At 53.1% G+C, this 461373-nt stretch carries 392 protein-coding genes, 12 tRNA genes, 3 rRNA genes, 3 other RNA genes and 3 pseudogenes (2 of these 413 cut by a window edge); 153 read left to right on the top strand and 260 right to left on the bottom strand.

What is annotated here, in order from left to right:
• Positions 1-1465, top strand: partial view of a Tex family protein gene (locus G9Q38_RS12935; protein ID WP_166131720.1) — the 3' portion only. It extends 923 nt beyond the left edge of the window; only the last 1465 of its 2388 coding nucleotides appear in the window; its start codon lies beyond the left edge, outside the window; its stop codon occupies positions 1463-1465.
• Between the two features lie 35 nt (positions 1466-1500).
• Here the strand turns inward: G9Q38_RS12935 and G9Q38_RS12940 are convergent, their stop codons facing one another.
• From G9Q38_RS12940 to G9Q38_RS12960, 5 genes are all read right to left on the bottom strand, one after another.
• Positions 1501-2835: a tryptophan--tRNA ligase gene (locus G9Q38_RS12940; protein WP_166131723.1), complete on the bottom strand. Its 1335-nt coding sequence runs from the start codon at positions 2833-2835 to the stop codon at positions 1501-1503.
• A 47-nt stretch (positions 2836-2882) separates the two neighbouring features.
• Positions 2883-3974: a cell division protein ZapE gene (zapE, locus tag G9Q38_RS12945; RefSeq protein WP_119516565.1), complete on the bottom strand. Its 1092-nt coding sequence runs from the start codon at positions 3972-3974 to the stop codon at positions 2883-2885.
• 71 nt (positions 3975-4045) lie between these two features.
• Entirely contained in the window at positions 4046-5473 is a 1428-nt protein-coding gene (gene lpdA / locus G9Q38_RS12950; RefSeq protein ID WP_166131726.1) for a dihydrolipoyl dehydrogenase, read from the bottom strand.
• A 31-nt stretch (positions 5474-5504) separates the two neighbouring features.
• Positions 5505-6740 (bottom strand): 2-oxoglutarate dehydrogenase complex dihydrolipoyllysine-residue succinyltransferase, encoded by a 1236-nt coding sequence (gene odhB / locus G9Q38_RS12955; RefSeq protein ID WP_166131729.1) that lies wholly within the window; start codon positions 6738-6740, stop codon positions 5505-5507.
• A 32-nt stretch (positions 6741-6772) separates the two neighbouring features.
• Entirely contained in the window at positions 6773-9643 is a 2871-nt protein-coding gene (locus G9Q38_RS12960) for a 2-oxoglutarate dehydrogenase E1 component (protein ID WP_166131732.1), read from the bottom strand.
• Positions 9644-9959: 316 nt separating this feature from the next.
• On the opposite strand from G9Q38_RS12960, the gene G9Q38_RS12965 reads away from it, so the two are divergent.
• On the top strand, positions 9960-12266 hold the full coding sequence (locus G9Q38_RS12965) for an NADP-dependent malic enzyme (RefSeq protein ID WP_166131735.1): 2307 nt from the start codon (positions 9960-9962) through the stop codon (positions 12264-12266).
• Positions 12267-12384: 118 nt separating this feature from the next.
• Here the strand turns inward: G9Q38_RS12965 and gltA are convergent, their stop codons facing one another.
• The 7 genes from gltA to G9Q38_RS13000 form a co-directional block, all read right to left on the bottom strand.
• On the bottom strand, positions 12385-13683 hold the full coding sequence (gene gltA, locus G9Q38_RS12970) for a citrate synthase (RefSeq protein ID WP_166131738.1): 1299 nt from the start codon (positions 13681-13683) through the stop codon (positions 12385-12387).
• Between the two features lie 17 nt (positions 13684-13700).
• Positions 13701-13964 carry an FAD assembly factor SdhE gene (locus G9Q38_RS12975; RefSeq protein ID WP_119516570.1) on the bottom strand — a complete coding sequence of 88 codons (264 nt, stop codon included), beginning with the start codon at positions 13962-13964 and terminating at the stop codon, positions 13701-13703.
• Between the two features lie 14 nt (positions 13965-13978).
• Entirely contained in the window at positions 13979-14695 is a 717-nt protein-coding gene (locus G9Q38_RS12980) for a succinate dehydrogenase iron-sulfur subunit (protein ID WP_114421809.1), read from the bottom strand.
• A gap of 12 nt (positions 14696-14707) precedes the next feature.
• Positions 14708-16486, bottom strand: coding sequence for a succinate dehydrogenase flavoprotein subunit (gene sdhA / locus G9Q38_RS12985; RefSeq protein WP_166131741.1), 1779 nt, complete (start codon positions 16484-16486; stop codon positions 14708-14710).
• A 3-nt stretch (positions 16487-16489) separates the two neighbouring features.
• Positions 16490-16873 (bottom strand): succinate dehydrogenase, hydrophobic membrane anchor protein, encoded by a 384-nt coding sequence (sdhD, locus tag G9Q38_RS12990; RefSeq protein ID WP_114421807.1) that lies wholly within the window; start codon positions 16871-16873, stop codon positions 16490-16492.
• Positions 16873-17286 (bottom strand): succinate dehydrogenase, cytochrome b556 subunit, encoded by a 414-nt coding sequence (gene sdhC / locus G9Q38_RS12995; RefSeq protein ID WP_114421806.1) that lies wholly within the window; start codon positions 17284-17286, stop codon positions 16873-16875. The genes sdhD and sdhC overlap by 1 nt, the downstream gene beginning before the upstream one ends.
• 90 nt (positions 17287-17376) lie before the next feature.
• A complete protein-coding gene (locus G9Q38_RS13000) occupies positions 17377-18147 on the bottom strand; it encodes a GntR family transcriptional regulator (protein ID WP_166131744.1) in 771 nt (256 codons plus the stop codon).
• Between the two features lie 210 nt (positions 18148-18357).
• Between G9Q38_RS13000 and G9Q38_RS13005 the strand changes: the two genes are divergently transcribed.
• The 8 genes from G9Q38_RS13005 (at position 18358) to efp (ending at position 28931) form a co-directional block, all read left to right on the top strand.
• Positions 18358-19347 carry a malate dehydrogenase gene (locus G9Q38_RS13005; protein WP_114421804.1) on the top strand — a complete coding sequence of 330 codons (990 nt, stop codon included), beginning with the start codon at positions 18358-18360 and terminating at the stop codon, positions 19345-19347.
• A gap of 81 nt (positions 19348-19428) precedes the next feature.
• Positions 19429-20325, top strand: coding sequence for a methylisocitrate lyase (gene prpB, locus G9Q38_RS13010; protein ID WP_166131746.1), 897 nt, complete (start codon positions 19429-19431; stop codon positions 20323-20325).
• A gap of 72 nt (positions 20326-20397) precedes the next feature.
• Positions 20398-21630, top strand: a complete 1233-nt coding sequence (gene prpC / locus G9Q38_RS13015; RefSeq protein ID WP_166131749.1) for a bifunctional 2-methylcitrate synthase/citrate synthase — start codon at positions 20398-20400, stop codon at positions 21628-21630.
• Positions 21631-21651: 21 nt separating this feature from the next.
• A complete protein-coding gene (locus G9Q38_RS13020; RefSeq protein ID WP_166131752.1) occupies positions 21652-23112 on the top strand; it encodes a bifunctional 2-methylcitrate dehydratase/aconitate hydratase in 1461 nt (486 codons plus the stop codon).
• A gap of 106 nt (positions 23113-23218) precedes the next feature.
• Positions 23219-25804 carry a bifunctional aconitate hydratase 2/2-methylisocitrate dehydratase gene (gene acnB / locus G9Q38_RS13025; RefSeq protein ID WP_166131755.1) on the top strand — a complete coding sequence of 862 codons (2586 nt, stop codon included), beginning with the start codon at positions 23219-23221 and terminating at the stop codon, positions 25802-25804.
• A gap of 107 nt (positions 25805-25911) precedes the next feature.
• On the top strand, positions 25912-27114 hold the full coding sequence (locus G9Q38_RS13030) for a DUF2863 family protein (RefSeq protein ID WP_228276132.1): 1203 nt from the start codon (positions 25912-25914) through the stop codon (positions 27112-27114).
• 6 nt (positions 27115-27120) lie between these two features.
• Complete coding sequence (earP, locus tag G9Q38_RS13035) at positions 27121-28266, top strand: elongation factor P maturation arginine rhamnosyltransferase EarP (protein ID WP_166131758.1); 1146 nt, start codon at positions 27121-27123, stop codon at positions 28264-28266.
• 107 nt (positions 28267-28373) lie between these two features.
• Positions 28374-28931 (top strand): elongation factor P, encoded by a 558-nt coding sequence (gene efp / locus G9Q38_RS13040; RefSeq protein ID WP_114421799.1) that lies wholly within the window; start codon positions 28374-28376, stop codon positions 28929-28931.
• An 8-nt stretch (positions 28932-28939) separates the two neighbouring features.
• Here efp and G9Q38_RS13045 read toward each other — a convergent pair whose 3' ends face one another.
• From G9Q38_RS13045 to G9Q38_RS13065, 5 genes are all read right to left on the bottom strand, one after another.
• On the bottom strand, positions 28940-29437 hold the full coding sequence (locus tag G9Q38_RS13045; protein WP_166131761.1) for a DUF1178 family protein: 498 nt from the start codon (positions 29435-29437) through the stop codon (positions 28940-28942).
• A 70-nt stretch (positions 29438-29507) separates the two neighbouring features.
• Entirely contained in the window at positions 29508-31199 is a 1692-nt protein-coding gene (locus tag G9Q38_RS13050) for an ABC transporter ATP-binding protein (protein WP_166131764.1), read from the bottom strand.
• The gene (locus tag G9Q38_RS13055; RefSeq protein WP_166131767.1) at positions 31196-32641 is read right to left on the bottom strand and encodes an ABC transporter permease; all 1446 of its coding nucleotides are present in this window, start codon (positions 32639-32641) and stop codon (positions 31196-31198) included. Before G9Q38_RS13055 ends, G9Q38_RS13050 begins: the two co-directional genes overlap by 4 nt.
• Positions 32642-32645: 4 nt before the next feature.
• Positions 32646-33623 carry an ABC transporter permease gene (locus tag G9Q38_RS13060; RefSeq protein WP_119442079.1) on the bottom strand — a complete coding sequence of 326 codons (978 nt, stop codon included), beginning with the start codon at positions 33621-33623 and terminating at the stop codon, positions 32646-32648.
• A complete protein-coding gene (locus G9Q38_RS13065) occupies positions 33620-35824 on the bottom strand; it encodes an ABC transporter substrate-binding protein (RefSeq protein ID WP_166132409.1) in 2205 nt (734 codons plus the stop codon). The genes G9Q38_RS13060 and G9Q38_RS13065 overlap by 4 nt, the downstream gene beginning before the upstream one ends.
• A gap of 147 nt (positions 35825-35971) precedes the next feature.
• Here G9Q38_RS13065 and G9Q38_RS13070 point away from each other — a divergent pair, with 147 nt between their 5' ends.
• Both G9Q38_RS13070 and G9Q38_RS13075 read left to right on the top strand, forming a co-directional pair.
• Positions 35972-36346 (top strand): DUF423 domain-containing protein, encoded by a 375-nt coding sequence (locus G9Q38_RS13070; protein ID WP_119442080.1) that lies wholly within the window; start codon positions 35972-35974, stop codon positions 36344-36346.
• Positions 36347-36440: 94 nt separating this feature from the next.
• The gene (locus G9Q38_RS13075) at positions 36441-37463 is read left to right on the top strand and encodes an adenosine deaminase (RefSeq protein WP_114421793.1); all 1023 of its coding nucleotides are present in this window, start codon (positions 36441-36443) and stop codon (positions 37461-37463) included.
• A 41-nt stretch (positions 37464-37504) separates the two neighbouring features.
• Here G9Q38_RS13075 and G9Q38_RS13080 read toward each other — a convergent pair whose 3' ends face one another.
• On the bottom strand, positions 37505-39274 hold the full coding sequence (locus tag G9Q38_RS13080) for a SulP family inorganic anion transporter (RefSeq protein WP_166131772.1): 1770 nt from the start codon (positions 39272-39274) through the stop codon (positions 37505-37507).
• 9 nt (positions 39275-39283) lie between these two features.
• Entirely contained in the window at positions 39284-41071 is a 1788-nt protein-coding gene (locus G9Q38_RS13085) for an SLC13 family permease (protein WP_166131775.1), read from the bottom strand.
• Between the two features lie 93 nt (positions 41072-41164).
• On the opposite strand from G9Q38_RS13085, the gene G9Q38_RS13090 reads away from it, so the two are divergent.
• Entirely contained in the window at positions 41165-41452 is a 288-nt protein-coding gene (locus G9Q38_RS13090) for an encapsulin-associated ferritin-like protein (protein ID WP_114421790.1), read from the top strand.
• A 51-nt stretch (positions 41453-41503) separates the two neighbouring features.
• Here G9Q38_RS13090 and G9Q38_RS13095 read toward each other — a convergent pair whose 3' ends face one another.
• Positions 41504-42652, bottom strand: a complete 1149-nt coding sequence (locus G9Q38_RS13095) for an alpha-hydroxy acid oxidase (RefSeq protein WP_166131778.1) — start codon at positions 42650-42652, stop codon at positions 41504-41506.
• Positions 42653-42780: 128 nt separating this feature from the next.
• Between G9Q38_RS13095 and G9Q38_RS13100 the strand changes: the two genes are divergently transcribed.
• A tRNA-Arg gene (locus tag G9Q38_RS13100) sits at positions 42781-42857 on the top strand.
• Between the two features lie 290 nt (positions 42858-43147).
• Here the strand turns inward: G9Q38_RS13100 and G9Q38_RS13105 are convergent.
• From G9Q38_RS13105 to proA, 4 genes are all read right to left on the bottom strand, one after another.
• Positions 43148-43972, bottom strand: coding sequence for a DUF5677 domain-containing protein (locus G9Q38_RS13105; RefSeq protein WP_166131781.1), 825 nt, complete (start codon positions 43970-43972; stop codon positions 43148-43150).
• A 66-nt stretch (positions 43973-44038) separates the two neighbouring features.
• Entirely contained in the window at positions 44039-44800 is a 762-nt protein-coding gene (locus tag G9Q38_RS13110; protein WP_166131784.1) for a hypothetical protein, read from the bottom strand.
• A gap of 456 nt (positions 44801-45256) precedes the next feature.
• Complete coding sequence (locus G9Q38_RS13115) at positions 45257-46540, bottom strand: hypothetical protein (RefSeq protein WP_166131787.1); 1284 nt, start codon at positions 46538-46540, stop codon at positions 45257-45259.
• A gap of 247 nt (positions 46541-46787) precedes the next feature.
• Entirely contained in the window at positions 46788-52613 is a 5826-nt protein-coding gene (proA, locus tag G9Q38_RS13120) for an anti-phage protein ProA (protein WP_166131790.1), read from the bottom strand.
• 761 nt (positions 52614-53374) lie between these two features.
• Between proA and G9Q38_RS13125 the strand changes: the two genes are divergently transcribed.
• Positions 53375-53932: a hypothetical protein gene (locus G9Q38_RS13125; RefSeq protein ID WP_166131793.1), complete on the top strand. Its 558-nt coding sequence runs from the start codon at positions 53375-53377 to the stop codon at positions 53930-53932.
• A 267-nt stretch (positions 53933-54199) separates the two neighbouring features.
• On the opposite strand, the gene G9Q38_RS13130 is transcribed toward G9Q38_RS13125, so the two are convergent.
• From G9Q38_RS13130 to G9Q38_RS13165, 8 genes are all read right to left on the bottom strand, one after another.
• A complete protein-coding gene (locus tag G9Q38_RS13130) occupies positions 54200-55252 on the bottom strand; it encodes an enolase C-terminal domain-like protein (RefSeq protein WP_166131796.1) in 1053 nt (350 codons plus the stop codon).
• Between the two features lie 88 nt (positions 55253-55340).
• Positions 55341-57059, bottom strand: coding sequence for an amidohydrolase (locus tag G9Q38_RS13135; RefSeq protein WP_166131799.1), 1719 nt, complete (start codon positions 57057-57059; stop codon positions 55341-55343).
• 42 nt (positions 57060-57101) lie between these two features.
• Complete coding sequence (locus G9Q38_RS13140) at positions 57102-58286, bottom strand: ABC transporter substrate-binding protein (RefSeq protein WP_114420972.1); 1185 nt, start codon at positions 58284-58286, stop codon at positions 57102-57104.
• Between the two features lie 52 nt (positions 58287-58338).
• Positions 58339-59199, bottom strand: coding sequence for an N-acyl homoserine lactonase family protein (locus G9Q38_RS13145; RefSeq protein WP_166131802.1), 861 nt, complete (start codon positions 59197-59199; stop codon positions 58339-58341).
• Positions 59200-59225: 26 nt separating this feature from the next.
• Entirely contained in the window at positions 59226-59930 is a 705-nt protein-coding gene (locus G9Q38_RS13150) for an ABC transporter ATP-binding protein (protein WP_114420974.1), read from the bottom strand.
• The gene (locus G9Q38_RS13155; RefSeq protein ID WP_166131805.1) at positions 59930-60754 is read right to left on the bottom strand and encodes an ABC transporter ATP-binding protein; all 825 of its coding nucleotides are present in this window, start codon (positions 60752-60754) and stop codon (positions 59930-59932) included. Before G9Q38_RS13155 ends, G9Q38_RS13150 begins: the two co-directional genes overlap by 1 nt.
• 14 nt (positions 60755-60768) lie before the next feature.
• Positions 60769-61578 (bottom strand): branched-chain amino acid ABC transporter permease, encoded by an 810-nt coding sequence (locus G9Q38_RS13160; protein WP_119517066.1) that lies wholly within the window; start codon positions 61576-61578, stop codon positions 60769-60771.
• Positions 61579-61581: 3 nt separating this feature from the next.
• Positions 61582-62460 carry a branched-chain amino acid ABC transporter permease gene (locus G9Q38_RS13165; RefSeq protein WP_114420977.1) on the bottom strand — a complete coding sequence of 293 codons (879 nt, stop codon included), beginning with the start codon at positions 62458-62460 and terminating at the stop codon, positions 61582-61584.
• A gap of 226 nt (positions 62461-62686) precedes the next feature.
• Between G9Q38_RS13165 and G9Q38_RS13170 the strand changes: the two genes are divergently transcribed.
• Positions 62687-63115 (top strand): YchJ family protein, encoded by a 429-nt coding sequence (locus G9Q38_RS13170; RefSeq protein WP_166131808.1) that lies wholly within the window; start codon positions 62687-62689, stop codon positions 63113-63115.
• 236 nt (positions 63116-63351) lie between these two features.
• Positions 63352-65265: a phosphomethylpyrimidine synthase ThiC gene (gene thiC / locus G9Q38_RS13175; RefSeq protein ID WP_166132410.1), complete on the top strand. Its 1914-nt coding sequence runs from the start codon at positions 63352-63354 to the stop codon at positions 65263-65265.
• A 44-nt stretch (positions 65266-65309) separates the two neighbouring features.
• Here thiC and G9Q38_RS13180 read toward each other — a convergent pair whose 3' ends face one another.
• Positions 65310-66209, bottom strand: a complete 900-nt coding sequence (locus G9Q38_RS13180) for a DMT family transporter (RefSeq protein WP_166131811.1) — start codon at positions 66207-66209, stop codon at positions 65310-65312.
• 137 nt (positions 66210-66346) lie between these two features.
• Between G9Q38_RS13180 and G9Q38_RS13185 the strand changes: the two genes are divergently transcribed.
• The 4 genes from G9Q38_RS13185 to G9Q38_RS13200 are packed head-to-tail and all read left to right on the top strand — an operon-like array spanning position 66347 to position 69363.
• Positions 66347-67588 (top strand): SpoIIE family protein phosphatase, encoded by a 1242-nt coding sequence (locus G9Q38_RS13185; RefSeq protein ID WP_370523867.1) that lies wholly within the window; start codon positions 66347-66349, stop codon positions 67586-67588.
• A 6-nt stretch (positions 67589-67594) separates the two neighbouring features.
• Positions 67595-68185 (top strand): SiaB family protein kinase, encoded by a 591-nt coding sequence (locus tag G9Q38_RS13190; protein WP_205962299.1) that lies wholly within the window; start codon positions 67595-67597, stop codon positions 68183-68185.
• Positions 68186-68230: 45 nt separating this feature from the next.
• On the top strand, positions 68231-68620 hold the full coding sequence (locus G9Q38_RS13195) for a DUF1987 domain-containing protein (RefSeq protein ID WP_166131814.1): 390 nt from the start codon (positions 68231-68233) through the stop codon (positions 68618-68620).
• A 2-nt stretch (positions 68621-68622) separates the two neighbouring features.
• Positions 68623-69363 (top strand): GGDEF domain-containing protein, encoded by a 741-nt coding sequence (locus G9Q38_RS13200; RefSeq protein WP_228276133.1) that lies wholly within the window; start codon positions 68623-68625, stop codon positions 69361-69363.
• On the opposite strand, the gene G9Q38_RS13205 is transcribed toward G9Q38_RS13200, so the two are convergent.
• The 17 genes from G9Q38_RS13205 to cysS all read right to left on the bottom strand — a co-directional run bounded on the left by G9Q38_RS13205 (position 69329) and on the right by cysS (position 84203).
• Positions 69329-70123, bottom strand: coding sequence for an ABC transporter permease (locus G9Q38_RS13205; protein ID WP_166131817.1), 795 nt, complete (start codon positions 70121-70123; stop codon positions 69329-69331). The genes G9Q38_RS13200 and G9Q38_RS13205 overlap by 35 nt on opposite strands.
• Positions 70116-70817: an ABC transporter ATP-binding protein gene (locus G9Q38_RS13210; RefSeq protein ID WP_166131820.1), complete on the bottom strand. Its 702-nt coding sequence runs from the start codon at positions 70815-70817 to the stop codon at positions 70116-70118. Before G9Q38_RS13210 ends, G9Q38_RS13205 begins: the two co-directional genes overlap by 8 nt.
• An 11-nt stretch (positions 70818-70828) precedes the next feature.
• The gene (locus G9Q38_RS13215) at positions 70829-71878 is read right to left on the bottom strand and encodes an NADP(H)-dependent aldo-keto reductase (protein ID WP_166131823.1); all 1050 of its coding nucleotides are present in this window, start codon (positions 71876-71878) and stop codon (positions 70829-70831) included.
• A gap of 90 nt (positions 71879-71968) precedes the next feature.
• Positions 71969-72430: a MarR family winged helix-turn-helix transcriptional regulator gene (locus G9Q38_RS13220; RefSeq protein WP_228276134.1), complete on the bottom strand. Its 462-nt coding sequence runs from the start codon at positions 72428-72430 to the stop codon at positions 71969-71971.
• 19 nt (positions 72431-72449) lie between these two features.
• Positions 72450-73202: an ABC transporter permease gene (locus G9Q38_RS13225; protein WP_228276135.1), complete on the bottom strand. Its 753-nt coding sequence runs from the start codon at positions 73200-73202 to the stop codon at positions 72450-72452.
• Positions 73199-73990, bottom strand: coding sequence for an ABC transporter permease (locus tag G9Q38_RS13230; protein ID WP_205962300.1), 792 nt, complete (start codon positions 73988-73990; stop codon positions 73199-73201). Before G9Q38_RS13230 ends, G9Q38_RS13225 begins: the two co-directional genes overlap by 4 nt.
• Positions 73987-74751 (bottom strand): ABC transporter ATP-binding protein, encoded by a 765-nt coding sequence (locus G9Q38_RS13235; protein WP_166131825.1) that lies wholly within the window; start codon positions 74749-74751, stop codon positions 73987-73989. The genes G9Q38_RS13230 and G9Q38_RS13235 overlap by 4 nt, the downstream gene beginning before the upstream one ends.
• Positions 74752-75747: an ABC transporter substrate-binding protein gene (locus tag G9Q38_RS13240; RefSeq protein WP_166131828.1), complete on the bottom strand. Its 996-nt coding sequence runs from the start codon at positions 75745-75747 to the stop codon at positions 74752-74754.
• Entirely contained in the window at positions 75737-76744 is a 1008-nt protein-coding gene (locus G9Q38_RS13245) for a 3-hydroxybutyryl-CoA dehydrogenase (RefSeq protein ID WP_166131831.1), read from the bottom strand. The genes G9Q38_RS13240 and G9Q38_RS13245 overlap by 11 nt, the downstream gene beginning before the upstream one ends.
• Before the next feature lie 2 nt (positions 76745-76746).
• Positions 76747-77823, bottom strand: coding sequence for an NAD/NADP-dependent octopine/nopaline dehydrogenase family protein (locus G9Q38_RS13250; protein ID WP_166131835.1), 1077 nt, complete (start codon positions 77821-77823; stop codon positions 76747-76749).
• 145 nt (positions 77824-77968) lie between these two features.
• Positions 77969-78439, bottom strand: coding sequence for a CopD family protein (locus G9Q38_RS13255; RefSeq protein ID WP_166131838.1), 471 nt, complete (start codon positions 78437-78439; stop codon positions 77969-77971).
• A 100-nt stretch (positions 78440-78539) separates the two neighbouring features.
• Positions 78540-78632: transfer RNA gene (locus G9Q38_RS13260), tRNA-Ser, on the bottom strand.
• Positions 78633-78695: 63 nt separating this feature from the next.
• Entirely contained in the window at positions 78696-79982 is a 1287-nt protein-coding gene (locus G9Q38_RS13265; protein WP_119442120.1) for an aspartate kinase, read from the bottom strand.
• Positions 79983-80049: 67 nt separating this feature from the next.
• Positions 80050-81066 (bottom strand): tRNA lysidine(34) synthetase TilS, encoded by a 1017-nt coding sequence (gene tilS / locus G9Q38_RS13270; RefSeq protein WP_166131841.1) that lies wholly within the window; start codon positions 81064-81066, stop codon positions 80050-80052.
• A gap of 21 nt (positions 81067-81087) precedes the next feature.
• On the bottom strand, positions 81088-82053 hold the full coding sequence (locus G9Q38_RS13275) for an acetyl-CoA carboxylase carboxyltransferase subunit alpha (RefSeq protein ID WP_166131844.1): 966 nt from the start codon (positions 82051-82053) through the stop codon (positions 81088-81090).
• A gap of 32 nt (positions 82054-82085) precedes the next feature.
• Positions 82086-82733, bottom strand: coding sequence for a DNA-3-methyladenine glycosylase family protein (locus tag G9Q38_RS13280; protein WP_166131847.1), 648 nt, complete (start codon positions 82731-82733; stop codon positions 82086-82088).
• Between the two features lie 21 nt (positions 82734-82754).
• The gene (gene cysS, locus G9Q38_RS13285) at positions 82755-84203 is read right to left on the bottom strand and encodes a cysteine--tRNA ligase (RefSeq protein ID WP_166132417.1); all 1449 of its coding nucleotides are present in this window, start codon (positions 84201-84203) and stop codon (positions 82755-82757) included.
• Between the two features lie 117 nt (positions 84204-84320).
• Between cysS and G9Q38_RS13290 the strand changes: the two genes are divergently transcribed.
• From G9Q38_RS13290 to G9Q38_RS13300, 3 genes are all read left to right on the top strand, one after another.
• Positions 84321-84980, top strand: coding sequence for a tetratricopeptide repeat protein (locus G9Q38_RS13290; RefSeq protein WP_228276136.1), 660 nt, complete (start codon positions 84321-84323; stop codon positions 84978-84980).
• Between the two features lie 189 nt (positions 84981-85169).
• Positions 85170-85679, top strand: coding sequence for a peptidylprolyl isomerase (locus tag G9Q38_RS13295; RefSeq protein WP_205962301.1), 510 nt, complete (start codon positions 85170-85172; stop codon positions 85677-85679).
• A complete protein-coding gene (locus tag G9Q38_RS13300; protein ID WP_166131854.1) occupies positions 85645-86472 on the top strand; it encodes a UDP-2,3-diacylglucosamine diphosphatase in 828 nt (275 codons plus the stop codon). The genes G9Q38_RS13295 and G9Q38_RS13300 overlap by 35 nt, the downstream gene beginning before the upstream one ends.
• Before the next feature lie 27 nt (positions 86473-86499).
• Here G9Q38_RS13300 and G9Q38_RS13305 read toward each other — a convergent pair whose 3' ends face one another.
• Genes G9Q38_RS13305 through G9Q38_RS13315 form a run of 3 tightly spaced genes read right to left on the bottom strand, consistent with a single transcriptional unit; the run spans position 86500 to position 89805 of the window.
• Positions 86500-87366, bottom strand: coding sequence for an undecaprenyl-diphosphate phosphatase (locus tag G9Q38_RS13305; RefSeq protein WP_166131857.1), 867 nt, complete (start codon positions 87364-87366; stop codon positions 86500-86502).
• 27 nt (positions 87367-87393) lie between these two features.
• Complete coding sequence (locus G9Q38_RS13310) at positions 87394-88992, bottom strand: TerC family protein (protein WP_166131860.1); 1599 nt, start codon at positions 88990-88992, stop codon at positions 87394-87396.
• A 21-nt stretch (positions 88993-89013) separates the two neighbouring features.
• The gene (locus tag G9Q38_RS13315; RefSeq protein ID WP_114420998.1) at positions 89014-89805 is read right to left on the bottom strand and encodes an inositol monophosphatase family protein; all 792 of its coding nucleotides are present in this window, start codon (positions 89803-89805) and stop codon (positions 89014-89016) included.
• Between the two features lie 86 nt (positions 89806-89891).
• Between G9Q38_RS13315 and G9Q38_RS13320 the strand changes: the two genes are divergently transcribed.
• Complete coding sequence (locus tag G9Q38_RS13320) at positions 89892-90722, top strand: RNA methyltransferase (RefSeq protein WP_205962302.1); 831 nt, start codon at positions 89892-89894, stop codon at positions 90720-90722.
• Positions 90723-90748: 26 nt separating this feature from the next.
• Here G9Q38_RS13320 and G9Q38_RS13325 read toward each other — a convergent pair whose 3' ends face one another.
• From G9Q38_RS13325 to G9Q38_RS13365, 9 genes are all read right to left on the bottom strand, one after another.
• The gene (locus tag G9Q38_RS13325; RefSeq protein ID WP_166131866.1) at positions 90749-91555 is read right to left on the bottom strand and encodes a mechanosensitive ion channel family protein; all 807 of its coding nucleotides are present in this window, start codon (positions 91553-91555) and stop codon (positions 90749-90751) included.
• Positions 91556-91739: 184 nt separating this feature from the next.
• Positions 91740-92453: an ABC transporter ATP-binding protein gene (locus G9Q38_RS13330; protein WP_166131868.1), complete on the bottom strand. Its 714-nt coding sequence runs from the start codon at positions 92451-92453 to the stop codon at positions 91740-91742.
• Positions 92446-93204 carry an ABC transporter ATP-binding protein gene (locus G9Q38_RS13335; RefSeq protein WP_114421002.1) on the bottom strand — a complete coding sequence of 253 codons (759 nt, stop codon included), beginning with the start codon at positions 93202-93204 and terminating at the stop codon, positions 92446-92448. Before G9Q38_RS13335 ends, G9Q38_RS13330 begins: the two co-directional genes overlap by 8 nt.
• A complete protein-coding gene (locus tag G9Q38_RS13340) occupies positions 93201-94217 on the bottom strand; it encodes a branched-chain amino acid ABC transporter permease (RefSeq protein ID WP_114421003.1) in 1017 nt (338 codons plus the stop codon). Before G9Q38_RS13340 ends, G9Q38_RS13335 begins: the two co-directional genes overlap by 4 nt.
• Positions 94214-95080: a branched-chain amino acid ABC transporter permease gene (locus tag G9Q38_RS13345; protein WP_119442130.1), complete on the bottom strand. Its 867-nt coding sequence runs from the start codon at positions 95078-95080 to the stop codon at positions 94214-94216. The genes G9Q38_RS13340 and G9Q38_RS13345 overlap by 4 nt, the downstream gene beginning before the upstream one ends.
• A 180-nt stretch (positions 95081-95260) precedes the next feature.
• Entirely contained in the window at positions 95261-96217 is a 957-nt protein-coding gene (locus G9Q38_RS13350) for a PDR/VanB family oxidoreductase (protein WP_166131871.1), read from the bottom strand.
• Positions 96218-96293: 76 nt separating this feature from the next.
• A complete protein-coding gene (locus G9Q38_RS13355) occupies positions 96294-97343 on the bottom strand; it encodes an aromatic ring-hydroxylating dioxygenase subunit alpha (protein ID WP_166131874.1) in 1050 nt (349 codons plus the stop codon).
• Between the two features lie 113 nt (positions 97344-97456).
• Positions 97457-97984, bottom strand: coding sequence for a MarR family winged helix-turn-helix transcriptional regulator (locus tag G9Q38_RS13360; RefSeq protein ID WP_166131878.1), 528 nt, complete (start codon positions 97982-97984; stop codon positions 97457-97459).
• Between the two features lie 91 nt (positions 97985-98075).
• Positions 98076-98978 carry a LysR substrate-binding domain-containing protein gene (locus G9Q38_RS13365; RefSeq protein ID WP_166131881.1) on the bottom strand — a complete coding sequence of 301 codons (903 nt, stop codon included), beginning with the start codon at positions 98976-98978 and terminating at the stop codon, positions 98076-98078.
• A 234-nt stretch (positions 98979-99212) separates the two neighbouring features.
• On the opposite strand from G9Q38_RS13365, the gene G9Q38_RS13370 reads away from it, so the two are divergent.
• The 5 genes from G9Q38_RS13370 (at position 99213) to G9Q38_RS13390 (ending at position 103816) form a co-directional block, all read left to right on the top strand.
• The gene (locus G9Q38_RS13370) at positions 99213-100484 is read left to right on the top strand and encodes an amino acid ABC transporter substrate-binding protein (protein WP_166131884.1); all 1272 of its coding nucleotides are present in this window, start codon (positions 99213-99215) and stop codon (positions 100482-100484) included.
• Positions 100485-100559: 75 nt separating this feature from the next.
• On the top strand, positions 100560-101441 hold the full coding sequence (locus tag G9Q38_RS13375; protein WP_166131887.1) for a branched-chain amino acid ABC transporter permease: 882 nt from the start codon (positions 100560-100562) through the stop codon (positions 101439-101441).
• Complete coding sequence (locus G9Q38_RS13380; RefSeq protein WP_166131890.1) at positions 101438-102388, top strand: branched-chain amino acid ABC transporter permease; 951 nt, start codon at positions 101438-101440, stop codon at positions 102386-102388. The genes G9Q38_RS13375 and G9Q38_RS13380 overlap by 4 nt, the downstream gene beginning before the upstream one ends.
• Positions 102385-103107 (top strand): ABC transporter ATP-binding protein, encoded by a 723-nt coding sequence (locus G9Q38_RS13385; protein ID WP_166131893.1) that lies wholly within the window; start codon positions 102385-102387, stop codon positions 103105-103107. The genes G9Q38_RS13380 and G9Q38_RS13385 overlap by 4 nt, the downstream gene beginning before the upstream one ends.
• Positions 103088-103816: an ABC transporter ATP-binding protein gene (locus tag G9Q38_RS13390; protein ID WP_166131896.1), complete on the top strand. Its 729-nt coding sequence runs from the start codon at positions 103088-103090 to the stop codon at positions 103814-103816. Before G9Q38_RS13385 ends, G9Q38_RS13390 begins: the two co-directional genes overlap by 20 nt.
• On the opposite strand, the gene G9Q38_RS13395 is transcribed toward G9Q38_RS13390, so the two are convergent.
• From G9Q38_RS13395 to G9Q38_RS13405, 3 genes are all read right to left on the bottom strand, one after another.
• Positions 103817-104977 (bottom strand): CaiB/BaiF CoA transferase family protein, encoded by a 1161-nt coding sequence (locus G9Q38_RS13395; protein WP_166131899.1) that lies wholly within the window; start codon positions 104975-104977, stop codon positions 103817-103819. It lies immediately after the preceding gene.
• Between the two features lie 90 nt (positions 104978-105067).
• Complete coding sequence (locus G9Q38_RS13400; protein ID WP_166131902.1) at positions 105068-105874, bottom strand: citryl-CoA lyase; 807 nt, start codon at positions 105872-105874, stop codon at positions 105068-105070.
• Positions 105875-105912: 38 nt separating this feature from the next.
• The gene (locus G9Q38_RS13405; protein WP_166131904.1) at positions 105913-106779 is read right to left on the bottom strand and encodes an intradiol ring-cleavage dioxygenase; all 867 of its coding nucleotides are present in this window, start codon (positions 106777-106779) and stop codon (positions 105913-105915) included.
• Positions 106780-106995: 216 nt separating this feature from the next.
• Between G9Q38_RS13405 and mutS the strand changes: the two genes are divergently transcribed.
• Positions 106996-109617, top strand: a complete 2622-nt coding sequence (gene mutS / locus G9Q38_RS13410; protein WP_440971563.1) for a DNA mismatch repair protein MutS — start codon at positions 106996-106998, stop codon at positions 109615-109617.
• Between the two features lie 10 nt (positions 109618-109627).
• Entirely contained in the window at positions 109628-110809 is a 1182-nt protein-coding gene (locus G9Q38_RS13415) for a JmjC domain-containing protein (RefSeq protein WP_166132420.1), read from the top strand.
• A gap of 13 nt (positions 110810-110822) precedes the next feature.
• Here the strand turns inward: G9Q38_RS13415 and bamC are convergent, their stop codons facing one another.
• The 6 genes from bamC to G9Q38_RS13445 form a co-directional block, all read right to left on the bottom strand.
• On the bottom strand, positions 110823-111950 hold the full coding sequence (gene bamC / locus G9Q38_RS13420) for an NlpB/DapX family lipoprotein (protein ID WP_166131906.1): 1128 nt from the start codon (positions 111948-111950) through the stop codon (positions 110823-110825).
• Positions 111951-112853 carry a 4-hydroxy-tetrahydrodipicolinate synthase gene (gene dapA, locus G9Q38_RS13425; RefSeq protein ID WP_166131908.1) on the bottom strand — a complete coding sequence of 301 codons (903 nt, stop codon included), beginning with the start codon at positions 112851-112853 and terminating at the stop codon, positions 111951-111953.
• A gap of 112 nt (positions 112854-112965) precedes the next feature.
• Positions 112966-113616 carry a site-2 protease family protein gene (locus tag G9Q38_RS13430; protein ID WP_114421011.1) on the bottom strand — a complete coding sequence of 217 codons (651 nt, stop codon included), beginning with the start codon at positions 113614-113616 and terminating at the stop codon, positions 112966-112968.
• 36 nt (positions 113617-113652) lie between these two features.
• A complete protein-coding gene (locus tag G9Q38_RS13435) occupies positions 113653-114279 on the bottom strand; it encodes an L-threonylcarbamoyladenylate synthase (protein ID WP_166131910.1) in 627 nt (208 codons plus the stop codon).
• Between the two features lie 50 nt (positions 114280-114329).
• Positions 114330-115868, bottom strand: a complete 1539-nt coding sequence (locus tag G9Q38_RS13440) for a phospholipase D family protein (protein ID WP_166131912.1) — start codon at positions 115866-115868, stop codon at positions 114330-114332.
• Positions 115869-115973: 105 nt separating this feature from the next.
• Positions 115974-116049: transfer RNA gene (locus G9Q38_RS13445), tRNA-His, on the bottom strand.
• Positions 116050-116225: 176 nt separating this feature from the next.
• On the opposite strand from G9Q38_RS13445, the gene cls reads away from it, so the two are divergent.
• Positions 116226-117680 (top strand): cardiolipin synthase, encoded by a 1455-nt coding sequence (gene cls / locus G9Q38_RS13450; protein WP_166131914.1) that lies wholly within the window; start codon positions 116226-116228, stop codon positions 117678-117680.
• On the opposite strand, the gene bioD is transcribed toward cls, so the two are convergent.
• From bioD to G9Q38_RS13485, 7 genes are all read right to left on the bottom strand, one after another.
• A complete protein-coding gene (gene bioD, locus G9Q38_RS13455; protein ID WP_166132421.1) occupies positions 117666-118352 on the bottom strand; it encodes a dethiobiotin synthase in 687 nt (228 codons plus the stop codon). The two genes, cls and bioD, sit on opposite strands and share 15 nt — an antisense overlap.
• 18 nt (positions 118353-118370) lie before the next feature.
• A complete protein-coding gene (gene bioF / locus G9Q38_RS13460) occupies positions 118371-119564 on the bottom strand; it encodes an 8-amino-7-oxononanoate synthase (protein ID WP_166131916.1) in 1194 nt (397 codons plus the stop codon).
• Between the two features lie 5 nt (positions 119565-119569).
• On the bottom strand, positions 119570-120922 hold the full coding sequence (gene bioA / locus G9Q38_RS13465) for an adenosylmethionine--8-amino-7-oxononanoate transaminase (protein WP_166131918.1): 1353 nt from the start codon (positions 120920-120922) through the stop codon (positions 119570-119572).
• The gene (locus tag G9Q38_RS13470; RefSeq protein ID WP_166131920.1) at positions 120912-121778 is read right to left on the bottom strand and encodes an alpha/beta hydrolase; all 867 of its coding nucleotides are present in this window, start codon (positions 121776-121778) and stop codon (positions 120912-120914) included. Before G9Q38_RS13470 ends, bioA begins: the two co-directional genes overlap by 11 nt.
• A gap of 88 nt (positions 121779-121866) precedes the next feature.
• Positions 121867-123321 (bottom strand): 2-hydroxymuconic semialdehyde dehydrogenase, encoded by a 1455-nt coding sequence (locus tag G9Q38_RS13475; protein WP_166131922.1) that lies wholly within the window; start codon positions 123319-123321, stop codon positions 121867-121869.
• 27 nt (positions 123322-123348) lie between these two features.
• Positions 123349-124071, bottom strand: a complete 723-nt coding sequence (locus G9Q38_RS13480; RefSeq protein ID WP_166131924.1) for a class II aldolase/adducin family protein — start codon at positions 124069-124071, stop codon at positions 123349-123351.
• Positions 124068-124928, bottom strand: coding sequence for a VOC family protein (locus G9Q38_RS13485; RefSeq protein WP_166131926.1), 861 nt, complete (start codon positions 124926-124928; stop codon positions 124068-124070). Before G9Q38_RS13485 ends, G9Q38_RS13480 begins: the two co-directional genes overlap by 4 nt.
• 226 nt (positions 124929-125154) lie before the next feature.
• On the opposite strand from G9Q38_RS13485, the gene G9Q38_RS13490 reads away from it, so the two are divergent.
• Positions 125155-125889, top strand: coding sequence for a GntR family transcriptional regulator (locus tag G9Q38_RS13490; RefSeq protein WP_114421061.1), 735 nt, complete (start codon positions 125155-125157; stop codon positions 125887-125889).
• Positions 125890-125891: 2 nt separating this feature from the next.
• Positions 125892-128798, top strand: coding sequence for a transporter substrate-binding domain-containing diguanylate cyclase (locus tag G9Q38_RS13495; RefSeq protein ID WP_166131929.1), 2907 nt, complete (start codon positions 125892-125894; stop codon positions 128796-128798).
• A 28-nt stretch (positions 128799-128826) separates the two neighbouring features.
• Here G9Q38_RS13495 and G9Q38_RS13500 read toward each other — a convergent pair.
• A tRNA-Arg gene (locus tag G9Q38_RS13500) sits at positions 128827-128903 on the bottom strand.
• Positions 128904-128963: 60 nt separating this feature from the next.
• Here G9Q38_RS13500 and G9Q38_RS13505 point away from each other — a divergent pair.
• Positions 128964-130205, top strand: a complete 1242-nt coding sequence (locus tag G9Q38_RS13505) for a phospholipase A (RefSeq protein WP_166131931.1) — start codon at positions 128964-128966, stop codon at positions 130203-130205.
• Positions 130206-130239: 34 nt separating this feature from the next.
• Here G9Q38_RS13505 and G9Q38_RS13510 read toward each other — a convergent pair whose 3' ends face one another.
• Positions 130240-132513, bottom strand: coding sequence for a xanthine dehydrogenase family protein molybdopterin-binding subunit (locus G9Q38_RS13510; protein WP_166131933.1), 2274 nt, complete (start codon positions 132511-132513; stop codon positions 130240-130242).
• Between the two features lie 331 nt (positions 132514-132844).
• Between G9Q38_RS13510 and G9Q38_RS13515 the strand changes: the two genes are divergently transcribed.
• Genes G9Q38_RS13515 through G9Q38_RS13525 form a run of 3 tightly spaced genes read left to right on the top strand, consistent with a single transcriptional unit; the run spans position 132845 to position 137258 of the window.
• On the top strand, positions 132845-133990 hold the full coding sequence (locus G9Q38_RS13515) for an FAD-dependent monooxygenase (protein ID WP_119442188.1): 1146 nt from the start codon (positions 132845-132847) through the stop codon (positions 133988-133990).
• Positions 133987-134463, top strand: coding sequence for a (2Fe-2S)-binding protein (locus G9Q38_RS13520; protein WP_119442189.1), 477 nt, complete (start codon positions 133987-133989; stop codon positions 134461-134463). The genes G9Q38_RS13515 and G9Q38_RS13520 overlap by 4 nt, the downstream gene beginning before the upstream one ends.
• Complete coding sequence (locus G9Q38_RS13525) at positions 134460-137258, top strand: c-type cytochrome (protein ID WP_166131935.1); 2799 nt, start codon at positions 134460-134462, stop codon at positions 137256-137258. The genes G9Q38_RS13520 and G9Q38_RS13525 overlap by 4 nt, the downstream gene beginning before the upstream one ends.
• Here the strand turns inward: G9Q38_RS13525 and G9Q38_RS13530 are convergent.
• The 5 genes from G9Q38_RS13530 to G9Q38_RS13550 all read right to left on the bottom strand — a co-directional run bounded on the left by G9Q38_RS13530 (position 137243) and on the right by G9Q38_RS13550 (position 142751).
• Positions 137243-137992 carry an ABC transporter ATP-binding protein gene (locus tag G9Q38_RS13530; RefSeq protein WP_119442191.1) on the bottom strand — a complete coding sequence of 250 codons (750 nt, stop codon included), beginning with the start codon at positions 137990-137992 and terminating at the stop codon, positions 137243-137245. The genes G9Q38_RS13525 and G9Q38_RS13530 overlap by 16 nt on opposite strands.
• Complete coding sequence (locus G9Q38_RS13535; RefSeq protein WP_119516278.1) at positions 137989-138765, bottom strand: ABC transporter ATP-binding protein; 777 nt, start codon at positions 138763-138765, stop codon at positions 137989-137991. The genes G9Q38_RS13530 and G9Q38_RS13535 overlap by 4 nt, the downstream gene beginning before the upstream one ends.
• Before the next feature lie 5 nt (positions 138766-138770).
• The gene (locus G9Q38_RS13540) at positions 138771-140684 is read right to left on the bottom strand and encodes an ABC transporter permease (protein WP_166132422.1); all 1914 of its coding nucleotides are present in this window, start codon (positions 140682-140684) and stop codon (positions 138771-138773) included.
• A gap of 66 nt (positions 140685-140750) precedes the next feature.
• Positions 140751-141956, bottom strand: coding sequence for an ABC transporter substrate-binding protein (locus tag G9Q38_RS13545; protein WP_205962380.1), 1206 nt, complete (start codon positions 141954-141956; stop codon positions 140751-140753).
• A gap of 315 nt (positions 141957-142271) precedes the next feature.
• Positions 142272-142751, bottom strand: coding sequence for a MarR family winged helix-turn-helix transcriptional regulator (locus G9Q38_RS13550; RefSeq protein WP_166131937.1), 480 nt, complete (start codon positions 142749-142751; stop codon positions 142272-142274).
• Between the two features lie 117 nt (positions 142752-142868).
• Here G9Q38_RS13550 and G9Q38_RS13555 point away from each other — a divergent pair, with 117 nt between their 5' ends.
• The 5 genes from G9Q38_RS13555 (at position 142869) to G9Q38_RS13575 (ending at position 147827) form a co-directional block, all read left to right on the top strand.
• Entirely contained in the window at positions 142869-144779 is a 1911-nt protein-coding gene (locus tag G9Q38_RS13555; RefSeq protein ID WP_166131939.1) for an LTA synthase family protein, read from the top strand.
• Positions 144780-144834: 55 nt separating this feature from the next.
• Positions 144835-144911, top strand: a tRNA-Pro gene (locus tag G9Q38_RS13560).
• Positions 144912-145219: 308 nt separating this feature from the next.
• The gene (locus G9Q38_RS13565; protein ID WP_166131941.1) at positions 145220-146227 is read left to right on the top strand and encodes an ABC transporter substrate-binding protein; all 1008 of its coding nucleotides are present in this window, start codon (positions 145220-145222) and stop codon (positions 146225-146227) included.
• A 44-nt stretch (positions 146228-146271) separates the two neighbouring features.
• Positions 146272-147057 (top strand): ABC transporter ATP-binding protein, encoded by a 786-nt coding sequence (locus tag G9Q38_RS13570; protein ID WP_166131943.1) that lies wholly within the window; start codon positions 146272-146274, stop codon positions 147055-147057.
• Positions 147057-147827, top strand: coding sequence for an ABC transporter permease (locus tag G9Q38_RS13575; protein ID WP_166131945.1), 771 nt, complete (start codon positions 147057-147059; stop codon positions 147825-147827). Before G9Q38_RS13570 ends, G9Q38_RS13575 begins: the two co-directional genes overlap by 1 nt.
• Before the next feature lie 148 nt (positions 147828-147975).
• On the opposite strand, the gene pstB is transcribed toward G9Q38_RS13575, so the two are convergent.
• From pstB to ppk1, 5 genes are all read right to left on the bottom strand, one after another.
• Positions 147976-148755 carry a phosphate ABC transporter ATP-binding protein PstB gene (gene pstB / locus G9Q38_RS13580; protein ID WP_166131947.1) on the bottom strand — a complete coding sequence of 260 codons (780 nt, stop codon included), beginning with the start codon at positions 148753-148755 and terminating at the stop codon, positions 147976-147978.
• Positions 148756-148758: 3 nt separating this feature from the next.
• Entirely contained in the window at positions 148759-149622 is an 864-nt protein-coding gene (gene pstA / locus G9Q38_RS13585) for a phosphate ABC transporter permease PstA (RefSeq protein ID WP_114421076.1), read from the bottom strand.
• Between the two features lie 36 nt (positions 149623-149658).
• A complete protein-coding gene (gene pstC, locus G9Q38_RS13590) occupies positions 149659-150597 on the bottom strand; it encodes a phosphate ABC transporter permease subunit PstC (protein ID WP_166131949.1) in 939 nt (312 codons plus the stop codon).
• A gap of 146 nt (positions 150598-150743) precedes the next feature.
• Positions 150744-151787, bottom strand: a complete 1044-nt coding sequence (gene pstS, locus G9Q38_RS13595; protein ID WP_166131951.1) for a phosphate ABC transporter substrate-binding protein PstS — start codon at positions 151785-151787, stop codon at positions 150744-150746.
• A 103-nt stretch (positions 151788-151890) separates the two neighbouring features.
• On the bottom strand, positions 151891-153975 hold the full coding sequence (gene ppk1 / locus G9Q38_RS13600) for a polyphosphate kinase 1 (RefSeq protein ID WP_166131953.1): 2085 nt from the start codon (positions 153973-153975) through the stop codon (positions 151891-151893).
• A 163-nt stretch (positions 153976-154138) separates the two neighbouring features.
• On the opposite strand from ppk1, the gene G9Q38_RS13605 reads away from it, so the two are divergent.
• Positions 154139-155626, top strand: a complete 1488-nt coding sequence (locus G9Q38_RS13605) for a Ppx/GppA phosphatase family protein (protein WP_166131955.1) — start codon at positions 154139-154141, stop codon at positions 155624-155626.
• A gap of 49 nt (positions 155627-155675) precedes the next feature.
• On the opposite strand, the gene G9Q38_RS13610 is transcribed toward G9Q38_RS13605, so the two are convergent.
• The 5 genes from G9Q38_RS13610 to G9Q38_RS13630 all read right to left on the bottom strand — a co-directional run bounded on the left by G9Q38_RS13610 (position 155676) and on the right by G9Q38_RS13630 (position 161392).
• A complete protein-coding gene (locus G9Q38_RS13610) occupies positions 155676-156458 on the bottom strand; it encodes a GNAT family N-acetyltransferase (protein ID WP_114421081.1) in 783 nt (260 codons plus the stop codon).
• Between the two features lie 66 nt (positions 156459-156524).
• Positions 156525-157874: a phosphoglucosamine mutase gene (glmM, locus tag G9Q38_RS13615; protein ID WP_166131957.1), complete on the bottom strand. Its 1350-nt coding sequence runs from the start codon at positions 157872-157874 to the stop codon at positions 156525-156527.
• Positions 157871-158710 carry a dihydropteroate synthase gene (folP, locus tag G9Q38_RS13620; protein ID WP_166131959.1) on the bottom strand — a complete coding sequence of 280 codons (840 nt, stop codon included), beginning with the start codon at positions 158708-158710 and terminating at the stop codon, positions 157871-157873. Before folP ends, glmM begins: the two co-directional genes overlap by 4 nt.
• Before the next feature lie 21 nt (positions 158711-158731).
• Positions 158732-160648 (bottom strand): ATP-dependent zinc metalloprotease FtsH, encoded by a 1917-nt coding sequence (ftsH, locus tag G9Q38_RS13625; RefSeq protein WP_166131961.1) that lies wholly within the window; start codon positions 160646-160648, stop codon positions 158732-158734.
• Between the two features lie 87 nt (positions 160649-160735).
• Positions 160736-161392: an RlmE family RNA methyltransferase gene (locus G9Q38_RS13630; RefSeq protein WP_166131963.1), complete on the bottom strand. Its 657-nt coding sequence runs from the start codon at positions 161390-161392 to the stop codon at positions 160736-160738.
• Between the two features lie 17 nt (positions 161393-161409).
• Between G9Q38_RS13630 and yhbY the strand changes: the two genes are divergently transcribed.
• Positions 161410-162000 carry a ribosome assembly RNA-binding protein YhbY gene (gene yhbY, locus G9Q38_RS13635; RefSeq protein WP_166131965.1) on the top strand — a complete coding sequence of 197 codons (591 nt, stop codon included), beginning with the start codon at positions 161410-161412 and terminating at the stop codon, positions 161998-162000.
• Between the two features lie 115 nt (positions 162001-162115).
• Here yhbY and greA read toward each other — a convergent pair whose 3' ends face one another.
• The 5 genes from greA to carA form a co-directional block, all read right to left on the bottom strand.
• The gene (greA, locus tag G9Q38_RS13640) at positions 162116-162592 is read right to left on the bottom strand and encodes a transcription elongation factor GreA (RefSeq protein WP_166131967.1); all 477 of its coding nucleotides are present in this window, start codon (positions 162590-162592) and stop codon (positions 162116-162118) included.
• 172 nt (positions 162593-162764) lie between these two features.
• Positions 162765-164090 carry a solute carrier family 23 protein gene (locus G9Q38_RS13645; protein WP_166131996.1) on the bottom strand — a complete coding sequence of 442 codons (1326 nt, stop codon included), beginning with the start codon at positions 164088-164090 and terminating at the stop codon, positions 162765-162767.
• An 83-nt stretch (positions 164091-164173) separates the two neighbouring features.
• Complete coding sequence (locus tag G9Q38_RS13650) at positions 164174-164935, bottom strand: SDR family oxidoreductase (RefSeq protein WP_166131998.1); 762 nt, start codon at positions 164933-164935, stop codon at positions 164174-164176.
• Between the two features lie 21 nt (positions 164936-164956).
• The gene (gene carB, locus G9Q38_RS13655; RefSeq protein WP_166132000.1) at positions 164957-168196 is read right to left on the bottom strand and encodes a carbamoyl-phosphate synthase large subunit; all 3240 of its coding nucleotides are present in this window, start codon (positions 168194-168196) and stop codon (positions 164957-164959) included.
• A 9-nt stretch (positions 168197-168205) separates the two neighbouring features.
• Positions 168206-169360, bottom strand: coding sequence for a glutamine-hydrolyzing carbamoyl-phosphate synthase small subunit (carA, locus tag G9Q38_RS13660; protein ID WP_370523868.1), 1155 nt, complete (start codon positions 169358-169360; stop codon positions 168206-168208).
• 119 nt (positions 169361-169479) lie between these two features.
• On the opposite strand from carA, the gene tal reads away from it, so the two are divergent.
• Positions 169480-170439: a transaldolase gene (gene tal, locus G9Q38_RS13665; protein ID WP_166132003.1), complete on the top strand. Its 960-nt coding sequence runs from the start codon at positions 169480-169482 to the stop codon at positions 170437-170439.
• A gap of 6 nt (positions 170440-170445) precedes the next feature.
• Here the strand turns inward: tal and recR are convergent, their stop codons facing one another.
• From recR to G9Q38_RS13695, 6 genes are all read right to left on the bottom strand, one after another.
• Positions 170446-171054: a recombination mediator RecR gene (gene recR, locus G9Q38_RS13670; RefSeq protein ID WP_166132005.1), complete on the bottom strand. Its 609-nt coding sequence runs from the start codon at positions 171052-171054 to the stop codon at positions 170446-170448.
• A complete protein-coding gene (locus G9Q38_RS13675) occupies positions 171054-171380 on the bottom strand; it encodes a YbaB/EbfC family nucleoid-associated protein (protein ID WP_114421093.1) in 327 nt (108 codons plus the stop codon). The genes recR and G9Q38_RS13675 overlap by 1 nt, the downstream gene beginning before the upstream one ends.
• 72 nt (positions 171381-171452) lie before the next feature.
• Complete coding sequence (gene dnaX / locus G9Q38_RS13680) at positions 171453-173384, bottom strand: DNA polymerase III subunit gamma/tau (RefSeq protein ID WP_166132008.1); 1932 nt, start codon at positions 173382-173384, stop codon at positions 171453-171455.
• 18 nt (positions 173385-173402) lie between these two features.
• An RNA gene (gene ffs, locus G9Q38_RS13685) (signal recognition particle sRNA small type) lies at positions 173403-173500 on the bottom strand.
• Positions 173501-173510: 10 nt separating this feature from the next.
• Positions 173511-176885 (bottom strand): UvrD-helicase domain-containing protein, encoded by a 3375-nt coding sequence (locus G9Q38_RS13690; protein WP_166132010.1) that lies wholly within the window; start codon positions 176883-176885, stop codon positions 173511-173513.
• The gene (locus tag G9Q38_RS13695) at positions 176885-179587 is read right to left on the bottom strand and encodes a PD-(D/E)XK nuclease family protein (protein ID WP_166132012.1); all 2703 of its coding nucleotides are present in this window, start codon (positions 179585-179587) and stop codon (positions 176885-176887) included. Before G9Q38_RS13695 ends, G9Q38_RS13690 begins: the two co-directional genes overlap by 1 nt.
• Positions 179588-179657: 70 nt before the next feature.
• Between G9Q38_RS13695 and xerD the strand changes: the two genes are divergently transcribed.
• Genes xerD through G9Q38_RS13710 form a run of 3 tightly spaced genes read left to right on the top strand, consistent with a single transcriptional unit; the run spans position 179658 to position 183114 of the window.
• On the top strand, positions 179658-180584 hold the full coding sequence (xerD, locus tag G9Q38_RS13700; RefSeq protein ID WP_166132014.1) for a site-specific tyrosine recombinase XerD: 927 nt from the start codon (positions 179658-179660) through the stop codon (positions 180582-180584).
• 33 nt (positions 180585-180617) lie between these two features.
• The gene (locus tag G9Q38_RS13705) at positions 180618-182204 is read left to right on the top strand and encodes a sensor domain-containing diguanylate cyclase (protein ID WP_166132016.1); all 1587 of its coding nucleotides are present in this window, start codon (positions 180618-180620) and stop codon (positions 182202-182204) included.
• A gap of 10 nt (positions 182205-182214) precedes the next feature.
• Positions 182215-183114: a cation diffusion facilitator family transporter gene (locus tag G9Q38_RS13710; RefSeq protein WP_166132018.1), complete on the top strand. Its 900-nt coding sequence runs from the start codon at positions 182215-182217 to the stop codon at positions 183112-183114.
• A 15-nt stretch (positions 183115-183129) separates the two neighbouring features.
• On the opposite strand, the gene G9Q38_RS13715 is transcribed toward G9Q38_RS13710, so the two are convergent.
• From G9Q38_RS13715 to G9Q38_RS13740, 6 genes are all read right to left on the bottom strand, one after another.
• Complete coding sequence (locus G9Q38_RS13715) at positions 183130-183624, bottom strand: DUF2165 family protein (protein ID WP_166132425.1); 495 nt, start codon at positions 183622-183624, stop codon at positions 183130-183132.
• A 30-nt stretch (positions 183625-183654) separates the two neighbouring features.
• Positions 183655-184353, bottom strand: a complete 699-nt coding sequence (locus tag G9Q38_RS13720) for a carbonic anhydrase (protein WP_228276138.1) — start codon at positions 184351-184353, stop codon at positions 183655-183657.
• 189 nt (positions 184354-184542) lie between these two features.
• A complete protein-coding gene (locus tag G9Q38_RS13725; RefSeq protein WP_205962304.1) occupies positions 184543-185349 on the bottom strand; it encodes an HpcH/HpaI aldolase family protein in 807 nt (268 codons plus the stop codon).
• Between the two features lie 18 nt (positions 185350-185367).
• Positions 185368-186342, bottom strand: a complete 975-nt coding sequence (locus G9Q38_RS13730; protein ID WP_166132020.1) for a quinone oxidoreductase family protein — start codon at positions 186340-186342, stop codon at positions 185368-185370.
• 67 nt (positions 186343-186409) lie between these two features.
• Positions 186410-186484 (bottom strand) — tRNA-Arg (locus G9Q38_RS13735).
• A complete protein-coding gene (locus G9Q38_RS13740; protein ID WP_166132022.1) occupies positions 186471-186695 on the bottom strand; it encodes a hypothetical protein in 225 nt (74 codons plus the stop codon). The genes G9Q38_RS13735 and G9Q38_RS13740 overlap by 14 nt, the downstream gene beginning before the upstream one ends.
• A 31-nt stretch (positions 186696-186726) precedes the next feature.
• Here G9Q38_RS13740 and tsaE point away from each other — a divergent pair, with 31 nt between their 5' ends.
• The 4 genes from tsaE to miaA are packed head-to-tail and all read left to right on the top strand — an operon-like array spanning position 186727 to position 191370.
• A complete protein-coding gene (gene tsaE / locus G9Q38_RS13745) occupies positions 186727-187281 on the top strand; it encodes a tRNA (adenosine(37)-N6)-threonylcarbamoyltransferase complex ATPase subunit type 1 TsaE (protein ID WP_166132032.1) in 555 nt (184 codons plus the stop codon).
• On the top strand, positions 187212-188579 hold the full coding sequence (locus G9Q38_RS13750; RefSeq protein WP_166132034.1) for an N-acetylmuramoyl-L-alanine amidase: 1368 nt from the start codon (positions 187212-187214) through the stop codon (positions 188577-188579). The genes tsaE and G9Q38_RS13750 overlap by 70 nt, the downstream gene beginning before the upstream one ends.
• Before the next feature lie 11 nt (positions 188580-188590).
• Positions 188591-190423 carry a DNA mismatch repair endonuclease MutL gene (gene mutL, locus G9Q38_RS13755; protein ID WP_166132036.1) on the top strand — a complete coding sequence of 611 codons (1833 nt, stop codon included), beginning with the start codon at positions 188591-188593 and terminating at the stop codon, positions 190421-190423.
• Positions 190420-191370 carry a tRNA (adenosine(37)-N6)-dimethylallyltransferase MiaA gene (gene miaA / locus G9Q38_RS13760; RefSeq protein ID WP_166132038.1) on the top strand — a complete coding sequence of 317 codons (951 nt, stop codon included), beginning with the start codon at positions 190420-190422 and terminating at the stop codon, positions 191368-191370. The genes mutL and miaA overlap by 4 nt, the downstream gene beginning before the upstream one ends.
• Here the strand turns inward: miaA and purM are convergent.
• Positions 191367-192416, bottom strand: a complete 1050-nt coding sequence (gene purM / locus G9Q38_RS13765; protein WP_166132040.1) for a phosphoribosylformylglycinamidine cyclo-ligase — start codon at positions 192414-192416, stop codon at positions 191367-191369. The two genes, miaA and purM, sit on opposite strands and share 4 nt — an antisense overlap.
• 92 nt (positions 192417-192508) lie before the next feature.
• On the opposite strand from purM, the gene hda reads away from it, so the two are divergent.
• Genes hda through folK form a run of 4 tightly spaced genes read left to right on the top strand, consistent with a single transcriptional unit; the run spans position 192509 to position 195765 of the window.
• On the top strand, positions 192509-193222 hold the full coding sequence (hda, locus tag G9Q38_RS13770) for a DnaA regulatory inactivator Hda (protein ID WP_166132428.1): 714 nt from the start codon (positions 192509-192511) through the stop codon (positions 193220-193222).
• Entirely contained in the window at positions 193215-193916 is a 702-nt protein-coding gene (locus G9Q38_RS13775; RefSeq protein ID WP_166132042.1) for an HAD family hydrolase, read from the top strand. The genes hda and G9Q38_RS13775 overlap by 8 nt, the downstream gene beginning before the upstream one ends.
• Before the next feature lie 10 nt (positions 193917-193926).
• Positions 193927-195285, top strand: a complete 1359-nt coding sequence (gene pcnB / locus G9Q38_RS13780; protein WP_166132044.1) for a polynucleotide adenylyltransferase PcnB — start codon at positions 193927-193929, stop codon at positions 195283-195285.
• 6 nt (positions 195286-195291) lie between these two features.
• A complete protein-coding gene (gene folK / locus G9Q38_RS13785) occupies positions 195292-195765 on the top strand; it encodes a 2-amino-4-hydroxy-6-hydroxymethyldihydropteridine diphosphokinase (RefSeq protein ID WP_166132046.1) in 474 nt (157 codons plus the stop codon).
• 21 nt (positions 195766-195786) lie between these two features.
• Here folK and G9Q38_RS13790 read toward each other — a convergent pair whose 3' ends face one another.
• Entirely contained in the window at positions 195787-197310 is a 1524-nt protein-coding gene (locus G9Q38_RS13790; RefSeq protein WP_166132048.1) for a fumarate hydratase, read from the bottom strand.
• A 33-nt stretch (positions 197311-197343) separates the two neighbouring features.
• The gene (locus tag G9Q38_RS13795) at positions 197344-198111 is read right to left on the bottom strand and encodes a crotonase/enoyl-CoA hydratase family protein (RefSeq protein WP_166132050.1); all 768 of its coding nucleotides are present in this window, start codon (positions 198109-198111) and stop codon (positions 197344-197346) included.
• 173 nt (positions 198112-198284) lie between these two features.
• On the opposite strand from G9Q38_RS13795, the gene glyQ reads away from it, so the two are divergent.
• From glyQ to G9Q38_RS13830, 7 genes are read left to right on the top strand one after another with little or no spacing between them, the layout of a single operon-like run.
• Positions 198285-199187, top strand: coding sequence for a glycine--tRNA ligase subunit alpha (glyQ, locus tag G9Q38_RS13800; protein WP_114421112.1), 903 nt, complete (start codon positions 198285-198287; stop codon positions 199185-199187).
• Positions 199187-201340 (top strand): glycine--tRNA ligase subunit beta, encoded by a 2154-nt coding sequence (glyS, locus tag G9Q38_RS13805; RefSeq protein ID WP_166132052.1) that lies wholly within the window; start codon positions 199187-199189, stop codon positions 201338-201340. Before glyQ ends, glyS begins: the two co-directional genes overlap by 1 nt.
• Positions 201337-201873, top strand: coding sequence for a D-glycero-beta-D-manno-heptose 1,7-bisphosphate 7-phosphatase (gene gmhB / locus G9Q38_RS13810; protein ID WP_166132054.1), 537 nt, complete (start codon positions 201337-201339; stop codon positions 201871-201873). The genes glyS and gmhB overlap by 4 nt, the downstream gene beginning before the upstream one ends.
• A 2-nt stretch (positions 201874-201875) precedes the next feature.
• Positions 201876-202604, top strand: coding sequence for a lysophospholipid acyltransferase family protein (locus tag G9Q38_RS13815; protein ID WP_166132056.1), 729 nt, complete (start codon positions 201876-201878; stop codon positions 202602-202604).
• A complete protein-coding gene (locus tag G9Q38_RS13820) occupies positions 202591-203496 on the top strand; it encodes a M48 family metallopeptidase (RefSeq protein ID WP_166132057.1) in 906 nt (301 codons plus the stop codon). The genes G9Q38_RS13815 and G9Q38_RS13820 overlap by 14 nt, the downstream gene beginning before the upstream one ends.
• Positions 203497-203892: a lactoylglutathione lyase gene (gloA, locus tag G9Q38_RS13825; RefSeq protein WP_119442230.1), complete on the top strand. Its 396-nt coding sequence runs from the start codon at positions 203497-203499 to the stop codon at positions 203890-203892.
• 23 nt (positions 203893-203915) lie between these two features.
• Entirely contained in the window at positions 203916-205145 is a 1230-nt protein-coding gene (locus G9Q38_RS13830; protein ID WP_166132058.1) for a spore maturation protein, read from the top strand.
• Here G9Q38_RS13830 and rsmA read toward each other — a convergent pair.
• From rsmA to G9Q38_RS13845, 3 genes are read right to left on the bottom strand one after another with little or no spacing between them, the layout of a single operon-like run.
• Positions 205127-205912: a 16S rRNA (adenine(1518)-N(6)/adenine(1519)-N(6))-dimethyltransferase RsmA gene (gene rsmA, locus G9Q38_RS13835; protein WP_166132059.1), complete on the bottom strand. Its 786-nt coding sequence runs from the start codon at positions 205910-205912 to the stop codon at positions 205127-205129. The two genes, G9Q38_RS13830 and rsmA, sit on opposite strands and share 19 nt — an antisense overlap.
• Complete coding sequence (locus G9Q38_RS13840; protein ID WP_228276139.1) at positions 205913-207397, bottom strand: peptidylprolyl isomerase; 1485 nt, start codon at positions 207395-207397, stop codon at positions 205913-205915. It abuts the gene before it with no gap.
• Between the two features lie 41 nt (positions 207398-207438).
• On the bottom strand, positions 207439-209847 hold the full coding sequence (locus G9Q38_RS13845) for an LPS-assembly protein LptD (protein WP_166132061.1): 2409 nt from the start codon (positions 209845-209847) through the stop codon (positions 207439-207441).
• A 143-nt stretch (positions 209848-209990) separates the two neighbouring features.
• Between G9Q38_RS13845 and G9Q38_RS13850 the strand changes: the two genes are divergently transcribed.
• The 3 genes from G9Q38_RS13850 to G9Q38_RS13860 are packed head-to-tail and all read left to right on the top strand — an operon-like array spanning position 209991 to position 212508.
• The gene (locus G9Q38_RS13850; protein ID WP_166132062.1) at positions 209991-211046 is read left to right on the top strand and encodes an aminoglycoside phosphotransferase family protein; all 1056 of its coding nucleotides are present in this window, start codon (positions 209991-209993) and stop codon (positions 211044-211046) included.
• On the top strand, positions 211046-211741 hold the full coding sequence (gene murU, locus G9Q38_RS13855) for an N-acetylmuramate alpha-1-phosphate uridylyltransferase MurU (RefSeq protein ID WP_166132063.1): 696 nt from the start codon (positions 211046-211048) through the stop codon (positions 211739-211741). The genes G9Q38_RS13850 and murU overlap by 1 nt, the downstream gene beginning before the upstream one ends.
• Positions 211742-211800: 59 nt before the next feature.
• Positions 211801-212508, top strand: coding sequence for a DUF6776 family protein (locus tag G9Q38_RS13860; RefSeq protein WP_166132064.1), 708 nt, complete (start codon positions 211801-211803; stop codon positions 212506-212508).
• A 24-nt stretch (positions 212509-212532) separates the two neighbouring features.
• Here the strand turns inward: G9Q38_RS13860 and G9Q38_RS13865 are convergent, their stop codons facing one another.
• The 4 genes from G9Q38_RS13865 to G9Q38_RS13880 all read right to left on the bottom strand — a co-directional run bounded on the left by G9Q38_RS13865 (position 212533) and on the right by G9Q38_RS13880 (position 217405).
• Positions 212533-212856 (bottom strand): cupin domain-containing protein, encoded by a 324-nt coding sequence (locus G9Q38_RS13865; protein ID WP_205962305.1) that lies wholly within the window; start codon positions 212854-212856, stop codon positions 212533-212535.
• Between the two features lie 242 nt (positions 212857-213098).
• Positions 213099-213174: transfer RNA gene (locus G9Q38_RS13870), tRNA-Lys, on the bottom strand.
• Positions 213175-213267: 93 nt separating this feature from the next.
• On the bottom strand, positions 213268-215487 hold the full coding sequence (locus G9Q38_RS13875) for a glycoside hydrolase family 31 protein (RefSeq protein ID WP_370523869.1): 2220 nt from the start codon (positions 215485-215487) through the stop codon (positions 213268-213270).
• A gap of 124 nt (positions 215488-215611) precedes the next feature.
• Entirely contained in the window at positions 215612-217405 is a 1794-nt protein-coding gene (locus tag G9Q38_RS13880; RefSeq protein WP_166132066.1) for an FAD-dependent oxidoreductase, read from the bottom strand.
• A 65-nt stretch (positions 217406-217470) separates the two neighbouring features.
• Between G9Q38_RS13880 and G9Q38_RS13885 the strand changes: the two genes are divergently transcribed.
• The 3 genes from G9Q38_RS13885 to mgtE are packed head-to-tail and all read left to right on the top strand — an operon-like array spanning position 217471 to position 221046.
• A complete protein-coding gene (locus tag G9Q38_RS13885; RefSeq protein ID WP_166132067.1) occupies positions 217471-218310 on the top strand; it encodes an inositol monophosphatase family protein in 840 nt (279 codons plus the stop codon).
• Between the two features lie 34 nt (positions 218311-218344).
• Positions 218345-219541: a M20 aminoacylase family protein gene (locus G9Q38_RS13890; RefSeq protein ID WP_166132430.1), complete on the top strand. Its 1197-nt coding sequence runs from the start codon at positions 218345-218347 to the stop codon at positions 219539-219541.
• 17 nt (positions 219542-219558) lie between these two features.
• Positions 219559-221046 carry a magnesium transporter gene (mgtE, locus tag G9Q38_RS13895; protein WP_114421129.1) on the top strand — a complete coding sequence of 496 codons (1488 nt, stop codon included), beginning with the start codon at positions 219559-219561 and terminating at the stop codon, positions 221044-221046.
• An 81-nt stretch (positions 221047-221127) separates the two neighbouring features.
• On the opposite strand, the gene secA is transcribed toward mgtE, so the two are convergent.
• Both secA and G9Q38_RS13905 read right to left on the bottom strand, forming a co-directional pair.
• A complete protein-coding gene (secA, locus tag G9Q38_RS13900) occupies positions 221128-223887 on the bottom strand; it encodes a preprotein translocase subunit SecA (protein WP_166132068.1) in 2760 nt (919 codons plus the stop codon).
• Positions 223888-223935: 48 nt separating this feature from the next.
• The gene (locus G9Q38_RS13905; RefSeq protein ID WP_228276140.1) at positions 223936-224925 is read right to left on the bottom strand and encodes a M23 family metallopeptidase; all 990 of its coding nucleotides are present in this window, start codon (positions 224923-224925) and stop codon (positions 223936-223938) included.
• Positions 224926-224945: 20 nt separating this feature from the next.
• Here G9Q38_RS13905 and G9Q38_RS13910 point away from each other — a divergent pair, with 20 nt between their 5' ends.
• Positions 224946-225437 carry a DciA family protein gene (locus G9Q38_RS13910; RefSeq protein WP_166132069.1) on the top strand — a complete coding sequence of 164 codons (492 nt, stop codon included), beginning with the start codon at positions 224946-224948 and terminating at the stop codon, positions 225435-225437.
• 26 nt (positions 225438-225463) lie between these two features.
• On the opposite strand, the gene lpxC is transcribed toward G9Q38_RS13910, so the two are convergent.
• The 16 genes from lpxC to rnpB all read right to left on the bottom strand — a co-directional run bounded on the left by lpxC (position 225464) and on the right by rnpB (position 244463).
• Positions 225464-226387 (bottom strand): UDP-3-O-acyl-N-acetylglucosamine deacetylase, encoded by a 924-nt coding sequence (gene lpxC / locus G9Q38_RS13915; RefSeq protein WP_166132070.1) that lies wholly within the window; start codon positions 226385-226387, stop codon positions 225464-225466.
• Between the two features lie 239 nt (positions 226388-226626).
• On the bottom strand, positions 226627-227799 hold the full coding sequence (ftsZ, locus tag G9Q38_RS13920; RefSeq protein ID WP_166132432.1) for a cell division protein FtsZ: 1173 nt from the start codon (positions 227797-227799) through the stop codon (positions 226627-226629).
• 177 nt (positions 227800-227976) lie between these two features.
• On the bottom strand, positions 227977-229203 hold the full coding sequence (gene ftsA, locus G9Q38_RS13925) for a cell division protein FtsA (protein ID WP_114421134.1): 1227 nt from the start codon (positions 229201-229203) through the stop codon (positions 227977-227979).
• 5 nt (positions 229204-229208) lie between these two features.
• On the bottom strand, positions 229209-229997 hold the full coding sequence (locus tag G9Q38_RS13930) for a cell division protein FtsQ/DivIB (RefSeq protein ID WP_166132071.1): 789 nt from the start codon (positions 229995-229997) through the stop codon (positions 229209-229211).
• Between the two features lie 8 nt (positions 229998-230005).
• Positions 230006-230959, bottom strand: a complete 954-nt coding sequence (locus tag G9Q38_RS13935; protein ID WP_166132072.1) for a D-alanine--D-alanine ligase — start codon at positions 230957-230959, stop codon at positions 230006-230008.
• Positions 230956-232362: a UDP-N-acetylmuramate--L-alanine ligase gene (gene murC / locus G9Q38_RS13940; protein ID WP_228276141.1), complete on the bottom strand. Its 1407-nt coding sequence runs from the start codon at positions 232360-232362 to the stop codon at positions 230956-230958. Before murC ends, G9Q38_RS13935 begins: the two co-directional genes overlap by 4 nt.
• Positions 232359-233432 carry an undecaprenyldiphospho-muramoylpentapeptide beta-N-acetylglucosaminyltransferase gene (gene murG, locus G9Q38_RS13945; protein WP_166132074.1) on the bottom strand — a complete coding sequence of 358 codons (1074 nt, stop codon included), beginning with the start codon at positions 233430-233432 and terminating at the stop codon, positions 232359-232361. The genes murC and murG overlap by 4 nt, the downstream gene beginning before the upstream one ends.
• Complete coding sequence (ftsW, locus tag G9Q38_RS13950) at positions 233429-234622, bottom strand: putative lipid II flippase FtsW (RefSeq protein WP_166132075.1); 1194 nt, start codon at positions 234620-234622, stop codon at positions 233429-233431. The genes murG and ftsW overlap by 4 nt, the downstream gene beginning before the upstream one ends.
• Complete coding sequence (murD, locus tag G9Q38_RS13955) at positions 234619-236145, bottom strand: UDP-N-acetylmuramoyl-L-alanine--D-glutamate ligase (protein WP_370523894.1); 1527 nt, start codon at positions 236143-236145, stop codon at positions 234619-234621. The genes ftsW and murD overlap by 4 nt, the downstream gene beginning before the upstream one ends.
• 5 nt (positions 236146-236150) lie before the next feature.
• Positions 236151-237323: a phospho-N-acetylmuramoyl-pentapeptide-transferase gene (mraY, locus tag G9Q38_RS13960; protein WP_166132076.1), complete on the bottom strand. Its 1173-nt coding sequence runs from the start codon at positions 237321-237323 to the stop codon at positions 236151-236153.
• Complete coding sequence (gene murF, locus G9Q38_RS13965; RefSeq protein WP_166132077.1) at positions 237313-240108, bottom strand: bifunctional UDP-N-acetylmuramoyl-L-alanyl-D-glutamate--2,6-diaminopimelate ligase MurE/UDP-N-acetylmuramoyl-tripeptide--D-alanyl-D-alanine ligase MurF; 2796 nt, start codon at positions 240106-240108, stop codon at positions 237313-237315. The genes mraY and murF overlap by 11 nt, the downstream gene beginning before the upstream one ends.
• A complete protein-coding gene (locus G9Q38_RS13970; protein WP_166132078.1) occupies positions 240105-241841 on the bottom strand; it encodes a peptidoglycan D,D-transpeptidase FtsI family protein in 1737 nt (578 codons plus the stop codon). Before G9Q38_RS13970 ends, murF begins: the two co-directional genes overlap by 4 nt.
• Positions 241838-242146: a cell division protein FtsL gene (ftsL, locus tag G9Q38_RS13975; protein ID WP_166132079.1), complete on the bottom strand. Its 309-nt coding sequence runs from the start codon at positions 242144-242146 to the stop codon at positions 241838-241840. The genes G9Q38_RS13970 and ftsL overlap by 4 nt, the downstream gene beginning before the upstream one ends.
• Complete coding sequence (gene rsmH / locus G9Q38_RS13980) at positions 242143-243219, bottom strand: 16S rRNA (cytosine(1402)-N(4))-methyltransferase RsmH (RefSeq protein WP_166132434.1); 1077 nt, start codon at positions 243217-243219, stop codon at positions 242143-242145. Before rsmH ends, ftsL begins: the two co-directional genes overlap by 4 nt.
• 8 nt (positions 243220-243227) lie before the next feature.
• Positions 243228-243656 (bottom strand): division/cell wall cluster transcriptional repressor MraZ, encoded by a 429-nt coding sequence (gene mraZ, locus G9Q38_RS13985; protein ID WP_114421145.1) that lies wholly within the window; start codon positions 243654-243656, stop codon positions 243228-243230.
• 394 nt (positions 243657-244050) lie between these two features.
• Positions 244051-244463: RNase P RNA component class A (gene rnpB / locus G9Q38_RS13990), an RNA gene on the bottom strand.
• A 125-nt stretch (positions 244464-244588) separates the two neighbouring features.
• On the opposite strand from rnpB, the gene G9Q38_RS13995 reads away from it, so the two are divergent.
• Complete coding sequence (locus tag G9Q38_RS13995; RefSeq protein ID WP_166132435.1) at positions 244589-246436, top strand: ATP-binding cassette domain-containing protein; 1848 nt, start codon at positions 244589-244591, stop codon at positions 246434-246436.
• A gap of 11 nt (positions 246437-246447) precedes the next feature.
• Here the strand turns inward: G9Q38_RS13995 and pyrC are convergent, their stop codons facing one another.
• Positions 246448-247521, bottom strand: a complete 1074-nt coding sequence (gene pyrC, locus G9Q38_RS14000) for a dihydroorotase (RefSeq protein WP_166132080.1) — start codon at positions 247519-247521, stop codon at positions 246448-246450.
• Between the two features lie 248 nt (positions 247522-247769).
• Between pyrC and G9Q38_RS14005 the strand changes: the two genes are divergently transcribed.
• Positions 247770-248042 (top strand): SWIB/MDM2 domain-containing protein, encoded by a 273-nt coding sequence (locus G9Q38_RS14005; RefSeq protein ID WP_114421148.1) that lies wholly within the window; start codon positions 247770-247772, stop codon positions 248040-248042.
• 58 nt (positions 248043-248100) lie between these two features.
• Here G9Q38_RS14005 and G9Q38_RS14010 read toward each other — a convergent pair whose 3' ends face one another.
• The 8 genes from G9Q38_RS14010 to G9Q38_RS14045 all read right to left on the bottom strand — a co-directional run bounded on the left by G9Q38_RS14010 (position 248101) and on the right by G9Q38_RS14045 (position 255545).
• A complete protein-coding gene (locus G9Q38_RS14010) occupies positions 248101-248466 on the bottom strand; it encodes a DUF4870 family protein (RefSeq protein ID WP_166132081.1) in 366 nt (121 codons plus the stop codon).
• 115 nt (positions 248467-248581) lie between these two features.
• Positions 248582-248694 (bottom strand): 5S ribosomal RNA (gene rrf / locus G9Q38_RS14015).
• Between the two features lie 210 nt (positions 248695-248904).
• Positions 248905-251790, bottom strand: a 23S ribosomal RNA gene (locus tag G9Q38_RS14020).
• Positions 251791-252228: 438 nt separating this feature from the next.
• Positions 252229-252304 (bottom strand) — tRNA-Ala (locus tag G9Q38_RS14025).
• Positions 252305-252316: 12 nt separating this feature from the next.
• Positions 252317-252393, bottom strand: a tRNA-Ile gene (locus G9Q38_RS14030).
• 103 nt (positions 252394-252496) lie between these two features.
• Positions 252497-254035 (bottom strand): 16S ribosomal RNA (locus G9Q38_RS14035).
• Together the 16S, 23S and 5S rRNA genes with 2 tRNA genes alongside form the textbook arrangement of a ribosomal RNA operon.
• 587 nt (positions 254036-254622) lie before the next feature.
• A complete protein-coding gene (gene msrA / locus G9Q38_RS14040) occupies positions 254623-255198 on the bottom strand; it encodes a peptide-methionine (S)-S-oxide reductase MsrA (RefSeq protein WP_166132082.1) in 576 nt (191 codons plus the stop codon).
• 5 nt (positions 255199-255203) lie between these two features.
• Positions 255204-255545, bottom strand: coding sequence for a c-type cytochrome (locus G9Q38_RS14045; protein WP_166132436.1), 342 nt, complete (start codon positions 255543-255545; stop codon positions 255204-255206).
• A gap of 210 nt (positions 255546-255755) precedes the next feature.
• Between G9Q38_RS14045 and lgt the strand changes: the two genes are divergently transcribed.
• Positions 255756-256553, top strand: coding sequence for a prolipoprotein diacylglyceryl transferase (lgt, locus tag G9Q38_RS14050; RefSeq protein WP_166132083.1), 798 nt, complete (start codon positions 255756-255758; stop codon positions 256551-256553).
• On the opposite strand, the gene G9Q38_RS14055 is transcribed toward lgt, so the two are convergent.
• The 4 genes from G9Q38_RS14055 to G9Q38_RS14070 form a co-directional block, all read right to left on the bottom strand.
• Positions 256504-257319, bottom strand: a complete 816-nt coding sequence (locus tag G9Q38_RS14055; RefSeq protein WP_166132084.1) for an SIMPL domain-containing protein — start codon at positions 257317-257319, stop codon at positions 256504-256506. The two genes, lgt and G9Q38_RS14055, sit on opposite strands and share 50 nt — an antisense overlap.
• 53 nt (positions 257320-257372) lie before the next feature.
• Positions 257373-257552: non-coding RNA, 6S RNA (ssrS, locus tag G9Q38_RS14060), on the bottom strand.
• A 74-nt stretch (positions 257553-257626) separates the two neighbouring features.
• Entirely contained in the window at positions 257627-257935 is a 309-nt protein-coding gene (locus tag G9Q38_RS14065; RefSeq protein WP_114421949.1) for a cell division protein ZapA, read from the bottom strand.
• A 7-nt stretch (positions 257936-257942) separates the two neighbouring features.
• Positions 257943-258413 (bottom strand): hypothetical protein, encoded by a 471-nt coding sequence (locus tag G9Q38_RS14070; protein WP_166132085.1) that lies wholly within the window; start codon positions 258411-258413, stop codon positions 257943-257945.
• Positions 258414-258524: 111 nt separating this feature from the next.
• On the opposite strand from G9Q38_RS14070, the gene G9Q38_RS14075 reads away from it, so the two are divergent.
• A complete protein-coding gene (locus tag G9Q38_RS14075; RefSeq protein ID WP_166132086.1) occupies positions 258525-259433 on the top strand; it encodes an NAD(P)-dependent oxidoreductase in 909 nt (302 codons plus the stop codon).
• Positions 259434-259485: 52 nt separating this feature from the next.
• Here the strand turns inward: G9Q38_RS14075 and G9Q38_RS14080 are convergent, their stop codons facing one another.
• Entirely contained in the window at positions 259486-260061 is a 576-nt protein-coding gene (locus G9Q38_RS14080; protein WP_166132087.1) for an RNA pyrophosphohydrolase, read from the bottom strand.
• Positions 260062-260124: 63 nt separating this feature from the next.
• Between G9Q38_RS14080 and G9Q38_RS14085 the strand changes: the two genes are divergently transcribed.
• From G9Q38_RS14085 to G9Q38_RS14135, 11 genes are all read left to right on the top strand, one after another.
• On the top strand, positions 260125-261870 hold the full coding sequence (locus G9Q38_RS14085; RefSeq protein ID WP_166132088.1) for a proline--tRNA ligase: 1746 nt from the start codon (positions 260125-260127) through the stop codon (positions 261868-261870).
• A 10-nt stretch (positions 261871-261880) separates the two neighbouring features.
• A complete protein-coding gene (ybgC, locus tag G9Q38_RS14090; protein WP_228276143.1) occupies positions 261881-262285 on the top strand; it encodes a tol-pal system-associated acyl-CoA thioesterase in 405 nt (134 codons plus the stop codon).
• Positions 262286-262287: 2 nt separating this feature from the next.
• The gene (gene tolQ, locus G9Q38_RS14095; RefSeq protein ID WP_114421954.1) at positions 262288-262962 is read left to right on the top strand and encodes a protein TolQ; all 675 of its coding nucleotides are present in this window, start codon (positions 262288-262290) and stop codon (positions 262960-262962) included.
• Positions 262962-263450: a protein TolR gene (tolR, locus tag G9Q38_RS14100; RefSeq protein WP_166132090.1), complete on the top strand. Its 489-nt coding sequence runs from the start codon at positions 262962-262964 to the stop codon at positions 263448-263450. The genes tolQ and tolR overlap by 1 nt, the downstream gene beginning before the upstream one ends.
• Positions 263451-263467: 17 nt before the next feature.
• Positions 263468-264631 (top strand): cell envelope integrity protein TolA, encoded by a 1164-nt coding sequence (gene tolA / locus G9Q38_RS14105; protein WP_166132091.1) that lies wholly within the window; start codon positions 263468-263470, stop codon positions 264629-264631.
• A gap of 24 nt (positions 264632-264655) precedes the next feature.
• A complete protein-coding gene (tolB, locus tag G9Q38_RS14110; RefSeq protein ID WP_166132092.1) occupies positions 264656-265966 on the top strand; it encodes a Tol-Pal system beta propeller repeat protein TolB in 1311 nt (436 codons plus the stop codon).
• A 37-nt stretch (positions 265967-266003) separates the two neighbouring features.
• A complete protein-coding gene (gene pal, locus G9Q38_RS14115; RefSeq protein WP_114421958.1) occupies positions 266004-266501 on the top strand; it encodes a peptidoglycan-associated lipoprotein Pal in 498 nt (165 codons plus the stop codon).
• Between the two features lie 78 nt (positions 266502-266579).
• Positions 266580-267263 carry a tol-pal system protein YbgF gene (gene ybgF / locus G9Q38_RS14120; protein WP_166132093.1) on the top strand — a complete coding sequence of 228 codons (684 nt, stop codon included), beginning with the start codon at positions 266580-266582 and terminating at the stop codon, positions 267261-267263.
• Positions 267263-268309, top strand: a complete 1047-nt coding sequence (locus G9Q38_RS14125) for a FecCD family ABC transporter permease (protein WP_166132094.1) — start codon at positions 267263-267265, stop codon at positions 268307-268309. The genes ybgF and G9Q38_RS14125 overlap by 1 nt, the downstream gene beginning before the upstream one ends.
• A gap of 12 nt (positions 268310-268321) precedes the next feature.
• On the top strand, positions 268322-269110 hold the full coding sequence (locus G9Q38_RS14130; RefSeq protein ID WP_228276144.1) for an ABC transporter ATP-binding protein: 789 nt from the start codon (positions 268322-268324) through the stop codon (positions 269108-269110).
• Between the two features lie 9 nt (positions 269111-269119).
• Positions 269120-269959 (top strand): alpha/beta fold hydrolase, encoded by an 840-nt coding sequence (locus G9Q38_RS14135; protein WP_166132096.1) that lies wholly within the window; start codon positions 269120-269122, stop codon positions 269957-269959.
• On the opposite strand, the gene G9Q38_RS14140 is transcribed toward G9Q38_RS14135, so the two are convergent.
• Positions 269956-270504 carry a copper chaperone PCu(A)C gene (locus G9Q38_RS14140; protein WP_166132097.1) on the bottom strand — a complete coding sequence of 183 codons (549 nt, stop codon included), beginning with the start codon at positions 270502-270504 and terminating at the stop codon, positions 269956-269958. The genes G9Q38_RS14135 and G9Q38_RS14140 overlap by 4 nt on opposite strands.
• A 202-nt stretch (positions 270505-270706) precedes the next feature.
• Between G9Q38_RS14140 and G9Q38_RS14145 the strand changes: the two genes are divergently transcribed.
• The 3 genes from G9Q38_RS14145 to epsC all read left to right on the top strand — a co-directional run bounded on the left by G9Q38_RS14145 (position 270707) and on the right by epsC (position 274035).
• Positions 270707-272596, top strand: a complete 1890-nt coding sequence (locus G9Q38_RS14145; RefSeq protein WP_166132098.1) for a methyl-accepting chemotaxis protein — start codon at positions 270707-270709, stop codon at positions 272594-272596.
• 227 nt (positions 272597-272823) lie between these two features.
• Positions 272824-273048 (top strand): DUF2061 domain-containing protein, encoded by a 225-nt coding sequence (locus G9Q38_RS14150; protein ID WP_166132099.1) that lies wholly within the window; start codon positions 272824-272826, stop codon positions 273046-273048.
• Positions 273049-273105: 57 nt separating this feature from the next.
• Positions 273106-274035, top strand: coding sequence for a serine O-acetyltransferase EpsC (epsC, locus tag G9Q38_RS14155; protein WP_166132100.1), 930 nt, complete (start codon positions 273106-273108; stop codon positions 274033-274035).
• Between the two features lie 27 nt (positions 274036-274062).
• Here epsC and G9Q38_RS14160 read toward each other — a convergent pair whose 3' ends face one another.
• From G9Q38_RS14160 to hmpA, 4 genes are all read right to left on the bottom strand, one after another.
• Complete coding sequence (locus G9Q38_RS14160) at positions 274063-274830, bottom strand: TorF family putative porin (protein WP_166132101.1); 768 nt, start codon at positions 274828-274830, stop codon at positions 274063-274065.
• 90 nt (positions 274831-274920) lie between these two features.
• Positions 274921-275577: a DNA oxidative demethylase AlkB gene (gene alkB, locus G9Q38_RS14165; RefSeq protein WP_166132102.1), complete on the bottom strand. Its 657-nt coding sequence runs from the start codon at positions 275575-275577 to the stop codon at positions 274921-274923.
• A gap of 2 nt (positions 275578-275579) precedes the next feature.
• Positions 275580-276212: a class I SAM-dependent methyltransferase gene (locus G9Q38_RS14170; protein ID WP_166132103.1), complete on the bottom strand. Its 633-nt coding sequence runs from the start codon at positions 276210-276212 to the stop codon at positions 275580-275582.
• Between the two features lie 54 nt (positions 276213-276266).
• On the bottom strand, positions 276267-277490 hold the full coding sequence (hmpA, locus tag G9Q38_RS14175) for an NO-inducible flavohemoprotein (protein ID WP_166132104.1): 1224 nt from the start codon (positions 277488-277490) through the stop codon (positions 276267-276269).
• 199 nt (positions 277491-277689) lie between these two features.
• On the opposite strand from hmpA, the gene purT reads away from it, so the two are divergent.
• The 3 genes from purT to G9Q38_RS14190 all read left to right on the top strand — a co-directional run bounded on the left by purT (position 277690) and on the right by G9Q38_RS14190 (position 281472).
• Positions 277690-278895 carry a formate-dependent phosphoribosylglycinamide formyltransferase gene (gene purT, locus G9Q38_RS14180; protein ID WP_166132105.1) on the top strand — a complete coding sequence of 402 codons (1206 nt, stop codon included), beginning with the start codon at positions 277690-277692 and terminating at the stop codon, positions 278893-278895.
• 87 nt (positions 278896-278982) lie between these two features.
• Complete coding sequence (locus G9Q38_RS14185; protein WP_228276145.1) at positions 278983-280116, top strand: mechanosensitive ion channel family protein; 1134 nt, start codon at positions 278983-278985, stop codon at positions 280114-280116.
• 120 nt (positions 280117-280236) lie between these two features.
• Entirely contained in the window at positions 280237-281472 is a 1236-nt protein-coding gene (locus G9Q38_RS14190; RefSeq protein WP_205962306.1) for a benzoate/H(+) symporter BenE family transporter, read from the top strand.
• A 17-nt stretch (positions 281473-281489) separates the two neighbouring features.
• Here G9Q38_RS14190 and G9Q38_RS14195 read toward each other — a convergent pair whose 3' ends face one another.
• Together G9Q38_RS14195 and G9Q38_RS14200 are read right to left on the bottom strand one after the other, a co-directional pair.
• Positions 281490-282716, bottom strand: coding sequence for an MFS transporter (locus G9Q38_RS14195; RefSeq protein ID WP_114421973.1), 1227 nt, complete (start codon positions 282714-282716; stop codon positions 281490-281492).
• 215 nt (positions 282717-282931) lie between these two features.
• Positions 282932-283327 carry a DUF4168 domain-containing protein gene (locus G9Q38_RS14200; RefSeq protein ID WP_114421974.1) on the bottom strand — a complete coding sequence of 132 codons (396 nt, stop codon included), beginning with the start codon at positions 283325-283327 and terminating at the stop codon, positions 282932-282934.
• A gap of 175 nt (positions 283328-283502) precedes the next feature.
• Between G9Q38_RS14200 and G9Q38_RS14205 the strand changes: the two genes are divergently transcribed.
• Positions 283503-283883: an RNA-binding S4 domain-containing protein gene (locus G9Q38_RS14205; protein ID WP_166132106.1), complete on the top strand. Its 381-nt coding sequence runs from the start codon at positions 283503-283505 to the stop codon at positions 283881-283883.
• Here G9Q38_RS14205 and G9Q38_RS14210 read toward each other — a convergent pair.
• The 9 genes from G9Q38_RS14210 to G9Q38_RS14250 form a co-directional block, all read right to left on the bottom strand.
• Complete coding sequence (locus G9Q38_RS14210; RefSeq protein WP_166132107.1) at positions 283870-285864, bottom strand: acetoacetate--CoA ligase; 1995 nt, start codon at positions 285862-285864, stop codon at positions 283870-283872. The genes G9Q38_RS14205 and G9Q38_RS14210 overlap by 14 nt on opposite strands.
• Before the next feature lie 53 nt (positions 285865-285917).
• Positions 285918-287051 (bottom strand): FAD-dependent monooxygenase, encoded by a 1134-nt coding sequence (locus tag G9Q38_RS14215; protein ID WP_166132108.1) that lies wholly within the window; start codon positions 287049-287051, stop codon positions 285918-285920.
• A 178-nt stretch (positions 287052-287229) separates the two neighbouring features.
• Positions 287230-288492, bottom strand: a complete 1263-nt coding sequence (locus G9Q38_RS14220; protein WP_166132109.1) for a TRAP transporter large permease — start codon at positions 288490-288492, stop codon at positions 287230-287232.
• On the bottom strand, positions 288489-289043 hold the full coding sequence (locus G9Q38_RS14225; protein ID WP_114421553.1) for a TRAP transporter small permease: 555 nt from the start codon (positions 289041-289043) through the stop codon (positions 288489-288491). The genes G9Q38_RS14220 and G9Q38_RS14225 overlap by 4 nt, the downstream gene beginning before the upstream one ends.
• A gap of 30 nt (positions 289044-289073) precedes the next feature.
• On the bottom strand, positions 289074-290060 hold the full coding sequence (locus tag G9Q38_RS14230) for a TRAP transporter substrate-binding protein (protein ID WP_166132110.1): 987 nt from the start codon (positions 290058-290060) through the stop codon (positions 289074-289076).
• Between the two features lie 61 nt (positions 290061-290121).
• Positions 290122-291114, bottom strand: a complete 993-nt coding sequence (locus G9Q38_RS14235) for an amidohydrolase family protein (protein ID WP_166132111.1) — start codon at positions 291112-291114, stop codon at positions 290122-290124.
• A gap of 34 nt (positions 291115-291148) precedes the next feature.
• Positions 291149-291721 (bottom strand): 3-hydroxyanthranilate 3,4-dioxygenase, encoded by a 573-nt coding sequence (locus tag G9Q38_RS14240; protein ID WP_166132112.1) that lies wholly within the window; start codon positions 291719-291721, stop codon positions 291149-291151.
• A 3-nt stretch (positions 291722-291724) separates the two neighbouring features.
• Positions 291725-292156 carry a RidA family protein gene (locus G9Q38_RS14245; RefSeq protein ID WP_166132113.1) on the bottom strand — a complete coding sequence of 144 codons (432 nt, stop codon included), beginning with the start codon at positions 292154-292156 and terminating at the stop codon, positions 291725-291727.
• 127 nt (positions 292157-292283) lie between these two features.
• Positions 292284-293225 (bottom strand): LysR substrate-binding domain-containing protein, encoded by a 942-nt coding sequence (locus G9Q38_RS14250; RefSeq protein ID WP_166132114.1) that lies wholly within the window; start codon positions 293223-293225, stop codon positions 292284-292286.
• Positions 293226-293325: 100 nt separating this feature from the next.
• On the opposite strand from G9Q38_RS14250, the gene G9Q38_RS14255 reads away from it, so the two are divergent.
• Positions 293326-294345 carry a CNNM domain-containing protein gene (locus tag G9Q38_RS14255; RefSeq protein ID WP_166132115.1) on the top strand — a complete coding sequence of 340 codons (1020 nt, stop codon included), beginning with the start codon at positions 293326-293328 and terminating at the stop codon, positions 294343-294345.
• A gap of 41 nt (positions 294346-294386) precedes the next feature.
• Here G9Q38_RS14255 and G9Q38_RS14260 read toward each other — a convergent pair whose 3' ends face one another.
• On the bottom strand, positions 294387-295193 hold the full coding sequence (locus G9Q38_RS14260) for a metallophosphoesterase family protein (protein WP_166132116.1): 807 nt from the start codon (positions 295191-295193) through the stop codon (positions 294387-294389).
• The gene (locus tag G9Q38_RS14265; protein ID WP_166132117.1) at positions 295190-296158 is read right to left on the bottom strand and encodes a diacylglycerol/lipid kinase family protein; all 969 of its coding nucleotides are present in this window, start codon (positions 296156-296158) and stop codon (positions 295190-295192) included. Before G9Q38_RS14265 ends, G9Q38_RS14260 begins: the two co-directional genes overlap by 4 nt.
• Before the next feature lie 457 nt (positions 296159-296615).
• Here G9Q38_RS14265 and G9Q38_RS14270 point away from each other — a divergent pair, with 457 nt between their 5' ends.
• Both G9Q38_RS14270 and G9Q38_RS14275 read left to right on the top strand, forming a co-directional pair.
• Positions 296616-297704, top strand: coding sequence for a DUF4238 domain-containing protein (locus tag G9Q38_RS14270; protein ID WP_166132118.1), 1089 nt, complete (start codon positions 296616-296618; stop codon positions 297702-297704).
• Between the two features lie 153 nt (positions 297705-297857).
• Complete coding sequence (locus G9Q38_RS14275) at positions 297858-298004, top strand: transposase (protein WP_166132119.1); 147 nt, start codon at positions 297858-297860, stop codon at positions 298002-298004.
• Positions 298005-298234: 230 nt separating this feature from the next.
• Here G9Q38_RS14275 and G9Q38_RS14280 read toward each other — a convergent pair whose 3' ends face one another.
• From G9Q38_RS14280 to G9Q38_RS14300, 5 genes are all read right to left on the bottom strand, one after another.
• The gene (locus tag G9Q38_RS14280; RefSeq protein ID WP_166132120.1) at positions 298235-299365 is read right to left on the bottom strand and encodes a reverse transcriptase family protein; all 1131 of its coding nucleotides are present in this window, start codon (positions 299363-299365) and stop codon (positions 298235-298237) included.
• A gap of 168 nt (positions 299366-299533) precedes the next feature.
• Entirely contained in the window at positions 299534-300772 is a 1239-nt protein-coding gene (locus G9Q38_RS14285) for a phosphoribosyltransferase-like protein (RefSeq protein WP_166132121.1), read from the bottom strand.
• 94 nt (positions 300773-300866) lie between these two features.
• Positions 300867-302020 (bottom strand): IS3 family transposase gene (locus G9Q38_RS14290; protein WP_166132122.1). Its coding sequence is split into 2 segments (ribosomal slippage): positions 300867-301774 and positions 301774-302020, totalling 1155 coding nucleotides; the frame shifts between segments, so codons are not numbered across the junction.
• Between the two features lie 58 nt (positions 302021-302078).
• A complete protein-coding gene (locus G9Q38_RS14295; protein WP_205962307.1) occupies positions 302079-302366 on the bottom strand; it encodes a hypothetical protein in 288 nt (95 codons plus the stop codon).
• 1418 nt (positions 302367-303784) lie between these two features.
• On the bottom strand, positions 303785-304957 hold the full coding sequence (locus G9Q38_RS14300; RefSeq protein WP_166132123.1) for a hypothetical protein: 1173 nt from the start codon (positions 304955-304957) through the stop codon (positions 303785-303787).
• Positions 304958-305736: 779 nt separating this feature from the next.
• On the opposite strand from G9Q38_RS14300, the gene G9Q38_RS14305 reads away from it, so the two are divergent.
• Positions 305737-307083, top strand: a complete 1347-nt coding sequence (locus tag G9Q38_RS14305) for a DUF5623 domain-containing protein (protein ID WP_166132124.1) — start codon at positions 305737-305739, stop codon at positions 307081-307083.
• Positions 307084-307992: 909 nt separating this feature from the next.
• Here G9Q38_RS14305 and G9Q38_RS14310 read toward each other — a convergent pair.
• The gene (locus G9Q38_RS14310) at positions 307993-308841 is read right to left on the bottom strand and encodes a hypothetical protein (protein ID WP_166132125.1); all 849 of its coding nucleotides are present in this window, start codon (positions 308839-308841) and stop codon (positions 307993-307995) included.
• Positions 308842-309460: 619 nt separating this feature from the next.
• Between G9Q38_RS14310 and groES the strand changes: the two genes are divergently transcribed.
• The 4 genes from groES to pyrF all read left to right on the top strand — a co-directional run bounded on the left by groES (position 309461) and on the right by pyrF (position 312791).
• On the top strand, positions 309461-309748 hold the full coding sequence (groES, locus tag G9Q38_RS14315) for a co-chaperone GroES (RefSeq protein ID WP_114421545.1): 288 nt from the start codon (positions 309461-309463) through the stop codon (positions 309746-309748).
• A gap of 35 nt (positions 309749-309783) precedes the next feature.
• A complete protein-coding gene (groL, locus tag G9Q38_RS14320; protein ID WP_166132126.1) occupies positions 309784-311430 on the top strand; it encodes a chaperonin GroEL in 1647 nt (548 codons plus the stop codon).
• A gap of 179 nt (positions 311431-311609) precedes the next feature.
• Positions 311610-311957: a diacylglycerol kinase gene (locus G9Q38_RS14325; protein ID WP_370523870.1), complete on the top strand. Its 348-nt coding sequence runs from the start codon at positions 311610-311612 to the stop codon at positions 311955-311957.
• 18 nt (positions 311958-311975) lie between these two features.
• Positions 311976-312791: an orotidine-5'-phosphate decarboxylase gene (pyrF, locus tag G9Q38_RS14330; protein WP_166132128.1), complete on the top strand. Its 816-nt coding sequence runs from the start codon at positions 311976-311978 to the stop codon at positions 312789-312791.
• Here pyrF and G9Q38_RS14335 read toward each other — a convergent pair.
• From G9Q38_RS14335 to ribBA, 6 genes are read right to left on the bottom strand one after another with little or no spacing between them, the layout of a single operon-like run.
• Positions 312775-313284 (bottom strand): CinA family protein, encoded by a 510-nt coding sequence (locus G9Q38_RS14335; RefSeq protein WP_166132129.1) that lies wholly within the window; start codon positions 313282-313284, stop codon positions 312775-312777. The two genes, pyrF and G9Q38_RS14335, sit on opposite strands and share 17 nt — an antisense overlap.
• Before the next feature lie 27 nt (positions 313285-313311).
• The gene (locus G9Q38_RS14340) at positions 313312-313827 is read right to left on the bottom strand and encodes a phosphatidylglycerophosphatase A family protein (protein ID WP_166132130.1); all 516 of its coding nucleotides are present in this window, start codon (positions 313825-313827) and stop codon (positions 313312-313314) included.
• An 11-nt stretch (positions 313828-313838) separates the two neighbouring features.
• Positions 313839-314792, bottom strand: coding sequence for a thiamine-phosphate kinase (gene thiL / locus G9Q38_RS14345; protein ID WP_166132131.1), 954 nt, complete (start codon positions 314790-314792; stop codon positions 313839-313841).
• A gap of 32 nt (positions 314793-314824) precedes the next feature.
• Positions 314825-315316 (bottom strand): transcription antitermination factor NusB, encoded by a 492-nt coding sequence (nusB, locus tag G9Q38_RS14350; RefSeq protein WP_228276147.1) that lies wholly within the window; start codon positions 315314-315316, stop codon positions 314825-314827.
• Positions 315303-315827, bottom strand: coding sequence for a 6,7-dimethyl-8-ribityllumazine synthase (gene ribH / locus G9Q38_RS14355; protein ID WP_166132132.1), 525 nt, complete (start codon positions 315825-315827; stop codon positions 315303-315305). Before ribH ends, nusB begins: the two co-directional genes overlap by 14 nt.
• 13 nt (positions 315828-315840) lie before the next feature.
• Complete coding sequence (gene ribBA / locus G9Q38_RS14360) at positions 315841-317001, bottom strand: bifunctional 3,4-dihydroxy-2-butanone-4-phosphate synthase/GTP cyclohydrolase II (RefSeq protein ID WP_166132133.1); 1161 nt, start codon at positions 316999-317001, stop codon at positions 315841-315843.
• Positions 317002-317185: 184 nt separating this feature from the next.
• Between ribBA and G9Q38_RS14365 the strand changes: the two genes are divergently transcribed.
• Positions 317186-318742, top strand: coding sequence for a CYTH and CHAD domain-containing protein (locus G9Q38_RS14365; RefSeq protein WP_166132134.1), 1557 nt, complete (start codon positions 317186-317188; stop codon positions 318740-318742).
• 19 nt (positions 318743-318761) lie between these two features.
• On the opposite strand, the gene ftsY is transcribed toward G9Q38_RS14365, so the two are convergent.
• Positions 318762-320030, bottom strand: a complete 1269-nt coding sequence (gene ftsY, locus G9Q38_RS14370; protein WP_166132135.1) for a signal recognition particle-docking protein FtsY — start codon at positions 320028-320030, stop codon at positions 318762-318764.
• Positions 320031-320113: 83 nt separating this feature from the next.
• Here ftsY and rsmD point away from each other — a divergent pair, with 83 nt between their 5' ends.
• Genes rsmD through G9Q38_RS14385 form a run of 3 tightly spaced genes read left to right on the top strand, consistent with a single transcriptional unit; the run spans position 320114 to position 321532 of the window.
• Complete coding sequence (gene rsmD / locus G9Q38_RS14375; RefSeq protein ID WP_166132136.1) at positions 320114-320701, top strand: 16S rRNA (guanine(966)-N(2))-methyltransferase RsmD; 588 nt, start codon at positions 320114-320116, stop codon at positions 320699-320701.
• A 55-nt stretch (positions 320702-320756) separates the two neighbouring features.
• Complete coding sequence (coaD, locus tag G9Q38_RS14380; protein WP_114421532.1) at positions 320757-321260, top strand: pantetheine-phosphate adenylyltransferase; 504 nt, start codon at positions 320757-320759, stop codon at positions 321258-321260.
• Positions 321261-321271: 11 nt separating this feature from the next.
• The gene (locus tag G9Q38_RS14385; protein ID WP_166132137.1) at positions 321272-321532 is read left to right on the top strand and encodes a YfhL family 4Fe-4S dicluster ferredoxin; all 261 of its coding nucleotides are present in this window, start codon (positions 321272-321274) and stop codon (positions 321530-321532) included.
• 29 nt (positions 321533-321561) lie between these two features.
• Here G9Q38_RS14385 and G9Q38_RS14390 read toward each other — a convergent pair whose 3' ends face one another.
• Both G9Q38_RS14390 and G9Q38_RS14395 read right to left on the bottom strand, forming a co-directional pair.
• Positions 321562-321936 (bottom strand): MOSC N-terminal beta barrel domain-containing protein, encoded by a 375-nt coding sequence (locus G9Q38_RS14390; protein WP_370523895.1) that lies wholly within the window; start codon positions 321934-321936, stop codon positions 321562-321564.
• Between the two features lie 47 nt (positions 321937-321983).
• A complete protein-coding gene (locus G9Q38_RS14395) occupies positions 321984-324599 on the bottom strand; it encodes an AsmA family protein (protein WP_166132139.1) in 2616 nt (871 codons plus the stop codon).
• Between the two features lie 293 nt (positions 324600-324892).
• On the opposite strand from G9Q38_RS14395, the gene G9Q38_RS14400 reads away from it, so the two are divergent.
• Positions 324893-326170, top strand: a complete 1278-nt coding sequence (locus G9Q38_RS14400; protein ID WP_166132140.1) for a bifunctional O-acetylhomoserine aminocarboxypropyltransferase/cysteine synthase — start codon at positions 324893-324895, stop codon at positions 326168-326170.
• 8 nt (positions 326171-326178) lie between these two features.
• Here G9Q38_RS14400 and G9Q38_RS14405 read toward each other — a convergent pair whose 3' ends face one another.
• Together G9Q38_RS14405 and G9Q38_RS14410 are read right to left on the bottom strand one after the other, a co-directional pair.
• Positions 326179-327099 (bottom strand): complex I NDUFA9 subunit family protein, encoded by a 921-nt coding sequence (locus tag G9Q38_RS14405; RefSeq protein ID WP_166132141.1) that lies wholly within the window; start codon positions 327097-327099, stop codon positions 326179-326181.
• Positions 327100-327140: 41 nt separating this feature from the next.
• The gene (locus tag G9Q38_RS14410) at positions 327141-328139 is read right to left on the bottom strand and encodes an AraC family transcriptional regulator (RefSeq protein WP_166132142.1); all 999 of its coding nucleotides are present in this window, start codon (positions 328137-328139) and stop codon (positions 327141-327143) included.
• 91 nt (positions 328140-328230) lie between these two features.
• Here G9Q38_RS14410 and G9Q38_RS14415 point away from each other — a divergent pair, with 91 nt between their 5' ends.
• Complete coding sequence (locus tag G9Q38_RS14415; protein ID WP_114421525.1) at positions 328231-328764, top strand: 2,4'-dihydroxyacetophenone dioxygenase family protein; 534 nt, start codon at positions 328231-328233, stop codon at positions 328762-328764.
• Positions 328765-328778: 14 nt separating this feature from the next.
• On the opposite strand, the gene G9Q38_RS14420 is transcribed toward G9Q38_RS14415, so the two are convergent.
• Entirely contained in the window at positions 328779-332444 is a 3666-nt protein-coding gene (locus tag G9Q38_RS14420; protein ID WP_166132143.1) for an indolepyruvate ferredoxin oxidoreductase family protein, read from the bottom strand.
• Positions 332445-332605: 161 nt separating this feature from the next.
• Between G9Q38_RS14420 and G9Q38_RS14425 the strand changes: the two genes are divergently transcribed.
• A complete protein-coding gene (locus G9Q38_RS14425) occupies positions 332606-333514 on the top strand; it encodes a LysR family transcriptional regulator (protein WP_166132144.1) in 909 nt (302 codons plus the stop codon).
• A 21-nt stretch (positions 333515-333535) separates the two neighbouring features.
• On the opposite strand, the gene G9Q38_RS14430 is transcribed toward G9Q38_RS14425, so the two are convergent.
• The 12 genes from G9Q38_RS14430 to G9Q38_RS14485 form a co-directional block, all read right to left on the bottom strand.
• Positions 333536-334849 (bottom strand): TRAP transporter large permease, encoded by a 1314-nt coding sequence (locus G9Q38_RS14430; protein ID WP_114421522.1) that lies wholly within the window; start codon positions 334847-334849, stop codon positions 333536-333538.
• 3 nt (positions 334850-334852) lie between these two features.
• Positions 334853-335371, bottom strand: coding sequence for a TRAP transporter small permease (locus G9Q38_RS14435; protein WP_166132145.1), 519 nt, complete (start codon positions 335369-335371; stop codon positions 334853-334855).
• Positions 335372-335452: 81 nt separating this feature from the next.
• Positions 335453-336424 (bottom strand): TRAP transporter substrate-binding protein DctP, encoded by a 972-nt coding sequence (gene dctP, locus G9Q38_RS14440; protein WP_166132146.1) that lies wholly within the window; start codon positions 336422-336424, stop codon positions 335453-335455.
• A 180-nt stretch (positions 336425-336604) separates the two neighbouring features.
• The gene (gene ychF, locus G9Q38_RS14445) at positions 336605-337696 is read right to left on the bottom strand and encodes a redox-regulated ATPase YchF (protein WP_166132147.1); all 1092 of its coding nucleotides are present in this window, start codon (positions 337694-337696) and stop codon (positions 336605-336607) included.
• A gap of 125 nt (positions 337697-337821) precedes the next feature.
• On the bottom strand, positions 337822-338580 hold the full coding sequence (locus tag G9Q38_RS14450) for a CPBP family glutamic-type intramembrane protease (RefSeq protein WP_166132148.1): 759 nt from the start codon (positions 338578-338580) through the stop codon (positions 337822-337824).
• Positions 338570-339166 (bottom strand): aminoacyl-tRNA hydrolase, encoded by a 597-nt coding sequence (gene pth / locus G9Q38_RS14455; RefSeq protein ID WP_166132149.1) that lies wholly within the window; start codon positions 339164-339166, stop codon positions 338570-338572. The genes G9Q38_RS14450 and pth overlap by 11 nt, the downstream gene beginning before the upstream one ends.
• 111 nt (positions 339167-339277) lie before the next feature.
• The gene (locus G9Q38_RS14460) at positions 339278-339910 is read right to left on the bottom strand and encodes a 50S ribosomal protein L25/general stress protein Ctc (RefSeq protein WP_114421516.1); all 633 of its coding nucleotides are present in this window, start codon (positions 339908-339910) and stop codon (positions 339278-339280) included.
• Positions 339911-340010: 100 nt separating this feature from the next.
• The gene (locus tag G9Q38_RS14465) at positions 340011-340961 is read right to left on the bottom strand and encodes a ribose-phosphate pyrophosphokinase (RefSeq protein ID WP_166132150.1); all 951 of its coding nucleotides are present in this window, start codon (positions 340959-340961) and stop codon (positions 340011-340013) included.
• Positions 340962-341084: 123 nt separating this feature from the next.
• Positions 341085-341161 (bottom strand) — tRNA-Gln (locus G9Q38_RS14470).
• Position 341162: 1 nt separating this feature from the next.
• Positions 341163-342140 carry a 4-(cytidine 5'-diphospho)-2-C-methyl-D-erythritol kinase gene (gene ispE, locus G9Q38_RS14475; RefSeq protein ID WP_166132438.1) on the bottom strand — a complete coding sequence of 326 codons (978 nt, stop codon included), beginning with the start codon at positions 342138-342140 and terminating at the stop codon, positions 341163-341165.
• The gene (locus tag G9Q38_RS14480; RefSeq protein WP_166132151.1) at positions 342137-342706 is read right to left on the bottom strand and encodes an outer membrane lipoprotein LolB; all 570 of its coding nucleotides are present in this window, start codon (positions 342704-342706) and stop codon (positions 342137-342139) included. The genes ispE and G9Q38_RS14480 overlap by 4 nt, the downstream gene beginning before the upstream one ends.
• 2 nt (positions 342707-342708) lie before the next feature.
• Entirely contained in the window at positions 342709-344499 is a 1791-nt protein-coding gene (locus tag G9Q38_RS14485) for a tetratricopeptide repeat protein (protein WP_166132152.1), read from the bottom strand.
• Between the two features lie 83 nt (positions 344500-344582).
• Here G9Q38_RS14485 and mutM point away from each other — a divergent pair, with 83 nt between their 5' ends.
• Complete coding sequence (gene mutM, locus G9Q38_RS14490; protein WP_166132153.1) at positions 344583-345410, top strand: bifunctional DNA-formamidopyrimidine glycosylase/DNA-(apurinic or apyrimidinic site) lyase; 828 nt, start codon at positions 344583-344585, stop codon at positions 345408-345410.
• A gap of 45 nt (positions 345411-345455) precedes the next feature.
• Here mutM and G9Q38_RS14495 read toward each other — a convergent pair whose 3' ends face one another.
• Positions 345456-346880, bottom strand: a complete 1425-nt coding sequence (locus tag G9Q38_RS14495; RefSeq protein ID WP_166132154.1) for an FAD-binding oxidoreductase — start codon at positions 346878-346880, stop codon at positions 345456-345458.
• 99 nt (positions 346881-346979) lie between these two features.
• Between G9Q38_RS14495 and G9Q38_RS14500 the strand changes: the two genes are divergently transcribed.
• Entirely contained in the window at positions 346980-348377 is a 1398-nt protein-coding gene (locus tag G9Q38_RS14500) for a phosphomannomutase/phosphoglucomutase (protein ID WP_166132155.1), read from the top strand.
• 21 nt (positions 348378-348398) lie between these two features.
• Here the strand turns inward: G9Q38_RS14500 and G9Q38_RS15390 are convergent, their stop codons facing one another.
• The 10 genes and pseudogenes from G9Q38_RS15390 to coq7 all read right to left on the bottom strand — a co-directional run bounded on the left by G9Q38_RS15390 (position 348399) and on the right by coq7 (position 360925).
• Positions 348399-349583 carry a glycosyltransferase family 4 protein gene (locus G9Q38_RS15390; protein WP_370523896.1) on the bottom strand — a complete coding sequence of 395 codons (1185 nt, stop codon included), beginning with the start codon at positions 349581-349583 and terminating at the stop codon, positions 348399-348401.
• A 132-nt stretch (positions 349584-349715) separates the two neighbouring features.
• A pseudogene (locus tag G9Q38_RS15395) lies at positions 349716-350717 on the bottom strand (glycosyltransferase family 4 protein); the annotation flags it as partial.
• Positions 350710-351834 (bottom strand): glycosyltransferase family 4 protein, encoded by a 1125-nt coding sequence (locus tag G9Q38_RS14510; protein ID WP_166132157.1) that lies wholly within the window; start codon positions 351832-351834, stop codon positions 350710-350712. The gene G9Q38_RS14510 and the pseudogene G9Q38_RS15395, both read right to left, overlap by 8 nt.
• Positions 351834-353750 carry an asparagine synthase (glutamine-hydrolyzing) gene (gene asnB, locus G9Q38_RS14515; protein WP_166132158.1) on the bottom strand — a complete coding sequence of 639 codons (1917 nt, stop codon included), beginning with the start codon at positions 353748-353750 and terminating at the stop codon, positions 351834-351836. Before asnB ends, G9Q38_RS14510 begins: the two co-directional genes overlap by 1 nt.
• Entirely contained in the window at positions 353735-354874 is a 1140-nt protein-coding gene (locus G9Q38_RS14520; protein WP_166132439.1) for a glycosyltransferase family 4 protein, read from the bottom strand. Before G9Q38_RS14520 ends, asnB begins: the two co-directional genes overlap by 16 nt.
• A gap of 51 nt (positions 354875-354925) precedes the next feature.
• A complete protein-coding gene (gene murJ / locus G9Q38_RS14525) occupies positions 354926-356284 on the bottom strand; it encodes a murein biosynthesis integral membrane protein MurJ (RefSeq protein WP_205962308.1) in 1359 nt (452 codons plus the stop codon).
• A 1-nt stretch (position 356285) separates the two neighbouring features.
• A complete protein-coding gene (locus G9Q38_RS14530; RefSeq protein WP_166132159.1) occupies positions 356286-357311 on the bottom strand; it encodes an SDR family oxidoreductase in 1026 nt (341 codons plus the stop codon).
• A gap of 16 nt (positions 357312-357327) precedes the next feature.
• On the bottom strand, positions 357328-358602 hold the full coding sequence (gene tviB, locus G9Q38_RS14535) for a Vi polysaccharide biosynthesis UDP-N-acetylglucosamine C-6 dehydrogenase TviB (RefSeq protein ID WP_166132160.1): 1275 nt from the start codon (positions 358600-358602) through the stop codon (positions 357328-357330).
• A 44-nt stretch (positions 358603-358646) separates the two neighbouring features.
• Positions 358647-359726, bottom strand: coding sequence for an MraY family glycosyltransferase (locus tag G9Q38_RS14540; RefSeq protein ID WP_166132441.1), 1080 nt, complete (start codon positions 359724-359726; stop codon positions 358647-358649).
• Positions 359727-360262: 536 nt separating this feature from the next.
• Entirely contained in the window at positions 360263-360925 is a 663-nt protein-coding gene (gene coq7, locus G9Q38_RS14545) for a 2-polyprenyl-3-methyl-6-methoxy-1,4-benzoquinone monooxygenase (RefSeq protein ID WP_166132442.1), read from the bottom strand.
• 178 nt (positions 360926-361103) lie between these two features.
• Here coq7 and G9Q38_RS14550 point away from each other — a divergent pair, with 178 nt between their 5' ends.
• The 3 genes from G9Q38_RS14550 to G9Q38_RS14560 are packed head-to-tail and all read left to right on the top strand — an operon-like array spanning position 361104 to position 362886.
• Positions 361104-361550 (top strand): OsmC family protein, encoded by a 447-nt coding sequence (locus G9Q38_RS14550; protein ID WP_166132161.1) that lies wholly within the window; start codon positions 361104-361106, stop codon positions 361548-361550.
• A gap of 5 nt (positions 361551-361555) precedes the next feature.
• Positions 361556-362350 (top strand): thymidylate synthase, encoded by a 795-nt coding sequence (locus G9Q38_RS14555; RefSeq protein WP_166132162.1) that lies wholly within the window; start codon positions 361556-361558, stop codon positions 362348-362350.
• 32 nt (positions 362351-362382) lie between these two features.
• Positions 362383-362886, top strand: a complete 504-nt coding sequence (locus G9Q38_RS14560; protein ID WP_166132163.1) for a dihydrofolate reductase — start codon at positions 362383-362385, stop codon at positions 362884-362886.
• On the opposite strand, the gene gcvH is transcribed toward G9Q38_RS14560, so the two are convergent.
• The 7 genes from gcvH to apbC are packed head-to-tail and all read right to left on the bottom strand — an operon-like array spanning position 362865 to position 373839.
• Positions 362865-363239 (bottom strand): glycine cleavage system protein GcvH, encoded by a 375-nt coding sequence (gene gcvH, locus G9Q38_RS14565; RefSeq protein ID WP_166132164.1) that lies wholly within the window; start codon positions 363237-363239, stop codon positions 362865-362867. The genes G9Q38_RS14560 and gcvH overlap by 22 nt on opposite strands.
• Complete coding sequence (locus G9Q38_RS14570; protein WP_166132443.1) at positions 363236-364477, bottom strand: BaiN/RdsA family NAD(P)/FAD-dependent oxidoreductase; 1242 nt, start codon at positions 364475-364477, stop codon at positions 363236-363238. Before G9Q38_RS14570 ends, gcvH begins: the two co-directional genes overlap by 4 nt.
• Positions 364478-364485: 8 nt before the next feature.
• Positions 364486-366753: an arginine/lysine/ornithine decarboxylase gene (locus G9Q38_RS14575; protein ID WP_166132165.1), complete on the bottom strand. Its 2268-nt coding sequence runs from the start codon at positions 366751-366753 to the stop codon at positions 364486-364488.
• 10 nt (positions 366754-366763) lie between these two features.
• A complete protein-coding gene (gene dcd, locus G9Q38_RS14580; RefSeq protein WP_114421497.1) occupies positions 366764-367330 on the bottom strand; it encodes a dCTP deaminase in 567 nt (188 codons plus the stop codon).
• 45 nt (positions 367331-367375) lie between these two features.
• Complete coding sequence (locus G9Q38_RS14585) at positions 367376-370978, bottom strand: translocation/assembly module TamB domain-containing protein (protein ID WP_228276149.1); 3603 nt, start codon at positions 370976-370978, stop codon at positions 367376-367378.
• Positions 370975-372747, bottom strand: a complete 1773-nt coding sequence (locus G9Q38_RS14590; RefSeq protein WP_166132166.1) for an autotransporter assembly complex protein TamA — start codon at positions 372745-372747, stop codon at positions 370975-370977. Before G9Q38_RS14590 ends, G9Q38_RS14585 begins: the two co-directional genes overlap by 4 nt.
• A 9-nt stretch (positions 372748-372756) precedes the next feature.
• On the bottom strand, positions 372757-373839 hold the full coding sequence (apbC, locus tag G9Q38_RS14595; protein ID WP_166132167.1) for an iron-sulfur cluster carrier protein ApbC: 1083 nt from the start codon (positions 373837-373839) through the stop codon (positions 372757-372759).
• A gap of 109 nt (positions 373840-373948) precedes the next feature.
• Between apbC and G9Q38_RS14600 the strand changes: the two genes are divergently transcribed.
• From G9Q38_RS14600 to G9Q38_RS14620, 5 genes are all read left to right on the top strand, one after another.
• Complete coding sequence (locus tag G9Q38_RS14600) at positions 373949-374215, top strand: hypothetical protein (protein WP_119442998.1); 267 nt, start codon at positions 373949-373951, stop codon at positions 374213-374215.
• Positions 374216-374345: 130 nt separating this feature from the next.
• A complete protein-coding gene (metG, locus tag G9Q38_RS14605) occupies positions 374346-376418 on the top strand; it encodes a methionine--tRNA ligase (protein WP_166132168.1) in 2073 nt (690 codons plus the stop codon).
• Positions 376419-377384 (top strand): cation diffusion facilitator family transporter, encoded by a 966-nt coding sequence (locus tag G9Q38_RS14610; protein ID WP_166132169.1) that lies wholly within the window; start codon positions 376419-376421, stop codon positions 377382-377384.
• Positions 377385-377412: 28 nt separating this feature from the next.
• Entirely contained in the window at positions 377413-378882 is a 1470-nt protein-coding gene (locus G9Q38_RS14615; protein WP_166132170.1) for an NAD-dependent succinate-semialdehyde dehydrogenase, read from the top strand.
• 108 nt (positions 378883-378990) lie between these two features.
• Positions 378991-379470: an MgtC/SapB family protein gene (locus tag G9Q38_RS14620; RefSeq protein ID WP_166132171.1), complete on the top strand. Its 480-nt coding sequence runs from the start codon at positions 378991-378993 to the stop codon at positions 379468-379470.
• A 7-nt stretch (positions 379471-379477) separates the two neighbouring features.
• Here the strand turns inward: G9Q38_RS14620 and G9Q38_RS14625 are convergent.
• Positions 379478-379551 (bottom strand) — tRNA-Gly (locus tag G9Q38_RS14625).
• Positions 379552-379590: 39 nt separating this feature from the next.
• On the opposite strand from G9Q38_RS14625, the gene trmB reads away from it, so the two are divergent.
• A complete protein-coding gene (gene trmB / locus G9Q38_RS14630) occupies positions 379591-380322 on the top strand; it encodes a tRNA (guanosine(46)-N7)-methyltransferase TrmB (protein ID WP_228276150.1) in 732 nt (243 codons plus the stop codon).
• Between the two features lie 18 nt (positions 380323-380340).
• Positions 380341-380541: a sulfur carrier protein ThiS gene (gene thiS / locus G9Q38_RS14635; RefSeq protein WP_114421487.1), complete on the top strand. Its 201-nt coding sequence runs from the start codon at positions 380341-380343 to the stop codon at positions 380539-380541.
• Between the two features lie 3 nt (positions 380542-380544).
• Here the strand turns inward: thiS and ffh are convergent, their stop codons facing one another.
• A complete protein-coding gene (ffh, locus tag G9Q38_RS14640; protein WP_114421486.1) occupies positions 380545-381969 on the bottom strand; it encodes a signal recognition particle protein in 1425 nt (474 codons plus the stop codon).
• 120 nt (positions 381970-382089) lie between these two features.
• On the opposite strand from ffh, the gene G9Q38_RS14645 reads away from it, so the two are divergent.
• Genes G9Q38_RS14645 through ampD form a run of 3 tightly spaced genes read left to right on the top strand, consistent with a single transcriptional unit; the run spans position 382090 to position 383790 of the window.
• Positions 382090-382932, top strand: coding sequence for a cytochrome C assembly family protein (locus G9Q38_RS14645; protein WP_166132173.1), 843 nt, complete (start codon positions 382090-382092; stop codon positions 382930-382932).
• 1 nt (position 382933) lies between these two features.
• Positions 382934-383212: a PP0621 family protein gene (locus G9Q38_RS14650; RefSeq protein WP_114421484.1), complete on the top strand. Its 279-nt coding sequence runs from the start codon at positions 382934-382936 to the stop codon at positions 383210-383212.
• Positions 383209-383790, top strand: a complete 582-nt coding sequence (ampD, locus tag G9Q38_RS14655; RefSeq protein WP_205962309.1) for a 1,6-anhydro-N-acetylmuramyl-L-alanine amidase AmpD — start codon at positions 383209-383211, stop codon at positions 383788-383790. Before G9Q38_RS14650 ends, ampD begins: the two co-directional genes overlap by 4 nt.
• A gap of 10 nt (positions 383791-383800) precedes the next feature.
• On the opposite strand, the gene htpG is transcribed toward ampD, so the two are convergent.
• The gene (htpG, locus tag G9Q38_RS14660) at positions 383801-385711 is read right to left on the bottom strand and encodes a molecular chaperone HtpG (RefSeq protein WP_166132174.1); all 1911 of its coding nucleotides are present in this window, start codon (positions 385709-385711) and stop codon (positions 383801-383803) included.
• Positions 385712-385924: 213 nt separating this feature from the next.
• On the opposite strand from htpG, the gene G9Q38_RS14665 reads away from it, so the two are divergent.
• Positions 385925-386009: transfer RNA gene (locus G9Q38_RS14665), tRNA-Leu, on the top strand.
• 52 nt (positions 386010-386061) lie between these two features.
• On the opposite strand, the pseudogene G9Q38_RS15400 reads toward G9Q38_RS14665, so the two are convergent.
• Positions 386062-386196: pseudogene (locus tag G9Q38_RS15400) on the bottom strand (transposase); the annotation flags it as partial.
• Between the two features lie 372 nt (positions 386197-386568).
• Here G9Q38_RS15400 and G9Q38_RS15405 point away from each other — a divergent pair.
• The 7 genes from G9Q38_RS15405 (at position 386569) to G9Q38_RS14705 (ending at position 394810) form a co-directional block, all read left to right on the top strand.
• The gene (locus G9Q38_RS15405; RefSeq protein WP_370523897.1) at positions 386569-387504 is read left to right on the top strand and encodes a CHC2 zinc finger domain-containing protein; all 936 of its coding nucleotides are present in this window, start codon (positions 386569-386571) and stop codon (positions 387502-387504) included.
• Positions 387497-390712: an RNA-directed DNA polymerase gene (locus G9Q38_RS14680; RefSeq protein WP_166132176.1), complete on the top strand. Its 3216-nt coding sequence runs from the start codon at positions 387497-387499 to the stop codon at positions 390710-390712. The genes G9Q38_RS15405 and G9Q38_RS14680 overlap by 8 nt, the downstream gene beginning before the upstream one ends.
• Positions 390713-390717: 5 nt before the next feature.
• A complete protein-coding gene (locus tag G9Q38_RS14685) occupies positions 390718-391662 on the top strand; it encodes a carbon-nitrogen hydrolase family protein (RefSeq protein ID WP_228276151.1) in 945 nt (314 codons plus the stop codon).
• Between the two features lie 98 nt (positions 391663-391760).
• Positions 391761-392039, top strand: coding sequence for a type II toxin-antitoxin system RelB/DinJ family antitoxin (locus G9Q38_RS14690; protein ID WP_205962311.1), 279 nt, complete (start codon positions 391761-391763; stop codon positions 392037-392039).
• Positions 392011-392196: a type II toxin-antitoxin system mRNA interferase toxin, RelE/StbE family gene (locus tag G9Q38_RS14695; RefSeq protein ID WP_166132177.1), complete on the top strand. Its 186-nt coding sequence runs from the start codon at positions 392011-392013 to the stop codon at positions 392194-392196. Before G9Q38_RS14690 ends, G9Q38_RS14695 begins: the two co-directional genes overlap by 29 nt.
• 107 nt (positions 392197-392303) lie before the next feature.
• On the top strand, positions 392304-392624 hold the full coding sequence (locus G9Q38_RS14700) for a nucleotide pyrophosphohydrolase (protein ID WP_166132178.1): 321 nt from the start codon (positions 392304-392306) through the stop codon (positions 392622-392624).
• Positions 392621-394810 carry a DNA/RNA helicase domain-containing protein gene (locus G9Q38_RS14705; RefSeq protein WP_166132179.1) on the top strand — a complete coding sequence of 730 codons (2190 nt, stop codon included), beginning with the start codon at positions 392621-392623 and terminating at the stop codon, positions 394808-394810. Before G9Q38_RS14700 ends, G9Q38_RS14705 begins: the two co-directional genes overlap by 4 nt.
• Positions 394811-395049: 239 nt before the next feature.
• Here the strand turns inward: G9Q38_RS14705 and G9Q38_RS14710 are convergent, their stop codons facing one another.
• The 4 genes from G9Q38_RS14710 to G9Q38_RS14725 all read right to left on the bottom strand — a co-directional run bounded on the left by G9Q38_RS14710 (position 395050) and on the right by G9Q38_RS14725 (position 398966).
• Complete coding sequence (locus G9Q38_RS14710; protein WP_166132180.1) at positions 395050-395670, bottom strand: 2-hydroxychromene-2-carboxylate isomerase; 621 nt, start codon at positions 395668-395670, stop codon at positions 395050-395052.
• Positions 395667-397013, bottom strand: a complete 1347-nt coding sequence (locus G9Q38_RS14715) for an MFS transporter (protein ID WP_166132181.1) — start codon at positions 397011-397013, stop codon at positions 395667-395669. The genes G9Q38_RS14710 and G9Q38_RS14715 overlap by 4 nt, the downstream gene beginning before the upstream one ends.
• A gap of 99 nt (positions 397014-397112) precedes the next feature.
• Positions 397113-397901: an aldolase gene (locus G9Q38_RS14720; RefSeq protein ID WP_166132182.1), complete on the bottom strand. Its 789-nt coding sequence runs from the start codon at positions 397899-397901 to the stop codon at positions 397113-397115.
• A gap of 159 nt (positions 397902-398060) precedes the next feature.
• Complete coding sequence (locus G9Q38_RS14725) at positions 398061-398966, bottom strand: LysR family transcriptional regulator (protein ID WP_228276152.1); 906 nt, start codon at positions 398964-398966, stop codon at positions 398061-398063.
• 479 nt (positions 398967-399445) lie between these two features.
• On the opposite strand from G9Q38_RS14725, the gene rlmF reads away from it, so the two are divergent.
• On the top strand, positions 399446-400408 hold the full coding sequence (gene rlmF, locus G9Q38_RS14730; protein WP_166132183.1) for a 23S rRNA (adenine(1618)-N(6))-methyltransferase RlmF: 963 nt from the start codon (positions 399446-399448) through the stop codon (positions 400406-400408).
• Here rlmF and G9Q38_RS14735 read toward each other — a convergent pair.
• Together G9Q38_RS14735 and G9Q38_RS14740 are read right to left on the bottom strand one after the other, a co-directional pair.
• Positions 400399-401172, bottom strand: a complete 774-nt coding sequence (locus G9Q38_RS14735) for a spermine/spermidine synthase domain-containing protein (RefSeq protein ID WP_228276153.1) — start codon at positions 401170-401172, stop codon at positions 400399-400401. The genes rlmF and G9Q38_RS14735 overlap by 10 nt on opposite strands.
• A gap of 38 nt (positions 401173-401210) precedes the next feature.
• Complete coding sequence (locus G9Q38_RS14740; protein WP_166132184.1) at positions 401211-402860, bottom strand: thiamine pyrophosphate-binding protein; 1650 nt, start codon at positions 402858-402860, stop codon at positions 401211-401213.
• Positions 402861-403032: 172 nt separating this feature from the next.
• Between G9Q38_RS14740 and G9Q38_RS14745 the strand changes: the two genes are divergently transcribed.
• The gene (locus G9Q38_RS14745) at positions 403033-403866 is read left to right on the top strand and encodes a DUF3750 domain-containing protein (RefSeq protein WP_205962312.1); all 834 of its coding nucleotides are present in this window, start codon (positions 403033-403035) and stop codon (positions 403864-403866) included.
• A gap of 28 nt (positions 403867-403894) precedes the next feature.
• Here the strand turns inward: G9Q38_RS14745 and arfB are convergent, their stop codons facing one another.
• The 5 genes and pseudogenes from arfB to G9Q38_RS14770 form a co-directional block, all read right to left on the bottom strand.
• Entirely contained in the window at positions 403895-404299 is a 405-nt protein-coding gene (gene arfB, locus G9Q38_RS14750; protein ID WP_166132185.1) for an alternative ribosome rescue aminoacyl-tRNA hydrolase ArfB, read from the bottom strand.
• Between the two features lie 86 nt (positions 404300-404385).
• Positions 404386-405603, bottom strand: a pseudogene (locus G9Q38_RS14755) (glycosyltransferase).
• A 19-nt stretch (positions 405604-405622) separates the two neighbouring features.
• Positions 405623-405940, bottom strand: a complete 318-nt coding sequence (locus G9Q38_RS14760) for a DUF3325 domain-containing protein (RefSeq protein WP_166132186.1) — start codon at positions 405938-405940, stop codon at positions 405623-405625.
• Complete coding sequence (locus G9Q38_RS14765; protein WP_166132187.1) at positions 405927-407525, bottom strand: PepSY-associated TM helix domain-containing protein; 1599 nt, start codon at positions 407523-407525, stop codon at positions 405927-405929. The genes G9Q38_RS14760 and G9Q38_RS14765 overlap by 14 nt, the downstream gene beginning before the upstream one ends.
• Positions 407525-407830, bottom strand: coding sequence for a hypothetical protein (locus G9Q38_RS14770; protein ID WP_166132188.1), 306 nt, complete (start codon positions 407828-407830; stop codon positions 407525-407527). Before G9Q38_RS14770 ends, G9Q38_RS14765 begins: the two co-directional genes overlap by 1 nt.
• A gap of 83 nt (positions 407831-407913) precedes the next feature.
• Between G9Q38_RS14770 and G9Q38_RS14775 the strand changes: the two genes are divergently transcribed.
• The 3 genes from G9Q38_RS14775 to G9Q38_RS14785 all read left to right on the top strand — a co-directional run bounded on the left by G9Q38_RS14775 (position 407914) and on the right by G9Q38_RS14785 (position 412051).
• On the top strand, positions 407914-408603 hold the full coding sequence (locus G9Q38_RS14775) for a response regulator transcription factor (protein ID WP_166132189.1): 690 nt from the start codon (positions 407914-407916) through the stop codon (positions 408601-408603).
• A complete protein-coding gene (locus G9Q38_RS14780) occupies positions 408590-409912 on the top strand; it encodes a sensor histidine kinase (RefSeq protein WP_166132190.1) in 1323 nt (440 codons plus the stop codon). The genes G9Q38_RS14775 and G9Q38_RS14780 overlap by 14 nt, the downstream gene beginning before the upstream one ends.
• Before the next feature lie 162 nt (positions 409913-410074).
• Complete coding sequence (locus G9Q38_RS14785; protein ID WP_166132191.1) at positions 410075-412051, top strand: TonB-dependent receptor domain-containing protein; 1977 nt, start codon at positions 410075-410077, stop codon at positions 412049-412051.
• Here the strand turns inward: G9Q38_RS14785 and G9Q38_RS14790 are convergent.
• The 8 genes from G9Q38_RS14790 to G9Q38_RS14820 form a co-directional block, all read right to left on the bottom strand.
• Positions 412024-412908, bottom strand: coding sequence for a bifunctional transcriptional activator/DNA repair enzyme AdaA (locus G9Q38_RS14790; protein ID WP_166132192.1), 885 nt, complete (start codon positions 412906-412908; stop codon positions 412024-412026). The genes G9Q38_RS14785 and G9Q38_RS14790 overlap by 28 nt on opposite strands.
• A 189-nt stretch (positions 412909-413097) precedes the next feature.
• Positions 413098-413256, bottom strand: a complete 159-nt coding sequence (locus tag G9Q38_RS14795) for a DUF1328 family protein (RefSeq protein WP_114421460.1) — start codon at positions 413254-413256, stop codon at positions 413098-413100.
• Between the two features lie 120 nt (positions 413257-413376).
• Entirely contained in the window at positions 413377-414396 is a 1020-nt protein-coding gene (locus G9Q38_RS14800; protein WP_166132193.1) for a TauD/TfdA family dioxygenase, read from the bottom strand.
• Positions 414397-414408: 12 nt separating this feature from the next.
• On the bottom strand, positions 414409-415962 hold the full coding sequence (locus G9Q38_RS14805; protein WP_166132194.1) for an AMP-binding protein: 1554 nt from the start codon (positions 415960-415962) through the stop codon (positions 414409-414411).
• The gene (locus G9Q38_RS15235; protein ID WP_205962313.1) at positions 415959-416702 is read right to left on the bottom strand and encodes an ABC transporter ATP-binding protein; all 744 of its coding nucleotides are present in this window, start codon (positions 416700-416702) and stop codon (positions 415959-415961) included. The genes G9Q38_RS14805 and G9Q38_RS15235 overlap by 4 nt, the downstream gene beginning before the upstream one ends.
• A gap of 3 nt (positions 416703-416705) precedes the next feature.
• Positions 416706-418481 (bottom strand): branched-chain amino acid ABC transporter ATP-binding protein/permease, encoded by a 1776-nt coding sequence (locus tag G9Q38_RS14810; RefSeq protein ID WP_205962314.1) that lies wholly within the window; start codon positions 418479-418481, stop codon positions 416706-416708.
• Positions 418478-419515, bottom strand: coding sequence for a branched-chain amino acid ABC transporter permease (locus G9Q38_RS14815; protein ID WP_166132195.1), 1038 nt, complete (start codon positions 419513-419515; stop codon positions 418478-418480). The genes G9Q38_RS14810 and G9Q38_RS14815 overlap by 4 nt, the downstream gene beginning before the upstream one ends.
• Before the next feature lie 7 nt (positions 419516-419522).
• On the bottom strand, positions 419523-420671 hold the full coding sequence (locus G9Q38_RS14820; protein WP_166132196.1) for an ABC transporter substrate-binding protein: 1149 nt from the start codon (positions 420669-420671) through the stop codon (positions 419523-419525).
• Between the two features lie 170 nt (positions 420672-420841).
• Between G9Q38_RS14820 and G9Q38_RS14825 the strand changes: the two genes are divergently transcribed.
• Positions 420842-421804, top strand: a complete 963-nt coding sequence (locus G9Q38_RS14825) for a LysR family transcriptional regulator (protein ID WP_166132197.1) — start codon at positions 420842-420844, stop codon at positions 421802-421804.
• Positions 421805-421814: 10 nt separating this feature from the next.
• Here the strand turns inward: G9Q38_RS14825 and G9Q38_RS14830 are convergent, their stop codons facing one another.
• The 3 genes from G9Q38_RS14830 to G9Q38_RS14840 all read right to left on the bottom strand — a co-directional run bounded on the left by G9Q38_RS14830 (position 421815) and on the right by G9Q38_RS14840 (position 424152).
• Positions 421815-422690 (bottom strand): sigma-70 family RNA polymerase sigma factor, encoded by an 876-nt coding sequence (locus G9Q38_RS14830; protein ID WP_166132198.1) that lies wholly within the window; start codon positions 422688-422690, stop codon positions 421815-421817.
• A gap of 18 nt (positions 422691-422708) precedes the next feature.
• Positions 422709-423149, bottom strand: a complete 441-nt coding sequence (locus G9Q38_RS14835) for a carboxymuconolactone decarboxylase family protein (RefSeq protein WP_166132199.1) — start codon at positions 423147-423149, stop codon at positions 422709-422711.
• 76 nt (positions 423150-423225) lie between these two features.
• Positions 423226-424152: a LysR family transcriptional regulator gene (locus G9Q38_RS14840; protein WP_166132200.1), complete on the bottom strand. Its 927-nt coding sequence runs from the start codon at positions 424150-424152 to the stop codon at positions 423226-423228.
• Between the two features lie 108 nt (positions 424153-424260).
• On the opposite strand from G9Q38_RS14840, the gene G9Q38_RS14845 reads away from it, so the two are divergent.
• The 3 genes from G9Q38_RS14845 (at position 424261) to G9Q38_RS14855 (ending at position 429323) form a co-directional block, all read left to right on the top strand.
• Positions 424261-425826: an NADH-quinone oxidoreductase subunit L gene (locus G9Q38_RS14845; RefSeq protein ID WP_205962315.1), complete on the top strand. Its 1566-nt coding sequence runs from the start codon at positions 424261-424263 to the stop codon at positions 425824-425826.
• Positions 425823-428240, top strand: coding sequence for a YbcC family protein (locus G9Q38_RS14850; protein ID WP_166132201.1), 2418 nt, complete (start codon positions 425823-425825; stop codon positions 428238-428240). Before G9Q38_RS14845 ends, G9Q38_RS14850 begins: the two co-directional genes overlap by 4 nt.
• Positions 428241-428321: 81 nt before the next feature.
• The gene (locus G9Q38_RS14855) at positions 428322-429323 is read left to right on the top strand and encodes an AraC family transcriptional regulator (RefSeq protein WP_166132202.1); all 1002 of its coding nucleotides are present in this window, start codon (positions 428322-428324) and stop codon (positions 429321-429323) included.
• Here the strand turns inward: G9Q38_RS14855 and G9Q38_RS14860 are convergent.
• The 3 genes from G9Q38_RS14860 to G9Q38_RS14870 form a co-directional block, all read right to left on the bottom strand.
• Positions 429289-430809, bottom strand: coding sequence for a flavin-containing monooxygenase (locus G9Q38_RS14860; RefSeq protein WP_166132203.1), 1521 nt, complete (start codon positions 430807-430809; stop codon positions 429289-429291). The two genes, G9Q38_RS14855 and G9Q38_RS14860, sit on opposite strands and share 35 nt — an antisense overlap.
• Before the next feature lie 13 nt (positions 430810-430822).
• On the bottom strand, positions 430823-431611 hold the full coding sequence (locus G9Q38_RS14865) for an SDR family oxidoreductase (protein WP_166132204.1): 789 nt from the start codon (positions 431609-431611) through the stop codon (positions 430823-430825).
• A gap of 155 nt (positions 431612-431766) precedes the next feature.
• Positions 431767-432198, bottom strand: a complete 432-nt coding sequence (locus G9Q38_RS14870) for a MaoC family dehydratase (RefSeq protein ID WP_114421445.1) — start codon at positions 432196-432198, stop codon at positions 431767-431769.
• A 171-nt stretch (positions 432199-432369) separates the two neighbouring features.
• Here G9Q38_RS14870 and G9Q38_RS14875 point away from each other — a divergent pair, with 171 nt between their 5' ends.
• A complete protein-coding gene (locus G9Q38_RS14875; protein WP_166132205.1) occupies positions 432370-433584 on the top strand; it encodes a serine hydrolase domain-containing protein in 1215 nt (404 codons plus the stop codon).
• 44 nt (positions 433585-433628) lie between these two features.
• The gene (locus tag G9Q38_RS14880) at positions 433629-435338 is read left to right on the top strand and encodes a ShlB/FhaC/HecB family hemolysin secretion/activation protein (protein ID WP_166132206.1); all 1710 of its coding nucleotides are present in this window, start codon (positions 433629-433631) and stop codon (positions 435336-435338) included.
• 23 nt (positions 435339-435361) lie between these two features.
• Here the strand turns inward: G9Q38_RS14880 and G9Q38_RS14885 are convergent, their stop codons facing one another.
• The 3 genes from G9Q38_RS14885 to brnQ are packed head-to-tail and all read right to left on the bottom strand — an operon-like array spanning position 435362 to position 438952.
• Positions 435362-437041, bottom strand: coding sequence for a sensor domain-containing diguanylate cyclase (locus tag G9Q38_RS14885; RefSeq protein WP_166132207.1), 1680 nt, complete (start codon positions 437039-437041; stop codon positions 435362-435364).
• Between the two features lie 37 nt (positions 437042-437078).
• Positions 437079-437633 (bottom strand): 5'-methylthioadenosine/S-adenosylhomocysteine nucleosidase family protein, encoded by a 555-nt coding sequence (locus G9Q38_RS14890; protein WP_166132208.1) that lies wholly within the window; start codon positions 437631-437633, stop codon positions 437079-437081.
• Positions 437634-437647: 14 nt separating this feature from the next.
• Positions 437648-438952, bottom strand: a complete 1305-nt coding sequence (gene brnQ, locus G9Q38_RS14895) for a branched-chain amino acid transport system II carrier protein (protein ID WP_166132209.1) — start codon at positions 438950-438952, stop codon at positions 437648-437650.
• 142 nt (positions 438953-439094) lie between these two features.
• Between brnQ and G9Q38_RS14900 the strand changes: the two genes are divergently transcribed.
• Positions 439095-440449, top strand: a protein-coding gene (locus tag G9Q38_RS14900) for an IS3 family transposase (protein WP_166130294.1) whose coding sequence is annotated in 2 segments (ribosomal slippage) — positions 439095-439554 and positions 439554-440449 — 1356 coding nt in all. Because the reading frame shifts where the segments join, the coding sequence is not laid out codon by codon here.
• A gap of 125 nt (positions 440450-440574) precedes the next feature.
• Here G9Q38_RS14900 and G9Q38_RS14905 read toward each other — a convergent pair.
• Both G9Q38_RS14905 and G9Q38_RS14910 read right to left on the bottom strand, forming a co-directional pair.
• Positions 440575-440736 carry a hypothetical protein gene (locus G9Q38_RS14905; RefSeq protein ID WP_166132210.1) on the bottom strand — a complete coding sequence of 54 codons (162 nt, stop codon included), beginning with the start codon at positions 440734-440736 and terminating at the stop codon, positions 440575-440577.
• An 84-nt stretch (positions 440737-440820) separates the two neighbouring features.
• On the bottom strand, positions 440821-442212 hold the full coding sequence (locus G9Q38_RS14910; protein ID WP_205962316.1) for a diguanylate cyclase domain-containing protein: 1392 nt from the start codon (positions 442210-442212) through the stop codon (positions 440821-440823).
• 25 nt (positions 442213-442237) lie between these two features.
• Here G9Q38_RS14910 and G9Q38_RS14915 point away from each other — a divergent pair, with 25 nt between their 5' ends.
• The 3 genes from G9Q38_RS14915 (at position 442238) to G9Q38_RS14925 (ending at position 446009) form a co-directional block, all read left to right on the top strand.
• A complete protein-coding gene (locus tag G9Q38_RS14915; RefSeq protein WP_166132211.1) occupies positions 442238-442846 on the top strand; it encodes a DNA-3-methyladenine glycosylase I in 609 nt (202 codons plus the stop codon).
• Between the two features lie 131 nt (positions 442847-442977).
• Positions 442978-444042, top strand: a complete 1065-nt coding sequence (locus tag G9Q38_RS14920) for a DUF481 domain-containing protein (RefSeq protein WP_166132212.1) — start codon at positions 442978-442980, stop codon at positions 444040-444042.
• Between the two features lie 47 nt (positions 444043-444089).
• Positions 444090-446009: an amidohydrolase gene (locus G9Q38_RS14925; protein ID WP_166132213.1), complete on the top strand. Its 1920-nt coding sequence runs from the start codon at positions 444090-444092 to the stop codon at positions 446007-446009.
• 41 nt (positions 446010-446050) lie between these two features.
• Here G9Q38_RS14925 and G9Q38_RS14930 read toward each other — a convergent pair whose 3' ends face one another.
• Complete coding sequence (locus G9Q38_RS14930) at positions 446051-446929, bottom strand: LysR substrate-binding domain-containing protein (RefSeq protein ID WP_166132214.1); 879 nt, start codon at positions 446927-446929, stop codon at positions 446051-446053.
• A 108-nt stretch (positions 446930-447037) separates the two neighbouring features.
• Between G9Q38_RS14930 and G9Q38_RS14935 the strand changes: the two genes are divergently transcribed.
• The 4 genes from G9Q38_RS14935 (at position 447038) to G9Q38_RS14950 (ending at position 449997) form a co-directional block, all read left to right on the top strand.
• Entirely contained in the window at positions 447038-447754 is a 717-nt protein-coding gene (locus tag G9Q38_RS14935) for an SDR family oxidoreductase (protein WP_166132453.1), read from the top strand.
• 87 nt (positions 447755-447841) lie between these two features.
• A complete protein-coding gene (locus G9Q38_RS14940) occupies positions 447842-448519 on the top strand; it encodes a TIGR04283 family arsenosugar biosynthesis glycosyltransferase (protein ID WP_205962317.1) in 678 nt (225 codons plus the stop codon).
• Positions 448516-449139, top strand: a complete 624-nt coding sequence (locus tag G9Q38_RS14945; RefSeq protein ID WP_166132215.1) for a TIGR04282 family arsenosugar biosynthesis glycosyltransferase — start codon at positions 448516-448518, stop codon at positions 449137-449139. Before G9Q38_RS14940 ends, G9Q38_RS14945 begins: the two co-directional genes overlap by 4 nt.
• Before the next feature lie 12 nt (positions 449140-449151).
• Positions 449152-449997 carry an MTAP family purine nucleoside phosphorylase gene (locus G9Q38_RS14950; RefSeq protein WP_166132216.1) on the top strand — a complete coding sequence of 282 codons (846 nt, stop codon included), beginning with the start codon at positions 449152-449154 and terminating at the stop codon, positions 449995-449997.
• A gap of 2 nt (positions 449998-449999) precedes the next feature.
• On the opposite strand, the gene G9Q38_RS14955 is transcribed toward G9Q38_RS14950, so the two are convergent.
• The 3 genes from G9Q38_RS14955 to gltS are packed head-to-tail and all read right to left on the bottom strand — an operon-like array spanning position 450000 to position 454019.
• Positions 450000-451235, bottom strand: coding sequence for an NAD(P)/FAD-dependent oxidoreductase (locus G9Q38_RS14955; RefSeq protein ID WP_166132217.1), 1236 nt, complete (start codon positions 451233-451235; stop codon positions 450000-450002).
• 36 nt (positions 451236-451271) lie between these two features.
• The gene (locus G9Q38_RS14960; protein ID WP_166132218.1) at positions 451272-452792 is read right to left on the bottom strand and encodes a TAXI family TRAP transporter solute-binding subunit; all 1521 of its coding nucleotides are present in this window, start codon (positions 452790-452792) and stop codon (positions 451272-451274) included.
• Positions 452793-452804: 12 nt separating this feature from the next.
• Positions 452805-454019 (bottom strand): sodium/glutamate symporter, encoded by a 1215-nt coding sequence (gene gltS, locus G9Q38_RS14965; RefSeq protein WP_166132219.1) that lies wholly within the window; start codon positions 454017-454019, stop codon positions 452805-452807.
• A gap of 73 nt (positions 454020-454092) precedes the next feature.
• Between gltS and ppc the strand changes: the two genes are divergently transcribed.
• Complete coding sequence (ppc, locus tag G9Q38_RS14970; RefSeq protein WP_166132220.1) at positions 454093-456978, top strand: phosphoenolpyruvate carboxylase; 2886 nt, start codon at positions 454093-454095, stop codon at positions 456976-456978.
• A gap of 39 nt (positions 456979-457017) precedes the next feature.
• On the opposite strand, the gene G9Q38_RS14975 is transcribed toward ppc, so the two are convergent.
• Complete coding sequence (locus G9Q38_RS14975) at positions 457018-458184, bottom strand: MFS transporter (RefSeq protein ID WP_166132221.1); 1167 nt, start codon at positions 458182-458184, stop codon at positions 457018-457020.
• A 66-nt stretch (positions 458185-458250) separates the two neighbouring features.
• Here G9Q38_RS14975 and G9Q38_RS14980 point away from each other — a divergent pair, with 66 nt between their 5' ends.
• Positions 458251-461025, top strand: coding sequence for an autotransporter domain-containing protein (locus G9Q38_RS14980; protein ID WP_166132222.1), 2775 nt, complete (start codon positions 458251-458253; stop codon positions 461023-461025).
• 20 nt (positions 461026-461045) lie between these two features.
• On the opposite strand, the gene G9Q38_RS14985 is transcribed toward G9Q38_RS14980, so the two are convergent.
• Positions 461046-461373, bottom strand: the 3' end of a protein-coding gene (locus tag G9Q38_RS14985) for a LysR family transcriptional regulator (RefSeq protein ID WP_166132223.1). 560 nt of this gene lie beyond the right edge of the window; 328 of the gene's 888 nt are visible here — the last part of the coding sequence; its start codon lies beyond the right edge, outside the window; the stop codon is at positions 461046-461048.

Here is a 461373-nt window from a genome sequence, read left to right on the forward strand (position 1 = left end):
GACCACTTTTGAAACTGAATTTATTGGGGTGCTGCGTGAGCGCGCCGAACAAGAAGCCATTCACGTTTTTGCCAATAACCTGAAAGATTTGCTGCTGGCGGCTCCGGCAGGCCCCAAATCCGTCATCGGCCTCGATCCCGGTATCCGGACCGGCGTAAAAGTAGCGGTAATCGACGAAACGGGGAAACTACTGGAAACAGCCACCATTTATCCGTTCGAACCAAAACGAGATCGTAAAGGCGCATTAACAACACTGGCCACACTGGTACAACGGCACCACGTTGAGCTAATCGCCATCGGCAACGGCACGGCTTCGCGCGAAACAGAGCAATTGGCAGCCGAACTGCAAGACCTGTTACCCGAGCCTCACCCCACCCGTGTCATTGTCTCCGAGGCGGGCGCCTCGGTATATTCTGCGTCGGAACTGGCCGCTCTTGAATTCCCCGATCTGGACGTCAGTTTACGTGGCGCCGTATCGATCGCGCGACGTCTGCAAGATCCCTTGGCCGAACTCGTAAAGATTGAACCTAAAGCCATTGGCGTAGGCCAATACCAGCACGACGTCAACCAACGGGAGCTGGCACGATCGCTTGATGCGGTGGTTGAAGACTGCGTGAACGCCGTTGGCGTTGATGTCAACACCGCTTCGGCCGCCTTATTAAGCCGGGTGTCCGGCCTGAATGCCGGTTTGGCGCGCCAAATTGTGGAATGGCGCAATGAAAACGGAGCCTTCCCCGACCGCAAGACCCTGCTGAAAGTCCCCCGTTTTGGTGAGAAAACCTTCGAGCAAGCCGCCGGATTTTTGCGTATTCCCGATGGCCAAAATCCACTCGACGCTTCGGCGGTTCACCCCGAAGCCTATCCGGTCGTCGAACGCATTCTAAAGAAAATCAATGCACAGGCAAAACAAATTGTTGGCCGGCAAGGAGGGCTTAAAGGCTTGTCGCCAAGCGAATTTACTGACGAACGCTTCGGGCTGCCAACCGTGAAAGATATTTTCCAGGAACTGGAAAAGCCCGGCCGTGACCCACGACCCGAATTTAAAACAGCGCAATTCAAGGAAGGCGTGAATACTTTAAGCGACCTTCAACCAGGCATGGTTCTTGAAGGTGTCGTAACCAATGTAGCCAATTTTGGGGCATTTATTGATATTGGCGTTCACCAGGACGGCCTGGTGCACATTTCGGCGCTGTCGAACCGCTTTGTGAAAGACCCCCGCGATGTCGTGCGCGTGGGTCAAACCGTTCAGGTAAAGGTGATGGAAATTGACCTAAACCGCAAACGCGTCGGCTTAAGCATGCGTCTTGATGACGTACCGGGTGAAGCGTCAGGCGCCTCGAAAGCAAGCGGCAAACCGATGCAATCCAGCCAGAAACGCGCGTCAGCTCCCAACAAACCCGGCAACCAGGCCCAGCCGGCTAACAACGCCATGGCGGCGGCGTTCGCCAAGCTCAAGCAGAAATAATAAGGTAACAAGAAACCTCAGGATTCCCCACCACCTTATTCGGCGTCGCGATTCAACTGATGGACAACCTCAGCAACTGTTTTCAGTTGTGCATCAGACAAATGACAAAAAGTTTGGCCTTGCCACGCCAATTGCCAAACACCGTCTTGCAACAGCGCCAGGGCCTGCGGCCCCTGCTGCTTCAATGCAGCCATGGCCTGACCCGCGTCTTTAGGCTGATCAAACCCTTCCGATAGAAGCAATTCCTCGCCCTGTGCAGACAACAGGCGAAAATGGAACTTTCCATTCTCCCTGAAACTAACAAAACGCGCACTGCGGCTTTTTGCTTTATCTTTATTGCCGTCGCCTGCAGACGAGACCGGTGCACGCAAGCCCACTGCCTCCCGCAAACGCGTCATTAAGTCACCCGACTGCTTGCGTGCTTTCAACGCGCCGGCCTGCAAAATAGATTCGATTTTCGACGGGTCGGCCATTAATTGATTATATTTTTCACGCATCGGCCCAATAATGGATTCCAGCAACTCATAGAGTTGCGTTTTTGCTTCACCCCAACCCAGACCTTCTTCAAGGGAACGGCGAAACGCACTGGCTTGATCCGGCGTCGCGAATGCGCGGTACAAGGCAAATACATGTGAGCTGTCGGGATCCTTGGACACACCCGGCTCGCGCGAATCAGTCACGATACGCATAATTGCGTTACGCAATGCTTGCGACCCCCCTTCAAACAAGGGAATGGTATTGTCGTAACTCTTGGACATCTTGCGCCCATCCAAACCCGGCAAGGTTGCCACCTCATCGTCAACCTGCGCCTCGGGCAATACAAAAAACGCCTCGCCTTTACCGTATAAGTGATTAAAACGTTGTGCGATATCGCGAGCCATTTCAAGATGCTGAATTTGATCACGCCCAACGGGTACTTTATTCGCATTAAAAATAAGAATGTCGGCGGCCATAAGTACCGGATACGAAAACAAGCCCATGGTCACACCGTCGTCGGGGTCCTCACCTTTCTCGGTATTCTGATCTACTGAGGCTTTATAAGCATGGGCACGATTCATCAATCCTTTAGGCGTTACGCACGACAACATCCAGCACAGCTCGGTGGTTTCCGGAATATCCGACTGCCGATAAAAGGTGACTTTTTCGGGATCCAACCCTGCCGCAATCCAGGTTGCGGCAATTTCCAACCGCGAGCGCGCCACCCTTTCAGGATCTTCACATTTAATCAGCGCGTGATAATCAGCCATGAAAAAGAAGGCATCGACACCCGATTGGCGGCTTAACTCAATGGCGGGACGGATCGCGCCCGCATAGTTCCCCAAATGCGGGGTGCCTGTTGTTGTAATACCGGTTAGAACACGAGTTGTCATGATAAAAATAAAAATTCGCTCAATAGAAATAATGACGCAACCGCACGCTAAAGCGTTACCGCAGCGCGTCGTTCGGCATCAAGGTACTCACGCGACTGCATCTCAAGCAAGCGCGATACCGTACGATGAAACTCATTGGACATCGGCCCTTCAGTGTAAAGCGCTTCCGGCTCACACTCTGCGGAAATCAGTAACTTAACTTTATGATCATAAAAAACGTCGACCAACCATGTGAAGCGCCGCGCCTCCGAAGCCTGTCGTGAATCCATACGCGGCACATCAGACAAAATAACGGTTTGAAAACGGCTGGCCAATTCCAGATAATCGTTTTGCGAGCGGGGCCCACCGCACATCGTGGCAAAATCGAACCACACAACGCTCCCTGCAAGAGCAACCGCCTTAAGCTGCCGATGCTCAACCGTGAGTACTGGTTTCTGAGGAGCGGTATCGGCCAACCGGTCGAACGCGTCCTGCAGCGCCTCACGCGTTTTGGCATTCAATGGCGTAAGATACATTTTGACCTGCTCTAATGCGCGGCGCCTGTAATCAACTCCCGTGTCCACGTTAACAACATCCAACCGTTCCTGAATCAATTTAATAGCAGGAAGAATACGATCACGATGCAAACCGTCCGGATACAAGGTCGACGGCTCATAGTTGGACGTCATGACAAACGACGTTCCATTTTCGAACAGCTTAAGCAACAAACGATACAGAATCATGGCATCGGCTACATCCGACACATGGAACTCATCGAAGCAAATGAGGCGATAGCGCTTGGAAATACGGCGTGCAACTTCGTCTAAAGGGTCTTGCCGGCCTTTGACTTCATCAAGCTGTCGATGCACACCTCGCATGAATTCATGAAAATGCAGTCGCCCCTTGCGTTTAAGCGGCACGGTGGCGTAGAAAGCGTCCATAAGAAAACTTTTGCCTCGACCCACGCCGCCCCACATGTATACACCACGCGGGATGTCAGGACGGCGGAACAGCTTGCGCAGTGGAGACGAACGTGCTTGCTTATATACGACCCAGTCGTCATAAAATTGTTGCAGGCGATCAATTGCCGCTTCTTGTGCCTGGTCGGCGCTAAATCCTCGTTCGCCTAACGCCTGCTGATAATATTCACGTACATTCATAAGAAAAGTTTGAACGCAAAAAGGGGCGAACCCGCCCCTTTTTGCAGCACATTACGACAACGTCGATAACATTAAAAATTAAGTGCGCGCTTATCAACCGCCAACGCGGCTTCCTTCATCGACTCAGATAAAGTTGGATGAGCGTGACAAATACGCGCAATGTCCTCAGCCGCGCCACGGAACTCCATGATGGTAACGGCCTCGGAAATCAGTTCGGATGCCGACGGCCCAATAATATGGACACCCAACACTTCGTCGGATTTGGCATCGGCCAGAATTTTCACAAAACCGGTGGTGTCACCCAGAGCCCGCGCGCGCCCATTGGCCATGAACGGGAAGGAGCCAGTATTGTACTGAACACCCTCTTTCTTCAATTGCTGCTCGGTTTTACCGACCCATGCAATTTCCGGTGAAGTGTAAATAACATTGGGGATCGTATCGAAATTCACATGACCATGCTGACCCGCCATACGTTCAGCCACCGCCACGCCTTCTTCCTCGGCTTTATGCGCCAGCATGGGGCCGCGAACAACGTCACCCACCGCCCATACATTGGGCAAATTCGTGCGGCAATCTTCGTCGACCACCACAAAGCCACGCTCATCGAGCTTCAAGCCGACGGTATCAACTCCCAAGCCTTCCGTATGCGGGACACGGCCAATTGACACGACAAGGCGATCGACCGAAATGGACTGCTCTTGACCTTTGGCATCGGTATAGGGAATGGTAATAGACTTGGCGGTCGTTTTAACTTCGCCGATTTTCACGCCGGTTTGAATGTTCAGGCCTTGCTTGGTAAACACCTTAAGCGCTTCTTTTGCGACGGCCTGATCAGTGACGGGCAGAAAATCGGGCATGGCTTCCAGAACAGTCACTTCAGCACCCAAACGGCGCCAGACACTGCCTAATTCAAGACCGATGACACCAGCACCGATCACACCCAGTTTCTTGGGTACCCCATCGATACGCAACGCGCCGTCATTCGAGAGTATTTTCTTTTCGTCAAACGGCAGGCCTGGCAATTCACGCGGAGCCGAACCCGTTGCGACCACCACATTTTTAGCGATGAGATCCTCTTCCTTGTCACCTGATACCTTGATCGACCAGCCACCATCGACCTTGGCAACGAAAGAGCCCGTGCCATTGAAGTAGGTCACTTTATTCTTTTTGAACAAGTACAGAATCCCTTCGTTATTCTGCTTGACTACCGTTTCCTTGCGCCCCAGCATCGTATCCAGTTTCAAGCTTACGCCCTTCACGTCGATACCGTGTTCCGAGAAATGATGATTGGCTTGCTCAAAATGCTCTGACGATTGCAGCAAGGCCTTCGAAGGAATGCAACCTACGTTAGTGCAAGTGCCGCCGGGAGCGGGCTTGCCATCGGACGTCTTCCAGGCGTCAATACACGCAACCGACATACCCAGTTGCGCAGCTCGAATTGCCGCAATATAACCACCGGGGCCGGCCCCGATTACCACTACATCAAAATTCTTAGCCATTGTTTATCCAATTAGTTTGGTCCGCCAAAATTTAAACGTCGAGCAACAAACGTTGCGGATCTTCCAACGCCTCTTTCATTGCCACCAACGCCAGCACGGCTTCGCGCCCATCGATGATACGGTGATCGTATGACAGTGCGAGGTAATTCATGGGGCGAATGACAATTTGGCCGTTTTCGACAACCGGGCGATCTTTCGTGGCATGGATACCCAAAATAGCCGATTGAGGCGGATTAATAATAGGTGTAGACAACATTGAGCCGAACACACCGCCATTGGAAATTGAGAATGTACCGCCAGTGAGCTCTTCCAGGCCCAACTTGCCGTCGCGGGCGCGAGCGCCAAAATCGGCAATCTGCTTTTCAATCTCAGCAATAGTGAGTTGGTCGGCATTACGCAAAATAGGCACAACCAAACCACGCGGGCTACCGACGGCAATACCGATGTCGAAATAACCATGGTAGATGATATCTTTGCCGTCTACTGACGCATTCACAACCGGGTATTTCTTCAATGCCGCAACCGCTGCCTTAACAAAGAAAGAAGTGAAGCCCAGTTTTACGCCGTGCTCTTTCTCGAATTTGTCTTTGTAGCGCGCGCGGATATCGAGTACACCCTGCATGTTTACTTCGTTAAAAGTAGTCAGGATGGCGTTTTCTGACTGCGACTGAAGCAGGCGCTCGGCCACGCGAGCCCGCAGGCGGCTCATCGGTACGCGCTGCTCAGGACGACCATCAAGAGACAAACTGGTCGGTGCAGGCGCGGCTGCCTGTTGTTTCTTGGCACCGGCTTCAGCACTCATGGCGTCGGCTTTGGTAACACGGCCACCACGACCTGAGCCATCGATATCGGAAGGATCAATACCTTTTTCAGCCAAAATTTTACCGGCAGCCGGAGACGCCGCAGATGCTGCGGAGGACTTCGAGCCGCCCGCGGCCGGAGCGCTTTCCTCTTTAGCAGGCGCCGCCTCTTGCTTGGCAGGCTCAGCTTCTTTTGCCGGCGCTTCCTTGGGCGCACTGGCCTTGCCTTCACTGTCGATACGGGCAAGCACCTCGCCGGAACCAACGGTGCTGCCGTCGCCTTTAACAATTTCAGACAACACGCCAGCGGCCGGTGCCGGTACTTCCAGCACAACCTTGTCGGTTTCCACTTCGATCAGGATTTCGTCGGCTTCCACAGCCTCGCCGGGTTTTTTCTTCCACTCGAGCAACGTTGCCTCTGAAACAGATTCCGACAATTGGGGAACGAGAACTTCTGTAATAGCCATAATATTTTGATTCCGTAATGTTAGATATGCGTTTATCGGGACTGGGCAACGCCCTTGAACTTATCGGCGAACGCCTGCTCAATAAGCGCCCTCTGTTGCTCAACGTGTTTAGCCAGATAGCCCACTGCCGGAGAGGCCGAAGCAGAGCGCCCTGCATAACCCAGGCGCTGACCGTCGGTCATGTTCTCGTACAAGTGATGCTGAATGTAGAACCAGGGCCCTTGATTCTGCGGTTCGTCCTGCACCCAAATGATCTCTTTGGCATTGGGGTATTTCTGCAATTCAGCCTGGAATGCCTTATGGGCAAACGGATACAACTGCTCAATACGCAAAATGACGACATCGCTGCGTTCACGCTCTTTGCGGGCATTCATTAAATCGTAGTACACCTTGCCCGAACAAATCAGCACGCGTTTAACCTGCTCGGCGTTAATCTCGTCATGGGTTTCACCGATGACCGGCATGAAATGCTTGTCCGCCAAATCAGTTAAGGGTGAAGTTGCATCCTTATTACGCAGCAATGATTTGGGGGTGAACAAAATGAGCGGCTTGCGGAACGGCCGGATCATCTGACGACGCAGCACGTGGAAAATTTGTGCCGCGTTAGTGGGCTGGATGACCTGCATATTGTTGTCTGCACACAATTGCAGGAAACGCTCGATACGTGCCGAAGAGTGCTCAGGCCCTTGACCTTCATAACCATGCGGCAACATGAGTGTCAGACCGCATTGACGACCCCACTTGGCCTCACCAGAAGAAATGAATTGATCAATCACTACCTGGGCACCGTTCACGAAATCGCCAAACTGGGCTTCCCAAATAGTTAGCGTATTGGGCTCAGCCGATGCATAACCATACTCGAACGCCAGAACGGCTTCTTCCGACAAGACCGAATCGATGACTGAAAACAGCGCCTGGTTTTCAGACACATTTTGCAGCGGGATATAAGCACCGTCATTCCAGCGCTCACGTTTCTGGTCGTGCAACACAGCATGACGATGGGTAAACGTGCCGCGACCTGAGTCCTGACCTGTGATCCGAATGGGATAACCAGACGCAACCAGTGTTGCAAACGCCAGGTGCTCGCCCATACCCCAGTCCAGGGGCTGCTCGCCACGGGCCATTTTCTGGCGTTCACCCAACAAGCGCTTGACCAACGGGTGCACAGTGAAATTATCAGGCACCGTGGTTATGCGCTCACCAATACGAGTAAGCTCGGCCAGGGGAATTGCCGTGTCGGCTTGATCCGTCCATTTTGCATTCAGGAATGGAGACCAATCGGTTGCATATTTGTTCTTGTAGTCGGTTAAAACAGGTTCAACTGTTTTTTGCCCGTCTTCCATGAGCTGACGATAGTCTTTGACCATATCATCGGGCTCGTTGTCGGATAACACACCTTGCGCAATCAGTTTGTCGGCGTAAAACTTGCGTGTGCCGGGATGCTGGCCAATGCTTTTATACATCAGCGGCTGGGTAAGAGACGGCGTGTCTTGTTCGTTGTGACCCAGTTTGCGGAAACACACAATATCCACAACGACGTCGTGCTTGAACTGCCGGCGGTAATCGAGCGCCAACTCAGTAACGTAAACCACTGCCTCGGGGTCATCGCCGTTCACATGGAACACCGGAGCCTCAATCATTTTTACAACATCGGTACAGTAAAGCGTGGAACGAGAATCGCGTGGGTCGGACGTCGTGAAACCAATTTGGTTGTTAATCACGATGTGGAATGTACCGCCCGTACCATAACCGCGCGTTTGCGCCAGGTTCAGGGTTTCCATTACAACGCCCTGGCCGGCAAAGGCGGCGTCGCCATGAACCAGTACCGGCATGACCTGATCGCCTTCTTCGTCGTTGCGACGGTCTTGACGGGCGCGCACACTACCCTCGACAACAGGGTTAACAATTTCCAAATGGGACGGATTAAACGCCAGCGACAAGTGAACAGGGCCACCACGAGTCGACAAGTCGCTTGAAAAACCGTTGTGATACTTGACGTCGCCATCGCTAAGCACCTGGCTGTACTTGCCTTCAAATTCGGCAAATAGGTCGCCGGGCATTTTGCCCATAATGTTCACCAGCAGGTTCAAACGACCGCGGTGAGCCATGCCCACGACAATTTCCTGCACGCCATTCTCACCAGCATGGTTCACAACCTCATCCATCGCAGCGATAAAGCTTTCCCCCCCTTCAAGAGAGAAACGCTTCTGGCCGACATACTTGGTATGTAAATACCGTTCCAGACCTTCTGCTTCAGTAAGTTGCTTAAGAATATGTCGCTTGCGCTCGGGTGCATACGCCGGGACGCCCAGAGTTGACTCAAGGCGTTCCTGAATCCAGCGCTTGGCTGCCGGATCGGAGATATGCATGAATTCGACACCAATTGAGCGACAGTAGGTGTCGCGCAATGCCTTGAGCATATCGCGCAAGGTCATGGTTTCGGATTTGGTAAAGTACGTGTTCGTGGCCGAATAAACCTGGTCAAGGTCTGACTCGGTTAAGCCATAGAAGGCCGGATCAAGCTCGGGTATGTTCGGGCGATCCTGGCGCTTCAGTGGGTCGAGATCAGCAATACGCGCGCCCAGTGAACGATACGCCGCGATAAGCGACTGAACGTAAACCTGCTTGCCGGCAACGGCCAGGTCGGGCTGAGCCGAGTGACGCACAAACGCATTGTTTTTGGCACGTTCGGCAAACGACTGCTGAATAGGTGCATGCGCTTGATCACGGACACCTTCCTTGCCGTCAGGCGCAGGAAGATGCTGAAGCTGGTCGAAATAATTTCGCCATTCCTCTGCTACCGAACCAGGATTGTCGAGATAAGCTTCGTAGAGTTCCTCTACATAAGGGGCATTACTGCCAAACAGGTAAGAATTACTTAATGATTCAAGTTGTGATGACATATATTCGCTTCACCGATCGAGTGCTTCACTCGTTATGATGCAGGACAACCTTCCGCGACACGGCCAGACCGAATAGCGGATAGCGGGGGGCAGAAGGCAACGTACGACGCCTCAAGTGCCGTATTGCAAGTAAGTATAACCACAAACAAAATGGAATGTAACAGCGAGCCCCGAAAGACCGCGAATTTACGAGTGCAACGTTGAAATTAACTGACACCTGCGCCAATTTGGGCATTTCAAGATGCATGCATTTTATATATGGTGTATTTTTTACGTTTCTTTTAATTTTTAAGATTGTTTTCAGGAGCATCATTTTATGGACGCCAAGGCGGACCTTTCTAAACTGGCACTCGACTATCACGCCAACCCCCAGCCCGGAAAAATTTCCGTTACACCCACCAAAACATTGGCCAATCAAGATGACTTATCTTTGGCATACTCGCCCGGGGTTGCGGTGGCCAGCATGGCCATTTACGAGGGCGGGGAAGAGGCGGCGGCCAAGTACACATCGCGTTCCAACCTGGTCGGTGTCGTAACCAACGGGACGGCTGTTCTGGGCTTGGGTAACATTGGCCCGCTTGCGGCAAAGCCCGTTATGGAAGGCAAAGGTTGTTTGTTCAAAAAATTCGCCGGTATCGACGTTTTCGATATCGAATTAGCTGAAAACGATCCGGATAAACTGGTTGATATCATCGCTGCAATGGAGCCCACACTGGGCGGTGTCAACCTCGAAGACATCAAAGCGCCGGAATGCTTCTATATTGAAAGGAAGTTGCGCGAACGCATGAAAATCCCCGTCTTCCACGACGACCAGCACGGTACCGCCATTATTTCAGCCGCCGCCATTCTGAATGGCCTGAAAGTGGTAAACAAGAAAATGGACGAGGTGAAACTGGTGTGTTCGGGGGCCGGTGCCGCCGCCATCGCCTGCTTGAACTTGCTGGTGCATTTGGGCCTAAAGAAAGAAAACACCTATGTTGTTGATTCGCGCGGCGTAATTTGGGAGGGCCGTGACGAAAACATGGAACCCACCAAAGCCGCTTACGCCCAAAAAACCGATGACCGCACACTGGCTGATGTCTGCGCAGACGCGGACGTGTTTCTGGGTTGCTCGGCACCCGGAGTGCTGAAAGCGGAAATGGTCAAAAGCATGGCGGAACGTCCGCTCATTCTGGCACTGGCCAACCCCGAACCGGAAATACGGCCTGAACTTGCGAAAGAAGTTCGTCCGGATTGCGTCATTGCGACTGGTCGTTCCGACTACCCGAACCAAGTGAACAACGTGTTGTGCTTCCCCTTCATTTTCCGCGGCGCCATGGATGTCGGTGCGACGGTCATTAACGAAGAGATGAAGCTGGCGTGTGTTAAAGCCATTGCCGAACTGGCGGAAGCCGAACAAAACGACGAAGTTGCGATGGCGTATGCGGGGCAGGAACTGAGTTTCGGGCCTGACTACATCATCCCGAAACCATTCGACCCGCGCCTTATTATCAAAATTGCGCCCGCAGTAGCCGAAGCCGCGACCGTTTCGGGCGTAGCCCGGCGCCCCATTGAAGACATGGAGGCTTATCGGCAAAAGCTTATGAGCCTGGTGTATCACACCGGCCAGCTAATGCGACCTTTGTTCATGCAGGCCAAAAATGCGCCCAAGCGCGTTATCTACGCCGACGGTGAAGACGAACGCGTGTTGCGCGCAATACAAACCGTGCTCGACGAAAACATTGCCAAACCAATTCTAATCGGTCGCCCGGCCGTCATTGAAATGCGCGTGCGCAAATTTGGTCTGCGATTGATTCCGGGCGAGAACATCGAAATTGTGAATCCCGAAGACGATGAGCGCTTCCACGAAACCTGGACGGGCTACTACAAGCTTCAAGGGCGCAATGGCGTGACGCCTGAGATTGCCAAGGCCATGGTACGCAAGCACAACTCACTCATCGGCGCCATGCTGCTCCAGCGCGGCGACGCCGATGCCCTGATTTGCGGAGTATCCAGCCGTTTTGACAACCAACTACGTTACATCGACGAGGTTATCGGCTTGAAGCCCGGCGTACAAACTTATGCAGCCATGAACGTTCTCATGCTGCCCGACCAAACGCTATTCATATGCGACACACATGTAAACGAAAACCCTTCAGCCGAAGAGATTGCCGAAATGACAATTCAGGCGGCTGCAGAAATTTTGCGTTTTGGTGTTGTACCGAAAATCGCCCTGCTCTCACATTCCAACTTCGGCAGTCGTCCAACGGAGTCTTCGCGCAAAATGTCCAAAGCACGGCAACTCATTAATGAACGTGCACCATATTTGGAAATAGACGGTGAAATGCACGCCGATGCCGCCCTTTCAGAGAAAATTCGCAATAAAGCCTATCCCGACTCAACACTGAAAGGCCCGGCAAACCTGTTAATCACACCGAATCTGGATGCCGGCAACATTACCTACAATATGTTGAAAATGACCGGAAGTAATGGCGTCTCCATGGGGCCGGTCTTACTGGGGGCGGCACGTCCGGTCCATATCCTGACCACAAGCGCCACCGTTCGACGTATTGTGAACATGACTGCACTGGCGGTTGTGGATGCGCAACAAGAGTCTCAAGCAAAACACGCTTCGAATACGTGATCATCAGAGCGCAATAAAAGAGGCTGCCGGAATCATACCGGCAGCCTCTTTTTTCGAACATTTAGCTGCAGCCTGCCGCTTTACAAGGCAGCAGGCTGGAGCACCCAGCCTATAAAAATTAACGCTTAATATCGCGAACCGCAGCGCCCGTGTACAACTGACGCGGACGGCCAATTTTGTACTCGGGGTCGGACAACATTTCATCCCACTGAGCGATCCAGCCCACGGTACGTGCCAAAGCAAAAATGGCGGTAAACAACGAGGTAGGAATACCAATGGCGCGCTGAACGATACCCGAATAGAAGTCAACGTTCGGATAGAGTTTGCGATCAACGAAGTATGGATCTTCCAGCGCAATACGCTCAAGCTCCATGGCCAGTTTGAACAAGGGGTCGTTTTCCAGGCCCAGCGCTGTCAAGACTTCCTTGCATGTTGCCTGCATTAGCTTGGCGCGTGGGTCGTAATTCTTGTATACGCGATGACCAAAACCCATAAGGCGAACGCCCGAAGATTTGTCTTTGACTTTCTCCATGAATTCGCCCACTTTAGCCACACCACCTTCAGCCTGAAGCTGTTCGAGCATTTGCAGGCAAGCTTCGTTGGCACCACCGTGAGCAGGGCCCCACAAGCAGGCTACGCCAGAAGCAATGGCTGCGAAAGGATTCGTTCCGGACGACCCGCACAAACGCACCGTTGAGGTGGAGGCGTTTTGCTCATGATCGGCATGCAAAATAAAGATACGATCAAGCGCTCGCTCAACCACTTCATTTACCTGATAGTCTTCGCAAGGTGTAGCAAACATCATGCGCAGGAAATTTCCGGTATAGGAAAGATCGTTACGCGGGTAGATGTAAGGCTGGCCTTGGTTGTATTTGTATGCCATGGCCACCAGCGTAGGCATTTTGGCAATAAGACGAATCGCCGAAATTTCGCGATGACGGGCATTCGTGATGTCGGTTGAGTCGTGATAGAACGCCGACAATGCACCCACCAAACCTGTAAGCACAGCCATAGGATGCGCGTCGCGACGGAATCCGCGCATAAACAACTGCAGTTGCTCGTGCACCATGGTGTGATGCGTTACCAGGCTATCAAAATCTTGCTTCTGATTAGCATCAGGCAGTTCGCCGTTCAGGATCAGGTAGCTGACATCCATGAAGTCGCAGTTTTCAGCCAACTGCTCAATGGGATAGCCGCGATACAACAACTGGCCTTTATCGCCGTCGATGTAAGTAATGGCCGATTCGCACGAAGCCGTTGCCAGAAATCCCGGATCGTAGGTAAACATTCCGGTTTGGCCGTACAGCTTGCGAATGTCAATAACGTCGGGCCCAATCGTGCCCTGGTACACCGGAAACTCAACCGATGCGCTATCGTCTGAGAACGATAGGGTGGCTTTTTTATCTGACAGTTGCATTACTTTTCCTCAAAAATTTACAGCTCCCGCATTTGCTTTACCAGACGCTGGATATCAGGCGTGTTATATGCCCCTTCCAGCTCCTTGCGGCCCAGCAATACGTCAAGCAAATCGTTATCGCCCATATCGAACAAACAGGTCAACGCGGCGACATCGGCAGTGGTTAGTTGAGTTTCGTACTGATCGAGAAACTTCGTGATGATCAGGTCGTTTTCCAACAAACCGCGTCGTGCCCGCCAACGCAGGCGGGCACGCTCAAGTTCAGTCAATTCTTTGCTCATACACTCACAGCACGTTAAATGCTGCGACGAACCAGCAATTCTTTGATTTTTCCGATTGCCTTGGACGGATTCAACCCTTTCGGACAGACTTCCGTACAGTTCATAATGGTATGGCAACGGAACAAACGATAAGGATCCTCAAGATTATCCAAACGTTCAGCCGTTGCTTCATCACGTGAATCGGCAATAAACCGGTAGGCCTGCAACAAACCTGCCGGGCCAACGAACTTGTCGGGGTTCCACCAGAACGACGGGCAAGACGTTGAACAACAGGCACAAAGAATGCACTCATACAAGCCGTCGATCTCTTCACGGGCCGCCGGCGTTTGCAGACGTTCGCGCTCTGGAGGAGGCTGATCGTTGATCAGGAACGGTTTAACCGAATGGTACTGATTGAAGAAATGTGTCATGTCGACGATCAGATCCCGCACAACCGGCAACCCGGGCAGTGGGCGCAGCACAATGGGCTGCTTCAACTCGCGTAGGTTAGTGGTACAAGCCAAACCATTACGGCCATTGATGTTCATTGCGTCGGATCCACATACCCCTTCACGACACGAACGACGAATAGCCAGACTGTCGTCGACATCATTCTTGATCCGCACCAAGGCATCGAGCAGCATTTTGTCGGTTGGCTGCAGCTCAACCTCGAGTTTCTGCATATACGGACGCTCGTCCTTGTCGGGATCGTAGCGATAAATTTCAAACTTGACGATACGTTTTTCGCTCATTTCAATTCCTACTTAGAAGGTCCGTGCCTTGGGTGGGACGCTTTCAACCGTTAACGGCTGCATTTGAACCGGCTTGTAATCCAGCTTACCGCCGTTGGAATACCACATGGTGTGACGCAACCAGTTCTCATCGTCACGATCCGGATGATCGCTCAAGGCGTGGGCACCGCGACTTTCCGTGCGATTTGCCGCAGACTTAATCGTGGCCCGGGCCACTTCAATCATGTTGGTCACTTCCAGGGCTTCGATACGCGCCGTATTGAACACTTTGGACTTGTCTGAAAAATACAGGTTGTCAACACGTGGCACCAGCGCCTCAATTGCATCAACACCCTTGTTCAGCAGCTCCAGCGTACGGAATACACCACAATGGAACTGCATCGCATTGCGCATATCGTTACCGACGTCCTGCGATTTCTCGCCGGAGGTGCGGCTTTCCAGCTTGTTCACGCGGTCAAGGGAGTAATCGATACTGGACTCTGGAATGGTCTCGTGTGCATGTTGGCGTTCAGGGTGAGCATCCACAATATGATTGCCCGCTGCACGGCCAAAGACAATAAGATCCAGCAAGGAGTTCGTACCCAGACGATTGGCGCCGTGAACCGAAACAGCCGCGCACTCACCAATGGCATACAAGCCATTAACCACCTTCGACTCGCCATTGTGCGTTTCAAGCACCTGGCCATGGTAATTCGCTGGAATACCACCCATTTGATAGTGAATGGTAGGCACGACAGGGATAGGCTCTTTAATGGGGTCGACGTTGCCGAACTTAATGGCAATTTCACGAATGGAAGGCAAACGCTTGTTGATCACATCGGCCCCCAGATGGTCGAGCTTCAGCAATACGTGATCGCCATTGGGGCCACAACCACGACCTTCCTTGATTTCCTGGTCCATGGAGCGGGACACGAAATCCCGTGGCGCCAAATCTTTCAGTGTGGGCGCGTAGCGTTCCATAAAACGCTCGCCGTCTTTGTTCAGCAGAATACCGCCCTCACCACGCACCCCTTCTGTAATAAGCACGCCGGCACCGGCCACACCCGTTGGGTGGAACTGCCAGAACTCCATATCTTGCAACGGAATACCCGCGCGTGCGGCCATACCCAAGCCGTCACCCGTGTTGATGAACGCATTGGTGGAAGCCGCCCAGATACGACCCGCGCCGCCGGTTGCCAGCACCGTTGTTTTGGCCTCCAGAACGTAGATATCACCGGTTTCCATCTCCAGAGCGGTAACGCCCAGCACATCGCCTGCATCGTTACGCAACAAGTCGAGGGCCATCCACTCTACAAAAAACTGGGTACGTGCAGCCACGTTGCGCTGATAAAGCGTATGCAACATGGCATGACCGGTGCGGTCGGCCGCTGCACAGGCACGCTGCACAGGCTTTTCACCGAAATTAGCCGTGTGGCCACCGAACGGGCGCTGGTAAATAGTACCGTCGGCGTTACGGTCGAACGGCATACCAAAGTGTTCAAGCTCGTAAACCGCGTTAGGCGCCTCGCGGCACATAAACTCGATTGCGTCTTGATCGCCCAGCCAATCGGACCCTTTCACGGTATCGTACATGTGCCAATACCAATGGTCTTCGCTCATGTTGCCCAACGAAGCACTAACGCCGCCCTGGGCTGCGACCGTATGAGAACGAGTAGGAAATACCTTGGACAACACCGCAACCGATAAACCCGCTTGCGCCAGTTGCAAGGAGCAACGCATGCCGGACCCGCCGGCGCCTACAACCACCACATCGAACTGGCGGCGAGGTAAGGATTTTTTGACAGCAGTCACGGTTTATAGACTCCAAAGAACTTTAGCGAAATAAACAACAGAACCAATCAGCCACAAAACAGTGAGCACCTGAAGGAAAAGGCGCAAGCCTGCGGAAGTGACATAGTCCATCCAGATATCGCGAACACCAATCCACGCGTGCCAGGCCAGTGACAAAAACGCCAACGTTGCCAGCAACTGCCCTGCGGGTATTGCACCCAGTTGGAAAGTGAACAAATTCTGCCAGCTTTCGAAACTCATGCCCGACGTGAACAGAACCCCGAAAAACAGAACCAGCGTGTAAACGGCCATGATAATGGCGGTACAGCGCTGTACGATGAAATCAAATGTGCCGTAATGGGCACCCACAACTAAACGTTTAGTACCAATACGTTCCTGAGTAGCCATTACCAGACTCCAAACAATTTAAGACCGAAGATCAATGTCAGTGCCAAACTGACACCAAACACCACGCCGGCGCTCTTCTGAGCGGAAACCTTATCCATGCCAATATGCAGGTCGAGAATCAAGTAGCGTATGCCGGCACAAAAATGGTGTAAATAACCCCAGATAAGAACCAGCAATACCAGTTTGAACAAAGGGTTGGAAACCCAGCCCTGAATGGAAGCAAATGACTCGGGCGACGTCACGCTAAGGGCGAACAACGGCACAATAACCAGCGGCAAACAGAGAAAAAGCAATGCGCCGCTGACGCGGTGCAAAATAGAGGATTTGCCTGCCAAAGGCAGATGGTAGCTGAGAATCTGCGGCACGCTTAGATTGCGGTACTGCGGACGCGGCTTGGAAGCTGAATCGGACATGATGGCCTCGAGGTTAAACAAACAATTTATTGCAAAATGCTATTAGTATTTTCGCTTATTTCCGGGAACGGGATCAAATACAGTAACAAATCAACTTAACGTATTACGGTAATGAAACCGGTCGGTCAGGTATAAGCCCCTTCTTAATTCCATGGGACGATCGCCGTAAGTGAACGACACACGCTCAACCTGGAGCACCGGACTTCCTGAAACAATATTCAAAAGCCCGGCCTGATCGTCGGAGGCGGCAACCGCCTTGATTTTCTCTTCGGCCCGCACCATGCTCACCCCATACTCTGACTCAAAAAGGGCGTACAAAGGGCCACGATAACGGGTCAACGACTCGGCCGTTAACCCTTTGAATACAGCAGCAGGCAACCAGATATCGTCCAAAATCGTGGGCGTTTGCTCAAAAGACAGCACACGACGCACGTTCACCACAGTATCAGATGGACGCAAATCCAATAATCGCGCAATATCAACCGGCGCCTTGATGCGCCTGGAGTCGATGATACGACTGCTTGAGGGCTTGACTTTACCGTCGTCGGGGGTAAGCCGCAAAAAACGAAACCGCACTTTTGCCTCGTTGTGCGTCGCCACAAAAGTGCCTTTACCCTGCCGGCGAATCAGCAAATGATCGGCGGCCAGTTCATCAATGGCTTTACGCACCGTCCCCTGGCTGACATTAAACCGCGCGGCCAGCTCGAACTCGCTGGGAATCGCCTCTCCCGGCTTCCATTCACCCTGATCAAGACTCTGCAATAGCAGTGCCTTGATTTGCTGATACAACGGGCTATACGCCGCGCTACTTGCCGCGCGACCCGCCATAACCGCATCGTCGATGGAAGAATGATCAGCCATACTTGTAACAGGATTCTGTGCCTAGCACCGGATTCGAAAACGCCCGCCATTCTCGCACGCTTCGCGTTTTCTGTCTAATACTCTTTTGTCTTATATAAGATATAAGATATTTGACGACAGGGGTAATTTCCACTAATCTTCAAACGATTTAAACTGCAGGGTTGAGTTACCACATTTAATTCTGTTCTCACCTTTTTCGGAGATTTGCTCATGTCAAAACCCGCCATGCGCGTTGCCGTAACCGGCGCTGCCGGCCAAATTGGTTACGCTCTTTTGTTCCGCATCGCTTCCGGCGAAATGCTGGGTAAAGACCAGCCGGTTATTCTTCAACTGCTGGAAATCCCAGATGAAAAAGCACAAAAAGCGCTGAAGGGCGTCATGATGGAACTGGACGACTGCGCATTTCCGTTGCTTGAAAGCATGACAGCTCACAGCGACCCTCGTGAAGCGTTTAAAGACGCCGACGTTGCTTTGCTGGTTGGCTCACGCCCTCGCGGCCCCGGCATGGAACGCAAAGATCTGCTGCAAATGAACGCCAAAATTTTCACCGAGCAAGGCAAAGCATTGAATGACGTTGCTTCGCGCAATGTGAAGGTTCTGGTTGTGGGTAACCCCGCCAACACCAATGCTTACATTGCCATGAAGTCGGCCCCCGACCTGCCCGCTGAAAATTTCACGGCCATGCTGCGCCTGGACCACAACCGCGCCTTATCGCAGTTGGCCGAAAAGTCCGGCAAGAAAGTAGCCGACATCGAAAAACTGATCGTGTGGGGCAACCACTCTCCCACCATGTATCCCGACATCCGTTTTGCCACAGCGAACGGCGACAAGTTGGCCGAAGTCATCAACGACGACGCCTGGAACCGTGACACGTTTATTCCTACTGTCGGCAAGCGTGGTGCCGCCATCATCGAGGCGCGTGGTTTGTCTTCCGCCGCTTCTGCCGCCAATGCCGCCATTGATCACGTACGCGACTGGGTGCTGGGCTCAAACGGCAAGTGGGTCACCATGGGCATCCCCTCAGATGGTTCCTACGGTATTCCTGAAGGCATCATGTACGGTTTCCCTGTTACCACGGAAAACGGTAAGTACAAAATTGTTGAAGGACTGGAAATCGATTCGTTCTCACGCGAACGTATGGACAAAACCTTGAACGAACTTCTTGAAGAGCGCGACGGCGTTAAAGACCTGTTGAACTAATCGCAGGCCTTTTGCGCCAGGTAGCAATACCTTCACACTAAAGGCCTCGTCATGAGGCCTTTTTTTCAGGTGATTAAATTTATGCGTACCCCTCCTTCCGCCGGCACCCGATTTCGTACCGCCCTTGCTCAGGAAACACCGCTTCAGGTAATAGGCGCGATCAACGCCAACCATGCTCTGCTCGCTCAACAAGCGGGGTTTCGCGCCATTTATTTATCGGGCGGTGGCGTAGCGGCCGGCTCGCTGGGCATGCCCGATCTGGGCATTAATACGCTAGACGACGTATTAACCGATGTGCGCCGCATTACCGATGTGTGCGAAGTGCCACTCATGGTCGACATCGATACCGGCTTCGGCCCTTCGGCGTTTAATATCGCCCGCACCATTAAAAGCCTGATCAAGTTCGGCGCGGCGGCTTGCCACCTGGAAGACCAGGTGGGCGCCAAGCGCTGCGGCCACCGGCCCGGCAAAGAGATTGTAAGTACACAAGAAATGGTTGACCGGGTAAAAGCGGCGGTTGATGCACGCACCGACCCAGACTTTTTTATTATCGCGCGCACCGATGCCATTGCAGTGCATGGCGTCGAAGCAGCGCTTGAGCGCGCCCAGGCGTGTGCCCAGGCCGGTGCCGATGCAGTATTTGTGGAAGCTGCTTACGACCTTGACACCTATCGCCGATTCACCCAGGCTTTATCTGTGCCGGTGTTGGCCAACATTACCGAGTTTGGCCAAACCCCGTTGTTTTCCTCCGAGGAGCTGGGGCAAGCGGGTGTTGGCATTGTGCTGTATCCGCTGTCGGCATTTCGCGCCATGAATAAAGCAGCGCAAACCGTTTACTCCGCTATTCGTCGCGACGGCCACCAGCGCAGTGTGGTCGACATGATGCAAACCCGTGAAGAGCTTTATCAGTCTATTGGCTACCACGAGTACGAGTCCCGACTCGATCAACTTTTTCAACGGCAAAACGAAACAAAATAACAACCAGCCACACAACACGTTATCACCACGCCATTTCAACCATCGCGCCTTAGAACGCTCAGGAGACACACCATGGCTACATCACGCATACGCAAAAACAAGTCTGCAACAACGCAACAAACAGCCAATGCCGCCGCAACGCCCGAACAAAACACCCCTTCGCCCGCCGGGCCCAAGCCCAAGAAATCCGTAGCACTATCGGGTGTGGTAGCGGGCAACACTGCCCTATGCACGGTGGGCCGCAGCGGCAACGATCTGCACTACCGCGGCTACGACATTCTGGATATCGCCGAAACCTGCGAATTCGAGGAAGTCGCCTATTTGCTGATTCACGGCAGCCTGCCCACCAAAGTCGAGTTGCAAGCCTACAAGGCCAAGCTGCAACGTTTGCGCGGGCTACCTTTACATGTACAACAGGTTCTTGAAGCCTTGCCCGCAGCCAGCCACCCCATGGATGTCATGCGAACCGCCGTCTCAGCCCTGGGCTGCGTCTTGCCCGAGAAGGACGACCACAACCTGGCCGATGCGCGCGATATCGCCGACCGTTTGCTGGCCTGCCTGAGCTCGGCCTTACTTTACTGGTATCACTATAGCCAGCGCGGTGAAATGATTGATGTCGTAACTGACGACGACAGCATTGGTGGACATTTTCTGCACCTGCTGCATGGTGAAAAACCCAGCAAGGAATGGGTACGCGCCATGCACACCTCGCTTATTTTGTATGCAGAACACGAATTCAACGCTTCCACCTTCACGTGCCGCGTGATTGCCGGAACAGGATCCGACATGTATTCCGCCATTGCCGGTGGCATTGGTGCCTTGCGAGGCCCCAAGCACGGCGGGGCCAACGAGGTGGCCTTCGATATACAAAAGCGCTACGACACCCCCGACCAAGCTGAAACCGACATTCGTGAGCGGGTTGCCAACAAGGAAGTCATCATTGGGTTCGGACACCCGGTGTATACCGTCTCCGACCCACGTAACGAAGTCATCAAAAAGGTCGCAAAAAAACTGTCCCAAAGCACCGGCGACACAAAAATGTTCGAAATTGCCGAGCGACTCGAATCCGTGATGTGGGATGCCAAGAAAATGTTCCCCAACCTGGACTGGTTCTCGGCCGTGTCGTATCACACCATGGGAGTACCCACCGCCATGTTTACACCGTTATTCGTACTGGCTCGCACTGCCGGCTGGGCCGCACACATTATCGAACAGCGCATCGACAACAAGATCATTCGCCCCACAGCGAACTATGTGGGTCCGGAAAATCGCAAGTTCGTACCCATTTCGCGCCGCAAGCGTTAATACTTATCAGGATTAATTTATATGTCTGCCGACACGACTCATATCTCCAATGTACGCCCCCAACCCGACCAGGTTTTAAGCGACATTGCCGATTATGTTTTGAATTACACCATTCACAGCGACCTGGCCTACGAAACGGCACGCAACTGCTTGATCGATACCTTGGGCTGCGGCCTGGAAGCATTGGAATACCCGGCCTGCACAAAATTGCTAGGGCCCATCGTGCCGGGCACCACAGTCCCTCACGGCGCCAAAGTGCCTGGTACGCAGTTTCAGCTTGACCCGGTTCAAGCCGCCTTTAACATCGGCACGATGATTCGCTGGCTCGATTTCAATGACACGTGGCTGGCCGCCGAATGGGGCCACCCCTCGGACAACCTGGGCGGTATCCTGGCCACAGCCGACTGGCTCTCGCGCACAGCCGTTGCAACAGGCAAAGCACCGCTGACCATGCATGATGTTCTTACCGCCATGATCAAGGCGCATGAAATTCAGGGTTGTATTGCGCTGGAAAACTCATTCAACAAGGTCGGACTCGATCACGTTGTATTGGTCAAGGTGGCCTCCACGGCCGTTGTGGCCCAAATGTTGGGGTTGAACCGCGACGAGATCATCAATGCACTCTCATTGGCCTGGGTTGATGGACAGAGCCTGCGCACTTATCGTCACGCGCCTAATACCGGCAGCCGCAAAAGCTGGGCCGCCGGCGACGCCACCAGCCGCGCGGTTCGCCTGGCGCTAATCGCTCAAACCGGCGAAATGGGTTACCCCTCGGTCCTGTCGGCCAAAACCTGGGGGTTTTACGACGTCCTCTTCAAAGGGCAACCCTTCAAGTTCCAGCGCCCCTACGGCAGCTATGTCATGGAAAACGTACTGTTCAAAATCTCGTTCCCGGCCGAGTTCCATTCGCAAACAGCAGTGGAATGTGCCATGCAGCTTCACGAAACACTCAAGCAAAAAGGTAAATCGGTTGATGACATCAAGCGCATTACCATCCGCACACACGAAGCTTGCATTCGCATCATCGACAAAAAAGGCCCCCTGAACAACCCCGCTGACCGCGATCACTGCATTCAGTACATGGTTGCCGTGCCGCTTCTGTTCGGACGCCTGACCGCGGCCGACTACGAAGACAGTGTTGCCCACGACCCACGCATTGACGAACTGCGCGACAAAATCGTATGCGTGGAGGACACCACATTCACCGCCGACTATCACAACCCGGAAAAACGCGCGATTGCCAACGCCTTGAAGGTCGAGTTCAATGACGGCACCGCCCTTGACGAAGTGGTATGCGAATACCCCATTGGCCACAAACGCCGTCGTGAAGACGGCATTCCGTTACTGGAGGCCAAATTCCGGACCAACCTGGCGCGCCGCTTCCCGGAGAAGCAGCAACAACGCATTCTGGACGTGTCACTGAATCAGACACAACTGGAACACATGCCGGTTCACGAATACGTTGATCTGTACGTCATTTAGAAGAAACAAAACTTATGTCTTATATAAGATATAAGACATTTGCCTGAATACAGGCTAACGCTTACAATTATGTTTTTCCCTCATCTTCGATCAAAGGGCAAGTCACATGCTGGATAACTACCGCCAACACGTTGCTGAACGCGCTGCGCTTGGCATCCCCCCTCTTCCTTTGTCTGCTCAGCAAACGGCAGACCTCATCGAATTGCTGAAGAATCCGCCTGCCGGTGAAGAACAAAACCTGGTCGAGCTGATCACCTATCGCGTACCAGCCGGCGTAGACGACGCCGCCAAGGTTAAAGCGTCTTATTTGGCCGCCGTTGCTTTCGGTACCGAAAAATGCCCTTTGATTACGCCTGAAAAAGCAACTAAATTGCTGGGCACGATGTTGGGCGGCTATAACATTCAGCCACTGATCGACCTGCTCGACAACGAAGCGCTGGCCGCCATTGCCGCAAAAGGCCTGAAGAGCACGCTCCTGATGTTCGACGCTTTCCACGATGTGCAAGAGAAAGCAGAAAAAGGCAATGCCTACGCGAAAGAAATTTTACAAAGCTGGGCCGACGGTGAATGGTTCACTCAGCGCCCGGAAGTGCCCGAGAGCCTCACACTAACTGTGTTCAAAGTGAGCGGCGAAACCAATACTGACGATCTTTCGCCTGCGCCCGATGCCTGGAGCCGCCCCGACATCCCCCTGCATGCACTTGCGATGCTGAAGAACCCGCGCGACGGCATTGAACCGGACGAGCCCGGCAAAATCGGCCCGATCAAGCTCATTCAGGAACTGAAAGAGAAAGGTAACCTGATTGCCTACGTGGGCGACGTGGTAGGCACCGGCTCCTCGCGTAAATCAGCCACCAATTCAGTACTGTGGTACACCGGCGAAGACATTCCTTTCGTGCCCAACAAACGTTTTGGCGGCGTCTGCCTGGGCAGCAAAATCGCCCCTATTTTCTACAACACCATGGAAGATGCCGGCGCCCTGCCTATCGAGCTTGACGTTTCCGAAATGGAAATGGGCGATGTCATTGAACTGCGTCCCTATGAAGGCAAGGCCTTGAAAAACGGTAAAGTTATTGCCGAATTTCAGGTTAAATCTGAAGTCTTGTTCGACGAGGCCCGCGCCGGCGGTCGCATCCCCTTAATCATTGGTCGCGGCCTCACGGCCAAAGCGCGTGAAACGTTGGGCCTCCCCCCCTCCACCTTATTCCGCTTACCCAGCAACCCTGAAGACAGCGGCAAGGGCTTCAGTCTGGCGCAAAAAATGGTGGGCCGCGCCTGTGGCTTACCTGAAGGCCAGGGTATCCGCCCCGGCACTTACTGCGAGCCCAAGATGACCTCGGTAGGTAGCCAGGACACCACCGGCCCCATGACGCGCGATGAACTAAAGGATCTGGCCTGCCTGGGTTTCTCGGCCGACCTGGTCATGCAATCGTTCTGCCACACAGCCGCTTACCCCAAGCCGGTCGACATCAAAACGCATCACGAGTTGCCTGACTTCATCAGTACGCGTGGCGGTATTTCCCTGCGTCCAGGCGACGGCATTATTCACTCGTGGCTGAACCGCATGCTGCTACCCGACACGGTAGGTACCGGCGGCGACTCACATACCCGTTTCCCGATCGGTATCAGTTTCCCTGCCGGCTCCGGCCTTGTGGCTTTTGCGGCTGCCACCGGCGTTATGCCGCTGGACATGCCCGAATCGGTGCTGGTTCGTTTCAAAGGCGAAATGCAGCCTGGCGTAACGCTACGCGATCTGGTCAACGCCATTCCTTACTACGCCATTCAGCAAGGCCTGCTAACAGTTGAGAAGAAAGGCAAGAAAAACATTTTCTCAGGCCGTATCCTGGAAATTGAAGGCTTACCAAAACTGAAAGTGGAACAAGCTTTCGAATTATCCGACGCCTCAGCCGAGCGTTCCGCTGCCGGTTGTACCGTTCGTCTCGATAAAGAACCTATTATCGAGTACATCAACAGCAACATCACCATGTTGAAGTGGATGATTGCCAACGGTTATGAAGACAAACGTACCATTGGCCGCCGCATTAAGGCCATGGAAGCCTGGCTTGAGAATCCTGAACTGCTGCAACCCGACGCCGACGCAGAGTACGCCGCCGTTATTGAAATCGATCTGGCCGACATTCACGAACCCATCGTGGCCTGCCCGAACGATCCTGATGACGTTAAAACCATGTCCGATGTAGCGGGTACGCCGATTGACGAAGTGTTTATCGGAAGCTGCATGACCAACATCGGCCACTTCCGTGCAGCATCCAAATTGCTGGAAAACAAGCGCGACATTCCCGTTAAGTTATGGGTTGCGCCCCCCACCAAAATGGACCAAAAGCAACTGACCGAAGAAGGCCACTACGGCGTTCTAGGTACCGCCGGTGCCCGTATGGAAATGCCGGGCTGCTCGTTATGCATGGGTAACCAGGCACAGGTACGCGAAGGCGCAACGGTAATGTCGACCAGTACACGGAACTTCCCCAACCGCTTGGGCAAAAATGCCAACGTATTTCTGGGGTCGGCCGAGCTAGCTGCTATTTGTTCCCGTCTGGGTCGCATTCCTACCAAGGAAGAGTATCTGGCCGACATGGGCATTCTTACCCAGCACAGCGGCGAAATCTACCGTTACATGAATTTCGATCAAATCGAGGACTTCACCGAAACGGCCAAAACCGTCAATATCTAATCCTTTTATCCAGGGTTAAATACAGACTCCCCCGCCCGTATACCGGGTGGGGGATTTTTGCTTTCGGCACGCGTTACACTATTACTGTTATTTACCCCGAAACACTCATGGCCTTGACCAATAAAATGCCCCAATCCCGCCTTTCCGTCGATGTTCGCCGCCTGCTCGAACTCACAGAAGCCCTGACATTGTCGGGAAGCCGGCTGGAAGACCTTTACTGGGAAGAGCAGCTTAAGCAGCTGATAGGCAAGCTTTACAAAAGCCGTAAAAACCGGCATGTGGAAACAGCGCTCGATCAGCTTATTCCAAATAAAATGCAGGCCTACGAGGTTTTGGTAGAGCTGGCCGAAACATTCTCTGAATCAACTGAAATTCACGATAAAACCGATTACGACGTTCTGCTGGTCAGCGCACCTATCCTTATCTGGACGCGCTATCAATTACCATTGCCGACCCCTTTGCAACGCAAAGATTTTGATCTGATTGAAGCAGCATTCCGCGAGCATATTGCTGCCCCACAAGCTTGTGTTGCTTTGCTGCCGCAAGTTATTAGTTTCGAGCAAATGCCGCAATCGTTCCAGGATACGGCACGCCTAACCCAGCAACTGGGCAGGCAGGCGGTCACCAGCGAGGTTAAGCCTATTGAAATCACGCCGCTGGCGCATACAGAAGGCATGCTGGCCGACGCCCGATTTATCATTGCAGCCATTGCGGTCCCCAAGGGGCAGCCCGTATTTCATTGGCAAACACCATCAGCGCCTGCGGTGCAATCGCGCGCGCAAAGCCTTCAGAACTGGCAACACGCGATTGAACCTTGCTTTAACCGGCTTTTCGCCGGCTGCACAATCGACTACCAGCAGCCGGAAGCATTTTTTGTCAGCAGCCGCGAGGCAGACCGGCGTATTCGCCCATTGGCACTCAAGGCGGCTGCCATCTGGCTACAAAACGCAGCAAACCTGAATGGGTCGGATATTCGTGCAACCATCGTCGGATGCGGTGAGAACATGATTGAAGAATACCGGGTCGGCTTCACCACGCGCCAATCGAATCAGGTTATTTACGGTTGTGTCTGGCCCATTCTCAGCAAAGAAGAAGCCAACCTCAATAATGAAGGCTTACCCGATATCCCCGACCATATCGCCGAACAGCTCGCTGAGGTCGGGATTAAAGAGGTCAAGCGTCTGAATGGGCTTGCTCAGGGCGAAATATGCGATGATTGCGGTGCGCCTTTCTTCCCGAACACGCTGGGCGAAATGATGCATCCCGAACTGCCCGAGGAAATTGATCTCGAGCCGCGACACTTTCATTAATTTGCCATGCCCGGTGCACCGGCGCATATCGCCGTAACAACCCCCTCTTTGTTAATCGACTTGTTTTGCCAGGTTGTCGACAATTACGGCGATATCGGGGTGTGCTGGCGCCTGGCTCGACGCCTCACAGAAAAAACGCCCCATCGCGTCAGGTTATGGGTCGATAACCTGGCCGCATTTCAGCGTCTTGAGCCTCGAATTGATCATTCAGGATACCAGGCACTCTCCGACCAAATTACCCTATGGCATTGGGAGCGCATTCATCAGGTGGAAGAAGCCGGTGATGTTGTCATTGAGGCCTTTGGATGCGATTTACCTACAACCTTTTTGCCCAAAATGCTGGAACAAAACAGCTTATGGATCAATCTGGAGTACCTGAGCGCTGAGGATTGGGTAAATGACTGTCACGGCATGCCGTCTTTGCAGCCCAACGGCTTGCGCAAATATTTCTTTTTCCCTGGCTTTACGCCTGCAACAGGGGGATTATTGCGCGAACCCGACCTCCTTGAGCGTCGCGACAACTGGCGAGCAACGCCCAATCTGCGATGGTCTCAACTAAAAGAACTGGGCGTTCCCGCTAAGTTATGCGACATGCTTCGACATGGCGGGCGCCAGGTGTTTTTGTTCAATTACCCGAACGCGCCAACCGCTGCCTTGGTACGCGCGCTAAACACCAAATCGAAACCAACGGTTATTCTGCAACCACACGAAAACGGCACCCACGCCTCGCAGCCGGCATCCTATGTTCATCTGGTCAAGATCCCCTTTGTGCCTCAAGTGCACTTTGATACCTTGCTCTGGGGCAGTGACCTGAACTTGGTACGAGGAGAAGACTCACTCGTGCGTGCGATGTGGGCAGGCACACCGTTTATCTGGCATATTTATCCACAGGAAAGTAACGCACACCAGCTTAAATTATCCTCCTGGTTGGACAAGAGTCCTTTTGATGACCGCGTTAAACAATTGCAAATAGCCTGGAACCATGCAGACGTCGCGGGTTGCGAGGATATCATCAGCGCCCTGGTTAGCCACCCCGAACACTTGCATGCATGGCGTCATTCCTGTCAGCAATGGGCTTCAGATTTGGCGCGACATGCCGATTTAGCCACGAACTTACTCCAGTTTTTTACGCTTCATGCAGGAACGCGTTAAAATGATGGGCTTTGGGTTGTGCTGGCGAAAACTGTACGATGTTTTCAGCACACTTTTGGCAAGCGAACAAAACACGACCCCATTTTCTATCCCCGGAGTTTTAATACATGAAAACCGCACAGGAACTGCGCGTAGGCAACGTTGTTATGGTGGGCAACGAACCATTGGTTGTACAAAAAGCTGAATACAACAAGTCGGGCCGCAATGCGGCGGTCGTCAAATTGAAGTTCAAAAATTTGCTGTCGGGTTCCGGCAGCGAGTCGGTTTATAAAGCGGACGAAAAATTCGACGTTGTCATTCTCGACAAAAAAGAATGTACCTACTCCTACTTCGCCGATCCCATGTACGTATTCATGGACGAAGAGTACAACCAGTACGAAGTGGAGGCCGACAGTATGGGCGACGCACTTGAGTATCTGGAAGAAGGCATGACCGTTGAGGTCGTATTCTACGAAGGACGCGCTATTTCGGTTGAACTGCCCACTATCATTGTGCGCGAAATCACCTACACCGAACCGGCTGTGAAAGGAGACACATCGGGCAAGGTATTGAAACCTGCAACGATCAACACCGGCAAGGAAATCAGTGTTCCCCTGTTCTGCAACATTGGCGACAAAATTGAAATTGATACGCGCACAAGCGAATACCGCAGCCGCGTAATGTAAGCAGCAAATTACTGCATGCGGTCGTCGTCGAGATAGTCGGGAACGGGTAACACAGTTACCCCTTCTTCGGCTAAAGCAGCACGTTCTTCCTGCGTTGCCGTCCCACGAATAGGTCGCTCTTGGGTTTCCCCGTGATGCATGCGCAGCGCCTCTTCGGCGAACCGCGTTCCCACATTTTCAGTATTACGCACAATTTCACGCACTTGTTGCATAACCTGTGCCTGCAACTTGGCTAATTGCTCCATGGCCGGCGCGGCCAATACCTGCTCACCCGAAGCAGCCGCAGAGGCCCCGGCTAACTTGGCAGCCTGTTCCAGCCCTGTTTCCTGGCTGCGGCCACGATTAATACGGGCTGCCGTCAATTTTTTGTTGACGTTGGCACTGTTGCAAACGGGGCACGATAATAAGCCGCGCTCTTTCTGCGATTCGAAGCCGTCTTGGGAACCAAACCAGCCTTCGAATACGTGCCCAAGTTCACATTGAAGGTCGAATACTTTAAGTGTCATAGAACATCATTATAAGCGAGGTCGACCCTTTCGGGCGCACGACGTGAGCGCTATGTTGTGGAAAACCTGCTTACAAGCGCGGCACGGCGGCCAACAACCGTTGGGTTTGCGCATGTTGGGGCTGTTGCAGCACCAATGCTGCGTCATTCATTTCAACCAGCTTGCCGCCGTCCATAATGGCGATACGGTCAGATAAGTATTCCACGACACCAAAATTGTGCGTAATAAACAAATATGCCATCTCAAGTTCATTCTGCAACGTTTGCAGCAGTTCAAGAATTTGTGCCTGAACCGAGACATCAAGCGCCGATGTCGGCTCATCGCAAATCAGCACCTTCGGTTCGACAGCCAAAGCGCGTGCAATGGCAATGCGTTGCCGCTGTCCGCCCGAGAACTCATGTGGATAACGCGTGACCGTATTAGCCGGTAAACCAACGCGATCAAGCAAATTGCGAATACGATTTGCACGCTGTGTTTTATCAAGCTCCGGCCGCAATGCCGCCACGCCCTCTTCAAGAATATCTCCCACGACCATACGCGGGTCCAGCGACGCATACGGATCCTGGAAAACAATTTGCATCGATTGACGCAATATGCGTAATTGACGCCGGTTGGCACTAAAAAGCGACTTACCGGCAAGCAGCACTTCCCCTTGAATTCGTGCCTGTTGGTCAAGTAAACGCATCAGGGCCTTGGCGGTCGTCGTTTTCCCGCAACCCGACTCACCCAACAAGGCCAGCGTCTCCCCGGCATGGAGATCGAAAGAAACGTCTTCTACGATGGGCTTATACGCAAATACACGGCGCAACAAACCGCCACGCTGAGGGTAAGCGACCGACAAATTTCGCACTTGCAGAACCGGGGTGCCGGTGCTCCTGGCATTCGATCCGTCCCCGGACTCAACAACGCGTTGTCCGGTCACCAATGAGCGACCCCGTTTCTCATACGCAGGAATAGCATTGATTAATTGCCGCGCATAAGCATGTCGAGGATTCTCAAAAAAGGAATCCACCGAACCGGTTTCCACAATCTCGCCCTGTTTCATAAGTGCCACGTAACGCGCCACTTTCTTCACAATGGCCAGATCATGCGTAATCAACAAAATCGCCAGGCCCATTTCCTGTTGTATATCCGCCAGCAAATGCAGAATTTGTCCTTGCACTGTGACATCAAGTGCCGTGGTGGGTTCATCAGCAACCAACACTTCCGGTTCGGCAGCCAAAGCAATGGCAATCATGATGCGTTGCTTTTGCCCACCCGAAAATTGAAAGGGATAATCGTTAATCCGTTTCTCCGCTTCGTGAATCCCGACACGATTCATCCAGTAAATAGCGCGTTTGCGCGCGGCCTGCCCACGATAGGATGTGTGCGCGAGCAGCGTTTCCACAATCTGGCGCCCCACCGGCATGACCGGATTCAAGCTGGTTGAGGGCTCCTGAAACACCATAGCCAATTGCCCGCCGCGAACGACTCGCATGCGCGACTCAGACAACTGATTCAAATCGGTTGAGCCCAGTTTCACCTTACCGGAACTAATGCGAGCGGCCTCAGGTAGCAAGCGCAACAGCGCCATTGCCGTCATACTTTTGCCACAGCCGGATTCGCCCACCAAAGCGAAAGTCTCCCCCCGACGCAGTGCCAAATCAAGTAAATGAACTGCATTATGGGCACCAGCTTCAGTTTGCAGTTGCACCGACAACTTTTCAATCTGGAGCACCCAGTCGTTTTGATCAAGCCGGGAAGTTGCGATCGCCTGACTCATGAACCCTCCTTTGTCATCGCAGGCTTGGCATGCATAGGCTGAAAATTGCGCATGCGCGGATCAAAGGCCTTTTGCACCGCATCGGCAAAAATGTTTGCCGCCAACACCAACGCCAGCATAAATACAAATGCTGCCAGCAAGTTCCACCAAATCATGGGGTCTCGAGACATTTCGGTACGGGAAGCATCAATCATGGTGCCGAACGAGGCCATGCTTGGATCCACACCAATACCCAAGTACGACAAAACCGCCTCATAGAGCACCAGACCTGAAAACTGTAAAACCATGGTAATGAGCACAATATGCATGACATTAGGCAACAAATGGTGACGCATGATGCGCCAATGCCCGACCCCAAACGCCCTCGCCGCCTGCACATACTCCAGCTCTCGAAGTTTCAAAACTTCGGCTCGCAGCAAACGACACAAACCAGCCCAACCGGTTAAACCCAAAATCAGGCACAGCAGAAAAAGACGCAAATCGGCACGCGCAGTCACGGTGGGGAACGCCTCCGGGTGCGTATCAATGTAAACCTGCATCATGAGCACACATGCGGCAATTAACAACACACCGGGGATAGAGGTTAACGTGGTATACAAATACTGAATGGCATCGTCTACCCGCCCTTTGAAATATCCGGCCGAGATGCCGAACAACAGAGCCGGCGGCAGCATGGCCAGTGTTGTCAGCGTCCCGATAACCAATGCCGTTCGCACACTTTTCAGCGCCTGCTTCATCACGTCGTTACCGACGCGATCAGTTCCCAATACGTGATAATCCATGCTCAAGGCAACCAAAACACCGGCCACCAACAGAATCACAGTTGCCGTAAGCCACATGGCACGAACCGGTATGTCGATGTCGCGCCGCCACCAGCGCATGAACGCATCGTGCATGGAACTTGTGTGACGCCGCTGCAGCAATGCTAGCAACACAGCCAGCACAAGACTCAAGCCTGCCCCAACCAGTGCACCCAGCACCGCCCGCACCCCAAGGTCGCGGTAATGTAATGCGTCCTCTTTCAGTTGCGTGCCGGCGTTCTTCAAACGGGGATAATCCCGCACCGGTTCGTCGTTGATAATTTGCGTTTCTTTGGTGAACTGACGAATCGCCAGCGGCGCGGAATAAGTGGCTTCAGGTTGGCTCAGCTGGGTCCAGGTCATCATGTCATCCAGTGCCGAGCGCAGCACCGGTGCGTAAACCGGGCCGCTATCAGCGCCCCCGCCCGGCAAACGAGGGCGATAATGCACGGAATCCAACACCGCCACCAGCGTGAACAAAAACAGCACTACTGCCGCCGACATGGCCGATGCCGAACGGCCCACTTGAGCCCAGGCGGCGCGCAAAGCCGGGGTACGCCTAACATGTAACGCGTAAAGCACCACCCCCGCCACCAGTGCCAATACAAAAATATCCGTCCAGAGAAAAACAAATTTTGGCATGGCGCTACTCGAATCGAACGCGGGGATCAGCCAGCGTATAAGAAATATCTGCCAACAATAACCCCACGATATACAACGCCGAGCCCAAGAACACCATGGCCCGCACAATTGAGAAATCCTGGGCGTTGATGGCGTCGATGGTATAACTGCCCAAACCCGGAATACCGAAGAACGACTCGGCAATCAAGCTGCCCATAAACAATAATGGAATAGCCGACACGGTGCCCGTGAGAATCGGCAGCATCGCATTGCGCAGCACGTGGCGGAACAAGACAATATGCTCAGCTAAACCTTTAGCCCTGGCCGTGCGCACATAATCTTTACCGATTTCCTCGAGAAAAAGTGTGCGATAAAACCGCGACTCGCTGCCCAAGCCGGAAACAACGGCCACCACGACCGGTAAAACCAGAAACCTTAAACTATCCCACCCGTCGGTAAACCCCGAATACGGCACCCAGCGCAGCACTTTGGCGAACAACCACTGCCCGGCAATAATGTAGAACAAACCGGAGATGGATAAGAGCACAACACACACGACCACGCCGGCAAAATCCAATTTGGTGGCGCGAAAAAAGACCAGCAGCAACGCGAACGACACACTAACCAACATACCGAGCACGAAACTCGGAATCGCCAGCGCAAGGCTCGGGCCGATACGTTGGCGAATTTCATAGCCAATGTCTCGGCCCCCGTCGGAAAAGCCGAAATCGAATAGCAACAACGGTGCCGACCGTTCATAAAAAACGGTGTCCGTCAGTGTCCGCACGCCTTGAGCCGACGCGTTATAAAACAACGGTTTGTTATAGCCCCGTTCTTCTTTCCATTGTTCAATTGCATCTGGGCTTACGCGTTGACCGCCAATGGCCATGCGCGCCATGTCGTCGGGCGTGTTAACGGCAAAGAACAGCACGAACGTCAGCAAGTTCACGCCGATGAGCACAGCAACACCGTAAAACAAACGACGAACAATATAAGCAGTCATAAGCCACGCCTTCCTTTCATGTGATCCAGCGCGGTGGCACGTTCACGACGTTGAATAACCCGCCATGCCGGCCAGACACCTATTAGCAATACCGCCAGAAGCAGCCAAAGCGGCCACCAACGTGGCTCATTCCATTTTTTTACGCCGGCAACCCGCTGATCTGGATCCACCCGTAAATATTGCAGGGTATTACGAACCATTTGTGTGGGTTTGGCATTGGACACCCATGCCTGATACGCCCCGCCGGACTTCGGATAAAACCCGAACATCCAAGGCATATCGCGCTGCACAATTTCAACCATGCGTGCTACGACACGATCTTTTTGCGGCCCATCATCAAGGAAACGCAATTGCTCAAACAAGTCGTCATACTCAGGGTTGTGATAATTGGCCGCATTTTCACCACCGGTTTTCGCTTTGGCATTCGCACCGTACAGCAAGAACAAAAAGTTTTCCGCATCCGGGTAGTCGGCCACCCAACCCCACATAAACATTTGCGCGTTGCCCTGACGCATTTTGTCTTGAAAACGGTTGTAATCCGTGGCTCGAATCTCCAGCTCGACATTCAGTTTCTTCAGTTGCCGCCGCATCCAGTCGAGCGTGGCGTTTGACCCCATACCGGCAGCCGAATCAAAGTGCAAAATTAAAGGTTCACCGGTATCTGCGTCCCGCCCGTTTGGGTAGCCCGCCTGGGCAAGCAACTCCCGGGCCTGCTCAATAGGTCGCCGAACCGCACGATCATCCTTCCAGGTATAAACGTGCTTGTTCAGCCCAGCCGGCAAAGGCTGATACCCCGGTACGCCTGGGGGTAACGGCCCCTGCGCCACCTGCCCCTGGTCGTTCAGGAAGATAGATACAAATTGCTCCCAGTCGAACGCAATACTAATCGCCTGACGCAACTTGCGATTGCGCGCTTGCTGCTCGGGGGTATCACCGCGCCCCACGACAGGGTCGAGCCAGTTAAATCCAAGATAGGTGATTTGCGGCTCAGTGGACGATAACAACTGCAGCCCACGGTCGGCATAGAGTTCAGCTTTTTCGGCTGAATCACCCGCCGCCACTTGCATGGCCACGCCATAACTGCCGCCGTCAACTTCGGGAACATCGTAATAACCCTGCAAGAACTTGCCCATTAAAGGCACGCTTTCCTTTTCCAAAGAAAATACAACGCGATCAATAAACGGGGTGGGTTTACCGCAATCAACCAGCAACCCTCGCGCTTTGTCTTGCGGCTCTCCCTCACAAGGATAGGGTGACGGCCTGAAATGCGGGTTGCGCACCATGACATGCTGTCGATTCTGAATTGATGTTTCCAGCATATAAGGCCCGGTGCCGGCAGGCCACGTATTCAACGACAAATTACGTTGTGCCATACCAGACTGATGGTAAAAGCGATCGGCCTCCCACGGGACAGGCGCAGTGAAGGTCATGGCAAGCCAATACTTGAACTGCGGGTATTTTCCTTTGACACGAATACGCAAGGTGTGGTTATCCAATGCCTGCACGCCATTAAACCCATATTCGCGCAAATCAAGCCATTCCGGGCTTTTGCCTTGTTCTTCCCACTGTTTCTCCAAAGCGTTCAGCTCTTGGGCATATTCGCGCAAGCCTTCAATATGAGAAGACAAAACCCCAAACGCCGGCGACACCACCCTGGGGCTGGCCAACCGCCGAATACCATAAACGTAATCATGCGCCGTTAATTCACGCGTACCCACTTCGCTGAAATCCGTTAAAGCGTATTTATTCTCTAGCGCGCCCGGTTGCAAGGGCCAATAGTGATAATTGCCGTTCTTATTGCGGGCAAAAGCCGGATGAGGGGCGAACTGAATACCTTTCCTGATCGGAATGTCGTACACGCTCACTGCAATATTTTCCCCCGGCGCATTGTCGGGCAAGACATTACCGTTTTCGTCATAATAACGGGGGCTGATCACCGATTCGGCGGTTCGGGGAATCAGTTGATAGGGGCGCTTTAAATAGTGGTAACCATAAAGCGGCTCATAAATGGAATAGGTAAAAGGCGTTTCATCGGTGGAGTAAGAACTGGCAGGGTCGAGATACTTGGGAGAACGCTGAGAAAATGCCGTAAACAGCGTGTTTTGCGCCAATGCGCCTTCCTCGTAGGGGCTATTTATGGGCTCCGGCGAGCAGCCGGCCAAAATAGCGGCAGCCCACACAATTACCCACACTCCCACCATGTTCCGGAACCTGTTTTTCACGCCAATACCATTTCCCATATTGATTGAATCCGCCATCCGGTCGGATCCCGCTTGAGCGGGTTGCGGCTAACATGATATACAAATTGAACCAGCGCAGGCCATGCCTGCAAACCCGCAGGACAAAAAATGACGGAAAGACAACTTGTTATAGTAGGTGCGCTCATGATGCTGATTGGCGTGGGGGCAGGCGCGTTCGGTGCCCACGGCCTGAAACGTGTCCTTTCAGCCGACATGCTGGCCATATGGCAAACCGCAGTGCTGTACCAATTGATTCATGCGCTGGGCCTGTTGCTTATTGCCGCACTGAGCACCCGAATTGTCGGCCCCTTGCCGGGCTGGTCGGGCCTGATGATGCTTGCCGGCATCATCCTGTTCAGTGGCAGCCTTTACATTCTGGCGCTAAGCGGCGTGAAATGGCTGGGGGCAATTACCCCACTGGGCGGCGTTGCCTTCATTGTGGCTTGGGCCTTGTTAATGTTTGCCGCATGGCGTCATTTGTAATGCCGTACTTCGAAAAAGCACAACCTGGCCGCCAAACAAAACGCACTTAACTTGAAAACACCTTATTGCACCGGAATAAAAGTTGGAAAAGAAAATGATTGATCCGAAATTAAATGAATTTATTGTTGCTTTACCGAAAGCCGAATTGCATTTGCATATTGAAGGCACCTTGGAACCGGAACTCATTTTTGAGTTGGCCCGTCGCAATAACATTAAACTGAATTACGCATCAGAAAACGAGCTGCGCCGGGCCTACGCCTTCAAAGACCTTCAGTCGTTCCTGGATCTGTACTATGCAGGTGCCAGTGTGCTCATTACCGAGCGTGATTTCTACGACATGACCATGGCCTACCTTAAGCGTGCGCAAGCCGATGGCGTATGCCATACCGAAATCATGTTCGATCCACAAACCCATACGGAACGTGGTGTTGCCATTGAAACCGTATTTGCAGGCATTGCCCGCGCCGTACGCGAAATGCAACAACAAGCCGGTCTCACCAGCTATTTGCTCATGAGTTTTTTGCGTCATTTGTCGGAAGAGTCCGCATTCGAAACGCTGGAAGCCGCCTTGCCGCTGCGCGAGCAATACAAGGATATCTGGGTCGGCATTGGTCTTGATTCCGCCGAGGTAGGCAACCCACCCGATAAGTTCCAACGTGTCTTTACCCGTTGCAAAGAGCTGGGGTTCCGTTTAGTTGCGCACGCAGGTGAAGAAGGCCCGCCACAATACGTGCGCGATGCGCTGGACCTATTGCACGTTGACCGTATTGACCATGGCGTGCGCAGCGAAGAAGACCCCGACCTAGTCAAACGCTTGATTCGTGAGCAAATTCCGCTAACCGTTTGCCCGCTTTCGAACCTCAAGCTTTGCGTGGTAGACGATATGCACGACCACAACATTGCCCGGTTGCTGCGCCAGGGCTTGGTCGTGACGGTTAACTCCGATGATCCGGCCTATTTCGGTGGCTACGTAGGCGACAACTACCGTGCCATCGCAACGTCGCTTAAACTTTCCAAAGCGGAACTGGCCAAATTGGCAGACAATAGTCTGGTTGCTTCGTTCTTGCCCGGCTACCGCAAAAGCCAATTACGTCAACAGCTTCAAGCCATGTTATGAACTTCAGGGGCGCACAGTGCCCCTGCTGATTCCTCTCGCGGCTACTGCGCTTGCTCCCAATCCACCCAGGGTATGTTGTGTGTCCTCAAATAACTTGACACCGCCTGCCCTATGGTGGGGAAAAAATGCGCCTCACCCACTTTCTTGAACAAGCCGAATTGCTTCATCTGATCTTTCACCGGGTCTTTCATTTCGGCAAAAACCAGGTCGATTCCTTCGGACGCCAACCGATCGTCCAGTTCCAGCAGCATATCAGCGGCCGTCACATCGATTCCCGTCACAGGCTCAGCCGCCACAACCAACCAGCGTATGGGCGTGGGGGACGACGACACCGCAGCCAAGGCCCGCTCCTGGAACAACTCGGCATTGGCGAAAAACAACGGCGCATCCCAACGAAACAGCACCAACCCAGGTATTCGTCTACCATGCGGATAACGGCTGACATCATGGTAGCCCTTTAAGTTGTCCACCCTGACTAGCACAGCAGAATACGGACGCCAGCTTTCCCAAAGAAACGAGATCAGCGCCACCAGCACCGCCAGGCCAATTCCCTGTATCGGGCCCAACACCACAATGCCGGCCGAACATCCCAGCGACAACCAAAACTCCGCCGGTCGCATGCGATAAATTCGCCCCACAGAGCGAATTTCCATTAAACCGATCATCGAAGCAATGACAACGGCAGCCAACACGGTATCCGGGAGATAACGAAGCAATTCAGGCGCGTAAACCAGTAAGACCAAAACCAACAAAGCGCCCACCACATTCGCCAACTGCGAGCGCGCGCCTGCGGCTTGTGCAACAGGCGTACGTGATGCGCTACTGCTAATCGGAAATCCCTGGAAGAACCCCGTTGCCAGGTTAGCCATCCCCAGGCCCACCATTTCACGGTTGGCGCTAACCTTATCACCCGTTTTGGTGGCATAGGCCCGTGACAAAACGCTGGTTTCCGACATCGCAAGCAATGCCGCAACCACACCACCGACCGCGACCTGAAGGACGTCCGAAACAGGTATCACAGGAAATGCAAACGACGGGAAGCCTTGCGGCAATAAGCCCAGCACCGCCACGCCGCTCCGGCCAAGATCTTGCCATCCCACAAAAAGGGTCGCCGCCAATACCGCCAGCAAAATACCCGACACATGACGCTGCTTGCGCAACAGCAATATCAACAACAAAGAAAACACGCCGATCAGCAGAGACCAAAATTGAGTTTGGCCATTCAGCAAAGCCTGAATAAATTCCCAGGCCTTGGTCGGCGTGCCACCACCATCCACCGTGAAACCAAACAGCACCGGCAATTGACTGACGATAACCACCAACGCAATCCCGTTCATGTACCCATAACGAATGGGCTTGGATAATAAATCGGTAATAAACCCCAGCCGTGCGAGCCCCGCCAGCAGGCAGGTGAGCCCCGCTGCAACGGCCATGACCCCCGCCAGCGCTACCGCTTTTTCGGGACTGCCGCCCGACAAAGGCACGACAACCGCAAAAATCACCGCTGCCAAAGCCGAATCAGGCCCCAGCACCATAATACGGCTGGGACCAAATAAGGCATAAGCAAACAGCGGGATGATGGTGGCGTACAAGCCGTAAACGGGCGGCAGACCGGCGGCCACTGAATAAGCAATACCTACCGGTACCAGAATGGTGACTAATACAATGCCGGCAATAATATCGTCTTTAAGCCAATGTATCGGATACTGCCGCACAACACCCAAGCCGGGAATCCACGCAACCGTCTTTGTCCACCACGTCTTGCGAGCGCTGGGGTATTCGACGGTGTCGGTATCATTATCGGCGTCCATGTCTGCACATTACCCGTTCAACGGCCACACCCAGAGCAACATGGGTATCGCAGTGGCGATAACCAGTAAATCCAACGGCAGGCCCATACGCCAATAATCTCCGAAGCGAAATCCGCCCGGCCCTAAAATAAGCGTATTATTCTGATGCCCGATAGGCGTCAAAAACGCGCACGAGGCGCCAATCGCCACCGCCATCAAGAACGTATCGGGGTTCACATCAAGCTGATTCGCCACCCCCAATGCAATGGGAGCCAGCACCGCCGCCGTGGCGGCGTTATTCATTAGGTCGGTCAGTATCATAGTGGTTAACAAAATAACCACTAACGCGATCACCGCATTACCCTGCGCAAAATAGTCGAGCAGGAAACCGGCCACCAACCCCGCTGCTCCGGTTGACTGCATCACACCTGCCACCGGCAATAACATGGCCAGCAACACAATTACCGGCCAGTCGACCTGTTCATAAACCGACCTTAAATTCACGGTTCGCAATGCCATAGACGCCAACACGCCGGCGGCAAACGCCACCGCTGCCGACACCCAACCGGAGGCTGCCAACAGAACCGCCCCCAGCATAATGCCGGCAGACAAAATAACATTGCGCTGATCCGGAATACGCACCTTACGCTCGGCCAAAGGCACCGCGCCCATGTTCGAACCAAAACTGGATAAAGCGTCGGGCGGCCCCTGCAAAAGCAAAAGGTCGCCCGGTCGCAACTTGATCGCCCTAAGCCGGGACATCAAACGTTGCCCCTGGCGCGACACCGCCAGCAAATTAATGCCATAGCGTGTGCGCAAGAGCAAGTCACTGGCAGACCGGTTTTCCAGAATGGAAGACGGCATAATGGCCAATTCCTGCAATATGATTTCGTCGTTTGTTTCTTTATCGGAATCGGAAGTTGGCGCCTCCTCTTCTTCCTCGAGCTCAAGACCAAAAGTTGAAAGGACGTCCGCCAATGACTCAGCATCGGTTTCAATGACCAGAATATCGTTTGGGCGAATGACCCGGGCTGCGCTGGGCGCCATCATGCGCACTTCATTACGCACCAGCCCTACAATTTGCGCGTCGAGCTCGTCCATTTCATCGTCGAGCTCACGAAGCGAGCGGCCCACCAGCTTACTCTCTTCCGGCACTCGGGCTTCCGTCATGTAAGCTTCCGTCTCAAACCCTTCGATACCTGCTTTTTGGCGTGCCGGTACCAGCCGCCACCCAATTAAGGAAATAAATACCACCCCAACCAACGCAACGGCAACGCCGGTAGGCGTAAAGTCAAACATTCTGAACAGACCCAACCCAGCCGACTCACGAAAACCCGAAACAATCAGGTTGGGCGGAGTACCGATCAAGGTTGTGGTTCCACCTAGAATAGACCCGAACGCCAGGGGCATAAGCACTTTCCCGGCCGGCAAATCAAGCCTGCCGGCAATTTGAATGGCAACGGGCATCAACAATGCCAGCGCCCCCACATTATTCATAAAGCCCGACAAAATAGCCGCCAAGGCCGTGAGCGCCGCAATACTTAATGTGGGGCCCGCTTTCGAGGGCAGAATAAATCGGGTCAGAACATCGACGGCGCCCGACGACTGTAAAGCACTGCTTAGTATCAAGACGCAAGCAACCGTAACCACCGCGTTATGGCCAAACCCCAGAAAAGCATCAACCGGCTGAATAAGCCCCACCGCTACACAAGCCAGCAACGCGGCGGCGGCAACCATATCATGACGCCACTTTCCCCAAAGAAACATGCCCACGGTCACAGCCAGAATGGCCAAAATCATTGTTTGTTCTAAATTCATGGAATGGGTCAATAAAGTAGAATCAAAGGAAATGTCGCGCCACTATAACGCCGCATTTATGCTATTTTTACACTTCACGTAAAGGAGCTACAGATGTCAAACGAAGGCTATCACGAACCCATATCAGAACTTTCAGATGAAACCCGCGACATGCATCGCGCCATTGTGTCGCTCATGGAAGAACTTGAAGCCGTCGACTGGTACAACCAACGCGTCGACGCCTGTAAAGACCCAGAGCTGAAATCTATCCTGGAACACAACCGCGACGAAGAAAAAGAGCACGCGGCCATGACGCTTGAGTGGATTCGACGCAAAGACCCCAAGTTCGACAAAGAACTGCGCGACTGGCTGTTTACTGACAAAAGCCTGGATCACCATTAAGCATTCACGGTTCATTCAGCGAAAAACCATCCCGGCGCCCGCCGGGATTTTTTATGCCCGACGCAAAATCGAGGCATCAACCTTGTTAATATCGTTATGACCGCAAAAAGCCATCGTTAAATCCAACTCTTTGGCCAACATTTGCAGGCATTTCGTTACGCCGGCCTCGCCGGCAGCCCCCAGGGAATACAGGAACGAACGGCCAATTAACGTTCCTTTCGCCCCCAACGCAACCGCCCGCAGCACATCTTGCCCCGAACGAATGCCGCCGTCCATCCAGACTTCAATATCTTTACCCACTGCGCTGACAATGTCGGGCAACACCTTAATTGAAGAAGGAGCGCCATCCAACTGACGCCCCCCATGATTCGACACCACCAACGCATCGGCGCCGGATTCAGCAGCCATACGCGCATCCTCGGGCTCCATTACGCCTTTAAGCACCAGCTTGCCGCCCCACAACTCTTTAATGCGTTTCACGTCGTCCCAATTTAAGCGGGGGTCAAACTGCTCGGCCGTCCAGGCCGCCAATGACGACACATCGGTCACGCCCTGAGCATGACCAACAATATTGCGAAACGTACGCTTTTGTGTTTGGGCCATCTGCCAGCACCAGTGGGGCTTTGTGGCCAGATTAAGCAAATTACCTAATGTAGGCTTGGGCGGCGCGCTTAGCCCGTTCTTGATATCGCGATGGCGCTGCCCCATCACCTGAAGGTCGAGCGTGACAACCAGGGCTGAACAGTTCGCCCGCTGCGCACGACGAATCAGATTCTCCATAAACGTTTTGTCGCGCATAACGTAAAGCTGAAACCAGAACGGTTCTTGTGTATGCTGGGCCACGTCTTCAATCGAGCAAATACTCATAGTAGACAACGTAAACGGTATCCCGAACTTTTTGGCTGCCATTGCCCCATGCATCTCGCCATTGGCATGCATCATTCCCGTAAGACCGGTCGGTGCAATGGCGACAGGCATGGTAACGTCTTCGCCCAGCATGCGTGTACGAATAGAACGGTGCTCAATATCCACCGCCACACGCTGGCGAAACAGCCATTCCTGTAAATCCTGCTCATTCGCGCGCAATGTCGATTCCGTCCAGGACCCGGAGGCCGCATAATCGTAAAACATACGCGGCATTCGGCGCCGGGCCAGCCGATGAAAGTCTTCGAAACACGTAATTTTGTTCAAATCAGCCAAACCCGGCCTCCTGTTGCAAAAATGAACCACTCAATGGGCTGTTATATTCAACTTACCGCATTTGGCTGTCAACTGAACAATGAAAAATGACAACCAAAAATTTATGTGTTATAGTTCTGCTTCTTTACGCGGCTGTAGCTCAGTTGGATAGAGTACTTGGCTACGAACCAAGGGGTCGTGGGTTCGAATCCTGCCAGCCGCGCCAGATACAAAAAGGGCTTTCCCACAAGGAAAGCCCTTTTTCTTTTGATCTACTGATCCAACCTCATAAAAGGGGGGGGTGCTGTGGAGCATTTGCATTGGTAGTGACATAGTTGGCGTTACATGTTGTAATTTTATTTGTCAGGTCAGCTGTCGGCCATGAGCCGCCGCTGGTGGAATAGAGAAGCAGATAATCAACGCTCGCGTTAACAGGTGGCAAGCCGCGAAGCGGTTTGACGTCCTGTTAAACAACCAGTTAGGCCAACCTCACAGATGCTCAATAGTGCCCACACGTTATTGCTCCTTTGATACGGCAAGACCTGTTGCAATCGCTGCTTCTTTGAAGGCGTTCTGGGATGCTAGCGCCACATTTTTGAAGTGGCTGTCGCCTAGTGATGCCAGAAGGGAGAACAGCGTGTCTATGCCTCCCCCAGCCATCAAGTACAAGGCGGAGAGCGTTTGATGACGATGTTGATCTAGGCTTGCTTGATCATGTGGCGGTGACGCCTTATAAGCACCTAGGTGAAACGCCGCACCATAAAGTGTTCCATGCAATGCTTCGGACGCGTCAGCGTATATGGTGAGCAGACTCATGAACAGCCCTGTGTTACCTAACTTGGCTTCGATAACCGCCGCTCTGTCTGGTAATGAGACATTCGTCCAGCGCGTCTTCTCTCTTCCTCGCTCGCTTGTGAATTTCGCGATGGCTGCACTAATCTCTGGAGGGAGTTCGAAATCCCCCCCATTGAGTGCAATGCGTGCCTTCACTTTGCCATTGGCTTCAATGGACCGATCCAGGCTACGCCCAGCCTTGTTGAGAGAGTAATCAACATAGTCTGAAAACTCTGGGGCGGTGCAAAGTTGAAGGAAACAGAAATTTGTTAGCCGTTCCAATAAGGCCCTGGAAACGATGTAGGCTTGATTAATTCGAGCGTTTTCGCAAAGAATTCTTATTGAAATAACGTCCTCGATGACTGCCGAGTATAGTGAAACAAGGCGTGCAACGCGGGGTATATCGCTCTCATTGATGGCGTTTACGCTCTCCACAAGGCGCTTAATTTGACCATCTAGGAATTTAGCCAAGAGTTGCGAGCCGGCATCGGTGCTTACGGTTGTCATGCTTTGCGCTTAAGGCCTAACATCGGAATCCAGTGGCGACCGAAGGCGATCCGCTGTAATGACGGTTTAGACCTCTTCGTCGGATTTTCCATATTTCTTCTCTACATCTCGTTTGATGGCGCCAGAAACTTTCTTCAGCTTTGCTAGCGCTGAGTAGTAGTACGACTCGTCCACAGAGAGCTTGTCACCTATGGCTCCTCGGGCTTTCATGCCTGACTTCTCCAGATAGAGCACGTTAACGACGTTGTTGTTATGCACTACGAGGTCGCGGGTTGCCGCAACTTCAAAGTAGTCAGCGAAGCTGGGATCATTTTTCGCACTCACGAGCTTCGCAAGGTAGGCCATGTAAAGGCTTGGCCGCTGTCGAAACACGTTTGCCACGTGATCTGAAAGTACGCGCTGAACCAACTCTTCCTTATCTTCCGCAGCCATAAGGTCCTTCGCCGAAACACTGGGGCAAGCGGGGATTCCCTGTACTGTTTCTGTAATGCGTTGCGGGTAGTGCTGCAGGAAAATCATAAGGACATCTGCAAGGAAGGACTCAAACTGCGACACAGAACTGACCAAGAACGCCTCAAACAGACCACTTGATGTGTAGTGGTTGTATATCTCTTTTAGTTCAGTGTCAGTCCGTCTTGCGAATTTCTTCCTATCGGTGAATGGAACGTAGTAACGTCGATCCGACTTTGATTGGCTGCCCTCATACCTCGCGCGAGCCTCCTCAAGCAGGGGTTGAACTTGCTCTAGAAAGATGTGCGCGTTGTTCAACTCGCGAACGATCTTATTCTGTAGGGAGTAAATTTTCCGAGCGAGCGCTTTGTTTGGCATATGAGGTCTAACGTAATTTAGACCGCAAAACCTGCGGGATAAGCCGGACGATGCGGGACATTCTGGACACGGCCTCCTCCTCAAAGTGGCTTGCAGCCTGGGCTGGAGCTCTACACACTGTTTAAAAAAACACAAGTATAAAGTTTCCATGAAACCCGGCAAGCCTGTTTTGCGCACGGTTCAGTAACTTATCGGGTACAGCGATGTGTCTACTACCATGGTCTACACGTATGTGCTGAAGGTGGCTGTAGAAGGAACAGTCAGCCCGCTGGATGTCTTGGGTTTTGTAGCATGACAGAGTGCTTTGCGGCGTATGGATGAACGGCTCATTTGGGTCGGTTGCGGTCCGTCAAGAGGTCCCATTGGACTCTCCGACAGCGGAGGCTCAACGACTCAAGCAGATACACGCGCTTCGTTATTTTGGCGGCCTAGAATCAAATTTAAGCACTCAGCTTGTCACGATGTCGATATATCAAAGATTCCATAGCGGAGATCTCCATAAAGCGCGTGGGTGGGGTTTTTGATTAGATACGAAGGTCCATTCCCGTTAGTCGTGCCATCCACAGCACTCTTGTTGACCGTGATGTGCGAACGATAAACGATTGTATGGATATGCGCGCTCGATGGCCTTTGCATCAGATCCGATGTCATAATTTGCAGACCAGTGGCCATAGTGCGAGAGGTACTATCTGACTGGGCTAGGTTGACTAATTCATTTGCTGTCAGTGCGTGTAATTGCACAGCTAGCATAGCGGGACGTCTTCGGCTGAATTGGCCCTTCACCGCCTCGCGCAGTTGACGCCGCATCCCGTCAAGCACCTCATCTGTTTTCTCACTAGATACTGATAGTATTACGGCGCGTTGGCCCCAAGAGAACAGGATCATCAGATTCGCATTTGAGCGAGCAGTGCGTGTTTCAACAAACAGATCAATTTCATCTCGGTCAAGTTTTTCAGGCGGTTTATTGAATGGACTATCTTTGATAGAAAAGTCCCAGGTGCGGACAGTGCAGTGCTCCGTCTGTGTCGTTGCCTCCCCTCGGAGCAGTCCCGTTCTAACCGTGTTTTTGATTTCACGATGTTGCTTAGGCGCTGGGGTAAGTCGATCCGGTATCGTGACTGCTACGATCAGCCCCTTCGTAGCGGAATTATATGTTTTTGCTAATACGTCGGCCAGTTCCTTATAGAGCGTTGCGCTTCGGCGTCGGTGGATCTTTCGACCAAGATCTGCCGAGAACATTTTGCACTCGATCTCAATTTCAACATCGTCTTTCCGGGCGATAAAGTCTACGCCTCCACCGTGTTCGATATCCTGAAACTCGACGTCAAATCCTCGGCTCATGAGGTGAACGGCAGTTGTAATTTCGTGCTGAATGGAAAGTAGCCCTTTATCCTCTTTTAATCCGTCAAGCAGCACACCACGCAAGCGTCGTCGGCCACCTTCACTGAGACGCTCGTAACATCGAATAACTCCTGCAGCAAAAGCAACCAGTTCGTATTGAGCTCGGGTACGGAGCACTAGTGGTTGTTTTGGTATTAGCGGTGAGCTCGATAGAATCTCCCGCATCGCCAGTTCGATTGCACACCGTTCCCGCAGCCAGTCTTCCATCAGTGAATTTTCATTGAGTTCCCGCTCGATCCATTCGAAACGACGTGTCCAAGCCTCGGGTCCTGTGATACTCATCAGAGACTGCAGGAGTTGGACCATTTCAGTATCACGAATTTCAACAGAAAATCTCATGGACCCTTCTCTATCTTTGAAGTGAATGTATCAGGTTATCTTCGTGCGAAAATATGGGGCGGACAATTAAAGCGTCATGGTAATCACTTCATTTTGCGTGAGTATTACTAGACACCTTATCGCCCCAATTTCCATCAACTTGGTGAGCCACTCTCGCCGTTTCTCTGAATGATGTCGAATGACCGGAGTTAGCCAAACTCGATCAACAACACAACTCTGTAACACGCACGCCCAGCCTTATCGCCAATCAAATGGTAGTAGCCCGCCACTCACGGCATTTCTCCAGGTATTTTCTCGTATCCTGCGTCAACCGGGCTATGCCAATTAATCTCGAAAGTTCCAGCACAGGATCCTCGGAATCCGCTATGCGCGCCGTATGTTGATCTTCGACCCACGCAATCTCGGTACGTGATACTTCCCGAACTGTTCGGCCGGCTAGGCCTTTGAAAGGAACTCGGCTAGCAAGAGAGCCTTTACTCCACAAAAAATTTGTGCCGTCCTCGTTGGAAGACTCCCACACATGATCCATGGATGAGATTCGTTTCTGTATACGACTGCCTGTCCGTTGCCAGCCATGCATTTGGGAGATACGGCGGGCCAGACTTAACTCGGATATGGGAGTGTCCGCGGCAATGACTTGACTAATCAACTGAGTCAGTATCTCGTCGTAAGCTGGATCGAAAAATCGCTCCGGATCAGCCATAACATCAGAGGAATGTTGTGTCGGTATGACAGTGTCCGACGCGGAGGCATACACAACTCTTGTTTGCTCTTCGTCTTTCGGCTCTTCTTCTGTAAGCACCTCAATGAGCGTTGGCGGCTCATCACTCGGAGTGAGTGCTTCCACTCGATGGAGGTCAGGCGCGGTTGGTTGCGCGTTAGCTCTATCCTCTCGGTCTTGAGCTAACACTAAACGTAGGGCGTTATCTACTCTATCGGCGGCTGCGACAGAGTTTCGGAACCAATCGGTCGACCAAATTCTTAACACCTTCCATCCCAGCCCTTCCAACACAGCTTGGCGTATGCGGTCACGATCACGAGCAGTGGCCGAGCTGTGATAGGTTGCACCATCGCATTCAACGCCCGCCAACCAAGCGCCTGCGTAATCGGGATGACGTATGCCTAGGTCGATCCGAAAATCGGAGACACCTATTTGAGTGTGCACTTCCCACCCTCTTTGATTTAGCGCCTCACACACAGCTGCTTCAAAGGGCGAGTCCACTCCACCTAAAGATCCCAAGTCTTGAGCGGCAAGTGCAACCGCGCCTCTATCAGCGAAATCCAGGAAAGCCTTGAAATCCTTAACGCCCCTGGCACTAGTTCGGCTCAAATCAATCTGATCCGCGGTAAGTGAGCTAAACACATGAAGCTCTGAACGCGCGCGTGTAATCGCAACGTTAAGACGTTTCTCTCCGCCATCCATATTCAGGGCGCCGAAGTTCATCGAGAGCTTACCGTTAGAGTCGACACCAAAGGTCGTGGAGAACAGGATGACGTCACGTTCATCCCCTTGGATGTTCTCAAGATTCTTAACGATGACCGGCTCTTCGTGCTCGTCGGCAAAAAACCACTCTAACGAAGGATTTGCTTTTCGCTCGGCATCCAGAAGGTCCAGAATGAGGCTCTGCTGTTGAGCATTGAAGGTGATTACGCCCAAAGTATGGCGCTGCGATTCTGGTACCTGCAACCACTCAGTCAGTTTCGCCCGGATTAACGAGACGACTGCGTGCGCTTCGTCGGGATTCGTCCGCCCTTGGCCTCGCATGTAGGTACCATTAATTTTATGAAGTCTTAGGGCATCGTCGGAGGCGTTGGGTGACGGGAACGTCACAAGCCGACCGTCATAGTAATTATGATTGGAGAATGCGATGAGTGCCTCGTCGCGGCTCCGATAGTGCCAATTCAGACGATGCGTGGGTATGCCGGCTGCCGTCACCTCATCCAAAATTGATGGCATATCTTTTTCGAACTCGGCAATGTCCTGGCTATCATCTTCTCCGTCGTCATTACGGCCGAAGAAGTTAGTCGGGGGGAGCTGCTTGGGGTCCCCTACAATAATCGCTTGACTGCCTCGCGCAATGGCACCCACAGCATCCCAGGTCGAAATTTGGGATGCTTCGTCAAAGATAACAAGATCAAACTGTGCTTGCCCTGGAGGCAGGTACTGAGCAACCGAGAGAGGGGACATAAGCACGCACGGTGCCAACTTTGCAAAGGTGGTCGGCATTTCGGAGATAAGGTTTCGAATAGCGGCCGTGGGCCTTTGAAGACCCAACTGATGGCGTAACAAACCGAGTTCGGATCGACGAGGCACACTGTCGGCTGATGGTAGGTCGTTTCCGAGCCGGCGCATGACCTCGCTGGCAGCCAGATCAGTCATGGCCTGATCAAGCTCCCGGAAGCGCTGAATGAGTGCTTCATGTTCCCAGTACGCAAAACTGCGCAAGGAGCTTGAGGCATCCAGCGCCAGCCTGAGCCACCAAGTCATATACGCTCGTTCAAAGGTCGCAGCAGTATCGGAAATCGGTTCACCTGCTTCGAGCGCTTGAACCAAAGGCAAAAGGCCGACGGCCTCAGCGCGTTGCCTGGATGACAACCATTTCAGCCAATCAGCCAACCTACCGCTATGTGTGTCCAGCCCCGCCAAAAGCGCTTCAACCTGCGGCTCGTCCTCGAAAGCCTTCCCTCCAGCAGCAACAAAGGCCTCCCGCTCTAAAGCTAAAGCCTTCAGCGCTGTATCTAACCGTCGAAGGAGCGGTTTCGCTGTTCCCCCCTCCTCCAGTATCAGTTGAGCCCGTAGCTCCGTGATACGCGCTGGCAATATTCCTGAACGCGCGAGCTGTTGCTCGAAGCTTAGATAGGCTTCCGCGAAGTCCAGCGCCTCGTCTATCTTCTGGATATTGGTTTTCTCACCGCTGAAAGATAAAAGCGCCGCCAAGGGTGAGGCGTTAATCCGACGCTGTGCAGCCAGCAAATTGCGAAGTGCAGGAATGTCCGTTTGGGGTTCTACCAGCTTCCCACTATTGTATGTCCGCAGCAGCTTCTTTACCTTGTTCTGTGCGAAAGATCTAAGTATCACGAACTTCGTTCCCGCCTCCCGCCATTGCAGCTCAAGCGCCTCTAGAGGCATTGTCGCAATGGTCCGGTCCTCATACTCCCCCTTCAACTGCCGACGGGCGGCATCGCACTGAGCCAACTCATTTGCCAACGACGACATTGCTGCCCGCAACTCATGGGGATTATGCAGTGAAGCGGAGTCAATGGCAGGTTTACCCAATCGCAAAGTAGGTAGGCGGTCGATCACCGGCCAAGCTTCTGGCGGCAAGGTCGAACAGCCGAACAGCTCACCTAACTCTGCCCTGGCAGAGTTGACTTCCCGTATCGCAATTTGCAGCCGTTGTGCAGTTTCCAGAAGTTTGTCTTGCCATGCATATGACCACTCTCCTGGGGAGATCAATGAAAGAGGACCATCGAAAGGAAGGTCAGCAACAATAGCGTGTCTCTGGCCCAGCTCAGTTGCCAGTGCACGCAGTTGGTTCCAACTGTGAGTGTCGTGACAATCCTTATCAACGAAGGTAAGCGCAAACGGTACTGGGCCGCTGACCGCGCGTCCTATCGCCTGGAAAATGCTGAATCCTTGTGTGCCAGGCCGGTGGAGCTCTTCGACGTAGGCATTCAGTTGGTCGCGCGTTATGCGCACATCGTCGGTTATCTGCATCCATTCTTGGTCACAAGGGGTGCTTGCGCGCTGCCACGACCTACCGAGTTGTTGGAGAACAGTTTTGCGATCTGCTTTGTTGGAATGAAGTTCGAGAACCGCAGATCCCAGGCCCTGGCGCACCAAGCGGCGTTGAACGACGTCCAACGCCGCTGCTTTCTCCGCAACAAATAAGACCGTCCGACCTCTCGCCAGTTGGTCTGCGATGATATTGGTGATAGTTTGACTCTTGCCTGTTCCTGGTGGTCCAATCAGGACAAAATCACGTCGCTCCGCCGCAGCCACAACCGCCGCAAGCTGTGAGCTGTCTGCTGGTAGCGGAGCCAGAATATCGGCAGGCGCGTGCCTGTGATCAATATCTTCCGGCCGCGGCATAGGTCTTCCTGCGCCTTCGAATGCTTCGCTCGGACTGTCGACCAGGTGTCTAACCAGCGCGCTTTCTCGCAAGTTGTCGGTGCGGTCGACGAGATCCTTCCACATCAAATACTTTGCGAATGAAAAAGTAGAGAGTGCGCACTCCTCGAGCACTTCGAAACCGGCAACATCGCGAACCCGTCGACGTACGATTTCAAGAATGCGAGGAATGTCTAGTCCACGCTCGTCGCAAGGCAACTCGCCCTCCAGTTCGGGAATACGGAGCTCGAAGTCCCGTTTAAGGAGCTCAAGCAGCGTTGCATTAATCCGAACCTCATCTTCAAGCTGCGTAAGACGGAACTCGGACTGAGCCGAACGCCGCTCCAGCTTAACCGGCAGGAGCAATAGTGGAGCGCGATAGTGACGAGGCTCCGACTCAGTCCGTTTCCACCTGAGGAACCCAACGACCAGAAACAGAGTATTGGTTCCTCCTTCCTGGATATCGCTGCGGGCCTTCCTATACAGCCCAGTAAGGCGATTGGCCATTTCGTGCGCCGTGAGCGGTACGGCAACTTGACCTTTGGCTAACGCATCCAGCGCTAGGCTGGTTTCAATCGCGCGAGCTTGTTGCGGCGTGACATCACGCCCGGAAAGCGCGTTCTCGTCCTTAAGGGCTAATAAGCGGAACGTCTTGCCTTCGGCCAATTGGTCCTCAAGTTCCGACACATTTGGGCAAGTCAAGCCTACGGATAGCTTTGTTTCCTTGAAGTTGAGCAGCTTATTGGCCAGAGAAAGGTCTAACAGCTTACGTTGCCACCTTTCAATTCTCCCCAGCGCAGTTGAAGGAGCCGTTTCAATGATGTCGCCCGGTAAGTGCCCAAGATCCAGTGGGCGAGGTAGGGCAGCAGGCGCGGACGCATCAGGGTGCTGATCGGCAGCGATAGGCTCCCTATGACTCGCAAGTGGACGGATGCGCGCAGCCCGCGCGCGATTGATATCTATTACTTTTTCGAACTCGGTTTCGTTCTCCTCAGAAAGTCTCTCTCTACCGGCTGCCATTGCCTGCTCGAAGCCGACGCTGGGACGCTTTGTCAACAAAGTCGTTTCCAGCGCGATGAATTCACGGGCAGCTGCAGCTTTACGTACTGCAATGACATCAGGCTCTATCAACTTGCCGAAATCATTCTTGGTGATCCACACACCGACCCATGCATGGCCTCGCGAAAAAAGAATGGACGCATGCAATCCTGCGGCTTCAAATGCTGCAGCCATCAGCAGCGCCGTATCAAGGCAAGTAGCGAGGCCTTCGGCCACGATGCGCTCTGGGTCGCGTATCTTCTGTCCACTCCGCTCAAATGAGGCCGGTGGAACGGCATACGCCAGATTCAATCCCGTCGCCGCTGACCAGATAGCTCCTGCGATCATCCACACGCGCTGAGGACTATTCGATTGGTATCCCTCCATCGAACCATCATGTCCCGCGGCCTCTAGTAGCGACGATGCCTGCTTTAACAATCTAGCGACCTGTGGCTGATTCGGAGAGACGAATGCAGCAAGAATATTTTCCATCTCATGGAGACCGCCCCATTCGTCTCTCGCCAACAACTCGACTGGGGCCTGGTCGCACAGAACCATATCGTCGCCTATTTTGAGCGAAAACTCGAGCTGCCCGACCTCTGCTTCGTCAATACCGCCAAGAATTGCCGTATCAAGCGGTGTAGCTAAATCTCCCAATTCGACTTGCTCCCCGGGCCGGATGCGATCAATCTGCCAGACCTTGTCGCGCAGTACTGCAGGCTTCGCACGGAGCGTCAGCGAAACATCGGTTGCCGCTACATCACCGCTGTTATGAATGCAGAGCGAGTGAAGCACAGACGCATTGTTCTGCGCCATCGCGAAGTTAATCTTCGCGTTGACGCACTTTTCTAGCGCAAGGATGGCTTTCGGTGGCTCTGATGCCAGCGAGTTGGCAACGGCCGCACTGTTCTGCTTTTCTTGCATATCTCGACCCGATGATCTCTCAACGTGTTCAGGGTAATCTGGAAACCTACCGAACGCTAGTCTAGTTATGAACTTTGGAACGACTTCAGTCCACTGGGGCCCCACGACTCGCTGAAATTGGAAAATACTCTAACAAAAAGGTATGGTTTAACACATTTTGAAAGAAACCGAACATCCGTACTACTTCTAAAGCCGTCGTGACACTCCAAATCTGTGCAATGGCGCGAACTCTCGCCTTCTTGAGAAATGTTTGCCCATGGACTGTTGTGACTCAGCAAAGCCGATTGAATCCGGGACATCGTCTTCTATGAGCGAAGGTCGTTAAAAAACCACCCCGCTTTTGAGTAAGTATCAACTTCTCTATTTATGAAACAACTGCCGATAAACTTCGAGCCAAATGCGTCATTTTGTTATCTCTTTACTTGATACCATTTGGTTCCGGAAATTGCGACTGAGCCCGAGGCGGCTTCTAGTGGGCCGTTTAAGCTTAATCTTGTTATCAACCGAGTTGTTGGGCAATAACTTCTACAAAACCTAGGAATCGCGTCGAATTTTATGCGCCCATTTATAACTACTCGCAAACGTAAGCCTACAGAAACGAAACTGCGCCTGTCGCCAGGGCATTGCTTACTGATGGTCAAAAGTGTAATAGCGTGATAATCCTTCGTTGTAATTCTCACTCAGCTATGATCGCCAAAGTTCCGGGAGTTAGCAGAAAATGGGCTCTTGTGGAAATGCAAACAAGTTATAAAGGGAAAATTATGGATCAAACTCAGTCAGCGTTGATAAATCTGCAAGAGGCAGTCAAAAAACACGCGGAGCAACAGCAGAAAATCGCCCTTGAAATTGAAAAGCAAAAACAACAAGCCGCCACAGACAAAATGGTTAATACTCTAGAGAGAATACTTTCTAGCTCGTATGAAAAGGCGACTGCGTATAACAATGCGGTGATTGTCGCTGGTTATGCCTCTTTTTTTGCCATCTGGGCAGCAACCAAGCCTGCTTTAACGCAATGGATTTCTATTACCTCGGCCTTATTGATGGTGGTTTCTGCGACGATTTTTGTCGGTTATGAGCTATTCAAAATGATCCAAAATTCTCGTACATTTTTGTTGCTTCGTAAAATTGCAAATGATCCAGAGGCTCGTAAAAATCCAATGGTGTTCCAATCTAAAACGGAAGCTTTTGAAAGGTTACAACGCAGCGAGTCGCTGCGTTGTATGGGGATTTGGGTTGTGGTCCTGGGATGTACTGTGTCTACCGCAGTTAGCGCCATCGGACTGTTGGTTTACAGCTACATATATGCCCTTATCAATTGAGTCTACATAGGCGTTATCAAACCGGCAGGGTATTAGCACTGAGAGCACGACAGACCACCGTCTAAAGTTTGCAACCGAAACTGATGAACTGCCCTCAGGTTTATTGTGCGACCGTAAATTAATAATGCCTTTGTTCTTCGCATCGTGTGCGTTCCGTACGCTGCCGGATCTGGCCGACTGCCGACTAATGAAATCACAACATGGAATACAAGCCACGTTATTACCATTGCAAATGTGAGCTTGTTAAAAAGCTGCCCACCTAGCAACCTACATCTTCAACAACAAACCGTGCCCGGCGCAATCCCTTGGGCAAAGCATGCCATCACTACCACGTTCGGGCCACCCTTCAAAAACATCCTCAATAATTGGAAACTCTTCCAACAACAATTGGCCATCGAAAGTCCCCGATAAATGTACAAACAAACCGGGCAAAAAGTGCGGCGCAACGATTACACCCTTTGCAGCGGCGATACGCGCCACCTCCAGGCAGGGTGTCAGCCCCCCAGCCATAGCCAGGTCGGGTTGAATGACGCCCGCGATGCCATCCTCCAGACAAACGACAAAACGATCCAGGCCTTGAAAATGCTCCCCGGTCGCAATAGTCACTCCACTGCCTTTTGCAGCCAAACGGCGGTAGCCCAGAATGTCATCCGACGGCAGCGGTTCCTCGATAAAGTCCAGCCCATACTCCGCAGCTTGCGCCAGCAAGCGGGACGCCGTTTCGATATTCCCTTTTTCGTTCGCGTCGGCCATTAGCCGGGCATTGGGCCCAATTGCATCACGAACCGCACGCAAAACGGCCTCATCATCACTGTTCGCATTCACGCGTGGTTTCACACCTGCATAGCCGGCTTCGATATAATTCACAGCAAGTTCAGCGCTTTCCCCCGGGGCTGCGTTGGGGCTGAAGCCACCGCTGGCATAAAGCGGCACCGGCACAATGTCTCCGCCCATGGCACGCACCAGCGGCTCGTTTCGGCGGCGCGCTGTTAAATCCCATAGGGCAACATCTAATGCCGCAAGCGCCAACATGTTCGGCCCGTCGCCCGTTCTGTTAAAGCTCTTCTTAATTAGCGCCCAATGAACAGGCGGCGCTTGCAATTGCGCACCCTCAAGAAATCGTGAAGCCTGCGTTTGCGCAAGCTTTGCAATTACACCCCCGCCGCCACCAATAACATAGGAAAAGCCCAACCCTTCCACGCCATCATCATCACGCAGTGTCGCAACGATAATATCGACACCGGTGACGCCGGAGCCGCCAATGGGCTTGGCGAATTTTTTTTCAATCAGTTGAATGTTCGTTGATGTGATTTGAGTCATTGTGAGAAAACCAAAACAATTTACCCGCGGGCAAGACTACGGCCGCTACAGCGGCCGCGTCAATGGGTATAAAACGGGAAAATCTCTATTAACCAGAAAAAACACCCAGATCATCGTGAACTGCCTTGCCGGCCAACAAGGTAGCCAACACGTTGGTCTGCGGAATATCGTCCTCGGGGATCGTCATGATATCGTCTGATAAAACAACCAAATCAGCCAGCTTACCCACTTCCAGCGATCCAAGCTTATGCTCCCAAAAAGCCACTCTGGCTCCATTAAGAGTATAGGCTCTAAGCGCCTGTTCTCGCGATAAGCACTCCGCCGCATTTCCAACCAGTTTGCCGGTATACATATCCCTACGTGTCAACATACCCCAGAAAACACGCATTGGCTCGTAGGGCCGGCTATCTGAACATTGCGCAACCGGTAACCCCGCATCCAGCCATGATTTGAACGGAATGGATTGATTGGTTGTTTCCGGGCCGAACGCCTTCTCGTAAACCGAACCATAATTCAACAGAAAATTGGTTGTTGTCGTTGGCAGCACCCCCAAAGACTTACAAACGTGCATATTGCTCTGCGTAGGAAACTGACAATGCTGAATGGTCCATCTTTGATCGGTGATCGGCACTTCTTGATTTACCTCTTGGTAAAGATCCAAAACCTTATCTATCGCTGCGCCACCCGAGCATTGAACCTGTACACGCAATCCTGCTTTTGCCGATTTCATCACGATGTCTTTAAAGGCCTCATCAGTGGGTAGCTGGACGCCAAACCATTCTTTACCGGCCGCGCCGACGTATGAGGCACGCATTAAACAAGAGCCGATCGCTGCCGCGCTATCGAACGAAAAGCCCAAGCCACCGAATTTCAAAAGGTCATCCCCGAAACCCTTGCCGGATGCATACCGCGATGTGTGATCAATTAAATCATCTCCTCGATCGCGATTGGTATAAAAGGCGATGGGATAGGAAATAACGAAATACGTGCGAACCGTTAATTTATCTTCATTCCATAAATCCAAATAAGCGCGTTGTGGGCCGGCTGGAATACCGTGGCCTTCGTAAATAGCCGTAATACCAGCGCGGCTAAACGCTTGTACACCGGCCTCAACCGCTTTGTAGGTGTCCGCTTGCGTTAACTCCGGCATACACGGAAATAGTGAACTCTTTGCCCTAAATGCACCATCCACCACTGGAATGACTTTCGGAAAGTTGATATCCCGAAAAACACCTGTCGGCTCACCCTGCTCATCTTTTAATATCTCCACCCCGTCCGGCGCCACGGTAGAAGCAGTGATGCCCGCAAGCTTCAAAGCCAGACTATTGGCAAAAGCATGGCCCGGAGCAACCAATTGTGGGGGTTCGATATAAACCGGATTATTGGGTGAGACTTTATCCAAATCGTACCTATCGGGCCATCGTCGTTCAAGCATAGCTTCCGGATAGGCAAAAACATCGGGCTCATCAGCCAAGGGATTACATATGATCCAATCACCCGGTTGTGATTTTTTGACGACGTCTTTAATAACACTCAAGACGTCGTCGATCGACTTCGCATTGTTGAAAACAGGACGCGTGAGACGCAAACCAACAGTATCAAGGTGGGGATGTGCGTCGATAAACCCAGGCACTACCGCTTTACCGCCCAGATCAACCGTTTTGGTGTGTGCATCCGCCAACGAAAGTATTTCGTTGGAAGTCCCGACCGCAAGAATCACACCGGCGCTATTTACGGCAATCGCTTCGGCAATCGAATCAGAGTCGTCAACAGTATAAAGACGCGCATTGTGAATAATTAAACTCACACCATTTAGCCTCGTATCCATCCCCACCCCTTTTTTATGAAACTATTTAACTGTGACCCATTTCCCACCTTCAGCTTTTAAAACAGTGGGTTGCAAAATTGCGTCTCCATCTTCATTAAACGTAATCGGGCCGACAATACCGGGGTAGTCAGTCATGTTATCCAGACAATCCCTTATTTTCTTTCGGTCCTCTTTCAACTGGTCGGGTTTGTTCGTTACCCCACTTTTTTCTATACATGTTTTCAGCATGAAAATAGTGTCGTAAATAAGCGCATCAGTATTACCCGGCTTATCCCCACCCGAACGTTTCTGATATTCGGCGACCCATTGTGCGACCCGCGGATCTGGGTTATCTGTCCAGAAAGGCATCACAACCATCACGCCCTCGGATGACTTCCCGGCAATATCCAAAAACTTTGCCTCCGACATCCCCAGCGCACCAATAACAGGCTGTGTCAAACCCTGCTTTCTGATTTCACGAACGACATTGCCGCCCTCGTTGTACAGACCTGCTACGACAATACCGTCGGGATTAATTTGCTTTGTTTTTGTTACCTGCGCGGCATAATCAACATCACCCGTTTGGAATGAGATGTTGTCCAAAATCTCAATACCCCGCTCTTTCAAAACCGCAGGAAAGACAGCGGTGCCATCAATTTTGGTAAAAGCATCTTTAACATCGGTCAGGATAACCACATTTTTTATATCCGGATTCGCTTTAAGCCAAGCCTCAACAAGGTGACCGTTCATCTGGTCAGACGCCAATGCGTTCCGAAATGCCCATGGACGATTTTTGGCTGCAATACCAGGCTTAGCCGACGAGGCTGTAATAACCGGCGTTTCACCTCGTACACCCAGTGGGAAAGCCACCTCAGTTTCCGCACTAAAGTAAGGGCCAATAACCGCCAGCACCTCATCGTTATAAATCAATCGGCGTGTCTGGCTGATCGCCTCGGCGTTTTCACCGCGTGTATCGTAGAAAAGAAAGTTAACTTTCTCGCCTTTTATTCCGCCTTCTGCCGCCAACTTTTCTTGGGCCATTTCAACGGCAACTTTTTGGTGTTGACCGTAAGACGCTCCTTTTCCTGACAATGGCGCCAAAATACCGATATCAATCTCGGCGTAACTTATCGCCGGCCCCAGAGCAGCAAGAGACATAACAAGCATTGTCGCGCCGGTTCGCATTGTGATATTGCCGTTTTGAAAAAAACCTTTAACACCCTTCATGATGCTCTCCTTTAAGAACTGCTTTTTCAAAGATTCAACCACCGCTTCAAACTCACTCCCACTTGGACTGAGGAATTAAAGAGTTATGCCGACTGGAAAGATGCGGCTCCACAAAACGCACCCCGTTTACCACGCCCGTTGGAAAATGATCGAAAACCTCGATATCGTGCCCCGGGATAAGTCGCTCCAACTTAGGCCCCGCCAAAACCTTCATTTGCTCAAAAGTTCTCAACATGCTCCATGCATTTCCCTGGATGTAGCCGGGAGGCCACATACGACGCAAGTTCTCGAATGTGTAGCAACAATCACCCGCGCAAACGTACGCGCCCCTACTTGTTTTGATTTCAATCCACTGACTGCCGAAGGTGTGCGTGTCCTTGGCCAGACGGCAAGTAACACCGTTTGCCACTTCTGCGTCACCATCAAGAAAATGCACCTTGCCATCCTCAATCAGCTTGTCCAAAACCCCGAAGTCTTCCCGATTCAACGACGAAAAGGCCCAGTGATACTTACTGTTCTCAAGATCTCCAAACTCTGAAATAACCTGTTTCCATGCGTCGTACTCATAACGTTGCACAAAAAACTCCGCATTTGGAAAGCCAGACAAATTCCCCGCATGATCAAAGTGAAGATGTGTCAAAATCACTTTCCGAATCTTTCCCGGATCAATGCCAAAACGCGATAACAATTGATCACTGCGCACAAAATCGGCAAACTTATTACCGGTCATTGATTCACCCGTGGCAAAACCGGTATCGATCAACACGAACTCATCATCATCCGATCTCAATAAAGTCACCAGCATCGGGACATCGACCACGCCCCGATTACTATTCACCGGGGAGCCACTCAAAAAGTCGTAGGGCAACTTGCCCATTGCGTAACAAAAAGTCCAAATACTCCAATCTTTCATTTCCACGTCCTTTGCATCGTTCAGCCTTAAACACCCAAATAGGCCTTTTTGACCCGATCATCCGACAGCAGATTCGCCCCTGTATCCTCAAGCACGATCTTGCCCGTCTCCATCACATAACCACGGTGTGAGAAACGCAGAGCCTGGTTCGCGTTTTGTTCAACAAGCAAAATTGTCGTGCCCTCAGAATTAACCCGCTGTATAAGTTCGAAAATATTCTCAATAATGAGCGGAGCCAGGCCCAATGATGGCTCGTCAAGCATTAAAAGTTGTGGCCTCGAAAGCAATGCACGGGCAATCACCAACATTTGCTGCTCACCACCCGACAAAGTGCCTGCCGCTTGCTTAACCCTCATTTTTAAAGAGGGAAAGCGATCTAACATTTGTTCTATATCGTGCTTTGCCGCATCACGGTCGGAGCGGATATAGGTTCCAAGCACCAAATTTTCCATGACGGTCATATGTTTGAGTGTCGACCGTCCTTCCAGTACAAGAGAAACACCTTTTCTTGCAACAAACGATGCGGGCTTATTCGTTACGTTATCGGAGTTAAACATCACCACACCGCTTTCAGCGTTAATAATGCCCGCGATGGACTTCAACAAGGTGCTCTTGCCCGCCCCGTTCAAGCCGATTAAAGCAACGATTTCACCTTTGTTGACCTCTAGGGAAACGTGCTTGACCGCCTGGATTTTTCCGTAGCTTATCGAAAGATCTTTAATAGCCAGCATCAGACGGTTCCCTGGACAACGCTCATATCGGCCGACGTTGATAATGACGAGTCGGGCGCGTGCTTAGCATCACCGTGCCCCAAATAAGCCTCCAGCACCAAGGGGTCCTCTCGAATTTCGGCCGGCTTTCCTTCGGCAATTTTCTGCCCATAATTCAATACGGAAATGACATCAGAAATTTCCATCACCAAACTCATATGATGCTCAGTCAACAAGACTGTAATTCCCTTTTTCGCCAACGTTTTTATCAACTGAGACGCCTCGTTGACTTCAGTTGGATTCATCCCCGCAACCGGCTCATCCAGTAACAACAAGCGTGGGCGTGTTGCAAGAGCCCGGGCAATTTCCAAACGACGCTGATCAGCAAGAGCGAGATCTCCCGCAAACGAATGATGATGTTTGTCCAGTCCCACAAGCTTCAGTAAGTCCATCGCCTCGTCACGTGAAGCACGCTCACTTTCACTTACAACAAAAGGCAAGCTCAAAAAAGTCGAAATAAGCTGATGCCGATCACGAACAAATTGCCCTGTCTGAACATTCTCTAGAACCGTCATCGATTGAAACAAGCGAACCCCCTGAAATGTGCGGGCCAGCCCTTTTCTGGCCACAAAATCAGGGCGCGATCCGGTAAGGTCTACGCCATCCAACTCAATGGTTCCCGCCGACGGAGGCAAAACACCCGTAATTAAATTGAAAAGCGTTGTTTTTCCCGCGCCATTAGGGCCAATAACCGCATGAATGGTGCCTTCCTCAACTGTAAAAGACACATCAGAAAGCGCTGCGTAACCGGCAAAATTCTTTGTGACTCCACTTAAGCGCAACATTTTGCTTACCTCACCTATCGTTTAGCACCGATCAGGCCCCATGGCCGCACAATCATCAGAATGACAAGCAAAGACCCAAATATTGTCATCCTCCAATCTTGAAGCTCCCGTAACAACTCGGGCAGTAACGTAAAGACAATAGCGCCAAGCGTTGCGCCCAAGTAATTGCCCATCCCGCCTAACAAAACCATGACAAAAATCTCAGCCGACTTATGAAAGCCAAATTGGGCCGGGTCGATAAACAACGCATAATGCGCATAAAGACCGCCGCCAATACCGCCAATCGCCGCGCCAAATGCAAAAACAGCGATCTTGACCCGAGCCAAATTCACCCCGACAACCTCAGCAGCCAGTTCATCATCCCTAATCGTTGTGATAACCCGACCGAGTCGGGAACGCCTGAGCTGGAAAAACAAAAACAAAAGGACTGCAACAATTCCATACACCCACACCAACGTGGTTTCATGCTCAATCCCACCCAAGCCCGATGCTGCGCCGGTCGGTTCAAAATTCAAGAAAAATACGCGCGTAATTTCCCCAAAGCCCATAGTAAGAATGATGAGATACACACCTTTAATACGTAAGGCCGGGAAGCCAACTACAGCACCGACAAGGCCGGCAGCCAATGCACCCAAGATAAGTGCCGCACCAAAAGGAAGCCCCAAAAACACCGTGCATGCCGAGGAAGCATAGGCCCCTATCGCCATAAAGCCTCCCTGCCCCAACGAAAGCAGGCCTGCGGAAACCGGCAAGTACAAACTCAGTGCAAGAATAATGTTGATGCCAGTGAAAATAAGCACCGATTCGATATAAGGGTCAATCACCTTTCAACCCTCCACATGGTGTCGCGACCCGAAGATTCCCTCCGGCCGGAACAACAAAACGGCGATGATAATAACGAACGCAAATGCATCTCGATAAGACGACGACACATAGCCGACACTCATTACCTCGGCAACACCGATAATCAATCCACCAAGGGCTGCGCCATATATGTTGCCCAACCCCCCCAATAACATGGCCGCCAGGCCTTTAATGCCCATATCAATGCCCATGAAAGGCGATATCGCGTTAAATGAGTAACCCACCAGCACACCTGCTGCCCCGCCCAAACCCGACGCCACGGCAAACGTCAGCAAAATAGTCCGATTGGTTCGAATACCCAATGTGTGGGAAATGATTAAACTTTCCGACGTTGCCCTCATGGCCATACCAACGCGCGTGCGGGTCACAAAAAAATGTAATGCAGCCATAAGGCCAATCGACACCGCCAGGATTGTCAGTTGCACCGGAGTGACGGTAATGGACCCAAAATGCCAGGGCTCGCCGCCAAAAGCGCTGGGAAAGCCGACCTGCTCCGCCCCAAAAAAACGCGTTGCCAATTCCTGTAGGACAATGCCCACACCAATCGTGCTAATCATCGGGGCGAGCATATGCCCCTTACGTGCACGGATCGGACGAATCGCCAACAATTCAATCAGAATGCCAACAAATGCGGCAGCCACCATGGCAATCAAAATGGAGGAAATGATGCCGACGTCGAAAAACAGCACCGCATACAAACCAATGAATGCGCCTATCATGAACACCTCACCATGCGCGAGATGCACCAGGTTCAAAACCCCGAAAATCAAGGTATAACCGATCGCTATTAACGCATAGGTGCTACCCAGCATTAACCCGTTGATTAATTGTTGTATGAACACGACCCCTCCCAGTTTGATCAGAGATGACCTTGATTTGCTTTTCTTTCAGGCACTCTAGAATGCAAAAATTTCGATGTCAATAAATAAAATCGATAATTTTTATCAAAGTCGTTTTTTTTATTAAATCAACAGGAGGCGTTTATCTTTAAGATTCATCAGGTTATTAAGAAAAAAACTTTGACCCCACTCGGGTACTAGTGTTTTCACTAGCTATGGAGTGCGCTAAATGAAAGAGAACACCCCCCAAACCCAACTGAGGCCCTGCCCGTGCGGAAACAACGCAAGCTATGAGGCATGCTGCAAGCGCTGGCACCACGGCCCGGAACATTTAAACGCCCCCGATGCCCCCACCTTAATGCGGTCGCGATACACCGCATTTGTACTGAACGAATTAGATTACTTATTGGAAACCTGGCACCCTGACACGCGCCCGACCCAGTTGGAGCCTAATCCACCAAGCTTGAAGTGGCTGGGCCTTCAACTGCGAAGCCATACCCAACAAGACGCTAAGCACGCCACAGTAGAATTTGTTGCCCGATCCCGGCTGAATGGGCAAGCAAACCGCTTGCATGAGATCAGCCGCTTCCTTCACGAAAACGGTCGATGGTTTTATGTAGACGGCGATTTCGTTCAAAAGCCTTCGAATAAGCGTTAGCAATTTACGCAACGCAAGCTTTGTCCAAGAACACCAAACACTTTGCAGGCACATGTCCTATACTGTGCCCACGCAGGGGTACTCGCTGGCTTTCAGCGGGTTGAGAAAGTCCCTTCGTACCAGTACGGATAATGCCGAAGCTGGGAGCGCGCTCGTTGAAATCGGTTGGCCTTCTGCCGCCCGATTACAGCGGGCTTTCCCTATCGGCTCCATGGTTAATTTTTTTGGAGCATATCTTGAATCCCCATTCCACCTTTTCAGCCGCCAACGCCGAAGTCGACGCTGCGGCCATCGCCCCTCTTCCCCGCTCACGAAAGGTTTATCAGCAGGGTTCACGCCCTGATATCCGCGTGCCTTTTCGCGAGGTTAGCCAAGACGACACCCCCACCCTGTTTGGTGGTGAAAAAAACCCGCCGCTGACCATTTATGACACCAGCGGCCCCTACACCGACCCGTCGGTGAAAATCGACATCCGCAAAGGTCTGGCTGCCATGCGTGGCAACTGGATCGTGGAGCGCAGCGACACGGAACAACTGGAGGGCGCCAGCAGCAAGTATGGTCAGGCCCGGCAAAAAGACGCCACGCTTGACGCGTTGCGTTTCGAACTGAGACGCCAGCCTCGCCGTGCCAAAGCAGGTAAAAACGTAACGCAAATGCATTATGCGCGGCGCGGCATTACTACCCCCGAAATGGAATTTGTCGCGATTCGTGAAAACCTTCAACGCGAACGTTACGTGGAAATGTTGCGTGCCGGCGGCCCCGACGGCGAAAAGCTCGCCGCTCGTTTACTGCGTCAGCACCCCGGCCAATCATTTGGCGCATCGATCCCTGACACGATCACACCGGAGTTCGTGCGCAACGAAGTGGCAAAAGGCAGAGCGATTATTCCGGCAAACATTAACCATCCGGAAAGTGAACCAATGGCAATCGGTAGAAACTTTCTGGTCAAGATTAACGCCAATATCGGCAACTCAGCCCTAAGTTCAAGCATTCACGACGAGGTTGAAAAAATGACCTGGGCAATTCGCTGGGGTGGCGATACGGTCATGGACTTATCCACCGGCAAAAACATACATGAAACCCGCGAGTGGATCATACGGAATTCGCCCGTACCCATTGGCACCGTGCCGATTTATCAGGCACTGGAAAAAGTAGACGGCAAAGCCGAAGATCTCACCTGGGAAATTTTTCGCGACACCCTGATTGAACAAGCTGAACAAGGCGTTGATTACTTTACGATTCATGCCGGTGTCAGGCTCCCCTTCATTCCCATGACGGCCAACCGTTTAACAGGCATTGTGTCGCGCGGCGGGTCGATTATGGCGAAATGGTGCCTGGCACACCATAAAGAAAGCTTTATTTACGAACACTTCGAAGATATTTGCGACATCATGAAAGCGTATGACGTGAGCTTTTCCCTGGGCGACGGATTAAGACCAGGCTCGGGGTACGACGCCAATGACGAAGCCCAATTTGCCGAACTCCAAACGCTGGGGGAATTAACCCAAGTGGCCTGGAAACACGATGTGCAAGTGATGGTGGAAGGGCCCGGCCATGTGCCGATGCACCTGATCAAGGAAAACATGGACATGCAATTAAAGCATTGCCATGAAGCGCCCTTTTACACGTTGGGGCCGCTAACAACCGATATTGCACCAGGCTACGATCACATTACGTCGGGCATCGGCGCCGCGCTGATCGGCTGGTACGGAACGGCCATGCTTTGCTACGTTACGCCCAAAGAACACTTGGGTCTACCCAACAAAAAAGATGTAAAAGACGGCATCATCACCTACAAAATTGCAGCACACGCAGCCGATCTGGCCAAAGGCCACCCGGGCGCCGCCATACGGGACAATGTGTTGTCCAAAGCGCGATTTGAGTTTCGTTGGGAAGACCAATTCAACCTGGGTCTTGACCCCGACACGGCCAAAGACTTTCACGACGAAACCCTGCCGAAAGACTCGATGAAAGTAGCCCACTTTTGTTCAATGTGCGGGCCGCATTTTTGCAGTATGAAAATTACGCAAGACGTACGCGAATATGCAAAACAAAATGGCTTGCAAGAAGCCGAAGCCTTGCACCTGGGCATGCAAGAAAAAGCGGTGGAATTTGTAAAGAAAGGGTCGCAAATTTACCACCAAAGGTAAATCGTTTGCCACGCTTCAAATACCGAGCCCAGCCGGCGCAAGCCTTAAGCTTTGCGCCGACTTAACTTACGCCCACCATATTCCGCCAGGCCAATACCTGCAAAAATCAACACAAGCGCCGTTGCGTGATACAGATGGAATGTTTCACCAACCAACGTTACCGCCAGCAGTGCACCCCAAATCGGCAACAGATTAATGAACAGACTGGCCCGGTTCCCACCAATCAACTCCACCGCTCGAATGAAGAAAACCTGACCCAAAAGAGATGGGAAAATAATAATATAGGCAACCGCCAACCAACCTTGAGCATCAGGCAGTTGGGTGGCCCCTTGCGCGGCCTCAATAACCAACAAAGGCAATGAAGCTAATGTGGCACCCAAACACAGCACGAACATCAGGCTTGTCCAGTGAATACTGGGTTTGCTGCGCAGTGCGGCTGTATAAACACCATAGGAAAGAATCGCAAGAAGCATCAGGGCGTCGCCAAAATTAATATTAAGCGCGAATAAATTGGCCAGCTCTCCCTGCACCGCAACAATAATTACCCCGAAGAACGACAAAATAAATCCCAGTGCCTGCTCTTTTACGATACGGCTGGAGAACAAAATAAAGCTGGCTGCAAACACAAATAGCGGTGTACCGCCTTGCATGATACTGGCGTTAACCGCAGTGGTATAGATAAGTGCGTAAAACAACGCAACACTAAACCCGGTAAAACCAATGGCACCCAGAACCAATAAATACGACAACCGCGGGCGAATCACCGCCCAATCGGCTGCAATTTGATCTTTCTTGAATAGATACAAGGCCACCATCACGCTGGCCCAACGAATCGTCACAATGATCATGGGGGATACATGACCCACCGCGAACTTGCCTGCAATTGAATTTGCCGCCCAGAAAAGCGTTGCTAATGCCAGTAGTGCGTAAGCTTTATAAATCATTGTTCCTTTTTTAAGTTTTACCAAACACTCCTCAGAATAATAACCCGGTAACCGTTAAGAGAGTCCTGTCGTCGCTTCCGTCACGTAATAGTCATAAGAAATCACTATCATGCGCTTTGCTTGCAGAGACACACAACGTGACACACCCTATTAGCGTGATACCCGCTTCATTTTCCATAACGCAACGCCCCACCGCCCGAATGCTGGTGATTGAAGTGCCATTCGTCACTTCGGACATGACGAACGCCGACGTCTTGCATATCCTGGGCGAACACCGCGACTTGGTCAGCCTGCCCGTGCTGGAAGAAAACCGCCCCATTGGTTTAATCAGTCGGAATATTTTCATGTCGCAAATGTCCAAACCCTACTACCGCGAACTTTATGAGAAAAAAAGCTGCATCGCTTTTATGGATAAGTCCCCGTTAATTGCAGATGTACAAACTCCCATTGAGACCCTAGCGGTACAAGCGGTTGAGTCGGGCAATAAAACTCTGGCCGATGGCTTTATTATTGTCGATGGTAGCCGGTTTGTCGGGGTCGGCTCAGGGCTTGATTTAATGCATCTTTTGGTCGATTTGCAAACCGAAAAAAACCGACAGGTAATGCAGAGTATCGATTACGCCAGTGCAATTCAAAAAAGTATGCTGGGCGAGTCGCTTAAATCACTGCAATCTACATTAAGCGATGCCGCCATTATCTGGGAGCCACGCGACGTGGTGGGCGGCGATTTCTATCATTTCGAGGCCTTCGCCAACGGTTGGTTCGCCGCTATTGCCGACTGCACCGGGCATGGTGTGCCCGGTGCTTTTCTTACCTTAATCGCTTCTTCGTCATTGCGGCACGCGCTTGATCGTTATGGCCCGGAAAACCCGGCCTCTCTTCTGGCCGAAGTTAGCCTGGGTATCAAGTTGGCGCTAGGCCAACACAATACGCAATCACCGGCAGGTTTGTCGAATGATGGTGCGGATGCCATTTTTATGTGGTTCAACGCCCATCAAAACACATTAACGACGGCCCACGCAAAAATGTCGTTGTTCATTTTGCCTGACAACAGTGACAACGTAATCACCTTGAATGGCGAACGTTTGGGGTTGGGGTATGCCGACACACCTGCTAACGCTGTTTGGACAAATCAGACCACTGAACTAAAACCAGGAACATTTATTCTGGGCTGCACAGACGGCTTGATTGACCAAATTGGAGGGGCCAAGCACATCGCGTTCGGCAAACAACGCTTACGGCAAATACTGCTGCAACATCGCAACCTATCTACACCGGCATTACTTGCATCGCTGATGGCGGCTTTAAGCCAATACCAGGGGACACAAGTGCGACGAGACGACTTAACCCTTCTGGGCTTTCGCCCCAACCCAAATTAACTGCTTATGAACTACGCTGTTCTAACACAACGCGATAACACAAACCTGCATTGGCGCATTTTTTGTGAATGTGCCCAGGACCGCAATGTGATCTTTTATTACGAAGGCTATTTTTCACAAACCATTATCGCCGCAGTATCCGACGCAGTAAAAATGCGCACCGAACAAGTCGGCGCAGCCAATACAACAAGACGCAAACTGTTTTCGTCATTTATTGAGATGACACAGAACATTATTCACTATTCGGTCGACGCGTATGTAACTCAAGACAACCGACAGTTCAATAATGAGGTCAGGCACGGGTCCATTTGCATTTCAACACAGGCCGGCCGCTTCTACCTGCATTGCGCAAACCCGGTAAACGCCGCTGTAGCCCACCAGCTGCAACAAAAGCTTGAGCATCTACGCAGCCTGACTATTGATGACATCAAGCGTGAATACAAAAGAACGTTGCGCTCCGAGACCCCTGACGACAGCAAAGGAGCCGGTTTAGGCTTACTAACGGTTGCCCGGGACGCCAGTGCGCCCCTTGAGTTCGAGTTCACGCCCATAGAAAACAGTGACCATATGCTTTTTTACCTGAAAGCCACGATCTAGGACCTCACCTAATCAACCAACAGCAATCTCTATAGTCACCAAGCCATGAACAACCTCTATATCGCACCCACTGCAAGTTCCCCTGAAATTGACCTGCGTTTTGACGCTCGTCACTTTTTGATTAAAGGCGAGGCCTACCCGGAAAACGCTGCCCTCTTCTGGGGTGAAGTTATCAACAGCATACGACGCTTTGCCGAGGAGGACGCTTCGGTCGAAACATTAACGGTCGATGTCGTTCTAACGTACTTCAACAGCTCCAGCACCAAAATGCTGTTTTCATTCTTCGACATCCTTAACGAAAAAGCGGCGGGTGACACACCTGTCGTCTTGAATTGGTATCACGACGAAGAAGACGACACCATTTACGAATTTGGCCAGGAACTATGTGAAGATTTTCCCGATCTCACCTTTCATGATCACGCATTGCAGGGCTGAAAGTGGACAAGGCACTATTCGAAACTGAGATCAGCGTGTTAACGCAGGCACAAGCCACACTGGCGGCAACTGAACTGGATAAAGCACAATACCTGCATGCGCTGGCGGAACTAACGCACCATTACCAAAGGTTGATGCGGGAAATGCATCGTTTGATCCGGCACAGTGACCGCACCGAAGCAGAACTCAACACTGTGAATACGAAACTGCAGGAGTTGAGTGCCGAGCTGCAATACAAAGCGCGCCATGATCCGCTTACCGGGGCATTAAACCGCGGCGCAGTCTTTGAGCAGGCCCAAACACACCTCAGCGCCGCCCCCATGTCGTTGATTATGCTGGATATCGATCACTTCAAACGCATTAACGATACGTTCGGTCACCCAACGGGTGACGCCGTCATTCAGGAGCTTATAGAACGATTGCGCACCGCAGTGGGTAAACACGGTGATATTGGTCGCGTCGGCGGAGAAGAATTCACCATTTTGCTGCCGAATATGTCACTTGATCAGTCTAGCCAACTTGCCGAATATATCCGGCACCTTCTGGCAAATCAACCATTTGACTGCATTGCAACCGAATACACCGTCACCGCCAGCTTCGGCATTAGCTGGAGCCCATTCAAAACCGACTTTGAACACGCTTATGCGCGCGCCGACGCAGCCTTATACCGAGCCAAACAGCAGGGTCGAAATCAAGTTGTATCTGCTGCTAATCCAGATCAATTAACTGCTCCGCACGCGTAAAAAAACGCTTGCGATACCAAATGGTTACCAACACCGACGTAATCGCGGTGGCTGATGTGAGCATGAACATAACGATCAGCTGATAATGTACAGCTTGTGTAGGATCAGCCCCCGCCAGGATCTGACCCGTCATCATGCCGGGTAACGACACAATCCCCACCACCGCCAAAGCATTAATAGTCGGAATCAAAGCCGCAGTCATCGCCAAACGAACCGCACGGGCTGACGCCTGAGCCGGGCTGGCACCCAACGCCAGTCCAGCTTCGATCTCCTCTCGACGGCTTTCAAATTCCGAACGCACCCGCTCGGCTGCCAGCGCGGCACCATTCATGGCATTGCCGACAATCATCCCAAAAATAGGAATTAAGTAGCGCGGATCATACCAAGGGTCAATATTAACGACCACCAAATCGAGGTAGGCCATGGTAACTGCTGAACCAATTAAAATTGCACCCCCGCACAAAAACCGCAACGACATACGCGAGCCAATTTGCTCAACCCGGTTTGTGGCTGCAAACGTGGCGGCAATCACCATTACCAGTAGCACACCCAACACCAAATACCATTTATTGGTGGTGAACAACCACACTAACACCTGACCAATCAGCAACAGCTGCACGGTTGCACGCACGGCGCCAATAAAAAGACTTTTTCCCAAACCCAAACGTTGCCACCACGATAAGGCCATGGCAACCATCACAAGCGGAACCGCGAGTGCCAGATTGAACCAGTCTAAGCTCAGCGCAGTTTCATTAGACATGAACGGCTCCGCTTTCATTGCCGGAAGTTGCATCGCGATGTTCAATCACACGCCCCGCTTCGAACACAATGGTGTCTCCTCCCAGCGCTTCGCCCTCTTCCAGCCGATGCGTTGCCATAATCACCGTCACCCCGGAATGAGCCAATTTCTTCAAAGCCTCTACCAGACGCGCACCTGACTTGGGATCTAATGCCGATGTCGGTTCATCCAGTAAAAGCACCTCGGGCTTAGTTATTAAAGTTCGCGCCAAGGCAACGCGCTGCTTCTCTCCGCCCGAGAGCTGATCTGCCTCGCGGTCAGCGTAGCTTTCATTCAAGTCGGCCAGAACCAACACTTCATTTACACGATCGTGATCAGCTTTAGTGATTTTGCCATTGGCAAAACGCGCCGCCGTCAGAAGGTTGTGGGATACCGTCCCCTCGAACATCGCTGGTGCTTGAAACGCAAACCCCACGCATGTTCTAAGTTGGCGAACCGGGTACTGCTCAATCGGCCTGCCTTTAAACAGAATCTCGCCGGAAACCGGACTTTCCAGACGATTCAGCAAACGCAAAAACGAAGTTTTACCGCTGCCGCTACTACCGATCAAACAGGTTGGCCGGCCCGCGCGCAACTTCAGCGTGATGTTGTGCAGTACGATCCGTTTCTGGCGTTCGTGCACCACATCACGCAATTCAAAAGCGAATTCACTCATGGAGTTACGCTTTACGGCGCCGGGTTAGGGTATTTCAGGTGGATTGCGTCGATTTCGGCCAACACGTCGTCGGTTAAGGTCACGCTCAAGCTATCAATATTTTCCTTGAGCTGCCCCAGCGAAGTTGCACCCACCAAATTACTTACCGTAAACGGCCGCGTATTTACAAAAGCCAACGCCAATTGTGCAGGGGTTAAGCCCGCCTTCTTGGCCAACGCAACATACGCCGAGGTCGCCGCGACTGCTTGCGGATTGGTGTAGCGAACGAAGCGCTCGAACAAAGTAATACGGGCCCCTTCCGGGCGTGCCCCACCCTCATACTTGCCGGTTAGCGTACCAAAGCCCAAAGGAGAATACGCCAGAAGCCCCACTTTGTCGCGATGCGCAAATTCGGCCAGCCCCACTTCAAAAGTGCGGTTCAGCAGGTTATAGGGGTTCTGAATGGACACGATGCGTTCCAAACCAAGTCGTTCAGCCGCACTTAAGAACCGTGCCACGCCCCAAGGTGTTTCGTTGGACACCCCAATATGGCGAACCTTGCCTTGTTTCACAAAATCACTGAGCACCTCAAGGGTTTCCTCAATGGGGACGGTATGGGGCTCATCTTCCCAGGGATACGTATGACGGCCGAAGGTAATAGTGCTGCGATCAGGCCAATGCAACTGATACAAGTCGACGTAATCTGTTTGCAAGCGCTGCAAACTATCGTTCAGCGCCTCCGTTAAGTTGGGGCGATCGAACTGGTTAGTCGCACCGCGAATATGGCTGGGACGCCCGGCCTGACGCGACGGCCCGGCAATTTTGGTTGCCAGGAAAATTTTGTCGCGTAAGCCTGTTTTCTTTAACCAAGTGCCAATATAGCGTTCGGTGCTCCCTTGCGTTTCGGCTTTGGGCGGTACGGGATACATTTCCGCTGTATCGAACAGATTCACGCCCTGCTCGAACGCGTAATCCATTTGCTCATGCGCCTGTGCTTCATTGTTCTGCTCGCCCCAGGTCATGGTACCCAGACCGATTGCACTCACTTCAACATGTGTTTGTCCTAGCTTGCGATACTGCATTGTCACTCCTTGCGGATCTACGATACGTAACTTTTATGCATTGTATCCGCTAACACAGCCCTTCGCCCTACGAGAGAACTGCAGACAAGCTTAAGCGAAATTACCCCAAATCTTCTTCAACAACCTCTGAAACTCGTGTTGCTCCTTGATCGTTAACCCCTTCACTGAGCGCTCATAAATAGCCCAGGCCGGTGGCAAGACCTTGTGGAACTGCTTTTCTCCGGCAGGCAATAAATGGATCTCCAGCACACGTTGGTCGGTTGCGCTGGGCTCCCGGCGCACATAACCGGCTTTTTCCATCACAGTAAGGGCGCGCGACAAGGTCGCCTGATCCACGCCTGCCGCATTGGCCAGTGCACTAATACCCAAGCCATCGGTTTCACGCAAAAATGCCAGCACACGCCAGTGAAGCAGCGTCATGCCGTGCTCACGCAATAAAACCTGGAAATCGGCATTAACAGCACCCGTAGTGCGATTAAGCACATAGGGCATAAACGTTTCATGGCCTTGATATGTTTGCGTAAAATCTTGCTCTTGTTTCGTGGATTTCACTTTCTTTGCCCGATTCTGATTATCCGCTACGGTCGACAACTCGTTGTAGCGTGCCAATCAGCCAGTTTAACGCCAAGCCTACAATACAAATCCAAACCAACGGAACAAACATATCCAAAGTTCGATAAGCACGGGCGGCAACGGTTAGCATGTGTCCCAAGCCGTCGGTGGACGCAATCATTTCAGCCAGAAAAACCACCACACAAGCAATCACACCCGCGACGCGCACACCAGCCAGAACCGTTGGAACGATCGACGGTAGCGTCACCTTCCACAAACAAGCAATGTTCGACGTACCTGCCGCACGGGCAGACCAAATCAATTTGCGATCGACCGCACGTGCTGCCGACCACGTTGCCATAAGAACGGGAAACAAGGCATCAGCAACAATCAACGCTACTTTCGACGCATTTTCGAAACCGAAAATCAGGATAAGGGCCGGATACAGAGCAATCTTGGGAATGGGCGCCAGCAAACGCACCAGGGCGTCAAGCAGTGCCGCACTAAAGCGCGATAATTGTGCCGCCAGCCCCAGTACCACGCCCAACACAACCGCCAGGCTTAACCCAATGGCTAACCGGTACAAGGTAATACCAAAATTGCCCCAAAACTCCGCGCTTGCCGCCTGTTCCAGCAAGCGAACGACAATATCGGACGGCGCAGGCAAAAGTTGTGGCTCGATCAGCCCCGCCCGGCACACAACTTCCCAAACGACCAACACAAACAACGGGGAAATACATAAACGCCCCCAACCCATCATGGTTTGAGTCATGCGCCCCCCTCGTTTGAATCGGCCCAACGGGTTAAATATCGCCGAACACGCTCGAACACGGCATCAAGCACAAAACCCAGTATTGCCAACACCAGGATGGCGGCATAAACCGTTGCATACTGCGCCATGTCCATGGATGTGAATAATAAATTCCCCACCCCTTCCTGGCGCGCAATCATTTCCGACGACACCATCACAATCAGGGCCATCACCACCCCAACCCGGCAACCAATCATGATTTCAGGTAACGCAGCCGGCAAAATTACCTTGAACAAGCGGGCCACCGGCCCCATGCCCATCGCTTGCGCAACCCACACCAATTTACGCTCAACACGGCATGCTCCCTGGTAACTATGGTAAAGCACGGGCAAACTCACCCCCATGGCAATCACGAAAATTTTGGAAAAGCTACCCAAACCGAACCAAAGCATCAAAATAGGCATTAACGCCGCCTTGGGCATCGGGTAAGCCAATGAAACCAAGGGGTAAAAAATTTGATAAATGATTCGGCTGCGCCCCATTGCCAGACCCAAGGGAATCGCAACCAATAAAGCCCATACATAACCTGCAAACATTCGACCAACCGACTGCAGAATTGCCCACAAAGCAGCAGGGTCGGTAATTAAAAAACGCAGTTCCTTCACTGCCGCTATTGGGCCTGGAAACGACGTGAAACCCAAAAACCTTGACGCAGCCGACCACAGTACACCAAGAAAAAGTATTGCCAGCACAATGCCGACAGCGGGATGCTCGTACCATCGCAACGAACGACCTGCAGCGTGCTTCACACGTGCTCCTTCTCGGTAAGCAGGTTTTCAAGATGAACGATGTAGTTTTGATAATCGCGGTTAAGCAACAGCTCTGCACGCACACGAGGCCGTGGCAAGTCGATATCAATGACTTCCCGAACCGAACCCGGACTACCGGTTAGTACCACCACCCTATCGGACAAATACACCGCTTCATCAACTGCATGGGTGACGAACAACACCGTATTGCGTAGCTGTTCCCAAAGCGATAACAACTCGGCCTGCAACACCAGACGCGTGTGCGCATCCAATGCGCCGAACGGTTCGTCCATAAGCAAAATGGCGGGTTCATAAGCCAGCGTGCGTGCAATAGCGGCCCGCTGGCGCATGCCTCCCGACAGTTCACGCGGATAAAATCCGGCATATTTATCGAGGTTGACCTTCTCGAGCCACGACAAGGCGCGTGCCTGGGCCTGCGCTTTGGGCACACCCTGTTCACGCAAACCATAGGCTACATTTCCCAGTACTGTTTTCCAGGGGAATAACGCATACTCCTGAAAAACCGGCCCGCGATCGGGGCCGGGTTGAACAATACGTTTGCCATCCACCTTAACCGCACCCTCGGTAGGCTGCTCGAAGCCGCCCACAATGTAGAGCAAGGTGCTTTTCCCGCAACCGCTTGGCCCAAGAATCGAGACAAACTGACCTGCGGGAATCTGCAAGTCGATATCCACCAAGGCGGGATGCGCCTTGCCGCTTGCCGTTTTAAACGTTTTATTCAGGTGCTCAATACTGATCATTTACTTTACCGGCGCAATAATATCGTCACGAACAAACTCTTTGATATCAAGCGATTCCTTCAAGAAACCGGCTTCATGGTAAAGGTCGAAAGTTTCCTGAATCGCATCGATATTAGGCTGCATATTCGGTTCGCGATGGAAATCTTTTGGTGTCAGCAAATATTTGGAAAATACCGCCGCCGGTGCGCGGGTAATTTCCGAAGTCACCTCAGCAGCCAACGCGGGGTTTTCCTTTAATTTGGCCATGGCATTCTGCAAATCTTTAACATAGGCCTTGACCACTTCAGGATTGGCATCGGTATAAGCCTGGCTGCAACCTTCAAAAATCTGCACGTTGGGATTTTGTACATCCAGCAGTTTGAATAAAGGCCGCAAACCGCCTTTTTCTTCGTTCAGAACCGTGAACGGCGGAACCATGGGGCCGGCGTCAACACGCCCTGAGCGAATGGCATCGGCGGAAGGAGGAAAGCCGGTTTCAACGATTTTGACGTCTTTTTCAGGGTCAAGACCATTTTCTTTTAGCCAAAGCAGCATGTGGTAATACACACCCGAACCATACGCATTTGTACCAATCACTTTACCTTTCAAGTCTTGGGCCGATTTAATCGGACTATCTTCCTTAACCGCCCAATACACCGAAAAACTACCGGGCTCTTCCGCCGCATGTTGTGCAACGATATAAGGCTTCAAGCCGCTTTCAATATAACCTTGCGCCATCGACATGGGCGCCATCGTTGCGCAATCAAGTACATCGGCGCGCATGGCCTGAACCATCGGAGACGTTCCCTGAAACTGCGTCCATTTAATCGTGTACTTTTTTCCTAAATCGGGGAAAAGTTCGGGGCGTTTCATCATCAGGTACTTCGACTCTTCCGCCGGAATCGTCCAGCCTACCCTTAGCTCCGGCACGTCGGCCGCTACGGCCGGCGCGTGAACAGCGGTGGCCAACGTAGCCGTTGCCGTTGCGGCCAGTAATGCTTTGACTTTAGTTTTCATCGCTTATTTCCTTAACAGTGGTGGAAGGAATGCTTTGGTCCAAACCAAAATGCCGTAGCATGCCCAAAGTACGTGCCAGCACATCACGCCGGTACGCGTTCAAGTCGACGCCCTCGTAAGACAAAAAACCATTTGCCGACCGCAAACCGATTTTGCCCTCATGCATATATCGTTTGATAATGTCGGGAGCGGCATATCGGGATGCGTCGAGGTTGTCGGAAAGATAGTGGCTGGCATGGTAAAGAATATCGTTCCCACCATAATCAATGAATTCCAGCACACCAATACTGGCGAAACGAAAACCTAGGCCGTAGCGTGTCGCGCGGTCAATTTCTTCAACCGTTGCAACGCCCTCTTCAACCATACGGGCCGCCTCGTTCATAATTAAAGTTTGCAGGCGTGGCACAATGAAACCGGGCGAGCAAGCGCACTGTACAGGCACTTTACCAATGCCCGTGAGGCTCTCTTTCAATGCGTCCAGCGCTTCGCTACTGGTTTGATCGTGTGCACTGATTTCAACCAACGGAATGACGTAGGCGGGATTCAACCAGTGCGCATTCATGAAACGCCGCGGATGAGTCACCATACCGGCAAGTTCCGAGGCAAGCATGGTGGACGTCGTGGACGCAATAATGGCCGTGTCCGGCGCGCTCTCGCATATACGTTTCAAGGCATCGCGTTTAGCCTCGAGCGTTTCGGGCACGCCTTCATAAATAATTCCGGCGGTTTTCAATACGTCGCCGGCATGAGCCAAATCAACAATATCAATACGCCGGCGAATTGAAGCGACTTGGTCTGCACTAAATAATTCGAGATCGGCTAATTGTTGCAAGGCCGTAATCAGTTCTTGGTCGATCTCCTCCGACAACGCCTGAAATTGTCCGGCATCACGCGGCTTGAAATCCACAACGGCGACGCTTTGCCCACGAATGGCATAGGCCAAAGCAATGCCCCTGCCCATGCGTCCCGCACCAATTGCAATAATAGATGCAGCCATATTCAGTGCTTTCCGGTAACCAGCATTTCACGCAAATCATCTTTACCCAGACTTGCCAAACCCAGCGTTGCAAGCGAACGCGGCCCTTTACGCAGATCTTGCCCGACAATGCCGCCGGCAATAGCCAGCAACCCTTGGCTAATCGGCGCATCGACATTGGCCCAGTCTCCGACCGAAGCCTGAAACGATAAACCCAGCATCGTGTCTTCGGTCATGTAACGATGGTGGTGTAAATCGATATGTTCACGCCAATCGCCGCTTTTCACCAACTTTTTATGCACATTCCCATACATCCATTTGTCACTGTTGTAATGATCAGCCAAAGGGAAATGAGGTGCGCCGTAACCCAGCGCTTCGCGGATGGCAATGCGCTCCAGATCGAGCTTGTCGGTTACTGACCGGACCGCAGGTTGCGTACCTTCGTTATGAATGTCCCACGCTTCGAAATGCTGCAAGGGCGCTGCGTTCATCAGAATAAGTGGGGGATGGATAATAGGGCCCGCGTTCATCAACGCACCCGACATGGCATCTTCACACGGCTCGATCACCGGGAACGCTTCACGAATGACGCTTAAACCATGCTCGGTTCGAGCGGCTGGGTACACCCCGGTGGGCAGCCGGGTTGCCCGCGTGGTGATCGCAACCGTATTAGGCCCATGTTTACGCACCAGCCATGGCAATGTGCCTGTTTCCGCCCAGGTTACTTCGGCTTTATTACCCGCCGCTTTCACCGCTTCCGCCATAATGAAGCTGCCGAACGTGCCGGGCGGCAGGTACACAACCTGCCCATCGGTTAAATGTGGCGCCATCGCATGCGCGATATCCAGTTGTGCAAGAGCCGGGGTGGGAATAACGATGAGCTGCGCGCCTTTCAATGCCTCGGAAATATCCGTGCATACATGCGCGATTCGGATATCGCGCTGGCCTTCTTCGTCTTTTACAGTAATGCAACCACTGTCAATAACGGGCTGCAACGCGGCGGTATCCCGCCGCCAGAAACTAACCTCGTGCCCAGCTTCGCTTAGGTCTGCGGCAGCCGCATAACAACCATGACCACCCCCCAAAACTGCTACTTTCATTCCAACTCCCTGTTAGCAAAATATATGCAGATGCATACAATGAGTTAACAGTAAGGGATTTGGAACTCAACCAACAATAAGGGTTAGTGCGGATTTTGCCAAAAAACGGGATGGGGATTTCCCGAATCGGGAAAACGGTGTCCTCTTAATACATTGACGCAACGACAACAATAACCAGACCCAGGACCATGTTGACGGTAACCCATTTACGTACCCGAGACAGCGCCGCAGCAGCCGATGGCCAATCTGCCGTGGAGACTGCCTCAACCATGGGCGGATAAAACCTGAAACGAATCACGAAAAAGATCACAACCATGACAACGCCCAACGTAGCCATAATTGTCCAGGCCAAGGGCATATTAAACTCCATGCCTGCCTGCACCATAACTTTGGCTGCCCTGCCAATCATCCATAACCCCGTCGCCAACACAATCAAGGCAGCCCAAAGTACATGGCCAAAAAACCGTTTTAAGACACTGCACATGAGCGCGAGCCGGGTGGGCGGATCAAATTCAGTTAATGAGGGGCGCAAATAAAAATGCGCAAACACCATACCGCCAACCCATAGAACCACTGCCAGAACATGCAGCGTTTTTAATAATGCGTCTAAAACCATGTGGCCACCTCTTTAAGCGTTAGGGTCTAGCGTACCAAAAGAAAAACCCGCAAGGGTAATTACCTTTGCGGGTTTTTGAAAACCAAGTGCCAAAAAGTTCTGGCGGAGATGGAGGGATTCGAACCCTCGATACGGGTATAAGCCGTATGCTCCCTTAGCAGGGGAGTACCTTCAACCACTCGGCCACATCTCCAGTTAAGCTCAATATTCTAGCATAAGAATACGCACTTAATTCGCGCCTTAGAGGTGAAACTTCTTAAGTTTCGTCAGTTTCATCCACCACAGGGATATCGCCGTCTTGGTCGAGCCCAAAAGCTTTATGCAAAGCGCGCACGGCCAATTCCATGTATTTATCGCTGATCACCACCGATGTTTTGATCTCGCTGGTACTGATCATTTGAATGTTAATGCCCTCTTCACTTAGCGTGCGGAACATGAGGCTGGCAATACCGACGTGGCTGCGCATACCAATACCCACCACCGATACCTTGCAGACTTTTTCGTCGGCCTGAACTTCGCGTGCACCAACGGCCGGCGCAACCTGGTTCTTCAACACTTCAAGCGCACGTGGGAAGTCGTTGCGGTTTACGGTAAATGAAAAGTCGGTTGTGCCATGAACCGACTGGTTCTGCAGGATTACATCGACGTTGATATTGGCTGCGGCAACAGGACCAAGAATCGAGTAGGCTACGCCCGGCTTATCCGGAACCGCCAATAGTGTCAGTTTGGCCTCATCACGGCTGAAGGCAATGCCCGAAACAACGGCTGCTTCCATTTTCTGGTCATCCTCAAAAGTAATTAGAGTGCCTGAATTCATTTCCTCTTCAAGCGGCATCAGGGGGTCGGTAAGCGACGACAACACACGCACTGGAATGCGGTATTTACCGGCAAACTCAACTGAACGAATTTGCAGCACCTTGGAACCCAGCGACGCCATTTCCAGCATTTCTTCAAAGGAAATAACGTTTAACCGACGGGCCTGGGGTACAACACGCGGGTCGGTGGTATAAACACCGTCGACATCGGTGTAAATCAAACATTCCTCGGCACCAATGGCAGCGGCAATGGCCACCGCCGAGGTATCCGAACCACCCCGCCCCAACGTGGTGATATGACCTTCGTCGTTGATGCCTTGGAAACCTGTTACGACGACCACACGACCTTCGGACAGGTCGCCTTTGATGCGGGTGTCGTCGATAGAGGTAATACGCGCTTTCGTATAGGCGGCATCGGTTTTCACAGGAACCTGCCAACCGGTATAACTGCGGGCCGGAACGCCCTGCGCCATTAACGCCATAGCCAACAGTGCGCTACTGGCTTGCTCGCCGGTTGCAGCCAGCATGTCTTGCTCGCGCTCATTCGGCTGCGGGGAAATTTCCTTGGCCAGGCCGAGCAAACGATTCGTTTCACCCGACATGGCGGAAGGCACCACTACAACCTGGTGCCCCGCTGCATGCCACTTGGCCACGCGCTTGGCCACGTTCTGGATGCGCTCAACCGAGCCCATCGAAGTACCGCCATATTTATGAACTATCAGGGACATCTTTTCCTCTGAATTGTGTGTGTGTGTTGTCGCTAATGTCCGACAAATAAAACCATCAATTGTAACATCAGCAGCCGGTTTTGCCGACCCCCTGCAGGCATACCCGACCTTTTTCACAACTGATAATATGGCCTGCATGACGCAAACGCATATGGCGATCATGCCCCAAGGCGTGCAGATTGCGCAACTGTTTGATGAGCTCATTCAAGCGTGCCTCGGAAGGCATCGGCAAGCCATGAAACTGAAGCCAATAACGTAAAACATGCGATTGGCGGGCCGGGCTAAATGCGCGCCACCGCACCAGGTCAAAACTGGTTTTATCAACCGAAGGTTCCAGTGTGTCGAAATCGTTTAACGCGACCTCCTGGAGAATTTCACGGGCTTGCGCGCTTTGCCGCGCATGGCGCACGACATTTGCCCGCCAAGCCGGCCAACGCTCATCGAGTTCCGGCACTAAACGGCCTCGCAACGCGCTACGGGTATAGTGATCTTGTTGGTTACTGGGGTCGGCAACCGGATACCAGCCGGTTTGCGCAGCATACTCTTCCGCCAATGCCTCAAGGGTTTTACGTGGCACATCAAGCCACGGGCGAATCAGGCATAACTCACCCCGCGTAGACACAGGCGACATGGCAGCCAGGCCATGCGGGCCGGCACCACGCAACAACCGCAATAAAACCGTTTCCGCCTGGTCGTTTTGATGATGGCCCAGCAATAAATGCGAAACCTGCACTTTGCCGGCAAGCTGCGCGAGCGCGCGGTAACGACCTTCACGCGCCGCCGCCTCTACACCCTTTCCGCCTTTTGATTCGATGCTGATGCGAACACTGTGACAGGGCACTTGAAGCTGGTGCGCCAGATCGTGTACGCGGTGCTGCCATTGATCGGCCGCATCGTGTAACCCATGATGAACGTGAAACAGGTGCAATGTTATGCCATGGGCACGCGCCCAATAGCAAGCATGTACTGCCAACATGGATGAGTCGACACCACCACTGACGGCCACTCCCAGCGGCCCCTTTGACGACGGCGCCTGAGCTACGGCTTTCTTTATGAGGTCGACCAGGCCTGGATCAGGAAACATGGTGCCCCGGCATGCAACGGATTAAACGCGTGCCTCTTGGTAGCGGCCATACGACATCAGCCGCTGTAAACGATGCTCAAGCATTTGTTCGGTCGTCATGTTGGCCACCTGGCGATACGCGTCGGCCAGCGCACGCCCCAAACTGCGCGCCATGGCCACCGGATCACGGTGGGCACCGCCAACCGGTTCTTCAACCACCTGATCTACCAGGCCCAACTCTTTCAAGCGGGGAGCCGTAATAGCCAAAGCTTCAGCCGCTATCGGCGCCTTGTCGGCACTGCGCCACAAAATGGACGCACAGCCTTCAGGAGAAATTACCGCATACGTGGCGTACTGCAGCATCATGACGGCATCGCCCACCGCAATGGCCAAAGCACCGCCCGAGCCGCCTTCCCCGATAATGGTCGTAATAATCGGGACACGCAACTCAGCCATTGCATACAAATTATGCCCGATGGCCTCGGACTGACCACGCTCTTCGGCACCAATCCCGGGGTAAGCACCCGGTGTATCCACGAACGTAAATACCGGCAAACGGAACTTTTCCGCCAATCGCATCAAACGCATGGCTTTACGATAGCCTTCCGGTCGCGGCATACCAAAATTACGCATTGACCGCTCTTTGGTGTCGCGCCCTTTCTGGTGGCCAATAACCATACAAGGCGTCCCATTAAAGCGCGCCAAACCACCTACGATTGACTGGTCGTCGGCGTACATGCGGTCGCCGTGCAACTCGTGAAAATCGGTAAACAGCTCGCGGATGTAATCAAACGTGTACGGCCGTTGCGGATGACGGGCAACCAGCGCGGTTTGCCAAGGTGTCAGTTTTGCGTAGATACTTTTTGCCAGCGTCTGGCTTTTCTGTTGCAGTCGCCCCACTTCGTCTGAAATATCCACTGCCGAGTCGGCCTGCACGTAGCGCAATTGCTCGATCTTGTGCTCCAGCTCGGCCAGAGGCTGTTCGAATTCGAGAAAGGTATTTCGCATAAGTACTTGTTTTCCAGTTTGGTTTTACGACTTTAGTGCGACTGGGCACCGGAATCAAGGCTGCGCCACATATACCATGTTGCAACCGTACGCCAGGGTGCCCACGCCTGCGCTACCTCGCGGGCCTCAAAGCGCGAAACAGGCTCACCACTAAAGTAGTGTAAAGAAATTGCCTTAATCAAACCAGCGTCGTCCAGCGGCAATACGTTGGGTCGCTGTAAATTGAAAATCAAAAACATCTCGGCCGTCCAGCGTCCGATGCCTCGAATGTTGCACAACGAAGCGATGACCTCTTCATCATCCATTCCGGCCCAGGCGGCAGGCCGAACTTTCCGTTCAGCAAACCGCACGGCCAAATCGGATACGTACTCCGCCTTACGCCGAGACAGCCCGACACTGCGCAATGTATCGAGATCGTGCTTCAAAACGGCGGCCGGCGAAGGGCGGCGGCCGCATAAGCCCGTAAACCTGCCCCATATACTATCAGCGGCCTTGGTTGACACCTGCTGACTAATGATGGCCCGCGCCAAGGTCATGAAAGGCGGGAAAGGCGGCTTTAAACTATCACTTTGGTAAGCCGGAATAATTTTACGAAGAATCCGGTCTCGTCGCATTAATTGCTTCGATGCCTCATCCCAAAATTCCGGTTTATGTGCAGGGACTTCCAATTGATTGGACATAAAGTTGTTCAGCTACCTATTCTATGCCCGCCGCCACTGGGTGACACCACCCGGCTTATCCTCAAGCTCAACCCCGGCCTGGCGTAATTGTTCGCGAATCATGTCTGCGCGGGCAAAGTCACGCGCGTTTTTAGCTGCGCTGCGCTCCTCAACCAACGCGTCGATGCGCGAATCATCGAGCGTTTCAAATGACTCAGACTGACCAATATAACGGCTTGCACAGCGTGAATAAACCGCCGGATCCACCTGTAACAGCCCCAGAACGGCACCCAACGCTTTCAACAACCCCGCAACGCGCGATGAACCCGTGCGATTCACCTCACCGGCCAGTTCGAATAAAACAGCTACCGCACCCGACGTGTTGAAGTCATCGTTCATTGCATCGCGAAAACCCGACACTTCCGATGCCGACCAATCGATTTCAACGTCTTCCGGCGCAACATTCAATAGCGTTTGATACAACCGATCGAGCGCATTTTGGGCATCGCGCAGATTATCGGGAGTGTAATTCTGAATACTACGATAATGATTGCGCACGATGAAAAACCGCAACATTTCAGCTTCGCGCGCATTGGCTTGATACTGCGCAGCACTCTCATGAGTAGCGCCGGCTGCGGCAATGGTGTCGCGAATCGTGCGAAAGTTACCCAGCGACTTCGACATTTTGTCGGCATCCACCATCAACGGACCGCAATGCATCCAGGTATTGGCCAGTTGTGTACCGAAGGCCCCTTCAGACTGGGCTATTTCGTTTTCATGGTGCGGAAATTTCAGGTCGGGCCCACCACCGTGAATATCCAGTGGAATTCCCAGTAAAGCGCGACTCATGGCCGAACACTCAATGTGCCACCCCGGGCGCCCCAGGCCATAGGGCGACGACCACTTCGACTCTTCAGGCTCATCTGGTTTGGCCGACTTCCACAGTACAAAATCAAGCGGATCCCGTTTATCGGAATCAACAGCAACCCGTTCGCCGGCCCGCAAATCATCAAGCGACTTGCCCGACAACTTGCCATATCCTTTAAAGCTTCGTACAGCGTAATTCACATCGCCGCTGTTTGCACGGTATGCCAAGCCTTTTTCTTCAAGGCGACCGATAATATCAAGCATGGCACCCACGTGCTCCGTCGCCAGGGGCTCGGAGTCGGGTGGCTGCACGCCCAATGCCGCCTCGTCGGCGTGCATGGCGTCTATGTAATAAGACGTCACCTCGCCCAGCCGCTGCCCTGTTTGCACCGCTTTGCGAATGATCTTGTCGTCGATATCGGTAATATTGCGCACATAATGTACGTCGTAACCCAACACGCGCAGCCAACGCTGAATAACATCGAAGCTGACCAGCATGCGGGCGTGCCCGAGATGGCAGTAGTCGTACACGGTCATGCCGCAGACATACATGCGGACACGGCCTGGTTCAACAGGTTGGAAAGGCTCTTTACGCCGGGAAAGGGTGTTATAAATGTGCAGCATCTGCGCTATGGCTCGCGTTTGAGTTTCAAGCAAGGCTAAAATGGCGGTCGATAAGTATAGCAATTCCACATGGAACCGGCTTTTGTGGCCGGATACCTTTTTTCACAGGACACATCAGTGCGTCAAATTATTGGTCGAATTTGTTTATCTGTCATGCTGGCACTGCCCGTATTTGCGGTTTCAGCGCAAGCCACAGCTCAAACAAAAGGCAATACAGATGAGAAACTTTTCAACGACCCGCCTGCCGCCGATAGGGGCTGGCAGGGGCTGGCCAACGTCCTTGAAGCGCTCTCACCCGGCGTTGACACCTCGCTACCGCTAACGCCTTCTCAAATTACAGACCGCATTGAACAAATGATTAACCAGGGGCGAGCGCAAGAAGCATTGGAAATTATCCAGAAACGCGAAGCCCAACGCGCAGAATCGCAAGCGCTGGGCGAAGATGTGCAACTCATGTTTCTTCACGCGCGGGCCCTGGCTGCCACCGGGCGCGAAACTGAGGCCGAACAAATCTATCGCGACATGACCATCACCTACCCTGAGCTGCCTGAGCCTTGGAATAACCTTGCTTCAATTTACATTAAACAAAAACAGCTTGATCGGGCCCAGGACGCACTCTCAATGGCACTCTCCGCCTTCCCCGAGTACGATCTGGCCCGATACAATTTAGGCCAGGTGCAGCTTATGCAAGCCTACGAGTCTTTCTCCCAAGCGGGGCAATCAGGTATTGCAGACGCAACCCTAAAAGCGCAAGAAGTGCAACGCATCCTGGAATAAGCATTCATTTCTGCGCCACATGACAACCGTCTTTAATCATTTTTTTCTGCCGCTTTCGCCGCCATGACGCAATTTACAAAAAAGCTGTTTCGCAACGCTTTCTTTCTTTCGTTTTTACTGGCGTTTGCCACGTTTCTGAGTAGCGCGACAGCTGCCAATTCCAATAATCACTCAACACAAGGTGAATCCATGAGCAACCAACCTCAAGTTCGCATACAAACCAATCACGGTGAAATGCTGATCCAGCTAAACGCCGAAAAAGCCCCCAAAACCGTTGAAAACTTCTTAACGTACGTACGCGAAGGCTTCTACGACGGCACAGTTTTTCATCGTGTCATCAATAACTTCATGATTCAGGGCGGTGGATTCGAGGCCGGCATGAAACAAAAAGAGACTCACGCTCCTATTGAAAACGAAGCTGATAATGGCCTTAAAAATAATCGCTACACGCTGGCAATGGCGCGTACCAGCGACCCACACTCAGCCACAGCGCAGTTTTTCATCAATGTTTCAGACAACGACTTCCTGAACTTTACCGCCCCTACCAGCAACGGCTGGGGCTACGCCGTATTTGGCGAGGTCATTGAAGGTACTGAAGTCGTCGACAAGATCAAAAACGTCAGCACTGGAAACAAAGGCTTCCATCAAGACGTGCCCGTCGAAGATGTCATCATTGAAAAAGCCGTTGTTGTCGAATAAGCTTGAACTAACCGGTACTGTCTGGTTGGCCTCGGATATTCATCTGGGGCCGGGCACACCAAAAACCTGGGCACAATTTTCTGCGTTTCTTCAGCGCGCCGGCAACGAGGCCGACGCCTTGATTATCGGCGGTGATTTATTCGATGCCTGGGTCGGTGACGACGTCGCCCTGAACGCCCCTTCCGAGTGGCTGGTCAACGTATTGAATCAGTTGGCCGACACCGGCCGAAAAACGCAGTTGTATATTGCACGGGGTAACCGCGACTTCCTGATCGGCCGGCAATTGTGTAACCGCATTCACGCAACACTATTGCCTGAGCCGGCCTTTATTCAAACCGATTTTGGACCCATTCTTTTCACTCACGGCGATGAGCTTTGCACAGACGACAAGTCTTATCAACGCTTTCGAAGCGTCGTGCGCAACCAGACCGTTCAGAAATTATTCTTTTCGTTGGGTATGCCGTTGCGTGAACGCATCGCGCGCATGGCACGCCAACGCAGCATGCGGGCCAATAAAACGAAGCGCGCCGAAATTATGGACGTTAACGCTGTCGCCGTAAAAGATATGTTCATGAACTACAATATAAAAACATTGGTTCACGGCCACACACACCGCCCGGCTGTTCGCGTATTCGACCTGGGTCAAAGCGGTGTCCTTCGACATGTTGTTTTACCCGACTGGGACTACGACCACAGCGAAAGCCCCCGAGGAGGCTGGTTGCACATTACAGCCGATACATTGAAGCTGATTAGTACAACCAACCACGACTTTCCGATATTCGAACGCCCCTGATATTTATTCGGCGATCAGTTTTATTGATCAGCCACCCAGGCTTAACCAGAGCAACACCACGATTCCCAACGCGATGCGATACCAGGCAAACGGGCGATAGGTGTGTTTGGCGATAAATAACAGCAACGCTTTAACCAACACCAGCGCGCTAAAGAATGCTGCTACGAACCCAATTAAAATTGCACTGGTTTGTTCGCCCGACAACGCCGACCCGTGTCGGTATAAATCGTAAACTGTGGCGCCCAACATGGTTGGAATTGCCAGAAAGAACGAAAATTCGGTAGCTGTTTTACGCTCGATACCTGCCAGCATCCCGCCGATAATGGTCGCCCCTGAACGCGATGTTCCCGGAACCATTGCGATACATTGCGCGCACCCCACCGCCAGCGCCTGCTTCCACGAAATCTCTTCCAGCGCCTGGGTTGAACGACGCTTGTCCGTGCCGCCGTCAGACAACGACGCTGAATCAGTAAATTTTGCGAACTGTGGCTTGCGCTCAACCCACAGCATAATGAGCCCACCCAGTATCAGGGTGACGACAAAAATACCGGGGTGATGAAACAGCATTTTGATGTATTGAATCGCCAGCGCCCCAATAATCGCCGCCGGCAAAAACGCAATGATCAGGTTCCGGGCAAACGCTACTTCAGTGCGTTCACGCCGATAAGTACCCCAGATCAATTGCCAAATCCGACGACGAAAAATCCACACGACCGCCAAAATCGAGCCGAACTGGATCACGACTTCGAACACTTTTGCATCACCTGAATCGAAACCGATCCATTCACCAATTAATAATAAATGCGCCGTGCTGGAAACCGGTATGAATTCGGTAAACCCTTCAACCACTCCCAGAATCAAAGCCTTCAGCAGATACCACGTATGTTCCGTCATATGTACGACCTATCTTCCTTCACTATGCTACGAAGCCTCGGGTACGGTATCGCCATCGGGCATAACAGGAGATCGCTCAACCAGAACCGTCGCAATCCGCCGCCCTTCAAGACGCAATACTTTAAAAGTAAACCTGGCATGCGGTCGCTCAAGCTCGCAAGCATCGCCCGGTGCCGGCAAATGGCCAAAGCGCCCCAATAAGTAACCGGCCAATGTTGAATAACCCTCTTCATCATTAACCAAACCATCGGTTGCCAATACTTGTTCCAGATGGTGAATATCGGCGGCACCATCAACTTTCCAGCGGTTCTCATCTTCCTGAATAATATCGGGTGATTCGTCTTCGTCGGGGAATTCACCGGCAATTGCCTCGAACACATCGATAGGTGTCACCACCCCTTCAATTGTGCCGAACTCGTCGGTAACCAAAACCAATTGCCCCCGCGAACGTTTAAGTGTTTCCATGAGTCGTAATGCACCAATGGACTCATGCACAATCAGCGGATCACGCAGGCGCGACAACTTTACATTGCCCGACGTCAGAATATCGGTAAGCAACTCTTTCGCCCGCCCGATGCCGATTACCTCATCGAGAGAACCCCGACACACCGGGAAAAAGCTATGCGGCGTTTTAATAATTTGCTGCCGGATATCATCGGGGGAATCATCAAGATTGATCCACGACACATCGTTGCGCGGCGTCATGATGGAATGGATATTGCGATCAGCCAGTGTCAATACGCCACTGACCATGTTGCGCTCTTCCTCACCAAAAACCTGGGCGGCCGCCGGTGCAGCTTTGTCTGTTTGCGGTTGCTCGGGCCCGATTAACGGCTTGCGCCCCAGCATGCGCATAATGCCTTCTGCTGTACGCTCACGCATAGGTCGGTGCTGCTCTTCTTTCTTTCGATTCCGCCGGGCAACCTGGTTCAAGGCTTCAATAAGAACCGAGAACCCGATGGCCGCATACAAATACCCTTTAGGAACATGAAAGCCAAACCCTTCAATAACCAGGGAAAAACCAATCATGAGCAAAAAGCCCAGGCATAACACCACGACCGTTGGATGCGCATTTACAAATTTGGTCAGCGGCTTGGAGGCAAACAACATAACCCCAATAGCAAACACCACTGCGACCATCATTACCGACAACTGCTCGACCATCCCCACTGCGGTAATGACAGCGTCGATTGAAAAGACGGCATCCAGAATAATAATTTGAGTAACGATCAGCCCGAAGCTGGCATGCAAGCGTGCGCCGGATGCGTGTTGGGCACGGCCCTCAATACGCTCGTGCAGCTCCAGTGTGCCCTTGAACAGCAGAAAAAACCCGCCCAGAATCAGAATGAGATCACGACCGGAAAAATCAACGGGCCCCAGCGAAAACAACGGCTGGGTCAGCTTGATCATCCAGGACATAAGCGTCAGCAAAGCCAGGCGCATGATCAACGCCAAAGACAAACCCATGATTCGGGCACGATCTTGCTGATGAGGAGGTAATTTATCGACCAGAATGGCGATGAAAATCAGGTTGTCGATACCCAGAACAACTTCCAGGACGATCAAGGTCGCTAACCCGACCCAAGCCGCGGGGTCACCCAGCCACTCGAAACCAAATGTTTCCATTAGTTGCGTCCCCGCATTAATTTACTTGGCATTCAAATGTGCCAGCATTTGCGTAAAAATTTTGGGGCTGCCGGCAATAACGCTGCCGGTTTCATACCAGTTTTGCTCACCGTCAAAATCGCCTATCAGCCCGCCGGCCTCCAGAATCATCAGCCCGCCGGCAGCGAGGTCCCAGCGTTTGAGATTCTTGCCGCAAAACCCGTCGATGCGGCCACTGGCCACATAAGCAAGATCAAGCACCGATGCACCCATGCGACGCACGCTGGCGCAGCCCGATAACAGATTGGCCCAGCGGGAGTCGGGCGACACCCCACCGCCTGAATCGGGAACATACGCGCTCAACATGGCGTCGTGATAACGCGTTAAGCCCGATACCCGAATGCGACGGTCATTTAAAAATGCACCGCCGCCACGACTGGCGGTAAACAACTCATTTCGACTGGGGTCATAAATAACTGCCTGAACGACTTGCCCCCGGTGCGCCAAAGCAATTGAAACAGCATAGACCGGATAACCATGGATAAAATTGCTCGTGCCGTCGAGGGGGTCGATAATCCATTGATATTCAGGGACACCGTTAACGGTGTTTCCCGCTTCGTGCAGGCCCGACTCTTCGCACAAGAAACCATGTTCAGGGTAGGCAGTGCGCAGCAAGTCAATAACGGCCTCTTCAACGCTTTTGTCTACTTCCGTGACATAATCTTTAGGCCCCTTACGTGCCACGTGCAAACGCTCGAGGTCCAGGCTGGCGCGGTTGATAATTGCGCCGGCGCGGCGTGCCGCCTTAATGGCGGTGTTAAGCATGGGGTGCATAAAATTCCGTTTTTAATAACAAATCTGTGTTGGCTACAAGCGCATTTTAGCTGGCTATTTTAAATGACTTCGCTTTTATCACCGAAATGACCATCTTGTTTTCCCGTATACGCTTTATTATGGTGCAGCCCAGCCACCCCGGAAATGTGGGTGCAGCCGCCCGAGCCATTAAAACCATGGGCTTTACCGACCTGTGTCTGGTTAATCCAGAACACGACAACGTCACCCGCCACCCTGATGCCATTGCACTGGCCAGCGGTGCAGGTGACGTCCTTGAACAGGCCGACATTGTTCCCAACCTGGAAACCGCCCTTGCCCCCCTTACCATGGCATTTGCCATGACCGCCCGCGAGCGCGTATTGGGGCCACCCGTGTGTGATATTCGTGAAGCCGCCATCTTAAGCCAAAGCCATGTGTCCACCCATCCCGAAGGGCGAGTGGGCATTGTATTGGGTACCGAGAGATCAGGCCTGACTAATGAACACATCGCGCAATGTCAGCGCATTTGTCATATTCCCGCGAATCCGGCATACAGCTCATTGAATGTTGCTCAAGCGCTGCAGTTGGCCGCTTGGGAATTACGTTATGCACTCAGTAACATGCCTTGCGCAACCGAAACAATTGATTCGCCTACGCGTATCAAGCATGTTCAAAACGGTCATGACGAAACGCATTCCGCCGACCCTGAAGCAGGCGACGCATTGGCCTCACAAGCCAAAATCAACGCACTTCTAAAGCATTGGCAAGAAGCCTTGATCCAAATTCAGTTTCTGAACCCGGCTTACCCAAAAAAGCTGATCCCGCGCATGCATCACCTATTTGGTCGCAACCAGATGACCAACGACGAAGTCGATATGATGCGCGGCGTTTGCACTGCAATGGTCAAAGCGGCCAACGGGCAACTGCGAAAAAACTAACCTGTAGACCGAAGCGGCATATGCCATTACTTAACCGGGCGTGATGGCGGAAGCTCAACACCCGCATCACGCAACACTTCTTGTGCTCGTCTGTTCATATCGTTTTGCAGATCAAACCAATTACCGGCCTCCGCCCAGGCGCGAACTGTTACCACCATGGCATGGTCGCGGTACTCCGTTACCATCACCATCGGGGCCGGGTCCTCGAGCGACAACTCATGTTGCTTGGCCATGTTAACCAACTCGGCCATCGCGCGGTTGACGTCCTCACCATAAGGGATGAATACCGAGGCCTGTGCCCGCCGTGTTTGATGACGGCTAAGATTTAAAATAGCGCTACCCCAAATATTGCTGTTGGGCACCATAATAAATGTACCGTCGTACTGCTTGAAACGGGTCATAAACAGCCCGACTTCATCAACCATCCCATCCACCGTTCCCACAACCGACACAAAGTCACCGGCCCGGAACGGGCGCAACGCCAACAACATGATACCTGCGGCGATATTCTGCAATGTCCCCTGCAACGACAAAGCAATGGCCAAACCCGCTGCACCAAGTACCGCAATAATACTTGCCGTTTGAACGCCCAGCCGTGCGAGCACCGCAACCAATACCACAACGCGAATCGCCCAGATAGTCACGGTGTAGGCAATCGGCACAATGGTCGGGTCGATACGCACTGAACGGGTGGCCAGGCGCCGCACTACATTCCCGACCCAACTGGAAATCAGCCAGCCAACAATCAAAATAACCAAGGCGATTACCAAATCGAACGCCATTGCCGTAAACCCCGCGGCAACCCAATCAATTAGCGTCTGTAAATCGGTCATAACTTCCTTTACGATTAATTGTTAATCACACTGAAAACGTATCAGCCTATTCGGTCGAACTTATCCACTGAAACTGTGGACAACACAATGGAAAACTATTTAACTACATCAAATTATCATTACAGAACAATGGCCTGCAAATAGCGCACACAAATTATCCTATAGTGAAAACAGCAACGATGCTTTAGGCCACCGCCACCAAACGATTCAGCGTTTCAGGTTCATCGAGCAGCGACTGACTGGTTGACTGATGGACAATTTGTCCGCGATCCAGAACAATCGCGTCTTGAGTAAGCCCTAATGCCAAACGGGCGTGCTGCTCCACCACAATCACCGTTAGCCCGGTTTCATGCACCAGCCGCCGAATCACGCCCAGCAGCTCCTGCACAATAATTGGTGCCAGCCCTTCCATCGGTTCATCGAGCAGCAGCAGACGCGGATTCACCATCAGCGCGCGTGCGATAGCCAACATTTGCTGCTCACCTCCAGACAACTGGTTACCCATATTGGCGCGGCGCTCCTCCAGCCGGGGAAATAATTTATACACTTTGGCCACATCCCATTGGCCCGGACGCGCAACAACCGTTAAATGCTCTTCCACGGTTAACGATGGGTACATATGACGCTCTTGCGGCACCCAACCCATACCGGCAGCGGCACGCTGATGCGTAGGAACACGAGAAACATCACGCCCGTCCCAATGAATGGAACCACTGTGCAACTGCGTTAAACCCAGCAAGGTCAGCAACAAGGTGGATTTACCCACCCCGTTTCGTCCCAGCAAAGCCAGGCTGCCACCCTCTTTCAATGAAAAGGAAATATCTTCCAGCACAACCGCTTCGCCATACCCGGCACAAACGCGGTCAACTGTCAGGATGTCCTGCGATGTGTTACTCATGTTCGGCCTCCCCCAAATACACTTCCTTCACCCGATCATCTGCGGCGATTTCATCCGGGCTGCCTTCGGTTAATACCTTGCCACCTACTAACACCGTAATACGTTCAGCGAATCGGAACACCAGGCTCATATCGTGCTCAATAAACACAATCGTGACATCGCGGGGAAGCTGGGAAATCACTTCAAAAAGCTCCTGACTTTCCGCCTGCGGGATGCCGGCCGCCGGTTCGTCCAGAAGCAAAACTTTGGGGCGCGTGGCCAAAGCCAAGGCAATCTCGACCAGACGCTGCTTACCGTAAGGTAAATTGCGCGTGCGAGTATTCATTTCCGGCGCCAGGCGCAGCGTTTCCAGCAACGCGACCGCCTCGTCGATTAACACCGTTTGCTTTTCAACCGTTTTGTACCACTGCTTGTGCAAGCCCTCACGCTCACTGATCGCCAGCACAACTGACTCCAACACGGTTAAACCGGCAAACAGCGTGTTAATTTGGAAGGTGCGCGTCATACCCAGCTTAACCCGTTCGTGTTGGGGCAAATGGGTAATATCGCGATCGCCCAGGAACACCTTGCCTCGCGTAGGCTGCAATGCCCCGGTGAGCATATTAATGTAGGTGGTTTTACCGGCACCGTTGGGGCCGATTAGCGCGTGACGCGCGCCCGGCTTGAACGACAAGGTCACATCGCTGTTAGCCTGAAACGTCCCCCAAATTTTGGTCAAACCCTCAGTACGCAGAGTTGTATCCTGGCTCATGACGCCCCCTTTTCTGCAGCGCGGTTGCGCCAACGTTCAAGCACCCGGTCAACCGAACCCAGAATCCCGCCGCTGCCCATCATCACAATCACCACCAGCAACAGGCCGATCCAGAATTGCCAATAAACCGGGTTAATGTCGGAAATATAGTGATGGGCAAACATGAACACCACCGCCCCAATCATGGCACCGTAAAGGCGGCCCGCTCCCCCCAAGACCAGAATAATTAAGAGGTCGGCTGAACGAATAAACCCGAGTGAGTCGAGCCCCACAAATTGCGTGGTTTGCGCCAGCAACGCACCTGCAACGCCGGCCATCCCCGCACTGATGGTGTAAATAGCCACCAAGCGCTTGTCGACGTTGGCGCCAATGGCCGGCATGCGTTTGGCCCCTTCCCGAATACCAATCAGGCTTAAACCAAAGGTCGAGCTAACCAGGCGACGCGCGAACAAAAACATAATGAACAACACCGCCAAACTATAAAAGTAGCCCGTTTTACCGTAAAGATCGATTTCAAAAATGCCGAATAGCGGCCAGGTGGCGATACCCCACAAACCATCAGCGCCACCGGTGAAGTCGGTTGCTTTATTGGCCACTTCGTACAACATTAAACCGATACCCAACGTGACCATCAGTTGGGTCAACTCATGCCCGCGCACCACCAGGAAACTCGTGATGTAGCCCAGAATAGCGGCCAACACTGCGGCAATGAGCAACGCGCTAAACGGCTCGCCCCATCCGTGCGTTGACAACAAGCCCGACGTATAGGCTCCCAACCCGAAAAACGCCGCATGACCGAGCGACACAATACCGGCATAACCCAGAATCAGGTCCAGCGACAAAGCAAACAGCGCCAGAATCATCATCTGACTGATCAGGACAAGATTGGTCGGAAACAGAAAATAAGCGACAAACGGCAGAATCCAGAACAGGTATTCAAGTTTGTGCCAACGGTCGTTAGGCACGCGCGGCGCGGGCAAACGATCGACAATGGATAGTGATTGCAAGCTCATGCGCGCCTCGTGATTAAACCGTTAGGGAAAAACAGCAGCAGAATAACCATAAGGACATAGATCACAAATGCCCCAATTTCCGGTACATAGTATTTGCCCGCCACATCAAAAATACCCAGCACAATCGCGGCCACCAGCGGCCCGCGAATCGTGCCGGCACCGCCCACCGCCACCACAATCAGGAAATACACCATCCACTTTAGGGGAAAGGTGGGATCCAGGCCCAGCACATCGATTCCCAACACACCACCCAGGCCGGCCAGGCCCGAGCCCAGCGCGAAGGTTAGGCTGAAAACCCGATTCACATTAATGCCCAAGCCTTTTGAGGCCTGCTGATTATCGACAGACGCCCGTATTTGTGCGCCAAATCGCGTACGCTCGATAATCAGGCCCAGGGCAATAGTGACCAGAACCACCACCCCGATCAGAAACAAACGATATACCCCGAAGCCAATATCGAACACCCGGAACTGCCCACGCAACCAGTCAGGCAGGTTCACCGGTTGAATCGTTGGCCCCCAGAAAAAAGTGAAGGTGGCTATCACCATGAACACCAGACCAATCGAGAACAAAACCTGGTCAAGCGGGTCGGCCTCGTACAGCCGCTGATAAAGCGTGCGCTCCAGAATAAAACCGGCCAGCGCCGCAGCCAGAAACGCAAGGGGCAATGTAGCCAGAAAAGGCACGCCCAGGCGTGTCATCAGTTCAACGCTGACATAGCCGCCCAGCATGGCGAACGCCCCGTGGGCCAGGTTCACAAAGTTCATCAGACCCATCGTGACCGACAGACCCACACTAATCAGAAACAGCAGCGCCCCGAAGGCGACACCGTCGAATACCACACCGATTAAATTGCCCAGCATTTCGGCCTCCAGCGTGTTGCACACGACACAAAGCCGTAATTTGATAAATTCCAGGACATTGTTGTCTCCGATTTTTGTTTTAAAACACTTAAGTTCATTTCAAAAAATGACACTACCCCAACATTGTTCCAAAAAAACGCCGCATAAGCGGCGTTTTTCTGCAAAAGATGGGGGAACCCCTTATAAATCCAATACCAACACGGAGGATTTCGACCGTGAGCAGCAAGGCGTCATTTGATCATTAGCCGCATGCTCGGCATCGGTAAGGTACAAATCCCGATGTTCAGGCTCACCCTCGAGCACACGAACCAGACAAGTACCGCAAACCCCTTCCTCACACGAAACAGGAACGAAAACGTCGTTCTCATCAAGTACCTGAGTAATTGACTTATCGGCCGGCACTGTAAATGTTTGCCCGGTACTGGCAATCTTCACCTCGAAGGATTCATCGCCGCTTGTATCGACCTCGGCGGCACCAAAATACTCGAGATGAACCTGATCAGTTGCCCAACCTTTTGCTTTGGCGGTATTAACAACGTAGTCGATAAAACCAGTTGGACCACACACATAAATATGCGTTCCTGCTTGCGGCTGGGCGATGATTTCTTCCAGCTTGAGCTTCTGCGCATCATCTCCATTATCGAAATGAAACTGCACCCGATCCGCAAAAGCCGACGACTCGATATCGCCTTTGAACGCCATGCGTTCAGGGGATCGTGCGCAATAATGCATTTCAAAATCAGCATTAATGGCGCCTAGCCGCCTGGCCATACACAAAATGGGCGTGACACCGATACCGCCCGCAAACAAAAGGGAGCGTTGCGATTTCACTAACGGAAAATGATTCTTCGGTTCACTGATTTGCAACACATCGCCCACATTCACTTTGTCGTGAATTGCAGTGGAACCGCCGCGGGATTCGGGATCGCGCAGTACCCCGATGACATACCGATGCTGCTCACCGGAATCATTCAGCAAGGAATATTGACGGGTCAGGCCGCCGGGAACATTGACGTCGATGTGAGCGCCCGCACTGAACGAAGGCAAGGTTTTACCATCGGTGCTGGCCAGTTCAAGACTGACAATGTCTTCAGCTTCCTGGGTTTTATTGACGACTTTAACGGAAAGTTGACTCATTCAATCATCTACTAAGTTGGTTTGACCCACTGGGTGCGGGCGTGAAAAAACCTTCAGCCCGCACCATGGGTGACCATCAGGCTGAAGCCGTAGCGTTTTCTTCCTGCTCTGCCTTGACCAAACGATCAATGACACGCCTAGATTGTACGCCACCTGCATCAATATTGAGCATCAGCAGACGACGCTCGGGATGATCGTCGAGATTTCGCTGCTGCGCTTCAAGCACACTAAGGTCTTGTGTGAAGATTTCGCCTTGGCGTACTTTGGTCCGTTCCGTCAATTCGGCGTCGTCGGCCTTGAAGTTACGCGCCATACCCCAGAAATACCAATGACTGTTCTCTGTTTCGGGCGTAATAAAACCAACCACAATGGCGCGCGCACGATCTTTGGGGTCTGCGTCCATGCCCCCTTTTCCGGTTAACGCCACGCCAACGTCGATAAGAACATGGCTGGGAGGCGAAAAACGGGAGATCTGCCACCGATCAACCACTGCGGATTCGTCGATACCATTGGCCCGCATGCCCGCTTTCCAGAAAGGAGGCGCGGTAATTTCATTCATGTAGCGACTGGTCACAACCTTGTCGCCCTCGGCTGTGGTATCCGGGGGGGACTCATCGATTTCATCCTGGCCGATGCTGTCGGCATGAACATACGCTTCGTGTGTGAGATCCATGAGGTTGTCAATCATGAGGCGATAGTCACAATTCACATGAAACATATCACCACCATAGGCCCACTCATCACTCACCGCCCAATCCAGGTGAGGAATAAGCGATTCATCTGCTTTTTCGGGGTTGCCCGGCCATACCCAAATAAATCCGTATTTTTCGACGACGGGGTAATTTTTAATACAGGGAAAACCGCCGACGCGCTGCATAGGCATGGCAACAGTTTTACCGTCGCAACCCATGACCAGACCATGGTAGCCACAAACCAGGTTTCCGTTCTCGACAAACCCAAGGGACAGCGCAGCACCACGATGAGGACAAAAATCTTCCACCGCGGCAACTTTTCCTTCAACGCCCCGGTAAAAAGCAATCCGTTCGCCGCAAATCTGACGGCCCAGGGGCTTGCCATCGATTTCGTTGGGCATACAGGCAACATACCACGTGTTTTTGATAAACATACCGGCCTCGCTGAGTAATAAAGTAAGAGAGCGTCTAAGTTCGTTTTGCCAGACGTTCAGTGCACTGAATCTGAAATTATTTTACGCTCTCGCCCCGGACATGCAACGCGGGTTTACCCTAGTTTTTCAACTCCTTTTTCAACCTCGCCCCTGGACGGCGCCGTTTTAGCGGGAACAAAGGGCGCACGGCTCTGCATGTTATTGATATGAACCAGCTTTTGCAAAAGGGTCATGAACTGCGCCTCTTCTTGTTGACTGAAACCATCGAAAAGACGATTATGCAAACGGTCGATTCCACCCACCGTTTGCTGCAGCAAGGCTTCACCCTGTTCAGTTAGAAACAACTTACGCTGGCGACGATTGTTCGGATCGAGATCGCGCGTGAGCAATTTCTTTTCAGCCAGGCGGCCGGCCACGCTGGCAGCCGTTGACGTATCCATGGCAACCAACCCCGCCAATGACACCTGATCGATGCCGGGAAACGCTTTCAAAGTTCGCAAAATAGCGTACTGAACCGGCGTCACCATCTCGCCCAATTCATCGTGAAAAATTGAAGCGGATATTTGATGGGCACGCCGCAAAAGGTGGCCGGGTTGGGCATAAAGCTCGGCAAGATGTAGATCGGATGACACGTGACTCATGACTTTGAATACTAAGTGACGAAAGTTAGTTGAGAATGGTACTTGATAAGCAGGTTAAATGCAGAAATTTGGTACGACTGCCTACAGCGGATTACTTGCCGCGCAGACGGCGCAAGTTCAGCTCACTCACTCTTTCGCGAATAATCCCGGCCAAAGTTCGCATGGCGGGCGTGCGCAAATGTCCACGCAGCCAAATCAGACCGGGGGTACGAACGGGTGTAGGGCTTTGTAATGGAATGACGCGGGCATCGTCCAAACCCACAGCATATTCAGACACAATCGCCGCCGCATTACTCATATTCACGAACTCGAGCATGGGTGCAATCGCATTCATTTCGGCAACAACAATCGGCTGCGCATTCGCCATCGAGAAACAATCTTCCAACAATGCGCGGGTGGCATACGATGGCGGCACCAAAACAATTCGCTGACCATGTAGTTCTGCCATACGCACAAAACGGCGGTTGGCAAACAGATGAGATTTGCCGACTACCAGACGCATCTCTTCGTTGTACAGAGGCTCGAATAACAAACCACTTATTTTTTCAGGCCGATACGTAATACCAAAATCCAGGCGCCCCGCCTGCAACTCGGCTGCTACCTGATCGCCGGAATACTCCATGACTTTTACGCATACTGACGGGTGACGCTCAAGGAACAATGCCAGGCTTTGCGGCAAAATGCGCATGTTGAACGTATGGGTGGCACCCACACGAACCTCACCACCCAACTCACCCGATGTATCGCGCAGGGTTTTAACGCCCTCTTCGACCTCCTGCAACGCCCTCTGGGCATACTCCAGGAAAGCCTCTCCACGCTCGGTCATGATTACGCGTTTTCCAATCCGTTCAAAGAGCTTGCACGACAACTCGTCTTCAAGTTGCTTGATTTGGTGTGACAGCGTCGACTGGGTCACATGGACTTTTTCTGCTGCTTGGGTAAAACTGAGTTGCTCTGCCAACGCAACGAAATAGCGTAAATGTCTTAACTCCATTGAACTCCCCCGGCATCCATCGCACAACCATCACACAAATAACACTTCCATCGACAACATCGATAGTTATTGAATGGAAAACTTCATTTTTATTCATGCAAGGCCGAAAGTAAACTTGTTTCACGCACTATCCGTGCCGACGTTTTCAAAGATTCAAACAAAGGTCAAATGCAGTAATGAAAATGCCGAACAAAGGCATATCAATAAATTAAACGCATCCCGGAGGAGACACCTATGACCACACGACGTCAATTCAATAAACTGGCTGCCATGGGCACACTAGGCCTTGCCGCCCCCACTATTCTTTCCAGCAAGGCGTTCGCAGCCGACAAGCCAATCAAAATCGGTGCCAGCGTTTCCCTGACCGGTCCACTGGCCAGTACACGTGCCGGCGAAATCGGTTATCAACTTTGGCGCGACGACGTCAACGCCGCAGGTGGATTACTGGGACGCAAAGTCGAATTTGTTATTTACGACGACCAAAGCAGCGCATCAAATGTACCCGCCATTTATTCAAAGCTTGTTGATGTCGACAAAGTCGATGTCCTGATCTCTCCGTACGGCGCCAACCTTTCGGCGCCACTTATGCCATTTATAAAGCAACGCAACCTGTTTATGGTGGGGATGTTCGCCCTGGCCGGCAATGACCGTGCTCGCTCCAACAAGTACTTTCATGCCTGCCCTTGGGGGCCTGACTCTATGCTGGGCTGGGCACGCGGCTTCTTTGATATTGCCAAGTCCATTAACGCCAAGCGTATCGCCATCATCAATTCCGACCTGGAGTTTTCCTCCAGCGCCGCGCAAGGTGGCGCGCAGGTAGCCAAAGAATACGGCATGGAAGTGGTCATGAACCAAAGCTATCCGCCCAACACAAGTGACTTCTCGGCCATTTTGCGCAACATCAACAACGTCGCTCCCGATGCCGTCTTTGTCTGCTCCTACCCAGCTGACAGCGCCGCCATCATCCGGGGTGTGAAGGAAATTGGTATCAACGATAGCGTACAGATATTCGGCGGCTCAATGATCGGGCCACAGTACGGATCTTTGCTGGGCTCTCTGGGCGAAGATCTCAACGGTCTGGTCAATATCACCACGTTTGTTCCAGAACCCACTTTGCAATCACCCGGCATTGAAAGCTTCTTCAAACGCTACACACCCATTGCAATTGAACAAAAACTGGATCCTCTTGGTTTTTACATCCCGCCCTTTTACTACGTTGCAGGCCAAATTATTGAAGCCGGTGTTAAAGGGTCGGAATCCGTTGATATTGAAAAAATGGCGCAATATCTTCATGCCAACCCCATTGACACGATTGTCGGCAAAGTGGCGTTCAACGACATCGGCGACTGGACAAAACGGCGTACACTCATGATCCAGATCCAGAATGTCAAAGGCAACGACATCAACCAGTTCCGAGAGCCTGGCAAACAAGTCATTCTCGATCCCGCGGAACTGAAATCAGGCAATCTCATTACACCGTACAACGCGGCACGTAAAGCTTCATAATTTTTCTCGTTTCTTCAATCTAACCTTTCAGCCGGGCCATTCGCTTTTGCGATCGGCCCGGCCAGGTGGCGTAGTATGACCTCATCCCTGGATATCTTCCTGAATGCAATTTCCACCGGCGTTGTACTGGGTAGCATCTATGCCTCCATCGCTCTGGGGCTGGCCATCACCTTCGGCATTTTGCACATCCCCAACGTCGCTCACCCGGCTCTGGTCATTGTGGGTGCTTATTTTGTTTATCTTGTAGGCCAATGGGGCATTAGCCCCATTCCCGCCGCCCTCATCGGTTTACCCGTTTTTTATGTGCTGGGCATGGCGCTTTACAGTTTTTATTCGCGCACCTTCGAACGCAAGGGGCAAGCGAATGTGCTGCAAAGTCTTACATTGTTTTTCGGCCTTTCACTGGTTATTGAAATTGCAATCGCCTTGTTTTTTGGCTCGGAATTGAAATCAGTTGATGCAGACTATGTTGGGTCAAGTCTGGTTCTGGGGCCAATCACTATGCCGTATCGACTCCTTGTGCCCGCATTGTTCGCGCCCATCATGATTAGCGCATTATGGTTGTATTTCAACCGCACCCATTCCGGTACGGCGATTCGCGCGGTCGCCCACGACGATCGCGCATTATCAATATCGGGTATTAACCCCACCTGGATCAAACGTCATGCATTCGGTATTGCCACTGCCACAGCCGTCATAGGCGGCGCCGCGCTCATTATTATGGGGCCGGTCGAACCCTTCGCAGGCCGTTTTCAAATCGGGCGTGTATTTGCCATTGTGGTGTTGGCCGGCATGGGATCCATACCCGGCACATTGGTTGTCGCCATCATGATCGGCATTGCCGAATCTTTCGTTTCCGCTTATTTAACCCCCTCGTGGTCCCCCGGGGTTGCTTTTGCCATTCTGCTTCTGGCGCTGGGTCTGCGTCCGCAGGGTCTTTTTGGAGCTGCCCGATGAAACGCAACAATCTCATTTTCGCCTTGGGCGCTATTCTGATTCTGCTTGCCGGCTTTTTCGCGCCTTCAATCGTCACGAATCCGTTCTACTTCTTTGCGGGTTATGTCATTGTCCAATACATCGTTATCGCCACCGGATGGAATGTGCTTGGCGGTTACGCCGGTTATATCAATTTCGGTGCGGCTGCCTTTTTCGGCAGTGGCGTCTATTTATCGGCTTTTCTCTTCAACGCATTTGGTTTGCCGCTTTGGGTCGGCATTATTGGTGCTGCGGCTTTAGGGGCCATTCTGGGCCTTGCCATGGGTTACCTGACACTTCAAATTCAAGGCGTTTATTTCGCCATTGCCACGCTTGGACTGGTCATTGTGCTTGAAACCATTGTCCATAACTTACCCGGTTTGGGTGGCGCGCGCGGCATGGCTGTTTATGGACCCGCCCCACCGGAATGGTCCGGAGGGCCGGTACAGTATGTCTTTTTCGTCATACTCATCATCGCTGTTGCCTGTGTTGCCCTGGCTCGCTGGATTGAACACTCCTGGATCGGTCGAGGCCTACGTGCAGTTCGGGCCAGTGAAGACGCCGCCGAATGCTCCGGCGTTCCCACGCTTAAACTTAAGCTGATGGCATGCAGTATTAGTGGCGCCATGCTTGCCGCTGCCGGCGCGCCCTACCCCTTCTACACGAACTTTGTCGAGCCAGTTACCGCGTTCAGCCTGCTCATTGGCCTGAACGCCATTGCCATGCCCCTGATTGGTGGCACACGAAGCTGGGCGGGTCCCATCATCGGCGCAATCATTCTTGCCTCCGCACAACAAATCGCAACCGTCACCATTTCCTCGGAACTGAACATTTTGTTCGTCGGCGTCGTGCTCATTGCTTTTGTTGCGTTAGCGCCGAACGGTCTACTTGGCCTGGCCAAACGAAAATCTGCGGGAACTGCACAATGACAACGGCACTGTCACTTCGAAACATAGAAAAATCATTTGGCGTTTTCAAAGCGCTCGGGCCGGTTGACCTCGACCTCAACCCTAACGAAAGGCTGGGCATCATCGGCCCGAACGGCGCCGGCAAAACAACCTTAATTAACTGCATAACGGGTGTATTGAAACCAGACAACGGTACCGTTCACTTTATGGGTAAGGACATCAGCCATCTTCTTCCCCACGAGCGCGCGCGGTTGGGAATCGCCCGAAGCTTTCAGATTCCCCGGCCCTTTATTGGTATGTCAGTGCTTGAAAACCTGCTTGTCCCACTCGACTACAAGCATAACGTCCACAACAAAGAACAGCGCGCGCTTGAACTGTTGCAATCAGTTGGTTTGCACACCCGCGCCCAAGACCCGTCGGGGTCTTTATCGCAACTTGAACTCAGAAAGTTGGAACTGGCCAGAGCGCTGGCCAGTGACCCCAAGGTTCTTATTGCCGACGAGGCCATGGCGGGCCTGTCGGATACCGAAATTGATGAAGTGCTGGACATTCTCATGAGGCTGAATGAATCGGGGGTCGCCATTATTATGATTGAACACATCATGCACGCCGTCATGCGATTCTCTCAACGTGTGGTGTGTTTCGATACCGGCCAATTAATTGCCGCGGGAACCGCCAACGAAATTGCAAATAACGAAACCGTTCAAAAGGTGTATTTCGGTGAACAGACTCATCATTGAAAACTTGCATGCCGGCTACGGCGCCGTACCTGTTTTACACGATGTCTCTCTTGAGGTTAAGGAGGCCGAACTTGTGGCATTGCTGGGGACCAACGGTAACGGGAAAAGCACCCTACTCAATTGCATTCTGGGGTTTGTTAAGCCCACAAAAGGCCGCATTTTGCTTGAGTGGGACGGCAAAACGACCTCGCTTACCGAGCTGGCACCTTTTCAGATCGTCCGACAGGGTTTGTCGATAGTGCCTGAAGGGCGACGCCTGGTCCCTAACCTTACAGTTGAAGACAACCTCAAACTGGCGGGAAGCAACCCAACAGTTCGCCGCCGCCTGGAAGAGAACCTGAACTTCTGTTATTCAACCTTTCCCGTCTTGAAAGAGCGACGCCGCCAGTTGGCGGGCAGCATGAGCGGCGGCCAGCAACAAATTCTTGCGATTGCCCGCTGCCTGATGACCTCGCCCAAAATCATTGTAATTGACGAGCCATCTGTTGGTTTGGCACCCATTATTGTCGGACAGGTGATTGAAACCATTAAAACCCTGCAACAAAACACCAACTTAACTATCTTGATGGCTGAGCAAAGCTTTTTTCAGGCCATTAGTGTTGCCTCACGGGCCTACGCTCTGGCGCATGGACGCATCACGCGCCACTACGATGACGCAAGTGCAATTGACCACGATGATCTGCGGCGGGCGATGCTGGGGGCCGCTTAACTATAAACCGCTTGGCTTTTGAGCCAAACGTTCGCGTAAAGGTGCAACAATCTGTGCATTATGCTCTCCCAGAGTCGGGGGCGGGACAACGCTTTGCTCACGTTGACCGTTAAACGTCAGAGGCGTGCGTACCGTTTGAAATACTCCCATCTGCTCGTGGCGCCCTTCCACAAGAATGCCCAGGTGCTGTGCCTGCGGGTCATTCAGCGCCTCGCTGGTGTCATACATGGGTGCATGCGGCACATCTTCCGCCTCCAACCGGCGACACCACTCCGGACGGTCTTGCGTCGCAAAAATATCCGATAACACCTGAATCAGCGCCTCCTGGTTTTCAATACGGGCGTTTCGATCGCAAAACCGCGGATCGTCGAACAAGTTCTCGCGCTGAATGGCGCGTGCCAGCCCCTGCCAGAACTTCTCCGGAGACGACATGTGTAGGGCAATCCATTTTCCATCGCCACATTTCATTACGTAAGACTGCGAAACACTCGGACGACTGTAAGGGCCCATAACCTCGCCGGCAGAGTAATAATGCGTGAACGCATCCAAATTGAAATGGCACATGGCCTCAAGCATCGACACCTCGACCAACGCACCCTCACCCGTGCGACTGCGATCGAACAGCGCACCCATGATACCCATTGCCGCATAGAAACCGGTCACTGCGTCGGCAATCGCCGGCCCCACAACACGCGGATTCTCGGGATTAATGAGCAGACCCAAAAACGCGCTCGCGGCCTGCGCAACAGAGTCGTAGGCAGGCCGGTTCGCAGCGGGCCCGGTTTGACCGAACCCACTTATTGCGCAGTACACTAGTTTCGGGTTTAGCGCACGCAACCGAGATTCCCCCACATTCAGGCGGTCTGCCGCACCAGGTCGAAAATTCTGGATATAAACATCAGCACTAAGAACCAACTCATCAAGCACCGCCAAATCTTCCGGCTGTTTCGTGTTCAAAGTGATGCTTTTTTTATTGCGGTTATACGTTTGGAAATGAGGGCTGTACAACCCTCCCTTGAACGCCCTGAATGGATCGCCATTACCGGGCTGCTCAACTTTAATCACTTCCGCACCCATGTCCGCCAAAAGCATTCCTGCGGCCGGCCCGGTAATAAACGTTCCTTGATCCAGGACACGAATTCCTTCCAAAACTTTTTTCATTTTGATAGCTCCAGATAAAAGAAGCCCCTGGCCACACAAATAAGGCCATGCGTTGTTAAATGCGATGCATCGGGAAATGCTGCGTACTGATTACTCTGATGGAACAAAGCCGGGAGGCGCTTCCCCTTCGTACACCACTTCGCGTGTGGCCTGATAAGAAAGCGCGAAACCAATGGGTTTTTCAGCCTCCTCGACCAAATGACCAATCAGACCCGCCGTGCGCGCAAGAATGGGCACTCCTTTCAAGCCAACCAACGGAAAGCCAATACCAAGCAATACAGCGGGAATGGCTGCCGACACGTTTAGCATGAGATGTTTGCCGACAATATCGGGAATCACTTTTTCAGCGGCCTCGGCTATCGCGATGTAGGTTGTGTCCGCTCCCGCCTGAGCGGCTACATTGAAAAGCGCACTCACACGTGGATCGCGCTTCTTGTGTAAAGGGTGCCCATAACCCGGCAACGGGCGGCGTGCCTGGCGATATTCCCCAACGACTTGCCTGGCCGCTTCGGTGTAGTCGGTATTGCCGGCGGCGCGATCACGGATTTCTTCCAGGAAATAACCGCAACTCTCCGACGCGCCCAAAATCACGGAGCCACAGCCCAGGATTCCAGCCGCGACCGCACCTTGCAAGGCATCAGGGGCCGCAGCATATGTCATACGACTGGCCTGGACACTTGGTACCAAACCATGCTCGGCAATGGCCACCAGCGTTGCGTTCAGCACTGCCGACTGCGTGGCGTCCGGCATTTTCCCTGTAACCAGCAAATGGAAATAATCACCGAACGACACCCGGCCAACCAGCTCTTCCGTGAGATTTTTACCGCGAACCACGATTGTGTCTGGATTCGACGTACAAATAGCGGTGCGCGGTGTAGTTTCCTTACCAATTTTCATGAGCGAGCCTGATGTAAAGATGTCTGGGGTATTAAGAACTACGCTTTCACCGCCTCAAGCGGCGCAAGCTGGAAGTGGTACTCACAGGTATAGAAAGGAACGTCAACCTTTTCACCCGTAGGCGCAACGCCCGGTTCATGCCGCACGAAATCAACAATCAAGCCCTCTTTCACGCCGAACACCGTATCGGAATCAAGATAAGGCGAGTCTGAAGGGAACAGATGCGTAACAATGGTTTTATGTCCCGGCGCCCGCACAATGAAATGCGTATGCCCAGGGCGGTTGGGATGACGCCCCATGGCACGCAACATGTCACCAACAGGACCGTCGTCGGGAACGGGATAATAAAACGGTTTGATGGAACGGAACCAATACTTGCCATCGTTCCCGGTAGTGAACGTAGCACGGCACAGCATTTCATCGCTGCCAAGCTGCATGTCGTAATTGCCTTCCCCATCACCCGACCAGACATCAAGCTCAACGCCTTCTATTGGCGAACCATTTAACGATGTGACCTGGCCGGAGAAAAAACAAGGCTCTCCTTTAATCCCTTTTGCAATGTCGCTGCCCATGGGCAGGCGCGGTGCACCCTCCCAGTAATACGGCCCCAACACGGTTTGTTCGGTTGCACCCTCGGGCAAGCGATGGTTGATTGCGTCCACCAGAATAGAAACGCCCAAAGTATCCGACAACAAAATAAACTCTTGCCGTTTGTCGGTAGTAATTTGCCCGGTTTTAGTAAGAAACTGAATCGCGGCCATCCATTCTTCTTCAGTTAGTTGAACGTCACGGATAAAATCATGCAAATGGCGAATCAACGAAACCATTACTGTGCCAAATCGCTCGTTTTCCGGTTGCATTCTGTCGAGAACGTCTTGCGTAATGCTAAATTCCCGTGACGCCATCACTGTCTCCCTGAATGAATAATGCGTTTTTCGCTCAAGCCGCTTAGCTGCGGCTATTGTGAGAACAGTTTACCGTTCGCACCTCATGAATAAAAATGAAGTTTTCGATTAAAAATCAATCGACACCATCGATAAATGACCAGGTAGCTTAGAATGGCTTCTTGCGCGAAACGCAATTCAGCCAACCCTATTGAACACAACACATAGCGCTATTGAATGAGCAATATTGAGCACGCTTCGCACACCCCTATGATGCAGCAATACCTGCGTCTTAAAGAAGAGGCCGGACAACATCTTCTGTTCTACCGCATGGGCGACTTCTATGAAATGTTCTATGAAGATGCCGAGCGCGCAGCGCGCCTGCTGAGCCTGACCCTGACCAAGCGCGGCACCTCGAACGGCGCACCCATTCCCATGGCGGGCGTACCTTTCCACTCAATGGAAGGCTATCTGGCACGTTTGGTCGCTTTGGGCGAGTCGGTGGCCATTTGCGAACAAATCGGCGACCCGGCCGCAAGCAAAGGGCCGGTCGAACGCAAAATTGTACGTATTGTGACACCGGGAACCCTTACTGATGAAGCCCTGCTGCCGGCCAAAAGCGACCGGCTCATTGCCGCCGCCTGGGTATTGCGACAGCGACGCACCGAAACTGCGGGTATTGCCTGGATGAACCTGGCCAATGGAAGTTTTTGCGTGACCCAGTGCGAGCCCGACATGCTGGACACCGAATTGCATCGGATTGCCCCGGCCGAACTGGTTTGCCCCGAAAGCCAACGGATTAACCTGCTGGAAGGCGTTGCGATCAGCACCCTGCCCGATTGGCATTTCGACAGCGACAATGCACGCAATACCCTGCAGAATCACTTCGACATCGACTCTTTGAGCAGCTTCGACCTGTCGGACTGGCCGGCCGGAACGTGCGCGGCCGGTGCCCTGCTTTACTACGTTCAACGCACCCAAAGTCAGGCACTGCCACACATTCAAACCTTGCGCACCGACCGGTCAAGTCAATACGTTGTGCTGGATCCGGTGACCCGTAAAAACCTGGAAATTACGCAAACGCTGGCCGGGGAGGCATCGCCCACCCTGTTCTCGATTCTTGACCATTGCCAAACGCCCATGGGCAGCCGCCTGCTGCGCCATTGGCTGCATCATCCGTTGCGCGACAACAGCGAGGTCGCCCAGCGCCAGCGCCTTGTGCAGTGTTTTTTATTACCGAATGAACATGAGGACCCCTGGAATGCATCGCCGGCGCTGGACGCATTGCGCCAACAACTGAACGCGCTGCCCGACATTGAACGCATTGCCACGCGCATTGCACTACGCTCGGTACGGCCACGCGAACTGGCCAGCCTGCGCGACGCACTGGATACCTTGCCGGGCCTTGTTGAACTGCTTACCACGCGATTCGACCCGGACCCAACCATTGAAATGCACGCACAGGCCCTCACACTGCCCGGTGCCCTGCCCAACCTGCTGCACAACGCCATCGCGCAGGAACCGGCGCTGCTGGTCAGGGATGGTGGTGTATTGGCCAATGGCTACGATGAAGAGTTGGACACGCTGCGCACGCTGGCCACAGACAGCGGCGACTATCTGATGCAGCTTGAGGCGCGCGAGCGCGAGCGCACCGGCATTACCAACTTGAAAGTGGAATACAACCGCGTACACGGCTTTTTCATCGAAGTCAGCAAGGGGCAAACAGACAAGGTACCCGCCGATTACCGGCGCCGCCAAACACTGAAGAATGCCGAACGCTATATCACGCCCGAATTGAAAACCTGGGAAGATAAAGTGTTGTCGGCCAAAGATCGCAGCCTGGCGCGTGAAAAGCAATTATTCGAAGCACTGCTCGACGAGTTGGCCGGCAGCACGAAGGCCCTGTCTTTGTGCGCTTCCAACCTGGCGCAAATCGACGCGTTGGCGGCGTTGGCCGAACATGCCCGCAACAATGACTGGGTTGCCCCGGTGCTCACCGACGATCACGAAATCATCATTGAACAAGGCCGCCACCCGGTGGTGGAACGCAGCATCGAGCAATTCACACCCAACGATTGCACGTTGAACAGCGACCGAAGCATGCTGATGATTACGGGCCCCAATATGGGGGGTAAGTCAACCTACATGCGTCAGATCGCGCTGATTGCCCTGCTGGCGCGAACCGGCAGTTTCGTCCCGGCCGAGTCAGCCCGCATTGGACAAATCGATAGGATCTTCACGCGCATCGGCGCCGCAGACGATCTGGCCGGTGGTCGCTCCACCTTCATGATGGAAATGACCGAAGCAGCCGCCATTCTGGCGGCAAGCACGCCGGCCAGCCTGGTGCTGATGGATGAAATCGGCAGGGGTACCTCAACGTACGACGGGCTGGCCCTGGCCTGGGCGATTGCCCACCGCTTATTAACCCACAACCACGCGCTTACGCTGTTTGCCACACACTACTTCGAAATGACACGGCTGACCGACACGTTGCCTGCAGCGCATAATGTCCACTTGGCTGCCGCAGAATCCGGCACGGGCATCGTCTTCCTGCACGAGGTACGACCCGGGCCGGCCAGCCGCAGTTACGGTATTCAGGTTGCGCAGCGCGCCGGCATTCCGCCTGCCGTGATTCGTCATGCCGGGAAAACGCTGGCGCAATTGGAAAAAAGCAGCGGCCATACGCCCCAACTAGATTTATTCAGCGCCCCGGTCGGCAGCGCCGAACCGGACACCATCGACCCATCGATTGATGCCGCCTTAACGCTGTATGAGCATCTCAGCGGCATCGATCCCGACAACCTGACGCCCAAAGAGGCGTTGGAAACGCTTTATCGGCTCAGAAAAGACATTTCCTGAAAAACACATGATTGATATCCATACTCCCTGCGCGCTGTTAGGTGGCCTGACGCCACACGAATTCATGCGCGACTACTGGCAACGAAAGCCCCTGCTCATCCGGCAGGCTTTGCCGAATTTCCGTCCAACGCTCAGCATCAACGACATTCGGCAACTCGTACGCCGCGAAGAGGTGGAGTCGCGGCTGATCTGGAAAGACCAGCACGGCTGGCAGATGAAGCAAGGGCCGCTGCATCGCCTGCCCTCGCAAAAGCGACATGATTGGACCGTTCTGGCCCAGAACGTAGATGCTCACGACGACGCGGTGGCCGCTTTAATGCATCAATTCCGCTTCATTCCCGACGCACGGCTGGATGACGTCATGATCAGCATCGCCGGCGACGGCGGCGGCGTGGGGCCGCATTTCGACAGCTACGATGTTTTTCTCCTCCAAGGCGTAGGCAAACGACGCTGGCAAATCAGCCAACAAAAAAATTTAAGGCTTGAGCCCGATTTACCACTGAAAATACTGTCACACTTCGAGCCGGAGCAAACGTGGGTGCTGGAACCAGGCGACATGCTTTATTTGCCCCCGCATATTGCCCACGACGGTGTCGCTGAAGGAAATTGCATGACACTGTCCATTGGCTTCAGGGCGCCCACTCAGGCAGCACTGGCTTGCGGGCTACTGGAAGCGGCAAGTGACCAGATTATGGCACGGCTGGGAAACACCAGTGGTCTGTATGGAGACCCTCCTTTACCAGGTCCCAAACTGAATGGAACTTACAAGGACAAAGGCGCTGCTGCCACGTCGGCTCCCGCCCAAATACCCGATGCTCTTATTAAAGAAACACTGGCCGTTGCCGAGAAAATTCAATTTAATGAAGCGCTCGCAGGACGTTTCCTGGGTCAATGGCTCAGCGAACCCTCAAGAGCCGCCGCTTTTGAAACCAATCTGGACGGCGATATCGATTTATTCGATGATCCACCCGCAACCGGCACCCTGGTGTTGGATCGGTGCACCCGCCTTCTGTACAGGGGCTCATCTGCGTTCATTAACGGTGAAGTCGCTGCGATAAAAGCGAGCACTCCAATCAAGACGCTGGCTGATCAACGCCGACTAGACTGCAGTGCACTAAAAAAAATGAGCCCCGACGTACGGGACTCATTACAAGCTTGGCTGGAAGACGGTTGGCTTCATTACCAACCATAAACCGGCACTGTTGCTAGCGCATTTCTTCAGCCAAAACGGTAATAATCCGCTTGGCGGTATCGGAGTTATCGAGCTGGCCGTCGGCGGTTAACACACGAACAACCGAGTCGGAGCCTTCGCCCCTTACGTTAATGCGATACTGCGCTGCCTCAGCAGTGCCTTTGCTTCCAAACAAACGACCGAAGAAACCAGGCTGCTCAATTTTCTCGCCCGTGTCGGTGTCAAGGTAACGAATATAGTACTCACCGGCGGAACGGTCACGGTCGTCGACATAGAAACCAGCCGAATCAATTGCCACACCGACACGACGCCACGCACGGTCGAACGACTCGTTAATGGTAAGTTGAGCAGTTCCAGGTGCGGCCTGATCAACCACCGGCGTTAAATTGACCTCTTCGGCCTGCTGCAACTTGCGACGGGCCTCTTCCATGTCGGTGCCAAGGAACACCATAAGACGCGCCAGCATTGCCGCATTCAGACTGGGGTCTTCTTTACCTTCGATCCATTTCCAACCGGTATTGTCAATCGTACCGGTTTCCACCATCTTCTGATGGCTGATATAAACCTCGGTTTTTCCATTCACCCGCTCCAGACGCGTACGGAACCGTTCGCGTTCACCGCTGTCGGCCACTTGCTCGAAAATGAAACTGAACGCCCCTTGAATCAAACCTTGAGGCAATTTGGCCCGATTCTCGGCCCAATCGGTTTCAATGAGCCCGGCTTGAGGGTCTTGAATGTGGATCGTGAACCCCTCGTTGCCCCAGAACTCGACTACCTCGGGATACACCTGCTCGGCCGGACGGTCGACCACCAGCCAACGTAAATCGCCGTCACGGCGAATTTCAACATCGTCGACACTAGGTAGTACGACGTCACGACCACCTGCAGCGGCTTGTTGTTGTTGCGACTGGGCATACTGACTAAACGTTGCCGAACCCTCAGGGGCACGATAGCGCGCATCGCGGTTTGCCTGGGTTAGATCGGGAGGAATGCTGAGCGGATCGCCCGCAACAGAACTTTTGTAATCAACGGCGTCTTCAGCACCCAAATATTGATTGATTTGCGAGCAGCCGGATAAAACCACAAGGCCTAACCCTATGGCCAGACCGGAATAACGTTTGGAGAGGCGAATATTTGACATTTAAATAAGACCTGCTTCTTTCAAAGAGAGGCGCACCACGTTGTGATACTGCTCGTTCAAGGGAGTTAAGGGCAAGCGATAACCCGCCTGGCAGAACCCCATTTCAGCCAGGGCCCACTTCACGGGTATCGGGTTCGCTTCGATAAACAGAATTTTGTTCAATTGAGCCAACTGGCCATTCAAACGGCGTACCGCAGGAACATCGCCGTTAAGTGCCGCTGCGCACAGCTGATGCATGAGCTTGGGAGCAACATTGGCCGTAACCGAAACATTACCCTTCCCCCCCATGAGAATCAGCGCCGCCGCCGTTGCATCGTCGCCGCTGAAAACCTGGAAATTATCTGGTTTGTAATGCAATAACCAGGCGCCGCGACCGATATCACCGGTAGCATCCTTCAAACCAATAATTCCCGGAATTTGCGCCAGACGCAACACGGTGTCATTCGACATGTCGGCCACTGTTCTGCCGGGCACGTTGTAAAGAATGGTGGGGAGCTCAACTTTTTCGGCAATCGTGCGGAAATGCTGGTACATCCCTTCTTGCGACGGCTTGTTGTAATAAGGCGCAACCGACAGCCCTGCTTTGGCTCCCGCTTTAAACGCATACTCCGACAACTCGATCGCCTCACTGGTGGAGTTGCCTCCCACCCCGGCAATGATTGGAATGCGTCCGGCAGCGTGTTCGACGGCTACGCGAATCAGCTCGGCATGCTCATCCATGCTTACCGTAGGTGATTCACCGGATGTGCCCACCACTACAAGCGCATCCGTGCCTTCCTGAACATGCCAGTCGATAAGTTTGCGATAGGCGTCGAAATCGAGTGCGCCATCGGGGAGCATTGGCGTAACCAACGCCACCATACTTCCCTGAAACTCAGGCATCACAGAATCGGTACTTATCATGATGGGGTAATTCTCCGAGAACTCACCAAAGGGGGTGAGAAGGCCCTAAATAACATTAACTCGCAAGTTTAACGGATATAGGCCAAAACCGTTAATCGTTAAGGTAGTTTTACTACAGAAACCACCTGACAATACCCTGGCCCACCATAAGCAGCGGCCGCAAAAGCGTCCAAAGAACGCCCGTTAACATTAAAACGATAATAATCATCAAGCCATAGGGCTCAATACGCGCATATTGATACGCTGCCTTCCCAGGCAACAAACTGAACACAATCCGCCCACCGTCCAACGGTGGCAGGGGCAACAGGTTCAACGCCATAAGAATGAGGTTCACCTGAATACCCGCGATGGCCATTCGCACCCAAAAGTCGGTTGGGGTTGCCCCAAACTCCATGAGAAAGCGCAGCGATAACGCCCACAAGATCGCCATGACCATATTGGAACCCGGCCCGGCCAGCGCTACCCACAACATGTCTCTTTTGGGGTTACGTAAACGCGACCAGTCGACCGGCACCGGCTTGGCCCAGCCGAATAGCAGCCCCGCCCCACCCATTAGTTTGGTGCTAAACAACAAAACCAACGGCACAACAATGGTACCTATAGGGTCGATGTGACGCACCGGGTTTAAACTGATGCGCCCCATTTGATAAGCTGTTGGATCGCCAAACATGCGCGCCACATAGCCGTGCGCCGCCTCGTGCAACGTAATACCGAAGAGCACCGGTAAAGCGTAAACCGTAATGGTTTGAATAATGGATTCCATACTTGACCTACTTCTAAGAAAACGATTCCGTGGGGTTCAATCCAGACCCAGCGCGGCCAGATCCCCCTGCCCGCGACGGACAATTTCGGGTTCGCTTCCAGTCAGGTCAATTACTGTGGTGGGTTCAAAGGGGCATGCGCCGCCGTCGATGACGGCTGCCAGTTGATGCCCATAGCGTTGAGCAATTTCGTCGGCGTCATTAAGAGGATGCGCTTCACCCTCGGGGATCAGCGTTGTGGACATCAATGGCGAACCCATGGTTTCCAGAAGGTCGAGCGCAACCTGGTTATTGGGAATACGGATACCAATGGTTTTGCGTGAGGGGTGGGAAACCCGACGCGGCACCTCACGTGTTGCCTCGAGAATGAAGGTCCATGGACCCGGCGTTGCCATTTTCAGAAAACGATATTGGCGGTTATCAACACGCGCAAAATGCCCTATTTCAGCCAGGTCGCGACATAGAACGGTTAAATGATGACGGGCATCAAGGCCACGAATGCGGCGCAGTGAGTCGGCAGCGGCTTTGTCATCCAGATGCGCAACAACGGCATAACTGGAGTCCGTTGGAATTGCCACCAGCCCACCTTGGTCAATAAGTTGACACGCCTGTTTTAAAAGGCGCGGCTGCGGATTCTGGGGATGAACGGTAAATAATTGGGTCATTCAATCTACTTTTGTTAACGATTACCTGACGGTGACTTGTTATTTAACGGTTAGAGCAGCCAATCGAGCGGAAGTTTCGACATCAGCCAAACCGCCGACCGGGAAAATACATTTGTTTCCGGCTCTGATTCGTAAGCTATCGGTGGGTCGTTGCTGTGATCGCGCCAAATCAAGTTGCCGGCGGGATCAAGCCCCACCTGATAACTGGACTGCGCCAACGCATCTTGTACATTGTCCCACACCTGACTCACCATTTCCGGACTCTCGATGACCAAGCCCATTTCGGTGTTCAGACGAGCCGAACGAGGGTCAAAGTTAAAAGAACCCACAAAAAGATGGGAAGAGTCGACTGCAAATGTTTTGGCATGCAGGCTGGAGGCCGAAGAACTGCCGGAAAACGCCGGCCGGCCGACTTGTCCCACCGAATAAGCAGGTTTCATTTCGAAAAGGGTCACCCCCGCATTTAACAATGCTTTGCGCCATTTTGCGTAACCCGAGTGAACGACGGCAACATCGGTTGCAGCCAAGGAGTTGGTAAGAATGCGAACCTCTACCCCCCTATCAGCCAACTGCGTAAAAAACTGCGTACCGTTCGAAGTGGGCACTAAATACGGTGACACCACCATCAGGCGCTCGTGTGGTGTACCTAACAACTGCGGCAAGGCATCGATTACCAGTTTCCCTGGCTGCGCCAAACCTAACGCTTTTTTGGGGTCATCACTCACCAAATGAACCGGCGCCCAGTGAAACACTAAAGAACCGTTCTGAATTGCATCGACTAACGACTGCTCAGAAACCAATTCATGATAGGCGCGCCCCACTTCCAGGCGGCGTACTTCATTGGCACGCTCGGTAATCGAAACCTTTTCCGCAGGCGCCGACATAACCTGCCATACCGGATAAGAGGACTCGCTGGACCAGTATTTATCGAAATCGTCGGTAACTTCCTTTGCCACGGGCCCCACGGCCAAGACATCGAGATCAACAAATAATGTTTCCTGCCCAAGCTCAAAATACGCGTCACCAATATTACGCCCGCCCAAAATAGACGCGGCGTTATCGACGGTTAAAGACTTATTATGCATGCGCCGGTTCAAGCGCTTGAAGTCGGTTAGATACGACCAGAAACGAAAGTCTCGATGCACGAACGGGTTAAATAAACGAACCTGAATATTTTCATGCTGGTCGACCCCCCATAACAGCGCATCCATACCCTTTGTATTGTTGTCGTCCAGCAACAAGCGTACCGCCACGCCCCTATCCGCCGCCCGTTTCAGAGCATCGAACATCAGCAAACCCGCAACATCGTCATTCCAAATGTAATACTGAACATCGATTGAGCGCTGCGCCGCATTAATAAGCCCCAGCCGCGCTGCCAGCGCCTCGCGCCCGTCCGGCAACAAAGCAACACCCGACTGCCCCGCATTCGCTTGCTTTAGTGGCGCCAAAGTGCGGGCAAGCTCACTGACGGTACTTACGTTGGGTTCAGCCACCTCGGCGGATTCATGCGCCGGTGCAGACAGGCGGCTGCATGCCGCCAGACCCATACACATGAATACCAGTAACAGATATCTAAGAAATGTTGCCACGGCGCTTATATTGCAAAAAAGAATGCAAACAGAATACCGCAAGCGGTGGTAATGAAAAACAAAAAAACCCTGCCGTTCTTGAAACCGGCAGGGTTTTGATATTCTTGGGGTGACCGATGGGGCTCGAACCCACGACAACCGGAATCACAATCCGGGACTCTACCAACTGAGCTACGGTCACCATTGGTGTTAACTGGTGTCGCAAAAAACACTAAATGCGTGCTGCGAAGAATCAAGATTCTAACATGAAATTCGAACCTATATTGCCAACTTATATATACTTCGCCTGTGCAGTACGGAAAGTTCAAACAAGCTTTTTCAGCGCACACCCGAAACCTCAGGTGATACCGACGATTAATGACTGCTATTGATACCCTGCTCTCTGCATACTGGCCTCATATTGCGTTTTTTACCAGTCTTTGTATTGGTGCTATTGCGGCCGTTCACGCCGCCATGACGAAAACCGATGTGCGCGCTGCCATTGGTTGGGTCGGCGTTATTCTGCTTTCGCCATTTTTTGGCGCACTGTTCTACATTATTGCGGGCATCAACCGGGTGCGCAAAGACCAGATTTCCCAGCAACGCGATGCCGCTTTGAAAGAGTATGGTGCCTCAACCACCCAAACCATCACAAGCGTCTCGCAGTATTCCGCCCCGCAGTTCGAATCGCTTAAAACCCTTGGCGACACAATCGGCCACTTTCCGCTTTTAATTGGGAATCGGGCCACTATGCTGCAAAGCGGAGACGAAACCTACCCGGCGATGCTTAAGGCCATTGAGCAGGCGCGCCACAGTATTGTGCTGCAAAGCTACATCTTCGATCACGATAGTGAAGGCATGAAGCTGGCAGAAGCGCTGGAACGGGCGCAAAATCGCGGGGTACAAATCCGGGTGCTTATTGATGCGGTAGGTTCCAAATACTCGCGCCCGCCCATGATTCGCACGTTGCGCAAAAAGAAAATTCCTTGTGCACTGTTCATGACCAACCCGCTGGGCATGCGGATGCCTTATGCCAATTTGCGTAGCCACCGCAAAATTCTGGTGGTGGATGGCGAAATTGGCTTCACCGGTGGCATGAATATTCGCGCAGGGTTTGTGAAGGCCATTGCCGGTAGCAAGGCCACCCGTGACACACATTTCTGTTTTGAGGGCCCCATTGTGGCCCAGTTAATGGCTGTTTTCGCGCACGATTGGCGTTTCACCACCCGGGAGATACTGCCGGTTGACGAATGGTGCAGCAAACAATGGGCTACCACGAACGGCTCAGTGCCGGCGCGCGGCATTCGTTCGGGCCCCGACCGCAACATTGGCAGCAATCACAGCATGCTGCTTGGGGCGTTTGCCGTAGCCCAAAGTCATATTCGTATCCAATCGCCCTATTTTCTGCCCGACATTACTTTGCTTGGTGCCATTGCCACGGCCGCGCGGCGCGGAATTCAGGTCGATATCGTTTTACCGGGCGAAAATAACTTGCGTCTGGTCAGTTATGCCATGATGGCCCAGATCGATCAGGTTATTAAAAGTGGGTGCCGTGTCTGGCTTAATCAAGACACATTCAACCATTCGAAACTTATCACGGTCGATAATGCCTGGTCTTATATTGGATCATCCAATATCGACCCGCGCAGTCTTCGGTTGAATTTCGAGCTTGATGTGGAAATGTACGATCGCAACCTCGCCCAACAGATATCCGCGCAAATCGACCATGAAATTAACCACGCACAACGGCTAACGCTTGATCAGCTTCAAGCCATCCCCTTCGTGAAAAAGCTGCGCAATAAAATTATCTGGCTGGCGTCACCCTACCTTTAGGCAACCGATATCCAGATAACCCGCCGCCAATTTCGCGCTGGGTTCGTTAAAGCGCGGGATACAGCCAAGACATGGCGCAGCTAACGCGTCACGCAAGGTTTGAATATTTTCGTCGCGATAAGGCATCGCCGGATCAACGGTATTGGCCACCCAGCCGGCAAGCATAAGTCCGCGCGAGCGAATCGCTTCTGCTGTTAACAAGGCATGGCTAATGCAGCCTAATCGCAACCCAACCACCATCACAATCGGCAAACCCAACGCCACCGCAACATCGGCCATATTTGTTTCAGACGAAAGCGGCACGCAAAAACCGCCGACCCCTTCCACAATGATTGTATCGGCGCGTTGCGCGGCAGCTTTATAAGCCTGCTGGATCACATCGACACGCATGACTACGCCATTTTTTTGTGCGGCAATATGGGGGGCAATAGGCTCATCCCACAGGTATGGCGTCATTTCATTTTCAGGAAGGGCCACATTCGCTTGCGCGCGCAGCAATTCAATATCTTCGTTAACGCGAACACCGTTGTGTAATGTAACGCCTGCGGCAACTGGCTTCATGGCGGCAACCCGCAGCCCGGCCTGCCCAAAGGAGTACAACAAAGCCGACGAAACCAGCGTTTTACCGATTTCGGTGTCCGTTCCCGTTACGAAGAAAGCGTATTTTGAAATAGACACAATCAACTACCCCTATGTTGCATATTCTTGTTCAGCTTGAACCACCGCACGGGCCAGGCGAGTGACCTCATTGCGCGTATGTGCAGCAGAAAGGGTGATCCGCAAACGTGCGGTATCGGCAGGAACAGTGGGAGGCCGAATGGCGGGCACCCACAGGCCTTGATTCCAAAGAAACGAGCCCACTTGAGACGCCAATTCATTCCCCCCGATAATAACCGGCTGAATCGCCGTATCGGATGCCGGTGCCTGCCACTTCTGCAAATGCAAATATTGTTTAAGAGTCGCCTGATGCGCCGCCAAAGCCGCCCGTCGCTGCCGCCCCTGTGCTCCTGTGATCAAATCAAGACTGGTTTGCAACGCATGCGCCAAAGCGGGAGCCGCCGCAGTCGTGTAAATATAGGAACGCGCTTGTTGCACAATCCACTCAACAAGTTGCTCGTGTGCCACCACAAACGCGCCGGATACCCCGGCGGCCTTGCCCAACGTTCCCATGTAGATCAAGTTGGCGTATTGCAAAGACAACGCTTCAAGCACCCCTAACCCGTGCTCTCCCAACACGCCAAACCCATGCGCATCATCGACCACCAGAATGGCATCGTACTGCCCACATAACTCCGCCAGTTCCCGCAAAGGAGCAAGATTGCCGTCCATGCTGAATACGCTGTCTGTTACAACCACCCGCATCGCCGCCGGCGTCTCGGACAACAACTGCCCCAGATGGGTAACATCAGCGTGCTCATAAATACATGTTGTGGCACGCGCCAGCTTTAAACCGTCGATAATCGACGCATGGTTTAAACGCTCGGAGAAAAAAACCGTTTCTTGTTCCAGACGTGCCAGAGACGTTATCACGGCAAGGTTCGCCATATAGCCGGTAGACAAATACAAGGCACGGGGAGAGTCAAAATAAGGTGAGTACAGTTGCGCCAGACGCGCTTCGAGCAGGGCATGCGCCTGTGAATGACCACTGATTAAATGAGATGCGCCACTTCCCGCCCCGTACCGCTGCGCGCCCTCTTGCAACGCTGCAATGATCTCGGGGTGCGAAGCCAGCCCAAGATAATCATTGCTGCAAAACGCCAGTACGTCGCGCTCATTCACACGAACCTTAGGGCCGCAGGCCGCCTCGACCTGACGCAACCGGCGACGCAAGCCTTGCTGATCCAACGCCGCCAGGCGCTGTGCAATACGAGTCGACAGATCCATTATCTTTAACTTAATACCTGATGCAAAACGGCATGTACGCCATTTGCCAAAAACGCAATTTCCGTATCACTCAAGATATACGGCGGCATAAGGTACACCGTTGTGCCTATCGGCCTGATCAATAAACCGTTTAACAAGGCTGCCGAGAAAAACTGCCGTGAAAACTGCGAAGCCGCCACCGGATCGTCGAACTCGACGTCGAAGGCCCAGATCATTCCCTGCCGGCGGAAATGCTTCACCCGAGGATGCGCTTTAACCGGCGCAAGCGCCTGGCTGAGCTGATCGGCTTTAACGAGATTGCCCTGCAAAACATTGTCCTGCTCGAATATATCAAGCGTTGCAAGCGCTGCACGACATGCAAGCGGATTTCCCGTATACGAATGTGAATGCAAAAAGCCCCGCGTTAATTCATCGCTATAAAACGCGCTGTAGATTTCGTTTGTTGTCATCACCAGCGACAAAGGTAAATAGCCCCCGCTAATGCCTTTGGACAGGCAAATATAGTCAGGCCAAATCTCTGCCTGCTCGCAGGCGAAAAACGTTCCCGTACGGCCGCAACCCACCGCGATTTCATCGGCAATTAAATGCACATGATAACGATCACACAGCTTACGCAAACCCGCCAGATAAGACGCTTCATACATGGCCATACCGGTGGCGCATTGCACCAGCGGTTCAACAATAATAGACGCAATCCTGTCGGCTCGCTGCTGGAATAACGCCTCTACTTCATTCAGGGCAGCCTGTACAACGTTACCTTCGGACACAATTTGCCGGGCATCGGGCGACATCACCACGTGCGCCTGCCCCAACAACGGACCATAAGCATCACGAAACAGAGCCACATCAGTTACCGCCAACGCCCCCAGTGTTTCTCCGTGATAACTACCGCGCAAGCATACAAATTCGCGCTTTTCCGGCTGACCTGAGTTACGCCAGAAATGAAAGCTCATCTTGAGTGCAATTTCAACCGCCGAGGCACCATCGGAAGCATAAAAGCAATGGCCCAAATGGTTCCCGGTTAGTGCGCCAAGTCGCTCTGACAAGAGCACGACCGGCTCGTGTGTGAAACCCGCCAGCATGGCATGTTCAAGTTGGTCGAGCTGCTGTTTTAACGCCTGGTTAATGCGCGGATTGGCATGGCCGAAAAGATTCACCCACCATGAGCTGACCGCGTCAAGCAACCGCCGCCCTTCATGGTCGAACAACCAGGCGCCCTGCCCGCGCGCCAGCGACACAAGCGGAATGTCCTCGTGATGCTGCATTTGCGTGCAAGGATGCCAAACACTTTGCAGGCTGCGTTGCACCCAGTCGGGCTGAAACGTTTCAGATGACACGAGTCCCCCGTTATCGGGCATTGATAATTTGAACCACTTCCCGGGCAAACGGTGACTGCGGGTCACCCAACACGTCCAGCACAGTGAAATGATGAGTGTCAGGCACCACGTGATGGTTGGTCACGCACGCACCCCAGCGCTGCATCAAGGCGGCTGACTGCAAATGGAATTGCCCTGTCTCATGTTCGCCAATAATGGTATGCACTTGTGCACCGAGCGGAGCGGGACGCACGGCCGGGCTTAAGGCTTCGGCGCGCTGTTTGTCGAGCGACAATGCGGCGTTGACGCTTGAGGGGATAAGCGGCGGCAGATCAAACACACCACTAATGGGGAATACATGCCGAATCGGAGGCATACCGCGGTTGTCGTCATCATGCGTGACCATCATGCTCACCAAATGCCCACCGGCGGAATGCCCCATCAGGGAAATGCGATTAGGATCAATAGCAAAACGGTCGGCGCGCGCGTGCAACCATTTTACCGAGTCACGTACTTCAGACACCATTTGCTCAATAGGCGCGTCCGGCGCCAAAGAATAGTTGATCACTGCGACGCTGATGCCGGCTTCCACGTAGGGTGCGGCAATAAAGCCGACGTCGGATTTGTCGCCGCTTTGCCAATAACCACCGTGAACGAAAATCAGCAGAGGCGCACGATCGCCCGCCGCTTTATAGAAATCGAGGTTCTGAAGTGGCCGATCGCCATAGGCAATGTCTTGCTCCGGCTGATGCTTTTGAATGACAGCCTTGGTTGTGTTTTGCCAACCTTTCAAGACATCGGGAAAATCGGAAAAGGCTGCCCGCAGGTTGTAGCCCTTTTCACATAGCGCTTCAGGACACTGAACACGCCCTTGGGCAATTCCGTTAAAACTTGACATACACGGGTCTCCGTTGTTTTAGAGTTCATTGTCATTTCAACCCAACAATATAATCCATAACAACGGAGCCGTGCATGCGCAACGGCGCTTACAGCTTGATGCAAACGTTGCGCGGCTCGGTGTAAAACTCGAATGAATGGACACCACCTTCACGACCGATACCCGATTGTTTGGCGCCACCGAATGCCGTACGTAAATCGCGCAGGAACCAGGAATTTACCCAGCAAAGCCCGACTTCGAGTGCAGCACCCATACGATGAGCCCGGCTCACGTCTTGCGTCCAAACGGTGGCTGCCAAGCCGTAAGGCGTATCGTTGGCCATGTTGATCACTTCTTCTTCAGTATCAAATGGCGCGATGTGGCAGCAAGGACCAAAAACCTCTTCCCGAATCACAGCGGAAGTTTCCGGCAAACCTGTCCAGATAGTAGGTTGAACCCAGGATCCATTGGCCAAATCGCCCGGCAAATCCGGTACACCGCCACCGGTGACAATCGTTGCACCATCGTCAGCGGCTTTCTTGTAATACGACAAGACTTTTTCGCGATGTTCTTTCGAGACGAGCGGACCGAAATTCATGCCCTTATCGGTGGGGTTACCCATTTGAAACGCTTCAGCGCGGGCTTTAAGCGCCTGCACAAAACGCTCGAAAATGGGCCGCTCGACATAGACACGCTCGGTGCCAAGGCAGACTTGCCCTGTATTTTCAAATGAAGAACGGGCAATGCCGGCCACCGCCTTGTCGAAGTCAGCATCAGCAAAAACGATACCCGGATTCTTGCCGCCCAACTCAAATGAAACGGGGCGCACACCATTGGCGGCAGCTTTCATAATGGCTTCACCCGTGCGGGTTTCGCCTGTAAATGTAATGCCGTCCACACCCGGGTGTTCAGTTAAAAACTGACCCGCGGAGTCAGGGCCAAACCCGTGGATAACGTTGTAAACACCTTCGGGCACACCCACGGCATTCATGACCTCGCCCAATAACGTGGCGGTAGCAGGTGTTTCCTCTGAGGGTTTCACTACAACGGTGTTGCCACACGCCAATGCCGGGCCTACTTTCCAGGTCATCAGCAACAGTGGCAAGTTCCAAGGGCAAATAACGCCAATCACCCCGCGAGGCGCACGTACGCCATAATTAATGGCGTGGCCGTTGTCGGGCGTGCGCATTGGGAAGCACTCTGTCGGCGCATTCCGCATCAAATCCGCGAACGCCTTGAAGTTGGCCGCACCACGGGGAATATCCAGGTGGCTCGCCAGCGAATGTGGCTTGCCTGTATCGGCAATCTCGGCTTCCAGAAACGTATCGAAACGACGATTGATTTCATCGGCAATAGCCACCAGCATCGAGCCACGCTCTTCCAGCTTCATTTGGCTCCAAGGCCCGCGCAAGGCGGCACGCGCTGCCTTTACCGCAGCATCCACCTCACCGCGTCCTGCTTCATGCACATGGGCAATCACTTTGCCGTTTACGGGGTTGATGTCTTCGAACGTTTTAGATGTCGACACCCACTGCCCATTGATAAAGTTCTTTATTTCATGCATCGATAAACTCCTTGTTTGCTGATCCAATTAAATGACTTCTGTTTCCAAATCTTCAGACCACTCCGGGTCATCGGCCGCCAGATACGCCCACATCCGCTCAAAAATCCGCCCTGCCGATGTGGCACGTAGTTTCGCCTGGCCCGGACTCACAACACCGTCAAGCGATGCCAGACCGGCTGCCCTTAATTGAAGCTCCACGCGCGCTGCGTCTTCCAGATACCACGTTAACGCGACGGCCATGGCCAGATCTTTACCAGCCACCACAGCCCCATTACCCCGCATGACAACGGCAGGACGCACGTCGAGCTGATCCGCCACCCCCTGCGCCTGCCTGTCGGTTCGAACAAGTTGAATGTCGTTCCACAGCGGTACGCCGGGCGAAAAATACGTCCCCATGCCGTGTCGTGGCATGGGCGTGAGGCCTGCAGCCGAAAGTGTCATCACGTCGCGCGGCATACTGCGAACAATGCCGCCGACATCCTTCCTGCGCCGATAAATTTGCTGATGAATCCGCACTTCGCCCAGTACACCGTTGGGTAAATCACCATGAACAGGCACGACGCGCCCCAAATCCTTGCTGGTAATCAGTCCCATGGGTTTGGCCGCGCACACCAGAAAATGCTGCTCGTCGAGCCGCAAACTGCAATGACCATAGGCGTGCACCAAGCCGGCACGGGCCAGCGCGCGCGCCGCCACACGAACCGTGCGTTGTTGCTGCACAGTGGGTTTCGCTGTTCCCGCGAGGCTCATTTGAACTCCGGGATATCGGGGCGCGAACCCCACATGCAAAACGACTCCGGGGTAAATGGAAAATTCCGTGGCCGATAAGTGTCCTCATCTTCGGGCTGGATCAACCTGACACCGGTTGAATATTCGTACACCATGCCATGCGGCCCTTCAAAATATAAAAACATCGCGCCGGAGGTAGGATGACGGCCCGGCCCAAAACGGATCGGAATATTTCGTTCTTTCAATATGTAATAGGCCCGCATGACATCGTCGATGCTCTCTACTTGATGATTAATATGCTGTACGCCCGGGTAAGTGGACGGAAACAAAGCAATTTTGTGATGCACTTCATCAATGCGCAGCAACGGCGCATCGCCGATTCGGTCACTCACACGGGCCCCCATTAACTCGGTCCAGAAGCGCTCATCGCGACGGGCATTCACCGTTCGCAAACCAATGTGGCTAAAACCAGTAATACCCGCATCGCGAGTGGGAAAATAACGACGGCCGCTATGGTGCGGCTCGTACACCAAATCGACACTGTTGCCTGACGGATCTTTAAAGTTGATGAACTCGCGCACACGACGCTGTTCACATTCGGTTGCCGATCCCAGGTGAACCTGAAAGCCCCTGCCTTCAAGGAATTGAGCCGCCGATTGCAACTCTTCCAAGGTATCCACCTCGAAAGCCACTGTATGATCAGCCGGGTCACCCTCAAAATAACAAAGCGTGTGATCCCGGCTATCGGAACGAAAATACACGGATTTGTTTTCACGACTAGCCACTTCCAGCCCTAACAAATCCGTTGAATACTTAACGGCCGCATCCATATCGGACGTTCCAAGCCTGACATAGCGAATATCATGCAAATGAATCACGACGTTGTTCCTTTTACCCGCAATTTAATCGCGTATCGGCACCTGGGTTCAGGTGCCGACGTTTTCTTCAATTACAAAAGAGTAGCCCCTGAAAATATCGAAGTCAAATATTTTTATCGAGATTTTTGTAAAATTATACTGATTAATGCCTTTCCCGGAAAAATAAGATAAACTTGCGCGGTAATTTGCGGTAACCACGTCCGCCTCTTTCTCCTAAGGGATTTTCATGCTCGAGCGCCCTTCGTCTGACTCGTCCGCCGCGCCACCTGATGACGCATCAGGCAATGCCACTTCACCCAAAACACTGGTTAGCGCCGCTTATCAGCGTCTGCGTCGCGACATCATTGAAGGACGACTGGCGCCTGGGGCGAAATTACGGGTAGAACACTTGAAGGATGAGTACGGTGTTGGTGCCGGCACCTTACGCGAAGCACTGGCTTTGCTGGTATCGGACGCACTGGTGGTGGCCCGCGGGCAGCGGGGCTTTCACGTTAAGCCCATTTCAATCGAAGACTTTCACGATATCACTCGGACCCGCATTTTGCTTGAATGCGAAGCCTTGCGTCAGTCGATTGAATTTGGTGACGACGTTTGGGAGGGGCGCGTTGTTGCTGCCTTTCACCGCCTTGACCGCATAGAGCAGCGGTTAGCCAGTTCCCCTCCCGATGATTTCGACGAATGGGAAGACCGCAATCGTGAGTATCATCAAGCCTTAATCAGTGGCTGTCGCTCGCCGTGGATTCGCCATTTTTTAGGTATTTTGTATCAGCAGGCTGAACGCTACCGACGCCTGGTTATCACACGCAAACCCATTCCCCGCGACTTGCACGGAGAGCATCGTGCTATTCTCGACGCCACATTGGCGCACGATAGCGGAGTGGCCTGCAAATTGCTGGCCGAACATATCAGCATGACCTACGAGGCAGTCAAACAACTTCCCGAAACCCTATTCAGTGAGTAAGAATGCCGGTTGTCCTTTTGTTTCAAAGCTGGCCGGCCCTATGTGCGCTCGTCATTCTGATAAGCCTGTTCACGTCACCCACTCTCGCCAACACCGCTAGTACCAGCCAAGAACCCATTTCAGTCGGCGTCGTTGCCGATAACGAGCCTTACTCCAACTTCAGTGCCAATGGTACCGAAGGATTTTCAATTGATGTTCTGAATGAAGTCAGCCGGATCAGTGGGCTGAAATTTGAGTATCGGGTGGGCAGTTGGTCGGACATTTTCGCTGCATTTCAGCGTGGTGAAATCGACGTCGTCGATGAGGTGTCGTGGCGCGAGGATCGTGCCCAGAGCATGTTGTTCACGCGCCCCTACCATATCCGCCAAACGGTCGTCATGCACGATAAACGTCGTCCATTGCCCTCCATCCGTTCACTTGAAGATTTAAAGCCATACCGGGTGGGTTCACTGAAAGACATTTATTACGCTTCTGTTTTACGTAATGCCGGTTTAAACACGGCCGAATACAGCCTGCAATCTGAAATGGTGCAGGCGTTATCGTTTGGTTGGATTGATGCCATTATCGGGCCGGAAATTACATTGAACTACTTCGCCCGACAAAAAGGTTTTGCCAGTTTGGAGATGGCGTCACCAGCACCTTTAAACGGGCAAGACAAAGAAGATTTTCGACTTGCGGTCGCACTAGACCGTCCCGATTTACAGGCCAAACTGGATCACGCTTTGGCGCAAATCAAACCGGAGTGGCTCGAAAAGCTCCGGATACGATGGCAGGAATTTGGGGGGCGTCCTTTAGTATCAACGCAGTTCGAACTTTCGCCATCCGACAAAGCCACGATTCGCCAACAAGGGCCGTTGCGCGTCGGGCTTATGCGCGACTACGCGCCGTTGTCGTTCGACAATGAGGGTAAGGTCCAGGGGTTGACCGTCGATGTGCTGTCCAGAGTGGCAGACCTAACCGGCGTTCGCGTGGTACCGGTTGTCGACCAATGGCACAATCTGATCGAACTGTTTAAACGGGGTGAAATCGATGTCATGGCGAATATTTCCGACCTGCCTGCGCGTCGCAGCTTTTCCCGTTTCACCGCACCCTATCATCATGTATCGGTCGTTGGGTTCAGTCGCTCATCCGATATACGGCTTGAGTCGGCGGCCGATCTGGACGGCCTGACAGTCGGCTACGGCGCGGGTATCTTCTACGAGAAGGCATTGCAACAGGCTATTGGTTCTAATGCCGTTGCGTTTAGCGACCAGGCTTCCATGTTTATTGCCTTGCAAAACGGTCAGGTCGATCTTGTACTGACTGCGCTCGACAATGGAAACCATTGGGTTCGGGAAATGGGCTTGTACAACTTGCATATCGCGGGCGAACTGATGCTCAACGGCGAAACGGTTCGTGAAGACCTGCGTTTCGCCTTTCGTCCCGCCCTTGAGCCCATGGTCCCCGTTTTCAACAAAGCGTTAAGCGCAATTGCGCCCGCGGAAATGCGCGTTATCGAAAACCGTTGGTTAGGTGCCGCAATGAATAATCCGGCAGCGAATAACCCCCTCACATTTACCAAAACTGAACAAGCGTATCTGGAAAGTCGGAACTATAGGTTGACGTTTTGCGCGCATACCGACTGGATGCCGCTGCAGGGAATATCGGAAGACGGAAAACATGAAGGGATGGCCGCGAGTTTGCTGGGCCACCTTGCCAAACGGTTGTCTGTTCAGTTCGATCACCACCCAACAGAGAGCTGGCCTGAAGCCTTGCAAGCACTTGCTGGTGGCCGGTGCGACCTTTTACCCGCGGTACCCGCCAGCAACACCCTGGAAAGCAACCCAAACATTACACTCACCGACGCTTACTACACTTTACCTACGGTCGTTCTAGGTCGTATCGAAACCCCATTTTTTAATTCGATTACCGAACTGCATGGCAAAAGGATCGGCGTTTCAAACCATACTGCGTGGGCTAACGATTTAAGCCTGTCGCATCCAGGTCTGAACCTGCAACCTCATCGCAACGAAAAAGTAGCCATACAAAAAGTACAGGCTGGAGAACTCTACGGCTATATCGGCACACTGGCAAGCACCAACTTTTTGCTGCAAGAGCTGGAAATTAATGACATACGCGTGGTGGGTCGTATTCCTATGGACACGTCTCTTGCCATTGCCATTCACGAAAAAAACACGGTTCTTGTATCGATTCTGGAAAAAACGCTCGCGACCCTTAGTGCGGCAGAGCGTAAGGATATGGAAAAGCGCTGGCTTTCGATATCGCTGGAAGAAAAAGTGGACTACGCACTTTTATGGAAACTTCTGGCCGGCGCACTTATTGTTTTTGCTTTGCTTATATACTGGAATCGCAAACTTCGGCGCTTGAATCGAGAGTTGGCCCGTGCAAACCAAAAACTTGCCGAAATCAGTACCACCGACCAGCTTACCGGCGTGGGCAACCGAACCTATTTTGAAGAAATGTTCGAGGCTCGTTTCGAGGCGTGTCGAAACGCCAATAGGCCGTACCTGGTAGCCATGATCGACGCTGACCACTTTAAACGTGTTAATGACCAATGGGGCCATGAAGCCGGGGATGCGTGCCTCATGCAATTGGCAAACATTTTGAAGTCACATTTCAGTGATTTCGACAGCGAAATCGTGCGTTTTGGTGGTGAGGAATTTGTAATTTTTGCAACAATTACCCACAGCGAACAGGTTGAAGGCAGGCTGGAAAATCTACGCGAAAGGGTGGAAAAAACCACCATCTCGTTCGAAGCCAACCCCATTAAATTAACCATTAGCATTGGTTATTGTTGCGCTACCCCGCAAGCGTCAGACCTGCCGCAACACTGGTTCAGGGCGGCTGACCGCGCACTTTATGACGCGAAAGACGCCGGGCGAAATTGCGTTATAAAGCGACAACCATAAAGCAATTTCGAACTGTGCTTTTTGAAAATGGCGCGTCGTGAGGGTCTCGAACCCCCGACCTCAGGCTTAGAAGGCCCGTGCTCTATCCAGCTGAGCTAACGACGCTTCAAATTACATCAGGCAGGCATTATAAAGTATGCCTGCATCATTTATTTGTCATTTGCCATGAAACTCGACGATTTATGCCGCTCCGGCATCGCAGTGCTGTTTGTCATCATCACGTTTGCCATGGGCGCACACAGCCGGGCCGAAACACCGCCGACACAACGTGTCGTGTATTCCATTGCTCAACAGTCGGCAATACCGGGCCAGACAATTGCACTTGAAGAAACCCGGCTTAACGCCTCGAACCAACCATTGCAATGGCAGCCGGAACACGCTGTTCGTGCTGTGTGGCACTCCAATGGCGGCACTTATGCCGCCCATGCTGTGTTGGACAACCCCGAACAAACCTATATCTTGCAACCCGGCACTTTCCAAACGGTTAAGCGAACGCTGCATTTACCGGCAGATTTAAACTCTGGTGCCACAACCCTCAGCATTGAAGGTTATGCGAGTTTGCTTGCATTAAATATAAACGCCGACCATGCCAACTCAGAGAATAACGGGTTACCGCCAACAGCAGTGCAGGCCGACACGACAAATACCGTTCCGAATCAAGGGTTGCAACCTGCACCCACTTCCGCCTTTGACGCATTCCGCAATGCAATCTCCAGCTACGAGCCGGTTTATTTCGATGTTGGCGGCCGGGACGGCGCAAATGCCCGTTTTCAAATCAGCTTTAAATATCGCTTGTTCAGCCCGGAACCCAACGCACCGAGCCAGTGGCATAACCACTTTTATCTGGGTTACACGCAAACCTCGCTTTGGGATTTGGCAGGTCGCTCGAAACCTTTTGTTGATACAACCTATAACCCAGCGGTATTTTGGCACAATCCGTTGCTGTTGGGATCAGTTAACACGCGTTGGGCGGCAGGTTTGGCAAGCGGCATATCGCATCGCTCAAATGGTAAAAGCGGCGCCGACTCCCGCTCGTTGAATGAGGCCTTCATTCAACCGGAATTTAACTACCGCTTCAACGATGGCAGCCAACTGAGCTTTCAGCCCCGCTTCAAAACCTATTTCAATAAAAACGAGAACCCAGACTACGCCGACTATCTCGGCTACGTCGACTGGAAACTGAGATGGGCGCAACCAAACGGTTGGGTCGTTACTGGTTTATATAAACAAGGAAAACAGGGGCGCGCCACAACACAGTTGGAAGTAGCCTGGCCGCTAAAGCGTACCTTTTTAAACATGAATGGATATGCCCATATCCAGTACTTCCAGGGCTATGGGCAAACCCTGTTGAACTACCGTCAAAAAAGCGAACCGCAGATACGCTTCGGCCTTGCACTGGTACCCTAGTTGGTATCAGTGCAAGCCGCGACAAGACAATAAACTAAGCGGGTTCAGCGGATGGCACACGACTCTGTGCCGTAGCCAGCCCCGCAAGAATACGCCCCGGCGTAAACGGCACCTCGCGATACCGAACCCCTGTAGCATCGAACAAGGCATTGGCAATGGCGGCACCACTTGGCACGGAAGAAGATTCACCCGCGCCCATTGGGGGCTCGCTTTGCCGATCCATCAGCACAATTTCAATGGGCGGTATTTCCATAAAATTCATGATGGGGTAAGCCCCCCACTCGTGGTCGACCACGCCCTCGTCATTAAATTTCACCGCCTCTTTCAGAACACGGCTTAACGACTGAATCACATTACCGTGAATTTGATGACGCACACCGTCGGGATTCACCATCATGCCTGTATCCTGCCCCACCACTAGACGCTCGACACTGACTTTACCCGTTTCAACGTTAACGGCCACATCGACCACCCAAGCGCTCCATGCCGCCCCGAAACCCGGAAATTTGCTGTGCACATAACGCGCGTAGGCAACACCCCTGCCCCGTAAAATACCGTCGTCGTCGGCCACACCACGCGAACCCGTTGCGCCAGTTTGCCAACCAGCCTTATCCGCCGTTTCCGCCAAAACATCACGTGCACGGGCTTCACGCAAATACTGCAAACGAAATTCCACCGGGTCGGCACCCGCCGCGTGCGCCAACTCATCGATAAATGAATCGTGGGCGAACGAGTTCGGCATTGCCGACACGCCCCTTAACCACGCCGCCCGCACAATGGGTGCCATATCGTGAGATGCAATGTTCATACGCGGATAAACGTAAGGCGGTACCGAAGTACGATCGCCCATTTGCAGTGTTCGAGGCTGATTGCTTCTAACGCCTGTAAGTATCAACGCCAGACTGGGCGCATCGTTAGAGGGATAACGCGTAACGAAGTTGTATGCCAACAAGCGCCCCTGAGTATCCAGACTGCCTTCAATATCAATTAATTGAGCCGCGCCTTTTGGTTCCCACGCGTGCTCTTGCTCACGTGTCAGTTGGACCCGAACCGGATGACCGATTTCCTTTGAAATCAGCGCCGCATCGGCACACACATCGTCGGCACAATTACGACCATAACAACCCGAGGCCTCATAACGCACGATGTCAATCGCACCTTCACTGAGCTCGGCCAACTGAGCAAGCTCTACCCGCAGCATGTGCGGATTCTGCGTTCCTGACCAAACAGTCAGCCCGTTGTTCGTATAGTGCGCCACGGCGCACGAGGGGCCAACCGACGCATGCATTTGATAGGGCCACACATAGCTGCGCTTGAGCGACACCCCGGACTCAACGCCGGGCTCCGTTTCGTCTTGATTAAGCAAAGGACGCTCATTGTATTCGTGATGACGCAGCGCCTTTTCAAGGTTATCGAGCGGTTGCAGGTTCGGTACAGGCTTCCAGCGCAATTTCAAACTGCGCATGGCTTTGATAGCATGTTCTTCACGCTTGGCCGCCACCGCAACAAAATCGCCCTTTACCACCACCTTAATGTCGTCGGCAATACCGACGACTGATGACTCATCTACCGACAGTAGGCTCTGGCCGATGAAATCACCCCCATCGCGACCGCGGTAAGGGGGCCGGATAACCCGGGCGTGCCACATGCCCGGCACCCGAACGTCGTGAACAAAACTAAGTTGCCCTGTTGCTTTGGCTGGGATATCAACACGCGGTTGCGATTTTCCGACAATTTCATATTGTTGACTGTCCTTCAGCGGAACGTCGGCCTGATATTCGAGCTGAACCGTTTGATCGGACAGCAAAAGACCAAAGTTAACACTGCGCCCGTCGGGCGCGGCAACACTACCGTTGCGAATTTGTAAGCCTTCCGAACCGGCCAGGCCAAAATACGCTGCGGCCTTTTCAATAAGATATTCGCGTGCCTGAGCCGCAGAGTTGCGCAACGGAACCGCTGAAATCTGAATACTGGCGCTTGCAATCGTGGGGCCTTGATTCGGCGTTGCCTCGGTGTGCCCAAGAACCATCGTAACGCTCTCAAAGGGAACGCAAAGTTCCTCGGCCACAATTTGCGCCAAAGCCGTGCGAATTCCCGTTCCCAGGTCGACGTGTCCATTAAATGCCAGCACTTGCCCGGAGTCGAGCACCGCCACAAAAAGATCGGGATGCGGTTGTAGGTAGTCGGACTTAATACCCGGTTGCCCGGGAGCAGGCGTAGGCGGTGGCGCAGGCGGCCTGGCAACGAGCAATGTTCCGGGCCTTGAAAATAAGGCCTCGCGATCGGCTTTCGGGTTAACGAAACGCATTTCACTTCCTTATGACTGGAAACGGGCACATTCCACAGTGTACCCGATATACGGCAGCACCTAAAGCGAATTTATGCAATGTATGCACCATATTATGAAAAAATAATTCATACCGTGAAAAACGACATAAAACGCCTTTATTAAAATTCAATCAATACTCATAATTACATTTAAATTCAAATATTTATTAATAAAAAATGTAGATTTACAAAATTCATAAAAGACTAGGTAGAAACACCAATAACGATTTCCTTTACCCAAAAAAATAAAGCGTATACACTTTATTTAAAGCATATTTAACCTTTCTTCTTTTTCCTTCGGGAGTCTCATCATGAAAAACAATCCTCGTATCGCATTTATTGGTGCCGGCCTGGGGGGCACAGCCGGTGCAGGCCTTATGGCCAAAGCAGGTTTCAACGTAAAAGTGTATGAACAGGCACCCGCGTTTGCCCGCATGGGCGCAGGCATTCACTTGGGCCCGAATGTCATGAAAGTTATGCGAAAGCTGGGCATTGAAGATGAACTTAATCGCACTGGCGCTCACCCCGATTACTGGTACAGCCGCGATGGGATTACAGGCGACGTAATGGCTCAAATCCCACTAGGGGACTACGCCGTTTCCCATTACGGCGCCAGTTATCTAACAGTCCACCGCGGCGACTTCCATAAGCTCATGACTGACGCCCTGCCCGATGGCGTACTGGAGTTCAATAAGAAATTAAGTGAAATTGAAGACCGGGGCGACAAAGTCGTCATGAAATTTACCGACGGCACGGTTGAAGAGGCCGACTTCGTTATTGGTGCCGACGGCATCAACTCTAAAGTGCGGGAAAGCCTGCTGGGTGAAGAGCTACCAATCTACACCGGCTATGTCGCCCATCGTGCCGTTTTCCCAACGCCCGTCGACAGCGGTACCCTTCCCTTTGATATGTGTTGCAAATGGTGGGACGGTGATCGCCACATGATGGTGTACTTCGTTACCAGCAAGAAGGACGAAATCTATTATGTAACCGGTGTCCCGGTTGAATCATGGGACATGAACAAGAGCTGGGAACCGTGCACCAAAGATGAGATGCGCGAAACATTCAAAGGATGGCACTCAAGCGTACAGGCTTTGATTGAAGGAACACAAGAAGTGACACGCTGGCCGTTGCTGGAACGCGATCCTCTGCCGATATGGAGCCGCGGACGTTTGGTTCTTCTGGGTGACGCATGCCATCCGATGAAACCCCATATGGCGCAGGGAGCTGCCATGGCAATTGAAGATGCCGCAATGTTAACGCGTTGCTTCCAGGAATTGGGCTTTACAGACTACGAAGCGGTGTTTAACCTATACGAAGCCAATCGCGCTGAGCGCGCCAGTAAAGTGCAATTGGTATCCCATAACAACACTTGGTTGAAAACCAACGAAAATCCCGACTGGTGCTTTGGATACGATGTATTCGAAGTTCCATTGGTTGAATCTGAGAAACAATGAGCAAAACAACCCAGATTACCGAATTAAGTGTCAATGGCCAAAGCCATCAAATTGAAGCAGATGCCGATACACCCCTGCTTTACATTTTGCGTAACGACCTCGAGCTGAACGGCCCGAAATTCGGCTGCGGTCTGGGTGAATGTGGTGCCTGCACCGTTTTAATCGACGGTGTCGCCGCCCGATCCTGCGTTTTGCCCTTGCGCAGCGTGGCAGGGCATGACATCACAACGCTGGAAGGTCTGGGGAGTTCAGCATCCCCAGGCCGGGTTCAACAAGCGTTTATCGACCAGCAGGCGGCTCAGTGCGGCTACTGCCTGAACGGCATGATCATGACAATTCAGGCCCTCTTGAACCGCAACCCGCACCCAACCGAGCAGCAAATTCGACAAGAGCTTAAATATAATCTTTGTCGCTGCGGCACCCACGTTGAAATTATGGCAGCGGCACGCCAAGCAGCCCAATCAGAACAATGACAGTACCGGCTCCATCATCACGTCCGTCATCAGTGGAAACGGACAAACAAAACCTTGCCCCGCCCACTGCCTCACGGCTCTTGCATGGCGTCGTTCTGCGACCCGATCGGCTCTTATGGGACGGCCAACACTACACGGGCCCAACCCCTGTTGAAGTCCACGCCGATGGGGCGCGTCATGTGCCGGGCGTGGTCGCAGTTGTTATCCGCCAAAGCTTCATCGGGGTAGTTGCATCGCAGCCCGGGCAGGCACAACACGCCAAATCGCAAATTCATGTGCAATGGAGCCGTCCCGTTTCGGATACGCCCAAATCACTGCCTGGCGCGCCGATAACGCAAAGCGCACGCTCTTATCAGTATCAAACCGACACGCAAGCCGCAAGCTGGGCCATTGCGCTGTTCGAGGAAGCCACATTAAAGGTGTGGTGCCGCACAACGCAGCCGGAATCACTTCGGCATGAAATCGGCGCCCTGCTTTCGCTTACCCCTGAACAAATACAGATTCTTCCGAACGGGCAATACCCTACAGAAAGTTACGACGCCGCCGTCGATGCCGCCTTACTCTGTATACATGCCCCAAACCGTGCCGTAAAAGTGGCTCAACCGGCGCACCCCGCCACATTAATTCGTATTACCGTAGACGGCGATAAAAACAGCCTTACCGAAAAACTGTCACAATACCCTGCGCGCCGCCCATCGGTGGCTGCGCTTCTATGCGGGTTTACCCACACCTCGCCGGCTACCGCGGTGCAGAACAACGACGCCTACGGTACGCCTATTCGCCTTACGTTCGAAAATCCCACAACCTCTATTTCAACCTACCCCTCCGAACAGGTCGGAGCGGCACAAATTTTTGCCCGGGAATCTTTTTTCGACGAGGTATGCAAAACACAAAAACTGGACCCGGTTCAGGCACGACTCAATCAACTGACGCATGATCTTACCGGTCGAAACCTGATCGAGTCGGTCGCATCGCGTGCCCAATGGCATAATCGGCCGTCAAAAACGGGAACAGGCCAGGGTTTTGCCTACGGCCACGTTATCGATAACGAGCAAGACCCCCCCAAGCAAATATGGTCTGCATGGGTTGCCGAAGTCTCAGTCGATAAAGAAGGCTTGGTCGACATTACCCGATTAACTGTTGGCCATAGCACCGAAGAACTCAATAGTCGGCAGGCCACACCCGAGATCGAGTCATCGCTCCGACAATTTGCACAAGGCTTATTGAAGCCGCCCGACTCTTTTGATCAATGGGGAAACGACAAAGAAAAGCCGGACTTTCAAGTGGCCAGGCCCAATATTGATATCGTCCCCCAACAAAACGAAAACGCGGTATCCACTCACATTGCATGGAATGAGAAAGCACGTTGGCCGGCCGCTGCAGCCATTGCAAACGCAATCCACGACGCAACGGGTGTGCGACTCAGGGACACACCCTTCGATAGCCGTCAATTACAGCAAGCCCTTGCACAAAAGCCGACACCGCCTGCTTATAAGAAATGGACTTATGGATTACTTGGCGGGATTGCCGCAACAGCGGCCGGGCTGGTTGTAAGCGCGATGCCATGGCGCAGCGCAATCGCCCCGGTTGCCGTAGACACTCGCATCTATTCAGAGGAAGCCATTAACCGAGGCCGCCTGGTAGCCATTGCGGGTGATTGTATGGTTTGCCACACTGCGCAAGACGGTCTGGAAAACACAGGCGGACGAGCACTGGAAACGCCGTTTGGCGTTGTCTACAGCACCAATATCACACCCGATCCAGAAACCGGCATTGGTTCATGGTCGTACGAAGCATTCGAACGTGCCATGCGAGAAGGAATCCATCGCGACGGGCGTCACCTTTATCCAGTGTTCCCTTATACAGCCTTCGCCAAGATAAGCGACACAGACATGCAGTCGCTTTATGCATATTTAATGACGCAGCCGGCGATTAAACACACCCCGCCGAAAACCGAATTGGCGTTCCCATATAACGCTCGCCCTTTAATGGCAGGCTGGAACACACTCTTTCACGAGAATGCGCGTTTCGAACCTGATCCAACGAAAACAACGCTTTGGAACCGCGGGGCCTATTTGGTTCAAGGCGCGGGGCATTGCGCGGCCTGTCACACCCCACGCAATGCACTTGGCGCAGAAAAATCGGGGGAGAAAAACTATTTGGCTGGTGGATTTGCCGATGGTTGGGAAGCGCCTCCATTGAATGAATTATCGAAGGCCCCCATTGCCTGGACGGAAGCCTCCCTCTATGACTACCTGCGTACAGGGTTTTCATCGTTACATGGTGTCGCCTCGGGCCCAATGGCACCGGTTGTCGAAGGCCTGGCACAATTACCCGAATCGGATGTACGTGCCATCGCACACTATCTAAGCAGCTTGAATCCCGGCTCATCTGAAAGCGAACCGGCGGCCTTAACTGCCGCAAAACTCGAAGAAACCAGCAGAAACAACAGTGCAGTCATGACCATGCCTGGAGAAAGCCTCTTTGAGGGAGCCTGCGCAGTTTGCCATGATGCGCGCGAAGGGCCGCCATTGTTTGGTTCACGCCCGTCGCTGGCGCTGAACACCAACCTGCATAGTGACCATCCCGACAACGTCATTCAGGTACTGATGCATGGTATCGCCGACCCCACTCAACTCGGTTTGGGTGACATGCCCGGTTTCAAAGATAGCCTCAACAATCAGCAAATGAAAGATCTGCTGGAGTACATGCGCGCGCGCTTTGCACCTGAAAAAGCCCCTTGGCAGGGGCTTGATGAGAAAATTGAGACGATACGAAATCAGACCGTAAGATAGCTTCGGCGAATCTCTTCGTTCTCGGCCAGTTCCGCCATGGTGGCGGCATAGCGGATCTGGCCTTTTTCAAGTACATACACCCGGTCGGACACCAATTCGGCAAAATGAATGTTTTGCTCGCAAAGCAATACGCTGACACCATGCTCTTTCAGCGCGATAATCATATTGGCCATTTGTTCCACGATAAGCGGTGCAACCCCTTCCGACGGCTCATCCAGCAAAACCAAGTAAGGGTTACCCATTAGCGTGCGTGCCACCGTAAGCATTTGCTGCTCACCGCCGCTCATCTGCCCGCCCGGGCGATCCTGCATGCCGCCCAGATTGGGGAAAAGTTTGTACAAATCTTCGGGTGTCCAACGGAATGCAGGCTTGCCATCCGGCCATGTTCGGGCCGGCTGACGCCCCACCTCAAGATTCTCGGTAACGGTAAGGTCACTGAAAACGCGCCGATCTTCAGGCACGAAACCAACACCGCGACGGGCAATCTCGAACGACTGACGCCCAGAGATTTTGCTCCCCATGAAGTGAACATCACCTTTGGATTTTTCAATTAAACCCATAATGGATTTCAGCGTTGTTGATTTGCCCGCCCCGTTTCGACCCATTAGGGCCACCACTTCGCCGCGACGAACGTTTAAGTCGACATCAAACAAAATATGCGCGGCGCCATACCAGGCATTCAGTTTCGAGACCGTCAAAAGCGGCTCATCGGGATTGAAATCTACCTTACTCATGCTGTTGCATCCGATTGTTTCTTTTCAAAAGTTTTACCCGTGCCGAAATACACTTCCTGCACCTTTGGATGATTGCGAATATCTTCGGCACTGCCTTCGGCAATCAAACGGCCGCGAGCCAGCACAATCATGCGATCGGCGTAGGCAAACACAACATCCATACTGTGTTCGGTGAATAAAACTGCCATATTTCGATCAATAACCAACTTCTTGGTTAGCGCCATAAGCTCATTACGCTCTTTGGGCGCCATACCTGCAGTGGGTTCGTCCATAAGCAACAGCACCGGATCATTCGCCAGGCCAATGGCCAGCTCAACCCGCTTTACGTCACCATAGGCAAGTTCGCTGCAGGGCCGTTCAGCCTGGCTGTCCATGCCAACCTGCTCAAGCAACGACATGGCTTTGTCACGGTAATAGGACGCTGCAGGTTTCCAGAACGAATAGATTTTTCGCTCATGCGCCAAAATGGCCATTTGCACGTTCTCAATAACAGTTAACGATGCAAAGGTTGCCGCAATCTGAAAGGTGCGCCCCACGCCCATATGTGCAATTTGCCGTGGCGGACGCCCGACCAATTCCCGACCATTCAATTGAATGGAGCCGGCCGTAGCAGGCAGTTGACCATTCACCATATTGAAGGTGGTTGTTTTGCCGGCACCATTCGGCCCGATAAGGGCAAGCAACTCGCCCGCTTTCAACTCGAAGCTCACTCCATCGACCGCAATATTACCGCCAAAGGCTTTCTTCAGATCTTTTACTACTAATAAACTCATGGCGGTTACTCCTTGGAAGCGGCCAGCGCCTGGTTGCGCTTGGCTGCTCGATAATCAAAAAACTCCTTGAAATATCCGGCAACCCCTTGAGGGAATACCAACACAATTAGGAGAATGACCCCACCGAACAAAGCCAGCCAGTAGTCGGTGATACCCATGAAATAATCCTGCAGGAACTGGAAAGTCGCCGCGCCGACAATGGGGCCGATAAGCGTTTGAATACCGCCCAGCAGAACCATGACCAGGCCATCTACTGATTTGCCCACCCAAATAATTTCCGGCGATGCACTGCCTTTTGAAAAGACATACAGCACCCCCGCCAGGCCGGCAAAAACACCTGCGATAACGAATGCGACAAGCTGCACCCGCTTTACGTTGATACCCAATGCATCAGCCCGCAACCCGGAATCACGGGCGGCACGTAAGGCATACCCAAACGGAGAGAACAACAAACGGCGCAACACAATGGCGGAAATGATGACAATCGCGAACGCAAAGTAATAATACGCATCACCTGACAGCCATTCAGCCGGCCAAATACCGATCATGCCGTTGGAGCCACCGGTAAAGCTGTCCCATTGGTAAATGACCGACCAGACAATCTGCCCGAATGCCAGCGTCAGCATAGCCAGATAAACCCCGGCCAACCGAACGCAGAACCAACCGAAAATCAAGGCACCAAAACCGGCGATGATAGGTGCGATGGCCATCGACAAACCCATTGAAAACGCCGCCGACTTCAACAATAGCGCGGCACCATACGCCCCCAGACCATAATAAGCGGCGTGGCCAAATGAGTGCATCCCACCCGGCCCCATAATGAAGTGCAGGCTAAGAGCAAACAGCGCAGCCACCATAATATCCAGTGCCAGCACCGGTGCATAAGGCAGCCACTCCGACATCAAGGGCAATGCAGCAACGGCCGCAATAACCACTGCAATAAACCATTTGAATGGGGCGGTCGCAGGCCGATAAGGCGCCTCGATAGGCGCGGAATTACGACTCACGGAAGCTTCTTTACCGAACAAGCCCCATGGACGGAACACCAAAACCAAGGCCATGAATATAAATTCCACTACCAGCGTAAGACGTGGAAAATCGAACTCGATTCCAAAAAGAGAAACCGTTCCCAGCGCAATACACATGGCTTTCAGTTCGGCAATAATCAGGGCGGCAACGTACGCACCCGGGATTGAACCCATACCGCCGACAACCACAATGACAAAGGCATCGCCGATTACGCCCAAATCCAGCGTTAAATTGGCGGGTAACCGCGGAATCTGAACTGCCCCCCCCAACGCGGCCAAAAACGCACCCAACGCGAAAACGGCAGTGAACAACCAGGCCTGGTTCACGCCTAAAGCACCTAGCATTTCACGGTCTTGAGTGGCCGCACGCACCAAAGTACCCCAGCGCGTACGCGTAAGCAACAACCACAATAAACCTAAAACAACAGGACCGATCAGAATCAGTACAAGATCATATTTGGGAAAATAATGACCCAGAATCTTGATGGAACCATCAAGCCCGGGTGCGATCGGGCCAAGCAAGTCTTGCGGGCCCCAAATAAACAGTGCTGCGTCACGGAAGATCAGCACCAAAGCAAACGTCGCCAACAGCTGAAACAGTTCCGGAGCGCGATAAATCCGCCTCAACAGGACAATTTCAACCAACGCGCCCAATACGCCGATTGCCAGCGCGGCAAGCAATAAACTGAACCAGAAACCAAACGCGCTGTTTCCCAGCTCTTGCACAATGCTGTAGGCCACATAAATACCCAGCATATACAAGGAGCCGTGAGCAAAGTTAACGATGCGCGTGACACCAAAAATCAGCGAGAGACCGGCTGCAACCAAAAACAGCGACGATGCTTCCGCAAAACCGTTCAGAATCTGAACAATAAAACCCGACAAGTCCATTTGACTGATATCCAAAAATTAAAACCTCTGCCACCCAAAAGAGTGACAGAGGCGCACTTCATGACGTTACTCGGAAGCCGAAGCCGGACGCAATTTCTTTACCTCAGCGGCAGGTGGCAACACGTCTTTACCGTCTACATAAACGATGTCAGTCATAATGCCTTTGCCGTCCTTCTTGGCAAGCTTGCCAACATAGGCACCCATGGTGGACTGGTGATCAGCCGCACGATATTCAATAGAACCAAAAGGTGACATCAGTTCAAGACCGCGGAAGGCTTTAATCATATCTTCCGTTTCGGTTGAGCCCGCTTTTTTGATCCCCTCAGCCAAAGACATAATGGCGGAATAACCCACTACGCTTCCCAGACGGGGGTAATCATCGAACTTAGCCTGATAAGCCTCAAGGAACGCCTTGTGCTCGGGCGTGTCGATTGCATACCAGGGGTAACCCGTTACCACCCAGCCTTCAGGCGTCTCACTACCCAACGGGTCGAGATACTCGGGCTCGCCCGTTAGCAAGCTGACAACCGGCTTGTCGTCGAAAAAGTTACGCTGCGAGCCGGCCCGGACGAACTTGGCCAAATCGGCTGCAAACAGCACATTGAATACAGCCTCGACGTTTGCATCAGATAACGCTTGAACAACGCTGCCGGCATCGACTTTACCCAATGGCGCGGCCTGCTCAGCCACAAACTCAACATCGGGCTGGGCTTCTTTCAAGAGTTTCTTAAAGGTTGCCGCAGCGGACTGACCGTACTCGTAGTTGGGATACACCAGCCCCCAACGCTTTTTGTTCATTTTTACGGCTTCGGGAATCAATGCGGCAACTTGCATATAAGTTGAAGGACGCAAACGGAACGTGTAGCGGTTGCCGTTCTCCCAGACAATTTTGTCGGTTAGCGGCTCAGCAGCAAGAAAGAAGGTTTCCTTTTGCTTAGCGAAGTCGGTAACCGCCAAACCAATATGCGAAAGAAAAGTACCCGTAAGGACATCAACCTGGTCTCGGGAGATCAGTTCTTCCGCAACGCGGACAGCGTCGCCTGTGGTCGCGTTATCGTCCTTGATGACCAACTCGACTTTTTTGCCGTTCAAGCCGCCCGACTCGTTAATTTGCTCAATTGCGAGTTCCATACCATTTTTGTAAGGACCCAAGAACGCGGGTTGCGCTTTATAACTATTCAGTTCGCCGATTTTAATGACGTCCTCGGCGGCTGCTGCAGTTGAAACCGCTGCGCCCAAGGTTAACGCCATAAGTGAAGAATAAAATTTCATGCCTTTCATATCAGATTTCCTGTTTTACGCACGTTTTGGTAAGAAATAACGGAATACACCTAAACCGTGCCGTTGCTAGAATCAAGCACGCTTTTAAAGTGTACACATCGAAATTTACTGCGTAAAGATAGTAGGCACTAGGGATAAACCCTTGATTTATAAAAACACATATTTACGGATAAGCACCTGTAAGAAAAGCACCTTAACCCCTAAAACACCTAGTAACAATAGAGTGAGCACTCAATAAATTAAACAAACAAATAGAGCGTATACACTCAAAAAAAATAGAAAATTCCCGCAAAAATCGATTCAAAATCAGTCGTCGTCACCATCGGTTTCACACATCTTGTTTAAAAGGTAGACCAATGCGAGCCGTTCAGCCGGATTGAATCCATTAAATGTTTTTTCGGTAATTTCAAAAGCAAACGGCACCATGGTTCCCACCAAATCCATGCCTACAGTAGTCAATGAAACCAGCACTTTTCGGCGATCTACATCATCGTGACGAACAGCAATCAGCTTACGCGCCTTCAATCGATCAATAACGCCACGCACCGTTGCCTGGTCGATAGCCGTGCGTTTTACAATTTCGCTAAGCGAGCATGCGCCGGAATCTTTCACCGCACACAGCACCACAAACTGTGCTGCTGTTAACTGCGTATCCGGTATGGTTTGTTGAAAAAGCGCAATATGGCGCTGATAAGCACGTCGGAGCAAATGCCCCACCTGCTCGGAAAAATCATAACGCGCGACCAACGTGTCGGCAGACGATTGCGAATCATTCTTATCAGCCATTTTTCAACCTAAAAATCTATCGATTACAAAACCACTCACTAGTGTTAAGGTGGCCCTTCACGAACACGTGTTCCTACTATATATTACGCCACGTTAAAATACGGCCGCTCCCTTCCTATGTTTCAACTCACACTCATATTTATTCTGGCCAGCTTCGTGCTACTAACGGCCAGTCGGCTTTTATTGGCAGGCTGGCAATGGCGGCGTGTTCAAAAAGCCGGCGGATTACTGCCAATACTGATAGGCGGTTTGCGTATCGACGCCCACCAAATTGCCATTCTGGCCGGCATACCCCTGTTGGCTTCATTCTGGCTGGGCGACACGCCATTCGCGCTGCATATCGCCGAATGGTGGTTCCAATTGGCCTGGCTCTTGCTGGGGTTTCTTGAGTTGGCAACCCCACAGTTCATTACCGAGTACGACTCACGCCCTAACCGTTTATTTGTTGAATACCTAGAGCATCCCAAAGAAGTATTCGGCATGCTTTGGAAAGGCTACAAAACCGTTATTATTTGCGCGCTTGCCCTTCTGGGCGTGCTTGGTTGGGTGGGACACCTGCTTTTTGGCCATGCAACCCCCGACCTACCTCTGCCTGTGTGGCAGGCAGCACCACTCACCCTGGTGTCGGCGTGCATTATTTTTCTGGCTATTCGGGGGACGCTGCGCCACCGCCCCATTAACCCATCAACCGTCGCCTACTGCGGAGACGGTTTATTAAACACACTGCCTTTAAACTCTTTGTATAACGTGACTTATGCCATTTACAGCAAAAAGAATGAACGTTCGGCAGCGGATGTCTACGGTAACCTCGATTCCAGCGAAATATTAAATATCGTTCGAAAAAGTGCGCATATTGACGGTGAAACATTAACCCCCGCCATTCCCACCCTGCACAAACAAATCGCCGACCGCCCGGAACCAAGCCGACCGAAAAACATTGTCATTATTGTGGAGGAAAGCCTGGGGGCACAATATGTCGCCAATCTTGGCGGACAAAAACTCACTCCGAATATCGATCAGCTTGCCGGTACAGCCTGGAACTTCACACGGGCATATGCCACCGGTACACGATCCGTACGCGGGCTTGAGGCAATCTCGGCCGGCTTTCCCCCAACATTATCCGATGCAGCGCTGCGCTTACCGGGCGCACAAAGCCGCTTCTTTACGCTTGCACAGTTACTCAAAAATTACGGCTATCACTCACGTTTCGTTTATGGCGGGGAAGCGCATTTCGACAACATGAAAAGCTTCTTCCTGGGCAATGGCTTCGATTCGTTGCATGAGCGTGAAAGCTTCAATAACCCAGCTTTTATCGGCACTTGGGGCGCATCCGATGAAGATATGTTTAACAAAGTGCACAGTTTGCTCAACACGCCTTCAGATCAACCCAGCCTCACCTTGGCTTTCACAGTCACTAATCACTCGCCTTGGGAATACCCTGCGGGTCGAATCGACGTCCAGGGAGACCCCGCTACGGTTGAAAACACGGTGCGCTATTCCGATTGGGCGCTTGGTGCGTTTTTCGAAAAAGCAAAAGAAAGCACCTATTGGGATAACACCCTGTTTCTGATTGTGGCCGACCACGATGCCAGAGTGGGTGGCGAACAATTAATTCCATTGAAACACTTTCACATTCCTGCCTTGATACTGGGCGGCGATGTTCAACCGTGCAACGACGCACGCATTATCAGCCAAATCGACCTTGCCCCCACCCTGCTATCGTTGGCAGGCATTTCGTCTGAACACCCGATGATAGGACATGACCTGACGAAACCAACGGGCGGCGGACGCGCCATGATGCAATTTTCAGACAATTATGGCTACCTGAAAGGTGATCAGCTTCTGGTTCTGGAACCGCACAGACCCATTCGCCAGTTTACCTATCACGCGCCCGATACCTACACTGCTGAAACGGTTCAGCACACGCTGGCACAAGAGGCGCTGGCACATGTGCTTTGGCCTGACTGGGCCTATCGACATCAGGAATACACGCTTCCCCATTTGCAAGCCAGGGTCGCTTATGAATAGGCGCACGTTTTCGAAATGACAAGCCATGCAGAATGTGTCATAATCGCATTCTTTTCGGGGCGTAGCGCAGCCTGGTAGCGCATCTGGTTTGGGACCAGAGGGTCGCGAGTTCGAATCCCGCCGCCCCGACCATTATTCAGTAAAAAGGGCTCGTATGATTTTCATTCATACGAGCCCTTTTTGCGTTCTCTTTCATCCCCTTGCCTTGGCAAATATGTTGCATTGCACATTTTGTCTGACAAGCTTCATTCCAAGCTGTCAGACAGATTAGTTCAAGAACGGCAAAAAATTATTTATGCTTAAAAAGTTTCGCTCTGAAACCCGCATTTTAAAAGGGTTTCAACAGAAATGGGGGAAACTACCAAGAAGCATTGCGTCATAGTTTTGAATACTATTGAACTGAATCAAAACAATCAATTCGTTAACTACCGGAGAGAAGTATGCGTTTAAGCCGTTTTATTGCATCTGCACTCATTGCCCTGAGCTCCAGCGCTGCGTTCGCGGAAACCGATATCCGTTTCGCCCTCGATTGGCGATTTGAAGGTCCGGCCACACCATTTTTTGTGGCAATTGACAAAGGTTATTACGAAGCTGAAGGTCTGAACGTCACCATCGACCCCGGTGCCAGCTCGGTAGAACCGATCAACCGCGTTGCAACCGACACTTATCAAATGGGTTTTGCCGATATCAATTCACTTATCAAGTATCGCGACAACCCCAAAAATCCGCCCGTTAAAGCCGTCATGATGGTTTACGACGCACCGGCGTTCTCCATCGTTACGCTAAAAGACAAGGGCATTAACAAACCCAAAGACCTGGAAGGGAAAATACTCGGCGCCCCCGCCCCCGATGGGGCCTACGCACAATGGCCGATTTTTGTCGATGCCAACGGCATCGACGCCTCGAAGGTACAAATTGAAAATATCGGCTTCCCCGTGCGCGAACCCATGCTGGCACAAGGGCGTGTCGACGCCATCACGGGTTTCTGGTTTTCGTCTTTCATGAATCTGAAGGCTAACGGCGTAAAAGACGAAGATATCGTAGTCATGTTACTGGCCGACTACGGGGTCGACCTTTACGGAAATGCCATCATGGCCAATCCGGAGTTTGCCAAAAACAACCCCGAAGCGGTGAAAGGCTTTTTACGCGCAACCATTAAAGGTATTCAAGACACAATTAACGACCCTGAAGCCTCAATTGATTCACTCATGAAACGCAACGCCATCGCCAACCGCGACGTCGAACTTCAACGCCTGAAAATGGCGCTCGAACGCAACTTCATTACACCCGACGTTAAAGAGAATGGTTTGGGCGCTATTGATAAAGCCCGCATGGATAAAGCCATCGACCAAATCGGCCTAACCTTCGACTACACCAACAAACCCACTACTGAAGAAGTATTTACAGCCGAATACCTTCCTCCCAAAGAAGAGCGCATGGTCAAGTGAAGCGAAAACAACACTAAATAACAAGTATCAGGAAGGAGTTGTGCATGACCGAAGCACTGGTCGAACTTGAAAACATCTCAATGGCTTATGGCAAAGGCAGTGAAGCCGTCAAGGCCATTGAAGATGTTACTTTATCAATCAGGAAAGGGGAGTTCATTGCAGTTGTGGGGCCTTCAGGTTGTGGAAAAAGCTCATTAATGAAGCTTATTTCAGGCTTGCACCCCCCCTTAACCGGCAAACTCGCAGTCGAGGGGAAGCCCGTAGATGGCCCACTCAAATCGGTGGGAATGGCCTTTCAGGCAAGCAATTTGTTGCCCTGGCGCAATTGTGTCGACAACATTCTATTGCCGCTTGAAATTGTTCGTCCTTACCGCAATCAAATCTCATCGAAACGCGCCGAGTTCAAAGAAAAAGCAGTCAATTTGCTGAACTCAGTTGGGTTGACGGGTTTTACCGAGAAATTCCCGTGGGAACTTTCAGGGGGGATGCAGCAGCGGGCGTCCATCTGCCGGGCGCTTATCCACGAGCCTGATATCCTCATGCTCGATGAACCATTCGGCGCACTTGATGCGTTTACCCGAGAAGAACTGTGGTGCGCACTGCGCGACATTCAGCAAGACCGCAAAGTCACGGTCATGCTGGTAACCCACGATCTTCGTGAAGCAGTATTCCTGGCCGACACCGTTTATGTTATGTCGAACCGCCCGGGCAAAATTGTCAAGAAATGTGAAATAGCCCTCCCGCGTCCGCGCGACCTCGAGGTGACCTATACACAGGAATTTCAAGATATTGTCCACGAGTTACGATCCATGATCGGGGGGAAACACTAATGCAACGCGAAGATCTCTTCCGTAACACCGTGCCGCCCACCCTCTTCACGATCGCTTTGTTCGTGATCTGGGAAATTGTATGTAGAGGATGGAATATTCCACTCACTATTTTGCCGGCACCATCCGATATTTTTATTGCGTTATGGCAATATCGCGCCCCCATCATCGACAATTCCTGGGTAACACTATGGACAACCCTCGTGGGCTTCTTATTGGCAACAGGCGGCGGCTTGTTGCTGGGCATTGTCGTTGGTTGGAATAAAAACCTTTATACCGCAATCTATCCGGTTTTGGTCGGGTTCAATTCGGTACCGAAAGTGGCCGTCGTTCCTATCCTGATACTTTGGTTTGGTTTGGGTGAACTTCCCGCCATTATTACGGCTTTCCTCATTTCATTTTTCCCCATCGTGGTCAACGTTGCCACGGGCCTGGCAACCACCAGCCCGGAACTCGAAGACGTTCTGCGCGCACTGGGCGCTTCAAAAATGGACATCATGAAGAAAGTAAGCATCCCGGGCGCATTGCCCTACTTTTTCGGCTCACTCAAAGTGGCTATTACACTTGCATTTGTGGGGGCAGTGGTGTCGGAAACCGTTGGGGCAAACAAAGGCCTCGGTAAGCTCATGCTCGACGCACAGGCGGCTTTTCAGGTACAAATTGTTTTTGCCTGCTTGCTGGTACTCGCTTTCCTGGGCATTGTCCTGTATGCCGTTACCGCCATGGTTGAAAAGCGGTTCACGGGCTGGGCATTCCGTGGGCAAAACCGTTAAATTACCGGTAGAGCTTACCACTACATCACCTTGGCCCCGCAATAAGCGGGGCTTTTTTCTGGTCAACAAACGGAGCGAAGCGTTCGTACAAATTTCCTGTTGTTTTTATGATTCTACTGGTTGGCGCCATAACAGCCGGTTCGCAACTTCACCCGAAACGCCCGGTAATATAGTCTTCCGTTTCCTTGCGCTGGGGCTTCACGAAAATGCTGTCTGTGTCGCCAAACTCCATCAGTTCGCCCAAGTACATATAGGCAGTGTAATCGGAGCAGCGTGCTGCCTGCTGCATATTGTGCGTAACAATCACCACCGTGTAGTCGGCCTTCAACTCGCTAATAAGCTCTTCGATTTTGGCTGTGGAAATAGGGTCGAGCGCAGAGCAAGGTTCATCAAGCAATAAAATTTCAGGCTTAATCGCAACACCGCGAGCAATACACAAACGCTGTTGCTGCCCACCCGACAAACCATTCCCACTTTGATGCAATTTGTCTTTCACTTCCGGCCACAATGCCGCTTTAGTCAATGCCCACTCAACACGCTCTTCCATTTCACCTTTGCTCAGCTTTTCGAATAAACGAACACCGAAAGCAATATTGTCGAAGATACTCATGGGAAATGGCGTAGGCTTCTGGAAAACCATCCCGATTTTGGCGCGTATTAGCGAAATATCCATGGTCGACGTTAGGATATTTTCGCCATCCAGATTAATCTCGCCTTCAGCGCGCTGCCCCGGATATAGCTCAAACATGCGATTGAAAGTGCGCAATAACGTTGACTTTCCGCAACCCGATGGGCCAATAAAGGCTGTTACCTTGTTCTCCATAATGGAAAGGTTAACGTCGCGAATTGCCTGAAAATCACCGTAATAAAAGCTTAAATTCTTAACATCAAGCTTGATTCGATTAGCAGAAGCGTTCTGTGTTTGCATGAGTTATTTTTTCCGGAAAAGTACGCGCGCAAGAATGTTGATACCCAAGACCAAGAGCGTGATCAAAACCGCCCCGGCCCATGCAAGGTCATTCCAATCTTGAAATGGGCTGGCCGCATATTGAAAAATTACAACCGGCAAATTGGCCATCGGCGCGTTCATATTCAAAGACATAAATTGATTATTCAGCGCAGTGAACAGCAATGGTGCTGTTTCACCGGAAATACGCGCAATTGCCAACAGAATGCCCGTAATCATGCCCGAGCGGGCTGCGCGATAGCTGATCAAAGTAATAATTTTCCACTGCGGGCAACCTAAAGCCGCAGCGGCTTCACGCAGGCTGTTGGGCACCAGACTCAACATATTGTCAGTTGACCGCACAACAACCGGAATCACAAGAATGGCCAAAGCGCATGCACCTGCCCAACCCGAATAATGCCCAACTTGCGCAACATAAATGGCATAAATGAACAAGCCAATCACGATTGATGGCGCAGACAGCAACACGTCATTGAGAAAACGCGTGGCCGGTGCCAACCAACCGGTTTTACCGTATTCAGCCAGGTAAGTACCGGCCAAAATACCAATAGGTGTGCCAATAAGCGTACCGAAAAACGCCATTAGTACACTGCCGATAATGGCGTTCAACAACCCGCCGGCCGCACCAGGCGGGGGAGTAGGCTGTGTCAACAAAGTCAACGACAACGCGCCGCCGCCTTTCACGATTAAGGTGTAAATAATCCAGAACAGCCAAAACAAACCAAACGCAAGCGCGCTCAGCGCCAACGCCAACATCAGCTTATTTACAAGCCGCCGTCTTTTGAAGACCGGATTCTGCAACGTTACGGTTGAATCAGTATTGAACATAGCGAATTTTGTTTGCGTTATTGCGTGAATGGAGAGTTAGTGCGCCACACCGTCATTTCTGCCAAGACGCGACAACAACAATTTGGAAAACGCCAGCACGACGGTTGTGATCAGGAACAAAATCAACCCTAATTCAAGCAGAGCAGACTTTTGCATCCCCCCTGCCTCATTAAATTCGTTGGCCAATGCCGATGCAATTGAGTTCGACGGAGCAAACAATGATTCCGGCAAATTGAAAGAATTACCAATTACAAATGTCACCGCCATGGTTTCACCCAAAGCGCGCCCCAACCCCAGCATAATTCCACCCACAACCCCATGTTTGGTATAGGGCAAAATAACTTTCCACACCACTTCCCACGTAGTGCCACCCAATCCATATGCAGACTCTTTCAACAAAGGGGGAACCAATTCAAATACATCTCGCATTACCGCCGAGATGAAAGGAATAATCATGATCGAGAGAATCAAACCGGCGGTGAACACGCCAATACCAAACGGCGGCCCGGCAAACAACTGCCCCAGAACCGGAATAGGCTCGAAAAAGGCGATGAGCGCGGGTTGCACATACGACTGGAATATCGGCACGAAAACAAACAGGCCCCACATTCCGTAAATAATGGAAGGGATCGCAGCCAGCATTTCAATTGCCGTACCTAAAGGTCGTTTTAGCCAATTAGGCGCCAGTTCCGTTAAGAACATGGCGATGCCGAACGAAATCGGTACCGCAATAATGAGCGCGATCACCGAGGTTAACAATGTACCGACAATGGGAACCAGCGCGCCGTAGCTATCCTCAACAGGGTTCCAGTCATTCGTCCAGAGGAAGCTGAAACCGTATTCGGAAATAGACTGTCGGCTTCCATAAATAAGCGACACCATAATGGCCGCAAGCAAAATGAACACTAAAAACGCAAACGTTCGCGTCAGGTTCTTAAACAACAGGTCCATTAAGCCGGATGAAAGCGTTTTCATATTGAGTATGCCGGGTTGCGAGCCAGAATTTTTGCAGTGTACGCCGAATTTTACATAACAAGACGATGCGGCTTTGGGCCGCATCGTCTTCACCGGTCAGGCTGTTTGCAGCTTGACAGCAACAACCGCTAACCAGTTAGTGCCATTTACTTCCAAATCGCCGAGCCATCTTCAGCTTTGATCTCGGTTTTCCATGCTTGGGCAATTTGATCGGTTACTTGCTTGGGCAGAGGGACATAATCAAGCTCTTTAGCCATTCCCGCACCTTCAGCAAATGCCCAGTTGAAGAACTTCAAAACTTCCGCTGCGGTTTCAGGATTAGCCTGTACCTTGTGCATCAGAATGAAAGAGGCGGAAGTAACAGGCCAGGAATCCGCACCCGGTTCGTTAGTTAAAACAACCCCCATGCCGGGCGCACTTTTCCAATCGGCATTGGCTGCGGCGGCAGCAAACGCTTCTTGCGAAGGCTGTACATATTTGCCGTCACGGTTCTGCAAAGCAGTCCAAGACAAACCGTTTTGTTTCGCATAGGCATATTCGACGTATCCAATTGAGTTTTTCAACTGGCGAACATAAGCGGCAACGCCTTCGTTACCTTTACCACCCTGGCCGGTAGGCCATTTAACGGCTTTACCTTCACCAACCGTCTCTTTCCACTCTGGGGAAACTTTCGACAGGTAGTTTGTCCAGCCGAACGTGGTGCCGGAGCCGTCGGAGCGGTGAACCACGATAATCGACGCAGAAGGCAGTTTTACATCGGGGTTAATCGCTTTGATCGCCTCGTCATCCCACTTTGTGATTTTGCCCAGGAAAATATTCGCCAAAACTTGGGGGGTGAGCTTTAATTGACCTGGCTCAATACCTTCCACGTTGATCACTGGAACCGTACCACCAATAATAGCGGGGAACTGAAAAAGGTTGTGCTCTTTGAGCAGCTCTGCCTTCATCGGGTCGTCGGAAGCGCCGAAGTCAACTGTTTTGGCAATAATCTGTTGCTGACCACCACCGGAACCAATCGACTGGTAGTTCACACGATTGCCCGTCACTTCCTGATACTTGGCTGCCCACTTGGCATAGATTGGATAGGGAAAAGAAGCGCCGGCGCCTGTGATATCGGCTGCCTGAGCGGCCAAAGAGGCAGCGCCAATGGCGATACCAAAAGAAACTTGTTTTAGAACACGTTTAAACATCGAGTAGTCCTCTTGAACTGTTTAACAATTTACACAGGCACACCCTGCATAAACAACATGCTAAACAGCCAATATGACATGTTCGTGACAGACAGGCAGTTTTTTACTTATCGAGCAATTCCATGAGTTTTTCCTGCATATTGACCGCACGCCCCCGCCCCTTGACCTTTTGATATGCGCCATTCGGAAGCGCTCGCCATGCCAGTTGGTTATCACGCATGGCCCAACTGAACGATTCGCTAATAACGCGTTTTTTCAAAACCTTATCAAGCACCGGAAACCCAACCTCAACCCGGCGGAAAAAATTACGGTCCATCCAATCAGCGGAAGATAAATAAACATGCTCGGTTCCGTTATCGTAAAAATAAAACACCCGTGAATGTTCAAGAAAACGCCCCACAATAGACCGTAAACGGATATTTTCCGACAACCCCGGCACGCCGGCACGCAATGCGCATGCCCCCCGAACAACCAAATCCACCTTCACGCCGGCCTGGCTTGCCTGGTAAAGCGCATCAATCACCTGACGCTCCAGCAAGGAGTTCATTTTCGCCTTAATACTGGCTTTCCGACCCGCTTTGGCGTGCTCTGCTTCGCGTTGAATCAACGCAATGACAGTGTCATGCAACGTAAAGGGCGACTGTAAAAGCAACTGCAACGGACGACGCGACCCCAACCCGGTTAACAATGAAAATACTTTATCCATGTCTTCGCACATCCGCGGGTTTGCAGTCAGTAACCCGAAGTCGGTATACAACCGCGTCGTGCGCATATGGTAATTACCGGTACCCAAGTGTCCGTAGCGCCTTATGTGCCCTTTTTCCCGGCGTAGTACAAGCGCCATTTTGGCGTGCGTTTTGTGGCCTACCACCCCATAACTCACGTGCGCCCCAACCTCTTCCAAACGGGATGCCCAGTTAATATTGGTCTGCTCGTCAAAGCGCGCCATGAGCTCAACAACAACCGTCACTTCCTTCCCCGCCTTGGCGGCGGCCAGAAGAACCGCCATCAACTCGGAGTCCTCCCCCGTTCGGTAAATAGTTTGTTTGATAGCCACAACATCCGGATCGCGCGCCGCCGCCACCAAAAAATCCAGAACGGGCTGAAAAGACTGATAAGGGTGGTGCAGCAAGTAGTCTTTTTTCCCGATAATCTCGAAAATTGCCGAAGGGTGGTGGGAAATATCGGCAAAAGGCGAAGGTACCCTTGGACGATAATCAGGAAAAAACAACTCAGGGCGATCGACCAGGTTACATACCTGCATGAGACGGGAAAGATTAACCGGCCCATTCACTTTATAGGTATCGTGAGGCTCAAGCAAAAACTCTTGCTGCAGGAAAGCCACCAGCTTTTGCGGTATGACATGATCAACCTCAAGACGAACCGCAGCCCCAAAATTGCGCTGCGACAACTCCCCTTGAAGCGCAAGGCGCAAGTTGGTAATTTCTTCCTCATCGACGAAAAGATCGCTGTTACGCGTTACACGCCACTGGTAACAACCGCTCACCTCAAGCCCGGGGAATAACTCTCCCACGAACTCACTGATCAGAGTTGAAAGCAAAATGAAACCATGTGGTATACCCGCCACTTCCGGTGGCATTCTAATCACGCGGGGCAACGCGCGCGGCGCCTGCACAATAGCAATATGGCCTGGTCGACCAAACGCGTCTTCGCCCGACAACGCGACAATAAAATTCAAACTTTTGTTGAATACACGCGGGAAAGGGTGTGCCGGGTCGAGCCCGATTGGCGTGAGCAGCGGCATCACGTCGCGCATAAAAATCTCATGAGCCCACAGCCGCTGCTCTTCGGTCCAGCGCAACGGATCGGTCAGGCCTATCCCTTCTTTAGCCAGCTTGGGAAGAATTTGATTGGTTAAGAGACTATATTGCTTTTCAACCAACTGCCTCGTGGCGAGCTGAACGCGATCAAATGCCTCGCCCGGCGTGTAGCCGTCGGGCCCAACCATATGCGCGTTGCGGGCCAGCTGCTCTTTAAGGCTTGAAATCCGGATTTCAAAGAACTCATCGAGATTTGAACTGACAATACAAACATAACGCAGGCGTTCCAGCAACGGGGTCGAATCATACTCAGCCATCGCCAACACCCGCTCATTGAACTTAAGTAAGGACAATTCACGATTAAGCAGCGCAGGCTGCATCGGTGACGCAGGAACGATCGACGGCATACGGTTTCCGGATAAAAAAGACGATGATGTCACTTATACGACATCTATTTGACACGATTATGACAACCGCCTCGTAGACATTCAAGCGATTCACCGGTAATTTAGAACGCAACTATCGCAACACTATTTATAATTTACGCTTAAACAAACAAAACTCGGGTTTATGGATCACTTACTTGCGGCCGTCGATCTCGGTTCAAACAGCTTCCGGCTCTCTATAGGCCGCGTGGTGCAACAAGACAATATCGCACATATTTACGCCGTTGATCGACTAAAAGAGTCGGTGCGTCTGGCCGCCGGTTTGGGGCCCGACAATCGCCTTGACAATGCATCCATAGAACGCGCCCTTACCATTCTTCGACGCTACGGGGAACGACTGACAGGGTTTGACCCTGATCGTGTGCGCGCCGTCGCCACCAGCACCTTCCGGGTTGCCCGTAATGTCGATGAAATATTGCCGCGCGCCGAAGAAGCTTTGGGTTTTCCCATTGAAGTGATTTCAGGGCAAGAGGAAGCGCGGCTTATTTTCTCAGGCGTTGCAAACGAGCTGCCTCCTTCCGACAATAAACGCCTTGTTATCGACATTGGCGGGGGTTCAACCGAAGTCATTATCGGGAAAAGCTTTGAACCCATGCAATTGTCTTCATTGCTCATGGGCTGCGTAAGTTACACGCAAAAATATTTTCCTGACAGCGTCGTGTCGGGCGAACGGATGGACAAAGCCGTGCTGGCCGCACGGCGCGAATTCGAAGGCGTGGCCAAACGATTTCGGAAAATGGGCTGGCAAGAGGCCTATGGCTCTTCAGGCACTGCGAAAGGTTTGTTTGCCGTACTAACCGATTCACACATGTCAAGGCAAGGCATTACACTCGACGGCCTGGAAAAACTGCGCCGAAAACTGGTGGAAGATCGCCAGGTTATTGTAGAAGAACTGCCTGGCTTGAAAGAATCCCGAGCAGCTGTTCTGCCCGGCGGGCTGGCCATTATGCTGGCGGCATTTTACGAACTGGGAATTGAAACCATGATGCAGGGCGAAGGTGCCTTGCGGGTGGGAGTACTTTACGATCTTCTGGGACGCGAATCAAAACACGACAAACGAGACGAAACCGTTCGCCAGTTTATGCGTCGCTATCATATCGACCAAGGTCAGGCCACGCGAGTCAGAGCCTGTGCGCTCCATTTATTTAATACGATTCCGGTTAATAAAGAAGAAAAAGAAGATTTACAGAAATGGCTGGGCTGGGCGGCAGACCTGCACGAACTGGGAATGTCCATTACCGCAGAGGACTACCACAAACACGGTGCGTATATCCTCAAACATGCAGACATGCCGGGTTTTTCCACAGATGAGCAGGCTATTATTTCCTGGTTTACGTTAGGGCACTCAGGGAAACTTAGAAAACTGAAAACCTATCGCCCTACCTGGGGTCAATGGGTTGCCCTGCTTTGCATGAGGTTGTCTGCATTATTAATGCGGCCCCGAGAGAATCTAGGCCGGATACCGTTAAGCCTGATGGTTAAAGGCCGTGCATTGACCATTACGATAAATTCCGCCTGGCTTAAGGCGCATCCACTCACCGAATATTCTTTACAGAATGAAGTGAATGAATGGGAAAAAGCCGGATTTAAAATTATTTTAGCGGCTCAGTAAGCTCCGGCAAACTTAAACCCTGCAGCTCAAAGCTGCAGCACGCAACATACTAATCGAGCCCAAAATGTTTGCGATAGCGTTCATCAAGCCGGTTCATATCGAGCAAAACAGGAAAGTCAGCCGTGTTGAAATCGGGGTCCCAGGCCGGCTCGCCGCAAATCGTGGCACCCAGCTTCAGGTAACCTTTGATGAGCGGTGGAATACGCGCCGGCAGAGAACTGTTCAATCGCTCAACCGGATAACAATGGCGTGGCACAACCCTGGGCACCTCTGGGCGTTCATTTAACATTTTGCAGGCTGTACGCCACACTTCCGCTGCGGTAACGCCATCGTCGCGTAAACTCACGCTGGCACAACCCAACATATAGCGTAACCCCTGTTGTTTCATCAGAGTGGCAATACCCGACCACAACAACATGATGACCGATCCGTTCCGATAGTCGGCGTGGATGCAAGAGCGCCCCACCTCTGCCATATCGGAACGTAAAGACGCGAGCGTTGAAATATCAAACTCTGATTCAGAGTAGTAACCACCCGCCTTGGCAACATTGGTGGGCGGAAGAAACCGATACGTACCAACCACACGGCCTGTATTGATTTCTTTCACCATGACGTGTTCGCACCAAGGATCATAACGATCTGCATCGAGACCGTCGACCGCGTCGGGAAACACCGCGTTCATTTCTTCGGTAAATACCTTGTACCTAAGCCGCTGAATTGCCTCCAGCTCTTCATTGGTGCGGGCCAGACCCATAACCAAGCCCTCTACGGGTGATTTAGGCCACACGGCAGCGGTATCGACAGTTGCGTTCACACGCACAAGCTCTAGCATAGATATCACTCCACAAACACACCACGGATTATGTACGCCTAATATTTCAGGACTTTGATATTTACGTTACTGCTTTGTTAAATTCACTGCAACCAATTCTCGCACACATTGCTCGGCCAAGTCAGCCTCCTCAGCCTCAACCATTAAACGCAATTTTGGCTCGGTTCCGGAAGCCCTGATCAAAACCCGCCCCCGCTCACCCAACTTCTCCTCGACCCGCGCACGCGCCGCAAGCAAGCCGGCATGTTTTTCCCAGTCAATACCCGGCTCAAGCCCTACATTCACCATTTTTTGCGGGTACATATACAAGCCGGCCACCAATTCGGGCAAATCCAGGCCCGTTTTACGTATCGCCGTTAATACCTGCAGAGCGGCAATAATGCCATCTCCCGTGGTGTGACAGTCGAGGCTGAGCAAGTGACCGGAACTTTCCCCCCCGTAAAGCCAACCCTTTTGCTGCATCAGTTCAAGCACATAACGATCGCCGACGTTGGCGCGCGCGAAACCGACGCCCAATGCCTGCATCTGCTTTTCAAAACCCAGATTCGTCATGAGCGTACCCACAACGCCCGCAACCGGGCCGTTCGCCAGGCGCCCTTTCACCAAAACATAAAGCAACTCATCGCCGTTGTAGACGCGCCCGTCGGCATCAACCATTTGTAAACGATCGGCATCTCCGTCTAGTGCAATGCCCAGGTCGGCCCCTTCTTCACGCACAGTGCGAGCCAGATTTTCAGGATGTAATGCGCCCACACCTTCATTAATATTGAATCCATCGGGTTGACAACCGATTTCCACTACTTCGGCACCGAGTTCACGAAACACGTGCGGCGCGATATGATAGGCCGCCCCATGAGCTGCATCGACAACCAAACGCAAATCCGACAAATCGAGATGATTGGGAAACGTGCTTTTGCAAAATTCAATATAGCGCCCTGCAGCGTCTTCGACTCGTCGGGCTCGACCCAATGATTCCGAACTAACACACCCCAATTCACCGTCAATGGCCGCCTCGATCTCAGACTCAATCGCATCGGGCAACTTCATGCCATAAGCAGAAAAAAACTTGATGCCGTTGTCATGATAAGGATTATGCGACGCGCTAATAACGATACCGGCCGTCAGGCGCAAAGCACGTGTCAGATAAGCAACTGCGGGGGTTGGAACCGGCCCAGCCAACAGGACATCAACCCCGGCAGCCGATAACCCAGCTTCAAGTGCAGATTCAAGCATATACCCCGAGATGCGGGTATCTTTACCGATAATAACGGTTGGCCGTCCGCGACCATGCGTATGATGACGCGCCAACACCTGTCCGGCGGCAAAACCCAGCTTCAACGCGAAATAGGGATTAATCGTTGCCCCACCCACAACACCACGAACGCCGTCCGTACCAAAGTATTTTCGTTGACTCATTCTTCTATTCCATTTTCTACCGCCTGCCACACCTTAATGGCATCCAGCGTAAGCGCAACATCGTGTACCCGCACTATTTTCGCACCTCTGGCAATACCCGCCAAGGCACCGGCCACACTGCCCCCCAGACGATCGCGCGCCTCACGGCCGGTAACATGCCCAATCATCGATTTGCGGGATAATGCCACCACCAATGGATAATCGCCAAACTGCAATTCGGCAACCCTGCGTAACAACGTATAATTTTGTGCGGCTGTTTTACCAAACCCAAATCCAGGGTCAATCACCACTCTGGAGGCGCTCACGCCTGCGGTCAGCAATGCTTCTACCCGTTCTACCAGGAAAGCACGGACATCCGCCACAACGTCATCGTAACGGGGCGCGCTCTGCATTGTTCGCGGCTCGCCCTGCATGTGCATCACACACAAACCACAATTCGAATCGGTGACGGCCTCGATCGCACCTGGCTGCCGGAACCCATAAATATCGTTGATCATGTCTGCCCCAGCCTGCAAAGCGCGCCGCATAACAAACGGCTTGAACGTGTCGACGGAAATCGGCACATCATGCGGCCTTAGCGCTTCAATAACAGGCAATAGACGTTGAAGCTCTTGTTCCACATCGACCGGTTGCGCCCCGGGGCGGGTTGATTCGGCTCCGATATCAATAATATCGGCTCCTTCATCGATCAGGCGACGCGCATGGGCAATGGCCCGGTCTGTTTGGAAATGTAATGAACCATCCGAAAAAGAATCCGGCGTGATGTTCAGGATACCCATAACAAGCGGGCGCTTGAACGTCAGTTCAAAGCGCCCGCACAACAATGTTGAATTCATTCGTAAGACAAAAAATAAGGTCTAAGCAGGATTGGTTGCCGTATCGGAGCCACCTTCTTTATTATCGGAGGCCGATACCCCCTCGGAAGGCGTACTGCCCGAAGACGAGTCGTCGGAGGACTCATCCAAACCTTTGGGAGGCCGAGGTGGACGACCAGACATAATATCGTCGATTTGATCAGAGTCGATCGTTTCCCACTCCAGCAGTGCTTTGGTCATGGCTTCCATTTTGTCGCGGTTACCCTCGATAATGTCACGCGCTATCGTGTACTGCTGATCGATGATATTACGAATTTCCTGATCAACCTTTTGCATGGTGGACTCAGACACATGGGTTGTTTTCGTTACACTGCGCCCCAAAAAGACCTCGCCTTCGTTTTCGGCATACACCATGGGCCCAAGAGATTCAGTCATGCCGTAACGTGTTACGATATCGCGTGCGATGGCCGTTGCCCGTTCGAAGTCGTTCGACGCACCCGTCGTCATTTGATTCATGAACACTTCTTCAGCAATACGTCCCCCGAACAACACCGCAATGGTGTTCAGCAAACGCTCCTTGTCCATACTATAGCGATCACCTTCAGGCAACTGCATGGTAACGCCCAATGCACGGCCATGTGGAATGATAGTAACTTTATGGACCGGATCTGTTTTCGGCAACGAACGCGCCACCAGCGCGTGGCCGGACTCGTGGTAAGCCGTATTACGCCGTTCTTCCTCGGGCATGACAAGCCCACGGCGTTCAGCGCCCATAATAATCTTGTCTTTGGCTTTTTCGAAGTCTTGCATGTCAACGGTACGACCACTGCGCCGTGCCGCAAATAATGCAGCCTCATTCACCAGGTTAGCCAAATCCGCACCGGAAAAACCAGGTGTGCCGCGCGCCAGCACATGGGCGTCGACGTTAGTTGAAAGCGGCACTTTACGCATGTGCACTTTCAGAATTTGTTCACGGCCACGAATATCCGGCAGACCCACTACAACCTGGCGGTCGAAACGGCCGGGACGCAATAACGCCGGGTCGAGCACATCGGGACGATTAGTAGCAGCAATAACCAAAACGCCCTGCCCGGTCTCAAAGCCATCCATTTCAACCAGCAATTGGTTCAAGGTTTGTTCGCGCTCGTCGTTACCACCGCCCAAACCTGCACCGCGCTGACGACCCACGGCATCGATTTCATCGATAAAAATAATGCAAGGAGCCTGCTTCTTTGCGTTTTCGAACATGTCGCGAACGCGCGCCGCGCCCACGCCGACGAACATTTCAACGAAATCCGAACCGGAAATGCTGAAAAACGGTACTTTCGCTTCACCGGCAATAGCCTTGGCCAGCAAAGTTTTACCAGTACCCGGTGACCCGACAAGCAGAACGCCGCGTGGAATACGCCCGCCCAGACGCTGGAACTTGGTGGGGTCGCGCAGGAAATCAACCAGTTCCTTAACGTCTTCCTTGGCCTCATCGCAGCCCGCCACATCAGCAAACGTAATATTGTTGGTGTTTTCGTCCATCATTCGGGCACGTGATTTACCGAAACTGAACGCACCACCCTTGCCGCCACCCTGCATTTGGCGCATGAAGAAAATCCATACTGCGATTAACAGCAACATGGGGAACCAGGAGATAAACACACTGGTAAGGAAGGAGGGCTCTTCCCGGGCTTTGCCGGAAACCTGCACACCCGACTTGACCAGTTCCGGCACCATCCAGAGATCACCCGGGGAAGTTAATGTGTAAGGACGACCGGATTCAGGCGTCACGTGTAGCGTGTCCCCCTGGATATCCACCTTGGAAATACGCCCAGCCCGGGCGTCATCCATGAACTGGGTATATGTGACGGTTTCAGACGTGGTCACACGACCATCGAACTGCTTAAAAACCGTAAACAGCACCAGCGCAATCACCATCCAGATTGCGACTTTGGAAAACGAGTTGTTCAACGCCAACCTCCTGAAAATACCGGGCCAGACAAAACTGACAGAAATCTGACCAACCGCTGATAAGCCATTCTAACCTGTCCGACGGTTTTATGGGGAAACCCTGACACCCGTAGACTTAAGACGTTGCCCTACAAGAAAAGTTTCTGAAGACTTATCGCGCGACGCCTTGGGTTTGCGCTCTACCACACGTACAAAGTGTTGTTTGAACATCTGGACGATCTGAGAAAACCCACTGCCGTGAAACGCCTTCACAATCAGCGCACCATCGGGCTTCAGATGACTCATCGAAAACTCAAGCGCCAACTCACAAAGATGCTGGATACGTGCGGAATCTGCAGCCCCTACACCCGATAAGTTGGGGGCCATATCGGAAATCACAAGGTCAACCCTCGAACCACCCAACATTTCCTCAAGCTGACGCAGCACACTTTCCTCACGAAAGTCTCCCTGAATAAACTCCACCCCGGCAATCGGCTCCATGGGTAATAGATCTAGTGCGATAATACGCCCATCGACTCGCCCACCGGCTCCAAGCAATCGCTCGCGTACAACCTGCGACCAACTGCCCGGTGTTGCACCCAGGTCAACCACAATGTCACCCTTACGCAACAGTTTTTCGGTGTCCAGTATTTCGGTTAATTTGTATGCCGCGCGTGCGCGATAACCCTTTTGTTGCGCCATTTTCACAAAAGGGTCGTTAATATGCTGGTGAACCCAGTTTTTCGAGAATTTTTTCTTCGCCATTCCCTTACAATCTCTTTATGCCGAAATTAGAACTTACTTCGCAAGAACGCAGCGCACTTCGCGCCCGCGCCCACCCTTTGCGCCCCGTCGTTTTACTTGGCGACAAGGGCCTCACCGAGGCCGTCATCAAGGAAATCGATCGTAATCTTACCGCGCACCAACTTATTAAAGTGAAAGCCGCCGGTGAAGATCGCGACTCCCGTCAGGAAATGCTTGACACTTTATGCGAAACCTTATCGTGTGCACCCGTTCACCATTTGGGCAAAACATTAATTCTGTATCGCCCCAATGAGTCGGAATTGGCCGCTCAAGCTGCCGATTTACAGACCCGCGCCGTGCGCAGGGCATCGGAGCCTCACACGCCTAAAAAACTGGCAGCATCGGGCATCACACGCACCCGCAAAGGTGAAATCGCAAAGCGTGCAGCCCGTAAAACAGAGCGTCTTGAAGAAGCCGCTCCGCAAGCGCGAAGAGCCGCGTCAATGGACGGCCTGCAAAAACCCGGTATGCGTAAAGTTGCCGGCTCACATGGCATTCCCAGACGATCCGGCAGCGCGCTGTCTTTGAAGGCCGGCGCCCGGCGGCGCCTGGGCACCAGAAGCCGTTAAGCTTTGTGTTGCGGCCTGCTAAAAACAAAAGCCCGTCACGCTATGGGTGCGGGCCTGCAACAAAATTGCGCCATCAAGCGCTTGCCTGACGCATGAGTAACGCCGGGCTGACTAATCAGACATAGCTGATCGACAAGACTTCGTACTCACGCACACCCGAGGGCGCCTGAACCTCAACAACATCGCCTTCCGAACGACCAATTATTGCACGGGCGACCGGACTGGAAATAGAGATGCGATTTTCGCGGATATCCGCCTCAATATCACCCACAATCTGGTAACGGACTCGTTGCCCTGATTCCAGGTCCTCGATTTCCACAGTTGCGCCAAATACCGCCTTGCCCTCGGTATCAAGTGTCGAGGGGTCAATAACTTGCGCATTCGACAAGGTTCCTTCCAACTCTTTGATACGACCTTCCACAAACGCCTGCCTTTCACGCGCAGCATCGTACTCGGCGTTCTCCGACAGATCGCCTTGAGCACGCGCTTCGGCAATGGCATTAATGACCTCGGGCCGTTCCACGGTTTTCAATCGATGTAATTCTTGTTGTAAGCGCTCAACACCGCTTACTGTCAACGGAATCGCAGACATAATGCTTCCTGAATAAAGTAAAAAGACGCCCCGAGAGGAGCGCCGGATTGATCACAACAAAGTTGTGGAGACAAAGCAAATCCCCGGATCGAAGAACCGGGGATCTGGGGTTATTGTCGGCAAAGTTCAGATAAAAAGCAAGTCATTAGGTTAAACGAATTAAAACTAATGGTTATAGCGATTTTCCACGACTGCCAATTCGTAAGAGCGCATACAAAATAATCGCGCCAAATGTAGCCGTACCGATGCCGTCCAGGCGGAACGCACCCAACTGAAGCCCAAAATTACCCGCGCCCAGGACCAACGTAACCGATGCCACAATCAAATTGCGATTATTGGTGAAATCAACCTGATTAACCACCCAGATACGGGCACCTGCAATGGCAATGAGCCCAAAAACCACAATTGACATGCCGCCCAGGACCGGCCCTGGAATTAATTGAATCAACGCACCAAACTTGGGTGAAAAGCCAAGAAAAATAGCGATTAAAGCCGCAATAACAAAAACCAACGACGCGTAAATACGGGTCACGGTCATGACACCAATATTCTCGGCATAGGTTGTAACGCCTGTTCCCCCAACGGCGCCCGACACCATAGTGGCAACGCCGTCCCCAACGAATGCCCGGCCCAGATACTTATCAAGATTTTGGCCTGTCATGGCGCTGACAGCCTTGATATGCCCCAAATTTTCAGCAACAAGAATAATGGCAACCGGGGCAATGACGCTCATGGCGCCAACTTCGAAAACCGGGCTGGAGAAAGTGGGCAGACCGAACCACGCCGCGCTTGCTACACCGCTGAAATCCATTGGGGTACCGAAACCCATGCCGTTAGCCAAAACCCAATACAGAAAACAAGCCAAAAGCAAGCCAACCAGAATAAGCAGCCGTTGCGTAACCCCTCGCGTATAGACCGCTACGCCGCCCACGCATAAAACGGTTAACAACGCCATAAGTGCTTCGAAAGTGGTACCGCCCATCGCCCCTTTTACGGCAATAGGTGCCAGGTTCAAGCCAATGACGGCCACAATGGAGCCAGTAACAACCGGCGGCATCCAATTGTCGATCCAATTGGCGCCGTCACCGGAACGCGCGTTAATCCACCAAACGATCAGGCCAATAACCGTATACACGACCCCACAGGCAATAATAGCCCCCAGCGCCACGCCGATATTGGCATTGGGCCCGGCGCCGGCATAGCCGGTAACCGCAATGACGCCGCCAATAAATGCAAAGCTCGATCCTAAATAACTGGGAACACGTCCGCCTACAAAGAAAAAGAAAATGAGGGTACCGATACCCGACATGAGAATCGCGACATTGGGATCAAAACCCATTAAAAGCGGCGCAAGAATCGTGGAGCCAAACATAGCCACCACGTGCTGTGCGCCCATCGCAACGTTTTGAGGCCACGACATGTACTCATTGGGCTGAACCACCCCTCCCTGGGCATCCGGGCTGACTTTACGCCAAGCTGGGAAATAAGAATCTGACATTGAAATGCCTTTTTAAAGTGTTGTTGATATTGAAATTTTTTACAGCTGGGCGTGAGTTTAAGGGTGTGTACGCACAACCGCAACTATTCTGATGCCCGCGGCTTGCGCTTTCGCTTTTGCGCCGCCCGGTCATAAAGGAAATTCGGTACCAAACCAAGCAATCGCCCCACCCACGCCATTTGCCAGGGTATAACGCGATAACCGTCGCCCCGTTCAATCGCTTTGGCCGCACGCTCGGCAAACGCATCAACCGGCATTAAAAACGGCATATGGTAGGGATTGCGTGCCGTCATGGGCGTGTCAATAAACCCGGGAGCCAACGTGACGACCTTTATCCCGGTATTGGCAAGCTCTACTCGCAAACTTTCACAATAATTGCGCACGGCGGCCTTTGATGCACTGTAAGCACCTGCACCCGGCAAGCCCCGAACGCCGGCAACACTGCCCACCGCAACCAATCGGCCGTCTGATCTGGCTTTCATGCCGGCAATGAATGGCTCGAATGTCGCCACGGTGGCCATCACATTGGTCTGCATAATGCGCTGAAAGATATCGAAATCCTCCTCGGCCTCGGTCAGCGTTCCAACACTGATACCCGCCGATGCGATTACGACATCAACCGGCCCGGTTGCCTGAAAAGCATGCGCGGCCTCATGCAAGGCAACGCGATTGTTTACATCAAGCGCATAGGTTTGATGGTGTTCGCCCTCTACCGAGTCAATCACCTTTTGAAGCGCATCAGCTCGACGGGCAACCAAACCCAACTCACATCCTTGAGCGGCATAAAAACGGGCGAGCGCGGCGCCAATGCCGCTGCTCGCCCCGGTAATGAACACGCGCTTCACTAACCTGGCCCGCCTGTGGCGCTACGCGACCAAGGTTTGATGCAAATGTTGCAACGAGTAAACCTTCAGACCGTCACCCTGACGCAGATATTGCAAGCCCTCGACCGCGGCTCGCGCACCGGCAATGGTTGTAAAGAACGTGACCCTGGAAGCCAGCGCGACCGTACGAATATGACGAGAGTCTGCAATAGCGTTGCGACGCTCCTCCACCGTGTTGATGACCAAGGAAATTTCATTATTCTTGACCATGTCGACAATGTTCGGACGCCCTTCTGCAACCTTGTTAACCACTTGAACCGGAATGCCGGCTGCTTCGATCGCTGACGCAGTTCCTCGGGTTGCCAGAATGCTGAACCCGAGATCAGCCAAACCGCGGGCGACCTCAACCGCCTTGGGCTTGTCCTGCGCCTTCACGCTGATGAACGCCACGCCGGATTTCGGCAAAGTAACGCCGGCAGCCATTTGCGACTTCACAAACGCTTCGCCGAAGCTTTCGCCTACGCCCATGACCTCACCGGTGGACTTCATTTCAGGCCCGAGGATTGTGTCGACCCCAGGGAATTTAACAAACGGGAATACGGCTTCTTTAACCGAGAAGTACTGTGGCACCACTTCTTTAGTCACGCCCAGATCGGCCAATGAACGACCCGCCATCACGCGCGCTGATATTTTCGCCAGTTGAAGCCCCGTGACCTTGGAAACGTAAGGAACCGTTCGCGAGGCGCGCGGATTCACTTCAAGAACATAAACTTCGTTGTCTTGAAGGGCAAATTGAACGTTCATTAGCCCTTTCACATTCAAGGCACGGGCCATCAGCCCCGTTTGGCGCTTGATTTCTTCGATTTCCTGTTCCGACAAGGAATATGGCGGCAAACTGCACGCCGAGTCACCCGAGTGCACACCGGCTTGTTCAATATGCTCCATGACGCCGCCGATAAACACCCGCTCGCCGTCGGAAATACAGTCGACATCGACTTCGGTTGCATTATTCAGGAAATGATCAAGCAAAACGGGAGAATCGTTACTGACTTTCACCGCTTCACGCATATAGCGTTCCAAATCGGCAGGCTCGTGCACAATCTCCATGGCGCGGCCACCCAGAACATAGCTGGGGCGCACGACCAACGGGTAGCCAATTTCGGCTGCCAGGGCCATTGCCTCGCCTTCTGTACGGGCAGTTCTATTCGGAGGTTGCCGCAAACCAAGTTTGCTAAGCAATTTCTGGAAACGCTCCCGATCTTCCGCAATGTCGATTGATTCCGGGCTGGTCCCGATAATGGGTACGCCGTTTGCTTCAAGGGCACGCGCCAGTTTTAACGGGGTTTGCCCGCCATACTGCACAATCATGCCAACCGGCTTTTCCTTGTGCACGATTTCCAATACGTCTTCAAGCGTGAGTGGCTCGAAATACAGTCTGTCGGACGTATCGTAATCGGTGGAGACCGTTTCCGGATTGCAATTGACCATGATGGTTTCATAGCCATCATCACGTAATGCCAGAGCGGCATGAACGCAACAATAGTCGAATTCAATCCCCTGACCAATCCGGTTCGGACCACCGCCCAGTACAATAATTTTCTGTTTGTCGGTAGGCACCGACTCGCATTCCTCTTCATAAGTGGAATACATGTAAGCGGTTTTGGTTTCGAATTCCGCAGCGCAGGTGTCAACCCGCTTATATACCGGACGAACCCCCAGTTGATGGCGTACTTTACGCACTTCACCCTCAGAGGTATCAAGCAGAAAAGCCAGGCGACGGTCGGAAAACCCGCGACGTTTCAATTCGCGCATCGTGCCGTGATCAAGATCGGCCAGCGTGCGCTGCTCAAGCGCCAGTTCGATGTCCACAATTTCCTTGATTTGAGCCAGAAACCATGGATCGATCTTGGTGAGGTTATGGACTTCGTCGAGCGTAAAACCCTGTGCAAAAGCATCGCCCACATACCAGATACGCTCCGGCCCAGGCTCACCCAACTCAACCTGAATTTTTTCACGGTCGGTCGTTTTCTGATTCAAGCCGTCGACACCCACCTCAAGGCCTCGCAAGGCTTTCTGAAATGACTCTTGGAACGTGCGCCCCATTGCCATGACTTCGCCAACCGACTTCATTTGTGTGGTTAAGCGGGAATCGGCCTGAGGGAACTTCTCGAACGCAAAACGCGGTACTTTTGTTACCACGTAATCAATTGTGGGCTCGAATGAAGCAGGCGTTGCCCCACCCGTAATTTCATTTCGCAATTCATCGAGCGTATAACCCACTGCCAGACGCGCAGCCACTTTCGCAATAGGAAAGCCGGTCGCTTTCGAAGCCAAAGCCGATGAACGCGAAACCCGCGGATTCATTTCAATGACAATCATGCGGCCATTGTGCGGGTTCAGGGCAAACTGAACATTCGATCCACCGGTATCAACACCAATTTCACGCAATACCGCAATCGATGCATCACGCATGATCTGGTATTCCTTGTCGGTCAAGGTTTGCGCCGGCGCCACCGTAATGGAGTCGCCCGTATGCACGCCCATTGGGTCCAGGTTCTCGATTGAGCACACGATAATGCAGTTGTCGGCGCGGTCGCGCACCACTTCCATTTCGTACTCTTTCCAGCCCAGCAACGACTCTTCGATCAACAGCTCATTGGTAGGGGAGGCTTCCAGACCACGACGGCAAATGGTTTCGAACTCTTCAGTGTTATACGCAATACCGCCACCTGAGCCGCCCAACGTGAAACTGGGGCGAATCACCACTGGAAACCCTGCCCCCCCCGAGACTTCAGAGATTTGACGCTGGACATCCCATGCCTCGTCCATTGAATGCGCAAGCCCGGACTTGGCAGACTCAAGACCAATTTTGGTCATGGCATCTTTAAATTTCAGCCTGTCTTCCGCTTTATCGATTGCGGCCGCATTCGCACCGATCAACTCAACGCCATGCTTTTCCAACACACCGAAACGCTCGAGATCAAGCGCGCAATTAAGCGCCGTTTGTCCACCCATCGTAGGCAAAAGCGCATCGGGCTTCTCAACTTCAATAATCTTTTCAACCGCTTGCCATGTAATGGGTTCAACGTAAGTAACGTCGGCGGTTTCCGGATCCGTCATGATGGTCGCCGGATTACTATTGACCAAAATAGTGCGATAGCCCTCGGCTTTCAGCGATTTGCAGGCCTGGGCGCCGGAGTAGTCAAATTCGCAGGCTTGCCCAATAACAATTGGGCCCGCACCAATAATAAGAATGCTTTTAATATCTGTACGCTTTGGCATGATGCTGAATTAGTTCCGTGCAGCCATAAGGCTAATGAATTTGTCGAAAAGCACCACAATGTCGTGTGGCCCGGGGCTGGCTTCGGGATGACCCTGAAAACAAAACGCAGGTGCGTCGGTTAGCTCGAAACCTTGCAATGTGCCGTCGAACAGCGAAATATGGGTTACCCGTGTGTTTTCAGGAAGGCTATCGGCGTCAACCGCAAACCCGTGATTCTGACTGGTAATGAACACGCGCCCGGAGCTCAAGTCTTGTACCGGATGATTCGCACCATGATGCCCCGTTTTCATTTTCAGCGTTTTACCCCCCACGGCCAGCCCCATGATTTGATGGCCCAGGCAAATACCAAACAACGGAATTTTTTTCTGGATAGCCGCGCGTGCTGTAGCCACAGCGTAGTCACATGGCTCTGGGTCCCCCGGGCCGTTGGCCAGGAAAAGGCCGTCGGGATTGAGTGATAGCGCCTCTTCAACGGGCGTTTGAGCCGGCACCACAGTAATGCGGCAACCACGCTGCTTCATGAGACGCAGGATGTTCGACTTTACGCCGAAATCGTATGCCACAACGTGATATTTGCCGTCGTTATTCTGAGTATGGCCTTGCCCAAGTTCCCAAACGTTTTCAGTCCACTCATAACGCTTTTGAGTAGACACAACTTTCGCCAGATCTTGTCCGGCCATGCCGGCAAAAGCCTTGGCGAGCTTAATAGCCTGTTGCGCATCATCGCCCACCATAATGCAGGCGCCCTGCGCACCGCTCTCACGCAAAATTCGCGTAAGTTTACGGGTATCGACACCCGAAATCGCCACCACGCCCTGCTCGCGCAAATACTCGGGCAGCGACTGCGTTGAGCGAAAGTTTGAAACGCGCAAAGAACAGTCACGAATAACCAGCCCGGCGGAATGAACACGAGCAGACTCAACGTCTTCCGGATTAACGCCGGTATTGCCAATGTGGGGATAAGTAAGTGTAACGATTTGGCCGTTGTAACTGGGATCGGTCAGAATTTCCTGATACCCGGTCATGGATGTATTGAAGACAATCTCGGCGACAGTATGTCCATCGGCGCCGATAGAGACACCCTTGAAGATGGTTCCGTCCGCCAATGCCAAGATTGCTGGAGACAAAGAGGATGTCCCCTCTGGAAGAAGAGATGGCAGCACAGTGTGAACCCCGATTGAAATTTTTCAGTAAGTAAACCTTGGGATTATACCGTGAGAAGCAAGCCTTTTCAGATACCGCTAAAATCAAAACACACTTACCGTCACCAAAAAGCTGTCTTATGCCTAATCAACTTGAATCTTTACGTCAGTACACCACCGTTGTCGCCGACACGGGCGATTTCGATGTTATGCGTGAACATCGTCCAACCGATGCCACAACCAATCCGTCACTGATTCTTAAAGCAGTGCGAAAAGAGCGATACCGCCCGTTGCTCGACAAGGTTGTTAAAGATCATGCGGGTGCTCACTTAGCGGAACTCGCCGACCACTTGCTGGTTGCCTTCGGACAGGAAATCTTGCGTATCATTCCCGGACGCGTATCAACCGAAGTTGACGCGCGTCTGTCATTCGACACAACGAAAACCATCGAGCGTGCTCGCGGCATTATCGGCCTGTATGAGGCAGCAGGCATCGAGCGAGAGCGTGTATTGATAAAAATTGCATCGACATGGGAAGGCATCCAGGCCGCACGCGTTCTGCAGGCGGAAGGCATCAGTTGTAACTTAACCCTGTTGTTCAGCCTGCCCCAGGCAGTTGCGTGCGCCGATGCAAACGTTAAACTTATTTCTCCGTTTGTGGGGCGAATCTACGACTGGTACAAGAAGTCAGCCGCCGACAAATGGGATGAACAGGCGAATACTGGCGTAAATGACCCCGGGGTGCAGTCGGTTACCGCCATATATAACTACTTCAAAGCCCGCAGTATTAAAACTGAAGTCATGGGCGCCAGCTTTCGCAATGTCGGCCAAATTATTGCGCTGGCCGGTTGCGATCTATTAACCATTAGCCCCGAACTGTTGCAAACTCTGTCGGCGTCGGAAGCGCCCATTACCCGGCAGTTGAGCCCTGAATCAGCAAAGAAAAACCTCAGTGAAACAATACCTTGCGACGAAGTTTCATTTCGCTACCTGCTGAACGACAGCGCCATGGCCACTGAAAAGCTGGCTGAAGGGATTCGTGTTTTTGTTGCCGATGCGGTTCAGTTGGACCAACTGCTTGAGCAGGCAAAGGCCGGATAAATTTACTCAGGCATCGCGCCGCTCAATCAGCGCCCAGGCCAATGTGCTGGCGTCCACATACTCAAGCTCACTACCCGCGGGTACTCCGCGCGCCAGGCGCGATACTGTTAAGCCGCGGGCGCGCATCAACTCAGTGAGGTAATGGGCCGTCGTCTCGCCTTCCGGGGTGAAATTTGTGGCCAAAATGACTTCTTTCACCACCCCATCCGTTGCGCGTGTCAGCAAACGCTCGAACTGCAGCTCCACCGGGCCCACGCCCTCAAGCGGCGCAAGCCGACCCATTAGCACGTAATACAAGCCACGATAGCCATGGCTCGATTCAAGCATGTTCTGGTCTGCCGGCGTTTCCACCACACACAACAACGTCGGATCACGACGCGCCCCCGCACAAACCGAACAGACTTCCGCTTCGGTAAAGTTGTTGCATCGGAGGCAATGGCGCAAATTGGAAACAGCGTGCGTAAGTGCGTCGGCAATCGTTAGAGCGCCACTTTTGTCATGCTGAAGCAAATGGTAAGCCATCCGGCGAGCCGAACGAACGCCCACCCCAGGCAAGCGCTTCAACGCATCCACCAAAGTTTTTAGCGGCTCCGGTTCGGGCAGCTGAGCATCCATTAGAACGGCAGCTTCATTCCCGGAGGCAAGGGCATACCCGCTGTCACCGAGGCCATTTTTTCCTGTGATGCAGTTTCCGCCTTGCGCAAGGCGTCGTTGAACGCCGCTGCGACCAGGTCTTCCAGCATTTCTTTATCGTCTTCAAGCAAGCTGGGATCAATGGTGATCCGCTTTACGTCATGACGGCAACTCATGGAAACTTTAACCAGGCCACCGCCGGCTGCACCTTCCACCACAATATTTGCCAGCTCTTCCTGAGCCTTCTTCATATTGTCCTGCATTTGCTGGGCCTGACGCATCAAGCCCGCCATCTGGTTTTTCATCATGTCTATTCATTCCCTGGAAAAATATTCGACAAAACAATCATACTGACAAAGACAAACTCAACCCTTACAAAATCACGCTGCTTTGTCATTTAGCGGAACAATTGACCCAGGTAAGATTCTGGCATCAAATTCACGCAATAAATCAAGCACAAGCGGGTCACTTTGCGCCGCCGCTTCGGCCTCATGCTGACGCTTTTGACGCTCTGCCTGCTGAACCGCATGAGCGGTGTCGGAACCCGTTACGCCAAACTCAACGCGCAGTGTTACCACTTGCCCAAAATGTTCCGACAGCAACGTACAAAGACGTGCTTTACCGGGGCTTTCAGCTAACGTTCTGACCGCGACCCGGAGAATAATTTCATTATTGTCCACACCCAGCCATTCACTTTGGCGCGCCAGCTCCGCAGCGACGCCGGTTGCCGCCAGACCTGCTGCCAGCTCCGGCCAGTCTTTGGCCGTCATTTTCTTCAAAGCAGGCGAGACAGGGCGATTCCCGCTTATGGGTTCCTGATAGTTTGCCGGCTCGTCGAAATCAGACACCGGCAACATGAAATCATCTTCCGACGAAACCGCATCGGACTCAGGGTTATCGCCGGCGTCGATATCTGGTGCGTCTTGCGATCGAGGATCGATTTCAGTCGCGGAAATTGGCTTGGGCTCAATTGCTATCTCTTCCCAGGCAGGCACATCATCTGAGTTACTGAGATCTTCTCTGTGACTGGGAGCCTCTGCCTGGCCGCGGCCCTCCCCCCGCACATCGACTTGCGCTGCCGTATCGGCGGTGGGTTCAGAATCCAGAGCCAGCATCGTTGTAGTGGATCGCGCGCTGGTATTTTGACTAACTTGGCCCACCGGTATAGCTTTCGAATCAGGCTGGCCGCGTTTGGTATCTGCTGGTCCGGAAGGAGGTTCAGGCGCACCGCCTGGCAGCAAAGCCAGCATGCGCAGGCATGCCATCACAAACCCGGCGTACTCGTCGGGCGACAAAGCAAGTTCAGAACGACTATGAACCGCCACTGTATAAAAAAGCTGTACAGCATCAGGCGACAGCTTTAGAGCAAGCGCCTTGATATCGTTACAAGCGGGGTCGTCTTCCGGCGTAACGCCGGGCACACGTTGCTCGATTGCCACGCGCGACAACAGGGTCGAAAAATCAGCCAGCGCACCGCTATAGGATAAACCACGCGTAGCAAGCTCATCGGCAATTTGCACGACCGCCGCGCCGTCGCCCGCCGTCAAGCCATCAAGCAACCGAACCAGATAACGCTGGTCGATGGTGCCCAACATGCCGCGGACATCTTCGGCCGACACACGACCTGCACTGTAAGCGATAGCCTGGTCAGTTAACGAAAGCGCATCGCGCATTGACCCTGAAGCAGCCTGAGCGAGCAGGCGCAACGCTGGGACTTCAAACTCAATAGCCTCTTCTTCGAGAATTACCTGCAAATGCCCCACAATGCCTTCGGCGGTCATTTGTTTCAGGTTGAATTGCAAACACCGCGACAAAACCGTAACCGGAATTTTTTGGGGGTCGGTCGTTGCCAAAATAAATTTGACATGAGGAGGCGGCTCTTCAAGCGTTTTCAGCATGGCGTTGAACGCATGACCGCTTAACATGTGGACTTCGTCGATCATGTATACCTTGAACCGACCCGCGCCGGGCGCATACACCGCTTGTTCAAGCAGTTGAGTCATTTCCTCGACACCACGGTTCGACGCAGCATCAAGTTCTACATAATCCACAAAACGCCCGGCATCAATTTCAGTGCATGCCTGACACTGCCCACACGGCGATGACGTGATGCCTTTCTCACAATTCAGCGATTTGGCCAAAATACGCGATAGTGTGGTTTTACCGACACCACGGGTTCCCGTAAATAACCACGCATGATGCAAGCGTTGGGTGTCAAGCGCGTGCGTCAGCGCCCGGACCACATGATCCTGGCCAACAAGAGTGTCAAACGAGCGGGGCCGCCATTTGCGCGCCAGTACCAAATACGTCATGAAGTATTCTTTAATGAAGAAGGCGAGCCTGACTTCGGCACTGGTTCTAAACGACTATGGCTGCTTCGTTCCCGACCTGACCAGGTTTGCCGCCGAACCATGCGAAGGGGCCCGCCAAGCGAAAGTTTAACAGGAATCTGATTCACTATCGGAAATCCAGATGTCGGCTCGCGGAAAGTAGAGCGCCGTTTGCACCGGACGCCCATCAAGCGCGGCAACCGACTGCCGGTACCGCGCCATTTGGTCTGTGTACCGTGACCGCATTCGTGCAACGAATCCCTGGGTAGATTCGCCGGGCACGGGGCAACCTGTTTTGTAATCCACCACCAACCACCCTGCTTCATTATGTACGGCCAAATCAATCACTGAAACACGGCCGTCCGTGTCAAGCAACGCCCACTCACGATATGCATCGGCCAAACCAAGCAACCAGCGACCTCGTTCGCTACGCAATGTGCACTCAATTGTTTCGCATACGACCTGTATTGCCTCGGGTACCCGATGATCAAACAAGCCGGCACGCAATAACTGACGCTGAACAACCTGTTCTCGCTCCGATTCGGATCGGTCGCGCCACACCTGCTCTCCCTGTTTCCCAATTTGCTCCAGCCAGCCGTGAGCAACAATACCGGCAATGGCCTCATCTTGATTCGCCTGAGTCCAGGCGTCACGAGCGCCAAATTGCAACGAGGCGGAAACAGGTGCAATTGCCGGCCGTGCAGGGGTAAGGGATGCCCTAGGCAAGCGCGCGAGTGCAGACCAGGTCTCCGGGGGTGGAGCCCCATTGCGCGACGATCCGACGTTCGCATCAGCGCGCTCTGAAGAATGATTTTCAGTTTGAACCTGCGATACCGTGGCGGCCTCAATAGCGGGCCACAGGCGCCCCAACAAACTATTTGGTGTCGGGGGTTTTACAGCCCCTTCATCATCAACATCCACATCGACGATCAAATGCAAAGCCTCACGGGCACGTGTTACAGCAACATATAACAATCGGTCAATTTCGTAATCGGCGCGCTTTCTTTCCCTGCGTCCCAGATACTCTGCCAACGAATCAACACTACCCGCACTACGCTGCTGAATCGGGCCCAGCAAGACACGCCCTTCAGCCATCTCGACACGCATCAACGGCGTTTCATCCCGCCTGATTCCCTGATGCAACCCCATCAGGATAACGGTGTCGAACTGCAACCCCTTGGACTTATGAATCGTCATCACCTCAACTGCAGCGCCTTCAGTACTTCGTGGGGCCGCATAAAGCCGTTCGATCTGTTGTTCCAACTCAACGGGGTTCAAGCCACCGTACGGTGCCAAACGTTCCACCAACTGCAAAAGGCTTTGTGCATCTGCACGATCTGCTTCCTGAGAATAAACTTTTTCACCTCCGAGCCGTCGCCAACATGCCTCCAGCCACGCAGCGAAAGGCATGCGGCCCGAACGATTTTGCTGATCCAGCAGAACCGCGCATGCGTGACGCACACGCAAGGCTTCGTCTTCCTTGATACCGAGCCCGTCGAGAAAGCTGTCATCAAAGCAAGAAGAAAGAATATCGGGCACTGCCTTATGGGGATATTCACCAAACAAAGCATGCAGCGTATCAAGCCGCAATCCACAAACCGGTGAACGCAAAATCGATAACCAGGCCAAACGGTCGCCGGGGTGAGCCAGTGCCCGGGCCAACTGAACCAGATCATTCACAACCGGACGTGATTTCAGAGAGACAAGCTCAACGGCACGACACGGAACACCATGCCGGTATAGCTCGTTAACGACATCTTGAAGATGCGCCCGCGCTCGCACCAGAATCGCCACGGGATGTCCACTTTCCGGCCTGCGCGCCAACGCTTCCTGAACCAGCGATAATGTTTTCTGTGTCGCAGATGTTGAACGTTCAGAGGGTGCTCCGTCTTTGCTCCCCGTCACAACGGCATGCACATGCACCCCCAGGCCATCCAATTGCGCATGAAAAGCCGACGACTCGGTATAAGGAATTGCGCCCAAGCCGGCGTGCGCAACCTGGGGAAACAAAGGTTTGAATACCTCGTTCACCCATTCCACCACCGTTTCCTGAGACCGAAAATTCGTGCTCAATTGCAAAGAAACAAGCGGGATATCACCCAGGCCTTCACGTTGAACTCGCAAGAACCAGCCAACTTCCGCCTTGCGGAAGCGGTAAATCGATTGCATTGGATCACCTACCAGAAACAACGTTCGACCCTCACCCGGCTGCCATCCCGAGGTCAGTTTTTGTAGCAAGCGGATCTGCGTTTCACTGGTATCCTGAAATTCATCAACGAGCAAGTGGGAAATAGACGCATCCAGCGTTAAAAGCAGATCAGAGGGCGCATCGGGATGTCCCAAAGCATGCAGTGCACGCTGCGAAATTTCAATGAAATCCACCTCGCTGTGCTGAGAAAACTGCACAAGTAACTGGGCGTGAGCCAGCCGTAGAACATCAAACAAGGTCAGGAGCGTCGTGAGGTGGTGATGCGTATACCCCAAAGGCGCCTGCCGAATGTCGGCTAATGCACTCACCCAGGGGTTGCTATTGTCAAATGCATCGAGCCATCCCTGTAAAACGGTTTTGGCATTGCTCCCCGGTGGGAACCCTTGGCGTTTATCCAGACGTTTTCGCAACTCTTCCTTATTGGTCAGCAGGAAATCAGCCAGTGCCTGCCACTGAGGCAAAGACCCGATATCGGCGCCAAAAGGTACCCCATCCCATGTGGCCAACGCCTCAAACGCCTGCTCCCCTTGCTCAACCCTGTTTCTGGAGGCTTCGGCCAGCGGGCCTGCCAATTGGGTTGCCCAACCAGCGGGCATGCTTTGCTGCAAATAAGCAAGATCTTCTTCAATCGCCTCGCGCAAATGCGCTTGCAAAAGATCTGGATCCGCACCCGACTCGAACAAGGGTAGCCACTGATCACGCGTTGCCAGCATGCGTGCAATCAAACTCCTGGCGGCTCGTAAATCAACATCAAGATGCGCAACCAATTGGGCAACGGGTTCATAGTCATCAATCATGTCAAGTGTGTTGCGGGCCGCGGCTTCATAATGCGCACCGGCATCGTCACACAGTGAAGGCATGCCGCCCAGTTCGCTCATCCAGGGCATGGATCGAACAAGCGAGGCGCAAAACGCATCAATCGTACGAATACAGAGTCGGGCGGGATACTGTAAAAGCTTCCAACCCTTTTCGTCATTCCGGGCCATTGCCTGACGGGCCAGCCGCCAACTCAAGCGAGCATGTTCCGCTTGCGGTTCGGGACCCGACGCGGCCTGAAGTTTACCCAGAACGCGAGCATGCATTTCTGCAGCTGCCTTGCGCGTAAACGTAATCGCCACAATTTCTTCCGGCCGCTCAACCACCCCCAGCAAAGCCAATATCCGGTCAGTTAAAAGCTCGGTTTTGCCTGAGCCGGCCGGTGCCTGAACCAAGAACGACTCTTCCGGATTCAAAGCGCGTTGGCGCACCAATGCATCAGTCATTTGCGAAGCCATCACAGCCCTCCTTCAAAACGTCGCAAGAACGGTTTGACATCGCAATACTGCAAATCCTGTTCCGACCAAACACGGTTGTCCGCCACACCTGAAATAAACTCATCAGCAAGCATCGAAATAGCCCGACGCCAATCGACCAGAACCTGCTCCCACGTTTTGCCCGTTGCTTCAGGCCACGTCCACTTTTCCACCGCCGCCACCCCAGGAAAGCAATCGATGTCGGACAAGCCCCTTGTTTCATTGCCGCGCGCATGCAACTTTGCCAATACCAGCGCAGCTACAGTCTCATCCTTAGACTGCGCGTACGCTTGCTGTAATAATGCCGCATACAAGGGAAGTTGCAAATCGACCGGGCGCGAACGGGTCCACGAGGACCTGGGATCAACAGAACCATTGCCCGACTTATAGTCAATAACCAGCCATCGACCATCTGCCAACTGGTCAATTCGATCAATCTGCATGCCAAGCTCAAGATGTTTGTATTGCCATACATGTCGGCGCTCCAACTCATAAACCGAGAACGGCGGCCGTTTTTGTTCAACGTCGAGCCATTTTTCAACCACTGCACAGGCGCGCGCCACCTCCAATTGGCGCAAACGTTCACTGTAATCCGACAAAGCAAGCTGCGCTGCTTCATCCGCGCAAAGATGTACTATTGCGCTCACCCGGCCTTGCTCAACCGACTCGTGCAATTTATCCTGGCTTTGCAAATGTCGCCACACCCTCTCCATGACGCCGTGCAAAAAAATGCCACGGGCGTTCGACTCTCCCGGCTCGGCATAGTCGGTTAGCTGACGAGCATGCAAACGGTACTTTACAAAAGCCCACAACGGGTTTCGCGCATGATCATCCAGCACCTGCACCCCGCCTCTAATCCGCTCTTGCGGCAACAATGCAGGCCCCTGATTGTCAATCAACACCTCCATTTCAATGGCTGCATCTGAAGCGAACTCAACGGCTTCAGCCTGCGCCGAAGACACAATGGATTGCATGGGCCAACCCGCAATAAATGGGCTGGGACGTAGCTCGCTTTCACCTTCATGCAAAGCGTGGCTCACGACCACATCGGGCGCGCAGCAAACCAAATCCTCAAAAATCCCTTGCGCCCACTGCAATTCCCTCTCGGGCGTTGCTCGTGGCGCTTGCGCCGCTTTCAAAACAGCAGCCGGTATTAAGGGATTGGGTCGAGGCGCCGCCGGCAAAACATTATCGGTTAGCCCCATTACCCATAGTGCATCCCAATGGCCGCCCTCAGCTTCCAGCAAGCCAAGTACATCAAGCCTGGATGTCGGATCACGTTGCGGTTGGAAAAGTGTTTCACGCAACAATCGACGCAGGATGGCGATGGCTTCCGTCACACCAATAGAACCCAACAACGCAACCTGACGCGCAAATTGCGTTAATACGCGATCGAAGGCTTCCAACGATTGAAAAGTGTCACTATCGAGCGTTTCCACCCCAGGAAAGCCCAACGTCGTTAACCACTCCCTTATAGTTTGAGCCCACGCCACCGCGCCCTGACGATGAGGCGCCTGGGTACATACATTCATTGTGGCAACCCACGACTCATGCAACACAGGTGTCACATCAGCCAAATATTGGGAAAACTCGGGCAAACTGATATTCACCACGCGATTGCGGCGCCAGACAGCGTCAAGAGCTGCCCTCTTTCCTGCTTCCTGCGCGTGCGCAGCGCAACCACCGGCCAATAGCGCCGCCCCCGCGACAGAAGGAGAAACGGCACGATCACGCAAAACGGCCCCAATAACATCCAACCAATGGATTGCGGCCCGAACCAAAGGCCACTCCATCAACGGACGGGCCACAGCGATATTAAAAGCCAGGGGAGCCGACTCACCAGGCTCCTGAAGTGTTCGTGCCAACAGACGATGCGCCAGCACGGCATCCTGCTCCAAATTTGGGTTCACAATCGCTACGCGTTGCTCGGGAGAATGCCGCAACCGCTCGTGCGCCCAACGTACGGCCGCTTCCCATTCCTCAATAGCATCACCGGCCAAGACACGAGTGCGGTTCTGAGCAGGCACACGATCATTTTTCAAACGATAAATATGGCAACCCGCTGCAACCAGGCAATCAAGCAAGCGCGCCATTCTTGGGCTGATCTCACTAAACCCGGCCAGCACGATTTGCCCCGCACAGGGCAAACGTCCAGACTCAAATGCTTCGCATACACCTTCAAAAGCCAGGTTCGCATCCTCTGCGCCAAGATCCATTAACAAAGCCCGGTATCGCTCACGCCAGGCCCGAAACCGTTGATAGTCGGGTGTTTCGTGCAACGTGGGCACGCTTAACGCCCACTCGTCCATCAATCGATCCGCCTCAATTGCCAGACGCACCGCCGATTGAACATCCAGAAGTGGCGCATCACGCTCGACATGTTCGATGGCCTGCTTCCAGACAAGGCCGGCGCCAAAATGATCAAGCACATACGAAGGCATATTCGCCTCGGGCGCAAATGCCCTTTGATCTGACATCTGTCGAACCCACGACGACCATGGCAAAATAGCCGGCAAAGCAACAACCTGTCGTGACACCCCCAACAACGACGACAAATCACTGACAATTCGCCTGGCATAGCGGTTATTAACAGTCAGCACTGTCGTAGTTCGGCTATCGAATGTTAGCAATCCCTCATACGAAATGGGGTCAAAGTGAGTGGATTCCGTTACAGTGGTGCTCATTGCCATGCCATTAACCATAAACGTTGAGTGTACTGTGCCGCACTTCAAGCACTGAAACCAGCAGGACAATATGGTCGTATCGAAAAAAACAGCCCACCCGAACCCGCTCTCGAACCCTGCCATTCATGCATTTCTTGATGCGGTATGGCTTGAGGACGGCTTGGCCGACAACACGTTGTCGGCTTATCGCCGCGATATTACCGCCTTTGCGCACTGGTTGGAAGAAACCCGCAAGTACGACATTGACCATGCCCAAACGGCAGATATTCAAGCCTGGTTTGCCCATCTTCACCCCAACTCGCGTGCAACAACCGCAAACCGACGCCTTGCCGCGTTAAAAAAATATTATCTTTGGGCCCGGCGCCAACAACGGATTAGCGTTGATCCTTGCCTGAACCTAAAGTCTGCAAAGCAGCCGTCGCGCTTCCCAAAAACGCTTACGATGGAACAGGTGGAGGCGCTGCTGGAGGCGCCAAACACGCAAAGCGATCTGGGCTTACGTGATCGCGCTATGCTGGAAACACTTTATGCAACAGGACTGCGAGTGAGCGAACTGGTTAGTTTAAAACTACTTGAAATCGATCTGAACGCAGGGGTTGTAAGAGTTGTCATGGGCAAAGGCGGAAAAGACCGGCTGGTTCCCCTGGGAGCAGAAGCGCAACACTGGCTCAACGATTACTGCACACAGTCAAGGCCTGCCTTGCTTGGAGTAAGAAGAAGCGACGCCTTATTCGTCACCCAACGTGGCGGGGCCATGACACGCCAGGCTTTCTGGCTCATTATAAAAAAATATGCCACGCTGGCGGCTATTCACACCCCGCTGTCGCCCCACGTTTTACGGCATGCTTTTGCAACTCACTTATTGAACCATGGTGCCGATCTGCGCGTCGTTCAAATGTTGCTTGGGCATGCCGACATTTCAACAACGCAAATCTATACGCATGTAGCCAGAGAAAGATTGAAATCGCTCCACGCCCAACATCACCCAAGGGCGTAACGCAAATCGGGGTTGTTAAACTCTGCACCCGTCATGAAGAAAAACCCATTCAAGATCAAACTGCCCATCCTCAACCTCGGTCGACTTATTGTTTTCCTGACGATCGTTACAGGCTTGGTCATGATGATTAACACCTTCATTGCCAGCTATCAACGCCAGCAGATAATTCTGCTGGAGAGCCGGCTTGAGCTCAATCATGCTTATGCCACCAAAATCGCGCAGAGTACGGACCGCTTCCTGGCAAATGCATTACAACAGTTGAATGTCAGTGCCAAGAGACTCGGACAACAATTTAATCGCCAAACACAAACCGAAGAGGTTGAGCGACTCTATCGCCAAACCAACGATTTCAGTGCAACAGGCGTCATCGACAACACAGGCAATCTTAAAGCCGGCTATACCGGCCGTTCGGGCATAACCGGCATCCCTTTGAATAGCGCGGGCGTAAAACTTGCCTTAAACCGTAAGGCGCCCACCATTAGTCCGCCTTACCATAACCGCAACGGCCAACTCACCATCGCGGTATCGCAACCCATTTTCGACCCCCAAGGCAACTATCTCGGCTTTGTGAGTGGCGCCATTTATCTGGGGCAAGCGAATAGTTTGGATGGCATTTTGGGGCACCACTATTACAGCGACACCTCTTACGTATACGCTGTTGATGAACAGCGACGTTTGCTCTATCATCCGGCGCGCGAACGTGTGGGAAGTATTGTGGGTGAGAACAAAGTGATCGACCTGGTATTACACGGGCTTACAGGCTCTCAGCGCGTTATCAACAGTCAAGGTCGAGACATGCTTGCCGGGTATGCTCCCGTTGCGGCCACAGGCTGGGGGGTCGTTGCACAAAGTCCCACAGAGCACCTCACGGAACCCTTGACTTCAAACATGCTCGACTTAATTCTTGATACGAGTTTTCCCGCATTAGCAATCCTGATTCTCGCCTGGTGGGTGTCAAGGCTGATCGCCAAACCCTTAACAGAACTGGCGATTCGTGCACGTGAGCTGCACACCACCAACCAAAACCACTCGTTGCACTCAATCAGGTCATGGTATTTCGAAGCGCGCCAGCTAAAGCGCGCCTTAATGCAAAGTCAGGCCTCGTTCCACCACCAAATTGACAAGCTCAACGAAACGGCACAAACAGATCCTCTAACTGGCCTGCTAAACAGGCGAGGCTTGGCAGATGCCGTTAATATACTGGCGCAAAACGAACATGCCTTTGGCCTGATCGCAATTGATATCGACCATTTCAAACAAGTAAACGACACGTACGGCCATAACGCGGGCGATCAAGTGCTTAAGTATCTCGCCGATGTTATGAAAAAACACTCTAGGCAAGAGGACATCCTATGTCGTAACGGCGGCGAAGAGTTCTTGATGCTTTTACCCGACGTCACCCTTGACCAAACAATACAGGCCGCCGAAAGGTTAAGAGCATTCGTCGCAAGTCAGGACAACATTCCCGGATGCCTTCGTTTAACGCTTTCTTTAGGTGTTACACGCTGGTCCCCCGACTCACACGAATCCATCGACAACGCACTTAAACAAGCAGACAAAGCATTGTATAAAGCAAAAGAAGCTGGGCGCAATCGCGTCAACGCCGATTATTCCTCATAGAAAGTAACTTATGCACGGCCATCACCACCACCATCATCACGCGCCCGAGCAGTCGTCAGAAAAACGTATCGCGCTCGCTTTTTTTCTGAATTTGCTCTTTTCTATTATTGAGTTCATTGGCGGCATGCTCACCCAAAGCACTGCAATTATGGCGGATGCCGTCCACGATCTGGGCGATAGTTTGTCAATTGGTACGGCATGGGTTTTGCAACGCCTGGGACGAAGATCAGCAAACTACACATTCACCTACGGTTATCGGCGACTGTCCTTGTTCGGCGCCGCTTTAAACGGTCTCATTTTGCTTGCCGGATCGGCCTGGGTACTGAGCGAAGCCTTCAACCGCCTAAACAACCCAATTATGCCGGTTACAGAAGGCATGTTCTTGCTGGCAATACTGGGCGTTTGTGTGAATGGATATGCCGCCTACCGCCTCAGTAAAGGCAACACGCTGAACGAACGGGTACTCAACTGGCATTTAATTGAAGATGTACTGGGTTGGTGCGCGGTGTTGATACTTTCAATCGTGTTGCATTTTTTCCATTGGCCCATTCTCGACCCGCTGCTATCGATTGCCTTTACCTTATTCATTCTGGTCAACGTTGCCCGAATGCTGTGGTCAACCGCCAAACTGTTTTTTCAGGCGGTTCCCGATACGCAACTACTGCACGATGTTCGCCAGACCCTGCTTAGCCTGCCCGGCACACAGGCAGTGCATCACCTTCACCTTTGGTCTCTTGATGGCGAAAAACATGTGCTGACCGCCCATGTTGTAGTGCACGCCGACACATCGATATCCGACTATCAAAATATAAAGGCAGACCTGAAAATCGCACTGGCGCAATTCAGCCTTTCACACACGACCATCGAAATTGAACTGTCTCAGGAAGATTGCCGGGATACCGGCCTGTAAAAATGGCCCGCCCAGTCAGGCCTCATCGCGATCGGTTTGAACCAGGTAAATCAATACCAAAAGAATAGTCACGAAAAAACGAAACGCGTCGGGTACGCCATTCCATTGGTCGGACATCCACATACCAAACCACTCACCGCCAATCGACATAAACCCTACCTGCCAAACCAGAAAACCAAGCAGCAACCCCCAAACTGCAATGGGTTTAGCACGGTTAAAGTCAGCCGCGGGGGCACGCGCCTTAAGCAGTAATCGATAGGCGCCCAGCCAACATAGAATGGCAACGAGCGCCTCGGCCACAATAATCAAAATATACGCTGCATGATGCAAGAAGGGGGACTCAATGGCCCGATAATGAATCGTAGCATTGGGAAAAATGGTGTCCATCATTAAGACATGCTGAACAAAAGCAAAGTTACTGCCGTAGTCGGTTATGTTACCGAACGCCACCAGTGTTGCAAATAGCGCCATTGCGGCAACCAAAACAACTTTTGATACTCGCACAGCCAGCATACTCCCTCCCTTTTAAAAACCAATAAATCAGGTAATCAACTCGACCCGGCCGGTTTTCAATTGATACAACCCGCCTACCACTTTCAATTGCCCCGCCTCTACGGCACGCCTTAACATGGGCGTAGAAGAGGCCAGTTTGGCCATATTCATGCGAATGTTCTGGATTGTCACATCGTGCATTAACGCGGAGGGTTCCGGTTTCTTTCCCTTGACCGCCGCCACCGCCGGCGCGAGTTCAGTTGTAATACTTTGAATATGTCCCGGGTAATCAGTGTGATTATCGTACGCGTCGATTGCAGCGCCTATGGCACCGCATTGCGTATGGCCCAGCACCATAATCAGCGGTGCCTTCAAAACTCCCACCCCATACTCCAGACTCGCCAGAATATCCATCGTGACGTAATTACCGGCAACGCGCGTTACAAACAAATCTCCGCGAGACTCATCGAAGCAAAACTCAGGGCCCACGCGAGAGTCGGCGCAACTTAACAAACACGCATAAGGATTTTGGCCTTGCGCCAATGCCGCGCGTGTTGACGCGAAGTCTTTGGTTGTCGTTTCACCGTTCACATAACGTTCGTTGCCACGCATCAGGCGATCAAGCGCCGCATCGGGCGTTAACTGATTTTCGGGTCGTGGGGGATCGGACGCTGCCTGGGCCTGACTAGACACAAAAGGCGCTGCAGCCAACCCGGCCATTGCAAATAATGCGGTCCGTCGGGACACATTTTTTGCTATGTGAGCTGACTGTTCGGGTACAGGCGACTGCGGAGTTTCTGAAATGTCACAACGTACACACATGATGCTTCCCCTTTTAAATTGGAATGGAAGCGTAACCCCGGCGGCCCTATGTGGCTGGCGCCACCTACGCGTGCATCAAATTGTGCGACGGTTTCTTTACAAACACAAGCATTTCTATTTGTCCTTCCTGGCACTAAACGCAACGGCAAGGTCGGAAAGCTGTGCAACCGCCTGCCGAAACAAGACGACATCACTGCTCATTGTGAAAAAGCGATAGCCCCAGTTAACGTAACGTTCCACATCGTCAATACCATGTGAGGTGATGCCCAAAGCAATACCGCAATCTTTTGCACGCCGACCAATCTCCTGCAACACCGCCTGCACTTCAGGATGCCTGATCTGCCCAAGAAATCCCAGGTCGGCCGCCAGATCTCCCGGCCCGACAAATAAAGCATCCACACCCTCAACGGCGGCAATCTGCTCAAGGCGCTCAACGGCTTGGGCCGACTCTATTTGAACGACGACCCCGATAGATTGATTAATAAACTGAAAATAATCCGTCACGCGCCCGTAACTGTTATTACGGTGATACGCTGAAACGCCACGAAACCCTTCGGGAGGATAACGGGTTGACGCGACGGCCTGTTTCGCCTCTTCAACCGACTGAACGTTAGGAATCAGCAAATTGCGAAAGCCGATATCCAGCAAACGCTTGATCTCGGCAGGATGGTTATGAACCGGGCGCCCTACCGCAGGCTTGCCCGAAAAACGTATGGCCTGCAGTTGGGCAATGAGCGACTGAATATCATTCGGTGCGTGCTCGGTGTCGAACAACATCCACTCGAACCCGGGATGCTCAGCCACAATTTCTGCCAACAAAGGGTTAGCCAGTGCATTCCAGAAACCAAGTGTGATCCGGTTTTGCGCAAGCCAATGCTTAAAAGGGTTTTCCTGCGCAGCGCGCATCTGCATATCGGTCATCACGTCTCTTTGTACCAATCAGGGTTTCAGGAGAATCGAACCAGTGGTCGCACGGCTTTCCAGGTCTGCATGGGCCGACGCAACATCTGACAGCGAATAGCGTGCGCTAATCATCGGTGCGACCTTGCCGGTTTCCAGCACGTCGAATAAATCAGCAGCCATTCGCTCGAGCCGTTCGCGTGTTCTGGCGTACGAAAACAAAGTAGGCCGCGTCACGAACAATGAACCACGGGAAGCCAGTTCGCTAAGGCTGAATGGCGGCACGGGCCCTGATGCATTGCCAAAGCTAACCATCATGCCCAAAGGCGCAAGACAATCGAGTGAATCGTAGAACGTATCTTTACCGACTGAGTCGTAAACAACAGGAACCCCTTTGCCATCGGTGATCTCCTTGACACGCTCAACGATATTTTCAGTTTTGTAATTAATCGTATGCGTGCAACCATACTTGCGTGCCAGTGCCGCTTTTTCATCGGACCCAACGGTACCGATCATGGTCACGCCCAGAGCGCGGGCCCACTGGCAGGCAATCAACCCCACCCCGCCGGCGGCGGCATGGAACAAAATCGTGTCTCCACCCTGAAGCACGAATGTTTGGCGAAACAAATACTGCACGGTTAAGCCTTGAAGCATCATCGCAGCCGCTGTATCGAACTCGATTGAAGCGGGCAGTTTAAGTACATACTCAGCCGGCATTGTGCGCCGTTCTGCATAGGCTCCGGGGGGCAGGCAAGCGTAGGCAACGCGGTCACCCACCGCAACATGTGTTACGCCCTCGCCCACAGCCTCAACAACACCCGCCGCCTCCATACCCAGGCCCGCCGGCAAGGCTTGCTTGTACAAGCCGGTTCGGTAATAAACGTCGATAAAATTCAACCCGATACTTTCATGACGAACCGTGATCTCACCAGCAGCGGGGACAGGAACATCCACATCGACAAACTGCATCACTTCGGGCCCGCCATTGTCGAAAATTTGGATTGCCTTGGACATGTTCGCCTCAATTAGTAACGGTGTTGAGAATCAGCAGTGTTGAGAATCAGCGCTTGATTTGACAGACTGGCGCCCCCGACAGGAATCGAACCTGTAATATTCCCTTAGGAGGGGAACGTTATATCCATTTAACTACAGGGGCGTCGCGCCCACGCATTGTAACAAGTTGCCCAAACGTCTGCGCGCAAGGTTTTTTGAATAATATGTTGTTTTTTTTTCTTAGTATTAACGATAGTTTTGCCGATTGAGGCCACGCGAGCAACCACGCCAAAATGCTCTAACCATAAAGCCCCGGACAGATCAAAAAATTCATGAGCCGCAGTCTCATAACCGATTCGCTCACATCCAGCCATTATCCGCACCCCATTCTCAGGACAAAAGAAGATGGAAGATAAGCCAGTTTTAGACAAAATTAGCATTTTTTTGAACGACGAAGACGAAACCGAAGCATTAGCAAGACAGTTCGCCCCCCTCTTGACGAAATCCGATCCCACCCAAAAAACCCCGGTATCAGGTGGTCACATTTACTTGCGTGGAGACCTTGGCGCAGGCAAAACCTGCTTCGTACGGGCGTTTTTAAGGGCTTGTGGCGTTACCGGACGAATTAAAAGTCCAAGCTATGCTTTACTTGAATCTTATAAAGTTTCTAACTTATACTTCTATCATCTTGATTTTTATAGATTTAGCGACCCAAGGGAATGGATTGATGCCGGGTTTCGCGACATTCTTCAGGAAAATGCCGTCGTTTTAATTGAATGGCCTGAACAAGCCGGAGGCCTTTTACCCCTTCCTGACGTCGACATAAGCCTGGAATACGCCGACCACGGACGCATCGCGAGAATTACCGCCTATAGCAATAAAGGACAATCATGGCTGAGCAAAATCACCCCACCGGGCCCAGCATCAAGCCCGAAAGATTCGCCCGCCGGCGATTCGTAGCGGCGGCCACCACCTTATTTTTATTGCCCGTCATACCGCGGGTTGCAAAAGCCGCCACGATTCTTGCCGTACGTACTTGGCCGGCCGACGAATACACACGCGTTACGCTGGAGATGGATAGCGAGCTTAAAGCCGAACACTTCACGCTGGAAGGCCCACACCGGCTGGTTGTCGATATCGAAGGTCTGACAATGAGCCAAACGATCAACGAGCTGGTTTCAAAAGTCAAACCAAACGACCCCTATATCGCCAGTGTGCGGGTGGGCCAGAATCGCCCCAATGTCGTTCGGTTGGTCATGGACCTGAAACAGCCTATTGCGCCACAAGTCTTTACACTTAAGCCAATTGGCGAATACAAATATCGTCTGGTTCTTGATCTGTACCCGCGCGTGGCGCAAGATCCTTTAATGGCGCTAGCCAAATCCCAAGACGATAATGACCCGCTGGCCGAAGTACTGGAAAACCTCGCACAAGGCAGCGATGCGCCCATTCCTTCCGTTGAGGGTCAACAGTTACCCCCTATCGCCCAAAAGAAACCTATGCCGGAAATCCGGCCTGAACCCAGCCCTCGCGACCCGGCCCCCAGCAAACCCAACCGGCCGATTTTGGTTGCATTGGACCCGGGGCACGGTGGCGAAGATCCCGGCGCCGTCGGTCCCTCAGGCACATATGAAAAAAATATTGTGCTGGGGATCGCCAAACGATTGAAGAAGCTCATTGATGCACAACCGGGGATGCAGGCCTATCTGACCCGCGACCGCGATTATTTTGTCCCATTACAAGTACGGGTTCAAAAAGCAAGGCGCATTAAAGCGGATCTGTTTGTGTCCATTCATGCGGACGCCTGGATTAAACCCTCCGCCCGGGGCTCATCCGTCTTCGTGCTGTCGCAAAAAGGGGCGTCAAGTGCGGCGGCACGTTGGTTGGCGAAAAGCCAGAACGAAGCCGACCTGATTGGCGGTATCAATGTCAATACCAATAACCAACATGTCATGAAAGTGCTGCTCGATATGTCGACCGCGGCCCAAATCAACGACTCCGTTAAAGTGGGTGGCCGTGTACTTGGGGAAATCGGAAAAATAAACCGTTTGCACAAAAAACATGTAGAGCGGGCGGGCTTTGCCGTCCTCAAAGCCCCCGATATTCCATCCATTCTGGTGGAAACCGCTTTTATCAGTAATCCTCATGAAGAACGGTTGTTACGTAGCGCCTCGCATCAGGAAAAACTGGCACGCGCCATGCTAACCGGCATTAATGATTATTTTTCCACTAGCCCGGGGCTGGCACGTAGGGCATAATTTGCCCTAGTATGCTGCAGCGCCGTTCAATTACCCCCCTTCCCGATCCGCTCATTAGCCAAATCGCCGCCGGCGAGGTTATTGAGCGGCCGTCTTCCGTCCTCAAAGAGCTTCTGGAAAATGCCATTGATGCCGGCGCGACCGGCATTGAAATTCGTCTTGAAGGTGGCGGTATCCGTCGCATCTTGGTCAGTGACAATGGCTCGGGCATTCCTCAAAATGAATTGCCTTTGGCGCTTACGCGCCACGCCACCAGCAAAATTCGCAGTCTCGAAGAACTCGAGGAAGTCGCATCAATGGGTTTCCGTGGCGAAGCCTTGGCATCAATAGCCTCGGTAGCACGTCTTACCATCACATCACGCACGCCCGACGCGCCCCATGCCTGGCAACTCCAGGCAAATGCATCGGAACCTATCGCCGCCTCCGGCGGGCAAGGCACCAGCGTAGATGTGCGTCAGCTATTCGAGACAGTCCCAGCCCGACGTAAATTTTTACGTACTGAAGCAACGGAGTACGGCCATTGTGTTGAGGCTCTGGAACGGATTGCACTGGCCCATCCGGCTGTCAGCTTCCGTCTCTTTCACAACGACAAACCTCAAAGAAACTGGCGCTCATCAGACTTGCCGCAACGGATTCTGGATGTGCTGGGAACAGAAATAGTTGCACAAGGGTTACATGTAGACCAACAGCATGGCGTCATCAACTTACGCGGTTTAATCACCAAGCCCACCTTTGCGCGACCACGTGCCGACAAGCAGTATCTTTACGTGAATAATCGCTTCGTGCGCGATAGAACCGTTTCACACGCGGTGCGCCAAGCATACGCAGATGTATTGCATGGCGACCGTCAACCCGGCTTTGTCTTGTTTCTGGACATTGCACCCAGTGCGGTCGACGTCAATGTTCACCCGGCAAAAAGCGAAGTACGCTTCCGGGAAAGTGGCGCAGTCCATCAGTTTGTGGCGCGTACCCTGGACCAGGTACTGGCCCAAACACGCCCAACCGATGCATCAGCTTTCCCCAAATCGCAGCACGGGGCGCCGGCGCCCCATCCCCATGACAGTGCCGGAACGCAGCAAGCTGCCGTGGCACAGCAATATGCCACGGCCCAGCATAGTTTAGGCTTGCCCCCTCGCCACGGCAGCCCACCTAACTCCGCTTCCTGGCAAAGGCTTTATGAGCCACTCCCCAATACCGGCGCAACGCCTTCCTCGGCCCAAATACCTTATTCTTCTGAACCGGCAATACAAACGTCCGAAACCCACCCACTTGGTATGGCGATCGCGCAACTACATGGCATCTATATATTGGCGCAAACACAAACGGGCCTGATTATTGTAGACATGCACGCGGCGCACGAACGCGTGGTATACGAGCAGCTGAAACACGCCCTTGATGCGCGCGACCTGCCCCGGCAGGAACTGCTTGTTCCCGTCGTTTTTCAAGCCAGCGAAAAAGAAATCGCCCTGGCCGAAGAGTTTGACGAACATTTAGCCGAACTAGGCCTGACGCTGCGTCCCGGCGGTCCAAACAGCCTGGTTGTCCGGTCGGTGCCCGGCCTGCTGGCCAAAGGCGATATTGAAGCGCTGGCAAAAAATGTTTTACGCGATTTGGCCCAAGTCGGCAGTTCGCGTCAATTGCTCGAGCAAAGAAACCAACTGCTTTCCACCATGGCCTGCCATGGGTCGGTAAGAGCCAACCGGCGTTTGACCCTCGACGAGATGAATGCATTACTGCGTAAAATGGAGCAAACTGAACGTGCAGACCAATGCAACCATGGGCGTCCCACATGGTTGTACTGGAGCCTGCCGGAAATCGACAAACTTTTCATGCGCGGCCAATGAATCATCACCGTTTCATCGTGTGCCTGGCCGGCCCCACCGCCTCCGGGAAGAGTGCCGCAACATTGGCGCTGGCCCAATATTGGCCTATTGAAATAATCAATGTCGACTCAGCCACCATTTATCGACAGATGGACATCGGCACGGCCAAACCCGGCCCCGCGGAGCGACGCACCGTACCTCATCATCTGCTTGATATCCGCGACCCATCGGAAACGTATTCCGCAGCAAAGTTCTGTACTGACACCTTAAGATTAATAGACGACATTCATTCACGTAATCGCATTCCCTTACTATGCGGCGGAACGATGATGTACTACAAGGCCTTGCGCGAAGGCCTGAATAACCTCCCGTCTGCCAACCCCGGTATACGACGCGAACTGGAAAACGAAGCAGCGGTATCAGGCTGGCCCGCCATGCATGCCCAATTACAGGATGTTGACCCCCTTACCGCGCAGCGTTTGGCCCCCAACGACAGCCAACGAATCCAACGCGCCCTGGAGATTTACCGCATTACCGGCAAACCCATGTCGCAATTGTTGGCAGAACAACGCCCGAACCAGGAAAAACCATGGCACTACGTCACCATCAGCCTTGAGCCCTCCGACAGGGCAGTGTTGCATGAACGTATTGCAACGCGCTATCACGCTATGGTCGAAAGCGGTCTGGTGGCGGAAGTGGAAGCCCTGTTCAACCGAGGCGACCTGAGTGAGTCGATGCCATCTATACGATGTGTGGGCTATCGACAAATCTGGGCTTACCTGAAAGGAGAGGTTGACCTGCCAACGGCTATTGAACAGGCCATCGCCGCTACACGGCAATTGGCCAAACGCCAGCTTACATGGTTGCGCGCCCAGCCCGACCGGCATATTGTCGATTGCCTCTCGCCCGACACCACCGACCAAATACGGGATATCGTCCCACAATACTGGAATGCACCACCCCGTTAAACAACAACGGTTTGAGGTTGTTCCGGTGCGCGTTCAATAATTTCACCCAAACGGAAAACCTGCTCACCGTTCTCGTTGAGCGTCGCTTCAACAGCATGGGCCTGATCGGCCGCGACCACCACAACCATGCCGATACCACAATTGAAAACACGATACATTTCATCGTCGGCAACCCGACCACCCTCCTGCAACCAGCGGAACAGCGCAGGCATTTCCCACGCCTCGCGATGCAATCGCGCAGCCAAGCCCGCTTGAAGAATACGCGGAACATTATCCAGCAGGCCGCCGCCGGTAATATGTGCCAACCCTTTTACTGCGGACGCATGCTTTTTAATGGCTGCAAGCGCAGATTTCACATAAATGCGCGTAGGCGCCATCACGACATCGACCAAAGGCCGGCCGTGGAAATCATCGGTTGGTTTGGCTCCAGTTGTTTCAATAATTTTGCGAAGCAAGGAATAGCCATTGGAATGGGCACCGCTGGATGCAAGCCCTAAAACAACGTCGCCCGGCCGAATCGACTTGCCATCGATAATTTCCGATTTTTCCACTGCACCAACTGCAAAGCCCGCCAAATCGTATTCGCCATCAGGATACATACCCGGCATTTCAGCGGTTTCCCCGCCTATGAGGGCGCAGCCGGCCAGTTCACAACCACGCGCAATACCACCAACCACCGCTGCAGCGGTATCAACCGATAATTTTCCGCAGGCAAAATAGTCCAGAAAATAAAGTGGCTCGGCCCCCTGAACCAAAATATCATTCACACTCATGGCCACCAAGTCGATACCGACCGTGTCGTGTCGATTCCACTCAAAGGCAAGCCGCAGCTTGGTACCCACGCCGTCAGTACCTGAAACCAGCACGGGTTCCTTCAGGTGCTTAGGCACCTCGAACAATGCGCCAAACCCCCCAATACCTGCCATTACGCCTGGGCGCATGGTACGAGCCGCCAAAGGCTTAATCCGATCAACCAGTGCGTCGCCTGCATCGATATCAACACCCGCATCACGATATGTCAGGGAATGGGAAACTTTGTTTGTCATGAGAAAAACCGTGGGATATGTAAGAATTGCGTCTTGGGCTTTGACCCGTCATGCGCATTTTACGCTTTTTACCGCCGCCATTTTTACGCTCAATGACGCAACAACTGATTCTTGATCTGATCCCGGCGCCACCGCCCACTCTCGACAATTTCATTGTGGGGCGAAATGCAGCCGCCGTAGACGCAGTCAAGCACTGCGGCAATGGCCGGACGGTTTACCTTTGGGGTCCCGACGGCGCCGGCCGAAGCCATCTATTACAAGCCCAATGCGGTGCAATCACCGATGCCATTTATGTACATCCGAGCAACGCTCAATCGCTTCTTGAGCGTATTCTGAATGACGAAATTACCTTTCCGAAACTCGTGGCGGTCGACGATGTGAATCATCTGGACGACGAGACACAGGGGCAGCTATTCGCCCTGTACAATCTATGGCGTGCATCGGCTGCCAGCACCAACGCTTTTGCACTTATTGTTTCAGGATCATTTTCACCCCAGGCAATGCCGATCCGGGAAGATCTGCGCACCCGTCTGGGTTGGGACCTGGTCTTCCGGCTGGAACACTTATCCGACCAAGACCGGGCACAAGCCCTGAACAACCAGGCACGCGAACGAGGTTTGCAACTGGCACCTGAAGTCGTGAGTTGGTTGCTAACACATTACACTCGTGACATGAGCCGGCTTATTACACTGATTAACAACCTGGACCATTATTCGCTGGAAAAACAGCGCGGCATTACGCTACCGCTTTTACGCGAATTTTTGGCGCAACGCGAACCCATGCTCGCACGACAGCAACATGACTGAACCCAAACGACTTGCCCTTTTCGATTTAGACCACACGCTGTTGCCACTAGACAGCGACTATCAGTGGGCCGACTACTTGGCGCGCACTGGGCGCGCGGGCAACCCTGAAGAAGCCCGCCGCCGCAACGAAGATCTCATGGAGCGATACAACGCGGGCGATCTCACCGCCGAACAGGCCGCCGAATTCATGCTGGGCCTGCTGGCACGCGCCAACACCCACGACCTTGCCCACTGGCATGAACAATTCATGCATGAAGTCATTCGCCCCAACATTCACCCGGTTGCGCTTGAACTGGTGAACCAGCACCTGCAGCAAGGCGACTTATGCGCCATCGTGACGGCAACAAATCAGTTTGTCACGGAGCCGATTGCCCGTGCATTCGGCATCCCGCATCTGATCGCCACCGTACCTGAATATACTCAAGGCCGTTACACTGGCCGCATTGCGGGTGTCCCCAGTTTCAAAGAGGGTAAGGTGGTTCGCGTCAACGACTGGTTGCAGCAGCAGGGACTCGACCTGTCAGGCTTCGAAACCTCCTATTTCTACAGCGACTCTCCCAACGACTTACCCCTGTTGGAGGTTGTCACACACCCCATCGCAACCAACCCCAGCCCTGCGCTAAAAGAAATAGCCCAGACCCGGGGATGGCGCATTCTGGATATTTTCAAGGACATGCAGGACGCAAAGTCCTAAAATAACGCCCATGCTCACTGAAACAATAAAAACATTCGTTGGACGCCTGTTAAGCGGCGGCGGGCGCGGGCCCGAACGCTTTACCCGTGAGAAACACGGTATTGACCGGCGTCACGTTTCCCGACATGCCGTCAAAGTATGTGAAGTTCTGCAGCAGGCAGGGTTTGAGGCTTATATCGTTGGCGGCGCCGTTCGCGATCTTATCGTCGGGCTGGAACCAAAAGATTTCGACGTGGCAACCAATGCCACGCCGGCTCAAATCCGGCCCCTCTTTCGCAGAGCGCGCATTATTGGCCGACGCTTTCAACTCGTTCACGTTGTTTTCGGCCAGGAAATTATTGAAACCTCCACGTTCCGGGCCCCCGCCTCAAATGGCCATGAAACCGATGAACATGGACGTATCTTGCGCGACAATCAATTCGGCACCAATGAAGAAGACGCCGTGCGCCGCGACTTTACCCTTAACGCGCTCTACTACGACCCGATTCGCGAAGAAGTCATCGACTACCACCGCGGCGTCACCGACCTGAAAAAAAGAACGGTGCGCATCATTGGCAACCCTGAAACGCGCTACCGGGAAGATCCGGTGCGCATGCTCCGCGCTGTGCGCTTCGCCGCCAAACTGAATGCAACGATCGACCCGGCAACGTTAGCCCCGATCAAACCCATGGCTCACCTCATTTCCAACGTGCCCAGTTCCCGGCTTTTCGATGAAGTCATCAAACTTTTAACGTGCGGCCATGCAATCGACTGCCTGAAGCAATTGGAAGCACTTGGGTTGCATCAACATCTGCTGCCCTTCATCGATACCCTTTTCAATAACCCCGATCATTTCCGCTTTCTGGAACTGGCGCTCGATCGCACCGACGCACGAGTGCGAACCGGAAAAACCATCAGCCCGGGGTTTCTGTTCGCCGCTCTGTTATGGAAACTGGTGAAAAATCAATGGGATATCAACCAGAAAGAAGGGCTGCCTCGTGTACAGGCCCTGGTTGAGGCCGCCGACACGGTCATTAACAATCAGGCTTCCAACCTGGCTATCCAACGCCGTTTTCAAACCGACATGCGTGAAATCTGGTTCATGCAACCCCGTTTTGAACGGGCAACTCCCCGCACAATCTGGCGCCTGCTGGAACACCCGCGGCTGAGAGCAGCCGTCGACTTCCTGCAATTACGTGCCGAAGCCCATGAAGTCGACAGCGTTGATGCGCAATGGTGGATGGACCTGGCCAACGCCGATAACGACAAGCGCGCCACCATGATTGAAGAGCGCCAACGTGAAAAACGCAGCGGAGGACCAGGAACAGGCAAATCGTCTACCAGACGCCGCCGGCGGCCGCGCCGAAAAGCGCCGCCGGAACAACACTAACCATTTATGAAACGCGCTTTTATAGGCCTTGGCGCGAATCTTGGGCCATCGTTGGACACTTTAAAGCGGGCGGCGCTGCAACTGGCTGAGCACCCCCTTATTAGCGCCTTCCGGCTTTCCCCGCTATACAAAAGCAAGCCAGTCGACTCCCAGGGGCCTGACTACGTTAATGCAGTCGCGAGCCTGCACACAAGCCTTGAACCAGCTGCTTTGCTTACGCTGTTACAAGGCATAGAACAAGCTTACGGGCGTCAACGACCTTATCGAAATGCCCCACGAACGCTCGACCTCGACCTGCTACTGTACGAGGGCGTCAAACTGAATACAGACGTGCTCACAGTGCCACACCCCCGCATGCATTTACGCGCATTCGTCCTGCAGCCCTTGCACGACCTGGAGCCTGAGCTTGTTCTGGATCAAGGCAGCCTGGCGGCGCTGCTTAAGGTATGCCGCCACCAGGAAATCGAACGTCTGTCGTAAAGCGCGTTCAACGGCCTTGTATCAGGCAGGCAAAATGGCTATTTCGGCAATGCGCGCCTGCCACTCTTTAGGGCCGGTTTGATGCACCGAGGTACCGTTGGCATCCACCGCCACAGTAACCGGCATATCCTTCACCTCGAACTCATAAATGGCTTCCATGCCCAAGTCTTCAAAGCCGGCAACCCGGGCGCCACGTATTGCTTTGGAAACCAGGTAAGCGGAACCGCCCACCGCCATTAAATAAGCCGACTTATGCTTGCTGATCGCCTCAATAGCAACTGGGCCGCGCTCGGCTTTGCCAATCATGGCAATCAAACCGGTTTTCTCAAGCATCATATCGGTGAATTTGTCCATGCGCGTTGCCGTGGTGGGGCCCGCCGGCCCCACCACCTCTTCACGTACCGGATCCACGGGACCGACGTAATAAATCACCCGGTTCTTGAAATCGACCGGTAACGGCTCACCTTTTTCCAGCATTTCCTGAATCCGCTTATGGGCAGCATCACGGCCGGTAAGCATCTTGCCGGACAACAACAAGGTTTGCCCAGGCTTCCAGGACGCAACTTCTTCCTTGGTAAGCGTGTCGAGATTCACCTGAGTTGATTTGTTGTAATCGGGCGCCCAGTTAACGTCCGGCCACAACGAAAGGTCTGGCGGGGCCAGTTCGGCAGGGCCTGAGCCATCGAGTTCGAAGTGCACGTGCCGGGTCGCGGCACAGTTGGGAATCATCGCAACGGGTTTGGAGGCGGCATGGGTGGGGAAGGTATTGATTTTAACGTCGAGTACGGTGGTTAGCCCGCCCAATCCCTGCGCGCCGATACCCAACGCATTCACTTTCTCATAGAGCTCGATACGTAACTCTTCCACCTTATTCTGTGGGCCACGCGCCAACAAATCATACATGTCGATATCATCCATGAGCGACTGCTTGGCCATGAGCATGGCTTTCTCTGCTGTTCCCCCAACACCGATACCCAACATACCCGGCGGACACCAGCCCGCACCCATTTGTGGCACGGTTTTCAGCACCCAATCCACCAAAGAGTCGCTTGGGTTCAGCATGACAAACTTCGATTTGTTCTCGGAACCGCCCCCTTTGGCTGCCACCTGAACGTCGACTTTGTCGCCTTCAACCAGCTCGACATTCACAATACAGGGCGTGTTGTCGCGCGTATTTTTGCGAGTAAACAAAGGATCATTCAAAACAGAAGCCCGCAACGGATTGTCGGGGTTCAGATAGCCCTGGCGCACCCCTTCGTCGCAAACGTCCTGCAAACTGCGTTTGGCATCAATACGTACGTTCATGCCAATTTTCAGGAATACGTTCACAATCCCCGTATCCTGACAAATGGGGCGATGCCCTTCCGCGCACATGCGGGAATTGGTAAGAATCTGGGCAATGGCATCTTTTGCCGCGGGATTCTGCTCGCGCTCGTATGCACGGGCAAGATGCTGAATGTAATCAGCAGGGTGATAAAAACTGATGAACTGAACTGCGTCGGCAATCGACTGGATCAGATCTTCTTCTTTGATAATGGTCGTCATAATGAAAGGTCCGGATAAGAAAGTGAATGACTGTTACTTGCCCTGCCACACCGGCTTACGCTTTTCGGCAAAAGCCGTGGCGCCTTCTTTTGCGTCGGTCGACGCGAAAATATGGGCCACACGAGGTCGTTGCAAGTCAAACATATCGGCCTGGCGCCAATCCTTCGACTCCAGAATAATTTTCTTGGCGGTACGTACGGCCAACGGACCGTTTTCGGCAATCATAGCCCCCAATTCCTGCGCCGCCTCAACCGCCTTGCCCGATTCAGCCAAACGATTCACCATGCCGAAATGATACGCACGTTCGGCCGACATCATTTCGCCGGTCAAGATGACTTCCATGGCAATATGGTGCGGAATCCGCTGAGGCAAACGCAGCATGCCGCCTGAACTGGGCACCAACCCACGCTTCGTCTCGGGTAAGCCAAACTTCGCGTCATTGGCGGCCACAATCAGGTCACAAGCCAAGGCAAGCTCACACCCCCCTGCCAGTGCATAACCTTCCACTGCGGCAATCAGCGGTTTTTCAGGACTCTTTTCACACAAACCACCCAGGCCTCGCCCTGGCACCAAAGGACGCTGCCCCGTCTTGGCAAATGCCTTCAGATCCATTCCCGATGAAAACGTGCCGCCGGCACCGGTTAGTACACCAATAACCACATTGTCGTTGGCATCCAGCTCGTCGAACGCTTTCGCCATTTCAACAGCCGTTTCAAAATTGATCGCATTGCGGGCTTCGGGACGGTTGATGGATATCACCATAACGCGGTCAACCACCTCAATCTTCACGAGATCCGACATGTAAAAAGCTCCTGACACCTTGAAAGGTAAAGTAAAAAATAACTGGTAACCCGTTATCATACGTCGATTCGGCGTTCGAATAGAAATCGACCCATAACCGGCAAATAAAGCTTTTTGACGAAGCACGTTAAAATCTCACACTTTGCGGCCATTTCGCGTTAAAGCGCTTACTCATGCTCACGTTTCAGCAAATTATCCTGACACTTCAAAACTACTGGGACCAGCAAGGCTGTGCCCTGCTTCAGCCCTACGACATGGAAGTCGGGGCGGGTACTTCTCACACTGCCACCTTCCTGCGTGCCATCGGGCCGGAACCTTGGCGTGCCGCCTATGTTCAACCCTCTCGGCGCCCTAAAGACGGACGTTACGGCGAAAACCCAAACCGACTTCAACATTATTATCAGTATCAGGTAGTCCTGAAACCGGCGCCGCCCGATATCCTCGAGCTATATATCAACTCCTTGCGGGCACTCGGCATTCAACCTGAAGAACACGACATCCGTTTCGTTGAAGACGACTGGGAAAACCCAACGCTGGGGGCATGGGGCCTGGGTTGGGAAGTCTGGCTCAATGGTATGGAAGTGACGCAGTTCACTTATTTCCAGCAGGTGGGCGGCCTGGATTGCACGCCTACAACGGGCGAAATTACCTATGGTCTGGAACGTTTGGCCATGTATCTGCAAGGTGTTGAAAGTGTCTACGACCTTGTCTGGACGCAAGATGCGCAAGGCCGAAAAGTGCTGTATCGCGACGTTTTCCATCAAAACGAGGTTGAGCAGTCCACCTACAACTTCGAATATGCGTCAACCGAAGCCTTGTTCCGCCACTTCAACGACTATGAGGCGGAAGCTGAAAAGCTCATTCAGGTTCCGCTGGCGTTGCCCGCTTATGAACAAACGCTCAAAGCGGCTCACACATTCAACATGCTCGATGCCCGCGGCGCAATCAGCGTTACCGAACGTGCCGGCTATATTGCCCGCATTCGTAATTTGTCGCGTGCCGTTGCACATGCCTACTATGAATCACGAGAAAAACTGGGTTTCCCCATGTTAGCTAAACAATCGGAGGCAGTTTGATGAATCACGCTGCCGCAAAAGAGACGCAAAACCCCCTGTTGGTTGAACTGGTTACTGAAGAGCTCCCTCCAAAAGCACTCAGCAAGCTTGGCAAAGCCTTTGCCGATGGGATCACATCTGGCTTGGCACAACAACACTTGCTGGCCGAAGGCTGCACAACAACCTATTTCGCCACACCACGACGCCTTGCAGTCAGACTTAGCCACGTTTTGAAACAAGCTCCTGATCAGCCATTCACAGAAAAGCTGATGCCGGTGAAAATCGGGTTGGACGACAACGGTCAGGCAACGGCGGCTTTAAAGAAAAAGCTGGATGCAAAAGGTTGGAGCCACCTGCAACCCGAGAACCTGCATACCGAATCTGACGGCAAACAAGACTACCTTTACGCCAAAGGCACCGCCCAGGGTGCGCAACTAACACAAGGCCTGCAAAAGGCATTGGAAGAGGCCGTTGCAAACCTGCCCATTCCCAAAGTCATGCGATACCAACTGGCCGATGGTCAAACCAGCGTAAAGTTTGTGCGCCCGGCACATCAACTGGTGGCGCTGCTTGGCGCAGATATTGTGCCGATAACCCTGCTTGGGCTTCAGGCGGGCCGCACCTCCAGCGGTCACCGTTTTATGGGGCAACAGTCAATCGAAATTCAATCGGCTGACACATACGAAACCCAACTCACTAAGGAAGGGCGCATTATTCCGTCCTTCGAAGTGCGTCGTGACACAATCAGGGAACAGCTTGAAAAACATGCAAACGCATTGGGTCACACGATTGGTAATGATCCGGAAACCTGGGCGTTACTCGATGAAGTAACCGCACTGGTGGAACACCCCACGGTTTACACAGGCCAGTTCGACCCGGCTTTCCTGGAGGTACCGGCAGAGTGCCTTATCCTTACCATGCGGTTGAATCAAAAATACTTTCCTTTATTTGATCCGGCTTCCGGCAAGCTGACGCATCAATTCCTTATCGTAAGCAATATGGAAGTGGCAGACCCTTCCAACATCGTGGAAGGTAACGAGCGCGTGGTCAGGCCTCGCCTGGCCGATGCCCAATTTTTCTACAACACCGACCGCAAAACCTCGTTGGCAAGCCGCGTTGAAGCCTTGGAAAGTCGTGTTTATCACAACAAACTAGGCTCTCAGCGTGAGCGTATTGAACGCGTTCGTGCCATCGCGCGATATGTCGCAGAAAACATTGGTGCCGACACGAACAACGCCGACCGCGCCGCCCTGCTGGCAAAGGCCGACCTGAACACAAATATGGTGGGCGAATTTCCCGAACTGCAGGGCATTATGGGCGGCTACTACGCGCAAGCCGACAACGAACCTGCGTCAGTGGTCAATGCCATTACCGGTCAATACCAAATTCGCCTTGAAAGCCCGGTAAACACCCACAATGAAACGACTGTTGCGCTGTTTATTGCCGAGCGCGCCGAAACATTGATCGGTATCTGGGGGATCGGCCTTGTACCCAGCGGAGAACGCGACCCCTATGGCCTTCGCCGAGCCGCACTTGGGATCATCAGCGCTTTCGAGCAGCTTGCTGCGGGAGCGTATTTACAGCCTGGGCAACCCAATAAACTCACCATTACCGGGTTACTTGAATTCGCTCGAAAAACCTTTAGTGATACTTCTATTAACGACGATGTCGTCGCCGAAGTAAGCCACTTTATTTATGAACGTTATCGCAACCTTCTGGCGTCGGAATTTGACCGTACTGTTATCGATGCGGTGCTTGAACTTGCCCCCCCACTGAACGAAGTGCACACGCGCATCCAGGCCTGCACGGCTTTTGCCGAACTACCCGAAGCGCAAAGCCTCGCCTCGGCAAATAAGCGTATTGTTAATTTGCTTAAAAAAGCAAATATCAATATGCAAACCGTAGATCCGCAATTGCTCGAAGAACCCGCCGAACAAGCGCTGGAAAAGCTCATTAACGAACTTGAGCCTCGCGCGCATCAGCAGTTCAAAGCCGGCGATTTTCGCGGTAATCTAACGACTTTATCGGGTGTGCGCGATGCCGTCGACCAATTCTTCAACGATGTCATGGTCATGGCTCCCGACCCCGCCCTTCGGGACAACCGTCTGGCACTACTGGGCCGGCTCAAACAACTTATGAACCAAGTAGCGGATATTTCCAGGTTAGCGCAGTGAAACTTGCCATTCTCGACCGCGACGGCGTCATCAACTTCGATAGCGAGGCTTACGTTAAAAGCCCCGATGAATGGATACCTATCCCCGGTAGCCTCGAAGCCATTTCACGTCTTTCACATGCCGGTTGGCGCGTGATCATAGCCAGTAACCAATCTGGTCTGGCGCGTGGCCTGTTCAGCGTTGAAACGCTGAATGCCATTCATGCAAAACTGCGCCACGAACTTGCCCAGCTTGGCGGCCATGTCGACGCCATTTTTATCTGCCCTCACGGCCCCGACGACGGTTGCGAATGCCGCAAACCTCGCCCCGGCCTATTTCACGATATAGCACGTCGTTACGATACAAAATTAGACCAGGTGCCCTCAGTGGGGGACTCCTGGCGCGACCTGCAGGCCGCCAGTGCGGCGGGGTGCGCCCCTTGGCTGGTCATGACAGGTAACGGCAAAAAAACATGGGCTAACGGTGACCTGCCCAGCGGAACGCAAGTGCGCGATACCCTCGCCGACGTTGTCGACGCTTGGCTGGAGGCCTGAACATGGCCTGGATACGCTCTGCGCTTTACATGGCGTTCCTTACCGTTACCGTTATCCCTTATGCTTTTGCCTGCCTTGCTTGGTCGTTTCTGCCCTTGCATCAACGTTATCGGCTTACCATGGGCTGGCCCCGCCTCGCTATTTGGGGGGCACGCATCATTCTCGGTATTAAATGGCAGATCAAAGGGTGGGAGAACCTGCCGAGCGGCCCGGCGGTCATTCTTGCCAAACATCAATCTGCTTGGGAAACTTTATTCCTACCTGCCTACCTGCCTCGGCAAGCCTGTTTTGTTTACAAAAAAGAGCTTCATCGCGTTCCATTTTTCGGTTGGGGGCTGGCTTTGCTGGGTATGATTCCAATCAACCGCAGCAAGGGGCGCGACGCCTTTGAACAGGTCGTGGAAATCGGGCGAAAAAGACTTAACGAAGGTCGCTGGCCGGTGCTCTTCCCCGAGGGTACCCGTGTCGCACCCGGCAAAACCGCCCGCTTCAAAACCGGCGGCGCCATGCTGGCTGCTAGAACCGGCGCACCGGTCGTGCCAATAGCGCTTAACTCCGGCGAATGCTGGCCTCGCAATGCATTTGTCAAAAAGCCCGGTTGCATTACCGTGTCAATTGGCCCACCTATCGAAAGCGCAGGCCGTAACGCGGCTGAGGTTAACCAGCTTGTGCAAAAATGGATCGAAGCGGAAATGCGTATTCTGAATCCGGAACGTTATGGCACAGAGTGAACAATTAGCACTGTTCGAATACTCGTCCCAACCCGGGAAGCCCGAGAAGCCTCCCTCCCCTTCTCCTGCGCTGCGAACCGATAACGCACACAACAAAGCCCCTGTTCCAACGCCGCCCCCCCCGTCATTACCCGATGGCGCACAATGGCGTGAAACAGTCACATCACTGCAAACGATTGGTTTCGTGTTACTAAGGTCACGCAGAAAAAGCATCGGCCTGCAAGTTAACGAAGATGGCTTGCGTGTTACTGCCCCCCGTTGGGTCAGTTTGAAACAAATCAATGCGGCAATCGACGATAAGGCGACCTGGATCCTGGCTAAAATCCGTCACCATCAGGAACGTAGAAAGAAACTGGCCTTAGCCGACACGCAATGGCACGATGGGGGAAAAATCCCCTACCTGGGAAATTTAATTATTTTACGACTGGGTCTGGAAACACAAACGCGCTTTCGCGGCAACACACAAGCGCCAAAACCTGATGATGCACTGCTCATTGGTTTACCGGCGAACGCGGATCACCGCCGTGTCCGTGACAGTACACACATGTGGCTGCAGGCGCAGGCAAAAGAGTGGTTTGACCTACGCATTCGTTATTTCACCCATCGCCACCCCGACCTTTCCATTAACCGCTGGCGCCTTTCAAACGCGACAACCCGTTGGGGCTCATGCAATTCCGACCGGAATATCATGTTGAACTGGCGTCTGATTCATTTTGAACCCGACGTCATCGATTACGTGATCGCACATGAACTGGCCCACCTGCGTCACATGGACCACAGCGCTTCTTTTTGGCGTGAGGTAGGTCGCTTGTGCCCCGGTTTCGAGCGCGCCCGTGATATCCTGCGGGGTCAAGATCCTGCATCCTTACCTTTGCTTCAAGGAGACTTCTGAATGCGAATACTGCACACCATGTTGCGCGTTGGCAACCTCGACCGTTCGCTGGCCTTTTACACGGAAGTTTTAGGGATGCGTCTGCTGCGTAAACAAGATTACCCAGGTGGAAAATTCACCCTCGCTTTTGTAGGCTATCAAGACGAAGCGGACGGCGCTGTTATCGAACTGACATACAACTGGGATACCGACCAATACGACCTTGGAAACGGTTACGGCCATATCGCCCTGGAAGTAGAAGACGCTTACGCGGCCTGTGAGACCATTCGCAATAAGGGTGGTAACGTCGTGCGGGATGCCGGCCCCATGAAGCACAGCACCACGGTTATTGCGTTCGTCGAAGACCCAGACGGCTACAAAATCGAGCTGATTCAACGTAAAGGCCGCGCCGACTAAGCAGCACAACCGCTTACCCAACGATGCTGAACGCTCTTTGGCTAGCCTTCTTTCTGATTGCGGCTTGTGCGGGCCTCTATCAATGGTTAGTGCTTTCCGATCCCGACGTATTCGGTCGTATTGTGCAAAGCCTGTTCCAAATGGCCGAATTGTCGGTCAGCATCATGATTTTGCTGTTCGGCACCCTAACATTATGGCTTGGGTTTTTACGCATCGCCGAATCCGCAGGGCTTATCAACACGCTCTCAAGATGGCTAAGTCCGCTTTTTCAAAGACTCATGCCGGAGGTACCCCGAAATCATCCCGCTTTGGGTTTAATTACACTCAACTTCGCAGCAAATGGGCTGGGGCTCGACAATGCCGCCACCCCAATCGGCTTGCGCGCCATGCGCGAATTGCAAAATCTTAACCCCACACCGAATACCGCCAGCAACGCACAAATTTTGTTTTTGGTCCTGAATACTTCGTCGCTGACACTGCTACCCGTCACGATATTCATGTACCGTGCTCAACAGGGCGCCCCCGACCCAACGCTGGTATTTCTACCCATTCTACTGGCAACAACGGCCTCATCGCTGGCAGGTTTGTTGGCTGTAGCGCTGGTGCAGCGCATTAAACTCACCGACCCGGTTGTGATGCTGTGGTTAGGCGCAGCCGCCGTACTCCTGGGCAGTTTCATGGCACTGTTGGCGGGCTTATCGGCCACGGCACTGAGCGCCCTTTCATCCTTGCTCGGAAATTTGATTCTTTTCGGCCTGATCATCCTTTTTCTGATCGTTGGTTTCATACGCAAGGTTCCTGTCTATGAGCACTTTATTGAAGGTGCCAAAGAAGGGTTTGAAATTGCAAAGAGCCTGCTGCCCTACTTGGTTGCCATGCTGTGCGCAATTGGCGCGTTACGTGCATCCGGTGCACTTGACGCGCTGCTTGAGCTATTACGATGGATTGTTGCGGGTTTCGGCATGGATACGCGCTTTATCGACGCCCTGCCAACAGCACTGACCAAACCGTTCTCGGGAAGTGCCGCAAGGGCCATGATGTTGGAAACAATGCAGCATCATGGCGTGGATAGTTTTGCAGGGCTGTTGGCAGCCACCGTTCAAGGCAGCACCGAAACGACGTTTTATGTTCTTGCCGTTTATTTTGGCGCTGTGGGAGTCCAGCGCGCACGACACGCCGTACCATGCGCACTCGTTGCCGATTTCGCCGGCATCACTGCCGCCATCGCCGTTTGCTATTGGTTCTTCACCTGAGGCAATAGATAATCGGCCAAAGCAATAAACTGCGCAACCGACAAAGCTTCCGGCCGCGCAGTTTCAGCGATGCCCACAAAACCCCAATCAACCAGCGGTGCCCAGTCACCCAAACTGCGCCGAAGCATTTTTCTGCGCTGACCAAAAGCCCGTGCAACCAATGCCGAAAACAGACCTTCATCTTGAGGGCGCAAACGATCATGCGGCAGCGGCACCATTCTTACAATGGCTGAAACCACCTTCGGTGGCGGCTCGAACGCCGTGGGCGGAACATCAAACAAACGCGTCATAGCGTAGCGGGCCTGAAGCATCACCGACAAACGACTGTAGTGCGGGTCTCCTGGCACTGCAACCATGCGATCGACAACCTCTTTTTGCAGCATAAAATGCTGATCTTTAATTTGATCCGCATAATCAATCAGCTTGAAAAGCAAAGGGCTTGAAATATTATAGGGAAGGTTGCCGACTACCCTTAAAGACGCCCCTAGCAGTGAAAAATCAACATTTAAAACATCGGCCTCAAGAACCGTTAATTTAGTGTCCGGATACCGGCTTCTAAGCCGTTGGGCCAGATCGCGATCGATCTCGATAACGGTCAAGTGGTTCAAACGCGCCAACAGTGGGGCCGTTAATGCTGCCTGCCCAGGCCCGATTTCCAACACCCTGTCATGAGCGTTGGGATCAATGGCACGAACAATTTGATCGATTACCGAAACGTCGACCAGAAAATTCTGACCGAATCGCTTGCGAGCCTGGTGTGTGCCCATTTAATTCCGATTCAACTGGTTTCCACGCGGATCAAGGCGGTTATCGATATACGCCTGTGCACGAACCCGCCCGAGCCAATCATCAAAAGCAGGGCCCACCTGGCGCTCAAACAACACCTCGCGCGCGCGCATCCGCTTGAACTCTTCCTCCATATCCTCAGTTCGACGCTCCTGGACAGTAATTAGATGCCAGCCAAAAGGCGTTCTTACAGGCTCACTGATTTCGCCAGGCTGCAAGTTATCCATTGCCTGCTCAAATGGCGGCACGGTTTCGCCCGGCGAAAGCCAACCCAAATCGCCACCCAGTGGCGCCGACGCATCTTCTGAATAGCGACGCGCCAGATCAGCGAAATCCTCGCCTGCCAAAACCCGTTGCCGAATATCCTCAAGACGAGTACGGGCACGCTCATCGGAAGTTGCCTGATCGATTTTTATCAGAATATGGCGCGCGCGCGTTTGCGTCACCATCATCGGGCCTTCTGACTGAAATACAGCGGCCATTTCATTTGCACGCGAATCAACTTCGGGAGGGGGTGGCATTTGTTGCTGAGCCGATTGCTGAGGCCCTGGGCCCCGGGTCGTTACTTTCAAAATATGAAACCCGTTACCACTGCGAATAATGTCACTAACCTCATTTGCAGACAAATTCTGAACCGCCTGCAAAAACAAGTCGGGCCAGCCTTGCGCGGGTCGAACCCCCATATCACCGCCTTCCAGCGCCCCCGGACCGTCGGAGACTGCGGCGGCAACGGCGGCAAAATCCGCACCGGCTTTAATTCGCGCCAACGCATCTTGAGCTTCACGCCGATACTCTTCAACTTGTGAAGGTGACGCCGACTCGGGAACCTGAATAAGGATTTGCGCCAAACCGAGAGGTTGCATGGGCGAAGCTTGAGCCGGCGCTTGACCCGCCGGTGCACCAGCAGTTGGCTGCCCGCCACCAACAAATCCACCCGTCACACTTTGACTACGTAAAAAAGCATCCACTTCACCGTCGGAAATCATAATTCGGCTATCAACTTCACGTTGACGCACCAAATCGGTAAGAATTTCCTGACGCAACGACTGGCGGTAGTAATCCCAGGTAACACCCGACTTTTCGATTTCCGCCCGCAATTGCGCCTCGGACATATTGTTGCGCTGAGCGATGTTGGCAACTGCCTGATCAAGCTGGGCATCACTCACGCCAACATTCAAACGCCTGGCCTCTTGCCGAATTAACTCTTCGGTAATCATGCGCTGCAAAACCTGACGCCGAAGTGTATCGTCATCGGGAGCCTGGATGTTTTGCATGGCAAGTTGTGCTTTAGCCGCCTTCAGTTCCTGCTCAAGTTGGTACAAAGTAATGACTTGTTTATTGACAACAGCGGCAATCCCGTCGACAAAACGCGTGGGTGATTGCGCCGCTTGTCCGGTCGCCGACGCGGGGCCGTTCGGCTGTGCATGACCAACACCCATTACAGCCAGCAGACCCAGAACTGGCATTGCACATACCGCAAGCCGGCGTTTTACGGACAAAACAAACATTATTCATACCTCTCGAAAGTGGTTGTGTCGGGGATGGGCGGCGTAGCCGACTGATACCCACGGATATTACGCCCCAGGAACCCAAGTGGATCGGTACCCAGCGAACCAAGACCATTCAACTCCAGCTGCAGGAACAAAGCCGTATTCTTGTCTCCCAGCGATACGGCATAACGCTGGAATACAACACGAGCCGCCCAGCAACAGTCACCCTGATACTCCAGCCCCATAATAGATTGGGTGGTGCGCTTTTCATCAATAGCGTAATCGATTCGGCCCATGAGTGAAATTTTAGAGGTGAGCGGCCACTGGCCCGAGACACTAACTTGCTCTTTGGTTAAATTAGGGTCGTTGGGGCCATAAACATAATCCGGGTTGGATACCTGTCTTGGATCACGCTCGTATCGATAGGAGGCGGACAACGTGGCCAACCGTTTGGGATTCCAGCGCAAACCCGCCGTCATTCTATTGCGGTCGTTCGATTCGGGGTTGAATTGCGCATCAAAACGCACGTTGAGCTTATCAGTGAGAGCCGCATTCACTCCCACCAGGTAATCTGATTTTTTATCCGTACGAGGGGCACCGCCAGGTAACGTAACACGCCGGTCATCGAAGTAGATTCTTTGGGCGGCCGATAACGACAGCCTTTCGAAACCCGTATCGGCATCCAGCCACCGTGTGGTAAGACCCACGGTTAACTGGTTGGCGTCGGCAATTCTGTCCCAGCCGCCGCTGAAATAGTTTTCATCGAAGGCCTGGGCAAAATTGAACGTTGCAATACCCGTATCATAAACAGGCAGATTGTCTTGGTCGCGATAGGGGACTCTTAAATAATAGAGGCGCGGCTCTAATGTTTGAACAGAAGGGTTACCAAAGAAATGGGTGTCTCGTTCGAACATAAGGCCCGAATCAATCGAAAACAAAGGCACCACTCGCGACTCCGACCCCGGCCGGCCCGAAAACTGCGGGAATTGACCAGGATACCAGTTGGTATTGTACTGGCTCATGTGGAGCGCGGCTTTAGGTGTAACGTACCAACCCGGCTTGACAACAGGAAAGGAAATGGCGTTGTACGACGTCATGCGCGTACCGTCAGGCCTTAAACGCTGGCCATCCACCAAGCCCGGATACCCGCCGCCTTTATACCGGGGCATCACAAACTTGGTTGCATAGTTCAACGACACCAGATCAAAACCATGCCAATCGTAACGGGCGCCACGAACAAAGAGCTCCGGCTCTTTGTTGAACTGCGGATAGCGATACGATGCGCCGGCTGTCGTATCCTGAATTGTTTGATAAGTGTAATGTTGAACAGAGGCCTGCCAATAGGGGCTGCCGGCCCAACCCACCGTTAAAACGCGAGGCAGGTAGTCGATGGAAGCCTGATTTACGCCAATGGTTGAAAAATCACGAAAATAATTGTCATCAGACACCGCATTAATGTCGGCCGAAGCATAAAACCCATGCCCGAAACGATGCTCATGACGCCAGGTATACATCCAACGCTTTTCTTGCGTTTGCTTGTCGTTGGGAAGATAAGTGCCTGCCAGCATACCGCTATAGGACCGCCCTAAATAACGGTACTCAGCCCCAAGTTGCACACCCCTTTTGGACATGTAGCGCGGTGTTAACGTTAAATCGTAGTTGGGCGCCAAATTAAAATAATACGGTAGGGCGAACTCGTAGCCTGAATTACTTGATCCTCCATAACTGGGGATCAGGAAACCTGATTTGCGCTCTTTACGAATAGGAAAAGACAAATAAGGTGACGCCAGAATCGGCACGCCTTTGAAAAACAGCACCCCGTTACGAGCCACGCCTTCGTTCTCGTCGAAATCAAAATCAACACGGGGAGCCGATATATACCAAGCGGGATCGGGGCATGGGCATGCAGCGTATTCCATATCGGTCATGCGCATTTGCGACCGACTAAAAACCTGCGTTAAGGCCGACGTACCCGAACCACCGCCGGCACCCAACCAAAAATCAGCGTTTGTGATTTCCCCTGTTTCACTATCAAGGTTGTAGTGAATTTCCGGGCCTTTCACAACGTTACCGTCGCGCATAAGGTAACCATCACCCCACACGTCGACCTGCCCGGTTCCACGTTGGTAATCGATACGTTGACCTTTGACCACTGCGTCGTTGCGCCGAACCTCGGCATTGCCGGTAAGAATAATCTTATCGTCGGTATCGTTCTCTATTTTGTCAGAAATCGTAAACGCCGATAACTCGCTTTCCGGTACTCCGCCATGAGCATTCAACCGGCTGGATTCACGCAACCCCTGATCGGCTGCCGGTATTTCCGAGATGCGCATCGACGGGACCGGTTCGGCAAACTGCTGCCCACTGGCCTTTGCCGCAGACAAAACACTTACCGCCAGAAATACCGACCAACAGACAAAACGCACGAGAAATCAACCCCACGAAACAGTTATTATTTTGGCACTGTGGCCGCAACGAAAGAAACAGCAACCCGGTATTATAGGAGAACCTGACCAAACCTCCAGTTTGCCGTTACAAAAGAACTTTTCCTTATTTTTTCTTGCCCAACATGACTCAACACAACACGCAGCAACCTCCCGACAATCGCCTGACCCAGTTGAAGGAATGGCTTCAGCACACAACGCCCTCAATGGGTATTGCACTTGAAACACTGGAACCTGCCTCCAGCGACGCCAGCTTTCGACGCTATTTCCGGGTAAAGGCGCATGATCGCACCCTAATCGTTATGGACGCGCCGCCCGCGCAGGAAAATTGCGAACCATTTTTACACGTAACGGCTTTGCTGCGCGACGTCGGTTTGAATGTTCCCACCATATTGGCCCAAAACCTCCAGAACGGCTTCCTGCTTTTATCCGACCTGGGGCCCCAAACCTATTACCAGGCAATCCAAACCGGCCTGGCCGACGACATCTTGCAAGCACGCTACAAAGAGGCATTGTCGGCGTTGGCCACCATGCAAACGGCACAAACCTCCGGCCTGCCCTTTTACGACAAGCCTCGCATGCTCACGGAACTATCCCTGTTTCCGGAGTGGTATGTAGAACGCCATTGCAACGCGACGCTTACCAGACAAGAAAAGGACGACCTTAACAAACTCTTCCAAGCGCTCGTGAACGATAACGTTCGCGCTGAAAAAGTACTGGTTCATCGCGATTTTCACTCGCCCAACCTGATGCTCTGCACCGAACCCCGATTCGGCGCGAACCCAGGCATTATTGATTACCAAGACGCCGTGGCAGGCCCGATCACCTACGACATTGCCTCGCTTGTTATGGACGCAAGAACCAGTTGGGAAGAACCACAGCAGTTGGACTGGGCCATACGTTACTGGGAGGAAGCACGCAAACTTGGGTTGCCTGTCGACAAAGATTTCGCAGACTTCCATCGCGCTTATGAATGGATGGGTCTGCAACGTAACTTACGCATTCTCGGCGTATTCGCCCGACTTTCTCTGCGCGACGGCAAACACCATTACCTCGACCACATCCCTCGGGTCATGGCCTATGTGCGGCAAGTCGCCGACCGATACGGCGAATTCAAGCCGCTTTTACGGCTCCTTGACCGCCTTGAAGGCAAAACCCGCGTCATGGGGTTATCGCTGTAATGCGGGCAATGATTCTTGCAGCAGGGCGCGGTGAACGTATGCGACCCCTTACCGACCATACGCCCAAACCCCTGTTACCCGTAGCAGGCAAACCTCTGATTGTCTGGCATATTGAGCGGCTGGTAGAAGCGGGCATTACCGAAATTGTTGTTAACCATGCTTGGTTGGGCAAAAAGATTGAAGCCGCATTGGGCAACGGATCGGCATTCGGTGCAACACTGGAATACTCCCCCGAAGAATATGCCCTGGAAACGGCCGGCGGCATTGCCAAGGCACTGCCACTGCTTGGAGAGCAGCCATTTTTAGTCATGAACGGTGACGTGTGGTGCGATTGGTTGCCGCATCATGCCAAAAAGCATGCCCGCACGCTGCAAGAACAAGAAAAAAACGCGTGGCTGCTTTTGGTTGACAACCCCGACCACCACCCCAACGGCGATTTTTATCTTGATACAACTGATGAACTTCGTCACAGCAATGGGTGTCGTACTGATCGTAAGCTTACGTTTTCCGGAATTGGTGTTTATCAACCCGCTATGTTTTCCAGTATCCCCAGCCATGAGCCCGCTCGTCTTGCGCCTCTTCTGTGTAAAGCCATGGACAAACACGAGGTGATCGGAGCGCATTACAATGGCTACTGGATCGACGTCGGGACACCCGACCGTCTCCACGCACTGGAACGCAAACTCCAGTTTTAATCGCTTCCGGCGCACACTATTCTGATCTCACGACCTGCGCAACACTCAGGACTCAAGCAATGGCATTATTTGGTTCATCAAATCGCAATACGTTCAAACCCACCCCTTATGGCGCAACTCGCAAGAAACGGCGGATACCGCGCTGGTTAATCCTGATGCTGACCGGCATTGTTCTGGGTGCCGGCGGCGTATTATTCGTGCAAACAAGTTACGGGCCCACCTTGCTCACAGTCGAACAAGCCGAACAACTGCGCCAAGACCTGAACAGCGCCAACCTAGACAAACAACGTCTGCAATCGCAACTGAACCGGATTACACACGAACTAAAAGAAAGCCAGGCGGCGCTGGTTGAACAGACCGAGCGCGCCACGACGGCGCAAGAGGCGGCAGAAAACCTGAAGGACGACGTGCTGCTGTTGGCGGGCGCGGTTGCACCCGACCCCCGAGGCACCTCCCCAGGAATTCGGGCGGCAGACTTCGCCAATGCTCAGGGCCAGTTAAATTACAAACTGCTCGTTATGCAAGACAACCCCGAGGCACCCACCTTCAACGGCGTTATGGATTTTGCGGTTGCAGGCCGCTACCCGAATGGTCGAGCCACCACTTTGGATATACCGGTTGGCGATGTCGACATCGGATACTACTCACAACTGTCCGGCAATGTTGAACTGCCGGATGGATTCACCGCAACGCAGGTAACGATTCGTATTCGTCCGGGAGCCGATGAATCGATTGCGGCCACCCGCACCATTCGCGTACCTCGCTAACAGCGGGCCCGGGTCGACGCCCGCTCAATGACCCGGGCCGTTTAACGGCTGGCCTTTCACCCCGGCATAAAAGACAATAAGCTCAACCGCTTCCGAGCCGCTTGTTCCGCGATGAACTGTATCAACGGTTTCAGGCAGCGTGTCTCCCTCCGATAACATTAACTTTTGGCCCGATTGCGTCTCAACGGTTAAGCTGCCACGCACAACATAAGCGGCATTCGGCATTGGATGCGTATGCCATGGCAAGGTTGTATTTGGAGGAATTTCAATTTTAAGAATCGAAAGTTCAGGGCGCCCGGTTGGATAAGGCCCATAATCAACGCCATCCCACGATTGCGTTGTTTTCATCAGTGTTTCAACTTTTACGCTATTGCTCTCACTCTTGTTTTTTTGAAGAGCGTCAGCAGCGAAGGCTGAACCGGCCAAGCATTGAAGTGCAAGCAAACAAAAACACAAACGCCGCTTCATATTTTGCATCCTGACAAAAACGGGAACCGGCCCATACTATCAGGTGCAATAAATTCGATAAAGCCCGAAAACACAAAAGGCCGCGCTTTGAAACGCGGCCTTAAGGGCAATTTAAGTAGGTTTGGTGGGCTGACTGGGACTCGAACCCAGGACCAACGGATTAAAAGTCCGGTGCTCTACCAACTGAGCTATCAGCCCGACCGAAGAACAAGATTATGAAGTAATTTTATTTAAGTGTCAAACGACTTTGAAAAAATTAATACGTTGAAGTCGAGCCATGTTATTTCAGCCTTATCGCATGCGTGATATGCGCACCTCAGCGCCACGCCGCTTAACCTCCAAACCTTCGGAAGGCAGTATTTTCAAGCCTTCCAAACCTTTGATGTAGCTGGACCCTTGCATCTGCATCACGCGAATTTTGTTGCGCATTGCTGCTGGACTATGCTCCGGCATGCCAAACAACCAGACCTCGTCCAGCAAACGCGCCGAGTTGAATTCGGACGTATGGGGAGCATACGGCCCCAAACACAACATATGGCCCTCGCGCCCGAATACCGGCAGGGCATCCAATCCAACCTCAACATCCAGAACCGTCCCCCCCTCATAACGCCATCCGGTATTTAAATCCCACCACCCGGATCCTTCAGGCAAATAAACCTTTACCTTTCCACCTGGCTGAGTAAACGGTGCGATGAGTAAAGCCGGACCAAACATATACTGCGTATCCCACCCATGAGCGGCAGGATCGTCTGGAAAGGCAAGCAACATGGAGCGTTGAACAGGCAACCCAGTGCGAACCGCATCCTCGATGATGCCAAGTGCATAGGGAATTAAACGATAGCGCCACTGCAACCAATGTTGCACCAGCGCTTGCGTCTTTTGATCGAAGGCCGTCGGCAACAAAGCGGGCACGGCCTGGAAACTGAAGTTACCCGAGAAAACCAGGCAAGATAACCAACGAATATAAAGTTCAGGGGTCATCTCACGCACCGGCTGCGCAGCATTGCCCAATGTATGCATTTGCACCGGCACGGCACTTGCTCCCAGCGCCAATGCCGTTCGTAACGAATGCGTCAGGCCCGTCCAGTCGTTACCGACATCGGGCCCCATTTGCCACGCATAACGTTGAACCGCAGGAAATAAATCACTGCTCAGCACGATTCCTTCCTGCGGGGTTTTATGGCCTGCAAAAGCATCAAACAGCGCATTACGCGCCAGTAATGGGTAAACCACACGCAAAACCGAACCGCACTCCCCACCCCGAGCCGTGATGTCGTCTGGGATATCGTATTGCGCATTGCACATAGGCGCAGCAATACCTTCGTCGAACATCTGCCGCTGGCGTTCAGACCAGAGCTTATACACGTCTTTATTGGTTAAATCCAATAAACCGTATGAACGCCCCCCACTTAACTCATCACCCGGAAACACATGGGCTTCGCCGTTCTCATCATTTATCAGTAACCAGCCCCGATCTTCCCACTCCTCGAACAATACGGTGCCAGTAAAAACACCTGGAAAGGTGGGAGCAACCAACTGCACGTTCACCGATTCAAACACATTGCTCAGACTGCGTGCATCCGCAGCACGTTGCGGATCCCATTCGAATGCAGGTTTGTCGTCTTGAAACGCATACGCTGCTGAGCCGGTAAGACGAACAACATCGAATGAAAAGCCCTCTGAGCGCAAGCTTTGAGCAAGGGAATGGAGTGACTCAGTAGATTGCCCTGGTGCCTGGTCGAGCCATACACCCATTGGCCATAGCCCCGGTTGGCCGGCGCGTCCGGTCAGCGCAGTATATTGATTTAAAATTTCGGCCGGATCCCCCACAAAAAGGAAGATATCAAAACCTCGATCTTCTATGGAAACCTGGCAATGATTTGGAGTGGTGCGGCCCAAGTCATAAACAATGCGCCCCAGCGTGTTGACATAAATACCCCAACCGGTTGGGCTCCAGAGCACAGGCAAGGCTCGTTCTGCTGCGTGGTCACTAGTGATACGCTCGCCGCGTCGGTCAAGCGACCCCAATGTTTCACCCAATCCGCATAGAACCTCTTCGTCGGCAAGCTCCAGGCAAGCATCCCAGCGTGGCCCCTGACCGGCGTCATGAACCCTCAGACCCGCGTCATCTGCCGTACCCAGCACATAGTCATCGCCTTTATATAAGGACCATGACAAGGGGGAGCGCATGATATCCAACACCATATCGCCCTGCTCAATACGCCACCCATCCCCTTCTTCCGGCATGAGGGAACTCACCGACAACTCACCCACCGGCTCCTGTCTGACAAGCAACATCTCGGCGTGCTGTCTGGCTCGAGAAGTGAGTTTGTCAGCGTTCATGGAGGCGGCAGGCCCGCAACGCATACGGAAAACCCCCGGCGCGTGCGCTTCAACACGAAACACATGTTCCGTATTTTCCAGTTCAAAATCGACCGTTGTCGATTTTGCATGTAGGAACCGCGAAAGCATCATTGATTTCACGTTATCAGAGTCAGACTTAGTCGACACAACGAATCCTTGGGCATCAATCGCCTGAAAGCGTCCAAAAGAGCATATTTTGACGGATTTACGCCATAAAATAAAATCGCGACGCAAAAAACATAATAATTAGCCAAATTCAGGGCCAACTCAGCTATCTGGGCAATAGCGCTGCAGATAGCTCTCGCTCCACAATAGCAGGTTCATCATTCAGCTTCGCCCCAATCAAATCGGCAGCCAAAGCCGCCCACGTCAACCCCCTTGAACCATAAGCAGTAGCCAGCCAAAGATCGTGCTGCTGATATAAAGGCCCGATTACCGGAAGCCGCCCCGTTACCACTGCGCGCCAGCCGGCCCACCCGCCGACAACAGAGTCGGAACCCGATAACATCTTCCGATGCGCCGGCAAGAAATAACTTAGTTTTCGAGCAATTTCCCGTTGCCCCTGGCGAGTCACTTGCGCGCGAGTCTGCTCCAAATCGTATGTCCCCCCGGCAGTGAGTACCCCCTCAACTTGCGGCAACCAGTAAGCCGAAGCGTCAAGCACACAAGCGGGCCCTCCATTAAAACCGGCGGCATCGAAATAACTGACCTGCCCCGGTACCGCCTGCAGTCGCTCCAGCTTTGGAAAATCTCCCGGTTTTGTAAGCTGGCAGAGCAATGATCTTATATTGCGCGCATTGGCCAGAACCACAACCGACGCTTCATAGTTTGAACCACTTTCTGTCCTCAAGCTACACCCCCCCTCGCGAAACCGCGTGACCTCGGTAACGGAGTCCTCAACACAGGAAATCCCAGGATGATTCAGCAATGCCGGTAAAAGTCGATTAGGTTTAACTAACAAACCAGACGCACGATAACAACCTCCAAACTCCAGAAACTCGCCCGCTTTTTGCGATGCTGCTCCAGGGTCCAACCAACCAGCCCAATCATTTGGGAAGCCCAGACTCCAAAGCACTTCCTGCCACGACGCCACGCCACGATCCTGCGTGGGCAAGCTCAGTGTTCCGCATCGTATCGGACGAGCGAGCCCCCCCAATTGCGACCAGTTCGCCCAGGCGCGCGCCACGCCGACACGACTCAATCGCGCACGATAATCGTCATCTTTGGAAAGATACGGTGATACCGCCGCCGCAAAATGCCCCGCATGCGACCCTGCTTTGCTTAACTTCAACATGGGATCGAAAACTTTCACATGGTGCCCACGTTGCGCCAGCCCCCAGGCGATGGCCGCACCGGCCACACCAGCCCCGACCACCATGACATCGGCACCCACAAAAGACGATCGCCGGGTGTGGCATAAGCCGTCACGCAATCGCGCCCGCACACATCCCTTAAACGCATTTCCAGCGTCTTGAATCTCGAAACCCGACTGCTGCAATACGCCCTGCAACCGTTGCGCATTATTATCAGCCAGACCTACAACTTCGGCACGTGCACCGGCAACACGCACGAGTTTGCCGGCTGGTGAAGCCCCCCCTGACTCACCTAGAAAAGCGGCTGAATTTGACAACCAGAACACGTCGACAATCGCGTCCATTTGACGTAAAGCCACCGACAAAGGGTGGAAAATCAGCGTTAGCGTTACTGCGCCACCGTCAAAGCTAAGCCTGTGCACCCCCGGCAAAGCATCCGGCCATTGCGCCTCCAGTTGCGCCGCCAAACTCCGAAGCGACTTCGGAACGTGATCATCACCTCCACGCTTTTTCAAAGCCGCCCAAGACTGCGGTGAAGAAAATGCAATGATCTGTAGTTTGGCACCGGGCGCACGATGGGAGCGCCAAAAAGCCCACAACGCAAGAAAGCGCATACCATCACCAAACGACGTATCGCAAACCGTCATACTATGCAGTCGCTCATCACTGGCAAGACGAGCCGTTGCTTTGATCCAACCCTCGGGCGACACCACCACGGATGTTGTTCCGTACAAATGCTCAGATTCCATCATTCTGTCAAAGACGCAGTGCACAATGTTGCGTAAACTATTGGTTCTTATTTAAAACTGCCCAGCCAATGAATAACACTGCTTTGCATCTTAGTGAAAATCTCGAACTCGCGGTACGGGCCGCACGCGCGGGTGCGGCCGTGTTGCAATCGTACGCACACCGTCGCGCCGACCTGCTAATTGATAAAAAAGCGCGAAACGACCTGGTTTCGCAGGCAGACCACGAGGCTGAAGCCGCCATTATCGACGTCCTGAACTCAAGTGCCAACACGTTTGGCATTATCGCGGAAGAGTCAGGCGGCACGACCCGGGAAATCGCAACATGGTACATTGATCCGCTGGACGGCACCACCAATTTCCTGCACGGTGTGCCGCATTATGCTGTTTCCATCGCGCTTGTCGCCCATCGCGGTGCGATCGTGAACGGCGCACCGCTTGAACACGATACCCCCGTTGTTGCCGTCGTTTACGACCCAAACCAAGAGGAAATATTTTCGGCGCTATACAACACCGGCGCCTGGCTGAACGATCACCGCATCCAGTGTTCGCAAACAGAATCGCTGGCTGAGGCTTTGCTGGCCACAGGGCTTCCGTTTCGAGATTTTAGCTTCGCCGACAACTATATGCCGACGTTGCATGACGCAATACACACAAGCCGCGGCGTGCGGCGTTTCGGTTCTGCAGCACTTGATTTGGCCTGGACGGCATGCGGTCGCTTTGACGGCTACTGGGAAATGGGTTTGGCCTCGTGGGATGTCGCTGCGGGCACCTTACTGGTACGTGAGGCTGGTGGCATTGCAGAAGACCTGCATCATCAAGAACCCTGGCCTATAGGCGGTTATGTTTATGCCGCCAACAAGAACCTTGCGCCGGCGCTTCACACTATGGCTGCCGCCCATTTAACATAGATATAGTTTGTGCGCATTCAAACGAGCCCCTATGATGAAATTAATCGAACCGCTTATTGCCTGGAAGGATGAAATGACGGCTTTGCGCCGGGACATTCATGCGCACCCGGAGCTGGCCTACGAAGAAGTGCGAACATCCGATGTTGTCGCCAAAAACCTTGAGTCATGGGGCATCCCCGTGCATCGCGGCCTTGGTATTACCGGCATTGTAGGAACCATTGTGGGTCGCACAGAGAACGGGAAAGCATTGGGATTGCGTGCCGACATGGACGCACTTCCCATGCAGGAAACGAATACGTTCGAACATGCCAGCAAACATGAAGGCAAAATGCATGCGTGCGGACACGACGGTCACACCGCGATGTTGTTGACTGCTGCACGCTACCTGGCTGAAAGCCGCGATTTCGACGGCACCATATATGTTATTTTTCAGCCTGCCGAAGAGGGCTTCAGTGGTGCGAAGCGAATGATAGACGACGGTCTTTTTGAAAAATTTCCTATGCAGGCCGTTTTTGGGCTCCATAACTGGCCCGGCATGCCGGCAGGTACATTCGGTATTGTTCCAGGCCCCATTATGGGCGGGAGCAATCTTTTCAAGATCACACTGGAAGGCAAAGGCGCCCACGCAGCGATGCCCAATTTGGGACACGACCCAATCATGGCTGCCGTGCAACTGGCCCAATCGTTACAAACCACTATTACGCGCAACCTCGATCCACTCGACCCGGCTGTGCTTAGCATCACCCAAATTCACAGTGGAACGGCCGACAACGTTATTCCGGATAACGCCGAGCTCCGGGGCACGGTTCGGACACTCTCGGAAGAGGCGCTGGACCTCATCGAAAGGCGCATGGCCGAAATCACCGACCTGACAGCCCAAGCCTTCAATTGTCAGTCCAACTTTGTTTTCTCCCGAAAATACCCACCCACAATCAATCACGCAGATGAAGCGGCCCTTTGCGTGGAGGTTGCAAAATCAATTGTCGGGCCCGAAAACGTCGATCAAACAATCCGGCCGTCCATGGGCGCGGAAGACTTCGCCTTTATGCTTAAAGCCAAACCCGGGTGTTATGTATGGCTTGGAAACGGCGACGGAGACCACCGCTCCAAAGGACACGGACTGGGCCCGTGCACACTGCACAACGGCAGTTACGACTTCAACGATAATCTTCTGCCAATCGGCGCCAGCTACTGGGTGGAACTGGCAAAGCGTTGGCTGGCCAAAACCTGAATCGGGAACAACTGATTATGCAGCATCCCCCCGAAGAGCACGCTGTAACGCCTGCCGAACCCATTGTAATTCCCCGCCGCCTTGACCCGGAAGATGCCCAGCTCGCATTGCAAAAGCTACAGGCCATCCTGAAACGCGAGGAAGTAGCCGAAGCGCTCGCTCACCGACAGGAAGATGATGACGATGAGTCCAACCTGCTGGAAGGCATGTTGCAGCGCCGCCATGAAAACGAAATCAAGTCCATTGTAAATAGCCTGCACCCATCAGACATTGCCTTTATCCTGGAATCACTACCGGTTAACGAGCGCCAGGCAGTCTGGCAGTTGGTCAACCCCGAATTCGACGCTGACGTTCTGCTGGAAGTCGACGATTGGGCTCGTGAGTCGCTGATTAAAACAATGGATCTGCAAGATCTCGTCGCAGCGACGGGAACAATGGATGCAGACGAAATCGCCGATCTGGTTCCAGACCTGCCCCCTGACGTCATCGCTGAAGTGCAAAAAGGCCTGACTGACGAAGAGCGTGCGCAGTTGATTGAGGCCATGGGATACCCGGAAGGTACTGTGGGCGCAATCATGGACTTCGAAATGGTTCGAGTCCGTGAAGACGTGTCGCTGGAAGTGGTTTTGCGCTACCTGCGCCGATTACAGGAACTACCTGATCACACCGACCAAATCTTCGTTGTCGATCGCCAAGACAAACTTCAAGGTGTATTGCCCGTCTCAAAGCTCTTGGTCAGTGAGCCGGAAATCGACGTGGCGCAAGTCATGCAAACAGATTTCCTCACGCTAAGCCCCTTGGATTCGGACGCCGATGCCGCCGGCGCCTTTGAGCGTTATGACCTGGTTTCAGCGCCGGTAATTGACGATCATGGTCGCCTGATTGGCCGCGTCACGATCGCTGAAGTCGTCGACGTGATTCAGGAAGACTCACAAGAACAAGCCCTGTCACGCGCGGGCCTGCAAGAGGAGGACATTTTTGCCCCTGCGCTGACCGCCTTGCGCAACCGCGCGCCCTGGCTACTCGTGAATCTGGCCACGGCCTCAACTGCGGCCTTCATCGCATCGCGCTTCGAAGATACCGTTAGCCAAATTGTGATTCTGGCATTTCTTATGTCTATTGTTGCCGGGATTGCCGGCAACTCGGGCAATCAAACCATGACCATGGTCATCAGGGCCATTGCCGTTGGCCGTGTCAGTGGTGCCAGCACCTGGAACCTTGTAAAGCGTGAAATAAAAATCACGTTAATGGTCGGTTTTTGTGGCAGCCTCGTTGCTGCCGCATTCGCCTGGGCGATTTCACAATCATGGGCCATCGCGCTGGTGATGATGGTCGCCATGATTGGGAACATGTTAATGGGTGCGGCACTCGGCGTTCTTATACCGGTGTTACGCGACCATTTCGGCAAAGATCCCGCCATGGGGTCGTCGGTACTTCTTACGTTCGTTACCGACTCCCTTGGGTTTTTCCTGTTTTTAGGGCTTGCTTCTATTTTCCTGTTGTAATGCAACCAACCGCAACTGCCACAATTGAAAAAGCCTGGTTAAAAGCCAGGCTTTTTCAATTCAATTAACGACAATACCGTTTCAGGCAATCCGCCCATGACAATGTTTGTACTTCTTCCCACTACCACATGGGCAAGGTTCATTGCGCCCGACCTTGGGAACCGCACCAGCAGGAACCGCCCCACCAGACGCCGGTTGCGTTGCACCCAACGGCTCTTCCGCGATGCCGGGATCCTCACCACTTAACGCGGCATCATAATCAGAATGGTGATAGGTAACACCTTCAACAGTTTCAGGCTCGGTTTGAGCGACTTGTTCCGGTGTTTGAATCCGTACAGTAAGTAGCACCCTAACAACATCCGTACGAACGCGATCAAGCATCCCGGAGAAAAGCTCAAACGCTTCACGCTTGTACTCCTGCTTCGGGTCTTTCTGCGCATAACCACGCAAGTGAATGCCCTGACGCAGATGATCAAGAGACGAAAGGTGATTACGCCAATGCGTATCAATTGACTGCAGCAACACCGACCGCTCAAAAGGAGCCCAGTTATCACGGCCAACCAACTCAACCTTAGTACTGTAAACACGGTTGGCCTCCGCCAAAACGCGCTCCAACAAGTCTTCATCGGTTAAGTTAGGCTCTTTCTCCGCCCAATCCACCAGCGCCACCTCGATGCCCCAATCAGACTCCAGTACCGATTGCAGGCCGGAAACGTCCCACTGCTCTTCCATCGATTCCGCAGGAATGTAAGCGTGAAAAACTTCCGTGATCGTAGCGGCAAGCAGGTTAAGCACCATTTCACCCACATCTTGCGCCTCTAGAACCTCATTTCGCTGCGTATACAAAACCTTGCGCTGATCATTGGCAACGTCATCGAACTGCAACAGTTGTTTGCGAATATCGAAGTTTCGCGCTTCTACCTTGCGTTGGGCGGACTCAATTGACCGGGACACCATTTTGGCTTCAATGGGCTCACCCTCGGGCAGACGTAGACGCTCCATAATGGCGCGAACGCGGTCACCCGCGAAAATGCGCATGAGCGAATCTTCCAACGACAAATAGAAACGGGTTGAGCCTGGGTCGCCCTGGCGCCCTGCACGGCCGCGCAATTGATTGTCGATACGGCGTGACTCGTGGCGCTCGGTGCCGATGATACGCAACCCTCCGGCAGCCTTAACCGCCTCATTTGCAGGTGCCCATTCATCACGAATTTGCTGGATGCGTGCCTCTTTCTCTTGCGCGCTTAAGTTAGCATCGGCACGGACAAGGGCGATTTGCTTTTCAACACTTCCGCCCAACACAATGTCAGTACCACGGCCGGCCATATTGGTTGCAATCGTGATACGGCCGGGTTTACCGGCTTCAGCCACAATTTCCGCTTCACGCGCATGTTGCTTTGCGTTCAGCACTTCATGCGCCAGTTTTTCACGCTTGAGCATCGAGGACAAACGCTCGGAATTTTCGATACTCGTCGTACCCACCAAAACGGGCTGGCCACGTTCCTGGCAATCTTTCATGTCGGCCAGAATCGCGTTGTACTTCTCATTATCGGTTTTGAAAACCTGATCGTTCTGATCAACACGAATCATCGGCTTATTGGTTGGAATAATAACCGTTTCCAGCCCGTAAATTTCCTGAAATTCATAGGCTTCCGTGTCGGCCGTGCCGGTCATCCCCGCCAGCTTGTCATACATACGGAAATAGTTCTGGAAGGTAATAGACGCCAACGTTTGATTCTCGTTCTGAATCGTTACGCCTTCTTTGGCCTCTACCGCCTGATGCAAACCATCGGACCAACGACGCCCTACCATCAAACGCCCAGTGAATTCGTCAACAATCACCACTTCGTTGTCGGTAACAACGTAGTGCTGATCACGGAAAAACAGATTATGAGCACGCAGTGCCACCATAAGATGATGAATGAGCGTGATGTGACGCGGATCGTATAACGACTCGCCTTCAGGCAAAAGACCCAAACGCGAAAGTATTTCCTCGGCATGCTCCATGCCGGACTCGGACAAGTGTACTTGCTGACCTTTTTCATCAACCCAAAAATCACCTTCCGGCTCCGGCTCATGCGGTTTGGGCTCCGACGCCATGCGTGTGAGCATGGGAGGCACAGCATTCATTCGAACATAGACTTCGGTATGGTCTTCGGCCTGCCCCGAAATAATCAGCGGCGTGCGCGCTTCATCGATAAGAATAGAATCAACTTCGTCGACAATAGCGAAGGACAAACTTCGTTGACGACGATCTTCTGCGCGATACTCCATATTGTCGCGCAAATAATCGAAACCAAATTCGTTGTTCGTCCCGTATGTAATGTCGGCACGATACGCGTCCACCTTTTCTTGCGGGTCCTGCTGGGGGACAACGACGCCCACACTCAAACCGAGGAAGTTGTACAACTGCCCCATCCATTCAGCATCGCGACGCGCAAGGTAGTCGTTCACCGTCACAACATGCACGCCCTTAGACGCCAGGGCGTTCAAGTAAACGGCTAATGTTGCCATTAGCGTTTTACCTTCCCCGGTGCGCATCTCGGCAATTTTGCCGTGATGCAAGGCGATCGCACCCATGAGCTGCACATCAAAATGCCGCATACCAAATACGCGTTTGCTGGCCTCACGGACAACGGCAAATGCCTCCGGCAACAGTTGGTCTAGCGTTGAACCCGAAGCCAACTGCTCTCGAAACTGGACGGTTTTGTTTTTCAGGTCTTCGTCGGACACCGCTTCAAGAGACGGCTCAAGCGCATTAATTTGCCCGACTTGTTTACGGTACTGCCTGAGGATTCGATCGTTACGACTACCAATAAGCTTTTTGAGCAGGGAAACCATAGATTTATTGTCTAAGTTGGCGGTTCAACCGCAGGAAAACAATACAGTTTAACGTACCTCGGCACTATCAGCTTGCAGATCGTCTGAGGCATCAGCCAAGCGGACTTCAGGCTCGTTGGGGTCCGGCAAAAAAAGCGACGGATCCAGAGGCTGACCCGCAACCCGAACCTCGAAATGAAGATGTGGCCCCGTTGATTGGCCGGTAGAACCGACATTGGCGATAAGTTGTCCTTTTTCCACCAGGTCACCCCTTTTAACCTGCAAGCTTGAGGCATGCGCATAAACGGTTACGAGGTTGTGACTATGCTGGATCTCGACGGTTTTGCCATAACCGGTTCGATAGCCGGCGAACACCACCATTCCGCCCGACGCGGCATGAATCGGTGCGCCATGGGGTGCGGCAAAATCCAGCCCTTCGTGCATTTTGTTGCGCCCCGAGATGGGGTGACGACGCCAACCATAAGATGACGTCATGTAAGGAAAGTCGACCGGAGACAACGAGGGAAGGCTTGCTTCGAGGCCCGCGCGTCGCGTCATGACCATATCGAGCATCGCCAGCCCATCTCGCTGTCGATCGAGCCGTTGAGCCATCGTATCAAGTTCACGCCCTAACGCTTCCGCTGAATCAAACACCATGGCCTGCGCCTTGTCGTCGCTCACAACCGTGCTGCCATTCAGCGTTTCCTGTACTTCCGGGTTCGTATAGTTGACTCCCGCCACTTCAGCCAGACGCTTGCTAACGCCATCCATTTCAATGAGACGCGCCTGCAACTGCCCTACTTTCTCACCAAGCTGGTGCAGGCTGGCCTTAAGCATTTGCGACTCCAGCTCCAAACGCTCTTTTTCAGCCTGCCGAACATCAAGGCTGACAAGTGTGGGAAGATTCGACATAATATGCTGACCATAAGCCCAGGCACCACCCAAGGCAGACAAAACCACCAAGCCTGCCAATGCCGGCACCACCAGCCACAAGCTAATACCACGCTCAGCTAGGCGGGCCAAGCCGCCCGACCGCTTGTTTAACAAAATTATTCGCACTACTTATCCCTTTACCAATTATGTCCCGTTTCGCACGCAGCCATTCCCCTTCGAAAGAAAACAAGCAAAGCTTGTCGGCCATCGATTGGCTCGGCCAAAGTCGGCAAAGCGCCGACGTCCTGGCTACCGCCCGGAGAATGATTGAAATGGAGCATATTATTTCTCAGGCCCTACCTGGCAACCTCGTCACGGCCTGCCGAGTAGCCCGAGTCGACCATCAAGACCTTACACTGGCAGTTCCCAGCGCGGCTCATGCTGCAAAACTCAGACAACTTGCTCCCCGAATCGTTCAACGACTGGGTCAACACGGCTGGAACATTAACCAATTACAAGTCAAGGTTCAAGCGGGTTTAAACCAACACGCAACAAATGTGTCACGCAAAAAAGAGGTCAATCTGCTCGATGAACAGGCTTTGACCTCTTTCGAAGAGTTGTATAGTAACACCCCACCCGGCCCTCTGGCTGAATCCCTGAAGCGCCTGATTGAGCGGCACCGAGCCTCCCTAACGTAACACGGCTTAACGACGCACAGCCGCAGCTATGCCAGCTTCCACTCTCGGGTATAAGCTTTAGGGGCGGTAACAGCCGACTCATAACTAACCAATTCCCATGCTGTTTCATCGGCCAACAATGCCCTGGCAAGCTGGTTGTTCAAACCATGACCCGATTTACAAGCAACGTACCGCGCCACCAACGGCTTACCAATAAGGTATAAATCGCCAATGGCGTCAAGAATTTTATGCTTCACAAATTCGTCTTCGTAACGCAAGCCATCGGAATTCAAAACACGGAACTCATCCATGACGATGGCGTTATCGAGACTACCGCCACGAGCAAGCCCTGCAGCCAGCAACGCCTCAAATTCGTTCACAAAACCAAAGGTGCGTGCCCGCGCAATGGACTTAACGTAAGAGTCGTTGGCAAAGTCAATTTCAGCAAAATTGGCCGTTGCATCGATTGCAGGGTGATGGAAATCAATAGCAAAAGACAATGCGAAACCATCGTATGGTTCGAGCCGTGCCCATTTCTCGTCGCCCCCTTCACCTTCCCGAACCTCGACCGGCTTAAGAACGCGTAAAAACTTCTTGGCGGCAGGCTGCTCTTGAATACCCGCTGAACGCAGCAAATAAACAAATGTTCCCGCACTACCGTCCATAATAGGCACTTCCTCTGCTGTGAGGTCGATGTGCAGGTTATCGATGCCCAAGCCCGCAAGCGCGGACATAAGATGCTCAACAGTGGAAACGCGAGCTGTTCCCTTTTGCAAAACTGACGCCATGCGCGTACCGCCCACAAAATGAGCCTGGGCGGGGAAATCGACCACTTCGGGCAAGTCAACCCGGTGGAAGACGATGCCCGTATTGGGTTCTGCCGGGCGCAAGGTGATTTCAACCCGACGGCCGGAATGCAAACCCACGCCTTTGGTACTAATGGCGTTTTTCAGGGTGCGTTGACGTAACATAAACAGTTGAACAATAAAGAAAATGCCTTTTCAGGCGGAATATTCTTACTATTGTAACTTGATATGGGTAGTTTCCCCAATTTTTTCAAGCGACAAGCTGAAAAAAAGGTTTCAGCGTGTTTTACAAGCGTGCTGACCGAGCCGACTCCGGGGAGAGCCGACCCGGCCAACCGCGTGACTCATTTCAAAAACTGAAAAGCGTCACGCTAGCGTGTGAGAGTCTACCTTCAAGCCTTGTTTTAATCGGCTTGTTTACGCAGGAATGCCGGAATATCGAAGTGATCCATACCGGCTGTTTCCAGTGCACGCACTTGCGCCGACGCCTGGCTTCGAGGGTTGCGGATAACAGTTGGAACCTCCGCGCTCTGCATATCATGACCGGCATTCGTAAACGGCGCGTCATCCGTACCTGTCCTGCGCGCTTCCTGGTTGTTTTGAACCAGTTGCGGACGGCTGGTCGCGCGGCCCAGGCCAGTAGCCACAACCGTAACACGCAGACTTTCACCCATGGACTCATCGTAAGCCGTTCCGTAAATAACGGTTGCATCTTCAGCGGCATAGCCACGAATCGTTTCCATGATCTCGCGAGTTTCACGCATTTTAAGCGTACGGCTGGCCGTGATATTGACCAAAATGCCACGCGCGCCGTTCAGGTCGACACCCTCAAGCAATGGGCAAGCAATCGCCTGCTCGGCAGCTTCGCGTGCGCGATTTGCGCCAGAAGAAATAGCCGTACCCATCATGGCCTGGCCTTGTTCACCCATAATCGTCTTGACGTCTTCGAAGTCGACGTTCACATTACCTTCGACATTGATGATCTCGGCAATACCTGCGCAAGCATTATGCAACACATCGTCAGCCGACTTGAAGCAGTCTTCCTGCGTCGCATCCTCGTCCATGAGGTCGTACAGATTTTCATTCAGAACGACGATCAACGAATGAACGTGCTTGGCCAGCTCCGCAATTCCTTCCTCGGCCATTTTCAGACGACGCGAGCCCTCAAACGAGAATGGCTTGGTGACGACACCCACAGTGAGAATACCCAGTTCTTTGGCTACTTCAGCAACAACAGGGCCTGCACCGGTACCTGTACCGCCACCCATACCGGCAGTAATGAATACCATATTGGCGCCGTTCAATGCCGCGCGAATTTCTTCACGCGCTGTTTCGGCAGCCGCACGCCCTTGATCCGGCTTGGCGCCGGCCCCCAGGCCGGTGCGGCCCAAACGAATTTGCACAGGCGCTTCGGTAGCCGCCAGTGCCTGGGCATCAGTATTGGCGCAAATAAACTCCACGCCGCTAATCCCTGAACGAATCATGTGTGCAACCGCATTACCGCCTGCACCCCCTACGCCAACGACCTTGATGACCGTTCCGCTATTGTTGGTATCGAGCATTTCGAAATTCATAATGTTGACTCCCTCACAAATCTGAATTAACAGTTATTAAGCAAAATTTAAAAGTCCCCAAACTACCTATTTGGAAATCGCTTCAAAAAAGATGCCAACATTTGGCTCGCACCTGACTTGAAACGCCTTCCCGGATCCGGTTTGCAACCACCCCGCACCCGTCAGGCCTGTACCTCAGACCTAATTCATAAACCATTCTTTCATTCGGGCAAGAATGGTCTTTACGCTACCTTTCTGTTGCGCCACTTTCTTTCCCCTGGCGCGCTGTACCCGCGCCTCTGTCAACAACCCCATAACCGTAGAAAAGCGCGGATTACGCATCACATCGACCAAACTGCCTTCGTAAGATGGAACCGCAATGCGTACCGGTTTCAGAAATACGTCTTCAGCCAGCTCGACAATGCCCGGCAACAGCGCTGTTCCGCCAGTCAGCACCACACCCGAAGCCAGCAAATCTTCATAACCCGACTCCCGCACCACTTGCTGTACAAACGTAAACAACTCTTCCACGCGGGGCTCGATAACCGCACCCAGCGCCTGACGCTTAACCTGGCGATTGGGTCGATCTCCCAACCCCGGCACTTCAATCTGCTCATCCGGATTCACCAAAATTTGCTTGGCGATCCCGTAACGCAGCTTGATTTCCTCGGCATCCGGTGTCGGCGTACGCAGCATGGCGGCAATATCGCTGGTAATTTGATCACCGGCGATAGGAATAACAGCCGTATGACGTATCGCCCCGCCTGTGTAAATGGCGATATCCGTCGTGCCACCGCCGATATCAACCAGTACAACACCCAACTCTTTCTCGTCGGAGGTCAGGCAAGCCATGCTGGAAGCCAACGGCTGCAAAATCAAATCCTGCACCTCAAGACCACAACGCCTGACGCACTTCACGATGTTTTGCGCGGCGCTCACTGCGCCCGTCACGATGTGCACACGAACTTCAAGACGTAGACCACTCATCCCAATGGGCTCTCGAATATCTTCCTGGGAGTCGACAATGAACTCTTGGGTTAAGACATGCAACACCTGTTGATCCGTTGGGATATTGACGGCTTTAGCGGTTTCAATGACACGCGCCACATCGGTTGGCGTCACTTCCTTGTCTTTAACGGCAACCATCCCACTCGAGTTAAAACTGGTGATGTGGCTGCCCGCAATACCGGTATAAACCTCTCGAATCTTGCAGTCGGCCATCAGCTCTGCCTCTTCGAGTGCCCGCTGAATAGAATTAACGGTTGCTTCAATATTGACCACCACGCCTTTACGCATGCCCTGTGATTCGTGTTGACCCAGTCCGATTACTTCAAAACGGCCCTCAGGCAAAATTTCGGCTACCACCGCAACGACTTTGCTGGTACCGATATCCAGGGCAACGATCAAGTCCTTGATGTCACGAGTCATAATTTTTATTCACCAGATGATTGAGTAGCCGGCGCCAAAGTAATGGCAAAGCCGTCGGGATAACGTAAATCGGCGCTGGCCACCTGCCCCTGCAGGCGAGCGGCCAACGCCGGCCAATTTCGAACAAACCTTTCAATTCGGGATGCAAAAGAAACCGCACCGGAGCGGCCATGCGGATCAGCCACATCAGCCGCTGGATCGCGACCTAAATTCAAATGCAAGCCATCCGACAGCTTCACAGACCACGCATAACGTGGGCTTAGTTCAATCTGATCAACAGTGAGTCCCAACGGCGCAAACCAACGCAATAATTCGGCATAGCGCTGCACCACCAAACGCTCTGCATCTTCCGGCCCGGAGAATCGGGGTAAACGGGCATTGTCGGGTAACTCACCCTGATTAGCGCTGAACGCCTCGCCCCAGGTATTAATCATTTGGCCATCGTTCCAAATTGCCAATGGTTGTTGCTCTTCAAATCGAACCTGCAAGGTATTGGGCCACACCCGCCGCACACTGGCGTGCCGTACCCATGGCACTGCCTCAAAAACGCTGCGCGCCTTATCAAGGTCAATGGTGAAGAAATTTCCCGCCAGCCGTCCCGCAATGGTTGCCTGAACAGTTGGGGCCGAAACGTAACTCAAACTCTGAGACTCCATAGGTTCAATCTTGATCTGCGTGATGGAAAAATAAGGGCGCTGGACTAACCAGACAACAAACCCGGCAATCATGGCAACTACTGCCAGCAGTGCCAGCATGTTCGCCAAGAAGTTGATTACCCGGGCCTCGTTCACCATGTCTCCTTTTATAGACTCATGGGATCCGACGCCTGCACTTTGCACGACGCCGTCTCGAGTATCGCCAAACATAAGTCGGCATAATCCAGTCCTGCCGCTGCAGCCCCCATCGGCACTAAAGAGTGACTTGTCATTCCAGGCGAAGTATTCATTTCAAGCAACCAAGGCTGACCATGTTTGTCAAGCATGAAATCGGCACGCCCCCAGCCTTCGCAACCCAATTCGATATAAGCCTGTTCCGCTAAATGAATCAATTGCACAGTCAAGTCTTTACCCACTTCCGCCGGACACACATAACGCGTGTCATTCGAAAGGTATTTATGTTCATAATCGTAATTACCACCCGGTGCGATAATTTCAACGGCCGGCAGTGCTCTGACCTCACGACCTTTGCCTAATACCGGCACGGTCAATTCACGCCCGTCCACAAATGTCTCAAGCAGCACTTCGGTATCGAAACGAGCAGCCAAACGATAGGCTGCCAGCAACTCGCTTTCGTCAGTCACCTTGGTAATGCCAAGCGTCGACCCTTCATGAGGCGGCTTCACAATTAACGGCATTCCAACGTGCTGCAACGCCTCATCCAACCCTTCCTCTGACTGCACTACGGCATAACCTGGCGTCGGTAAACCGGCATTCAACCAAATGCGTTTGGTCATGATTTTGTTCATAGCCAGGCTGGAAGCCATCGTTCCACTTCCGGTATAGGGCACCCCCATGAGTTCCAACAAGCCCTGCACTGTTCCGTCTTCACCGTAACGCCCATGCAGCGCAATAAAAACACGGTCGAAACCCGACTGCACCAATTCCGTGAGGCTACGTTCCCCCGTATCAAACAAATGCGCGTCCACCCCACGGCTACGTAAAGCCTCATAAACGCCTTTACCCGACATTAGAGAAACCTCGCGCTCGGCAGAGGTGCCACCGTACAAAACGCCTACGCGACCATAATCAAGACTCATACCAACTCCCCCACTCTAGACGGCACCTTGCTGATTGATCCCGCCCCCATCACAATCACGACGTCACCATCTTCAACAAAATCCAAAATGGCCTGAGGCATATCGGCAACGTTCTCTACAAATACAGGCTCAACTTTGCCGGCAACACGCACCGCGCGCGTTAACGCACGACCATCGGCGGCAACCAGAGCCGGCTCGCCTGCGGCATAAACCTCTGTTAGCAATACGGCATCCGCACGGCTTAATACTTTTACAAAATCCTCGAAACAGTCTCGCGTGCGGGTATATCGATGCGGCTGAAATGCAAGAACGATACGACGATTCGGCCAGGCTCCTCTGGCCGCCTCAAGTGTTGCCTGCATCTCAACCGGATGATGGCCATAGTCGTCGATCAGAGTAAATTCCCCACCACCGTGCGCTGCAGACACCGGGAAATTCCCAACTTGAGTAAAACGCCGCCCAACGCCATTAAATTCAGCCAGCGCCGAAACGATCGCGGCATCCTCCACACCCAACTCAGTCGCAACCGCAATAGCCGCCAAGGCGTTCTGTACATTGTGGCGCCCGGGTAAGTTCAAGGTAACAGACAGCACAGGCAGCTCGCCCGACGAGGTACGTCGCATCACATCAAATGACATCCTGGCTTCGCGCGGCTTCACGTTAACTGCACGAATCAGCGCTTCTTCATTAAAACCATACGTTGTTACCGGACGCGAGATAAAAGGAATAATTTCCTTTACATACGCATCATCACTACACACGACGGCACTGCCGTAGAACGGCAAACGATGTGTAAACTCAATGAATGCACTTTTCAATCGGGCGACATCGTGACCATAGGTATCCATATGGTCAACGTCAATATTAGTGATGATCGCCATCACGGGTAGCAAATTAAGGAATGAGGCATCAGACTCATCGGCCTCAACAACGATGTAGTCGCCCTGTCCCAAACGAGCATTTGCACCTGCAGACGTTAACCGCCCCCCAATCACGAAGGTGGGATCGAGATCACCTGCAGCCAACACACTTGCGACCAAACTGGTGGTCGTTGTTTTTCCATGTGTCCCTGCCACCGCGATGCCACGCTTCAGTCGCATCAGTTCAGCCAGCATCAAGGCGCGCGGAACAACCGGAATTCGCGCAGCCCGGGCTGCCAAGACCTCGGGATTGTCGGATGTGACAGCCGTTGAGGTGACCAACGCGCCCACGCCTTTGATATTGGCGGCGTCATGGCCAATCATGACACGCGCGCCTAAAGACGCTAAACGTCGCGTGACGGCCGACTCCTGAATATCCGAACCGCTAATGGCATATCCAAGATTCAAAAGAACCTCGGCAATACCGCTCATGCCAGAGCCACCGATCCCCACAAAATGAATACTTTGAATTCGATGCTTCATGCGGACCTCCTGACGGCGCTCTCGCATGCATCGGCAATCATTTGCGCCGCGTTCAAAAATGCATGTTCATGTGCATGGCCCGCCACAATAGCCAGCCCGTCGCGTGTTTGCTCACCCAGCCATTTTGCTAGCCACTCCGGAGTAAAAGCCCTTTGCGGTTGAAGCCACCCCCCATGACAATCGCTCAGATAACGCGCATTAGCGGTTTGATGATCATCAATGGCATGCGGTAAAGGAACAAACAAAGCTGCTACTCCGGCCGCAGCAACTTCCGCCACCGTCATCGCGCCGGCACGACAAATCAACACATCAGCTTGCGCCAAAGCCGCTCCCATATCTTCAATAAACGCAACACAGTTTGCTTTTATTTCATGCGTTTCATAACTGTGCCGAACACTATCCAAATGCTGCTCACCTGATTGATGCGTCACAATAGGACGCGCTTGCGGCGACAAAAGCGCCAGCGCAGCAGGCACGACCTGATTCAACGGACGCGCGCCCAAACTTCCTCCAAGAACCAAAAGACGCAAAGGCCCTTGTCTCTGACCATACCGTTGTTGCGCCGGCAACCTGCTGATGACGTCCGAGCGGACCGGATTACCTACCATCAATGCGCCCGGCAAAGCACCCGGAAACCCCACCAGCACTTTACGTGCCATACGAGCAAGCCAGCGATTTGCCGTGCCGGCAATCGCATTCTGTTCATGGACCAACAGCGGAATACCGGCCAATCGGGCCATCAACCCACCGGGGAAAGCAACATATCCGCCCATGCCCAAAACAACGTCAGGCTGAACTCTACGCAAAGCTTTGCGCGCCTGCAGGCAGGCACGAAACAAACGAAACGGCAGTGCCAACAATGCTCCTGCACCTTTTCCACGCAAGCCGGAAAAACGTAACGGCTCCATGGGAAGGCCGCGCGCGGCAACCAAATGCCCTTCCATCTTTTCTGGATGCCCCAGCCAGACCACGCGCCAGCCACGGGTTTGCATTTCTTCGGCAACAGCCAAACCCGGCATAATATGACCGCCGGTACCGCCTGCCATGACCAAAAGGGTTTTGGTATTCATGTCCGTTTCCCCCTCATCATGTTGCGGCTCTCGAAGTCGACACGCAGCAACAAAGCGACCGCGGCCATATTCATCACAATGCCCGATCCGCCATAGCTAACCAGGGGTAACGTCAGGCCTTTGGTGGGCAATAAACCCACACATACACCTATATTGATAAAAGCCTGAATACCAAACCATAAAGCCACACCTTGCGCAACCAAACCGTTAAAGACCCGCTCCATCGCGAAGGCTTGACGCCCAATATCGAAGGCCCGCCATATCAACAGGAGAAACGCGGCGACAACCGCCGCCACACCGACAAACCCCAGCTCCTCCCCGATTACCGCAACAATGAAGTCGGTATGCGCTTCAGGCAAATAATGCAACTTCTCAACACTGGCACCGAGACCGACACCAAACCACTCGCCGCGCCCCAGCGCAATTAAAGAGTGCGAAAGTTGATACGCGCTACCGTAAATGTTGTCGGGATTCCAGGGGTCCAAGTACGCAAATAGACGTTCACGACGCCATGGCGCCAACCAAATCAACAACACAAAACTGGTAAGCAAAATGCCAATCAATGCTGAAAACAAGCGCCCGTTCAACCCCCCAATAAACAGCAAGCCAACTGCGATGGCAACAATAACAATAAATGCGCCCAGATCGGGTTCAAGCAGCACCGCACTGCCGACAGCAGCCAACGCGAACGCCATAGGCAGAAAGCCTCTGGAAAAACTTTGCATATGCTCCCGTTTGCGTACCGTATACGCGGCGGCATAGAGACAAATCGCAAGTTTCATCATTTCGGAAGGCTGAAAATTCACCGGCCCAAGGGGTAACCAACGACGCGCGCCATTGACTTCACGGCCAATCCCCGGAATCAATACAATGACAAGAAGCAACAGACAAAGGAGAAACAATGGTACCGCCAGCTTCTCCCATACACGCATTGGAATGCTAAAAGCGAAAATCGCCGCGATAAGGCCCAACGTAATAAAAGTGGCATGCCGGAAGACAAAATAATACCGCCCGTAATTTGCGTAACGTGGTCCATCCGCCAGAGCAATGGAGGCGGAATAAACCATTAACAAACCAAACAGCACCAAAGACACGGCAACAATCAACACACTCATGTCCAACAGCGGCAAACGGGTGCGCCCCGGCTTAACCGCATTGATGCCACTGGTCAGTTCCGCAAATAAACTCATGCCACCTCCCCGTGATCCAGTGCCAGTGAATTCACTGCATCAATGAACGCCTGGGCACGATGCGCATAATTCCTGAACATATCCATACTTGCACACGCAGGCGACAACACAACTGCATGACCCGGCTTAGCCATAGACATTGCACGGGTCACTGCTGAGTCCATATCCGTTGCGCGCTCAACGGGCATATCCATGCCCTCGAGCGACGCTTGAATGAGTCCGGCATCGTGACCAATTAACACCACACCCACTGCATGACGGGAAACCGCCTTCGCCAGCAAAGAGAAGTCTTGCCCTTTACCCAAGCCACCGGCGATCAATACAACCGGCTGCCCCAAGCCTTCAAGCGCCGCCACAGTTGCACCAACGTTAGTTCCCTTGCTGTCGTTAATGAAATCAACTCCGGCAATCGAACGAACAAACTCTGTGCGATTGGGCTCACCGACATAATCACGTATCGCATGCAGCAGTGGCGCCCAGGGCAACCCTACCGCGCGGGCCAGTAACAGCGCCGCAAGCGCATTCATGGCATTGTGGCGCCCACGCACACGCAGCGCATCACTGGGCATAAGCTGCACAACGCGACCCGATTTTCGCAAGGGCTTCTCGGTTTCTTTGCGACGACGCACAGATTGAGGAATCTCAAAATCGTCTGGCTCGGCAGCCAACAACCAACTGACGCCCTGCTCAACATCCAGCCCCAGGTCACCAACAAAGCGGGGGAGGTCTGAACCAAAACTGCGTACCGATAATGCGCCGAGCTCGTCTACCATTTTGCTCACCGTGTCATCATCGCGATTAACCACGGCCATATCGGCCCACTGCAGAAGCTTGGCCTTTGCCTGTATATACGCCTGAATCGAACCGTGCCAATCCAGATGATCTTGCGAAATGTTCAAAACCACTGCTGCATCCGGACGCAAACTATGGGTTGAAACCAATTGAAAACTGGACAGCTCCAATACCCATACTTCGGGCAACTCTTCAGCGTCCAGGGCAGCCGTTAAGGCAGCAAGAGCGGCAGGGCTGATATTACCGGCGGCTACCGCCGACAGCCCGCACCCCTGCATCAAGTGGCGCGTCATCGCGGTAACCGTTGTTTTCCCGTTTGTCCCTGTGACGGCCAGTACCCGAGGTGTATAACCCTGCTCACTCATATCACGCAAGGCGCGCGCAAACAGCTCAATTTCACTAATAACTTCAATGTCCTGCTGACGCACCTTGGCAAGAAACTCCGCCACGCCGGGTGAACCCGGCTCCAAGCCAGGACTGATCACAACACTGGCAACCAAGTCCAGACTAGATTCACTTAAAGCATTCGCTCCAAAGCAAAACTCAATGTTTGATGCATCCACTGCTTCCTTCAGCCGACTCCAGCCGGGTGGGTTGTCGCGCGTATCGACGACCCGCAACGGCACGCCCGCTCGCGCGCACCATAGCGCTGCGGCCAAGCCTGTCTCACCCAATCCTAGAATCAGAACCGTGCGATCAGTTAAAAAAGAAGGGAAGCGATATTCCACCAAACTGCTCACCGTAGTTTCAAGGTTGCCAATCCCACCAGCACTAACATCATGCTGATAATCCAAAAGCGCACGACCACTTGTGTTTCTTTCCAACCACCCACTTCAAAATGATGGTGCAAAGGCGCCATACGAAATATTCGTCGTCCTTCGCCATAACGCCGCTTCGTGTACTTGAAGTACGCCACCTGCATCATGACCGACAAGGTTTCCACGACGAAAACGCCGCCCATGATGAACAACACTATTTCCTGTCGCACAATCACGGCAATGGTTCCCAACGCACCACCCAAGGCCAAAGCCCCCACGTCACCCATAAAAACCTGGGCGGGATAGGTGTTGAACCATAAAAAGGCCAACCCCGCACCCGCGATCGCGGCGCATAACACCATAAGCTCGGAGGCCCCGGGAATATAGGGAAACAAAAGATATTTGGAGTAATCGACCCTGCCGACAACGTAGGCAAAAATCCCCAATGCGCTGCCCACCATGACGGTTGGCATAATGGCCAAACCATCGAGGCCGTCAGTCAGGTTAACGGCGTTACTGGAACCCACAATGACAAACCAGGTCAGTGCAACAAATCCAAATACCCCCAAGGGGTAACTGACACTCTTGAAAAACGGCACAATCAAGTCGGCTCTTTCCGGCAAGGCCATCGTAAAACCGCTTGAAACCCAGTTGGTGAATAACGGCCATAGGTCGGCGTTAGCCGGCGCAGACACTGCAAATGCCAAATAAACCGCAGCCACAATACCAATTAACGCCTGCCAGAAAAATTTGTGACGCGATTTCATGCCTTCCGGATCACGATGCACGACTTTCCGATAGTCATCGACCCAACCAATCCAGCCAAAACCAAAAGTAACCAACAGCACAACCCAAACGAAACGATTGGTCCAATCCGCCCATAACAATGTGCTGACGGCGATAGAGATAAGAATCAGCGCCCCACCCATTGTGGGCGTGCCTGTTTTTACCAGGTGAGTTTGAGGACCATAGCTACGGACGGCCTGACCGATTTTCAATGCCGTTAATCTGCGAATAACCGCCGGCCCTGCGACCAGGCCAATCAGCAATGCCGTTGCGCATGCCAGTACGGCGCGCAACGTAATATATTCAAAAACAGCAAAAGCACGAATATGCTCTTCAGACAACCACCGCGCCAATTCAAGCAACATGGTGTGCCCCCCCATTCAATGATTGTTTTTGTTTCATGGCATGAACCACGCGCTCCATCTTGCTGCTGCGGGAACCTTTTACTAAAACATGGGCCGGCATCAAAGTGCGTAACGCCGAGAGCAACGTATCGATATCAGCAAAAGAGTACGCCCCATCCCCAAAAGCGACCGCGCAATCCTTAGCCGCAGCACCTAGCGTCAGCAAAACATCAATACCTTGTGCACGTGCATAACGCCCCACTTCCGCATGCATTTGAGGCCCTTGCTCACCAACCTCGGCCATCGCGCCCAACACAAGCACTTTGCGCCCCGCCAACTCGGCCAGCACTTCAATTGCCGCTCGTACAGAATCGGGGTTCGCGTTATAAGTATCATCGATCAGTTGATAACCATCCTGTTGCGGGTAAAACTGCATACGGCCCGCAACGGGGTTAAACCGCTCCAGCCCCTCCACAATCGCGTCAAACGGCACTCCTGCAGCCACTGCGCACGCTGTCGCAGCCAGCGCGTTGCGCAAGTTATGTAACCCTGCCGCATTCAAGCACACAAGCGACTCGCCAACAGAGGTTTTCAGCTCGAAAACTGTTTGACTTGGCTTTGCCTGAATATATTCAGCCCCTACATCCATGCCTTCTGCCAAGCCAAATAAAACGCGTCGACGTCCTTCCGATAACTTTTCCCAAAGCTCCGTATACTCATCGTCTCCCGGAAATACCGCAACGCCCTCCGGCGACAGCATCTGCAGTACTGATCCGTTCTCGCGGGCCACCGCTTCAACCGTATGCATGAATTCTTGGTGTTCTCGTTGCGCGTTGTTTACCAAACCAACGGTTGGCGAAGCCATACCGGCCAACAAGCGGATTTCCCCTGCATGGTTCATCCCCAACTCCAGCACGGCGATGCGATGCTGGTGGCGCAAACGCAAAAGCGTTAGCGGCACGCCCAAATCGTTATTGAAATTGCCCTCGGTAGAGAGCATGTTGTCGCCCTGCCACGCCCGAAAGATAGAGGCAATCATCTCTTTAGTGGTAGTTTTGCCATTACTACCGGTAACAGCTACGAGCGGTATGTCGAAACGCTTACGCCAGACACGTCCGAGCGTTTGCAAAGCTTTGCGCGTATCGCCCAAGGCAATTTGCGTTAGCGCAGATGGATCAGTGCGGCTTTCCACCAGGGCCGCACGCGCATTTGCCTCAAGTGCGGTGTCGAGATAGTGGTGCCCATCGAACCGATCGCCTTTCAACGCAATAAATACTTGATCGCTTGCCAACGTACGGGTATCGGTGCTTAACACAGGTTCAGTCAACAATAAGAGTGCCGCTCGAGCCCACTCACGATCATCAAAAGGCAATCTTTCGCCATGAATCTCTTGATACGTTTCATGACCTTTTCCAGCAAGAAGCACCACGTCTTCCGCCGCAGCAGACCAAACTGTTTGCAGAATCGCTTCCGAGCGATCCACAACAATTTGATAATCCAGACCAGACAAGCCAACCACAATATCTTCAAGAATCGCTTGCGGGGACTCACCACGAGGATTATCGCTGGTCAATACCACCCTATCGGCCAAACGCCCGGCAATTTCTCCCATCATTGCACGCTTACCGCGGTCTCGATTACCGCCGCAACCAAACACACAATGCAAACGACCACTGCGCGCCTCGGCCAAACCGCGAAGCGCTTCTAACGCGCGCTCCAACGCATCCGGCGTATGTGCGTAGTCCACAACAACCATCGGCTGCCTGACAGACTCGACACTGCCGCCAGTAGGTTCAACGACGTCCATCCGCCCAGGTACAGAAGTCAGTTGCCCCAATGCACGCCCCACTTTTACAACCGACCAACCCAGAAAATGCAGCACCCCTGCGACCAACAACAAATTCGACACGGTATGCTGACCAACCAGGCGTGTCACAATTTGGGCCGCTCCATCGGGCAATACCAAATTAAAAACCAACCCATGTGATCCGGCATGAATCTCGCCCGCACGTACCGCGGCCCCTTCATATAAAGCCGTGGAGTAACCAAGCACCTGAGTACCACGGTGGGCAGCAGCAGGCACCTTGCGGCCAACAATATCGTCGAAATTTGTTACGACCTGCCGGACAGACGGTCTATTGAACAGTGTTAGTTTTGCCGTTTCGTATTGATCCAACGAGCCATGGTAATCAAGATGGTCGTGGCTAAGATTTGTGAACCCGGCGATCGTGATTTCCACGCCGTCGAGACGACCTTGATCAAGACCAATCGACGACGCCTCAAGCGCTACCGCTCGCGCACCGGAGCGATAAATCGTCGCCAACGCCTGATGTACTGACAACACATCAGGCGTAGTTAACCGGCCTTCAAGTAACGTACCGTCCGGCAGGGCAACCCCAAGCGTTCCGATTGTCCCGCATGGCACCCCCGCACCGTTCAAGGCTTGAGCAATCCAATGCACAGTTGACGTTTTACCGTTGGTGCCGGTAACTGCAATAACCGATATCATTGTTGAGACACACCCGTACCACTCGTGTGCAACCTGTCCCAATAACTGTCGCAGCGACTCAACTTCAAGCACTGGCACCGATATCGAAGCAGCGACAGCGATGTCCGACAAGGGCTCAGTTACAACAGCCGACGCCCCCTTAGCCACCGCTTGCGCGATATAGTCTCGACCATCACCCTCATAACCCGGGCAAGCAAAGAACACATCGCCCGAGTTTACCTGGCGTGAGTCAAGCCACAAGTCAGACTGAGGGTCGACGTGCTCTTTCAACCAATTCAAGACTTGATTTGCAGTCATCGCGGCACCCCGTCATCTGGCCCGGCCGCTAATACTGGCTCCAACGGCGCATCAGGCTGAACCCCCAAACGACGCAAGCTACTGGCGACCACTTCAGAAAATACCGGTGCCGCCACGCGCCCACCGTAATACACGCCCCCATGAGGCTCATCGATTGAAATTGCAACGACGATCCTGGGATCTGAGACAGGAGCGAATCCGACAAAGGAGCTGCGATATTGTTTCGTGCTGTACTTCCCATTCACCAATTTTCGGGCTGTTCCACTTTTTCCCGCAACGCGATAGGCTTGAACCTGTGCCAGTTCAGTACCATGACGACCCGCCGCCTCATCAAGCATCGCACGCACTGTTGCAGCTATCTGAGGCGAAAAAACCTGCACACTTGTCGGCTTTCCCTGACGGCGCACCAGCGTCAGGGAAACCATATCACCATCACGCGCAAACGCAGTGTAAGCATGTGCGACCTGAAGTAAGGAAGCCGACAAACCATAGCCATACGCCATGGTTGCACGCTCAATGGGGCGCCAACGCTCCCAAGGACGCAAACGCCCTTCCGCAACACCAGGAAAATTGGCATTGGGTGCACGCCCAAAACCAAGCTCGGTAAACTTTGTCCACATTTCCTGCGACGTCAGGCGCTCGGAAATCATGGTCATGCCTATATTGCTTGAACGACGCAGAATTCCGCCGACATCGACAACGCCATTGCGCGACACGTCAGAAATCACAGCGCCCTGATAGCGGTATTTGCCGTTACCAGTGTCGAACTTAGTATCCGGCCGCACCCGACCGAGATCCAAAGCCAATGCCACTGTAAACGGCTTCATGATTGATCCGGGCTCGAAAGTATCGACCATCGCCCTGTTTCGCAGGGCTTTGCCTTGTCGATTAGCACTCTCGTTGGGATCGTAGGTGGGCAAATTGGCCAACGCCAGAATTTCCCCGGTTTTCACATCGATAACGACGCCTGCAGCGGCCGCAGCCTTATTTTTGACCCGTGCACTCTCCAAGGCGGAGAACAAATCGTACTGCACACCGGCGTCAATCGACAGGTACAAATCTTTACCATGAACCGGTGGGATGGCCGCCTGTACATCCTCGACCACGCGACCTAAACGGTCTCGAATAACACGCCGGGTACCTGGCTCTCCCGACAGCAAATGATCAAATGCCAGCTCAACACCCTCAATACCACGATCTTCAATATTGGTGAAACCGACTATATGGGCCGTCATCCCACCTTCTGGGTAGAAGCGACGCACCTCTGCTTGCTGATGGATACCGGGTATCTTCAACTTGGCGATTTTCTGCGCCGTATCAACCGAAACCTGCCGCTTGATATAAACGAAATTGCGACTTAAGTTCGCGAGTCGGGCACGAATGTCCTCAAGCGGCATCTCGAGCAAACGTGCCAACTCACCCAACTGTTCAGGGGTTGCTTTTTGCGCATCCTCGGGCACCGTCCAGATAGCACGGGCCGGCACACTGGAAGCCAAAACCACTTGCCCGGTACGGTCAAATATTTTGCCCCTGGTTGCGGGCAGTACCAATGTTTTTTCGTAGCGCCGCTCCCCTTGCTGCTGCAGAAAATCGTTTGACAACCCCTGCAAGTACAACGCTTTTGCCACAATTGCCAGGAACCCCAGCAGCATCAACACCAATACAAGACGTGAACGCCATAACGGCATTTGAACGTTAAGTACGGGGCTATCATGAAAACGAAAACGCTTCATTGCTCGCCCCCTTGCATCACTGCCGCCGGACCTGAAACGATTTGCCCATTTTTCATGTAAACGGTCTGAGCGGGCGTTGGCACCACCATTTTCAATTCTTGACGTGCAATCTGATCAACACGCGCATTACGCGCCAACTCAGCCCGCTCAAGTTGCAATCGACGCCACTCGACGTCCAGTTCCTGAGTCTTGGCCGCCATGCGCTCTGAGGAAACAAATAACAAACGCGACTGATAACGCGCCGTTACGAGCGAAAACGCCGACAGCATTAAAACGCACGCGAAAACCAGGCATAGACGGCTCATCGCTGCCTCCTGCCCGTTTTTGCGGGTTTACCGGAAGCCGCTCCTAACGGAAGCCCCCGCACGAAAGAGGCCACCCCCCCTGACGGTAACGGCGTCGAAGTGCGTTCCGCCGCACGCAACACCGCTGAACGGGCACGGGGGTTTGCCTCGACGTCTTCTTGCCCCGGCAATACCTTACCCAATGAGCGCAACAGTGGCTTGGGCATATCTTTCTCGGGGATGGGCAGCCGGGCCGTTGCTTCCGTCGGACGTGAAGCGGCCGCGATACACTGCTTCACCATCCGATCTTCCAGAGAATGAAAGCTGATCACGGCCAGGCGCCCTCCGGGATTCAACAACGTTAAAACTGCCTCGAGGGCGCGCGCGAGTTCCTCGAGCTCTTCATTGATGTAAATCCGTATAGCCTGAAAGGTGCGAGTGGCCGGATGTTGACCCTTTTCGCGCGTGCGGACGACACTGGCGACGAGCTCGGCGAGGTCGAGCGTTGTGCACAGCGGCCTGGATTCGCGGCGAGCAATAACCGCCTTTGCAATCTGGAGAGCAAACCGTTCTTCGCCATATTTCGCTATGACCTCCCTAATTTCATCAACACTGGCTTGCGCCAGCCATTGCGCAGCGGTTAAACCCCTGCTGGTGTCCATGCGCATGTCAAGCGGACCATCGCGCATAAAAGAAAAACCTCGTTGAGCCTCATCGATTTGCGGAGATGACACCCCCAAATCGAGCATCACCCCATCGATATGCTCAACACCAAAATCAGCCAAGGCCTGCGTCATCCCGGCAAAGCCTTGGTGCACAACCTTGACGCGGGCATCTTGCGCTTGCAGCGCATACGCCGCGGAAATTGCCTGAGGATCCTTATCAAAAACCACTAAAGTGGCCTTCGGGCCTAATTTCGACAAGAGCAAGCGGCTATGTCCGCCACGACCAAATGTGCCGTCTACAAACACCCCGTTCAAATTTGGCTTCGACGCCTCGGGAACAGATTTGCGACGAACCCTAACGCCAAAGGACGGATCAACGAGGGCATTAACCGTGGGTTCAAGAAGCACGGGCAGGTGGGCTTTTTCCATCATTGCACTCAGAAAGAAAAATTCTCGAGTGCGTCCGACATGCCCTTGGACAAGTCTTCCGCTTCCCGACGCGCCCACTCGGCGGCATCCCACAATTCGAAGTGACTCCCCATCCCCAACAGCATGACCTCCCGAGCCAGTCCGGCCGCCTGACGTAACTCAGGCGACACAAGAATACGTCCCGAACCGTCCATATCGACGTCGAGTGCATTACCCAGCAAGAGGCGCTGCAAAGGACGTGCAGACATGGGGAATCGTGCAATTTGCTCACGTCGATCTTCCCAGACGGAGCGGGGATAAACCAGCAAACAGCCGTCAGGATGCCGCGTAAGGGTCAAACGCCCCTGATCGGCCGATGTCAGCGCGTCACGATGCCGGGTGGGTATGGTGACCCTCCCTTTCGCATCGAGCGTGAGTGCGCTGCAACCTTGAAACACTTTTTACCCCACTTTTTTGCACTTTTTCCTACTTTTCCCCACTCTAAGGCATCAGTTAAACCGGGTCAAGCGCTAAATCGCATTTTTTTCAATGACAACAAGTACTTACAAACGAACCCACCAAACTTTTAAAAAAATTTATGTCAATAAATCAATACGTTGCAAAAACAACTGGAAGTGCTTTATTCAATAAGAGACCCACTCTGACAAGCCATCGCGTTACAACAAAAAAATAGTGAGGCGTGCGTGAAGTTCCTTTCATCACGCGCAGGGAAAACCATCAAATCCGGGGGAATCACGAAAGGAGGCCGCACGAAAAAAGCGCCGAAACAATGTTTGCCGGCGCTTAAAATAAGAGAAAGACACAAGAGGGCGTATGAACACGCGTAAAAAGGTGCGGAACAGATCTATAGGCCGGATTCTGTACATCGAGAATATCGATGGGCAATCATTCCTCTGGGTTGGCTATTACTAACCAACTCTAGCCACCTACCCGCATGCACGGACGGGCCGCCCGTATGGCCGCAAAGGCCATGCGCATGCCTATTTGGTGTTGCTCCGGATAGAGGTTACCGCGTTTCACCCTGCTACGTTGTACCTTGCAATACAAGGTACGCCACACGGATTCACCGTGTCAGTGCGCGCCGAAACACGCCCACGTAACAGACTCGTCTCTGTGGCCCTGTTCCTCGGTTATTACAACCGCCTAAGCGGCCGTCGTTACCGGACGGCTGTTAGCCGCTACCCTGCCCTGTGGAGTCCGGACCTTCCTCGATAAAAAATTACCGCGACTACCCGATCTGCCCCGCACCCCCATTGTAATACTGAATAAAGCCTCGCAACCTGCGACAATAGTGTTTATATCGTTAAAAACCTGCGCGCATTACAACAACGTGAACAATGCGGCGCCTGCAAACCGTATCACCCTACTCATGACAGCAACACTCATTACACTCGCCAATCTGCAACTCGCTTATGGCCATCATGCACTACTTGACCATGCCGAACTCACCATTCATCAAGGAGAGCGTATTGGTCTTATCGGCAGAAACGGCGCCGGTAAATCTTCTTTGCTGAAACTCCTCGACGGTCGCGCCCAGCCCGACGACGGCGAAATTCAGCGCCTCGGCGGGTTAAGAATTGCAACCGTTGAGCAAGAGCCCGAACTTGGCGAACATAAAACCGTATTAGATGAAATCTGTGGTGAATTTGAACGAGACGAAGACTGGGCCCGTCCTGCTCGCGCCAAGGCGCTGATCAGCGAACTAGGCTTGCAAGAGTCAGCACTCATAGACGGCCTTTCGGGCGGGACCAGAAAGCGCATCGCGCTAGCCCGAGCCATGACACTTGAACCCGACTTGTTGCTTTTAGATGAGCCTACTAATCACTTGGACTTCGAAGGCATTACCTGGCTGGAGCAACGCTTGAAACGCGCTGCCTTCAGCATTGTGCTAATAACGCACGACCGTCGATTTCTTGACACCGTAACAACGCGCATTGTCGAGCTCGATCGAGGCAAACTCATCAGCTTTCCGGGCAATTTCACCCAATGGCAAGAACGTAAAGCAGAATGGCTTGAAGCCGAAATGCAACAGAATGCCAAGTTCGACAAGCTGTTGGCGCAGGAAGAGGTATGGATCAGAAAAGGCATTGAAGCCCGCCGTACACGCAACGAAGGACGCGTGCGACGACTCGAACAACTGCGACGGGAACGTGCGGCCCGTCGTGAACGCACTGGAAACGTTAACCTGGCCATTTCCGAAGGCCAGCGCTCCGGAAAAATTGTGGCCGAACTTGAACACGTTACTCACGGTTACCACGGGCGTACCTTAATCAACAACCTGTCCACAGTCATTTTGCGCAAGGACCGAATTGGCATCATTGGGCCAAATGGTGCGGGTAAAACAACTTTGCTGCGCATTCTTCTGGGTGAACTCAAACCTGATCAAGGCAGCGTGAAATCAGGCACAAACCTGAACATCGCTTACTTCGATCAAATGCGGGGACAACTCGACGAAACCGCAACCGTGGCCGACACCATTAGTCCGGGAAGCGAATGGGTTGAAATTGGGGATCAACGCAAACACATCATGTCGTATCTGGAAGACTTCCTGTTTCCCCCGGCTCGCGCACGATCGCCGGTTAGCAGCCTTTCGGGCGGCGAGCGAGCACGGCTGGTGCTGGCGCGACTTTTCGCAACCCCGTCAAACGTCCTGGTTCTCGACGAACCCACCAACGACCTCGACATCGAAACGCTCGAACTGCTGGAAGAACTTCTGCAGGACTACCCCGGTACGGTGCTTCTGGTCAGCCACGACCGTGTTTTTCTAAACAATGTCGTCACGCAAACAATCGTCAGTGAGCCGGACGGCCATTGGCAGGAATATGCCGGGGGATACGACGATTGGTTGGTGCAAAGCAACGTTAGCGCATCAAAGAACTCATCGCAGCCAGCCGTCAAGTCGCAAACGCAAACCGCTGACGACTCGAACCCGCATGGTCGCGAAGGCAAACCGCCCGGGAAGAAACCAGCCGCAAATCGAGCCAGTCGATTCACTGCCTGGGAAGAACAAGAACTCGAAGGGATCCCAGAAAAAATCGCCAAACTTGAAGCACGCCAAGCGGAACTGGGGAACACTTTAAGTGACCCCAAAACCTATGAGAGTACGCCGGACATTGCCATCGGCATCAATAACGAAATTACTGAAATCGACGATCAGTTAAGCCGACTGTTCGAACGCTGGGAAGAGCTGGAATCGAAAAAAGCCGGCACGCAGTAGCCAACGCCGAATCAGATGTATTCTGCGCCAGCAAAACGCCAGGGTAAAGTTTCACCAGCCGCCAACGGCACCAGTTCATCATCGCCCACACTAAGGGCATCGGGAATCGTGTAAGGAGCACGTTCCAACGTGATTTTTCGCTTGTTTACCGGAAGGCCATAAAACTTGGGTCCATTCAAACTGGCAAAGGCCTCAAGTTGATCAAGCTTACCCACCGATTCAAATGCGGTCGCATAAAGCGCCATTGCATAAGGGGCCGTATAGCAGCCTGCGCAGCCACACGCGCTCTCTTTCATCCCCCTTAGGTGCGGGGCGCTATCAGTGCCAAGGAAAAACCGGCCACTTCCACCTGTTGCCGCCTCAAGCAAAGCTTGCCTGTGAACCTCACGTTTCAAGACCGGCAGGCAATACATATGCGGACGGATTCCTCCATTAAACAAAGCATTGCGGTTATACAGCAAATGATGAGGGGTAATTGTGGCCGCTATTGGCCCGGCGGCGTCCCGCACGTACTCTGCGCCCTGACGTGTAGTCAAATGTTCAAACACCACCTTCAGCTCGGGCAGAGCATCCCTGAGCGGTTTCATTACGCGATCGATAAAAACAGCCTCTCGATCAAAAATATCAATTTTTGGGTCTGTAACTTCGCCATGCATCAATAATGGCATCCCAACTTTCTGCATCGCCTCTAACGTTGATAAACAACGACCCAGCAAATCCGTCACCCCGGCAGCGGAATTCGTCGTCGCACCAGCTGGATACAACTTAACGCCATAAATAAATCCGCTTTCCGCCGCTTTATAAATCTCATCAGGCGGGGTGTCGTCTGTAAGATACAGTGTCATTAATGGTTCAAACTCTCGTGTCTCTCCGGCAGTGTCATTCAATGCTTGTAGAATTCGATTGCGATACGCAGCGGCTTGCTCAACCTTGACAACCGGTGGCGTTAGGTTCGGCATGACGATAGCCCGCCCAAATTGACCTACAGAGCCTCGAAGCACTGAGTGCAAAATATCACCGTCGCGTAAATGCAAATGCCAATCGTCCGGCTGAGTGAGAGTTAAGCTGTTTATTGAAATATCCATAGAAAAAGTCACAAATTTTATACAGCCGGTTTAAGAATAAAGTTAATCGCAATATGTTAACGTGTTTCCTTTTCAATCGCAGATGGTACGCAGTTCTTATACGGTCTAGCGCGACTGCGGGAACGCAACTCAGATTTGCACCGATGCAGATTCTGGAAAAATAGAGTACAAGACAGTTTGCCCGGGTATTTCATATTCGCAGTACTCAGGGAAAACAAGATTTTTAATTTCACTGGAGCGAACCACATATGGCAACGACTACAAAAACGACCCGTAAACCCAATGCCGCGTTTATGAAGCCCCTTACTCCAAGCCCCACATTAGCGGCAATCATTGGTCCTGAAGCGGTTCCCCGCACGGAAGTCACCAAGAAAATCTGGGAGTACATTAAGAAGCACGACCTACAAGATCCAAAAAACCGTCGCAACATCAATGCCGACGACAAACTGCGCCCTTTATTTGGCAAAGAGCAAGTGTCTATGTTCGAATTAACCAAACTGGTTAGCAACCATTTGAAGTGAATCCAAGACATAACAAAAAAGCTGCCAATGGCAGCTTTTTTATTGTTCTGTACTTTGCTTAAAGTTCGGGGCTTGGCGCTACACCCGATAACAACGCCAACCAACCTTTGGCAATGCGGTATACCACCCAAACGATAGCAACCAACCCAGTTAACCAGCCAATAAAGATCCACGTTGCTATTGCGCTAAGTACGAGCCACAACAAACCCCACCAAAAAGTACGTATGACCCAATCGAAGTGGCTGGCATATAAAGTACCCGCTGCGTCACTTCGTTTCAGATACGCAAGAACAATTGCTGCTATCGAGGCAACACCCAGAAAACCCGCACTAATCAAACCCAAGGCAAAAAGCCCATAAACGATGTGAGTAAGCGTACGCAACGACACCCCGTTATTCTCTTCTGGTTGTAACGCGTCCGACATGAATTACCTCCTGGCTTTATAAGTTTGCGGTTTATTCAGGCAATTTTACCGTTTTTTCGTCCTAACAAAGTAAAACGCCCCAACATGTTTGATGTTGGGGCGTTTTGGTATAAGAGCCTGACGATGACCTACTTTCACAGATGTACATCCACTATCATCGGCGCAAAGGCGTTTCACGGTCCTGTTCGGGATGGGAAGGCGTGGGACCACCTTGCTATGGTCGTCAAGCGTAAAGGGTTGCGCTTCAAGGGTATGGGTTTTGAGGTCCTGGCCCTTGAAGCGCCAATGAGGTCAGAAGCAACCGTGCTTTGTATGCTGTTGCGGGTTTGATTATTTGGTTGTGTGCGTTGCGTTGGTTTTGACCATTGATTTTTGACTTTATGTCATTTAGCGGCATGCTTAACACCTAAACCTTGTATGCATAACCTGCATGGTTATAGGATCAAGCCGCACGGGCAATTAGTACTGGTTAGCTAAACACATTACTGCGCTTACACACCCAGCCTATCAACGTCCTGGTCTCGAACGACCCTTCAGGGGGGTCAAGCCCCCGGGATACCTTATCTTCAGACGAGTTTCCCGCTTAGATGCCTTCAGCGGTTATCTCTTCCGTACTTAGCTACTCGGCAATGCCATTGGCATGACAACCGATACACCAGCGGTACGTCCACTCCGGTCCTCTCGTACTAGGAGCAGGCTCCGTCAAGTATCCAACGCCCACGGCAGATAGGGACCAAACTGTCTCACGACGTTTTAAACCCAGCTCACGTACCTCTTTAAATGGCGAACAGCCATACCCTTGGGACCGGCTACAGCCCCAGGATGAGATGAGCCGACATCGAGGTGCCAAACACCGCCGTCGATATGAACTCTTGGGCGGTATCAGCCTGTTATCCCCAGAGTACCTTTTATCCGTTGAGCGATGGCCCTTCCATTCAGAACCACCGGATCACTATGTCCTGCTTTCGCACCTGTTCGACGTGTCAGTCTCACAGTCAAGCACGCTTATGCCATTGCACTATCAGCACGATTTCCGACCGTGCCTAGCGTACCTTCGAACTCCTCCGTTACGCTTTGGGAGGAGACCGCCCCAGTCAAACTGCCCACCATGCACTGTCCCCAACCCGGATAACGGGCCAAGGTTAGAACCGCAAACAGACCAGGGTGGTATTTCAAGGTCGGCTCCAAGCAGTCTAGCGACCACTCTTCTGCGCCTCCCACCTATCCTACACAAGCCGGTTCACAGTTCAATGCAAAGCTACAGTAAAGGTTCATGGGGTCTTTCCGTCTAGCCGCGGGTAGATTGCATCATCACAAACACTTCAACTTCGCTGAGTCTCAGGAGGAGACAGTGTGGCCATCGTTACGCCATTCGTGCAGGTCGGAACTTACCCGACAAGGAATTTCGCTACCTTAGGACCGTTATAGTTACGGCCGCCGTTTACCGGGGCTTCGATCAAGAGCTTGCACCCCATCACTTAACCTTCCGGCACCGGGCAGGCGTCACACCCTATACGTCCACTTTCGTGTTAGCAGAGTGCTGTGTTTTTAATAAACAGTCGCAGCCACCGATTCTCTGCGACCCCGTCATGCTCAGCGCGCAGGCGCTTCACACTACCAGGGTATACCTTCTCCCGAAGTTACGGTATCAATTTGCCGAGTTCCTTCTCCTGAGTTCTCTCAAGCGCCTTGGAATATTCATCCCGTCCACCTGTGTCGGTTTGCGGTACGGTCTCGTACAGCTAGAGCTTAGAGGCTTTTCTTGGGACCACTTCCAATCAGTTTAAGACCGTAGTCTTATCCAGCCACACCCTTGAATTTCGCGCCCGGATTTGCCTAAAGCGCCTTCTATAGTGCAGCAACGGGGACTTCCAACACCCCGATGACCTTTCGCAATCCGTCCCCCCATCGCACTGTACGACGGTGCTGGAATATTAACCAGCTTCCCATCAGCTACGCATCTCTGCCTCGCCTTAGGGGCCGACTCACCCTGCGCCGATGAACGTTGCGCAGGAAACCTTGGACTTACGGCGAGGGGGCTTTTCACCCCCTTTATCGCTACTCATGTCAGCATTCGCACTTCTGATACCTCCAGCAGCCTTTACAAGCCACCTTCACAGGCTTACAGAACGCTCTCCTACCGCGTATATCTTACGATACACACCCGCAGCTTCGGTAACTGGCTTAGCCCCGTTACATCTTCCGCGCAGGACGACTCGATCAGTGAGCTATTACGCTTTCTTTAAAGGATGGCTGCTTCTAAGCCAACCTCCTGACTGTCTTCGCCTTCCCACTTCGTTTCCCACTTAGCCAATTTTGGGGACCTTAGCTGGCGGTCTGGGTTGTTTCCCTCTTGAGTCCGGACGTTAGCACCCGGTGCTCTGTCTCCCGCGCTCATACTTGCTGGTATTCGGAGTTTGCCATGGTTTGGTAAATCGCCATGACCCCCTAGCCATAACAGTGCTCTACCCCCAGCAGCAATACGCGAGGCACTACCTAAATAGTTTTCGGAGAGAACCAGCTATTTCCAGGCTTGTTTAGCCTTTCACCCCTATCCACAGTTCATCCCCTAATTTTTCAACATTAGTGGGTTCGGTCCTCCAGCACGTGTTACCGTGCCTTCAACCTGACCATGGATAGATCGCCTGGTTTCGGGTCTACACCCAGCGACTCAAACGCCCTGTTCGGACTCGCTTTCGCTACGCCTTCCCTATTCGGTTAAGCTTGCCACTGAATGTAAGTCGCTGACCCATTATACAAAAGGTACGCAGTCACCCCATAAAGAGGCTCCTACTGTTTGTATGCACACGGTTTCAGGATCTATTTCACTCCCCTTCCGGGGTTCTTTTCGCCTTTCCCTCACGGTACTGGTTCACTATCGGTCGATTACGAGTATTTAGCCTTGGAGGATGGTCCCCCCATCTTCAGACAGGATTTCACGTGTCCCGCCCTACTTGTCTGACGCCTAGTTCCACACCGCACATTTCGCCTACGGGACTATCACCCGCTACGGTCGCCCTTTCCAGAGCGTTCGGCTATATGCAATGCTAAATCGTCAAGGCTGCTCCGGGCTCGCTCGCCGCTACTGCCGGAATCTCGGTTGATTTCTTTTCCTCGAGCTACTTAGATGTTTCAGTTCACTCGGTTCGCTTCTCTGCACCTATGTATTCAGTGCAGGATACTGCTCGCGCAGTGGGTTTCCCCATTCGGACATCAGCGGATCAAAGCTCGTTTGCCAGCTCCCCGCCGCTTTTCGCAGGCTACCACGTCCTTCTTCGCCTGTAATCGCCAAGGCATCCACCATGTGCACTTAGTCACTTGATCCTATAACCACAAAGGCTATAGGTTCCTAACTTGAGTTTACGTGTTCATGCCGTTCATCACTTCCAAAAGACTGAATCAATCAAACCACATCATCCCTAAGAATAACGTCGCCCAATCAACTCCGCTCTTGAGTCAGAACTTATTTGCAATGCAATCACAACCCGTATCTATAATCAGTCTGCCTGTCCCTGGCGAATATATGTAAAACATACACCCCAGAACACGCAGCCCACTTACAGCTACTTGTCATTGTTGCTTCTTCCTCATTGTTAAAGAACAAATACTACGGGTACTACTTATACTACCTAGCCATATCGCTATGACCAGTGCACAACATCCTGATGAATTAAGCTAAATCTCCTTAACTTCACCCAAGACCCTGTTCACTGAACACAACCACTACCTTCACAACCACTACCTGCACAACCACAGCTTCGTTGGTGGAGGATGACGGGATCGAACCGACGACCCCCTGCTTGCAAAGCAGGTGCTCTCCCAGCTGAGCTAATCCCCCCCGTAAAGCACGTGGTGGGTCAAGTTGGAATCGAACCAACGACCCCCGCCTTATCAAGACGGTGCTCTAACCGACTGAGCTACTGACCCAAGCCCTTGTATCTGCCCTAACTCTAAAACAACCGATAAGCGTGAACACTCAAACTACCACCAAATAACAGCCCACCAAGACCAAACCCCAAGCACTTCTCTTAAAGGAGGTGATCCAGCCGCACCTTCCGATACGGCTACCTTGTTACGACTTCACCCCAGTCATGAATCCCACCGTGGTAAGCGCCCCCCTTACGGTTAGGCTACCTACTTCTGGTGAAACCCACTCCCATGGTGTGACGGGCGGTGTGTACAAGACCCGGGAACGTATTCACCGCGACATGCTGATCCGCGATTACTAGCGATTCCGACTTCATGCAGGCGAGTTGCAGCCTGCAATCCGGACTACGATCGGGTTTCTGAGATTGGCTCCCCCTCGCGGGTTGGCAACCCTCTGTCCCGACCATTGTATGACGTGTGAAGCCCTACCCATAAGGGCCATGAGGACTTGACGTCATCCCCACCTTCCTCCGGTTTGTCACCGGCAGTCTCACTAGAGTGCCCTTTCGTAGCAACTAATGACAAGGGTTGCGCTCGTTGCGGGACTTAACCCAACATCTCACGACACGAGCTGACGACAGCCATGCAGCACCTGTGTTCCGGTTCTCTTGCGAGCACAGCCAAATCTCTTCGGCCTTCCAGACATGTCAAGGGTAGGTAAGGTTTTTCGCGTTGCATCGAATTAATCCACATCATCCACCGCTTGTGCGGGTCCCCGTCAATTCCTTTGAGTTTTAATCTTGCGACCGTACTCCCCAGGCGGTCAACTTCACGCGTTAGCTGCGCTACTAAAGCCTAACGGCCCCAACAGCTAGTTGACATCGTTTAGGGCGTGGACTACCAGGGTATCTAATCCTGTTTGCTCCCCACGCTTTCGTGCCTGAGCGTCAGTATCATCCCAGGGGGCTGCCTTCGCCATCGGTATTCCTCCACATCTCTACGCATTTCACTGCTACACGTGGAATTCTACCCCCCTCTGACGTACTCTAGCCTGGCAGTTAAAAGTGCAGTTCCAAGGTTAAGCCCTGGGATTTCACACCTTTCTTGCCAAACCGCCGACGCACCCTTTACGCCCAGTAATTCCGATTAACGCTTGCACCCTACGTATTACCGCGGCTGCTGGCACGTAGTTAGCCGGTGCTTATTCTGCAGGTACCGTCATCAACGCCAGGTATTAACCAGCGCCCTTTCTTCCCTGCCAAAAGTGCTTTACAACCCGAAGGCCTTCATCGCACACGCGGGATGGCTGGATCAGGGTTGCCCCCATTGTCCAAAATTCCCCACTGCTGCCTCCCGTAGGAGTCTGGGCCGTGTCTCAGTCCCAGTGTGGCTGGTCGTCCTCTCAAACCAGCTACGGATCGCAGCCTTGGTGAGCCTTTACCTCACCAACTAGCTAATCCGATATCGGCCGCTCCAATAGTGAGAGGTCTTGCGATCCCCCCCTTTCCCCCGTAGGGCGTATGCGGTATTAGCCACGCTTTCGCGTAGTTATCCCCCGCTACTGGGTACGTTCCGATACATTACTCACCCGTTCGCCACTCGCCGCCAAAGTAAGCAAGCTTACCTCGCGCTGCCGTTCGACTTGCATGTGTAAAGCATCCCGCTAGCGTTCAATCTGAGCCAGGATCAAACTCTTCAGTTTAATTCCTGTTAATTGCCATATTTCCTGTCCTTCAAAAAGACCAGGTCATACGTCGCGTACTCACTCAAAAGAAAAAAGACAGGCTTAAAAGTAAACACCAGATAAAATCCAGCATCTACCGCCTTGACTTCTTACTTCATCACTTGCGAGCACTTCTTACTACTTGCTTTGGCTCAGGCATTTAACCCTGATGCGCCACTACTTAGCAACGTAGCTTAAGTGCCCACACTTATCGGTTGTTTCGTTGTTAAAGAGCAATTTCGCTAACCCAACCCAACTGCCCCGCACCACCAAGCTAAAACCACTAACTTGCCGTGTGAAGCGCTGTTCAAGCAGCGAAGAAACGAGATTATGAAGCAGTTTTTAAGAAGTGTCAAATGAGAAGACAGAAATTTATTTCCAACCGCTCTTGACCCAACACCCCGCCTCAGGGCCCCGCCCAGCCCATCAACCACACCCGCATCTTGCTCCGCAAAATACACGCCTGATTAATGACTGTCCCTTTTAAATCACCCTCTTAAATATCCCCTTAAATTAAGGGTTATCCCGAGGCCGTCTCCAAAGGGAACCGAACTGTAGCATGACTGTCATTTAGTTGCAAGCAGATTGCCGAAATGGGAACGCAATTTCGATAACTTGGGTGAGATAACAAAAACGCAATAGCCTTGCATAGGATTACGAGCATAGTAATTATGATGCACCTCCTCCGCCGGCCAGAATGTGGCTTTGGGACGCAACTGGGTGACTACGGCCTGCCCTAGTTCATTTTCTACTTCTTGCATAACACGCTTCGCTATCCTTTCCTGTTCGTCAGAGTAATAAAAGATGACCGAAGCGTATTGCGGACCCACATCGTTTCCCTGACGATTCACGGTTGTGGGGTCGTGGGTGGCAAAAAAAACCGTCAAAAGTGTTTCATAGCTAATTTCAGCAGGATTGAACACAACCCGAACAACCTCGATATGACCTGTATTTTTTTCGCATACCGCCTCATATGTCGGATTAGGAAGGTCACCTCCTGCATAGCCGGGCGTAACACCTTTCACGCCTCGCAGCGTTGAAAGCACCGATTCGGTGCACCAAAAACACCCTCCACCCAGAACCGCCTCTTCCGTTTCTTCAGTTAAGACGTCAACTGATTCGATTTGTGTACTGTTCACCATATCCCTCACTTTTCAACGAGCGGCTCCACGGCCACTAAAGAAAGAATCCACTGCGCCAGAGCTTGTGCTTCATCGTCGCTTACATGTGATTGCGCGGGCATCGGCACCGCTCCCCAACTACCCCGAGCACCATGGCGAATACGTGTCGCGAGATACTCAACAACCGCGTCCCCACCTTCCCCAGCATAACGCTCAGCAATAACATTGAAATCGGGGCCCAGGCGTTTGCGACCCTGCTTGTCGTCTACGCGATGACAAGCAATGCATTTAAACGTTTCAACCATGCCCGGGCCCGCCGACACCTCGTTCGCTACGTCTGAGGCACCACTGGGGGGGATCAAACCCATACCCAGAGTCAGCCCGAACCACAATCCAACTTTAGTCGTCAACCTTTTCATCACTACTCAACCAACGATATACCCTGAAAAACGATTATGTTTACTGCTTTCCACTTTATGTGGCCCGGCAAATGCAATGCGTTCCCATCAACAGAAACGACAAATAAGGTTCGCGGTATTATCCAACAAACCTTAAATCGATCATAAATCAGGATCCTTATGCTTGTTCACCCGCAATTCGACCCCATCGCAGTTCAACTTGGCCCCATTGCCATCCATTGGTACGGCTTAATGTACCTGATTGCTTTCGGCCTGGTATGGCTTGCGGGTAGATGGAGAATCAACCATGGCAAAACTGATCTCAGCCTGAAAGACCTTGAAGACATCATTTTCTACGGCGTGATTGGCGTTATAGCAGGGGGACGCCTTGGTTACGTGCTGTTTTATAAGCCGGCTTATTACCTCTCGAATCCACAGGAAATTTTTTATCTATGGGAAGGCGGTATGTCATTCCATGGTGGGCTAGTGGGCGTCGTCGTCATGCTTTTTCTACTGGCTCGCAGCAAAAATAAAACACTGCTGGAACTGGGTGATTTTATAGCCCCCATGATTCCTTTAGGATTAGCTGCCGGCAGGTTGGGAAACTTCATTAATGGCGAACTTTGGGGACGCCCAAGCGATTTACCCTGGGCCATGCTTTTCCCACAACTGCAAGACAATATCGCACGCCACCCTTCCCAACTATACGAAATGAGCCTGGAAGGCATTCTGCTTTTCTTGATAGTTTGGTGGTTTGCCCGCATTCCCAGACCCACCGGACAAGTTAGCGCCGTGTTCCTGATGGGTTACGGGATTTTCCGCTTTCTTGTTGAATATACACGCGAACCCGATGCGTTTTTGGGTCCGGTGCTTGGTGCACTAACCATGGGACAACTTTTATCGTTGCCCATGATCGCAATCGGTTTGATTATTTATTTTCGCGCTGCAAATAAATCGTTCCCTGCACGGAAACCGTAACCGTTTCTGTATTGCCCTCTAGAGGAACCGACGCTTTATCAGCAGCCATAGCCATCATTCGCGGCGCGGGGGCATATTCAACCCCGGCGCCACCCAGGTTCAACTCCTTGATGCTATAGCTTTGGAACCCAAAAGCCACCGCAAAGGCGTCAGCACGCTTCCTGAAAGCCGCAGCCGCCTCTTCGAGCAAGACCTCTTCGGCTTTGGCACGACTTTCCGGAGAGACGGAAAAAGCAATATTCGTGATGGAAAGTTGATCGCCCAGACTTGCCGCCAACTCCGAGGCGGCAGGAAAATCTTTAGATTCAAGAATAAGCTCGGCCCGGCCCTGCCAACGCGTTACTTTGCCGTCTTCATCGGTAAAAGGCCAGACACGGAAGTTACCTGAGTAAACCTTCACGACATCTTGTTTTTTAGCGTTCGCCACGGCCGTATCAAGTGCCTTGCTTAATTGAGCATTGACAACTTGCTGACTGACGTCGTTCATTTGTGCCGACAGCGTTACCGTGACTGTATCTTGAGCAACCTGGCTGGATGCCGCTGCCTGCAAACTGGCTTGAGGCAAACGCGGACCGCCCATCGTTTTGGCATGGTGCCCATATTGCGCACCGTGATGTCCACTTGATGATTCCGGATGCCCCATTGGGCCGGCACCGTGAGATGCCGCCATGACTGCAACAGGCGCCCCGGCCAAACCAACAAAAACACTGAAAACGCATCCAGCCAACTTCGCGCGGACGCAAATGCTCTTACCTGACGAGATCATAAGACACCTCCTAACAAGCAAAAAGCCCGTCTTAAACAAGACGGGCTTTCAATAAATGCCCCGCATGTGCCGTCTAGACCGGCATCCTGGAACCGTAAGTTCAAGGTGGTCGCCTTCAGTCAAGCTTCGGGATCACCAATTAAGGCGTTCACGCCCACTTGTCAATCGAGCAACCTAATGCCATAGCATTGGTTCAAGAAATATAGGTCAAGTCACGAACACCGCAGGGACTAACCGTTGGACCCACAATAACGTACAAACCCAAACAAACAAAGAAACGGTTTGTAAATATCGCAGGACCGAAAATTTATTCCGGCTTTGCCTCGGGCAAAACCAAATTCAGTTGGCCGTGCATTTCATCAAGTTTACGCTTGAAGTCACCCACTGCAACGCTACCCAATGGACCATCGGGCGCACGCATTGACAGCATTTCAGCCGCAATTTGAATTGAAGCCATTACGGCAATACGCTCGTTGCTCGAAATTTTACCAGAGCTTTTTACTGCCAACATGCGCTGATCGACAAATTTGACCGCGTCGAGCAAAGCTTGTTTTTCCGCGGGCTCGCAAGCCAACGAGTATTCACGCCCCAAGATTGATATATCGACTCGTTCCATATGTTTGTTACTCCTGCGGTGCACCAGGCAAACGCTCAAGCAGCGCATCAATGCGCTGCCTGGCATCGTCGGCGGCATGACGCAAACGGCCGGCCTCAGCACGACTTTGCTCAAGCTCTTGTAAAACTTGTTTGTAAGCAGCTTGCTGCTGGTTCAGTTCCAACTCCAAACGGGCCTGCACAGCGTGAGCCTCGCGCAGCTGGTCGGCACTCTCGGAGTGTAATTGCGTGCGCAAGGCGTTGAGCTCATTTTGCGCAGCGGCGCGGATCTGCGCTATTTCAGCCTCGTGGCGCTGCGCCTGCGCAGCAACATCCTTGAACTCACTTTCCTGGCGAGCCAATTGCGCTTGTAGTTGGTTTCGCTCTCGTTCGGCCTGTTCGGCTCGACCGCCGAGCACAGCCTGCTCCGACTGCAATTGCTTTGTCAGTTCAACGAGTTGCCCGATACGGGCGGCGAGAAAGTCTAAGTCTTGCAACATGAGCGATATCGTAAACCAAGGCTCGCGAACGCGAAAGCCATTGGTGGCATGAATTGCGAAGTCGTTAGAATAACCGAATTTCCGATTCCCACCGCAAAGAAGGAGACTACTATGTCCACCTCGATTGGCGAGCGCCAATATACATCCGGCTCACCTGTGAAACTGGCTTTTCTTGGGTTAGGCGTAATGGGCTACCCAATGGCCGGCCACCTCAGCCGCGCCGGCTACGCTGTGACGGTTTATAACCGGACTACGGCAAAAGCAACTGCGTGGTGCGCCGAATTCAGGGGTGATCATGCAAAAACGCCCAGGGAAGCCGCGGCTAACGCAGATTTTGTTATCGCCTGTGTTGGAAATGATGACGATTTGCGCAGTGTTGTACTGGGGGATGACGGTGCATTTGCAGGTATGGGAAAAAACGCCATTTTCATCGACCACACAACGGCGTCGGCAGACGTTGCAAGGGAACTTTACGCAGCCGCCCGAAATCTAGGCTTGGATTTTGTTGATGCACCCGTTTCCGGAGGCCAGGCGGGAGCCGTAAACGGTGCATTAACAGTTATGTGCGGCGCGCAACCCGAAACATTTGATCTGGCTAAGCCAATCATTGAGAACTACGCCCGGGCAATAACACTCATGGGCGCGCCCGGTTCAGGCCAATTATGCAAAATGGTGAACCAAATCTGCATTGCCGGCTTGTTGCAAGGCCTTTCCGAAGCCGTCGCATTTGGTAAAACGGCGGGGCTCGATATGCATAAAGCACTGACTGTCATCGGCCAAGGCGCCGCGCAAAGCTGGCAACTAGACCATCGCGGCACCACCATGATCGACAACAAGTTCGACTTCGGTTTTGCAGTAGACTGGATGCGCAAAGACCTCGGCCTGGTTCTGGACGAAGCGAAAAACAACGGAAGCAGTGTTCCGGTAACCGCTCTGGTCGACCAGTTCTACGCCGATGTCCAACGCATGGGTGGTGGTCGTTGGGATACGTCGAGTTTAATCACCCGTCTGCAGAAATAAGATTTGGTAGACGAACAACCTTGACCTGCCCGCCTACCGCCTCTACCTTTAATTATTGCGGCGTGGTTGCGCGAGCGCCAGACACCAGAACTGTTTTACGTTGTACAGTTCTGGCTCCCTGGCCCCGCGCACGCAAGTAACGAGTATCCTGACTGCGCCGGAACAAAATAGTTGCCAGCTCATTCAAGGCTTGGGTATACACTTCGCGCTTGAATTCGATCACGGCATCAAGCGGAACCCAATAATGGCTCCAGCGCCAGGCATCGAACTCGGGATGCCGAGTGGCACGCAAGCTAACATCGGAATCCCGACCTACCAACCTTAAAAGGAACCAAATCTGCTTTTGCCCCTTGTATATACCCCGCGAATCACGCCGGATGAAATCTTCCGGTACGTTATATCGCAACCAATTACGCGTTCGCCCCAAAATGCGGACATGTTCCGGTAGTAAACCCACCTCTTCGCGCAGCTCCCGGTACATCGCCTGCACCGGACTCTCGCCGTACTTGATACCACCTTGCGGAAACTGCCATGAATGTTCCCGAATGCGTTTACCCCAGAACACCTCGTTTTTTTGATTAACGAGGATAATGCCAACATTAGGGCGGTAGCCTTCGCGATCCAACATAGGCCACCCCTTCGAATTTAATACAATTACGTCCGATTATACGTATCTGTCGAGAACCCTACCATGCGTGCATCCCAGTATCACATCAATACACTAAAAGAAGCCCCTGCCGAAGCGGAGGTCACCAGCCATCAACTCATGACCCGGGCGGGCATGATTCGCAAGATCGCCGGCGGCATTTACACGTATATGCCGCTGGGTCTCAGAGTGTTAAAAAAAATAGAAAACATTGTGCGCGAAGAGATGGATCGCGCCGGCGCGATAGAGTTGCTCATGCCGATTGTCCAGCCTGCGGAGCTGTGGGAAGAATCGGGGCGATGGACCGAATACGGCCCCGAACTTTTAAGAATAAAAGACCGCCATCAACGTGATTTTGTCTTACAGCCAACGTCTGAAGAGGTGATTACCGATATCGCCCGAAACGAAATCCAAAGCTGGCGTCAGCTTCCTGTGAATTTCTATCATATTCAGACAAAATTCCGAGACGAGCGCCGGCCGCGGTTTGGGCTGATGCGTGGGCGCGAGTTCACCATGAAAGACGCCTACTCTTTCGACCGAAATGAGGAAGACGCTCAGGCCAGCTACGACAGAATGTATGACGCTTACATGAATATATTCACACGCCTGGGCCTGAACTTTCGCGCTGTCGCGGCAGATACTGGATCAATTGGCGGGTCGCGCAGCCATGAATTTCAGGTCATCGCAGATACAGGCGAAGACTTGATCGTTTACAACCCCGACTCACAATACGCGGCCAACATTGAACTGGCGGAAGCGCCCTGCCTGATCAGCCAAAGAGGCAACGCGGATGCCGCCATGCAGAAGATAGCCACACCCGAGATGCCTAAATGTGCAATGGTGGCCGAACACCTTCAACGCCCGCTTACAGATACCGTCAAATCAATTGTCGTCACCGCCGAGCCGGCCAACGAGGATGAAAGCGCGGGAATTTATTTGCTGATGATTCGCGGTGACCATGAGCTTAATGAAATAAAAGTCGGCAAACTTAAAGGACTCGAAGCCGGGTTCCGCATGGCCACTGACGACGAAATACAAACCGTTTTTGGCTGTTCGCCGGGTTATATCGGCCCGGTGAATCCGAAAGCCCCCGTTACCATCATCGCCGACCACACGGTTGCCAACATGAGCAACTTCATCTGCGGCGCCAACGAAAATGGATTCCACTTGAGCGGTGTTAATTGGGTACGTGACCTGCCGGAACCCGAAGTTGCAGATATCCGTAATGTCGTCGCGGGCGACCCCGACCCGCGCGGCGGGACTCTCTCGATACAACGCGGGATTGAAGTGGGGCACATTTTCTTTCTGGGTGACAAATACTCCAAAGCACTACAAGCCACGTTCCTTGACACCGACGGCAAGCCGGCAGTGATGCAAATGGGTTGTTATGGCATTGGCGTCAGCCGCATTTCTGCTGCGGCGATCGAACAAAACCATGATGAAAAAGGCATCATTTGGCCACGTGCTATTGCTCCGTTCGAGGTCGTGATCTGCCCAATGGGCTGGCATAAAAGTGAAACGGTCCGCCAAGCCTGCGAAAAACTGTATCAAGACTTAAAGAAACAAGGCGTCGACGCCATTCTCGATGACCGCGACATTCGTCCCGGCGTGATGTTTGCCGACTGGGAACTGATTGGGGTGCCGTTGCGCGTCACAGTGGGCGACAGAGGATTAAACGACGGCCTCATTGAGTGTCAAATTCGGGCCGAAGGTCAGACCCACAAAGTAGCGGTCGAAAATGGCACGACTTACGTTCTGGAACAGTTACAATTGCTGTCCCGTTCCAAATGACAGGATCACCGTGTATTCTACGTTGCCAATTCGCGTGTATTACGAAGACACTGACGCCGGTGGAGTTGTTTTCTATGCAAACTACTTGAAATTTTTCGAGCGTGGAAGAACCGAGTGGTTGCGTCAGCTGGGCGTAAATCAAACCGATCTGGCAGCGAAAGAAAACCGGATTTTCGTCGTGAAAGGGCTGGATATCCGCTATAGGAAGCCCGCCCGCCTCGATGACCTTCTGTCTATTCGCAGTAAGGTGACACGTGTGGGCAAAGCCTCAATCGATTTTCATCAGGTCGCGGAGCTTAATGGTGAACCTTTATGCGAAAGTAGTATCCAAATTTGTTGCGTCGACGCACAGAGTTTGCGGCCGGCCGCTTTACCCAACCCTCTCAAAACCCTTTTGAATCAGCTTCAGGATTAATCATGCAGCCTACCAGCGACTTGTCGTTGATAACCCTTATCCTTGATGCCAGTATCCCGGTTCAGCTCGTCATGCTGATCCTGATTGGCATTTCCGTTCTGTCCTGGACATATATTTTCAGTAAGCGTGCCACTTTGAAGCGAGCACACGAACAAACACGATTGTTCGAAGATGACTTCTGGGCGGGTGGTGATCTGGCAGCCTTGCAAAAATCGGTCTCATCGAGCCCCGACGATTACGGCGCTCTGGCACGAATTTTCGACGCAGGCATGACGGAATTCATTAAAGCCCGGCGAGTAAACGGAAATGCAGAAGCCTTACTGGACGGCCCCCGACGCGCGATGCGGGCGAGCTATCAGCGAGAAATGGATAGCCTCGAATCGCACTTGAACTTTCTGGCGTCAGCAGGTTCTGTGAGCCCATACATTGGCCTTTTAGGAACAGTGTGGGGCATTATGCACGCCTTCCTGGGGCTATCGGCCATGCAACAGGCCACTTTGGCTGCGGTAGCGCCGGGGATTGCCGAAGCGCTGATCGCCACTGCCATTGGTTTGTTTGCGGCCATCCCGGCCGTGGTCGCGTATAACCGATACACCAATGAAATCGATCGCCTTTCAATGCGTTTTGACAGCTTCATTGATGAATTTCTGAACATTCTGCAACGACAGGTTCGCTAATGGCGTCTTCACGTAGTCACTTATCCCGACCAAGCCGGCGCCTCAAGAACGAAATCAACGTCGTACCCTACATCGACGTCATGCTGGTATTGCTGGTTATCTTCATGGTCACCGCACCCATGATTACGCCAGGACTGATTGAACTGCCCACGGTAGGACGCGCGTCTGACGTTCCGGTTGAGCCCGTCGAGGTGCAAATCCAGGAAGATGGTAGTTTGGCAATACGAAGCCGGTCGGCCGGCAGCGAATTCGAGGACATTCCCAAAGATGGATTAGTCGATGCGGTCAGGACACGTATTTCAAATGAAACACCGGTTGTTATCGCAGCCGATGGCAAAGTTCCATACGAGCAAGTCATGGCCGTAATGGATCAACTGCGCAGTAACGGGGTTACGCGCCTTGGTCTACTGGTCGATCAAGGCGCATCAGAAGTTACCGACAATGCTCCTTTAAGCCAACCATCCACGCCTCCGGCGGAACAGAACTAGGTTATTGCCGCAGCCATATGAAACGTTTTGGGTCGGTCTCACACGGAAAACACCCCGCCGCGCTTGAACAGCAAGACGAGCGCAAAGGTTTTCTTTATGCCGTTTTGGCGCACTTGGCGGTAGCCGGCGTTTTGATGCTAGGTGTTCTCACTTCTGCGCCCAAAACGCCCGCGCCCGTGCAAGTCGAGCTGTGGATGGATGGAAACACCCCAGAAACGGCGCCAACGACCGAACAGACACCTCAATCTGAGCTTGAACCTGAACCTGAACCGGAGCCCGAGCCTGCGCTTGAACCCAAGCCTGACCCACAGCCTGCGCCGGAACCCGAGCCTAAGCCGCAGCCTGCTCCCGAACCCGAGCCCAAACCGGAGCCGCAGCCTCAACCTGAACCAACGCCCGAACCGACAGTAGACGCCGACCCCGACATTGCTCTTGAGAAAGCACGTAAAGAACGTGAGGAAGCTGAGCGTCAAGCTAAAGAAGAAGCTGAACGCCGAGCCCGTGAGGAAGCCGAGCGTCAGGCCAAAGCAGAAGCTGAACGAAAAGCCCGCGAAGAAGCCGAGCGTCAAGCCAAAGCTGAAGCTGAGCGCCGAGCCCGTGAGGAAGCCGAGCGTCAGGCCAAAGAAGAGGCTGAACGTAAAGCCCGTGAAGAAGCTGAACGTAAAGCCAAGGCTGAAGCTGAACGAAAAGCTCGTGAAGAGGCGGAACGTAAAGCCAAGGCTGAAGCTGAACGAAAAGCTCGTGAAGAGGCTGAACGTAAAGCCAAAGCTGAGGCTGAGCGAAAAGCACGCGAAGAAGCGAAGCGTCGCGAAGCGATTAAACAGGCCATGCGAGGTGATGCTTTGGGTGCCGCCGGCATTCAGGGCGGCACTGCAGACCGCAACCAACGTGGTGGTGGCGGAACCGATAGTGGTTACGCCGCACAAATCCGTGCATGTGTTCAACCTAGGGTGGTCTACCCCATCCCGCCTCGTTCGGGCCCGAACCCGCGGGTTCAGTTCCGCGCGACGCTAAGCCCTGAAGGACGCGTGCGCAGCGTTGAAATTAGCCGTTCGTCCGGCATTCCGGCTTTCGATCGTGCAGTCGAAAACGGAATTCGGGCCTGCGACCCCTTCCCAAAACCCCCTTCCGGCAGATATCCTGCCTATATCGACGGGGATTACTATATGTATGATCAATAGTATGACCAACAGGAGATTGCCGAGATGACTATTGTCACGTTCGCCAAAAGTGTTGTCCGAAACCTCAGGCGTTTAAGCCAGGTTGCTTTGATTGCCGCTGCGGCCAATCTGACGTTCGGCACAACCGCAACCGCCCAACTACGAGTCGATATCTCCGGCGTGGGAGCAACACAATACCCAATTGCGATTGCCGACATGCAGGGAGACCCTGCAGGGCGGACGATCGCCGAGGTCATCCGTGCCGACTTGACCCGATCCGGGCAGTTCAAACTTGTTAATGCGACCGGCGCTGCACTTACCGCCGAGACACCGGTTTCACACGACGATTGGCGTGGCCGCGGTGCTGACTATATTGCCTACGGTTCAGTTTCCCAGGCTGCCGGTCAATACACCGTTACTTATCGCTTAACCGATACGGTTCGTAAAACCGAACTCGACGGTGTTGCTTTCGCCGGCTCCGAAAAAGAGCTTCGACGCATAGCGCACCAAATCGCCGACCGCATTTACGAAAAAATCACGGGCATTCGTGGGGTATTCTCAACCCGTCTGGCTTATGTTGTGAAGCGTGGCGATGTTTATGAGCTTCAGATTGCCGACGCCGACGGGCAAAACCCGCAAGTCATGTTACGTTCCAAGCATTCAATCATTTCTCCGGCATGGTCGCCCGACGGCAAAAAACTGGCTTACGTCAGTTTTGAGCTTGGCAAGCCCGTTGTGTACGTACAAACATTGGCTACAGGCCAGCGCGTACCGATTGCAAACTTTAAAGGCAATAACAGCGCTCCGGCATGGTCGCCCAACGGAGACAAAATGGCCGTAGCGTTGTCTCGCGATGGCATTTCCCAAATTTATGTCATTGACAATGACGGTTCGAATTTGCGTCGGGTGATGCGTTCACCACTTATCGATACCGAACCGCACTTCTCACCCGACGGCAACTCTATTGTATTTACAAGTGACCGCAGCGGCAGCCCACAAATCTACCAAGTTCCCGTAAACGGAGGGGAGGCGCGTAGAATAACTTTTAACGGAAGTTACAACATCTCACCGGCACTCTCGCCCGACAGTAACAATTTAGTGTACGTTACACGCAGAGACGGGGCATACCGTATTGCAATGCAGAACATGGCAACGGGATCCGAACAAATTCTTACTGATGGACCCGATGACCAGTCTCCCAGCTTTGCTCCTAACGGCATGCAAGTTTTGTACAGCGCTGTTCAAAATGGTCGCAGTGTTCTGGCGGTGGTTTCCACCGATGGTCGTGTTCGGCAAACACTCTCCACGCTTGAGGGCAAAGTACAAGAACCCACTTGGGGCCCGTTTACTAACTAATTTTTTCAGTGTGACTCTTCTCTTTAAAGGAACTTAAATGAGCTCGCGCATTACAAAAAGCCTCAGTATCGCTGCCCTGGCCGCCTCTTTGGCAGCTTGCAGCTCCGTCCCCCTGGATCAGACCGGATCAGGTTCTGGTACCGGAGGCGACGGCGCATCGACCGGCCAGATCATGGACCCCTTCAACCCGCAAAGCCCTTTGGCACAGCAAAAGTCGGTTTATTTCGAGTACGATAGCTACGTTGTACCGGATCAATACCGCAGCGTTGTTGAAATGCACTCATCCTACCTATCCAATAATGGTCAGCAAAAAGTGCGTATTGAAGGTCATGCCGATGCACGCGGGGGGTCAGAATACAACCTCGCGCTGGGTCAGCGACGCTCGGATGCTGTTGCAAGAATGATGCAGTTGCTGGGTGTTCGCGCCGAGCAAATTGAAACAATCAGTTTCGGGAAAGAGCGTCCTCGCGCAATGGGTAACACCGAAGCAGACTACGCGGAAAACCGTCGCGCAGACTTCAATTACCAGCGCTAGTAAGTAGCTTCAAGTAAAAAGCGCACGCCGTAGCGCGAAATCGCTACGGCGTTTTTTTCAAGAACAGGTAACGGCCATATGAATGTCCTAATCAAATCGCGCACCTTCCTGGCAACCGCTGCCGCAACCAGTTTGTTGTTTTTTTCCACCACCGCTTCTGCCTTTGCCGACGACGAGGCCCGCCGCGCCATTCTGGAGCTTCGCGAACAGATTCGGCAAATGACCGAGCGAAACCAGCAAGCCCGACTGCAGTTGGCCGACCGTATCGAAACTTTACAGCAGGAAGTCGCGAGTCTTCGTGGCCAAATCGAGCGAATGCGTTTTGAGCTCGATGTTAAAGATGGTAGAGGCTTGGGCTTGAATCAAGACACCCCTCAAGTCAGCAATCCTCAAGAGCAGGCCGCATTCGATCAAGCAATGAATTTTTTTCGCGCAGGCCAATATAAGGAAGCCGCTGAAAGCTTTGGTACATTCGCCAATAATTACCCCAACAGCCAATTGAATGCCGATGCGCGGTTTTACCGAGGCAGTAGCCTGTACGCATCAAAAAGTTTCGGCCCTGCGGTCACCGAGCTCCAAGCCATGGAGCAAAACCACCCCGAGCACGCCCGGGCCCCCGACGCATTGCTTATTGTTGCGGCTGCGCAAATCGAACAAAACAACTTGTCGGGTGCACGCGACACGCTGCAACGAATTACTGAAAAATACCCACAAAGTAATGCAGCGCAAACCGCACAGGAACGCTTGAAGCTCCTGCAATAATGTCTGTAAAGAAAACCTCCGGCGTTCTTGTCGCATACCGGAGGCAACAGCTTAGGAAGCTATGGCTACTCCTGTTTCTCGTCTTCCTGGTTGTCGCGACAATCCTTATCGATTTGGCGATCGGTCCTGCCGATATTGGAATTTCGGGTGTTGTCGAAACACTGTTATGGCCGGCGCAATCGAATAGTTTGGACGTCGCCGTTATCTGGCAGCTACGCGTTCCACAGTCGTTGATGGCGCTTACGGTTGGCGCCGCGCTGGGTATTGCAGGCGCGGAAATGCAAACAGTGCTCGACAACCCGCTAGCCAGCCCTTTTACACTAGGCGTCTCTTCGGCAGCGGCTTTAGGTGCTGCTCTCGCCTTGAGCTTTAATTTAACCATTCCCGGGTTACCTGCTGAAATCGGACTCGTAGGCAGTGCCATGGTTGTGGCTTTGGCATGTACCGCCTTGCTTGATCGCGTTGCATCGCGACAAGGTGCGAACGCAAATAATATTGTTTTATTCGGTATCGCATTGATATTCAGCTTCAATGCCTTGTTGGCTCTGATGCAATATCTGGTGAGTGCATCGTCGCTTCAACTATTAATATTCTGGATGATGGGCAGCCTTGCTCGCAGCAACATGGCCGGCGTTGCTGTGGTATCTGTTGTGCTGCTTGGCGTTCTATTCCTGGCCATGCGCCAAGCCTGGCAACTGACCGCTTTGCGCTACGGCGACGAAAGAGCTCGTACTCTGGGTGTTGACACCCACGCGTTAAGAAGGCGCAGCCTGTTCCGCGTTGGCATCCTGACAGCAGTTTCCGTATCACTCACCGGGGTGATCGGCTTCATTGGATTGGTCGCTCCTCATATCGCCCGTCGGCTGGTAGGGGAAGACCATCGCTGGTTTCTGCCTACCAGTGCTTTAACAGGTGCGCTTCTTCTAATAAGCGCCTCCGGCTTGTCAAAAATGTTGGTCACGGACACACTGTTACCTGTAGGAATCGTCACAACTTTTGTGGGCGTACCCGTTTTTGCCTGGATCGTCTTGCGCAAACAATCCTGAATACATTCATTTATGGCTTCCACCTTTAGGGCCGCTGGCATTACAACGCACTTGAACGATAAAACGGTTTTGTCGGAGCTTAACCTGCCCGATGTAGAAACCGGGCAATTGTGCGCCCTGATGGGTCCGAACGGCTGTGGAAAATCTACTTTGTTAAAAAGTTTGGCAGGTCTCGTTAAATGCAAAATCAAGACGCTAACCTACACCGACAGACTAGTACCGAAAAATGAAAAGCACTTACCTCAGCCTCTATTCGGATATTTGCCTCAATATCTGCCAGAAGGACCAAATCTCACGGTTATGGAGGCGCTTTTGGTAGCTCAGGCAAATTCCACTACGGCTTCGAAAAGCAGGCTATTTGAAGAAGCAGAATCAATACTTGAGGAACTAAGCATATTGCCGCTGGCCAACGCCCGCGCCGACCAGCTATCGGGCGGACAAAAACAGTTACTCGCGCTTGGCCAACTACTATGCCGAAAACCCCGTATCCTGCTGTTGGATGAACCCTTTGCTGCGTTGGATATGGCACATACCTATAAAGTAATGAGTTTGCTGAAAAACCTCACAGCAAGGCAACAGCTCATCACAATTTTTGTGACACACGACCTTAACTTCGCTTTACGCAACGCGAACGTTGTGCTGCTCATGAAGAATGGCGGCCTAAACAGTTACGGCACGCCTGAGTCAGTATTGAATTCAAGTCGCATAGCCGACGTTTTTGGTGTGCAAACCCGCCTGGAACATTGCAGCCATGGTCAACCTTTTATATTTATCGATGGCCCTGCCGTCAAACAGTTGTAAAAAAACTTCATGCCTACCCTAGCACCCAATTTTGCCGAACAAACCTGCCACATTAACAATGACACATACCATTACCTGAAAACAGGAGAAGACGAGCCGGAGGTTTTACTGATCCATGGTTCATTATGCGATTACCGCTATTGGCGCTGGCAATTACCTGCGTTCGCATCGTCGGTGTGCACCCTTTCCCCTAGTTTGCGCGGCTATTGGCCTGAAACGAGCTCCCACCCCAACCCTGACTTCTCAGTGCAGCAGCACGCACTTGACATGCGGGCACTGATCGAAACGCTCTCGCCAACCCACCCTATCCACATATTGGGACACTCTCGGGGGGCTCTGGTGGCAATGGAGTTGGCAGAACTGGCCCCGGAACGGGTGCGGTCATTAATATTGGCTGACCCCGGCTTTCATTCAAGCTCACTTCCTCCCAGCCATGGTTTTCAACTAGAAGCAGCCGACCGCCTTAAACAAGGAGATGTCGAGGGGGGGCTGGCGCTGTTTATTGACTCGGTAAGCGGGGAGAACACCTGGGCACGCACCACCGGATGGTTTAAGTCGATGGTACGCGAGAACGCCGACACGATAATATCGCAGGTTTTGGAAGCAGACAAAGAATACGACTTAAACCGCGTCTCGAAACTGAAATGCCCAACCTTACTACTAGGTGGCGCCGAGAGCCCTGCACGCTATAAACACATTCTGGATATTCTGGAGCTACTCCTGCCCGACGTGCGCCGCGCAACAATTCCACTGGCCACCCATGGCATGAACCTGGCCAACCCGAAAGCGTTCAATAAACAAGCTCTGGCGTTCTGGGAGGATGTATCAAACGCAGAGTCCGGTGCCTAATGCGACATGTGAGCGGCGGGTGATACGGTGGCAGCCGGCTTAACTTCACACTTTGCCGCCACTTTCTCGCCCGATTTCAGCACAAGTGACAGGCCGACCGTATCACCGACCTGAACCTGTCGATTCGGCTTTTCCAGCATAAGGTGGTACCCACCCGGCTTGAACTCCAGCTTTTGGTCTGCTTGCACAACCACCTCGGAGACCATCGCCATTCGACTCAAACCATTCTCTTGCTTGGTTTGGTGAACCATCACATCGTCAAAAGCGTCAGCGGCGGCACCCACCACCACAATATTGTCGGGACGATTATTCTGCAAGAGAAAATAACCGGCCGACGGTGCTGAAGCAGGCAATAACCGCAGCCAACAATTATTAACAGCCACGTTATCTGCCAGGGGCATATTATGAATCGTGCCGGACATTTTTTGGATTGCGGCATTATGGCCGTGCCCCTGTCCCATGTGATCGCCATGCGACGCAGCCCATACAGAAGCAACCAAAACACTTTGCAGCCCAATCGCCGCCGCCAATCTAACTACTTTCATTGCATTTTCCTCTAGTGTCTGTTGTGCGAAGTTTAACCGCTTTTCCTTCAGCTCCCTGCTCTGTGGAATTGGAAAAAGACCGAAAATCATCGCTTATTCTCGCCCTTATTGGACAACAGTCGGTCATACGATCACTAAAGTTATCCAAAAGCCAGCCGTTAAAAGGTTTCGGTATTGTCTAAAGTTCTCACCCGGAGACAACATGAAAGGGCTTCGCAACCTGAAAGTACGAACCAAACTGATTGGTGGCTTTCTGATTGTCGCCGCCATAGCCGCCGTTATCGGCGTCATTGGCATGCGATCGATGCAGCAAATCAACCAGTTAACACAAACGCTATACGATGAGGAGTTCATCGGTCTGCGCCATGCCAGCGAGGCTGACCGGCAATTGGTCGCCGCTGGGCGTGCGCTTAGAAGTACACTGCTAACAAGCACCGCCGACGACTATCGCAGCGAATACTTCTCCATCAACAACCACTTCATGTCGGCGCGTCTGGCTTTGGAAGACTTGGCTAAAACCGCCGTTTCGGAAGAAGGCAAAAAACGGGTTCGCGACGCCCAGGAAGCGCTGCAAGCCTATATGGAGGTCGCGCGCGATGTGGTGAGCGACGATCCTTCGGTTAGTCTGGGCCGGCTGGATACCATCGAACGGGTTTTCACGGAAATGCGCCCCATGGGAGACGAGGCTGAAAGTCTGATCAAGCGAATTGTGTTCGATCAGCAAGATGATGCCGAATCCGCCACCCGGGAAATCCAAAACATTTTCCAACAAACCTTGGTTTTTATGGTGGTTTTAACTGCTATCGGCGTTCTGATCGCCATTGCATTGGGGCTGCTGATTACACGGGGCTTTACCCGTCAACTGGGTGGCGAACCCACCGAAGTTGCCCGCATAGCGGGCTCAATCGCCAAAGGCAACTTAAACAACACGATTAAAGTTCCCAAGCGCGCCCAGGGCAGCATTATGCATGCCATGCACCTTATGCAAGAGTCGTTGCGCAAGGTCGTGGGTGCGGTTCGCATCAGTAGCGATCACATCGCCACCGGCACCACTCAAATTGCCGCAGGCAACGCAGACTTATCACAACGCACTGAAGAACAAGCTGCCAACCTTACGGAAACGGCAGCCGCCATGGAAGAACTGGCCAACACAGTTAAAAGCAACGCCGAAGTAGCCCAGCAAGCCGCACACATGGCTACCTCGGCCAGCAAATCGGCCACAGAGGGTGGCGACGTGGTGCAGAACGTGGTGACCACCATGCAGGATATCAACACGTCGTCGCGACAAATCGTTGATATTATTTCAGTCATCGACAGCATCGCTTTCCAAACCAATATTCTGGCGTTGAATGCTGCCGTTGAAGCTGCGCGCGCGGGCGAGCAAGGACGCGGGTTTGCCGTTGTAGCCAGCGAGGTTCGCGGCCTCGCACAAAAAAGTGCTTCGGCGGCAAAAGATATCAAGAACCTCATCGACAATAGCGTGAAAAAAGTCGATGCGGGCAGCCAGTTGGTCGATGAGGCCGGCACGGCAATGCAAGACATCGTTAATCAAGTCAAACGTGTCACCGACCTGATCAATGAAATCAGCGCTGCCACAACCGAGCAAACCTCAGGCATTAACCAAATTAACGATGCCATTCTCCAGCTTAGCGACGTGACCCAGCAGAACGCAGCACTGGTGCAGGAATCCGCCGCAGCGTCAGACAGCCTCAAGGCTCAAGCCAACCGGCTTGTTGAAGTGGTCAACCTGTTTGACGTTGGACAAGAGTACATCGATGTCCAGGCACGTGAAATTGCGCGTGAAACGGCCGAAGACACGCACCAAACAACCTCTTCCGCAGCCGCGCTACCGTCGGGGCGCAAACAGAAATCGTCATCCCACGAGTTACCGCATGACGAAAAAAAACAACGAGAGACGATTCACAACCATAACCAATCCAAACCGCAGAACGGTGCAACACCGAAAAACGAAGAAAACGACACGCGACAACACAGCAATCGCGAATTGCGCCGTCCGGATCTTAGCCAAGCTAACGGTTCCCAAAAACGTAAACCTGAAACATCCAAGGAAGACGATTGGGAAGAATTTTAATTTCCCGGAATCAATGCAGAACCATTACCTGATCCCTAACCTGTTAAGAGATGACAAAAGCTGGACATAGTCCAGCTTTTGTTTTTGGCCGTAACACTAATGCGACGTGCTCACGCTGCACCACATGACGTGAAATAGCAAAAACCTATTAAACGGATTTAAACAATCAAATTGTTTAAATAAATGAGAATGACTATCATTTACCTATTAAATCTAGGGGAAACGTCATGTTCATTATTGAAAAAACCAGCCAGGTCTTTTTGCACATGGGTGTCGCCTTTGCCGTTACGTATGCCATGACAGGTTCGATCATGACAGGAGGATTGGCAGCCTTGGTTGAACCAATATGCAATGTCGCGTTACTACCTCTTCACGAAAAGGTGTGGCGCAAGATTAAAACCCGGCGGCTGCGCTCCGCCCACCGCGGAACCTGTGCAGTTGTACAACCATGATGAGTGTTAACATTCGCAATTATCCAGACTCAATCCTGACATCGTCCGAACGACATTATGGCGTCCTTTGAAATCGATACCATTGTTCAATCATTAAGTGAAATCCGCAAGGAATGGCGCGCGTCCCAAAAGCGGTCTCGCGAACCCGGCGGCCGTGAGTTTCCATCACGAGACGCGCTCGCTGAGGTCATGGATGCACTTAAAGGCGCCCTTTTTCCAATGCGTTTGGGGCCAACCGACCTACGTCATGAGAGTGAAGACTTTTACGTCGGTCATACATTAGACACCGCGTTGCACACCTTGCTTGCCCAAGCGCGCCTGGAAATTCGCTATCAACATCGTCACCAAGCCATCACTGAAACAGAAGTTGAGCAACGTGCAGTTGAGACCATAACCGGCCTGGCCAATAGTTTGCCCCATATACGCAGCATGCTCGACAGCGATGTTCTGGCAGCCTACCGGGGCGACCCGGCAGCACAAACTGTCGACGAAGTATTACTGTGCTATCCGGGTGTACTGGCCATGATTTACCATCGCATAGCCCACGAACTCTATACCCGCGACCTCCCTTTATTGGCTCGCATTGCAGCTGAAATGGCTCATTCGCAAACGGGTATTGATATTCACCCCGGCGCCACAATCGGGCCGAGCTTCTTCATCGACCACGGCACCGGAGTTGTCATCGGAGAAACTGCTGTCATAGGGGAACGCGTCCGAATCTACCAGGCCGTGACACTTGGTGCGAAAAGCTTCCCCACAGATAACGAAGGAAGTTTGCAAAAAGGGCTACCCCGTCACCCGATTGTAGAAGACGATGTCGTTATTTATGCCGGTGCAACTATTCTGGGTCGGGTAACACTTGGCAAAGGCTGTGTCATTGGCGGTAATGTCTGGCTAACAGAAGACGTACCTGCCGGCTGTGTTGTTACACAAGCCCGCTCGCAAGATACTCCCCGAACCAATTGCACATCCAGCTCGGGGATTTAAACTTCGACTAACTCGCTAAAGAGCCACTCAAAAAGCGGCACTAAGTGAAAAAACGGCTGCGGCTCGCCCCATGTTACGTCCATCACGATTGGTATAAACCTGGCGTTCGGCATTGGTGTCCACATAAGCAAGTGAAGCCGTTATACCGTTATCCCATGTTTTGCTTAAACCCAACGACCAATCTGTGTAGGAGCCATCGGTTACGTTGCGAACGCGCTGATAGCCCACATGGGCGTCCAACATCAGGCCCCAAACACCTGTATCAAATTGGCCCGACAAATCATAGTATTGACTATTTTTACTATCGGCCCATCCGAATAAATTGGTTAACGCATGTGAATAAGTAAAGGATACCGGACCATAGCCAATACCGAGGTAGAGCTCTGTCGTATTAGGGCTGGTGAAGCCATCGGGATAATCGCCAGGATAATAATATTGCAATACCCCCGTGTCGATCGTCCAATCCCCGTAAAGTGGTGCGCTATAGCCGGCATAAAAGTCCATTTCAACCGGCGCTGAAACATTCGGATCCGCATCGCCGAGCCAACTAATGCTGGAGTTCCAGTTACCAACATAAAAACCGCTGCTATGGCTGATATCGAATCCGCCTTGAATTGCCGGCTTATTGTTCGACTGCATCAAGCCGCGAAAACGATATTGGCTTGTTGCGGTCATGTTGGCGCTAATTTCGAATTCAGACATCGTCGTTTCAGACGACGCCGTTTGTGCTGCAACAGGCTGGGCAAGTGCAATCAGCGCAGCGAATGCAAGCGCCTTCTTTTTTAGTACGGCCATGAGTCACTCCTTCAAAAGAAAAGACAGGTAATAAAACTGTCTTTTCAACTAAAGCAATTTTCATGCCAATTACCATGAAGGGTCGACGCCTCAAGCTTTCGCCTGTCGAAATGTAAGATTGAAACGTTGGCTTCCACACAGGCGGTGTTCACCTTTTACTGGTGCAGCGACACCGTGAAAGCGCAAACGATCCTGGCCGCCCCAAACAACGACATCGCCATGCACCAATAAAACCTTTCGCACCGAATCGGTGCGTTGCAAACCACCAAACAGGAACTGGGTCGTGAGCCCTAACGAAACAGACACAATCGGCGCACCCAAATCGGCCTCGTCTTTGTCCTGGTGCAAAGCCATACGGGCTCCAGGCCCATAACAATTAATTAAGCACGCATCCGGCTCGAAGCGCGCGTAACCGGCCTGTTCGGCCGCTGTCTGCGCAATCTGTCGGAACAAGAGCGGCATCGCGGGCCATGCAACGCCTGTTAAAGGATCACGATCCGCATAACGGTAGCCCGCTTTGTCGGTAACCCAGCCCCATTGGCCGCAGTTTGTCTGTTTAGCCGACATCACTCTTCCACCTGGGGTTTTCATGCGACGCAATGGGGATCGCGCCAGAACCTCCTGTATCGCGCGCCATAGTGCAGCATCTTGAGCCAACGCAAAACCACGTAAAACCATAGCATCGTTGCTGAGCCTTTCATTTGGCCCAGCGGAAAAGGCGACATCATCGAACAAAAAACCCGTCATCGTCAGGCAACGTCCGATTTGCGCCAAACCGTGGCCAACCAGGGTTGTTGGTCTCGCGGCAACCCTGGCGGCCGAAAATAATGCTCAAGTTCAATAAAGCCCGCCTGAGTTAACAAGGCATGCCATGACTCGTAGTCGTGATAAACGGCATAACGCTCACCGTTCCAACCTTCCTGATTCTCTCCACGGGGATTTGAGCAGAACAACACCCCGCCTGGCTTCAGTGTGCCCCTAAGATGCTTTAACACTTGCCCGAGATGCACCAAGGGAACATGAAACAAGGAAGCATTGGCAAACACACCGTCGAAATACGCTTCCGGCAACGACAATGCCAGAAAATCCTGTTGCCATACCTCGCAACCGCTATTGGCGCGCGCCATTTCCACAAAAGCCGGTGCACCATCCAGGCCAACCGGTTCATGACCCAAACGCCGAAACCTGACGAGATCGCGCCCTGGACCGCAACCAAAATCAAGGATGCGACAAGGCGCGGTGACCGGGATATGCCTTAATAAAGCATCAATGTTTTGACTGACGTCATGATCCTGGGTGCCTTCCTGGAAGCGAGAGGCATGGCGCTGGTAATGCCCCAAAGTAACTTGAGACACCACTTTGGGGTCGACGGGAACAGACATAATTCCGATATCCACTCATTAACTCAACCCCAAAGTATACGAACTTCAACGGATCTAGCGTAGATGATCGAGCAAACCGGGGCCAAAGACCTCCTGATGAATCCGACTGGCTGGTACCCCTTTTGCAACCAACGCCTTCCACTGAGCCTGCATAAAGGGCATCGGCCCGCACATATAAACGGATGCTTCATTCAAATCCCACTCAGGCAATGCAGACACCTCCATTCGACCGCTCTGAACCGTCACGGCATGATTACTCCAGCTATTGCCCGAATGATCTCCGTCTACATCTTCATAAAATACGGTACATACAAGATTCGGCATCAATTCAATGGCATGTGCCAACTCATCCCTATGTGCATGGAACGCGGGACTGCGCGCCGCGTGGCCAAAAATAACGCGGCGGCCAGGATGGCGTTGAGCAATATCGTTCAGGGCACTTATCATCGGCGTCACCCCTACCCCCGCCGATAGTAATACGATAGGCTCCGTTGTATTCGTATCAGGCGTAAAATCGCCGAACGGCGGACTGATGCGCAATGTGTCGCCGGCCTTCACCGTATCGTGCAACCAATTGGAAACGCGACCAGCAGGTGTTTCTTTTCCCGCGGCCTCGCGCTTAACCGAAATCCTGAAATGCGTCTTTCCTGGTGCGTCCGACAAACTATATTGACGTAACTGACGCATACCGCCGGGCAACAAGGCCTCAACGGAAATGTATTGACCCGGCATAAAAGACGGCAGTGGCGCGCCGGCTTCAGGCGTTAACAAAAAGGAACGCACATTAAGGCTCTGATCCTGAACCTCTTGCACTGTCATATTCAATAATTGTCCCGGTTCGGTTTCTGCGGCGGCGTATAGCTTGCGCTCCTCTTCAATAAAAGCATTCGCTAACAAACCATAAGCCTCTTCCCAGGCCGACAGCAGATCCGGCGTGGCCGCCTCACCTAACGTTTCCTGGATGGCACCCAAAAGATGACGACCGACAATGGGATAGTGCTCGGCACGAATTCCAACTGAAGCATGTTTATGAACGATCCGGCTGACAACCGGCGTCAGCGCCTCGGGTTGATCGATATTATCGGCGTAGGCAAACACCGCCGCCGCCAGAGACTGTTGCTGAGCACCGCTGGCCTGATTTCCCATATTGAAAATACGAGTAAGTTCCGGATGCTCGGAAAACATATTTTTATAGAAAGTCTTTGTAATGGTGACACCTTGTTCGCGCAGAACAGGCACACTAGCTTGAATATACGGACGTGCAGCTTCCGATAACATGTAACAACTCCATTTAATATATTTAATATCGATCTTTTAGGCTAAAAAAGACCGCCTTTATGACGGATTGCTCAGCATGCTGCCAAACAATAAGATGTATTTTATATATTTCTTAAATTGATGTCGAATCGGCACTAAGGTCGGCCCAATAAGAAATCGATACAATAGCGTCCGTTGCATCCTTAGCAGGAACGTCCTCATGACCACGCTCGGTACCCCTTTATCCGCCACTGCCACCAAAGTCATGCTGCTCGGTTCGGGCGAGCTTGGCAAAGAAGTCATCATTGCCCTGCAACGCCTGGGGGTTGAAACCATTGCAGTTGATCGTTACCCACATGCGCCGGGACATCAGGTCGCACACCATGCAAGAACATTGGTGATGAGTGACCCTGAACAGTTGCAGGCACTCATCGAATCAGAGCAGCCGGACGTGGTTATGCCTGAAATCGAGGCGATTGCTACGACCGCCCTGGAAAAACTGGAGGCTGAAGGTAAGGTCAGAGTGGTACCCACCGCCCGTGCAACCCGTCTGACCATGGATCGCGAGGGTATCCGACGCCTGGCTGCCGAAACACTTCAACTTCCAACCAGTCCGTATCAATTCTGTGACTCATTGACGGAATTAAAACAAGCGGTAACCGAGCATATCGGCTATCCGTGTATCGTCAAACCGGTTATGAGCAGCTCAGGCAAAGGCCAGAGCAGAATCGATCATGTCGACGACATTGAAAAAGCCTGGAACTATGCGATGTCGGGCAGCCGGGTGAATAAAAATCGCGTGATTGTTGAGGGTTTTGTTGAGTTCGATTATGAAATTACGCTGCTGACCGTGCGCGCCTTGAATGACACAGGCGCAGTCAAAACCTATTTCTGCGAACCAATAGGCCATTTGCAGGAACAAGGTGATTACATTGAGAGCTGGCAACCGCAACCTATGAGCGCCACGGCCAAACAACGGGCTCAAGAAGTGAGTCATGCAATTACCGAGAACCTGGGTGGTTTGGGCTTATTTGGGGTGGAACTTTTCGTTAAAGGTGACAACGTCTGGTTCAGCGAGGTCAGCCCACGCCCCCATGACACCGGCTTGGTGACGCTTGTCACGCAATGGCAAAATGAATTTGAATTACACGCGCGCGCGATTCTTGGTCTTCCAGTGGACACCAAACTGCGCAGCCCGGGTGCCAGCGCCGTGATTTACGGCGGCGTGGACGCGCAAGGAATTGTTTTCAACGACGTCGACAAAGCGCTGCAAGTCCCTCAAACAGAATTGCGCCTGTTCGGCAAACCGGAAAGCTTTCGTCGGCGTCGTATGGGCGTTGCCGTGGCCTATCACGACCACCTGGATCAAGCCCGCGAAAACGCCCGCAAAGCCGCCAACCGCGTCAAGCCCGGTACAGCAAAATAAACGCCTTTCCCTATTATTTTCCGGGTCATTGGCCAGGCAAAACCACGCTCGCTACAATAACGCGTTTTGCAACAAGGGATTTACATAATGGAAGAAGATATTCTTGCCGACGTTTCCAAACAAATATCTGCCTGGACCGGCAGTGGAGAAATGGTCGCCCTGACCATTCAGGTTTTCCTGGTCGTCTTGGCGGTCGTCGTCGCGAACTTTTTCCTGCGTCGCGTCTTGAACAAACTTGAGTCGCGCAGCAAAAAAACCAAAACCTATTGGGACAATGCGCTGATTGAAGCCGCGCGCAAACCCGTAACCATTGTTGCCTGGATCATCGGCCTCTCTTTTGCCATTGAAATTCTTCAGGTTGAAACTGAAGTCACTCTGCTCGATTTTATCGACCCTGTTCGAATTATCGGGGTCGTGGGTTGCATTACCTGGTTTGTTGTCCGTTTCATCAACAATGTTGAAAAAGGTATTATTGCCCAGAAACAGGCCAAGAATGAACCCATCGACGTCACAACCGTCGACGCCATTGGCAAGCTGCTACGTATTTCCGTCCTGATCACAGCCGTTCTCGTCGCCATGCAAAGCCTGGGCTTTTCCATTTCCGGCTTATTGGCGTTTGGCGGCATCGGCGGGCTGGCGGTTAGTTTTGCAGCTAAGGATTTGCTGGCCAACTTTTTCGGTGGCCTGATGATCTACCTCGACCGGCCTTTCGCTGTGGGCGATTGGGTACGCTCAAACGATCGTGAAATAGAAGGGACAGTAGAAGAAATTGGTTGGCGGCTGACGCGTATTCGCACCTTCGACAAACGACCACTTTACGTCCCCAACGGAATCTTTACCCAAATCGCTGTGGAAAACCCTTCACGCATGACGAATCGCCGTATCAGCGAAACAATTGGCGTGCGTTATGACGACTTCGCACACGTTGGCGCGATTGTTAATGACATCAAGGAGATGTTGCGCAACCATCCGGAAATCGACCAGGATCAAACGCTGATTGTGAACTTCCTGCAGTACGGCCCGTCGTCACTGGACCTGATGATCTATACATTTACCAAAACAACGGTATGGGTCACCTATCATGAAGTCAAGCAAGATGTCCTGCTGAAAATTGGTGAAATTATCGAGACGTACAACGCGGAAATTGCCTTTCCCACCCAAACACTGCATTTGGTTAAAGATGGACAAGGTCAGAGCCATGTTGAACCGGTGAATGCTTAAAACGTTAACCCAAACGTTTTAAGCATCCCGCTTTAAAAGCCGTGCCATTATCTGCTTGTAATATACTGCGTGTACTGACAAAAATACTATATGCACGGACAATAAAAACGGGGGGACACCGTGTCGGACGACGGCTGCGCTAAACAATCCAAGGGCTCAGGTATGGCCGGCTATTTGCCGGATCGCCATACCTTTAGCAACAGCATTACAGCCTACCTGTTCTGTACTACCGGGCCACTGGCCATTCTGGTTGCAGCGGGACAGGCCGGCGGCTTGTCGGAAAGCGACATGTCGTCGTGGATTTTTGGTGGCTATGGCATTGCCGGCCTTATTACACTTTGGATTTGCTGGCGCTACCGCCAACCTCTGGTAATTGCGTGGACCATCCCCGGTGCGTTATTACTGCCCCCCGCCCTGAGCCACTTAAGCTTTGCCGAGGTAATCGGCGCCTATTGGGTCACGGGAATTGTCATCGCGATTCTGGGCTGGAGCGGCCTGATCGGGCGCGTTATGCGTGCCATCCCCATGCCTATTGTGATGGGAATGGTTGCGGGGGTCTTTCTTCCTCTGGGAATTCAGGTAATTACCGCCTTTACGGACAATGCGTTCCTGGCGGGAGCGACGCTATTTATCTTTCTTTTATTCACACTGGTTCCAGCACTAGGCCGGTACATTCCTCCGGTGCTGGCCGCCATTATTGCCGGCGGCATAACCGCATGGGCTATTGGCGCGATGACGCCAATACCTGAAACCACTCAAATTTTCGCACGACCGACACTGTACATTCCTTCATTCTCGATTCAAGCCATGTTGGAGCTGGTCATTCCGTTAATGGTAACCGTGCTGGGTATTCAAAACGCTCAGGGCATTGCCATTTTGAAAAACGCAGGTTACGAAGCACCTGTAAAAACCATTACGACAACAACCGGCTGGGGCTCAATTCTTCTGGCACTAACCGGATCCGTTCCGGCCTGCTTAACCGGTCCGGTTAACGGGATTATTGTGTCGGGCGGCGACCCAAAAAAACACTGGATTGGCGCCATGATTGTAGGTTTGCTGATGATCGTGTTTGCGCTGTTCGCCCCGCTGGCCACGGCATTCGCACTGGCACTGCCGCTTTCCTTAATCGGGCTGATCGGCGGCCTGGCAATGATGCGCGTATTGCAAACCACTTTCCAAACCGCTTTTCGAGGCGAGTGTCCATTAGGCGCTCTGGTTTCATTCGTGGTTTCAGTAGCGGGCGTACCGATATTCAATATTGGGGCCCCTTTCTGGGGTCTGGTTTTTGCCGTCATTGCGTCGTGGTTACTTGAACGCGATAGTTTGCGACGCTTAATGAACCCAAACAATAGCTAAGCAAGCAAAACCATGATTCAGGGGTTTACCGTAACGGAACGATGACGCACAACCGGCCCTTCTTTAATAGGCAGGTTCACCAGCGCGGCAAAAACCGCCAACGCCATGTCGGCGTACCACATCCACATAAAATCGCCGAAATGCGTGATTGCCAACCCACCCAGCCAGGCGCCCAAAAAACCGCCCAGTTGATGTGAAAACAGCGTTAACCCGAAAAGCGTAGCCAAGTAGCGCGTACCAAACAACTTACCCACGACGGCCGCGGTTGGTGGTACGGTTGCCAGCCAGGTGAAACCCAGACCGGCGGCAAAAATATAGAATACCCACTCAGTTCGGGGCATCATCAAATACCACGCAATTAAAAGCGCACGTGACCCATACATAGCAGCCAATATGTACTTGCTGCGATATTTGGAAATACAGTTACCGGCATAAATACTGCCGACAATATTCGCAAGACCAATAATGGCTAACGACCAACTGGCAACAGAAGGCGGCAGTCCACATAAGTCGACCTCGCCAGGCAGATGTGTAACCAAAAACGCAATATGGAACCCGCAGGTAAAAAAGCCCAGATGCAATAACCAATAACTACGATCGCGCGAAGCCGTTCGCACCGCCTCGCCCAAACGCTGCTCACCCATAGCGGGTGGCGCCGGAGCGGTACCCCCTTTCCCGACAAGGCGACCAATTAAGGGCAGGGTTGCCAGCGCCACTATCGCCATCGCCCATAACGCGCCCATCCAACCAACGGCCTGTATCAGCTTTTGTACCACAGGCGCGAATACAAACTGGCCAAACGAACCGCCCGCATTAATAACACCTGAAGCCGTTCCGCGAGACTCCGCCGGCAGTCGCGCCGTGGCCGCCCCGATCAAAACCGAAAAACTTCCAATACCTGAACCAATGGAAGCAAGCAGGCCCAGTGCAATAGTCAGACCGAAGCCCTCGTTCATGAAGGGGGCTACGGCGCACCCTAAAGCGAGAAGCAATAAACCGACGACCAACACGCGCTGCGACCCATAGCGGTCTGCGACTGCCCCGGCAACGGGTTGAATCGCACCCCAGGTGAACTGACCAATAGCCATTGCAAGGCTAATGGTGGCAATACTCATTCCGGTAGATGCATTAATTGGGCTGACAAACAACCCGAAAGTTTGCCTGATACCCATGGTGACCATGAGTATGCCGGCAGCAGCCAATGTAACGGCCATGACACCTGGGTAGCGCAAGGAATAAAACATGTGTGTCTCTTTAACAATATTTCACGGATGTGGCCGCAACCGCGACAGCATCAACAACTGTTCCGCCAACAGACGCGACTGAATCAAACTCGAGCCCGTTACGTTAGAGCTGGATTATCCCCCGTGAAGAGACACTAAATCAAATAAAAAACGGTGCGGCCCCGCAAAGGGATCGCACCGCGTAAGACAAACAAACGAAAGACAAGAGAATAAAGTTACTGTGCCACGCCCTGAATTCGCTGAGCCAGCGCCGGGTCTTGCTGGGCGGCCTGATTGATCATAAGAAACTGATCCACACTGATGCCTTCTTTTTCAACTGCGGAAATCATTTTCTGATCAGCCTCTTCCAACACCTTCTGTTGTTCGGTGGGATCTTCAGCTTGCTGTAATTTAGGCGCATAATCTTGCGAAATGACCGCAACTTTCTGCGACGCTGCCACAAACTTTTGTAAATCTGAATCAGAAAACTGCGAGGAATCCACTGCCTGAGGCTGTGTCGTAACCGACCCTTGAGGCGCGCCAGATTGTTGAGCTCCCACCATAAATGGGGCTGACGCCAAGCCCATTGCCAGAACAGCGGCGGAAACGGTACGTTTAAACATGCTAGGCATAGAATCTCCTTAAGACTTAATATTGAAGTTCTACCCTAACAACCCTGAACGAGACCTTAAAGACTTCAGCGTTTGTTATGGTTATTAAAAATAACGAGATGTTTCTTGAAAACCTAAAATCAGAATGCCCGTATTCTTCTGATACATCTTTACTGACTTTTCCTAACTAGACACCATGGATAAATTACGGATCGACAAATGGTTATGGGCGGCACGCTTTTACAAGACCCGTAGCCTGGCCGTGCAAGAAATCAACAAAGGCCGGATTGTCGTCAACGGGCAAACAGCCAAGCCGGCACGCGAAGTAGCGCCGGGTGATACCGTCGTAGTCCGGAAAGAAGACCCCGCCATCATCATTACTGTAAAGGGCATCAGCAATATTCGTGGGCCGGCGCCCAAAGCGCAGGAACTCTACGAAGAAACAGCAGAAAGCATCGCTGCGCGGGAAAAAGCAGCAGAAATGCGGCGGCTTGCGCCGGAGCCCTCTATTGATTTGCGCATGGGGCGACCTACCAAACGCGACCGCCGTGATTTGTCACGCTTCAGGGGGAAATAAGCCCTTTCGCGCACAGGCATTCACCAATTTGATCCAGTGCCTGCGGATTGGCCAACGCATCGCGATTGTCGCTGCGAGCCGACCCATTCACCAGGCGCGCCACCGCCAACTCCACTTTCTTGCCGCTGCGGGTGTAGGGAATATCGGGCACGGCCAGAATATGACGCGGCACATGTCGTGGGCTGGCCCCTTCACGAATACGGGTGCGTAACTCCTTTATCAAGGCATCATTTAAGTCATGGCCTGGGGCGGGAACAATCAGTAGCACCACTTCCACATCACCATCCACCTGACGCCCCACCACCAAGCTGTCTTTTACAGCATCCACCGTTTCAACCTGACGGTAGATTTCTGCGGTGCCAATGCGCACCCCGCCGGGGTTCAACGTGGCGTCGGAACGACCATAAATGATGGCGCCGCCCGTATCAGTGAATTCGATAAAATCACCATGCGCCCAGACACCTGGGTAAGTATCAAAGTACGCATCGCGATATCGGCTGCCCTCGGGGTCGTTCCAGAACGCCACCGGCATCGACGGCAAGGGCTGCCTGCACACCAGCTCACCCCGCCCGGCCTGCACCTCATGACCCTGGTCATCAAATGCCGTCACATCGGCCCCCAACATCTTGCCCTGAATCTCGCCCCGGCGTACCGACAAGGTGGGCACACACCCGACAAAGCAGCCGCAAATGTCGGTGCCACCCGCAATGGAGCCTAATAATGCCTGCGGTACCCCGTCGGCATAAAACCAGTCATAATCTTCAGGCAACAACGGGGAGCCCGTAGAGAACACCACCCGCAGCTTTTGCAGGGTATGGGTTTGCGTAGGCGTTAAATTGGCTTTGCGACACCCGGCAATAAAACGAGCACTGGTCCCAAAGTGGGTCACGCCCTCGTTCGCGGCCAGTTCCCACAGATAACTTAAATTCGGATACCCCGGAGACCCATCAACCGTCACCAGGCGCGCGCCCGTGAGCAGGCCCGACGCCTGCCAATTCCACATCATCCAGCCGCAAGTGGTGAAATACATCAGGCTATCGCCCGGCCCGATGTCTCCATGCAGCATGAGCTCTTTGGCATGGTTCAACAAGATGCCGCCCGTGCCATGCACAATGCACTTGGGCTTACCGGTGGTACCGGAAGAAAACAGAATGTAGACCGGATGATCAAACGGCACGGGTGTATAACTGGGCGCCTGGCCTGCCCCCGCCTGCAAAGCTGCCTCCCAGGACACCACGCCGGGACCTTGCGGCATGGCCTGCCCGGGTACCTGTTCAATGGCCACCACCCCTTTTAGGGTTGGCAAACCCTGGCGGATCGCCTGAAAATCCTCAGTGCGGCTAAACACCTTGCCACCGTACCCATACCCGTTCACGATCACCAGCATGGCCGGCTCAATTTGCGAGAACCGATCCAAAATAGCACCCACACCGAAATCGGGTGAGGCCGAACTGAAAATCGCGCCCATACTGCTCGTGGCCAGCATGGCCACGAGCGCTTCATAGCCATTGGTCACAATAGCGGCAACCCGATCGCCTTTAACAACGCCCTGGCTTTTAAAATAGGCTTCCAGGGCACCTGCATCTGCCTTTAACTGCGCATACGTGCGACGCAATACCGGACGGGTTTCGCAATACGCCACGACCGCTTCATTGTTGGCCTGCTCGCCTTCGGCCAACCTGAGCAGGTTCTGGGCGAAGTTCAAAGTCATGCCGGGAAACCATTGCGCGCCGGGCATGGCGTTGTTGCCCAGTTCCGCAGAGGCCGGCTCAACAGACGTTAAACCGCAGAAATCCCATACGGCACGCCAAAAAGCGTGGGGTTCGGATACCGACCAATGATGTAAATCGGTGTAATGGGTAAACGCTGGAGTTTGTTTCTGGGTGTCGTGTCGGGTTTGCGAAACAAACTGCATAAAACGAGACAATTGACATGTTTGCACTTGCTGAGTGCTCGGCTGCCATACAACTGGATTCGACATTAACGTTCACCTTACCGATTCGAATTTCTGAGAAATACTTATTTAAAAACTAGTCATGCTGATGCCTTCCACGCTTCATACCCCGCAACAAACTTAGGCGACATTGCTCTTAAACGCTCGTGGTCGATTCGCCCCGAACGGCTGATGTAGTTCATCGCAAACTCCCACGCAGGCAGCTGCATATGGGTAGGGAAGTTGTCGTACCACGTTGCGCTGCGCGTGGCTGCGCCGGCCAGCTTATCAACAATGGGGCGACGTTGCGTTTCGTATGCCGCCAACGCATCAGCCACATTATCGGGGTGCTCACACAAGGCCTGCGATAGCGCCTGTACATCTTCCAGCGCCAAACGTGTACCCGAACCAATGGAAAAGTGCGCTGTTCTTAATGCATCGCCCACCAGTACCCGATGGCCTACTGTCCAATTCTTATTGCTGACAACAGGAAAGCGACGCCACAACGATTTGTTCGTAATTAATTTTGCTCCGGCCAGCGTATCAGCAAAGACATTTTCGCAATACTCACGTGATTGCTCTTCCGACATGTCTTCAAGACCCGCCTTCTGGAATGTTTGTGCATCCACTTCCACCAGGAAAGTGCTCATGTCGGGCGTGTACCGGTAGTGGTGCGCGTTGAAAAAACCGCCATCATGTTGTTTGAACGTTTGCGTAAGCGCATCAAAAGGCCGGGTGGCGCCAAACCAAGCGAAACGGTTTTCAAGCAGTTTGATCTCGGTGCCGAATTCGGCTTCATGGGTTTTACGAACCAACGAGTTGACGCCGTCTGCGCCAATGACCAGATCCGCATCATCGAGCTGGGCAAGGTCTTTAACCACATGGCTGTTAATCAGTTTGGCCCCCACCGAAAGCGCCTGCTCGCGAAGGATATTTAACAGCGTTAGCCTGGCAATACCCGTAAACCCAATACCGTCGATTCGGATACGCTCGCCGTGGATATTGATTTCTATGTCGCTCCAACTTTCCAGGCCGGCGGTAATCAAATCAAGCGTTTCCGAGTCGCCGGCTCGTAAAAATTCGAGCGCTTTGTCGGAAAACACTACCCCAAAGCCAAAGGTCGTGTGCGCATCGTTTTGCTCGAACACCTGAACTTCAGAGTTGGGCAGGTCACGACGAATTCGGTAAGCAGCATACAAACCAGCAGGGCCACCGCCCAAAATATTTACTTTCATTCTTGCCTTTAATTCAAAGCGTTGCGTTCATTAACTTGTGCCATCACAGGCATGTGACGAGCCATTGTAATGGTTACCGGCAAGCCCCATAACCAAATTAAAAGGCGCTACGCCTATAAACGTAACGCCTTTTTGAATAGAGTGTGATTTTATGAAAGGCCGGCAAAGACCTTAAAAATTATTCTAATAAGACCATGACAGGCCATGGATCGTAACTGAACCAGATCAATAAAAGAATAACGCTCACCAGAAAAGGAATGAGCGCCTTGGCAATTTTCATTGGACTAATGCCTGTCATGGCGGACGCAACAAACAAACCTGTACCCACCGGTGGCGTTAACAGCCCTAATACCAGGTTCAAACACACAACCACGCCAAAATGAACCGGGCTAATCCCAAACTGGTCAACCGCTATCGGCAACAAAATAGGCACAACAAGAATTAACGCGGCAATGCCCTCAATAAGCATACCCACAATGAGCAGTTGAGCCATCACCAGCAGCATAAAAACAAATGGGCTTGAGGTACTGGCGCCAATCCATTCGGCAACCATTTGAGGGATTTTTTCAAACGTGATGGTCCAGCCAAAAACACCCGCCGACGCAACAAGGAAAACAACCAAAGCCGAGTTTAAAGCGGTGCGTTTCAACAAATCAGGCATAACGCCCAATTTCAGGTCGCCATAACAATACTTCCCCGCAAGCAAAGCCGCCAATGAAGCCAAACCGGCCGACTCTGTAGGCGTAGCTAAGCCAGACAAAATGCCACCAATAATAATAATGGGCACACCCAGTGCGGGAACAACCTGAATAACAGACTGCACAGCCTCTTTCGCAGTGGGCCAGCAACCTTTCGGGTACGTATGTATAAACCCGAAACCCGCCACGATCAGGAAAAATGCCAACCCCATCAATATCCCGGGAATGATCCCGCCGATAAACATGTCACCAATGGATATCTGTGCCAGCACCCCATAAATAACGAATAGCATTGACGGCGGAATAATGGGGCCCATTAGGCCGGCCGCTGCCGTAATGGCGGTTGAAAATGTTTTGTCGTACCCCTCGCGCTCCATTTCCGGCACGATGGCCCGAGACATGATGGCGATCTGCGCATTGGCCGAACCCATAATGGAGGCCATCATCATGTTTGCCAACAAATTAATGTACGCCAGGCCACCGCGAAAGCCACCGAAAAATACCCGAGCAAAATTGATGAGACGGCGAGTCAGCCCACCCTCGTTCATTAACTCGCCGGCCAGAATAAATAACGGAATAGCAAGTAAGCCATATGATTCAACCGAACCAAACAACTGCTGCGCGTACGACTCAAACAAGACCGTGTTGCCTGAGTACCAAATATAAAACACCGCGGTTAAACAAAGACAAATGCCTATGGGAACCTGCAAAAGTAATAAGAGGGCAAACACGAAAAACGTCATAATGCCTGCCCCTCGGATTCATCCATATAGTGGCCACGCGGGTCGTTCATTAAATTAACCAAGGTATGAAAGCAAAGCGACACCGCAAAGTACGGGACAATCAACCATGCCCAAAACTTGAACATGGGCAGCGTTACCGCCTTTTGCTGGTACATGAAGTTAAACGTTTCCGCGCTGAATGCGTCTTTATCAAAGCCCGCCTGGATCATGTCTAGGGGGGCATACCATTTCCAGCAAAACACCAAAAGCAAAATACCGAACAGCAAAACACTTAAATCAACAAAGACACCCACTATGCGCCGCCACTTCCTGGGTAGCACGTCTACCAGCGCGGTCACTGCTACCGCCTGGCGTTGTTTCAACAATACGGCTGTTCCCAGAAACAACATCCAGATCATGGCAAAAATAGCGGCCTCATCAACCCAAAACTGAGAGTTATTCATGGCGCGGGTAATCACGTTGTATATGATAAGAATCGTTACCAACAACGCAAAAAAACCTGCCAACACCAGCTCGATTTGGGCGAGCCGGGTTGATAATCGCTGCAACATAGCGGGCACCTTCACTAACTTGAGAAAACTTTATTTTTTAATATTCTTGGCAGCTTCACGCAGGCTGGAAAGCGCTTCCGGTGTACGCTTGGACCAGGTGTCTTCCCATTCCACAATCTCTTCCTCGAAAAACTCGGGGCCGACATCTTTAATGGTTTTGCCCGTGCCACGCACTTTTTCTTCCCAACCCGATTCTTTTGCTTTGTACTCAGCCATCACCATATCCAGGCGCTTGCTCATGAGATCGGTAATCATTTTACGATCTTCCTCGCTCATGTCTTTCCACACCCGCGCTGAGACAACGCCCACCATCGGGAACATCATGTGATTGGAAACAAGAATCGTATCGGCCTTTTCCCAAAACTTCAAAGCCCAAATCAGCTCGAGGTCCATATCGATGCCGTCGACCTGCCCGTTAGCCAACGCATCGTATACAGCAGGCAATGGTAACGGTGTCGGTGCGGCGCCCAAGTCGATATAAAAATCACGAATCGGATCTAACGGCGTAATACGCAGCTTCATGCCACTTAAGTCGTCGGCGGTCTCAACCGGCTTGGCCGTTAAGATTTGGCGCATCCCGGCCATACCGTAGCCGATGCCCACAACACCCGCTTTGGCCGGCAGCTCTTTCAACAAATTGGTTGCCGCCGGCGTTTTCAAAATTTCAGCCGCTTCGTCGACATTACGAACCAGATAAGGTGCGTACAACGCCCCCAGGTTCTCTACCCGGTTAGACGCTTCGGCGATGGTAAGAAATGCCATATCAAGGGCGCCGGTTTGCATTTGCTGAAGCATTTGCGCCTCACTACCCAATTGGCCGGCCGGAAAAACTGACACGGTATGTTTGCCACCGCTGGCTTCTTTAAGATCTTCCGCAAAGCCGTTAGCCTGCTGCGTCCAGATATGCGGGGGAGGTGTAATAAGGCCCATACGGAAATCTTTGGCCAACGCCGGTGCACTGAAAGCGCACACGCCCGCCACCGCCGCGATTAAAGTTCCAATTTTTCGTATTTTCATTGCTGTCTCCTCGATGTTGAAAGGACTCATTTAATAAGCCCATTCTCTTGAAACTGGCGACTTAAGCCAGATTAAAAAAAGTTATAGCATTGTCGTGCAGAATTTGTTGCTTTTCGTTTGAAGAAAACGATGATGCCTGCACCAAAGAACCAATAGGCTGCTCACCTAGCGGATACGGGTAGTCCGACCCCATCATGAGGCGATCGACACCGTGTACGTCGGCCAGCAAACGCAGTGACCCCTGGTCAAAAATGGTGGCATCGCAATAAAAACGACGCGCGTATTCAGAAGGTGGACGAGGGCAATCTTTTCGCACAATATCGCGATATTTCCAGGCATTGTCGACGCGACCCAGCAAATAGGCAAAACTGCCTCCACCATGGGCGAAACAAATTTTTAACGATTCAGGAATACGCTCCATAGCGCCCGACAAAATCAACGACAACATGCCCAACTGCGTTTCCGCGGGCATGGAAACAAGCCACGGCAACATCCATTGCTTCATGCGGCCCGGCCCACCCATCATGTCCCATGGGTGAACAAAAACCGGAATATTTTCATTGGCACAATGAATAAGAAAATCAACCAAATCCGGGTGATCAAGGTCTTTTTCACCCACATGATTACCAATTTGCACGCCCACACATCCGGCAGCCTGCGCCCGGGAGGCCTCGGCGCAAGCAAGCTTGACATCTTGCAAAGGCACTTGCGACAAAGCCTTTAAACGAGTGGGGTGATCTGCGCAAAATGCAATTGCCTGCTCATTCATTTGTGCCGCCCAATCTGCGGCTTTGGCTGGGTCCCACGTATAACCAAACATGACTGGGGTTGAGCACACCAATTGGGTATCAACGCCCTGTTCATCGAGCTCCTTCACGCGATAGGCCGGATCCCACAACGCGCGGTACACAGGCCGAAAAGGTTGATCCCCAAGCATAATATGGCCTTTCTGGCCGCCTTCGTCCACACGCAGCCATGCTGCTTTTTCAGCGTCCACCTTATGGGCGACGTCTTTACCAATAAGCGGAAAAAAATGAGAGTGAATATCGATCATTCTGTAATGTCCATGCCGGAAACTTCAAGCAAGCTTATAAATTAGGGTGAGAGGCTTTCAAGGTCGCGTGCCACGACTCAAAATCCCGACCGGGGTGCACTTCCCCACATTTGGTACAGGTGCGTTCAGCCTCGTTGGTACTGTAGAAACGCTCATAGGTTGGAGGAAGGTCTTTCACAATATTCTTCAGTTCAAGCTCATAACGCTGCAGTACATGGCCACATCGTGCACAACTCCACTGAAACGCATCTTTTTCACCCGTTGGGCGCTGACGCTCAATAACAAGACACAAGCTTCCTGCTTCAGGTCGCTGCGGCGAATGAAGCACATGCGGCGACATCAGGAATATGTCACCTTCTTTCAAATGAACACGTTCGTACTCACCGTTCTCCCACATTAAAAGTTGCGCGTTACCTTTGAACTGGTAAAAAAACTCCTCGACCGGGTCATCGTGGAAATCGGAACGCTGATTCGGCCCACCGACAACCGTCACCATAAAATCGCTGTCCTGCCAGATTTGCTGGTTACCAACGGGGGGTTTTAGTAAATGCGCATGCTCATCGAGCCAGGTTTTGAAATTGAGTGGATAACCATATTTAAAATTCATCGCTCACTCCTGATCTGAAAGCGGTTTGTATGCCGTTGCCCGCATCTCAACCAACAGGTGAGGATGAGGCAATTGATGCACAGCCACCGTTGTGCGCGTTGGTCCGTCATGATCGAAAAACTCGGCCCAGACCTCATTAAAGCCGCCGAAATCATTCATATTCACCAGAAACACCTGAACTTCAACAAGATCTTCGAGGTCTGCACCTGCATGCTGAAGAATATCGGCGATGTTCTGGATCACGGCGCGAGTCTGAGCACGAATATCCAGATTGGTCACCCCCATGGGATCGACCTCGACACCTTCGAAGGAGTTGTCAGGCCGACGCGAACTGGTGCCCGAAACAAAAATGAAATCGCCGGCGCGCCGATAATGCGGAAAGCGGCCCCGCGGCTTGGCTTTCCCACCAATAACCGCTGATTCTTTACTGCTCATGTAAGTCTCCTGTTATTTGCCTACTGTAGCGAACACAACTGAACGTGAATAATAAATTCTTTGGGCCCAGGTATAAGCAAATGGAATATCAGGTAACCTGCCCAGCCGGGGAAACGCGTAACGAAACTTAAGGCGATATTTGCGAAGCCACGTCGTGCAGGCTTAAAAGCAAACGTTGGGTGGCGGGCGACGCAGTTCGACCTTTTGCCAAGGTATAACCAACATAGCCAAACGGGATATCCTGCCCCACAGGTAAAACGCTTAATAAACCAAGATGAACAAATTTAGCGGCGACTTTGTAAGGCATGATGGCGATCATGTCGGAGTCCACTAACAAACCCAGGTTCGTCATGATTGAAACCGACTCAACAATACGGGTTGGCTTGCGCATCTTCAAGGTTTCAAAAAAGTGGTCAACCGAATGCGAGGCCTCAGATTCGGACGTCGGTAAAATCCAGTCCCAGGACTCAAGTTGTGCAACCGAAATCGTGCGACTTGCGGCCAAAGGATGTTGGCGCCCTACCACCGCGCAAAGCGTTTCGGCGTAAAGCGGAACGTGCTCATAGTCGGGGTTCTTTTCATGCAAGGGAATTAACCCCACGACCACATCAAGCTCACCCCTTGCCAGCTCAGGAAACATTTTGTCGTTGACTCCGACCCTGACCTGAACCACGACATTGGGTGCCATTTCACGCAGACGACGTACGGCGCCAGGTAACAGTTGAGCAGACGCCGCCAGTAACGTTCCAACGACAACCTGGCCGGATACGCCCGCACTCCAGGAATTCAAATCATCGGCCAGATAACGTAAGTCGGCCATGAGCGTGCGGCAGTGATTGCGCAGCATCAGGCCAAAATCTGTGGGCTGCACGCCGCGCCGGGATCGTACCAATAATATTTGCCCGAAATGCTCCTCAAGTTCCTGAATGATTTTGGTAATAGCCGGTTGCGTCATGTGCAATTCACGAGACGCAGCCAACAATGAGCCGCAACTTAGCACCCGTTCAAAAACAGCCAATTGCTGCAATTTCAAACGCCGAACCAGCGATTGATTTGAAAAACTCATCATTGACGCCATTTGATTGTTTTGAGCACTTAACGCGGTTTGCGCTCAAGCTGACATAAACCTTAACATTAGACTACTTCATTTTTCAGGTCATACGCTCGACATGAGTCTTCTTATAGCATTTGCTGTACTGTCTATTGCCATTTCATTCCTTTGTTCAATACTAGAAGCTGCACTTTTATCCATCACGCCAAGCTATATCGCCCAACTCAAACTGACCAAGCCCAAATTACACGAGAAGCTGAGGGTTTTGAAAGACCGCATCGACCAACCCTTGGCCGCCATTCTTACGCTCAACACTATCGCACACACAGTCGGGGCCACAGGCGTGGGCGCGCAGGTTACCGTTGTATTCGGCAACGGTTATCTGGGTATTGCCTCGGCCGTAATGACCATCCTCATCCTAATCTTGTCTGAAATTCTGCCCAAATCAATGGGTGCGCGGTATTGGCCGGCAATTGCCCCTTACCTGCCCGGAACACTGAACAAGATGATTTTTATCCTGAAACCATTTATTTGGTTATCCGACCGAATTATGGACCTATTCGGCGGCCCCGCCCCCGAGCACGATGTACGCCAGGAAATTAAAGCGTTGTCGATATTAGGGCGCGAAATGAACAAACTGGATGAAGACGAGCAGCGCGTGATCGCCAACATCCTGGATTTGCACGATATGCGGATTCACGAAATCATGACGCCGCGCACCGTTTGTGAATATATTTCACCCGACATGACCATTGGCCAGTTCACCCGCCACGTTCAGGAAAGCCAGTTTTCGCGTTATCCCGTTATCGACAAGGACGAGAACCCGCTGGGCCTTTTATTCCGTTACGACGTCATCGATGCCGACCCCGACGCCAATATTTCAACGCTGATGAAGCCGGTCACCGTTGTTAACGAGAAAATGAGTGTCGAGAACGCCATGAGCCAATTCATTCAGGAACGACAGCATATGTTCCTTGTGTATGACGAATATGGCAGTTGGCAAGGGCTGGTCACACTGGAAGACGTCATCGAAACAATTCTGGGCAAGCCAATTATGGATGAAACCGACGACATACCCAGCATGCGCCGTTATGCCAAACGACGTTGGAGACATCGTTTGAAGAGCCTGGAAGAATAATAAAAAAAGTACGCGTCAGTGCAAAAGGCGGGCCATTGGCATTATGCAATTCGCAAAGCCTTGCTTTGTATCATGGCAAACTCATTGAAATCCTCGTCATAGTCCCAACGTTCAATCTCACATTGGCGTGCTCCACCCGCCAAGCCATGCCGGATCAGATAGACGGAGTTGTTTGAGTCATGCCGGATACGGGTCGACACGGCAGTGCCGGCCTGAACAACCCACACCGGCCGCTGCAGGCTGCTAAGGGTGTCGTGCAGCCCTGAAATAAACGGACGATGAATGTGGCCACCCAGTATCAGATCGGCTCCGGCCTGCGCCCACTCGGCAACGGCTTTCTGGTGACCGCGCAGCAGATGCTCCTCATCCTCAGCGTGAATGACATAAACAGGTTGGTGCGTGACGACAATGCGCAATTGGCTTTCATCAGCCTGTTCCAAGCGTCGGGCCACATGTTCGATCTGCCTTGCCGAAACCTCGCCTTCAATATGCCGATAACGGCGCGTTGTCCGCACACCGATAACCAGCAATTCCGGTGCATCATGAACGGGCTCAAGGTCGGAACCAAAGACCCGCCTGTAGCGCGAATAAGGTCCGAAAATGCGGGTAACCAGGTCGAACAGCGGGATATCATGATTACCGGCAATAACCAGTCGGGAAGGCACTGCCAGCCGGTCCATAAAGGCGCCGGCCGCAGCGAACTCAGCCTTGCGCGCACGCTGGGTAATATCTCCAGACAAAATCACCAATTCAGGCGCCTGGGCATGTGCCAGGCGTTCCAGTGCCTTAACGACTTGCGGCCGCTCGGTGCCGAAATGGGGGTCCGAAATATGCAGCAGCACCCTCATGGCGCGTCCAATCTTGATTCGCGACGACGTTTAATTAATAGCAGGGGTTCGGGCGCCACACGAAACTTCAGCGGTGCGTGCAGCCAAATAATCTCACCATCTGTCGCAACCTTAATGCGACGCTTACGCGCATTTCGCCACACTCCCAACGGAACAACGGTGAGACTGGGAAAACTGAAACCCTTGACATTTTCTGCGTCGGACAATCGTCCCAACGCGCCGCACGCAGCCAGCCACAACATCGCCATCGTTCCTACAGGCTTAACCGCGATTGCCGCCAGTTGGCCTTGCTTTGTTGACTCTGCCTGCGGCATACCAACCTGCTCAAGCTGAAGGCGATTATTTCCAATGAAAAGCGTCATGGTTCGAAACTGTGTTTGCGTGCCGTTTTGCTCCAACGCCATGTCCAGATATCGATGATGCCGAAATGCCGTCACCACGGCCGACCAAAGCGCCACCAGCCTGCTGCGCCCATACCGCTGCTTGAATTTCTCACGATCTTCCAGCAATTCCGGATACAGGCCCACGCTGGCGTTGACGAGAAAAATATGGTCGTTCACCGAACCAACCTGTACCGGCACAGGGGCGCCATGCAGTAAATCGTCGAGCGCTTCGGTGATCTCTTCGGGGATACCGTGCGTGCGACCAAAGTAATTGAACGTGCCTTGCGGCACGGCCCCGAACAAACAACGACTTGCCAAGGCGGCGGCCGCCACGAAATTAATTGTCCCGTCTCCACCAACCGCCACCACAGCGCCGTGTTCCTCTTGGGCCGCTCGAATGGCTTCCTGAACCGTGGTTTCCATGCTGTTAACGTTTTCGATGACAAATATGCGATGCTTGCGCCCCGTCGAACTCATGGCGAATTCAATCGCCTGGCGCGTAGCGTCTACATTTCGTCGCCCCGAACCGCCATTAACGATAAAAAAGAGTGCGGGTTCGGGCTTACGTGATAGGGGTTGCACGGTTGTCTGGACTTTATTTTCTGTTCAATGGCATATGGTAGTTTCCCAGACGCGGAACCGCAAACGCCTGCTGCTTGCTGTCGATTGTCAGTGAGTTTGGAAATGCCGCTCATTGAATATCAATAACTTACCGAACTCTTACTTATTGAGTTTAGTATCCGTTCGTCGTTCAGTTTGGAATTTTCCGTACTCTGCGTCACTGAGTTTGGAATTTTCCGAACCCATTGATGGCAGCTCTGCATGGATTTTTCTTGACGCAAGTAATTATGAGAAGTCCCCCTTATATCTTACTTGGCGGAGTTTTCACACAGCATCGGCCAGGCGCGGGTCCATGCCCTAATCAGCCGAATAACAGGCAACTGCTGACCGGCCACCGATTCATACAATATGATGCACAAAACACTGTGCATTCACGCACCTTTTAATTATTAGGCCTGCAAGCCGGAGACGCGAGCCAATGGCAACCAACAAAAACCAGCACTTTGTTCCTCGCTGTCACTTACGTCCATTCACGTTGGGAGCTGCTGGTCTGGCTATTAGCTTAATCAATCTTGATCGAAAAGTACTGATCCCTAATGCTCCTGTCAAAAGTCAATGCTCTAAGGACTACTTCTACGGATCTGATGAAAAGCTGGAAAGCGCAATACAGCTAATCGAATCAGGGTATGGCCGCGCCCTGAAGGATCTCGTGAGCAATAGTCGGTTTCTGTCCGAAGCAAATAAGACAGTTTTCAGTAAATTTTGGTTGTTCCAACACCTTCGGACCGAAGCTGCTGCAATAAGAGCCGTCCAACTGATGGAGTCGACAAGAAAGCTAGTAGACCTATCGCCGACTGAGTTCTCACTTAGCATCAAAGAGGCTGTACAGATTGCTTGTCGGGGATTTGTCGGCACCATGCATGAATTGGACGACCTAAAATTTTGTGTAATAAAAAATAGTACAGGCGTACCTTTCATAACCTCAGATAACCCCGCAGTGCTTACCAATAAGTGGCGGCTCGATCAAGACAAGTCCCCCGGGCTCTCTTTTGGAGTGGGATCCGCAGGTGTGCTAGTAATCCTTCCTCTAACTCCGAAGCTATTGCTGTTGGGTTACGACGGCGACGTATACAGCGTCCCAAACGAGCGTGGCGTGATCAAACTTAAGAACCCCCGCGATGCCATTGCACTAAATCGGCACCAATTCCTTCAATGCACGGCCAACGTTTATGTACACGACACCGCCCACGCAAACGACTTGTTCAAACACTATTCGGATATAGAGGCTACGCGACCAAAAGAACGACACGTTATCCACTACGCTCAGCTTGACAGTAACGACCTCAGTCACACTCGCTATGTTGTGATACCGCCGGAAGCACGAGATGAGACAAAAGAAGCGATCCTGCATTCACAAGTCATACACCCTCACCCCGGAATCTGGCCAAGTCAAATTTCCATTCGCGCAAATGGATCGGTATACACAAACGGGACAGGTATTGGTTATGTCAGACTGTCCCGCGCAAGGCTCTCGTCGAGTCGGGATTTTTGGCGAGAGCGACCTTGAGTCATTAGTCATAGCTGGTAACTTAAAGGATTGGCAATCCGCCACACTGGTAGCGGCGCTTTATCCGATTGTTCCTGTTGAGTCCGTGACCTGTCCGGGCTTTTTCGACCCACGGCGACTTGAGACAATGGCCTCTTGTACAGTGGGAGGCACATGAAGAAGACCAGATACAACGACAAACAAATTGTTCGAATCCTGCACGAAACTGACGAGGACACAGCACGCGAGGTCGCCAAGCGCCACGGTGTAAGCGACGATTTATGCCTGGAGCAAGACATTGGGCAGTCTAGAAATGGATAGTTATGGAACGTTAGGGTGTGGTGGACAAGATTGATTAAACTGACTCCCTAGTCCTATATTTACTTGAGAAAACGCCATGTCTAGCTCAATACTAATCATCTTAGGTAGCTTGCTAGTTGTATTCCTCGGTCTTGGTATTGGATCAGCTCACCACTATTACACGAGAGAGCGACCGAAAGAAAGGGGCACGCCCAAGTGACCTGTCCGTTTTTTCAGCCCGTATTCGTGACTCAGGACCGCCACGGGAGGGCCTCCAAACGTGCCAACAGAGGGGCAGCATAAGCAGGGTCGACTGAGTTCGCATAATCAATTAGCCCACGCAGATGACGATAAAGACCTCCAGCAGACTCGAATGCACGAGCTTGAACGTGAGCCACTATACCGTGCTTCTCCAAGTAATAAAGGTGCTGTCGGAGTCGGTCGCGAAATGTCCGAGTTAAACGGGGCACATCTCCATCCACTAGCAAACCCAGAACAACTCGACGTGCACCGGGATGCACAACACTAGTTTTTGCCCTATTTGGAAACAAGTTGCGCCTTTTCAGCACATTCGCCACTTGTTCAATAAGCGCATAAGCGCTGGCTTTGTCAAAGTCACCGGCAGTTGAGAAAGTTAGGTCATCGCTATACCTTGTGTATTTCAAGCCAAAGCTGTTCGCAATTTCAGACAATGTTTGGTCTGTACGAATCATTGATAGATTGGCTAGCATTGGACTGCTTGAGGCCCCCTGCGGCAAACGGCCCACATGCTTCTGACTGTAGCCAGGGATTTGACGCCTGGTATGGTGAAGCTGCCATGATGGAAGAAGGTACTTGGCAGACTTCGCGGGCAGTTCAGTACAGATGCGAGCCAGCTCAAAGGACACTAGAGGGTTGTATCCCAAGGATTTGAAAACCCTGAAAACATCAATCTCGCTGATGCTTCCAAAGAAATCGGCGATGTCCATTTTTACTAGCCACCGAGCTCCGGCATGCACTTCAGCACACCGCGAGATACTGTCGCCCTTCCTAAAGGCATGACTCGCTGGGTGCACTTCAGCTCGCTGAAGAATATTCTCAGCGATCCACGCTTGAATCGAACCTAGCCTTGGTTCAGCCACACAAATGCGACGAATCCCACCAGAACGTTTACGAATTCGAAAACGGCGATAAGGTTCAATTGCTTGGCGTCCAACATATGCGTGCAGTGCGGAATATGGAACTCCGGTGCGCTTTGCTAGATGGAAAAGTGTCAATATGACTGGCAACGGCTGCGGGCGATGTTGCACTAGCCTTCGACTTTGCTTCAAGGCTTCTTGCAAGACTTCATTGTTGTGCTGAAGCTGTTTTCCTTGAGCAAGATAGTGTTGAGAAGACCACATTGTCAGCTACTTCAATTACGCAGAGCGGAAGTGAGAGGCGAGTCTGACCCGAGGCTCCGAAGGATGGAAGAGTCGCCTCTAACATCCGCCAAAGCTTGGGCTATTCCAGAGGGCAGCGGCAATCCGCGCCCCAACCCATGCCGCTGAAAACATAGGCCAAGGTAAACGCTAACCAACACTGCGGTCCCTCAACGACTTAGGATAATAGCAGTCCTCACCGAGTTTTAAAACATCGTTCATGCGAGGCTTAACTGCGGTCGCTATCCCTTTGAGCTCAGCCACACCCGCATCCGTCAACCGCCGTCGAGGAGATATCAGACCCTGGGCAACGCATGTTTCCAATAATAGCTTGCATTCGTCAACACTCAGGTTAGTTGCATGCGCGATAGCTTCCACTCGATGGATCCCTCTACCTAGCAGTGCCAAAGTAATAATAATGTTTTGCGGTAGAGGCCGCTGCATAACAGAAGACAGAGTTCCTGCTACACGCTCCTGTCGTGCGGCAAGCAAGACACTGACAGGGGTACGAGCTGCTAGTTCTGTAGGAAACACACTAGCCGTTTCTGCTACTGCGGCTCGTCCTGGAAAGAGCGGCTGCCAACCCATATCCGCCCGCTTTGAGTCTGCCCAAAAGATATTGGGCACGTTATTCGGACATCCATGCTCAAAAACTAGCAAAGCCGCAGTATTCCCAAAACCGAGATGGCTTGCTCGGAGCGCATACTTTTCAGAGTAGCTTCTGCAAAGCTGCTTGGTTACACTTAACTGCTTTCGTGGCCAAGGTAGCCCCTCCACGGTTGGACAATAACGGTGTACCTGTACGTTGGGCTTGCAGGGGTGTCTGCTCACACGGTTGACACCATGAGTTGTTCCAGCGTATGCAAGTACCGTAAAGCGAATTTTTTTATACGACCACCAAGACTTTGTCGTTGAATCATTCCAAAGCTGGTCTAGATAGCCCCAGATCCTGCGCCCAGAGCCTATGACGTCGTCGACGATGATGACATCGTGGACCCGATGCTGGAGCAGTGATTCGATACTTGGTTGTCGAAGCAGATGCCCCTTTTGCGTCCTGCAAAGCTGACGCAAAAGACTAGCAACACGCGCCTCGCTTCCCAAATCACTTCCTGTGTAGACGGAATTTAGTCCAGAGCCGCCTTCTCGAAAGTCTAGTTTCGAATTACTTGGAACCTCTCTCGCGGCATACAGAGCCACAGGCCCATCGCAATCTTTCACAAGTTTTTCGATTGAGCGCTGCAGCGTCCGTTCGAACTCCTGTGTAGAAACCAAAGCAAGCGCATCTGTTAACTGGCGAATAAGGGGATGGTGTTCCTTAGTAAACTGCTCGAGCCATGTTCGGCCAAGCGCAGTGAGCAATAGGTCGGGGGACTGAGGTTCGAACGCCATGACCAATTCTACCAATCAAGCTTGGCTGTGGGTAGCAGCCTTCGAGTTAAAAATTCGCTCCCCCAGGCTTGTCATCCCTGAATCGGCCAGCCTTTTATAGACTATTTTTTGCCTCAGAAAAATATTGCCGTTCGTAGTTTACCGGCGAAAGGTTGGCGGCATAACCATGGCGCCGAATCGGGTTGTAAAACATTTCTATGTAATCGAAGATATCTTGGCGTGCCAACTCCCTGTTGCTATAGATTCTACGTTTGATGCGTTCGCGTTTAAGCAATTGGAAAAAGCTTTCGGCAACCGCATTGTCGTGGCAGTTGCCTCGTCGACTCATGCTAGGCTGCAAGTTATGGGCAGCCAGAAAAGCGGCCCATTCATAACTTGTAAATTGGCTGCCTTGATCCGAATGCACCATGACAGTTTGCTTGGGCTTGCGTCGCCATACCGCTGCAAGCAGAGCCTGTAAAACCAGGTCTTTGCTCATGCGCGAATCCATCGACCAGCCCACAACCTGACGCGAAAACAAGTCCACGACGACAGCCAAATACAACCACCCTTCGTAGGTGCGGATATATGTGATGTCTGTTACCCAGGCCGTGTTTGGCGCTGTCACATCGAATTGTCGATCAAGCAGATTGCTTGCTACGTTATGAACGGGGCCGCCATAAAAGCCAGGTCGGCGGCGGTACCCAACCTGGGCACGCCATCCTTGATTGCGCATTAAGCGTGCAACCCGATGACGGCTACATGACTCTCCCAAAGCACGTAAGTCATGGTGCACTTTGCGATAGCCATATACGCGTCCACTCTCAAGCCAGGACGGCTTAACTAAGGCCAGTAATCGCTGATCTTCATGATGTCTGGGACCATGGGGTTTGCGTCGCCAGGCGTAGTAGCCGCTTACGTGAACATCAAGCACTTGGCACAGGCGGCGCACGGAGTATTGGGTCGAGTATTGCTGAATAAACGCGTACTTTAGCCGGATTGCTTGGCAAAGTACGCGGCGGCCTTTTTTAAGATATCTCGCTCTTCTGTCAATCGATTGACCTCAGCCCGAAGCCGCTTTAACTCCGCCGTCTGTGCGTCATCTTGGTCGCGTTGATGTTCTGATTTGCTGTAACGCTTAACCCAAGCGTAAATACTGTGGGTCGATACACCAAGCCGGCCAGCAACCTCAGCCACTGGTCGTTGTTGTTCGGTCACTTGTTTGACCGCTTCAAGCTTGAATTCTTCCGTAAATCGGGCCGTGCTCATAATCATCTCCTCAGTGAGTATTATGAGGCTAAAAAGCGTCTAGTAAACCCTGGCCGATTCAATCTTTCGCGGCGCTGAATACGGCTCGCGTTCGTTTTAGGGCACTGTGATAGCCATCCCCCAAGCCGCCAACCTTCTCAGACTGAGTGAACTCAATAAAATGTTGGGACTTTTCACCGCATACTTGGAGGATTATATTTTTTGCCTTCACGCGCCAAGCAAGAAAAGCATCGCTATCGATTTTCCAGCCGTCACCAAAACCTCCAGAGGAACTAGTTTTAGAGGCTTCTATAGCATCGATCTCTTCAATCAAATTTGTGAATCGTTCGGAGATTTTCTGGTTCAAGCTGATTTCCTTGGTTTATGATTTAACGCCGCAATAAAAGGCGAGGGCTAGCGAGTCCAGTCCACGCTTTTTGTAGGCGATTTTTAATTACCTTGTTAGCTTTTGGCTGCATTGATTACTCCAGCACTTTGAACAGCTAAATCCACATACCTTTCTGCCTCATTTTGACTTATTGCGAAATCCGGCATATGCGATGCTTGATTTCTTATTCTTCGTAACTGCTCAATTAAATTGATACTTTCAGATGAAATTTACCTGAGTTAATTAGGTACTCTACTATCATCTTTGGGTTGGTGCGTTGAATTGCAGTTCCAGAGGTTAATCCATTTTTAATCGCTGCGGTTTCTATCAATGTCCAGGCTTCGACTACCGATGCTCTAGGTGAAACCTCAGGTATTCTAAAAAGCTGGCCGATTCAAACGTTGCTCTGATCGATTGGCCATGTGCCACCGGCCGAGGCCGAAGAGCGCTACTATAGATAGTTCGCGGCTCCCGCTGCGGAACCTGTTTTACTTTAACCAAACAGTCTCCGCAAGAATCCGCTGGATCGATGAGTGGTTACGATCAAACAGCTGGGTGATTTGCTGAAGTTATTTGCAGTCGGCATGTGTGTTCTCGTGAAGCATCCGCTTGAAGAAGCGGCAGGCGTTACACCGCTCCAGATAAGTCTAGAAGAAGTTCTCGGGCCAAAGGAACCTCGGTAGATACTGGCGGATTAGGTTCGCCTGCGCCTGATAACCTCGAGCCTCTAGCTCTCGCACAAAGTATGGCCAAGGTGGAATATTGCTCTTGTAGACCAAGCCCGAAGACGTAGACATTCCGCCGCCCTGGGACGTAGATAAACCTCCGTATTGAGAAGTGGAAAGGCCACCATATTGAGAGGTAGATAGCCCACCATATTGCGACGTCGACAGACCTCCGTACTGAGAGGTAGATAGCCCACCATATTGGGAGGTAGACATCCCTCCGTACTGGGAGGTGGAGAGACCACCATACTGCGATGTCGACGCGCCACCGTGCTGCGAAGTTGACATCCCACCATACTGCGACGTTGAGAGGCCCCCGCCTTGAGATGTGCTGAGATTTCGCGGCCATGTGCGCATGCCGGGAATTTCTGGTCGTGCCATTAGGGAGGCTCCTGAGTTGTAGGTGATGCTCTGCTAAATCTAGATGACAGCCAAAGCGTTACTGTATGTTAGATAAAAGGAGTCTTCTTGGCTACTCATGGGTGTTTCTAAAAGCCAGTAAAGTTAGACAAACATTAAAAATGCAAGGCCAAATTTCGGCTGTCCGCGATAGCCTGTACCCTCGGCTTCTGCTCGAGGCTGTGTGAAAAATCCTGTTATAGCTCATTTTCAAGTGTGCTCTTATCGTTTCCGAGCACGAAAAAACTGAATAGCGGCTGGTTGAGCGGCATGTTATGTCGCGGGATTAAGCTCAAGACAAACGACCTTTGCTAGATAGGCGAAGTCTTCAGTGTAGTCATATACCTTCCTGCAATCTTCTGCTGTAGCGGTTGCTCGAAGCGTGACATTGCCCGACTTGGCCCTGTAGTCGATGATGAGTCGTTGAGAGCGAGTGGCGCTCCATAGTGGGTAGACAAATTGCGAGGCATGAATTGAGCGGGCATCTGGATCCTGTACTGTGAGATCAGCCAACACCGCCCTGGCGTAATCTTCCGAAACGTCTAACTCAACAACCTCGAAGCCTTGCGAAGCTGCGCCGACCGCAAACTGAAACTGCATGTCGGCCTCTTTACGCACAAATCCCTTGCAATGCACAACAAGCGCATCAGCGTGGTCGAGTACAAATAATGTCTGCGCGGTTCGTATTGTGGAAAACAGCAAGAATAGATCCCGCGCAACCTCCATCAGCTCTGCTCTCGTCAGCGTAATACTATGCTGACGCCTTGCCCCATAGCGACAGAAAATCGAAGAGCCACTCGAGTCCATGGAGTAATGCTGAGCTATGTTTCGCCACTGGTTTAGTGGAACGTTCCAAGGGTGCAAAGTCAGATACGGGGCGATATCGGCCTTTTCGCCAACTAACCGAATCGTCGCCCCTAAGTCTAGGGTCTCAATCTCGGCAAACGTTACGGACTCACCTTGCGAGCGCTGAGCGAGGTGAAGTAATTCTTTTAGATAGACTTGGAGCGTTCCTTCAATCAGGCCGCCAATGTTACGGAACAGCTCGTAGGCGAATTCATCAAGTGGCAAATCCGCCTTTTCATGCTCGAGACGTACTGCGCTCCAATAAAGCGACAGTGCTTTTCCAATAGCCTCTTCCCATGAGGCGCAGGTTTTAGCACAATCGTCTGGGTCATTGACTAAGCATTGTCGACGGATGCGTAGGCATTGATCGAACAAACTCGATGCCCAATCTGCACTGCGTATCTTCGCGACGTTTACAGCTTCAGCAGTTAGCAAGTCGACGCTATACCGGTCAAGCATCTCAGCATTTTCAAAATATGGGGCTAGCGCTTCGATAACACTGCTCGTGATCTCTTCTATCGTATGGCCGGCCTCATAGGCCTGTAGCAGTGGACTGAAAGCTCTTACCCCGCGAAGAATGCTGTGGCTCTTTCCCTTCAAATCAGACGCTCCGTAACACAACAAGAGACATAACGTTGGAATTGAGAAGTGGCATAGCCGTCCGCTTGTTCAGCCTGTTGACGATGACGTCGGCTATTCGCTTGTCTTCGTGACTATAGCTTACAAATATGCGCATGTGCGTGCTAGCTAACTATAAGTAGGCGACTTCACGACTTAAGTTGCCAGTTTGTGAGCTTTCCTGATGGCCGGTTCGGCCATAAGCAGCCTGTCACAACGTGCTCGAGTGATGAGCACCCATGTGCTCCGGCGTACGGACTCCTGATCGACGCTCACAAGAGGGCGGAGGTTGTGGAATCTCATTCAACTTGAGATTTAGTTCGCTCACGTTAGCCTGTAAAGGGTGTGTAGGTTGAGGCGGCGCGCGGCTAACGACGGAGGACCGTTAATTTGAGGCCCAAAGAAGTCCAGCTAACGCTTCTAACGCTGTGTCTGCCGGCGCCATGTCACTTTTTAGCGACATCTCAGTTCGAATTCGCCGCACGACAGTCAACCGTAGGGAAGAGCCCATGCTGCTACGCTGGAGCAAGCCGGGCCCGCTCAACCAGAGCTTAGGCGGAGCCGTGTGGGTTTGAACGAGCCTACTGGTTGACGTCGGCGCGTACAACCGGGTAAGCTTATTAAGCGCTGGCACGCGCGCGACACCGTCTCACGAAGCTCCTCGAGCAGTGCTTATTGATTCTCTTTGGCCGATGCCTTCATTTCCGGCCTATGCAGTGGCGACGGTGACGCTGTGCATTAGGCTTTGAGGATTGAATCGCATGAATATCGCCAGCATTCGGCCGTCTTCTGTGGACGGCATTAAGCAGCTCGCTAAGAAAATCTGCCGCGAGCACAATATCCCTCACACTCGCGCGCTCGATGAAGCCAGCCGCCAGGCAGGGTTCGCAAACTTCGTGCATGCGAAGCGTAATCTCGCTCGCAAGGTCGAGTCAGAACGATTTCCCGTTTTTCTCTCTGTACATTGGTATGCGCCGCGTCCACGTCGCGGCGAACGCCGCCCCGGGGAGATATGGGCCGGTCGCGAGATCTTCAGTGTAAATCTCTCCCGGCCGCTGCCCGATATCGTGGCCAAACACCGCGTTGGCCGTGGACGTGGTCTGCATGGATTTCGAATGGAGTACGAAGACCATTTGGAATACCGGACCAATGTGGATGGGCAGAATGTAGCACGCGAACGTTTGCTTTCGGCGGTGCGGAGCCTCCGATTTATGGAAGCGACGGGCCTGCAGCCAGTGTCGACAAAGAGGTACGACGCTATCGAACAAGCGCTGACGAAGTTGCCAGGGCGCGACCATATGTCAGATTGGTTCGTCCCAGCGACCGAAAGCTATGTGTGTCTCGATGAACCCTATGCGCGTGCAATTGAAAACCGCACAGCGGAACGAGAGCGCTGGCTTGAACGCAATGGCTTGAAGATGATCATGCCTCCAGGCTGGGAGGGCATTTACTACGCTGGTGAGTGTACGCCCTGCCTAATCAGCCCTGATGGAGCACTGCTGCACCGTGTCGCTGGCGCGCTGGCCAAGATTAAAGCCATTATTAAACCAGAGCCTTGGCCGCACGAGACAGGGATATGCAACGACGATTTCGTCAGTCCCAAACGCCAAGCGGATGCAAAGCCACGTCGGCGCCGCCCAGGCCCGTCCTGGGGTGAACGCAACGGCGCCACGCCCTATGGTGGTCAACCGGGTATCCCCTCAAGCTGGCGCCCAGCAAAGGCGATGCCCTTCGACCTGCACCAGCAGTTGGGACCGCTGGTGCAAGGGCTAGCTTCTTCTACAATTTTTTCCCGCCGCGTTCATCGAAATTTATCGAGCGCGCGGTCTGATCTAGAGGACTGGTCACTCATGGAGCACAAGGACCAGTTGGGCGATGACGCGTACGACATCTACTATGGCGGCCGCATGATAGTCGGCAATTCGGAGGCCGAGCTTGTGGAAATGCTCTCGATGGCGCAGGCCATCGTCGAGCGGGGTTATGCCGACTGCAAGCCACGGCGTCAATTGCTTGCCGTTTTCGAAGCGGCTGTCAGTGAATTGGCAAACTCTCGGAGCAAGAGCATTGGGGTCGGCTCGAGCGTTCAGAGCGCCCAAGCCGCCACCTGACGATAAGGGACGCTCCCCACTGCCACCCCTGTGCCCTCCGGAAGGGGGCATCCCCTTCCAGATTGCGGGCCCGGGAGGGTGCGCCGGCGGAGTCGTCTAGGTCTAGCGACCGCTTCGTCCAGCCCATGAGGTCAAGGACAACGGGCATTAACAACACACCCAGCAAGGCGTATCGCCGCTGACAGAGACGCTGTTTTCAGTGGACGCCATCTACCGCTGCAGGCCGAATTGCGTCTGTCGCATATCGACCCAAAGGAGACTGTCAGAGTATTAAAAAGACGATTGAGGAAAATTAACACCTGAGCCACGCCGCCTCGCGAAGCAGTGTCGGTTTAAATTTATAGCCTAAGTAGTGAAATGCGTCCAACGCCCGTCAGTATTGAATATGTTGAAATTACCAGCCCCCGACGGAACCCAAAAAGCGACCCAGTTTCTATCAGTATTGAACTGATTGAATCCTCCACTATTGTTAGATACAGCGAAGGCTGTCCAATTCCGGTTCGCATCAAAGACAAGAATTACTCTGTCATTTGCGGTTACCGAGAACCCTACGGGATTGCGCCCCAAATCAAAAATATATTTCCCTTTAATATTTAACGAGCGAGTCGGATCGATGCTCATGGTCCTAACAGGATCGATTGACATGGTTCGTCGCGGATCAATGGACATCGTCCTGTGCGGATCGCTAGACATTGTTCGGTTCGGGTCAATAGACATAGTTCGCCGTGGATCGATTGACATTGTCCTGTGTGGATCAATGGACATCGTCCGATTCGGATCAATAGACATGGTTCGCCGTGGATCAATGGACATTGTCCTGTGCGGATCTACGGACATTGACCTAGAGGGATCACGAGAAAGTGGGATATGCATAACTCTCCTTCGGGTATCATCAGGTAGTCCAAGATATCAACTCAACGGCCACACCTTTCGATTTTTCAGAAAAGTATCGTCAACCGTGTACGTCCAGAAAAGTTCGTGATGGCCAAAAAATTCAACTATTTGAAATTCATAGCACGCTTTTCTGCAAAGCTCACAAAATATATCTGACATCCATCGAATCACTGTCAAGGCGTGGTATCTACCATACTTTTGAACATATTTTGTCTGTCCCGTACGAACTGATGCAGATATGACATCACTCATAACCCCACCAGCTTCATCAAAATGAAGTACTGCTGAAAAGTTCCCTATCATTGCATCGACTATCTTTGCATTGCTCGCCACTCGGATTTGTGCCTTTTTTTTCCCGTAGTAGTGCTCTTGCAAAATTAGCTCGGCGACCTCGGTCCACCATTTTCGGATTGGCTCAAACTGTCCCTCAATGTTCGGATCACCTAGTGCGGTGAAATTGGCATATCTTCCCCGGCTTGCATCGGCAAAGGCATCCAGGCACTCTACGATTTTCTCGCTAATTATTGTGGTTGGCTTTGAATACTGTAACTTGATCGAGTGTTTTTCTGCAATTACACTGATCAACATCAATAAACTCTTAATGTTGTGACCATACTTCTTAACTTCGCTCTGTGTCGGCAACCTCCCTCGATTAGATAAGGCGTAATCAGCTACCAAAATTAACTTAGCAAGCCTCTCTACCCCAACGGAAAGCCCGAAAAATGCGGTGTAATATTCACCAGTCTGATCTGCATAATTCGCTCTACCTAAGGCAGTCACTCCTGAGCCTAGTAAGTGTCGAACTAGTTTGGACTCTCTGCTGAGAGCCCGCCAGCCGAGGGTATCCCAAGGGTTTTTATCCATACTTTAGCTACCTGTCATATTAATTTTGAGCTCTGCCGCTTATTGCTGGATGCATTGTGAAGTCCACATAAGATCGTTTAGGGGAGGTGCGCCTCGGCGTCATCGCCTTCCCTTGAGCTATATAAACAGTACCTCAAGATTCTTTTAGTCTAAGCGGTTATGTTTTTCTATAGATGGTAGATGAACGACTGCTCTTGGCCGTCAGCAGACAACCGAACAAATCAGTATCTTCCCTTCACCAATGGGAATCGACGACAGTAGGCGAATTCCTACTTGAATAAAAATCGCACCCCAGTTCGCCGCAACATGAACGTTGTTGGGAACCTTAGCTTTACAACTTATCCGGGAATTAAAAAACCCATCTCTAACCCAGAAAACACACGCAAGCTGCACCCAACTTAGATTTACACGTTTCCATGAGTTCCAAACTCAGTGACGTAAATTCCAAACTCACTGACAATCGACACCCAAAGAACATCCATCGAAAATGTAACAATCTCCACCCCACCCCTTGAAGTCTGCCACTTCATCCTTATAATTAGCACTCGATGGGGGTGAGTGCTAACAAGCGCCCCCGGAATTGAAATTTTCCAACATTTCTTGAAACAGGAGTTCCTTCATGGCACTGCGTCCTTTGCACGATCGCGTGATCGTCAAACGTTTGGACAACGAGCGTAAAACCGCTTCGGGTATCGTTATCCCTGAAAGCGCCGCTGAAAAACCCGACCAAGGCGAAGTTATCGCTGTAGGGCCCGGCAAAAAAACCGAAGACGGCAAACTGATTGCTGTTGACGTTAAAGCAGGCGACAAGGTTCTGTTCGGCAAATACGCCGGCCAAAGCGTCAAGGTTGACGGCGAAGAACTGCTCGTAATCCGTGAGGATGAAATCCTCGCCGTGATTCAGTAATCCGCAACACAGAATACAGCAAGGAATTAAACAACATGGCAGCTAAACAAGTTCAATTCGGCGACGACGCCCGCTCACGCATTGTTCGTGGCGTAAACGTTCTGGCCAACGCAGTTAAAACCACCCTGGGCCCCAAAGGCCGTAACGTGGTACTTGAGCGCTCTTTCGGCGCCCCTACCGTTACTAAAGACGGTGTATCGGTCGCCAAAGAAATCGAACTCAAAGACAAGTTTGAAAACATTGGTGCTCAGTTGGTTAAGGAAGTGGCTTCCAAAACCTCCGACACCGCCGGCGACGGCACCACTACGGCTACCGTTCTGGCTCAGTCCATCGTTGAAGAAGGCATCAAATACGTTACCGCCGGCATCAACCCAATGGACCTGAAGCGCGGTATCGACAAGGCTGTTACCGCAGCTGTTGCAGAGCTGGCTAAATTGTCACGCCCCTGCACCACCAGCAAGGAAATTGCTCAGGTAGGTTCCATTTCCGCAAACAGTGATGCCTCCATCGGCAAAATCATTGCTGACGCAATGGACAAAGTGGGTAAAGAAGGTGTTATCACTGTTGAAGACGGCAAGTCACTCGACAACGAACTCGACATCGTTGAAGGGATGCAATTCGACCGTGGCTACCTATCACCCTACTTCATCAACACCCCCGAAAAGCAAACCGCTATTTTGGAAGACCCCTATGTTCTGATCTACGACAAGAAGATCAGCAACATCCGCGACCTTCTGCCTACACTGGAGCAAGTTGCCAAATCCAGCCGTCCTTTGCTGATCATTGCAGAAGACGTTGAAGGTGAAGCACTGGCTACGCTGGTTGTTAACAACATGCGCGGCATCCTGAAAACCACTGCTGTTAAAGCACCTGGTTTTGGTGACCGTCGTAAAGCCATGCTGGAAGACATCGCGGTTCTTACCGGCGGTACCGTTATCTCGGAAGAAACCGGTGGTTCGCTGGAAAACGCCACGCTTGAAGATCTGGGTCAAGCCAAGCGCGTTGAAGTGGGTAAAGAAAATACCACGGTTATCGACGGTGCTGGCGACTCCAAGTCCATCGAAGCACGCGTTAAGCAAATCCGCGTTCAAATCGAAGAAGCCACTTCCGACTATGATCGTGAAAAACTGCAGGAACGCGTTGCCAAACTGGCAGGCGGTGTTGCTGTCATCCGCGTTGGTGCCGCGACCGAAGTGGAAATGAAAGAGAAGAAGGCACGTGTTGAAGACGCACTGCACGCAACCCGCGCTGCAGTTGAAGAAGGCATCGTTCCCGGCGGTGGCGTTGCACTGATTCGCGTGAAAGACGCTGTAGCCAAAGTCAAGGGTGAAAACATCGACCAAGACGCCGGTGTCAAGCTGATTCTGCGTGCTATCGAAGCACCTCTGCGCACCATCGTAGCCAACTCCGGCGACGAACCCAGCGTGGTCGTTAACGAAGTTGCCAAAGGCAAAGGTAACTATGGTTACAACGCCTCTACCGGCGAGTACGGTGATTTGGTTGAGCAAGGCGTACTTGACCCAACCAAAGTCACACGCACTGCCTTGCAAAATGCTGCTTCGGTTGCATCACTGCTCCTGACAACAGAAGCTGCGATTGCCGAAATTGCTGAAGACAAACCTGCTCCTGCGATGCCCGATATGGGCGGCATGGGCGGCATGGGTGGCATGGGCGGTTTCTAATCTCCCTCCATCGGTCTGCCAGCACAGGGCACGCTTGCTTCCAGGTGCCCTGCAGGCAAAACCCTCTTCATCATGCGTTGAAGAGGGTTTTTTTATGCCTGTCGCGTTTACAATGCCACCCAAGCAATCCATATATTACGTACATGATTCCGAACTCCCCCTTCAAAAGCAAACGGGGCATGCGACGACTAGCCAACGCGTTGCGTTATTCCGCTCGTGGCTTCAAAGCCGCCTTTGAACACGAAGCCGCCTTCAGGCAGGAGCTTTTCTTGCTGGTGGTGCTGATCCCGGTAGCGCTTTGGCTTGGTAATAATATCGCCGAAAAAGCGCTGCTTATTGGCGCCCTTTTTTTTGTTTTAATTGTCGAACTCATTAACTCAGCCCTTGAGGCCTTGGCTGATGCCGTCACACTGGATCATCACACGCTCATCGGCCGCGCGAAAGACTTGGGAAGCGCCGCCGTGATGCTTTCCATTATTCTGGCTGTTACTGTGTGGTCTGCCGTTGGCATTAGCCATTTTCTGTAATTTTAACAACGCGTCAAAATGAAATTCACTGAGAAGCTCAACTCTGCCTGGCAACACGCCGACTCCCAACTCATGGTTGGGCTTGATCCCGACCCGCGTCGCTTTCCTGCCGAGCTACAAGGCAAACCCGATGCCATTTATGAATTCTGCAAAGCTATTGTCGACAGCACCGCACCGCATATTTGCGGTGTTAAACCGCAAATTGCGTATTTTGCATCGCAGCGCGCCGAAACGCAGTTGGAGGCGCTATGCCAATACATCAGAGAACAGTATCCACAACTTCCTATTGTGTTGGATGCAAAACGGGGGGATATTGGATCGACTGCAGAACACTATGCGCTTGAGGCGTACGAGCGCTATAACGCGGACGCGGTCACCGTTAGCCCATACATGGGCTTTGACTCGATCAAACCGTATCTTGAATGGGAAGAAAAAGGCGTCATTATTCTATGTCGCACCTCTAACCCAGGTGGTTCCGACCTGCAATTTATCCAAACGGAACAACACACGCCCGTTTATATGCATGTAGCCGGCCTGGTCGCCGACAAATGGAACCAAAACGGGCAATGCGCCCTCGTGGTGGGCGCGACATTCCCCGAGGAGATCGCCAAAGTACGGCAACGGGTCGGCGATATGCCTCTGCTCATTCCGGGCATCGGCGCTCAGGGTGGCGATATTGAACAAACCGTTAAAGCGGGTCGAAACAGTGCAGGAAAAGGCATGATGATCAATTCATCTCGCGCCATTCTGTATGCAAGCACCGATGACAACTGGCGCGACGCGGCGGCCCAGGCCGCACTTGAAACCCGCAACGCGATTAACGCTGTGACATAAATCTTTGCAGTTTCTGCAGGGCGAATTCAACCGCGCTTTGGCGGATTTGCGCGCGGTTTCCGTCGAATATATGCGTTACGGCCTGAGTGGAAATGCCATCCCCGGCGCGATGAGCGAAGCCAAAACAAACCATGCCGACAGGCTTACCCGATGTTGCGCCGCCGGGGCCGGCAATTCCGGTTGTGGAAACCGCAAAATGCGCGTTTTCGGTGTTGGCCAGCGCACCCGCAGCCATTTCCATCGCCGTTTCTTCACTCACGGCGCCAAATCGCTCAAGCGTATCGGCACCCACCTGAAGAAGCTCAACTTTAGCCTCATTGCTGTACGTCACGTAGCCCCGTTCAAACCAACCGCTGGAACCAGGAATATCCGTCAGCGAAGCACTTAAAAGTCCGCCGGTACAAGACTCTGCGCATACCAGCATCCAGCCACGACGCAGGCACTGCTCGCCGACCGACTCCACCAATTTATCAAACTGCTGATCTGTGTACATTCAGGATCTCCCCGGCAACGACACGAACTAAATGACCCCGACTTGAAATAACAAGGCCAGCACCAAAAGCGCATACAGCGCGGCCACAATGTCGTCCCACATCACACCAAACCCGTTCTTTAAACGGGCATCAAACCAGCCGATTGGTGGTGGTTTGACAATATCAAATAAACGGAACAACAAAAAGGCGGCCATTTGCGCAAAGAAGCCCGGCGGCGTAAGCCACAACACCAGCCAGAACGCCACCATTTCATCCCACACCATTCGGCTGTCATCAGGACGCTTGAGCTCTTTGCCGACACGCTGACACGCCCAGCACCCATAAATAAATCCAACCAGCAACACAAGTGCGACAGCAGCATCATTGAGCCGCGAAAAGGCGGCAAGCCAGATCAGCCAGGCAAGTAAGGTTCCCCATGTTCCCGGGGCGGGTCGAAGCAACCCACTACCCAAACCCATTACCAGGAAACGATCAGGCTTGCGATAAACCCATGACAAACTAATCGTGCTTTCAGAAGGCGCTTGGGCAGGCTGTTGAGTCATGATCCGTTGTACTAAAAGTGCTGGTAGCCCATGTTAGCGCAGGTAAGGCGCCGGCCATCCAGCGTTTCCACCAATAGCCCGCCACCGCCCGTTATAGAGCCGACGCGCGAAACCTCGGTGTGAAACTGTTGAGCCAGAGTTTCAATGGCGTCGCGATGTTTTGGGGGTGCGGTAAAGCACAACTGATAAACATCGCCACCTGATAAAACAGCCTCTTGTATTGTTTCTTCGGGTAGACTGCGAATGGCCGGATCAATGGGCAAGTGATCAAAAATAATATGGGCACCACATTGACTGGCCTTAATGATATGGCCAAGATCTTGCAAAAACCCATCGGATATATCCAATGCGGCGTGCGCCAAACCCGGCAATTGAGCGGCAAACAAGCCTGGTGGGCGGGGCTGCTCAAGTATGGGGCGCGTTTTCGCCAGCAATGAATCATTCTGCGGCAGCGCCCCCTGCAATAATTTCAGTGCAATATGAGCAGCGCCGAGCGAGCCGGTTATCCATATATCGTCCCCACTTTGAGCCGCACTGCGTAACAACGCGGTTCCCGGCGTAACGTGCCCAAACACCGTGACGCAAATCATAATGCCGTGGTCGGTGCCGGTTGTATCGCCCCCTATCAGGGGACAATCAAACTCATTGGCGACACGATAAAAGCCTTCTGAAAACTGACTTAGCCAACGCTCATCAACCTCGGGTAACGCAAGCGCCAACACACAGCCTGAAGGCGTTGCACCCATTGCGGCCAGATCCGACAAATTAACGGCAAGCGATTTATGCCCAAGCGTCAAAGGATCCACTTCGGGCAGGAAATGGCGGCCCTCGATAAGTGCATCGGTACTCACTACGCACTGCCTGCCGGGCCTTAACGGCAATAACGCGCAATCATCTCCGGCCCCCAAATACCCTTCGGGAACCGGCCTGCTGAAATACCGGGCGATTAAATCAAACTCCCCCAACGCCACTCCATGAAATGCCGATTGTCAGGCGTTTACCGACGCGCTGCTGCATTAACTTCAACTGCCCTGACATCAGCCGCCACCTTATCGAGTACGCCGTTCACAAACTTGAAGCCATCGGTTCCACCAAAAGATTTAGCCAACTCAACGGACTCATTAATAGCAACTTTGTAAGGTACTTCGATATGGTGCACCAGTTCGTAGCTTCCCAGAAGCAAAATGCCGTGCTCAATAGGCGAAAGCTCTTCAACGGAACGATCGAGATAGGGAGCAAAAGCGTTGCGCAAACTTTCCGCCTCTCGCAACACGCCGTGCAGCAATGTTTTAAACCATAACGCGTCGGCCTCAGGAAAGGTTTCATCATCGCGCAGGTGCGCGTCTATCGCCCCGGCCTCTTGCAAGCCTTCGTCGCCCCTAAGCAACCAGGCATAGATACCCTGCAAAGCAAATTCACGCGCGCGGCGACGCGCGCTTCGGTTGTTACGAGGGGCGCTTGCGCCTTTTTCGGATTTACTCGTCGTCAAGGTCTTCGTCCTCTTCCTCGTCGTCTTCCTCATCAAAGTCGTCTTCCGACTCAGGCTCTAAGGCTGCGGCAAGATTCGCCATTTCAACTGCAGCACGCGCGCAATCCTGGCCTTTACCGGCTGCACGAACTTCTGCCTGTTCGTCGGTATCGGTTGTTAGAACACCATTAATGACAGGAATCGCGGTTTCAAGCGCAACACGGGTCATCGCTGCGGCGCTCTCGTTACTGACAAGCTCGAAATGATAGGTTTCACCGCGAATCACCGCCCCCAACGCGATCAACGCATCGAACTCGTAAGTTTCAGCCATTTGGGCCAGCGTCAGACCCAGCTCAAGTGCGCCGGGTACGGAAACGACCATGACGTCACGCTCATCAACGCCCAAAGCCTCAAGCTCACTCAGGCATGCCTCCAGTTCCGCCAAGCCGATATCTTCATTAAATCGGGCGCGAACGATGCCGATGTGCAGGCCTTCCCCATTTAAATCAGGTGTCATAGTGTATGGATTCATGAGAAAAGTCCTTTCAGGGGTGGGTAACAGGGTCGTTATCGTAACCGGTAATGGTCAGGTTAAACCCGGCCATGCTCGGCATTTTTCTGGGCTTGGCCAACAACTTGGCCTTACCGACATTGTGATCACGCAATATCTGTGCGCCAATGCCATAAGTGAGCAAATCAAACCGGTTTTCATCGCGTACTTTTTTCTCGGGTGGCGGAGCCCCCCACGACTCAGTTTGCTTGAAAAACTGCTCGGCCGAGCTATGGCAGTTAAGCAAGACCATAATCCCGGACGGTGCGGCCTTGATTTTGCGCAGTGCATCGGCAACCGTCCAGCTATGCCCCGCGCCGTCTTCGGCCAGCATATCGACAATGGTTGTGGGTTCGTGCACCCGAACCAGCGTTTCCTGATCGGACTCGATTGTGCCGTGCGACAAGGCCAAGTGTGGCGCTCCAAACGCTTTGTCGCGGTAAGCAACCACATTGAACTCGCCCCAGGGGGTTTGCATGACACGCGCCCCGGTTCGCTCAACCATGGATTCGTGCTGACTGCGATACTGAATTAAATCTTCAATGGTGCCGATTTTCAAATTATGCTGCTTGGCAAACGCTTGCAAATCGGGCAAACGCGCCATCGTGCCATCGGGTTTAAGAATCTCGCAAATAACGGCGGCAGGTGTTAAGCCCGCCAGCGCGGTTAAATCGCACCCCGCCTCGGTATGGCCGGCACGCACCAACACCCCGCCGCGAACCGCCTGTACCGGAAAGATATGACCCGGTTGCACTACATCGGTGGGCTTGGCGTCGCGCGCCACGGCAACCTGAATGGTGCGAGCGCGATCGGCGGCTGAAATGCCGGTTTCCACCCCTTCCGCCGCCTCGATGGACATGGTGAAATTAGTACCAAACCGCGCACCGTTGCGACTGGCCATAAGAGGTAGATCAAGCTGCCGGCACCGTTCTTCCGTTAAAGTTAAACATACCAGCCCGCGTGCGTGTGTGACCATGAAATTAATGGCGTCCGGCGTAACGTAATCGGCTGCCAGGACCAAATCGCCCTCGTTTTCGCGGTCTTCTTCGTCGACCAGGATAACCATGCGGCCGGCGCGCAGCTCGGCAATAATCTCTGCAATGGGTGAAATGCCCGCAAGTTCGTGGGCATGATCAATGGAAGTGGGTTGCGTCATAAAGGTAAGCTCTTTGAAGTTTCGTCCATTTTAACGCGTGCGGGGCAAGCTGTAGCCGCAATCGGCAGTTTGCCTGAAAAGTGGGTTCGATCACGGCCAAACATAAAAAGTTTGACGCTTGTCATAATATTTTGCGTGCTCACTGCGTATCATAACGGCACTCTTACCCTAAACCGGAACCGCAATGATAGAACGCGAGCTTAAACTGCATGTACCTACCCACGCCCGGGCGGACATCATAAAACGCCTTCGCAGCGCCAAAGCACGCAGGGTGTCCTTGCACGCGCGTTACTACGATACCCCCGAACGCGAGCTTGCCGATTCCGGCATCGCATTACGCATGCGCAAAGAAGGCCGCCGTTGGATGCAAACGGTAAAAGCGCCCGGGCCCGACCCCGTGTCACGGCTTGAACTGAATCATCTCAGGCCCGACGGCAACCTTGATCTGGCGCTTTATGACAATACCTCAATCCAGACTGTATTAAACACCCTTTCCAGCCCACTTTCATTGCGCTATGAAACAAAAGTGGTTCGCCTGCAATATGAACACCACGTTGACAACACCACGATTGAAATTGCTTTTGACGAGGGCGCTTTGTTTGCCGGCGAGCGTGAGTTGCCGATTTGCGAAGTCGAATTCGAATTAGTGGAAGGTTCGCCAACAACGCTGTTCGAGGTCGCAAAACAATGGACGCTTGACTTCGGTCTGATGCTTGACCCCAGAAGCAAGGCTGAACGGGGTGACACACTGGCAAGCCTTGCGCTATCGGTACAAACCTCCAGAACAGGTGAAGCCATCGTGACCTCGGTGAGTCGGCCGAATAACCATCACTTATTCAAACCCTGCCGGGCCAAACCACCAAAACTAACCAACAAATTAACACCTGCCTGCGCCTACCTGAAGTGCGCCCACGAATGCCTGACCCAGATTGCCCAGAATGCCGCTTATACAGCCGGTATCGACACAGCGCACGCCAACAGCAGCACGCACATGGAATATGTGCACCAGTTGCGCGTTGGTATTCGCCGGCTCAAATCATGCCAAAAACTGTTTAGTGAGTGGGCACCGAAACTGCCCGACGACGCGCTGGAAAAAATCAGCAACACATTCAACCAACTGGGTGCCCGACGTGATATCGACGTGCTCAGAACAGTGATCGCGCCTCGGCTGAAATTGGCGGGGATGCCCGACATACGCATGCCGCGCGTTAGTGCAAACCAGACCGCACCGGCTTCCCTTACCAGCAGTCCTTCATTTCAGAACGCATTACTTGATGTGCTTGAAACGCTGGTTATTTTCGGAGACACGCTGCAATTGGAAGCACAATCAGAGAGTGGCGCCAAAAAACAGGGCGGCAACCCCTTGCCCAAATACCTGGACGCATGGCTTCGGGCGATTGTAAAAAAGGGGGGGAAATTTACCAGCCTGCCTATCGAAGAGCAGCACAATGTGCGCAAAGACGTTAAACGACTGCGCTATTGTCTGGAAATGTGTTCCGGTGTGCAGGATAAAAACCTCTTGTCGAAACTGCGCCCCGCGCTTGAACAGGCCCAAGAAGACCTGGGAGAGCTGAACGACTACTACACCGCTGAAACACTATTTCATGATATAGCCCAAAAACAGCCCCAAGCCTGGTTCGCGATCGGGTGGTTAAAAGCCATGCAAACACAAAAACAAAAAGACGCCGAATCGCATTTCAGGTTATTAAAAAAGGCACCCCGCCTGGCCGGTAAAAAATAAAAGACAATAGCTTTACCACTTACTCACTACCCAGTAAGGCGGCCGCAAACTCCGACGCGACAAAAGGTTGCAAGTCTTCCAAACCTTCACCTACGCCGATCCAATACACTGGTACCGGGCGCACGCCCTGCGCACCGGCGGCCACCGCCGCCAGCGTTCCACCTTTTGCCGTGCCGTCGAGTTTGGTCACAACCAGTCCGGTAAGGCCGATGGCCGCATCAAAAGCGCGAATTTGCGCAATCGCATTCTGACCCGTGTTGCCATCCACCACCAACAACACTTCATGAGGCGCTTGCGCATCCGCTTTGCCGATCACACGTTTGATTTTTTTTAGTTCTTCCATGAGGTGCAATTGGGTCGGTAAGCGACCGGCCGTATCCACCATCACAATATCAGTGTCGCGCGCACGCCCTGCATTCACGGCGTCGAATGCAACTGCGGCCGGATCACCACCGTCTTGCGCAATAACGGTCACATTGTTGCGCTCGCCCCAAGCCATTAATTGCTCACGTGCAGCCGCGCGAAAGGTATCGCCGGCCGCCAACAAGACCCGGTGCCCCTGAAGCTGAAAGTTATAAGCCAACTTCCCGATTGAGGTCGTTTTACCCGCGCCATTGACACCCGCGATCATCATGACCAAAGGCTTATGCCGCCCCACTGGAAATGTTTTCTCGAGAGGGCGTAAATGCTCGGCCAAAATTTCCTGCAACGCCGCCTTGACTGCTTGTGCATCGGTAAGCCGCTCTTTTTTAACGCGTGCCCGCAAAGCAGTTAAAAGCGACGTTGTGGCGTCCATCCCGGCGTCCGCCATGATCAAAGCGGTTTCCAATTCCTCAAATAGACTTTCATCCACTTTAACGCCGACGAACAGGCCGCCCAAATTCTGGCCTGTGCGCGACAGCCCTTGCCGGAGGCGGGAAAACCAGGATCTTTTCTCGGGTTCGACCTGAGCCGTCGCGACGTCCTGCACGGGCGTTTCGTCCGCTGGCGTTTCAGCCTCAGACGTTTCGTCATCAACGACCGCGTTCTCTTGCTTAACGCTCGATTCCTCAGCCTTGACACAGGCGGCTTCGGCTTCGGCTTCGGCTTCGGCTTCGGCTTCGGCTTCGGCTTCGGCTTCGGCTTCGGCTTCGGCTTCCGCTGCAGCACCCTCCATGGCCAGACTGTCGGTGTCCGTCTCAACTGACGCGGCCCTCCCGGTTTCTTCTTGAGAAACCTCAACCTCGTCTTTTACAATTGATGATTCCTGCGCGGCTTCTTTTGATTTACGTTTAAAGAAACTAAACATAAGCTTTACACTATTCCAAGTTGGCGAGCGATTCGCCCGCGGGCAGGCAGCTCACGCCGCCTTTTTCAAGCGCATGAACAACCATGAAAAAACACAATATCCGTATTGTAGGCGGTGTCTACCGACGAACACCAATCCCGGTCATTAACGCGCCGGGCTTGCGCCCGACACCCGACCGCATCCGGGAAACACTGTACAACTGGATAGGCTATTTCTGGGGTAATGATTTCCAAAACAAAAACGTCCTCGACTTGTTCGCAGGCACGGGGGCATTGGGTTTCGAGGCGGCGTCCAGAGGCGCAGCGCATGTTCAAATGGTTGAGGCAAGCCCGCAGGCAGTCTCCGCTTTGCGCGCGCTTAGAACCAAACTGAAGGCGGGCAACGTGCGCGTTTTCCCAGGCGACGCCCTGCACGTACTCGATCGCACGGCCAATCCATTCGACCTGATTCTCCTGGATCCTCCTTTTGGTCAAAATTGGCTCGAGCGTATTTGGAGCAGACTACCAGCGGTCCTGGCTGAAAATGGTCTGGTGTATGTTGAGGCGGAAAGCCCTATCGTTCCGCCGCCGAGCTTTGAAACGCTGCGCGAAGGGCGCGCCGGGCAAGTGCACTACGCACTACTGACAATTGCTGCACCGCACGATAATAAATCCCAGGCTGAGTTACACTAAGTACTTAAACTTACTTTCTCTCTCGATTCTGAACTATTTACACGCACAGAACACCATGATTACTGCCGTCTACCCCGGAACATTCGATCCCCTCACCCGAGGTCATGAAGATCTGGTGCGCCGCGCGGCCAGCCTTTTCGATCACCTTGTGGTCGGAATTGCCCACAGCCAGGCTAAAAACCCTTTTTTCACCGTTGAAGAACGGGTTGAAATCGCGCAAGAAGTGTTGGGGCACTACCCCAATGTGGAAGTTAAAAGCTTCGCCGGTTTGCTTAAGGACTTTGTTCGCGAAGAGAACGCCCGGGTGATCGTGCGCGGCCTCAGGGCGGTGTCGGACTTCGAATATGAATTCCAAATGGCCGGCATGAACCGACATTTGCTTCCGGAAGTTGAAACACTTTTCATGACCCCTTCCGATCAATATCAATTCATCTCTGGAACCATTGTGCGCGAAATCGCGCTTCTGGGCGGCGATGTCAGCAAGTTTGTTTTTCCGTCGGTTGAGCGCTGGCTGCACAGCAAGTCTGCCGCCCGGCGCGAAGCTGCTCAGGCTAAATAAACCGATTTAATATGGCACTGTACATTACCCAAGAGTGTATAAACTGCGACGTTTGCGAGCCGCAATGCCCGAACGAAGCAATATACATGGGTGAAGAAATTTACGAAATCAACCCGGCGAAATGCACCGAATGCGTCGGACATTTTGAAGAACCACAGTGCCAGGTTGTTTGCCCCGTTGAATGTATAGAAATTCACCCCGACTGGCGTGAAAGCCGTGAACAGCTTCTTGAGCGTTACGAAGAACTCACATCGACACGCAAACCAGCGTAATACGCACCTTTAGAAAAACCAGGAAACACTCACAGTGGTTTTTCGTCGGGATGAATTTTCACCAGGCGCCCCTGCACACCCAAAAAATTACTTATCCAGGCAGCGGCAAGGTCACCTTCATCGACAATTCTAAGACGTCGCATGCCGGCGTGAATTTCACTCACAACACTCTCATCGTCCTCGATAACGTCAAGCGGGATATCCATCCGCAACATTCCTTCGCCCTTAAGCACCAAATAACCAAAACTCAAGCTGAGTTGAATCTCTTTCAACTTTGGTCTCTGTTTTGCACTTAGGGCGCGGCCATCCTGATCAACAATTAACCAACGATGATGATAAGGTTGCGCCTCTGGATCAGGAAGCGGCTCGCATTCGTAAATAGGGCAATAACCAGTTAGCATAATGACGATTATGAGATTGACGAGTATTCAAAACCAGCGGTCAAGAAGCGCTAGCGCCCGATTAGGCCCTTCAGCGCTTCACCTATGTTCTTCACCGGATCATTCGCAGCAGGCTCAGACGCAGTTGCCGCACCGTCGTCAGCAGGCTTTGTCTGCCCTTCAAGCAAACCTTTCAGCCCACTTTCGAGGCCTTGCTCAAGCACCCGCTTAATCGCCGCTTCTCCAATTCCTTTCCATTCAACGCCATAATTCAAAGCATTAAACGGGCCGTTTACACGCAGCGGTACTGTCACACCCCGCAACTGGGCCAGTTGCTCGGCACCCTGACCACGCAACGTATCAACGACACGCACATTGACAACCAAATCGATGACCTGCCTGCCGACATCGATGATGGCAGGCTTACCTTGCGTAATACGCAATAACGGCGCCTGTATGGCCAGTTTTCTTAAGGTACCGACACCCTTGGCAAAACGTAAATCAGCATCTAGCGACGTGAATGTCGTTTCTTCATCGAGGTTCTCCGAAATGCCCAAACTGGACCCCGTACCCCCAGACAAATCTTTTATGGCTTGCGAGGCACGACCCAGAATCCGGGGTAAATCGATTCCTTTTATTGCACCATCTCGCACCGCAATTTTAACGTCGCCGGCGAGCGCCGACGGTAACGCCCGAACCGTTTCCCCCTGCGTCGACAGACGCAGCGATACATTACCCGTACCCGTGACACGCTCTTCGCCGGTAATCGCCCGCATAAGCGGGCCCACCGAAACAGAGGACAGATTAAGCTGAGTTGAAAACTCATTGGCTACCGTTGCACCGGCTTTACCAGTGAACGAACCATCATAGAGCTTGCCGGTTAAACGGGTTACATCGAGGCGCCCCTGTTTGGCAAGCACTGCAGCAACAACATCGGATGCTTCAAAGCCCCTGCCGGCCAGCCGCCCGATTTTGGCGTTGGCGGTCAGGTTAAGCTCATTCAGGAATGTAAGGTCAATTAATGCCGGCTCTGGCGCTTTTACAGGCTCGCCTTTGGCGGCGCCCTGATTCGCCTGTTCTTCTACAGCCTCATCCGACTGATTTTCCGACGCCTCGCCCTTGGCGTTTTCTTCTGATTTAGCCACTTGAACAGGCGGAAACAATTTATCGAAATCCAGCTCTTCAGCATTCAGGTCGAGATTGATCACCGGCTTATCAAGCTGATCGACCCTCGTTTTAAGACTTAGCTGACTTCCGTTCAGTACCGCGTTCATATCACTCGAAAGCGTGCTTTTAAGAAAGTCGACTGCCAAACTGCCGATAAGGGGGAATTCGAACCCCTGGTCTCCCAGCACCGGCGCGTTGATTTGGACGTCGCCTTTAATTGCAGTGAGCCCTAACTGTTCGTTAATGGCATTCCAGCGTACAGGTGATGACATATCAACTTGAATTAAACGATCACCCTGCTTTAAATTGCCATCAACTTTAAGCTCTTTCAAATTCAAATCCAGTGCATTCCCGCTCAACCCCGTCATTTCCAACGCCACGCCCAGAACCGACTCACCCTCAAGCTTCAGTGTGCCCAGAACAGTTTCACCTTCGGCCTTTTCCGGTGAAATCAACAAGCGGGGAGCATCAAGTTCGATTAACGCATTCCCGTCGGGCATATCGCCGGAACCCCGGATGGCAAGATCTTGTACCTGCAACTCACGACGACTGGGGTCGACACGCAACCTGGGTGCAGTAAGCTCAAGGCTTAAAGATTCAACCGGCGTTTTGCCGGCAATGCGCCCTTGCATTTCAAAATCAAGATTCCCAGCATTCAGGTGCTGACTGAAGGCGCTGTAAGCCAGATTGCCACGCAGTGAAGCACTTTCGGCCTGAAATGGATGCACTGAGCCAACCATACGCACATTGATCCGCTGAGCGGAATATTCTCGCTTAACCGGGTCGATACGCACCGCAGCCTGCCCTTGAATTTGAGCGTCGGTGGCCGGCAGACTTCCTTGCAGGCGCCCATTTAACGATACGTCGAATGGTTGATCGAACGTGATACGCCCCGTATTCAGCTGAACCCCAACGATGCGAATATCGTAGCCATCCTTCGCATCAAAATAATGCACCTCGCTGTTGCGAAGCTCCAGGCCTGCGATATCAATCTGCAAATCAGTACGTTCGTCGGGTACGCCCGTTGCTAAATCGGAAGCTTGCGCTTCAGGGATACCCAGGGGTTTGGCAGGCGGCGCGAGAATTTCAGTTGCCTGGGCTACCGCTGCATCTGAACCCGTCGCGTGGATCAGATCCTCGAAATTGAACTCACCTTCGGGAGAGCGCTTTAGCCACGCCTTAAGCCCGTCGAGCGCAATGTGATCGACTACCAATCGATTTGACACCAATGGCCATATTGCAACTGCAATGCGTGCGTGGTCGATTGACGCAAACACCGAATCACTGTTCGGTTCGGAAATCGAGATTTTATTTACGGTAAGACCAAGACGCGGAAACACCGACAACGCAATATCGCCGTCGATACTCAACGTACGCTGATAGCGCTGAAATACCTCGTCCTGAACGCGCGCTTTGTATGAATTGGGATCGAATGTTAGAAGAAATACAGCAATACCCAGCAGTACCAGGAAAAAGACTGCCACCAACCCAATTAATACACGCTTGATCCAAACTTTCATGAAATGCCTTTGACTCCGGACGCGCCGTGCCATCTGTGTTCGCAACTATATGTAATGCTAACGCAAGTGCCAACCCGATTCTGGATTGTTGCAATGGTTTACATAAGGATTACACGCAATTGTGCACAGAACCCGTTTCATATGCAAAACACTTACCCGACCGCAATTATCATATAAAGTTAGAAAATGGTCACGCGCGCCGTAAACCAGAATGTTTTGCTATGCTTGAGCACGCTATTTCAATTAAAACAAACCCGACATTCATCTAACACAGTTTTTGTGAGAAACTCATTATGAAACTTGAAACACTTGCCGTTCACGCCGGCTTCAAACCCGACCCAACAACCAAGTCGGTTGCCGTTCCCATTTACCAAACAACCTCATACGCATTCGATAGCACCCAGCATGGTGCCGACCTGTTCGACCTGAAAGTACCCGGCAATATTTATACGCGCATCATGAATCCCACTAACGGCGTGCTGGAAGAACGTGTAGCCGCACTGGAAGGCGGCGTGGCAGCCCTGGCGGTGGCATCCGGAATGGCCGCCATTACCTACGCAATCCAAACGATTGCCCAAGCCGGCGACAACATTGTTTCTGTCAGCAAACTCTATGGCGGCACCTACAACCTTTTTGCTCATACCTTTCCACGCCAAGGTATTACCGTTAAATTTGCCCCGCACAACGATGTTGCCGCCCTTGAGGCTTTAATCGACGACAACACCAAAGCCGTATTTTGCGAGACAATCGGCAACCCGGCCGGCAATATTGTTGATATTGAAGCATTAGCCCAAGCCGCGCATCGTCATGGTGTACCACTTATTGTCGATAACACGGTGGCATCGCCTGCATTGTGCCGTCCCATCGAATACGGCGCCGACATCGTGGTGCATGCGCTCACAAAATACATGGGAGGCCATGGCACCACCATTGCCGGTTGCATTGTCGACTCAGGAAAGTTTCCCTGGGCGGAGCATAAAAGCCGCTTCCCCATGTTGAACGAGCCCGATCCTTCGTATCACGGTGTCGTTTATACAGAAGCATTTGGCCCGGCGGCATTCATTGGTCGCTGCCGTGTCGTTCCCTTGCGTAATACCGGCGCAGCCTTGTCGCCATTTAACGCGTTCCTGATTCTGCAAGGAATTGAAACCTTGTCACTGCGGATGGAACGGCACAATGAAAATGCGCTGAAAGTCGCCAACTTTCTGAAAAATCACCCGCAAGTGTCCTGGGTGAACTACGGCGGCCTGCCGGACCATCCCGAACATGGTCTGGCTAAAAAATACTTTGGGGGTTTACCCGCAAGCATTATGTCGTTCGGCATCAAAGGCGGCCACGCTGCGGGCGCCCGATTTATCGACGCGTTGCAACTTATTCTGCGGCTGGTCAATATCGGCGACGCAAAATCGCTGGCATGCCATCCGGCATCAACGACGCACCGTCAGTTAGGCCCCGAAGAGCTGAAATCGGCTGGTGTTACCGACGATATGATTCGCTTGTCGATCGGTATTGAACATATCGACGACATTCTTGACGATATCCGCCAGGCGCTTGACGCAGCCAAAGCATAACTCAGAAGCTAACGCCACCGCGCCAGATACCGCGGGGCAACAGCCTCAAGGGGTGTGGGAATCATGTCAAGCGAGGCGGGCATAGGGGTTGCGCTTACGTTATCAACCTTCAACGACTCCAGATTATCGCGCGACATTAAAGGGTCTCCGGGCAGCTTTTCCAAAAAGCAAGCCTGGAGGCGCGCCACACTGGCCGGCAAACCAATGACGGGCCTTGGGTGCCCGCCCCACCGAGCCGCCTGGGCCACCAGTTCCGCCAGGGTATAAACTTCAGGCCCCGCTAAATCATACACTTGGCCAAAATGCCGGCTTTGCCCCATCACTGCGGTAATCGCTTTGGCCACATCGCCCACAAAAACCGGCTGCAGGCGCGATTCGGCCCCGGCTATGAACAAAACAGGCAACCAACAGGCCAATTGCGCAAACAGGTTCATGAACCTGTCATCGGGTCCAAAAACGACTGAAGGACGAAATATCGTCCAGTTACGCATTTGCGAGGCAGCGAAAATATTCTGAATTCGTGATTCGCCCTCCATTTTGGAGCGCAAATACGCACTGGGCGCATCTGTTGACACCCCCAGGGCACTAATATGAACAAAATGGGAAACCTTATACCGACAGCATAAGCGGGCCAGCATTTCCGGCAATTGCACATGCGCTTTGTCGAAATCAGGGCCCCATGGCGTACCGTTGCGGCTGTGCAGTACGCCTACCAGATTCACAACAACGTCGGCTTTTTCAACTAAAGGTGCCAGTGTCTCTTCCCGATGAACATCGCCTGAATGTAACGTGACAGTGGGCAGCGGCAAGAGCGCCCTTCCATGAGCGTAACGACGCGTTGGCACCGAAACAAAATGTCCGTCGGCAACCAGACGGGCGATCAAGTGGCGGCCAATGAAACCGCTTCCTCCTATTACCAATACTTGCATAATCCCTCTCCGTTTACCACCATAACCCAATCAACCGGCACTCATTTAACAACTAAACACTGTTCACGAAACTGCCGTGGGGAAACACCGTAAAACCGTCGAAACGCCGTGGAAAAGTGCGCTTGAGAGACAAACCCCGAGCGCCCCGCAATTTCCGCAATAGGCAAGGTTTGGGTCGACGGCATGGTGAGCAGGTCGCGCGCTTTTTCTAACCTCTGTTGCCAAACCGCTTCGGTCAGTGTCGAGCCAAATTGCACGAATAGACGCTCCAATGTACGAAGCGACATCCCCATAAAAGCGGCCAATTGCTCGCGATCAAAACCGGAATTCGCGGCCCTTTCCGAAATAAAAGCTTTCGCGCGCGCATAACGCAGTTGAGCGGTTGAGTCGCGCCCCCGGGAAACCGTTGTACCCATTGCCCGCCCGATGAGTGATTGAACACTCGTCGCCACGCAATTCGCCTGGCTTTGCACCGGTAGCTGAACAAATTTGGTCAGAATACTCACAAACGAAATCATGTCATACCGATCGAGCCGATGATTTTGACCGACCAGCACAGGCCCATGCAATCGCGGCCAACCTTTGCATTGCGCCATCTGTATATCCAAATCAACCAGAATCTGCCGCATTGGCTTTGAAAACCCGAACAAATAAGGCTGATCAGTGGCGTACAGCACCGCGTCTCCAGGTTCAAGCCACACTTTCTGACCATTTTGCAGAAAATAGCCACGGCCATCGACCAATACACTGGCGAACAAGGCATCTTTAGGCAGACGCCTGACCATCGACGGGCCACGCTCTATTTCATGCGACGAGCCGCGAATATCGCTTAAACGAACACGGCCCAAGTCGTAGTTGCGTTCGTATGCCTGCAAAGCAACGCCATTCAATTCCCGACACGTCAAGCCGATGAGTTCAACTGCATTATGTTCTTCCCAATATGCGATCCGATGCTCAGGATCAACCTGGTCGGTGGACGCCTCTGTTATCGGAACATATTGGCCGGATACTTGATCGACCAGCTTGTGCTTCAGTTGCATATAAATTGTCGCCCTGAGAAAAAACAAGCACAGTGTCTTTTTCTAGAATGACTAAGCATAGCACTGGTTTTATTGTTAAAGGAGACATGCCATGAGCGAATCAAAAGGAAATGAATTCTGGCGTTCAATTCCCCCAATCAAAGACGTATTCAAACCCGACGCCAAACCGGAAGCGTATATTTCAAACGCGGCCACCGACGACATGAAATACTACGTTCCGTTCAGTGAAACTGTCTGTTCGCGGCCGCTATGGATTTCACCATCCGAAAACAAATGGGCCGACATTCTGCGTGCAGATGCGCCCGGAATGGTTAATCGCCATTACCATCCCCACGAGGTTTTTGCCTACACCATCTCGGGCAAATGGAGCTATCTTGAACATGACTGGGTGGCGACCGCGGGTGACTTCGTTTACGAAACGCCGGGCGAAGGCCACACGCTGGTTGCACACGAGCACGAAGACCCGATGCGCGTATTCTTTATCGTTAAAGGGCCACTGATATGGCTGGACGAAGAAGGCAACTCCGAGGGCCATTTCGATGTTCACGACTACATAGCAATGTGCCGTGAACATTACGAAAAAGTGGGTATCGGTGCAGACTACATCAATAGTCTGTTCCGATAACCAAACGCAACCAACTACAGAGAGACCGCCACGGGAATGACTCGTGGCGTTCCGCGCCCCTGTTCTAAATCAGTGAGTAACTCCCTCGCCCTCTGCTTGGTTTGTTCAACGTTTTGCGATTTCACATGCTCGTAGCCGCGGATACCATCGGGCAATGCGCACAACGCTTTGATCGTTCCCATATTGGTAGCCGACACTTTGGGCAAAACACTGTCAAGCAGCGACTCATACCAGGCAATCAATTCACGCTCTTCACGACGCACTTTCAAGTAACCGAATGGGTCAAGCGGTGAACCGCGCAATGCTTTACCTTTCGCCAACACAGACAACACAGGGCGAATCCAGGGCCCCATCGCCACTTTCCGGTTCAGCCCAAACCAACGCATGAACGGTGGCTGAAGATTGAATTTCAACCGCACAGGGCCGGTAAACATTTCCTGAACGCGAGCTTTAAAGGTTTCCTGCATAAGTAGACGAGCAACCTCATACTCATCTTTATATGCCATTAATTTGTACAGATTGCGCGCCACTGTCTCTGTCAGGGTGCCGTCGAACTGATCGTTGGTGGCGCTTTGCTCAAGCTGCAAAACCTGCTTCAAACGATTAATGTAACGCGCAGCATAACGTTCACTTTGATATTCGATCAGATCGGCTACACGCAATCGAATCAAGGCTTGTAACCGTGCGCTTGTATCACCCAAACCCAGTTGGGCGACCAAACGGTCAACCCGGCTATCATCCAAGCCGCGGCGTGCGCGCTCGGCAACTCTGTCGGCATTGATGGTGTAGGGACGATGCAGCATCTGCGTCAATTTTTCGGGATCACACTGCGACATACGACCGGCACGGAACGCCAATAGATTCACCTCGATCTGGCGACCATTCATACGAATGGCCGTTTCGATGCTCTTGGCCGAAATAGGTAATAGGCCGGCTTGATAAGCCGCGCCAATGGTGACCATATTTGTCATGACGTAATCGCCGAACAGGCCTTCGGCAATGCGGCGCGCATCAACTACCACCACGGCCTTGCCGTCTGTCGCTTGCGCGATTGTGCCCACCATATCGTCTTTGGGGAGCACAATGCGCGGGTCTCGGATCATATCGGCACTGGGCATGACGTCGGAGTTCACTACCGCCTGCGTCAGGCCGGGCTTGGTACACGCCAGATTGTTCTTATCAACCGCCGCCAGCAGGTCAAGCGCCAGATACAGGTTGGCTTTACCGAAACCCACCCGGTTGGAAATCACCGGGCGACCGGGCGCAGAAATAATGAGGCTGGACAGCACCGCCCCCCACTTCTGGGCAGCCCCAGTCTGGTCGTAACTCTTCACCTCGCTGCCATCCAGCGTCGCGGCTTGCGCCAAAATTGCATTTGCCGTAATGACACCGGTTCCGCCCAAACCGGGAACATAGACGTTATAGGGGGTACTGATGGCCGGCAAAACAGGCTCGGGTAATGTGGAGGCATCAATTTCCTGCAAAGGCGGCTTGCGCAAACGCGTTCCCTCGCTGACTTCGACCGTCACAAAGGAGGGGCATTCGCCTTTAATGCAAGCCTGATCCTGATTACAGGAAGATTGATGAATTTGGGTTTTCGCGCCAAACTCAGTATCGACCTTCTGCAGCGACATGCAATTGGCCACCTGCCCGCAATCCCCACAGTTTTCGCAAACATCTTCGTTCACCACCGTGTATTTGGCGGGTGGAGGCAGCTTGCCGCGCTTTTGACGTCGGCGGCGCTCATTGGCGCACTCCCCATCATAGATCAGTACGGTCGTACCCTCAATTTCCGACAACTCAATTAAGGAGGGTTCAAGATCGGGGACCGTGCGAAGGGAAACTTTCGCGGGCATGGCTTTGCCGTTATAGCGTTCCGGTTCTTTGGCAATGATGACAATTTTTTTTACGCCTTCCAGCGACAGGTGCTGCACGAGGTCGTAAACAGAAGGCGACCCAACCGACTCTTGCCCACCGGTGTTCGCAATGACCCCGTTGAACATGATCTTGAACGTAATGTTCACCCCGGCTGTAACGGCAAACCGAATGTTCATGTAGCTTGAATGCATCAGCGCGCCATCGCCCAGGTTCTGAACAATATGTTTGCGAGAAGTATAAGGAGCCAGCCCAATCCAGGGCAGGCCCTCTCCACCCAATTGCGTCACCGCTTCAATACGTTTGTCGGGCCGCTCCATAATGGCCGCAAATACGTGACAACCCGGTGCGCCCCAGGCAATTTGACCCGGAGCCAGCTTGGTCGACACGTTATGAGGGCAGCCGGAACAGAAATTCAAGGTACGGCGCGGCTGGGCACCGTAATCGCGCTTCGCAATGTCATCCAGCTCTCCCAGACGGCAGCCCGACGGCGCCGGTAGGTTGATGTCTTTTGCCAACGCCCTGCTTAGCAAAACAGCCACCATATCGCTGTTCATGCCACCTTCCTGAGGGAACAGGATTTGGCCGTCCTCGTCGAACTTGCCAACAATTCGCATGGGACCAATCTCGCAAACAGCCCGCCCAATTTGCCGTTCAAGAAAGTCGCGTTTCTCTTCCACCACAATCAGTTTTTTCAAACCCCGGGCAAATTCCCGAACAAAATCGTAATCCAAAGGACAGAGCGCACCGATTTTGGCAACGCGAACACCAGCGGCCTGCAACCCATCCTCATCCAGGCCGAGATCTTCAAATGCCTGCATGGTGTCGGCATAGGACTTCCCTGCCGAAATAACACCAATAGTGTCGTGATTGCCGGAGACAGTAATGCGATTCAGATTATTCGCTTTGATATAGGCTAAGGCGGCGGCGTGCCGCTCAACATACAACTGGCGTTCGGTTTCAACGTTGAAGACTGGGAAAAACTTATGGTTGGCCACTTTCTTGAATGGCTTGCCATTAACATTGAGTTTGGGCGTTATTACCTTGAACTGATCAGGGCGAAAATGCACTACTTCACCACCGTCACATAGCGCCCCGACCAGCTTCAATGCCACCCAACAACCGCTATATCGCGATAGTTCGGCAGCATGCAAACCATACTCAAGAAACTCCGAAACGGTGGCTGGGTATAACACCGGCATACCATGATGTTCAAAGGCAAATTCCTGCTGGTAAGGCACGCTTGAGCTTTTTGCTTCGTGGTCTTCACCGCTTAGAATCACGACGGCCCCGTGTTCGCTGGTGCCGGCAAAATTACCGTGCTTAAGGGCATCGCCCGACCGGTCCACACCGGGGCCTTTTCCATACCAATAACCGACTACGCCGTCTACATCCGGGTGCGGATGCTCATTCAACATTTGCGTACCCATTAAGGTTGACGCAGCCAGTTCTTCGTTCTGTCCGGGCAAGTGTTTGATACCGTACTTATCCAGCATCTTGCGCGCCTGATTCAGCGCGATATCGTAACCACCCAAAGGAGACCCGGGGAAACCGGTAATGAACGCCCGGTTACTTAAGCCTGCACGCCGATCGCGTCGCATCTGCTCGATGGGCAATCGAATCAACGCCTGAATACCGCTTAAAAAAACGGCGCCGTTCTCTTGCTCATACCGGTCGTCCAGGGACGGGACGTCCACTTTCCGGCCCGGATCATTATCATTGCCTGGATGATCCGGCAGCAAACCTGCCTTACCCTGATCCAACCACGATTTGGCAACAAGATTCAGTGAACGATATTGAGTCATAGATTAAATTCCCGAACGAACGCAAAGAAACCAGCAAAAACACACCACAACGCCCGGCAAACGAGCGATGGATCAACTTATCAGCGTAGGGTAATATGGTGGGATCAATAAATCCAATAGATAGTTTATTTTTTACGTATAGAAATGATCTATACTAAATCATGGACTACACACATACCCTCGACGTTCCGTTGCTTAAAGCCTTTGTGGCCATTTATGAAACGGGCAGCGTCACAGCCGCCGCCGAGCGGCTGACACTCACGCAACCCACAATAAGTTATACGCTGGCCCGCTTGCGTGAGATTCTGAACGACAGGCTTTTTATCCGGGAAGGCCGCACCATGGTTCCAACCCGGCGTGCGCAGGATTGCTACGAAAAATTCCGTGCCATTTTGCATCAGATTGATGAACTGGTTGATCAGCAACGTGCGTTTAACCCCACACTGTCGAACCGCCGATTCAGGTTGGCCATGTCGGATATTGGAGCATTGGCGTTTTTACCGCCACTGCTTAAATACATTCAGCACAATGCGCCAGGTATCGAAATCGAGACAATGCAAGCGCCGCCGGAAACGCTCCCGGAAGCGTTGGCGTTAGGAAAAATCGATGCCGCCGTTGGGAATTTGCCGCTCATCGGCAAACTGACTGAAAGCGCGCTGCTATTAAAAGAGGAATACTGGTGTTTGCTGTCGTCGAGCCATCCCACGATCAAAACGCAATTGAGCCTGGAGACCTACCTGACCGCGCGCCACGCCCATGTATCATCGGAACTAACAGGCCACAAACACTTGGAGTCCATTCTTCGTAACGCCGGCATCGTCAGGAAAATTGCCCTGCAGGTTCAACAGTTCACGGTGTTGCCGCACTTAATCACATCAACGGATCTTTTGGTTATTGTGCCAGGCACCATTGGGCGCATGTTTGAAGGATATGGTGGCCTTAAATTACTGCCCCTGCCTTTTGAGGTGCCGCCGTTAGAGGTGCGGGTTCACTGGGATCGCCAGCAGGGGCAAAACGCGCCCCAAGCCTGGCTCATTGAAACAATCCGTAAAACGATGAGCAACCTTTAAACAACAGCGTTGCAGCAAGCCTTATCTCATCAGGCTGGGTAGCCATAACCCGATTCCCGGGAAAATAAGCACCAGGATCAGAACTGTGAACATCATTGCCAGGAATGGCATTGCTGCGCGGTAAACCGTTTTGATTCCAATACTTTCCGGCGCAATCCCTTTCATGACGAACAGCAGCAGCCCAAATGGCGGCGTGAGGAATGCCATTTCCATGGTGAGAAGATAAATAACACCCAACCAGATTAGGTCAATACCCACCGAATTAGCTACCGGGATAAAAAGCGGCACCGTTATCATGACCATGCTGACCTGATCGATGAAGCAACCCAAAATAAGCAACACCAGAATCATGGCTAGCAACACCATAAACGGGTCGGCGCCGGCATTGGTAATAAGGCTCACCATGCCCGAGGTGGCACCTGAAAAAGACAAAATCTGGCTGAAGGTGGTGGACGCCATAATGATGAAAAGAATCATGGCGCTGGTGCGGGCCGTTTCGCGCAAAGTAGCCCAAATAACCGACCAGCTTAAGCAGCGATACCCGGCGGCGGCCACAAATGAGGCAATAACACCCAGGGCAGCCGATTCGGTGGGTGTTGCAATACCACCCAACAACGAACCCACTACGACAATGAGAATACCGGACAAGGGAACCACGTAAATCAAAAACGGCATCCAGCGATCTTTCAGGCTGCGCTGTACGGGATCGTCGGCAGGGGCGTCTTGAGGCCGCAATTTCGCCCGTACAACGATATAACCGAAAAATAAAGTCGCCATGATGAGCGCCGGCAGAATACCCGCGATCAACAATCGCGAAATCGACATCCCCGCCAAACTACCTACCAGAACCGCCAAGGCGGAAGGCGGGATCAACATGGCAATCCCACCCGTCGCCATAATGGGACCCATCGATAAGGTGGGGTGGTAGCCCCGGCGCAACATCTCGGGCATGAGTGAACGACCCAACATGGCGGTGTTCGCAATGGTTGACCCCGATAAGGCCGAAAAAACGGTACCTGCAACTACAGCCACTACCGACATTCGCCCGGGTATCTTGGTAATAAGCCGTTCAATTGCATCAATTGCCTTAAATGCCATACCCGAGTGCAATAGAATTTCACCCATAAGGATGAACAATGGTATGGGGGCAAGATTATAGTTTGTAATGGCGGTGACCACGTTGCGGGTCATCTGAACCAACCCAACCTCGCCGCCCAGAAAAATGAAAGCCCCAACAATATTGACGCCAAAAAAGCTTACTGCTACAGGCAACCCCAGGAGAAGGCAAAATGCCAGCGTACCCACCAAAATCGAAAGTGCGACGGTCCATTCCATAATTTAAACCTGATTTCCTGAAGTTGCTGTTGAGGGATGAATCAGGCGACTCAAAAACAAAAGAAAGAACTCAATTGTCATTAAAGCCATGCCAAAGGGAACGAAAACGTTTACCCACCACTCTGGGATTGTGAACGATTTATAAACCATGCTGGAGCGCTCGAATGCGTTGATGGTTGCTATTGCACTGTAATAAAACACAATCAGGCAAATTACTGAACCCAACAACGAAGCCAGAAGAACAACGTACCGACCATATCGCTGGGGTAACACGGATGTTATGACATCGACACTGACGTGGCTTCCTTCCCGCAAAACCCACGGTGCGGCAAACACCGTTGCCACATACATAGCGTACTCTGTCGCTTCAATAACCCAAGGCATGCCGGAATCCATGACGTTGCGCATGAAAACGTCGGCCCCGATAAAGAAAGCCATTAAACCAAAAATGAACCCGGATATGACGGCAAGACAAGTGATGAGTCCATTGTATGCACGCGCGACAGGATTGGGGGATGCCATGGTAGGAGCCGATTGGATAAGATAGACACAAAACGCGCATCGGGCTGAATGCCCGATGCGCCACTAACAGAAACCGCAACGTTACTCTTTGGCCAGCAACTCACGCAGACGTGCAGCAGATTCAGGCGCAACTTCTTCTACCTCTGCCCAACCAGACTCACGTGCCTGGTTAATCCACTTTTCACGCTCGGCACCGGTTAATTCATAAACAACCATACCGGCGTCTGCCTGTTTCTTCTTCTCTGCTTCGTTAATGGCTGCGTTCTCTGCATTCAAACCTTCAAGCCACAGCCCCATTTCCGTCAGGAAGGCACGCTGCTCATCGGTCAGTGAGTTCCATTTGTCGAGGTTAACCAAAGCGTTCACCTCGACCTGATAAAAACCAGGGTCAACGCGTGCTTTGGTCACTTCGTGCCAACCTAAATCGAGAATGCCCTGAATCGGCCAACCGTAGCCATCGGCCACACCACGCTCCAACGTTGTATATACCTCGGACGGGGGCGTTTGGATGGCATTTGCACCCAACTTCTCGAAGAAGGAACGATAAACGGGCGTCACGCGAAGTGTAAGACCGGAAAGATCTGCTTTCTCGACGGGCTTGTTCACATACAAATGGAACGGCACCCCTTCACCCGAGCGTGCAAGGTACCAGACATTCATTTTCTTGTTGTGCAGCTCATTCAGCAGCTCCCAACCCCCGTTTTCACGCAACTCGCTCATGGGGCGTTCGGTAAGCTTGATTGCAGCACCTTCAGGCAGCAGGTTTGGATAAAACGCGCTGGTGACATAAGCCATATCGACAACACCCGACGACACGGCGTTACCGATTTCAAAAGGAGGAATCGCGGAAGGACCACCGATAAGATTAATTTGAACCAAACCTTTGCCTTCCTTGTTGACGTGCTCAACAAAACGCTCGAAAGGTTTGGCAACCACTGAACCCGGCTGGAACGCATTCACAGCGCGTAGTACGACTTCGTCGGCCGAAGCGGAACCCGCCGCAAAGATCGTAGCAACCGCCAGCGCACTGGCAACTTTCTTTAATAATTTCATTCTTCGTCTCCTGTTGTCTTACAAGCAAGTTGTGCTGAAGTCTGTCATGTAACGGCGGATTATTGAACTAGGACTTGCCCCATGGACTTCAGCGATAGCGTAATCGGCGCTATATGATTTATCCAATAGATAAATTGATTGTTACATATAGATGCAGCAAATAATTTTACACTTAAACTATTAAACGTTAAACAAGAAGTTTAATACATCACCGTCTTTAACGACGTACTCCTTGCCTTCGGCACGCATTTTGCCCGCCTCTTTCGCGCCCTGCTCGCCTTTACATGCGATGAAATCGTCGTAGGCGATCGTTTGTGCGCGAATAAAGCCTCGTTCAAAGTCGGTGTGAATAACTCCAGCCGCCTTCGGTGCGGTATCCCCGATACGAATCGTCCAGGCACGTACTTCTTTTACGCCGGCGGTGAAGTATGTTTGCAAACCAAGCAAGCGATAGCCTGCACGAATCACACGATTCAACCCGGGTTCGTCCATGCCCATATCCGCCAGAAACACGGCCTTGTCTTCGTCTTCAAGATCAGAAATTTCAGCTTCTACCGCAGCGCAAACCGCCACCACCGGCGCATTTTCGGCCTTGGCGTAATCCTGAACCGCCTTTAAATACGGGTTATTTTCGAAACCGCTTTCAATGACGTTTGCCACATACATACAAGGCTTGGCGGTAATGAAACACAAAGGTTTCAACAACAACAGGTCGTCCTCATCCAAACCCAAAGAACGCACGGCTTTCGCCTCATTTAAAGAGGGAATCACTTTCTCGAGCAACGACACCATCCTGGCTGCTTCTTTATCGCCCGCCCGCGCCGTTTTCTGGTGACGCTGAAGTGATTTTTCGGCGGTCGCCAAATCGGCCAACGCCAACTCTGTATTAATGACTTCAATGTCAGAAACGGGGTCAACACGCCCGGCTACGTGAACCACGTTCTCGTCTTCGAAACAGCGCACTACATGCACAATGGCATCGGTTTCACGAATGTTGGCAAGAAACTGGTTCCCCAAGCCTTCGCCTTTGGAAGCCCCTGCAACCAAACCCGCAATGTCAACGAACTCCACCACGGCGGGCAACACGCGTTCGGGCTTGGCGATTTCAGCCAGGGCCTGCAAGCGCGGATCGGGCACTTCAACCACGCCGACATTCGGCTCAATCGTACAAAAAGGATAGTTTTCAGCGGCGATACCCGCCTTGGTTAGCGCGTTAAATAAAGTTGATTTACCAACATTGGGTAAGCCAACAATGCCACATTGCAAAGCCATGGAAGTCCTTAAATTAAAGTCACATTCGATGCGCGATTGTAACCCGAGCAAAAAATTAGTCAGGCACGCTGTCGGAACAAGTGGAGGGCGCTTCGCCGCGCTCTTGCGGCATCACACGATTGTGATTACTGGGGTGGCAACCAACTGATCACCAACCAGATCACCAAAAGCGGGCCACCGTTAAAAATACCATGGAGCACCATCGCCGCACCGATACCCCGGCGCACCCGAAGCCAAGCCAAAGCCAAACCGGTAACCCATTGCGGCAACACCAGAAAAGGCAGTAACCACAATGGTGTTTCATTATAAGAAAAGTTACCTAAATGCACGGCGGCAAACAGCAAGCATGACAGATGTACCACCACCCCGAAATAACGGCGGTAGGTTTTGCGTAACCGCCAGGGTAGCGGCTTTGGAGCAGCACTCGACCGAAACAAATAGGGCCACCAGCACGCCAGCACAACCAACCCAACCAAAAAAGCCGAACCCCATTGCGGGCCTGATAACAAGGCATAAACGCTCACGGGTACGAGCCACAGCGCGTGCCCCGGCATGCGAAGGCCGTAGCGAAACACCAGTTCTTCCACGATGGGTGCCCAAACAAGCGCCTGCAACCAGGGCAAAGCGTCGAGACGCAAGCGGTGCTCGGCCCCGCCCGCGCCGGCGGCGGCAACGGCAATTGGCCCCAATACCACCATATTCATTAGCCAAAGCAAGCCGGCCCATTTCAGTAGCCGCGCAAAATCCAGATGAGCAAACCAGTCTTCCAGCCACCCTCTGCGCGCCGACCGGCCAGGCAAACGACGTAGATTGGGTTGCTTGATGAAGGCAATAAAGTCGCGCAGTTCAGCGGAAAATGAGGGCCACGCCACCTTAACTCCCATTGCCACTATGCAACTGATTGATCGCCTGCTCAAACCGGCCTTCAATTAAGGCAGGCACAACAGCACGGCAGCGATCGAGTGCAGATTCGATTTTTAACGTGTCTTCACGCCGCGGGGGATTCAACACAAAGCCCACCACCTGTTGATTCAGGCCCAGCGTACGAGGATGCCCGATACCGATACGCAAACGCCAGAATGCGGCGCTACCCAATTGGGATTGGATGTCGCGCAGGCCGTTATGCCCCGCATGACCGCCGCCTTGCTTCAACTTCGCATCTCCGGGAAGCAAATCCAGTTCATCGTGCAAAACAAGAACTTGCTCAGGCATCAGCTTATAAAACCGCATTAACGCGCCCGTTGCCTGCCCGGACCGATTCATAAACGTCATCGGCTTGGCAATGATAACGGCGTCGCCTTGAACACGTGCCTTGGCAACCCACGAAAAAAAAGATTTTTCAATGCTGAATTGAGCGGAAAGATCGCGCGCGACCTGATCGGCCAGCCAAAACCCGGCGTTATGGCGGGTAGCATCGTACTCCGGCCCCGGGTTTCCCAAACCCACTATCAATCTGATGCCAGTCGTCATATTGGCCTATGCTTTTGTATATTAAGCGCTAACTGTAAAACAAAACCCCTGACGGCAACGACCGGCAGGGGTTTCAGAACCCGTCGCAACGGGATATAAAACGCGAATGAATTAAGCGTCGTCGGACGAGGCTTCTTCACCTTCGGCTTCGTCGTCATCGCTACCACCAGCGTTCTTGGCGCCGCCCTTAACCAGGGCCACAGCCAATGCAGGGTTCGTATCGCCGCCGTGCGCAGCAAACGTAACACCCTTGGGCAAGGTAACCGCATCAAGGTGAACACTTTCACCCGCAACCATCTTGGCCAGATCAACCTCAATGAATTGAGGCAAGTTGGCGGGCAAGCAGGTAATTTCCAGTTCAGTCATCACATGACTGATAACCGCGCCACCCAACTTCACGGCGGGAGACGTTTCACCATTCACGAAATGCAGCGGTATCTTGGTAGTAATAACATGCGAGGCGTCTACACGTTGAAAGTCGATGTGCAAAACGAGCTGCTTGTATGGGTGCCATTGAACCGCACGCAACAATACCTTCTGCTCTTTGCCATCGACATTCATGTCGAGAATAGAGGCATGGAACTCTTCCTTGCGTAAGGCATGGAAAATTTCATTGTGATCAAGCTCAATGTTCAACGGCTTTTCTTCACCGCCGTAAACAATGGCGGGAACACGGCCTGCGTGGCGCAGGCGGCGGCTCGCACTCGTACCTTGTACGCTACGCAAAGTGGCATTAAATTTCATGGAAAACTCCAAATCGGGCTTTAGACCCAGAAAAAAACACAGCTAAATTGCTGCAAACACCTGCGGGAGGCCGCGACCAGCGCAACCCGCAGCCAAAAAATCAATCAACGAACAACGAACTTACCGACTCGGCATTCGAAATACGCAACATCGTCTCGCCTAACAGGGAGGCACATGAAAGCTGGCGAATCTTCCCACATTCTTTAGCCGGTTCCGAGAGCGGAATGGTATCAGTTACAACGAGCTCATCGAGATCGGAGGTGGTGATTCGCTCAACCGCCTGACCCGACAGAACCGGATGAGTACAGTAGGCATACACACCCAACGCACCGCGTTCCTTCAACGCCTGTGCTGCCTTGCAAAGGGTGCCGGCGGTATCGACCATGTCATCCATAATGATGCACGTGCGCCCCTCTATTTCACCAATAATATTCATCACTTCCGACACGTTGGCGCGCGGGCGACGTTTGTCGATAATAGCCAGGTCGGCTTCAAGTTGCTTTGCCAGTGCGCGGGCACGCACCACACCGCCGATATCGGGCGATACAACAACAACATCTTTATAGTTACGGCGCCAGATATCACCAAGCAAAATGGGCCCGGCGTAGACGTTATCAACGGGAATGTCGAAGAAGCCCTGAATTTGATCGGCGTGCAAATCCATTGTCATGACGCGATCCACACCCACCACCTGCAGCATATTGGCAACCACTTTGGCGGAGATGGAAACACGCGCGGAACGTGGGCGACGGTCTTGGCGTGCGTAGCCAAAATAAGGCAAGGCCGCTGTAATGCGGCCTGCGGATGCGCGACGTAGCGCATCGACCATTACCATGATTTCCATGAGATTGTCGTTCGTGGGCGCACAGGTTGGCTGCAGCACAAAGACGTCTTTGCCACGCACGTTCTCGTTGATCTCAACCATCACTTCGCCGTCTGAGAAACGACCTACCGTCATTTTGCCAAGCGACATATCGAGATGATTGACAACGTCAACGGCCAGACGGGGGTTGGCTGTGCCGGTAAAGATCATGAATCTGTCTTGTGCCATGATGAATGGTATAGATTCCGAAGCGTTAAATAAGAAAAGCTGTTGACCCGTACGCCCTATTCGGGGTCGACTCAACAGCTTGGCATTTATTGCAAGCCTTGCATAGGCTTCATACAAGAAGGCTGGCTGGGGAAGAAGGATTCGAACCTTCGCATGCTGGAATCAAAATCCAGTGCCTTAACCAACTTGGCGATTCCCCACCTAACTGTTTAACCAGTGATACAAAGGATGTTCCTGCAAACCCGAGCAAACCCAAGTGTTGCTAACGACCTTTGTACTGTCGTTTCCATAGCACGCTATTTTAGCGACAATTTTTTGTTGAAATGCCTGGGCGTGCTCAGTTGTTACAAATTCAACAAACAAACAAGCCCCGGAACCCGTCATTCTTGGCTTTAAACCTAGCTCAAGCAACAAATTATATGCTTGCTTAACAATAGGATAACGTGCCAAAACAATAGGCTGCAAGTCATTCCAACCATACAAGGGGCGCACCCCATTTTCCTGGCTGGTGCCAATAACGTTTAAACCGGCCGACTGCGCCACCCTTAACCTGTTATCGGCTAACTTTTGCCACTCAGCAAAGTCCGTAATTATGATGGGCTTTGTATCTCTTGTCAAATCAGGGTCGGAAAAAACGTGTCCTGTCGCCACGTGCAGAGCAGGTTGAACAACAACATAACTGACGCTGCTCAGCTCAACGCGTTGCAGATCTTCACCCACACCTTGCGCAAAAGCGTTTTGCCCGAATACAAACACCGGCACATCGGCTCCCAACGGCAGGGCCAAACGCATGAGCTCGGCACGCGACAAACCTGTTTTCCAAAGACGGTTCAGGGCAATAAGCGTGCTGGCGGCATCGCTTGATCCGCCCCCCAGGCCACCACCCGAAGGAATGGCTTTGCGATACTGAATTTGTGCCCCTAACTTGACGCCCGTTGCCGATTGCAGCGCCCGTGCCGCCCTGACAACCAGGTCGTCGTCTGAACTCAGTCCGGCCAACGGTGACTCACAGACAATCTGCCCGTCGGAACGTACCTCAAAATCCAGGTAGTCACACAAATCAATAAAGCGAAAAACAGACTGCAGGAGATGATAACCGTCGGGGCGACGCCCTGTGACGTGCAAAAACAAATTCAATTTGGCGGGAGCCGGAACGTCGTAAAGCGCAGACAAATTTATGCCCCATCAACAACCAAACGAACACGAACCTGTTGCGTATCATGACGCCGTTCAAGCACGAGCATACGGGGCCCTTCATTGTCGTAACGGGAAAGCCTGACCGCCCAGCCATTCGAAACAAGCGCCGTCGGCCGCCCATTTTCGCCTCGCGTTACTTGGGTTGCCGCTGCATCGACTTCCCCTTGAAGCCACTGTTTAAGCCCCCGTATGGGCATGTCGGTTCCCACAACCTGTGCCAAAAGCGCATCGGCATCCGGCGCAACCTCGCGGGAACCGTCGCTTCTAATCAAGACCGCTCGCGCGGGACTGATTTCCACCCTGACCAATACCGACCCCATAGGGTTTGCCAAATCCAGCTGTTGTGTTTGACCCGAATCGCGCCAGGCGAACCCCCCCTGCACGGCCTGCGGCGCCGTACCCGGCTCAGTGACCGTTACGGCAAACCGCCCGGTTCTGCTAAATGCCGAACGGTCGGTACCCTGAATCGCCGGCGGCGATGCGCATGCCGCCAGGAACGCCAATAGCGAGAGAACAACCCACACACGCATGAAGAGCCGCTGCGACATGCTTATTCGGCCCCAAGCCGTTCAATGGTTTTAAGCAGGGTTTCGTTACTTGCATCTTTTTGCTTACCCTGCTTCCAGATATCGCGCGCTTCGTCTTTTCGGCCCATCACCCACAACACCTCGCCCAAATGTGCCGCAACCTCGGCCTCAGGCAAGATTTCAAATGAGCGCTGCAAATATTGCAACGCAGACTCATAATCGCCCGTACGATAAAAATACCAACCTACACTATCCAGAATGTACGGGTTATCAGGCTCCAGTTGCAGCGCCTTTTCAAGTAAAGCCTGGGCTTCGTCCAACTGTGTATTCTGTTCAACAAACGTATAGCCCAAAGAGTTGTATGCATTGGCGTCGTCGGGCGTGAGCTCGATAATTCGCCGCATCATTTTTTCAAAGGCGTCGTACTTGCCCTGGCGCTCGTAAAGCATTCCCAAGTCGTACTTGATTTCCGGCGTATCAGGTAATGCTTTGTCGGCTTTCTCAAGCGTTTCAACCGCCAGGTCTGTACGCCCGGCATCACGATATATCGAAGCCAACGTCAACGCCGCTACGGTCCGCTCCTGATCATTCTGGGGCGCAATCGCATCGATCACTCCACGCGCCTGCTCCAGCTTGCCCATTCGGCCATACAACACCGCTTTGTGAATTTGCGATTGAAAAATCAAGGAAGGATCGTCGATGAGGCTCAACTGTTCGATCGCTTCTTCGAGATTGCCCTGGCGCTCGGCAATTCGCACCAGCATCAGCCGCGCGTCGGAGGCGTCTGCTATCGCATTACTGGCTTTATCGTCAATCGACTCGCGCCGCTGCATTTGCACTGCGATATATTCGTTCAACAACGCTTTGGCCTGGTCATATCGCTCCGATCGGGCATTCACTTCCGCTTCGGTGTAAAGCAAATCAAAATTTTCCGGCGCAGCCTCACGCATTGCCTGAACCTGCATTAATGCCTGGTCAACACGACCCACTTCTGTTAGCCGCCGTACAAGCAATAAACCAAGGTCGTCTGCCTGCGGATACCGCTCGAGGTAACGTTGAGCCGCGCTGATCGCCGCGTCGGGATCAACTTTCAAGCCATACTCAAGAATACGTTGAGCCGCCGGCTCTGACGCAGGATCAAGCTGCTGGGCGCGCTCGGCATGCGCCAGTGCGCGCCCCGGGTCGCTCGCCGCCCACGCCATGTCTGAAAGCGCCAACCAGGTGACCGGCAAATCCTGCACCGGTTCGCGCAATGCCGAACGCAAAATGTCGTAGGCTGCCGTACGGTCATTCAACTTGCTGACAATGGCTGCGGCCTGACCAATGGCCACTTCTTTATCCTGAGCATTTTCAATGCGCTTCCAGAGTGCATCGGCCAAGCCTTCCGTTTCCCCGTTCGACGCGGACATCGCCAACGAGCTCGCAACTGCTTCAGGGTCGTTTGGTGCAATCAATGCCCACAATTGAGCCGCGCGGTTCGCCTTGGGGAAATTGCGTGCCACCATGGCGTACTGGAATGCCCGTTTTGCCAACCGTGGATCGGAAGTCGTACGCGCCAGCTCGTAGAATACGTCTGTCGCCACACCCATCTCCCCCCTTTGCGCTGCAAACTCGGCAACCAGCAACTTGTATAACATTTCGCCGGTTAAATTCACCGAAGGCAGCGAATCGGGGTGCAAATGTATATGCTCTACAGGCTCAGCCGAAGGAGTAGGCTCTAACGGGCTGCCCGTTTGCGCATTCGCATCAAGCGCTGCGCCCTGCAGAAAAAAACCTGCGAACAAAATGGATAACAAAGAATTAGAAAGTTTCATTCAACACAACCATCACAAGTGCGCCAAGCGGATTTGCGCATGATGGCAAAATAACACAAACATTCCAATTAGTAGTGTGACCGATGCCCGAACTGCCTGAAGTTGAAACAACCCGTCGTGGAATAGCGACTGTCATGCCCGGCCGACGCTTGCGATCCCTGGTGGTTCACGAGCCTCGTATGCGCTGGCCGATACCCGCCCACCTTAGCCAAACGGTTGCCGGCCAAATCGTGCGACGATGTGAAAGACGGGGGAAATACCTGTTAATTGGTTTCGATAACGGCACCATGATCGTTCACCTGGGAATGTCGGGCTCACTTCGGCGTGCGCCATTAGACGAAATAAAACGCAAACATGATCATGTTGAATGGGTATTCGATGACGCGCGCTTTTTGTTGCATGACCCCCGGCGCTTCGGGGCGGTACTCTGGCACGACCACGGCAGCGGGCCTGTACAAACCCACCCTTTATTGGCCAATTTGGGTATCGAACCGTTTGACCCGGGTTTTACCGGAACAACGCTGCACCAAGCCTTCAAAAACAAAAAACAGGCAATAAAGACGGCATTGCTGGCCGGCGATGTTGTGGTGGGCGTGGGAAATATTTATGCTTCTGAAGCCTTGTTCAGAGCGCGTATCAACCCAAAAACCGCAGCCGGCCGCTTGTCTCGGGAGCGGTGTTCACGATTGCACGACGCCGTATTAAGTACGCTGTCGGACGCCTTGCACTCAGGCGGCAGTACCCTGCGCGATTATGTAAATGCAACAGGAACGCCCGGCAGTTATTTCGATATTCATGCCGCCGTTTATAACCGTGCGGGTCAACCTTGCCGGGTTTGCCACACACCCATTAAAAAAATTGTTCAAGGGCAGCGCGCCACTTACTACTGCCCCAAATGCCAGGCACGATAACACCGCCCTGGAACCAACGAGAAGGCGGCGGTGTAAACCAAGACCTTATCCTGCATCCGGTGTCACAACCTTGCCCGGGTTCATGATGCCGTGTGGATCCAGCGTTTGCTTCAGCAGGCGCATCAGCTTCATTTCAACCGGGTCTTTAAACTGGTCGAGCAGATCACGCTTTAACTGCCCAACCCCGTGCTCCGCACTAATCGACCCATGATAATGATGGACGCTGCGGTGAACAATGTCGTAAATCGCCTCTTGCCGGTCTAACAAATCGTCCTCTGAAAACGCCGTTCCGCGTGCGATGTTGTAATGCAGATTACCGTCGCCCAAATGGCCGAAAATAACGTGTTCCAGACCCGGGAAACGCGCCTGAATCGCCTCGTTGGTGGTGCGTACGAAATCGGCCATTGACGACACCGGAACCGATACGTCGTGCTTAATGCTTTTGCCCTGCTCTTTTTCCGCCAAAGGGATGCTTTCACGCAAATGCCACAATGCCTTGCTTTGTGAGATATTTTCAGCAATAACCGCGTCGACCACCACTTCCGCCTCAATTGCATCGCCAACAACCGTTTCAAACCGCTCGCGAGCGTGATCGGCGCTTTCGCTGTCGGAGAGCTCAAGCAAGGCATACCAGGGCAGCGCTGCCGACGGGCCATCGAAAGGCATTCTTTGCTGCGGGAAGTGGTGTGTAACCAAATTCAAACAATTACCTGCAATCAGTTCAAAACCGGTTAAAGCCGGGCCAAACCCCTTGCGCGCAATCGACAAAAGGCTGACTGCCGCTTCCACACTTTGCAACGCAACCAGCGCCGTACACTGCGCAACAGGCAATGGAAACAGCTTTAATGTGGCTGCCGTAATAATGCCCAAGGTGCCCTCACTGCCAATGAACAAATCGCGCAAGTCATAGCCGGTATTGTCTTTACGCAAACCGCGCAAACCATGCCATATTTCGCCCTGTGCCGTTACGACCTCCAGACCCAGAACCAAATCACGGGCATTACCGTAGCGCAACACTTGGGTTCCGCCCGCATTACACGCCAAATTGCCGCCAATCGTGCAACTGCCCTCTGCCGCCAAAGACAAGGGAAACAGACGATCAACATCACGTGCCGTCTGCTGAACTGTTTGCAAAATGCAGCCGGCTTCCACCACCATGGTGTCGTTGTCGGTATCAATTTCGCGCACCGAGTTCAGCCGACCCAACGACAATACCAACGCACGCCCGGAGTCATCCGGCGTGGCTGCGCCACACAAACCGGTGTTTCCGCCTTGCGGCACGATCGGCACCTGATGGCGCGCACACCATTTCACGACATCGGCCACTTCCTGGGTAGAGCCGGGGCGCACAACTGCCAGCGCCGAACCGGAATAACGGCCGCGCCAATCGGTAAGGTAACCTTGCGCGTCGTTACCCGTAATAACATTGGCGGTGCCCACCAAAGCCGCTAATTCACCTAGCTGATCCATCAAAAATATTCCTAGTTCTTTTAAGATTTCAGGCCTGTGACATAATTGCCTGCGACAATACACTACAACATTTTCACCGATTCATCACAAGCAACCTTTATGTCTATTTCCGACACCGTTTTTAAAGCCTACGATATCCGTGGCACTGTGCCCGAACAAATCCATGAAGACTTTGCCTATGCGCTCGGCTTAGCCTTAGCCGAAATGGCCACGCAAGCCAAGGTTGATACACTGGTTGTGGGTTACGACGGGCGTCTGAGCAGTCCTGCGTTAAGCCAGGCACTGCAAAAAGGCCTTACAGACTCCGGTATCAACACCGTCGACCTGGGGTGCGTACCCACCCCCCTGGTTTATTTTGCCGCTCATACCCTGGGAACGGGGTCTGGCGTTGCCATTACGGGAAGCCATAACCCTTCGAACTACAACGGCTTCAAAATGATGATGGCCGGCAAAACGCTGTTTGGCGAACAGATTCAAACCTTGAAAGGTTTGATTCAGCAGGCCCAAACAGCCAAAGGGCCGGGCGTCGAATCACGGCCATGCAAAGGCAGTACGAAAATCTACTCGCCTGTGGCCGACTACATCAAACGCATTGTCAGCGATATAAAGCTCAAGCGGCCAATGAAAATTGCCATTGATTGCGGCAATGGCGTAGGGGGGGTCGCAGCACCCGCCCTGTTTCGCGCACTGGGATGTGAAGTAATCGAATTATTCTGCGAGGTGGATGGCCGGTTCCCCAATCATCATCCCGACCCTGCCGACCCAGAAAACCTTCAGGACCTGATTCGCACTGTACAAGAGACAGAATGCGAATTGGGGCTGGCCTTCGATGGCGACGCCGACCGTTTAGGCGTTGTGACCAAATCGGGGGAAATCATCTGGCCGGACCGTCAATTGATTTTATACGCCCGTGATGTTTTATCCCGCGAACCCGGGGCAACCATTATTTTCGACGTGAAATGCAGTCGCCATGTCGGTAAGGCCATTCTTGACGCAGGCGGTACCCCCTTGATGTGGCAAACCGGGCACTCCATGATTAAGGCAAAACTGCAGGAAACGGGGGCTCCGCTAGCCGGTGAGATGAGCGGCCACACGTTCTTCAAAGAGCGTTGGTTCGGCTTTGACGACGGCCTTTACACAGGGGCGCGTTTATTGGAAATTGTGTCCGCATCACACAACCCTTCTGAATTACTCGAAGCACTTCCAAAAGGCGTATCCACGCCGGAGCTGAAGCTGCACATGCAGGAAGGTGAACCGCACATCCTGATTGCAAAACTGCAAGCCCAAGGGCAATTTGACACCGCAACTGACATCATCAAAATCGACGGAGTTCGGGCTGAATACGAAGATGGCTTCGGTTTGGCAAGGGCATCCAATACCACGCCCGTGGTTGTACTGCGGTTTGAAGGTGACAACGAAGAAGCGCTGGAACGCATTCAGGCAGAGTTTCGCCGCGCATTGCAAAAACTGGCCCCCGCTGCGCAACTCCCTTTCTGACTATTTTTGCGGATCACGCTGCTATTCAGACTCAGGCAAACGGGGTTCGATGCGTTTGGGCTGGGTATGCCGCTTACGCGCAAGCAGCGCCGCATAAGTCTCCAAATGAAGACGTTGCACTTCGCGAATATCAAATACACGCTCGGCAAACCGCCGGCCGGCCTGACCCATGGCCTGCCGTAACGCCTTATTTTCAGCCAACCTTTGAACGGCAGCCGCAAGCGCCGGTGCGTCTTGTACCGGCACCAAAAGCCCCGTTTCGTTCGGCACAATCGCGTCACGACAACCGGGAACATCGGTTGTGACAACCGCCCGCCCGGAAGCCGCAGCTTCGATCAGCGATTTGGGAAGCCCTTCGCGATACGAAGCAAGCACGGCAATATGTGACTGCGCATATTGCCCTGCAATGTTGTCGCACTCACCCAGAAAAGTTACCACCCCTTCTGCGCGCCACTGAGCCAGGGTTTCGGGGGAAATGCTGGCCGGGTTGCCTGGGTCGAGGCTTCCGGCTATTTTCCATTGCACACCTAATGGATGAGTTTGGGAAAGCCGCGCGGCTTCCACGAACTCTTCAACGCCTTTATCTTTCAGAAGGCGCGAGACCATCAGCGCAACAGGCGGCCCCGGCGGCTCGGGCTCGACTGGCCACGCCTGCATATCAACGCCTGAACCCCGAATCATGACGACTTGCGATTCGCGAACGGCACCAAACTTTTGCATTAAACGGCTGTCATCGGGATTCTGAAAAATAATTCGACTGTTGCCATGCCCCAGAGCGACTCGATAAAGCAGCGTGGCCACCAGGCGTAGCGACCGCGCCTTGACGCCGGCACCGGTAAACACAAACCCAAGACCGGAAATCGCCGCCACAAAACCGGGAACGCGGGCCAGCCGCGCGGCAATACCACCGTACAACACAGGCTTAATGGTGACGGTATGCACAATGGCTGGACGCAGACGACGAAACAGACGCCACAATGAATAAACGGTATAAATCTCTTTAACGGGGTTGCGGCCGCTACGGTTCATGGGCACGACATGATGTGTAAAGCCCAACGCCCGCAACGACGCCACTGCCGGCCCATCCATTGTCGCCAAATGAACATCGTAGCCGGCGGTGCGGGCGGCCTGAATAATGGGCAGACGATGCGACATGATAAAAGCCGGATTATTCACCACCATCAGTAAGCGGCGGCCACCGGCCAACTTGGCCCATAACCCTTCATATCGCGACACCATAGCGCCAAGGCTGAATTTTATTTGTACCCGCTCACGCCCTTTCTGCAAACGAACGGCCATGGCCGGCGAACCCAGGGCGCAAATTGCCTCACCCAGGGAATGCGCAAGCGCGACAGGATCCCGGGGCGGCGCGACCCAACCAAACGCATCAACAATGTATGCCGCATCACCCACGTCGGTTACTACATTGGCCGCCCCCACTGCCATGGCCTCAGCCACCACGTTCGGAAACCCTTCCGCGCAACTGGACAGCACGTGAATATCCAATGCATTCATCACCGCAGGAATGTCGTCACGACGACCCAACAACAACACCTGCGCCTCAACGCCGTGCCGCCTGAGCAATTCCATCAACTCTGGATTGGCTGAATCCATCCCATCGCCCACGAGCACTAATCGGGCCTGCGAATGCGCCTGAACGACTTTAGAGAAAGCGTCAATTAAATTGGCGTGATCCTTCAAAGGATGCCAACGCGCCACGGCACCAAGCAGCGGCGTATTAAGCGAAACGCCCAGCTGAGCACGAAACTTGATACGCGTGGCGGCGTCGGACGACCACCGCGCCATATCGTAGCCATTGGGAATAACCTGCATTTTCCCCGCTGCGTATCCTTTCTTCTGATGCCGTTCAGCTGCATCATTGGCGCATGCCACAATGGCCGCCGGAATCCACCCGGACAAACGCGCGCACAGCCAGGCCGAAAGCCGCACCGCCCGGCTGGTTCGCTCCAGGTGTGCACCAGAGTTCCGGATACCCCAAACAACATGTCGAACGCCGGCCAGCCGCGCGACCACCCCGCCGATGAGGTCGGCGTAGTACATCCAGGTTTGCACCACATCCGGGCGCAACTGTTTCAATAAACGGTATAACGCTTTTAACGCCGACCAAGAAATGCGCCCCGAAGACATGCCCAGACTCATGACTTCAATATTGGCCTGCTCAAGGCGCGGCCCGAACACACCGGCGTCCGTTAAAGAGATCACGGTGTGCTCAAAGCGGGAGGATGATTGCGTCAGTAAACGATACATCACCGTCTCGGCGCCCCCCTGCCCCAGGCCACCGATGATATGTACAACACGCACTTTGGGGGACTTAATCATGACGCACCCCTACCTTGGAAAACATTTGGCTCCACTGCGTTAAGACAACCGGCAGGCTGAATCGCTGCAGAACACGTTGCAACGCCAGTTGGCCCAACTGCCGACGCGTCCCTGGGTTGGCCATTAAAGCCCCCAGCGCAGACGCATAACCTTGTTCATCGTTCAGCGGCACCAATACCCCCGCGCGACCGCCCTCCATGAGCTCTGAAGGCCCACTAGGGCAGTCGTATGCAATGCAGGGCAAGCCGCAGCCCATTGCCTCAAGCAGGACATTGGGGAACCCCTCAACACGAGACGTCATGGCGAACAAACTGCCTTCACGCAAAACATTCCAAGGATTCGTCGTTGTGCCCGGCAAGAATATGCGTTGGTGTAAGTCAAACTGCTGAATTAAGGATTCAAGCTGTGTCCGTTCCGGCCCGTCACCGTAAATCCATAAATCCCAGTCCGGAAACTGCTTGGCCAACCCGGCAAAGACACGTATTAGATGCGAAAACTGTTTCTCGGGAACCAAACGCCCCAAAGCAACCAGACGATAACGCCCCATGGCGTCGGCGTTTAACGATGCACGTGAGCCGCCCCCCAGATCGTCCGGCAACGGATTGGGAATAACAAACAAAGGAAGATTTTGGCCCAGCCTTGCCTGAAAATAAACTTGTGCAGCGGACGTTTGCACACATATTGCACTGGCCCGCGGATAAAGTACCTTTCGCAAAGCGTGCAACGCACCGCGACTATGACGACTGGCCGATGGGTTGGTACGCTCGCAAACCACCACGGGTACGTTCAAACCAATGGATGCCGCCAACACGGTGACATTGACATTGGTTAGAAAAGACACCACGACGTCTGGTTGCTCACGACAGATTGTCTTTCGCAGCGCCAACAACTTTCCCACATACCGCGCCCGCCGATAAAGCACCGACCCGACAATGGTGTCAATAAGCCAATGCACTCGCACATCGGGGCCAAGCTCATAAAAACTTTCCGACTTTTTCCCATATGTAGGCACCAGCGTTACCCGATGGCCTTGACCTGCCCAGGCGCTTGCCAGGGTCACGGCCACCCGCTCCGCCCCACCTGCATTCAGCGAACTGACAAAAAACAGGATATTCATCACAAACCGCTTAACCCTTTATCGCGATAATGCGCCAGCCAGGCTTGTGTCATGAGGATTCCCCACAATTGGCCGCTGCGATCTTCCCGACCAGACAAATGTCGTCGCCATTCCTGCTGAACACGATCGGCATCAAACAAACCATCGTGCTTCAATTGAACGGGATCCAACAAAGAAGCGGCCCACTCCCTAAGGGGGTCACGCAACCATTCTCCCAACGGAACACTAAAGCCCTTTTTGGGCCGATCGACCAACGCGGGTGGCACATAACGATGCAATAATTGGCGTAATAACCATTTTCCCTGGCCATCGCGAATCTTGTACTGCTGCGGTAAACGCCGGGCAAAAGCGTAAACGCGGTGATCCAGCATCGGCACCCGCGTTTCCAGGCTAACGGCCATCGCGGCACGATCGACTTTAACCAGAATATCGTCGGGCAAATACGTTACCGCATCAAGCCAGGTGATATGGTCAAAAAATGCAAGATTCGTCGCTTTATCAAACGGTGTGGGTGGCAGATTTGAACCCACTACAAATGAAGCCGGATCGCCCTGATACGACACGAACTGCTGGTAAAACGGCCCCGCACCCGACGCCGTAAGAATGTGCCCCAGTTTTGCCAGACGTTGCGACCGGCTCGCCCCAGGCATCCAGCGCGCAGCACCGCCCGAAACACGGCCCACCGCCTGGCTAAGCGAATTTGGAAGCGATGCGCGGCGATCCCACCACGACATCGCCCGTTGATAACGGCTATACCCCCCGAACAACTCATCGCCCCCGTCACCAGATAACGACACCGTGACATGCTGACGTGCCAACCGCATTAACAAGCAGGTGGGAATTTGCGACGCATCGGCAAACGGCTCGTCGTGGATTTCCGGCAAGCCTGGAAGGACGGACATGGCGTCGTGCGCCGACACGTACAACTCGGTATGCCGGGTGCCCAAATGTTCCGCCACGGCGCGGGCATGCTCGGCCTCGTTAAAACGGGGTTCATTAAAGCCGATGGAAAAAGTATTGACCGGATCTGCGCATTGCGATTGCATCATTGCCACCACGAGCGAGGAATCGATGCCGCCCGACAAAAACGCGCCCAGCGGCACATCGGACATCATTTGACCCCTGATCGATGTAGCGAGTACGCCGTCGAGCGCATCCAGGGCATCTTCATCGCGACTAAAGGCAAGGGGTTGCTTCACACCTTCAAGCGCAACCTCGTAGGAAGACCAGTACGATACTGCCTGTTGATCGAACTGATTTGAAAGGGTGTCGTGCGTATAGCGCAAATAGGTGCCCGGCATGAGTTTTCGCACATTCTGATGAATGGAATGCGGCGCCGGAATATAGTTGTGCCGCATCATTAATGCCACCGCGTCCCGGTTAATGGCCCAATCAACCCCCTGAATCGGATGCAGTGCTTTCAATTCCGATGCAAAAAACAAAGTTGAACCTGTAAACCCGTAATACAGCGGCTTCTCTCCCATCCGGTCCCGAGCCAAATACAACGCACACTCGTTGCGATCCCACAAAGCCAGGGCAAACATGCCTACGGCGGATTTCAATGTTGCCTCAAGGCCCCATGCGACCATGGCGGCCAATAAGGTTTCTGTATCAGAGTGGCCTCGCCAATCGGGCGCCTGCCCCTGAACCGTTAACAACTCACGCAATGCCAGGTGGTTGTATATTTCCCCGTTCAGCACGAGTACATATCGCCCACACGCGGAAACCATGGGTTGGTGCCCGGCACGCGAGACATCCAGCACGGACAAGCGAACATGCGCCAGGCCCAGATCGTTTTCAGTATCCTCCCAGAACCCTTCGTCATCCGGCCCTCTATGACGCATCGCTGCGCGACTGCGCGCCAGTACCGCCATTTTGTCGGGAATACCGCCCCAAACTCCTACGATTCCGCACATGAACTGCTTCCTTTGTTTTGCTCCGGGGTATTGCCCCCTTCAAATACTTGTCGCCACAAGGCCATGACCCTGACCGACGAAAACCGGTCACGCACATCCACCGCGCGCATGGCCAACGTTCTGCGCTTATCGGGATGCGCCATTAAATCGGAAAGATGTGCGGCCAGGGCATCGACATCTTCCGGCGGACTCACCAATGCGCCGTCAATCCCGTGACGCACAATTTCACGCGGCCCCGTATCGCAATCGAACGCAACAACCGGCAGGCCGCTTGCCATTGATTCGAGCAGGGTATTAGACAGGCCCTCAACGCGTGAACTAAGCACATAAAGGTCAGACGACTGATACCACTGTCCCACATTACCGACCCGACCCGGCATGGCAACGCGCTCATCCAAGCCCAGCTGTTGCACTTGTCCCTGAAGCGCCTCCCGGTCGGGACCTTCGCCCAGAATCACAAGATCCCAATCCGGGAAGTATGACTGAATCGACGCAAAAGCGGTCAGGAGAAGATCAAAACCTTTGTGCGAATGCAAGCGCCCCACTGCCAGCAATCGTTTGCGCGTTCCGCGCGGAGGCGGCTCGACAACGGGATCGGTTTTCGCAAGCGGCCAGACGACGGCATTCGGTATGACGCAAACCTGGCTGCCGGGAATACTTTCTTTAATCCACCGGGCGGTATCCGAGGTGAGCGCCACCACTTTATACGCTTGCGGATACGCTTTCTTGCGCATTTTTTTCCACGCCGACGGCAGGTCCTGAAACGGCGGATGCGTGTGTTCGGTTGCGATCACACGACATGATTGACCTCGGGCCGCCAATATGGCGAGCACCGAGGACGTTGTCATCATGCCCAGAACAATGGTCGGTTGATACTTTCGGATCAGCCGCCGCAAACGCCATAAACGACGTAAATTCGAGTAAAGCGCTTTCAATTTATTGCCGCTGGCCCCCGCTGTACCCAATACTTCGCGGCGCACGTCGGCGTGAAGCTGGTAAGCATCGTGTTCGGGGCCGGCTTGCGTGACAACCGTTACTTCGTAGCCTCGGGCGCGCCAAAACTCGCTTAAATCAACTGTCACGCGCTCGGCACCACCGCCATGCAGCGAGTGAATCACAATCATCAAATGCGGGGAACGCTTCAACCTAACCACACCAATTCCTTCTGAATACGACTATTGCGCAGGGCCGGACGCCGCTTCGCTTGCAACAGGCTTGAGCGCAGCCAAAACATAGCAACCATATGACAATGCATACATACACGCTGTTGCCAACATCACGCCCTGCAAGCCCATAGCTGACCCCAGTAAGGGGTTCAATAACGCCTTGAGCGCAAAATTCCCTAATGCAATGACCGCCATAATGCGGTAACGATTCTGGCTGGCAAGTAATTGAACCAGCACCAGAACACCGAAATAAAACGGCATTTGCAGCAGGCCCCAACGAAACACCCCCGCAACCCTTAGGGTGTCTTGTGCCGTAAAAGCGCCACGCTCGAACAATAAACTCACACCCCACGGCGCAAGCAACCATCCCACCAGCGCAGCCGCCATACCCATGCCCAGCATGAGAACAGACCATTTCAAAGCCATGCGCCGGCCCTGTGCGGCATCACCCCGACTGTGGATGTCCGACAGCACAGGCAAGGCGGCACGCCCAACCGACACCGCGCCCAAACCTAGCAACAACGCCAAAATGCGGTTTGCATAACCCAACGTGGCGTTGGCATTGCGACCTAACTCGGCTGCAGTATATTGATCCAAAGGCCCCACGATGCTCATGGCAACCTGCCCTACCAGCATGATGCCCGCGGCAGCCACCAACTGAGGCCAATAAGGCGATTGAAAACCCAACCGGGGCGTGACGCCCACGTTATCGGCGCGCGAGGCCAGCCACAACAACCAGGCCGACTGAATCATGTAACCAACTAACGTACCCCAAAGCAAAGGCCCAACATCGGCCGCCGTTGCCGCCAACATGACCCAAACCAAAATCAGCAAAGCCGGAATACTGTCGAGCAGCGTATTGATATGCCGCTCGTGCGCCCGCAACCGCGCAGAACTGACACCGGCCACCAGCGTTAGCAAGGCCACGGGAGCGAACGCCAGCATAAGCTCCTGACTCATCGCCCGCGTATTGGCCGTTAAGTCGGCACCCACCCATTCGAGCACCCAGGACCAGGCAAAATACAACCCTACTGCCAACAAGGCCCCAACGGTTAACGTAACGCCGAACAGTTCCTGCAAGAAGCGCTCGCGCGTTTGCTGCGACTGGCGCTTTAACTTCACCAAAACCGGAATCAAAACCACCGAAAGAACACCAATGGCGGTAACCGGCAACCACCCTGCCATGGTGAGCGTGAACTGGTAAGCATCCACCACGTCGGAAATACCATAGCGGTACGCTACGGCCATTTCCTTGAATGCACCGACGAACTTACCCAGCAGCAGAAAGAAGGCGACCCGCATGGCACCCCGCGCAATGCGCTTATGGTCGGATCCCAGGCGGGTCAGGCGGTCACGAATGATTTTCAAATTAACTTAAAAACTGAATGTACCAAGGCATGGCTTTTTCAAGCCCCTGAATAATGCTGAACTGCGGCTCATACCCCAACAGCTTCCCGGCTTTACTGATGTCGGCCTGTGAATGACGCACATCACCGGCCCGGAAATCGCCATATTCGGGGCGGCGATCATATGAAACCCCGTTCTTGGCAAGCGTTGTGACCAGGTAATCAAACAACTGATTCAGGCTGGTACGTGCGTTAAACGCCACGTTATAAACCTGATTCACGGCATCGCCTGAGGCGGCTGCAGCAAGCACGTTCATTTGCACAACATTGTCTACAAAGCAAAAGTCGCGGCTGGTTTCTCCATCCCCGTTGATATGCACGGCCTCATTACGAATCATCGCACCAATCCAGCGCGGTATCACGGCCGCATAAGCACCATCCGGGGTTTGGCGAGGGCCAAAAACGTTGAAGTATCGCAAGCCAATACTGTTGAAACCGTATGAGCGCGCAAAAACGCTGGCATAAAGTTCGTTCACGTATTTGGTTACCGCGTAAGGGGAAAGCGGCTGGCCGATGCGCTCTTCGATCTTCGGCAATGCTTCGTGGTCACCATACGTTGAACTGGAGGCCGCATACACGAAAGACTTTACTTTGGCGTCACGCGCCGCGATCAACATATTAAGAAAACCGGAAATATTGACGGCATTCGTAGTAGCCGGATCATTCAGGGAGCGCGGCACCGAACCCAGCGCCGCCTGATGCAACACATAATCCACCCCCTGCACCGCCGCGCGACAATGCTCGGGATCGCGAATATCACCCTCGATAAAGCGAAAACGCCCCCATGCCTGGTCACCGACGTTTCGCTGCACCTCATCAAGATTGTGTCGAAAGCCGGTAGCGAAATTATCCAGGCCGACGACTGTTTGACCCATTTTCAGCAATGCCTCAAGCAGGTTCGACCCAATAAATCCCGCGCATCCGGTTACCAGCCAAACACCCGGCTCGTGTTGAAACTGCTTAACAACATCTTGAAAGCGTTCACTCATAGCGCCCTGCTCTTTCTTATAAACGTAGGTCGGCTTCTTGCGCCGTTAGTAAGTACTTCAGGTCGTACAGCACATGCGGGGTTTTGCCCAACGCCCGGATTTTGTCGACGCCCATTTGAACGAACTCATTATGTGCCACCGCCAGCACGATGGCGTCGTAAGCACCTTGCTGCGGCTCTTTCACAGGCGTGATGCCATACTCTTCGCGAGCTTCATCGGCATCGACCCAGGGGTCGTACACATCGACCTGCGTACTGTAGTCGCTTAGCTCATTCACAATGTCCACCACCCGTGTGTTGCGCAAATCGGGACAGTTTTCCTTGAACGCCAGGCCCATCACAAGAATGCGCGAATCCTGCACCTGGATGCGTCGTTTGGTCATGGCCTTGATCAGTTGCGACGCCACATAGCCGCCCATTGAGTCGTTCAACCGACGGCCGGCCAGAATAATTTCAGGATGGTAGCCAATGGCTTGGGCTTTATGCGTTAAATAGTAAGGATCAACACCAATGCAGTGCCCCCCAACCAAACCGGGGCGAAACGGCAAAAAGTTCCATTTGGTTCCGGCCGCCTCCAGCACCGCCTGAGTATCAATACCCATTTTGTTGAAGATCAGGGCAAGCTCATTAATGAGTGCAATATTGACATCGCGCTGGGTGTTTTCAATCACTTTGGCCGCCTCGGCAACACGAATCGATGAAGCCTTGTGCGTGCCGGCGACGATAATTTCACGATAAAGCGCATCAACCAATTCGGCCACTTCAGGCGTTGAGCCCGATGTGACCTTCTTAATGGTTGCAACACGATGCTGTTTATCACCCGGATTTATGCGTTCAGGGCTATAACCGGCATAGAAATCCTCATTGAATTTCAAGCCCGACACACGCTCCAGTACAGGTACGCAATCTTCTTCGGTTGCGCCGGGATAAACAGTTGACTCATAAATAACAATGTCGCCCCGCTTAAGCACCTTACCGATCGTTTCACTGGCCCGCACCAATGGCGTAAGATCCGGTTGTTTGTAATCATCAATGGGGGTGGGAACCGTCACAATAAATACGTTGGCCTTAGCCAGTTCAGACGTCGTATGCGTAAAGCTTAGGTGTGATGCTTGTGCCAACTCCTCGGGCTCTACTTCACGGGTATGGTCTTTACCTTGCTGCAACTCGGCAATACGGCGCATATTAATATCAAAGCCCAACACCGGGCGTTTTTTGCCAAACTCAACGGCCAACGGCAAGCCAACATAGCCCAGGCCGACAACCGCCAATTTCACGTCTGCAATCTGCAACTTATTCTCCTTGTTTGCGCAAACACACAAAAATTCAATTTCGTTTAATCCGGCTTTTTTGTTTTACCGATAGACGGCAACAACAGCCAGGAGGGACCGCGCCAGGAAACCAGGCGCGAATACAACCAGATATATACCAAAGAAAACACCAGCAGGCTGATGCATAGAATCAGCGTGCTGTCCCACCAAATCGTTGCAGGCACCAAACCAATTAGCGTAAGAACCCACAAATACGGCGACGCCATAGCGTTACACAGCGCCGGCACGGCATGACGGCTGTCGCGACTGAATGTCACGCGTACCAAGCGTCGGAAAACCAGTTGATGCAAATGCAAGGCGTCGGGTTGATCAATGGGCGTACCGCGTTTGAATCGACGGCGCCATATGGAAAACAGTGTTTCGAATACCGGATAAAACAGGACGGCCAGCGCATAGAATGGCGATACGCCGGGGTTTCTAACCACGAGCTGCACGGCCAGTTCGGCCAACATAAAGCCCAGGAAATAAGCGCCCCCATCGCCCAAAAATACACGACCAAAAGGGAAATTCCAAACCAGGAACCCCAAGGTGGCCGAGGCCAACGCCGCTGAAATCAGAAAGATAGGAATGTCTTGCACCTGCAATGCCACCAACCCAATGGAAATGGCCATTAAGGTTGCCACCATGCCGGCCAGCCCGTTCATGCCGTCAACAATATTCAGTGCGTGGGTACAGCCGCCAACCGCCAGCATTGTGAATATCAGCGACACCGGCCACCAAGCCAGTAGCCAGTCGACACTGGGTATGCCGACACGTGACACACCCCCTATCAGCCACCAGGCGATTGCCGCCGACAAAAAAGCCGCCAACAGGCGTTTGCCGGCACCAACATCTTTCGTTATGTCTTCAAGCAATCCTGCAACAAAAACGGGCATGGCGGCAATAAACAATACCGGCCAAAGCCAGGTGAGTGTCATGTTGCTTGGGCCGAGCACCAACAGCCCTGCCAGGCTGCCGGCAACCACCGCCAAGCCCCCTACGCGGGGCGTTGAACGGCTGTGGGACGCCTGTGGTTTTTTGAAATCCACATCGCCCGTAAGCTTGCCGTGCCAGCGTTCCGAGGCAACAATCAGCCCCCCCACCATGAAGGCGACAACACAAATGTAGAGCCAGGTTACAGTATCCCAAGTTTGAGGATTGGTCACATTATTACCATGCGTGATGAAATTGATTACATTATGAAGTGACTTTCTTGGCTCTACCTTGCTACGTGCAAGCAGATGCAACGAGAAATGTTACATCAAAACAGGGTAAAAATAGGGGTTAGCCCTGATTCAGGCAAAAAAAAGCCCGAGATCTAAGATCTCGGGCTAAATCCACCAAAGGAGGAGGGTGGAGGAGACAACCTTGGCATGCCGGGCTACGAAGACTTTTTGTCTGAGCCACCATGATTCAACTGGGGAAAACCCTTTGCAATCATGTTTCGACATCCGATAAGCAAATTGTATTTGAAAAAATGTTGCGATGCAAGATATTTTTTGTCCTACAACTTTTTTACAACATTGCCGTCTTCAAACACACATAAATTCCTAACGACAAACGCAGTTTAACCTAGGGTTAATCCTAGGTCAATACTCAGCATGCATACAAATTGCAATTTGTTGCAAAATTAGCACCCTACCTAGATACGGTACGCCGTTGTCGTCATGACTTTAGACATCAGTTTCATCGCGCATCGAAACGGTATAGGCAATTTTCGTGCACCGGCTGCTTCAGCTTTATGACGATGCGCAATTTCATCTTGCCGCATTTGTTCCACAATGGCGCGCGATCGACCGTCATCGACCGGTAGTGCCTTTAAATGACGATTCAAATGTTGTTCAACCTGTGACTCGGTTTCAGCCATAAAGCCCAGATTCGACGCCGTGCCGGCGCGGCCGGCCAACGCACCCAATGCGAAAGAGCCGGCATACCAGAACGGATTCAAATAGCTGCGATGACTATTTAACTGGGTCAGACGATCATTACACCAGGCCAGGTGATCGACCTCTTCCTGAGCCGCCTCATGCAGCACAGCCTGCGTTGATGCGTCGCGACAAAAATAAGCTTGCCCGCGATACAAAGCCTGGGCGCAAACTTCACCTACATGGTTAACCCGCATTAAACCCGCCGAGTGACGACGATCGGTATCATTAAGCGGCGCTTCATCAGCCTGTAGCGGCCCTGCGGGATTGGGGCGCACCGCATGCGCCACACCACTCAGCACTTCAAGGGCTCTGCCCAATTCAATCAAACCTTTGTCAACCGGGTTGAAGTGACGACGAACGTTTTGGCCTGCCTGCATATAATCACCCTGAACATAAGCACTACCCTGCAATAACAGGGCCATGCACACAACAATCAATATGAAAATGGTACAACGAGATTTGCGATCTGGGTAAATCCGTCGCAGCGTTATGCATTACTATCTTTCTTTTACGTTCCACGCTCCGCCAGGGGCCGAATTATAGGTGTCAAACACAATGGAATGCACGATCGACTGGGGTGGCCCGGACGGAATGCTGTTTGTGGCCCGCACAGGAAGCGGCCATGTCGCCGCCATGGACGGCGCACCCGAGGGGGGCGGCAATAATCTTGCGCCCCGCCCGATGGAAATGATGCTCACGGGTGCCGGCGGGTGTGCCGCCTACGACGTGGTGCTCATTTTAAAACGCGGCCGGCACGCTGTAACAGGCTGCCGCGTTAAGCTTTCGGCCGAACGCGCCGAAACCGACCCCAAAGTCTTCACCCGAATTCATTTCGACTTTAAGGTAAGCGGGCGCAATCTGCCTCAAGCCGCCGTAGAAAGGGCCGTACGACTGTCGCACGACAAATACTGCTCGGCCTCGGCCATATTAGCCAAAACAGCCGACATCACCCATGCGGTCACCGTGCTCGACCAAGCCGAACCTGAAACCTCGTCACAGTAATCACTATGCAACAGTACGAAAATTTCATGCGCCACGTGTATGAGAACGGCACGCTGAAAACCGACCGCACCGGCACAGGCACGCGCTCTGTTTTCGGCTACCAAATGCGTTTCGATCTGGCGCAAGGGTTCCCGCTGGTCACCACCAAAAAACTGCATACCAAGAGTATTTTCATTGAACTCTTGTGGTTTTTGCGGGGCGACAACAATGCAAAATGGCTGCAAGAGCGCGGGGTAAGCATCTGGAATGAATGGGCCGGGCCCGATGGCGACCTGGGGCCCATTTACGGTGTTCAATGGCGCTCATGGCCAAAGCCGGGCGGAGGTCACATCGACCAGCTGGCGCAAGTGATTGAGGAAATAAAGCGCAACCCCGACTCGCGCCGGTTGATTGTGTCGGCGTGGAATGTCAGCGATATTCCCAGCATGGCCCTGCCCCCTTGTCATGCTTTCTTCCAGTTCTACGTCGCCGACGGCAAATTGTCGTGCCAGTTGTATCAGCGTAGCGCCGATATCTTCCTGGGTGTGCCTTTCAATATTGCCAGCTATGCGTTACTTACGCATTTGGTTGCTCAGCAATGCAACCTGGAAGTGGGCGAGTTTATCTGGACAGGCGGGGATTGCCATATCTACAGCAACCACTTCAACCAGGTTGAGGAGCAGCTTTCGCGCGAGCCCTATCCCTATCCCAAGTTAACTATCCTGCGTCGCGCACCGTCTTTATTCGACTATGAGTATGAAGACTTCCAAATCACGGAATATCAGGCGCACCCGCATATCAAGGCGCCCGTCGCCGTTTGAATAACGGCCTTCCGGGTCTTATCGAAGCATTTATGAATACGCTCCACCCCCATATCAAATGTATTGTCGCCTACTCGAAGAACCGCGTGATCGGGCGCGACAATACATTGCCCTGGCGCCTGCCATCCGACTTGGCGCATTTCAAAAAAGTCACCATGGGGCAACCCATTATCATGGGTCGGAAAACGTGGGAATCATTGGGGCGCCCCTTGCCCGGAAGACGCAACATTGTGGTGAGCCGCAATGCAAGCTATGAGGCATCGGGTGCGGAAGTCTTTTCCTCGGTTCAACAGGCTATTCAGGCCTGCCACAATGAACCATCGGTTTGCATCATTGGCGGCGCCCAAATTTTTAACGACGCCTTGCCTTTCATCGATGAAATTATTGCCACGGAAATCATGACCGAGGTCGACGGTGATGTGTTTTTTCCCGAACTTGCCGCGTCTGAATGGCGGGAAACCAACCGCCTGCCGCGGGTGGAAGAAAACGGCTACGCGTACGAAATCGCCACGTATCAGTCGGTTAAGGCAGCGTAAGAAGCCGCATCCAGCAAGGTATCAAGGTCGGCGGGGTTGTCTGCTTTGAGCTTAAGAATCCACGTTTCGTCAGGCGCCTCGTTCAGGCTTTCGGGGCGGGTTTCCAGCTCTTTGTTAAAAGCCATGATTGTTCCGCTGACCGGGGCATAAACATCAGACGCCGATTTAACCGATTCCACCACGGCCACCACATCGCCGGCCTTTACCACGCGGCCCTCTTCAACCTCGCCCACAAACATCAAATCACCCAGTTGCTCCTGCGCATGGTCGGTAATTCCCACCAGGAATGTCTCCCCGTCCTGCTTGATCCATTGATGCGATTCCGTATATTTACGATCATTCGGTAAGTTCATTGAAATTCCTTTGCTTTTATTGCCCGGGCACAGGCCACTGCCGATGACCAGGCCCACTGAAAATTGTAGCCGCCCAGCCAACCCGTGACGTCAACAGCTTCACCGACAAAATACAAACCCGCCACTGGCTTGGCTTCCATACTGCGTTGATCAAGGTAACGCGTATCAACACCGCCACGCATCACTTCGGCCTTGCGATAACCCGCTGTACCCGAAGGCACCAAAGACCATTCATGGATATGACGAGCCAAACTGCTCAAGACCGCATTGGGCGCATCCGCCAATCTCATATCACCAATCTGCTTTGGCAAATCGGGCGTATTCTTAAGCCATTGCTCGGCCAATCTTTTCGGCCAGATGGACGCCAGAACCGAAGAAAGCAGTTGCCGATTACCCTGACGCGCCTCTTTCAAAGTTCGTTCAATATCGGCATCCGGAGCCAAGTCCAACACAATAGGCTGACCGGGATTCCAGTAACTGGAAATTTGCAAAATAGCCGGCCCCGACAAGCCCTTATGGGTAAACAGCAAATCCTCATCGAACTGCGTGAGCACCGGCTTGGCAGTGGGTTTGCCCAAAACCGGTGAAGACGTCGACACACGAGCCTCTAACGCCACACCGCTTAAGGTGGAAAAAGGTTGCCATTGCTGCGCATCGAACAACAGCGGCACCAACGCCGGGCGCGGCTCGACCACCTTCAAGCCAAACTGCCTTGCCAGCTTCAACGCAAAGTCGGTTGCGCCTAACTTGGGAATGGCCAAGCCACCCGTTGCAACAACCAGATTTTGCGCGCGAATGGTACCCGCATCGGTACGCAATACAAAAACACTTTCCTGCTGATCAACTTGATGTACCGCACACGGCATGCGCCATGCGACACGGCCTTTGTCACACTCGCTGCGCAACATAGAGATGATGGCTTCGCTGGAATCATTGCAGAATAGCTGCCCACGATGTTTCTCATGCCAGCCAATGCCGTACTGATTCACCAATTGAATGAAGTCATTGGCGGTGTAGCCGGCCAAGGCCGAACGGCAGAAATGCGGATTCTGGGAGATGAAATTCGCCGCCGTTGTTCCCTTGTTGGTGAAATTGCAACGCCCGCCACCCGAAATACGAATTTTTTCCGCCAGACGCTCGGCATGATCGAGCAATACAACCTTAAGGCCGCGCTGCCCGGCAACCGCCGCAGCCATCATGCCGGCGGCGCCGGCACCGATGACGGCAACATCATAAATCGCAGCGGTCACTGTGAATCTTCAATTAAACAATCGACGTAATAGCGCGGCTGATTATCGGGGCCGATATCTTCGGCCAAACCATGCACATAAGTTTCAAAACCGGGAAAACGGGCGTTGAATTCGCGCACAAAGCGCAAGTAGTCAACAATCCTCTTATTGAAACGCTCGCCTGGAATGAGCAAGGGAATACCCGGCGGATAGGGCGTTAACAATACCCCGGTCACCCGGCCGTCAAGGTCGTCGATGGCGACACGCTCAACCTCACGGTGAGCCATCCTGGCATAAGCGTCGGACGGCTTCAACACCGGTTCCATGTCGCTTGTGTACATTTCCGTCGTTAAGCGGGCTACATCGAATTCACGATACGACTCGTGAATTTGCTGACATAAGTCACGCAAGCCCATGCGCTCATAACGACGATTCTCTTTACAAAAATCGGGCAAACTCCGCCACAACGGATGATTGCGATCGTAGTCGTCTTTGAATTGTTGAAGCGCAGTAAGCAATGTGTTCCAGCGGCCTTTTGTAATGCCGATGGTGAACATGATGAAAAAGGAATAAAGCCCGGTTTTTTCAATTACCACGCCATGCTCAGCCAGATATTTCGAGACCAATGCAGCGGGAATGCCCGTTTCTGCAAACGTGCCCGAGATATCCAGCCCTGGGGTCACAATGGTGGCCTTGATGGGGTCGAGCATGTTGAAACCCTTGGCCAACGGACCAAACCCGTGCCATTCGTCGTCGGCTTCCAGCATCCAGTCTTCACGACTGCCGATACCTTCCGAAACCAGGCGCTTGGGGCCCCACACCTTGAACCACCAGTCATTCTTGCCGAACTCGGACTCCACCTTGCGCATCGCACGACGGAATTCCAGCGCTTCGCTGATGCTCTCTTCCACCATGGCCGTCCCGCCGGGCGGTTCCATCATGGCCGCCGCCACGTCGCACGACGCAATAATGGCGTACTGCGGCGAAGTAGACGTATGCATGAGGAATGCTTCGTTGAATACGTTTCGGTCGAGCTTGCGATTTTCCGGTTCCTGAATCGTAATTTGCGAAGCCTGCGACAAACCGGCGAGCAATTTATGAATGGAGTGTGTGGCAAACACCATGGCATCGGTACTGCGCGGACGATCTTTACCGATGGCATGCATGTCTTTGTAGTAATCGTGGAAGGCCGCATGGGGAATCCAGGCCTCATCGAAATGCAGGGTGTCAATTTCAGACCCCACCTTTTCTTTAATCATTTCCACGTTGTAGCTCACACCGTCGTATGTGCTTTGCGTAATGGTAAGAATGCGCGGGCGCTTGTTCTTTACATCGCGCGCGAACGGATTAGCTTCAATTTTGGCGCGAATCGACTCGGGCTCGAACTCTTCTTGCGGAATGGGCCCGATAATACCCAAATGGTTACGCGTGGGGCGCAAAAAGACCGGAATGGCGCCCGTCATGATAATGGCGTGAAGAATCGACTTATGGCAGTTGCGGTCGACCACCACAATATCGTCGTTCGCCACGTTGGCATGCCAGACGATTTTGTTCGACGTTGATGTGCCGTTGGTGACGAAAAAACAATGGTCGGCGTTGAAAATACGGGCGGCATTGCGTTCGGATTCAGCGACCGGGCCGGTGTGATCAAGCAACTGACCCAACTCGTCGACCGCGTTACACACGTCGGCACGCAACATGTTTTCGCCAAAAAACTGGTGAAACATTTGCCCCACCGGGCTTTTCAGAAACGCCACCCCGCCCGAGTGTCCCGGACAGTGCCAGGAATAGGAACCGTCGGAGGCATACTTGAGCAACTCGCGAAAGAAAGGCGGCGCAAGACCGTCGAGATACGCGCGGGCTTCGCGAATGATATGCCGGGCGACGAATTCGGGCGTATCTTCGAACATGTGAATAAAGCCATGCAGTTCACGCAAAATATCGTTCGGGATATGACGTGACGTGCGCGTTTCCCCATAAAGATAGATGGGGATATCCTCGTTACGGAACCGCAATTCGCCAATAAACGAACGCAGGTTCTTGATGGCGTTGGCCACATCTTCAGGCGAGTCGACGTCGAACTCTTCGTCGTCGATCGACAAAATAAAAGCACTGGCGCGGCTTTGCTGCTGGGCAAAGGAACTTAAATCGCCATAACTGGTGACCCCCAGCACTTCCACCCCTTCGGCCTCAATGGCCGCAGCGAGCGCACGAATACCCAGGCCCGAAGCGTTCTCGGAGCGGTAGTCTTCATCGATAATGACGATGGGGAATCGAAATTTCATGCGGCAACTCCTATGCGCGCGGCAGCGTAACACCCTGCTGACCCTGGTACTTGCCACCACGGTCACGGTACGAAGTTTCACAAACCTCGTCGCTTTCTAAAAACAACATTTGGGCGCAACCTTCGCCCGCATACACCTTGGCCGGCAATGGTGTGGTGTTGGAAAACTCAAGTGTAACGTGGCCTTCCCACTCGGGTTCGAGAGGCGTCACGTTCACGATAATCCCGCAGCGCGCGTACGTGCTTTTGCCCAGACATACGGTTAGCACGCTGCGCGGAATACGGAAATATTCCACGGTGCGCGCCAGCGCAAACGAGTTGGGCGGAATAATGCACACGTCGCCTTTGAAATCGACAAACGATTTTTCATCGAACGCCTTGGGGTCGACAATCGTGGAATTGATATTGGTAAAAATCTTGAATTCGTCGGCACAGCGCACATCGTAGCCATAACTGCTTGTGCCGTAGCTCACAATTTTGTTGCCGTTCACACTTCGAACCTGACCCGGCTCGAAAGGCTCAATCATGCCGTGCTCCTGTGCGACACGTCGAATCCAGCGATCACTTTTAATGGACATGCGTTTCCCTTTTTGAATGGGGGTCTATTTTATAGTACAACCCGGTTAATCGCGCGAAAAAGCACGCCAGACCAATGCCAGGCCGCTTACCGTTCCTGCACTTAACTGTGCCGAAAGGCCCCGCGCCAATTGGTAACTTACCCGGCCTACGGTTCCCGTATCCGATAACGCCTGTTCCAGACTTAACGTAAAGCCGCTGGACAAATGCTTGGCCGCCACAACGAACTGCCGCTCAATATCACTGGCGCCGCTATCGAGACCACGCACCACGGTTTCCGCCGGCAGAATACTCCCTACGCTACCCAATTCACCCGAACGCATGCTGACTTCATCCAGGCCGAATTTCTTGTAGAACGGCTCGCCGTCGCCAAGAAACGACGTCCCCACCGAGAACAGCAGCGCCGCATCACCACCCGAATCATCCGGACCGCGTCCGAGCAACAACCAGGAAAGCTTCTGCACATCGGCAACGTCGGGATAAGAAATAAGATTAATTTGCGGCTTGCGCGCGGTACCGGAAACCCGAACCCCTGCCTCAACAGCCACGCCCGTTCGTAAGGCCTCAATATTCAATACGGGACTGGCAATTGGACCCTGGAAAGTAATTGTTCCGCGTCTCAATTGCAGGCGCTGGCCATACGCCTCGATTGCCCCCCCACGGGTACGCAAAACGCCATAAGCCATGGGGCGCCCCTGAGGCGCCATCACAATACGCAACTCTCCAACGAGACCCGAGTCAACACCATAACCGGTTATATAAAAACGTGGGCCCAGGTCGATCAGAATATTCAACGTAATATCGAGTGGCGAGGATTCCTCCTGCTTTTGCCCGGGCCGAATCACAACAACGTCACCATCCAGCGTGGGCACACTGCTTAACATGTCCAAATCAATCCAACCCGCATCCACGTTGAGTTCCCCGTTGATACTCAAGGCCGGCGACGGCATATCGATATCCAGCTTGCCCGTCACCATGGCAAACCGGTCGGAGCGCTGCAAAATGGGGTAGCGGTACAAATCAACCGCCACTTTACCAGCGGAATCCGACACGTCCCAATAGCCTGACAAGGTCAGTTTTCCACCTTGGGCATCGGGGTTTTCGCGTGTCCAGGTTTCGGTCCGCCATTCCTTTGGAACAGCGCGCCGCACAGCAGGGAATTCGAGCCGGTCGAGTACAAAGCGGTCGCCCTCGAAATGCCCGTCCAGTGTCCCTTCAACCAGACGCACGCCATCATCGATACGAATAAATCGGATATTGGTACCCTGCACCTGGCCCTGCATCGCCCACTCGCCACCGGGGCGGCTGCGTGCCGTCAGATCAGCCTGCAAAGCACCACCAATTTCTGTGGCATCGCCAACAAACAAGCTAAGCCAACCAATATTCTGCATCGCCGCCTGAACCCGCACGGTGGTGCCGTCGTCAGGGTTATAAACGAACCCACCGTCGGGCGTCGTACGTAAGAGTGTTTCAACCTGAACCTGGGCCTGCCCCATGCTCTGGGTTTCAATATTCAGATCAACGTCGATACGACTTGCACCGTTTGAGGTGGGTGTTGCAGTTAAATCGGCCTCAAGCGTGCGCAAACCCAGCGGAAACGGCGGATCACCGGGAACAATCATGTCGCCGCCAAGGCGGCGAACCTGCGCTTTACCCGACAAAGCACCCTCGAACCCCAAATCCCAACTCAGGCCGTAAGTCATATCCACCATGTCATTGCGGTCATCCACATCGACAATCACCCGCCCCCGCTCTTGCCCGGGTGCATCTTCCGGCAGTTGCTCACCGACCAAATTCATGACCTCATCAATAAGGCGTCGGGATAGTGTTAAACGTTCAATTTCACCTTGTGTGCGCCACCGCCCAGGTGAAAAACGGGTTTGCCGGTGCTCAATGACCACACTGTTGCGCGACGGCAAAGCCACATCAATGGCGGTATCGCCCAGCGTTAAAAGATAATCGGGCGATTGCGCCTCAGGCGCCACGTTTAATGCCATCGGGCGCTGGGTTGCGATATTGATTCCGGCATGCTCAATACCCAGGCTTGCCAACCGGCCCGCCCAAACACCTTGGCCCGGATTCTGTTCGCTGGCTTTCCACCCCCCTTGCAGTTCAGTTTGCACTGTAATGGGCGCGTCGCCCAGCACGTCACCTCCTTGCGCCCCGGCATCATAACGGCCTTGCAACTTCAGTTGATGGTCCGCCATGTTGCCGTCCAGGCCGGCACTTAACGCCGCACTGCCTTCAAGATCGGGCCAGAAATCGGCCAGACGAGGGGCATCCAAATTAAATTCAAGTGCGCTCAGCTGAAAACCCAGCCCTCCTTTTGCGCTCACCTGATTCGCCCCCAAACGCAAAGCCAAATCCAGATTCTGAATTTCAACAAACTCCGGCGCCGGCACCCACGCCTGAGCACGATCGTTATTCACTGCACGAAAATCCAGGCGCCCGTCCAGCGGCTGCCCGTTCCAGGACGAACTGGGGTCAATCGCCAATTTAACTGCAGCCGTCTCAAGCATGGCTGCATTGCGCAGTTGTACGTCGAAATCCAACGTGGCCGTTAAACTGGCCTGCGGGAGCGCCTCCGGCAAAACCATACCCAGATTCAAACGCTGCAATGCCACTTGCCCAATCAAATGATTCGGATTGACCCCACCCTGATCATTACCCGCCCAGTTAACGTCCCCCTTAAGGGAAGACCCATCACCCAAAACCAGCGACCAATTTGCCGAATGCAAAGGAAACGCTTGTTGCGGATGCAATTGCGCCTCCGCTTGTAGCTGCAGGTCTTGACCTTCACCTTGCAGCGTTATTTTGGCGGCATGCATGGATCCCTCGGCTTGCGCGCGCAAATCAACAGCGCAGAACGTGCTGACCGCATCCAGCTCCGTAGCAGACTCAGAATTTGAGCCGGCGGCTGAATCAGTGTTGGCTGATTCAGCGTCGGTGGAAACCAGGGGTAAATCGGGTAGAAAACGCCGGGCACACAGCAAAGAGTCAGGCTCTTTACTTTTTGCATCGGTTTCAACCCAAACCCGGAACGGCCAGGGGTCGGCAAGCGCCAATAAATGAAACTCCCCCTGCACACTGGCCTCGATATCCTGGCGCCCAAATTCCAACTTACGGAACACCAATTGCGCATCTTCTTTCGAGACGGCCAATGACGCCTCAAGGTTGCGCACGTCGAGCAAAACCGGCTCGTCATTCAACGATACGTTCAGCTTACCCAGGAAAAAGCGGTCGAGCGCTACAGTAACCGGCAATGCGGGCATTGAGAACGGCGCTTCAGACGGCGGCTCGTCTGACTCCAGAATATTCAACGCCAGCTCACCCACCGACAGATTGCTTGCATGTAAGCGACGGTGCCGAAGATCCGGCCAATCAACGCTAAGGGCCAAATCGTGAATCTCAACCTTGGCTGCGGGCGTGTTTAGCACCAGATGACCGACCTCCAAACCGTCCCATAAGCTGCCATCCACACGCTCAACCTGCCCACCAACCAACCCCACGCCCAGCCCAAGCGCCCAACGGGTGCCCGGTTCCGATTTCACCACCCAAAACCCAAAACCCGCAACGACCATGAGCAACAGCACCAAAGCCGGGCCGAGCCAGATAAGGACACTACGCAAGAACCGTAGAATAAATCTCAAAATGCAACACCCAGAGAAAAATGCAGCCTCAGACGGCGATCTTTCTGGCCGTAAGCCAGGTCTATCATGAACGGACCCGCAGGTGTGCGCAAGAGCGCGCCAATGCCGTAGCCGTAATGCATGTCCATATCACGAAACGACGTCGTGGCATCGCCCGCGTCGAAAAAGGCACTCATGCCGAACAGGTCGTTGAAATAATGCATATATTCAATGCTGGCCACCGCCAGTGCGGGCGCCCCGATAATGGCGTCGCCGCGTGGCAGACCAATACTGTTATAGCGATACCCGCGAATGGTACGCGCGCCGCCGGTGCGAAACCCGAAATCTTCCGGCAGGCGATCGGTCTGCGACCAGACCTTACCCACCTCGGCGCGGAACGTCAGCACATCGCGCTTGCCGATCGGCCACCATTGTTGCGCCCGTAAACCCGTGCGATAAAAAGGCTCGTGTTTATCCAATGTGACACCGGCGCCCAAATCCAGTTCAACCAGATTGCCCTCGCGAGGATCATATTTATCGTTTACGTCGCGTCGCAACCATTGCCAACCACCAACCAACGTGGGCACGTCATACCCCTCGGCGCCTTCAATTCGGGTGCGGTCATGCGCCACCAACATACTCCATTGGGTTTCGTACTCAACCCGACTGTCACCGGCGGCCTTGCGCGACTGATTGCGCCGCCACCCCAGGCCATAGCGTGTGGTATCCAGGCCTTCAATATCGGAATGGCTTGCCAGCACGCCGAAACTGTCGCGATAACCGCTGGCAGAGGGGGGCAAGTGCACATCGAAGAAAAACCGTTGCCGGTTTTTATCCACCCCGACCCCGGTTTCAATCCACACAGGCAAGCCAAACACGACATTCTGGCGATACAGGGCCTCGGCACGCACGCCGTTATCGCTATCCACCCCCAGCGATGCACCGTAACGTCGGGCCGGCGCCTCGGTGACCCGCACAACAAGCGGCATTTCAACATCGCCGTTATCAAGCGTTTCGCGCGACTGTTCGCGACTGTCCATCACAACAAACGCACCGCGAAAAAATGCCGTGGTTTGCAACGCTTGTTGCCACTCATCCAGACGGTCTTGGTCGTACGGCTCGCCCCGCGTGTATTGCACGTAACGCTCAATTAATGATTCCGGCACACGCTTCAGGCCGATAAGCCGCAATTTACCCATTCGCACCCGCGGCCCGCTATCGACCTGCACCTTAAGATCGGCTTTGGCCTCAACCGCCTCGACCGTCGCTTGTGAATGCGCAATGCGCGCCAGCAGAAAATCTTTGCGGCTAACCTCATCGAGCAACGCCGTTTTCGCCTGGCTCCATTGCTCGTTGATGAAAGGCATGCCTTCATCCAACGGCCAATCTTCTTTTAAGGTATTAACCCTTCCGGTAAATTCGGGTTCGGCAATTTTGCCGCGAAAACCAATATCTACGGAACGAACGTCGGTACGCGGCCCAGGCTCGATGGTGATATCCCACGTTTCACCCAAGGTATCCTGCCCCACCAACAAATCGACCTTGGACGAAAAATACCCCTGCGTTTCCAGGGCGGAAACAGTAGCATCACGCGCCCGACGTCTTAAACGCGTGACTTCGCCGCCGTCCTGGTCTTCGGCCAGACGCGTAATGGCATCAACTGCCCCGGTAATGGCCTGCAAGGCCTCGGGAGGCACACCGCCCGGGTCGATGACAACGTCGGGCGGCTCCGCCGCCAAAACCGGTTGCAGTGATAACGCCAACACGAACGCAAGTGCACGCAATCGCATTCAAATGCCTTATGGCTTCACAACCACCGGCGGCATTTTGCCGGCCATATCACGCGGCAACTTTGCAACCTGAATGGCAACACCGTTTGCAATCGTTTGGTACATGGCAGCCGCCTCGCTTTGCGGATCGGCCTGCACTGTAGGATGCCCGGAATCGGTTTGTTCACGAATCGCCATGGCTAGCGGCAAGGTGCCAAGCCAAGGCAAATTGAATTCGGCCGCCATATCGCGCCCGCCATGAACGCCGAAAATGGGTTCGGCATGACCGCAATTAGAGCAGACATGCATCGACATATTCTCGACCACGCCCAACACCGGCACTTCAACTTTACGGAACATATGCAGACCCTTGCGGGCATCGGCCAACGCCAGATCTTGCGGCGTGGTCACGATGACCGCGCCGGCAAGCGGCACTTTCTGGGAAAGCGTCAAGGCAATATCGCCGGTTCCCGGCGGCATGTCGATAATTAAGTAATCCAGATCGCCCCAATTGGTTTGGCGCAGCAACTGTTCCAACGCCTGACTTACCATGGGCCCGCGCCAAATGGCCGCTGAATCGGGATCAATTAAAAAACCAATGGAGTTCGCTTCAATACCATGTCCAACCAGAGGCTCCATGGTTTTGTTGTCGCGACTTTCGGGTTTGCCCGACAAGCCCAGCATCATGGGCACACTTGGGCCGTAAATGTCGGCATCGAGCAAACCCACACGGGCACCCTGGCTTTTTAGCGCCAGCGCCAGGTTCACTGACGTAGTGCTTTTGCCTACCCCCCCTTTTCCGGAGGCCACGGCAATAATGTTGCGCACATTCGGCAGGGGCTTCAAACCGCGCTGAACCGCGTGGGTTTCCACACGCAACACGCACTCGAACTGCCCCAACGAAAGGCCATGAGCGCCAAGAGCGGTTTCAATTGGTTGCTTTATTGCATTTAACCCATTGTGAATCGGGTAACCCAGCGCTAAAGTAAGACTAACCGAAGTGTCATTCACATGAATGACACTGTGCTTCATGTTTGCGGCCAACTTTTTGTTTGTGTTAGGGTCGATTACATCAGACAAAATCGTGCGGATCTCATCGGGGGACATACTCATATATCTGCCTTGCTTGTCGTTTATTTACTTCCAAACCTGAAGGATAGCGGATTCAGTTCACTACCGGGGTTACGGAACTTTTAGCTGTAATGCTGTCATACTTGCTCATATGAATACATTTAATCAAATTCTTCGCGGCCTGTTGTTCTTCGTGCTTGCCATTTTCGGCATGGCCATGGCTTTCATATTCATGGTGTCCACCGCCATTGCCGTAGGCGTACTGTACATTGTTGCAAAGGTACGTGGTCGCCCCTTCGGCGTTCGCGCCTATTGGGAAGAGCGCCGCCGACCGCGCGCCGAAAGCCGCAACACAGGCGGCGCACCGCGCTACAACAAGAAAGACGTTGTCGACGTCGAAATGCGCGAAATTCCTTAACACAGCGGCTTTCCCCGAAAAAGCAGCGGGCGATTCATTACAATAGAGGGCAAGCGGGCGCTTGAAGCGCCCACCAGCGATCCTTTTGGCTCGCTGTTTTTTGTTACCAATATTAACGTTTTGCCCAAACATGCCGCGCACCCTTTTCGTTACCACCGCCCTTCCTTACGCCAACGGTTCATTTCACATCGGCCATATCATGGAATATATCCAGGCCGATATCTGGGTTCGAACCATGCGCATGGCCGGCCACACCGTGCATTTTGTGGGTGCCGACGACGCTCACGGCGCACCGATCATGCTCAAGGCCGAATCGGAAGGCATTTCGCCACAGGCCCTGGTAAACCGCTATGCCAGTGAGCGCCCTCAGTATCTGAACGGCTTTCACATTAAGTTCGACCACTGGCACTCCACCGACACCCCTGAAAACGTTGCACTTTCGCAAGGCATTTATAAAGCTTTGAAAGCCGAAGGCCTTATTAGCACGCGCACGGTAGAACAGTTCTACGACCCGGTGAAAGGCATGTTCCTGCCCGACCGGTATGTAAAAGGCGAGTGTCCCAAGTGCGGCGCAGCCGACCAATACGGCGACTCCTGTGAAGTATGCGGCGCAGTCTACACGCCGACCGAGCTGGTTAACCCCTACTCCACCATTACCCGCGCCACGCCGGTCATGAGAAGTTCCGAACACTACTTCTTCAATCTGTCCGATGAGCGCTGCGTAAAGTTCCTGCAGGAATGGACAACCGGCTCCAACGCACAGGGCCAGAAACACCTGCAAAGTGAAATTCTGGGCAAAACGCGCGAATGGCTGGGCAATGGCGAAGCCGATGCGCAAGCCAACCTGGCCGACTGGGACATTTCCCGCGACGCCCCCTATTTCGGTATTGAAATTCCCGATGCGCCCGGTAAATACTTTTATGTGTGGCTCGACGCCCCTATTGGCTACCTGGCGTCATTAAAAGCCTACTGCGCAGAACAGGGCATTGACTTCAACGCTTTGCTCGACCCGAACGGCACCACCGAACAAGTGCACTTCATCGGCAAAGACATTGTGTACTTCCATGCTTTGTTCTGGCCCGCCATGCTGAAATTCGCGGGCCGCAAAACACCCGACCTTCTGCATGTACACGGCTTCATTACCGTTAGCGGCGAAAAAATGTCGAAAAGCCGGGGTACAGGTATCTCGCCCTTGCGGTACCTGGAAATCGGCATGAATGCCGAATGGCTGCGTTACTACATTGCCGCCAAATTGAACGCGCGCGTGGAAGACCTGGATTTCAACCCGGATGACTTCATCGCCCGGGTCAACAGTGATTTGGTCGGCAAGTATGTGAATATCGCCAGCCGGGCCGCCAACTTCATCAGTAAGCACTTTAACGGCGAACTGGCTTACACAGGCGATACGCAAGCGTTAAAAGATGAAATCAACAGCGTGACCGAAGCGGTTCAAAGCGATCTGGAAGCCCGTGAATATGGGCGTGCCATTCGCCAAGTCATGGCCTATGCCGACCGCATCAATCAGGCATTCGATACCGCCCAACCGTGGGTGATGGCCAAAGGCATTGCCGACGCGTCAGCCGAACAGAAAGCACAATTGCAAGATATTTGCTCGCGCGCACTGGCTGGGTTCAAGGCGCTTTCCGTGATGCTCAGCCCTATACTGCCCGAGCTTACCGCGCGCGTGGCACAAGAGCTTTTCAATAATGGGCAGCACTACCAATGGGCCGATGCCTCGGCACTGCCCACACGCATCAACCCATTCAAACACCTTATGCAGCGGGTCGACCCGAAAATGCTAGATGCCCTGTTCGAGCCATCGGTTGAAGAAGCCCCGACCCCCGGCGGCGAAGCCATTGCCGATACGATCGACATTAAAGACTTCGCCAAAGTGGATTTACGCATCGGCAAGATTGTTTCCTGCGATGCGGTAGAAGGGTCCGACAAGTTGTTGCGCTTAATGGTCGATTTGGGCGAAGGCCGCGAACGGCAGATCTTTTCCGGTATTAAATCCATGTACAAGCCGGAAGACCTGGCAGGAAAACTGACTGTCGTGGTGGCCAACTTGGCACCGCGCAAAATGCGGTTCGGCGTGTCGGAAGGCATGGTATTGGCGGCCAGCCACGCCAATGAAAAACAACACCCCGGCATTTATATTCTGGAGCCCTTCCCCGGTGCGCAGCCCGGCATGCGTATAAGCTAAATGGACAAATCAAGACAGGCGCGCTACGAGCGCACAATCGGCACCACGCGGTTTACCGAAGGGCGTTTCAGCACTTGGGTGAGCGTGGCGGTGAACCTGTTCTTGAGTATTGCCCAAGTTATTGTCGGCGTGCTGGCGAACTCGCAGGCCTTAATTGCCGACTCCATCCACTCGCTCTCAGACCTGCTGTCTGATTTTGTGGTGCTGGTTGCCAACAAGCACAGCCAGAAAGCACCCGACGCCGACCACCATTACGGCCATTTGCGTTTTGAAACAGCCGCCTCGCTGGCGTTGGGCGTATTGCTGTTGGCGGTGGCTGCCGGCATGCTTTGGGCCGGCATTAACAAACTGCAAGACCCCAGCATCATTGCGCCGGTACATTATGCCGCCGTGGTTGCCGCGGCCATCACACTGGTTGCCAAAGAGGGCTTGTTCCGCTATTTGCTGCGCGTGGGCCAACGGGTGAAGTCGAGCATGCTGATTGCCAACGCCTGGCACGCGCGCTCCGACGCCGCCTCGTCACTGGTCGTGCTGTTGGGCGTGGGCGCCAGCGTGGCCGGCTTTCCGCTGGCCGACCCTATTGCGGCACTCATCGTGGCGTTAATGATTGGGCGCATGGGCTGGAAATTCTTCTATACCTCCTTCAGCGACCTGCTCGACAAAGCGGTCGACAAAGAAACCGAAATCCGCATTCGTAATCTATTGTTGTCGACGCCTGGGGTCGAAGGCCTGCACGATTTGAAAACGCGCAAAATGGGTGACATGATTTGGGTTGAGGTTGATATTGAAATGGACAGCCGCCTGACCATTGCCCAAGGGCACGACATTGCCGTTCGCGCACGTGAACGCGTAATGGAGAATGAAGACGTGCTGGAAGTCATGACCCATTTCGACCCGGTCGACGTGAACGACCCCGAGCGTGTTCAAAAGAAAATGCAAGCACGCCGCGATGCACCCGAACATTAACCCTATCCCCTAACGCAAGGAGTCCGCCATGCCTGTTGATTTTGATTTCAAACTGAACGATCGAACACTGGTGCGACAACAATGTTACATAGACGGCCAATGGTGGGATGCCGACAGCGGTAAGACGCTGGACGTCACCAACCCGGCCAATGGCCAGGTTATTGCGCAGGTTCCCTATGCCGGGCAAGCTGAAACCCGACGCGCCATTGAGGCTGCTGAGCGTGCCCTGCCCGCCTGGCGCGCCAAAACCGCCGCCGAACGTGCGGCTATTTTGCGGCGCTGGTTCGAACTGCTGTTAAAACACAAAGACGACCTGGGCCGGTTAATGACGCTGGAACAGGGCAAGCCCTTAAAAGAAGCTACCGGGGAAATTGTTTACGGCGCATCGTTCATTGAATGGTTTGCCGAAGAAGGCAAACGTGCCTATGGTGAAGTCATTCCCACCCCCGTGGCCGACAAACGCTTCGTGGTCATTAAACAACCCGTGGGCGTATGCGCCGCCATTACGCCGTGGAACTTCCCCTGCGCCATGATTACCCGCAAAGCTGCGCCGGCATTGGCTGCCGGCTGCACAATGGTGTTGAAACCCGCAGAACTCACGCCGCTGTCGGCCCTGGCCCTGGCTGAACTGGCTGAACAGGCGGGCATTCCAGCCGGCGTCTTCAATATTGTGACGGGCGATCCAAAAGTGATTGGCCAGGAACTTTGCAGCAACCCCACCGTGCGAAAGCTGTCGTTCACCGGATCCACCCCCGTAGGCAAACTGCTCATGGAACAATGCGCCCCCACGTTGAAGAAGCTCTCGCTTGAGCTGGGTGGCAACGCGCCTTTCATTGTGTTCGACGACGCCGACATCGACGCCGCCGTGGCTGGGGCCATTGCCTCGAAATACCGCAACACCGGCCAAACCTGCGTCTGTACCAACCGCTTTATTGTGCAGGCCGGCGTTTACGACGAATTTGCCCAAAAGCTGGCCGCCGAAACCGCCAAGCTGCGTGTAGGCAACGGGTTGGAAGAAGATGTTGTGCAAGGGCCGCTGATTAACCCGGCCGCGGTGGAAAAAGTGGAACGCCTGATTAGCGATGCCAAGAGCAAAGGCGCCACCATTACAACAGGCGGCGAACGTCTGGAAAAAGACGGATTGTGGTTCCAACCTACGGTGCTAACCCACATGACGCCCGACATGGATATTGCCCAGCAGGAAATTTTCGGGCCGGTATCGGCGCTATTCAAATTCGACACCGAAGACGAAGCCATTGCGATGGCCAACAACACAGAATACGGCCTGGCCGCCTATTTCTATGCGCGCGATATTGGCCGCGTATGGCGCGTAGGTGAAGCGTTGGAGTACGGCATGGTCGGCATGAACACCGGCTCTATTTCCACTGAAGTGGCACCGTTTGGCGGCATCAAGAATTCCGGCATGGGGCGGGAGGGCTCGCACTATGGCCTGGAGGAATACCTGGAAATTAAATATATGGCCATGGGCGGGCTGTAATAGAGCTGCCTGCTGCCGCTTTTTCGTAACGACACATTTGAAAGCGTCGTTGCGTTGGAGCGCTGAACAAAAGCAAGAAACGGCCTACTTCGAACTTGGAGAACACGCATGGGTGACATCCTTTGGAACGAGTTGACTGCAGGCCTTCCTGATTCAACGCAATGGGCGCATGCGGTTATCCGATTGCTGGCCGCCATGTTGGTGGGCGCCATTGTCGGCTTTCAGCGCGAACGCACGGGAAAAGCGGCAGGACTGCGCACGCATATCCTTGTTGCCTTGGGCACAACGCTGTTCGTACTTGCCGCGACCCGAAGCGACATGTCTTCTGATGGAATCTCGAGGGTGATTCAGGGAATTACGACCGGCATCGGTTTTATCGGCGCCGGCGCGATTCTGAAGTTAAGCGCTACGCAGGAAATTAAAGGTTTGACCACAGCAGCCGGCATTTGGATGACAGCCTCGATCGGTGTGGCGATCGGTTTGGGTCTTTTAGGGCTTGCCTTTCTGGCGACCATTCTAACGTGGATTACGCTCGCTTCCCTGGGGTTGCTGGAAAAGCACGTGGAACTTAAAGCACCCGAGCGCTAGGCCATCGTGGAGCGGGTGAAGGGAATCGAACCCTCGTCTTAAGCTTGGGAAGCTTCTGCTCTACCATTGAGCTACACCCGCAGCGCCCGCAATTATAGCGCCTTCATTATAATGGCGCCCATGACTACAGAACGCCCCCTTTCCAGCGCTGCGGACGACTCGAAAAACAGCGCAAACAATGCGGCCCAGTACCCGCATATTCGCAGTTTCGTGCATCGCCGCAGCCACATTACGCCCAGCCAGCAAGATGCGGCTGATCGGCTGCTGCCTATATGGGGCATCCCTTACCAGGCCCAGCTTTTAAACCTGGACGCAGCCTTCAACCGGCACGCCCCCACGATTCTGGAAATCGGTTTTGGCATGGGGGAAACCACAGCCAAAATTGCCCAGTCGCGACCCGACGAAAACTTTCTGGGTGTTGAGGTGTTTAACGCCGGTGTTGGTTCGTTGCTCAAACGCATCGACGAACAGCAGATTCAGAATATTCGCATTATTCAGCACGACGCCGTTGAAGTGCTGCGCGACATGATTGCACCCGATACACTGGATGGCGTGCATATTTACTTTCCCGACCCCTGGCCAAAGAAACGGCACCATAAGCGACGCCTGATTCAGCCGCCCTTCATTGCTCTATTGGCTTCGCGCCTGAAGCCCGGCGCCTACCTGCATTGCGCCACCGACTGGGAACATTACGCCGAACAAATGCTGGAGGTGTTATCGGCCGAACCGACGCTGCAGAACACAGCCCAAGCGTATGCGCCGCGGCCCGACTACCGCCCGCTAACCAAGTTTGAAAACCGGGGGCTGAAACTGGGCCACGGTGTGTGGGATTTAATTTTTACGCGCAAGTAAATACGCAATTAAACACTTATGAAGATCACTTTGAACGGCGAACCAACGCCACTGAATAATGTACAAACTGTCGCCGACCTGATTCGCCATATGGGCTGGGAAGGCAAGCGCATTGCGGTTGAGCGCAATGGTGAAATTGTGCCCAAAAGCCAGCACGCCCAAGAGGCGCTGGCCGATGGCGATGAAATTGAAATTGTTGTGGCAGTAGGTGGCGGCTGACGCTTAACGGAACGGAAAGCCCCCGCCACCGCCGCCACGGCCCATACCTTTCATACCGCCCATGGCGCGCATCATTTTGCTCATGCCGCCTTTTTTCATTTGCTTCATCATGCCTTGCATTTGGTCGAACTGCGACAGCAGACGATTCACTTCCTGAACCGACACGCCCGAGCCGGCCGCAATCCGGCGCTTGCGCGACGCTTTCAACAATTCAGGCTTGGACCGCTCTTGCGGCGTCATGGAATTCAAGATGCCTTCGGTTCGGCGCATTTGCTTTTCCGCCTGCCCGCCTTGCAACTGGCTGGCGGCCGAGGCGAACTGGGCCGGCAACTTTTCCAGCATGGACGTCATGCTGCCCATTTTCTTCACTTGCTGAAGTTGGTCGCGAAAATCATTCAAATCGAACTTGCTGCCCGATTTAAGTTTGCCGGCCAGTTTCTGCGCTTCGGCTACATCAATATTCTTCTGCGCCTGCTCAACCAGCGAAACAATATCGCCCATGCCCAGCACGCGCTGCGCCATCCGCTCGGGATGAAACGGCTCCAGGCCATCAAGCTTTTCCGACACCCCGACAAACTTCAAGGGCTTACCGGTAACGTGGCGTACCGATAACGCCGCACCCCCGCGGGCATCGCCGTCGAGCTTGGTGAGGACCACACCCGTAAGCGGCAATGTCTCGCCAAAAGCCTTGGCCACGTTTACGGCATCTTGCCCTTGCATGGCATCAACCACGAACAAGGTTTCAATGGGTTGCAGCAAATCGTGCAGTGCGCGAATCTCGCGCATCATGTCTTCATCGATACCCAGGCGCCCGGCCGTATCGACGATAAGCACTTCATAGTGATGACGCTTGGCGTGATCCAGCGCGGCGCGGGCAATGTCTTCGGGTTTTTGATCGCCGCTGGAAGGGAAGAAATCAACCCCGGCCTGCGCGGCAACCGTTTTCAACTGGTCGATAGCGGCCGGACGATAAACGTCGGCACTGACCACCAGCACTTTCTTCTTGCCGGTTTTACGACCCTTGGCAGTATGCCCGCCTTCATGCAGCCACTTCGACAATTTCGCCGTGGTGGTGGTTTTACCGGAACCCTGCAGGCCCGCCATAAGAATAATGGCCGGGGGCTGCGTGGCCAGCGAGAGCTCATTGGCATGCTCTTCCTGATCGCCCCCCATGAGCGCGGTGAGTTCTTTATGAACCACCCCTACCAAGGCTTGACCCGGATTCAGGCTGTCGGCCACCTCGGTACCCAGGGCTTGTTCCTTGACCCGGGCAATGAAATCGCGCACCACGGGCAAGGACACATCGGCCTCTAAAAGGGCCATGCGCACTTCACGCAGCATATCCTGGGTGTTGGCTTCGGTAAGCCGCGCCTCGCCCTTCATGGTTTTCACAACACGGGACAACCGTTGCGTAAGATTTTCTAGCATGACAATGATTTCGTTAAAACTGGTTTAGTATCTGGTGATACCGTCTAAAATGACTAAGTACAACATTCATGACCGAATAAGGCATTATGCCTTACACCTTAATCCATTATTGCGGGAAGTATGTCTGAAGGCATTGTATTGCACTCATTGGCCGCCCTGGCCTACGCACTGTTGGCCCTGGGGCTGTGGCGCTCGCTTGCCAAAGGCCAGAACACACTGAAAATGGGCATGGCCGGCCGGGCCGGCTTATTAGGCGCCCTGGCGCTTCACGGCGCCGCCCTGTACCAAACCGTACTGCCGCCCAACGGCCTTTACCTGGGCTGGGCCCTGGCACTGTCGGCCGCCATTTGGCTTGGTATGTTGATATTCTGGCTGGAAAGCTTTGTCATCAATATTGATGGACTCCTGCTTATTTTACTCCCGGCCAGTGTCATTGCCACGGTTCTGGCGGCTATTTACCCTTGGGGCCACCTGGTGGCCCACGCCAGCAGCGAGCTCTTGCGCGTTCACCTGCTCATTGCCCTGATGGCATATGGGCTGGTAACTGTGGCTGCCCTGCAAGCCATTCTAATGGCCATGTTGCATGGTTATTTGCACCGCCCCGTGGAACAGGTTGAAAAAAGCTCGTTGGTGGCCCACGCGCTTGATTGCATGCCGCCTTTACTGGTTCAGGAAAGATTGCTGTTTCGCCTGATCTGGATCAGTTTCATCGCACTCACGCTCACACTCATTACCGGCTCGATGGTGTCGCTAAGCTTGTTGGGTGTCCTGGTTCCGTTTGATCACAAAACCATTTTCACCGTCTTGTCGTGGCTCACTTTCGCGGTCTTGCTAATCGGCCGCTACGCGCGCGGCTGGCGCGGCCGCCAGGCCCTGCGTTGGACACTGGCCGGGTTTGCTTTTGTGGTGCTTTCCTACACGGGCAGCCGCTTCGTAATTGACGTTATTTTGCAAAGAGGATGAATTGGGTAAGCTGATATTCTGGATTCTTGTTATTTTGGCCGGGTTGGTGGCGGTGCGCCTGATTGCCCGCCACAACGAACGGCAAAACGCGCCCAGGCAGGCGCCCAAAAGCCAGGCGGGCAAAGCGGCCAAAGAAAAGCAATCGCTTGGGGCCGACGAACCCGAAGCCATGGTGCGCTGCGCCCACTGCGGCATTCACATGCCCCGTTCGGAAGCGGTGCTGTCTGATGGAAAAACATGGTGCAGCCCGGAACACGCCAAGCTGGGAGTACGCCAATGATGGGACTCATGCTAGACCGACACGGCTGGCTGAAACCCCATGGGCAAGTGCAATGCCGCCCTTCGCCCAACTACGACAAGCGCCCCGCAGGGGTTGACCCCACCTTGCTGGTGCTACATAACATTAGCCTGCCGCCGGGTCAGTTCGGCAAAAAACACATTGTGGATTTTTTCCTGAACCAGCTCAATTTTAACGATCACCCCTGGTTCGAAAATGTCCGCAGCCTGAAGGTATCGGCCCACTTCCTGATTGACCGCGAAGGCACCATTACCCAGTTCGTTTCAACCCGGCACCGGGCCTGGCATGCGGGGGTGTCATCGTTCAACGGCCGCGAAAAGTGCAATGACTTTTCCATTGGCATTGAACTGGAAGGCACCGACACCCAGCCCTACACCGACGAACAATATTACGCCCTGAAACGGCTTACCCAGGTGATACGTGCACGCCACACCCTAAAGGCGGTACGCGGCCACGAACACATTGCCCCAGGCCGGAAAACCGACCCGGGGTCTGCTTTTAAATGGCGCCGCTATGCACGGGAAGGGCAATGGCTTTTACGCCAATTGCCCCAGGTCTGAAACAGCTGAATCAGCCTTTCAGCAGCAACGCATTCAACCGCTTTACAAAACCGGCGGCATCTTTCAAATGGGCGCCTTCAGCCAGCATGGCCTGATCCAGCAGCACCTGCGCCCAATCACCGAAGTCGTCATCCGACGCATCTTTCACCCGACCCAGCAACGGATGCTCGGGGTTGATTTCCAGAATCGGCTTCACTTCAGGCGCTTCCTGGCCGGCCGCCTGCAACATGCGCAGAATATGCGGGCTTAACTCGTTGGAGTCCACCACCACGCACGCCGGTGAATCCACCAAACGCGCCGTGGCACGCACTTCCTTCACCTTGCCGTCCAGCGCCTTTTGCAAACGCTCGATCAACGGCTTGCTTTGCTCGGCCACTTCCTCTTGGCGCTTTTTCTCGTCTTCATCGGCCAACTGCTCAAGGTCTAACCCGCCCTTGGCAATGGACACCAGCGACTTGCCGTCGAACTCACGCAGGAAAGACAACATCCACTCGTCGACCCGGTCGGACATCAAGAGGACCTCGATACCCTTCTTGCGGAAAATCTCCAGGTGCGGGCTATTCGACGCCGCTGCATGCGACTCAGCCGTGACATAGTAGATTTTGTCTTGCCCTTCCTTCATGCGCGACACGTAATCGGCCAGCGACACGGTTTGGTTGGCAGAGTTGTCGTGCGTGGACGCAAAACGCAGCAACTTGGCAATGCGTTCCTGATTTGCCACGTCTTCACCCACGCCTTCCTTCAGCACCTGGCCGAACTGCTCCCAGAACACTTTGTAATCGTCGGGCTTGTTTTCAGCCATGTCTTCCAGCAGCATCAGAATGCGCTTGGTTGACCCTTCGCGAATGGAACGCACATCGCGGCTTTCCTGCAGAATTTCACGCGACACATTCAGCGGTAAATCGGCCGAATCGATAACCCCGCGCACAAAGCGCAGGTAGGTGGGCAAAAGCTGATCGGCGTCGTCCATAATGAACACGCGCTTCACATACAGCTTCACACCCCGACGGCCATCGCGGTCCCACAGGTCGAACGGCGCACGCTTGGGCACGAACAGCAACTGCGTGTACTCGCTGCGCCCTTCCACCCGGTTGTGTGTCCAGGCCAGCGGGTCTTCAAAATCGTGCGACACGTGCTTGTAGAACTCTTTGTACTGCTCATCGGTAATCTCATTCTTGGCGCGCGTCCACAACGCATTGGCCTGATTCACCGTTTCCCATTCCGTGGTTTTCACCTGGGCCGACTTTTCTTCGCTCCACTCTTCCTTGAGCATTTGAATCGGCAAAGAAATGTGGTCGGAATAACGGCGCAGAATTTCGCGCAACTTCCAACCGCTTAGGAACTCGTCTTCCTCTTCACGCAAATGCAGGGTCACCGACGTACCGCGATCGGCCTTTTCCACCTGGGTGACGGAAAACTCGCCCTGGCCGTCGGATTCCCATAGCACCGCCTCGGTTTCGGACGCATCGGCCCGGCGGCTCAGCACCGACACCTTGTCGGCCACAATAAAGGAAGAATAAAAACCCACCCCGAACTGACCAATAAGGTTGGCGTCTTTCTGCTTGTCGCCCGTTAACTGAGCGAAAAACTCTTTCGTGCCTGAACGGGCAATGGTGCCCAGGTTCTGCACCGCATCTTCGCGCGACAGGCCAATACCGTTGTCGGAAATGGTGACCGTGCGCTTGTCGGCGTCGTACTCCACGCGAATACGCAAATCGGCATCACCCTGCATCAGTTCAGGGTTGTCGATTGCCTGAAAACGCAGCTTGTCGCAGGCGTCGGACGCGTTCGAGACCAGCTCGCGCAGGAAAATTTCCTTGTTGCTGTACAGGGAGTGAATCATCAGGTGAAGCAACTGTTTTACTTCAGCCTGAAAGCCCAGGGTTTCAGAAGGCGCAGTATTCGAATCCGTTTGCGTCATTTTTTGCCACATTTGGTTAGTTAGTTGAAAAAGGCGCACGCTACTACACGCGAGGCCGCCATCGCATGGGAGTGTAAATGGGGGTGGTTGGGGGAAATTCAATAGGGGGAAATGGGGGTGTGGGTGGGGTGCGTGCAAAGTTTTCGCAGAACACGTATAATTTTGCCTTTCTTGCCACGGTATGTATTCTTGATACCGACCCACTTCGAATATGCCCGGGTGGTGAAATTGGTAGACGCAGGGGACTCAAAATCCCCCGCCGCAAGGCGTGCCGGTTCGATTCCGGCCCCGGGCACCATTGTCAGTATCGACTCTTGGGCTCTACCCCGTAAAAGGGGGATAGGCACTCATCAAACACGGTTAATCACGCCGTTCCAACCGCACTGAGCTAAGACGCGCAGGCGGTAATTCTCAAAATTCCTGAACCCATACGCTCTGCGCGAAAGCATCTCCATCTTTGTATGGAATCCTTCAGTAATGCAATTCGCTGGTCAGTCCAATCATAGGCCAGAAGTGCGTTTAATTCTCTCGGCAGTCCAATTGTTCAGTGCTCGCAGAGAGTAAAACCTAGATTCCGGCTCAGCACTTATCACAGGCTCTCTTGGCCGGGTTAACTGTTTCAGCTTTGATCTGTGCTCAGCACTGTTTAGGTCGCAGCGACTTCACTCTTTTGTGTCTATGTGATAATTTATGTAATAAAATATGGGTGTGCGCAATGGAGGGCGGCTGTGCGGCGATCCAGCTTACTGACAGCGAAATCAAAAAGACTGAATGAACAGGCCCTTGCACGCTTGCGCGAATTGCCGGTGGAGGATGTTGCGTCGGCCGTCGGTATCACCCTACGTGGAAACAAGGCGATGTGCTTCCGCGGTCACGATTCAGCTAGTCCAAGCTTCACAGTTAGCAAAGCAAGAAATACGTGGAGGTGCTTTGGGTGTGGAGAGTATGGAGACTCAATCGGGCTAGTCCAGAACATTTATGGTCTTGGGTTTACGGATGCCTGCAATTGGCTCTGCCGTCACTTTGGCATTGTCGGTGGTGACGTTTCGCTCGACCGCCAACTTCGGGTGGTGCCACGGGTGACAAGTCCTAAGTCCGTTCATCGTCCTCCAGCAGAGCCCTCGGGCAGCCCCGACCCTGAGTTATACGCTTGGTTGGTGGCGCATTGTGGACCGGTGACAGCAATTTCAGGAACAACCTACCTCCAGGTTCACGGCATTGCACCAGATCTGGCGCTTAGGTTCGGCGTTGTGGAGCTAGTGGATCCGGTTAGAGCATATCGAGAACTAGAAAGGCATTGGGGGACAGAGCGAATCAGTCGATCAGGATTATCTGGGAGTCGACGGGCATTAAGCTGGTCAGGCTACGCTTTAATCTTTCCTTTCAAGCTTGATGCTGCCATACAGTACCTACAGGTCCGCTGCTTTCACGGGAATAAGAAGTTTTTTGGCCCAAGTGGTATCCCCAAGCCGATGTTCAATAGTCAACGGATTCGCGGGTTGCAGCCGGGGAGTCGTCTCCACATTTGTGAAGGCGTTCCAGATGCAATTGCCATGGAGGGGGTTGGGCTAGCTGCTGTGGCAGTATTAGGCTCTACATCGTTTCGATCTGAGTGGGTTGAGGAGCTGCTCCCGTTTGATCTAGTGGGTGTGCCTGACGGTGATGATGCGGGCGAAAAATTCATGAAGCGCCTTACTGATGAGTTTCGCGCTAGAAGCAAGAGCATTCGATTTGTAGTTCCTCCTAAGGGCATGGATGCTAGTGATGTAATTGCGAGGGGAAAGAATGCTTAGTTTCCTAAGTCAGGTATGTGACCAATTGAATATGCGCTGGGCATGGGAAAAGGTGAAACGAGCGTCTGTTCCCGGCGATATCTGGATCGACGAGGCAGACTTAGCACATTTTGAGGTCCATTTGGGCCCCGAGCTTCGAAGTCTTAGTGAGGACCTGCACTCTGGAAAGTTTCGGATGTCACCAATTCGGCCGATGGCCTTTCCAAAAAATCCTGATGAAGATGGGAACTCTAGGGTTCGACAGTACTTTCATTTTACTGTCAGAGATCAAGTAGCGTGGACTGCTGTTGTAAATGTTCTAGGACGCTATGTAGACGCAAAAATGCCCGTCTGGAGCTATGGCAACAGGCTCTTCCGGTCGGCATGGATTGAAGAAGATTTTCAAGGTAACAAGATACGGAAAATCGGACCGTACAGGCACTCGTCCGGCCGCATCTATCGGCCATTTCAGCAGGCTTGGCCGCTATTTAGGCGTCATGTTGCCTTGGCAGTCTCCGCAGCAGCGCACGGTCATTCCAAGAAGGGTAGCCTCGATGATGATGAGCGCGAAGAGCTTGAGCTTCAGCAGCGCATGCACCTGGCAGATCGATGCCCATATATTTTTGCTACGGATTGGACCCGCTTGCCAACTGATCCCTGCAAGGATGATATCTATTGGGCATCTATAGATCTTGAGAGGTTCTATCCTTCCATCCCACTTACCGCATGTGTTGACGCAATCTCCCAAGCTGTTCCCGCCGAACTGCGTCTGGAAGTCCAACCACTGCTAAAGACGTTGACACAGCTTCCATTGGATCTTGATGGATGGACGGATGTCGAATTGAAGCACATTGAGCTTGACGGCTCTCGAAAGACATTCCGCAGAATTCCCACTGGGCTCATGGTGTCAGGGTTTCTTGCGAATGCGGCGCTACTACCAGTTGATCAAGAGGTTCAGAAAACGCTCCCTCGCGGACGTGTCGCACACTTCCGTTATGTCGATGATCATGTGATATTGGCTAAGACGTTTGAGGATCTAGTGTGGTGGATCGATCACTATATTGAAGTAATCGATCGTCTCGGCTCCGGTGCAAGAATTAATCCAGCGAAGACAGAACCGAAAGCTCTAGGAGATTTGTTGGGAGAGAAAGACCCCGACAAGCGCTTAGTCGGGTCGGCCCTATGGAGCCGTGCCCTGGGTGAGTGTCGCCTTGATCCTGAGTTTCCAACTCCATTAATGACGAAGACGATTGCTTTGGTTTCGGCAATCGGCAGAACAGACTTTACTACGCTGGAAGATAATGAACTCTCTATTCTGTCTCAGCAGTTGGAGCATCTATTACTTGTAGATGTTCCTGAAGCGGAGATGCCCGCTCGAACCCGCCTGGCGTTTGCAGCGACTCGCCTTGCCCGCGTTGCCGAAGCAAGATTCGCCGCACCGGAAACACTCGACCTCCGATATAGCCGGCAAGGGAAAGGCCGAACGACTGTAGTGCAAGCAACCAATCACAATGGTGAGGGTTCATCGTTCGACCCAATAGCAAGTCTTACAGGTCTCAATGACGCGAAGATTCACGCTCGACTGGCCAATATTGCCGACCGAGTATTTGGTTTGGTGAGAAGAGTTCTGTACGAGAGATCTGATCGCGTCCGGCTGTGGACTCATGCGCTGACCATCGCGCGCCGCCTCGGAGCTACGGGGCTGGAGCTTCTCTTTGACGACATCGATCGTTATGCTCGCGACCCCGTGAATAGGTTGGCGGCGAGTTACATACGTGGCAATTCATACGCAGTGCTTGCTGCAGAAACTGTGCGAGCAGCAAAACTATTGGTCGACACTAATGCAGCGGGATGGCGCAGAGCAGCAGCACTGAGATCTTTGGAGGATATTGCAAAGTTTACCAATCGAGGACTGCCTGAAGCAGACAGATGGTTTGTACAAAAAAGTCTAAATCAGCTTTTCGTTGGTGTGTACTGTGCCACTGTGTTGTTGGAGCAGTCGCCAGCCTCCTCGAAGCTCTTGCAAGAGCCCCTTAGTCAAGCATTCATCGATAATGGCCGCTTGCTGTTAACTAGCAATGAAGTGCCGCCAGACCTGCGCGTTGCGCTTGCATGGTGGGGATGTAAATTCGACCTTCGCAAGCCAGTTCGCCGAGCGTCTGATTTGATCATTCACTTGGGAACTCTTATCGATAAACTCCCTGAGTCTGACGATCTGTGGACTTTTTTTCCTGCGGATGCTCCAGTTGCACCATTAGAACGGATCGCATCAGCCACTAGGTCAATTAAAGCGGATCAAGAAGGGTGGTGGTTTGATGCATTGATGCAACGCCTCGATCGCCCCCGTATTCAGAATATAGCGACTCTTTCCCCAGTGGGATCTAAGGTTCGACAATTACTTGATGGATCCGCAACAGAGAAAGTACTCCCGTTGCCCGTTTGGGCAACAAAGGTCTGGAGCAACAGTGGTCCCGGAAGCACAACGGAGTGGCGGCTTGGTGAATGGACCTGCTTAGAAATCGTGAGACAAGCAGCAGTACTGCTGTCGTCTACCACTGAGACGTTGGATCGTGATTATCTTCAACGTGCATCGCGCAGAGGCATTGATACCCGATCCCGTTGTGCCCATCCATTAAACTTTGCGTTGCCGAGTCATCTTGTCGATGCTGTGGCGGTCTCGTGGCAAGAATGGAAGCAGAAGTTACGAGGGTCTGGAAGTGGCGTTCTACGGTTAGTTCCCCAACGACTCCGGATCTATGACAGACGCTATGCTCCGCTTGTTGTGAGCGAAATAGGTACAGCACAGAACTCAATTCGCGGTCTTGGCCTTTGCTTATTTGCCTTGCTTTCACGTTCATTCTTGCTGCCGGTGCAGTGGAACGGGCTGGGACATGAAGACATGCTCAGACACCTCCCTCAGCTTTTGCGAGACGAGATCACCTATTCATCGGCAACTCTTGGAATTCTTGAGGCATGCCTCCAACCTCGAGCGACCGAAAACGTATTCGCTGGCCTCCATCAAACATGGAATCCAAGCTTCGATGATGACACTCAGCATGATCCGGTAAGCCTCATTGACACAGCAGATTTGGCGCGAATCATTTCGATTGCACAAAATGAGCTGGAGGCAAATCAAATATCGACATTCAATCAGGAATTTCGGCAAGTCACGCCGGTTAATCTCATGCTTCTAACAGACGCTGATTGGAAGCAATACTTTGAAATGTAGCCAACATGACTTTTGAGACTCCAGCATTGGTTGAAACGCTTACTCTTGGTGTAATTCAGACTACCTTGGATTTTGAGGCTGCTTGGAATGTAGGCAGTGATGAGCCAAAAATCTCGGCACCTGAGGATAGTCGTGCGTGGCACGAAATTCGCAGAGCCATGAGGGCATTGGCAGATAACGACGACCAACCCCGCATTATTCTTCTCCCTGAGCTAGCGCTCCCAAGAACCCGGCTAGATGATTTTGAGCGGCTTGCCTGTTCCATGAACGTGCTGGCAATCGTTGGTGTTGACTACCGTTTGAGTAATCGAACGAAATCTGTGAAGAATCAAGGACTCGTTCTCGTCCCAAAAAATTTTTGGAAGCGGACATCTTCACGTTATGCCGCTAGGGTTTGGTTTGGCAAACGAGACCCTGCGCCAGCGGAGGCGTCTGGTTTTAAAAAATACGCACCACCATGGGCATTCCACTCCGATTCTAATGTCTATGTTTTCGATGCAGGCCCTTATGGGCGGATCGGAGTCAGCATTTGCTACGATTTCATGGACATTGAGCGTGCTCTTCTATATCGTGGCCGGGTTCACCACTTATTTGTAATAGCCTACAATCGTGACGTAAAGCTCTTTGAGTCGTTGGCCGTTTCTTTATCAAGGACGGTCTTCTGCAATGTGGTAGTTTGCAACACAGGATACTTTGGTGGTTCGTTGGTCGTCAGCCCATACTACAAGGCGTTCAAACGTTTTGGGTACTCGGTCGAAGGCGGAAAGATTTTCACTGCTCAGTGCGTTCAGCTTCCTGTGCGCGGCCTAGATGCAGCCATTCGTGGGTGCGACACTGAGTCAGCTACATATAAGCACTTACCTCCAGGTTTTACGGCTAGTGTTGGCAGCACTGCTACACCTCTGGAAGGCTCACCGCTAGAGACCAGGACACTGTTCACTCCAGACTGAGCGTTGATTATTGCAGACTGAACCCACCCAGTTGATCTTGCGAAATCAACCGATTTGCGATACATTGTATCTCAATCAGACTCAACGGGAGATTCCTTATGGCAAACACCACTATGGTGCACGTTCGTGTAGACGAAAAAATCAAGGCAGAGGCCACGGAAACCCTGGCATCAATGGGTTTGACCGTTTCTGATGCTGTGCGCGTCTTCCTGACCCGCGTAGTCGCCGACAAGGAGCTGCCATTCGCAGTTAAGGCCCCAAATACCCGCAGCCGTAAGGCGATGGCCGAGGCTGAAGAAATCATCAAGAACCGTCGCACCCGCTTCAATAACTCAGAAGCCCTGATTGATGACCTCGAAAAAGTCAGCCGCAAGTAAGCGAACCACCCTGCCACGCGCTAACGGAGATTGGGCTGGCTATCGAAAGTGCCATGTGGGTGGCGACTTTCTGCTGATATACCGACTTGATGACACAGGCAAACACGGCCTAGTGGTGTTTGTACGAAGTGGCACCCATTCCGAACTATTCTCGTAGCCAGAAGCGGCGCACACATTCGGCCAACCGCACTGACGAAGTCAAACACAAACCGCTACCAGTCAAGTTATCATCTATTCCATCAACCTAACCTGGGAAAGCAGCAAATGGATCAAGTCATTCAGCGACTGCGCCGGTTCCGCGACGAACGAAACTGGCAGCAATTCCACAACTCTAAAGATCTGGCCATGGCGCTTAGTATCGAGGCCGGCGAATTGTTGGAGGCGTTTCTGTGGAAGTCGCCGGAAGACGCCGACCCGGAGAAAGTTAAGGAAGAGCTCGCCGATGTCTTTGCCTATGCACTGCTGCTGTCAGATGCTTACAACTTCGACTTAGAGAAAATCATTCTGGAAAAAATTGACAAGAATGAAGCAAAATATCCAGTAAACAAGGCAAAGGGAACTGCGAAAAAATACAACGAGCTATGAGCCATACCCATCTTGTCGAAGTAAACCGTTATCGGTTTTCAACAGAAACTTTGGCGGAAATCGAGTCCGATGCGTACGCAGCCAATAACTGGCCGCTGGTTTATATCCTTAGCGATAGAAAAACGCGTCGCGCCTACATCGGGGAAACCACCGACACCATCACTCGACTGGGAACGCATCTTAAGCACCCTAAAAAACAATCTTTAACGACGGTGCACCTGGTTAGCAGTGAGCGCTTCAATAAGTCAGCAACACTCGATATTGAGTCGTCCCTTATAAAGTACATGTCGGCTGACGGGAGTTTCAATTTACTGAACGGCAACCTGGGGTTGAGTGACCACAATTACTACCAAAGAGACGAGCTTTATTACAAGATCTTCCGTGAGACTTGGGACAGGCTGCGCAGATACGGAGTTGTGGAAAGGTCGATTGAAGCCATCGACAATTCGGATGTCTTCAAGTACTCGCCGTACAAGTCGCTGTCGGCAGATCAACAGCAAGGCCTGATCGAGATAATGCGATCGCTGGTTGACTCTAACTTGAAAAATGTCGTGGTCCAAGGCGGCGCCGGAACCGGGAAGTCGGTACTGGCTATCTTCCTTTTCAAGCTCATTCACTCCGATCTTGAAGAATTGGACCTGCGTGAGTTTTCCGAAGAAGAAAAAGAGCTGCGAACGCTTCTACTGCAGCTCAAGCAGATATTTCCACGTCCACGTATGGCCTTAGTAGTTCCCATGAACTCATTTCGAAGCACGCTGAAAAAGGCTTTTCGCCATGTTGCTGGCCTGCACCCCGACATGGTCATCAGCCCTTCGGAACTGACGCAACAACACTACGACATCGTCTTGGTGGATGAGTCTCACCGTTTGCGCAAGCGCGTTAACCTGGGGGCATATTACGGCGCGTTCGACAGGGCCTGTGCGGGTCTTGGTTTAGACAAGAACACGTGCAGCGAAGTGCACTGGGTCACGCAGCAATCAGCCAAGGCGGTTTTCTTCTACGATCCGAACCAAAGCATCAAACCATCCGATGCCAACGAATCCGACTTCGACCATATCAAGTCATCACCAACCAGCAAGGTCATGACACTCGTTTCACAATTCCGGGTTCGGGCAGGACTTCATTATGCACATTTTGTTGACGACCTTTTGAATCTCCGACTTCCAGCAGGCAAAAAATTCAGTTCAAGCAAATACGAATTTCTGGTCTTCGACGAGCTGTCGGACATGGTTAAAGAGATTGAGCGCAGAAACAACAACTATGACCTGGCACGTTTGGTCGCAGGCTACTCTTGGCGCTGGGTCTCAAAAAACACCCCGGATTTGCACGACATTGAAATCGGCGACGTGCGATTGCGCTGGAACAGAACGAATATTGATTGGATCAACTGCCAAGGTGCCGAGAACGAAGTGGGCTGCATCCATACCACCCAAGGCTACGACCTGAATTACACCGGGGTCATTTTTGGTCATGAAATCAAATATGACGAACAGCGCGATGAAATTGTTATCGACAAAAATAATTACCATGACCGCAATGGGAAGCAGGCAATTAAGGACCCACACGAACTCAAGCAATACATACTGAATATTTACCAGACTATTATGCTGCGAGGCATACGCGGCACGTTCATCTACGCATGCGACGACGGGCTGCGTCGCTACCTGAAGCGGCATGTGGAAAGCTATAAATCCAATGTCATTGCGTTTCCAGAACCGGCGGCGCCGCTGGAGCCTTACGTTAATGCAGTTCCGCTGTATGACCTGCATGCCGCTGCCGGTAACTTCAGCGAGTTTCAACAGGTGGAGCATGAAAACTGGGTATCCGTACCCGAGGGCATGCCCGTGGGGAAAAATATTTTTGCCTGCCATGTCGCGGGCGAATCCATGAACAAGATTATTCCTGACGGCGCTATCTGCCTGTTTCGCTTGAATCCTGGCGGTAGCCGAAACGGGAAAATCGTTCTGGTCGAGTGCGCTGACATACAAGACGGCGACGCCGGCTCACGTTACACCGTTAAGGAGTATCAAAGCTTCAAGACCTATACTGAAGACGGTGCCGAGAATTTTCAGGTTTTATTGAAACCAAGGTCTACGAATCCTGCACTAACTGCAATTGAACTCAGCAGCAAAGACGACGAACACCGTTATCGGGTGGTCGGTGAGTTTTTGGGGGTGATTAGTTAGTCTAATTATCCTAGGCGCAAATAGCCCAAGTAACTCAAAATCTCCGGTCGACTAGGGCACAACCGTATCTATATTTGACTGTACGACGGTAAATCGCCTTGATACGCATCGCCCCTTATGCAAAATACAAACTGGGCAATCCTAGGATAGAATCAATTGGGGACACTGGGTATTACCCCCATTAAGCCTGCTCTTCGCAAAAAACAAGTTTAATGAATACCTCATGTCCCCTTTTTTGATCAAAAGCCATTGAGCCTCACCGCCAACGCCTCGGCAACTGCCTCTTCCAGAAAGTCTAGTCTATCCTGGCCCCAAAACCCTTCACCGCGGAACGCATACCAAGGTGAGCCGAATACGCCTTCACCAACCGCTTCGTCAGTGTATTTTCTGTATACGGCGCCCACATCGTCCGTCATTGCAAGCTGCATAATGCGTTCACTTGGCAAATGCAGCTTTGCGGCCACAGCCAATAGCACGCCCGGATCGGATATGTCCTGCTCATGACACCATTCTGCTTCAAGAATCAACTTGTACAGGGCCGCCACGTTCAAGCCCAGTTGATCGCACGCGATCGTAAAACGCGAGGCGAGATCGCCATTGGGGCACATATGGCGGGGAGTGATATTGATGGGTATCGCCAATTGGCGCATCCATCGCTTTAACTCCGCTTCGCGATAGGCTTGTCGCTCGCGCGAACGTAAATTTAGCGGAATGCCGCCTGTTCGTGAATACACGTCCAGCAGGTCAACCGGCTTGTAGTTGATCTTGACATCGTAGCGAGCGGCAATGCCTTCCAGGCGGTCGGCTCCCAAGTAAGCCCAATCCGAGTTGATCCAAAAATAGTAGTCAATGGTATTCATACATGCTGCCCCGTTAGTTCAGGCACGATGTGAGCCACCGGTGGGTTGGATCGCATGCGCCATGCGCTCAAGAACGCTACCAGTCCTAGACCGGTCAGGTACCAGACGATATACTGCGGACTTCCGTCGCCTGCGGCCAACAGCCACGTTGCCACGATAGGCGCCAGACCACCACCAATCGCACCGGACACTTGGACAGCTAGCGAAATACCGCTGTAGCGAACTTCAGACGGAAACTGATTGGAAAACAAGATGGCTTCAGGGCCATAAAGACTGGCATACACGGCACCAATCGCTGCCACCATAGCCACTGTGACCCATATTTCTTGACGTGTGCCCAGCAGTTCAAAAAAGTAGGTACTGAATAGCCCGATGCCAATAGCACCCAACATAAACACCCATTTATGGCCAATGCGATCGCCCAACATGCCAAACAAAGGCATCGTAAAGAACGACAGGAGAGCGCCCCAAGTAATGGCGTCCAGCACGATCGTTTTTTCGACCCCTAGCGTACCGGTCGCATAAGCAAGGGCGAACGTCACCACAGTATAAAACCAAGTCACTTCGGCCAGGCGCGCACCGACCACGCGCAAGACATCTTTCGGGTGTTTTTTTAACACCACCATAATGGGCACGTCTGCCTTCTTTCCGGCTTGCTCCATGGCCTCGAAGTCGGGCGATTCGGCAACCTTGACGCGGATAAACCAGCCAACAAGCAGCAGCACAACACTGGCCAGAAACGGAATCCTCCAGCCCCATGACAACATATCTTCTTCGGGCAAGCTGGCTACTGCACCCATTGCCAGCGATGAAAGGATAAGCCCGGGCGCAACACCCATTTGCGGCAGACTGCCAAAGAAACCCTTCTTGCCGTCAGGTGCATGCTCAACGGCCATTAGCACAGCGCCGCCCCACTCTCCGCCTACTGCGACTCCCTGAAGAAAGCGCATGAGGACAAGAAGTACAGCGGCCCAATAGCCGATGCTTTCATACGAGGGAATCAGACCGATCAATATCGTCGGCACTCCCATGAGCACGAGCGTAATCAACAGCATCGACTTTCGGCCCACCTTGTCGCCAAAGTGGCCAAAAACAATACCGCCCAGCGGGCGAGCAAAAAAACCAACTGAATATGTGGCAAAGGCTGCCAACGTACCCATTAACGGGTCAATGTCTGGGAAGAAAATTTTGTTGAAAATGAGCGCTGCGGCGGTCCCGTAAAGGAAAAAATCATACCATTCGATAGTAGTGCCCATCATACTGGCGATGCCGGCGGTCACGTACTGTCGACGCGAGCGCGCGCCACGCTTTCCTGCAGACGGTTTTGGTTGCGTAGAAGTCATTGTCTCCTCCTGGATGCAAATTGAATATGTTTTATTTTGTCTATGCCGGGCATTGACACATTAGTCGGTTCAGTGGGCATAGCTTGGAACGGTTGGAAGCTACAGGCTGGCAGCGCTAGTGATTGGCCTGTCTTTATCAACTTGCCTGCACCAATAATCAAAGGTGCCCTTCACAATCGACGGCTTAAGCAAATAGTCGTGGGCTTCTTTGGCCAATTCGTCGGCAACGGGAGTCAGTGGCCCATAAACGCGGGCGCGTGTCTGCATGCGCGCGGCACGCTCAAGGTAGACAGACAAGTACGTGGCCTCTTCGACTGTATTGCCCGAGGTGAGGTAGCCATGATGAGCAAGAATAATGGATCGTTTTCTGCCCAGCGCTTCCGAAATCAGTACCCCTTCCTGGTCCGCAATAGGCACACCTGGCCAGTCCGCCAGAAACGCGCAATCATCATGAAAAGGGGTCATGTCCATTTGGGAAATGATCAGCGGTTGCCGCGCCGCGGCCAGGGCGGACACCCACGGCGAATGCGCATGGACGATCGCGTTAATGTCTGAGCGTTCTTTGTACACCCACAAATGGAAGCGAGTGGCAGGGTTAGCCATCCCTTGCCCAGTCAGTGTTTCCAGATCAGGGCCAACCTCGATGAAATCGTCAGCTGTCGCTTCGTCAAAGCCTAAACCGAAGCGGAGCGTCCAATACGCTCCTGGGCGCTCGGATCGTGCACTGATCTGTCCTGCCAACCCGGCCTCCTGACCTGTGGCAGCCAGGATCTGACAGGTATAAGCCAAGCTTTCCTGCAAAGAGCGCTTAACGGGCTGGAAATGCTGTCGCATTTCAGACGTTGCGCGTTCGTCAAAATACTCTTTTGCTCGTAGTGGTGCGTTCATGAAGTATTCCTATTCTAGATTTCGCCATGTCGGCCGATACAAGGCCAAACTTGATGTGGATCAATTCTAGGAATACACGCTACAAAGAACCATGAAGCGGCAGTCATAACAGATATGCGATATCGGCCTGTCTCTATGAGTGGCCCGGCTTCTGTGACATTAGGGAAAACCTGTGGTCATCGCTAATAACTGCTGGGCCAGAACAGGGACATTGCCGGTACTGCGTACGATAGCCACCACTCGACGTTGCAATAAGGGCTCAGATATCGTCAGCTTGACTAAGTGGTAATCATCCAGCAGTCGTGACGGAGTATGTTCTGGCAATATGCAGCCGCCGATACCCAGAGACACCAATTGCAACATAGCATCAATGGTATTTGCCTCAGCCCCAACCAGCCCGTCCAGATTGGCGCTTTTCAGCATGCGCCGTAAAGCAAAATCTTCAGGGAAAGCCACCAGCGTTAAATCGGCATCATGCAAATTGACTTCCACGTCGGTGGGGTAACGTCCTTTCTGCACGACAAGGCACATCTTATCGTCAAATAGCGGGACCGATTTAAGCGCTTCCGATGCCACCGCGGAGTCATACACAAAGCCGATATCTGCCCTTCCCTTTTCCACCAGCTCGACCACGCCGGGGGAGCTGCGCGCCATGACCGATAAGTTCACCCTTCGGTGTTGGCTGACGAATTTCTTCAGCAGCTCGGCGAAATAGTGGCTCAACGTATGGATGCTAGCGACGCGCAAACTTCCTTCGAACGCACCTTCTTCGACCTTGGCCGATTCCAGCGCCGCATCAATCTTTGCATAGTGTTCTTGCGTACCTTGTTGTAGCCGTTCACCAGCCTCAGTCAAGGTAACCCCTCGTCCAGTACGGACAAACAGTGGTTGGCCCAGCATAGCTTCAAGAGTAGCTAATTGACGGCTCAACCCCGATTGGCTAACGTCGAGTTCCTCGGCCGCTTTGGACAGGGACGAATATTCAGCGATCTTGAGGAAATAGCGTAGCTGACGGTCGAGAGGGTCCATGGAGGCTTGGGTGGTTGGTGTGGACGGGGTCTTCATATGATAATGCGGCCCCAGACGGAGTCAACCACACTGAGCCAAGACGCGCAGATGGTAAATCTCAAAACTCCTGAACCCATACGCCTTGCGCGACAGCATTTCCATTTCTGTGTGAAGTCCTACAATGCTTCCAACACAACCCTTGCTGCGGCATCTTCGCAAATTTTCACCGACTGCGGTGGACAATTATTCGCATCCGATGTTCAGCTGAATTATGCGGATTCCGAGGTCATCCGTATCCTGGTTAAAACATCACCGTTTACTCGGGTCGATTGGCAATGTGCCACCGGTCGAAGCTGAATAACGTTAATATCGACAACTCGCGGCACCTGCCGTGGAACCTGTTCTACTTTAACCATACAGCCTCCGCAACTTCCCGTCTGATTCATTACTATACGAGGCTGACCAAACAGGCCCGTAGCGCGCATTGCCAATACCATGCTCCAGCTCGTCCGCTTCCAAGTAGCTTCCCAAACCCAATGCCCACCCTCTCCTTGTTCCATCCCCGCAATCGCCACCAGGGCCGCTACGATTTCACCGCATTGATCAAAAGCATGCCGGAACTCGCCGCGTTCGTGCGGGTCAACCCGCATGGCGATCAAAGCATTGATTTTGCCAACAGCGCCGCGGTGCGGGCGCTGAACGCGGCTCTGCTCAAAGCCTGGTACGGCTTGGCTCATTGGGATATCCCGGAAGGCTATTTATGCCCGCCCATTCCGGGTCGGGGCGATTATGTGCATCATCTGGCCGACCTGGTGGCAGAACACAATGCAGGCGTCATACCCCGCGGTCCGGCGGTGCATGTGCTAGACATCGGCACAGGCGCCAGCGCAATCTACCCGGTCATCGGCCATTGTGACTATGGGTGGCGCTTCACGTGCTCGGATATTGATCCGGTTGCCATCAAATCGGCGCAAGCAATTATCCAGGCGAACCCCGGCCTAAGGAACTCAGCCGAAGTACGCCTCCAGAAATCGCCGGCCCATATCTTCAAAGGCCTGGTCGGCGTGAATGAATACTTTGACCTGACACTGTGCAATCCCCCTTTCTACAGTTCATCGGAAGAGGCGGCAGACAATTCGGAAAGGAAATGGCGCGGCCTGGGCAAAGCCGGGGCGCGGCACAAACGCCCGTTGCTGAATTTTGGCGGTCGCGATAACGAGCTATTGTACGAAGGCGGCGAGGCCCTGTTCATCAGCCGCATGGCCGAAGAAAGCACCATCTTCCAGAAACAGGTGCTTTGGTTCTCCACGCTGGTCTCGAAGGAATCGAACCTGCCGAAAGTCTATCGCAGCATCAAAAACGCCGGTGCACTCGAAGTGCGCACCGTCGGAATGGCACAGGGCCAGAAGAAAAGCCGCTTCGTGGCCTGGACCTTTCTGAACCCTGCAGATCAAAAAGCATGGCACAGCAGGCGCCCAGCGTGCAGCGCTTATCCTTGAACGGGCGCTTCGTCGTTACTCATCCATTTGTGCAGGCCGTCAACCCAGGTGCGCGCGGGCAGGCCCAGCTTGGCTTGGATTTGTTCAGCGCGTTTGTAAAGGTCGTCGAAGTCTACCGAAGGCGACCGCTTGAACGCAATGGCCACGATGTTGCCTTGGTGTACTTCAGGCAGCCACGCCACAGCCTCGAACGATTCCTGCAACATCTGAATGTGGTGCAGGTGTTCCGGCCAGTCGCAATATAAATTGATGGTCAAAATACCGGTGGCCGTCAGGCAACTCGCGCATTGAGCGTAGAAGGCGGCGGTGCTACGCAAAGGTCTTATGGCTTGGGCATCGTACAAATCAACTTGCAGAACGTCGATTGAACGACGGCGGGAAAAGTCCGACACATAATCCATGGCATCCAGCGGCAGCACGCTTAGGCGCCCGTCGTCGGGCGGTAAGGCAAAGTGGTTGCGGCAGGCCGTGATCACGTCGGGATCCAGCTCAATGGCGGTCACTTTGGCTGGGGATAAGCGTTGATAACAAAATTTGGTGAGCGCGGCTGCGCCCAGGCCAAGTTGAACGATATGCGCCGCATTATCGCGAAACAGCAGCCACATCATCATTTGCTGAACGTACTCAAGCTCAATATCGTTGGGCTGGTTAATCCGCATGGCACCCTGTACTACAGAAGAGCCAAAGTGCAGGGTGCGTACACCGTCGTTTTCCAGAATATTCAGCATGAGGTCACGGCCATGGGGGAATACAGCGAACCGCATTATCCCCCAATACAGGGTTTTACGCCTGTGCCGTTCCCCTAAGGGCGCGCAATGGCGGCCCCACCATAAACGGATGCGGGGTCGATCTTCATGTCGATCACCAATGGGCGCTTGCGGTCGCGCGTGGCCACGGCGTTCATTGCCGCCTGCAATTCGTCGCTGCTGGTCACGGTTAACCCCTTGCAACCGAAAGCCTCGGCGATGCGCGCAAAGTCACGCGACGGCAACAGCGAGATGTCTGGATCCATGTTGTGCATGGTCATGGCAATATGCTCTGCGCCGTAGCTGCCATCGTTGGCCACGATCACGACCAGGTCCAGTTGCTCGGCCACGGCAGTGGCCAGTTCGCTCAGGCCGCTCAGCATGAAGCCGCCATCCCCGGTAACAAGCAGGGTTGGCCGATCTCCGGCTGCTCTGGCGGCGCCCATGGCCGTGGCCTCGCCAATACCAATGGACGAAAAGCCGTTGCCGTCGACGTAAGAGCGCGGATTCGGCACCGAGATCACGTTCCAGAATGCGAACATGAAACGCCCGGAACCCGTAACGAACACGCGGTCCTTGGGCAGCGCCTCTTCCACTGCAAAGGCCACCTCGTAAAGGTCAACGGTTCCGGCCGGCGTCGAATGCACGAGTTTCGTTCGCGCCTTCTCGTGATAAGTCTTGAGTTCCTCGAGCAGGTCGTCGTTACGTGCGCCAGAGCCCGGAATCTCGGCCTCGTCCAACCAGTTGACCATGGCATCGGCCGTTAAGCCGGGATCACCGAGCAGACCAACGGTTACGGGCGTGCAGCGTCCGAGCTCACTTGGCAGCGGATTGATCTGGACAATCCGTTTGCCGCGGGTCAGGCCCCGCTCTCCCGAAGTGTATTTATTCAGGCTCGCGCCGAACACAATCAGGCAGTCGCTGCGCCCAATCACGTCCAGTGCCACCTCATGAGCAACGGTTCCGGAAATGCCCAGGTTGAACGGATCATCATTGAAAAGCCCTTTCCCCCGCAATGAGGTTGCCACGGGCGCCTCAATGCGCCGCGCAAAACGCAATACCGCAGCCTCGGCCTCCGGGCTATCTACCCCACGCCCGGCGATAACAACCGGCAAGCGCGACGAAGCGATGATGCCGATGGCGTCATCCATGTCAGTGCTGCTTTCAATAACGCTACGCGTCTCGGGTAGTCGCAGGTACGGTTTCTGATATTCAACTTCCACCCACTGGAACTCCACCGGTATATTCAGCACGATGGGTCGACGCTCAACATGGGCACGGTAGAACGCCCGCGCCAAGTCTTCGGCCACGGTTTCCGGACTGCGCAGCATCTCGAAGCCTGCCCCGGAGGCTTCAACCAGCCCTCGTTGATTTACATTCTGGGCGTGTTCGCGGTCAATCGCCGGGGTATCACCGGCAAGCAGCACCATGGGCGTACCCGCCTTGACGCCTTCAACCAGGGGCGTGATGGTGTTTGTTAAGCCAGGGCCGTGGGTGACAGCCGCCACGCCCACCTTCCCTGCCACACGGGCCCAACCCTGTGCCATCAACACAGCACTCCCTTCATGAACGGCCGCGACATAGTGCCCGTTGCCGTCACGGCGAAAACTATCGATGATGTACACACACCCGTCTCCGAGCACGCCAAACAACTCCGTACAACCCATATCCGACAATCCGCGGGCAATCGCTTCATAGACTTTCACAATTTCTCCTCGGTTATTCAACGTCGAAAGAATTTTCTTGGCGCCTTTCTGTTGGCACCTCTCAGTTCAAAGTCTAAACCCCTTCGGAAAGACGAGTGTCATTAACCTTGCAAAGAACGTGTTTTTAGTTGGGTGCCAATGTACGAAGTGTGCAACGCCTTATGAACGCATAATGGATGATATGCTTTCCTCATTAACTCATTACACATGGCAAACCATGGCTTTACGTGCCGTTAGGAAAACTCTGATCGCATTTGCCGGTTGCGTATTTCTGGCTGCCACCGCAACCGAGGCAGTGGCCCAGTCCAAGAGTCCGGCACGAAGCTGGCGCGCCGCAGCGCGGCACTCGGCCGGCATGGCTCCCGATCCCGCAGCGCTGAAAAATACCAATATTGTTCAGGTTTATGCTGCCTCAACCTGGGGCTGGCGTGGCAATTTCGCCGTTCACACCTGGCTCATTTTCAAGCGTGCCGACGATAACGCTTACACTCGCTACGACGTCGTTGGATGGCGTAAACCCAATGTGGTTCAGCGCAACTATGGCCCGCCGGATGGGTACTGGTACGGCTCAGCCCCGCAGCTTCTGGTAGACCACCGCGGCCCGCATGTTGCCCAGATGATCGACGAAATTGAAACGGCGATTGCCGACTACCCTTACGCCGACACGTACAAAAGTTATCCGGGGCCCAACAGCAACACTTTTCTGGCACATATTGGGCGCCAGGTGCCGGCGCTGCAGCTCGACCTGCCTGCCAACGCCATCGGCAAAGATTACCGCCCCCTGTATCAGCCTATTGGCCTTTCAACCTCGGGCACCGGAATTCAGGCATCGCTTTTGGGGCTGCTGGGTGTAACCCTTGGTTGGGAAGAAGGCCTGGAATTGAACCTGCTGGGTCTGCATTTCGGTATCGACCTGAACCGCCCGGCGCTGCGCTTACCTTTCATTGGCCGACTTGGAATGAGCGATACAACCTATACGAAAGGCGCGGCCAACGCGCATCAGTAAACCCAAAATCAAAGCAGCGCGCTGCCCTCTACAACACCCGCCCCCGCAATCGCTTCACTTGCCCTCTTACCGCTTTGCCCTCAAGCCTGCGGCGCTTCGAGCCCAGCGTGGGTCTTGTCGGTTTGCGTATCCTACGCGGCATCGACACGCTGTCCACCAAAGCCTGCAGCCGGTCAATGGCTTCCAGTTTGTTCTTTTCCTGACTACGGCTGCTTTGCGCCTTAATCACCACCACGCCGTCGTCGGTAATACGCTGATCGCGCAAGGCAAGCAGGCGCTCTTTGATCTCATCGGGCAGCGATGAGTGCGGAATTGAATAACGCAGATGAATGGCACTTGAAACCTTGTTCACGTTCTGGCCGCCCGTGCCCTGTGCACGGATGGCGCTGAAAGTCATTTCGTCTTTTGAAACAGGGAACCGGGTGATCGTCATAGCATGCTGAAGATAGTGTTTCGCATAAAGGTAACAGGTAACGCGGCTGGCGTCACAAAGCAGCAGGCACCGAGTGGTACCTTGATTTACCTTGCGGAAACAAGCAGCTTCTCAAGCGTCGCTACGCCATTAGCCAGCCCATCCTCACACGACATGGTTTGGCCTAACTGTACCGCTCGCCCAACAACTGCTTTGCTTTCTACAAAACAAAGCGCATCGGAAAGGCATTTCACATCCGCGCGCACCGGCGAAATTGGTGCCGACGCAACACCTAGACGCTGCAACCGGGATGCCCAGAAATGTTGGTCACCCACAAAAGGCATAACAATTGACGGCTTACCGGCCCGCAGGGCTGAATGCGTTGTACCCGACCCTCCATGATGAATCACCGCAGCCATTCGGGGGAAAAGCCAGTCGTGCGGCGTTTCATCGATACAAAGAATGTTATCGGGCAACGTGACTTCGCCCAAACCATTCCATCCCCGCGCGAATATCGCGCGCCGCCCGTCTAGCGCCGCAACCATTTACTTCACAATTTTCGGCATATCGATGCCTGTCATACTGCCAAACCCCATGTAAATGGGTGCATCGCCTCGGGCAAGAAAACGGGCGAGGTCATCGGACGGGGTATAGTCGGCACCCGACCGCAGTATCCACTGACCGCACACATAGGCGTTAGCGGGCCAGTCCTTCGGGCGTGGCAGCAGCGTTGGCGAGATGCCGTAAAGCATGGAGTGGTCTGTCCACAACGTTTTCCTTGACGGCAACGCCAGCACGTTGTCCCTGGCTTGGTTCAATGCTTTCTTGAAAGCGAACCAGAACAACTGATTCGTCAGTGCAAGGCTTGCCTTATTAAGCCCGCGTGGAACCCATGAGGGCGGCAGGAACGGCGAGGCAAACTCCCGTGATGGTGTCAGCGGAATCATCCCTGCTCCAATGGCAGGAACATCAAGACGCTCCGCAACGGAAAGCCCCACAAAACCGGCTAACCCCGACGTCACGATTGCATCGCAACCTTGGGCAACGTCTAAGGTTTGTTTCATCCATGCTGCGCTATTTTCATTCGTGAGTTTCACAAGGGCTTGTGAAGTGCTTCGTGGCCCTTTTTGCGCCCATTCTGAAAAGAGTGTTCGAACGTCACCGGACAGAGGCGAAGCAGGAATTGCGCACGTGGACGCTAGCCCAAGGGTACGGGCATCTCCAAGCAAATGCACCTCATGCCCGGCTTGGCGCAAGGCATAACTTAGCGCAATGAGTGGGCGTGTATCGCCTTCGGTGCCGTAGGTTAAAACGATAAGTTTCATTGGATTTTCTGCAGACAGATTAAAGCATCAACGCCGCCAATAGCGCCAGTGCGCCTGCCGAAATAACAAGGCGCCGTGAACCGTAGGTTAGCAAAAGCGCAACAAGCATGGCCGCAACGCCCAACTCACCCACCCACATCGCCAGGCCAATGGAGGCACCTTCCTGCTGAATGGACTGTGTTGCAGCCAGCGCTAATATTACCCAGCCGGTCACTCTAAACGCCGGCGAAAAAGGCGAAGTGACAGGCCCACCAAAAACCGCTTCAAAGTGCCTCTTCATCGATAAGGCCAATAGTATGAAACCGAACAGGCACAGAGCCAGATTAGATATTGGCATATGACTGCTCCTTGCTCTGCGGTACCTCCTTACCGGCCGGCTTGAGTTTGGCGCTCCGGGCTCGAACGAACCATGCGGCGGTTGCCAGCACAATCGCCGCTGCCCATAAGCCAAGATCGAACCCGGCAATTAACCAATTGCCGGTTGCAATGGTCTTGATTAAATGCGTGTCGAAATACACCAGGCCAAACACGGGAAGCAGGAAATACAGCACGGCGGTTAACGTAAGCTGTTCCACCCAGGCCTGTCGGTGCGACCTGAAGCAGGCATGAATCAAACATGCTGCCCAGGCGATGAAAAAGATACGTATTTCCCAATCGGAACGCCCCGCCATGCCTAACGGCAACAACCGGTTCGCCCAGAAATAGGCGGCCAGCGCCAGCAACAGTCCGGCAATCGTGGCCACGTTAAGGCGTTCCACCAAATAATGCCCAAAATGGCTGCCCTGCTTGCGTCGCTGCGGTGCCCGCTTGACAACCCATAACACCATGCCGGTGGCCACCATGGCGGTACCCGCCAAACCGGCAATGAAAAACAGCCAGCGCAACCAGGGCCCCGCGAACCGCAGCAAATGCAAACTGGTCAACACGTTGTAGGTGGCCGTCACCGGATCAACATCGGCCTTGGGAGTGACGTCGATCAACGCCCCGCTGGCGCCATTGAATTGCATGCGCTCGTTACGACCGCGATCCAGCAGGCTGCTTGCGCCGCGTTCACGCAATTCCACAACAGCCTGATTCGTACCCGGCGCAGTCACCGTAATATGGTCGACGCCATGAGGCCACCGGACCTGCGCTTGCGCGATCATCGGCATAATCGGTGCCGCCGTTGCCGCTGTCGTATCGACGGTAGAAGGTAACTCAACAGCCGCCGGCCGCCCGCCCCGATCGTTAAAGTAAGCGCGCATATCGCCGTCGTATGCCGTTTGAACACCCCAGGGCATAAGCATGAACATCAGCAAGAGCAAGCCGCTGTAGGTAATCATGAAATGAAAAGGCAGCGAGAGAACGGCCAGGGCGTTATGGGCATCCATCCACGATCGCTGCCCCTTGCGTGGCCTGAACGTGAAAAAGTCGGCAAATATTTTCTTATGCGTGATGACACCGCTTACGATGGCCACCAACATCATCATGGTGGCGATACCCACCAGCCAGCGCGCCAGAATACGGGGTAGTCCATACAGTTCAAAATGAAACCGGTATAGGAAATTGCCCCCGCGCGACTCACGTTCAGGCAGCGGTTGTGCGGTGGACGCATCGAGCACCACCCGATGCCCACCGAACCGGCTGGGCTTCTCTCCTTTGTCGAACCATTGCACCCGCACCGCCGAATCCCTGGGTCCGGGCAGGCTGATACTCCACTGAGAGGCATCAGGCGCGAGTGCCTGCATGGCTTCCACCGCCCGTTCGGGCGTGCGTTCGTCTGCAACAGAGCCGTGCTGTTCAGGCTGCATCCAGAAACTGATTTCGTCGCGAAAAAAACTGAGCGTGCCCGTGGCGAAAATGGCATACAACAGCCACCCAAGCAACAAGCCGGACCAAGTATGCAACCAGGCATTTGTTTGACGAAAGCCCTTGGTGTTCATCACACGCTCCACGTTAGCAAGCCATAGATGCCCGGCACTGCAGCCATGACGCCTGCACCCAGCCATGCGCGAGCAAGTGAGCGCGCACAGAACGCCCAAATCACAACGACGCAGTACACCGTGAAACTGAACATGGTGGCCCCCAACACCGCCTGAGCTTTATGGGCCGGAAAGGCCAGGGCGAAACTGCCGGCATACAAGGCGCTGACGGCGTAACCGCCCACAACGGCCAACACGGCACGCGAGGCAATTTCCCATCGGTGTGAAGCAATTCCCACCGCAGTGGAGGCATTCTTTTTCTTCATAATTAATGCGAATCAATATCAAGTAGATTATCAATTGCTATAATGCCATAGTTCCCTGACCATTTTCTGACAACACCGAGGCAATGAAGCTCCTGATCGTCGAAGACCACGACCCATTAAGAACATTACTGGTTGAGCACCTGCAACGCCGTGGTTTCGCAGTGGATTCCGCCGATACAGGCATGCAGGCTATTGCCATGATGCGGTCGTTTCAGTACAGCACCGTCATTCTTGATCTGGGCCTGCCCGACATGGACGGCCAACAACTTCTTGCCACGCGAGGTTCACACCACACCGAGCCACCCCCCTACATTGTGTTAACGGCGCGCGACGCCTTGCAAAGCAAGGTAAACAGTTTGAACGCCGGAGCCGATGATTACGTGCTGAAACCGGTAGACATTGACGAGCTGGAAGCCCGTATCCGGGCAATATTGCGCCGCGCCGGACGCAACAATACGACCCTGGTACAGGGAAATCTAGTTTTCGAGCCGCAGTCGCGTCACGCCATGGTGAATGGTGGCGTACTGACCTTAACGCGACGTGAAACCATGCTGCTTGAAGAAATGTTGCGTTCAACACCGCGCATCGTCGTGAAAGACCACCTTGAGGAACGCATCTACTCGCATCACGAAAACGTGACGCTCAATGCCATAGAAGTCCTGGTGTCTCGCCTGCGGCGCAAATTGAAAGCGGCGGGGGCAACTGCCTGCATTGAAACCATACGCGGCATTGGATACCGCCTGGTTCCTGAAGAACCCCATGTGCAATCGTAGCCTTCGGTGCCGCGTCATCATTTCCCTGCTCGTCGTGTTGATGCTGGGTTTCGGCACGCTGGCATTTAATTTTTACGACACGCGCGACCAACTGCGCCGCAGCATCATGCTGATACAGGCCCACGAAATCGGCTCCGAACTTAATTCCCATAGCGACTTCACCCAACTGCCCACGCATTACGCCGGTGGCGAGCTTTCTTACACACTTTATTCGGCAGACGGCAAGCTGCTTTGGTATTCCGCCAATCTTGATCGCCCCAGACGATTGCACCGCGGCACACTTCAGAATGAAATCCAGCTTATTCGCACCACCGTGCGCAGCGGTCGGGGTTATGTCATTAACGCGCCGGTAACGCTAACCGATGGCGCTATCCTGATGGTAACCAAAGAGGACAAGCTGGAACGCGAATTGATCGGCAATCTGCTTTATCAACGTACCGTACGCAGTATGTTGTTGCTGATTCCTTTTTGCCTGCTTGCGGTTGGTATGCTTTACCTGCTAATGCGCTGGACATTACGCCCAATAGAAAAAGCGGCTGAGTTGGCCGAAGGCATCGGCCCCCATGTCCCTAACCGCCGCATCCCGCTGAACAAGCTGCCCGACGAAGTGCTACCCCTTGCCCGCGTTGCCAATGCGGGTCTGGATCGACTTGCCCAGGCGTACGCTTACGAGCAGCATATTGTCGGTGATGCCGCCCATGCATTGCGCACCCCCTTGGCGGTGCTGGGCCTGCGTTTACGCCAATGCAGCGATCAAGAAACCCCCAACTGGCCCGCCATTAACCGCGAATTTGAGCGGGTACACAAGCTTGCCAATCAATTGTTATCTTTGGCCCACCAAGACAGAATCCACGCCGGCGGCCAAAGCGACAGCGATCAAACCGACCTGGCCCGCATTGTGCGAGAGGCTGCAAGCACCATGCTGCCCTTGTTCGAAATGCATGGCCGCAATATCGAATTGCACCTGATTGACGACTTAATTGTTCAAGGCAACCCCGACCTGCTGCGCGAGGCAATACGCAACGTACTGGAAAACACTCTATACCACGGCGCGGGCCTTGTCACGATGACGCAAACAAATGACACCACCACATCGGCAGTTCTTCGTATCACCGATGAAGGCACCGGCGTGCCGCCTGAAAGCCAGGAGGCCATGTTCGTGCGCTTTCGCAAGGGCCGTGAAAACAGCGCAGGTTCGGGGCTTGGCTTGGCCATTGTGCGGCGCACGTTGCGTAATGCCGGCGGCGATGTCCGATTTACCTGCACCCAGCCCTGCACGCTGGAAATGCAATTTCGCATTATTACTTGAAGCGCGGCGCTCCGTTTGCCTGCATGCCCCCTCTCCTTTCCGTTTTTCTTCATTTGGTCAGACTGCCGTCAGGTTGCTGTGATAATTTAAATAAAAGCAAATGATCACGATTCTCGTTTGCAATTAAATTATTACCATATTCAGTTTCCATAGAGGGGAAAAATGACACATCGCCGACTCGGCTCGCAAAGTCTCGGGCTGCGCACTCTTCAGGCGGGCGCCGCCACGCTCATTACATTCAGTTTATCGGCACAGGCACAGGAAAATAGCGTGGCCACGTTGCCTGATATTGTGGTGACTGCATCCGGATTCGAACAGATGATTGCCGATGCACCGGCCACCATCACCGTTATCCCGAAAGAGGAACTGGAAGGCAAGGCCTATCGCAACGTGACCGACGCGTTGCAGGACATTCCGGGCGTATCCATTGAAGGCGGTGCCGGCGGCAAGCTTGAAAGCACGAATATCACCATTCGCGGCATGAATGAATCGTATGTGCTGTTTCTGGTCGACGGCAAGCCGCTGGGTGCTTCATCGGAGGCTTACTACAACGGTTTCGGGGGTGGCGCGCAGGTGAACTGGCTGCCGCCTGTTTCGGCGATAGAACGCATTGAGGTCATCCGCGGCCCCATGTCGTCGCTGTACGGTTCCAGCGCCCTGGGCGGCGTGATCAACATCATTACGCAGAAAGTGTCCGACACCTGGACAGGCAGCGTTACGATGGACGGTACATTGCAAGAGCACTCCGATTCCGGCAATTCCTACCAGGGAAATTATTACTTGAGTGGCCCATTGGTTCACGACCGCCTTGGGTTAACCCTGTACGGATCACGCTATCAGCGCCAGGAAGACAACATACAGGCGGGATACGCCCGCCAGCGCATTATCTCCAATAATGCCCGGTTCGACTGGATCCTGAACGACAATCACAGCCTGCGTCTGGAAGCAGGTCGTACCACCACCGACAATCGGCGCACGGAGAAATCGGGTGGCCCCAGTGATATGGATAACGAACGCGTTAACTATGGGCTGACGCATTACTGGGACTGGGGCAACAACAGTACCGAAACCTATGTGATTAACGAAGAAGTCAAGATCGAGAACGGCACGAACGAATCGAAATACAAATCCACCATCGTTAACACCAAGACGCTTATTCCACTTGAAGCACATATGATTTCAGTGGGTGCCGAATACCGAACCGAAGAAACAGACCACGATGCAAGCCGCTTCCCCGGCTCCAAGGCACTGAAACTGACACGCTGGCAAACCGCATTATTCGCCGAAGACGAATACAATATTACCGACAATTTCGCGCTTACTGCAGGTGTGCGCCTGGACAAAAACGAGCATTACGGCAATCACGTAACGCCGCGTATCTACGGTGTGTATCACTGGAACGATAACCTTGTGCTGAAAGGTGGCGTCAGCGGCGGCTATAAAACACCCACGTTGAAACAATCTGATGACGGTATCGTGGAACAAGCCGGACGCGGCCGTTCGTGGGATATGGGGAACCCCAACCTCCAACCCGAAAGCAGCACCAACTACGAGTTGGGATTCGCCTGGGACACTCCGGATAACGTGAACTTCGGCCTTATGGCCTACCACACCCGGTTCAAAGACAAAATCGACAAAACCTACGTGTGCGAAACGCCCAACGGCGCCCCGCCGTCATGCACTTACAACGGCGAGACACGATACAGCATTCAGCAATACACCAATGTCGACTCGGCAACATTACAGGGTATCGAGGCCACTTTCGGCATGCCGCTGGGCGACGTCCGGCTGACGACAAACTATACGTACTCCGACAGCAAGATCACCAGCGGTGAGGACAAAGGCCAGGCGCTGAACAACACCCCGCGCCACATGTTCAATATCGGCCTGAACTGGAATCCCAATGCCAGGCTGGGCGTCTGGGGCAAACTGAAATTCAAGAGCAATACGATTGACGGCGGCGACGACCGGATTCCGTCTTATACCTTGATCGACGTTGGTGCAACATACCAGTTCAACCAGAACCTGAGCGGTTTCCTGGGCGTTTACAACGTGTTGGACAAACAGGTGGGGAGCGAACTGTATGGCAAAACGCTGGACGGCAGAAGATACTATGCCGGCCTGACGATGGGTTTCTGAGCCGGCCCCGACATGCCCGGCAGCGTTTCACCACCGGGCATGCTTTCCCAGGCCTGAACCATGACCTTCCTGGCCGGGCCCCAGCGATAACCACCCAGCGCGCCGCTTTGTTGGATGACCCGATGACAGGGAATCAGTAACGCAATGGGGTTGGCGCCTATGGCGTTACCCACCGCGCGTGCCGCCTTGGGCGAGCCTACCCACTGAGCAACTTGGGTATAGCTGGTTATCGCACCAGGCGGTATTTTCAGCAATGCACGCCATACGGCAACTTGAAAATTGGTACCGGCCACATGCAGCGAAAGCGGGCCTGGCTTTTCCAGCTTAGTACGGCCAAAAATGGCGTCAATGACGTATTGTGTCGACGCGGCATTTTCGTTGATTGTGCTTAACGGCCAGGCATGATGCAGGTCAGCCAGCAGTTCTGCCTTACTGTTGAAATTCACAAACCCTGCTCGACACACGCCGCGCGGCGTGACAGCAACAAACATGTGCCCCAGCGGTGTCGCGTGGATGCCGTACTGTATCTGTACCTGCTTTCCCTTGTTCTTGAACTCACCGGGCGTTACCGCTTCAAGCTGCACAAAATGATCGTGCAACCTTGAACTTCCGCTTAAACCCAACTCATGGGAAACGTCAAGCAAAGAACGGGAGTTCGCCAGCAACGCTTTGCCCCGCTCCAAGGTCAGAAGCTGCAAAAAACGCTTGGGTGTCGTGCCAGCCCAACGACAAAAGAGCCGCTGAAAATGGTATGGACTGAGATGCACGTGAGCGGCAACCTCTTCCAAACTGGGTTGGTCAGCCGCCCTATCAATTAAATAGTCCATCGCGCTGGCGATGCGGTCGTAATCCGACATGCTCAAGCCTCTTTAGTGCTTCCACAGAAACGATATTAAAAACGTAATCGCCCAACGCCAACCCGAATCTTGCTGAGTTCAGCGGAAATAAAAAAGGGAACCCATCACGGATTCCCTATACCTGAGCGTTTGTGCGCCTGGCAGTTCAGCAGCCGGCAGTTTTTCAACGCCGGCCCGATACAACCGACGTTATCCGCCGCGACCAAAGAAGAAAGACACAATTGCCAAAATAATAAAGACCACAAAGATTATTTTTGCAATGTTCGCAGCCCCGGCGGCAATGCCGCCAAAGCCCAATACCGCGGCAATAATTGCAATAATGAAAAAGCCAATTGCGTAACCAAGCATTTTAATTCCCCTTCTTGTTTAATTGACCCGCAATTCATACTAGCAATTATTTGGTAGCTTGCTCACTAAAGTTACAAATTTTTGATAATTCTAGTTATTCGACATATTTAATCGCATCACCTAGGTTTGCGTGGCGTTGGTTTCATCAATGGCTATGCCATAAAAACCGTACGTATCAGTAAAACGGTTGCGGTCGTCGAAATTCAACCATAGCCGTAAAAGCCAGCGGCGGCGGGCAGAGTCATCCCAGTCGGTATAACTGGTTCGAGAATGCAAAATCGTGTGGTTGTTCAGCCATTGAATATCGCCGGGCTTGAAGTCCATAGAAAGGCACAAGCTTTCGGAAGATGCCAGGCTATCGATTAAATCGAACAGTTCAGTATGACGCCCGGTTAAAGGCGGTGCGCCCTCGTATCGTTGCCCCGATTCAATAAAATTGCGCAAATACATCATCGATAATTTGCCATTGGCCCACCCGCAAATTGAAGTAACCCAATACGGCTTACCGGTGACTGCATTGTGTTCCCCACGGTGATCAAACCAGAGCGGTTCGTATAACAAAGGAATTAAATCGGGCCGTTGACGCAAAATCTCGTTGTAAATACTGCATGAACTCACAATAAGGCTGGCCCCGCCGGTTTTGGCGGTTCGCACACAGGCCAACCCCACCACATCGGCACCGTCAACGTGAAAAGGCGCCGCATGGTTCGTGTGATAGAAGCGAGAGTTCGCGTTGGTGGTTGGGTCGGTTCCGGTCGTGTTAATAACACTGCCCAGCAGCTCGCCCTTGGCGTTTTGCACAATTGGCGAGCCAAGGTGCAAGCCCAACCCCCAGAAGGCCACACTCAGTTCTTCTTCCGTCCATTCATCCACCGGCAAGCCACGCCATAATTCAAACCCCCGCCCATCTTCAAGCTCTTTTCTTAGCGTGTCGATGCGAGGCGTAAGCAGAGGCAAAGGAAACTGCTGTTTACTCAACTCGCGCAAGGGTTGCGCCAGGTTCATGACATGGCGAACGGCCGTCTTCAACTCATCGACTTCGGCCTTGCTTAACGTGTATTTCCACTCATTGGAACCCTGCATCTCGTCCCGCGTCCATGCGGCGGCGCGATCAAAAGGCGCCATCAACATATCGCTCATCGTGTCTCTCCTTCAACTGTCGTAACCCGGCACCTGCGCCGCCATTTCGCGAATTCGCTTTTTATCCACTTTACCCACGGGGGTCTTGGGCAACTGGTCCACCCAAACAATCTGTGCCGGCCATTTGTACTTAACCAAATGCTTGGCCAAATAACTCATCAGGTCGTCGTCGGCAACGGACGCGCCGTCGGCCACAACATACGCCACCAGAACCTCCCCGCGATAGTCGTCGGGTACGCCCACGACCGCTGCTTCGCTTACATTGGGGTGACGGAACAGCACCTCTTCAATTTCGCGCGGATACACGTTAAAGCCGCTCACAATGACCAGCTCCTTCTTGCGGTCGCAAATCGTTAAGTAACCTTCTGCGTCCAGGTAACCAATGTCGCCTGTGTAAAGCCATCCATCGCGCAACGCGTCAGCCGTCTCGACGGGCCGACGAAAATATTCAGACATGATCTGAGGACCCCGGGCCCGAATTTCACCAACCTCACCCAGCCCCAATACCTTTTTGCCGTCATGCACATCAACAATCTGGATCTCGGTTTGAGGCACAGCCAAACCCACAGAGCCCAGTTTCCTCACACCACTAAAAGGGTTGTAAGCCAGTACCGGCCCTGCTTCGGTTTGCCCGTAGCCTTCACACACTGTACAGCCCGTTGCGGCCTCCCAACGACGAAGGGTGTCTTCCGCCAGCGCCGAAGAGCCTGAAGAGCACAACCGCAGCGATGTCAGGTCGGCCTGCGCAAATCCTTCGTACCCCATCAAGCCCATGAAAATAGTGGGGCTGCCCAGCATGAGGGTAATGTCGTAGCGGGCAATGGAATCCAACACGATATCGGGCTTATAGCGAGCAACAATCACCAACGTGCCGCGACAATATGCCGCCAAATAAAGGCCCATGGAAACGGCGTAAACATGAAACAACGGCGTAATAGCCAGCACCCGCTCTGCCTCGGGGCGGGTCGGCACCAGGGCTTCACGCTGACTGACATTGATTGCAACCGCCCGGTGCGACAAGCTGACGCCTTTCGGTACGCCGGTTGTACCGCCGGTGTACTGCAAGGTCGAAAGCGATTCCGGGTCGGGCAGCAACAGCTTGTCGGCATATTCCGGCTGCGCTTTCCAGCGATGCAAGCGCTGGGATCCTTCAGCGTCTCCAATACGATAACTGGCATCAAAGCGATGCAGCGCGCCTGACACCACCGCGTGCGCACTTTCGTCGTACACAATGCCCCGGGCCGCCGCATTATCCAGCACCTGGTTTAATTCGGAGGCGGTATAAGCCGGGTTAAGCGGCACCACCTGGGCACCCGCGGCCTGAACGGCATACGTGGCAATGGCGATATCCACAGAGTTCGACATGAATAGAACAACACGCTCGCCAACGCCCAAACCCGCTTGCCTTAATTGTTCGGCCATGCCTGCCACGCAGGCTGCGTATTGCCGGTACGTTAGTTGCTCGTTGCCGCATATCAGGGCAATACCTTCCGGGCACCGCCGGGCCGCGTCATCAAGCATGTGAACCACCGTCGGCCAAACCGGGGGCATTTCATCGTGTGTCATGCCGAAACCCCTTGATTGGCTCTGGACGCCCCCAGATAAGTGGCCACCACCCGCGGATCTTGCGCCAGGTCTTTAGCCGGGCCGTGTAACGCGAAACGCCCCCCTTCCATGACATAGCAATAATCTGAACTTTCCAGCGCAATTCGCGCATTCTGTTCAACCACCAAAACCGACATCTGATGGCTGCGCAGCGAAACAATGACTTTGAAAATTTCACGCACAATCAGCGGTGCCAGCCCCAAAGAAGGCTCATCGAGCAACAACAGCCTGGGTCGGGACATGAGCGCACGGCTTAAGGCCAACATTTGCTGTTCACCACCCGACAAGGTGCCCGCTTTTTGCTCAAGCCGCTCTGCAAGGCGGGGGAAAACGGATAACAACCAATCTCGTGTTCTGGCGGTTTCGGCATCACGCGTGCGACGAAAACGAAAAGCCCCCAGATCAAGATTGTCGGCAACCGACAAGTTCCCAAACAATTCACGACGTTCCGGCACCAGACACAACCCCTGTTCGACGCGGTCCTCAATAGGCCAGGCAGCGATGGGTTGACCCTGCAATGAGACGCGCCCTGTTGAAGCAATACTGCCAATCATGGCATTAAGCAGGCTCGACTTACCGGCGCCATTCGGACCCACAATGGAAACAACGCTGCTTTCTTGAACTGCCAGGCTGACACCGGTGACCGCCTGGATTTTTCCATAATTCACTTGCAGATCATCGACCTTCAGTAATGCACTCATGACCTAACTCTCCATGCCGCCCAGATACGCTTCGATTACCCGGGGATCCTGCTGTACATCTTCAGGCGAACCCATTGCGATGCGTCGGCCATATTGCAGCACCACCAGCCTGTCGACCAGCCCCATCACAAAATCCATATCGTGCTCCACCAACAACATCGTGACGCCTTGCTCGCGCAAATTGCGCAACAGCTCGGCAAGCGCCTGCTTCTCTTGCAAACGCAGCCCGGCCGCCGGCTCATCCAGCAACAACAACGAAGGGTCACTGGCCAGCGCACGCGCAATTTCAACCAGGCGCTGTCGGCCCAGCGGTAACGAGCCGGCAGGCAGCGAAGCCGCATCGGCCAGGCCAACGCGCACCAATTGACGCTGGGCTTCAAACAAGACCCGGGCCTCTTCTTTGCGATCCAGGCGCAACATGGCCCGAAACAGCCCAGGGCCGCCCCGCCCATAAGCACCCAATGCCACGTTTTCAAGCACGGTCAGGTCGGGGCGAATCCGCACGTGCTGAAAACTGCGGGCAATGCCCAGGGCCGATATCTTGCGCGGATTCAACCCCCCAATTGATTTGCCCTTGAAAAGCGCTTGACCTTCAGACGGCGAGATCACCCCCGTGAGCACGTTGAACAAGGTGCTCTTGCCGGCACCGTTGGGGCCAATCACACCCAACAGCTCCCCCGCAGAGACAGCAAAGTCAACTTGGTCGACTGCAACCAGACCCCCATAGCGCTTGGTTAAACCATGCACTTCGAGCAACGGGCTTCCCTTAGGCAAATGTTCACGCGGTGCATAAGGTTGCGCACGATTGGGCGCAACAGGAACGGAACCCGCGCTTACGCCCAGCCGAAACAAATTGGCCAGACCATTTCCCGAACCGCGCAACAGCAATATCACGACAATGCCGAACACCATGATCTCGAAACTGCCGCCCCCGCCGGTTAAGCCCGGAATGGTGTCCCGCACGACAGTACGCAGTATTTCAACTACGGCTGGGCCCACCAAAGCCCCAGCCAGGGTCGACGTGCCACCCACCACCGTCATGAATAGGTAATCAATTGAGGCACCAATTCCGAAGGGGCCCGGATTCACCACCGAAACATAATGAACATTCAGCCAGCCTGACAAACCGGCCAACACGGCGGCCAAAACAAATATCGACACATTCAGCCGGGTTGTCCAAACCCCGAAAGACTGCGCCATAAGCGGGTCTTTCAAACTGCGAATCGCACGCCCCACTCTACTGTCCAACAAATTTCGGGCGGCCAGGAACGCAAATGCGTTGAATAGCCAGATCAATATGAAAAAGAATTGGGAGTTGCCCAGATCCAGCCCTTCAATCGTAATGGGCGGGACACCTCCAATGCCGTTATAGCCTCCCAGGCCTTTGATATTGCCAAACAGGTGATAAAGGCTAATCCCCCAAGCCATCGTACCCAGCACCAAATAATGACTCGACAAGGTAATGGTGAGCCAGCCCAGCAGATATGCACTGACCCCCGACACCAACAACGCCGCGGGCAAGGAAACCCAGGGGCTCCAACCAAAGGTCGTTACCAACACGGCCGACGTATAAGCACCCAGCCCCACGAACGCCGCCTGCCCAAACGACGTTAAGCCCGCCATGCCGGTTAACAGCACAAGGCCAAGGCAAATTAACGCGTGCAAACCAATGTAATTCAACGGCGTGAGTATCGACACAGGCAACAGGGCAGGCCCAAGAATCAATATGATCGGAACCAACAGCGCCAACAACCAGCCACGGCTTATATTTCTAATCATGACTCGTCATCCTCATGCCGCACGTACAAAGATCGCCACATCAATACCGGCACCAGTGCGGCAAACACAATCACATCGCGAAACGACGAGGCGTAAAACGAGGCAAACGCATCCAGTAAACCCACACCTAACGCGCCCAACACGGCTAAAGGAAAACTCACCATTCCTGCACACACCACGCCAATGAAACCTTTGAGCCCCAACAAGAAACCAGAGTCGTAGTAAATAGTGGTAATGGGAGAAATCAAGACACCGGCCAATGCGCCGATAAACCCGGCCAGACCGAACGCAATCAGCCCGGCCGTTTCGATCCGAACCGCAGCCAACCGTGCCCCCAGGCGATTCATCGCCGTTGCGCGCAGGGCCTTACCCCAAAGCGTTCTTTCAAAGTAAGCCCACAAGCCCAGCATTAACACTATCGACACAACGGCCACGACAACCAGTTGATACGAAAGCCGGGTGAAACCCACATCGATACGCCCTGCAATCAAGGGTGCCGAGCGCAAGCCCTCGGGACCGAAGAAGAACAGGCCGGCACCCACCAACACAACGTGCAATGCAACCGCCACAATGAGTTTGGTAAGAATCGACGTATGCAGGATAGGACGAAAAACAGCCGTATAAAGCAGCGGCCCCATAGGCGCCACCAGTAACAACGTTAAAACACCGCGCACCCACGCAGACAGCTCCTGCGTTGATGCCCACCACGCAATCGCACTGACCAGCACCGGATAAATAATCGAATAAACAAACTGACGACCCACCCCGTGCCAGATCTGGGTTCGCCAAGCCGTCCAGCACCAGGAAAGCAGCGCAGCCAAACCAATGCAAGGCAAAAGCCACACCGTTCCCGGTACATTTTCCGTATTCAGAACGCCCATTGTTAATGCACCAAAGGCAACCAGCTCGCCCGCAGGCAGCCAGAGCACTTTGGTCACCAGAAACACCTGAAGAATCGACAGCGCTATAAGGGCATACAGCAAGCCGTTCGTCAGCCCGTCTTGAATCAACAATATGGCAATGGTGGCGTTCATAACGGCTTTATTCTTCCAGCAAACGGAACTTGCCGTCCTCAACGGTAATCATGACGCGGGCACGCTCGTCGAGCCCATAATGATCTTCAGGTGTATAACGATACACACCGTTGGTTCCCACAACTTCCTCGCCCGATTGAATGCCGTTGCGCAAGGCCACGCGGAATGCTTCCGTACCAGGTTTGGCGCCCGTCGCCAGTGCTTTCTCGGCGGCCGCATCCAAAATCAACATGGCGTCCCACGCATAGCCGGCAAAAGGCGAGACAGGGCCATCACCCCACTTGGCCTGATACTTCTTGATGAAATCGAGTGAGACCTGTTTGATTGGATTATTGTCGGGCAGCTCATTGGCGGCCACCATGGGGCCGGTTGGCATGCGTGCACCCTCAACCGCCTCACCCCCTGCGTCAAGGAATGCCTGAGCGACTGTACCGTGCGTTTGATAAATCGGGCCCTCGTAACCTTGATCGCGCAGGGTGGCATGCGGCAACACCGCGGGCGTGGTGGAGGCACCGATGAAAACGGCATCAGGATCAACCGCAATCACTTTCAACACCTGGGCAATCACGGAAGGATCGGTGCGGTTGTAGCGCTCTTCGGCCAACACCTCGATACCGGCCTTGGGCGCCATCTCCTTGAAAATGTTCCAGTTAAGATCGCCCCAGCCGTCGGCATAGCCGATGAACGCAGCGGTTTTCACCCCGTTCTTTTTCATGTCGTCGACAATGGCGGCCGACATCAACGACACAGGCTGAGGAACGTTGAACACAAACGGTTTTTTCTCGTCTGAAATCGCCACGGGAGACATGGCCAACTGGGCTGTTTTACTGTTGTTGGCAATATCAAACAGCGTCATGGCGGTTGGCGACGAAGTAGAGCCCACAATGGCATCGACCTTATCGACGTCAACAAAACGGCGGGCATTTTTCATGGCACTGGTTGCATCGCCGCCGTCATCCAGAATAATCCATTCAACGGGGTGCCCGCCCATCGTGGCTGGGAAAACTTCAGCCGCTTCCCTATAAGGAATCCCGTTGGAGGCGTTAGGGCCCGTAAACGTCCCCGTAAGGCCGATTTTTATCGGAGTTTGGGCAAACGAGACTGAAGAAGCCGACAGCATGACCGCTGCCATGAGTGCAAATAATTTACGAGACATGAGATCTCCTGTTGAAGTGCATGAAGCGGCAAGCGCAATTTGCCTTGCCAAAACGCAACGCTCACGCCGGATCACAGACGCTTGCAGCAAGATTAGTACTTATGCAACGATTATGAAATACCATATACATGAATATAAATACTTCTGTAATTCCATAATGGAATGTCTGAATGAACACTGAAAATGATTTTCGCCGCTTGATGGGAAGGCTGCGTTTGCGCCATCTGGCGCTTCTGGACTTGCTTGGCAAAGATCCGAATGTGGGGCGGGCGGCCAAAACAATGCATATGGCTCAACCTACTGCAAGCAAGCTACTTAGGGAAATCGAGGATATATTCGAAACAGTGCTTTTCACCCGAAACCGGCGCGGGCTGACTCCCACACCGGCGGGCGAAGTACTTGCGCGCAGAGCAGGCATTTTGCTGGCGGAAATACAGGCCACCCAGACTGAATTGCGTTCGGCCCTGAATGGGGGAACGGGCCATTTACGACTGGGCGTCTTCCCGGTAGGAGTTGCCGAAGTTTTGCCGCAACTTTACGCCGCCCTGCAAAACACGTGGCCCGGACTCACCATTGAAATAGAAGAAGCCGTTGAAAACCGTTTGCTGGATCAACTTTCGGAAGGCAAGATCGATTGTGTTCTGGGGCGGATTGTGATGGAAAATCTCACGCCCGACCTGCGCCACGAGGCGTTGTACAACGAGCCTACCGTGATTGTGTGTAGCACACGCCACCCATTACTGTCTGCAAATGCACAAGAACGCGTGCAAATACTGCGCAACATCCATTGGATGCTGCCCGCACGCCACGGCGCCGTTTACAACATGGTGGCATCGAAACTGGCCGCGCTGGGTATCAAAGCGCCTCAGGTTGAAGTGGAAACAACATCGGTGTTCGTCACCATTGAGTTGTTGAACCATACAACGCTGCTTTCCATTCTGCCCAAAAAGGTAGCACTGGCTTATGCTGAACTGAATAAGGTAGCCTTGGCGCCCCAGGGTGATCTCGAATCGAATTACCCGGTTGGCATCATGTATCGGGCCGAAGCCCTAAGTAACCCGATCATCAATTTAGTACTGGAAACGGTGCGCGCCATGTCCGGCCCCATTGCGGCCGATCACCCCCCGGCCTAGCAGAAGGCCTTCATACTGAAGACAGGTTTATTATGCCGGCCGATAGTTTGTCGGGGTTGCGAACAATATAAATCGCTGAAATAACATCATCCTCAATCAAGAGCGACGTTGTTTGAACCAGCCCTTGTTCCAGCGACACAAAACTGGGTAATCCATCGATACGGCAATGCGCCACCAACAGTTGGGAATGAAAGCCTGGCTTGCGATGCAACCCAACAAAAAAACGACTTACCTTATCGCACCCCATAACGGGCCGATACGCCGAGGGTACTTTGCCCCCCCCGTCGGTGTAGGTCACCACATTTTCAGACAATAGTGAGACAAGCGCATTCAGGTCGCCACCGCGCGTTGCGGTAAAAAACGCGTCCACAATAGATTTGCTCTGCTCTGCCGACACGGGAAAACGCGGGCGTGAATTGCGAACGTGGGTGCGCGCCCGGGCGGCAAGCTGCCGACATGCAGCAGCGTCCCGGCCAATTGCGTGCGCAACTTCATTAAATGAGAAACCAAAAACGTCATGCAACAAAAACGCCGCCCGCTCCAGGGGTGATAACCGTTCCATTGCCAGCATTAACGCAAAGGTCACCCCGTCTTCGCCTTCCTCGTGCCAATCGAGAACCGGTTCGGGCAGCCACGGGCCAATATACTGCTCCCGCTGCACGCGAGCCGACTTCAGGAAGTCGAGGCACAACCGTGTAACGATTCGACTCAGAAACGCAACGGGTTCCTGAACGCCGGCGCGATCGGTTCGATGCCAGCGTAAATACGCATCTTGCACAATATCCTCCGCATCGGCCATGGTACCCACCATCCGGTAAGCCAGCCGAATCAGGCGGCTTCGGTAGGGGTGAAATGACTCTGCGGCGCTTGTGTCGTGCGTTTGCATTAACGAAACTCGAACCGGTTAAACCGGATGAACAGCGCGGAACCCCACTGCAAAGCGATTCCAGGCGTTAATTGTTGTAATAGCCAAAGTAAGTTCAACTTGCTCTTGGGCGGAAAAATGTTCATTCAACAATGCGTAGGCGTCGTCGGGCACCTGCGTTTGGGCAATGAGTGTGAGTGTTTCCGTCCACTCTAATGCGGCGCGCTCGCGCTTGGAATACAAAGGCGACTCGCGCCAGGCACTTAATAAATATAAGCGCATTTCCGATTCGCCGTGTTTTCTGGCATCGGTGGTGTGCATATGAATGCAATACGCGCATCCATTCAGTTGCGACGCCCGTATTTTTACCAGCTCCACCAAACCGTGCTCCAAACTTAAGTTATCTACAGAACGCTGCATGGCCATCATGGCGCGCACGACCTCAGGGGCCGCAGAAAAATAGTCCAGTCTTGGTTCCATTTCATCCTCTCTATTTAAATGATTCCCTCTATAGACGAGTGAAAGACCAGGAATGTGACATGTGCCCCTTAAAAAATCATTCGTGCCCCGGTACCGGCACTAACGCATCCAGCGCGGGGCGAGCCAACAGCGAGGCCAGCGCCTCGGGCATAAACTGCCGTTTAACCGTAATGGCGTAAAAGCTTTCGAACACGTTGGGTAACGGCAAGTATTCCACCAGTGTGCCTTGTTCAATTTCGTCGCGCACCACCACCGGCGGCAGCACTGACAATGCGCCGCTGTCGCGCGTCAACAAACGCAGCATGGCCATGTCGTCGGCCTCGGCGCGCACCACGGGATCAAGATTCCACATCGCGCAGAACCCATCAAAGGCGGTGCGAATGTCGCTTGAACGCCCCGGCAATATCCACGCTTTTTCGCGATACCCTTCCGGAAACCCCTGATTTGGCTTATCGCGCGCGGGCCCCACAATGGATACCGGTTGGCGCGCCAACAATTGGCTTTGCCAAAGCTGTTGCTGCGCGGCATCCAAATGATTGTCTGAAACGACGTTCACATTCGACAAAACGAGATCTAACCGATGCTTTGTCATGCCGTCTAGCAGGCTGACCAAATCGGCTGAATACAGGTTCATTCGCACCGACGTATTCTGCAGCAAAGGGGCGACCAACGCTTTAACGAAGTTGCGTGACATGGTCGACAAAACCCCGATTCGCAAGGTTTGAATGCTGGGCTCCACACCCCGGCGCAACAACGCTTCAAGCTCTTCGCCTTTTGCGAATATGTCTTGCGCATAGGCCAGAACCCGCTGCCCCGCCTCGGTTAAGGTCAAACCACGCCCTCGGCGATCAAACAACGTGACCTCCATGCTTTCTTCAAGCTGCCGAATCTGCGCCGACAAAGCCGACTGCGATACATGCAAGGCCTTCGCCACACGCGTCAGATTGCCGTCAGTGGCCACGCGCCAAAAATAGTAAAGATGATGGTAGTTGAGTCGGCTCATGTCTTTAATTGTTCTTTAAAAGTGAACGATTATTTAATATTTATCTATTTTACTTTATGAGTGCCCATTGTCATACTTCCCACACATTGAAAATAAAGGAAAAGTTTCATGTCTTCACTTAACTGGGCGGGGTCGATATTAATGATGGCGCTACCGCTGGCGTACTTGTTGGCGGCACTGATTGTAAGTATTCAGCCTACATCGGCTGCGCGACGTTTAAGCGGCCGTATTGTGTATTTGGCCGGTGCGGCGGGATTTGCCGTTCTGATCTTGCAACTTTTACCCAGTACGGGCGACATCACTTTTGCCTGGCTGTCGCCGTCGAAGGTGGGCGCCGTCATGCTGGCGCTGGTGGGTTTTATTGGCGTGATTCTGCACCACTTCAGTGAACGCTATCTCGACGGCGAGCCCCGGCGGCAACATTATGACGTCACCTTGCTGCTTACTTTAACCAGTGTGGCCACGGTGCTCATAAGCGATCACCTTTTGGTTGTCTTGCTGGGTTGGACCGCCATCAGTTTATGCCTGCACGGTTTATTAACCTTCTACCCCAATCGGCCCCGTGCAGCCTTGGCGGCACATAAGAAATTTCTGTTCGCGCGCGTTGCCGAGCTGGCCTTGCTGGCGGCGTTCATTATTCTTCGCATCGAGCACGGCACCTGGTCGGTCAGTGAGATTGTTGCGCGCTATCCTGTGGCAGACATGGGTCTGGAGCTACACGTTGCCGCGGTACTCATTGCCTTTGCTGCACTGATTAAATGCGCGCAGTTGCCCACGCACGGCTGGCTCATGCAAGTGGTTGAAGCGCCCACACCGATTTCGGCGTTGCTTCATGCCGGCATTGTGAACCTGGGTGGGTATCTGCTCATGCTGTTTGGCCCGGTGTGGCTGCAATCAGGGCCGGCTCAATGGTTGATTCTGCTGGTTGCGGGCGCCACTGCAGTCATTGCGGCGCTAAGCATGGCAATGCGTGTCAGCGTGAAAGTGAAACTGGCCTGGTCAACCTGCGCGCAAATGGCACTCATGCTCATTGAATGCGCGCTTGGGCTGTTCGAACTGGCGCTGCTGCATTTGGTAGCCCACTCTTGCTACAAAGCCTATTCCTTCCTCAGCGCAAACACTACTACCCAGGTTTGGCGGTGTGTCTGGCTGGCGCCACCGGCCCCCCCCACTCGCACAACGTGGATACTGTCGGCCATCGTGGCCATTGCCATCACCGGGGTGGCGGCCGTGCTAAGCAACAAGTTAGCCCTTATCAGCCCCTGGCTGTTTATGGCTGCCGCCCTTACGGCTGTTCTGGCCGAGCAAGGCAGTACCCGCGTGCGTAGTGATATGGCGTTCTTCATTCCTCTGGCCATCGGTATTGTCGCGTTTTATACGGTACTGAAGAGTGGAGCCGGTTACCTGCTTGGCGACATGCCAGCCGTAGCGGGGCCGGTTGCCGACATCTGGGTCAGTTTGCTGGTCGTGATGTTGTTTATCGGTCATGTCATGTTGCGCCACGCGCCCGGCAATGCCACATCGCGTCGCCTCGCCCGACGCCTTTACGCCGGGTTCTATCTGGATGAATGGGCCACCTACACAACGCTCGCCATCTGGCCACTGCGCTTCCCCACGCAACGTTATCCCTTCGCAACCGACCATGTCGCCCCCTTTAAGAGTTCCTCATCATGAATACCATTGTGGATGCCCCTGAATCGCTGAAAGCCGGCACTTATCAACAGGCGGTCGCTGACGCCTGTGGTCGGATCGCCCCTAACTGGCCATTGGATCGCCTGATTGCGGTAAACCCCTGGTGGACACTGCGCAACCGCACAATGCCCGACACCGCCGCGTTATTGGGCGCGCTGTCGGGCGCGCGCATGCTCATGCCCACCGGCTATTTTGAGGAACGCTGGCAAAAAGAAATTCAAAGCCGCCATTTACAGCAAGCCGCCCGGTTACTGAGCCTTGACGTTAACGAATCGGACTTGCTCGATCATCTACGGCAAAAAACGTCACCCCGGCGGTGGATGAACGTAACGAGCTGGATGGACCGCCTGCAAGGGGTCGCACACCGCATGAGCTGGCAAGATGAAGCCGTGCACCAGATGAGCCAAACCTGCGCCATGGTTTTTCAAACAGCAGAGCGCAATGTACAGAATCAAGCATCGACGTTTGACCTTTATCACACGTGGCTTGAAACCATTCAGCATGACAACGGCCTGGAAATTCTGATGGGTGAACAGGGTTTGCTCGACATCTTCAAAACCCTGCCACGCGATTACAACACCCTCATCGACTTTGCACTACATGACCTTGCAGCCGGCGCCCGGCACGTTCCGGAGTATCTGCATGCGTTATTGCTCGACATTAATGGCTGGGCCAGTTGGGTTGCCTACCAGGAGTGGCAGCAACAATTGCAAGGCAACGTCCACTTTTCCTTGATGCCCCAACTTTTGGCCGTGAGGCTGGCTTGGGAGTGGGTGTTATGGCGCCATTGCGCTCTTAACCATCGGGAACTCCAGCCAAAGCTTCGCGACTACTGGAGCGAACAATGGCCAACGCTGCCCACTTTAATCGCTGAGCATGCGGAACAACAGCGCCTGCGCTGGTGCTGGCAACTGGCCAACGAACTGGCTTATGAAGAGTCATTGTGCACACAGCTGCGCAAGACCCCTCCAGCACCCACGCATGCGCCTGTGCAGTTACAAGCGGTATTCTGCATTGATGTTCGGTCGGAACCCCTGCGCGCGGCGCTGGAGGCGCAAAGTGACGCAATTCAAACAAAAGGATTTGCCGGCTTCTTCGGCTTGCCCATTGCGGTGAATGAGCCGGGGTCCGACTGTTATGAGCCCAACCTTCCCGGCCTACTGGCACCCCAAATCCAAGTCAGTCACGCGGCGCTCAATGCTGTAAATTTAGGCAGGAAAAGAAACCGGCAGGCTCGGTTAAGCACCATGAGCGATGGCCCGGCGTCCACATTCAGCCTGGTTGAGAGCCTGGGTTTGGGTTATGCATTGAAACTGGCCCGCGATACGTTCTTCCCCGCACGTGTCAACCACCCAGGACGCCTGCAACCGCCCCGCACCGGTTGGTTGCTGGAGCGCGCCGGCACGCCACTGAGCGCTGAGGATACGGCTGAAATGCTCAGTCGAATACTTCGCGCCATCGGCTTGACGAGTCATTTCGCCCCAACTGTTTTACTGGTGGGTCACGGTAGTACGACCCGCAACAACGCCCATGCAGCCGGCCTGAACTGTGGCGCGTGCGGTGGCCAATCCGGGCTGACAAATGCCCAAATACTGGCTGATCTGCTCAATACACCGATGCTGCGGGAACACTTGGCGGAACTGGGTATTGCCATTCCGGAAAACACGCAGTTTGTGGCCGCTTTGCACAACACCGTCACCGACGACATTGATTACCCCAAAAACCTATTGCCCGATACACTCAAGACCTGGCTGGCAGAAGCGTGTAAGCTGGCCCGACGGCGCCGCGCACCCGCATTGGGATTGAAGCCCATGGATGACGCCCGACTCCATCGTGCCCTGGAGCGACGCGCCCGCGATTGGTCTGAACTCAGGCCCGAATGGGGGCTGGCCAACAATGCCGCCTTCATCGTTGCGCCGCGGTCGGCCACGCGTCATCTTGATTTGCAAGGAAGAAGTTTTCTGCATGATTACGATTGGCTTGAAGATCCAAACAGTGCGGTGCTGGAACAAATCATGACCGCCCCCATGGTAGTGACACAATGGATCAACATGCAGTATTACGCGTCGATGGTCGACAATCTTCATTACGGTAGCGGCAATAAAATGCTGCACAACGTTGTGGGGGGGCACATCGGTGTCTTCGAGGGAAACGGGGGGGATTTGCGTATTGGATTGCCCATGCAATCGCTGCACGACGGGCAAAGCTGGCGACATGAACCACTGAGGCTTCAGGTGTATATCGCCGCGCCGGAATCGGCCATTTTTGCCATTTACCAGCGTCATGAAGCGATTAAAAATCTGGTCGATAATCAATGGCTTACGCTATTCGGCTGGCAACCCGAGAGCGGGCAAATCAGGCAACTGTTTTTAGATCATTGGCGTAATGTAGAATAAACTGGTTAAGTCTTAACCAACCAAATTATTCAACCTTACCGCACCAGTTGTATCGGCGCGCCCTGTTCTACGGAGGCTCGCATGGAACCGCTTCAAAAAGAACCCGAACTGGTCGGCCGTCTGGCCGCGCATCGCCTGTTTCATTCGTGCGACCTCGATGAAACGCGCGATACTGTCGGGCGTATTTTCAAGCCGCACGAACTCAGCGTGCGCGGCAAACGTCAGAAGCTGGACGCGGAAATGGACCACATCGCGCTGGGCGGTGCCTCTATCAACCGCCTGCGTTATGGTGCCAACGTCACCATTGAACCGGAATCGCTCGATAATTTCCTGCTGATTCAAATGCCCATGGCGGGCCAGGCGAATATCCGCTGCGGCAACGAGAAAATCCTTTCCACACCCAGTATGGCTTCGGTGTTAACGCCTTCCTTGCCGGTTCACATGCAATGGCAAGGTGTATGCGACCAGCTTATTGTAAAAATCGAACGTGCCGTGCTGGAAGCGGCCTGTGCCGCCGCGCTGGGGCACCCGATTTCCAAACCCATTGAGTTTCAACTGGGTATGAACCTAACTCACGGCGGCGGGTTGGCATGGCAAGAGCTTGTTGCGTTTCTAACCACCAGTCAGTTTATTCACGGTGCCGGTCGGCAGAACCTCGTAACCAGCCAACTGGAACAATTGCTGGCCACCACCCTGCTGGAACGACACCCGCACAATTATGCCGAAGCGCTGTTGAACCCGGCCCCCACGCCGGACCTGCCTTATATTCGCCGGGCCGAGGAGTACATTCTGGCCCACTGCTGCGAACCCATTACCATGCAGGATTTAGCGCAGCATGCGCATATCAGCACGCGTAGCCTTTATAAAGGGTTCCAAGCCTACCGCGGCATCAGCCCCATGGGGTTCGTGCGCAAGGTCAGGCTGCAAAAAGTACGTGAAACACTGCTTCAGGCACGCCACGCCGGGCAACCCGTTAGCGTCACCCAAGTGGCGCTTGATTGGGGATTCGGCCACTTGGGTCACTTTACGCAAGCTTATCGAAAGCAGTTCAATGAGCTGCCTTCACAAACCTTGCGGGGTTAGCCTGCGCTTTTTTTTGGCGCTCCAGCAGTTTATGCGTCACCATTCGGTAGTTGCGCGCGTTCACCGGTAACAGCCACTGTTTGAAACGGGTGAAGGGGCCCACGTTAATGCCAATTTCATCCAGCATTTCATCCACGTTATGCATGGAGAACGGAATAATGTTGGTCCCACGCGCATGTTTGCCTTCGGTTCGTTCCTCCATCCACTTCAGGCGACGGCGTACATGTTCGTGACGCTCGTCCAATGGCGGCAGGTTGAGCCCGCCCATCAAATGGGCGGCGATCCACAACGCCGCCACCTCGGCGCTTAGCGGACTATAGAACGAGGAGTTATAGCCGCAGAAATGCAGGCGTTTTACCGTTAACGGCAGAATCTGGCGATACAACTCGAAGTTCCCCCGCTCGTCGGTGATTTCGTCCTGAACCGACTGCGGTAAAAAAGGTACAACCTGCTTGAAGCCGGTACCGCAGACCACCAAGTCGGCTGGTACCGTGCGCCCATCGCTTAGCGTGGCAACCGGCTTACCGTCACGGGCGCCCAAAGAAGTAATATCACACTCACGAGCCACTTCCGTTTTACCGGCCATAACCTGTTCATAAAGCTCATCAGTTGACAAACTGACCGTGCTTCGGGCAATGCGGTCGAACGTACCCTCGGGCACTAAACCCAATTTGTCGAGCTTCAACTGCTTGGTAGCGACTTTCTGCAACGAGCCGATCATGCTGTCGCGCACGCCTCGGCCCGGGCCATGCAAAAAGCGCTCGAATCCTTTGACTTCAATGTAAGGGAACAAAGCTTCGCCCATACGCGTCAGCATCAAGTACTTGTAGTTCAATACATTCATGATTTTGCGCGGCATTTTCCAGAGCAGTTCGCGCGCAATCACTTTGGTTGACGCCGCTACCTCACCGATGGCGGCTGCCACATCACACGATGATTTACCGTAACCCACCACCAAGACATTTTTGCCGCGCGCCTCTTCAATATGATTGAATTCCGAAGTGGCACACAACCGCCCGCCGGCCGCCTTAAACTCGTCCACCCCGGGATACGGAGGAATAAAGGGCTCGGAAAAAATCCCATTAGCCACAACCAGATGTTCAAACTGATAATCCGACTCCAGCCCCGAACGGGTACTACGCGCTTTAATGTGCCACCCTTTCTCACCTTCAGGCTCGGCCAGCAACACTTCAGTATTCAAATGGATGCGACGCTCCAGATCGAAATGTTTGGCAAAAGCCGCCAAATAGCGTTGCACCTGCTCACCCGTAGGCCATTCAGGATACTCGGCGGGCATCGGAAAGTCTGACAAGAAATACGTATCTTTATTGTTTTGCGTACGCAATCCGGGATACCGGCGCGTGGCGCTCCACACCCCTCCTACATCGGGTGCTTTCTCGAACACGGTCACGTCGTGTCCAAATTGGGTAAGAACTTTCGCTGCTGACAAGCCGGCAAAACCGGCACCAATGATCGCTATTTTCATGGCTTAACTCCGGTTATTCACAAAGACGGGGAATGGCGGGAACCGCCTGCTCCGGCCCCATGGCGCTATAGCCGCCATCAACGGCCAGGTCGGTTCCGGTGATGAAAGAAGCGTTGGACGAACACAGGAACACGACCCCCTGCGCAATCTCGGCTGGATCCCCCACTCGACCCAGCAAGTGGAACGGCGCAGCAACGCGATCGGTTTTCGCACGATCACCGCCCGTGAGTTCATCCATAATGCGCGACCATGTCCAACCCGGGGAAACCGAGTTCACGCGAATTCGGTCTTGAGCCAGATCCATGGCCATATTGCGTGTTAGCTGCGCAATGGCAGCTTTGGTTACGGGGTAAAGCCAACGCCCTGTTTGCGCGACCTTGGCGCTAATGCTGCTGAAATTTACAATGGCCCCGCCACCGCGCTGGATCATATGCGGGCGGCAGGCCTTCATCATCATGACTGAACCCACCACATTCACGTCGTAGCTTTGATGCCAATCATCGCGGGTCGCCTCGATGCCATCGTCAACATAACTACACGCCAGGTTCACCAGAAAATCGATACCGCCGAATTGGACGACGGCTTCTTTCACGCACGACGCTATTTGAGTGTCGTCGGAAAGATCTGTTTTAACGAACAAGGCACGCGCACCCAGCTTGCCTGCAACCCGGGCGCCCCCTTCTTCGTCGATATCGGCAATCACCACCGCAGCGCCGCGGTCGTGAAAAGCCTGCGCTACAGCGGCACCAATAAGCGTTGCACCGCCGGTGACAATGGCCACCTTCTCTTGCATGTCCTGCATGATTTGTCTCCTGTCAATTTTGAATTGCTTTATAGATATTTGACAGAAGCATTATGGGAACAGGGCTGCACCGCACACTATCCCACAGGTGCAGACCGTTATCCCGAAAGTGCAATCGCTTGTGTTTGACAGACAGCCGGTTAAACGCAGCCCGCTTATAAAATGCGCGCCGTAGGCATGACTAACGCATCGCCGTCGATCACCACCTTTCCCTTCACCGTACACACCGTACTAAGCAATACCCGGCGCTTTTCGGGGAATAACTCTTTCACCGTGACAGTGGCATGCACGGTTTCTCCGGGCCGCACAGGCGCCTTGAACTGCAAATTTTGATTCAGGTAAATTGTGCCGGGCCCAGGCATACGCCCGGCAATGGCGGCTGAAATCACGCTGGCCGTAAGCATCCCATGCGCAATACGCCCCTTGAACGGCGTAGTTTGGGCAAACTCTTCATTCAAATGCACCGCGTTGTTGTCGCCCGACGCACCGGCAAACAACACGATATCCGCTTCAGTAATGGTTTTTGCAAAAGTGGCCGTATCGCCGATGGAAAGATCTTCAAAATCATAACCGTTCAGTTCATTCATTTTGTGCCCTTTAGTTGAATTACGCCTGCTTGCGTGAAATCAAGCATACGATGGACACGCATCGCCCACAATCAGGTTTAAACCCCTACAAGCGGCACCAATGAAGGGTATGCATGCGTTGACACATCCACTCATCCCTTGGAAAATGGCGCAAAAATCCAGGGAACGCTCGTGAAAATTCATACTCATATCTACACCCTTGGCCTTGCCTTATGCTTGCTGTTTTGGTCGGGCCTCAGCACGGCCAAAACAAATAGCACGGCCGTTGACCCCGACCGCTTGAAAACGGTTTCAGAACAGTTTTTCGACGAGCAAAAACTGGCTTCTTTGCTGGTTCAGGTGCGTGTGAACGGCGAACCGGTTTTTTCCCACGCTCAAGGGCAGGCCATGCCGAATGTACCGGCAACGACAGGCGGTCATTTCCGTAACGGTGCAGTAACCATTGCCTATATGGCGGCCACCTTGCTGAAGTTGGCCGAGCAAGGTCTTATCAACCTCGACACGCCTATTATCAAATGGCTACCGCATTTACCTTATGCCGACAAAGTAACGCCCCGCATGTTGTCGAACATGACATCGGGCTATCCCGATTACGTTGCCGATGCAAAATTTATAGAAGCCTTCTACGACGATCCGTTCCGTAACTGGACGAACGCAGAAAGAATCAAAATCAGTATCGACGCCACTCGCGTGTTCGAGCCAGGTAAAAATTGGGACTACTCGCACGCCGGCTACGTTATTCTGGCCGAGGTAATGGAGGCAGCCACCCACAAACCATTGAAACAGCTCATTCGGGAAAACATCCTTGAGCCGTTGAAACTCAAGCAAACGCTTTCCATCGACACACCCTATATTCCCGACCCGGTCATCCATGCCTACAGTGCGGAACGTGGCATTTATGAAGACGCCACATTCTGGAATCCCTCCTGGACACTTCCGGAAGGCGCGGTGCAAGTGACCACAATCGACGACATGGCGCGCAGCTTCGATACCTTGGTTGGGAAAACCGGCTTCTTAAGCGAGCCGATGCGCCGGCAAATGATTGAACCCACTTTAGTCGGTTTTGGTGCGCCACTGGAAGGTTGCCGCTCGTGTCACACCATGAGCCGCAATTTTTACTACGGATTGGGGGTTTTTATGTCGCGCGACTGGATATTTCAATCCCCACTTTTCGGCGGCTACGCTTCCATGGTCGCCACCCTGCCTGCCGACCGCTCGCCCACTGGCGAGCGCATCACCATTGCGGTCGCCACCACAGCTCAGGAAGACGCCTTTGCCGATTGGACTGAAGACCTGCAAAACCTTGCCGACTCGCTTACCCGTCTGATTGCGCTGGAAATTGTGCCGGACAACGGCCTGGCCCCATCGCGCCATGGGTCTGAATAAAAACCAAGTCGTTCAATATCGATGTGATGAAGAAACAAAGCAAAATGCAGGGAGCTCCTTTGCCGTTAAGAAAGTACAACATTGCCGGATTACTGAGCCTGAGTCTTCTTTTGGCAACCGCGCCAACAAGCCCTGCACACGCGCAAACCGGTGCCGCACTCGACCGCACCCTGGCCAACCAGGCTGAACTGCTGCGCCGGGTTAAGCCCATTCCCAAACAAGGCCAAATCGATATCACCGTTATCGACGAGCGCAAGCAAATACCGGAAGAGGAAGCAGAAGGCATTACTTTCACACTACGCTCCCTGGTCGTAGACGGTGCGCAAACGGTTCCCCAAACGCAACTGGCTGCGGCATGGCAAGATAAGCTCGACACCACGATAAGTCTGGCCGAGCTGTACCGAATCGCGCGTGAAATCGAAGCCATTTACCGGCAAGAAGGCTATTTCTCCGATGTCATCGTCCCCAGCCAGGATTTTGATTCCGGCCATATCGTAATCAAACTCTACGAAACAGGGTTCGATGAAATCACGATTGAAAGCGATATCCCGAACATTGATACGCGGCTCGCCCCCTACATTGATCGCCTGCTCGATTTTGCACCTGTTCCCGTCGCTGAAGTCGAACGCATACTCCTGCTTATGAGCGATCTGGGCGGGCTAACCATCGACGGCGTGGCAACCCGCCCAGACGCCCCCGGAAAAGGCGGGCGCCTGCACCTGCGCGTCACACGTACACCGATGGCCGCCCAGGTGGGCCTCGATAACTTCGGTAGTCGGGAAATCGGCCGCGCAGAGCTTACCGGCACAATCGACCTGAACGACCAGCTTGGTTTATTTGAAACAACCACCATTGCGGGGGTAACGGTTCCGAATCAACCCAGCGAACTGGCCCTTCTTCAACTGTCGCAAGACTACCCCATCGGTTCAAACGGTTTGCATGCCGGCTACACGGTAGCCTACGTTGGATCGAAACCCGGTGGAGCACTTGAATCGTTGAATGTGAATGCGCAAACGGTATCGGGCACCCTCTTTGTTCGCTACCCCTTTATCCGCCGTATTTCGCATAGTTTGTTCGGGACGGCGGAAATTAATTTTGAAAACAGCGACCTGCGTATTGGGGGCAATCATGCCGGTCGAGACCGCTACCGCTGGGCCACCGCGGGCTTAAGCTACGACCAGGAACTTGAACGAGGTTTTTTCAACATAGAGGGGACATGGGGTATCGGCCTGCGTGGCCTCGGTTATACCACTTCCGACGATCCACTCAGTTCCCGCCCAGGCGTGCCGGACCATTATCGCTTCACCCAATTAAATGCCTTGCTCCAACATGCGCTTTGGGAAGGCGGCGCCCTGACCCTGCAAGGTACGCTGCAATATTCACCCGACCCTTTGCCCCCTTCCTTGCAGCTTGACCTTGGCGGCTCACTCTACGGACGCGGTTTCGACAGCGCCACCGCTAAAGGCGACAGCGGCGTTGCCGTTTCACTGGAACTTAATCAAACATTCAACGCGAATCTTCCCCACATCAGTGATACGTCGGCCTTCACCTTCATAGACTACGGCTACGTACGCAACCACGACGTCAGCGTCGATTATCGCACCCAGGCGCTTGGGTCGGTAGGTGTCGGCGTACGTGCCCGAATTAACGACAACATTCAGGGCCAGGTATACGTTTCCACACCATGGAAGGAAGACAACGACTTCAGCGAGACCGGTACACGCATTATGTTCCGCGTCGCCGCGTCGTTCTGACAACCAATCAAGGCGCAAGACCGCTATGGGGCCTCCGGCATCACCCGGTTGCGACCGGCCCGCTTGGCCTCATACAACATGGCGTCGGCCTGAATAACCGCCTCATCGGCACTTGCCTGGCCGGCGTGCGCAACCGCGACACCGGCACTGATAGAAATTGACCCGACCGGCTCAAGCGCTGCGGCATCCACACGCGCCCGAATTTTTTCGGCAACCCGCAATGCATCACTTAAAGGCGTTAACGGAAGAACCGCCACGAACTCTTCGCCGCCCATACGCCCGACAAAATCATTTTCCCTGACACTTTCAGCCAGAATACGGCTTACATGCTGAAGCACCTGATCGCCCACGGCATGGCCGTATGTGTCATTCACTTTCTTGAAGTAGTCAATGTCGAACATCACGATTGAATACGGTTCACGGCCACGCTTCAGGTTATGGAACTCATGCCCGAGGAACTCGTTGGCGGCCAGCCGGTTAGGCAACCCGGTTAATACATCGCTACGCGCCTGAGCCGCTAATTTGGTATTGGCCTCAGCCAACTCCTGGGTTCTTTGTTCAACCTTGCTCTCCAACTCACGCGCGGCCGTTTCAAGCTCGTGTTGATTTTGCAACAAACGCGAAGCCATCTCTTGTAAAGCCTGATTCAATGCGCGCATTTCAGCCGTATGCAGCGTCAGGTTGAACCGGGCCGGCTTGCCCTGTGCAATGGCTTGGGCAATGTGGGTAAGCTGTTGAATAGGGCGGCCTAATTGGCGGCTCAGCAACCAGGCCAATATCAGGAACAACACCAGCCCCACCCCAAATACAGTGAGGATGGCCTTTTGCAAGCCACGTGCGTGCTCCAGCACTTTAGATTCAGGTTGCCGCACCATCACCCTCCAGTTCAACGGTACAGTAGAGTCGGGGCTGTTCACCGCGACGGCCGACGTCAAATAGCGCACATCGCTACCCCACGACGCATATCGCACCGCGTCTCCCTCCTTCACGACCGGAACCAGCAGGGAATCATGCTGTGAAGGTGAATCGGGGAAAATAATTTCCTCCTCTCCATTCACTATAAAAAACTCAACTTGCTCATCATCCGCGTCTTGCGGTGTTATCAGTTCCAGCAGATCTTCAGACCACCCCCAGTGAGCATGCACGCCCAACACACCCCGCGGCTGTCCTTGTGCGTTCTCCACTTGAACAGCAAAGTCAATAAAACGTATCGGGCCGACCTGATTCGAAGGTGACGGCAGCAGATTCGCCAAAAGTTTCGCTTCATGCAGATCACCTACATACACGCCTTTTTTTGCCTCCTGGAACCAAGGCCGCTGTGCAACGCTTTGTCCTGCCAATAACCCCCCCGTTGCCGCTTGAACCACCCCGTTTATGTCGGTTAGCCCAATCCACGAATAGTAGGGATACGACTGCTGTAAACGTTCCAAACTGGCACGAAACTCGGAACTGCTGAAATCGGCATTCACATACAAAGGGCTGCGGGCCAGCAGCTCCACTTCCCGACTACGCTCACGCAGGTTCTCGGAAATCGCAATTGCCGCCGTATTGGCCAGGTGATAAAGAATTTGCCCGCGGTCTTCAACCTGCTGCTGGGTGTAGGCGATCGTGACGTACAAAAACATGGGCACCCCCAACAGGGCAACCAAACCCATCATTGTGGTAACCAGTAAATTGCGATAGCTTCGTGTGACCCAGCTCATATTATGTTGACTGTATGGGGTTCAATCGTTTCCGTCGCTAAAGTGTGGCCAATACATCCAGGAATTGCTGCTGCCCCAAATGCTTGCCCCGCTGCCAGACTTCCACCGCCTTTTCATCGGCGTAATCCGTGACATATTTATAGGAAAGCCACGGCACCCCATGCTCGTGCGCCACAGCGGCAATCGCAAACAACTCCATATCAACCACTTCAATACCCGACTCCTGAAACCAGGGATCGGGGGATGTCACGAAGCTGTCGCCGGTGCCACAGGTGTAGCCGCCGTTTACCGCCGAGGTATAAACCTGCGGTCGGGAACAAAACGGCATGTGACCCCGTGGCGCCATAGTGGTGATTACATCACGCTGTAGCGCCCGGCGAATGGGTAACAACCCTAGCAAGCCGGGCTGAACACTGCCCGCCGTACCGAAATTGACGATGAGGGAAGGCGATTGCTCGTGAATGGCCTTCATTGCCGCAATCGTGGCATTCACCTTGCCGATGCCGGAATAATAAATCGCGATGTTCTCCGGAATATGCACTTGCGCAAGCTCTTCCGGCATGGCGGTAATAATAACGATGCCCTGTCCCATAAATACTTATCCCTTCAATGTATGGGTGCCTTTAGCCAAAATCGATCGAACGCTGCCGCGACAACCATCATGCAAAGTACCGGCAACAACCAGGCAAGGTCGACCGACGCTCCCGGCAACAGTGCCAACCAACCAGGGGTCAGGAACCCCAACCCCGCTGCCTCGAGGCCGTCGGCCACACCCATGGCGGCCGCCAAGGCCATTGTGGGAATGAAAACGCGTTTAGCCGATACCCAAAACGGCGACAACAAACTTAACACCACCAACGTCATGGCGACGGGATAAAGCCCAACCAACACCGGTACCGAAAATGAGATCAGGCGCTCCAAGCCCTGATTTGCAACAACCAGACTAAACACGCCAAACGTAATGACAATGGTTCGATAAGAAAGCGGCAGCAGGCGGCTGAAATACTCACCGCAGGCAGTCGTTAAACCGATCGCCGTCGTTAAACAGGCCAGCGTAATGACAACAGCCAACAACACATGACCACCCACGCCGAAGCTGTACTGCATGTATTCCGCCAGAATGACCGCACCGGTATCCGCTTCGGGCGCAACACTGTTGCTGGTGGCGCCCAGGTACACCAACGACAAATAAACCAGGGCCAACCCCGTTGCCGCAATAACCGCAGCAATTAGCGCGTACCGGGTTTGCAGTGCAGGGTTATCAATCTTGCGATCACGAATCGCATTCACAATAACAATACCGAACACCAATCCGGCCAGCCCATCCATGGTTAAGTACCCTTGCAAAAAACCGCGGGACAAAGGTGCGTCCCGGTAAAGTTCATTGCCAAGCCCAACCGCATCGGCCGGAACAAGCACCGCATAACCGCCAAGAATAAGCAACGCCGCTACAAGCACCGGCGTCATGTATTTACCCACTGTATCAATTAAACGCCCTGGATACAGCGCAATCAGTATCACCAGCGCAAAATAGATAATGGAGTAAATGAACAGGGCCGCCTGACCATCGCCCAGGAAATAGGCAACGCCTACTTCGAAAGAAACCGTCGTTGTGCGCGGAATCGCAAACAGCGGACCAATCGTTAAATAGATAAGGACCCCAAACACCGTACCGGCAACACGACCAATAGGCTGCGTTACCGTAAACAAGTCGCCGCCGGAGCGCACTAAGGCAATAATAGCGGCCAACGGCAAGCCGACACCGGTTAAAAGAAAGCCCGTAGCGGCCCACCAGAACTGCGCACCCGACTCCTGACCGACAACAGGCGGAAAAATAATATTGCCGGCGCCCAAAAACAAGGCGAAGGTCATAAAACCCAGGGCGATCAGATCAGCCAGTTTTAGTTTCATGGTGGACAACGGGCGCAGTGGTTAGGATTTTTATTGCTTGAACACAGATGTGAAAAAGCATACCACTGCAATAAAAATAAGGCTGCGATATTGAACTGCACCCCAAAAGTTGGACACCAATCTAACCTTTGGGGTGTTTTTCATGGCGAAGTACGATGGGCAGTTCAAGCTAAAAGTAGTGCTGGATTATTTGTCGGGGCGAGTTGGCGGCTATGTACTTGTCGCCCGTATTCACGGCCTGGATGGTGGGACAGTAAAACAGTGGGTTGATAGCTATCGCTTGCATGGCGCGTTAGGGCTACGGCCCAAGGGAGCCAGCTACGATGTTGCCTTCAAGCTATCTGTACTGGAGCGGATGCAGCACGGGAGGTTGTCACTGCGAGAGACGGCTGCCTTGTTTGATATTCGGTGTGCTGACCACATATCGAAGTGGAAACGCCAGTATGATATGGGGGGTCTGGACGCACTGAAGGACCGACGAGGTCGCCCAAGGAAAATGCCTGCCAAGCCCCCCAAGCCGGTTGACGAGTCAACCTCAGAAGAACGCACACTTGCGCAACTGCGTGAAGAAAATGAGTATCTGCGTGCGGAGAATGCGTATCTAAAAAAGCTCGATGCCTTGATCCAGACAAAGCGTGCAGCAACGCTGAAAAAGCGCAAATCGTGACTGGATTGAGGCATGCGCACCCATTGGCGACGCTGCTTAGCATAGCAGGCCTGTCTCGCAGTACGTTCTACTACCATGTGCGTTCTACTGGGCTGACCGACAAGCACGCCGACTTGAAGACGACGATTATTTCAATTTTTACACAGCACAAAGGCCGGTATGGCTATCGGCGCATTACGGCCACGCTGCGCCAAATGAATGTGCCCGTCAACCATAAGAGGGTGCAACGGTTGATGGGACTCTTGCAACTGAAGTCATTAGTACGGGTCAAGAAATACCGTTCCTATAAGGGCACCGTCGGCAAAGTAGCTCCCAACGTCCTGCAACGGCAATTCGACGCGACAAGGCCGAACCTGAAGTGGGTGACCGATGTGACCGAGTTTAGGGTAGGTGACGAAAAGCTGTACTTGTCGCCGGTGATGGATTTGTACAACGGCGAAATCGTTGCCTACGAAACGGCCAAGCGCCCGGTCTTCAAGATGGTGGGAAAAATGCTGCAAAAAGCACTTCTATGCCTGGGCGAGCATGACAGACCTGTGGTGCATTCGGACCAGGGCTGGCAGTATCAAATGTCTTGGTACCGTGATCTACTCGCGAGCAAGTCATTGACTCAAAGTATGTCCAGAAGGGGAAACTGCCTGGATAACGCAGCGATGGAAAGTTTCTTCGGTACGCTGAAAGCCGAGTTCTTTCACCTGAATAAGTTCGCTAGCATTGAGCAGCTACAAGTAGGACTCAAGCATTACATTCATTACTACAATAATGAGCGGATCAAGCTAAAACTAAAAGGACTGAGTCCGGTGCAATACCGAATTCAGTCCTTAGCCTAGCTAGTCCAACCTGACCGTCCAACTTTATGGGGTCAGTTCATATGTGAACCGCAGCCTTATTTAACTTCGCCCCAAGCAATACCAAAACAATTGTTTGGCGTATCGCCTCAGGCACAACGACAGTTTTATTCGGTCGCTTTCTCTACGCGATCGCTGAGCTCAGCGGCCGCCTGGTCAATTTCCTTGCCGGCTTTTTCAGCCGGGCCTTCTTTTTCCTGGCAACCGGCAAGCGCCATTAGCAAAACAGCGGTAACAGCAGTTGAACCTAAAACGTTCTTGATTTTCATTGTTTCCCTCCCTGTTGAACAATGTCATAAAAATTCTACCGTTAAACGCGGCGAAAAGACACGCTTCAAGCGCAACCAAATTTTTCAAAAAGTCCGCCGTGCCGAACCGCGCTGACGTTGCCGTTTCACCACATACATATCCTGATCGGCAAAGGCAAGTAATGCGTCGACCTGGGTGGCGTCGTCGGGATAGCACGCCAATCCGATACTCGCATCAGGACTTAAGTTGCCATTTTCAAAGTCCACCGGCTCAAGCAAAGATACTTGAAGCTTATTAGCCACTTTCCTTGCATCATCTTTGGAACGGATATCTTCAAGCAATACCAGAAACTCATCGCCTCCAAGCCGAAAAACCGTATCCCCTTTGCGCAAGCTGTCTTTCAAACGCACTGCAACTTCTCGCAACAATTGATCGCCGACAACGTGGCCGTATGAATCGTTGACCAATTTGAAATCATCCAGATCGACAAACAACACCGCCAACGAAGCTTGCCTGCGTTCACATCGCGCCAATGCCGAGCGCAAATGCGCACGCAATGTACGCCGATTAGGCAAACCCGTTAAATCGTCGTACTGCGCCATACGCAACAGTTCTGCGTGCATGCGTTGCCGCTCGACTGCCGTGGCCACCTGCGCACCAACGAATCGAAGCAACTCAAGATCTGTCTCGCTATACACAACACCGCTTGAACTGCTAATTACCAAAGTTCCCATATAACCGCTTTGTGATTGCAATGGAACAAACACCCAAGTGCCGGCGTTCTCTGTGGAGTGCAACTCATTCGACGATAGATCATGTTTCAAAAGCAACGGCTCTTGGCGACTTTTCGAGTCTGCACAAATCGCCAGCAAACGAGTGGAAAGTGAGGCGTTCCACGGGTGCGCACTATCTTGTCTGAAAACCCAATGTTGTACCTGCGTTTCATGATCGACATCGGCAACCACAAACGTTGCAACCGGGACACGCTGCGCCACAATTTCCTGCACTTCCGCCAGCAGTGTATTCACATCCTGCGCCCGATGCGCCGCTTCCGACACTGCATAAGTTGCCGCCTGGCGATCCTCAAGGCGCCGTCGCTCGGTGACGTCCCTCGCCACGCCGATCCGACATTGATGTTGTTCCGTCCAGCAAGCCGACCACATCACCCGAACATAACGCCCGTCCTTACGAATGTAGCGATTTTCGAAGCCAACACGCGGAATGCCCGCCATTACCTTTCTGGCTTCTTCCCGCGTTCTCTCGCGGTCTTCCGGCGCCACAAGCTCAATCATCGGGTGCCCTATCAACTCTTGTTGCGAATACCCCAACAGACGTTCGCAGGCCGCGCTAACGAAAACGATACGACCTTCTATGTCGACTACAAACACCGTGTCGAGCATCAGGTTAAGAAAGTCAGGCAAAAGCGCCTGCACATTAAGCTTCATATCGGCCACATGGGAAATTGAGCGGACAATCGTTACACTGGATTCCGGCATTTTATTCAAAAAAGGAAGAAAACCAATGTCTAACACTATTCCTGGCCCCGACGGGAAACCGCGTTGCGGCTGGTGTGCCGCCGCACCGGAATTCTTTCCCTACCACGATAAAGAATGGGGCTTCCCGGTTGATAACGACCAGCGACTATTCGAAAAAATTTGCCTGGAAAGCTTTCAGTCGGGTTTAAGCTGGCGCACAATTCTGGCAAAACGTGAAAACTTCCGACGCGCTTTCGACCATTTCGACTTTCACAAGGTAGCGCAATACACCGACGCGGATATAGAAAGATTATTAAAAGACGCCGGCATTGTGCGCCATCGGGGCAAAATTGAAGCGGTCGTCAACAACGCGGGAAAGCTGTTGGAGCTCATTAAGAACGAGGGGTCATTCGCCGCCTATGTTTGGCGCTTCGAACCCAGCGAAAAAGTCTTGACCGCGCCGCAAACCGCATCTCGCTCCGCTGCCTCAGAAGCCATGTCAAAAGACCTGCGCAAACGTGGCTGGAAATTCGTGGGCCCGACAACGGTGTACGCGTTTATGCAAGCCATGGGATTAATTAATGATCATGCCGAGCAATGCGCTCTTCGGCTGTCCGTCGAGAACGCCAGAAAAAAATTCAAACGACCTAAATAAAACATCCGGGAAAGATAGGGCCACCGAATTTGTAAACATGGCCCGTTTTGCATTGCATGGGGCACGTAACTAAGCGTAAACTGGCCGCTCTTTTTTGAAAATACGACCCCGGAAGACTGTTAATTTAACCCATGCTTTATCCTCTCACACTTCGTTCCTCCCCTCGCTTTTTCTCTTTTCTCGTCCTAATCGCGGCCATTTTTCTTGGCGCCAACGCATATGCCGGCACCGTCTGGCTGAATAACGGCGATCGCATCACCGGCACCATTCAATCGCTGGATGGTGGAAAACTACTGGTTAAAACTGAATACGGCGGTAATATCCGCGTTGATATTACGCATGTAAAAACACTGGAAAGTGACTCTGAGCTGGTTGTAAAAAATGGTGAGTTCAACAACGACTACCGTGCAAAGCTCGTTGCAGCCGACGACGGCACAGTAACGTTACAAGGGGTTGAGCGCGCTGACGGTCAAACAACACCGGTTAGTACGTCCGTACCAGTGGCCTCCATTACACGTGTAGTGCGACCCACTCCGTTTCTCAATGAAGCCACATTCAAAGGGCGTTTCGACTTGGCCGCAACGCGTAAATCGGCATCAACCAAAACACAAGACTACACGCTGAATACCTTTAATGAACTGCGTCACGGCATGTGGCGCCATCAACTGGCGGCCGACTACACACGCAACAAAGAAGACAGCACCGACAGCACCTATAACTACGGCGCGGGCTACACGCTTGATTACTTCATTAGCGAAAAAGCATTTTGGCAGGGCCGAGCCAAGTATCGACGCGACTTCGTGGAAGAACTCAACCGCCAGGTTGTATATGGTACCGGGCCAGGTTACCAGTTCTGGGACAACGAACTCGGCGCCTTCTCTCTTTCCGCGCTCATGAGCCGGGTGCATTATGGCTATACCGATGGAAGCAGCGAAAATGCATATGCCGCGTCATTGCGCTGGGATTACGTGCGCTACTTTTACGGTAAAGAGTTCGAACTATATACACGCGGCGAAGTGTTACGCCCTATTAACAGCGACACTAAGTTCGCGATTAACGGCGAAGTGGGTGCACGCTACAACATGAACAGCTGGATGTCGGTTTATCTGAAGTATGCGCGTAACCAGGTCAGTGGCGGCCGCCAAGGCGGCATCAATGAGTCGGTTTACAGCACGGGTATTGGCGTGCGCTGGTAGGCTTCGGTTTTTCTAACTCACGCCCGCGGCTAAGGAGACAAAAACAAATGCGCAAGAAGATAGTAATAACAAGACTAGCCGGTCTGATTAGCGGCCTGTGCCTTGCCTTACCGGGCGTGGCACAGGATGTTGCCGATCAGATATGGGCGGGAGGCCCAATTATTACCGTGAATGACAAAGCACCACGCGCTGAAGCAATTGCGGTTAAAGACGGAAAAATTCTTGCGGTCGGCAATCACGACGACATCATGAAATATGAGGGTGCAAAAACCGAAGTCCACGACTTGCAAGGGCGCGCACTGTTACCCGGCTTTGTCGATGCACACGGGCACGCATTCATGATTGGATTGCAGGCACTATCAGCCAACCTACTGTCTCCACCCGACGGTGAGGTAAAAAATATTGATAGCCTTCAGCAGACCTTAACCCGATGGGCTAAGGACAACGCCGAGCGGGAGCAGAAAATAGGCATGATCCTGGGGTTTGGCTACGACGATGCCCAGTTGGCGGAACAACGCCACCCAACCCGCCAAGATCTCGACAAAGTATCAACCGACACGCCGATTCTTATTATTCATCAGTCTGGGCACATGGGCGTCATGAACAGCAAAGCGCTCGAATTAGCAGGCATTACGGCCGATACGGCAAATCCCGAAGGAGGCGTGATTCGACGCGAGTCCGACGGAAGAACACCTAACGGTGTTGTAGAAGAAGCTGCATTTTTTAACGCTCTGGCAAAAAAATTCGGCCAGATCGATGCACAGCAAGCGCAAAGTTTATTTGTGGCAGGCACTGGCTTGTTGGCCAAATATGGTTACACCACCGGCCAGGAAGGGCGAGCAACGTCGCCTTTGGTCCCGCTAATGCGGGAAGCGGCGGCAAAAGGAATTATCCCCATCGATGTCGTCACCTATGTTGATGTATTGCAAGACAGAGACTTCATTGCCAAGCATGTTAGCCAAGAATACAAAAACGGCTTCCGTGTTGGAGGGGCCAAGCTCACAATCGACGGGTCGCCGCAAGGCTTTACCGCCTATCGCGACCGCCCCTATTACAACCCGCCGGAATCCTATCGAGCCGATTACCGAGGTTACACTGCCGCGACGGCCGATCAAGTATTCGACGCCATTAATTGGGCATTCGATAACAACATCCAAATCATTACCCACTCTAACGGCGAAGGCGCTTCCGATATTCTGCTTGCGGCCATTAAAACCGCACAACAGAAACACAAAAAGGCCGATCGGCGAACGGTCTTGATTCACGGCCAGTTCCTGCGGGAGGATCAGGTTGATGAAATGAATCAGCTTGATGTTTTTCCTTCACTCTTCCCCATGCACACCTTTTACTGGGGTGACTGGCACCGGGAACGCACCGTGGGCCCAAAGCTGGCCAACAACATCTCACCCACCGGCTGGGTACGAGATCGCGGCATGATGTTTTCAACCCATCACGATGCGCCCGTGGCTTTTCCGGATTCAATGCGGGTACTTTCGGCTACTGTTACCCGCCGCTCACGATCAGGAGACATTCTTGGTCCGGAACAACGGGTTGATGTAATGACAGCGTTGAAAGCCATGACGATTTGGCCCGCCTACCAGCATTTTGAGGAGGATCAAAAAGGCTCGCTAGAACCTGGCAAAATAGCCGACTTTGTTATTCTGTCGAATGATCCGACAGCTGTAGATCCCGAGACACTGGACGAATTGAAGGTCACTGAAACGATCAAGAAAGGTAAATCGATCTTCCGCCTGAAGGACGAAAAAGATAATCCCGAAGCGGCCAATACCGCAGCGGCCGGCGATGTTCTGGGCACCGTATTACGCAAATGGGAACGCAACCTGCAACAGCATGCTCATAATGCAGACAATGAACATGAGCACGGGCCCGACCTGCTAATGAGTGTCCTTATGCAGGGAATAACCAAAAACCAATCGGTCGAATCGCCATCTGTACGCGATTACTAACCACATAACTCCCTGTCGCGCGATACGAATACACAGGCCGGCTAAACACCGGCCTGTTCTTTTAGCCAGCCCCATACCACATCTGCGTCAGAGCCGACACTCAAGGAAAACGGTGCGACCAAATAAAAATCCGTATTGTCATTCACCACTTGTCGTCCCACCACCACTAGCCGCCGCTGTTCAACATCGCTTTCAATAAAGCACCGGGCAACCAGCGCCACCCCCTGGCCCGCCACAGCGGCGTCGATCGCCAGACTGGTTTGATTGAACTGGATTGTTTTTGTTGAAGCCGGCACGCCCGGCATACCGAGCTTTTGAGCAAGCTGTGGCCATAAGTTGTGCGAGTCAACCAACAATCTCTGCTTCCACAAATCTGCCGACACCCTAATTTTGCGTTTTATGTAGGGGCTGCAAACCGCTATGGCCTCATGACGCAAAAGCAGCGTAGCTTGCAGTTTGCTGTACGCCGGCGCCTTCATTTGCCTGACAGCCATATCGACACCATCGACGTAAAAATCAGCTAACCCTTCAGAGGCCTGAATCCGCAAATCGATTGCGGGATGTTTAGCAGCAAAAAGGGGCAGGCGGGGTAACAGCCACTTTGCAGCAAAGGTGGGCGTCACACTAAGCGTGACCCGGCTTTTTTTTACCACCAGATCGGCGGTGGCCTGTTCGATCATTTCAAATGCTTCGCGCACCCTTAAGTGATACCGCCGCCCTTTTTCAGTTAATACGAGCCGGCGCGGCTCTCGCTGAAACAGCAGCACGCCTAACGTAGCCTCAAGCCCGCGTATATGTTGCGCCACGGCACCCTGAGTAACATGCAATTCCTCAGCCGCCAAACGAAAATTCAGATGCCGTGCGGCGGCTTCAAACGCCCGCAATGACTTCAACGGCGGCAGTGCATTTAGATTCAACAATCGACATACCCAGTAGTTTTTCTACTGAATATTAACAATAAATATGATTCGACGATCATGAATAACGAAAATATTATCTATTCTTCACTCAATAAGAAAGAGATAGAAATGCAAACTGAAACGATAGAAAAAGTAGCCATCATAACGGCGGCCGGCAGCGGTATGGGTGCAGCAAGTGCGCGCACCCTGGCAAACAACGGTTACAAGGTAAGCCTGCTTTCACCCTCGGGCCGGGCCGAATCGCTGGCACAAGAGCTCAATGGGATCGGTATGACGGGTTCCAATCAGTCGGTGGACGATCTGGAAAACCTGGTGAAAGCTACCGTTCAAAAGTGGGGACGTGTCGACGTGCTGCTAAACAGTGCCGGGCATGGTCCGCGAGGCGACATACTCAGCCTGAGCGATGATGATTGGCATACTGGACTGGATGTTTACCTGATGAACGTGATCCGGGCAACGCGACTGGTCACCCCCATCATGAAAGCGCAAAACTCGGGGGCTATTGTGAATATTTCAACCTTTGCCGCGTTCGAGCCTGACCCCACCTTTCCAACGTCAGGAGTATTCCGGGCGGGCTTGGCCTCATTCACCAAACTGTTTGCCGATGCCCACGCAAAACACCATATTCGCATGAACAACATTCTTCCCGGCTTCATCGACAGCTATCCCGAATCGCCCGAACTTGTCGCCCGCATACCCATGGGCCGCTTCGGAACAACCGACGAGATTGCACAAACCGTTGCCTTTCTATGCTCGCCCGGCAGCACATATATTACGGGCCAAAATATTCGGGTCGACGGCGGCATCACCCGATACATTTCCTAAAGCCTGGCAACCGACAACACGACCCGGTTTTCCTGCGGCTGCGAGCATGGTTATGATTCGTCATGAGCCGATCACAGGAAAACCATCTTGCGCCCCAGTCTTTCGATTATTATTCCCACGCTTAACGAGGCATCAGGCATTGCAAACGCACTTACTGCACTTCAACCATTACGGGAACGCGGCGTTCAAATCATTGTTGCCGACGGCGGCAGCACCGATTACACACTGAAATTAGCCGCCCCGAAAGCCGATATCGTCATTCGCTGTACCCCGGGCCGGGCATCCCAAATGAACGCTGGTGCAACCCACGCCACCGCGCCAATCCTGCTTTTTCTTCATGCCGATACGATTCTGCCCCCTCTTGCCGACGCGATTGTGTTCGGAGCATTAAACGGCGAGCCCGGTTGGGGACGCTTCGATGTCCGCATTACAGGCACACACCCCATGCTGAAAGTAGTCGCCATGCTGATGAACGTCCGTTCCCGCCTGACCGCTATCGCAACGGGTGACCAGGCCATTTTCATCAGCCGCAGTTTGTTCGACGAAGTAGCAGGGTTTCCAAACCAACCGCTGATGGAAGACATTGAACTATGCAAACGATTACGCCAACTACGGCGCCCAGTATGTCTTTTCGCTAAAGTGGAAACGTCAGGCAGGCGCTGGGAGACACGCGGCGTATGGAAAACAATTTTGTTAATGTGGCGCTTGCGATGGCGTTATTGGCGCGGCGTGCCGGCCACCGAACTGACCAAGGAGTATCAATGAACCAAAAAACACCGGGCACCATTTTGGTCATTTTCGCAAAAGCCCCGAAACCAGGATTCGCCAAAACCCGCCTGATCCCCCAGCTCGGCGCAGACGGCGCCGCACAATTGGCGACGCAACTCCTGCATCACACCGTTTCGGTTGCGTGCTCAACACACTTCGAGATGATTGACCTGTGCATAACACCCTGCCCTCCCGACCCTTTATTCAAGACGATTTCAAGCGCCGAAAACCTGACCCTAAGCTGCCAGACCGACGGCGACCTGGGGCAACGCATGTCGGCCGCTTTCTTTAAACACCTTGAATGCACGCCTAAAGTGCTGTTAATCGGTACCGATGCGCCGAACTTGACCGTCGGGATGCTTCATGAGGCATCCCGCCTGCTGGATGCACATGATGCCGTATTCATTCCTGCACTGGACGGGGGCTACACCATGATTGGCCTTCGCAAGCATCATCCCTCATTATTCAGCAACATCCCGTGGAGTACTGCATCGGTCATGACGGCAACTCGTGCCGCATTAAGAAAAGCGAAGCTTAGCTGGGCGGAAATGACACCCCTTCCCGATATTGACGAACCCCAAGACCTGGTTCACCTTCCGGGTGACTGGACGCGATAAAGGAGCACTTTTATGTTGGCAATTATGGGCGGAACCGGTTTGTACGACCTACCTGACCTTACCGTTGTGGAACGCATCCAGGTAGACACCCCTTTTGGCTCACCATCCGGCGATGTCGTTCAAGGACGCTTTCACGAACACAATGTGCTGTTTCTGGCGCGCCACGGTGCCGGACACCGCCTGTTGCCGCATGAGGTTAACTACCGCGCCAATATCTTTGCCTTAAAGGCAGCCGGCGCCACGATGTTGCTGGGCTTCTCGGCCGTTGGCAGCTTGGCGCTTGATGTCAAGCCTGGTGATCTCGCCATGCCCGAACAGTATTTTGATTTCACGCGCGGGAAACGTGAACACACCTTCTTCGGCAAAGGCGTAGCAGCCCATGTCTCAACCGCTAAGCCGGTTAGCGCGGCATTAGTCGATTGGATTGGCGACACCGCACATGAATTAGACGTCTCGTTTCGCCGAAACCTCACCTATGCTTGTGTAGAAGGCCCCCGCCTGGGGACCCAAGCTGAAAGCCATTTCCTGCGCCAGGCAGGTTGCCACCTAGTTGGAATGACTAACGTACCTGAAGTCTTTCTGGCACGCGAAGCCCAAATGGCATACGCCACAGTGGGCCTGGTGACCGATTACGATTGCTGGCTCGACGACCCTACCCAACATGTGAGTGTTGAGCATGTTTTTCAACTCTACGGTGCAACGTTGGTCAAAGCACAGAATGTGCTTAACGCAGCAATGCAACGGTCGCTGCCGGAACCAGAACCCGAAATAAGGTCGGCGCTAAAAGGGGCTGTCCTGACGCGAGATACCGAATTGACGGAAGCGCAGCGGCGGTGGCTGGATACCCTCAAGCGTTAGCGTCAACCTGAACCGCTACTGCCTACCTGCACCGATGGTGCCGACTGCAAAACGGGCGCGGCATCGGCCAGAATATCAGCCCGTACACCCGACAGTGGCGGATAAATACGTTGGCGGTTGATGATTTGCTTGGTGCGTTTTGCATCGTTACGCACGGCAATCACCTCACGATTCCAACCCTGGGTGTAAACAGCGCCCCATGCACCCAAATCAACGACATTCACATACCGCTCAACCAATAACGGCAGCATAGGAGCATCAAACAGGTCCGCTACCACGTTATGGCCCGCATAACGTCCCATTGGGCGCCCATGCTGACACGACATCACGTTGTCATGCCCCGGGCAAATCTCGAACCGCGCGGTGTCACCGGCCGCAAATACATCAGGTGTTCCGGTGACACGCATGAAATGATCAACACTCACCCGGCCGGCAGCATCGAGCGAAGATGAGATACGCCCACCCAATGAAGGCGCCCGCATGCCGGCGCACCACACCACCGTAGCGGCCGGTATGAACTCACCACCTTCAAGCTCAACGCCATCCTTGGATACCACCCGCACCAACCGACCACACCGCACCTCAATTTTCAGGTCGCTCAATGCTTGTGCAATCACTGCCTGGGCCTCATTGCCCATTGACTGGGCAGCCTGTGTGTTCGCATCAACCAATACGACGCGCACAAACTGCGCGCGCGCTGCTCCGGCAAGCTGAAGCAAACGAGCCGGCAATTCGCATGCCAGCTCAATACCCGTTAGCCCCGCTCCGACCACCACGACCGTAAATTGGCCGTCGAACGACTCAAGCGCACTTAACCGGCGCAAGTGGCGTTTCATAAGCTCGGCGGCGGGATACGTATCGATATTATGTAGATAATCCGCCCCTGGGAGGTTCGGCAGCACAACATGGCTTCCCAATGTATAAACCAGCCTGTCGTAGCTAAGCGCCTGAGGCCCTTGTTCAGTGTGAAGCCGAACATCACGACTTCCGGTATCGATATCCACAACCTTGGCGCGCACATGCTCAACCCCAATCGGCTCCAACACTTTGCTTAACGGAACCAGCGATGGGGCAAGATCGTCTTCATAGTTACGCACGCGAATACTGTGGTAATCATTCTGATCAACAACGATCAACCTAACGTCGTTCGTTGTGCCCAGCTCATCAAGCTTGCGCGCTGCGCCGGCCGCTGCGGCCAACCCCGCGAAACCCGCCCCCGCTATCACCACATTCTTCATAAGAACTCCTCTCAAAGCCGGAACTTTTGAACAAGCTCAGGGTGCCTGCTTTTCGGCAACACGATGCTTTTGAATGCTTTCCAGTCCAAGTAAAGCCTCTTGAGCGCCAAGGTGCAAAGGAACGGATAGCCCTCGTCGGGCGTTCTGAATCGACACCTGAGCTCCCTGCGCGGAACCTTTTTCAAGTAAGTCGTTACTACTTTCATACAGTACTTCGGTAATTCGTTTGGCCTCGTCTCGCGTCAACTCATCGGTCGACAGCAACAGTGCCGCCATGCCAACGGTTGTGGTCGTTTCTCGCTGCCCAGGATACGTTCCCGACGTAATATTCAAGGGCATTAAAACCGGATTCGCCTTCACAATTTCCTGAATCGCATCACGCTCCAACGGCAACAGCTTCAATGCAGCTTCGGCCAACGCATCACGCAATACGTTGGCGGGAACACCAATAATATGAACGGTTGCGTCGATACCTCCGCGGTTCAACACAGGCAGCGACGCGGCAAAAGGCAATTCACTCACTTCATAATCAACACCCGCCTTTAAGCCGTGGGCATCCAGAACGGCGGTTAGGGTGGTTCGAATCGCCGAGCCGGGCGGCCCCAACGCCACCTTTTTCCCTTTCAAGTCTGATACTTGATTCAGACCTGCGTCGTCGCGCACCACGATATGAACCATCTCAGGGTACAAGCTGCCCAACGCGCGAATTTGCGCAAACTGCCCCTGCGACTCGAACGGCCCTTCGGCCTCGTAGGCAAGACGCGCAGTGTCGGCCTGGGCAATCGCCAAAACGGCATCGCCGGAACGCAACAGACGAATATTATCGACACTGCCACCGGTCGTCAGCGCCGCAATTCTTACACCATGCTCACGACCGATTTGCCCCAGCGCGCGAGCGAATGCCGCATACTCCCCCTGCTCCGGCCCACTGGCCAATGGGTAGCCTTGCTGCATGCGGGTTAACCGGCCATCGATTCGGGCAACCGAGCGCTGCAACTCCTGTTGCAACACACGCTGCGCCGCGGTAGAGCCTGTATTCACCACCGATTGCGTAATTTCGTTCAAGGTACCCAGCAGCTGTCGGGCAACGGGTTGAGAAACACCTGACTCATAATTTGGTACGGTTGCCGAAGTCAGCCCAGGCGGCGTTACAAATACCCAATTTCCACCGTCTTTGCGATAAATGGCGCTGCCGTGAGCTTCGATAACATCGCCGGCCTCGTTGCCACCCGACTTCACGCCGACGACACCTCTGGACCCTGCACCCAATAATGTCACTAAAGAGGCGACGCCGGGCTGATCCCATCCGCCAAGCTCAACTTCACGCTCAACCTGTAGCGCAATATCGTAATAAATGACCCGCCGCGTCTGCCCTGCCGGCTCGGTGCTATCTTGTGCCGACCCTTTACGCTGCAAGTCAACAATTTTGAACAGATCATCACCATAAGTTTGCGTGAGTTCTGTTTGCAAGTCCGAACGCAGCGCGGCATCGTCGGGCTGGCGGCTGCAGGCAGCCAGCAAAAATAACAATAGAACAAAGCTTAAGCGTTTAAGCATGGCCCCTGGCATCTAGAAGCCCCCCACAAACGGCAACGCGATCATTGAGGTGAGCACAATCACGTTGATAATATCGACCAAGAATGCACCTGTAACCGGTACGACGATAAACGACTCAGGAGCCGCACCGTGACGCCGGGTGAGTGCCTGCATATTGGCAATAGCCGTCGCCGTTGCACCCATCGAAAAGCCGCAGAAAGCGGCCGACATAACCGCCGCCTCGTAATCCTTTTTAAGTAACCGAAACACCACCCAGCTTGCATAAACCGCAGCAAATAAGGCTTGTGCCGCCAGAATAATCAGCAAGGGTCCGGCCAGGCGGCTAACGCTCGCCAAATCAAGTGTCATCATCGTGAGCCCCAGAAAAACGGCAAGCGAAAATGACCCAATAATTTCCGTCACACGATCGTGAAGCCGGACTCCGAGTTTTGGCCCGATATTCCGAATAACCACGCCAATAGCAAGACACCAAAGAAAATTCGGCAAACTCACAGGCGCATGCTCCACCCATTTTGCAATCATGGTTCCAAAAACAACGCACACCAATGCCGCGCCAAGCGAGGTAATGACCGCCACATAATCAACGGCGGCGCCTTCTTTTGAGGATTCTTCATTAACTTGAACCGCGCCCCCTGCCGACACCGGGCCGCCTTTCGCTTTCAAGGCATGCTTTCGTATGAGACGCTCAGCCACCGGCCCGCCAATCACACCGCCCAACACCAGGCCAAATGTTGCTGCCGTCATGGCCAGCACCATCACATCCTGAATATTGTTCACTTCGGCAAATCGCGTCGCATAGGCTGCACCGGTGCCATGCCCACCAACCAGCGTGATCGTGCCCCCTATTAATCCCATGAGGGGGTGCATATCAAGCAACCAGGCTATGCCCAGGCCTATGACGTTCTGCAAAATCAAGAATGGCACCAGCGCAAGCAAAAACGCGGCAAGACGCGGCCCCCCGGCAGCCAACAGTTTCAAGTTCGCGGTTAAGCCGATACAACTGAAAAACAGAAGCAGAAGTGTTGGCTTGATACTGGTGTCAAGCGCAAGCTGAAACCCGCTCCAGTCGGTGATGAAAAATGCGACAATGGCAAACAGCAAACCCCCGACAATGGGATCTGGAATACTGTAGCGTGACAGCACCCCAACTTTGTTCGTAAGCAGCCGCCCAACAACCAATACCAGGCAGCACGCCAACAAAGACTGTTCAATAGAAAGTGACAGCATCCATCCCTCTTAGCATTTTTTCGGCATTGCTGAAGTTTTGCCCTGAAATAATTGAACGGATATTATCATTGCCATGAGACCTTCACCTTATTCCGAGACTACGCCTACAACCAACTCATCCTTTTTGCGTGACGACATCAGGCAATTAGGTCGCACATTAGGGCATGTTATTCGTGAATATGAAGGCGAGTCGATTTTTCTGCTGGTCGAAACGCTGCGACGCACGGCAGTTCAACTGCGGCGCGATGACCCTGCCCACAACAATAATGCGCTGGCGGAAATCATCAGGAATATTTCGCTGAAAGAGTCGGCGTCGGTCGCCCGCGCTTTCGGCTACTTTCTACAATTGTCCAATATTGCCGAAGATCGCGATACGAATCGATATCGCCGAACACAGCAACTGAAACAGGCCGAAACGGCAAAAGGCAGCCTGACGGCGGTGTTTGCCAAACTTGCCCAACAAGGCATTTCGCACGAGCAAATTGAAAAATTTTTGCAACAAAGCTGCTTCACCCCCGTCCTGACGGCGCATCCCACGGAAGTACAGCGCAAAAGTACTCTTGACCTGCATCAGGAAATAGCGCAATGCCTGGCGCACCTTAATGCAAACGCCACGCCGGCCGAATACCACGGGCTCATTGCAAAATTAACGGGCCTGGTTGCCACGCTCTGGCAAACACGCATGCTTCGTTGGCAAAAACTCACCGTTGTCGATGAAATTGATAACGCATTAGGCTATTACAACCGCACATTTCTTTCCGTCATTCCCTCGCTTTACAAAGATATTCGCCAAACCCTGAACCCGTCCGATAACCCGTTTCACGTTAACAACCAGCCACTGCCGCCCTTTTTAACGATGGGAAGCTGGATTGGCGGCGATCGGGACGGCAACCCGAATGTGGACGCCTTCACACTGGAACAAGCACTCACAAAGCAGTGCACGGTTATTTTGCGGCACTATCTGAATGAGGTTCATGAACTGGGCAAAGCGCTTTCGCTCTCCGCTTCCCTGGGGCCTGCCAGCAAACCACTGCTCAACCTGGCCCATCAAAGCCGGGACACATCCGACCATCGCGCCGACGAACCATACCGCCGTGCACTCATTCACATCTATGCTCGCCTGGCTGCAACCGCCGAAACACTTGTCGGCCAACCCCTGGCACAACGCCCAACCTATTGCGCAGCACCCTATGAAGATGCCGAAACGTTCGGCAACGACCTGTCGGTATTGGCCAAATCACTTGAGCAACACCATGGCGCCGTTATTGCTCACCTGCGATTGGCCGAACTGATACAGGCGAGCCGGATTTTCGGGTTCCACCTGGCCAGTGTCGACTTGCGTCAAAGCTCCGATGTCCACGAACGCGTTCTTGATGAATTATTCAGTCGTGCAAAAGTGTCCTGGCGCGGCAACCCTGTGCATTACACCGAACTGTCGGAAGACGAAAAAACGGCGCTTTTGTTGCACGAACTCAACGAAGTTCGCCCATTGACCTCTCCCTGGTTAAGCTATTCCGACGAAACCACTAAAGAACTGGGCGTACTCCAGATGGCCGCGCAATGCCGGAAAAAATTCGGCAAGCCCGCAATCCAACAAGCCATTATTTCCCACACTGAAACGCTCAGTGACTTGCTGGAGGTTTTGGTTTTGCAGAAAGAAGCAGGGCTGGTGCCACCCGGGCAAGTCAAACCATCAAGAAGCGGCAAACAGCAACAACACATAGAAAACGGTTTGATGATTGTTCCGTTGTTTGAAACCATCCCCGACCTTGAGCGCGCACCGGAAATCATGTCGGGCTGGCTGTCATTGCCCCACATTGCCGCCCGTATCAAACACACGCATCGCGGCGTGCAGGAAGTCATGCTGGGATACTCCGACAGCAATAAAGACGGCGGCTACCTGACCTCTAACTGGACCTTGTACTTAACCGAGCGCAAACTGCTATCGCTGTTTAAAGAGCACGGCGTTCGTTTACGCCTGTTTCACGGGCGCGGTGGGTCGGTGGGTCGCGGCGGCGGCTCAACTTACGACGCTATCCTGGCTCAACCCCCGGGTACCGTGAACGGCCAAATTCGGCTTACCGAACAAGGAGAGGTTATTCAGGGCAAATACAAAGACGCACACGTGGGCCGCTGGCACATGGAGAACTTTGTTGCCGCGAGCCTCGAAGCCAGTTTACTGAATCAAGCCTTGAACCAAGACGACGAAGACCCACACATGGACCAACTGGGCTACGTGGTAGCCATGCTCTCCGAGCATGCGCAAACCACGTATCGCGAACTGGTCTATCGCACGCCTGGCTTCCAGGATTATTTCTTTGCTTCCACACCCGTAGGTGAAATTGCCGGCCTGAACATCGGTTCACGACCTGCATCGCGTAAGGCATCTCAACGTATTGAAGATCTGCGCGCTATACCCTGGAGTTTCGCCTGGGCGCAATGCCGCGTGATGCTGCCAGGTTGGTATGGCGTGGGAACCGCGCTTAACCATTATCTGGAAGAGGGCTGCAAACACAGCCCTCGCACCCAATCAGCACGCTTGAAGCAGCTTCAAAAAATGGCAAAGGAATGGCCGTTCTTCCGGGCCCTGATGTCGAACATGGAACAAGTGTTGGCCAAAGTCGACATGGGTATCGCTCACGAATACGCCGGGCTGGTGAATGACCCTGAATTGCGCACACGCATTTATAGCCGGATTAAAAAGGAATTTGAGTTGACATGCACTTTATTCACCCAGGTATGTCAACGACAACTATTGGCGGAAGACCCCATTTTGCGGGATGCGCTGGCCGAACGCTTTGCTTACATCGATCCACTGAACCACCTTCAGGTCGCCCTATTGAAGCGGCACCGTGCCACGCGCCAGCGCGGCAACAAAAACAGTGTAGAGAGCAGCGCGCAACGGTCATTACACATGACCATCAATGGCGTTGCAGCAGGTTTACGAAACACAGGGTAAAGATAAGCGCCGACATCACCGACGGCGCTTATCCTGTTTTCACGGGCGCAAAAACTTAACGCACAGCCAAACCAGCACCGACATAAACAGAGCGGCGACAAGATTCGCCGTGGTGCTGATATCAATTGTGGCGCTACCCAACGTCGTGCCCAAGGCAATCCCCACGTAAATGGCTGAAGAATTCAGTGATACAACCATTGGCCCGTGACTCGGTGCAACATCGATCAAGCGGGCTTGTTGCGGGGGCGCCTGACACCAACTGGTCCCCCCCCAAAGCACCATAAGAAAGCCCACCATGAAGTAGAGCGCCACGCCGGTTGAATTTCCAATGAGCAACATCAAGGCGAACCCCAGTGCCATGAAAGCAAACGCCCAAAGCAAAACGGTACGCGGATCCCAGCGATCAACGGCCGCGCCACATACAATATTTCCAACCACCGCGCCAATGCCGTACAAAAGCAACATAATCGACATGTGCGATGCACTGATGCCCAAATCGTCCAAAACAACCAGCACAAACGCATAGGGGACATAACACGCGGCCACGCCCAAAACCGTTACCGGCAAAATAAGCATTATTTTGCGATCTTTCAATAATGCGAGGCGTCTTTTTAACGGTACGGCGGCCCCACCCGGCATCGGCGGCAAACGAAAGAAGATACCAATGGCCGCCAGTACACCAACCGCCGCCACCATAGATAAAGCACCCCGCCAGGAAAGCGCATTGCTGGCCAAATTCCCCAACGGCACGCCAATCGCCGTTGCGATGGTCATACCCCCCACCACGACCGACAAAGCGCGCCCTCGTGACTCAAGCGGCGCCAAAGAGGCAGCCATAGCGGCAGCGTTGGGCGTGAAGGATGCAGCCGCTGCGGCCGCAAAAATGCGGCTGACCAGCAACATTTCAAAACTCGGCGCCAAAGCCGCTGCAATATCAGTTAAAACAAGCGCAACAATGGCGCTAATAAGTAATTTCCGTCGCTCAAATCGCACAGTTAATGTTGCCAATATCGGAGACAGAACCGCATAACTTGCAGCAAAAACCGTTACGGCATATCCTGCATGGGCGACGCTGACACCCAGCTCCGCGGCCATCTCGGGCAAAAACGCAGAAAGAATAAATGCGTCGGTACCCACAGCAAAGGTACCCAAGGCCAAAATGGCAACAGAACGCGCAACGTCGCTTTGTAATCCAGGCAATTTCATCAGTAAACCGTGTCTCTTGTGCTTATTCTGATCAGGCGACACTATACAAGAAGAAATAACGAGACAATGAAAAATACCAATAAGCGGCGCATACCCACGACATTTGCAGCGCTACTCACCCTCATCTCCCTATCAGCAGGCGCGGAGAACTTCGACACGCCGGAATATCGGCAACAGTACGGCCTGGCCATGATCAACGCCGCACAGGCCTACCAACAAGGGTTCACCGGCCAAGGGGTTCGCGTGGGCGTCATGGACTCAGGCATATTCAGCCTACATCCGGAATTCCAGGGGCGTATCGGCGGTGGCTGGGACATCTACAACAACAGGGCGATTACGCAAGACTGGGGCATTGATCTGGAAGGGCACGGTACCCATGTGTCCGGCATTATTGCCGCCAACCGCAACGGTATCGGCATGCACGGCGTTGCATTTAATTCGCAAATCGTCATGATCCGCAGTGATGACGACGGAGAAGAAGAAACGGAAGAAAGCTACGAGCAAGAAGATATTGCTTTTGCGCGCGGATGGAATCGGGCGGCCACATTTAACTTACCCATACTGAACGCCAGCCTTGGTTACAACGGCTGCGACCCGGGTGACAGCGGCTCACTGGCGGAACCATGCAATATCCTGGACTACGGTAACGCCGAGAATATCGAAGAACGGTATCCCCGATCCCTTGAGGGTCTGCGCGCATTAACCCGCGGCGACACCCTGATGGTGATCTCCACCGGCAACGAACAACAACCCAGCCCGGATATGCTGGCAGGCCTGCCCCATTACTTCGACGAATTTGAAGACAATTGGGTTGCTGTTGCAGCACTTGGGGAAGATGGCCAACTGGCGGGCTATTCGAACCTGTGCGGCGTCGCTGCACAGTGGTGTATTTCCGCCCCCGGCGGCGATTGGGACGAAACACGCGGCATCTATTCAACCAAAACCGGCGGTGGCTACGTGCGCATGTCGGGCACGTCGATGGCGGCACCTCATGTTGCGGGTGCCGCTGCTTTGGTAAAGGAGGCATTCCCATTCTTCAAGGCCTACCATTTGCAACAAACGCTTTTGACTACGGCAACTGATATTGGCGTCACGGGGGTCGACAGCACCTACGGTTGGGGCGCGCTGAATGTCGGCAAAGCCGTAAAAGGCCCAGGCGCCTTTACCGATGATTTCGCCGTCGACACGCTGGGATACAACGCGACTTTCTCAAACGATATTGGCGGCAACGGCAAACTCATCAAGCTTGGTCAGGGCTCGATAACCCTTACCGGAACCAACAGCTACCAGGGCGGCACGGATATTGTTGGCGGCAAGGTCATCATGAACGGTGTCCAAACCTCAACCACCACCGTTCGATCAGGCGGCACACTGGGCGGCACCGGCACGATTCAAGACGTCCAAAACTATGGGGTGGTGGCGCCGGGTAACTCTATTGGCACGTTGAATGTATTTGGTGACTACACAGCCTACCCAGGCTCACGCCTGGAAATCGAAGTGAATGAAAACAACGCCACCGATGTTCTGCAAGTTACAGGCAACGTTCAACTGGATGGCACGCTGGCACTTGCAGGCGGACCCTTCCGGCAAGGCGTCGACTACAACTTCCTGGCCGTTAACGGCGGAACGGTCAGTGGAACCTTCGCAGATATTGATACCGACCTCGTGTTTCTTTCACCCAGCTTACGCATTAACAACAGCGGCGCCATTTTGGATGTCCAACGCAATGGCGTTGCGTTTTCACGCTACCTGACAACGTCCAACCAGATTTCGGTCGCCAATGCGTTAGACACACTCTCAAGCAGTCCGCCGGCTGCCATGAGCGCGATTTTTGACGATTTGCTGAATTCAACACAAACCTCGATCGGGGGCATTGCTGACTCACTTTCCGGAGAGGGCCATGCCAGTGTGCAAAGCGCCCTATTGCAAGCCGCTTATCAAAGAACCAACCGGTTATCTGAGCGGATAGGCGGGGCGCTGGATCTTGCCGCCTCGTCTTCCACCTACCCGCTATGGGTCACTTTCGACAACCAATGGCAATCGATGAACGGGCGCAACGGCGCCGCTGACACCCGCTACCGTAATCATGGGTTTACCTTGGGCGGCGATTTTTCAATTGGATCGGACTGGCGCGCAGGCCTTGCACTGGGTTACAGCGATGGTCGAGTGGAAACCGACGCGCGCCAAACAAGTACCGACGCCGACAATTACGCCGTATCCCTATATTCCGGCAAAAGCTGGCGCAACGGGAACAGCAGGCTGAATCTGCTATTGGGGGCGAGCCTTTCGCGTCACAATCTTGATGCACAGCGCACGGTTAGCACAGGCGGAGCGCAAACGCTTACGACCAATTACCACGGTTATGGCCGGCAAATGTTTGCTGAACTCGGTTACGCGTTTCAGGTTAGCCCGGCGGGCATGCTTGAGCCCTACGCATCCGTGGCATGGTCATCGTTAAAAACGCGCGGCTTTACCGAATCGGGCGGCGCTGCGGCACTGACGGCCGAAAGCCGCACCGATAACGTGGGAACCCTGACGCTTGGCCTTCGTGGTTTGACTCATGTATCCATTGCCAAAAAAGAAGCGCGCTTGCGCGCTGGAATCGGATGGCGCTATGCCGCCGGCGACCTGACACCGACACGCCGTATGCAGTTCGTTGCAGCACCCACGGCAACATACACCGTTGAAGGCACCGCGCTGGCACGCAATGCCCTGGTCATGGAGTTAGGGGCCGAGGTCGATCTGGGGCGTTACAGCACCCTGGGTTTGGCGTATAACGGCCAATTCGGCGACGGCACGTCTGACAACGCAGGCTCCGTCAACTTGCGCATCAGGTTCTAGGTCGGAGACCGGCAGTTCAATCACTCGTAATTGAACTGCCGAACCAGCGTCAGAAACGCATGCAAAATCGGCGAAGTGTCATCACGCCGATACATGCAGCTTAGCTCGATGTCTTTCAGCGTGTTTGAACGCAACGGCCTGTACACCACGTTAGGCAAATTCAGGGTTTGAGCCGACTGCGTTGTAATACATACCCCAAAACCGCTTGCCACCATAGCAATACACGTCACGATGTCATCGGTTGCCTGCTCTACCTTGAATTTCAAACCCTCAGCTCGAAACGCGGCAGCAATCTCTTCGCCCAACCCGTGCATCGGTGCATTCGGATAGACCACCAAGGGCTCGTTA

The organism is Pusillimonas sp. DMV24BSW_D, assembly GCF_011388195.1.
In the GTDB taxonomy this organism is placed as follows: domain Bacteria; phylum Pseudomonadota; class Gammaproteobacteria; order Burkholderiales; family Burkholderiaceae_B; genus Neopusillimonas; species Neopusillimonas aestuarii.

What these genes read in the sequence shown, in the direction of transcription:
- G9Q38_RS12940 (WP_166131723.1), bottom strand. Translation starts at nt 2,835, where the DNA reads ATGACAACTCGTGTTCTAACCGGTATTACAACAACAGGCACCCCGCAT.
- zapE (WP_119516565.1), bottom strand. Translation starts at nt 3,974, where the DNA reads ATGAATGTACGTGAATATTATCAGCAGGCGTTAGGCGAACGAGGATTT.
- lpdA (WP_166131726.1), bottom strand. Translation starts at nt 5,473, where the DNA reads ATGGCTAAGAATTTTGATGTAGTGGTAATCGGGGCCGGCCCCGGTGGT.
- odhB (WP_166131729.1), bottom strand. Translation starts at nt 6,740, where the DNA reads ATGGCTATTACAGAAGTTCTCGTTCCCCAATTGTCGGAATCTGTTTCA.
- G9Q38_RS12960 (WP_166131732.1), bottom strand. Translation starts at nt 9,643, where the DNA reads ATGTCATCACAACTTGAATCATTAAGTAATTCTTACCTGTTTGGCAGT.
- G9Q38_RS12965 (WP_166131735.1), top strand. Translation starts at nt 9,960, where the DNA reads ATGGACGCCAAGGCGGACCTTTCTAAACTGGCACTCGACTATCACGCC.
- gltA (WP_166131738.1), bottom strand. Translation starts at nt 13,683, where the DNA reads ATGCAACTGTCAGATAAAAAAGCCACCCTATCGTTCTCAGACGATAGC.
- G9Q38_RS12975 (WP_119516570.1), bottom strand. Translation starts at nt 13,964, where the DNA reads ATGAGCAAAGAATTGACTGAACTTGAGCGTGCCCGCCTGCGTTGGCGG.
- G9Q38_RS12980 (WP_114421809.1), bottom strand. Translation starts at nt 14,695, where the DNA reads ATGAGCGAAAAACGTATCGTCAAGTTTGAAATTTATCGCTACGATCCC.
- sdhD (WP_114421807.1), bottom strand. Translation starts at nt 16,873, where the DNA reads ATGGCTACTCAGGAACGTATTGGTACTAAACGTTTAGTTGTGGGTGCC.
- sdhC (WP_114421806.1), bottom strand. Translation starts at nt 17,286, where the DNA reads ATGTCCGATTCAGCTTCCAAGCCGCGTCCGCAGTACCGCAATCTAAGC.
- G9Q38_RS13000 (WP_166131744.1), bottom strand. Translation starts at nt 18,147, where the DNA reads ATGGCTGATCATTCTTCCATCGACGATGCGGTTATGGCGGGTCGCGCG.
- G9Q38_RS13005 (WP_114421804.1), top strand. Translation starts at nt 18,358, where the DNA reads ATGTCAAAACCCGCCATGCGCGTTGCCGTAACCGGCGCTGCCGGCCAA.
- prpB (WP_166131746.1), top strand. Translation starts at nt 19,429, where the DNA reads ATGCGTACCCCTCCTTCCGCCGGCACCCGATTTCGTACCGCCCTTGCT.
- prpC (WP_166131749.1), top strand. Translation starts at nt 20,398, where the DNA reads ATGGCTACATCACGCATACGCAAAAACAAGTCTGCAACAACGCAACAA.
- G9Q38_RS13020 (WP_166131752.1), top strand. Translation starts at nt 21,652, where the DNA reads ATGTCTGCCGACACGACTCATATCTCCAATGTACGCCCCCAACCCGAC.
- acnB (WP_166131755.1), top strand. Translation starts at nt 23,219, where the DNA reads ATGCTGGATAACTACCGCCAACACGTTGCTGAACGCGCTGCGCTTGGC.
- G9Q38_RS13030 (WP_228276132.1), top strand. Translation starts at nt 25,912, where the DNA reads ATGGCCTTGACCAATAAAATGCCCCAATCCCGCCTTTCCGTCGATGTT.
- earP (WP_166131758.1), top strand. Translation starts at nt 27,121, where the DNA reads ATGCCCGGTGCACCGGCGCATATCGCCGTAACAACCCCCTCTTTGTTA.
- efp (WP_114421799.1), top strand. Translation starts at nt 28,374, where the DNA reads ATGAAAACCGCACAGGAACTGCGCGTAGGCAACGTTGTTATGGTGGGC.
- G9Q38_RS13045 (WP_166131761.1), bottom strand. Translation starts at nt 29,437, where the DNA reads ATGACACTTAAAGTATTCGACCTTCAATGTGAACTTGGGCACGTATTC.
- G9Q38_RS13050 (WP_166131764.1), bottom strand. Translation starts at nt 31,199, where the DNA reads ATGAGTCAGGCGATCGCAACTTCCCGGCTTGATCAAAACGACTGGGTG.
- G9Q38_RS13055 (WP_166131767.1), bottom strand. Translation starts at nt 32,641, where the DNA reads ATGCCAAAATTTGTTTTTCTCTGGACGGATATTTTTGTATTGGCACTG.
- G9Q38_RS13060 (WP_119442079.1), bottom strand. Translation starts at nt 33,623, where the DNA reads ATGACTGCTTATATTGTTCGTCGTTTGTTTTACGGTGTTGCTGTGCTC.
- G9Q38_RS13065 (WP_166132409.1), bottom strand. Translation starts at nt 35,824, where the DNA reads ATGGTGGGAGTGTGGGTAATTGTGTGGGCTGCCGCTATTTTGGCCGGC.
- G9Q38_RS13070 (WP_119442080.1), top strand. Translation starts at nt 35,972, where the DNA reads ATGACGGAAAGACAACTTGTTATAGTAGGTGCGCTCATGATGCTGATT.
- G9Q38_RS13075 (WP_114421793.1), top strand. Translation starts at nt 36,441, where the DNA reads ATGATTGATCCGAAATTAAATGAATTTATTGTTGCTTTACCGAAAGCC.
- G9Q38_RS13080 (WP_166131772.1), bottom strand. Translation starts at nt 39,274, where the DNA reads ATGGACGCCGATAATGATACCGACACCGTCGAATACCCCAGCGCTCGC.
- G9Q38_RS13085 (WP_166131775.1), bottom strand. Translation starts at nt 41,071, where the DNA reads ATGAATTTAGAACAAACAATGATTTTGGCCATTCTGGCTGTGACCGTG.
- G9Q38_RS13090 (WP_114421790.1), top strand. Translation starts at nt 41,165, where the DNA reads ATGTCAAACGAAGGCTATCACGAACCCATATCAGAACTTTCAGATGAA.
- G9Q38_RS13105 (WP_166131781.1), bottom strand. Translation starts at nt 43,972, where the DNA reads ATGACAACCGTAAGCACCGATGCCGGCTCGCAACTCTTGGCTAAATTC.
- G9Q38_RS13110 (WP_166131784.1), bottom strand. Translation starts at nt 44,800, where the DNA reads ATGCCAAACAAAGCGCTCGCTCGGAAAATTTACTCCCTACAGAATAAG.
- G9Q38_RS13115 (WP_166131787.1), bottom strand. Translation starts at nt 46,540, where the DNA reads ATGAGATTTTCTGTTGAAATTCGTGATACTGAAATGGTCCAACTCCTG.
- proA (WP_166131790.1), bottom strand. Translation starts at nt 52,613, where the DNA reads ATGCAAGAAAAGCAGAACAGTGCGGCCGTTGCCAACTCGCTGGCATCA.
- G9Q38_RS13125 (WP_166131793.1), top strand. Translation starts at nt 53,375, where the DNA reads ATGGATCAAACTCAGTCAGCGTTGATAAATCTGCAAGAGGCAGTCAAA.
- G9Q38_RS13130 (WP_166131796.1), bottom strand. Translation starts at nt 55,252, where the DNA reads ATGACTCAAATCACATCAACGAACATTCAACTGATTGAAAAAAAATTC.
- G9Q38_RS13140 (WP_114420972.1), bottom strand. Translation starts at nt 58,286, where the DNA reads ATGAAGGGTGTTAAAGGTTTTTTTCAAAACGGCAATATCACAATGCGA.
- G9Q38_RS13145 (WP_166131802.1), bottom strand. Translation starts at nt 59,199, where the DNA reads ATGAAAGATTGGAGTATTTGGACTTTTTGTTACGCAATGGGCAAGTTG.
- G9Q38_RS13150 (WP_114420974.1), bottom strand. Translation starts at nt 59,930, where the DNA reads ATGCTGGCTATTAAAGATCTTTCGATAAGCTACGGAAAAATCCAGGCG.
- G9Q38_RS13155 (WP_166131805.1), bottom strand. Translation starts at nt 60,754, where the DNA reads ATGTTGCGCTTAAGTGGAGTCACAAAGAATTTTGCCGGTTACGCAGCG.
- G9Q38_RS13170 (WP_166131808.1), top strand. Translation starts at nt 62,687, where the DNA reads ATGAAAGAGAACACCCCCCAAACCCAACTGAGGCCCTGCCCGTGCGGA.
- G9Q38_RS13180 (WP_166131811.1), bottom strand. Translation starts at nt 66,209, where the DNA reads ATGATTTATAAAGCTTACGCACTACTGGCATTAGCAACGCTTTTCTGG.
- G9Q38_RS13190 (WP_205962299.1), top strand. Translation starts at nt 67,595, where the DNA reads ATGAACTACGCTGTTCTAACACAACGCGATAACACAAACCTGCATTGG.
- G9Q38_RS13195 (WP_166131814.1), top strand. Translation starts at nt 68,231, where the DNA reads ATGAACAACCTCTATATCGCACCCACTGCAAGTTCCCCTGAAATTGAC.
- G9Q38_RS13205 (WP_166131817.1), bottom strand. Translation starts at nt 70,123, where the DNA reads ATGTCTAATGAAACTGCGCTGAGCTTAGACTGGTTCAATCTGGCACTC.
- G9Q38_RS13210 (WP_166131820.1), bottom strand. Translation starts at nt 70,817, where the DNA reads ATGAGTGAATTCGCTTTTGAATTGCGTGATGTGGTGCACGAACGCCAG.
- G9Q38_RS13215 (WP_166131823.1), bottom strand. Translation starts at nt 71,878, where the DNA reads ATGCAGTATCGCAAGCTAGGACAAACACATGTTGAAGTGAGTGCAATC.
- G9Q38_RS13225 (WP_228276135.1), bottom strand. Translation starts at nt 73,202, where the DNA reads ATGACTCAAACCATGATGGGTTGGGGGCGTTTATGTATTTCCCCGTTG.
- G9Q38_RS13235 (WP_166131825.1), bottom strand. Translation starts at nt 74,751, where the DNA reads ATGATCAGTATTGAGCACCTGAATAAAACGTTTAAAACGGCAAGCGGC.
- G9Q38_RS13240 (WP_166131828.1), bottom strand. Translation starts at nt 75,747, where the DNA reads ATGAAAACTAAAGTCAAAGCATTACTGGCCGCAACGGCAACGGCTACG.
- G9Q38_RS13245 (WP_166131831.1), bottom strand. Translation starts at nt 76,744, where the DNA reads ATGGCTGCATCTATTATTGCAATTGGTGCGGGACGCATGGGCAGGGGC.
- G9Q38_RS13250 (WP_166131835.1), bottom strand. Translation starts at nt 77,823, where the DNA reads ATGAAAGTAGCAGTTTTGGGGGGTGGTCATGGTTGTTATGCGGCTGCC.
- G9Q38_RS13255 (WP_166131838.1), bottom strand. Translation starts at nt 78,439, where the DNA reads ATGGTTTTAGACGCATTATTAAAAACGCTGCATGTTCTGGCAGTGGTT.
- G9Q38_RS13265 (WP_119442120.1), bottom strand. Translation starts at nt 79,982, where the DNA reads ATGTCCCTGATAGTTCATAAATATGGCGGTACTTCGATGGGCTCGGTT.
- tilS (WP_166131841.1), bottom strand. Translation starts at nt 81,066, where the DNA reads ATGTTTCCTGATCCAGGCCTGGTCGACCTCATAAAGAAAGCCGTAGCT.
- G9Q38_RS13275 (WP_166131844.1), bottom strand. Translation starts at nt 82,053, where the DNA reads ATGCGAAATACCTTTCTCGAATTCGAACAGCCTCTGGCCGAGCTGGAG.
- G9Q38_RS13280 (WP_166131847.1), bottom strand. Translation starts at nt 82,733, where the DNA reads ATGTCCAATCAATTGGAAGTCCCTGCACATAAACCGGAATTTTGGGAT.
- cysS (WP_166132417.1), bottom strand. Translation starts at nt 84,203, where the DNA reads ATGCTGCACATTTATAACACCCTTTCCCGGCGTAAAGAGCCTTTCCAA.
- G9Q38_RS13295 (WP_205962301.1), top strand. Translation starts at nt 85,170, where the DNA reads ATGAGCAACCAACCTCAAGTTCGCATACAAACCAATCACGGTGAAATG.
- G9Q38_RS13300 (WP_166131854.1), top strand. Translation starts at nt 85,645, where the DNA reads ATGTCATCATTGAAAAAGCCGTTGTTGTCGAATAAGCTTGAACTAACC.
- G9Q38_RS13305 (WP_166131857.1), bottom strand. Translation starts at nt 87,366, where the DNA reads ATGACGGAACATACGTGGTATCTGCTGAAGGCTTTGATTCTGGGAGTG.
- G9Q38_RS13310 (WP_166131860.1), bottom strand. Translation starts at nt 88,992, where the DNA reads ATGGAAACATTTGGTTTCGAGTGGCTGGGTGACCCCGCGGCTTGGGTC.
- G9Q38_RS13315 (WP_114420998.1), bottom strand. Translation starts at nt 89,805, where the DNA reads ATGCACCCCATGCTTAACACCGCCATTAAGGCGGCACGCCGCGCCGGC.
- G9Q38_RS13320 (WP_205962302.1), top strand. Translation starts at nt 89,892, where the DNA reads ATGACCATCTTGTTTTCCCGTATACGCTTTATTATGGTGCAGCCCAGC.
- G9Q38_RS13325 (WP_166131866.1), bottom strand. Translation starts at nt 91,555, where the DNA reads ATGACCGATTTACAGACGCTAATTGATTGGGTTGCCGCGGGGTTTACG.
- G9Q38_RS13330 (WP_166131868.1), bottom strand. Translation starts at nt 92,453, where the DNA reads ATGAGTAACACATCGCAGGACATCCTGACAGTTGACCGCGTTTGTGCC.
- G9Q38_RS13335 (WP_114421002.1), bottom strand. Translation starts at nt 93,204, where the DNA reads ATGAGCCAGGATACAACTCTGCGTACTGAGGGTTTGACCAAAATTTGG.
- G9Q38_RS13340 (WP_114421003.1), bottom strand. Translation starts at nt 94,217, where the DNA reads ATGAGCTTGCAATCACTATCCATTGTCGATCGTTTGCCCGCGCCGCGC.
- G9Q38_RS13345 (WP_119442130.1), bottom strand. Translation starts at nt 95,080, where the DNA reads ATGCTGGGCAATTTAATCGGTGTGGTATTCGACGGTGTCGCCTTCGGG.
- G9Q38_RS13350 (WP_166131871.1), bottom strand. Translation starts at nt 96,217, where the DNA reads ATGAGTCAACTTTCCGTTAAAGTCGTCAATAAAACCCAGGAAGCTGAA.
- G9Q38_RS13355 (WP_166131874.1), bottom strand. Translation starts at nt 97,343, where the DNA reads ATGTTTATCAAAAACACGTGGTATGTTGCCTGTATGCCCAACGAAATC.
- G9Q38_RS13360 (WP_166131878.1), bottom strand. Translation starts at nt 97,984, where the DNA reads ATGAGTCACGTGTCATCCGATCTACATCTTGCCGAGCTTTATGCCCAA.
- G9Q38_RS13365 (WP_166131881.1), bottom strand. Translation starts at nt 98,978, where the DNA reads ATGGAGTTAAGACATTTACGCTATTTCGTTGCGTTGGCAGAGCAACTC.
- G9Q38_RS13370 (WP_166131884.1), top strand. Translation starts at nt 99,213, where the DNA reads ATGACCACACGACGTCAATTCAATAAACTGGCTGCCATGGGCACACTA.
- G9Q38_RS13375 (WP_166131887.1), top strand. Translation starts at nt 100,560, where the DNA reads ATGACCTCATCCCTGGATATCTTCCTGAATGCAATTTCCACCGGCGTT.
- G9Q38_RS13380 (WP_166131890.1), top strand. Translation starts at nt 101,438, where the DNA reads ATGAAACGCAACAATCTCATTTTCGCCTTGGGCGCTATTCTGATTCTG.
- G9Q38_RS13385 (WP_166131893.1), top strand. Translation starts at nt 102,385, where the DNA reads ATGACAACGGCACTGTCACTTCGAAACATAGAAAAATCATTTGGCGTT.
- G9Q38_RS13395 (WP_166131899.1), bottom strand. Translation starts at nt 104,977, where the DNA reads ATGAAAAAAGTTTTGGAAGGAATTCGTGTCCTGGATCAAGGAACGTTT.
- G9Q38_RS13400 (WP_166131902.1), bottom strand. Translation starts at nt 105,874, where the DNA reads ATGAAAATTGGTAAGGAAACTACACCGCGCACCGCTATTTGTACGTCG.
- G9Q38_RS13405 (WP_166131904.1), bottom strand. Translation starts at nt 106,779, where the DNA reads ATGGCGTCACGGGAATTTAGCATTACGCAAGACGTTCTCGACAGAATG.
- mutS (WP_440971563.1), top strand. Translation starts at nt 106,996, where the DNA reads ATGAGCAATATTGAGCACGCTTCGCACACCCCTATGATGCAGCAATAC.
- bamC (WP_166131906.1), bottom strand. Translation starts at nt 111,950, where the DNA reads ATGTCAAATATTCGCCTCTCCAAACGTTATTCCGGTCTGGCCATAGGG.
- dapA (WP_166131908.1), bottom strand. Translation starts at nt 112,853, where the DNA reads ATGATAAGTACCGATTCTGTGATGCCTGAGTTTCAGGGAAGTATGGTG.
- G9Q38_RS13430 (WP_114421011.1), bottom strand. Translation starts at nt 113,616, where the DNA reads ATGGAATCCATTATTCAAACCATTACGGTTTACGCTTTACCGGTGCTC.
- G9Q38_RS13435 (WP_166131910.1), bottom strand. Translation starts at nt 114,279, where the DNA reads ATGACCCAATTATTTACCGTTCATCCCCAGAATCCGCAGCCGCGCCTT.
- cls (WP_166131914.1), top strand. Translation starts at nt 116,226, where the DNA reads ATGACTGCTATTGATACCCTGCTCTCTGCATACTGGCCTCATATTGCG.
- bioF (WP_166131916.1), bottom strand. Translation starts at nt 119,564, where the DNA reads ATGGATCTGTCGACTCGTATTGCACAGCGCCTGGCGGCGTTGGATCAG.
- bioA (WP_166131918.1), bottom strand. Translation starts at nt 120,922, where the DNA reads ATGCCCGATAACGGGGGACTCGTGTCATCTGAAACGTTTCAGCCCGAC.
- G9Q38_RS13470 (WP_166131920.1), bottom strand. Translation starts at nt 121,778, where the DNA reads ATGTCAAGTTTTAACGGAATTGCCCAAGGGCGTGTTCAGTGTCCTGAA.
- G9Q38_RS13475 (WP_166131922.1), bottom strand. Translation starts at nt 123,321, where the DNA reads ATGCATGAAATAAAGAACTTTATCAATGGGCAGTGGGTGTCGACATCT.
- G9Q38_RS13480 (WP_166131924.1), bottom strand. Translation starts at nt 124,071, where the DNA reads ATGAGCCTCGCGGGAACAGCGAAACCCACTGTGCAGCAACAACGCACG.
- G9Q38_RS13490 (WP_114421061.1), top strand. Translation starts at nt 125,155, where the DNA reads ATGCTCGAGCGCCCTTCGTCTGACTCGTCCGCCGCGCCACCTGATGAC.
- G9Q38_RS13495 (WP_166131929.1), top strand. Translation starts at nt 125,892, where the DNA reads ATGCCGGTTGTCCTTTTGTTTCAAAGCTGGCCGGCCCTATGTGCGCTC.
- G9Q38_RS13505 (WP_166131931.1), top strand. Translation starts at nt 128,964, where the DNA reads ATGAAACTCGACGATTTATGCCGCTCCGGCATCGCAGTGCTGTTTGTC.
- G9Q38_RS13510 (WP_166131933.1), bottom strand. Translation starts at nt 132,513, where the DNA reads ATGCGTTTCGTTAACCCGAAAGCCGATCGCGAGGCCTTATTTTCAAGG.
- G9Q38_RS13515 (WP_119442188.1), top strand. Translation starts at nt 132,845, where the DNA reads ATGAAAAACAATCCTCGTATCGCATTTATTGGTGCCGGCCTGGGGGGC.
- G9Q38_RS13520 (WP_119442189.1), top strand. Translation starts at nt 133,987, where the DNA reads ATGAGCAAAACAACCCAGATTACCGAATTAAGTGTCAATGGCCAAAGC.
- G9Q38_RS13525 (WP_166131935.1), top strand. Translation starts at nt 134,460, where the DNA reads ATGACAGTACCGGCTCCATCATCACGTCCGTCATCAGTGGAAACGGAC.
- G9Q38_RS13530 (WP_119442191.1), bottom strand. Translation starts at nt 137,992, where the DNA reads ATGAGTAAGGTAGATTTCAATCCCGATGAGCCGCTTTTGACGGTCTCG.
- G9Q38_RS13535 (WP_119516278.1), bottom strand. Translation starts at nt 138,765, where the DNA reads ATGAGTTTATTAGTAGTAAAAGATCTGAAGAAAGCCTTTGGCGGTAAT.
- G9Q38_RS13540 (WP_166132422.1), bottom strand. Translation starts at nt 140,684, where the DNA reads ATGGACTTGTCGGGTTTTATTGTTCAGATTCTGAACGGTTTTGCGGAA.
- G9Q38_RS13545 (WP_205962380.1), bottom strand. Translation starts at nt 141,956, where the DNA reads ATGAAATTTTATTCTTCACTTATGGCGTTAACCTTGGGCGCAGCGGTT.
- G9Q38_RS13550 (WP_166131937.1), bottom strand. Translation starts at nt 142,751, where the DNA reads ATGGCTGATAAGAATGATTCGCAATCGTCTGCCGACACGTTGGTCGCG.
- G9Q38_RS13555 (WP_166131939.1), top strand. Translation starts at nt 142,869, where the DNA reads ATGTTTCAACTCACACTCATATTTATTCTGGCCAGCTTCGTGCTACTA.
- G9Q38_RS13565 (WP_166131941.1), top strand. Translation starts at nt 145,220, where the DNA reads ATGCGTTTAAGCCGTTTTATTGCATCTGCACTCATTGCCCTGAGCTCC.
- G9Q38_RS13570 (WP_166131943.1), top strand. Translation starts at nt 146,272, where the DNA reads ATGACCGAAGCACTGGTCGAACTTGAAAACATCTCAATGGCTTATGGC.
- G9Q38_RS13575 (WP_166131945.1), top strand. Translation starts at nt 147,057, where the DNA reads ATGCAACGCGAAGATCTCTTCCGTAACACCGTGCCGCCCACCCTCTTC.
- pstB (WP_166131947.1), bottom strand. Translation starts at nt 148,755, where the DNA reads ATGCAAACACAGAACGCTTCTGCTAATCGAATCAAGCTTGATGTTAAG.
- pstA (WP_114421076.1), bottom strand. Translation starts at nt 149,622, where the DNA reads ATGTTCAATACTGATTCAACCGTAACGTTGCAGAATCCGGTCTTCAAA.
- pstC (WP_166131949.1), bottom strand. Translation starts at nt 150,597, where the DNA reads ATGAAAACGCTTTCATCCGGCTTAATGGACCTGTTGTTTAAGAACCTG.
- pstS (WP_166131951.1), bottom strand. Translation starts at nt 151,787, where the DNA reads ATGTTTAAACGTGTTCTAAAACAAGTTTCTTTTGGTATCGCCATTGGC.
- ppk1 (WP_166131953.1), bottom strand. Translation starts at nt 153,975, where the DNA reads ATGCCGTCGATCGTTCCTGCGTCACCGATGCAGCCTGCGCTGCTTAAT.
- G9Q38_RS13605 (WP_166131955.1), top strand. Translation starts at nt 154,139, where the DNA reads ATGGATCACTTACTTGCGGCCGTCGATCTCGGTTCAAACAGCTTCCGG.
- G9Q38_RS13610 (WP_114421081.1), bottom strand. Translation starts at nt 156,458, where the DNA reads ATGCTAGAGCTTGTGCGTGTGAACGCAACTGTCGATACCGCTGCCGTG.
- glmM (WP_166131957.1), bottom strand. Translation starts at nt 157,874, where the DNA reads ATGAGTCAACGAAAATACTTTGGTACGGACGGCGTTCGTGGTGTTGTG.
- folP (WP_166131959.1), bottom strand. Translation starts at nt 158,710, where the DNA reads ATGAATTCAACATTGTTGTGCGGGCGCTTTGAACTGACGTTCAAGCGC.
- G9Q38_RS13630 (WP_166131963.1), bottom strand. Translation starts at nt 161,392, where the DNA reads ATGGCGAAGAAAAAATTCTCGAAAAACTGGGTTCACCAGCATATTAAC.
- yhbY (WP_166131965.1), top strand. Translation starts at nt 161,410, where the DNA reads ATGCCGAAATTAGAACTTACTTCGCAAGAACGCAGCGCACTTCGCGCC.
- greA (WP_166131967.1), bottom strand. Translation starts at nt 162,592, where the DNA reads ATGTCTGCGATTCCGTTGACAGTAAGCGGTGTTGAGCGCTTACAACAA.
- G9Q38_RS13645 (WP_166131996.1), bottom strand. Translation starts at nt 164,090, where the DNA reads ATGTCAGATTCTTATTTCCCAGCTTGGCGTAAAGTCAGCCCGGATGCC.
- carB (WP_166132000.1), bottom strand. Translation starts at nt 168,196, where the DNA reads ATGCCAAAGCGTACAGATATTAAAAGCATTCTTATTATTGGTGCGGGC.
- tal (WP_166132003.1), top strand. Translation starts at nt 169,480, where the DNA reads ATGCCTAATCAACTTGAATCTTTACGTCAGTACACCACCGTTGTCGCC.
- recR (WP_166132005.1), bottom strand. Translation starts at nt 171,054, where the DNA reads ATGGATGCTCAGCTGCCCGAACCGGAGCCGCTAAAAACTTTGGTGGAT.
- G9Q38_RS13675 (WP_114421093.1), bottom strand. Translation starts at nt 171,380, where the DNA reads ATGATGAAAAACCAGATGGCGGGCTTGATGCGTCAGGCCCAGCAAATG.
- dnaX (WP_166132008.1), bottom strand. Translation starts at nt 173,384, where the DNA reads ATGACGTATTTGGTACTGGCGCGCAAATGGCGGCCCCGCTCGTTTGAC.
- G9Q38_RS13690 (WP_166132010.1), bottom strand. Translation starts at nt 176,885, where the DNA reads ATGGCTTCGCAAATGACTGATGCATTGGTGCGCCAACGCGCTTTGAAT.
- G9Q38_RS13695 (WP_166132012.1), bottom strand. Translation starts at nt 179,587, where the DNA reads ATGAGCACCACTGTAACGGAATCCACTCACTTTGACCCCATTTCGTAT.
- xerD (WP_166132014.1), top strand. Translation starts at nt 179,658, where the DNA reads ATGGTCGTATCGAAAAAAACAGCCCACCCGAACCCGCTCTCGAACCCT.
- G9Q38_RS13705 (WP_166132016.1), top strand. Translation starts at nt 180,618, where the DNA reads ATGAAGAAAAACCCATTCAAGATCAAACTGCCCATCCTCAACCTCGGT.
- G9Q38_RS13710 (WP_166132018.1), top strand. Translation starts at nt 182,215, where the DNA reads ATGCACGGCCATCACCACCACCATCATCACGCGCCCGAGCAGTCGTCA.
- G9Q38_RS13725 (WP_205962304.1), bottom strand. Translation starts at nt 185,349, where the DNA reads ATGACCGATATGCAGATGCGCGCTGCGCAGGAAAACCCTTTTAAGCAT.
- G9Q38_RS13730 (WP_166132020.1), bottom strand. Translation starts at nt 186,342, where the DNA reads ATGTCCAAGGCAATCCAAATTTTCGACAATGGCGGGCCCGAAGTGATG.
- G9Q38_RS13740 (WP_166132022.1), bottom strand. Translation starts at nt 186,695, where the DNA reads ATGGCTGGATGTGAGCGAATCGGTTATGAGACTGCGGCTCATGAATTT.
- tsaE (WP_166132032.1), top strand. Translation starts at nt 186,727, where the DNA reads ATGGAAGATAAGCCAGTTTTAGACAAAATTAGCATTTTTTTGAACGAC.
- G9Q38_RS13750 (WP_166132034.1), top strand. Translation starts at nt 187,212, where the DNA reads ATGGCTGAGCAAAATCACCCCACCGGGCCCAGCATCAAGCCCGAAAGA.
- mutL (WP_166132036.1), top strand. Translation starts at nt 188,591, where the DNA reads ATGCTGCAGCGCCGTTCAATTACCCCCCTTCCCGATCCGCTCATTAGC.
- miaA (WP_166132038.1), top strand. Translation starts at nt 190,420, where the DNA reads ATGAATCATCACCGTTTCATCGTGTGCCTGGCCGGCCCCACCGCCTCC.
- purM (WP_166132040.1), bottom strand. Translation starts at nt 192,416, where the DNA reads ATGACAAACAAAGTTTCCCATTCCCTGACATATCGTGATGCGGGTGTT.
- hda (WP_166132428.1), top strand. Translation starts at nt 192,509, where the DNA reads ATGACGCAACAACTGATTCTTGATCTGATCCCGGCGCCACCGCCCACT.
- G9Q38_RS13775 (WP_166132042.1), top strand. Translation starts at nt 193,215, where the DNA reads ATGACTGAACCCAAACGACTTGCCCTTTTCGATTTAGACCACACGCTG.
- pcnB (WP_166132044.1), top strand. Translation starts at nt 193,927, where the DNA reads ATGCTCACTGAAACAATAAAAACATTCGTTGGACGCCTGTTAAGCGGC.
- folK (WP_166132046.1), top strand. Translation starts at nt 195,292, where the DNA reads ATGAAACGCGCTTTTATAGGCCTTGGCGCGAATCTTGGGCCATCGTTG.
- G9Q38_RS13790 (WP_166132048.1), bottom strand. Translation starts at nt 197,310, where the DNA reads ATGACGACCATTATCAAAGAAGAAGATCTGATCCAGTCGATTGCCGAC.
- G9Q38_RS13795 (WP_166132050.1), bottom strand. Translation starts at nt 198,111, where the DNA reads ATGTCGGATCTCGTGAAGATTGAGGTGGTTGACCGCGTTATGGTGATA.
- glyQ (WP_114421112.1), top strand. Translation starts at nt 198,285, where the DNA reads ATGCTCACGTTTCAGCAAATTATCCTGACACTTCAAAACTACTGGGAC.
- glyS (WP_166132052.1), top strand. Translation starts at nt 199,187, where the DNA reads ATGAATCACGCTGCCGCAAAAGAGACGCAAAACCCCCTGTTGGTTGAA.
- G9Q38_RS13815 (WP_166132056.1), top strand. Translation starts at nt 201,876, where the DNA reads ATGGCCTGGATACGCTCTGCGCTTTACATGGCGTTCCTTACCGTTACC.
- G9Q38_RS13820 (WP_166132057.1), top strand. Translation starts at nt 202,591, where the DNA reads ATGGCACAGAGTGAACAATTAGCACTGTTCGAATACTCGTCCCAACCC.
- gloA (WP_119442230.1), top strand. Translation starts at nt 203,497, where the DNA reads ATGCGAATACTGCACACCATGTTGCGCGTTGGCAACCTCGACCGTTCG.
- G9Q38_RS13830 (WP_166132058.1), top strand. Translation starts at nt 203,916, where the DNA reads ATGCTGAACGCTCTTTGGCTAGCCTTCTTTCTGATTGCGGCTTGTGCG.
- rsmA (WP_166132059.1), bottom strand. Translation starts at nt 205,912, where the DNA reads ATGGGCACACACCAGGCTCGCAAGCGATTCGGTCAGAATTTTCTGGTC.
- G9Q38_RS13840 (WP_228276139.1), bottom strand. Translation starts at nt 207,397, where the DNA reads ATGCCAGTTCTGGGTCTGCTGGCTGTAATGGGTGTTGGTCATGCACAG.
- G9Q38_RS13850 (WP_166132062.1), top strand. Translation starts at nt 209,991, where the DNA reads ATGACTCAACACAACACGCAGCAACCTCCCGACAATCGCCTGACCCAG.
- murU (WP_166132063.1), top strand. Translation starts at nt 211,046, where the DNA reads ATGCGGGCAATGATTCTTGCAGCAGGGCGCGGTGAACGTATGCGACCC.
- G9Q38_RS13860 (WP_166132064.1), top strand. Translation starts at nt 211,801, where the DNA reads ATGGCATTATTTGGTTCATCAAATCGCAATACGTTCAAACCCACCCCT.
- G9Q38_RS13865 (WP_205962305.1), bottom strand. Translation starts at nt 212,856, where the DNA reads ATGAAAACAACGCAATCGTGGGATGGCGTTGATTATGGGCCTTATCCA.
- G9Q38_RS13880 (WP_166132066.1), bottom strand. Translation starts at nt 217,405, where the DNA reads ATGATGGAATCTGAGCATTTGTACGGAACAACATCCGTGGTGGTGTCG.
- G9Q38_RS13885 (WP_166132067.1), top strand. Translation starts at nt 217,471, where the DNA reads ATGAATAACACTGCTTTGCATCTTAGTGAAAATCTCGAACTCGCGGTA.
- G9Q38_RS13890 (WP_166132430.1), top strand. Translation starts at nt 218,345, where the DNA reads ATGAAATTAATCGAACCGCTTATTGCCTGGAAGGATGAAATGACGGCT.
- mgtE (WP_114421129.1), top strand. Translation starts at nt 219,559, where the DNA reads ATGCAGCATCCCCCCGAAGAGCACGCTGTAACGCCTGCCGAACCCATT.
- secA (WP_166132068.1), bottom strand. Translation starts at nt 223,887, where the DNA reads ATGGTTTCCCTGCTCAAAAAGCTTATTGGTAGTCGTAACGATCGAATC.
- G9Q38_RS13910 (WP_166132069.1), top strand. Translation starts at nt 224,946, where the DNA reads ATGTCCCGTTTCGCACGCAGCCATTCCCCTTCGAAAGAAAACAAGCAA.
- lpxC (WP_166132070.1), bottom strand. Translation starts at nt 226,387, where the DNA reads ATGTTACGTCAACGCACCCTGAAAAACGCCATTAGTACCAAAGGCGTG.
- ftsA (WP_114421134.1), bottom strand. Translation starts at nt 229,203, where the DNA reads ATGACTCGTGACATCAAGGACTTGATCGTTGCCCTGGATATCGGTACC.
- G9Q38_RS13930 (WP_166132071.1), bottom strand. Translation starts at nt 229,997, where the DNA reads ATGGTGAACGAGGCCCGGGTAATCAACTTCTTGGCGAACATGCTGGCA.
- G9Q38_RS13935 (WP_166132072.1), bottom strand. Translation starts at nt 230,959, where the DNA reads ATGAGTCTTGATTATGGTCGCGTAGGCGTTTTGTACGGTGGCACCTCT.
- murC (WP_228276141.1), bottom strand. Translation starts at nt 232,362, where the DNA reads ATGAAGCATCGAATTCAAAGTATTCATTTTGTGGGGATCGGTGGCTCT.
- murG (WP_166132074.1), bottom strand. Translation starts at nt 233,432, where the DNA reads ATGAATACCAAAACCCTTTTGGTCATGGCAGGCGGTACCGGCGGTCAT.
- ftsW (WP_166132075.1), bottom strand. Translation starts at nt 234,622, where the DNA reads ATGAGTTTATTTGCGGAACTGACCAGTGGCATCAATGCGGTTAAGCCG.
- mraY (WP_166132076.1), bottom strand. Translation starts at nt 237,323, where the DNA reads ATGTTGCTTGAATTGGCGCGGTGGTTGTCTGAAGAGCATATTCGTGCT.
- murF (WP_166132077.1), bottom strand. Translation starts at nt 240,108, where the DNA reads ATGACTGCAAATCAAGTCTTGAATTGGTTGAAAGAGCACGTCGACCCT.
- G9Q38_RS13970 (WP_166132078.1), bottom strand. Translation starts at nt 241,841, where the DNA reads ATGAAGCGTTTTCGTTTTCATGATAGCCCCGTACTTAACGTTCAAATG.
- ftsL (WP_166132079.1), bottom strand. Translation starts at nt 242,146, where the DNA reads ATGAGCCGTCTATGCCTGGTTTTCGCGTGCGTTTTAATGCTGTCGGCG.
- rsmH (WP_166132434.1), bottom strand. Translation starts at nt 243,219, where the DNA reads ATGGAAAAAGCCCACCTGCCCGTGCTTCTTGAACCCACGGTTAATGCC.
- G9Q38_RS13995 (WP_166132435.1), top strand. Translation starts at nt 244,589, where the DNA reads ATGACAGCAACACTCATTACACTCGCCAATCTGCAACTCGCTTATGGC.
- pyrC (WP_166132080.1), bottom strand. Translation starts at nt 247,521, where the DNA reads ATGGATATTTCAATAAACAGCTTAACTCTCACTCAGCCGGACGATTGG.
- G9Q38_RS14005 (WP_114421148.1), top strand. Translation starts at nt 247,770, where the DNA reads ATGGCAACGACTACAAAAACGACCCGTAAACCCAATGCCGCGTTTATG.
- G9Q38_RS14010 (WP_166132081.1), bottom strand. Translation starts at nt 248,466, where the DNA reads ATGTCGGACGCGTTACAACCAGAAGAGAATAACGGGGTGTCGTTGCGT.
- msrA (WP_166132082.1), bottom strand. Translation starts at nt 255,198, where the DNA reads ATGGTGAACAGTACACAAATCGAATCAGTTGACGTCTTAACTGAAGAA.
- G9Q38_RS14045 (WP_166132436.1), bottom strand. Translation starts at nt 255,545, where the DNA reads ATGGGTTTGATCCCCCCCAGTGGTGCCTCAGACGTAGCGAACGAGGTG.
- lgt (WP_166132083.1), top strand. Translation starts at nt 255,756, where the DNA reads ATGCTTGTTCACCCGCAATTCGACCCCATCGCAGTTCAACTTGGCCCC.
- G9Q38_RS14055 (WP_166132084.1), bottom strand. Translation starts at nt 257,319, where the DNA reads ATGATCTCGTCAGGTAAGAGCATTTGCGTCCGCGCGAAGTTGGCTGGA.
- G9Q38_RS14065 (WP_114421949.1), bottom strand. Translation starts at nt 257,935, where the DNA reads ATGGAACGAGTCGATATATCAATCTTGGGGCGTGAATACTCGTTGGCT.
- G9Q38_RS14070 (WP_166132085.1), bottom strand. Translation starts at nt 258,413, where the DNA reads ATGTTGCAAGACTTAGACTTTCTCGCCGCCCGTATCGGGCAACTCGTT.
- G9Q38_RS14075 (WP_166132086.1), top strand. Translation starts at nt 258,525, where the DNA reads ATGTCCACCTCGATTGGCGAGCGCCAATATACATCCGGCTCACCTGTG.
- G9Q38_RS14080 (WP_166132087.1), bottom strand. Translation starts at nt 260,061, where the DNA reads ATGTTGGATCGCGAAGGCTACCGCCCTAATGTTGGCATTATCCTCGTT.
- G9Q38_RS14085 (WP_166132088.1), top strand. Translation starts at nt 260,125, where the DNA reads ATGCGTGCATCCCAGTATCACATCAATACACTAAAAGAAGCCCCTGCC.
- tolQ (WP_114421954.1), top strand. Translation starts at nt 262,288, where the DNA reads ATGCAGCCTACCAGCGACTTGTCGTTGATAACCCTTATCCTTGATGCC.
- tolR (WP_166132090.1), top strand. Translation starts at nt 262,962, where the DNA reads ATGGCGTCTTCACGTAGTCACTTATCCCGACCAAGCCGGCGCCTCAAG.
- tolA (WP_166132091.1), top strand. Translation starts at nt 263,468, where the DNA reads ATGAAACGTTTTGGGTCGGTCTCACACGGAAAACACCCCGCCGCGCTT.
- tolB (WP_166132092.1), top strand. Translation starts at nt 264,656, where the DNA reads ATGACTATTGTCACGTTCGCCAAAAGTGTTGTCCGAAACCTCAGGCGT.
- pal (WP_114421958.1), top strand. Translation starts at nt 266,004, where the DNA reads ATGAGCTCGCGCATTACAAAAAGCCTCAGTATCGCTGCCCTGGCCGCC.
- ybgF (WP_166132093.1), top strand. Translation starts at nt 266,580, where the DNA reads ATGAATGTCCTAATCAAATCGCGCACCTTCCTGGCAACCGCTGCCGCA.
- G9Q38_RS14125 (WP_166132094.1), top strand. Translation starts at nt 267,263, where the DNA reads ATGTCTGTAAAGAAAACCTCCGGCGTTCTTGTCGCATACCGGAGGCAA.
- G9Q38_RS14130 (WP_228276144.1), top strand. Translation starts at nt 268,322, where the DNA reads ATGGCTTCCACCTTTAGGGCCGCTGGCATTACAACGCACTTGAACGAT.
- G9Q38_RS14135 (WP_166132096.1), top strand. Translation starts at nt 269,120, where the DNA reads ATGCCTACCCTAGCACCCAATTTTGCCGAACAAACCTGCCACATTAAC.
- G9Q38_RS14140 (WP_166132097.1), bottom strand. Translation starts at nt 270,504, where the DNA reads ATGAAAGTAGTTAGATTGGCGGCGGCGATTGGGCTGCAAAGTGTTTTG.
- G9Q38_RS14145 (WP_166132098.1), top strand. Translation starts at nt 270,707, where the DNA reads ATGAAAGGGCTTCGCAACCTGAAAGTACGAACCAAACTGATTGGTGGC.
- G9Q38_RS14150 (WP_166132099.1), top strand. Translation starts at nt 272,824, where the DNA reads ATGTTCATTATTGAAAAAACCAGCCAGGTCTTTTTGCACATGGGTGTC.
- epsC (WP_166132100.1), top strand. Translation starts at nt 273,106, where the DNA reads ATGGCGTCCTTTGAAATCGATACCATTGTTCAATCATTAAGTGAAATC.
- G9Q38_RS14160 (WP_166132101.1), bottom strand. Translation starts at nt 274,830, where the DNA reads ATGGCCGTACTAAAAAAGAAGGCGCTTGCATTCGCTGCGCTGATTGCA.
- alkB (WP_166132102.1), bottom strand. Translation starts at nt 275,577, where the DNA reads ATGACGGGTTTTTTGTTCGATGATGTCGCCTTTTCCGCTGGGCCAAAT.
- G9Q38_RS14170 (WP_166132103.1), bottom strand. Translation starts at nt 276,212, where the DNA reads ATGTCTGTTCCCGTCGACCCCAAAGTGGTGTCTCAAGTTACTTTGGGG.
- hmpA (WP_166132104.1), bottom strand. Translation starts at nt 277,490, where the DNA reads ATGTTATCGGAAGCTGCACGTCCGTATATTCAAGCTAGTGTGCCTGTT.
- purT (WP_166132105.1), top strand. Translation starts at nt 277,690, where the DNA reads ATGACCACGCTCGGTACCCCTTTATCCGCCACTGCCACCAAAGTCATG.
- G9Q38_RS14185 (WP_228276145.1), top strand. Translation starts at nt 278,983, where the DNA reads ATGGAAGAAGATATTCTTGCCGACGTTTCCAAACAAATATCTGCCTGG.
- G9Q38_RS14195 (WP_114421973.1), bottom strand. Translation starts at nt 282,716, where the DNA reads ATGTTTTATTCCTTGCGCTACCCAGGTGTCATGGCCGTTACATTGGCT.
- G9Q38_RS14200 (WP_114421974.1), bottom strand. Translation starts at nt 283,327, where the DNA reads ATGCCTAGCATGTTTAAACGTACCGTTTCCGCCGCTGTTCTGGCAATG.
- G9Q38_RS14205 (WP_166132106.1), top strand. Translation starts at nt 283,503, where the DNA reads ATGGATAAATTACGGATCGACAAATGGTTATGGGCGGCACGCTTTTAC.
- G9Q38_RS14210 (WP_166132107.1), bottom strand. Translation starts at nt 285,864, where the DNA reads ATGTCGAATCCAGTTGTATGGCAGCCGAGCACTCAGCAAGTGCAAACA.
- G9Q38_RS14215 (WP_166132108.1), bottom strand. Translation starts at nt 287,051, where the DNA reads ATGAAAGTAAATATTTTGGGCGGTGGCCCTGCTGGTTTGTATGCTGCT.
- G9Q38_RS14220 (WP_166132109.1), bottom strand. Translation starts at nt 288,492, where the DNA reads ATGACGTTTTTCGTGTTTGCCCTCTTATTACTTTTGCAGGTTCCCATA.
- G9Q38_RS14225 (WP_114421553.1), bottom strand. Translation starts at nt 289,043, where the DNA reads ATGTTGCAGCGATTATCAACCCGGCTCGCCCAAATCGAGCTGGTGTTG.
- G9Q38_RS14230 (WP_166132110.1), bottom strand. Translation starts at nt 290,060, where the DNA reads ATGAAAATACGAAAAATTGGAACTTTAATCGCGGCGGTGGCGGGCGTG.
- G9Q38_RS14235 (WP_166132111.1), bottom strand. Translation starts at nt 291,114, where the DNA reads ATGATCGATATTCACTCTCATTTTTTTCCGCTTATTGGTAAAGACGTC.
- G9Q38_RS14240 (WP_166132112.1), bottom strand. Translation starts at nt 291,721, where the DNA reads ATGAATTTTAAATATGGTTATCCACTCAATTTCAAAACCTGGCTCGAT.
- G9Q38_RS14245 (WP_166132113.1), bottom strand. Translation starts at nt 292,156, where the DNA reads ATGAGCAGTAAAGAATCAGCGGTTATTGGTGGGAAAGCCAAGCCGCGG.
- G9Q38_RS14250 (WP_166132114.1), bottom strand. Translation starts at nt 293,225, where the DNA reads ATGATGAGTTTTTCAAATCAATCGCTGGTTCGGCGTTTGAAATTGCAG.
- G9Q38_RS14255 (WP_166132115.1), top strand. Translation starts at nt 293,326, where the DNA reads ATGAGTCTTCTTATAGCATTTGCTGTACTGTCTATTGCCATTTCATTC.
- G9Q38_RS14260 (WP_166132116.1), bottom strand. Translation starts at nt 295,193, where the DNA reads ATGAGGGTGCTGCTGCATATTTCGGACCCCCATTTCGGCACCGAGCGG.
- G9Q38_RS14270 (WP_166132118.1), top strand. Translation starts at nt 296,616, where the DNA reads ATGGCAACCAACAAAAACCAGCACTTTGTTCCTCGCTGTCACTTACGT.
- G9Q38_RS14275 (WP_166132119.1), top strand. Translation starts at nt 297,858, where the DNA reads ATGAAGAAGACCAGATACAACGACAAACAAATTGTTCGAATCCTGCAC.
- G9Q38_RS14280 (WP_166132120.1), bottom strand. Translation starts at nt 299,365, where the DNA reads ATGTGGTCTTCTCAACACTATCTTGCTCAAGGAAAACAGCTTCAGCAC.
- G9Q38_RS14285 (WP_166132121.1), bottom strand. Translation starts at nt 300,772, where the DNA reads ATGGCGTTCGAACCTCAGTCCCCCGACCTATTGCTCACTGCGCTTGGC.
- G9Q38_RS14305 (WP_166132124.1), top strand. Translation starts at nt 305,737, where the DNA reads ATGAATATCGCCAGCATTCGGCCGTCTTCTGTGGACGGCATTAAGCAG.
- G9Q38_RS14310 (WP_166132125.1), bottom strand. Translation starts at nt 308,841, where the DNA reads ATGGATAAAAACCCTTGGGATACCCTCGGCTGGCGGGCTCTCAGCAGA.
- groES (WP_114421545.1), top strand. Translation starts at nt 309,461, where the DNA reads ATGGCACTGCGTCCTTTGCACGATCGCGTGATCGTCAAACGTTTGGAC.
- groL (WP_166132126.1), top strand. Translation starts at nt 309,784, where the DNA reads ATGGCAGCTAAACAAGTTCAATTCGGCGACGACGCCCGCTCACGCATT.
- G9Q38_RS14325 (WP_370523870.1), top strand. Translation starts at nt 311,610, where the DNA reads ATGCGACGACTAGCCAACGCGTTGCGTTATTCCGCTCGTGGCTTCAAA.
- pyrF (WP_166132128.1), top strand. Translation starts at nt 311,976, where the DNA reads ATGAAATTCACTGAGAAGCTCAACTCTGCCTGGCAACACGCCGACTCC.
- G9Q38_RS14335 (WP_166132129.1), bottom strand. Translation starts at nt 313,284, where the DNA reads ATGTACACAGATCAGCAGTTTGATAAATTGGTGGAGTCGGTCGGCGAG.
- G9Q38_RS14340 (WP_166132130.1), bottom strand. Translation starts at nt 313,827, where the DNA reads ATGACTCAACAGCCTGCCCAAGCGCCTTCTGAAAGCACGATTAGTTTG.
- ribH (WP_166132132.1), bottom strand. Translation starts at nt 315,827, where the DNA reads ATGAATCCATACACTATGACACCTGATTTAAATGGGGAAGGCCTGCAC.
- ribBA (WP_166132133.1), bottom strand. Translation starts at nt 317,001, where the DNA reads ATGACGCAACCCACTTCCATTGATCATGCCCACGAACTTGCGGGCATT.
- G9Q38_RS14365 (WP_166132134.1), top strand. Translation starts at nt 317,186, where the DNA reads ATGATAGAACGCGAGCTTAAACTGCATGTACCTACCCACGCCCGGGCG.
- ftsY (WP_166132135.1), bottom strand. Translation starts at nt 320,030, where the DNA reads ATGTTTAGTTTCTTTAAACGTAAATCAAAAGAAGCCGCGCAGGAATCA.
- rsmD (WP_166132136.1), top strand. Translation starts at nt 320,114, where the DNA reads ATGAAAAAACACAATATCCGTATTGTAGGCGGTGTCTACCGACGAACA.
- coaD (WP_114421532.1), top strand. Translation starts at nt 320,757, where the DNA reads ATGATTACTGCCGTCTACCCCGGAACATTCGATCCCCTCACCCGAGGT.
- G9Q38_RS14385 (WP_166132137.1), top strand. Translation starts at nt 321,272, where the DNA reads ATGGCACTGTACATTACCCAAGAGTGTATAAACTGCGACGTTTGCGAG.
- G9Q38_RS14395 (WP_166132139.1), bottom strand. Translation starts at nt 324,599, where the DNA reads ATGAAAGTTTGGATCAAGCGTGTATTAATTGGGTTGGTGGCAGTCTTT.
- G9Q38_RS14400 (WP_166132140.1), top strand. Translation starts at nt 324,893, where the DNA reads ATGAAACTTGAAACACTTGCCGTTCACGCCGGCTTCAAACCCGACCCA.
- G9Q38_RS14405 (WP_166132141.1), bottom strand. Translation starts at nt 327,099, where the DNA reads ATGCAAGTATTGGTAATAGGAGGAAGCGGTTTCATTGGCCGCCACTTG.
- G9Q38_RS14410 (WP_166132142.1), bottom strand. Translation starts at nt 328,139, where the DNA reads ATGCAACTGAAGCACAAGCTGGTCGATCAAGTATCCGGCCAATATGTT.
- G9Q38_RS14415 (WP_114421525.1), top strand. Translation starts at nt 328,231, where the DNA reads ATGAGCGAATCAAAAGGAAATGAATTCTGGCGTTCAATTCCCCCAATC.
- G9Q38_RS14420 (WP_166132143.1), bottom strand. Translation starts at nt 332,444, where the DNA reads ATGACTCAATATCGTTCACTGAATCTTGTTGCCAAATCGTGGTTGGAT.
- G9Q38_RS14425 (WP_166132144.1), top strand. Translation starts at nt 332,606, where the DNA reads ATGGACTACACACATACCCTCGACGTTCCGTTGCTTAAAGCCTTTGTG.
- G9Q38_RS14430 (WP_114421522.1), bottom strand. Translation starts at nt 334,849, where the DNA reads ATGGAATGGACCGTCGCACTTTCGATTTTGGTGGGTACGCTGGCATTT.
- G9Q38_RS14435 (WP_166132145.1), bottom strand. Translation starts at nt 335,371, where the DNA reads ATGGCATCCCCCAATCCTGTCGCGCGTGCATACAATGGACTCATCACT.
- dctP (WP_166132146.1), bottom strand. Translation starts at nt 336,424, where the DNA reads ATGAAATTATTAAAGAAAGTTGCCAGTGCGCTGGCGGTTGCTACGATC.
- ychF (WP_166132147.1), bottom strand. Translation starts at nt 337,696, where the DNA reads ATGGCTTTGCAATGTGGCATTGTTGGCTTACCCAATGTTGGTAAATCA.
- G9Q38_RS14450 (WP_166132148.1), bottom strand. Translation starts at nt 338,580, where the DNA reads ATGGGAGTTAAGGTGGCGTGGCCCTCATTTTCCGCTGAACTGCGCGAC.
- pth (WP_166132149.1), bottom strand. Translation starts at nt 339,166, where the DNA reads ATGACGACTGGCATCAGATTGATAGTGGGTTTGGGAAACCCGGGGCCG.
- G9Q38_RS14460 (WP_114421516.1), bottom strand. Translation starts at nt 339,910, where the DNA reads ATGAAATTTAATGCCACTTTGCGTAGCGTACAAGGTACGAGTGCGAGC.
- G9Q38_RS14465 (WP_166132150.1), bottom strand. Translation starts at nt 340,961, where the DNA reads ATGGCACAAGACAGATTCATGATCTTTACCGGCACAGCCAACCCCCGT.
- G9Q38_RS14480 (WP_166132151.1), bottom strand. Translation starts at nt 342,706, where the DNA reads ATGTCGCAGCGGCTCTTCATGCGTGTGTGGGTTGTTCTCTCGCTATTG.
- G9Q38_RS14485 (WP_166132152.1), bottom strand. Translation starts at nt 344,499, where the DNA reads ATGAAACTTTCTAATTCTTTGTTATCCATTTTGTTCGCAGGTTTTTTT.
- mutM (WP_166132153.1), top strand. Translation starts at nt 344,583, where the DNA reads ATGCCCGAACTGCCTGAAGTTGAAACAACCCGTCGTGGAATAGCGACT.
- G9Q38_RS14495 (WP_166132154.1), bottom strand. Translation starts at nt 346,880, where the DNA reads ATGGATCAGCTAGGTGAATTAGCGGCTTTGGTGGGCACCGCCAATGTT.
- G9Q38_RS14500 (WP_166132155.1), top strand. Translation starts at nt 346,980, where the DNA reads ATGTCTATTTCCGACACCGTTTTTAAAGCCTACGATATCCGTGGCACT.
- G9Q38_RS14510 (WP_166132157.1), bottom strand. Translation starts at nt 351,834, where the DNA reads ATGAATATCCTGTTTTTTGTCAGTTCGCTGAATGCAGGTGGGGCGGAG.
- asnB (WP_166132158.1), bottom strand. Translation starts at nt 353,750, where the DNA reads ATGTGCGGAATCGTAGGAGTTTGGGGCGGTATTCCCGACAAAATGGCG.
- G9Q38_RS14520 (WP_166132439.1), bottom strand. Translation starts at nt 354,874, where the DNA reads ATGATTGTGATTCACTCGCTGCATGGCGGTGGTGCCGAGCGCGTGACA.
- G9Q38_RS14530 (WP_166132159.1), bottom strand. Translation starts at nt 357,311, where the DNA reads ATGAGTGAACGCTTTCAAGATGTTGTTAAGCAGTTTCAACACGAGCCG.
- G9Q38_RS14540 (WP_166132441.1), bottom strand. Translation starts at nt 359,726, where the DNA reads ATGGTGGGGGGGCTGATTGTTGCCTCGGAACGCTGGCACGGCAAGCTT.
- coq7 (WP_166132442.1), bottom strand. Translation starts at nt 360,925, where the DNA reads ATGCAGGCAGGCCAAAACGTTCGTCGTCACTTCAACCCGGTTGACAAA.
- G9Q38_RS14550 (WP_166132161.1), top strand. Translation starts at nt 361,104, where the DNA reads ATGGAATGCACGATCGACTGGGGTGGCCCGGACGGAATGCTGTTTGTG.
- G9Q38_RS14555 (WP_166132162.1), top strand. Translation starts at nt 361,556, where the DNA reads ATGCAACAGTACGAAAATTTCATGCGCCACGTGTATGAGAACGGCACG.
- G9Q38_RS14560 (WP_166132163.1), top strand. Translation starts at nt 362,383, where the DNA reads ATGAATACGCTCCACCCCCATATCAAATGTATTGTCGCCTACTCGAAG.
- gcvH (WP_166132164.1), bottom strand. Translation starts at nt 363,239, where the DNA reads ATGAACTTACCGAATGATCGTAAATATACGGAATCGCATCAATGGATC.
- G9Q38_RS14575 (WP_166132165.1), bottom strand. Translation starts at nt 366,753, where the DNA reads ATGAAATTTCGATTCCCCATCGTCATTATCGATGAAGACTACCGCTCC.
- dcd (WP_114421497.1), bottom strand. Translation starts at nt 367,330, where the DNA reads ATGTCCATTAAAAGTGATCGCTGGATTCGACGTGTCGCACAGGAGCAC.
- G9Q38_RS14590 (WP_166132166.1), bottom strand. Translation starts at nt 372,747, where the DNA reads ATGCGATTGCGTGCACTTGCGTTCGTGTTGGCGTTATCACTGCAACCG.
- apbC (WP_166132167.1), bottom strand. Translation starts at nt 373,839, where the DNA reads ATGAGTATGTCCCCCGATGAGATCCGCACGATTTTGTCTGATGTAATC.
- G9Q38_RS14600 (WP_119442998.1), top strand. Translation starts at nt 373,949, where the DNA reads ATGAATACATTTAATCAAATTCTTCGCGGCCTGTTGTTCTTCGTGCTT.
- metG (WP_166132168.1), top strand. Translation starts at nt 374,346, where the DNA reads ATGCCGCGCACCCTTTTCGTTACCACCGCCCTTCCTTACGCCAACGGT.
- G9Q38_RS14610 (WP_166132169.1), top strand. Translation starts at nt 376,419, where the DNA reads ATGGACAAATCAAGACAGGCGCGCTACGAGCGCACAATCGGCACCACG.
- G9Q38_RS14615 (WP_166132170.1), top strand. Translation starts at nt 377,413, where the DNA reads ATGCCTGTTGATTTTGATTTCAAACTGAACGATCGAACACTGGTGCGA.
- G9Q38_RS14620 (WP_166132171.1), top strand. Translation starts at nt 378,991, where the DNA reads ATGGGTGACATCCTTTGGAACGAGTTGACTGCAGGCCTTCCTGATTCA.
- trmB (WP_228276150.1), top strand. Translation starts at nt 379,591, where the DNA reads ATGACTACAGAACGCCCCCTTTCCAGCGCTGCGGACGACTCGAAAAAC.
- thiS (WP_114421487.1), top strand. Translation starts at nt 380,341, where the DNA reads ATGAAGATCACTTTGAACGGCGAACCAACGCCACTGAATAATGTACAA.
- ffh (WP_114421486.1), bottom strand. Translation starts at nt 381,969, where the DNA reads ATGCTAGAAAATCTTACGCAACGGTTGTCCCGTGTTGTGAAAACCATG.
- G9Q38_RS14645 (WP_166132173.1), top strand. Translation starts at nt 382,090, where the DNA reads ATGTCTGAAGGCATTGTATTGCACTCATTGGCCGCCCTGGCCTACGCA.
- ampD (WP_205962309.1), top strand. Translation starts at nt 383,209, where the DNA reads ATGATGGGACTCATGCTAGACCGACACGGCTGGCTGAAACCCCATGGG.
- htpG (WP_166132174.1), bottom strand. Translation starts at nt 385,711, where the DNA reads ATGACGCAAACGGATTCGAATACTGCGCCTTCTGAAACCCTGGGCTTT.
- G9Q38_RS15405 (WP_370523897.1), top strand. Translation starts at nt 386,569, where the DNA reads ATGTGCTTCCGCGGTCACGATTCAGCTAGTCCAAGCTTCACAGTTAGC.
- G9Q38_RS14680 (WP_166132176.1), top strand. Translation starts at nt 387,497, where the DNA reads ATGCTTAGTTTCCTAAGTCAGGTATGTGACCAATTGAATATGCGCTGG.
- G9Q38_RS14685 (WP_228276151.1), top strand. Translation starts at nt 390,718, where the DNA reads ATGACTTTTGAGACTCCAGCATTGGTTGAAACGCTTACTCTTGGTGTA.
- G9Q38_RS14690 (WP_205962311.1), top strand. Translation starts at nt 391,761, where the DNA reads ATGGCAAACACCACTATGGTGCACGTTCGTGTAGACGAAAAAATCAAG.
- G9Q38_RS14695 (WP_166132177.1), top strand. Translation starts at nt 392,011, where the DNA reads ATGACCTCGAAAAAGTCAGCCGCAAGTAAGCGAACCACCCTGCCACGC.
- G9Q38_RS14700 (WP_166132178.1), top strand. Translation starts at nt 392,304, where the DNA reads ATGGATCAAGTCATTCAGCGACTGCGCCGGTTCCGCGACGAACGAAAC.
- G9Q38_RS14705 (WP_166132179.1), top strand. Translation starts at nt 392,621, where the DNA reads ATGAGCCATACCCATCTTGTCGAAGTAAACCGTTATCGGTTTTCAACA.
- G9Q38_RS14710 (WP_166132180.1), bottom strand. Translation starts at nt 395,670, where the DNA reads ATGAATACCATTGACTACTATTTTTGGATCAACTCGGATTGGGCTTAC.
- G9Q38_RS14715 (WP_166132181.1), bottom strand. Translation starts at nt 397,013, where the DNA reads ATGACTTCTACGCAACCAAAACCGTCTGCAGGAAAGCGTGGCGCGCGC.
- G9Q38_RS14720 (WP_166132182.1), bottom strand. Translation starts at nt 397,901, where the DNA reads ATGAACGCACCACTACGAGCAAAAGAGTATTTTGACGAACGCGCAACG.
- G9Q38_RS14725 (WP_228276152.1), bottom strand. Translation starts at nt 398,966, where the DNA reads ATGAAGACCCCGTCCACACCAACCACCCAAGCCTCCATGGACCCTCTC.
- rlmF (WP_166132183.1), top strand. Translation starts at nt 399,446, where the DNA reads ATGCCCACCCTCTCCTTGTTCCATCCCCGCAATCGCCACCAGGGCCGC.
- G9Q38_RS14735 (WP_228276153.1), bottom strand. Translation starts at nt 401,172, where the DNA reads ATGCGGTTCGCTGTATTCCCCCATGGCCGTGACCTCATGCTGAATATT.
- G9Q38_RS14745 (WP_205962312.1), top strand. Translation starts at nt 403,033, where the DNA reads ATGGATGATATGCTTTCCTCATTAACTCATTACACATGGCAAACCATG.
- arfB (WP_166132185.1), bottom strand. Translation starts at nt 404,299, where the DNA reads ATGACGATCACCCGGTTCCCTGTTTCAAAAGACGAAATGACTTTCAGC.
- G9Q38_RS14760 (WP_166132186.1), bottom strand. Translation starts at nt 405,940, where the DNA reads ATGCCAATATCTAATCTGGCTCTGTGCCTGTTCGGTTTCATACTATTG.
- G9Q38_RS14765 (WP_166132187.1), bottom strand. Translation starts at nt 407,525, where the DNA reads ATGAACACCAAGGGCTTTCGTCAAACAAATGCCTGGTTGCATACTTGG.
- G9Q38_RS14770 (WP_166132188.1), bottom strand. Translation starts at nt 407,830, where the DNA reads ATGAAGAAAAAGAATGCCTCCACTGCGGTGGGAATTGCTTCACACCGA.
- G9Q38_RS14775 (WP_166132189.1), top strand. Translation starts at nt 407,914, where the DNA reads ATGAAGCTCCTGATCGTCGAAGACCACGACCCATTAAGAACATTACTG.
- G9Q38_RS14780 (WP_166132190.1), top strand. Translation starts at nt 408,590, where the DNA reads ATGTGCAATCGTAGCCTTCGGTGCCGCGTCATCATTTCCCTGCTCGTC.
- G9Q38_RS14785 (WP_166132191.1), top strand. Translation starts at nt 410,075, where the DNA reads ATGACACATCGCCGACTCGGCTCGCAAAGTCTCGGGCTGCGCACTCTT.
- G9Q38_RS14790 (WP_166132192.1), bottom strand. Translation starts at nt 412,908, where the DNA reads ATGTCGGATTACGACCGCATCGCCAGCGCGATGGACTATTTAATTGAT.
- G9Q38_RS14795 (WP_114421460.1), bottom strand. Translation starts at nt 413,256, where the DNA reads ATGCTTGGTTACGCAATTGGCTTTTTCATTATTGCAATTATTGCCGCG.
- G9Q38_RS14800 (WP_166132193.1), bottom strand. Translation starts at nt 414,396, where the DNA reads ATGAGCGATATGTTGATGGCGCCTTTTGATCGCGCCGCCGCATGGACG.
- G9Q38_RS14805 (WP_166132194.1), bottom strand. Translation starts at nt 415,962, where the DNA reads ATGACACACGATGAAATGCCCCCGGTTTGGCCGACGGTGGTTCACATG.
- G9Q38_RS15235 (WP_205962313.1), bottom strand. Translation starts at nt 416,702, where the DNA reads ATGAGTGCATTACTGAAGGTCGATGATCTGCAAGTGAATTATGGAAAA.
- G9Q38_RS14810 (WP_205962314.1), bottom strand. Translation starts at nt 418,481, where the DNA reads ATGATTAGAAATATAAGCCGTGGCTGGTTGTTGGCGCTGTTGGTTCCG.
- G9Q38_RS14815 (WP_166132195.1), bottom strand. Translation starts at nt 419,515, where the DNA reads ATGAACGCCACCATTGCCATATTGTTGATTCAAGACGGGCTGACGAAC.
- G9Q38_RS14820 (WP_166132196.1), bottom strand. Translation starts at nt 420,671, where the DNA reads ATGTCTCGTAAATTATTTGCACTCATGGCAGCGGTCATGCTGTCGGCT.
- G9Q38_RS14825 (WP_166132197.1), top strand. Translation starts at nt 420,842, where the DNA reads ATGAACACTGAAAATGATTTTCGCCGCTTGATGGGAAGGCTGCGTTTG.
- G9Q38_RS14830 (WP_166132198.1), bottom strand. Translation starts at nt 422,690, where the DNA reads ATGCAAACGCACGACACAAGCGCCGCAGAGTCATTTCACCCCTACCGA.
- G9Q38_RS14835 (WP_166132199.1), bottom strand. Translation starts at nt 423,149, where the DNA reads ATGGAACCAAGACTGGACTATTTTTCTGCGGCCCCTGAGGTCGTGCGC.
- G9Q38_RS14840 (WP_166132200.1), bottom strand. Translation starts at nt 424,152, where the DNA reads ATGAGCCGACTCAACTACCATCATCTTTACTATTTTTGGCGCGTGGCC.
- G9Q38_RS14845 (WP_205962315.1), top strand. Translation starts at nt 424,261, where the DNA reads ATGTCTTCACTTAACTGGGCGGGGTCGATATTAATGATGGCGCTACCG.
- G9Q38_RS14850 (WP_166132201.1), top strand. Translation starts at nt 425,823, where the DNA reads ATGAATACCATTGTGGATGCCCCTGAATCGCTGAAAGCCGGCACTTAT.
- G9Q38_RS14855 (WP_166132202.1), top strand. Translation starts at nt 428,322, where the DNA reads ATGGAACCGCTTCAAAAAGAACCCGAACTGGTCGGCCGTCTGGCCGCG.
- G9Q38_RS14860 (WP_166132203.1), bottom strand. Translation starts at nt 430,809, where the DNA reads ATGAAAATAGCGATCATTGGTGCCGGTTTTGCCGGCTTGTCAGCAGCG.
- G9Q38_RS14865 (WP_166132204.1), bottom strand. Translation starts at nt 431,611, where the DNA reads ATGCAGGACATGCAAGAGAAGGTGGCCATTGTCACCGGCGGTGCAACG.
- G9Q38_RS14870 (WP_114421445.1), bottom strand. Translation starts at nt 432,198, where the DNA reads ATGAATGAACTGAACGGTTATGATTTTGAAGATCTTTCCATCGGCGAT.
- G9Q38_RS14880 (WP_166132206.1), top strand. Translation starts at nt 433,629, where the DNA reads ATGCAGGGAGCTCCTTTGCCGTTAAGAAAGTACAACATTGCCGGATTA.
- G9Q38_RS14885 (WP_166132207.1), bottom strand. Translation starts at nt 437,041, where the DNA reads ATGAGCTGGGTCACACGAAGCTATCGCAATTTACTGGTTACCACAATG.
- G9Q38_RS14890 (WP_166132208.1), bottom strand. Translation starts at nt 437,633, where the DNA reads ATGGGACAGGGCATCGTTATTATTACCGCCATGCCGGAAGAGCTTGCG.
- brnQ (WP_166132209.1), bottom strand. Translation starts at nt 438,952, where the DNA reads ATGAAACTAAAACTGGCTGATCTGATCGCCCTGGGTTTTATGACCTTC.
- G9Q38_RS14905 (WP_166132210.1), bottom strand. Translation starts at nt 440,736, where the DNA reads ATGAAAATCAAGAACGTTTTAGGTTCAACTGCTGTTACCGCTGTTTTG.
- G9Q38_RS14910 (WP_205962316.1), bottom strand. Translation starts at nt 442,212, where the DNA reads ATGCCGGAATCCAGTGTAACGATTGTCCGCTCAATTTCCCATGTGGCC.
- G9Q38_RS14915 (WP_166132211.1), top strand. Translation starts at nt 442,238, where the DNA reads ATGTCTAACACTATTCCTGGCCCCGACGGGAAACCGCGTTGCGGCTGG.
- G9Q38_RS14920 (WP_166132212.1), top strand. Translation starts at nt 442,978, where the DNA reads ATGCTTTATCCTCTCACACTTCGTTCCTCCCCTCGCTTTTTCTCTTTT.
- G9Q38_RS14925 (WP_166132213.1), top strand. Translation starts at nt 444,090, where the DNA reads ATGCGCAAGAAGATAGTAATAACAAGACTAGCCGGTCTGATTAGCGGC.
- G9Q38_RS14935 (WP_166132453.1), top strand. Translation starts at nt 447,038, where the DNA reads ATGCAAACTGAAACGATAGAAAAAGTAGCCATCATAACGGCGGCCGGC.
- G9Q38_RS14945 (WP_166132215.1), top strand. Translation starts at nt 448,516, where the DNA reads ATGAACCAAAAAACACCGGGCACCATTTTGGTCATTTTCGCAAAAGCC.
- G9Q38_RS14950 (WP_166132216.1), top strand. Translation starts at nt 449,152, where the DNA reads ATGTTGGCAATTATGGGCGGAACCGGTTTGTACGACCTACCTGACCTT.
- G9Q38_RS14955 (WP_166132217.1), bottom strand. Translation starts at nt 451,235, where the DNA reads ATGAAGAATGTGGTGATAGCGGGGGCGGGTTTCGCGGGGTTGGCCGCA.
- G9Q38_RS14960 (WP_166132218.1), bottom strand. Translation starts at nt 452,792, where the DNA reads ATGCTTAAACGCTTAAGCTTTGTTCTATTGTTATTTTTGCTGGCTGCC.
- gltS (WP_166132219.1), bottom strand. Translation starts at nt 454,019, where the DNA reads ATGCTGTCACTTTCTATTGAACAGTCTTTGTTGGCGTGCTGCCTGGTA.
- ppc (WP_166132220.1), top strand. Translation starts at nt 454,093, where the DNA reads ATGAGACCTTCACCTTATTCCGAGACTACGCCTACAACCAACTCATCC.
- G9Q38_RS14975 (WP_166132221.1), bottom strand. Translation starts at nt 458,184, where the DNA reads ATGAAATTGCCTGGATTACAAAGCGACGTTGCGCGTTCTGTTGCCATT.
- G9Q38_RS14980 (WP_166132222.1), top strand. Translation starts at nt 458,251, where the DNA reads ATGAAAAATACCAATAAGCGGCGCATACCCACGACATTTGCAGCGCTA.